The following is a 461373-nucleotide window of genomic DNA, read 5'->3' on the forward strand; positions in this document are numbered from 1 at the left end:
ATTTCGCGGCTGACCTGGCGCGCGTCGAGCGGCTGCGTCGCGTGTGCCCAGTCGTCGATCGGCACCGAGACGAAGGTCGGTCCGCAGGGCGGCTGCATCGCGACGTAATAGGCGCGCGCGATCGCGGCCGGCACGTCCTCGGCGCGCGCCGGCTCGACCGCGAACTTGACGTAGGGCCTGGGAAATTCCGAGGCGCGCTCGGCATAGAGGAAGGCCTGCAGCGGCATGATCGAGCGCGCCTGCTGACCGGCGGTGATCACCAGCGGGGTCTGGTTGCGATAGGCGTTGTAGATGTTGCCGAGCGCATTTCCGACGCCGGCCGCCGAATGCAGATTGACGAAGCCGGCATTGCGGGTCGCCAGCGCATAGCCGTCGGCCATGCCGACGACGGACGCCTCCTGCAGGCCGAGCACGTAATCGATGTCCTCGGGCCAGTCGCTCAGGAACGGCAGCTCGGTCGAGCCGGGATTGCCGAACACCTTCCTGATGCCCCACGCGCGCAGCAGGCCGAAGGTGGCGTCCTTGACGGTGACGGTCTTGCCTTTGGCGGCGGGTTTGCGCGACGACATCGGGCGGCTCCCATCTCTGTCTTGTTCGGTTCCGTCATTGCGAGCAGCAAGAGCGGACAGGCGATCCACCTGTCGATGGATTGCCTGGCGATGTCAAGTCGCCGTACCCATGGTTGCCGCGGCAACGGCCTGAAATGTTCAGTCCACGTCGTCCCGCGCAAAGGCTGCGCCTTTGGTGCGAGCGGAGCGAGCCTTGAAGGTGCCGTGGCCCGAGTGGGGCCGTGCATCCTTCGAGACGCCGCTTCGCGGCTCCTCAGGATGACGGGATGACGTTTCGCGATGGCCCCTAATTGGCCTTCTGCAACGCCGCGGTCTGCTTGGCGAGCTGCTTGTCGAAATCCTGCTCCAGCCCCGCGACATAGCTGGCGTTTTCGCCCGGCTTGACGAACGGGTTCGGCGCGCCGTCCTTCATCTGCGCGCGCTTGGCTTGCATGTCGTAGACTTCGGGATGCGGCCCGAGCAGCACGTCGACCTTCATCGCCTTGACCTTGGCGAAGGTCGCGCGATAGTCGTCGACGATGCCGGGATAGGTCGGGCGGCCGATCAGCCGGTTCAGCGCCACCGTTCCGCTGCAGAAGAACAGCACATTGCGGGTTTGGTTGCCGTCCTTGACCGTCATCTCCCAGCTCGTGCAGCCGGGCGAATGGCCGGGCGTCGCATGCGCGGTCAGCGTTACGTCGCCGAGCGTCACCTTGTCGCCTTCCTTGACGGTGCGGTCGACCTTGACAGGCGTAAAGGCAAGATCGGCGTTGCTCTCGTCGCCCGGATAATAGCCGCCCTCGAGCAGCGGCTTGTCACGCTCGCCGGCGATCATTTGCGCGCCGGTCTCCTGCTTGATCTCGGCAAAGCCGCCGGTGTGATCGAGATGGGCGTGGCTGTTGAGGATGATCTTGATGTCGCCTTCCTTGAAGCCGAGCTTGGCGATGTTGTCCTTGATCATGCCGGTCGACTGCTGCATCGCCGTATCCATCAGGATCAGTCCTTGCGACGTCCTGATGATGTAGACGGCGATGCCGTCGGTACCGACGTAATAGATATTGTCGATCAGCTGGAATGGCTCGAACGGCGCCGTCCATTTCTTCATGACCGTGGCCATGAAATCCTTCAACGTCTGTGCTTGCGCACCGGTTGCGATCAGCGCGAGCGCGCACAGCGTGGCTGCGATCGTCCTCATGGTTGCCTCCCTGCTTGTTGTTGTTCGTGCACGGGCCGCACTATGCGTGCGGGCAACGCGGATCGCAAGCGCCGGAGGCACCCGGACGGACAGGCGGATCGCCGTCCTGTGCGACGCGCGGTGCGGCTCCGCTTGCGTCGGGCAGCCACAATCCATGGTGGGCATGAGATTCGGATCGGCGGACACGATGCCAATGGGCCGGACTGGGACGCCGACTATATCGTTCGCGAGCAGCCGGCAAGCCAGTGCCGGAGTGACGGGAATGCGGGACGCGCGATCGGTCGCACAGCTTGGTGAAGAAACATGGCTCTCGGCATCAAATTCAGCGCGGCACGGTGCGCGCCGGGCGCGTAGGTGGTGCCGGAAGCGGCGTCATTTATGCCCGGTTGAAGCTGGCGCCGCGCTCGGACAACACCTTCTCGGCTTTCGGCGTCAACTCGTAGAGGTCGCCGTCCTTGGCGACGTAGCCTTCCTTGATGAGCCGGTCGACCTCGCCCTGCACGTCGTCGGCAAAGGCAATGGATTGCGCGATGTCGCGGAGAACCGCGACCTGTTCGTCTCTAAGCATGGCGTCCTCCGTCAGGGCGGGGAAACGCGCAGGCCGGCTTTCGGTTCCAGCGGACAGCCGAAACGGGGTCAGACCATCTGGCGCAGCAGGGCGAGCAGGCGGCCGCACTCGTCGTCCGTGCCGACCGTGATGCGCAGGAAATCCTCGATCCGCGGCTTCTGGAAATGCCGAACCAAAACTCCGCGCTCGCGCAGCTTGGCGGCGAGATCGGCGCCGCGATGGCCGCCATGGCGGGCGAACACGAAATTCGCATGCGATGGCAAAACCTCGAAGCCCAGCTCAGCGAGGCCGCGGGTGAGCGCCTCGCGGCTTCGGATGATGCGTTGCCGCGTCTCGTCGAACCATGCCTCGTCATCGATGGAGGCGACTGCGCCTGCGATCGCAAAGCAATCCAGCGGATAGGAGTTGAAGCTGTCCTTGACCCGCTCCAGCGCCTCGATCAGCGGGCGCTGGCCGATGGCGAAGCCGACGCGCAGGCCCGCCAGCGCGCGCGACTTCGACAGCGTCTGGATCACCAAGAGATTGTCATGACGCGCGACCAGCGGCACCGCGCTTTCGGCGCCGAAGTCGACATAAGCCTCGTCGACCACCACCAGCCGGTCCGGCTGCTCGGTGGCCAGCGCCTCGATCGCGGCGCACGGCAGCGCGATGCCGGTCGGCGCGTTGGGATTGCACAGCAGGATGGCGCCGCCCGGGCGCCGGTAGTCGGCGAGGTTGATCCGCATCTCGGCATCGAGCGGCACGGTTTCATGACTGATGCCATAGAGGCGGCAATAGACCGGATAGAAGCTGTAGGTGATGTCGGGGAACAGCAGCGGCTTGTCGTGCTTCAGCAGCGCCGGAAAGGCGTGCGCCAGCACCTCGTCCGAGCCGTTGCCGACGAACACCTCATCCGCCGTCACGCCGTAGCGCGCCGCGATCGCTTCGCGCAGCGCGGTTGAGCGCGGATCCGGATAGAGCCGCAGGCGATCGGTGGTCGCGGTGATTGCCGCGATTGCGCGCGGCGATGGCGGGTAGGGGTTCTCGTTGGTGTTGAGCTTGACGAGGCCGTCGATCTTCGGCTGTTCGCCGGGCACGTAGGGCGACAGATTGTGGACGACTGAACTCCAGAAGCGACTCATGATCCCGTGATCCGTGGCTGAAAGCGATCACAGTAAAGGATAGGAGACGCCGGCGAAAGTCGGCGCTTCATCTCGTGCCGCAATCAGGCGTTACCAGGTCGCCGTGCCCTTCATGGTCGGCTGGCCCTCGGCATTGGCGGTCCATAGCTCCATGCCGCCGTCCTTCTCGTTGGCATTGATCGAGAACTCGCTGCCCTCGAACAGCGGCTGCACGCCGCGATAGGTGAGCTTCTTCGGCGGCTTGCCGCCGCGGAGTTTCGCGGCGAGCTCGACGATGAAGGAGGCCTGTAGCGGACCGTGGAAGATCAGGCCCGGATAGCCCTCGACCTTGGTGACGTAGTCGCGATCATAATGGATGCGGTGGCCGTTGAAGGTCAGCGCCGAATAACGGAACAGCAGCACCGGGTCGGAGACATGGCTCTCGCGATGCTGGGCGACTGGCGGTGGCGGTGGCGGCGCCTTGGCGGGCGCAGCCGTCGATGTGCTCGTCATCTCGCGATAGACGATGTCCTGCCGCTCGCGCACCGCAAGTCCGCGTGGCGTCGTCACCTCGTGATTGACCGAGACGAAGCACAGCGTGCCGGTCGAGCCCGACTTCACCGTGACGTCGGCAATCCTGGAGGTGCGCTTGGCCTCGTCGCCGATCCGCAAGTTGTCGAAGAATTCGAGCTCGCCGCCGGCCCACATCCGGCGCGGCAGCGGCACCGGCGGCAGGAAGCCGCCGCGGGTCGGATGGCCGTCGGGTCCGAGTTGCGACATCGGAAACACCGGCTGCGCCAGGCACCAATGCGTGGTCCACGGCGCGGCATCGCCTGCCTTCGGCTCGCCGATCTCCTGGAACAGCGTCGCGCGCAACCCCATCACGAGATATTTGGTGACGACGTCGGAGGCCTCCGTGGTCTTGCCGATCCACTGGCGGAGATGATCGAGGTCGAGTTTATCGGTCATGACTGTCTTGCCCGGGCAGGAGGGATTTCAAGGACGTTTGGTGCGCTCGCCGATCGCGGGCACCTTGCCGTAATGCCTGTCCTCGCCGACCACGATCGCGGCCGGCGCCGGATAGCTGACCTTGCCGTTCGGGGTGTCGACCTCGATGCGGCGCAGATGCGGATGCCTGGCCAGATCGTCCATGCTGTTGACCTCGGCAAAGGCGATGTCGGCTTCGGCGAGCTTCGCCAGCAATTCCTCGCGCGTCAGTCTGCCGAAACTGTCGCTGACGATTCCGTCGGTCAGCGTGCGGTTGCGCACGCGCTCGACCATGTTGGCGAAGCGCGGATCGTCGGGCAGGCCGGGCTGTCCCAGCACCTTGGCGCACAGCACTTTCCACTCGCGCTCGCTCTGGATCGAGATCAGGATTTCCTTGCCGTCCTTGGAGCGGAACACGCCATAGGGCGCGATCGAGGGATGGGCGAGGCCGATGCGTTTCGGCGACTTGCCGTCCTCGGCATTGAGCAGCGGCACGGTGAGCCAGTCGGCCATCACATCGAACATCGAGATCCGGATATCGGCACCGTCTCCGGTGCGGCCGCGGCCGATCAGCGCCTCGAGGATCGCGGCGTGCGCGGTGGCGCCGGTCGCGACGTCGACGATCGACATGCCGACCCGCGAGGCGCCCTCGGGCCCGCCGGTGATCGAGGCAAGGCCGCTCTCGGCCTGGATCAGGAGATCATAGGCCTTGCGGTCGGCGTACGGGCCGGTGTCGCCATAGCCCGTGATCGTGCACATGATCAGCTTTGGATAATCCTTGCGCAGCCGCTCGCGCGAGAAGCCGAGCTTGTCCATCGAGCCCGGCTTCAGGTTCTGCAGCAGCACGTCGGCGCCTGCGATCAGCTGTTCCAGCTGCGCGCGGCCTTCCTTGGTGGCGAGATCGACCACGGCGGAATCCTTGCCGCGGTTGAGCCAGACGAAATAGCTGCTCTGGCCCTTCGCCGCGGCGTCGTAGCCGCGGGCGAAGTCGCCCTCGGGCCGCTCGATCTTGATGACATGGGCGCCGGCATCGGCCAGGCGTGACGAGCAGAACGGCGCGGCAACCGCCTGTTCGACGGCGATGACGGTCAATCCCTCAAGCGGCAGCATGATCGGAGAACTCAGTAGGAGCGGGGCATGCCGAGCACGTGCTCGGCGACGAAGGACAGGATCAGATTGGTCGAGATCGGCGCCACCTGGTAGAGCCGGGTCTCACGGAATTTGCGCTCGACGTCGTATTCCTCGGCGAAGCCGAAGCCGCCGTGGGTCTGCACGCAGGCATTGGCCGCTTCCCAGGAGGCATCCGCCGTCAGCATCTTGGCCATGTTGGCCTCGGCGCCGCAGTCGAGCCCTGCTTCGTATTTGCGGGTCGCTTCCTTCACCATCAATTCCGCCGCGCGCATCGAGGCGTAGGCCTTGGCGATCGGGAACTGGATGCCTTGATTTTGGCCGATCGGCCGGCCGAACACGCTGCGCTCCTTGGCGTAGTTGGTGGCCTTGGCGATGAACCATTTGGCATCGCCGACGCATTCGGCGGCGATCAGGATGCGCTCGGCATTCATGCCGGAGAGGATGTAGCGGAAACCCTTGCCTTCCTCGCCGATCAGGTTCTCCGCCGGCACCTTCATGTCGGTGAAGAACACTTCGGTCGTGGCGTGGTTCATCATGGTGCGGATTGGGCGGATTTCGAGGCCCTTGCCCTTCACCTCGCGCATGTCGACGATGAACACCGAGAGCCCGTCGGTGCGCTTTCGCGATTGCTCCTTCGGCGTGGTGCGCGCCAAGAGGATCATCAGGTCGGAATATTCGGCGCGGCTGGTCCAGATCTTCTGGCCGTTGACGACGTAATGATCGCCGTCGCGGCGCGCGAAGGTCTTCAGCGACGAGGTGTCGGTGCCGCTGGTCGGCTCGGTGACGCCGAACGCCTGCAACCGCAACTCGCCGGTCGCGACCTTCGGCAGATATTTGGCCTTCTGCGCGTCATTGCCGTGCCGCAGCACGGTGCCCATCGTGTACATCTGGGCGTGGCAGCCGCCGCCATTGCAGCCGGCGCGCTGGATCTCTTCCAGGATCGCCGCCGCTGCGGACAGCTTCAGGCCCGCGCCGCCATATTCCTCGGGGATCAGCACCGAGAGATAGCCGGCTTCCGTCAGCGCATCGACGAATTCCTTCGGATAGGCCATCTGGCGGTCGAGCTTGCGCCAGTATTCGCCGGGAAACTGCGCGCAGAGTTTTGCCACCGCGTCGCGGATGTCGGTGTAGTCGTCGGTGTGTTGATCGTGTGCGGTCATTGTTTCTGTCTTGCCGAGAGGTTGCGCTTGACGCGGACAAAGCGCGCCCGCTGTTGTGGGGGCCCGGTAAACTCCCTATGCTGTTTTGTTATAGCGTATGAACCTGCCTTCCAGGATTGGCAAGTATGGATTTCCGCCAGCTTAGGACCTTTGCGTGCGTCGCGGAACTCGGGAGTCTGAGCAAGGCATCCGATACCTTGCGGGTCGCGCAGCCGGCGCTGAGCCGGCAGATCAAGCTCCTGGAGCACGAGCTGCGCACCGAATTGTTCACGCGCAACGGCCGCGGCATGGTGCTGACCGATGCCGGCCGGCTGCTGCTGGCGCGCACCAGCGGTATCGTGCGGCAGATCGACCAGATCCGCGACGACATCCAGTCCTCCGGCGGCGCGCCGTCCGGGCGCGTCGTGCTCGGCCTCGTGCCGACGGTGAGCTGCGTGCTGTCGGCGCGGCTGGCGCGGCGCACGGTGGAGCGCTATCCCGGCATCTCGCTCTGCATCGTCGAAAGCTACAGCGGCCATCTGATCGAGTGGCTGCATCGCGGCGAGATGGACCTTGCGGTGATCTACGGCCCCTCGGTCGATCTGCATCTGGCGGTGCAGAGCCTCGGCCGCGACTCGATCGTCGCGGTCGGCCCGCGCGGCAGCGGGCTGAAGCAGAAGAAGCAGGTCGAATTCGGCTGGCTGATGCGCCAGCGCCTGGTGCTGCCCAGTCATTCGCACGGCCTGCGTGCGCTGCTCGAGCATGCCGCGGCCCGAAAGAAGATCGATCTCGACGTCAAGCTCGAGGCGGATTCGTTCCGGGTGCTGACCAGCCTGGTCGAGGAGGGGCTCGGATACACCATGCTGCCGCCGTCCTCGGTGCGCGCCGAGGTGGCGGAGGACCGACTCGAGACGGCCGCCATCGCGCGCCCGGCGCCGCGGCGCGAGCTGACCTTGGCCTCGCCGGTCGAGCATCCCGGCTCCAATGCGATGACGCTGATCGCAAAACTGTTGCGCGACGAGGTCGCCGCGCTGCGCGCCGAGGGTCTCTGGGACATCCAGCTCGCCTGAGCGCGGCTGCAGTTACTTCCGTCATTGCGAGCGAAGCGAAGCAATCCATCGTGCGGCGTGCGCGGAGGCATGGATTGCTTCGTCGCTGTCGCTCCTCGCAATGACGGCGGTGTGTGCATTAGATCTCAGCTCACCTTGAAGCCGAGATGGCCGCGGAAGCGGTTCTTCAGATAGCTGCCGTCGCGCGGCGGCAGCGCGCGCTCGACCTCGCCGGCGGCGATCCGGATCCGTGCCAGCCGCGAACCGCCACCGAGGTCGCGCAGGCCGTTGCGGAAGCTCTCGATGCCGGCCATGTCGGCGATCTCCGAGACACTGCGGATGCCGGCGCCATCAGCGATCACCTCGAGCTTCGCGCCGAGCCCGGAATGGCTGAGCTGCATGCCGGTCTCGCCGAAATGGCCGTTGTCGAGCACTGCGATCGAGAGGTTGCCAGGCTGCCTGGTTGCGATCGTCAGGAGGCTGCCGATCCCCATCAACTGCTCGCCGTCGCCGGTGATCACCAGCACCGGCCGCTTCGGCTGCGCCAGCGCGAGGCCGAGCCCGACCATCGCGGCGCCGCCCATTGCGCCCCAGAGATAGAAGTTGCCGGGATGCTCGCCGGCATCGAACACGTCGTAGGAGGAGGAGCCGAGCCCGGAGATCACGAGCAAATCGCCGCGGTCGGCAAGCAGCGCCTTCACGGCGGCGCGGCGGTCGAGAGTGACTGTTGCTAGTGACATCAATGCGTCTCCCTGGTCCACTTCTTGCGGCCGATCATCCGCTGCGCGATCAGCACGGCGACCTGCTGGTCGCCGTCATAGGCGAGCGAGGCGGCGGCCGAGATCACCTCCTCGGCGTCGTCGGGGTTCTCCAGCCGCAGCACGGTCGTGCCCATGATCTCGAAGGCCTGCGGCGTCGCCCGGCCCATCGGGATCTGCCAGGGATTGAACTCGGCCCATTCGCCGCGCATCGTCACCAGCGTCAGCAGCGGAAAGCGGCAGCTCGCCATCAGCGACAGCATGTTGATGCAATTGCCGACGCCGCTCGATTGCATCAGCAGCACCGCGCGGTCGCCGCCGAGCCAGGCGCCGGCGGCCAGCGCCACGCCTTCCTCCTCGGTCGTCAGCACCGTGGTCTTGATGTCGCGGTCTGCGTGCGACAGCTTGATCAGCTTGGAATGTCCCGCGTCGGGGACGTAGGACACCTGCGCCACGCCAAAGCTCTTCAGCGTGCGGTAGATCGCAACCGGCCAGTCGGTGCTGGTGGCGCTGTCCTGGTGAACGGCAATCTGGTCCATCATGGCCTCGGTACGGGGCGCGCAGCGGCGCGTCCTCGCCGAAGCCTTTACTGCGCGAGCAGCTTTAATTCCCTTCGCATCTGGCTCGCGCAGCTATACCGGATTTGTATACCCGCATCGCGGCCGGCGACGTTCGAACTCAGGCGCTCGGCTGCAGGAACGCACCGTACTGCCTGCTCGCGATGACCGCGGCGGCGGCCTCTCCGATGACGCGCATCGCGGCCATCATCGGCCAAGGCCCAAGGCTAATCCTGCGAACACCGACCCGGGTGAGCTCCGGGATTTCGGGAACGCCCCGCGTCACCATGATGTTGACCGGCAGCGGCGTGAGCTGAACGAATTCCTCGATCAGCGCGAGGTCGGTGAGTCCGGGTACGAAAATGCCGTCGGCGCCGGCATCGGCATAGACCTTCGCACGCCACGCCGCCTCATTCAGGCATTCTTCCGGCGAGCCGAACTTCAGCAGAAACGGGTCGGTGCGCGCATTGATGAAGAGATGGATTCCGAACTGTTGCGCGGCGGTCCGCACCGCCCTGATCTTTGCGGCATGCTGCTCCGGACTGACGAGTTGCCGTTTTCCGTCCAAAAGCCCGTCCTCGATGTTGATGCCGATGGCGCCGGCCTTCAGGATTCTGATCGCCGAATGTGCGGCCGCCTCTGCCGTGTCGCCATATCCTGCCTCCAGATCGATCGATACCGGAATCGAGACAGACGCGGTCATGCGCGAGACCAAGCCTTCCACCATGTCGAGCGGCGCATTTTCCCCGTCCGCATAGCCCAGCGCGGCTGCAACCGCGCCGCTGCTGGTCGCCACCGCCGGCGCGCTCTTTGCGATGGCCTTCGCGGTGGCGACGTCCCAGGCGTTGAACAGGACGAGCGGATCGCCCTGCCTGTGTAGAGCATGAAACGCTTCGGCGTGTTGCTGCTGTGTGGTGGCGTCCATTGCGCGCACTCCTTTTGAGGGAAACGAAAAGATATCGGCTGACGTGGCCGCTGCTCGCGGCGCGCCGGTTCAATCGGCGTGGCTCTTGAACCAGTCCATGATCAGACTGGTGACTTCGGCCTCGCGCTCGAGGTGCGGGAAGTGCCCGACGTCGGGCAGGACGATGCGCCGATGTGGCCCCTTGAAGAGCGGCTCTTCCTTGATCGAATAGCGCGCCGTCGGGTCGTTGCCGCCATAGATCGTCAGCGTCGGCGTATGCATGTCGGTGATCGGCAGCAGGCCCGCAACTCCCGCATCGATCAGGCCATTATAGTATTTCAATGCCGCCTTCATGGTACCGGGCGAGCTGAGCGTCTGCTTGACCGAGCGGATATGCTCGTCGTTCTCCAGGGCTGGCGACCACAATTTCCAAAGGTAGTCGACGAAGGGAAGTCCCTCGATGTTGACCGCCGCGTGAGCGCCGGGCACCGTGAAGAAATAGACATGGAAGACCGATCGAACCGCGTCGGGATCGCTCCTGAGGCTCGGGATTGTGATCGGATGCGCGGTATTCATCACCACCGCGGCCTTGATTGCCGACGGCGCGGTGGCCAGCGCCTGGAAGGTCGAGGTGCCGCCCCAATCCATGCCGACGACGCAGGCTCGCCCGTCGTCGCTCAGCGTTTCGATCAGCGCTACGAGATCACGGCCCAGCGCGATCGGATCGAAAACGCCATCCGCCGGAATCTCGGTCGGCGCGTAGCCGCGCAGGAACGGCGCGACTGCGTGATAGCCGGCATCGGCGAACACCTGCAGTTGCTTGCGATACGACCAGGCGTTGTCGGGAAAGCCGTGCATGAACATCACGAGCGGTCCGCTGCCCTGTTCGAGATAGGCAAACCGCACGCCGTTGGCCTGCACGTATTTCAGCATTGGCTCGCTGACGGTCTTGTCAGGCGTTGCCAGCACGGTGCTTCGGATCGTCATCGCGGATCTCCATTTTTCGTCATCATTGCTCTCACGGGCAAATATGTGCGCAGCGCACATATAGCGTCAAGTTGTTTTTTGTGCGCAACGCACATATTATTTCCGGCATGGAGAACGGAATCGCCAATCTGCTGGGCGCGCTGTCGCTCGCCGTCATGGATCGCATTGAGCAGAGTGCACGCGAGGTGGTCGGCCGCGGCGGCGAGACGCCCGCGGCGCTCATCGTCATCGGCTACGGCCAGGGCATGACCAACGACAAGCTGAGGCGGATCCTCGGCCTGTCGCATTCCGGAACGGTCCGGCTGGTCGATCGGCTGGTGTCGGATCGGTTGGTCGAGCGCCGGGCGGGCAAGGACGGCCGTGAAGTCGCTTTGCACCTGACGGCTACCGGCGCCGCATCGCGCAACGAATTGCTGGCATCGCGGATTTCAGCCGTGACGTCGCTTCTCGACGTGCTGTCGGCGGCCGAACGGAAGCAACTCGCGACCTTGATCCGCGAGTTGCTGGCAAGGCAGGACACCTCCGAGATGGATCGCTTTACGATCTGCCGGATGTGCGACGACCGGGTCTGCACGAATTGCCCGTTGCCGACCAATAAAGGCCAGCACGCGCGCTAGCGTCCTGCTGTTAAGGTGCGCTCTTTCGCGCCGTGAATACGTACATGTCCCAGAACGTCTCGGGATGCTCGATCTCGAAGCGGTGCCATTGATCCAGGTTGGTCTCGTCGGCCGCGCCCGGAAACTGCTTGCGGAATTGATCGAGCACTGACGGGTCGTCAAACGGCTCAAAGCCCCGGAACGTCAGGCCGTGCTCGCTGAGGAAGGCCGCGATCTCGGGGATCGTGAGGCGATGTTCCATGACGTTGAATATGAGATCGCGGCAGCCGCTCATGCTGTAGAAATCCCTGGCGCCGATCAGCGGCCTCCATTGCTCCGCCTCGCGGAAGACCTCCTGGCGGCACCGTCGGATGTCGTCGGCGGTGGCGCGATAGCCGCGCGCGGCGATGCGGGCGCGGGCCTCGACGATGACGCGGCGCGCCAGCTCGCTATACAGGCCGATGCGCATCGTGCCGCCCGGCCGCAGCAGCGAGACCAGCACGCGCCAGCCGGCAAACGGCTCGGCAAGATGATGCAGCACGCCGACCGACTCGATGCTGTCGAAGCTGCGATCGATCGCGCCCAATTCCAGGATATCCCCTAGCGCGTATTCGATGTTGCGCAAGCCGAGCTCGCGGGTCTTGCGTCGCGCATAGGCGAGGCTGGTCATGCTGATGTCGACCGCGAGCAGGCGGGCGTTCGGATAGACCTGCGCGATCTGGATCGCGTGCGAGCCGGTGCCGCAACCGGCGATCAGGATATCGCGTTCGGCTTGCTGTTCCGCGGTCGCGACGGTCCGGCCCCGCGCCCGATCGGCCGCGAACGCCGTCAGCGGATTGACGGTCCAGCGCGGATAGGGATTTTCCTCGTATTGTCGCATCACCTCGACGGAGACGTCGTTCTTGATTGGGGTGAGCGCCGCAATGGCGCTGCGTTCGGCGATCTCCTCGCGCGGTTCGCGAACCTGCACCCGGAGCAGGCCGGCGACGGTCGCAGGCCAGTCCCGGTGCAGCAGCGCGTCCGCCGCGGGCAGGTCGTGAAGCGGGCAGTAGGCCGCAACGACCGCCAGCGTCAATGGCGCGATCGCCGCGCCTGACGCGAGGTCCTGCAGCAATCGATCACGCAATGCGCCCGCATGTTCGCTGTCCGCCGCGGTCTGCCCATAGACATATTCGTTGATGAAGCATTGCCGGGCGAGCGCGCAGGCAAAGCCGACGATGTCGTCATCGACGTCGTCTGCGTTGGTCGCGAGCCGCAGCAGCTCGGCCCGTGCATGTCCCAGCAGCATCTCGAGCTGCATGCTGGCCAGCGTCGTCGCTTCCATCGCCGAGCGCAGGAACAGATCGCTCGCAAGCGGGGCGATCCCTTCGCTGCCGAACAATTCGGCGTTCGCGATCGGCAGCGGCCACTTGCCCGCAATCTGTTCGACATAGCGGGTGACGGTCGGGCTCTGCAGGATGAAGCCGACAGCCTTCGCATCCATGCCGAGCGCCAGCGCCTTGCTGAAGTGGGCGGCCGCCTTGGTCCGATTGCCCAGGGCCTGGTAGGAGTTGCCGGCATTGTAGTGGCAGGCGGCGTTCACTTCGTCTGATGCAATCGCCTTGGTGAACAGCTTCGCCGCGGCCCGGTGATCGCCGGCCGCCTGGGCCATCAGGCCGAGCAGGTTCAGGCTCTGCACATGGCCAGGTTCGCGCGCGAGGATTTGCCAGCAAATCTCTTGCGCGTCGCCAAAGCGGCGCATCGCGTAGAAGCGGCTGGCCTCGGCGGCAAGGCCGGCCATGCTGACGCCCGTGGAGACGAAAGCAGGTGCGTTCGTGGCTGACGCGTCCCGTCGCTTACCGGCCGCACGCCGTTCTTTTCGGTTCATGTTTCGTCACCGGCCAAATCATGGAGCGCCGCAGCGCGCGGCTGACGGTGTCTACCACATTGTGCGCCGGATGGCGGAGCCGCAGGCGCTTACCACCGATAGCGCACCGTGCCCCTGCCGGCGTAGGAGGTCGTCACGCTGGAGAATTCGCCGTCGAAGACGGCGGCGGCCGACCAGCCGTTCAGCCAGTTCATCTCGATCGAGGCCGTCGTCAGCGCGGCATCGCTGGCCTGCGCAGCGCCGTTGACGACGAAGCTCGCGCCCGGCAGCGACTGGAAGGTCGCCCCGACCGAGCGATCGGGATCGAAATCATGAGCCCAGGCGAGGCGGCCGCGCAGCGTCAGGACGCCGTCCGGCATCGCAAAGGACTTGTCGGTGCGAACGCCCAATTCGCTGCGGACGTCGGTGACGTTCTTGGCAGCGTAGGCCAGCGCAAAGGCGGGCGAGCCGACCAATGTCTGCTCGGCATAGGCCGGCAAGATGAAAGTGGTGAACTGTCCCGCCGCATAGGGCGTGATGCCGACGCCGCCGACAACGGGCGCAACGAACCGGTAGCCGCCTTCGAGACGGCCGGACCACGCATTGGCGTTGAACTCGGCGCGCAGCTGATCGAGACCCGCGATCGTGACGCTGCGGTTGGTGGTGATGTCCTGCCAGCCGTAGGCCAGCGCGGCGGAGAGGTAAGCGGCACCGTCATTGTGACGGAGATAGGCACCCGCCTGGAACAGGTCGGAGCGGCCGTAGCCTGCGCCGTTCACGCTGAAATTGGTGCCGCCGCCGGCCACTGCAAAGCCCGCGACGGTGTTCGGCGAGAACAGATAGTCGGCGCCGATGGCCGTGCCGACGATGCTGCTGCTGGTGTTGTTCGATCCCGTCGCCGCGTTGCCGTCAGTGGTTTGCGAGCCGCCGAAACCGGTCGCCCACACGCTCCAGCGCTGCGTGAACGTCGCCGGGGGCGCCTTGGTGAGCATTGCATAGGCATCGCGATGGCTCGCCGCGTAGCCCAGTGACGGATCGGCATAGCCGTTCCCGGCCGGCATGGAGGACGACGCGCCGTTCCGGTTCATGAAGGGGTCGGTCAGGATGCCCATGAACTGGTTCATCGCGCTGAACGTCGCCTGTTGCGCACCGCTGCCGAGCTCACCTGAGGCCTGCGAAAGGCCCGACGGCGTCAACGTGCCGTACACCAACGGAATGCCGCCCGCCCTGTTGAAGAAATTGACCAGCGCATTGCCGACGGCCTGCTGATTGCCGGACAGCCCACTGCCGAAATCCGGAGCGGACGGTGGCGGGGTGTAGTTGAGCGTCAGGTCGAGATAGGCGTGACTGGCGTCGTAGCTCAGCCCGGCTGCAAAATTCGACGGCAGGTTGCTGTTGACCAGAGAGCCGAATGTGCCGGAGACGCCGCTGCTTGCCGTGACGATGGTGTACTGCTTGGAGACGTAGCTGCCGTTGGCGAAGATCGCGCTGACCGTCGCGCCGCCGAGTGTCGCGATACCGTTCACGCTGATCGAGGCGGATGCCGACGGCGTCACGTGCACCAGGTAGGATGCGCCTGATTGCAGCACGAGATTGCCGTCGATTGCCAGCACTCCGGTCGGATTGGACGCATTGCCCGGGGCGAGTGTGCCGCCGTTCATGATCGTGGTCGACACCGGATCGACGATGCCGATGCCCGACAATGTGCCGCCGGAGCCGACGGCGACGCTCGCGACATTGAGGCTGCCGTTCACGTCGACCGTGCCATTGTTGATCGTCAGGGCAACCGGACTGGCGCTATTGCCCGTCAGCGTCCAGACGCCGCCGACCACGCCGAAGCTCGCAAAGCCCTGGTATTGCCGGCCGCTGCCGAAGGAAGCGAGATTGAAGTTGGCGGTGCCGCTGCCGCCGAGCTGGAACGCGTCGTTGCCGGTGCCGACCACATTGCCGACGATGGTGGAGCCGGACTGAAGCTGCAGTGTGTTGCTGCCGCCGGTGAACTGGATCGCGTTGGCGCGCGTGACGCCGTCGCCGCCGAGGCCGCCGGAGATCGAGCCGCTGTTGATGATTGTGAGGTTGGCGCCGCTGACGCCGACGCCGCCGAGACCCGCCGCCGCCGATGCGCCGGCTGTGCCGGTCGCAGTCCCCGACGTGCCGTTCGTGCCGGCCAGGCCGTTGCCTCCGGAGGTGCCGTTCTGGCCTGTGGCGCCGTCTGCGCCGGGCGGGAGGCCCGGCCCGGGGCTTGCACCTCCCGCGCCGCCCGCACCACCTGCGCCTCCGGCGCCGCCGATGCCGCCGATTCCTGCGCTGCCTGCGCCGCCCGCCTGGCCTGCGCTGCCCGCCGCACCGGCGCCGCCGCCATTGCCGCCGGTGATGCTGCCGCGATTGATCAGCGTGCCGCCATTGGCGAACGTCGCACCGGCGCCGCCATTGCCGCCATTGCCGGCGTTGCCGCCGTTGCCCGAGGCCGTGCCGCCGTTACCGGCATTGCCGCCGGCCCCCGCCGGGGCCGCCGAAGCCGCCAAGGCCGCCCGCGCCGCCGGTGCCGCCGGGCACACCAGAGGAACCGCCAGCCCCGCCATCGCTGCCGCTGCTGCCGCTTCCGCCTGCTCCGCCGTTGCCGCCGCTGCCGGCATTGCCGGCGTTGCCGCCATTACCGCCGTGACCACCCGCGCCGCCGGTGATCATCCCCAGATTGGTCAGCAGGCCGCCGTTCGAGATCGTCGCGCCGTTGCCGCCGTTGGCGCCGCTGCCGCCATTGCCGCCATTGCCGGAGGCGTTGCCGCCGTTGCTTCCGGCGCCGCCGCCGGCGCCAAAGCCGCCGCCGTTGCCGATGCCACCGGGCACGCCGCTGAGGGGAGTGCCGGCGGTACCCGGCGCGGATGTGGCGCCGGCGCCGCCCACGCCACCATTGCCGCCATTGCCGGCGCTACCGGCGTTGCCGCCATTGCCGCCGTTGCCGCCCGCGCCGCCGATGATCGCGATCGAGCTTGTCGCGTTGCCGCCGCTCTCGAGCCGAAGGCCGTCGCCGCCCTTGGCACCGTTGCCGCCGACGCCGCCGTTGCTGGTCGCGTCGCCGCCGTTTCCGCTGCCGCCGCCATTTCCGCCTGAGCCGCCAGTGAATATGGATCCAGAGCTGGCGCCGCCTGCGCCACCTGCGCCACCATTGGCGCCGGCGCCGCCGTTTCCGCCATTGCCGCCATTGCCGCCGGCACCGCCATTACCGCCGGTCACGGTTTGCGAAATCGCGAGTGTGGCGGCGCTGATTGCCTGCAGGCCGATCGCACCAGCGCCGCCATCGGCGCCGCGTGCGCCGTCGCCCGACGAGACGGCGCCCGCGCCGCCGCTGCCGCCTGATCCACCCAACCCGCCGATCGCTCCTGGCAAGCCAGCAAGTCCGGGGGGACCGCTGCCGCCGTTCCCGCCATTGCCGCCGGCGCCGCCGCTACCACCGATTCCGCCAGCGCCGCCGCTGACGGCTTGCGAGACGGTCGTGGTGCCTGTGGTCGTGACCTGCAGGCCGGTGCCGCCGGAAGCTCCGCTGCCGCCGGCGCCGCCTTGAGCGATTCCAATGCCGCCGATTCCGCCCGGAATACTGAAGATGCCGGGCGCTCCCGGAAAACCATCAGTGCCGGCGCCACCGTTACCGCCCGCGCCGCCGGAGCCGCCCGTGCCGGCACCGGCTGCGCCTTCACCGCCACCGCCGCCGCCGCCGCCGTTCAGGGAGGATGATGTGCCTGTTCCGCCGTTCGCACCATTCGTGCCGTTGCCGCCGATGCCGCTGCCGCCATCGCCGCCATTTCCGCCATTGCCGGCGTTTCCGGAATCTATGCCGCCAAGGCCGCCGGCGCCGCCTGCGGCGCCGCCACCGCCACCACCCGCGCCCTGGCCGGTTGAATTTCCACCCACCCCGCCGTTCGGCGAGACAGTGGTACCTGCCGTACCTCCGCTACCGCCTGCGCCGCCACCGCCGGCCCCGCCGACGCCTCCATCGGCGTATGCCGCGGCGACCGCCGCCATCAGGGCAACGGCCGTGCTCGTCAGGAGTGCAAGGCGATGGGTAGCGCGATGACTTCGTGCAATGGGCTTGGGCGAACGGTTCATGACCGGCAGTTTTCTTGGCCGACTGGACTTGGACGTATCCTCGCCGGCGAATTTTAGTTCGGATCGTGGTGACGATAATTCATCGAAAGTCTCAAACACGCGATTTTTGTCGCTCCGGCTCTGCAATCTTATCGTGTGATGCGCAACGGCCACAGCCAGGACGCCGCGTGCGTGGGATGAGAAGCGAGCGGCCTCGTCGCATCACGGCAACGGTGCGATCAAGCCGTCCGAGCTGATCGCCGTCATGGCGGGAGCGCGAGGTCGAGCTGGCGTTGTTCCTCAGCCCGGGATTCGGACCGGCAGGGTCTCGATGCCGCGGACGAAGCTGGAATAGACCCGCTTCGGTTCGCCGACCACCTCGATGCGGTCGAATCGCTTCAGCATCTCCTGCCAGACGATCTTGAGCTGCAGCTCGGCGAGCCGCATGCCGACGCAGCGGTGGATGCCGAAGCCGAACGACAGATGGATGCGCGGCCGGGCGCGGTCGATGATGAATTCGTTGGGCCGCTCGATCACCTCGTCGTCGCGGTTGCCCGAGACGTACCACATCACGACGCGGTCGCCCTTCCTGATCGTCTTGCCGCCGAGCTCGGTGTCGACAAGCGCGGTGCGCCGCATATGCGCCAGCGGCGTCTGCCAGCGAATCACTTCCGGCACCATGGTGTCGATCAGCGCGGGGTTCTCCTTCAGTTTCCGGAACTGGTCGGGATGCTCGTGCAGCGCCAGCACCGAACCGCTCATGGTGTTGCGCGTGGTGTCGTTGCCCCCGACGATGAGCAGGATGATGTTGCCCATCAGATTGTCGGGGTCCATGTGCCGGGTGGCGTCGCTATGCGCCATCATCGACAGCAAATCGTTGCGCGGCGCCGAGTTGACGCGTTCGTTCCAGAGCTTGGAGAAATAGCCGTAGCACTCGTCCATCTCCTGCCGGCGCTGTTCCGGCGACTCGACGATGCCGCCCTTCGGCAGCGCGGTGGAGACGTCGGACCAGCGCGTCAGCTTGCGCCGTTCCTCCCAGGGGAAGTCGAACAGCGTCGCCAGCATCTGGGTGGTCAATTCGATCGAGACGCGCTCGACGAAATTGAAGGTCTCGTTGCGCGGCAGGTTGTCGAGCACGCTGGCCGAGCGCTGGCGGATCAGCTTGGCGAGTTCGTCGAGGTGCGTCGGCGTGAACATCGGCGACACGGTCTTGCGCTGATGGGCGTGCTTCGGCTGATCCATCGCGATGAAGCTCGGATAGTCGTAGCCGGGCGGCACGTCGCGGATCGAGATGCCGCCGAGCGTGGAGTCCGAGGAGAAGATGCCGTGGCTGGTGTCGACATGCATGATGTCGTTGTACTTCACCACAGACCAGTAGGGCTCGATCGGCGCATTGGTGCAGTAGTGCACCGGCTCTTCCTTGCGCAGCCGCTCGAACCACGGCCACAGCGTGTCGTTCTGGAACAGTTTTGGCGCGCCGGGATGGAAATCCTTCAACGGCGTCGCATAGGCTTCCTCGCGCGCCTGGCGCTCCAGTTCGGCCCGGTCGGCACGGATGGCGGTCTGGACGTTCATGATCTCTCTCTTCGCAATTTTCCAAAGCCGCACGGGACGTGGTCGGGCTCTCTCCCCCTTGCGGGGGAGAGTTGGAGAGAGGGGTGAGCCACGAGCGCTGTCTGCGCGGCTTACCCCTCTCCCTAACCCATCCGATTCTGCCTTCCTGAACGCAAATGTATCAACACGACAGCGAATGCACCCTCACGCGGCAATGCGCACGGGCAGCGTCTCGTAGCCCTTGATGAAGCTGGAATACACCCGCTGCGGCTCCTCCACCACCTCGATAGTGTCGAAGCGCTTGAGGATCTCTTCCCAGATGATCTTGAGCTGCAACTCGGCGAGCCGCAGGCCGACGCAGCGGTGAATACCGAAGCCGAACGAGATATGGGTACGCGGCCGGGCGCGATCGATCAGGAACTCGTAGGGCTTCTCGATCGCCTCCTCGTCGCGGTTGCCCGAGACGTACCACATCACGACCTTGTCGCCCTTCCTGATCTGGCGGCCGCGGAATTCGAAGTCGGAGAGCGCGGTGCGCCGCATATGGGCGAGCGGGGTCTGCCAGCGGATCACCTCGGGCACGAAGCTGTCGATCAAGGCCGGGTTGTCGCGCAGCTTGCGGTACTGCTCCGGATGCTTGGCCAGCGCATAGATGCTGCCGGACAGCGTGTTGCGCGTGGTGTCGTTGCCGCCGACGATCAGCAGGATCAGATTGCCGAGGAAGTTCTTCGGGTCCATGTTCCGCGTGGCGTCGCTGTGCGCCATCATCGAGAGCAGGTCGCTCTTCGGCGGCTGCCTCGATCGCTCCTTCCAGAGCCGCGCGAAATAGCTCGCGCATTCCATCAGCTCGGCCTGCCGCTCGTCCTCGGTGGCGACGAGGCCGCCGGCGCCGGGCAGGGTGGTCGCGACATCTGACCAGCGCGTCAGCTTGCGGCGGTCCTCCCAGGGGAAGTCGAACAGCACCGCGAGCATCTGCGTCGTCAGCTCGATCGAGACCTTGTCGACCCAGTCGAACACCTCGCCGCGCGGCAAATTGTCGAGGCACTCGGTCGAGCGCTTGCGGATGTTGATGGCGAGCTCGTCGAGATGCGTCGGCGTGAACATCGGCGCCACGGTCTTGCGCTGCGCCGAATGGCGCGGCTGGTCCATCGCGATGAAGCTTTCGCGGCGCAGATCCGGCGGCACGTCGCGGATGGTGATGCCGCCGAGCGAAGCAGCCGAGGAGAACACCGAATGGTTGGTCTCGATGTCCATGATGTCGTTGTAGCGGGTGATCGACCAGTACGGACCGAACATCGAGTCCTTGCAGTAGTGCACCGGATCCTCGCGGCGCAGCCGGTCGAAATACGGCCAGAACGTATCGGTCTTGAACAGATCGGGATTGCCGGGATCGTAGTCTGCGAGCGGCAGCGTGTTGGCGCGTTCGCGCGCGGCGTCCAGATTCTTGTCGTCGACGAGATCGATGGTCCCGTGCATGGGCGGCTCCTCAACCGTTGCCGCGGCCGGGGCATCGCCGGCGCGGCATGTTTTACGGAATTACATTCCCATTCCGCCGTTCGCGCAAGGGCTGTCGAGGCGCATTTGGCCGCATTGATGTCAGGTCAAAGCGGCCGAATCCGGACCTTTCCGGTCGTGGAGGCGACGAGGCGTGTTTGAAACGGCGTTTGATTCGGCTGGACGGCGTCGGTGCTGGTCTCTATTGGCTGTCGCTTTTTTCGCCGCCGGCTTTTTCGCAGGGGTAGGTGTCCTGCATGCCCCACAGCAGCAGGAGAGCGATCGCCATGTCGCCTTTCGCGGATCGCTTGTCGGCCGACTTGAGCATGATCTCTTCGACTTGCTCGCTGCTCAGTGCAAGGTCGCCGGGCATGCAGAACAGCATTTGGCCGCCATGCCGCTTCAGCCAGGCATTGGAGGCCATCAGGCCGCCCCTGACGCCGTCCAGGTACATATGATTGAAGATACGAAAGTTCTCGTTCTTCGGATTGCGATAGGACTCCAGCCGCACATCGACGGCGGCAGCGGGAGCTGCCGTCAGCGCAATGAAGAACGTCGAGAAGCATGCCGACATGATCCACTTGTTCATCGCGACTTTTCCTCGGTTGCGGCGACGTCTTGCTTGCAGCGCCTCATCCATAAGTCATCTGGTTCCCTCCTTGGGTTCGACGCTCACGCACGACGGGGTGCAGGCGGCGCCCTTGCCCGACGGGGGATACCGGCATCGGGGATCGCCCTGTTCCGGCAATCCCGTTAAGGCATGGCCAACCGCATCAGGCCAAAAATCGCCCGGCGATCTCGACCTTGTGTGAAACCTGGATCACACTCGGAGCGACAAACCTGTGCTTTTGATGCGCAGAGATTGTCCCGTCCTGGAGTGACGCCGTGAACGATATGAGCTGGACCCCGCTGGGGCCGCCGCAGCCGCCCCCGCAACCGCCGCCGATGCCGGTGGCGTTTTCAGGGAAGCGGAAGGAGTTCTTCCGCCTGGTGGCGCGTGGCGCCGGGCTCGAACTGATCACCGTCGGCTTCTACCGGTTCTGGCTCACCACCGACATCCGCCGTCACCTCTGGTCGAACACCCAGATCGACGGCGACGCGCCGGAATATACCGGCCGCGGCAAGGAGCTGTTGATCGGCTTCCTGGTTGCGTTGGCGATCCTGGTGCCGATCTATCTCGGCTACTTCCTGATCGGCATCGAGGCCGAGCATCTCAAAGCGTTCGCCTCGCTGCCGCTGGTCGCCTTCTTCTATCTGTTCGGCCAGTTCGCGATCTATCGCGCGCGGCGCTACCGGCTCACCCGCACGGTGTGGCGCGGCGTTCGCTTCTGGATGAGCGGCTCGGGCTGGATCTATGCGCTCAAGGCCTCGCTCTGGGGCCTTCTGGTCATGATCACGCTCGGCCTGGCGCTGCCCTGGCGCGAGGCGGCGCTCGAGCGCTACAAGATGCGGCATTCCTATTACGGCGACCTGCAAGGTTCGTTCGAGGGCCGCGGCTGGGAGTTCTTCAAGCGCGGCTGGTGGCTGTGGCTGTTGATGCCGTTCGCGCTGTCGTCCTACGTCTTCGCGCCGTTCGCCTATGCCGCGTTCAAGGCGGTCGAGTGGCGCTGGTGGTTGTCGGGCATCCGCTTCGGCGAGGTGCGGCTCGAATCGACGCTGAGCCGCGGCGCGCTGGTCGGCCTCTACTGGAAGGTGATCGGCTGGATCTTGCTGCTCGTCGTGGTGTTTGCGGTCTACGTTATGCTCTGCGTCTTCCTGGCCGCCAGCATCAACGGCTCTTCGATCGATGCGTTCTTCAAGACCGAAGCGTTCGCCAAGAGCATTCCCCTGATCGTCCTGCTCGGTATCGGCTATCTCGCCTTTGCGCTGGCGATGAACGTGGTGATGCGGGTCTATCTGATGCGCGATCTCTGGGTCCGGGTGCTGTCCTCGACCATCGTGCACAACATCGCTGCCGCCGCCAACGTCACCGCGCGCGGCGATCTCGCCAATGCGCTCGGCGAAGGTTTTGCCGACGGCCTCGATGTCGGTGGATTCTAGCACCATGGAGTCCGATGCCGGCGCGGCCAACTCCGCGGCGCTGCCTGATCCCGGCGGCGTCTTCTTCGACGGCCTGTCGAACCGGCGGCGCATCGTCGCGCTCAAACTGACCGACGCGCTGGAGATCAGGCAGGATGCTGAGCTGCTCGCGCGCTGGGCGTTCCAAGATATCCGCCGCGCCGACAGCCCGTCCGGATTGTTGCGGCTGAGCTGTCAGAGCGCGCCATCTTTGGCGCGGCTCGAGATCCGCGATCCCCAGCTGATCGCCGAGCTCGTCGCGCGCTGCGATACGCTCGAGGCCGACCTGCCGAACCGCAGGGGTGTCGCCGCGATCGTCGGCTGGTCGCTCGCGGCCCGCGGTGTCGATCGTGCTGGTGGTGCTGTTCGGCGTGCCGCTCGCCGCCGAGCGGCTGACGCCGCTGGTGCCGGAGTCCTTCGAGCGCCGGCTCGGCGATGTCGCGGAGGCGCAGGTCAAGGTGGTGTTCGACGGCAAGCCGTGCAGCAACGCGGCGGGACAGGCGGCCTTCGCGAAGCTGGTCGGCAAATTGCGGGACAGCGCAGGCCTCGACAATTCGGTGCATTCGGGCGTGCTGGCGACGTCGGTGCCGAATGCCTTCGCGCTGCCGGGCGGCAAGGTCTATCTGTTCGACGGGCTGTTGGAGAAGGCGGAAGACCCCGACGAGATCGCAGGCGTGCTGGCGCATGAACTCGGCCATCTCCGGCACCGCGACAGCATGCGCGAGCTGATCCACAATGGCGGCACCTCGTTCCTGATCGGGCTGCTGTTCGGCGACGTCACCGGCTCCGGCGCGCTGATCTTCGCCTCGCGCTCGCTGGTGACGTCGTCCTATTCGCGTGACGCCGAGACCAATGCCGACAGCTTTGCGATCGAGACCATGCACAAGCTCGGCCGTCCGGCGAAGCCGATGGGCGAACTGATGTTCCGCGTCACCGGCAAGGAAGGCGGCAAGGGGCTGTCGCTGGTCTCCAGCCATCCGCTGACCGAGGACCGCCTTGCGCGCATGGACAAGGCCGATGCCGGCATCCGGCCGAGCGGCCCGCCGCTGCTGTCACCGGCCGAATGGCAGGCGCTGAAGGGCATCTGCGGATCGGGCAAGGGCAAGGTGTGAGGTGGGGATTTCGAGACCGGTAGCCCGGATGAAGCGCAGCGCAATCCGGGGCCGGTGCTCCCGGATTGCGCTTCGCTTCATCCGGGCTACGTCTTGCTGGACGTCCTACTTCACCAGCCGGAACTTGCCGCCGTCGACCTTGATCACGAATGCCGACCGCTCGTCATAGCCGTTGTGGTCGGTCGGGCTCATGGTGGAGAGGCCGTTGTTCAGATAGACGTCCTTGCCGCGCTCCAGTTCGTCGCGCAGCGCGGCGCGGAATTCCGGCGTTCCGGGCTTTGCGGTCTTCAGCGCGATGGCCGCCGCGCGCTGGAACAGCGTCACCGCGTCCCACAGATGCGCGCCGAAGATATTCGGCTTGTGCCCGTTGACCTTCTCGTAGGACGACACGAATGCGTCGCGCACCTGGCGGAACGGATCGTTCGCCGGCAGGTCGTCGGCGATGGTGAAGGCCTCGCCGGTGAACACCGCGCCCTCGACATTGGTGCCGCCGAGCTTGATGAATTCCTCCGACGCCACGCCATGGGTCTGGAAGATCTTGCCGGCATAGCCGCGGCTGCGCAGCGCTTCCTGCGGCAGCACGGCCGGCGTGCCGGCGGAGGCGATGAACACCGCCTCCGGGTTGGTCGCGATCACCTTCAGCGCCTGGCCCATCGCGCTGGTGTCGGCGCGGGCATAGACCTCGTGCGTGGTGACGGTGAGGCCGAGGGTCGGCGCCAGCCGCGACACCTCATTGTAGTAGCCTTCGCCGTAGCCGTCGGAGACGCCGATATAGCCCAGCGTCTTGATGCCGGACTTGGCGATGTATTTCAGGATCGCGGCCGCCATCAGATCGTCATTGGGCACCACCTTGAAGGCCCAGCGGCGGCGGTCGTCGATCGGTCGCACGATCGCAGTCGCCGCCGCGAGCGAGATGATCGGCGTCCTGGATTCGAAGGCGACATCGAGCATCGGCATGGTCACGGGGGTGAGCGAGGAGCCGATCAGGATGTCGACGCCGTCCTGGATCACCAGGCGCCGCGCATTCTGCGTGCCCTTGGTGGGATCGGATTCGTCGTCGAGCGCGATATAGCTGACCTTCTCGCCGCCGATCTCCTTCGGCAGCGCCGCGATGGTGCGCATCTGCGGCTGGCCGAGCGCCGAGCCCGGTCCGGATGCCGACACCACGACGCCGACCTTGATGTCGGCCCGCGCGTCCGGCGCAATCAGGACGGCACCCGCGAGCACCCAGATTCCGGCCATCGCCAGCTTCATCGCAAATCCTCCCAGCAGGTTGTTTTTGTGCGACCGGATAGCCGGCCGCCGTCCCGCTCCGCATCATATTGATTCCGCAGGCTGTGTCTGTCCCCTTCGCGGGGGACATGATCGGCTGCCGCGGGGTCGCGAAACTTCGCGTTTACCACGTCCTTAAAGGCCGCGCGAACCAGTTTCCCTAATCGGGCGGCAACGACCTGCTGCTATCGATGGAGGAGAAGAGGGAGTACGAACCATGTTCAGCATTGTTCGGATCCTGGTTTTGATCGCATGTGCGCATGCGGGATCCGCGTTCGCGGAAATGCCGTCTGACGGCTCGCGGCCTTTGCAAGCAATTGACGTCCAACTGGTCCACGTCGATGCGTGAGCCTCATCTGATCGCGCCCGAGCACGCACGCGCCATCTGCGACGAGATCGGCGAGCGGCTGCGCCACGCCTTGCGCGGCGATTACGCCGATCTGCCGCCACGGCTGCAAGAACTCCTGGACGAGCTTGCTCTGCAGGATTGCGAGGCGCCGTCGCTGGTGCCGGCAATGGCTGATATGACGCGGCCGGTTGTCGTTGCGGCCTAGGACCGGCCGGGCCGGCCGTTGCCGTGGTCTCGCGCGATCGAGACGTCAGCGACATTGAAAACCTTGACGACGCGCGCACCGCTGCGAAGTGCCGGCAGTCACATCGTGCCAGCCGCGGCGGGCACGGCAAGAGTATCATCCGCTTCGCCTGGCAGGACGGTGCAGTGGTCGTTGCCGCCTAGCTCTGAATCGTGAAATCGCTCGCCGTCACGGTTGAGGCGGTCGCGCCATTCAGCCACACGGCGGTCAGCGGATTGAGCTGGACCACGAAGTAGGCGCCGTTCTGGTAGGAGTGCGCGAGTACGTCGGCGAAGGACTGGAAGCCCGAGCCGTTGAGTGCCACGACATCCTGACCTTCAGTCCAGTCTTGGATCACGTCGATGCCGTCCAGGCTGACATTGAACGTATTGTTGCCTGCGCCGGAACCCGGCCCGCCGCCGTTGCCGCCGAAATAGTAGTTCACGCCGGTGCCGCCGTCGAAATAGTCGTTGCCGGCGCCGCCGATCAGCACATCGGTGCCGTCGCCACCGAACAGTGCGTCGTTGCCGGCGCCGCCATAGAGATAGTCGTTGCCGCCATAGCCGTACTGAACATCATCTCCGGCGTCGCCGATCATGATGTCGTTCGCCAACGACCCCACGAACACGTCACTGCCGTCGCCGCCATAAGCGGTGCCGCCACCGGACGACATGTAGAGATAGTCGTTGCCGCCGCCACCCTCGAGCAAATCCGCCCCAGCATCACCGACGAGAGTGTCCGCTGCGGCGCCACCGAGGATCGTGTCGTTACCGGCCCCTCCGTACATGAGGTCGCCGTACACCCCGTATGGTCCGGTGATGAACAGAAGGTCCGCACCCTCGCCCCCGTAGAGGACGTCCCCGCCGTTTGCATAATAGGGGGTTGTGACCAGCTCGAGCGTATCGTTGCCATCGCCTCCGTAGAGGTACGAGCCCGTGGTTGTGTTCAGCCCGTCGATGACCTGGAGGTAATCGTTTCCTGTGCCGCCGTCCGCATAGGCCGGCCCTCCGGTCCCATTGGGTGACTGCGCGATGCCTAGCAAGCTGTCATTGCCATCACCGCCATAGGCCCTGGCGGTCGACGAGATCAGATCGTTGCCGTTGCCGCCATAAGCGGTGGCGGCGAATCCGGAAAGCGTGTCGTTTCCTTCGCCGCCATAGATAACCGGATTGGTTGTTGGCCCGTAGGGCGCCGCCAGGTTGTCGTTGCCGTCGAGCCCGTAAATGACATCGTCGGCGCTCGCAACCGTATCGTCGCCGTTGGTCCCAACGTATGTGGTCATGAAAAACTCCACAGCACATGGAGGCGCTCGGCGGGCTGTTAAAGAGCCGGCCAACCGCCAAAAATATCGGTTTCGGCAGCTCACTGACCAAAGCTCAAATGGGACATGGCCGGCGAGGTTCAGTCAAGCCCCGGCGCGGAAGCATGACCAATGCGATTTGTTGCCAATTGTGTATCGAGACCGATCGCGTAGCGGCGGGCGGTTGAATCGTGCCCGTCCTGCAGCCCGGGACGGAATTGCTATGCCAATTTTTTGGTAGGATACAGGCATGAAGCGCTCGTCGCGCCGCGTCCCGAACTTCGCTCTCGCTCTGTTGCCGATCGTGCCGCTGTTGTGCGCATCAAGCGATCCGGCGCGGTCGCATCATCATTAGCCGCCTCGCCAATCTCCGCAATGGTCCTGAGTGAATTGGCTATCCTTGGTCCGCCGACACGATCAAGGCGGCAGCCGCGTCACACGTTCTTCGCGACCTTGCGCGTCCGCGTCGGCCCGGCGCCGGCGATCGCCGGCTTGATATTCCACACCGCGCGCACCGCGGCGTAGGCGTGGGCGATCACCGGCTCCTGGCGGCGGGCGGCGAGGCTCGCGAAGGAGAGATCGCAGGTCAGCTTCACCCTATCGGCGATCACGAATTGATGCGGGCGCGCCATCCGTGGCGCCAGCACGCTGTCGCGCGCGAGGCTGAGGCAGAGGCCGGATTCGACGAAGTCGATCATCGCCTCTTCCTGATCGGTGTAGCCGACGCGCTTCGGCAATGCGCCGAGCGGGCGGAAGATGTCGTCGAGCAGCCGCCGGTGACCGGAATGCGGCGGTGTCGCAAGCCAGGGCAGCTCGGCGAGCTCTGCCCAGCCCTTGCCGATCACCCGGTCCCGCCAGGCGATCGGCGCGATCACGCGGTAGTCGTAGCAGAGCAGCGGCGCCAGCTGGTAGCGGCCGTCGGCGATGGTCCGCTCGGTGAAGCTGTGATGGACCAGCTGGTCCGGTGGCGTGGCGTCGACATAGTAGCCGACGTCGAGTTCGCCCCTGCCGATCTGCGCCAGCACATCGTCGCTGACGCCATGACGCAGGAACACTTCGGTGCGCTGCGAGGACATCGCAAGGCTGCGCACGAACGGTCCGAGCCGGGTGAATTCGGGGTCGAGAATGGTGCCGACGCGCAAGGTGCCGCGCTGCGCCTCGTTCAGCTGATCCGCCATCGCCTTGAAGTCGGATGCCGCCGCCACCGCGCGGTGCGCCAGCGGCAGCAACGCGGCGCCGGCCTCGGTCAGCGTGAATCCGGCAGGCGTGCGGTTGAACAGCAGCAGCCCGGTGCTTTCCTCGAGCGCCTTCAGTTGCAGGCTGACCGCCGGCTGGGTCAGTTTCAGCATCGCGGCGGCGCGCGATACAGTGCCCTCACGGGCGACCGTGATGAAGCAACGCAAGGCCTGGGTACGGGGAAGCTCGCTCATTGTGCGAGCTTATAGCACAGTTTTTTGCCGCGCATCCGACCTGAGTCGTGCATTGTTGTATGATTATAATACAACTCATGCGAGAAGTCATGACGGCCGCCACGCGACCATGCCCGCAGTCCGCGCGCGCACCTCCGGCGCGGCGAGGCAGGTCGCGACCGCTTCATAGCCCAGCGCGCCCGGAATCGGCGCGACGCGGATCGGCGGGCTGTGGTTGGCAGGGCACAGGATGATCGCGTCGTCGTCACCGACCGCGTCGAGATCCAGGATCGCGTTGGAGCGCGTCAGGAAGAACAGCGGCCGCGCCTCCGGCCCACGCCGGCGCAGATGCGCGATCACGGCTTCCTGGCTCGACGCATCGAGCCCGTGCTCAAGCATGTCGATCACCGGGATCGCGCCGTCGCAGGCCTCGAGCGCCGCGAGCAGGGTGATCAGCGCCGGCGAGTCCGTTGCGCCGTCGGCGAGCAGGACGGCAAGGCTCGCCTCGACCCTCGCTTTGTGCGCCGGGTCGGCATCGAGCCGCGCACGAACCGCCGCGCCGCCGTCGGCAGTGCGGTCGAGCCCCATGAAGCTGGCGCCCGGCAGCGCGTCCGCGAGCCGCTGCGCGAGGCGCGTCTTGCCGCTGCCGAGCGGGCCGACGATGTAATTCAGCCGCTTGATCTCGCGCAGCTCGAAGCGCTCACCGCCCCACGGCCACGGCAGATCGAACGCGACGCCGGTCGCCGGCCGCGCTCTGACGGCACCGATCAGGTCGCGCGTCGCGGGCAGCTTGCCGCCGCCGAGGTCGGTGCGCAGCCGGCGTATTCTGGCGATGCTGTCGCCGCATTGGCGGATGCGCGCTTCGAGCGTGGCCTCGTGCGCGGCCAGCACGCGGCCGAGCACGACGGCGTCGCCGTCCAGGATCCGCGCGACTTCGCTGACGCCGAGGCCGAGCGCGCGCAGCTCGACGATCTCGGCACCGCGCGCCATCTCGGCGGGGCCATAGGCGCGCCATCCCGCCGGCGTGCGGCCGGGTGCAATCAGGCCGCGTTCCTCATAGAGGCGGAGCGCCTTCGCGGAAATGCCGAGCTGCCTTGCAGCTTCGGACGGACTGAGGAAACGGGCGGCGGCATTCATCGAATCACCTCACGTCATCTGACCGCGCCTCTATGGAGGCGGCCGCAGGGGCAGGGTCAAGCGGGGAGGTCGGTGATTCCGCATCCTGCGGAGTGAGCAGTAAGGTGAGCACGCTGCACAGGCTCCCTCTCCCACGCAACCGGGGTCTACCCCGGTTGCGCATCATAAATTCGCGCAAGTCGGGCAAGCCCGACTTGCCGGCGGGAGAGGGCGGGGAGAGGGGGTGGCCCCGGGCGAACTGATCGATCAGCGCATCGCTTTGGCAACTTGTTGGCTTGTCATCGAGTCGAATCCGGAGAGTGCACGTCGTGTGGCGCCCCTCTCCCTAACCCTCTCCCGCAAGGGGAGAGGGAACCCTACTGCCGGTGCTCGCCTCACGCGCGCGTGAGCGCGAAGCTGCGTCCGCATCCTCAGCCGTCATCGCCCGGCTCGACCGGGCGATCCAGTACGCCGCGGCTTCTCGGTTCAAGCACTGCTGCCTCTGGAATACTGGATCACCCGCTTTCGCGGGTGATGACATCTTCATGTGTTGCGAGCGTTGGCGCCTGTCATAGTACCCTCACTCCAGATGGTTCACCTTCGCCACCCAGGCGCGGACGTCGGTGAGCACGGCGGGCAGCACCGCCTTGACTTCCTGCACGTTCATGCCGGGCTTGATGCGGGGGTCGTAGAGCAGGTTGAGCAGATATTGGTCGTAGACGTCGAAGAAGCCCATCGAGACGCTGTCGTTGAACATGGTCCACGGCACGGTCGCAGTGTCGTTGATCGGGCCGAGCGACTGCAACAGCTCTTCATAGGCGCAGTCGAGGAAAACGAAATCGCCATTGTCGACGGTGAGGATCACGTCGGAATGCTCGATCTCGTAATTCTCGTTCTTGCGGAAGCCGGACAGGCATTGCGGATCGAGCGAGGAGCGGATCTCCCTGGCGCGCTCCTGGCCGTAGAAGGTCGCGATCGTGCGGTAGAGCTCGCGGTCGCGCACCAGCTTGACCACGACATTGGCGGCGTCCTGGTCGTCGGTCATCGCGATGTCGAGATGCTGCACCCGGGCGCGGATGTCGGCGACGACCTTGCCGAGCTGCGACTTGCGGTCGGCGCGGCTGCCGTCGGCGAACACGCGCACCGGTCCGTCGTATTTGCGGATGCGGTCGACCCTTCCGGCAAGATGATACTCGGCGCCGAACGCGGTCTTCAGGAAGCCTTCGACGATCTCGGCGTCGCTGAAGACCTTCTTCTCGTTGCGCTGGCGCGCCGCGATCGCCGGCACCTCGGTCGCGGCTGCGGGCACTGTGGTGTCGACGAGGCACGCAGCGAGCACTGCGGCGAGAAGGAACAGGATCGAGAGGCGGGGTTTGGACATCGTGACAACGCTGCCGCAAGCTTTGCGGCAGCGCAAGCCGTGATCAAGGCGGCGCCATCAGTTGGAGTGCTGGATCGCCGCGCCGGATTCCTGCGAAATCGGCGCGATCAGTTCTTCACCACCACGGTGGTGCCGACCGAGACCCGATCATAGAGGTCCTGGACGTCCTCGTTGGTCATGCGGAAGCAGCCCGACGAGACCGCCTGGCCGATCGTCTCCGGTTCGTTCGAGCCGTGGATGCGGTAGAGCGTCGAGCCGAGATACATCGCGCGCGCGCCGAGCGGGTTCTCGATGCCGCCGTTCATGTGGCGCGGCAGATCGGGGCGGCGGCGCAGCATCTGCGAGGGCGGCGTCCAGGACGGCCATTCCTTCTTCGCGGAGATGCGGTGGACACCGCTCCAGCGGAAGCCGTCGCGGCCGACGCCGATGCCGTAGCGCAGCGCCATGCCGTTGCCCTGCACCAGATAGAGTCGGCGTTCGGCGGTATTCACCACGATGGTGCCGGGAGCGTAATTGGTCGGGTAGTTGACGGTGGTGCGCGGGATCGGACTTGCGCCGCCGCCGCCGCTACCGCCGAAGAAGGGCGAGTTGTCACCGTTGTAGCCCCGGGAGTCGAAGAACTGGGCCTGGGCCTGGCCGGCAGCTGCCAGGATCGTGAGCGCGGCAAACATCAAGGCAATCGGGCGCATGGTCGTCGTCCTCGCGAACAATCAAATATCTCTCAGAGAGGCCACAATTGCCGGCGTTTCGCAAGCGACGAAGCGGTGACATCAGGCACTTTCCGGCAACACGGTTTAAAAAGGCAACAGACCGCAGGCGATACCTGCATTGTCCGGTCAAGCCTTTGACGAAGCGGATGAAGAATGGTTGATCTGGAGCGATTTCAAACGAAGTGGGTACCGGTTCGCGTAAAGAAAACGCGACCAAACAAAAGGATAAGACCACGATCTGATTCAACCGGATCAGCTCATGGTCTGGAGTGACCTCAAGAACACCGCGGAACGGGAGCGAGAGCATGAATGGTGCGGAAAGTCTGGTGCGGACATTGGTCGCAGGCGGCGTGGATGTCTGTTTTACCAACCCGGGCACCTCGGAGATGCATTTCGTCGCGGCGCTGGACAAGGTCCCGGGCATGCGCTGCGTGCTCGGCCTGTTCGAAGGCGTGGTGACGGGGGCTGCCGACGGCTATTTCCGCATGAAGGGAACGCCGGCCTCGACGCTGCTGCATCTCGGGCCCGGCCTCGCCAACGGCCTTGCCAATCTGCACAACGCCAAGAAGGCGCATTCCGGCATCGTCAACATCGTCGGCCAGCATGCCACCTACCATATCGGTTACAACGCACCGCTGACCTCGGACATCGAGGGCCTGGCACGGCCGATGTCGTCCTGGGTCCGCACCTCGCCGGATGCCAGGTCGGTCGCCGCCGACGGCGCGGCCGCGATCGCCGCCGCCAAGAGCGCGCCGCCGCAGATCGCAACCCTGATCCTGCCGGCCGATACCGCCTGGAACGAGGCCGACGGTATCGCCGACGTGCCGGTGGACACGCAGCGCCCAAGCTACTCGCCGCAGGCGGTCGACACCGCAGCAAAGATCCTGCACGGCGATGCCGCGCACACGCTGCTGCTCGTCACCGGCAGCGCGCTGACCGAGCACGGCCTGGCGCTCGCCGAGCGCATCGCCGGCAAGACCGGCTGCACCGTGATGGGCCAGACCTATCACCCGCGCATGGCGCGCGGCCGCGGCCGCTTCTCGATCAACCGGATTCCCTATGTGATCGAGCAGGCGCTGCCGATCCTGAAGAATTTCCGTCACATCGTGCTGGTCGAGGCCAACGATCCGGTGGCGTTCTTCGCCTATCCGAACAAGCCGAGCATGCTGAAGGCGGAAGGCTGCGAGGTGCATCGCATGACCGCCTGGGGCGAGAATTCGGTCGCCGCCCTCGAGGCGCTGGCCAATGCGCTGCATGCGACGGCAAAGGACGTCAAGCCGCAGCAGCATCCGGAGCTGGTCAAGCCGACCGGCGCGCTCAACCACGGCTCGATCGCGCAGGCGATCGCCTGTGCCATCCCCGACAACGCCATCATGGTGGACGAGTCCGTCACCACCGGCCGCGGCTTCTTCCCGCCGACGGCGGGCGCGGCGCCGCATGACTGGTTGCAGAACATGGGCGGCTCGATCGGCTTCTCGACCCCGGTCGCGACCGGCGCGGCGGTCGCCTGTCCGGACCGCAAGGTGATCTGCATGGTCGGCGACGGCAGCGCGATGTACACGATCCAGTCGCTGTGGACGCAGGCGCGCGAAGGGCTCAACGTCGTGACCATCGTGTTCGCCAACCGGATCTACCAGATCCTGCGCGGCGAGTTCGACGGCGTCGGCGCCGGCGAGCCGGGCAAGCGGGCGCAGGACATGCTGAAGATCGACCGGCCGACGCTTGACTTCGTCGCGCTCGCCAGGGGCATGGGTGTGCCGGCGGTGGCGGTCACATCAGCGGACGAGTTCAACAAGGCGCTCGCGGACGCGGTCGCCGAACCGGGGCCGCGGTTGATCGAAGTGCAGATGTAGCAGCGCAATCTCAAACGGCCGTGGCGGCGGTCCAGTCCAGTCGGAGGCGCCAATGCAGACCGAGCTGAACAAGGTGATCGCCGCCGTCGCGGAGTTCTATGCGCAGGAGACGTTCCTGCTGGAGCGCGATCTCGGCGAGCGAACGCTTACTCACCGGCTGGCGGTCTATGTCGAGCGGCAGTTTTCGGGCTGGCAGGTCGATTGCAACTACGACCGGCTCGGCGAGCGCACGCTGCGGCTGCCGCGCGGTTCGGGGAGCTCGACCGATGACCATCTCGGCAAGTCGATCTACCCGGATATCGTCGTGCACCAGCGCGACATCCCGAACAATCTGCTCGCCATCGAGTTGCGCAAGGACAGCAATCACCAACCGCTCGAGCACGATCAGCGCAAGCTGCAGGCGCTGACCGACCCGAATGTCTGGTTTGCCTATGCGATGGGTGTTCTCGTGATCGTTGGGCCGAACGGCGTGAGCTCGTCCGAGGTCTATGCCGGCGGCACCATCGACAGTGCCGCGTCGCGCTGGTTTGCGGAGCGGCTGCGAGAGAGCGGGGTTGGGCAGAAGCGCGACGACGGCGCGCAGCGTTAAGTCTGTCGCATGATTCCTTCCGCGCATGGCGGTGATAGCCCGTTTGGATCATGCGCCACCCCTGCACGCGCGGCAGAACAGAAGGCGCGGGAGGTGGAGCAATTCCTGGAGCCGGTGGTCATTTTTCAGAACGATCCAATGGCGGTGCGGATTATCGGCTCTGCGCCTCTTTCGCTCCCTCTCCCGCACTTCAATTTCGCTGGTCCAGCTCTCGACTGGGCCAGGCTTCACTGTTTCAAGCCGGCGGCGCAGTTGAATGCGACGTCACAGGCCGAGGCAGCATCCGCACCGGGACAGTGAAAAGGCCGCCCGCGGGCGGCCTTTTCCTTAGCTGTCGATTTCCTTAGGCGGCAATGTCCGGCATCGCCGCGGACGATTGCTTCTGTTTATTGCTTGGCCGCATCGTCGCCGGTCGTCGCGGCGCCGGCCTTGGTGCTCGATTTCTTGGCGGCCTTCTTGGCTTTCTTCTTCGGCGCCATCTTGGTCGCCTCGCCCTTGGTTGCCGTGTCTCCGCTCTGCGCGGGCCGGGGCCGCGCTGCCGCCCGCCTTGTCCTGCGCGAGCGCGGTGGACGAGACGAAGGCAAGCGCCGTGGCGGCGAGGATCAATGTTCGCATCGGATGGTTCTCCCAAGTTGGTTCCTATCGGGCCCTCAACGGGACAGAATGTCGCAGGGTTCCGGGGCACCGATCAGCAGTCCGTGAGCCGGGCGTGAACGGCGCGGCGGGCCGCACAGGGGCGGAACCCGGGAACCATGATGCGCGTTGTGTTGCCGGGCAGGAGTTCCGAGGAGAGACGCCATGCGCTGGCGGTCAATGACGGAAACCACCAACATTGTGCTCGACACCACCCCGGAGAACACATTCTACGCGGTGGGCTGGACGGTCAGCGGCGTGGCGACGCTCGCCACCATCGTCGCGGTCTGGATGTTCGGCATCTGAAGGCAGGCGGTCCGTCCGTGCAAACAATCGGCGCGCCGGTACCGGCGGGCCGACGCGCGGTGACCGCTTACTTCCGCAGGATGGCCAGCGCTTCCCGGTAGAGCTGCGAGAAACTGACCAGGAGCGCGCTCGACAGCAGGAACATCGCCATGCTGTCGTAGTCGTCGGCGGTCGGCCAGGAGAACTCGAAATAAGGCGGCATGAACGCCCACCAGACGATCGGAACCGTGATGATCGTTGCAAAGGCGCCGGCCGGTGCGCCGCCCGCCAGTCCGGCGATCAGGATCGCCGGCACGAAGCCCGCGAAATAGAGCTGCATGCCGAAGCTTGCGAACATCTCCTGCGTCGCGGTGGCCAGCACCACGGCCAGCAATGCGACGACGAAGGTCGACAGCGACCACGGTCGCAGCTTCAGAATGTAATCATTGCCCTTGCGCATCGAGACGTCCCGGCCCCCTCGCGAGTTCCGGGAAGGTAGCCGAGGAGGCCTGCAAACAAAACCCCGTATGACTCCGTGGGGCAGGATTGTGTGCGATACAGTGAAAAGGAACCGGCCCGGTCAAGCCGCTGCCGCATTGTCGCGCTTATTGCATTGCGGCAGGGTGATGGTGGGACAACACGATGCTCGAGCTCCTGATTGTCGTTCTCGTCGCCGGGATCGGGTTCGTATCGGGGTATGGCGTCCGCGCGCTGATCTCGCGCCGCAAACGCCGGTCACCGCCGCGCGGACGCGCGCCGCGGCTTCGGGCCGCGAATGACGACATCTCCGCGCGCGGCTGGTCCCGGTCGACCGGCATCCAAGGCGCCGATCAAGCCGCCCCGCCATCCGACGAACTCGACGGCGCCGTGCGCGACCTGCTCGGCGAGCTCAGCCGGCGCACAGCCAACCCGTCACCCACGCCGCAGCGCCGCCGGCAGTGAGCCGGGAATGCCGGCCGCTCCTTTGCATGGGGTTGTTTTCGACATTTTTGATGAGGCGGTGTCGACGGGGCCGGCACCGGAATGTCGACCATCGTCCGACCTGACGGTTCGGGAAGGGATCAGGCGGTTCAGGAAGGGAAAATGGTGGACGCACAAGGGATCGAACCTTGGACCTCTCCCGTGTGAACCACAATCCGTAGATCCAGGCAGACCGCACGCAGCCATAGTGTTGTCGAAATAATTCATTCTATTACATCGGCTTATGTTCGTTTTGACCCCAATGGTCCATAAGCGGCCATACTGCATTTTGTGTGCCCCCGTTGTGCCCACCGCAGTTTTTCCCTTGGGGCACACAAATCGGGGAAGGTCTGTGCCCTTGTGTTCTTTGAGGGGCCGTCCTTCCACGCTGGGTGTGCCCCGAGACGCGAAAAGCGAAGGAAGGTCAATGACCACTTTCCCGTCGCTTGGATGATCCGGGCGTCTGCGGGGCACACCGCGACAGGGAGCGCAGGACCATGCCGGAGTCGACCAACCAACTGACACTCACCGACGCCGTAATCCGCAACGCCACGTTGCCGCCAGGCAAGACGCAGCATTATCTCCACGACGACAAGCTGCCCGGCCTCGCCTTGCGCATGCGTGCCACTGGCGGTCGAACGTGGGTTTATCTCTTCTCCAAGCCAGGAGTGAGGGGAACCCAGCGCAAGACCCTCGGCCCGTGGCCCAAGTATAATGAGAAGGCCGCCCGCAAGGCCGCCACTATCGCCGCTGGTGAGGTGTTCAAAGGCGTGGACCCGAACGATGCTAAACGCGAGGCGAGGCGGCAACAGTCCGCCGAAAAGCTGCGCACCATGCTTGCTGACCTCATCGTTGAAGGTGGTCCCTACGAGACGTCGTTGACCGGACGCCAGGTCGTCAACTGGAAGCCGGCAATGTCCGCGTTGCGGCGCGGGCTCAAGGAGCACGCAGATAGTGGCGTCGGAGACCTGACGCGCCGGCAAATCATGGCAGCGGTCGACAGGGTTACCAAGACCGGTAAGCGTGGCGCAGCCAAGGACCTGCGCAAGCACACCCACACATTCCTCGAATGGTGCGTTAGCGAGGGCTATGTCGACCACAATGTGCTTGCCGGTTATCGCGAGCCCAAGGAAACCCGTGCGCAAAGGGTCGGACGCCGAACGAAGGGCCGCGCCTTAACTGACGAAGAAATCATCAAGGTCTGGCACGCATCCGGCAAGCTCGGGACCTTCGGGCTTCTAGCAAGGACGTGCTTGCTCGGTGGTCCGCGCCGGAGCGAGCCAACCATGATCGAGTGGTCGAAGCACGTCATGGAGGATCGCATCACCTTCGACGCGGCATGGACCAAAATGGGCCTACACCACGATGTACCGCGTACTCACCTCGTTGATGAGGTGCTCGCAGCCGCGAAACATTTTCGGCGGGCCACGTCCGACTACGTCTTCCCGTCACCAAAAACCGGTGGCCAGATGTCGGGCTTCACCAAGATGGTCAACCGCTTGGTCAAGGAGGCGGGTGTCGCAAAATTCACCATGCATGACTTACGGCGCAGTCTGCGTACCATCATGTCCCGCTGTGGCTACGACAATGAGATCCAGCGGCTTTGTGTCGGGCAAAAGCCAAGCGGAATCGATCAGGTCTACAATCACGACGAACAGTGGATCATCCGCAAGATGGCATTCGAAGCGGCTCACGATTACATCGCGGAGCTGGTCGGCGCGGCCCGAATGGGCAAGGTCGTGCGCTTGCAGAGGACGAACCCGCTCGATCCAATCAAGGCTGAACTGCTCGGCCGTCTCCGGGAACACTACGCGGCTGAGATGACTTAGCGCTCTTTTTTGCTTCCGGCCAAATAGTTGCGCACCGCGTCTACTCGATAGAGCGGGCGGCCGTCGACGTAGCGCCATTTCAGCGGGTGGTTCGGATCGCGCCGCCACTGCTCCAGCGCGCCCGGAGTGCGTCGGATGACTGCTGCCGTTTCCAAGGCCGTCAAATTGGTGCTGCCCGGGAGGGCGTCGACATCGAAAGTTGCGGGCGGCGGCATGCCACGGTTTTTGCGCGGGCGCTTCGAGGCGGGCGGTATTTTGAGATTGTGTGGCGATCCAAATGTCGTGGCGTGAGTCCCTTCGTCCTTCCCGCGCATAGCTCAATCCAGAGCTCCGATCAGTCTAGGATCAACTAAGATCGGGCTTCTCAAGCAAGGAAAGAGATCTAACGCGCAGGTGCGGCGCCGTGTAGCTGTGGCGTACAAATAGGACGAATGGTCCGAGAGGTAGTATACTTTTCGAGTCGCGGGTCCGGCTCCGATTATTGCCCAACGGGCCAGAATTTACCCTCTTCGGCAAGCGGTCGCTCACATTGCTCAAGGTACCGAAATGACGATCTGTTTGGGGGCCCGAATCCCACTCTCTCCGCCACTGACTTTCAGTAGCGAAAAAGTCCTTCAAAATCGGGCTCTTCTCGAACCGCCGGATTTTTGCGGTGGAGCACCTATGGAGCATCTTTAACCCTTCATCTACTACGTCGCGGCGCATTTTTCGACCGAAAAGAACTCGGGGTGGGTGCAGTGTCCGCTGTTATTTGCCGTGCAATTGGGGCTTGGCGGTATTCACCGCCGCGGGAGACCGTCGCTCGTTCTGATGCTGGGTGGCGGCAAGGCGTTTAGCTTCCTCGTATCGCTTCAACCTCGCCGTCCAACTGCTGACTAAGCCGGACTGGATCGGCCGCAAAAAGGCGCGCAACGCGGCCTCGTGGGCGGAGGCGCGTGGCTTCGGCACCACGGTCATCGAAAGCAGGTTCGTCGATGGCACCAAGCGCTCGGCCGACGAGCCCGATCTGGCGATCGACAATCTCGCGGCTCGGCGCGCTGCGGCTGCTTCGAACTTCGATCTCGTTCTCGATGCCGGCCTCGGCGCCACGCCGGCGGAGATCTTCGACATTCGGCTCCACGGTTTCCCCGGGAGGGGCTCGCCTAAGCAGGCGTGGCCTCAGCAGGACGGTCACTTGGAAGTCCCGCTTGTCCCGGCGCTCCAAGAACTCGTCGACGCCGGTCGCATTGATCACTGCGGGCGTTGATATCGCCGGCCGCAGTCTCGGCGTGCCGTCAACAGCGGTCGATCCAGGTGGCACAGGCCTGCCGGGCCGTCAGCGACGGCACCTTCGTCGATCTCGCCGACGTGGCGTTGACGAACTGTCGTCGCGCCGCCGGCCGCCGCGATAAGCTGGCAAGACCCGGAATCCTTCCATTCGTACCGTCCAGACCGGAAACGGCTGCGAGGTAGCTTGGCACCGTAACGAGGCCGAGGAAAATCCAAGTGGATCGAGGGTCTTAGGCTGGTTGCAGTGTGTCGCCACAATCTGTTAACCTCGAGTTGTGGGGCGCCTTGACTACATACGATCGAATCAGTAAGTAAGACGCATCAACACCCCCCACGCCTCTCAACGATGCGCACCAGGGGGGTTTTCTTTTGTCCGGACAGTCACGAACGTTTACGAAGCCGGCGCTGTCGGTGCCCGACCAATTGGCCCTTCTGGAAGGCCGCGGTCTGACAATTCCGGACCGTGCTGCGGCCCAAGTGTCGCTCAGACATATAGGCTATTACCGACTGTCCGCGTACATGCGGCCGTTCCAATCGACCGACGGAACACACAGGTTCCAGGCCGGAACCACGTTCGATCAGATTGCAACTCTCTATTCCTTCGACCGGAAGCTTCGCGTCATCTTCCTCGACGCGATCGATCGCATCGAGGTCGCGATCCGCTCGGCCCTCACCGAGTCTCTCGGGATCAAGCATGGTTCGCACTGGTTTCTAGATCCGAAGCATTTTGCTGCCTCGACGATCCATGCCGAGCTTCTGCAGAAGTTGAAGGACGAGATCGGACATTCCGATCCACGGAAGAGGGCGGTGCACATCGCTCACTACTATGAGAGCTACGACGTGCCGGACATGCCGCCGTCGTGGATGATCGTCGAAGCGATATCTTTCGGTGGCCTCGCAAACCTTGTCAGAAATCTGAACTTGGCGAATTCGAAGTCGGTCGCCTGGCTGATCGGACTTCAAGAGCCTGCACTGAAGTCCTGGTGCCTTTCGCTCTCCTACTTGCGAAACCTCTGTGCGCATCACAGCCGCATCTGGAATCGGGTGTACACGCTGAAGCCCACGACGATCAGGCAGTATGATGACGACCTAAATCCGAACGACCGGACGTACGCCCAGGCAGTAAGCCTCAAGATCATGCTCAACAAATGCTCGGGACCATCGAACTGGGCTCAGAGGTTGAAGGACCTCATCGAGGAGTTTCCTGACACTCCCATCGATAAGATGGGTTTTCCCCAAGATTGGAAGACGCGCGCGATCTGGAAAAGCTGATCTGATCGCGCCGCGCATCGGGCCGAGGGCGGCGAAGTTCGTTCGGCCGTCCGAATCGTGTTCTGCATCCTGCGGTGCGACAGCTCGGAGGTACCGCGGCGTACCGATGCCGCGGGCGGCTTCGGCCGCGCAGGTTCCTCGATACTTCGTCGGGATGGTCGGTTCGGTGTGGACAAGAGCGGCACGCAGCACTTACTTTCAGCAAGACGTTTCAATCAGAGGTTTATGCGTGCGTTACATCATTGCGCTTTCCGGGCCGGTTGCGGTTGGAAAGTCGGCTTTGGCCGACGAGCTTATTAAAAAATTCGGTTCCCATCGAATATCCACACGAACCTTGCTGCTGGATAACGGGAGTCCGGACGAACGCGAGGCCTTGATCGAGGCTGGCAAGCGCCTCGACGTGGACACCGACGGTCGATGGGTTCGCGACGGCATCGCCCGATACGTCGCCGAGCACGAAGGCAAGGACGTGATCCTGGTCGATGCGGTCAGGACCGCCCGCCAGGTCGCGCACCTTCGCGAGACCTACGGCGATCGGCTCGTCCACGTGCATGTCACGGGACCGTTCGAAGTGGTCAAGAAGCGCTACGAAGACCGCGGTTCTGCCGCCGACACCGGCATGACTTACGACCAGGTCAGATCCGATCCGACCGAAGCCGGCGTCTGGTCGCTGGGCGACACGGCCGACAGGGTCGTCGAAAATCACAATCAGGAGCCTGCGTCGCTGCTTGCCTTGGCGGTGGCTGGGCTCGAGCTCTTCCCCGGCAAGGCCGTTCCTCTCGTCGATGTCATTGTGGCCGGTCAATACGGCAGTGAAGGCAAGGGGCATATCTGCGCCCACATCGCTACGGAATACGGCATCCTGGTGCGAGTCGGCGGCCCCAACGCCGGTCACCAGGTCGCGGACCCCAGATACAACCTACAGACAGCTGCCGTCCGGCACGCAGTCTAACCCGGATGCGAAGATATTGATCGCTGCGGGATCGACGATCTCGCCCACGCGCATTCTTCGCGAGATCGCCGAGTGCGACGCCGCGCGCCGCATCGTCATCGACGAGCAGGCCATGGTGATCGAAGATGCCGATGTGGCGTTCGAAAGCCAAGAAGGCGGTCTCGGAACGATCGGTTCGACAAAACAAGGCGCCGGCTCCGCGCTGGCGCGGAAGATATTGAATCGAGGTAAGGAGCCGATGTTGGGCGGGCCTGTCCGGTTAGCGAAGCATCATCCCGACCTGCTGCCGTTCGTCGGATCGGTCGGGCGAGAGCTCGAGAAGGCGTATTCCTCGGGGACGCGCGTGATGCTGGAAGGCACGCAAGGTACCGATCTGAGCATCCATCATGGTCACTACCCGAACGTCACGGCGCGCGAGACCACGGCGGCCGGCTGTCTCGCAGACGCCGGAATAGCTCCGTCGCGCGTGCGCAGGGTCGTCATGGTCATGAGGCGATATCCGATCCGGGTCGGCGGCGAGTCGGGCCCCATGGGGATCTTGCTCGATTTCGAAACGATATCGAAACGGTCGGGCGTGCCCCTGAAGGAGATCGAGGACACCGAAGTCGGGTCGGTGTCGGGAAACAAGCGCCGGATCGCCGAGTTCGATTTCGAGCAGCTTCGCCGTTCGTCGATCCTCAACGGGGCCACCGACATCGCATTGTCGTTTTCGGACTACATCAGCATCGATAACCGAAAGGCCCAAACCTACGACCAACTCACCGCCGAAACGCATGAATTCATCGCGTCCGTCGAGAAGGTTGCGAACGCGCCCGTATCGTTGATATCGACGCGGTTCGCCAAGTTTGGCGTCATTGATCGAAGGGATTGGCGGTGACGGAAGAAGAATTGCTGGAGAACTATCCGCGTCTCTATCACATGGCGGAAGACGCGAGTTGGGAATCGGTCGCTCGCCACGGCCTGCTGTCGACGACTGCGCTGCTCGACCTCTACGAACTGGGGGGCGAGGAACGGCGTAAGCTGGAGTCCGAACGCCGATCGGAATCGGTCAAGATATCGCGAGACGGGTTGCCGGTGGCCGTGGTCCGCGACCAGAAGCCGATGACCCGCTCCGCGCTGGAAAAGTGCCTGACCGACGGCACGACGCCCGAAGAGTGGTTCGAAACGTTGAACGCGCGGGTGTTCTTCTGGCTCTCCAAGGATCGGCTTCAAGGACTCCTCGGCGCACGGGCCTATCGCGACAAACCGCAGACCGTCATCACGCTGGATACGAAGAGCCTGGTCGCTGCGCATCGCGACGCCATCACGCTCAGTCCGATCAACAGTGGCGCCACGATCTACAATCCGGTGCCGAGGGGACGCAGCACGTTCAAGCCCATCGCCGACTTTCCCTTCGACGAGCGCCGCAAGAAGTTGAAGAAGCCGATCAAGGACGCGGTAGTCGAGTTGACCGTCCTGGGTGGCGTGCCCGACATCGACGCTCACGCTCTGGCGGCACATCGCGTCTTCAAAGGCGAGAAGAAAGTGCTTTGGAGGCGCAAAGGCAGCGATCCCGGCGAGGGACCGTAGACGACGGCCTACGCCGCCGAGGTCTCGGTCAGACGCGCGGGGCGCCGATGCTTGCGCAGCAGGTCGGCCACATGCGACGTCAAGCCGACCTCGCCGCGGATGCGGACGCCGACGCCTGATGGCAGGCGGTGCAGCAGGCTGCGCAGTTCTTCCAGGCCGCTCGACACGTCGAACGTCTCCCAGCGGTCAGCTTCGCCCGGAACGAGCGTGGACGCCGCGCTGTCCGTGGCGCCCTTGTGGAGCTGGACGATCCAGACGCGCTTGCCGTCGTGAACCCATTCGAACCGCACCGGCCCGAGCCGTTCCTTCGTCCGGTGATAGATCGCCTCGACGTCGCCCACCACGCTTCGCGGCAGGCGTTCCGGCACCTTCTGGCCGAGCATGAAGCGATCGCCTTCGCCGGCGGCACCTTCGACGACTACTTCACCCCGCGCATCCGTAATGGCGGCGCCGGCGAAAGAAGCAGGGACTGCGGCCTGCGAGAGCACCGCCGAAATGGCTTCGCCGCTCGGGTCCTCCGCGTTGAGCAGGCGGAACGGATCGAGCCAGCCCTTGATGGTGGTGAATTTGCCGGGCTCCTGTTCGCGCGGGCACGTGCGGGTCCACACTTCCTTCGACGAAGTCGGTTCGCCGAACGTGAACGGCGCGATGCGCCGCGAAATGCAGGTCGTACGAGGAACTGGAAGGCCCATGGCGTGGGCGATCAACAGACCAAATGCCTTGTCGCCGATCAGTCGGCTGAAGCGGTTCGGCCATTTGACGGCCGCCATGGCGGGCGCGCTGTCCGATCCTTCGTATTCCCACATCAATGTGTGGGTTCGTCGCCAGCCACGCGGCTTGGGATGAATGCTGAATTCAAGCCGCCCGCGACCGGCGTCGACCGTTTCGACAGGGATACCGTACACCGTCTCAATCAGAGTGAGGGCCCATTCCAGCGGGAGAGACGCCGTGCCGCCCTTTTCGACGCAGCGTGGCGTATCGTCGGGCGCAAACTCGGCCACGCCGCCCTGGATGACGCCGGATACGCCGCCATCGGAAACGTCGACCGTTTCGTTCGCGATGACGAAGAGACCTTCGGCCGACATGCTTCGGACCAGCGCTTCGGCCTTCCTCAGATCGGACAGGCCGTAATGGAAGTCGCGGCTTCTCGGACTGTCTGGCCTGAAGCTGCGGAGATTTATCGTCCCGTCGGGACTTTGCTCGATCAGGCTGCGGAGCGCGTCCGCCAATGTCGGGAACTTGTGGTTAGCGTCGAACCCGGCGACGCGGCAGAACTCTTGACGCGGTCGGTTCGCATCGGGGGAGAAGCTCACGAACTGCGCGACGTTCCCGACGCGGGCGAGCTCATCCAACGAAACGTCCTTACGCAATGACATCGACCCGGCCCCTGTTACGCGTCCAGCTTCGGCATAAAGCCGCAAACGGCAGCGCGCTCCAGCCGTTCCGGAGAAATATCACCGCCTTTCACCGGGCCTTGGATTGTCCCTTGACAATCCTCTCTCGCCGCAGGATCTCGAACCGATCGAGCCACATCCGCTTGGCGATTTCCGGTTGAAGGTGTCGGACCACGATCTTGGCCGGCTGTATAGTCAGCCCGGCGAGCCAGCCGTCCGTCCCCGGTGGCATGATCTGCCTTTGCTCGGCCGCGAGCACCCGCAGGTCGGCTTCCTTGATCTGAAGAGGAAGAGGGGAAGTGATGCCGAACCGCTTCAGAACGGCATCCTGGACTGCGGCTTCGATCCGCTTGAAGTCGGGAAGCATCTGCTTGAGCGGGCGCGTGATGTCGCCGATGAAGGCCTCGGCCGCGTCGTGCAGGAGCGCTTCGAATTCGAATCCTTCGGCGATGTCACTCACCAGCAGGCTGTGTTCGGCCACCGAGTAGAACCGGCTGCATTGGCCGGAATACCGGCAGATGTTCGCGAGTCCTTGGGCAATGTCCTCGGCCGTGAAGTCGCTGGTATGCGGCGAGGCGAAATCGAACCATGCGCCGCTATGGAGCATGATCGACGGTCCCACTTCGACCTTGACAGCGACCATCGCGCTCTTCTTCCAGGACATCGGATCCCTTCAATATAAATGGGCGCGCAACGTAGCGCCATCGTCCGCAGCCTATAGCAATCCTTGTTGCATATAAAACAAAAATGTCGCAAATGGAGGCGTTCTCCCTCCTCTCGTAGAGCGGTCATGCCCCGAGGAAAGGTTGATCACCCCGCCGTCGCGCGGTTGCGGGAATTCGCCGGCGAGCGTCCTCACTGGAGCTTGCGGGAACTCGCTCGTCGGCTCAACCTGAATCACTCGCTGGTCACCAGGGCTCTGGCCGGGCGCCCCGTGACGAATGCGAACGCGAAGCTGATCGGGCAGGGTCTCGATCGCCTGGGGAGCGGCGACAGGCCGCGGATCGATGTTTCATTTGCAACAGATTTGTTGCATTTGCTTCAGGAGGCGCTGTCTTCCCTCGAGCGTTCGCGGCGGACCAAAGGCCGGCGCCACAGAACCTGACGCTACGAAGCCGTGGAAGGCGATCGGCAAACCGACAGGCTTGATCGGGCTGTGCGAGGACCCGGGTTAGGTGCGTCCGAGCTCGTCGACGAGGGCGGACGCCAATCCGGTGTATGTTGCAGGCGTGAGGGCCAGGAGGCGAGTCTTCGCGGCTTCCCCGATGTCGAGACCACGCACGAACTCCGCCAACTCGGCTGCGCCTACGTGACGACCGCGGGTCAGGTCCCTCAGCATGGCGTAAGGGTCGGCGATGTGCGAGCGACCGGCTACGATCTCGGCACGTACGACCGTCTGAATCGCCTCCGCGAGCACCTCCCAATTCGCCTCGAGGTCGGCAGCGAGCACCCCTTCCGCGACGGAGATCTCGCCGATTCCGCGCTGCAGATTGTCCAGGGCGAGCAGCGAGTGTCCGAATGCGACGCCGATATTGCGCTGTGTCGAGGAGTCGGTGAGATCGCGTTGCAGGCGTGAGGTGACCAGCGTCTGCGCGAGCACGCCGAACAGCCCGCCCGAAATCTCGAGGTTTGCCTCTGCGTTCTCGAAGCGGATGGGGTTGATCTTGTGCGGCATCGTGGACGATCCGGTCGCGCCGGCGACGGGAATCTGGGTGAGGTAGCCCATGGAGATGTAGGTCCACACGTCGGTGGCGAGGTTGTGCAACACGCCGCCGGCGTGCCTGACGCGGTCGTACAGTTCCACCTGCCAATCGTGCGACTCGATCTGGGTGGTGAGAGGATTGAAGCCGAGCCCGAGGGATTCGACGAACTCGCGGCTGAGAGCCGGCCAGTCGACGTCCGGCGCGGCGGCCAGGTGCGCCGACCACGTGCCAGTGGCGCCGGAAAACTTCGCGACGTAGTCCGAGGCCTCGATCTGCTTGGCGATGCGTTGGAGCCGCCACGCGAACACCCCGATCTCCTTGCCCATCGTGGTCGGTGTCGCGGGCTGCCCGTGGGTACGGGCGAGCATGGGAGTGTCACGGTGCGACGCTGCCAGGGCCGTCAGAGAGCCGATGACGACGTGCAGCTTAGGCAGCCAGACGTCCGTCACCGCGCGCTTCACGGTGAGGGCATAGGCAGCGGAATTGATGTCGTCGCCAGTGCAGGCGAAGTGCGTCAGTTCGCCGATCGCTCCGAGGCCTAGCTGCTCGAGCCGCTCGCGGACGAGGTATTCGACGGCCTTGACGTCGTGGCGCGTGTTCGCTTCGAGTTCGGCGAGCCGATCGATCTCGGCTTGGCCGAAGCCCGCGTACAGATCCCGCAGCCGCTCCTTGTCGGCGGCGCCGACAGGCAAGGCGCCGAACATCGAACGGTCGGCGAGGACGAGGAGCCACTCCACTTCGACCTCGACCCGGGCTCGGTTGAGCCCGGCCTCGGAGAGATGGTCCGCAAGCGACGAGACGGCCTGACGATAGCGGCCGTCCAGCGGGCTGAGCGGTTGAAGGGGAAGAGAAGTCACGAGATCTCCGGGCAAGGACGGTTGTCGACACGCGGAGCGGGTGAAGGTGCTAGGCTCACCCACTGACCTGGATCATATACTTTTAGGGGCTGCGTTCCATTCGCGCGTGTCGACCGTCCCGAGCACATCTCCGTACGCGAACGCCACAGTTCGATTTCTTATCCGCCCGCTGCGAGCCGCTTAGCGGACCTGCCCCGGCCTTCCGCTGACGCCGTGAAAATTCAGCCTGACTTCGGGGGGGGGGGACGGCAATCCGGCCTCGATGAGCCACTTGCGGATAACCAACGACGTTCCATTCGGCGCGTGTCGGCCGCTCCCGAGCGTATTCCGGGAGCGGAAGCCGATCGATTGAATAGATAGTATGAATCAATCGATGCGGGAGTGCTGACGACTTAGCTTCCCACTGCTTCGTTTTCCCCGCATTTCTAGCGGTCGTACGGAGGGAACCTTTCCTTGCCTTCTCTTCCCGATTTGGATTATCGGCAGTCCGCGAGGCAGCGGCTCGTGCGACGGCGACGGATCGATTGGCTCGCCGTCCGCCCGTTCCAGCTTTCGCAAAGCTGCCTATCCGCCATCCGAATCAGCGCCTCGCCCTTTGCGCGGGTCTCGGCGGACTGGGCGGCGAGGATCGTCGTCATCGCGCGGGCGCGGTCGAGTTCCTTGTTCAGCGCCTTGCGGTCTTCTCCAGAAAGGGGTGTGGGGTGATTGTGCACCAGACTTACATTCCCGCGATCATATTGAAGTTGAAGCTGTTTTCGGCAGAGGGCCCGAAAGCAGCGGCGCTATTTGGGGACTGTAGTGAGTGATCGTGATCATCACGGTGGGTCACCTCGGATCAGCTTCGCGATCAGGGTCATCGAAGCTGCAAATGAACATCGGCCATTTTGGGAACGGTCGAGCGGCCGTCGACAAACCTAACCACAGCATCGGGCGGTATGCGATTCTCAAAACCGCCGGTGTGTTTAAGGAAGAGTGTGGCTGCTTCTACGAAATCGCCTCGCAGGTCGGCAGCCTTGCAGCACTCGGCGTACTGTAGTGTTTCGGAGCCGCAGCCGCAAAGCTCATCATCCTGGCACTCCCGTTGGCGGTAATAGGCGTCCGCACGCGGATCTGCGCCAACGATTCCGTACTGCTTGCCCGGCCATCGGCCGGACACTTCTAAGTGGAGATGCCGGAAAGCCCAAACTGTGTAGAGATCGAAGAGAGTCCTGATGTCGCCACCCTCGATCCATACTCCGTCGTTGGGCGAGAAGGCACAAACCGAGCCATCCCAAAAATTTGTATGGCGCGGGCCGATCCACCGCGTCGGCTCTGGCGCATCAGTCCAGAAGCCCCACGCGCGAGGCCATAAACCCGATCGGTATGGAAGAGCCAAAAGAAATGTGGCTTTCCGCTGCAAGCCCGCAATCACCGAGCTCTTGGCGAGAAGCCACATGCCGTCATCGTCTGCGAAGGTTTGAAGAGAGGGATACGCCGTGGCAAGGCGAATCACCTGTCCTTCGTAAGCGGCACGCAGGTCGCCGCCGATCCGTGATGAGGAACCGGCCGTCCGTGATCGACCGGCCGGCCTTTGTCGTCGGGGGGTCCTTTGCCGTGATCCGGCTGAGGGTCCTCTCGTACCTTGTCGTTCATTCCCATTCTCCTGGGTTGCGATCATTGCAGACGGCTGTTCGTCAACGCTGATCTGACCATGGACGTGGACGCGTAGCGGCCGATGCTGGTCCAATGCAGCTCCGACCTCATGCAACAAAGCCCGGACGTCCTTCCCCAGGGAGGCTTCACCCCGAATCGGAAATGTGCGAGTCTGTGTCACCCGCACAGACTGCGCCTGAATCGTCGGGCGTGTCAAGCCGTGTTATTCGCACAGGATGCTATGCCCTCATTTGAAGAAAAGCTGGTTCGAGCCATCAAAAGGAAGCGTGAGGCAGAAGGCCTGAGCATTCGAGGTCTCTCAGGAGCCATAGGCGTCAGCTTTTCGACAATCGCGAGAATCGAACGCGGAGAAGGGCTACCTGACAACAACTCGAAAATTCGGCTCTTACAGTGGCTTGGTTCCGAAGCCGAGGACGCCGGACTGGGATTCGATAAAGTCGCGTTTGTTCACTTCCGGGCAGGCAAGAACGTCCGGTCGTCGACCGTTCGCAGTTTGTTGAAAGCAGCCGAATGCCTTCGCCAAACCCTCACGAGTGCTATTCATTCTTCTGGCCATCAAGATGTTGATGACAGTGCGGCCCCTCCGAGCGTGTCTCTGTCGAAAGAAGAACTTGAGCAAGCGGCGGAGAAGTTCAGAACGGATCTCGGCCTCTCGCAGAATGAGCCAATCGACAGCCTGCGCATCGAAGTGGATGGCGTACAGGTTGTGCCCGTAGGCAAGACGAACTGTCTTGATGCTCACACGGTGAGCCACCTGCGAGGCACTGCCGGCGGCGAATGGTCCGCAATGACAGTTCCGCTGGACGCGGAAAATGAAACGTGGGTCGTACTTTTGAATGATAGTCATACCATCGAGCGCCAGCGCGTAACTCTATTGGAAGAGTACTGGCACATCCTTCTTGGCCACAAGCTCACGAAGATCGCTCGCGTCGCTGAATCGTATGGCAGAACATATGACAAGGCCGAGGAGCACGACGCCTATTATCTGGCATCCGCGGTACTGCTTCCCAGGACGGCAGTTATTGAAGCTGTCAGCAAGAAACGCTCTTCAAATGACATCGCGCAGTTGTTCGGTACGTCAAACGAGCTGGTTGAGTACCGAATCAAACGGCTCGGTCTTTGGCGTGAACACGTGGGTAAGCAGATCAAGCTGTCCGGTGATTAGCGTACCCTTCTGCCCGAACACTTGGCGAGGCAGAAAGTATCTCCCTACTCAGCACCTAAAGCGCTACCCCCCAGCTTCCGCGCTGACCTTGCGCCGTCCACGTCTCGGCTTCTCTATTTCACCGAGAAGCTGCGCAAGCTCATTGTCGACTCTCTCTTTTTCCTGAATGAGTTCTTTGATCCGTTCTAATTTAGGACTGAGCATTTTCTGTACCTTCCTTGGGTACCCTCCCTTTTCCCACGATGTGTACACCAAGTTCCAAAGATGATACTTTGCAGTCGCACCCATTTTGGTTCGGGACTTATAAGTGTTGCGGCCATCTTGCGCCCGGTCGACTTTGATGGATTCGTTTTTTACCAGCGATAACCATAAATTCCCCGAAGGTGCTTGCAAGCTTTTCGGCGCTGATCGAGCCGTGATCGTCGGAAGTCATCCGGAGGCAAGGTGTAGTCGAGAAACGAAAAGCACTGCAACAGCACACCCGAAAGGATGTCATCAATGATCTTGCGGTTCTCAGCGGAGTTCACGAGACTGTTGAGAGCTCTTTGGCCATGTACTGTCATGAGAAAGCAAAGGTAGACAATGGCGACAATATCCTCCTTTTTCGAGGGGGCATCATACCCCGTTTCTTTCCAGAGCCGGATTGCTCCAGTTGCGTCGCGTGAAGCTTTTAAGAAAGTGTAGAATGCTGTTACATCGTGTATAACTGCAGGATCTAGGGCTCCAAGCTCTGCGGAGTTGTTCTCGAACATATTGAAGTAGTTTTCGCTTCGCGCCACATCCGCAAACCCCTTCGGAATTGAGGTGGTAGTCAAAGGTTTGGCTTCTTGTTCTTTGTTGCCTGGATCCTCTACGGCCAGCCGGTCATAAAGAAGAGCAAAATCGCCGATAATGTTGGCGGCGGCGAAGACGCGAAGTATGCTCAACATTTCGCTTGTAAAGAGATCGACGGTCGCCATCCGCCTGATTGCGGTGTCGTAAATTCGCCGGATTAGCTCGATGAATGTACCGAATACTGCTGTGCCGAATATAATTTGTAAACCGGTTGTGCCTAGGCCACCAGCTGGCTCGATACTCAATACAACCACGATCGCAACTAAAACAGCCGCAAGATACGCGGCAGCAACGATTGCAAGATCAATGTTATGGTAGCTTAAAATCCAATACCATCGGGTTCGCTGCCAGGCCTCTTCCAGTGGGGCGCCAGTTCGCCGCGTCTGCTTTCGGTCAAAGATGGCTTGGAGTTCAATATTATTGAAGGTGCGAGCAAGGCTTATACTTGGCGTGCTCGGATTAGCCAGCCCTGATGTGCTGAAATCCATCGTTAGCGTCGTGATAGGAGCCCCTTCCGGAAACGTAACAATAGCCTGTTGCTCACGCTGCCAAGCTTGCGCTCCTGCGAAGCCGCAACCTTTGGGGTCGATCGCCGGTATATTTGCCAGATCCCCTTGGAATTGGTGAGGATTGGCGTCAGGCACCTTCCAGCACCAGAGGCGTACATTTGGAGTTGGATTAATTGTATCAATTACGTCCACTATTGCCTGCGCAGAATTGTGAGAGCAGTAGACGCCCGGCTGAGCTCGGCCATCTGCAGCGACAGAAGAAACCCAAGCTTTAATGTAGTCGCTACTTCCCTCGGCATCCAGGAGTCCGCCATACTCCCAATCTAAATAGACAAATGAACCAGTTGGAAATCCTTCGCCCGAGGCGAGGTCGCATGCATTTGCACCATCCTTCGCTCCCTGTTCGGCCGTTAGGACACTTGAGGGTACGTAATCACCATGGGCGGTTCTAGGATCCTGCTGCCCAACATAAATTGGCAACATTCCCCAATTGTCTTTGATAGATTGGTATTGACCCATCCATTGCGAACTGGGCCGGTTGGGCGCCGGTGCAAGGTAATATCCACACCATTCAAGATTGGTGTTGGCAGTCAGCCAAGTCATCATGGCAGCGCCGGGAAAAGGAAGGCTATCGAATCCGGCATAGAATGTCATTTGGTACCCTCCAATTCCAAAAATACGCTTACACGCAAAACGCAAGTGTTTCTCACAATGACAAAGGGCGAGGCAGTTCTTAGTTATCGAGGAAATGTCTCTCGCCGGCTGTTTTCAGAGTCGTCGCACTAGCCTCACAGAGGAACGGGCGACGTCTTGTGCGCTGTCAATTTGTGAATACTTCGCCTTCGTTTTGATGATGCTTTCCTACTTAGCCCGCCCGGCTGCCGTGGCTCCGGCGCGGGAATCAACGGCCAGTTTCCCAGGGTGTGTGGCGACACGAATTCCTGCATCGCGTCGGGCAGCTGCATTTGGCCGTTGCGGTCGGCCTTAACGAGATAGACCTCAACGAGAGAAGCGCTGTTCGGGGCCAGTTCGGCGATCGGACGAGCCATGTGCCAGAGCCACTGAGCGCGCCGACGCACCAGGCCTCCGCGCAAATCCTCGACCAGGTCGACGAAGTCGAGGCGGTCGGCGCGGGGCGACTGCGCGACTAGCGGCGCCTCGACGCGGTAGCCGCCCGCAAGCGCCGGGGTTCGTGCCAGCACCGCATAAAGGCTCTCGGGCGGGGCCAGCGTGGGCTTTTCCACGATGCGCAGCTGGAGCGGCGGGTGGGTCGTCGTCCTCAGGTAATCGATGATGCCGGGACTCGGCGCGGTCGCGGGATCAATCACCACGCTTATCTCGAGAAGGTCGCCCCACTCGAAGGCGACGGGCTGGTCCTTATCGTCATGCAACGCGCCGATCGCGAACGAATAAGCGCGCCCGGCCGCAATCGTTCCGGCCGGCCCCTTCGTGATGTCGCCAAAGTTCAACGTCACCGCGGGCTTGCCGCGCGGAATGCGGCGAAGCGTGACGAGAAAACGCACGTTTCCGAGATCGACCGCCTTCCAGTGGCCGTTCCCGTCACGTTTTTCGTTGCGTACGTCGAACATGAAGCCGACGCTCTCGGACGGGTGATACGGCTCGCGGTCCGCCGCCAACGCGATGGTCACCGGACCGCCCGCCGTTGGTGAGAAAGTTCTCCGGGTCTGAAAGGCGGTGGTGGTCGCGACCGCGTCATAGGCCGGGTCGGCGAATACCAGCGTCGTAGGAACGAGCGGCAGCGCCAGCCGGCTGCGTGAAACCACCGCTAGCGGCAGATCGAGTGCGACCGCGGGCCGATGCGCGCCTGACTTCATGCCGGTGTCGGGTTGATTCGCCAACGGCTTCGGCCAGTCTTTGGGCTGGGGCAGCGGCATCTTTGAATCGAGCGCGTCGTTTTCCACCGTTAGCGAAATGACGGCTGGGGCGCCCGGCGCGAGCACGGCCAGTGCCGCCTGCATCGCGGCTTGCTGCGTAGCGTCGAGGTCGATGGCGAAACTGCACAGGCCGCGCCGAAAGGTCCCCGCGCCAGTCCAATCGGAACTGAGACCGTCCCCAGTCACCTGAGCGATCGTGCCATAGACGAATCTTTGCCCGCCCACGGTAAGTCGCGCCGAGGCCGAGATCTGCGTCGATGAATCGTCAATCTTGCGCGTCAGCAGATACTTCCACACGAATTCGGCGGGCGGATACGGCGGCTGGGTCCCCGCCTCTGGGACACGCCAGACGATTTCGAAGGTGAGGGTCGCCTGTCCGTTCCAGATGTCGCTGACGACGCCGTTCGTTGCCGTCTCGGCGCCGATTGAAATGATCCACGGCTGATCATCCCGGTCGCTGCGCACCACGTTGACCGAGCCACGCACGAGTCGGCACATGCGGTCATATTCGCCGTCCCAGATGAAGGTCCGGCGATCGCGGTCGCGGTCACCGACGTTGGGTGGGATCGGCCCGGGCCGCGGCGTGCGCACCTGCCTCACGATGCTGCTGCCGTGTCCGCCGGCCGCGCCGAAGCGCGGCTCGAGCTCGTCAAGCACGTTGGTGTCGGGCTCGCGCGCGATCAGCGAGGTGCGGCGAGCGTAGACGATCCCGGCACGCTCCCCGAAGACACCCTCGCCGAAGCGCGTCGGCAGCATGGGAGCGAAGCCGACAAGCGGGCTAGTGCCTTCGGGCGGCGGTAGACCGACGCGCACGTCTCCGATGATGGCCTTGATGGCCTGCGGGGTTGGCACGCGCGCGCGGGGCGGATGCGGGGTGAGCCAATCGATCGGCGGCGTTGCGAGCGGCGGCGCATCGCTCGCGCCAGTCGGCTCTTTGACCGCGACCGGCGCGCGAAAGGCGGGAGTAGACCTGTCGGCGAGCCAGAGCACGTCCGCGACCGAGTCGAGCCCTGGACCAGTATTGTCGGCGGGTTGGGCCGAATAGGCGATGGCGGTGAACCGCGTCGCAATGCCGGCGACGCCGCTCGCCTTGGCGTTGCTTCCGTCGGCATTGTCGTCGCGGATCGGAGCGACGGCGCCGCGCGCAACGCCGGTATTCCAGACGCCGCCGAGCCCATCCATGGCGGCGCGCGGGGGCAGCGGCCAGCCGCGGCTGGCGGATTCGTACAGCCGATCCGAGGGCGGCCGCAGCGGGCGGCGGGCGACGAAAAGCTCTCGTCCGCGCAGCGCTTCAAGCGTTACCGGCGCCACGACATAGCTGCCGGGGTGGTGCGCATCGCCGTAACGCACCAGCGCAAAGGATGGCCGTGCCGCGAACGCGGCGCAGGTTGTCGCTATGGCAGCTTGAGCGCTCGGATCGAGCGCCGCGCCCGCGTTGTCGGCCAGGTTTTTGGCAAGCCAGTCGGGAAGATCCCCGCGGCGAAGGACAGTGCGGTCGCAGACAATGAGCTGGCCGGAAGCCGGCGCGGGCGGCCCGTTGCCGTTGTCGTCCTTCGCCGCCCCGACGCGAAGGAGGGCAACGGCGTAGCGGCGTTCGCTTTTTCCGTCTTCGTCCGTCCCAACGGGGATGGTGGGAACGAGCGAGATCGGATCGAGCGGCTGCAACGGGTTTTTTGGCACTTCCCCCCATAAAGCATTAAGAGCGAGCAACGCGCGCAGCCAGATCGGCTCGGTGCTTTTGTCCGCGCTGAAAATGTCCGGCTTGGCAAAATGCTGTTCGGCCGAGAACAGCCCGTCGAGATCGATCGCCGAGCCATCGGTACTCTTCGGCGCGAGCAGAGCCTCGAGCGATGCCGCATCGACCTGATGCAAAGGATCTACGGCGACGATGTCGCGCGCCGTCGGCGTCGGCGCCCGGGTGGTGGGCCAATCGAACCAGGCGATTTCGCTGGGTTCCGTGGTCGGGAGCGGTTGCTTAAACATCAGGGGGGGGCCGTCGATGGTCTTGCCGTCGACGCCGAATAGATCGGCGAAGAACGGCATTTCCAGCAGACGCCGCTGGTTCGGCAATGCGGTTTGCGGCGTGAACACGCCGATGTGCGAAGACGACACGACAAGCGCGTGGGCCGAGGAGACCACGGGGGCGTTGGATGATCTTCGGCGGACCTGGTAGGCGGCAAGGATTTTCTTCAAAAAGGCGGCGCCGTGCCGTCCGCGCAATCCGTAGCGCCTGCGGGCGAGCCCGGGATGAACCATGTAGGGGGCGTCCTGACTGCGACGGCGCGAGTTGTCCTGCTTCACGTAGCGCGTCGCCAGGACCGTCGGATCGTCGGCGGTCGAGGCCGCCTCGGCAACGATGCCGTCGAGATCTTCGATGGTGACGGCCTGAATACCCTTCCAGGTGAGCACGGCGCTTTCGCGGGTGATCTTGTGTTCGGCAAGGACATATGCGGTCCAGGGCTGTTTGAGCGAAACGACGTGGGATGCTTGATCGACGACCAGGTTTTTCGTGGGCACCGGGTGGTCGGCAAACACGAAGGACACGTCGTGCGCCGCCGTGCCCAATGGGGCGAAGGTGACGGTAATCCGGTCATTGCCGGCCGCTTGATTTCCACCCAACGGATCTTTCGGATCGACGTCGAACTCCGGCCACGCGATCCAGCTCGTCTTTGCGATCGTTCCGGAAAACCGCAAATCGGAAGTCCAGATAGCGGCAGGAGGCCCCTCGAGCGCGGGCGCCGGCTGCGTTGCATCCTCGTCTGCCGCGCGCTTTTCGATGACGTGGCGCAGGTGCAGGTCGTTGTTGTCCGCCTGCACTTCGCCATAGGCAGCCACCATGGTGAAGCGCGGGAGACCGCCGACCGGGCCGGTCGCTTGCAAATCTTGCGCCGACGGCTCGACGCTGAATGCCAGCGTGGCGCTCGCCGTGAAGCCGGTGAGCGGGAAACCCCGGAACAGTTGAGGCGGCTTTGCCGATCCGAAGATGAAGTCTTTGAAGCTCAAGGTGACGGCAGCGCGATCGTGGTCGAAATGAAGTTCCGGCGCGCGTGCCGCGGCCGTCGATGCGGCGACGTCGGACAGCCAAGCCGCGCCGAGCCAGTAGAAAGTTTGGTCTAACAACTTGAGCGCATACGGCTCGCTCGCGCCGGCGCTCACCGCGAGGTCGAAGTTGACCGTAATCTGAGGGATCTTCGGCCACAGATCGATCTGGGCGGCTTTGACATAGACCTCGGACGGCGTCGGCGTTGCAGTTACCTTGAGCGCGACCTCGTTCGCGCCGGGCGGAAGATCGAACCCATCGAGGCCGATACTCCATTGCGTCTGCAGGAACGGAAGCTCCAGGGCCGCCGACTTGAAGTGGATGCCATTCACGCCCGGCTGGCCTTTTTCATCCGGCGTGACATAGAGATAGCCGGTGGTTTGCCCGTCGGCGGCCGAGGCGTCCTTACCGAACACGCCGCGCGTCGCCGGGGTGCGGAGCACGCTAAGAATGCATTTCACGGGCCAGCAAAGCGGCTTGTCCGGACTCAACCCGGCGGTCGCCGAATAGCCGCTGATCTGCGCGATGACGAGGCCGGTCCCCCCAGTATCGGGCTGCAGTGTGAGCTCCACCAGATTTGTGAGCTCGGCGGAATCATACGGGGGGCAGGTGAGGTCGAGCCGGCAGACTAACTTCACGGATTGGATCGAAGAGCCCGGCTCGCCCTGATCGTCCGAAAGACTCACCTGGGCGAGCCGCAACGGCGTCAGGTGGAGGCCATAGAAAGGCAGCGCATCTCGCCAAAAACCCTGCTCGCTCCGGTGTCCCAACCGCCATTCGAATCCGGCAAACGGTAGCTGCTCGCGCAGCCAGTTTCGGGTCGCGTCGTCAAAATCGATACTCGGGTCGTAACCCGGCTGGTAGACCCAGCGGGCGTTGCGCCCGCCGGTTCTCGCGACCGGCAGGTCTCGAAACCAGAAGGCGAGAGACTCCCCAGCTGAGAGTGCGACGGTGTAGGATTTTCGCGCCGACACCAGCCGGCTAGGGCTGGGATCCACCCCGAGGACTTGGACCGTGCGGATCAGCAGCCCGCCGACCGCGCGCGGTGCCGACTCGGCGGCAAACCCGCGCGTGTCAACTGTCAGGCCGTTCGCATCGTAGGTGGCCGGACTCCAGCCGATCACCGGAATCGTGCCGTCGTCCGCAATTGTCAAATACTGCGCGTTGATCTTGAAACGCGCGCTCAATCCCAGCAGCGCCTTGGACCCGGATGCGTTGACTAACGGTCCGTTGACCGACGGTCCGACGGTGACTGCGCCGAGATCCGCGGCGTCACTGAATGACGCGGTCGTCTGCCAGACATAGGGCTGCACCAGATTGGCGACGTCAACATTGCGCTGCGCCAGCCTTCCCCAACCGAACGCATAGGAAGCTTGAACGCGCGAGAGGCTGTGGCGACCGCGTTGATCGTCCCAGAACTTCTTCAACGCGACCAGATCCAGCGCGGTTGTCACCGGCTTGGGCGGCGCGGGCGGCGGCGGCGGTTGTTCGGCCGGCGGCGGCTCCGCTGCCGCGACCGGCGGCGGCTCAGCCGTCGCAAAGGCCTCATCGAGCACCGCGATGTCGTAGCGGTAGGCAAAGCTTGCGTTATTCCACGAGGGCCCGAGCTGTTCTGCCGGTTGTGTTTCCACGCCGGCGACGCCGACCGGCGCGAAGGCGATGCCGAGGATCTGCTCCAGCGGATCGGGTGCGGCGGCGCGCGGCGCGCGAGCTCCCTTCGGGGTCACCGCCTGCACTCCCGACCATGGCCATCCCGCTAGTCTACTCAAGCGGCCGTAGCGGCCCGACGTTTCGACTAACGTGTTCCAGAAGGCGCCACCGGCGTGCCGCACCTGAAACAGCCGGCCGTCGGGGTCGAAGGGCTCGCACCGGTAAGGCGCGAGGTCGCGGCTTTCGAGCGGGCCGATATCTGAGCCCGAAGCGCGCGTCATCGGCATCTCCGCAATCAGCGGAATATTTGGATGACGCATCCACGCGATCGCGCGAAGGTCCTTCCACGTAGAAGTCGCGCTCGACAGGCCCCAAACCGCGGCAAGCTCGGCCGCGACTGGGGGGAACTCGTTCGGCCCGGCCCCGGGCGGGAATCCCGCCGATACGCCGTTGTAGCTGAGAGTCGGCGGCGAAGCTTGGCCGACGATTTTCAGGGTCAACGTGTCGTCGAGCGAGAAAACCAAGCCACCAACGTCGGGGGGCCGGAGCGCCGATATCGAAGGCGATGTCGACGAGGCTGCCCGGCCCGGCGCTCAGCTGCGGCAGCGCCTCCTGCGGCCCCGGCGCATCGGCGCTGATCCAGATGAGCCCGCGGCAGAACATTTGGGGCGCGTCGAAGATGATGTCGGCTTTCGACGGCGCGTAGGTGGCGGAGGCGTCAAGCGTCCAGGTGCCGCGGAACGCATCGGCGCGGTCGAGGGACACCGACCAGGGCGGGTCGCCGCCGCCGCCCCCGAGCGTCGGGATCGGCTCGGCCCCTTCCTGGCGATTGGAGAAGCGGGCAAAGCCGGTGAACGCTCCACCGCCCGTGTCGGACGGCAGCGAGGCGATGCGTTCGGCGTCGTCATCCGGGTCCGGCGGCGGCACGTTGGGCACGGGGAATTGCACCCATCCGCGCTCGACCGGCGTGAAGGCCCACAGCCACGGTGGCGCCGACGTCAACGGCGGCGTCGCGGTGGCGGGATCGAAGGGCATCATTCCGTAGAAATCCCGCAGGCGCTGGGCGAGATCGCGCGGCTGATAAGTCAGGGTCGGCGACACGATCGCGATGGTTTCTGTTTGTGTCTGTCCGTCATATTTGTATTCGACCCTGGGCGGCGCCGGCGCCACCGCGTGGCGCGTGGAATCCGGCCGCGACAGGCAAAATGCCCGCATGTCGATCTCGCTCGACCGGACCTCGAATTTCATCTGCAGGCATTGCGGTGCAAGCACCGCGACGCCGTCGGGGCGGCGCGTCCGTAAATTGGGCCCAGCAGCCGAGGAAAAAATAAATGTGAATGCGTCGGGCGAAAGATCGAGCAGGGTGTTGTCGGTCTCGAAAAAAAGTTTCTGAGCGTCGAGGCCGACCGCCCAGCGCAGCGTGGGTGTCTGCGCACCCGCGCGCCTCTCGATCGATGACCACTGCGCAGCGCCGGCGCCGGCGCTGACGAGGCGAACGGCGATCTGGTTCCAGGCCTGGGTGGCGTCGGCGTCCGCGACTTTCCTCAGGCAAAGCTGCGTCACGATTGTCGGGGAATTCTGGTCCCAAATGCCGATGCGCTCCTGGGTCAGCGAAAAGCGGCCCGCCACGAGGACCGGATCGGCCTGCCCGCTGGGCTTGGCAAACGGCAGCGTGAGGCTGCCGTCGAACTCGAATCCCAACGGCGTGAGATCGACGATGATGGACGTGGCGCCGCCGCTGACGTTCTGCTTGACCCCGAGGCCGCTGAATAGGTCGAACAGCGCATTGTTGTCGGGGATAGTGACGCTCACGCGGCCGTCGACGAGTCCGAGTACAGGCAGGCTTATCTCGTCGAGCGGTTGGAGAGGCCAGTCGGAAGAAGTTTTGTCATATCGACCGATCGGCGCAGCAACCACCTCTCGGCCGCCATCCGTGCTGAAGTAATCCGACGTCTCAGATTGCGACGATGCAACCGTCAGCTTGAAGTGAGCGCTGCCGTCAGCGCGCATCGCCACATGCAGCGCCGCCGGGGGCTCAAAGTCGACCGATTTTGAAATCGGAGGTGACGGAAATGGTCGCCGCTGCTTATACGTCACCTGAACAATGCTCTGGTCGACCGCAAGCGGTCGGACGGGAAAATTCTGTCCAATCGGGTCGCCCCTCTTCGCGTAGGGCGCGTCGATGACCACCGACCACAGATAGCGATCGGTAGCTTCGCCTTTTGCGTTAAGCACTGTCGGGCCAACGAGCGTGATGTTCGACAGTACCGAAGGTGCTGCGGCGACGGTGCGGCTCGCCGCAGGGGCGGCTTTTCGCGCGGGCGACGTTTTCTTCGTTCGGGATCGCCCTGGTCGCCGCTTGCCCGCCTTCTTGGCCATCGTCCGCTCCCTCTGCCTTATGCCGTTGCGGGCATCTGTACCTGCTGAGGTGCCGCGATTCCCCGCAACGCCCTCAGCCGCACCGACGTGTAGCCGTCGAACAGCTGCTGAATGGCCAGCTGATTGAGCGCCGCGGTGACGCCGCCGGCGCCTCCTGCGGACAAATGCCCCGCGACCCACGTCCTGACAGCCGCGAGATCGCTGCTCAACGGCATGGCCCTGAGAGTCAACTGCATGGTGTTGTCTGGATCGGATGGCATGGCCGGATCGATCACGAGCGGCAACTGAACCGGAAGAGAATCCAGGACCAGGTCGAAGGATCCGGTCCAAACAATATCGTTCTTGGTGGGAAATACCGCATCAGGATCGGGCTTGGGCATTGCCAACTGTGCCGCGACCCTCGCCGCGAGATCGAGCGCAAAGGCGAGCAGGCGCTGCGCGTGGGGACGCTTGGCGTCATCGTGCAGCTGGGCGATGAGGGCGTCCAAGACGGCCTGCAGCTGCCGCAGTTGTGGCTCGCTGGTCGCCCGCGTGACGGTAAGTCGCCGCGTGCGGTCGAACCCGAGCCAGACCGGTCGCTGCCAGCCCGCTATTGCAGCGCCGTCCGATTGGGTAAGCGGCGGGGACAACGGGGTGCTGACGCCGGGCGCACCATCGAAATCCGCGCGCGCGCGGGCAGCGTGGTAAGCCGAAAATGCGCGCAGCAGTGGGCCGCGCACCTTACTCTTACTGTCCTGCGAATAGACTCCGAAGAGCAGGTGCCAGAGGCGGGCTGACAGATCGGGATCGAACTCAAGCGTGATGGGTTCGACTACTTGGGCCCCTGCACTGGCGGGCGGGTCTATTCGGACGCCGCACAACCAATTGCTGAACGTTCCGCTATAGCGATCACCTGCCCCGAGGAGCTTCGCCAAGTCGTCTTTGGTGATGTTTCTGAGATTGTCGAGCTGTGCCCGCAGGTCGCGCAAGCTTTGCCATAGGTCGCCCGGCCCTATCGCATTCACGTACGGGTCGACCTGCTGGAACAGCGAATTGGCGCGGGCTTTGAAGTTGACAAGATCGATCGCACTCCCCGATTTGCCGATGATAAAGACGCTCAACTGTCCGCGCGGCGCCACGGCCGACCAGTCGCGGAAGTCTTTCGGCACGACCGTGTGCCTCGTCATCGCGTCCTTAACCATCTGCCAGTCGCCGACGGAGAAATTGTCCTGCGTGAGCGTGCGCCTGGGTGCGACGCTGTCGGCCCAGTAGCGTTCGAAATCGGCCTGCGGCAGTGACCATATTGCCGGACTAGCCCCATTGTTCGCGGGCTTCAGCGTGGCGAGGGTGTCGGTGCCCGGCACTTTGAACCGCGTTCCGCGCGCGCGGCCGGCGAAGGGCGTCGTGTTAGGTATGCCCTCGCCGTGCAGCGCAGTGATTTCGATCTCAAGTTCCTCGGCCGAGGTCGCGGTTCCGCGCTGGCGGTCGGCTTGCTGTACGAGGGATATTTGATAGGCGACCTCGGGATCGGGGAGATCGGCGACCGTCCCGTCCTGCATGATCCAGGTGGCGACGGCGTCCTGCTCCGCCACGTCGCGGTAGCGCGCGAGCGGGACGTTGAAGCGCACCCGCTTGCCACCATCGACCTGCACGACCTGCCAGGAGAACGCGTCCAGCGTCACGCGGGTGAGGTCGTAATAGAAATCCTGCTGCACCACGGCGCTGATCGAAGAGACGACATCGCCCGAGGCGGCGTGCGCGAGCGCGTAGACCCGGTAGAAATGCGGCAGCGCATCCATGTGCAGCACGCGCGCGCCCCGCCACAGGGTTGGATAATGAACGACGAGGTCGCGCAACGTCTTGTTATCGATCGTCGGCGCGTGCCTGACCTCGGGAAGCTTCTGCCCGTCGATTGGCGGGAATAGCTTTGCCAAATCGGGGGCGCTCAGGCTCAGCCGGCCCGGCCAATCCGCATGAACGTATTGGCGCAGGAACCCGAGGCGGAGCCCGAGGAAGTCGAGCTTCGCCAGGACGTTCCGGTTGGAGACAGTGATCGCCTGCTCGCCGTGACGCGCGAGCACCAGCTCCCAGATCTTGCCGGGACGTTGTGTGTTCTGCGCATCCTTTTGATCAAGACGGGTCGTGCCCATGATGACGGGCGCAACGAGCCGCTCGGTGCGCGGCGTGACCGCTATGTCGAAATCTGCGAAGGGGGGATCCGCCGACGGCGCGGCCGGCACGGCCGTGGACGGTGGGCGAACCGCGTCGCGAACGACGTCGCCATCCTGGCGCGGGGTCATCCATCCGGTCGCCTCGATCAGCTGGGCGTAGCGGCCGAACGGCCGCACCGCCAACGCGCGGTTCTGCGCCCAGCGATCCTGGTGGAGCAGGATCGTCTCGACGCGGCCGTCGGTGCCGGCGGCGAGACACATTGGATTGGCGGGGGCAAACTCGGCGATCGCAAAGGGAACTCCGCTGTCGGCGGTTTGTCCGGCGGCGGGCCCTGCGCGGACTATTGGGCCGACCGGATCGGCCGCGTGCTCGATGAAGCGCGCGGTCCACGGTAAATAGGCAGCCAACAAACTTTGGAGCCGGTCTTTGGTTGCCCGCGTAACGTCGAGTGGCACGTCCACCTTGTCGAAGCGTCGGCTCATCCACCAAGCGAACATCTTCCACCGCCGCTGGAAGTCGTGGGCGGTTGGGTTGCTCGAAGGGGGCGAGGCGCTCGATGCGAGCAGCTTGATCCAGGTGTCTACATTCAGCGCATGGAACCGTTGGTAGAGGCTGCCGGCATCCGGGATGCTGCCGGGCGGCTCGGAATTTGCAACGAATCGGAAGCCCGGGCCCGCGACCGTGACCTTGACGCCCTTGCTCTCGTTGGCCGGGTCGAAATCCTTCGGATAGCGGATGACAAACGCAATCTCATCTTTCTGTGGTAACCGGTCGAGCGTGAACGAGGCCGTCGTCTGATCGCCGGACAGCTCCAGGGCCGCCCCGAAGCCCGCATCGGTAATCGTCACCGCGCTCGTGCTGTCGAGGAGTTGGAACGTGACCGCAATCGGCCCGATCACCGACGTGGCGGACGCGATTGCCTGGTAAGTGCCGTAGGTCCAGCCAAGCTTGATCCCGGGCCGCAATTCGACCTGCACCAGGCTCAGCCCGACGCCCGTCAGCGCGAAGGTCGAGGCGTCCGTCGGGTTGTTGGGCTCGTCGGGCGAGGCGAGCACGGTTGCGCCGTGCGGTTTGACCATCACGTCGACGATCGGCAGGCCGAACTTGTCCCACTCCGGGTATTCCGCTTGGATAACGGTCAGTGCCGCGTCGACGTTGCGGGCCAAAGCCGCCGGCGCAAGGAATATTTGTTCGTCGTTATCGTAGAGCCGCAACGGGACCGCCAAGCCCAGCTTCTGTAGCACGCCCCAGCCGTAGGGATCATTACTCTCACTGCTGTCCGATAAGTAGCCGTCGACGTCTTTCGACGGGATCGGCGGCTCCGGCCCGATCTGAACGGTGTAGCGCCGGTAGACCAGTGGGGTTGGGCCGCCAGTGTCGGCAATGAAATACGAAAGGTCGGCCACCAACTCTTCCAGCACCGGATGGAGCCGGCCGTCGAATTTCAACGGGGTACTCGTCCTCGTCAGCAGCTTCGCGTTTCCATCACGAACCTCAATAACGAGGTCGTAGTTCGACAGCTCGGCCAGGAATGCCTTCTTTTGCGCCGGCATCGCGTCGTACAACCATTCACGCACGTCCTGTCCATCGAGTTTAACGGTGGAATCGCCTTTGAGCGTCCGCAACAATCCCCGGACTTGGCCGACGGTGAACGTGGCCGCGGCGAGCGACGTGCAGACCGCCGCCGGCCCCTGTGGCGACATATCGATTTTCACGCTAACCTTCAGCCGCTCGTCCGGGGAAGCGCCGCTGAGTATCAGCAAATTTTTATCGGGGAACGGCGCGACTGGCTTGTCCGCCTGTGGCCGCCGCAGCACCGATGCCCGGATTGTGACAGGCAGGCCCTTGGCGAAGACTTGCGTGATCGCCTGCTCGTCGGGAACCGGCACGAGTCGGCGCCGGATCGTCCACAGCGGCCAGGCGGCATAGGATTCGGCGGCCGAATACCAAGGACGCCGGGCGGGCACGTCGGCGGCGGAAGACCCATTGCGCCCGCGGAACGTGCGCCAGCTCTCGCTCGGATAGAATGTGCGCCACTTCTTGAGGTCGCGGGTGTTGGGAGGGGTGAGAGCGGCAACATCGGCCGGGATAAGCTGCACCCGCCCCACTTTCCGGCCGCGATTTGCCCAGGTCGACACCGCTGTCCAGCTCTCCTCCGGCGGCACCTCGGCAAGATCGACGGCGAAAATGTCGTAGCCGGCGGTGGGGGGCGAGTCGGCGGGCGCGGCGGGTACGCTCGGCATGACGTTCCAGCGCACGCGCGTCGCTACCTGCCGGTCCGGATCGCGAATGGAGTAAAGGGCGTGGGACGAATTGTTTATGAACGTCCCCAGCGACGCGTTCGGCCGGGGCATCAGCCAGTGCACGAACCCGCTGACCGCGCGGATGTCGTCGCGGGTGGCGGCGGGTAAGTCCTTGAGCAGCGGCCATTCGAACCGCTGCGGCCGCGACACTTGGTATTGCGGCGGCGGGTCGGCGGCGGGCGACCCGTCGGGATTGGGCGGCGGTTTCGGCAACCACTTCTGCAGGCGCAACTCGAAGTCGACGGCAACGCGTGCCGATACGAGCTCTGCCTTGCTCTTTTTATTGACGACGACGGTTTCGAGGAAAAAACGACAGGAGCGCGGTGAACCGGATGCGCCCCGCAGGGCGTCAAAAAAGGTCGTCACTTGACCATCGGCAAACGGCTTGAATACCGGCCGATAGTTCTTGCCCCAATTCCATGTTGCGTCCTCAATGGTCGAGGTGGACGCCAGCCGCAACAAAGGCGCGTCTTCTGCAGGGTCGCCCAGCCCTAAAATCAGATACTTATCCTTTGCTGAGGGCTGCGCTTGATCTGCCTGCTGTTGCCAATCGCTCAGCCGGTCCCAATGGAAGTCGGCGCGATAATCAAAGTTGAAGGAGACCTCCCGCGCCGTTTTCGCGATCGTGGAGTCCTGCCCCGCGGCTCCCGGTGCCACGGGCCGATCGGTGAGCTCATCCCCGCCGTAGTTGCCGACCGGAAGAACCTCCTCCCATTGCACCACCAGCCGGTAACGCCGCGTCCAGCCCTCTTTTCCTGCGACCGTCCAGTGGCCATCGTCGATGTTGATGAAGGCGAGCACGTTCGGCCGCGGCGGCGTCATCGAAGCTCGGTCGAATTGAAACACAAGGTGAGCATTGGCCGGGCGAATCGGCGCATACGGCCGTTTGACGGCCACTTCGAACGAGCGCGCCTCGCCTTGGCTCCCGGCGAGATCGATGGGCGTGACCGTGTAGTCGACTGTGACCTCGGCGTAACTGCCGACGCGCACTTCCCAAGCCTCGAGCGCCTGTTGTGCATCGTCCGGCGATGAGGCCGGGAGCAGCGCCCGGCGCCACGTCGCGTCGAGGTCGCTCAGGTCGTCGGCGAAGCGCCAGGGCCCGCGCATAATCAGATGCGCAGTTGGGTCCTTTCCGAGATCGCGGCCGAGCGTGTGGCAATGCCGCGACGTGATGATCGCCGGCGTCTCCTCGTGGCCTCGGATGGTCCGCTCGACCCGATAGTATTGTAGCTGTCCATCGAGATCGCTGTTGTGCCCGTCAGCAGAAGTGAGCTCCCAGTCCATCTTGATGGCGTCGGGAAAAACCTCGGTGTACGGCGGCGTGATAGCGACCCGGCGAGACGGACTCGCAAATTGCTTGTCCGGTCCGTTAAACACCGCGAGCGCGGAATTCCGTTGCTTGGGGTCGCGGGGTTCGGCGATGCGCTTGGTGATCGTCGCCGATTGCTCGCCAAATGCGCCACCCTTCTCAAGCTCGCTCTTGTGGATCAGGAACACCAGGCCGAGATCGGTCACATGGATACGGCCCTGCGGCGGAGTCGGATCTGCAGCAAATTTCGAAAAGTCGTCGAAGAATCTCACGAACAAATAGGAACGCGCCTCATGGGCGAGATCATCGGCGGCAACGGCCATGGCCTCGCGATCCTGCTGGCGATTGCGAAGATTCGCAGTCAGCTCGTCTCCCGAGAATTTTCGCAAATCCTCCCAAGCATATTTTCTTGCTAGGGGCTCGCCGATGTCCTGCGCAGATTCGATGTTTACAGGATTGCCGTTTTGGTCGCGGAGAAGTATCTGCGGCTTGTCTTCGGGGAACAGGAAACATCGCCGGAAATATTCGTCGAGCGTTACCCCCTGTAGTGGCGCAACACGCGATTTGTCGGGATTGTCAAAGCTTAAGGTGTCCGTTGCGTCGTAGCGCACGAGAGTATCGAGGATGGTCGTACCGGCACTCACCTTGCTCCAGCCTTGTGCTGGCACAAACCGCCATAGCGTGTCATCGCTGGGTGCTTTTGTGAACTTGATCTCGTGGTCGAAGATTCTGGCAGATTCGGAGGCTGTCAGCGGCGCGGCGTAGAACGTGCAGAAGTTTGGATCGGCCGCCATATGGGAGTTAGACAGCTCCGGCTCCTCCGGGACCACCCAAGCGAAGTACCAGTCCTCCGGCTTGTGGGTGTTGTCGAACCCCGCCGGCAATTTGGTAGCGCGCTGAAGCAGAACGTTGAAGTCGCTCGACTTGCAGCTGCTAACCGGGTTGCCGATTGCGAGGGAACCCCGGAACGACTCCAATTCAAGCCCGAACGCCGCGAGGCGCCCCAGCGATGCACCGCCCTTCGCGCCCGTGCGCTTGGCCTCATCCTCGGTGGCCTGGTCGCCCGCCTGGGTTGAGATCATACGCGAAGGGTCGGGCGTGTCGGCGGTCAGGCCGAGCGCCATGTAGCGCTGAACGCGCTGGCGCGCCCATACGAGCTGGCTGTTGTTCACAGTCATGCCGACGCGCACCGAAAGGCCGCGGCCGAACGCCTGGATCGAGACGTAGCAGGTGACTTGCGCCCCCACGCCGCGGGTGTCGATCACCAGCTCGGCTGCCACGGAGATCTGCAGCGAGAAGGAAAAACCGACGCTGAGCGAAATGGTGTGTCCGAGTACCTTGAAGCGCAGCCAGGCCTCGACGCGGAAACCGATGCCGATGTCGATGCTGATGTAGCCATAGAACATCGTATCGGAGAAATCGCGGATGCCGAGCACGGCAATGAGCTTCGCCGCAACGTAAGCGTTTAGGTCGGCCGACGCGGCCGCGCCGAACGAGTCGCCGCCGACCTGACCGGAGATGCTCATCGACACATCGGCCGCAACGTTGAAGCCTTGCAGCACCTCCGCCTCGGTGACGCGGAACACCGCGCCGCCGCTGCACACGGCCTTGAGCGGCCCCTGCTCCATGTGCCAGCGGAGCTGGTTCGACCAGCCGAGTTCGAAATGAAACAGCCCTGGCTTGATGAAGAGGGTAGCGGAAGATTGAACGCTCGTGAGCGCGCTCTTGGCCACGTCGGGCAGAGCCGGATGCTTGCCGATGTAACCGTTGGGATCGGTGAGCGCGCGCGCGAGAAATTCGCTGCGCGGGGCGGAAATGAACATGTAGCCACGCAACAGCGGATTATCGCGAACTTCCGAATTCGGAGGTGAGTCCTGATACTCGTCGTAATTGACCGACAGCCACGCCCTGACCGTCATCATCAAGGTGAAATCGCTACGGAGAGCAGCGACGATGTCGAACAACAATGGGTTGGGCAGCTCTTTTTCCGCCTCGTCGTCGTAGTCCTCCATCTCCGAGGCGCTTTCCAAGGAAATCATGGCTCGCAGGGCGAGCGTCAGGCGGGCGGGATCCGATTCAGCATCTGGCGCCCATGCCGCATAGCTCGACAGCTCGCCTTGGCGTTTTGACGCCTCGTCGAGCACCTTGATGAGGTCGGCGATGCTGTCGATCGTGTCGATCGCCTTGATGCTGGCTAACGTGTACCGATAGCCGAAGCCGAATCCGACCTCGCGAATGTAGAGCGCGCCGATCGGCGTCTCGATCGGGTAGCTCAGCTTGTTGGCCTGGAGATAAAGGAAAAACGCCTTGCGGCGGTCGCCTCCGCCCACGTCGACCTCGAGAAAGCCCATGGAAGCGGCCATGTCGGCAAAACCGTCGATCGCCACGCGTCCCTGGCCGAGAAAACCATAGGCCTTGATCTGATCCGGCAGCGGCGACTTGATGATCAACTCCGGCATCTTGCCGTCCACAGCGGCGACCCCGCCTGACAGACGCCCCGCGCCGCTGAGCCGGATGTCGATGATCAGTCCTTCCGCGCGCACCCGCGGCATGATCTGGCCGGCCGCCGGCGGCCCGATGTAAATCGCGTGGAAATCGATGCTGGTCTGGACGATGTCGCCCATGTCGGTGAAGCGAATCTGACCCGACAGGCTGAGCGCCGGATCGCCATCAAACAGGTCGCTGGCCGGATAGAAGCCGATCCCGCGCAGCTCGAATTCGAACAGATTGAACAGGGGGAACTTCTTGCGTGGCGAAATCGGCACCTGGATGGAAATGTGCCGCGCAAGCACGCGCAGGTCGCCCGTCAGCGGCGCTTGATCGAGATCGATCCTGATCGTCTTCAGGTACTGAAGCAGCCCGTCGGTGTGCTCGCCGACGTTGGGCCTGAACTCCGCCGAGCCGGTGAGCAGGAAATAAAAATGGTATCCGCCGTCGCGCACAAAGCTAAAGCCGAGCTTCGTGATGGTAAAATGGAAGCGAGTGCCCTCGCACTTTATGGGTTCACCGCTCTTGTCGAGCTCGGCATGGGCCGAGGCGATCTCGATGCTGCCGTCGGACGCCGCTTGGAGTGTAATGACGATGTTCGCCTTGGCGTCGCCGACAAGCTCCGGCGGCAGACGTCCACTGCCGGCGAGGCGCGCCGCGGCAAGCCGGCTGCCTACGATCTGCAGCTCGCCGCCACTGAACTGGAACGCGGTGCCGACGCCGTTGAGCACCACCGGTTGGGGCGAGATGGTGGCGCGCAGATCGAGTCCAGAACGCGAGACGGCGAAGGTTTGCGCTGCGAACACGAGGCCGCGGCCGTCAGAGGAGACGTCGGGAAAATCGATCTCGAGGTCAGCGCCGTCGGCGAGCGCCAGCCGCGTGTCGCCGTCAACAAACGACAATTTCAGGAGCGACTTGTCGTGAGCCGGGGTGAGTACCCATCGCAGCCCGAGGGCATCCTGCACGATCGGGTCGGTACTGTCGGCGTATATGATCAGGGTGTTGCCACCCGTGATGCGCAGTGCCAGCGTCTTGAGGTCGAAGACCGCGTCGAGCTGGATTTTCGTCTGGACTCCGGCCGCCTTGACGTAGATGACGAGAGGTATCTTCACCGTGCCATCGACTTCGATGGACGGCGTGAAGCTTTGCGACTGATCAATCCAGACGACCTGGCCGATCTTGTCCTGCAGGGCTTTGAGAAAGCTGGTGGAGCCAGTCCCTTCCCCGCTGTCGCCCTTGGAAAGGAATGGCAGGACGGTGGGGTTGAAATTCACCTTCAAGGCGACGTCGCCCGACAGAATGGGCGCAAGCGTCAATGTATCGAAGGTGACAATTTTCAACGACGTGCCACTCTGTGGCGGCGTTATCGTTACTAACGGCTTTCCCGTCGCCTTCTGAAAAAAGACGCCCCGCCCTGCGGACACGCCGGCGAGAACCACGCCGACGTACTGCAGACCGGGCAACGTGATGTCCACTCCGATCAGCGGGTCCGTCGGGCGGCCCCCGTTGTTGGGATCCGCCGTCCGCACGGCTTCGACCTGGTCCCCGCGCGCGAACCAGAGGTCGGTCGACAACGTCGCGAGCTTCGGTTTCGTGGGGTCCGCGAGCACCGCGATCAGATAGGCACCACCCGGATTGCCGAAGTCGAATAGGACGGCGGGCCGCCAACCGGCGTAAATCGTGGCGCGAAGTCCGAGGGCGTCGATTATCTTATTGTCACTGCCGTCGATGCGGCCGGCCGGCGTAACGATGATCTGGCGCAGCTGCCACGTCGCGGGATCGACGTGCACCTCGATCGCCACGTCGGGAATCGCCATGGGATTGCTTGCCCGTAGCGCGGCAATCGCATCGGCGAGCTTGCGCAGGATCGCGCCGGCGAGCTTGGCAATCCCGGCGAGCGCGTTCGACACCACCGCCCCGGCCGCGCCGATGCCGCGCCCGGCCGCGCCAGCAAGGCGCGCCAGGGCGTCGAGCAGCGGACCCGGGTCGGGGGCGTTCGTGCTGCTGCTCGATGCCACCACGACGAACCGCCAGGCGTCGGCGAGCGCATCGGCAAGGCCGTCCGCCGCCTTCTCGACGAGTGACAAGGGGTAAGGCTCGAGCAGGCGCAGGTTGCTAAAGGACGGCTTCCCATCCGCGACGGCGATACTGCCGGCAACGGCGATGACGGCGCCCGGATCGTCGACCGCCTCCAACGCGATGCGCGGGAATTCGACCACGACGTTCCACCGCGGCGTGCCGCCGATCGTGTACTTGGGGCTGATCTTGATGTCATCCCAGGCCAGACGCAGGTTTCCGTATTGGACGGCTCCCTTAGGGACAATGATGGGCTGAGTTTGAAGGGTGCCGTGAACGATGATGTGGCCGCCAGTTCCACTGGCGTCGAAGTTGGTGATGACGAGTTGCGGGCTGCCAGAGCCAAACGTGATATTGAGCGTCGTCGCCGGGGAGGCATTCCAGTCGGTCAAAGCCAGATTGCCGCCGACGGTCGAGATATGGACCGTGAGGGAAATGGGCGGCGTTGCCGTGACCGTCGCCTGCCCGTTGAGGCGGTCAAGCCACGCCGGCAGATTGACCTGAAAGTTCGAGCTTGGCACAAGCCGAGACCAGTCCAAGTCGGGAAAGTTGATCCGCGGCAGCGCGACCGGCAGGTCGGCGATCTTGAGCAACAGCTCCTGGACCGATGCCGTCAATCGGACGCGAGCGCCCGCATCGAGGTTCACTGTGGAGCCGAACGCCGTTATTTGAAAGGTGGCGCCCGCTGTGATTTCGATCGAGCCGTCCTGCAACGGCTGATTTCTCAAAAGCTCATCAATTCGAAAGGTCGCGTCAATGGCGAGGATTTGGCTCCCCGCAATCTGGCCAAGCCCAAAGAATGTCGACTCCACCGAAATTGAAACGCGCGTCAGTGACGCTAAAAAAGTCCGCATCAAGTCGACGGCCGCGCCACTTAAGTCGTCCCAGCGACGAAGCCTCGGTGGGGTAACGGTCGTATCGATTAGCGCCGCATCGATCGGCAGAGTTTTTGCAAACGTGAAGCTGTGCTGCGGCCCTTGACCAGCCAGCACTAGACCGGAGACGATGGATTTGCCAGGGTCGTAGTTGAAGGATGCCTTGCAGCCACCAAAAACTTGCCCAATTTCCACGAGCGGCACGGCAACCCCCAGAGTTACCGCGTATGAGTAATTATCTCACGCGCAAATTACCTTTGGCTCCACCGAAACGGCGGGCGTTCGCATAAAAGTAGTCATTTATCCCATCACACTTTCGAATTGAACGCAACGATCCTTTCAAGGTCGGCTAAAAAATCTGTCGTAGTGGAGCGACCTCATCGCCGTGTCGGGGAAGACCTCTGCAAGCGCGTGCGATGGAGCGGGAAAACTGGATCCGCAGGCAGATAGCACGGCTCAATTAAGATTGGCATGACCGCAGCGACCCGACGCGCCATCACCATGCCACGATCAAACCAGCACGGCTTCATCGATCGGGATGAGCAGATCTTCGTCCGCTGTCCCTCAGAATAATCCGCGATCGACGCATGCCTAGCGGTCACCACTTATACGAATATTGATCCCAATCTCCATACCAACCCGTTCCGTAGTACTTCCAGGTGCCCGAATCTATGATGACGACGTGGCCTCCTGGGTACCCATTGTGCTGAAATACTGCCCATATGCCAGTATCGCGTGCGACGGCTCCTCCGGTGTCGGTGGCTTTTGATTTGAACCAACACTCCATGTCCTTGGCTCGGATCGGTCTTTTCGCGTCGGTTTCGCAACGAGCATTGATGCAATCGTTGGCGCTTCTTAGGTCGCTGAAGCCCGCTCGGATGAAGGCATCCGAAAGATAATGAGCACAATTATTTGTGTAAGCATCGCCTCCCGCACACGAGTTCGAAAATAATTTCGCTGCTCCTTCGATCGTTGTGCCGGCGGACAGGCTTTGCTGGTCGGCCGCGGTCCCGAGTTGAGGGTCTCCCGGCAGCAGACGAGGAGCGGGAGGAGCCATCCATTCCATTGCAACGTTAAGAGCAAGCTCACGACCTTCAACGTGCTCCAACGAACGCGTGCTTCGCCAAATGGTACCGCTGTTTCTGACCCAAACTCTCTGCCCCGAGCCGGTTACTTCTCTTTCCATTATGTCATCAACGCTGACCGAGTAGAACGTGTCAGGGCTGGAAACGACGAGCAGTCGATTGGGAAAATTGCGATCTGGCAAACGCCTGTGAGCTATTCGAGTTTTTGGTTTTTGTTGCGTGTGATCCTCGAAAGGTCGATGCAGAATCGTTGGCTGAGCTTGGAGCCGACAGGAAGCCGATTCACAATCTAATGGATCCTGCATTAGCGGAACGTGCCCGTCTGATGGATCCCATGGATCCTGGCCCGGAACGGAAAAAGCAATTCAAGGACGAAACAGACAAAATTCTCAAAGCTTGGAAAGCCGACCGAGCGAACATGAGCGCTTTCTGGAAGAAATTCTTCGGTGTTGGTCTCTTGGAAGCTGAAGGAAAGGCGCTAGAAAAGCCGCTGGAAAAGATTATCTCGAAGGCGTTGGAGGCCGCGCCGACAGCGGCTACCGCCACGACCGGAGCCTTAGCCGGGCTTGCTCTGCAAGGACCGCTACTTGCGTCGGGAGCTGGTGTTGGAATCGCTTTGGTCACCCACGCTGCGAAAACTTACGCTGAAATAGCGAATAGGGATGCGAAGAGCCCGTACCGCTATCTAACCCTGATGGAAGAGGCTGGAGTGCTTATCCGCGCAGAGGGGCGCGGTACGACGACGCCCGAATGAGATACCAGCGAGCAGCTAGGGTGCGAGTTCTCTGCAAGCGCTGCAGCAGCGTGCCGGCCTTCCCATTGGATCGCGGCCTCGACAATCCACGGTTCGAGTTCTACCCGTTCAGTCTCACGGTAGAGCTCGAGCTCCTTGGCCATACGCAGCGGCAAGCGCGTGTGTAGCCCAGGGCTCACGAACTGCCCTATGCATAAGATTGGATGAGATATCGTAGGTTTGGCTGGTGTGGGCAAAGGCGGTAGCGCTCCCCCGCTACCACCTTTCCCACCGACGCATTGCCGTGTGGGGATTGACGGTAGCGCCCTCCCGCTACCAATCATTCGATCCTTTCAGGTCAAACGGCAATCTCCTGCGGGTTCCGCGTGCCCGAACGGCAAGCGGTGGGGCCGGATCGCCATGATCGTTTCAGCCCGGCGGCGTCGAACGTCGCAGCCGCAAATGCCGGCCGGTCGGGCGCGGCACCATCAGGGACCAGCAAATCACCAGCTGCATCGGCTTTGTGCGTCGGCGCGCCCGACCGCCGATCAATGAACTGCATCTGTCGGAGGCGGATTGCGCGCCGAGGGGCAGTTTCAGGGCAGGTCTTGGACATCCCGCACGGGCGTCTGCCGCAAAATCGGTCAAAAGCCACACTCATCGGTCCAAAATTTCCGATAAATTCGGACTGGCACACCTCCTGCATGACCGTTTTGACCGATTCTCTGGTCATTGCAAAAAAGGGGAATGTCGATGCATCCGAAATTTGACCGCCGCCACTTTCTCAAGGGCACGGCGGGAGCCGCGGTGGCTGCGGGCTACACGCAGATCAATCCCGACTTCTTCATCCGGCAAGCCCATGCGCAGGCCGGCAAGACCATGACCTTCCTGTCGGCCGAGAACATCACCGGCAATTGGGATCCGACCGCCCACACGACGCTGTCGCAGAAGAACATCGAAGGCTTCGTGATGGGTTTCCTCACCCGCACGCCGATGAAGCTCGAGAACCCCGGTGAGGTGGTCTATGAGCTCGCCACCGACATCAAGTTGCTCGATCCCAATCGCCTGCAGATCAAGCTGCGGCAGGGCGTGGTCTTCCACGACGGCAAGCCGTTCAAGGCGGAGGACGTCAAGGCCACGTTCGAATACGGCTCAAAGCCCGATCGCCCGGCGCAATGGTATCCCGGCCCGTCCGACACGCTGAAGATCGAGACGCCCGACGACTACACTGTCATCGTCGACACGTCGAAGGGCGGCTATCCGGCGCATCTCTTCATGTTCCTCGCGGCGTTCCTGCCGATCATGTCGGCGAAGGATATCGCGGGCGGCCCGGGCGGCGTGCTGTCGCAGCGGCTCAATGGCACGGGTCCCTTCAAGTTTGTCGAGCAGCGCGGCAACGATACCGTGATGAAGGCCTTCGACGGCTACTTCAAGGGCAAGCCGGCGATCGCAGGCATCAATTTCACTTTTACCGGCGACTCCACGACGCGCATGCTGTCGTTGATGAACGGCCAGGCCTCGATCGTCGAGCGCCTCGAGCCCGAGCAGGTCGATACCGTCAAGGGCAATCCCAACATCCACATCAATCGCGTGGTGTCCGTCGAGAACAAATATCTCTGGTTCCGCTGCTCGAAGCCGCCCTTCAACGATCCGCGCATCCGGCTTGCCGCCTGTCATGCCATCAATCGCGACCTCATTCTCGAGGTGCTGGGCTCGGCGGGGCATGCGTCGTCCAACTTCGTGTCGCCGGTCAAGTTCGGCTACATCGATCTCGAGAACTATCCGAAGTTCGACCCGAAGAAGAGCCAGGCGTTGCTCGCCGAGGCCGGCTTTCCGAACGGCAAGGGCCTGCCGCCGCTTGAATACATCACCTCCGTGGGCTTCTATCCGAAGACCAAGGAGTATGGCGAGATCATCACCGCGATGCTCAACGAGCAGGGCTTCAATGTCAGCCTGACCGTGCTCGAGCCTGCCGCCTGGAACGAGCGGCTGTACCATCGCCCCGGTGGTGGCCCCGGCCACATGGTCGACTGCGGCTGGTCGACCGGCTCGCCCGAACCCGACCTGGTGCTCCGTACCCATTTCCATTCCTCCTCACATCGCATCTGCGGCATCGAGGATCCAGCGATCGATGCCAGCCTCGACAAGGAACGCAGCGCGCCGACGCTCGAGGAGCGCAAGAAGATCCTCCAGACCGAGACGATGCCCTTGCTGGCCTCGAAGATGCCGGCGCTCGCGCTGTTCACGTCGGTGATGATCCACGCGATGCAGAAGGATTTCGAAGGCCTGTACATCTATCCGGACGGATCAATGGATGCCTCCAGGCCCGTCGCCTGATCACGGATGCTCGCCGCGTGCCGCGCTTGGCCGGCACGCGGTACGGCATGTCTCTTCCGGAGCTTGCGAATGTTCGTCCTGAATTTCCTGCTGCGGCGTCTGGCTCAGGGCGTCCTCATCATATTCCTGGTGTCGCTGCTGATCTTCACGCTGCTGCGAATCGTGCCGGGCGATCCGGTGCGCCTGATGGCGGGCGGCATGGCGCCGGAAGCGCTGATCGAGAAGATCGCGACCGACATGGGCCTGCGCGATCCGATCGTCGTCCAGTTCGGGCGCTACATGGGGGGCGTCGTGCGCGGCGATCTCGGCCAGTCCTTTGTGCGGCCCGCCAACGGCGCCGCGACAGGCGGGGCGACCTTCAACGACACCACGCGCGGTGAGCGGGCAAAGGTCATGAGCCTGATCCTGGAAGCGCTGCCCATGACGCTGCAGCTCGCCGCCGTGACGCTGGTGATCGCGCTGATCTTCTCGGGCATCATCGGAATTGCCGGTGGTCTCGCGATCGGACGATGGCCGGACAAGCTCGCATTCTACATTTCGTCGATCTTCATCTCGCTGCCGAATTTTTGGCTCGGAATCGTCCTCGCCTTGCTGTTCTCGGTCAAGCTCGGGTGGCTGCCGGCGATCGGCTACAAGGGATTCGCCTACACGATCCTGCCGGCCATCGTGCTCGCCGTCGAACTGTCGCCGGTCCTGATCCGGACCCTCGTCAGCTCGGTGTCGGCGCAGATGACGGAGCCCTATGTCGCGGTGGGGCACGTTCGCGGCCTTGGCCGCGGCCGCATTATCGCAAACCATGCGCTGCGCAACGCCTCGGTGCCGCTGCTGAATTTGCTCGGGATTCAGTTCTCGAGCCTGCTCGGCGGGGTGATCATCGTCGAGTACATCTTCGACTATCCGGGGCTTGGGCTCTTGACCATCAACGCGGTGCTGCAGCGCGACTTTCCGCTGATCCAAGGCATCGCCATCGTCACCAGCGCGATCTTCGTGCTGATCAACATCGTCGTCGATCTCGTCGCCACCACCATGGACCCACGGCTCGAATACTGAGGTTCGAATATTGATGTCAGTTGCAACTGCTGCCGATGTGCCGATCATGCGCAAACCGGCCCCCCGCTCCATAGCCCGACGCATCCTGGACAGAGCAGCGTCCACGCCCGGCTTCCGCGTCGGCCTCGGTATTTTCGTCGTGCTTGCGCTGGCGACGGCACTCTATCCGGAATTGAGCAGCCTCGATCCGACCAAGATGGACATCAAGGCCCGTCTGCTGCCGCCGCTGTTTCTCGGCAATAACTGGAGCTGGGCGCATCCGCTCGGCACCGATCAGATCGGCCGCGACATGCTGGTGCGCTCCCTGGTGGGCTTGCGCTACTCGTTCCTGATCGGCGTCGCGTCTGTCATCGTCATGCTGGTGATCGGCTGTGCGCTCGGCACGGTCGCCGGCTATTTCGGTGGCCGGACCGACGCCGTCATCATGAGGTTGACCGACGCCCAGCTCTCGATCCCGATGATCATCCTCGCGATCTCGGTGCTTGGCGTCTCCCGGCCGACCATCCCCGCGATCATCCTGGTCCTCGGCGTGTCCAACTGGCCGGTCTATGCGCGCATCATGCGCAGCATCGTGATGACGGAGCGGCAGCGCGAATATGTCCGCGCCGCGAAGATCGGCGGCTCGACCGATCTTCGCATCATCCTCACTTTGCTGCTTCCCTTGCTGCTGCCGCCGGTGCTGTTCACTTCCGTGCTCGATGTCGCCCGCATGATGATCTTCGAATCGACGCTCGGCTTCCTCGGGCTCGGCGTGCAGCCGCCGACCCCGACATTCGGCAATATCATCGCGGATGGGCGCAAATACCTGCTGAACGCATGGTGGATCGCCACCATGCCCGGCCTGTTCCTCGGATTGACCCTCACCAGCATCAACCTGATAGGGGCCTCGCTCGAACGCGCGCGCAACACGGTTCATGGAGGAACGGAAGCATGACGCAGCCGCTGCTCGCACTCAGGAACGTCACGGTGGCCGCCGGCCGCACCGGATCGGCGAAAATCATCCTCGACAGCGTGTCGCTGAGTCTCGCGCCGCGCGAGATCGTCGGCGTCGTCGGCGCCAGTGGATCGGGCAAGACCGTGCTGTCCAAGGCCGTGGTCAACTGGCTCGAGCCGCCGCTGACCAAACGGTCCGGCGAGGTGCGGTTCGAGGGACAGGACATCTACGCGATGCGCGGCAGCGACATGCGCCTGCTGCGCCAGCGGGTGTCCTACGTCGGCGCCAACCCGATGGGGGCGCTCGATCCGACCCTGCCGGTCGGCGCCCAGATCGTCGAGAAGATGCGCGCGGTCGTGCCCGGCGTGTCGCGGCGGGAGGCCGAAGCCCGCGTCGTCGAGCTGCTCGATGCCGTGCGGATTCCATCGGCGCGCAATCGTTTTCACGACTATCCCTCGCAATTCTCCGGCGGCATGATGCAGCGCGCGCTCATCGTGGACGCGCTGGTGACCAATCCCGCGCTGCTGGTGGCCGACAACGTCACGCAGCCGCTCGATGTCACCGTCGCGGCCCAGGTGATCCGGCTGATGAAGGAACTGACGGCGACGTTCAACACCGCCGTGCTATTCGTGTCGTCTTCGCTGCCGGTGGCGCGCGAGGCCTGCTCGCGCATCCTGGTGATGGATGCAGGCCGCATCGTCGAGGAGCAGTCCAGCGAAGACCTGATCGACCGGCCGGTCTATCCCTACACCCGCGAGCTGGTCCGGCAGACGCCGAAAATATGGGGTGAACCGGCAGCAACGCCGCGTCTCGACGCGCAGCGCGAGGTGGTGCTCAGTCTCCGCGACGCTTCGCAGATCTACAAGATCAGGAAGAAGACCGGCTTCGGCGGGGTCAATCTGGTGCGCGCGGTGCGCAACGTCACTTTCGACATCCGCCGCGGCGACAGCTTCGCCATCGTCGGTGAATCCGGCTGCGGAAAGTCGACCCTGATGCGGCTGCTCAGCCGGCTCGAGCTGCCGAGTTCGGGACAGATTCTCTGTGCAGACAAGGATATCGCGACGCTGAAGGGCAGGGCGCTGCTCGAGTTTCGTGGCAAGCTGCAAATGGTGCTGCAGGACCCCTTCGGTTCGTTGCCGCCGCGGACCGGTATCGGAACGATGCTGGAGGACCCGCTGCGCACGCACGGATGGCGGGACAAGGCCAAAATCCGCGAGCGCGTGTTGAAGGTGATGGGAGAGGTGGGGCTGCCGGCCGAGCTCTACGAGGAGCTGCCGCTGGGCTTGAGCGCGGGGCAGCGGCAACGCGTCAACGTTGCCCGCGCGCTCGTTCTCGAGCCGGAAATCCTGATCATGGACGAGACGCTGTCGGCGCTCGACCAGTCCGAGCAGTTCAAGCTGCTCGACCTGTTCCAGAAGCTCCAGAAGGAATACGACCTCACCTACATCTTCATCTCGCATGACCTCGCCATGGTGCGGAAGGCCTGCAATCGCGTGGCCGTGATGTATCTCGGCGAGGTCTTCGAACTCGCCGACAATGAGCGTCTGTTCTTCGATCCGGCGCACCCCTATACGAAGGCGCTGCTGAGCGCGATGCCGACACTCGAGCAGCGGCGCTATCGACCGGAGGAATGCCTGCTGGAGGGGGAGCCGCCGAGCCCGCTCGACATTCCCGTCGGCTGCAGCTTCAGGTCGCGCTGCCCGCAGGCCATGAACAAATGCGGCCGCCTTCAGCCCAGCCTGACGGTGCGGGAGCGGCAGGATTTCGCGGCCTGCCATCTGGTGGTGCCGTCGACGGCGTCCGGCAGCTTTGCCGAAGCGGGTGCCGCTGTGCCATGAGATGGGTCGGGAACGAAAACATGCATCGTGAAACGGCCGGCAGTGCCGTGACAACGGGGGAGCGGCCATGAGCTTTACGGAGCATCGCCTGGAGCTGATCCGCGATCTGCTGCGTCAGAAGCAGCGGGTCCACGTCAAGGATCTCGTCGATCAGTTCAAGGTCAGCGAGGAATCGATCCGGCGCGATCTCAGGGAGCTCGAGACCCAGGGCTTTGCCCGGCGCGTCTATGGCGGCGCCGTGCTCGACCGGCAGGAGAGCGATCAGCCGTTTGCCGAGCGTTTGCGCGTCGGCGCGAGGGAAAAGGCGCGGATCGGCGAGGCCGCGGCGGCGCTGGTCAAGGACGGCATGAAGATCTTCGTCGACGAGGGCACCACGGCGCTGGCGTGCCTGAAGCATCTCGAAACCCGCAGGGATCTGACGATCGTGAGCAACTCGCTCGCGGTCGCAGCTCACTTCTACTATTCGTCGACGCCGAGCGTCCGCGTGCTCGGCGGGCGGTTGCGACCGGACTATCAGGCGACCTTCGGGCCGGAGACGGTGGCCGCGATGAAGGAGCACTTCTTCGATCTTGCGATCATCGCGATCAGCGCGGTTCATGCCGAGCGGGGCTTCATGGACTATGGCGAGGACGAGGCGATCATCCGACGCGTGGCGCGCGGGCAGGCCAAGCGTTCGGTCATCGTTGCCGACAACTCCAAATTCGGCCGCCTCGGCTCGATCCACACCTTCGGCCTGCACGACGTCGATGGAGTCATCACGGGCGGTACCCTGACCAAAGACTTCTCCGAGCAATTCCTCAAATCCAACGTGGAAATCATCTATGCCTGAGATCGCCCCAAGCCGCGCTCCCATCAATCCATCGCGTCTCCAGGCGATGATGGACGAATTGTCGACGATCGGCGGCGGGCCGGACGGATCCATGACGCGGCTCGCGCTGTCGAAGGAAGACGGGGCAGCGCGCGACTGGCTCGGCCGCTGGTTCGCCCGCAACGGCTTTGCCGAGGCGGTGGATGCGATCGGCAACCAGTTCGGCAGCCTCTCGATGGCGGGCGCCAACGCGCCGGTCGTCATGGTCGGATCGCATATCGACAGCCAGCCCAATGGCGGCCGCTTCGACGGCGCGCTCGGCGTGGTCTCGGCCTGCGAGGCGGTGCTCGCCGTGTCCGAGAGATTGAAGGCGGAGAACAAGCTGCCGATCTGCAATTTCCAGGTGGTGAACTGGACCAACGAGGAAGGCGCACGGTTTCAGCCGAGCCTGCTCGGCAGCAGCGTGTTCGCCGGCGCGACGGAGCTCGAATGGGCGCTCGACCGCAGGGATGGCGACGGCGTGACCGTGCGCCAATCGCTTGCCGAGATCGGCTATGCCGGCAAGGACAGAGTGGCGATTCCCGGCGCGCTGATCGAACTGCACATTGAAGGCGACAAGGCGCTGTTCGAGGCGGGTGAAAGCTTCGGAATCTTCACCCGCTTCTGGGGTGCAACCAAATATCGTCTCGCCTTTCTCGGCCGTCAGGCCCACACCGGCGCCACGCCGATGGCGGAGCGCAAGGACGCGGTGCTCGCCGCCGCCTATCTCATCGCGGATCTGAAGCAGATCGCCGGCGAGCACGGCCTCGATCTGCATACATCCGTTGGCCGCCTCGAAGTGTTTCCGAATTCGCCCAATACAGTGCCGTCAGAGGCGGTTCTGTTCATCGAATTGCGCTCGGGATCGCCCCAGGTTCTCGCCGAAGCCGAACGCAAGATGAAGCTCCGGATCGAGGCCGCGGCGGACAAGGCCGGCGTCACCTACCAGGTCAGGGCGGTCGACCGCCGCAAGGCCGGCGGATTTGCGCAAGGGCTGATCTCGCTGGCCGAGCGGACGGCGGCCGCACACGGCGAGACGGCGCGCCATCTCGATACGATCGGCGGCCATGATGCCGTGGCGATGTCCGATGTCTGTCACTCGGTGGTGATGGCCGTGCGCTCGCGCGACGGCGTCATCCATCATCCGACCGAGTTCACTGACGCCTCCGACCAGGCGACCGGAACGCAGATCCTGGCGGACATGCTCTACGCGATCGCCAGCGAAGGCCTGCGGGCAATCGACCCGATCGGGACGGCGGCATGAAAGCGCTCGGCGATCCCAACACAGCCCTTGAGCAACGCGCCGAGCGCGCGATCGCAAGCTTGCCGGTCATCGATGCCGCGCGCGCGGCCTATGCTGCGGCCACGTTCCCGGTGGCCTCGCCATCCTACCATGCCGTCGAGTCGACCTCGTTCAACGTCGCCCCCGAGGGCGGCGATGCGACGCTGTTCCTGCGGCTGGCAAACGACGAGGTGGCCGAGCTGGTCGACGACGACGTGGCCTTTGCGGCGGCGCGCCGGCTTTGCAGCCTCAATCTGTCGCCGCAGCCGATCGCCTGCGCGCCGGCGGAGAGAGCCGTGCTGTTCGCGCGGCTGGGCGACGGCTGGCGCACGGCGAAGATCGACGATCTGATGCAGCAGGACGCGCTTGTCCGGCTCGTCGAGATGCAGACGTCGATCGCCGCGGGCGAGCCGTTCGGACGGCCCTGGTCGGTTTTCGACGGCATCGATCGGCTGCGGTCGCTGGTCACCGCGGCGGGAGCCGTGCTTCCGGCCGATGCTGAGTGGATGCAGGCGTGGATGACGGCGATCCGCGAAGCGATCGCTGCGGCCGGAGTCGAACTGAAGCCCGCGCACGGCGATCCGCATTCCTCCAACGTGATGCTCGGTCCGGATGGAGCGATGATGCTGGTGGATTTCGACATGGCCGGCGATCTCGATCCCTACTACCAGCTCGGTGTCCAGATGAACGAGCTGTTCCAGTTCGAGAGCCAGATGAAGCCGCTGCTGGAGATCCATGATGGGCGCTTCAGCGATCAGGCGTTCAGTCGATGCAGGCTCTATGCCGCGGCGGACGATCTCTATTGGGCGTTGCGCAGCCTGCTGCAGCACGCGCGATCGCCGCTGCGTGGCGTCGAGTTCCTGAAATATGCGGAATGGCGGTTCTTGCGTTGCCGGATGCTGCTCGGACATCCGGCGTTCGAGCAGCGGCTGCGATCGCTCTAGCGGAGGCAAGACAGCAATATGATCGAAGTTGGCATGGGCCGGTCGGATTCGGAGCGGGCGCTCGAGGCCGCGATCGTTCAGGTCGGCGCCTGGAAGGGGCGCCGTTTGTCGTATCAGCCGGTGTCGGGCGGCATCAGCAACACCAATTTCCGCGTCACGGTCGAGCATGATCCGGTTGGATATTTCGTGAAGATCCCGGGGCGCGGCACCGAGATGTTCATCGATCGGGGCGCGGCGCGGGCCGCCAGCAGACAGGCCGAGGCGATCGATGTCGGTCCCCGCACCTTCGACTTCCTCGACCATCTCGACATCGAGGTCTCCGAGTTTCTCGATGACCGGCGGCCGTCGACCCACCGCGATTTCGTCGATCCGGCGTTTCGCGCCAATGTGGTGCAGATCTATCGTCGCTTCCACGAGGCGCCGCCGCTGCCGCTGACCAAGACCGTGTTCGACATGATCGAGGAACATTATGAGCAGGTGAGGCACCTCGGCGGTTACTGGCCCGAGGACCATGCCTGGCTCTACCGCCAGTATCAGCAGGCGCGCGCGGCGCTCGAGGCGGCCGGGCTCGACCTCGTTCCCTGCTTCAACGATCCCATGCCGGGAAACTTCCTGGTCGGCGCGGACGGGTCGGTCAAGCTGATCGACTTCGAATATGCGTCCAACAACGAGCGGCTCTACGACCTCGCGATCTGGAGCAGCGAGCATTTCTTCCCCGAAGACGCCGAGAAGGAGATCATCGAGGCGTATTTCGGCCGCTACGACAAGCGCTGGCATGCGCGCTTCGTCGTCCACAAGGCGCTCGCCGATATCAAGTGGAGCACCTGGGCGATGGTGCAGAACCGGATCTCGACGCTGGATTTCGATTTCTACAAATACGGCATCTGGAAGCACATGCGCGCGCGCTCCATCATCCACGATCCGCGATGGCCGCTGTTCCTGAAGGCGTTGTAATGGCCCAGCACGCCGTCACGGCAGACGATGCCGACGTCTATCTCTCATTCGCTGCCGAGCTCGCGGATTCGGTCAGGCCCATCGTGCTGTCCTATTTCCGCACGCCGCTGGACGTTGCCGCCAAGTCCGATGCCAGCCCGGTGACGATTGCCGATCGGGCCGTCGAGCTGCGGCTCCGGGAAAGGATCCAGGCGCGCTTTCCGGAGCATGGCATCATCGGCGAGGAGATCGGAGCCAAGCCGGGCGGCGCGTTCACCTGGATCGTCGATCCGATCGATGGCACCAAGAGCTTCATCAGCGGCTTCCCGTTGTTCGGCACTCTGATCGCCCTGACCTATCGGCAGCAACCGTTCTGCGGCCTGATCGACGTTCCCTTTACCGGCGAACGGTGGACGGCAAAGCCCGGCTTGACGCGGTTCGGCGGTGGATTGGCACGGGCCAGCGCGTGCGCGAGCGTCACCGACGCGCGCTTCTACACGACGTCACCCGACATGTTCCTCGATGGCGAGGTCGAGGCATTCGAACGGCTGTCGCGCGCTGCGCGGATGCGCCGTTTCGGCGGCGATTGCTACATCTATGGCCTGCTCGCGTCGGGACATTGCGACATCGTTCTCGAAACCGGGCTTCAGCCCTATGACTACATGGCGCTGGTACCGATTGTGCAGGGCGCCGGCGGCTGCATCACCGATTGGGAGGGATGCCCGCTCTCGATTCATTCGCAAGGGCGCGTCCTGGCGACGGCAACGCAGCGGCTTCATGCTGAAGCGCTCGCTTTGATCCAGCGGTAGCTATCATGTCCTACAAGACGACCATCGAAGGAACGGTCTACGACTTTGCCGACCTCAGGGACCTGCTGGCCAAGGCGACGCCGGAGCGATCGGGCGATCAGCTCGCCGGCATCGCCGCGGAGGGACCGGTCGAGCGGCTTGCGGCGCAGATGGCGCTCGCCGATCTGCCGCTCAAGACGTTTCTGGCCGAAGAAGTGATTCCGGCCGAGATCGATGACGTCTCGCGCCTGATCATGGATCGCCACGATGCGGCGGCCTTCGCGGTGGTCTCGTCGCTGACGGTCGGCGAATTCCGCGAATGGCTGCTCAAGCCGGAGACCGGCCAGCGGCAGCTTGAGGCGGTGGCGGGTGGCCTGACGCCCGAAATGGTCGCTGCGGTCTCGAAGATCATGCGGTTGCAGGATCTGATCTCGGTGGCGTCGAAGCGGGAAGTGGTGACGACATTCCGTTCGACGATCGGGCTCAGCGGACGGCTCTCGACGCGCAATCAGCCAAATCATCCGACCGATGATTCCTATGGCATTGCGGCTTCGGCGATCGATGGGCTGTTGATGGGATCGGGCGACGCGGTGATCGGGGTCAATCCGGCGACCGATACGGTGGACGACTATATCCGGATCGTCTCCCTGCTCGACGAACTGCGCAGCCGGCTGTCGATCCCGACGCAAACCTGTTGTCTGGGGGCATGTGACGACGGCTTTGAAAGCCGTCGCGGCGAACGCACCGGTCGATCTCGTGTTCCAGTCGATCGCCGGTTCGCAGAAGGCCAATGAAGGGTTCGGCGTCAGCCTCGCTCTGTTGAAGGAGGCCCATGAGGCGGTGCGCGGGCTGGGGCGTGCCGCGACCGGCGCCAATCTGATGTATTTCGAGACCGGGCAGGGCGCAGCCCTGTCGGCCGAGGCGAATTTCGGCGTCGATCAGCAGACCATGGAGGCCCGCGCCTACGCGGTCGCGCGCGAGTTCAGCCCGCTGCTCGTCAACACCGTGGTCGGGTTCATCGGGCCGGAATATCTGTTCAACGGCAAGCAGATCATTCGCGCGGGGCTCGAGGATCATTTCTGCGGCAAGCTGCTCGGCCTGCCGATGGGCGTCGACGTTTGCTACACCAACCACGCGGATGCCGACCAGGAGGACATGGACGCGCTGCTGACGTTGCTCTGCGCGGCCAATGTCAATTTCGTCATCACGGTGCCCGGCGCTGACGATGTGATGCTGAACTACCAGTCGCTCGCGCATCACGATGCCGTCTATTGCCGTGAAACGCTGAAGCGGCCGCCGGCGCCGGAGTTCGAACGCTGGCTCGTCGAGATCGGGCTGACCGATCGGGCCGGCCGCCTGCTGGAGACGCCGCCGCGGCTCGCGGACTACATGGCGACCGCGCAATTGCCCGGTGCCTGACATGACCGACGACCACGAACGGGCAGTTCCGGTATCATTCGACTTGCGCCAGATGACCGACGCGCGGGTGCTGCTCGGCCGGTTCGGCGCGGGGTTGCCGACGCGGGCGGCGCAATCGTTCCTGCTCGATCATGCGCGTGCGCGGCAGGCGGTCTGGTCCGAGGTCGATTGGGCTTCGCTGCGGCGCGCGTTCGACGGACTGAAGCTCGGCGTCGTCGAGGTCGAAAGCCAGGCCGTCGACCGTGCCAGCTATGTCCGCCGTCCGGATCTCGGCCGCAAGCTCTCGACCGGCGCGGCGCAGCGCCTTGCCGGCGTCGGATCGGGCGGCGCGATCGTGATCGTGGTGGCGGACGGATTGTCCGCCAGTGCCATCGAGGTCAACGCCGTGCCGCTGGTGCGGACGATCGTCGAGCACCTCACGGCGCGGCGGCTTGCCCTCGCGCCGCTTGTGCTGGCATCGCAGGCGCGGGTGGCGCTCGGCGATCCCATCGCGGAAGCGCTTGGCGCGCAGATCTGCATCACCCTGATCGGTGAGCGTCCCGGCCTCTCCGCGGCCGACAGCGCCGGGATCTACGTCACCTGCTGGCCGAAGCCCGGTACGCCGGATTCGCGGCGCAATTGCATCTCCAACATCCGTGACGGCGGGCTCGCAATCGACGACGCGGCGAACGCTGTCGCGTCACTGGTGGCGGATATGCTCAAGACCGGCATCAGCGGAGTTGGATTGAAGGCTGCCCTGGAGGCGCACGGCCGAGCAGCAGTCGCGGATGGCACAAGGCAGCCAAAATCCTGACCGTACCTGTCGGGTTGTTCAGGCCCAGGCGGTGACGATCGGTGAAGCAAGATCGCATCGCCGATCGCCGTCCTATCGAGCCATTGCGCGCGGCTACTTCAACATCGCCGCGACGTTGTCCTTTGTCACGATGTCGAGACCGGTGTGGATGATCTGCGGCACCTTCTGCCCCTTCTTGATGGCGAGCAGCGTATCCATCGCCTTCTCGCCCATCTCGAACGGACGCTGGCCGATCAGCGCATTGGCGTAACCCTCATTCAGCAATTCGAGCTGCATCCGGAGGGTGTCGGCGACGACAAGCGTGAACTTGCCGGCGTCGATGTCCTTCTTGCTTTTGCTGGCGAAGGCCTTGAAGCCTTCCGGAGCGAACATCGGCCAGCCGCCGACCGGGATGATCGCCGCAAGGTCGGGGGTCGCGGTGCGCAGATCGGTCATCTGCTGGACGCCGAGCGCGGGGTCATCGTTGCAGAAGGTCGGCGAGCCACCGACTTCGGCCCATTTTGAGCCCTTGAGGGCTTCCCGGACGCCGTCGACCCGTTCGGCCAGGTTCTCCGCACCTGGCCCGCCGGAGATCATCGCGTACTTGCCGCCATCGGGCCGCAGCTTCAGCAATTGCTTGCCGAGCGCGATGCCGAACTCCTTGTTGTCGGTGCCGATATAGCTGATCCGCTTCGAGCCAGGTGCGTCCGAGTCGAACGTGATGACGGGAATGCCGGCTGCCGTTGCCGCCTCGATCGACTTGGTCATCGCCGCGACATCGGCGACCGAGATGGCGAGACCGTCCACCTTCTGGGTGATGAAGTCCTGGATGATCTGCGCTTGCGTCGCAGGCTCATGCTCGACCGGCCCCTTGTAGATGCATTCGATGTTGCCCAGCTCCTTGGCGCGCTTCTGACATCCATCGCGCGCGAAATCGAAGAACGGATTGTTCATCGCCTTGGGCACGATCACGAATTTATAGCTCTGGGCAAAGCCGGGCGTCGCCATCATGGCGAAGACCGCGGCGGCAAGAAGTGCCTTCCTCATTGCGTCCCTCCACATTGTTTTTGTGCCCGTCCGTTGCAATCAGCGGCTCCCGGAGGCGGACAGGCGGACATTCGCGATCCTCCGGGACGAGCTCTTTCAGGCCATGCGCGAGCGCAGGCGGTCGACCAGCACCGCGGCGATGATGATCACGCCCACCAAGGTCTGCTGCCAATAGGAGTTGACCTGCGCGAGCACGAGGCCGTTGCGGATCACCTCGAGCAGCACGCAGCCGACGATGGCGCCGAGCGGGCCGCCGGCACCGCCGGCGAGATTGGCGCCGCCGATCACCGCGGCGGCAATGACGTTGAGCTCGTAGGACGTCGCCATGTTCGCCGGCGCCGATCCCAGCCAGCCGCAGATGATGATGCCCTGCAAACCCGCGGCAAGCGCGCAGATTACGTAGATTTCGATCTTGACGCGCACCACCGGAATGCCGGTGAGCGCGGCCGCCTTCTCATTGCCGCCGACGGCAAACACGTGGCGGCCGAAACCGGTGTGGTGCAGCACGACCGCCATCGCGACCGCGAGCACCACGAGATAGATGAACGGCGCCGGCATGCCGAACACGACACCCGATGTCAGCGTGTAGAAATAGCTGGCTTCGGGACCGCTCGGAAAACTGCCGCGGCCGTTGGAGACGACGTAGCCGAGGCCGCGCACGATCGACAGCATGCCGAGCGTGGTGACGAAAGGCGACAGCCCAAGCACCGCGATGCAGAAGCCGTTGACGAGGCCGACGATCAGCGCGACGCCGAGTCCGGCCAGCACCGAGACGAGCAGGATCAAGCCCGGCAAATTGGCGACCGCGGTCTTGCCGTCAGCGCCCAGATGCACGAACCAGTCAGCGCCGGGCAGACCCGGTGTCGAGATCTGCGTCATGACCATCGAGGTGATCATCGCGGAGAAGCACATCACCGAGCCGACCGAGAGATCGATGCCGCCGGTAATGATGACGAAGGTCATGCCGAGCGTGGCGATGGCGATGAAGGAGAAGTTCTTCGCAACGTTCTGGATGTTGCCTTCGGTGAGGAAATAGGGGCTGGCGAAGTTCATCACCACGAACAGCACGAGCAGCGCCAGCAGGACGTAGCCGGTCTGCGAGGCGAAGAAGCCGCTCTGCCACCATCTGGCCTTGCCGACATTGGTGAAGCTGATCGGAGAGTCCAGGGGCGTGGCCATCACGCAGCCTCCTTCGCTCCGGTGATGAGGGACGTGACCTCCTCGGGGCTGGTGTCGCCGATTGCCTTGTCGGCGCGCTTCTCGCCGCGGCGCATCACGACGACGCGGTCGCAGACCGCGAACACGTCGGGCATGCGGTGCGAGATCAACATGACCGCGACGCCCTGTTCCTTCAGACGATGGATCAGGCCCAGCACCTGCTCGACCTGGCGGACCGAGATCGCGGCCGTCGGCTCGTCCATCATCACGAGCTTGGCATTGGAGAGCCGCGTCCGGGCGATCGCGACCGCCTGACGCTGGCCGCCCGACATCTGCTTGACGAGATCATGCGGGCGGGTCTCCGAGCGCAGCTCGCCGAACAGCTCCAGCGCACGCGCCGCCATCGCCTTGTGGTCGAGCAAGGCGAACGGACCAAGCTTGCGCTTGAGCTCACGGCCGAGGAAGACATTGGCCGCGGCCGTGAGGTTGTCGGCGAGCGCAAGGTCCTGGTAGACCACTTCGATACCGACCGCACGGGCATCGATCGGACGGGCGAAGTGGACCGACTTGCCGTCAAAGCGGATCTCGCCGTGACTTGGCGGGAAGTTGCCGGCAATGATCTTGACGAGCGTCGACTTGCCGGCGCCGTTGTCGCCCATCAGGCCGACCACTTCGCCGGGAGAGATGCGCAGGTCGACGCCATGCAACGCGCGAATGGCGCCGAACTCCTTGCCGATGCCCTTCAACTCCAGGACCGCCAGCCCGGCGTCGTGAGGGGTTACCATGGCTGGCCTCGTTCGAACATATGCCGCCAGCTCAGAAGTGCACCAGCGTGCGCAGGCCGAGAATCCAGGCGTTGTCGGTCTTCACGCCGGCGGCGTTGTAGCCGCGTCCGCCCGGATTGATCACGTACTGAGCGTCGAACTTGAGGTTCATCCAGCCGGTCGCCTGCCAGCCGTACCAGGCCTCGATCGGAACTTCGTTGCCGCCGGCATTGGGTGTGAGCGCGGCCGTGTTCACGTGGGTCGTGCCCACCGCAAAGCCGACCTCGTCGTCCGGGCGCCAGGAGAACGTGCCGGTGTGCCTGAAGCCGAGGGCGATCTGGTAATCCTGGTACGACGTCCGGTGATCGGCGACGGTCGTGTTGAGGAAGGTGTACCAGCCCTGTGCCTTGGGGCCGTCGACGGTCAAACGCTGCAGGATCGATTCATAGACGCCATAGCGACCGCGTGAATCGCCGAGGTTCTGGTCCGAGACACCACCGATGCCCGGCGAGATCGCGATGATGCCCGGCAGGCCGCCGTCGATGGTCGAGGCGTTGTCATACCAGCCGCCGAAGCGCCAGGTCCCGTTCAGCGGACCGCTCGGCGCCCAGACCACCTCGACCGGCACCAGCACGCCGGAGGCGGGGCTCGATCCGGGAGCGCCGGGCAGGAAGTAGACGCTGGAGTCCGACGTCGTCAGATAATTCGGATTGGCGTCGTAGACGCCGACCGACAGCTGCCATTCCTTGGTGAAGTTATAGTGAACGACACCGCCCCACTGGCTCACCGGCCAGTTGTAGATGTAGCCACCCTGGATGTTGCCGGGCTGACCGCCGCAGAATGTCAGGTTGATGAACTCGCACAGGCCGAAGAAGAAGTCGGAACCGACCGGGAGACGGCCGCCCTTGAGTTCGAGGCGATCATCGAACAGCTTCTGCGACCAGTAGAGTTCGGTGAGGCGCAGAATGTTGCCGCGGCCGAACACTTCGTTGGTCAGCTGCAGGGCCGGAATGCCTGCCTCGTCATTCAGATTGTGGCCGAAGCGGTCGACCAGCGTTAGGCCGACGGTGGCGCCCTGGATGCCGGCGAGCTTTGCCATGTCGAACTTGGCCTGGAAGAACAGCTGACCGGCCTGGGTCGCGGTGTTCCTGTTGCCGCCCGACAAGTTACCGACGGCTTCGTCACCCAGCGTCAGGGCCAGCGAGATGCCGCGCTCCTTCAGCTGCGTTCTGCCGAGATCGCCGAACAGATACGGCCTCGTCCAGAAATCGTCGGTCTCCGTGTAAGGCACAGGCGGAGCCTTCGTTAGCAGATCGGCAGCACGCGCGCCGCCGAACAGAGATAACAGGGCGATCCCCACGCCGCACGCCCGCGCGGTGCTCACAGACCAAGATGACATTTTCTGCACTCCCAGCGTCCCCGGCTTTGTCTGTTTGTGTCGCGTTCCGGCCCAAAGCCCCTCAGCCGAAACGCGCCCCGTGTATCGATCCGTCAACTTGAGATAGAAACGGCGCGCACAGCAAAAGCGACCTTGCGCGTCGAACTCCCCTCAAGCTCCTCTTCTCAAGTCGCCGCGACCATGCTGCTCCCCGGTCGCGCCGTACCGTCATGCCTGCTCGCCCGTGCCCGTCCGCACCGCGGCCGCGCTGAGCGTCGATGTGCTCTGCTTTCCCTGCCCCGATGGCGTCTTCGGCGTCGTGCGGGCGAGGCCAGCCAGCGCGGCCTTGCGTCGCCGCCGCGCCTGCAATTGCTGATCCGCCAGCACGCCGATCAGGATCACGGTTCCCATCACCGCGAAGTTCAGGGAGTTCGGGATGCCGAGGATGTTCACCAGGTTCTGCAGCACCTGCAGCAACGCCGTGCCCAGCACGATGCCGAGAATCGAGCCCTCGCCGCCGCGCAGGCTGCAGCCGCCGAGAACCGCCGCCGCGATCGCATAGAGCTCATAGAAATTGCCGAACGAACTCGGCGAGACCGAGTTGGTATAGAACACGAACATCACGGTCGACACACCGGCGAGCACGCCGCTGATGACATAGGCGGTCGCGATCACGAGGTTGGTGTTGATGCCGGAGAAGCGTGCCGCTTCCTCGTTCTTGCCCACGGCGTAGAGCCAGCGCCCGTAGACCGAACGATGCAGCAGCACGCCGAGGATCAACGCAAGCACGATCAGGAAGATGAAGGTGTTCGGAATGCCAGCGACGTTGCCGGAGGCGATGTTGCTCAGCGTGCTGGCCTCGTCGCCGTAGCCGAAGCCGCGGGTCGAATCGCTGGTGTAGTAGCGCGCCGCGCCGCGATAGATCAAAAGCCCGCACAGCGTCACGATGAAGGGCTGCATCTTCAGCCGCGTGATCAGGAAGCCCTGGATGCCGCCGAGTGCCAGCCCGCCCATCAGCACCAGCAGCAGCGCGAACGGCCAGGGCACTTGATAGGTCGTCAGCAGATCGATGAAGACGACGCCGAGCAGCGCGAACATCGAGCCGAGCGAGAGATCGATGCCGCCGGTGATGATGACGAGCCCTTCGCCCAGTGCGAACACGCCGAACAGGCCGATCAGATTGGCCATGTTCAGCAGGTTCACGAACGACAGGAAGGCCGGATTGATCACACCGGTGATGGCCGAGATCACCGCCAGCAGCAAGAACAGGCCGAGTTCCTTCTTCATCATGACGCCGCGGCCTCCTGAATTTCGAGCGCTTGGCCGACCGCCAGCCTCAACACGTTGTATTCGCTGAACTGGTCGCGCTCGAGCACGCCGCTGACACTGCCTTCATGCATCACCGCCACCCGGTCGGAGACGCCGATGACCTCCTCCATGTCCGAGGAGATCATCACGATCGCGACGCCCTGGTCGGCGAGGCTGCGCATCAGCGCGTAGATCTCGCTCTTGGCGCCGACGTCGATGCCGCGGGTCGGCTCGTCGAAGAACATCACGCGCGGCTGCATCGAGAGCCACTTGCCCAGCACGACTTTCTGCTGGTTGCCGCCGGACAGCGTCACGGCTTCAATGTCGACGCTCGGCGCCTTGATCGACAGCCGCCGGGCCTGGTCCTTGGCGATCTTGCGCTCAGCCGTACCGTTGACCAGCCACATCCGCGCGTGATCCAGCAGGCTCGCGAGCGTGACGTTTTCCCGGATCGGCAATTCGAGCACCAGTCCGGATTTCTTGCGATCCTCCGGCACCAGGTAGATCCCTTGCCTGATCGCATCGCGCGGCGAGCCGACGCCGACCGGCATGTTGTCGACCCTGATTTCGCCAGCCAGCAGTGCGTCGACACCGAACACGGCGCGGGCCAGCGAGGTGCGGCCGGCGCCGACCAGGCCGGCGAGGCCGAGGATCTCGCCGCGACGTACCGACAGGTTGACCTGCCGGTCGGGAAAGGCCGATGTCACGACGCCTTCGATATCGCAGCCGCCCGGCTGCGGCGCATGGGCCGGCGGCGTATACAGCGCCTTGAGGTCGCGGCCGATCATCAGCCGGATCATCGCGGCGTGGCTGAGCTCGTCTCGCGCCAGCTCGCCGACCGTCCGCCCGTCGCGCAGCACCACGACGCGATCGGCGCAGCTCATGATCTCGCCGAGCCGGTGGGAAATGTAGATCACCGAGATGCCGTGCGCCTTCAGGTCGGCGATCACCTCGAGCAGCCGCTCGGTTTCGGAAATCGTCAGGCTGGAGGTCGGCTCGTCCATGATGATCACGCGGGCGTCGATCGAGAGCGCCTTGGCGATCTCCACCATCTGACGCTCCGCGATCGACAGATTGTCGACCAGCGTGTTCGGCGTGAAATCGGCGCCCAGACGTTCCAGCAACGGCGTCACCCGGGCACGCATCTCGGCATTGTCCACCAGCTTCAGCGGGCCGCCGGCAAGCTTCTCGCGCCCGATGAAGACGTTGGCCGCGACGTCGAGGTTCTCGAACAGATTCAGTTCCTGGTGCACGAAGGCGATGCCGCATTGCGTGGCCTCGGTCACCGTCATCCGGGCGTGCTCGTTGCCCCCGATCCGGATCACGCCCGCGCTCGGTTCAATCACGCCGGCCAGCACGCGCATCAGCGTCGATTTGCCGGCGCCGTTCTCGCCGATAAGGCCAAGCACCTCGCCGCGGCAGACGCGCAAATTGACGTCGTCCAGCGCCCGCACGCCGGGATAGGTCTTGCTGATTCCGCTGAGTTCGAGCAGCGTCTCCGCCATTCGGCATATCCTCCTGCATCCGCCCGGCTGCCTGCGGCGGCCGGGCGGTGATGCCGACTGAAGTTATTTCTTCAGCAGTTCCTTCATCTGTCCGGCGAACTCCGCGACATTGGTCTTGCTGATGACCTTGGTCGGAACGATCAGTTTGCTGTCCTTCGGAATCCAGGACTTGTCGCCGTTCAGCGTCTTGATGATGTTGGTGGCGGAGAGATAACCGAACTCGTAGGGCTGCTGCACGACCGTGGATTCGATCGTGCCGTCGGAAATGCCGCGCAGCGTGCGCTGGTCCTCGTCGAAGCCGACGATCTTCACCTTGCCGGCCTTGCCCGCGGCCTTCACCGCGTCATAGATCAGCGGCGTTTCGTAGCTCCACAGCCCGGACAGCAATGCGATGTCGGGATATTTGACGAGCACGTTCTCCATGTTCGCCTTGGCCTTGGCGAAGTCCACCTGGTCGGTGAAGACGTCGACCAGCTCGATCTTGGTGCCGGCGATCGCTTCCTTGATGCCCTGTACGCGCTCGCGGGCGTTGTCGGCATCCATCGTGCCGACGAACAGTGCGATCTTCCCGCCGTTCGGCAGCGCCTTCTTGATCTCCTCGCCGGCCTGCCGCCCCGCTGCGACATTGTCGGTGCCGATATAGGCCAGGCGGTTGCTCTGCGGCGCGTCGCTGTCGGTCGTGATCAGCACGGTCTTGGCTGCGACCTTGTTGAGCTCTTCGGTCGCATGCGGCGCATCGTCGACCGAGATCGAGATGCCGGCGACGCCACGCACCAGCAGATCGTCCAGTTCGCGGCGCTGGCCGGCCGCCGTCCCTTCATTGGTGACGATCAGCTCGATATTGTATTCCGGGTGCTCCTTCTGCGCCTTCTCGAGCCCGCGGCCCGCGATGGTCCAGAAGTCGGCGGCGACATTGGTCACCAGGGCGATGGTCTTTTTTTGCTGCGCCTGTGCTACCCCTGTTGCCATCGCGAGCGCGGCTGCGCCCGCGAGCAGCGGCACGATCAATCTTTTCATCGAGTCATTCATATGCACCTCCCTGACGACACCCCCGGTGAGGGGATTTCACGCTCGGCGCTTTTCACGCCTTATTTTATTCACGCAACTAATAAATTATCGCGACAAAATGTCCAGTCAAGGATGTTCATTCCGACGTCTTCAAGCAATAATAGTATGATGGTGATGTATTTTCGCCGCTATCCGCCATTTTTGACCAACTTCTGAGCCGCGTACGTTGAATAATTTTATCAAGCGAATTAAAAAAGTCGGCATGAACGAGCAGTCTGAACCGCTGAGACGTGCTTCAAGTGTGGCTCGCGGGTCGAGCCGCGGCCGTCTCGTCGAGGTCCTGCGGCGTCAGGGGCCATTGCCGCGCGTCGAGCTCGCACGCAGCACCGGGCTGAGCTTCCCGGCGATTTCGGCAATCACCTCGAAACTGATGGCGGAAGACCTGCTCTGCGAAGCCGAGCCGGATGCGGCGGCGCTGTGGACCGACGATACCGACGAGGACGACGCGGACGGGCTGAACGGCCGCCGCCGCGGCCGGCCGGCGGTCCTGCTCACCCTCAATCCCGAGTTCGGCCGGATCATCGCGGTCTCGCTGCGCATGAACCTGATCGAGACATTGATCGCCGATTTCAGCGGCTCGGCCCTGGCGCAATCGCGGCTTGAACTGACGACGCGCGGCCTCGATGCCGGTGCGTTGTGCGATCTCGTGATCGCCCAGATCGAAGCCATGCTCGATGAGACGGCCACGCCGCGCGATCGGCTGCTCGGAATCGGGATCGCCTTGCAGGGGATCGTCGACGCCGACAGCGGCCGGCATTTGTGGAGCCCGGCGCTGTCGATCACTGACGTCGATCTGGCGAAGCCCGTGCGCGAGGCATTCGGCGTCGACGTCGTGATGGCGAACGACGCGGTGGCCGTTGCGCTGGCGCTTGTGGCCGCCGAACCCGCACTGGCACAGGGCCTCACCGCCACGATCATGGTGGGCCATGGTGTCGGCATGGGTATCATTGTCGATGGCGAAGCGAGCTGGAGAGCCGGTGCGGGCAGTGAGATCGGCCATGTCAAGTTGGCGATGAACGGTCCGCAATGCCGCTGCGGTCAACGCGGCTGCATCGAGGCCCATCTTGCCGATTATGCGCTCTACCGCGACGCCCGCACCTTTCTCGACCTGCCGCCGGCGGTGTCGCAGCAGCCGTCCGAGGCTCAGATGGCGCTGTTGCGGGCGCGGGCACGCGCCGGCGACCCCCGTCTCGAGCAGCTATTCCGGCAGGCCGGCCTTGCGCTTGCCGAGGCGGTCGCCACGACGATTTCGGTGCTGCGCCCGGATCATCTCATCCTCGCAGGCCCCGGCCTGGAAGCGTTCGACATGATGCGCAGCGCCTACGAGGAGCGGCTCGACCGGGCGGTGTTGCCGTCGCTGCTCAAATCCACGACGGTCCATGTGCGTCCCAGCGAGTCGGCGACGATTGTCGACGGCATGGTGCGGCGGACGCTGCGGGTCGTGGATCGAAGCCACATGGAGACAACCGAGTGAAATCTCGGGAGCTGCGGCCCCAGGTTTGAGCCGCGGCAACAACGCAACCGACGCGCTTCAGGCGTCCAATCGAGAGTATGCCAATGCAGGGTGCCATCTATCCAAGCCTCAAGGACCGGACCGTCCTGGTGACCGGTGGCGGTTCCGGCATCGGCGAGGCGATCGTCCGGCAGTTCGTCAACCAGGGCGCACGGGTCGGCTTCATCGATATCGACGAGACGGCCTCGAAACGGTTGCTTGCCGGCCTGCCGGCGCAATCCAGCGTCCATTTCGAGCACGCCGATCTGCGCGACATCGCGGCCCTGCGGCGCGCGATTGCCGGCATCCGCGAGGCGCTCGGGCCGATCACCATCCTGGTCAACAACGCAGCGCGCGACGACCGCCACGCGATCGAGGACGTCACGCCGGAATATTGGGACGAGCGGTTCGCCACCAATCTGAAGCATCAGTTCTTTGCCGCCCAGGCCGTTGCACCCGACATGAAACAGGCCGGCGGCGGTTCGATCATCAACATGGGGTCGGTGAGCTGGGTGATCGGCCAGGGCAACATGCCCTGCTACACGACTGCCAAGTCGGCGGTGCAGGGCCTTACCCGTGCATTGGCCCGCGATCTCGGGCCGAACAATGTGCGGGTCAATTCCATCCTGCCCGGATGGATCATGACGCAGCGGCAGCAGGACAATTGGTTGACGCCCGAAGGCGTCGCCGAACTGATGCAGCGGCAATGCCTCAAGCGCAAGCTGGTGCCGGATGACATCGCCCGCGTCGTGCTGTTCTTCGCCGCGGACGACAGCGGCGCCTGCACCAACCAGAACTACATCGTCGACGGCGGCTGGGTCTGACGACCTCAGTGTGGGCGGATCAGATTATCCATCCATTTGTCGGCAATGTGGGGAAGGGTCAGCTCCGGCTTTCGATCGAGCAGGAGCTCGAGCACCCGCGGCGGGGTCAATGGTAGCGCCTGGACGCGCTTGCCTGTGGCGTTCGCAACAGCGCAGGCGACGACCGCGCCGACGTTGAGGATCGGCACCTCGCCGGCGCCCTTGGTGCCGAGCGGTCCGATCGACGGCGCCCCTTCGTAAAGACTGATCTCGACCGGCACGACGTCGAGCGCCAGCGGCACCCGATAGGTCTCGAAGCCGTTCTGGCAGACGCGGCCGTTGTCGCCGATCGTGACCTCCTCGTGCAGTGCATAACCCAGCCCCTGCACGACACCGCCCTGGATCTGGCCATGGATGGCGCGCGGATTTAGCGCCCGGCCGACATCCTGCACCACACGATAGCTGAGCACCTCGACATGTCCGGTTTCCGGATCGACCGCGACCTCGCAGTCGTGGACTGCGAATACGGGGATGTCGATCGCGTCGATGAAATGACCGGCGACGCAGCCCGGCATCGCCGGCACGCCCGCGCCGGTGAAGGCGCCGGTGCCTGAAACCGGACCACCTAGCGTCTGGGCCCGGGTCGCGACCTCGGCGACGGTGCGGCCGGAGCCCGGCGCGCCCGCGATCTCGATCCGCCCGTCGCGCATCACGAGATCATCCGGCGCGGCCTCGATCATGTCGGCGGCGACCTTCAGGAGCTTGGTGCGCACCTCCTGCGCGGCCGACAGGCTGGCGGCGCCGAGCGAAACCGTGGTGCGGCCGCCGCCGACGCCGACATCATAGCCGGCCGCATCGGTATCGGCGGCGCGGACGATGACGTGCTCGGGCGCGATGCCGAGCGTGCTGGCGACGATCTGCGGCAGGCTCTGCATCATCGAGCCCGACCCGATCTCGACGCCCGACGTGACCAGCGTCGCCGTGCCGTCGGCATTCATGTTCACGGTTGCCGCCGACGGGCCGACGAAGACGAACCAGGTGCCGACGGTGGTCGCGCGTCCATGGAGCCGGCCGTCGACACGTGGGAGACTTGGCGTTGCCGCATCGCGCAGCGTATCCATTCGTGCGAGCATCGGGCCGAGCACGTTGCCTTCGAACACCTGGCCGGTGGCGCCGAGATCCTTGTCGCCGAGCACGTTGCGGCGGCGGAAGGCCAGTGGATCCATGCCGATCCGCGCCGCGATCTCGTCGGTGTGCCGCTCCAGCGCAAAGGTGTTGTAGACGCCGTTGCAGCAACGAAAGGCACCGTTCGGCGTCGTGTTGGTATAGACCGCGCGTGAAACCATGCGCACGCTGCCGAGCTTGTAGTTGCCGCCCAGCGTGTGCGCAGTCATGGTGGTCAGGAAGATCTGTTCGCCGCCATAGGCGCCGCAATCCATCAGCACGACCGCTTCGCGGCCCACGATGTCGCCCTCGCGCGTCACCGCCGAGCGGATCCGGATATCGGCGTTCTCGCGGAACAGGCAGGTCAGCATCTCCTCCTCGCGCGAATTGACCAGGCGCACCGGCCGACCGCTGGCGCGGGCGAGCAGAGCAGCAAAGGGCTCAACCGCCAGATCGAACTTGAGACCGAAGCCGCCGCCGACCGGCGGCACGGTGACGCGGACCTGCGATGCCGGCACCCCCAGCAGGCGCGCGGTCGCGTTGCGGATGCTCCAGGGGACCTGAGTCGAGGTCTCAATGTGGAAGCGGCCGTCCTCGTAGCTCGCGACCACCGCGCGCGGCTCGAACGCCACATGGTTCTGCCGGCCGACACGAAAGCAGCTCTCGACGATCTCGACGTCGGGTCGCGCGAACGCGGCATCGACATCGCCGCGCACGACGGTCGCCTCCCAGGCGACGTTGCCGCCACGCGCGCCACCTTCGAGCAGGACCTCGTAGCTCCGCCAGTCCGGATGAACCAGCGGCGCATCGGGTGCCAGTGCATCCGCCATGGTCAATATTGCCGGCAGCGGTTCGATCTCCACGTCGATCGCCGCCAGCGCGGCCTGTGCCTGCGCCAACGTGACGGCTGCGACCGCGGCGAGCGGTTCGCCATCGTAGCGAATGACGTCGCGGGCGAAGAGCGGGTGATCGGCGATGCCGATCCCGATCATGCCGGGCGCATCGGCTGCCGTGACGATCGTGCGCACCCCCGGCATGCGGGCGGCCCGCGACGTATCGAGACGAACGATCCGCCCCGACGGCACGGTAGCGCGCAGCACCGCGGCATGCAGCATGCCCGGCAGATACCGATCGATGGTGTAGCGCGTGCGGCCGCGCAGCTTGTCGGCGGCGTCGCGCCGGCGCAAATCCATCGTCGCGGAAACATCGGACATCCCTGCGCCTCCGATCATCTCGTGGCCAAGGCGAGCAGTGTCGCCTCGACAATGCGTTCATAGCCGGTGCAGCGGCAGATATTCCCGGTCAGCGCAGCCCGGATCTCGTCACGGGTCGCGTCAGGCCGTGTCGTCAGGAGATGTGTCAGGCTCACCACCATCCCGGGAAAGCACATGCCGCATTGGACGGCATCGCTGGCTTCGAGCGCGGTCTGGATGCGGTTCAGTTCATCGTGCGATGCGAGGCCTTCGATCGTGTTGATCGCGCGGCCAGCGGCCAACGCGGCGGGCAGCAGGCATGATGGCGTTGGCTCGCCGTCGACCAGCACCATGCAAGCACCGCAAAAGCCTTCGCGACAGACCGGTTTCGCGCCGGTCAGATGCAGCTCCTCGCGCAGGATGTCGACCAGCGGCGTGGCAGGGTCCGCCGTGGAGGAGAGGCGATCGCCGTTGACGGTGAGGCTAAATCCCATGTCGATCCCCGCGGGTTCAGGAGCCGAGCGCTGCGATCGCAGCGCGGCGGACGAGGCTAGGCAGCACGCTGACGCGATACCAGCCGGGCGCATCGACGCTGTCGCGGCCGGTGAACTCGTCCGTCAACTCGGTCGCGCTCCTTGCTGCTTCTGCGGCGTCGAGCGGCCGTCCGAGCAGCGCCGCTTCCAGCTGCGGCCATCGCCGTGCGCTCGCTTCGACCGAACCGACGGCGATCCGCGCGGCCTGGACACGGCTCGCCGCATCGAGGCTGACCGAAAGGCTGACGATGGCGACCGGATAGTCGCCCGATCTGCGCAGCGGCAGCCGGACATGGACCGTCTTGCGCTCGGTCCGGGGCAGGATGATCCGTGTCACCAGGCGGCCGGGTGCGAGCGTTGACCTGATCTTGAGGAAATCCGCCAGGCTGAGGTGCTCGCGACCGCTGCGGTCCGCGATCTCGACATCGGCATCGAGACAGAGCAGCGCCGGCACGCAATCCGCCGCGGCGAATTCCGATGTCGCGAGATTGCCGCCGATCGTTGCCATGGCACGGATCGCGGGGTTGGCGGAGTGTCCGGCAGCCGCTGCGAGGCCGGCAAACTCCGGATGACCGGCCAGGGCCGCCGTCAGCTCCGCATGCGTGACCGCCGCGCCGATCTCGATGGCATCGCTGCCGATCCGGACCGCATTCAGCTCGGCTATTCGTCCGATCGCGACGTAATGGGTCTTGAGCGGCTGGTGCCGGATCGGCGATCGCATGATCCAGGTGCCGCCGGCAAAGGGAGCGCCGGCCGCACCGACTTCGCCCAGTGCATTGAGCGCGGCGGCGAGCGAGGGCGCAACGTAGATCGATGTCGGTGCGTTCTGCGCCGCGACCCCGCCGTCCCGGATGGGTGAGCCCGACGTCATTGGCGTCGCTCCTGGCGCAGGCGATCCAGCAGGACGCCGATGATGACGATCGCGCCGAGCACGACCATCTGGACGTATCCGTCGATCCGGGTGAGATTCATGCCGTTGGACAGAATGGTGATGAACAGCGCGCCGAGCACGGCGGTACCGACCCCGCCGCGCCCGCCCGCGAGGCTGGTTCCGCCGACCACCGCGCCGGCGATCGCCTGCAGTGACAGCGCGCCGCCGAGGTTCGGTTCGCCCGAGCCGGTCCGCGCCGTCATCATGATCGCACCCAGCGCGGCCAGCCCCGAGCACAGCACGTAGGTCGCGACCAGGATGCGCTTGACCGGCAGGCCGGCGACCGCCGCGGCGCGCGGGTTGGTGCCGATCAAATAGAGCGACCGGCCGAACACGGTGCCTGCCAGCAGCAGATGAAGCAAGACGCCGATCGCGGCGGTGATCGCGATCGCCGCCGGCACGCCGAACAGGCTGCCGCCGTAGAAGATCTGCGAGAACAGCGGCGGCACGCCCTGCACCGGACGTCCGGACGAAAGGGTGGTCGCGATCCCGATCGCGATATTGTAGCTGCCAAGCGTCGCGACGAACGGATTGACGCCGAGCAGCGCGATGACCACGCCGTTGAACAGGCCGCACGCGATGCCGAGCGCGAAGCCGGCCGCGAGCCCGGCGAGCAGCACGGCGGCCGTGCCATGGCCCGACGCGGTGGCGCCGGCCATCGCCAGCGCAGTGCCGACGCTGACCATCGACACGGTCGGGCCAAGGGCGAGGTCGAAGCCGCGGGTCAGGATGACGACGGTCTGCGCCATGGCGAACAGGGCGAGGTAGCTGGTCTGCTGCGCGATGTTGAGCAGGTTGGCCGACGACAGCACGCCGTGGTCGACCATGGCAAAGCCGAGCAGCAGCAGCACCAGGGCAGCCGGCAGGACCGCGCTCCAGAGCCGGCGGCTTACCGTCAGTTGCGGGCGATCGGGGTCCTTGGCACCGACAGATAATTCGAGATCAGACACGCGGCTTGCTCCGTCGGCTGAGTTCGTCGAGCGCCACGGCTGCGACCATGATGACGCCGAGGAAGACCGGCTGAAGGCGGGAATCGACGTGCAGCAGGTTGAGTGCGTTGCCGAGGATGGTCAGGAACAGCGCACTGACGGCGACAATCTCGACGCGCCCGACGCCGCCGCGCAGGCTGACGCCGCCGATCACGGCGGCAGCGATCGATTGCAGCATCATCCGGTCGCCGCCGAAGCTGGCCTGGCCCGAGCCGACCTGCGCGGTCAGCAGGATGCCGGTCAATGCCGCCAGCACGCTCGAGAAGACATAGGTGCCGACGATATGGCGCTGGATCGTCACACCCGACACCACGGCGGCATCGACATTGCCGCCGATCGCGTAGACGTAACGGCCGAACAGCGTACGCCGCTGCGCAAACACCATCACGAGGATTACGATCAGCGCGACATGAACCGCGGTCGGCAGCCCAAGTGCTTGGGCGCGGCCAAAGCCTCTCACGAAGCTCTCCGGCATGCCGTAAACCGGGATGCCGTTGGTGATCATCAAGCCGACGCCCGCCGTAGCCGACATCGTGCCGAGCGTCACCACGAAGCCGGAGACCTTGAGCTTCGCCACGCAGAAGCCGTTGACGAGCCCGACCATGGCTCCGGAACCGAGCCCAGCCGCGACGCCGCTTGCGATGATAAGGGCGTTGTTGCCGGGAAACGCGGCGGCGGTCGCCGCCATGGTTTTTGCGGTGACGACGCTCGCCAGCGCGACGACCGCGCCGACCGAAAGGTCGAAGCCGCCGGCGATGATGACCAGTGCCTGGCCGCAGGCGACGATCGCGAGCAGCGAGGCGTTACGCAGGATGTTGAGGACGTTGATGATACCATAGAACTGCGGATCGACCGCCGACATGCCGGCCACGAGCATCACCAGCAAAGCCGGCAAGAATCCGATCCGGCCGGCCATCGATCGCAGGCTGAGCGTGCCGTGCGGGTTGGTAGTGACCAGCGCCGTAGTCATGCGACCTCCGCGGCGAGGTGATCGCGGAAGAAGCTCGACAGCACGTTCTGCTCGGTCTTCTCGGCGCCCTTCAGCTCGGCGGCGATGCGGCCGTGATGCATCACGTAGAGCCGGTTCGACAGCGCCAGCACTTCCGGCAATTCCGACGACACCACGATCACGGCGGCGCCGGCCTCGATCAGGCGTTTCATGAACTCGTAGACTTCGAGCTTGGCGCCGACGTCGATCCCGACGCTCGGCTCGTCGAACAGGAATACGGTCAGTTCACGCGTCAGCGCGCGTCCCAGCATCACCTTCTGGCGGTTGCCGCCGGACAATGTGCCGGCGCTGCGTTCGATGTTCAGCGGCCGTAGCTGCAGCTGCTCCATGATGCCTGTAATCGTCATGCGCTCGGCAGCCTGCCGCAAGACGCCTAAGCGGGCGAAGGCGGGCAGGTCGAGCCCGGTCATCGACGCGTTCTCGCGGATCGGCCGCGATAGCGCGAGCCCTTCGGCGATCCGGTTGGCAGGAAAATAGGCGATACCGCGCTTGAGACTTCGCCTGGGCGTCGGAAATTCGTAAGGCAAACCATCGATACGGATCACGCCGGACGTCGCGGGTTCGATGCCGTAGATCGCGCGGATCAACTCCGACTTGCCGCAGCCGACAAGGCCGGCGATTCCGGTGATCTCGCCGGCGCAGGCATGGAAATTCACCCCCTGGACACTGCCGTCGGCGAGCGTCAGGCTTTCAATGTCGACCATCACCTTGTCGCGGCGGTGCGCGATGGTCGGGAACAGCAGATCGATCTTGCGGCCGGTCATCAATTCCACCAACTCGCCATCCGTCGAGCCGGCGGCGTCGAGGGTCTGGATATGGCGGCCGTCGCGCAGCACCGTGACGCGGTCGGCAAGCGCGCGGATCTCGCGCATGCGGTGCGAGACGTAGATCAGCCCGACATTCTGGCTTTTCAGGCGCGCGATCAGCTCGAACAGTCGTCCGGTCTCGCGTTCGGTCAAAGAGGCGGTCGGCTCGTCGAGGATCAAAAGGCGGACGCGGCCGAGCAGGGCTTTTGCGATCTCGGCCATCTGCTGATGTGCGCGGGAGAGGTCATCGATCCGTTGTGACGGATCGAGATCGAAGCCGAGCTCGTCGATCAGTGCGCTGGCGCGCTTGCGCATCTCGCGCGAGCGCAGCACCCCGCCATGGGTGATCTCGCGGCCAAGGAACAGGTTCTCTTCCACCGTGAGGCTCGGGATCAGCGAGAATTCCTGAAACACCGGGCTGATGCCGATCTCGCGGGCCCGTTGCGGTGTCAGATGCTGGATCTGCTCGCCGCCGAAATGGAAGGTGCCTTCGTCGGCTGGAAAGGTACCCGATATGACATTGATCAGGGTCGACTTGCCGGCACCGTTCTCGCCGAACAGCACGTGAAGCTCGCCGGCGTGGACATCGAGGTCGACGCGGTCGAGCGCGCGGACGCCGGTGAATCGCTTCGATATCCCGCGCAATCGCAGCAGAGGTTCGGCCGGCTTGGGGGCAATCTCGACGTCCATCCGCTGCTCCGTGGGGTGGGTCGTGGGCGAAGGCGAGAGCGTTGCTCCCGCCTTACGCCGGCTCTTGATCAGTTACTTGGCCTTGACCGAGTAGACCGGCGTCCAGCTTGCCGGCGCCAGCACGAGATCCATCTGCAATTTCGGCACGGTGGTCTTGTCGATCACCGCGGCCACCGGCTGGACCAGGCTCATGACCGGCTTCTTCTCGATGAGGCGCACCGCCTGGTCGATCGCGATGGCGCCTTCGCCGACCGGATATTGGGTCGCGAAGGCGAGGATGTCGCCGCGGTTCAGCGCGTCGAGCATGGCCTGGTTCTCGTAGGACGACACGATCTTCAGATCGCTTCGGCCGGCCTCGGCCACCGCGCCGATTGCGGCCTCGGCGGTGGGGGCGGTGCCCCAGATCACGTTCATGCCGGGATAGGCCTGCAACGCGTCCTGGATCAGCTGAAGCTGCACGGCGACGCCGGAGTCGCCGAACTTCTCAGCCAGGATATTGGCATTCGGATTCTTGGCGACGGCCTTCTTGAAGCCCTCATTGAACGACTCCGCCCAGCCCGAGCCGGCCGGACCGGGGAACGTCACGATGTTGAGCTTGTCGCCGGGCTTGGTCTGCGCCAGCAGGCCGTCGCCGGTGACCTCGCCCATGGCGACGAAGTCGACATAGTTGGCCGCGGGCAGCGCATTGGGCGGCAGCGGGTTGGTGACGCCGACCACCGGCACGCCCTTGGCCTTGGCTTCCTCGAACTTCTTGCTGAGGCCCGCACCGGAGATGGCGCCGACGATGATCGCGTCCGGCGCGCTCGCCATGCAGTCGTCGAATTGCGACAGCTGCTTGGGCAGGTTCTCGTAACCTCCGGCCTCGTAGAGGTTCATGTTGACGTTCATCGTCTCGGCCTGTTTCACGATGCCGTAGGCGACGGCGACCCAGAAACTGTCCTTCATGTGCGGAAACAGCACACAGAGCTTGTAGGGCTTCTCGGCTTTCGGCAGCGGCGTGTATTCAGCAGGTTTCGGCGTGCCGGATGACGCATCGTAGACCTTCATGGGAAACCACGGCGTCTCGGCCGCTGCCAGTGCCGGAGTGACGGCGCTGGCAAGCGCGAGGCCGGCGGCGATGCCGAGCACGGAGCGGATCGGCCATTGTCGGTTTGGAGAAAGGCACGTCCTGATCGTCATAGCGCAATCCTCATGGTTCTAACGAAACTGCAGGGGGCGGTGATTTCGAATCCTCTCTCGATAGACAGTCCGCGCCGCTGACGGCGGCGCCGACGTCGATGGCAATCAGCCCGGTTTCCACATCGCGACCGAGCGCCGCTCGAATGCTTCGCGGAATTGGCGGGTGGATTCGGGAAGCAAGGCGCCGGTGCCCCAGTCGAGGATCACCGCGTGGCTGCGGATCACGTCGAGCGCGTCGAGCTCGCCGTTGCGGTAGCGTTGTGCCACCTGCTCCGGATCGAGTCGCACATTGGCAATGCGCTCGGCGCGGATCTTGGCGCGCAGCGCCGCAGTCGCAACCTTGTCGACCTCGTAATTGCAGAGCTCGGCGTCGATGGCGTGCACCACGACGCCGTAGTCCTTGGCGGCGCGCGCGACCGAGACATAATCGTCCTTGATGTCCTCGATCACGAGGTTCGGATCGCGCTCCAGCGGGTCGCCAAAGCCGCCGCCGCCGGCGGTCGGACGCGAGAAGATGTCGCCTTCGCCGATCGGGACATCCGAGAAGATCGAGCCGAGCCGTTCCTCGGCCGTGCTGCCGGCGCGCTTCAGGGTGAGGCCGTGCGGCATCGACGGCAGGCCGCCCTCGATGCCCCACACGATGGCGCGCTCGCGGTCGCAGATATAGGAAATCACGGTCTTCTCGGCCTGCAGCATCCGCGACGTCTTCATCACGCCGGCGCCGCCGCGCCATTTGCCGGGACCGGGCGAATCCCTGAGGATCTCGCATTCGGTGGTCAGGATCGGGTTGGCGCGCTCCTGGCCCTCGACCGGCTGCGACATCAACCCGGTGCCGAAGCAGGCAGTCGTGACGTTGCTGCCGTCCTTGCCGTTGCGTCCGCCCCAGCCGCCGGGCAGCCAGTCGTAGAACATGAAGATCGGCTTGTCGGAACTGCGGGCGTCGAGGCCGCCGGTCAGCAGATATTCGAGATTGAAGGCGCAGGCGAGCGCGCGCTCCGGCATCAGCTTCGACCACATCTCGTAGATCGAGTTCATGATCTTTTCGAACGGCATCAGGAAGCCGGTGACCGCAATCGGCCATTTAGCGTCGACGATCGAGCCTTCGGGGGCGATGATCTCGAAGCAGCGATAGAAGCCCGAATTGAGCGGCAGATCCGGGAAGAAGGTCTTCATGCCGGCGGCAACGGCGGAGAAGGTCGCGCCGAACGCCGAGTTGTAGATCGAGCCGATCGTCGGGTGGCTGCCGGTGAAGTCGTAGATCGCGCGGTCGCCTTTGATCGTCAGCTTGATGCGGATCGGGATCATGCCTTCGCCGCCGGCCGGATCGCGGTCGATGAAATCGACCGTCTCCCATTCGCCGTCGGGGAGCGCTGCGATGCGCTGGCGCGCCGAGCGCTCGACATAGTCCTGCACGGCGGCAAGCCCGGTCTCGACCGTATCGCGGCCGTATTTGCCGACCAGGCGCAGGATCTCGCGCTCGCACACCGCGGTGGCTTCGGCCTGGGCCTGGATGTCGCCGATGATCGAGGCCGGGTCGCGCGTGTTGGACGCGATCAGATGCGCGACGTCCTTGCGCAAGCCATTCTTGTCGAACAGGCGGACCGGCGTGATGCGCAGGCCCTCGCGGAACATCTCGCGGGCGGCGACGTCGAACGATCCCGGCACGCTGCCGCCGACATCAGACCAGTGTCCGTTGGACTGGCTGAAGGCGATGATCTTGCCGTCGGCGAAGATCGGACGGATCAGCCGCACGTCGGAGAAATGGGTGCCGCCGGCATAAGGATCGTTGATGGCGAAGACGTCGCCCTCATGCATGTCGCCTTCGAAATGGCGCATGACGTCCTTGCAGGTGAAATGCAGCGTGCCGACGTGAACCGCGATGTCCTGGTTGCCTTGCGCGGCGCATTCGCCATTGGCGTCATGCAGCGCGCTTGAGAAATCGCGATTGTAAATCACGAAGGAGTAGCAGGTTCGCAACACCTGCTCGCCCATCTGGTCGACGCTGGTGATGAAGGAGTTCTTCAGAACCTCGAAGGTCACGGGGTCGAGCGGGAGAGCTCCGGTCATGGCTCACTCCTTCACGCGGATGATGATGTTGAGATATTTGTCGACCTCGGCGCTGGCGCCGGGCGGCACGACGGTGGTCGCATCGACTTGCTCGACGATCGCGGGGCCTTGAAAGGAGAAGCCGCAGGGCAGGTCGTCGCGCTGATAGACGGGCGTATCGAGCCCGCTGCCCTCGAACCAGACCCTGCGGCGGCTGACCGGCCCGGGGCTAGCGCCAGTCGGCTTGTGAATGGCGAATTCGGCCTTGGGAACCACGCCCACGGCCTTCAGATTGAGACGGAAGAAGGAGACCGGCGCGCTGTCGCGGCGGAAATTGTATTCGCGCTGGTGTTCGGCGTGGAAACTCTGCACCAGATCGGAAATCGCTGCGATCGGACGCGGCGCGCTCACCGCGAGCGAACGCCACTGGCCGCGATACATCATGTCGATCGAGCGCTGCAACACGATGTCCTGCTGCGCGACGCCCTCATGGGTCAGCCGTGCCAGCGCCGCTTTCTCGAGCTCCGCGAATTGCGCCTCGATCTCGGCGGCGTCGGCGTCGGCCGCATCGACCATGCAGCTCTGCGAGAAATCGTGCTGCACGTCGACGAGCAGGCAGCCGAGCGCGGAGGTCACGCCGGGATTGGGCGGCACGATCACGACAGGAATCGAAAGCTCGCGTGCGACATCGACGCCATGCAGGGCGCCGGCGCCCCCGAATGCGACCAGGGCAAAGTCGCGCGGATCGTAGCCGCGGCTGATCGAGATCAGCCGCACCGCATCCGACATGTTGGCATTGGCGACCTTGACGATTGCGTCGGCGGCTTCGTGCAGGCCGAGGCCGAACGGCTTTGCAACGCCGTCTTCGACCGCCTGCTCAGCCAATGCGGGGTCGAGCTTGACCTTGCCGCCGGCGAGGTCGGTGCCGAGCCGGCCCAGCGTCACATTGGCGTCGGTGTTGGTCGGCTGCGTATTGCCGTTGCCATAGCAGGCCGGTCCCGGGTGCGCGCCGGCCGATTGCGGTCCGTTGCGCAGCGAGCCGGCCGGGTCCGTCCACGCCAGCGAGCCGCCGCCGGCGCCGATGGTGAGCACTTCGATCGAGGCAAAGCGGATCGGATAGCCGAATTCGATGTGCCAATCCTTGGTGATGCGCGACTGCCCCTCATAGGCCAGCGACACGTCGGTGGAGGTGCCGCCCATGTCGAGGCCGATCGAGTTGGGGAAGCCGCAGAGGCCGGCGATATAGCGGCTGGCGATGGCGCCGGCGGCGATGCCGGAGCCAGCCAGGCGCGCCGCGAAATCCTTCACGCTCGCCGGCGTCATCACGCCGCCGCCGGTGTGCAGCAGCAGCAGATCGCGGCTGTAGCCTTCCTGCGCCAAGCGTTCGCCGAGCCGGCTCGTGTAGTTGACGACGACCGGGCTCACCACCGCATTGGCGACCGTGGTCGAGAACCGCTCATGCTCGAAGATCTCGGGAAGCACCTGCGAGGAGATCGAGACCGGAATATCAGGCATCTCCGCCAGCAGGATGTCGCGCATGGCGCGCTCATTGGCGCCGTTGAGATAGGCGTTCATGAAACAGACGGCGACGGCGGCGACGCCGCGACGCTTGAGGATGCGCGCGACGTTGCGCGCGGCGTCGAGGTCGAGCGGCTCGATCACGGTGCCTGCAGCATCGACGCGCTCGGGGACGGTCAGGCGGTCGCGCCGCGGCACATAGGGCCGGACCACGTCCTTGTAGGTGTCCCAGAGGTCTTCCTTGTTGGCGCGGCGGATCTCGATGACGTCGCGGAACCCCTTGGTAGTGACGACGGCGGTGCGCGGCAGGCGGCGCGTGATCAGCGCGTTGGTGGCAACCGTCGTGCCGTGCGAGAACAGCGCCACCCTGGACAGGTCGATACCGGCCTTGGACACGCCGCCCATGATCCCGTCGATCGGATCGCGCGTGGAGGAGGTCTTTTCGATGCGGATGAGACCGGTGGTCTCGTCCATAATGCAGATGTCGGTGAACGTGCCCCCGACATCGACAGCCACACGAAGGTCCTGCACCATGCGTCTTCCTTTCGAACAAGCGTTTCGCCGATCTTAGGCAGAGCGGCGGCTTGCCTTCTTGACGCTGAGCGCAGGAAGATTTGTGCGAGAGAGCGCAGCCGCAGGGGGGCACACGTGCCCGGACCGGCGGCGGGATGCCTAGGAAACGATCAGGCGGCTGATGCCGCCGTCAGGCGTTGGCGGCGCGCGAGGTGGCACGCGCCTCGCTGGGGGTGCAGCCGAACCGGCCGCGATAATTGCGGCTGAACTGCGCCTGGTCGGCAAAGCCCCATTGATAGGCGATCTCCGAAATGCTCTTGCGGCAGCTTGCATCGCGCAGCAGGGCGTCGCACATCGACAGTCGCTGGTTGCGGATATAGGCGCAGACGGTCAGGCCTTCGCCTTCGAAGATCTGGTGCAGATAGCGCAGCGAAATGCCGCAGCCATCGGCGATCATCTGCGGCGTCAGCCGCATGTCGTCGAGGCGGGTGCGAATGAACTGCTCGCAGCGCAGCAGATGGCCGTTGCGCACCGAGGACGAATGGCCGGTCAGCACGCGGTCGTCGGATTCGATGGCCATCGCAAGCAGCTCGATCAGGTGCTTGCCCATCATCGCCCGCGTCGTCTCGTCCATTTCCTCGATCCGCTCCGCGGAGAGCCGCAGCGTGTCGACGAACAGCGCGCCGACGCTGCGGCTGGCGTCGAACTGCAGCGTCGCGAGCCGCTCGGGGCGGGTGATGCGCCCGCGCAGCACGGCGCTCGGGATCTTCAAACACCACAGCGCCGTCGGATCCTGATGGCTGAACTCGTAGGGCAGATGGCTGCGCTCGATCAGGAAGGCGCCGGGCCGGCAGTGCACCACCTTGCCGTCCTGCTCGAAGCGGATTTCGGCAAGCTCCGGCACCGTGATCAGGAAGGATTCCTCCCGCTCGCTCAGCAGATGCCGCTCATGCCGCTTGTAAAGCAGGCCGTTTGCAATGTTGCGCGAGACCGAGAGGGGACCCATCGACCAGGCACCGAGGCGCGCATTGAAGTCGCGCGTGCTCGGGAAGCGCAGGTCGAGCGAGTAATAGGTTCGGGAGACCACCTCCTGCCAATACTGGCGGCGGCTCTGCAACGGGATGTCGTTGGTCGTGTAGGTGACTTGCATGTCTCACTCCCCGCCGCCGGCTGTGCCTCCGGTCGTCGCGTCCCCTGCTCAAAGTTTGGCGAGGACTGCCGGACGGCGTCAAGTCGAATAAAACGGAAACAGATATTCTAGATTTCGATCGCCTCCTCGGCCCGGTGCCGGTGATCCATGCTGACCGGGGGCCGGGCCGGCCCCACGCCGGCAACCGCAAAGCGCATGAAATCGCGGAATGCCGTCGCGGCGTCCGATGGCCTGGTGTCGCGACGCCAGGCCAGGCCGATGTCCATGGTGGGCACCTCGTCCTCGACGACGCGGGTCTCGATCCGCTGCCCTTCCAGCGACCAGGGCCGGTAGATCAGGTCGGAGAGGATGGCGATCCCCATGCCGCCTGCGACCATCGAGCGCACGGCTTCGACCGAGGAGGTGCGGAAGATCGTCTTCGGCTCGAGCGAGGCGTTGCTCCAGTAGCGCATCGAGGTGTGCTTGGCCTCGTCGACGGTGAGCATGACGTAGGGATAGGTCGCGATCTCGGCGAGATGAACCCGCTCGGCGCGGGTCAGCGGATGCTCCGGCGCCAGCCACAGCCGGCGCGGCGATCGCAGCAACGTCTCGCTGGTGAGCTTGGCGTTGTCGCACAGGTTGGAAACCAGCATTACCGCGAGATCGAGCGCGCCATCGACCAGCGCGCGTTCGAGCACGTCGCGCGGCGCCTCGAACAGCTCGATCGTGATGCCAGGGAAGCTTGCCTGGAAGCGCTTCTGATGGCGCGGCAGGAAGTAGCCCGACACGGTATAGGTGACGCCGATGCGGATCGTCCCGAACAAGGGCCCGGCGGACATCTGCGTGCTGCGCACCGCTTCGGCGACAGTGGCGAGGATTTGACGGCCCTGGGACAGGAACCGGCTGCCCTCCATGGTGACGGTCACACCGTTCGGCGTGCGTTCCAGCAGGCGCGCGCAGACGGTTGCTTCGAGCTGCTGAATGGCCGCAGTGACCGCGGACTGCGACACATTGAGGTCAATCGCCGCCTGGCTGATCCGACCGGTCTCGGCGGCGGCGACAAAGTAGCGGATTTGTTTCAGAGAAACGGACATCGCGGTTGCTCCGACGTTGCCTAACCCATGAGCGGCGCCCCTCACCCCGGCGGTATTCATTGCAACTCTCGTGCCGACAGGCCGGGACGTCGCCGTGATGCCGATTTCAGACATGAGAGGCCGCAACCGACGGCTGAAGCGCAGGACATGATCGTGCGCGGTCACCAATCGATGACCGCGGTCGTTGGCGAACAGGGCAGGTGACTGGCAATTATGCCAGTGCGCTGTGCAGCCTGCCGAGCAACTCCGAGCGGCTTTTGCGGGCCGCGAGCGCCTCGTTCATGTCGACCTTGACGAACTTCACCGGCGTGTTGGGTTGCAGCTGGCCGATCAGATCCATATCGGCGGCGATCACGGTGCCGACCATGAAGTAGCCGCCGCCGGAGACGGCGTCACGATGCAGCACGATCGGCTCGGTGCCGCCGGGAACCTGGATCGAGCCGTAGGGATAGCAGGCGTCGGTGATGTTGGACGGATCGGAGCCCGCGCCGAACGGCGGTTCGCGCGGCACGAATTCGAGCGGCTTGCCGCCCTTGAAGCGGTAGCCGATCCGGTCCGCTTCCGGCGCGACCTTCCAGGTGTCGGAGAAGAACCCCGTGCCGGCCGCCTCGGTGATGCGGTGCCAATAGAGGCCGGGCATTGCGCGCAGTTCCGTCGGCATACCCGCCGGTTGCCCGCGCAATTCCCTGGCAACGGCGCGGCCGTCCTTGACGGTCACGGCGACCTTGCCGACCGGCAGTTCGTCGCCGGCCTCGAGCTTGCGGCCCTTGAAGCCGCCGAGCGCGCCGAGCGCATAGGTCGAGCGCGAGCCGAGCACCACGGGCACATCGATGCCGCCGGCGACGGCGATGTAGCCGCGCGCGCCCTGCTTGAGGAAGTCGAAGGAAAGGATCTGGCCGCGTTTCACCTTGAAGCTGGTCCAGGTCTCGCGCGGCTCGCCGTCGAGCTTCGGCGGCAGCTCCGCGCCGGTGATTGCGACGATCGCGTCCTCGGTGAACTCGAGCTCGGGTCCCATGAACACGGCTTCAAGCACGGCCGCGCCCGCCTCGTTGCCGACCAGGAGGTTGGCGGCGACCAGTGCGTGACGGTCCATGCCGCCGGAGAGCGGGATGCCGATGTGATAATAGCCGGGACGTCCGAGGTCCTGCACGGTGGTCGCAAGACCCGGCTTCAAAACCTTAACGGCCATGGAGAACTCCATCGAGCTTGCTGTTATAGCCATCGATGTCGCGGTTGAACTCGGTCAGCGAGAACGAGACATCACGGATGATTGGAGCAAAACGCCCGGCGTCGACATCGGCGACCGCGGCGTCATAGGCCGCCCGGTCGATCGGCTTCCACTTCACGATGTCGCCCGGCTTGAACAGGCACATGAAGTCGCGCAGATAGCTGATGCTCTGGTTGGGATCATAGATCGGCATCGGCGTGATGCCGAACATCTGATAGCCGCCGGCCCCACGCACCGAGTAGATGCAGCTGAAGCATCCGCCATGCCCGACGGTGAGTTTCGGCGTGTCGGTGCGCGGGCGCAGATATTTCGGCGCCTGCAGCTGCCGCTTTCGCTCGACCATCTGGTAGAGGAAGGGCAGTCCGGCGACGAAGCCGACCATCGAGACGAACCAAGGCGCACTGGAATGCGCCTTGATGAAGGCGTCGACGCTGTCGAGGCCGTTGATGCGGGCGGCGTATTCGAGGTCGGTGCCTTCAGGATTCTGATGCCGCTCGCGGAAGCGCATCAGTGTCTCGTGGGTCCAGGGATCGTTGTAGAGCACGGGGATCTCGATGATCCGCGTCTTGATCACCGGCTCCGACTTCTCGGATGCGGAATCCAGCCGCTTCAGCTCGGTGAGCAGATCGTCGGGCTTGATCTGGTCGGGATCGAACTTGACCTGATAGGAGGCGTTGGCCGGACAGATCTCGGTGACGCCCTTGATCCTGGCGTCGCGTACCGCATTGGTGATGAAGAGGCTCTTGAAAAAGGCCTCGAGCGACATTGCCTCGCCGACCTCGGCGAAGATGTGCTCGTCGCCGCCGAACGAAAATCGGGTTTGCATGACTAGCGGCCTCCTGTTGCTGACGGGGCGGATCGTCTCATGATCATGACGCGGCCTTTGCAGCCGTTGGCGGTGGGGTGGTGGCAAGGGCCGCGGCGTGGGACTCCAGCCACGGCTCGAGCCATGCGGTATGGAAGCGTCCGGCCTTGACGTCGGCGTCGCGCGCCAGCGCCTGGTGCAGCGGCTTCGTCGTGAAGATGCCGTCGACATTGAGCTCGGCGAGCGCGCGCTCGAGCTTGGCGATGGCGCTCGGCCGGTCCTTGTCGTGCACGATCAGCTTGCCGAGCAGGCTGTCGTAGAACGGCGGCACCGTGTAGCCCTGATAGAGCATGCTGTCGAAGCGCACACCGTCGCCGCCGGGTACGCCGAGCCCGCTCACCGTTCCCGGATTGGGCAGGAAATTCCTGGCCGGGTCCTCGGCATTGATGCGGACCTCGATCGAATGGCCGCTGACGCGCACCTCCTCCTGGCGGATGCGCAACGGCTCGCCGCCGGCGATCCGGATCATCTCGCGCACGAGGTCGATGCCGGTGATCATTTCGGTGACGGGATGCTCGACCTGGATGCGGGTGTTCATCTCGAGGAAGTAGAACTCGCCGGTTCTATCGTCGTAGAGATATTCGAGCGTCCCGGCGCCGCGGTAGTTCACCGCCTTGGCCAGTGCCACCGCGGAGGTGCAGAGCTTTTCGCGCACGGCCTGGGTCAGCGAGGGCGAGGGGGCTTCTTCCCAGACCTTCTGGCGGCGGCGCTGCAACGAGCATTCCCGCTCGAAGCAATGGATCACGTCGCGGCCGTCGCCGAGGACCTGCACTTCGATATGCCGCGCGCCTTCGATCAGCTTTTCGACGTAGAGCCCACCATCGCCGAAGGCCGCAAGCGCCTCGGCCTGCGCCTGCGGCATCAGATGATGGAATTCTTCCGCGGATCGTGCGATGCGAATGCCGCGTCCGCCACCGCCGGCGGCGGCCTTGATCATCACGGGGAAACCGGTTGTCTCGACCAGCGCGAAGGCTGCGTCCGCCGACTCCAGCCGCCCCTGGCTGCCGGGAACGGTCGGCACGCCCGCCGAGGCCGCAGCCTCGCGTGCCGCGACCTTGTCGCCCATCAGCCGGATCGATTGCGCGGTCGGGCCGACGAAGACCAGTCCGGCTGCTTCGACCGCGGCCGCGAACTCGGCATTCTCGGCCAGGAAGCCGTAGCCGGGATGGATGGCATCGGCGCCGGTGCTCTGCGTCGCCGCCAGGATGGCCGCCTGGTTGAGATAGGATTTCGACGCCTGCGGCGGACCGATATCGATCGCCTCATCGGCGAGCCGGACCGCGAGCGAATCCTTGTCGGCCTTGCTGTAGACCTGGACGGTTGCAATGCCCAGATCGCGCGCTGCGCGGATGATGCGCACCGCGATCTCGCCGCGATTGGCTATGAGGAGCTTCTTGATCGCCATGGCTTGTCAGACGTCGATTTCGGCGATCGGCTGGCCGGCCATCACGGCGTCCTCGTTCTCGACCAGGAATCCAATGATCTTGCCGGCGACGCCGGCCTTCACCTCATTGAACGATTTCATCACCTCGATGAGCCCGATCGTGTCGCTCTCGGCGACGACGTCGCCGTCGTTCTTGTAGACCGGCTTGTCGGGCGCGGGCTTGCGGTAAAAGATGCCCGGGAGCGGCGAGAAGATCTGCTGGGTGGCCATGGTTTCCTCTTTGAGAATCTTGCTTCGTTGCCGCGACCGTTCAGCGCGCGGTGAGATAGGGGCGGACCGCTTCGCGGACGGCCTCGGCGATGGCGACCGCATTCGGCGTGTCGGAGTGGATGCAGATCGAATCGGCGCCGACCACGATATCGTTTCCCGCCACCGTGCGCGTCTTGCCCTCATTGACCGCTCTTGCGCACCTTGTGGCAGCGTCGGCCGGATCCTTGGCCTCGTGCTCGCGGGTGATGATCAGGCTGCCGTCGCCATTGTAGTCGAGATCGGCGTAATATTCGGCGACGAAAGCGTGGCCGCGCCGCTCGTAAACCTGCTGGTGCAGCGTTCCCTTCATGCCGAGCAGCGGAACCTTGTAGACGTCGGCGGCGTCCGCGATGGCGTCGGCGATCTCCTCGTTGCGCGAGGCCATGCCGTAGAGCGCACCGTGCGGCTTGATGTGATTGAGCGGCATGCCTTCGGCATCGAGGAACGCCTTGAGCGCGCCGATCTGGTAGAGCAGGCAGTTGGCCAGCTCCTCGCGATCGATCTTCATCTCGCGGCGGCCAAAGCCCTGCAGATCCGGCAGCGAGGGGTGCGCGCCGACCTTGACGCCGAACTGCTTGGCGAGTTGCACCGTCTTGCGCATGTGATTGAAGTCGGAGGCATGAAAGCCGCAAGCGACGTTCGCGACGTCGATATGGGGCATCAATGCCTTGTCGTCGCCCATCTTGTAGAGGCCGTAGGCCTCGCCCATGTCGCAGTTGATCACGACCATCTCCTTGGTTCCTTCCAGCAGCATTGCAAAAATACGAAGGCTGCGCCGCCCCCGGTCGGCAGCAGGTGCGGCCGGGCGCGGCGCGTTGCCGGCTTATTTCGACACCAGATAATCCAGTGGAATCTTCTCCGAGATCGTCCACTGGTCGATCACCTTCGGCTTGCCGGCCTCGGTGTCGACGATCAGGTAACGGCCCTGGTTCTGGTGGTGGATGTCCTTGCTGAAGGTGCGCGGCCCGAACAGTGTGGCCTCGTTGTTCATCTTCTCGAGCTCGGCCACGACCGCCGCCGCATCGGTCGACTTGGCGCGTTCGACCGCCTTGGCCCAGACGTCGATCAGGACGTAGCCCGGATAGACGTACTGGCTGGACGGGTCGCCGCCGGTGACCTCCTTGTACTTCTTGTTGAACTCGTTGACCTTCGGGTTCGGATCGTCGCCATAGACCGAGCCCTGCACCGGAACATAGAAATTCGAGAGGTCGGGAACGGCGTTCATCCAGTAGCTGCCGTCGACGCCCGAGCCGTTGAGGATCATCGACTTGATGCCGGCGGCGCGGATCTGCTTGATGGCGGAGACGGCGCCCGGCATCATCGTGCAGAGCATGATGGCGTCGGGTTCTGCCGGCAGGCTCTTGATCCGCGTGATCTGCGAGGCGATCGAGGCATCGTCGTTCTTGAAGGTGTCGCTGCCGACCAGCTTGGCCTCCTTCAGGCGCGGCAGCATCCAGTCGAAGCCGTCGCAAATGCCCTTGTTGTAGACCGTCCAGCTGTCGAGCAGCCGGTAGAAGCTGCGCGCGTTCTTCTTGGTGTAGGCCCATTCCGACATCGTCGCGCCCTGCACCGGCGCGAGCACCGAGGCCGAGAACGAGAACGGGCCGACGCCGGGAATGCCGGCCTTGATCGATTCGGCACAGAGGAAGAAGGACACCTTGCCGGCGGCTTGCGCCTGTAGCGCCGCGGGCGCGCCGAAATCGTAGTCGCAGGAGACGATCACGAGGTCGGCGCCCTGGTCGAGCACCGCAAGACCGGCCTTGGCGCCTTCGGCCTGGTCGGTCTTGGTGTCGGCAAACACCGGCTTGATCTTCTTGCCGAGCAGGCCGCCGGCCTTGTTGATCTCGTCGATCCGGATCAGCGCCGCGTCCTGCGCCGGCTTGTCATAGGCTTGCATGAAGCCGGATGCCGCGGTGGCAAATCCGACGACGATCTCGTCGGCCGCCTGCGCCGGCGTGAACCAGAGCGTGGCTGCTCCGGCCAAGATGCTGAGTAATGTCGTAACGCGCATAACCCACTCCTCCAATTGTATAAACAAGCGTCAGTGCAGTTCCTTCAGTGCGGTCTGGACCGGCCGTGTCAGGCGCCGCTGCAACGGCCATCGACGCCAGGAGAACTCCCGGTTGCGGGTCAATCCGGTCGGCAGGTACATCAGGATCGCGATGGTGATGATGCCGATTGCGATTTCCTGGACGCCGTTCGGCAGGCCGATGGTGTGCCCGCCGAGGCTGACGCCCTTCTCGAGATCGCGGAACAGCTCGATCAGCACCGATATCGCAACCACGCCGGAGACGGCTCCGCTGAGGCTGTACATGCCGCCGACCACCAGCATCGACAGCGTGATGAAGGTGGTGCGCAGATAGAATGCGCCGGGATTGACGATGCTCAGGAAATGCGCGTACAGCGCGCCGGCGAGCCCGATGATGAAGGCGCTGACGACGAAGGCAATCAGCCGCTCGCGGACGATGTCGATGCCGGAGGCGCTGGCCGCGACCGATTCATCGCGGGTCGCGCGCAGTGCCAGGCCCGAGCGAGAGATCGAATAGAGATAGGCGATCGCGATCGCCACCGCGCCGCCGATCCATGCGGTCCAGACGTTCATGGTGGGCGGAATGCCGACGATCGAACCTTGCCCGCCGGTCACAGAATCCCAGTTCGAATAGACATTGTTGATCACGCCAAGCAGGCCGAAGGTCGCGATCGAGGCCGCAATGCCCGACAGGCGCATGATGACCCGCCCGACGATCAGCGCGAACAGCGCTGCAAACAGGCCGGAGATCGGCGTCGCGACCCACATCGGCAGCTGAGTGTGGAGCAGCCACGCCGGCAGGCCCTTGAGCGTGATCGACTTCATGACCGGCGGAATGGTGAGCCAGGCGGTCATATAGGCGCCGAGGCACATGAAGCTGATATGGCCGAACGACAGCAGGCCGGAATTGCCGACGAAGACGTAGAGCCCGACCACCACCATGATGTTGATAAACATCTCGACCACGGTGCGGTTGAAGGCGCGGCTGCCGAATTGATAGGACAGGGCAGCCATGATGAGCAGCGCCACGATCAGCACGATCGGCGTGATGATCGTTTGCCGGATGACGGACGGCCGCTGCGACATCGATCAGACCCTCTGCTTGGCGGATTTCGGTGCGAACAGGCCCTGCGGCCGCACCAGAAGGACGGCAATGACGGCGCCGTAGACGAAGGCGTCGCGGAACACGCGGGCATCATGCGGCAGGGTCGCCTGGAATACGACGCTGGCCGCACCGATCAGGAAGCCGGCGGCGACGGCGCCGGGAATGCTGCCGAGGCCGCCGATCACGGTCGCGATGAACGCGATCAGCATCACATTGGCGCCCATGCCGATGTCGGCGGTGCCGGAATTGGTCGCCAGGATCAGGCCGATCGCCGCCGCCAGCATGCCGCTGATGGCGAAAGCCAGCAGGATCACGCCGTTGGCGCGAACCCCGAGCATGCGCGCCATGGTGAAATTGTCGGCGGCGGCGCGCATCTCGAGCCCGTAGCGCGTGCGCTTGAGGAACAGCACGAGGATCACCAGCACGGCCAGCGTGATGATGATGGTCACGACCTGGAGCATCGGGATGTGGGCGCCGAGGAATTCGACCGGCAGGCCGAGGCTCGGCCACAGCGTGATCGACTTCGGCCGGCTGGAGAACAGCATCAGCAGGAGATGGCGGATCACGAAGCCGAGCGCGAAGGATGCGATCATCATCGTCGCCGGATTGGCGTTGCGGAAGCGGCGGAAGACGACGATCTCCGACAGGATCGACAGCGCGGCGCCGATCAAGAGCAGAAGCGGGATCAGCAGGTAGAACGGCAGCTGGCCGGCAAACACGATCGCCGCCGCGTCGATCGACGGCCACAGCATCGCGAAGACGCAAAAGGCGATGAAATCGCCGTGGGCAAAATTGACCAGCCGCATCACGCCGAAGATCAGCGCGATGCCGAGCGCGCCGAGGGCATAGAGGCTGCCGAGGCTCAGCGCGTCGAAGATGATCTGGAGCAGCTCGCGCATCTCAGTGATCTCCGAAGCCGAAATAGGTCTGCTTCAGGCGATCGTCCCTGACCATCTCGGCCGCGGGGCCCTCCAGCACGATGCGTCCGCCGCGGATCAAGACCATCCGCCCGCCCGTCATCATGGCGCGTGTCGAGCTCTGTTCGACGATCAGCAGCGTGAGCCTGCGATGGGCCCGCAACCGCAGCAGGATCTCGTAGACCTGGTCGATGATCTTCGGCGCGAGGCCCAACGATGGTTCGTCGATCGCCATGATGCGCGGCGCGGCCATCAGCGCGCGGCCGATCACCAGCATCTGCTGCTGGCCGCCGGAGAGCATGCCCGCCGGGGTGTGGCGGCGCTCCGCCAGCATCGGGAATTCCTGGTAGACCTGATCGAGGTCGCCTGCGATTGTCTTGCGGTCGGCCCGCATGCCGGTGCCGACCTTCAGATTTTCATCGATCGTCAGCGCGCCGAAGACGTTGCGTCCCTCCGGCACCAGCGAAAATCCACGCCGGGCAATGTCCTCGGGTGCGGCACCCGTGATCTCCGTGCCATCGATCTTGATCGAGCCGGAACCGGGCGGTACGACGCCCGCGATGGCGTTGAGCAGCGTCGACTTGCCGGCGCCGTTCGGGCCGGTCACGAACAGGATCTCGCCCTCGTCGACCGTCAATGTCACGCCGCGGAGCGCCGTGAGGCGCCCATAGCTGACCGTGATGTCATTGACGGCGAGTGCGGTCATGACGCGACAGCCACGTCGGCAGTCACCTGCGCAATCAACTCGTCGCGCTGCGTGCCCATATAGGCATGCCGCACCGCGTCGCTGTCGCGGATCTGTGCGGGCGGGCCGACTTCGATGACCTCGCCGGAGTCGAGCACGAAGATGCGCTCGCACAGCTCGAGCACCAGGCCGATATTGTGCTCGATCAGCAGCACGCCGACATTGAGCTCGCTTGCGATCCGCCGGATGATGGCGGCGAGCTCGTGGCTCTCGAGTTCCGACATTCCCGCCGCCGGTTCGTCGAGCAACAGATATCGCGGCGTGCACATGATGGCGCGGCCGATCGCAACACGGCGCTCGTCCGTATAGGGCAGCGCGCCCGCAATGGTGTTGGCGAGATGCGAGATGCCGAGCCAGGCCATGACCCGCTCGGCTTCGCTGATCGCGTCGGGCCGGCCCTGGCCGAGACCGACGCCGGTCACTTCCAGGTTGTCCATGACCGGCAGATCGCGGAAAAGTCGACCCGACTGGAACGTCCGCGCCACGCCTTTGCGCCGCAATTTGTGCGCCGCAATGCCGTTGAGCGTCTCGCCCTCGAGCTCCACGGTGCCGGCGCCGACCGGCTGGAAGCCGGTCAACACATTAATAAGGGTGGTTTTGCCGGCGCCATTGGGGCCGATCAGTCCGGTGATGCGCCCGCGCGGGATGGCCAATGTCACGTCGGACAGCGCTTTCAGGCCTTCGAATTGGACGCTGACACCGCGCGCGACCAATTCCAAACCGTCCGCCATCATCGCAACGCCTTTTCGCCCGCACCCAACGGATTGATTTTTCCGTTCCGTCGCGGGATTGTAAAATTCGAAATATCGTTCGCTGATATCGGAAAATTTTATGTCTCTGACGTTCCGTCAGGTTCGGCATTTTATCGCGACGGCGGAGAGCGGACGCGTTTCGGCGGCCGCGGCCGCGTTGAGCGTGACGCAGTCGGCGGTCACCTCATCGATCAAGGCCCTCGAGGCCGAGCTCGGCCGCAAGCTGTTCGACCGCCATTCCAATGGCGTGACGCTGACCTTTGACGGCCACGAATTCCTGCAGCGCGCCCGCGCCATCGAGGCGAGCGTGTCAGACGCGATCCGGGGACCGCATCGCTGGGGAACACAGGTTGACGGCACCGTCGACGTCGCCGTGAGTTACACCGTCGCCGGATATTTCCTGCCGCCGCTGCTGTCGCGGTTCTGGCGGTCCTTTCCGGGCATCACGGTCCGGCTGCACGAGTTTCAACGCGACGCGATCGAGCAGAGCCTGATCAGCGGCAGCGTCGATGCGGCGATCATGCTGATCGCGAACCTGCACGACCGCAACTCGATCCGCTCGCGGCTGCTGCTGCGCTCGCCGCGCCGGCTGTGGACATGCGTCAATCATCCGCTGCTGCGCAAGGACAGCGTCAAGCTGACCGACCTGTCGAGCGAGCCCTATCTGATGCTGACCGTCGATGAAGCCGAGCGTTCGGCGATGCGTTATTGGCAACATACGGCGCATGTGCCGAACGTCATCTTCCGCACCCTGTCGGTCGAAGCGGTGCGCAGCATGGTCGCGACCGGCATGGGGATCACCATCCTTTCTGACATGGTCTACCGTCCCTGGTCGCTGGAGGGACATCGCATCGATCTCAAGACCCTCGACGACGATGTCCACACCATGGATGTCGGGTTGGCCTGGAAGAACGAGGCGAAGCTGTCTCCGGCGGCGCGCGCGTTCTGCGAGTTCGTCGCCCATTCCTATCCCGGCGCCGAGCCGGTCGAGTTCGACTGACCTCCGCGGAAGCGGCGGGGCAGCGGCTGCTCGCAAGCCGCCGCAACTTTCGGACGCTCATTTCAGGTAATCGGGCAAGGTAAACCCGTCATAGAATCGATCCGACAGGATCGCGGTCTTGAAGGTCTGCGATTTGTAGCCGGCGACGATATCCTGCGCCCACGCAGAATCCGCATTGGCCTTCTTCACCGCGACCACGTTGATATAGGGCGTCGTCATCTTCTCCAGCGCGAAGGCATTGGTCAGCTTCAAGCCGCTGTAGATCGCGAAGTTGCCCTGGATGGCGGCGAAATCGACGTCGTCGAGCGCGCGTGGCGCCTGTGCCGCTTCCAGCGGCACGATCTTGATGCCGCCGGGATTCTTGATGACGTCGAGTTCGCTGACATCGACCGGTTTGGAGTCGCGGATCTCGACGAGGCCGAGATCGCGCAGGATCCAGAGCGCGCGCTGCAGGTTGACGGGATCGTTGGGCACGGCCACGGTCGAGCCCGGCTTGATCGGCGAACCCACCGCGTGCTTCTTCGAGTAGAGCCCCATCGGCGGCGTCGGAACGTGAACGATGCCGACCAGGTCGGTCTGCTGCCGCTCGTTGTACGAGTTCAGGAAGATCGTGTGCTGCATGACATTGGCGTCGATCTCGCCCTTGAACACGGCATTGTTCGCCTCCAACCCGGTCGAGAACTCGACATAGCGGATATGGTAGCCCTTCTTCTCCAGCTCCGGCGCGACGCCGACCTTGAACTCGTCGATGTAAGGGCCCGGCACAAAGCCGACCTTCAAGTCTGGCCGGGCTGATGTCTCAGCGTCCAAGGCTGCGCCGGACAGCACGACGAAGGTGGCGAGGGCCGACAGGAAGCGGATACGCGCGGTGGTCATTGGAATCGTCAAATCCTTGGTTTCTGGGCAAATGTCACTGGACTCGCGGACGCGTCAGGCGATCGCCTTGATCGATCCGGAGAACAGGCTTTCCGGCCGGTTCAGGCCGTAATGGTCGCGCAGCGTCGTGCCGGTGTACTCGTCGCGGAACAGGCCGCGCTTGCGCAGGATCGGCACCACCTGCTCGGCGAACAGATCGAAGCCGCCGGGCAGCCAGGGCGGCATCACGTTGAAGCCGTCGGCCGCGCCGTTCTCGAACCAGGCCTGGATGTTGTCGGCGATCTTCTCCGGCGGACCCGCGATCACCCAGTGACCGCGCGCGCCCGCCAGCCGCTGCACCAGTTGACGGATGGTCGGCTTCTCGCGATCGACGATGTCGACCACGAGCTTGAAGCGGCTCGCCACCCCGCGGGCGCTGCCGGTGTCGATCAGGTGGCGCGGGAAGGGGCCGTCGAGATCGAAGCCGGAGAGGTCGAGCCCGATCATCTGGCGCAGCTGGGTCAGGGAATATTCCGGCTGGATCAGCTCGTTGAACTCGTCCTGCAGCCGGTCGGCTTCGACCTGGTTGCTGGCGATGAACGGGCTGATGCCGGGCAGGATCTTGACCTGATCGGGGTTGCGGTCGAAGGCGCGGGCCTGTCGCTTGATGTCGGCATAGAATTCCTGGGCGCTGGCCAGCGTTTGATGCGCGGTGAAGATCGCTTCGGCAAAGCGCGCGGCAAAGGCGCGTCCATCATCGGACGAGCCGGCCTGGACATAGACCGGCCGTCCTTGCGGCGTCCGTGAGATGTTGAGCGGACCGCGCACCCGGAAATGCTTTCCGATGTGATCGATCGCGTGAATCTTGCCGGTGTCGGCGAATACGCCCGACGCGGGATCGTTCACCACGGCGTCGTCTTCCCAGCTGTCCCACAGCCGGGTGATGACATCGAGATATTCCCGCGCCCGCTCGTAGCGTTCGTGGTGCGGCGGATGCTCGGGCAGGCCGAAGTTCTGCGCCGCCTGGGCGGTGCTTGTGGTGACGATGTTCCAGCCGGCGCGGCCGCCGCTGAGATGATCGAGCGACGCGAACAGGCGCGCAAGGTTGTACGGCTCGGTGTAGGTCGTCGATGCCGTCGCGATCAGGCCGATGCGCTTGGTCGCGACCGCGATCGCGGCCAGCCAGGTGATCGGCTCGAAGCGGAAGCGCTGCGCATAGCGGACATTGTCGGCGAGCGCCGGTCCGTCGGCGAAGAAGATCGCGTCGAATTTCTGGGCCTCGGCGCGCTGCGCCAGCTCCTGGTAGTAGGTGACATCGAGGATTCGATCCGCGGCAGACCCCTTGTAGCGCCATGCCGCCTCGTGATGGCCGCCGGGATAGATGAAGAGATTGAGGGAAAGCTGCCGTTTGTTCATGTCGAGGCTCGCGAGTTGTGCTCGTTGTTACTGGGGCGGCGCCTTGTGCGCGAACGCGAAGCGCAAATAGCGCTCCAGCCTCAGGCCCTCCGGCGTGCGCTTCTCCTCGACGAGGCGCGCAAAGGCGCGACGAACCTGCTCACGCTCGTGCGGCGTGAACGATTCGAGGAAGTTGCCGAACGCGCTCGCTTCGGACCATTGCAGCAGCGATGCGGCATCGTCGTGGATGTCGACCAGCGCCCGCAGCTCGCTGCGGTACCCGATAAAGCCGTGTGCGGCGAACGACGATTTGAGCTCCTCGTCCGTCGACCCGAGCACCGGGTTGGAATCGCGGCGATCGCCGGCAAGACCGGCTTCGACGATGGCACGACGGAGCAGCAGACGCGACTGGTGCGGGTGGGACGGATCCTGCACATTCAATCCAAGGCGGCCCCCGGGCTTGAGCACCCGCCGGATCTCGCGCAGGGCGCGGTCCTTGTCGGAAATCCAGTGGAAGACGCTGTTGAGGTAGACCGCGTCGAACTGCCCGTCGTCGAAGCCTGAGAGGTCCTCGGCCCGCCCGGTCGCGAACTGGAGGTTATTCCCCTGCCGAAGGCGCGCGATTTCGATCCGTCCGGCGAGCGGATCGATTCCGATCACGTGGCCGTTCGGGCCGACCAGTCCGGCCACGAACTCCGCAAGCCGGCCCGTTCCTGTCCCGATGTCGAGCACGCGCTCGCCCGACTTGATGGCGAGCGGTCCGATCAGGAACTTGCCGTGGCGGAATTGAACAAGCCCCGCCTCGTCATAGGAGCGGGCGAGCTCCGGCGTGTCGTGGTCAAGGCTGATGTCGCCACCGGTTCGAGGCATGACGAGGGACCCATCGTTTCGCGGCGCCACGTCCGGCGCGATGCGTTGCATCGAACCTTATGTCGGCAACGGTGAAATGAATTTGCGTTGTTTCGTGGCGGGCGAGCATGAACGTGACGAGTTCGTCGCCGATCGGAGACGACTGCGGTCGACTTGATCGCGCAAGCCGAGGATTCAAGCGGAGTTGCCGGCAGGCCGCTTCGATTTCGGCTGCTGCAATGCACGTGGGATGCACGGGCGAGCGATGATCACTTCAAATATTTCGTTGCCTGCATCTCCAACGACGCGAACATTGCCCGGCGTGGAAAACAAAGCTGGTTTCGTTTCATTGACTGAACGTCGATCGCTTTTACGATTTGCGGTGTCAAAGCGAGGTTGTCCCTGCATGCCGCAATCCGATCCTGACAGCGTCGCCCGTGAAGCCCTGCGGCTGATCGGGCCCGACCCGCAGAACTGGGTCCCCGATCGCGACGGACTGGATCATAACGTCGTTGTGGTCGGCGGCGGTCAGTCCGGCTCGACCTTCGCATTCGCGCTTCGGCGGGCAGGGATCGGCAAGGTCTCCGTCATCGATGCCGCGGCCGATGCCGGCAAGGCCGGCGTGTGGTTGACGAGCGCGCGCATGCACAAGCTTCGCACGCCAAAGACGCTTCCGGGTCCGGAACTCGGTCTGCCCGGTCTTGGCTTCCAGGCGTGGTATGAGGCGCGTCATGGCGCCGCCGCCTTCGATGCGCTCGATCGGATTCCACGGCTCGACTGGGCGGCCTATCTCGACTGGTATCGTCGGGCGACCGGCGTCACCATTCGGTACGGCACGCGACTGCTCCGCATCGAGCCCGCGACCGATCATTTGCGGCTGCACCTGGAGCGCAACGGCGCCGCGGTCGTCGAAACCACACGCAAGCTCGTGCTTGCAACCGGCTTCGCCGGCAGCGGCGGCGCTTACGTTCCTGATGTGCTGCAGGCGCTGCCGAAGCGTTTCCATGCGCACACGTCGGAGAAGATCGATTTCAGGACGCTGCGCGGCCTTGCCGTTGCGGTGATCGGGAGTGCGGCGTCGGCCTTCGATGCAGCGGCTGTGGCGCTTGAGGCCGGAGCACGGGAGGTTCGTCTGTTTGCCCGCCGCGAGGTGCTGGCCTCGCTGCCGGTCATCCGGATCCGTGGCTATCCCGGTGCTTACGACAACTATGCCAGTCTGCCCGACGCAGTGCGCTGGCGTCAGGCGATCCGGTTCCGGCAGGCCGGCTCGACCCCGCCGCCGGACGCGATCTCGCGCGCGGTGGCATTCCCCAACTTCCACCTGCATCTCGGCGCGCCCCTGCTCTCGGCGCGGTTGAAGGGTGTGCGGCCGGCCGTGACGACCCCGCACGGCGAGTTCGCGTTCGATTTCGCGATTGCGGGGACAGGCTATTCGGTCGATCTCGGCGCGCAGCTCGAGTTGCGCGACTTCGCCGATGAAATCCTGCTGTGGCGGGATCGCCTCGCGCCGCAGGATGGCGAGACCGACGATACGCTTGCAGCCTATCCTTATCTCGGCGCCGGGCACGAATATCTGGAGAAGGTGCCGGGCCGCGCGCCCTATCTGAAGGACATCCACGTCTTCAACCCGGCGGCGTTTGTCAGCTTCGGCCTGCCGATCGGCGACGTTCCAAGCTTCAAGCGGGACATTCCGGGAATCACGGCCAGGATCAGCCGCGATCTGTTTCTGGCCGACCTTGCATCTCACGAAGCCCGCATCAACGGGGAAATTGCGGAAGACTTTGCCGCCGAGCTCTATGCGCCGGCCGTCTGGCGGCCGCCGCGGCCGGTCGCGGCGGAATAGCGACGCTTACGGTACATCATTCATCTCCGCCGTCGCTTCCGCGACCGGCGTATGGCGGAGCCTTGTCCTCGGGATCGCGGCGACGAGAGCAAAAACCATGAGCAGCACGACCACCATCGACAACGTCATTCCACGCGCCGATATCGTCAAGCGCGCCGCCCGGCTTGGTGCCGAGATCAGGAATGTGAAGCTGTCGGGCGATCTTCCTGACCCCGTCGTCCGTGCGATCAACCAGGTGCTGCTCGAGCACAAGGTCATCTTCTTTCACGATCAGGGGCATCTCGACGATGCCGAACAGGAGCGTTTTGCGGTCCGGCTCGGCAAATTGGTGCCGCATCCGACCATCGGCGCCAGCAAGGGCACGTCGTCGATCCTCGAGCTCGACTCGGGGCGGGGCGGTGGCCGCGCGGATCAGTGGCACACCGACGTCACATTCGTCGATGCCTATCCGAAGATCTCCGTGCTGCGCGGCGTGGTGATCCCGCCCTATGGTGGCGACACGGTCTGGTCGAACACGGCGGCCGCCTATCTCGACCTGCCTGCACCGCTGCGCAAGCTCGCCGACGAACTCTGGGCGGTTCACAGCAATGCCTATGACTACGCCGTGAAGTCGCGCGCCACCGACGCCGACAGAAAGCATTTCGACGAGGTGTTCACCGGAACGATCTATGAGACCGAGCATCCGGTCGTGCGGGTGCATCCCGAGACCGGCGAGCGTACGCTCGTGCTGGGAAATTTCGTGCAGCGCTTCGTCGGTCTGCCGAAATATGACGGCCAGAAGCTGTTCGACCTGTTCCAGTCCCACATCACGTCCCCGGAAAACACCGTGCGCTGGAGCTGGCGGGCCGGAGACGTTGCGATCTGGGACAATCGCGCGACTCAGCATTACGCCGTCAACGACTACGGCGATCAGCATCGCGTGGTGCGGCGCGCGACCATCGATGGCGAGGTACCGGTCAGCGTCGACGGCCGCCATAGTGTGACGCGCATCAAATCGCCGAAGCCGCAGGCCGCGCAGGCGGCCTGACGATCGGAGCAACACGATGAACGCCATCATTCGAATCCTTCGCGCGCGGCGAGCGGCCGCGCGCCGCGCTGCGCGACTGCTGCTGGCCGGCGCTCTTGCATTCGGTCTGACCGCTCCGGCCTTCGCCGAGCTGCCGCTTGAGAAGACCGAGATCCGCTATCAGGGTTGGGCCGGGCAGGTGACATTCACCGAGCTTGCCGAGGATCTCGGCTATCTGGCACCGCTCAAGCTGAAATGGGTCGGCAACACCATCAGCGGACCCCAGGACATCCAGACCGTCGTCACCGGCGACATCGACATCGGCGGTGCTTTCTATGGCGCCATCATCAAGTTGATCGCAGCGAAAGCACCGATCAAGGCGGTGGTCGGCTATTACGGCTCCGACGCCAACACCTATTACGGCTACTTCGTGAAGGACGACCGTCCGATCAAGGCGGCTCGCGACCTGATCGGCAAGAAGGTCGCGGTCAATACGTTGGGCGCCCATCTGGAGTTCGTGCTGCGCGAGTATCTGGCGCGAAACGGCCTCAGCGCCGGCGAGGCCAAGCAGGTGACATTGGTGGCGGTCCCGCCCGTCACCGGCGAGCAGGCGCTGCGCCAGGGGCAGGTCGAGGTGAGCGCGCTGAGCGGCGTGTTGCGTGACAAGGCGCTGGAACGCGGCGGCATCCGCTCGCTGTTCAACGATACCGACCTGTTTGGTCAATTCACCGGCGGAGCCTATGTGCTGCGGGAGAAGTTCATCAAGGACAATCCGAACACCGCTCGCAAGCTGGTGGAGGGTATCTCGCGCGCCATCCAGTGGGCGCAAACGACACCGCCGGACGAGGTGCGGGCCCGGTTCGACCGGATCATCGCCGAGCGCAAGCGCAACGAGGATGCCTCCTCGATCAAATACTGGAAGAGCACCGGCGTTGCGTCCAAGGGCGGCGTGATCTCGGATGCCGAGCTCCAGGTCTGGATCGACTGGCTGGTCAAGGATGGGTTGCTCAAGCCGGGCCAGATCAAAGCCTCGGACGCCTATACCAACGAGTTCAACTATTTCCGCCCCGGAAAGACGGCGGAGGCGCGATGACTTCGGTCAAGATCAGCTTTGACAAGGTCCGCAAGGAGTTCGTCACGCGAGGCGAAGGTGGCCGCCCGGCGGGCCGCTTCACCGCGCTCGAGGACATCACGTTCGATGTGCACGCAGGCGAATTCCTTGCCCTGGTCGGTCCAAGCGGTTGCGGCAAATCGACCTTGCTTGATCTTTTGGGCGGGCTTGCAACGCCGACCAGCGGACGCATCCTGCTCGATGGGCGGCCGATCGTCGGGCCGGGACGCGACCGCGGCGTCGTATTCCAGCAATACGCGCTGTTTCCCTGGCGCACGGCCGCGCAGAATGTCGAGTTCGGGCTTGATATCGCCGGACTCAAGTCGAAACAGCGCGGAGATATCGCGCGGCACTTTCTCGACCTGGTCGGCCTGTCCGGTTTTGCCGACCGTTATCCGCACGAGCTTTCCGGCGGCATGAAGCAGCGCGTCGCGATCGCGCGGAGCCTTGCCTATGATCCGGAAGTGCTGCTGATGGACGAGCCGTTCGCCGCGCTCGACGCCCAGACCCGCGAAACGTTGCAGGTCGAGTTGTTGCGGATCTGGCGCGCCACCGGCAAGACGATCATCTTCATCACCCATGGCATCGACGAGGCGGTCGTGCTCGGCCAGCGCGTCGCGGTCATGACGTCGCGTCCGGGGCGGATCAAGCAGATCGTCGATATCCCGGAGCCGTTGCGCAGCGAGGCCGAGGACGTGCGTTCGCTGCCGGAATTCGGCCGTGTGCGTCATGAGATCTGGAGCCTGCTCCGCGAGGAAGTGCAGAAGGCGCAGCAGGGACAATCGGTGGGGAGCGCGGGCCGTGTCGACCGCGACGTGAAGGAGCTTGCTCATGTCCAGCCTTGAAATGTTGCCATTGCTGGAGCTCGCGCATGGGCGGCGAGAGGCGCTCACGGGAGCGGAGCGTCGGCCGTTACCGTGGTTGAGCGCGCGCGTCGCGATCCGCGGCCTGGCTGCTTTGGGGCACCGCTCCCTGTTGCTGATCGCACTGTTGGCCATCTGGGAAGCGGCTCCGCGGCTTGGCCTGATCGACGCGGTGTTTCTGCCGCCATTCTCCGATGTCATCGCCGCAGGCTGGCAGCTCGCGCAAAGCGGTGAGCTCTATGATGATGTCTCCGCGAGCCTGCTCCGCGCCCTCAGTGGGTTTCTGGTATCGGTCGGGTTGTTCGTCCCGCTGGGGCTGGCCGTCGGCTGGTACACAAGGCTCGGCGACCTCCTGAACCAGTTCATCGAGATCTGTCGGAATACCGCGCCGCTCGCGCTGCTACCGGTGTTCATCCTGCTGCTTGGAATCGGCGAGCTCTCGAAGATCACGATGGTGGTCTATAGCTGTGCCTGGCCGCTGCTGCTCAACACCATCGCCGCGGTGAAACAGGTCGATCCGCTCTTGATCAAATCGGCGCGGACGATGGGTGCGACGCCGCAGCAGCTGTTCCGCAAGGTGATCCTTCCGGCGGCGCTGCCAACGATCTTTGTCGGCATACGTCTCGCCAGCGCTTCGGCGATGCTGGTGCTGGTCGCATCCGAGATGGTCGGCGCCAAGGCCGGTCTCGGCTATCTCATCATCAACAGTCAGTACAGCTTCCTGATCCCGCAGATGTATTTCGGCATCATCGGGATCACCGTCATCGGGCTGGGGTTCAACGCGATCCTGGAGGCATTTGAGCGCCGCTTGATGCGATGGAAGGCGCCGGTCACGACCTGAGATCGCGGTTCAGGCGCCGCTTGGGCTGTTTCGTGCGGTGGCCTGCGTCACGATGCTGTTCGGCGGCACGTCCTTGGTCAGCCAGACATTGCCGCCGATGGTCGACCCGCGGCCGATCGTGATCCGGCCAAGAATGGTTGCGCCGGCATAGATCACGACGTCGTCCTCGACGATCGGGTGACGGGCGTCGCCCTTGATCACATGGCCCGCGTCGTCGGTCGGGAAGTGGCGCGCGCCGAGTGTGACCGCCTGATAGACCCGGACGTTGTTGCCGATGATGGCGGTCTCGCCGATCACGACGCCGGTGCCGTGATCGATGAAGAAGCCGGAGCCGATCCGGGCGCCGGGATGAATATCGATGCCGGTCCTGGTGTGGGCGATCTCCGACATCAACCGCGCCACCAGCCGGGCGCCGATCTGGTAGAGCAGGTGGGCAAGGCGATGGTGGATGATGGCGGTCATTCCGGGATAGCCGATCAGGATCTCGGGAAAATTCCGCGCCGCCGGGTCGCCGACGAACGCCGCCCGCAGATCGTTGATCAGAAGCCCGCGGACCAGCGGCAGCTGGGCGGCGAAGCCGCGCGTCAGCTCGATCGCCTCCTCATGCACAAAGCCCGGCTCAAGCTCATCGCCGACGAACAATGCGCCGCGATGAATCTGCGCGCTGAGCGAATCCAGCGCCGTGCTCAGCGTGTTGCCGACGAAATAGTCGATGTTCTCGCCGTCGAGATCCGATTGGCCGTAGTGGCGCGGAAACAGCGCCTCGGTGAGGCCGTCGAGGATCGCCTCCAGCGCATCGCGCGAGGGCGCACGGCGAGGCTCGCCGTCGCGCCGGATGCTGTGGGTCTCCTCGCGCGACGTGCGCAACTCGGCCACGATCCGGTCGAGCTGCCAGCGGCCCGGCGCTCTGCCGACCCTGCCGGCTGACGATGGAGAAGACGGCGGTAGCGTTTCGCGCTTCATGCTGGACCTTCCGTGTCCTAACGGACATGCGCCAGGGGAATGCTGACTTCGGCCAACAGGTCGAGATCGGCTTCGTGATCGATCTGAACATACTGTCCGTTCCAGTAGGTGAGGCCGGATAGCCGATGCGACAGTTCCATGCTGGAGAGGCGGCCGACGATGATGCCGTGGGAATGCCGCTCGATGATCTCCTCGACCTGGCATTCGACGACGGCAAGCGACCGCCGCAGCAGCGGCACGCCGGAGGCTCCATGCGTCCAGTCGGTGCCGTCGAAGCGCTCTCGGCCTCTCAGCTGGCTGTTGCTGAAGCGCTCGGCCAGGGCCTGCTGGTCCGAGCCGAGGATGTTGACGCCAAACAGCCGACGGTGGGCAATCGGTGCGAACGAGGATGCCTGCCGGTTGATGCTGACCAGGAGCCGGGGCGGGCTGGCGCTGAGCGAGGTCAGCGAGGTCACCGTCATGCCGGTGATGTCCTCGCCCTGTCCGGCGGTGATGATGCAGACGCCGCCGGGGAGCCGGCGCATGACAAGGCGGAATTGACGCTCGATCTCGTGGTCGGCGTCGACGAGATGGATATCCGGCCTGCTCATCGGGTGACTCCCTTGTCTTGCCGCGCCGGATCGGGCTCCGCTAGAGCGTTTTCGAGCGAAGTGGATACCGGTTCGCGTGAAGAAAACGCGTCAAACAGGAATCTAGGGCTCCGTTCCGATGCATCGGAACGGAGCCCTAGAAGAAGCCCTTGGCGGGCAGCGGCGTGCCGCTGATCTCGTATTGTCCGATCGAGCGTGTCTTGAAGGTGTTCGGATTGTGCGACGCCAGCGTGCGCGCGTTGCGCCAGTGGCGGTCGAAATTGGTCGCCTTCTTGGTGGCGGATGCGCCGCCGACGTCGAACAGCAGGCTGCCGCTTCGGATCGCGAATTCGTCCGCGACGATCTTGGCCTTGGCCGACAGCAGCGCGGCCTTGTGCGCCGCGTCGACGGCGTTCGCATTTCCCGCATCGAAAGCGTCGGTGGCGGCATCGAGCGCTTCGGCGGCTGCGAGCACGACCGTCTCGGCCGCGAATGCGCCGCTTGCGATCTGGCCGACGGTCTGTTGCAGCAGTGGATCGTCCGCCGGAACCTCGCTCGGCGCGTAGTAGAACGTCCGCTTGCGGGTTCGCACCAGGTCGGTGGCATCCCGCAGCACGGCGCGCGCGATGCCGGCATTGATCGCGGTCAGGAACAGCTGGGCAAACGTGTTGGAGTAGGGAATGCCGTAACCGACATCCGGCGCATCGAACACGACTTCCTGCCGCTTGACGCGCACATTGCGGAAATGCGTGGTGCCGGTCGCCGTCAGCCGCTGCCCGAGGCCGTCCCAGTCGTCGACCAGCTCGATGCCGTCGCGCTTGACCGGAATCAGCACGGCCGCGTTGGTCGCGGATGCATCGGCGGTGCGGACCAGCACGTAGTCCGAATACAGCGTCCCGGTGCTGTAATATTTGGTGCCGTTGAGCAGGTAATCGTCGCCGTCCGCGGTGAGTGTCGTGTTCGGCGTCACATTGCCGACCTTTGGTGTGTCGAGCTCGGTCGCCGCAAGGCCGATGATCGCGCCCTCGGCGACCGCCTTCTGCCACTGTCTGTGCTGCTCGTCCTTCGGCCGGCGCACCAGCCGCTCGACGACGCTGAAATGGTTGCGCAGGATATGCGCGACATTGGCGTCGGCTTCGCCGAGGCGGATGACGATCTCGAACAGGGCGCGGATCGACAGGCCGGCGCCGCCGGCCTCGAGCGGAAGCCGCAATGCGCCAAGCCGGGCTTTGCGAATGAGATCGATCTCCGCAAACGGCAGCACGCGCTCGCGTTCGCGCTCGCTGGCTCCTTCCGCGATATGGCCGAGCAACGCGTCGATGTCGAGCGCATGATTGCCGAGGCGGTCGGAGGCCTCCAGCGAGGTGGCGGTGACGGGCTTGTTCATGGATGTGTTCCGAATGGCGGTGATTGAATTGACGGTTGTTGATCAGACCTGGGCCAGGTGGTCGGTGACCTTGATCGGCTCCGGGAGCACCTTGCGTGCGACCAGCCAGTCGGCGGCGCGTTGCAGCTCGGCAAGGAAGCCCTCGTCATTGGCGGCGAAGTAGCGATACTGCCGGTTCAGCGCGATGAACTGGTCGCGGACCTGGTCGCTGTACTTGCCGGCCTTCTGCGCGACGTATTCGGCGTCCTTGCTGTTCTCGGAGATCCATTTGCCTTCGGCGCGGAAGGCATCATTAACAGCGCGGACCAGCGCGGGATTCTCGGTCGCGAATTTCCTTGTGGTCAGATAGGACGTGTAGTCGATCTGGAACTCGAGATCGCGGCCTTCCAGGAAGATATCGTGCGCCTTGTATTCGAGCCGGGCGATGTCGACGCCGGGGCTCCACATCGACCAGGCGTCGACCTTGCCGGAGGCCAGCGCAGGCGCGGCATCCGGCGGATTGAGGTAGACGAACTTCACCTTGGAGCGGTCGACATTGTGCTTCTCGAGCGCTGCGACCAGCAGGAATTCGCCGAGACCGGAGCGGTTCACCGCCACCGACTTGCCCACGAGATCCTCGACCTTGCTGATGCCGGAGTCATCCCGCGCGATGATCGCGGTGGTGCGCGGCTCGTAGACCACGAACTGGGTGAACACCAGCGGCGAGCCGGCAATGATCGCGGCGAGCGCCGGCGTCGTGCTGCCGCCAAAGCTGAAATCGGCGCTGCCGCCGGTCACGGCCTGCAGCGTCGGGGCATGATTCGGGAACGGTCCCAGCCACTCGACCTTGATGCCGTCCTTGGCCAGCAGCTTCTCGAACTCGCCGCGTTCCTTGGCGATCAGATTGAGTCCGCTCAGGCCCCATGTCAGCCGCACCGTGTCGGTGACGCGGCCGCTCGCCGCCTGTGTGGACTCGCAGAAGTCGAAACCGGCGAGCGCGCCGATGCCGAAGGCCGCGCCGCCAAGGAAGCTGCGACGGGTGGGCTTGGTGAGCTGGGAGGGAGACATCGAATGGTCCTCAAGCAGGGATGGGGTGAGCGGCGCCGACGCCGAGCTCCGCGAGCAGGTCGCTGCGTGCGATCGGCGCTGCGCCGTTGCGTTTCACGCGGTGCTCGAACGCGATGCGGCCTGCGCGCATCACCAGGATGCGGTCGGCAAGCGCGATTGCCTCGTCGACGTCGTGGGTGACCAGGAGAACGCCGAGCCAATGCGCGTCGACCAGCTCACGCACCAGGTCGTGCATGCGAATCCGCGTCAGCGCATCGAGCGCGGCAAAGGGCTCGTCGAGCAGGAGCAGCTCGGGCTCCTGTACCAGCGCGCGTGCCAGCGCCACGCGCTGCGCCTGCCCGCCGGAGAGATTGCGCGGCCAATCATCGAGCCGGTCGCCGAGCCCGACCTCGGTGAGCGCGCTCGCGGCACGCTGCCGGGCGTCGGTGGCGTTGAGGCCGAGCGAGACGTTGCGCCACAGGCTGTCCCACGGCAGCAGCCGGTGCTCCTGGAACACGACGGCCGGCCGCCGCGGCGCCGTGATGCGCCCGCCGTCGATCGGATCGAGGCCGGCCAGCGCCCGCAGCAGCGTGGTCTTGCCGCAACCGCTTTCGCCGAGCAGGACGACGAACTCGCCGCGCTCGATGCGCAGATTGAGGTTCTCGATCACGACGCGGTTGCCGTAGGCGCGCTGCAGGCCCGTCACCACGACGGCCGGTGCAGCCGCACTCAATGCGGGCACGGCGTGCACGGTCATCGCGTGCCCCCATAGTTCGGATGCCAGGCCAGCAGCCGTCGCTCGAGGGCGCGCGCGATGCCGTCGGCGGCAACGCCGATCAACGCGTAGATCACGATCGTCAGCACGATCACGTCGGTGCGCAGGAATTCGCGCGCATCCATCGCGAGGAAGCCGATGCCGGATTGGGCGCCGATGGTCTCCGCGACCACCAGGGCCAGCCATGCGGTCGCCAGCGCATAGCGGACGCCGGTCAGGATCGAGGGCAGGGCACCGGGCAGGACGACGCGCCGGATCAGCTCAAATGTGCCGAGGCCCTGGACGCGGCCGAGCTCGACCAGTTTTGGGTCGACCTGCCGGATTCCGAGCGTGGTGTTGATATAGATCGGGAACGCGACGCCGAGCGCGACCAGGAAGATCTTCTGCGCTTCGCCGACGCCGAGCCAGACGATCACCAGCGGCAGCGCGGCGAGGAACGGGATCGCGCGGATCATCTGAATGCTGCGGTCGATCGCAGCCTCCGCGATCCGCGAGAAGCCAACCAGGATGCCGAACGCAAACCCGATGCTGCCGCCGATCGCAAACCCGGACGCCGCCCGCAGCAGGCTGACGCCGAGATCGTTCAGCAGGCTCCCCGATGTCGCGAGCTTGAATGCCGTCCGGACCACCTTGCTCGGGGCCGGCAGCACCTGTGGCGAGAGCCAGCCGGCCTGCGCCAGCGATTCCCAGACGATGAGAAGCACGAGCGGAGCAAGCCACGACAGCAGCAGCAGGCCGCGCCGGCCGATCTCGAATCGCGCCTTCGGCGCGGTGCGATCGCTGCGCTGTGCGGAATCGAACGCGATCGATGGTGCGGCCTGTTCGAGGTTGCTCAAGTCTGTTCCGTCCTCGTTCAACACGCGCGAACATCATCGATCGCGCGCGGCGCGGCTCATCGTTCTCCCGCTCGACGGTTTGCCGTCATTCGAAAGAGAGCGCCGTTCATGCGGCGCAAACTGTCCCACGATTTTTCGCGGACAGAAATAGAGCCGTTTTCCAATTGTCGTTGCGTTCGGAGTTTTCTCGTTTCCCGGTGCGCGCGGCGCGGCAAGGAAAATCTTTTGATGCGCCGCTGCTTGATATGTCGGCGTGCTTCTTCGAAAACACGGCAGTGTAACTGGAGATATCGGAGAGACGGCATGTCGGCACGACCGCTTCGCTTTGGCATCTGGGCGCTGGTTCATGGTTCGCGCGGTGCCTATCAGGATCCGGAGGAGCCGTATGACGCATCATGGGAGCGCAATCGCGATCTCGTGCTTGCGGCTGAGGCGCTGGGCTATGATTCCACGCTGATCGCGCAGCACACGATCAATCCGCATCAGGAGGATTTCGATCAGCTCGAGGCCTGGAGCGCCGCGGCGGCCGTCGCCGCATTGACGAGCCGGATCGAGATCATTGCGGCTATCAAGCCCTATCTCTATCACCCGGTGGTGCTCGCCAAGCTTGCGCTCGGGATCGAGAACATCAGCCGCGGACGCTTTGCGATCAACCTGGTCAATGCCTGGAACCGGCCTGAACTCGACAAGGCCGGCATCGGTTTTGCCGAGCATGATGCCCGTTACGCCTATGGACGGGAGTGGATCACGATCGTCTCGCGCCTGATGCAGGGCGAAAGGCTGACCTACAAGGGCGAGCATTTCGACGTCCGTGACTATCTGTTGCGGCCGACGAGCCGCTATCGGCCGCGGCCGTTGATCTATGTCGGCGGCGAGTCGGAGCCGGCGCGCGCGTTGGTCGCCGACCATGGCGACGTCTGGTTCATCAATGGGCAACCGCTCGAGGATGTGGCCGGCCTGATTGCCGACGTTGCGGCGCGGCCGCGAACGTCAGCGCCGCTCCGTTTCGGGCTGTCCGCGTTCGTCGTCGCACGCCAGACGCAGGCCGAGGCGCAGGCTGCCTATCAGCGGCTGCTCGAGCTGTCGCGGCAGGACGCGCCGGTGAAGGCGATCCAGCGTCAGAACACCGATCCGAAGGTCGTGATGATGCAAACCATGCAGAAATCGGAACGGGTCGGCAGCAATGGCGGCACCGCGGCGGGGCTGGTCGGCAGCTATGACGAGGTGGCGGCCCGGATCGGGGCGTTCCATGCCGCCGGGATCGAGCTGTTCATGCTGCAATTCCAGCCTTTCGAGGCCGAGATGGAGCGCTTTGCGAAGGAGATCATCCCGCGCATTCGCGCTGCGTCATCTGCTGCCGCGACCGACACTCCGCCGCTGCTGGCCGGATCGCGCTAGCTGCGTCACGCGGTGGCCACAGTCCCGATCCGCCGCGCAAAGCGGCTGATCGGCCGCGGCAAGCCGAAATGCTCGCGCAGGGTGGCGCCTGCATAATCGGTTCGGAACAGGCCGCGCCGCTGCAGGATCGGCACCACGCTGTCGACGAAGACCTCGAGCCCGGTCGGCAGCACGTCCGGCATCAGGTTGAAGCCGTCCGCCGCGCCCGCCCTGAACCAGGATTCGATATCGTCGGCAATCTGTTCCGGCGTGCCGACGATGATGCGGTGTCCGACCCCGCCGCCGAGTGCGCGCAGCAGCTGGCGGACCGTGAGGTTGCCGCGCCGCGCGATGTTCACGGTACCCTGGAACATGGTGTGGTTGGCGTTCGCGGGCAGCGGCAGCGGATCGGGCAGCGGCTTGTCGAGATCGAGGATGTCCGGATCGACCTGCAATGTGCCGGCGAGACGCGCGAGACTGTATTCGATCGGAACCAGCTCCCACAGCTCGTCCTGCCGCCGCTTCGCTTCGGCTTCGGTGCTGCCGATCACGGTGGCAAGTCCCGGCAGGATGATGATGGAGTCGCCGGTGCGGCCGTAAGCTGCGGCGCGGGCGCGCAGATCGCGGGCATAGGCGGCGCCTTCGTCGATCGTCTGCGCCAGCGTGAACACGGCTTCGGCCTGCGCGGCAGCCAGATCGCGACCGTCGCTCGAGCCGCCGGCCTGCACGGTCACCGGGCGGCCCTGCGGCGAACGCGGCACATTGAGCGGGCCGGCCACGGCGTAATGGGCGCCGCGATGCGCGATCGGATGCACCTTCGACGTATCGACAAACCGGGCGGCGGTCTTGTCGCCGACAAAGGCGTCGTCCTCCCAGCTGTCCCACAGCGCATGGACCACTTCGGCGAACTCCTTGGCGCGCTCGTAGCGGGCCTTGTGCTCGAGCACGTTGTTGAGGCCGAAATTGCGGCCGGCCGCCGCGTCGGCGGTGGTCACCGCGTTCCAGCCGGCGCGGCCGCCGCTTGCGAGGTCCAGCGTCGCGAAGCGGCGCGCGATGTTGTAAGGCTCGTTATAGGTCGTCGAGGCGGTCGCGATCAGGCCGACATGGCTGGTCGCCGCGGCGACCGTTGCGAGCACGATGGTCGGCTCCATCGACATGAAGGATCGATAGTCGATGCGGTCGGTGATCGCCGGCGTGTCGGCCAGGAAGATCGCGTCGAGCTTGCCGCGCTCGGCGATCTCTGCGACGCGCACGTAATGACCGACGTCGAAGCAGGCGCGCGGATCGCTTTCCGGCAGCCGCCAGGCCGACGCGTAGACGCCGGAGTGCAGCAGATTGACGTTGAGATGAAGCTGACGATCGGACATGGCTGCCACGCAGTGAAATGAGATGTTTTCCGACATATCGCCTGTCGCGCGACAAGGAAACGAACGGCTGGCGCGCGCATGCAAAAAGAAATATCCGCCTCCGCCGCGCGGTTTGCCGACAAAACTCGTGTTCGTCTCCGGTGTTGGACGAAACGTCCTCCGCGCCGGTGCATGATTATTCTTCGATGAGCTGCGGCAGGGGAAGCTTCGTCCAAGTCCGTTCAAATATCTGAAATTGCCAGGGGCGCACACGCGCGTAAGCATGTTGCTGCGGCGCATCGCAAGCGATTGGTGCCGCGTGGAGAAACTGGACGATGGCAACCAACGATCGACGCGCCGAACGGCGGGCCGCAGCGGACGGCTCGGTTGAATTCGACGCCGATGTCCTGGTGATCGGCGGCGGACCGGCGGGCACCTGGGCTGCGGTGAGCGCTGCAGAGCGCGGCGCCCGCGTTGTGCTCGCCGACAAGGGGTTTTGCGGCACGTCGGGCGCGACCGCGGCCGCCGGCACCGGCGTCTGGTATGTCGATCCCGATCCGGCGTTGCGTGAAGCCGCCATGGCCAACCGCGAGAAGATGGGCGGGTATCTGCAAGACCGCGGCTGGATGGCGCGCGTGCTCGACCAGACCTATGAGGCCAGCAATCGTTTGGCAGCGTGGGGCTACCCTTATCCGGTCGATGATAGCGGCAAATCGCAGCGCAACTCGCTGCAAGGGCCGGAATACATGCGCCTGATGCGCAAACGCACCAAGCAGGCCGGCGTCACCATTCTGGACCACAGCCCCGCGCTCGAGTTGCTGGTTGACGATGACGGCGCGGTTGCCGGCGCCAGCGGCGTGCGCCGGCAGAAGCACGACCGCTGGATCGTGCGCGCCAGGGCCGTGGTTATCGCGACCGGCGGCTGCGCGTTCCTGAGCAAGACGCTGGGCTCGAACGTGCTGACCGGCGACGGCTATCTGATGGCCGCGGAGGTCGGTGCCGAATTCAGCAGCATGGAGTTCTCCAATCCTTATGCGATCTCGCCGGCGTTCGGCTCGGTGACCAAGACGCTGTTCTATGGCTGGGCGACCTTCAGCTACGAAGACGGCAGCGTCGTTCCCGGCGCGGCATCCAAGGGCGGCCGATCGGCGATCGCGCGGGCATTGCTGCAAGGGCCGGTCTACGCCCGCCTCGACAAGGCCGATGACGAGGTGCAGCGCGACATGCGGGCGTCGCAGCCGAATTTCTTCCTGCCGTTCGATCGCACCGGCATCGATCCGTTCAGCGAGCGGTTTCCGGTGACGTTGCGGCTCGAAGGCACCGTGCGCGGCACCGGCGGCCTTCGCATTGTCGACGACAGCTGCGCAAGCAGCGTGCCGGGGCTCTATGCCGCCGGCGATGCGGCGACGCGCGAATTGGTCTGCGGCGGCTTCACCGGCGGCGGCAGCCACAACGCCGCCTGGGCGATGTCGTCGGGGACCTGGGCCGGCTGGGGCGCTGCCGGCTACGCCCGGCAGCTTGGCCCGGCGCGGCAGCGCCGCCTGGCCTCCGCGGGAACAGTTGCGTTCCGAAGCCGATCGCGCCGCCCGTTTGAGCCGGCCGCACTGGCGCGGGCAGTTCAGGATGAGGTCTATCCGTATGAGCTGAACTACTTCCGGCACGCGTCGCGGCTCGAGGGCGCGCTGGCGCGGCTCGATGCGGCGTGGGCCGATGCGTCGGCGGCCGACGCCGCGAGCAAGGATGATCTGCTGCGCGCCCGCGAGAGCGCGGCCATGCTGGCGACGTCGCGCTGGATGTATCGCAGCGCGCTGGCGCGTACCGAAAGCCGCGGCATGCATCGCCGCGACGACTATCCCGATCAGGACGTCAGGCAGCGTCACTACGTGACGAGCGGCGGCCTGGACGAGGTCTGGACCGCAGTCCGGCCGCATGGCGACGCCAGCTACGCCGAGGCTGCGGAATGATCGAGGTGATCGACGTCGAACGCTGCACGTCCTGCGACATCTGCGTGAATGTCTGCCCGACCAATGTGTTCGATAAGACCGATGGAATTCCGGTGATTGCCCGCCAGAGCGATTGCCAGACCTGTTTTCTCTGCGAACTCTATTGTCCCGAGGACGCACTTTACGTCTCGCCCTATGCGGATACCCCTTGCCCGACCGACGTAGTCGCGCTACGGCAGACCGCCGCATTGGGCAGTTACCGCCGCGCGGTCGGCTGGACCGACGAGACGCGCGATCTCCGCGGCATCGACCGCAGCTATCTGCTCTTTGGTCATTGAGTCCGGGCTGGGCCCGGCGACCGAAGCCATCTGCCAATTGGACCGATTGAATGAATGTACATCAATCCCTGACGACGGCGCAGCCCGTTGCGCCGCTGCCGTCAATATCGCCCGCATCGGGCATGACCGACGCGATGATCCGCTTCGAAGGTGTATCGAAGGTTTATCCGGCCTATCGCGACAAGCCGAGCGTGCATGCGTTGCAGGCGATCGATTTCGCGATCGCGCGCGGCTCGATCACCGGCGTGATCGGTCGCTCCGGTGCCGGCAAGTCGAGCCTGGTTCGCCTCATCAACGGGCTCGAGAAGCCGTCGACCGGCCGCGTCGCCGTCGATGGCAGCGAGATCTCCGCGCTGGCCGGCCGCGAGCTGCGCCTGGCGCAGCGCTCGATCGGCATGATCTTCCAGCATTTCAACCTGCTGTCGTCGCGGACGGCGGCGGATAATATCGCGCTGCCGCTCGAGATCGCCGGCTGGTCCAGGGCCGACATCGCGGTTCGCGTGGAAGAACTGCTCGCGCTCGTCGGCATCGCCGACAAATCCGACCGCTATCCCTCCGAACTGTCCGGCGGCCAGAAGCAGCGCATCGGGATCGCGCGCGCACTGGCGACGCGGCCGAAGGTGCTGCTGTCCGACGAGGCGACCTCGGCGCTCGACCCGCAGACGACGCGCGCGATCCTGGACCTGCTTGCCAACATCAATCGCGAGCTCGGTGTCACGATCGTGCTGATCACCCACGAGATGTCGGTTGTCCGCCAGCTCGCCAAGGAGGTCGCGGTGATCGACGGCGGCCATGTCGTTGAACGCGGCCATGTCGCCGACATCTTCACGCATCCCCGGCATCCGGTGACGCAGGCGTTCCTGTCCGAGGCGATCGGCGACAGCGTTCCGGTCTCGCTGGCAAGCCGGCTGTCGCCACAGCCGATTGTCGGCGGCAAGGCGGTTCTGCGCGTACAGGTGCGAGGGACCGAAGCCGGCGACACGGTGGTGGCGCGCCTGTCGCGCGAGCTGTCTCACGACGTGGCACTGCTATCGGCCCGGATCGACGAGATCGGCGGCCAGCACGTCGGCTCGCTGATCCTGGGCATTCCCGGCGGTGAAGCCGCCGCGAAGCAGGCCCTGGCCTATCTGTCTCAGCATGACCTTCTGGTGGAGCGTCTCGGCTATGTCGCGTGAACTCATCAACCTGATCGTTCAGGCCACTGGCGAGAGCCTGTTCATGGTCTCGGTCGCGGCCCTGGTCGCGACCATATTGGGCCTGCCGCTCGGGATCTTCCTCGCCACCAGCCGGAAGGGCGAGTTGTTCGCGGCGCCGCCCGCCAACGGCATTCTCGGCGTGATCGTCAATGCTACGCGCTCGACGCCGTTCATCATCCTGGTGGTCGCGATCATCCCCTTCACGCGCCTGATCGCCGGCACTTCGATCGGCTCGGGTGCGGCGATCGTGCCGCTCACCATCGCGGCGACGCCTTTCATCGCTCGCCTGGTCGAGGCGGCGATCCGCGAGGTCGACGCCGGCCTGATCGAGACGGCATCTTCATTTGGTGCAAGCCCATTGCAGATCGTGTTCAAGGTCCTGATTCCGGAGGCGTTGCCGGGCCTGGTGCTGGCCCTGACGCTCGCCGTCGTCAGCCTGCTCGGCTACTCCGCGATGGTCGGGGCGGTCGGCGGCGGCGGTCTTGGCGACCTCGGCATTCGCTACGGCTATCAGCGCTTCATGCCTGAGATGATGCTGGCGGTCGTCGTCGTCCTGATCGCGCTGGTGCAGACCGTGCAGACCGCCGGGGACTATCTGGCGCGCCGCGTCAACCGCCGGCTGCGCAATCGCTGATCCCAAAGCCATTCCTGTTCCATGGAGACAAAGATGTTGTTGTTTCGATCCCTTGTCGCGCTCACGAGCGTTATTGCGGTCTGGTCGACCGCGGCTGCGGCTGAAACGATCAAGATCGGCGTGACGCCGGGGCCGCATGCGCAGATCCTCGAGGCCGTGAAGCCGATTGCGGCCAAGAGCGGGCTCGATCTCCAGCTCATCGAGTTCTCGGACTATGTCGTGCCCAACGCCGCGCTCGACGCCGGCGACATCCAGGCCAATTCGTTTCAGAACCAGCCCTATCTGGACAACCAGAAGGCCGATCGCGGCTACAAGATCGAGCAGGTCGGGCTGACGGTCAATTTTCCGATCGGCATCTATTCACGCAAGCACAAGAGCTGGGCCGACCTGCCTGAGGGAGCCAAGGTCTCGATTCCGAACGATCCCACCAATGGCGGCCGCGCGCTGCTGCTGCTGCGCGACAAGGGGGCGATCAAGCTGAAGAGCGATGTCGGGTTCAAGCCGACCGTCATCGACATCATCGACAATCCCAAGAAGCTGAAATTCATCGAGGTCGACGCCGCCCAGGCGCCGCGCGCGCTCGACGACGTCGATGCGGCCGTCATCAACACCAACTATGCGACACAGGCCGGCCTCGATCCGGTCAAGGATCCGATCCTGCGCGAGGACCCGAAGGGACCCTATGTCAATCTGATCGCGGTCCGCTCCGCCGACAAGGACAAGCCGTGGGTCAAGATCCTGGTCGATAGCTATCACACGCCGGAGATCAAGGAATTCGTCCTGACCAAGTTCAAGGGCGCGGTGTTGCCGAGTTGGTAATCGCCGATTCAGCTATCGAGGACAGACTGATGCGTATCCTGATGACCGCGCTCGCCGTTGCAGCGCTGTTGACCGGCGCGGCCAGGGCCGACACCATCCGGGTCGGCGTCACGGCCGGGCCCCACGCGGAAATCCTGGATGTCGTGAAGAAGGTGGCCGCCGGCCGCGGGCTCGACATCAAGGTGGTCGAGTTCACCGACTATGTGATCCCGAACCAGGCGCTCGCACTCGGGGACCTCGAGGCCAATTCATTCCAGCATGAGCCCTATCTGAAGAACCAGCTCTCCAAGACCGGCTGGAAGATCGTCAAGGTCGCCAACACCATCGCCTCCCCGCAGGGCGTCTACTCCCTGAAGTACAAGAAGCTTTCCGATCTGCCGGATGGCGCCCGGGTGGCGATCGCCAACGATCCGTCCAACGGCGCGCGCGGCTTGATGATCCTGGCGCTGCACGGCGTGATCAAGCTGAAGGAGCCGAACAACGTCGCCTCGACCATTGCCGATATCACCGACAATCCGAAGCAACTGCGCTTCGTCGAATTGGATGCCGCGCAGCTGCCGCGCGCGTTGCAGGACGTCGACCTGGTCTCGATCAACAACAACTATGCGGTTCAGGCCGGGCTCAATCCCGCCACCGACGCGATTGCGCGTGAGGCGGCGGATGGCCCCTGGGTCAACATCCTCGCCGTGCGTGAAGAGGACAAGGACAAGCCCTGGGTCAAGCAGCTGACCGACGCCTATCATTCCGACGAGGTGAAGGCATTCCTCAAGACGCGCTTCAAGGGCACCTATATCGCAACCTGGTGACGGGCGTTTGATTGCCGGTCACCGAGAGGTTCGTAAGCCGCGCTATTCGGCGGCGTCGGCGCGCGTGGCCGAGGGCGAGCGACGGAAGCCGGCGCCGGGATGCGTGGCGTCAAGATAGGGCCCGCGTCCAGGAAACAGTTTTTCGCGCAGCGTGCCTTCGCGATAGGCCGTCTTGTAGACCCCGCGCGACTGCAGTTCCGGCACCACCAGGTCGACGAACGCCGTCAGCGATTCCGGCGCGACCAGGCGGAACAGGTTGAAGCCGTCGACATCGGTTTCATCGACCCAGGCGATCAACTCGTCCGCCACGTCCTGCGGCGAGCCGACCACGAACGGTGAGCGCGCGCCGACCCGGCTCAGCGTTGCGAGATCGCCGACCTTGACCGGCTGGTCGCTGCGCACCGTGAAATTCTCGACCATCGACTGGATCGCGTTGCTCTCGACATATTGCACGGCCTGGTCCGGGCGATATTTCGAGAAATCGATGCCGGTCCATCCCGAGAGCAAGGCGAGCTGGCCGGCCTGATCGACATGCTCTGCGTAGTCCGCGAGCAGATCGTTGGCCTCGGCGCGCGTCGGTGCGACGATCACGGTCGCGCCGGCGAACAGGCGGATGTCATAGGGATCGCGTCCGAAGCCCCGGGCGGCCTCCCTGATCTCGCGTACGGCGCGGGCCAGGATCGGCTTGGTCTGGCCGTTGAGGAAGATCGCCTCCGCATGCCGGGCCGCGAAGGCGCGCCCGCGTTTTGAGGTTCCGGCCTGATACAGCAGCGGCGTGCGCTGTGGCGACGGTTCGGCGAGGTGGATGCCGTCGATCTGATAGTGACGCCCCTGGTGCTGCACGGGATGGATCCTGGCCGGATCGGTGAAGATCCGTGCCGCGCGGTCGCGGCGGACCGCGCCGTCCTCCCAGCTGCCCTCCCAAAGCTTGTAGCTCGCCGTGAGAAACTCCTCGGCCGCCTCATAACGCTCGTCATGCGCGCGATTGGCCGCAAGGCCCATGCCGCGGGCACCGCTGTCGAGATAGCCGGTGACGATGTTCCAGCCGATCCGGCCGCGCGAGAGGTGATCGAGCGTCGAGAAGCGGCGGGCGAGCTGGTAGGGATGCTCGTAGGTGAGGTTGGACGTGATGCCGAAGCCGAGATGCTTTGTCGCGTGTGCCATGGCGGAGACAAGCAAGGTCGGCTCGGCGTTCGGTAGTTGAACGGCGTGGCGCAGAGCGGTTTCGGGGCGGTTGCCGTAGACGTCGTAGATGCCGAACACGTCGGCCAGGAAGATGCCGTCGAGCAGGCCGCGTTCAGCCGTCCGGGCGTAGTCCACCCAATAGTCCAGCGTGTTGTAGTCGAGCGAGGTGTCGCGCGGATGCGACCACAGACCCGCCCAGTTGTGGCTCGGCGCCATCATGTTGAACGCGTTGAAGCGAAGCTCTTTCGGTCTGGTCATCGCGCAGTTTCCGGCAATTGAGGACAGAGAGGTGATTTATCACGTCACCAGCGTGGCTTTATTTTCTATTCGGCGAAGCAGGATCAAAATCGTGCTCCGTCCCTGGTCCGGCGCAGCAGGGATTGGTCCGCTCGACGTCGTTGCATCGTTCAGGGGACCGGCACGTCCGGCATGGCGCGCTGATTTGCGAACGCGATCGACGGGAAGATCAATGTGCCGGTGATCTGCTGAACGCGTGGGCGCAGCGAAACAAATGCAACGCGGCGGGGGCTCGAGCTGAAAAATTCGCGACGCCATCCGACGTGCGGCCAGCACGCGCATCGCTATTTTCGCCGACGTCTCGACAGCCGCGGCGTCGCTGCGCATCATCCGCTGCCTTTGATGCTGGGTCCATGGATTTCGGGAGATTTGGAAATGCCGATCGAAACCAAGAATGTCGAGACGCTCGCCCTGCACGGCGGTTCATACCGGGCGGACCCGGCGACGGGCGCGGTGGCGGTTCCGATCTATCAGACGACATCCTATCAATTCGAGAGCACCGATCACGCATCGCGGCTGTTCGCGCTGGAGGCGCTCGGGCAGATCTACACCCGGATCAAGAACCCGACGGCCGACGCGTTCGAGGAACGGCTGGCGGCGCTGGAGGGCGGCGTGGCCGCGCTCGCCGTGGCGTCGGGCCAGTCGGCGACGGCTTACGCGATCTTCAACATCGCCCAGGCCGGCGACAACATCGTCTCGTCGACCGATCTCTATGGCGGCACCTGGACGCTGCTGTCGCAGACGCTGAAGCAGTTCGGCATCGAGGTACGTTTCGTCGATCCGGCCGATCCGGAGAATTTCCGCCGCGCCACCGATGCGAAGACCCGGGCCTACTTTGCCGAGACCCTGCCGAACCCCAAGCTCAACGTATTTCCGATCCGGGAGGTTGCGGATATCGGGCGTTCGCTCGGCGTGCCGCTCATTCTCGACAATACGGCCGTGCCGCTGATCGCGCGCCCGTTCGATCATGGAGCGGCGATCGTGGTCTATTCCACCACGAAATATATCGGCGGCCACGGCACCTCGATCGGCGGTGCGATCATCGACGGCGGCAATTTCGACTGGGCGGCGCATGCCGAGCGCTTCCCGCTGCTGACGCAGCCGGACGATGCCTATCACGGCGCGATCTGGACCGAAGCCGCCAAGCCGCTCGGTCCGATCGCCTATATTCTCCGCGCGCGCGTCAAACTGCTGCGCGATCTCGGTGCCGCGATCGCGCCCCAGAATGCATTCCAGTTCATCCAGGGGCTGGAGACGCTGCCGCTGCGACTGCGCCAGCACAATGAGAACGCGATCAAGGTCGCGAACTTCCTGGCACGGCATCCCTCCGCCTCGCACGTGATCTTCCCCGGCCTGCAAAGCGGGGAGAACCGGCGCCGCGCCGATCTCTATCTCAACGGCGGCTATGGTGCGCTGGTCGGGTTCGAGCTGAAGGGCGGCGTCGAGGCCGGCCGTCGCTTCATCGATGCGCTGAAACTGTTCTATCACGTCGCCAATATCGGCGATGCGCGGTCGCTGGCGATCCACCCGGCGTCGACCACCCATCAGCAGCTCAGCGCCGAAGAGCAGCTCGCGGCCGGCGTGACGCCCGGCTACATCCGCGCTGTCGGTCGGCATCGAGCACCCCGACGACATCCTCGCCGACCTCACCCAGGCATTGGCCCAAGCCGAGGCCGGCGGCAGCAGCCGCAAGGCGGCCTGATCGATCCCTGACAACGGAGTTGAAACCGAGACCATGAAGACATTGTTGCGCCTGGCGCAGGCGGCCGGGGTGCTGCTTGCCATGACTGCGGCGGCTGTTGCCGATGAACCGCTCAAGATAGCGACCAGCGCGGGGCCGGTCGGTCAGCTGGCGGCGTTTGCCGCCAAGCTTGCCAAGGACAAGGGCCAGGACGTCAAGATCGTCGAGCTGTCGGACTGGGTCGCGCTGAACGAGGTGGTGAACAGCGGCGATGTCGACGCCAACCTGTTCCAGCACGCGACGTATCTCGCGATCCAGAACAAGCAGCGCGGCTTCAATTTGACCCAGGTCGACAAGGTCGGCGTGATCGCGCCGGTCGGGTTGTTCTCGAAGAAGATCAAGTCGCTCGACGAGATCAAGTCCGGCGACAGCGTCGCGATCCCGAACGAGCCGCTCAATGGCGCGCGCGGCCTGATCCTGCTCGAACGTGCCGGGCTGATCAAGCTGGCGCCGGGCAAGGGCTTTTCTGTCAGCCGGTTCGACATCATCGACAACCCGAAGAACTTGAAGATCGTCGAGCTCGATCCGGCGCAGACCTACCGGTCGCTCGACGACGTCACGCTGGCGCTGGTCAACATCACCTATCTGATTCCGGCCGGCGGCGATCCGAAGTCGGCGCTGGTGATCGACCGTACGGTGGACGACAGCCTCGTGCTGCGCTTCACCGCGCGACCGGACAAGAAGGACGATCCGCGCCTGAAGGCCTTCATCCAGGTCTTCAACTCGCCGGAGGTCAAGCACTTCATCGAGGAGAAGCTGCCGGCGTTCATTCCGGCGGGCTTCAGCAGTTAGAGCCGTGTGAGGCGGGGGGACGCGGCCAGGCCCTCAATGCGTTTTGCATTGGGGGCCTTCGCTCGTCTGGAGCGCTTTCAAGCGAAGTGGGTACCGGTTCACGTAACGAAAGCGCGTCCAACAGGAATTTGGGACCGCGAGACAGAGACGCTATTCCAACTCAGCCATGGAATTGTCCGACCGGATGGTCAATAAATGATGGTTCGGATGCGGCCCGGTGCAAGCTGGACAGTGGCTCCCAACTTTCACGGCCGGCTGGTGGAACGGAACGACATGGCCCGATCGCGCGCCAAGGACTATGACGACAAACGCCTCTCGATGCTGCATCGCGCAGCCGAGCTGTTCGCCGCCTCGGGATATGTCGGCACCTCGATGAACACCATCGCCGATGCCTGCGGGGTCTCGAAGGCGCTGCTGTATCATTATTATCCCGACAAGGAGGCGATCCTGGTCGATCTTCTGTCCTCGCATCTCGAAAAGCTGGTGGCGGCGGTTCGCAAGGCGAGTGCGTCGGCCGGCGATCCGGTCGAGCGTTTCAGGGCGATCGTTGCGACCCTGCTCGAACTCTACCGGCATGCCGACGCCGAGCATCAGGTGCAGATCGCAAGCCTCCGGCTGCTGCCGACGGAGAAGCAGCAGCCGCTGCTTGCGAGCGAGCGGATCCTGGTCGGGATCATGTCGGATGCGCTCGCCGCGGCGGTGCCGGCGGCGAGGCAGAAGCGCGTTCTCAAGCCGCTGACGATGAGCGTCTTCGGCATGCTGAACTGGCACTACATGTGGTTTCGCGAGGGTGGGCCGATGACCCGCGCCGAATATGCCGACTTCGTCGCGCAGCTGGTGCTGGCTGGTACGGAGGAGGCGGCCGCGACCCGGCCGCGCGGCAAAGCGAAACCGGCCGGCCGCAGCCGGCAGGTCGAGTTGCGCTGAAGATTTAAGCGCGCATCGCGTTCATCGTCAGCAGTTCGTAGGTCGCCGCGGTCTCGCCGGTGCCGGTGGTGATCTCGACGTCCCAGCGCACCTCGCCATACTGCTTGTTGCGCGGCGTCTTCTCCTTTGCGGTCAGCCGGACCTGGATTGATTCTCCCGGCTGGACCGGTTTCACGAAGCGCAGCGTATCGAGACCGTAATTCGCCAGCACCGGGCCGTAGTCGGGATCGACGAACAGGCCGGCGGCAAACGACAGCAGCAGATAGCCATGCGCGACCCGGCCAGGGAAGAACGGGTGCCCCTTGGTCGCCTCCTCGTCCATATGGGCGTAGAAGGTGTCGCCGGTGAAATGCGCGAAGTGTTCGATGTCGTCGAGCGTGATCTGCCGCGCTTTCGAGACCAGCGTGCGGCCGATCTCGAGATCATCGTAGTGATAGCGGAACGGGTGCAGGTCGCCTTCGAGCACCGGACTGCCCTTGAACCAGCGGCCGGTGGCGCCGCTCAGCATGCGAGGCGAGCCCTGTAATGCGGTGCGCTGCATGTAGTGCTGCAGGCTGCGGATGCCGCCGAGCTCCTCGCCGCCGCCGGCGCGGCCCGGGCCGCCGTGAACCATCTGCGGCATCGGTGAGCCGTGTCCGGTGTGCTCGCTCGCGCAATCGCGGTCGATGATCGCGACGCGGCCGTGGAAACTGCCGATGCCGAACGCAAGCTCGGTCGCGGTCGGGATGTCGTGCGTGTAGACCGACGCGACCAGGCTGCCGCCGCCGCGATTGGTCAGCGCGACGGCCTGGTCGAGATCGTCATAGCCCATCACGGTGCTAACCGGCCCGAACGCCTCGATCTCGTGCACCGCGGTCGCAGCGAGCGGCTTCGCGCAGTGCAGCAGCAGCGGCGGAACGAAGGCGCCGCGCGTCGCGTCGGCGTCGACCAGCGGGAAATTATCGGGATCGCCGGCCACCAGTTCAGCCTCGGCGCGCAGCCGGGCCACATGGGCAAGCACATCGCTGCGCTGGGCGAGACCGACCAGCGGCCCCATCCTGACCTTGTCGTTTGCGGGATTGCCGATCGTGACCTTTGCGAGGCGCTCGCGCAACGCGGTGATGACGGCATCGAGCTGCGCTGCCGGCGCCAGCGCGCGGCGGATCGCGGTGCATTTCTGCCCGGCCTTGACCGTCATCTCCTTCGCCACTTCCTTGATGAAGAGGTCGAACTCCGGACTTCCCGGCACTGCGTCCGGCGCGAGGATCGCTGCATTGAGCGAATCCCGCTCGGCGATGAACCGGACAGCTTCGCGCGCGATCACCGGATGGCGTTGCAGCCTCTGTGACGTGTCGGCCGAGCCCGTGAACGACACCACGTCCTGGCAGGTGAGGTGGTCGAACAGATCGCCGGTCGATCCGACGATGAATTGCAGCACGCCTTCCGGCAGCACGCCGGATTCGGTGATCATCCGCACCAGCTCGTAGGCGACATAGGAAGTGACTGTCGCCGGCTTGGTGACGACGGGAACGCCGGCGAGCAGCGCGGGCGCCAGCTTCTCCAGCATGCCCCAGCACGGGAAGTTGAACGCGTTGATATGAACGGCAACGCCGTGCAATGGCGTCACGATATGCTGGCCGGCGAACGCGCCGCCCTTGGAGAGCCCCTCGACATTGCCGTCGAGCAGGAATTTGCTGTTCGGCAGCTCGCGGCGTCCCTTGCTGGCATAGGCGAACAAGGTGCCGATGCCGCCATCGACGTCGATCATCGCGTCGGTGCGGGTCGCGCCCGCATGCAGCGACAGTTTGTAGAGCCGGTCCTTGTGCTGGCTCAGCGTGTCGGCCAGCGCCTTCAGCAGGCCGGCACGCTGGTGGAACGACAGTTTCCGGAGATTCTTGCCGCCGACCGTGCGGCCATAGGCCAGGATCTCGCGCATGTCGAGATCGCTCCGCGTCGCGAGCGCCACCACGTCGCCGGTCACGGCACTGTGAATCTCGGCGGCGGGTTCGCCTGCGCCGGACCACTTTCCGCGAACGAAGCTGTCGAGCTTCATGACGCTGTCCGCGTCGCTGGATTGAGGCTGTGTCATCGAACTGGACCCCTCTGACTCATGATCAATGTTGCGTCTTGCCTTGCCGGCGGAACGTTCAATCTAGACTCTTCCGGTGAAACCAGGTGCGCGCCTTTCAAGAACGGCAGGAACGCCTTCGGTGTCGTCAACCGGGCGGCCCGCACGTCCTTGCAGGTCGCGCTCGCGTTCGAGTTGAGCGTGTTGGTCGCGGATATCGGTCAACACCAGCTCGCTGACCATGATGGCCTCCCGTTGCGCCTTCTATGAGCGAAGGTCGCATGACCTGCGACCGGATTACTATTGACCGTCCGGTCAGTCAATTATAATTATCCTCGTGCTGCAGTGTGGAGAGCCTCTTCGGGCTTATCGGAGCGAGGACAATTTTAGTCCCGATCACGAATCCGGGCGCGACAAACCCACATCAAGATCGACGCGATGTCGCTCGCTGCACCAGGCCGCGTATTTGAGACGCTTATGCGCACGCTTGACAGTTGTCCGATGAGCTATCGGCGAAACCCGGAAAAGGTTCACGTCTACGGCCGCGCTGCATGGTCGCCATGATCGGCGTGTACTGCCACAAATCGGCCTTATATGACCGGCGACTTCCGCCGCCATGAGGGCGAGCCGATGACAATGCAGTCGGGCGATATGACGGGGTTCCGGTTCTCGACCGCGCATTTCGGCGTGCGCGACCGCTTGCCGATCTTCCGTGAGCAGATCGGGCGGATGATCGTGAAGCTCGATCCGGAGCCGCTCGATGACGGCGCGTTCCATGCCGAAGCGAATGTGCGCGAGTTGCCGGGGCTCGGCGTCGGATCCTGGGCGTGCAGCAATCTCAGGATTGCGCGACCGCGCGAATTGCTCGACGGCAATGACGACCTCGTGCTGACGATCATCACGAGCGGCAACGTGCGCGCGTCCCAGCGGGGCCGCGACATCGAGCTCAGCCCGGGTCAGGCCGTGCTGCAGTCGAGCGCGGAAGCCGGCAACATGGTGGTCCCGGTGGCACCGAGCCGGCTCGTCGGCCTCCGGCTGCCGCGCAAGGTGCTTGCCTCGCTGGTTCGCGACCCCGAAGACATGCTGATCCGCCCGCTGCCGGCGAACATCGAAGCGATGCGGCTGCTTGCGCTCTACATCAGGGAGCTCGACGACAGCTACCAGTTGTCGACGCCCGAACTGCGGCATGCGGTCGTCAAGCATCTGACCGATCTCGGTGCGTTGATCATCGGCGCCAATCGCGATGCGGCGGGGGGCGCGGAAGATGGCGGGCTGGCGGCCGCGCGGCTGGCCGCGGTCAAGGCCGACATCAATGCCAATCTCGGCTATGGCGACCTCACGCTGCCGGCGGTGGCGGCGCGGCTGAAGCTGACGCCGCGCCATATCCAGCGGCTGTTCGAAAACGCAGGCTCGACATTCTCGGAATTCGTGCTCGGCCAGCGGCTGGCGCGCGCGCATCATTTGCTGACCGATCCGCGCCACAGCCGCAGCACCATCGGCACGATTGCGTTCGAAGTCGGGTTCGGCGATCTCTCCTACTTCAACCGCACCTTCCGCCGGCACTACGGCGCGACGCCATCGGATATCCGCGCGGTGCCGCGGCGTCCCTGACCGGGCGTCGCGCCTCTTGGCCGAGGTCGCGCGGTGTGTGGCCTACGGCTCGCCGCAACCAGGCACCCGCCGGATCCATTCGATCAGCCGCCCGTGACGCTCCGCGGACAGCGTCCGCTCATTCGCGCACATCAACATGGCGGCGCACGCGGCCTCCGGTTCGGCAGGCCAGGCGATGCTGCCGTCGATCGCGCCGTCGCATTTGAGATAGGCGTTCTTCGCATCCCAGCGGATCGCGCTTTCGGGCGCGGCTGTCGCAGCAGCCGTCGCGATCAGCGCAGCTCCGATCAACAGCAACAATCGGGGTGTCCGCCGATATGTTCCGCGCATGCCGCTTCTCCATCGTGATGAAGGTCGTCGACGATACAATAGCGTCCAACGCGAGCGATCATTAGCGGGCAGCCCGTCGGCATACAACTTTGTCGCCGGGCAGCCACGCGACGAATTCGATTCACATCAGCAATCGATGTCGCATATGTCCAAATCAGTGTCGCATTCGTCCGTGCGGCATATCCGCTGAGTCCATAAAAGGCAGCTTTCGTCTTCGCGACAGGAAGAGGATTTGTCACCATGCCTCCGATCGCCAAACGGGCTTTTCTGGTCCTGCTTGCCGGGCTGATGCCCTGGTGTGTGCGGGCGAACGACACGTCCGCCGCGCTGGAAACCGGCGGCCTGCGCTTCAAGCAGGACCCCGATATCGTGATGCGCTCGGAGGATCTGTTTATCTCCGAAAAGCAGATCCGGATCGTCTACCGCTTCTTCAATACCTCGACCGCCGACAAGACCATCATGATCGCGTTCCCGATGCCCGATATTGTCAGCAAGGAAGCCGATGAGAATATCGGGCTCCCGACCGACGATCCCGAAAACATCTTTGATTTCCGCGTCACTGTCGACGGCAAGCCGGCCGCGCCGCATCTCGAGCAGACCGCGCTGGCGAACGACGTCGACCAGACGGCGCTGCTGCGGAAGCTCGGGATTCCGTTGATGCCGATCAGGGGTCCCGCGGGCCAACTGCTCGACAAACTGCCGAAATCGAATTGGCCGGAACTGGTCAAGCTCGGTGTCGGTGCCATCGAGACCTACGGATCGGGCGGCCCGATGCAGGATCATCTGGTGCCGACCTGGACGTTGCGCTCGGCCTATACCTGGACCCAGACTTTCCCCGCGGGCCGGGAGATCACCTTCGAGCAGACCTACCGTCCGAGCGTCGGTGGCTCCGTGCAGACCCTCATCGGCGCCGACAACTGGCGCAGCAATCCGGAAGCGCCGGCGTTGCTTGCTTCATACTGCATCGACGATGACCTGATCCGCACCATCGAGCGGGCGCGTGTGACGAGGCGGGCGCCCTATCCGCCGTTCAGCGAGCGGTCGATCGCCTATGTGCTCTCGACCGGTGCCAACTGGGCGGCACCGATCGGCGACTTCCATCTCACCATCGACAAGGGTGAGCCGAATAATTTCGTCAGCTTCTGTGCCGATGGCGTCAGGAAGACCGGGCCGACCCGCTTCGAGGTCCGCCATTCGAACTTCAGGCCGTCACGAGACCTGAAGATTGTCATCTTCGTTCCGAATCCGAATTAGCGCGCGCAGGCAATGCAGTGGTTGCGTGATGTCGCATGCGTTCCATTCCCCGTCGCATCCGTCCGAGCCGCGCATCATTGCCGCGCCTAAGCGCGGGGCGATTCACCGATTACATCCGCGAGGCCAGCAATGACTGACACCATCACGTCACCGTTCGTCGATGCTGCCGCGGCGCTCGCACCGCTGGTTCTGGCATCGGCGCAGGAGAGTGAGCGGTCGCGGCGGCTGCCTGTTCCGCTTGTTGAGGCGATAGCGCAGGCCGGGCTGTTCCGGCTCTGGATTCCACGCGCCATCGGCGGCGAGGAGGCCGACCCGATGACCCTCGTTCGGGTGGTCGAGGAGATCGCGCGCGCCGACGGTGCCGCGGGCTGGTGCATGGCCATCGGCGGCATCTATGGCGTGTTCGGCGGCTATCTCGCAAAGGACGCCGCGCGCGATATCTATGGCAGCGATCCGCTGGTCCGAACCGCGGGCGCCTTGCGGCCGTTTGGCACGGCCACCGTCGTCGATGGCGGTTATCGCGTTTCAGGCCGTTGGCCGCTTGGAAGCGGCTGTCAGCACTCCGGCTGGATGATCGGCAACTGCCGGATCTTCGACGGGGATCAACCGCGCTTGCATCCCGACGGCACCCCGGTGATGCGCTTCATGCTGTTTCCGACCGCGCAGTGCGAGATCATCGACACCTGGAACAGTATCGGGCTGCGCGGCACGGGCAGTCATGACTATGCGATCGCGGATGCCTTCGTGCCATCCGCGCGGTCGCTCTCGTTTCGCGAACCGCCGGTCGAGCAGGGCCCGCTCTATGCGCTTCCGACCATCGCATTGTTCGGGGCGGCGCTCGCGGCCGTGCCGCTCGGCATCGCCCGCCACGCGATCGACATCCTGGTCGAGCTTGTCGGGCGAAAGATCGCATCGCGCACGCGCAAGCTGCTCGGTGAGGACGCGCTGGTTCAGGCCGATCTCGGACGGGCCGAGGCCTTGCTGGGCTCGGGACGGGCTTTCCTCTACGGCACGCTGGCCGAGGCGTGGCAGGCCGTCAGTGCCGGCAAGCCGCTCAGCACTGCCCAGCGCGCCACGCTGTGGCTGGCATCGACCCATGCAGCGAATACGGCCAAGCAGGCAACCGAGCTGATGTTCGGTGCCGGCGGCTCGGTATCGGTGGACGTGAGCTGCGGGCTCGAACGCTGCGTGCGCGACGTCCATGCTGCCGTCCAGCATCTCGCTTTGATGCCGGCCAACTATCAGATGGCCGGCGCGGCGTATCTCGGCGCGGATATGCGGTCGACGCCCCTGCTGTTCTCGGATGATCGCGGCGATGCAGGTCGCTTACCCCTCGTTCAGTGAGCGATCGATTGCCTATGTGCTCTCGAACCAGCGCCGTTGCTCACCGCCACACCGATGCCGATTTGCCGACGCGACAGAGGATCAACCTCGCGGTCTCGACGCAATGGGGCGCGATCAAGGTCGGCGGCTCCTATGAGATCGAGCTGAAGGGCGCGGTCGAGGCGGCGGCACCGGTCGGCGCCGGCGTCAAGCCGGCAGAGCCCGAGCCGCTGGTGCGGCCATGATCGAACAACCATCAGCTCTGTGCGGTCGCGCACACAGGATGATTCCAGGCGCCAATGCACGGCAACGTGTTTCACATTGTTGCCTGATGTCGCATATGTCCAATCCCCCGTCGCCCCAGTCCGAGCCTGCTTGCCATCGCGCGCATAAAAGGCAGCCCCCGGTGATCGTCGCAGCCGGCGACCTGAGTCGATTGCGATGCATTGAGGCGACTTGAGACCATCGAGGAGAATGTGATGAAGTTTGCACTTCGAGAATATTGTCTTGCGCTCGGCACCAGCCTGGCCTTGTCCGGCGCCGCCCTGGCACAGGATATCAGCGTTGCCGTGGTCGGACCGATGACCGGCTCGGAGGCGAGCTTCGGCCAGCAGTTCAAGAACGGCGCCGATCTCGCGATTGCCGACATCAATGCGGCAGGCGGCGTGCTCGGCAAGAAGCTGAAACTGGAAGTCGGCGATGATGCCTGCGATCCGAAGCAGGCGGTGTCGGTTGCCGAGAAGATGGCAGGTGCGAAGATTCCGTTCGTCGTCGGGCACTTCTGCTCGTCGACCTCGATTCCCGCCTCGGACGCCTATGCCGAGGGCAACGTGCTCGAGATCACGCCCGGCTCGACCAACCCGCTGTTCACCGAGCGCGGGCTGTGGAACACGTTCCGCGTCTGCGGCCGGGACGACCAGCAGGGCATGGTCGCGGCGGCCTATATCATCAAGAACTACAAGACCAAGAACGTCGCGATCATCCACGACAAGACGACCTACGGCAAAGGTCTGGCCGACGAGACCAAGAACGCCATCAATGCGGCGGGCGTGAAGGAAAAGCTCTATGAGGCCTACACCAAGGGCGACAAGGATTTTGCCGCGCTGGTGTCCCGCTTCAAGAAGGAATCGATCGATTTCGTCTATGTCGGCGGCTACTACGCCGAGGCCGCGCTGATCCTGCGCCAGATGCGCGAGCAGGGCGTCAATGCGGTGCTGATGGGCGGCGACGCCCTGGTCGACAAGCAGTTCGCCGCGATCGCAGGTCCCCTTGCCGAGGGCTCACTGTTCACCTTCTCGCCGGATCCGCGCAAGAAGGTGACCGCGGCTGCGACCCTGAAGAAGTTCAAGGACAAGGGCATCGATCCCGACGGCTACACGCTCTACAGCTATGCCGCGTTCCAGATCTGGAGCCAGGCCGCCACCCGCGCCCAGACCACGGATGCCAAGAAGGTCGCTGCCGCCATCAAGGCCGGAAGCTGGGACACCGTGCTCGGCAACATCAGCTACACGCCGAAGGGTGACATCACGCTGATCGACTACGTCGTGTACCGCCGCGACAAGGACGGCAACTACGCCGAGCTGCCGGCCGCCGGCCAATGATCGCTGGCCGCGACATCGGCTCACCTCCCTGATCGATGTCGCGGCCGTGCCGGCTCACAGCGCCAACGGACCAACCCTCTGCCAGCCCCGGAGGTGTTGGCGCTGTGACGCCAGGCGGGTCCACCACCGATTGATTTCCCCAACGACTGCCAACGCCTGACGTCGTTCGACGGCAACGGAAGAGAGCAACACGTGTCTGACATGAGTCTCAGCAATGGCGGCGGTCGTTCTGGCGAATGGCGCGCCGCGGGGCATTCTCAAGGATCTTCTCAAGGACCGTCGCATTCCTATCCGCTGCTGGTGCGCGATCACGGTCTTGGCACCGCGCTGAAGCTGCTGCTCGAGACTCTGCCTTATGCGCTGGCGCGATGGGGCGTGTTGCTGGGTTTTGCCGCGGCGTGCGCGGTCTGGGCCATCGTCGCGGTCGGCGGCGCGGTATGGCTCGGCACCCACGTTGCGAGCGTGTTCGGCTATTGCTGGCTGCTCGGCATCCTGCTGCTCGGCGGATGGATCTGGGGTGCCGTCCTGCGCTACACGCTGCACATGATCGCCTGCGGCCACGTCGCCGTGCTGACCGAGCTGATCACGCATGGCTGTGTCGGCAACGGCAGCGAAGGGCAGTTCGCCTATGGCCGGCGGATCGTGATGGACCGCTTCGGCGAGGTCGCGGTTCTGTTCGGGCTCAACGCGCTGATCCGCGCCGTGCTCCGCGCGTTTCACAATGCGCTCGATACGCTCGGCGAATGGCTGCCAGCGCCCGGCATGAAGGCGATCGTCGGTCTGCTCAACACCATCCTGTCGGCCGCGACGCGCTATCTGGACAAGGTGGTGCTGTCCTACGATCTGGCGCGCGGCGGCGACGATCCCAGGCGCAACATCCAGGATGGCCTGGTCTATTATTGTCAGAACGCCAAGCCGATCCTGACCACGTCGGTCTGGATGGTGATCGTCGAGCGGATCCTGAGCATCCTGCTCTGCATACTGCTGCTGGTCCCGGCCGGCGTGGTGACGGTCTGGCTGCCGGAGGCGATCAGGGAATATGGCGCCCTGGTCACCGTGTCCATCGCGGCTCTGCTGGCGGTGACGGTGCGCGCGGCGTTCATCCAGCCGCTGTTCCTGATCTGCATGATGATCCGCTTCCACGCGCTGATCGAGAACCAGCCGGTCAATTCGACCTGGGTCGGTTATCTCGACGGCTTGTCCGACAAGTTCCGGCAGATCGCGCGCTGAGATCGGTCGAACCCGGGCGGGCCGAATTGATGCTGATCGAATTTTGCAACGGAGATTTCTGGTGACCGATATCACGCTCGACAATGCCGGCCTCAGGCTTGCTGCTTCGGTTGACGGTCCTGTGGACGGTGAGCCGATCCTGTTCCTGCACGGCCTGTCGTTGAGCCGGGATACATGGCAGGAGATCGGTGGCCGGCTCAGCGATCGATATCGGGTCTGGACGTTGGATTTCCGGGGCCATGGCCACTCGGACCGTGCCGCAAGCTACGCGCTCGCCGACTATGTGTCGGACGCGCGGACCGCGTTGGCCGCGATCGGGCGCCCGGCAGTGATCGTCGGGCACTCGCTCGGCGGCTGCGTTGCCGGCGTGCTGGCGCAGCGCGACGATGCCAATGTGCGCGCCGTCTTCCTCGAGGATCCGCCGTGGTATCTCGGGCAACCCGGCGAGTGGGAGAAGTCCGCCTTCCCGAAGCTGTTCTCGATCGTCAGCGCGCGTCAGGCCGCGTGGCAGCAGGCACGCGCACCGCTCGGCACATACCTGGCGTTCCTTGCCGACTCGCCGACACCGATGGGCGGGATCGGCTGCGATCATTTCAGCTCCCGTCATTTGTTGAGCCATGCGTCAGCGCTGCAGCGGCAGGACGGGCGGTGCTGGGCCGACGGCAACGTCGCGGGCTCCGTCCTTGCGGCGATTCCGACCGAGCGGGAATTCCTGTGCCCGGTCAAGATTGTTCAGGCCGATCCCGGATGTGGGGCGGCCTTTCTGCCGGAGCACGATGCTCGGCTCGCGCACGCAAATCCGCGTGCCGACATCGTTCGCTATGCGGGTTGCGGCCATTCACCGCATCGCGCCATCGCGTTCGAGCAGCGCTTTGCGGCGGATCTGCAAGGCTTCTTGTCGAGCCTGCCGTCGCAGTGAGCAGGGGGCGCGATCCTGCACGTGACAATCACAACCGAAGGCGGGTACGCCATGCAAGAGACGTCCGGCTACGATCCGAACTACGTGATGGGACGCTCGACCGCGGAGACCGACCGGCTCAGGCGACAGTCGCAGCTCTACGATGCGTCGACATGGCAGCTCTTGAGGGAGGCCGGGATCACGCACGGCATGAAGGTGCTCGATGTCGGCAGCGGAGCCGGCAACGTCTCCTTCATCGTCGCAGGTCTGGTCGGGAAGAGCGGGGCGGTCGTCGGCGTCGATAGCAATCCCGCCATCGTCGCGGAGGCCGCGAGCGCGGCGCGCGCGTTCGGCCTGAGCCAGGTCTCGTTTCGGATCGGCGACATCAGCACGATCGAATTGGAGCGCGATTTCGATGCGGTGGTCGGCCGACTGGTGCTGATCTATGTGAAGGATCCCGCGGCGCTGCTTCGGCAACTGCTCGGGCACGTCAAGCCCGGCGGCATCGTGGCGTTCCAGGACCTCGATTGGGGCGAGGGGCCGATCGCCGATCCGCCGTCGCCGCTGTTGTCGCAGGCCTGGGCCACTGTGAAGGAGATGTTCACCCGGGCCGGGTTGAACAACCGTATGGGATTGTCGTTGCACCGTGCCCTGGTGGCGGCAGGACTTCCCGCGCCGCGCATGAGCCTGTTCGCGCCGGCCGGAGGCGGGGCGGATTTCGACGGCTACGATTACATGGCGAGCGGCCTGCGCAGCAACCTGCCGCACATCGTCAAGCTCGGCGTCGCCACCGAAGCCGAGCTGGCGCTGGACAGTTTTGCCGAACGCCTGCGCAGCGAAGTGGTTGCCATGGATGGCGTGTTTGCGTTGCCGACCTTCGTCGGCGCGTGGTCGCGCAAGCCGCGGGGTTGAACGCTGGCTCAGCGAGGGCTGGTCACCGCCTCGATGAACGTCGCGGCCAAATCCCGCAATTGCTTGCGGCTGTAGCCGGCGCGCTCCATCACTGCCAATCCGCGCGTGAACGTCACGATCACCCGCGCCAGCCGATTGGCGTCGGCCGCGCTCCGCTTGTCCGGCGCCCGGCCGATCGCCTTGCCGATCAACTGTTCGAGCTGTGTGAGCACGCCCTGCACGCGCTGGCGCACATCCGCGCTTGAGATCGCCGCATCGAGCGCGGTGCGCGTGGTCAGGCAGCCGCGCGGCGGCGAGCCGTCGGTCATGTTGACGATGATCATGTCGAACAAGGCCTTGAGCCCGGTCGCCGCATCGCCCTGCGCCAGCGCGTTGCCGGCCGCGTCCAGGAACTGCCCGGCATAGCGATCGAAGGCGCGCAGGAAGATCGCTTCCTTGGCACCATAGGCGTTGTAGAGGCTGCCGCGCTGCACCCCGGTTGCCGTGGCGAGATCCTGCATGGTCGCGTCGTGCAGGCCCTTGCGCCAGAATACATCCAACGCGGTCGCGACCACCTCGTCCTCGTCAAACTGACGTACGCCGACCATGCCCGCTCGCTCCACCAATCATCCTTGACATCATTGTCAAGATTAACAATGATGTCAAGGATGATGCCCCAGGGAGCTTCGAATGATCACCGCCGTCACCACGTTCAGATTGTCCAAGCCGATCACGCGCGAGGAAGCGCGCAGCATCTTCCTGAGCACCGCGCCGATCTATCGCGGCGTCCAGGGGTTGTTTCGCAAGACCTATCTGCTGTCCGAGGACGGCATGACCGCCGGCGGAATCTACTTCTGGAACTCGAGGCAGGAGGCGGAAGCGCTGTACACCGATGCATGGCGCGCCCGCGCCCGCGACAAGTACGGCGCTGATCCGACGGTCAGCTATTTCGAGAGTCCTGTCGTGGTCGACAACGTCGCCGAGCAGGTTCTTTCCGACGCGTAAGGCGCAGTGCCGCCGGACTTTCGGCCGTTGCGGAACCTTCGGCCCCTGACCTGATCACGAGCGTCGCTCATGGGAGGCGCCACGCGCTTCGGCTTGTGTGTGGCGTGCCGGCGAGGCTAGTCTCTCTGCAAGCAAGAAGACTGCAGGGAGCCACCATGGTCAACCAATACCAATCTTCAAATCCAGCACCGGCACTGCCACGCCGCAGGCTCGGCCGCACCGGGCTCGATGTTTCCATCCTCGGCTTCGGCACCGCGCCACTCGGCGATCTCTTCGCGCGGCTCGACGACAATGCGGCGATCGCAGCAGCGGAGCGGGCGTTTGCGCTCGGGGTCAATCTGCTGGATTCCTCGCCGCTGTATGGCCACGGCCTCGCCGAGCACCGCAGCGGCACCGCGCTGCGCCGCATCGCGCGCGACGATATCGTCGTCTGCACCAAGGTCGGGCGCTGGATGGACCCGTTCCACGGCCGCGGCGACGGCTCGAATTTCGTCGGCGGCGCGCCGCATCGCGCGGTGGTGGATTATTCCTATGACGGCACCATGCGCTCGGTGGAGCAGTCGCTGCTGCGGCTCGGCACCGATCGCATCGACCTGCTCCTGATCCACGACGTCGACGTCTGGACCCACGGCGCCGACGCGATCGAGGCGCGGTTTCGCGAAGCCATGGAGGGCGCCTATGTCGCGCTCGACAAGCTTCGCGCCGAGCGCGTGGTCAAGGGCATCGGGATCGGCGTCAACGAGGCCGACATGTGCGTGCGCTTCGCCAAGGCCGGAACATTCGACACCATGCTGCTTGCCGGCCGCTACTCATTGCTGGAGCAGCCGGCGCCGGCCGAATTCCTGCCGCTGGCGGAGCAGCAGGGCATCGGCATGATGCTGGGCGGCGTGTTCAATTCCGGCATCCTGGCGACCGGCGCGGTGGCCGGCGCCAAGTATAACTACAAGGACGCGCCGCCGGACGTGATGCAGAAGGTCGCCGCGATCGAGCGCGTCTGCCGCGCCCATGGCGTGGCGCTGCCGACCGCCGCGCTGCATTTCGCGCTGGGCCATCCGGCGGTCGCAAGCCTCGTGCTCGGCGCGCAGACCCCGCAGGAGGTGGAGCGCAACGTCGCCGCCTTGTCGTCACCGGTGCCCGCGGCATTGTGGAGCGATTTGAAAGCCGAGGGGCTGCTCGACCAGCAGGCGCCGGTGCCGGCATGATGCGGATCGACGCCCATCAGCATGTCTGGACCTTGGCACGCGCGGATTACGGCTGGTTGACGCCCGAGCGCGGTCCGATCTACCGCGACTTCGGCCTGGCCGATCTCGCGCCGCATCTTGCCGCCGCCGGGATCGACGGCACCATCCTGGTGCAGGCCGCGCCGACCGAAGCCGAGACGGCGTTCATGCTCGACGTCGCCAAGAGCGCCGAGCAGGTGCGCGGCGTGGTGGGCTGGATCGACTTCGACGCGCCCGATGCCGCGGCACGCGTCGACGCCGTCGCCGGGCGCGAGCTGCTCGTCGGCCTGCGGCCGATGGTGCAGGACATCGCCGATGACGACTGGCTGTTGCGGCCGGAGCTCGCCGCGCCGCTCGAGGCCATGGCGCGGCATGACCTGGTGTTCGACGCGCTGGTGCTGCCGCGCCATTTTCCGCGGCTGATCCAGCTGGTCGATCGGCATCCGGATCTGCAATTCGTGCTCGATCATTTTGGCAAGCCGCAGCTTGCCACCGGCGACATCGCGCCCTGGAAAGACGAAATCGCAAAGCTTGCAACCCGATCCAACGTGGTCTGCAAGCTGTCGGGGCTGGCAACCGAGGCGGCGCCGAACTGGCAGGTCAGGGATTTGCGCGAGGCGGTCGATCATGCGCTGGCCTGCTTCGGGCCGCAGCGGATGCTGTGGGGCAGCGACTGGCCGGTGGTCAATCTCGCCGGCGGCTATGCGCAATGGTTCGCGGCCGCCGAGAGCCTGCTGGCTGATTTGTCAAGTGACGCGAAGGCTGCAATTTTCGGCGGCAATGCGGCGCGCATCTATTTGTCAAGCCGCGGCCGGCCGGCATCCCTGAAATAGATTGCCGGCCGCGCCTCATTTGATCCACAGCGCGCCTTGATGAATCAATCCGGGATGGTTCATAAGCGGCGTCCGCGCCATGTGCGGCGCGACGATTCAGAGAGACGAGCGTGGCAAAGATTCATCATCAGATTGCGCAGGAGCTTGGGGTTCGCGACGAGCAGGTCGAGGCGGCGGTGACGCTGCTCGACGGCGGCGCCACGGTGCCGTTCATCGCGCGCTACCGCAAGGAGCTCACCGGCGCGCTCGATGACGCGCAGCTGCGCACGCTGGAAGAGCGGCTGACCTATCTGCGCGAGCTCGAGGAGCGCCGCACTGCGGTGCTCAATTCGATCCGCGAGCAGGGTAAGCTCGATGCCGCGCTCGAAGCCCAGATCATGGCCGCCGACAGCAAAGGCCGTCTGGAAGACATCTATCTGCCGTATAAGCCGAAGCGTCGCACCAAGGCCGAGATCGCCAAGGAGGCCGGGCTCGAGCCGCTCGCCGATCAGCTGCTGACGCAGCCGCAAAACGATCCGAACGAGGCCGCCGCGCCCTTCGTCAACGCCGAGAAGCAGGTCGCCGACGTCGCTGCTGCGCTGGACGGTGCCCGCGCCATCCTGGTCGAGCGCTTCGCCGAGGATGCCGACCTGATCGGCGCGCTGCGCGAGGAGATGTGGTCGAACGGCATCATGGCCTCGACCGTCCGCACCGGCAAGAAGACCGAAGGCGAGAAGTTCAAGGACTATTTCGATTTCTCCGAGCCGCTGCCGAAGCTGCCGTCGCACCGCATCCTGGCGCTGTTCCGCGGTGAGAAGGAGGAGATCCTCGACCTCGCGATCAAGCCGGAAGCGCAAGAGCCCGTGGCTGGCGTGCCCGGCCGCTACGAGCTCCGGATCATGAACCGCTTTGCGATCTCCAACCAGGGCCGCAAGGGCGACAAATGGCTGACCGAGACGGTGCGCTGGGCCTGGCGCACCAAGATCCAGATCCATCTCAATATCGATCTGCGGCTGCGGCTGTGGACCGCGGCCGAGACCGAGGCGGTGCGCGTGTTCGCCTCCAACCTGCGCGATCTCTTGCTCGCGGCTCCGGCCGGTCCGCGCGCCACCATGGGGCTCGATCCCGGCTATCGTACCGGCGTCAAGGTCGCGGTGATCGATGCGACCGGCAAGGTGGTGGCGCACACCGCGATCTTCCCGCACGAGCCGCAGCGGCGCTGGGACGAGGCGCTCGCCATTCTCGGCAAACTCGCGATCGAGCATGGCGTCGAGCTGATCGCGATCGGCAACGGCACCGCCTCGCGCGAGACCGACAAGCTCGCCGCCGAGCTCGTGAAGCGGCTGCCCGAGCGCAAGATGACCAAGATCGTGGTCTCAGAGGCCGGCGCGTCGGTCTATTCGGCCTCCGCCTTCGCCTCGAACGAATTGCCCGACCTCGACGTCACCATTCGCGGCGCGGTCTCGATCGCGCGACGCCTGCAGGATCCGCTCGCCGAGCTAGTCAAGATCGATCCGAAGGCGATCGGCGTCGGCCAGTACCAGCACGATCTCGGCGAGGCCAAGCTGGCGCGCTCGCTCGATGCGGTGGTGGAAGATTGCGTGAACGCGGTCGGCGTCGATGCCAATACCGCTTCGGTGCCGCTGCTCTCGCGGGTGTCGGGCATCGGCGCGGGACTGGCGCAGAGCATCGTGCAGCATCGCGACGCCAACGGTCCGTTCAAGTCGCGCAAGGCGCTGAAGGACGTGCCGCGGCTCGGGCCGAAGGCGTTCGAGCAGTGCGCCGGCTTCCTGCGCATCAGCAATGGCGAAGACCCGCTCGATTCGTCCGGCGTGCATCCGGAAGCCTATCCGGTGGTGCGCCGCATCCTCGAGGCGACCAAGAGCGACATCAAGGCGCTGATCGGCAATGCCGACGTGGTGCGTGGGCTAAAGCCGCAATCCTTCGTCGACGACACCTTCGGTCTGCCGACCGTCACCGACATTCTGCGCGAATTGGAAAAGCCCGGCCGCGACCCGCGTCCGGCGTTCAAGGCGGCGGTGTTCAAGGACGGCGTCGAGGAGGTCAAGGACCTCAAGAAGGGCATGATCCTCGAGGGCACCGTGACCAACGTCGCGGCGTTCGGCGCCTTCGTCGATATCGGCGTGCACCAGGACGGGCTGGTGCACATCTCGGCGATGTCGCGCAATTTCATTAAGGACCCGCGCGAGGTGGTGAAGCCTGGCGACATCGTCAAGGTCAAGGTTTTGGACGTCGAGGTCGCGCGCAAGCGCATCGCATTGACGCTCCGGCTTGACGACGAGATCGGGCCGAAGAAGGACAATGCGGGACCGTCGCGCGATTTGTCGCGCGGCTCGGCCAAGATGACATCGTCCGCGCCGCGCCGCCCGCAGGAGCAGGCCGGTGGCGGCGCGCTCGCCGACGCGCTGCGTCGCGCGGCCGAGAAGAGCGGGCGCGGCAAGCCGACCTGAGCCGCGGTGGTGCCATCGGCCATCTCGCGGCGATTGCAGAACAGGGCGGATGACGCTTCGCGGATCCGCCCCGGTCGTCTGCCATGGTGGCCTGCCATCAGTTACATCAAGCCACGCGAGAGCCATAGGTGCGCGGTACTATCCCTGAGCCGTTCGAGAGCTCGGTGGGCCGCGATGCAGTCGATCTCGCCGGGCGTCAGGCCGATATCCATCAGCTCCCTGTCGCTCAGGTCGTGCAAGCTCACGCGCAGTCTCTTGCGTTGCCGCCAGGTGCGGACCGCACGCCAGCACCGCCGAAGTAACCCCGGGACGCTCTGCGTCGCTGCAACCGGTGGTCCGGCCGGTTGCTTTTCCGAGACAGCGTCTCTCCGCGCTGCGATGGAGACATCCGGGCATGGCTCGGCCACAGCATCGCCCGTGGCGTCTTTCGCCAAGGCGATGGCGCGGCTGAGCCCGGCGGCATCGCGCCCGGATTCGGATGTGAAGTTCGTCTGTTGCGGTGGCATCGCATGCTCCTGCTGGTATGCCGGCAGGAGTGTGGCCAAACAAAAGGCCCCGTCCGATGCCGGCGGGGCCTGGTGAAAGATCGCGTCGTCGAATTCCTAGCGCACGACTCCTTCCACGGCCCAGCAAGAGTGGGTCATGCTTTTACGGTTCGCGGTGCGCACGACGGTGATCATGCCGCTTGGCTATCACGGAGATCGTGCAAAATCAAGGGCTGCGCCTGCGCCACGCGCAGCCTGAAGGCGAGTGCGCCGGACTGATGCGAAGATCGCGTAGGGGTTTGAACTGGACGCGCGTGGCCGCCGCAAGCAGCAGGCTTTGCGCCGATCCTAAATCCGCTGTCAGAATCTGGCGCATTTGTCAGTTGAAGTCGGCCTCACGCTTGCGTCTTCTGAGCATCCTCTGCTTGCGGCGATGAGAGTTCGCCGCGGTCCCAATCACGGAGGATGTCTCGATGACCAACAGGCTTCTCAAATGTCTCACGGCGGCGACGCTCGCGGTCAGCGTTGCGCTTGCACCCGCCGCCCTTGCCAGAGGCGGCGGTGGTGGGGGCGGCGGACATGGCGGTGGTGGTTTCGGCGGCGGCCATGGCGGTGGCTTTGCAGGCGCCATGGGCGGCGGAATGCATGGCGGCGGCTTCGGTGGCATGCGTGGTGGCGGAGTGGCGTTCGCGGCGATGGGCGGCGGCGGCCATTTTGCCGGCGGGCATTTCGGCGGCGCGCGCTTCACCGGTGCTCCCGCGTTCGGCCCGCGCTTTGCCGGCGCCGGATTCCACGGCGCACGCTTCTTCCATCACGGCGGCTTCTTCCGCCATCACCGCTTCCATCGCTTCGCATTCTTCGGCGGGCCTTATGTCTATGCCGATTACTACGACGGCTGTTACCGCAGGGTATGGACGGCTTACGGGCTGCAATGGGTCAATGTGTGCGGGAATTATTGGTGATCGCCCAACCAACCGCACCGTTGTCGCGGTCGTCGCCAGGCGTTCCATCCAGCCCCGGAATGGGATAGTCTGGCGGCGGCTGTCGCGGGGCACGGGCGCTCGGAGAGTTTGCGAACTCGACAGGGTTCAAGACAACTCGGAGAGTTTTGCACCTCGGAGAGTTTTGGATAATGACCGGTGCTCACCGCCGCATTCTCGTCGTCGAGGACGATCCGGAAACCGCAGGCCAACTCGTCGAGGAGCTCACCACCAGCGGCTACGAGGTGGACCTGGCTGCGAACGGCCGCGAGGCGCTGAGCCAGGGCGCGGCGCGCGACTATGCGGTGATCACGATCGATCGCATGCTTCCCGATATCGACGGCATCGCGGTGATGCGCCAGATGCGCGACGACGGCATCGCGGTGCCGTTCCTGATCATCAGCGCGCTCGGCGAGGTCGACGACCGCGTGCGCGGCCTGCGCGCCGGCGGCGACGACTATCTGGTCAAGCCGTTCTCCTTTGTCGAGTTGCTGGCGCGGCTGGAGGCGCTGGGCCGCCGCAGCGAGACCGTCGCAAAGGAGACCATCCTGCGGGTCGGCGATCTCGCGGTCGATCTGATCGCGCGGACGGCGAGCCGCCGCGGCCGCAAGATTCCGCTGCTGCCGAAGGAATTCCAGCTGCTCGAATATCTCGCGCGCAACGAGGGCCGCGTGGTGTCGCGCGCCATGCTGTTGCAGCACGTCTGGGATCTGCACTTCGACCCCTCGACCAACATCATCGACGTCTATGTCGGGCGGGTGCGCCGCAAGGTCGACGACCAGCAAGCCTATCCGCTGATCCACACCATCCGCGGCATCGGATACTGCCTCCGTGCTCCTGGCTAAGACCCTCGGGTCATCGACATTCCGCCTGGCCTTGATCGCCATCGGCGTCTTCGGCCTGATCGTGTCCGCGATCTTCGCCTACGTCTACTGGTCGACGGTGTCCTATGTGCGCGACCGGTCCGACCGAGCCATCATGACCGAGCAGGCGAGCCTCGATGAGGCCTATGCGCGGTCCGGCCGCGATGGCCTGACCGCGTTGATCGCGCAGCGCATCGCGGACAAGACCTTTGTCGACCATGTCTATCTGCTGGCCGGTCCCGGCTCCGTGGTCCTTGCCGGTAATCTCAAACAATGGCCGACGGTCAGCGTCGGGCAAGGATGGGCCGAATTTCGCGCCTCGCTGCCGGCGCTCTCTTCGGGAGCCGCGCTGGTGCGCGGCGTGACCGAGACCTTGTCAAACGGCGATCGGCTGCTGGTCGGCCGCGACATCAGCGATCTCGACGGCTTCATGACGCAGATCAGGGCGGCCGGCATCGCCGTCGTGCTGCTGATCATCGGCCTCGCGGCCGCCGCCAGCATCGGGGTCACGCGGCGAACGGTCGGCCGGATCGAGCAGATCAATGCGACCAGCCGCGCCATCATGCTCTCCGGCCTTGACCAGCGTATCCCGCTCCGCGGCAGTCACGACGAATGGGATCGCGTCGCCGAGAATCTCAATCTGATGCTGGATCGAATCCAGAGGCTGATGGGAGACGTCAAGCAGGTCGGCGAGAACATCGCCCACGACCTGCGCACGCCGTTGACCCGGATGCGCGGCCGGCTGGAGAAGGCCTATCACGCCCCGCGCAACCAGGAGGCCGATGCGGCGCTGATCGGCGACACCATCGCCGATCTCGATGCGGTGCTCGGGATGTTCGCGTCGATCACACGGATCTCCGAGATCGAGACGCGCGCCCGCAAGGGCGCGTTCCGCACCGTCAATCTGGTCGAGATCGCCGGCGAGGTGGTCGAGCTCTACGATGCCGCGGCCGAGGAGGTCACCACCCATCTCGATCTCGCCGGCGATTCGGCCGTGCTGGTCACCGGCGACCGCGACCTGTTGTTCGATGCGATCGCCAATCTCGTCGACAACGCCATCAAGCACGGCCGCCCTGGGGGGCGGGTGACCGTGACCTGCGAGAATGACGAAGCTGGACCGTTGATTTCGATCGCCGATGACGGGCCCGGCATCCCGGCCGGGGAGCACGACCACGTCTTCAAACGTTTCTACCGGCTCGAGCAGAGCCGCTACACGCCGGGCAACGGCCTCGGCCTCAGCCTGGTCGCGGCGGTCGCGAGCCTGCACGGCGCACGGATCGAACTGCGCGACAATGCGCCGGGGCTGTTGTGCAGGCTCGTCTTTCCTGCGCCAGACGCGTAGGGATAGCGCAGAGGAACCATTCGGTGCGTCCCTGACCGCGCACTATGTCTGCGGTTTGATGTTCTGGTTCGAGCGGAAGAAATTGGTCGGATCGTATTTGGTCTTGAGCGAAAGCAGCCGCGCATAGTTCGCGCCGAAAGCCGCTTCGATGCGCTCGGTTCCTTCATCGCCGAGATTGTTGGCATAGACGCCACCGGTCGAAAAACCTCGCATGGCGTCCCACAAGTCCCGGGCCCAGCGAATGCGCGTCGCATCTTCCGCCGGATCATCCCAGATGGAAATGGGGAAGCAATCGTACAACGCGTCACGGTTTGCATAGGGCGTGGCGTCGACCGGTACGCGTGCGATCGCGCCGCCGACCTGCTGCAACACGAGCAACGAATCCGGAGGGGCGGTCGCATACGCCGTGAGCAAGGTATCGATCGCCGCGTCGGAAAGCTCGCGCAGGAACTGTGCCTTCCAGTAGTAGCGGCGGCCGCGCGGAAAAATCGCATCTCCGGCGGACTGGATGTCGAGATAGGAGCGCTGTGTGATCTGATCCTGGATCGGCGCGCCGTATGTGCGGAGCGGCTTGACGACCCGCTCGCCTTCCTTGATGGAGCCGATATAGCAGGCCGAAACGCTGAAAACCCGCTCACCCGTTGGGGTGGTCGCAAGCCCGGCATCCAGGCTCAACGCATCCGGAGCGCTCTTCGCGAAGCCGTGGTAGAAGCGCATCGCCTCGCGCGCCCGATCGTATGGATACACCACCGAGCCGGCCAGCAACATTGGGCCGACCGGAAAGAGTCGGTACTCAAAGGTCGTGACGATTCCGAAATTGCCGCCGCCGCCGCGGATGGCCCAGAACAAATCCGGATGCTCGGTGGCGCTTGCCCGCAACAGTCGGCCGTCCGCCGTGACGAGTTCGGCTGAAACGAGGTTGTCACAGGCGAGGCCGTTCTTGCGGCCGAGCTTGCCGAAGCCGCCGCCGAGCGTCAGTCCGGCAATACCGGTATCGGCGTTGACGCCCATCGTGGTCGCAAGGCCGTGCGTCTGGGTGGCCGTGTCAAATTCACCGAGATTGAGCCCAGCCTCTGCGCGTGCGATCCGCCTGACCGGATCCACCGTGATCTGCTTCATGCGCGAGAGATCGATCACGAGGCCATGGTCGCAAACCGAGGCGCCGCCGATATTGTGGCCGCCGGCACGGACGGCAACCGGAGCCGACCGCGACCGCGCGAAATTGACCGCCGCAACGACATCGTCGGCGCCGGCGCAATAGATGACCGCGGCCGGACGCCGGTCGATCATGCCGTTCCAGACCTTTCGCGCCTGGTCATAGGCCACATCGCCCGGAACGATCACTTCGCCGCGCACCGCTCGCCTCAGAACGGGGATGTCGGACGCTTGCAAGGCCAATTCGGCGCCGGATCGTTCGGTAAACCTAGCTGCGTCCATGGCAACCTCCTCGATCTGCCCGCAAGGTGGACCGGTGTAAGCGTCTCACGGTCGGTCATTGCCGGCAAAATCGAAATTCTCAGTCGCCAGATGAACTGAATTCATCTACGTTTGCGCCATGCGAAAGCTTCCGCCATTGGGATCACTTCGCGCCTTCGAGGCTGCCGCAAGGCATATGAGCTTTCGTGACGCCGCCGATGAACTCGGTGTGACGCCAACCGCGATCAGCCATCAGATCCGGATCCTCGAGGAGATTTGCGGTCAGCCGCTGTTTCGCCGCCGTCCGCGTCCCCTCGAACTGACCAGTGCCGGCGAGCGGCTGTTTCCGGTGATCAGGAGCGGCTTCGACATGTTCGCCAGCGCGATCGCGTCGGCGTCTCCGCGCGTCAGTCACCGGCGCTTGCGCGTGACAAGTCCGAATGCCTTTGCCAGCCGATGGCTGGTGCCGCGACTGCCGAAGTGGCGCGAGGCCCATCCGAAGATTCCATTGGAGATCATCGGCACCGATGCGGTGCTGGATTTGCGGGCCGGAGAAGCCGACATCGCCATTCGTTACGCGCGGCGCATGCCGCTTGACCTGAGCGGCAAGGAGATCCTTCGCGACACGTTCTTTCCGGTCTGCAGTCCCGAATTGCTGGCGAGAGGAGGGCGCCGGATCGAGCGCGCCGCCGATCTGTTGCACTATCCGTTGATCCACTTCGACTGGATGAATCGCGACCGCGATGCGCCGACCTGGTCGCGCTGGCTTGCAGCCGCGCGCTCGATCGATCCGGGCATTCCCGAGACCAACAAGGCATGGGACTTGAGCTTCAAGGAAGAGCTGCATGCCATCGATGCGGTGGCCGCGGGCGAGGGCATTGCGATCTTCAGTGACGTTGTCGTCGGTCGCGAGCTCAAGAACGGCGTTTTCGTCAAGGCGCACGACCTGTCGTTGCAGGGCTATGGCTTCTACGTCGTTCACGTCCCCAACCATCCCGAGCAGTCGAGCATCGACGCTTTCTCCGCCTGGTCGCGGTCCGTCACATGATGGGTGCCCGTGGCCGCCGACGCCGCGTTGGCGTGTCCTCGGGCAGAACGTACCGCGCGAATGCCGATGCATGCTCACCGGTCGCGCAACACGCTCAGCGTCGTCCTGGCGAAAACCAGGACCCATTACCCCAAATCTCAAATGCCGCGCGACGCTGGGGCTCCAATCCCTCCAAGCAGATGCGGTGGTTATGGGTCACGGCTTTCGCCGGGACGACGATGCGGAGCAGTCAAAATCGCCCCGCCATCTCCGCGAGCCTTCGGTGCGCGATTTCGCGCGCACTGCGGATCGGATCAGTGGGCCCGGTGGTCGGCCCGATCGGCACGAAGCGCACATCGTTGATGCCGATGAAGCGCAGCACCTCGCGCAAGTACGGCGTCGCCATGTCGATGCGGCCGCGGTTCATTCCGGTGACGAAGTCGCTGCCGCTCGCCAGGATCACGACCGTCGGACGGTCCTTGAGCAGTGGCAGGTAGCCCTGCGCCGGATCGAACCGGAAGGTCAGGCCGGGCTGGATGATGACGTCGAGCCACTGCTTCAGCCTGTAGGGAATCGAAAAATTCCACATCGGCGTCGATATCAGCACGCGGTCGGCCAGCGAGAGCCGCAGCGCGAGGCGCTCGGCGACGGCGAAGGCGTCATGCTGCGAATTGGTGAAGCTCTTGCCGCCGATCCTGGCGTATTTCGCCTCAAGCAGATAACCCTCGAATTCCGGCAGCGGCTCGCGCCACAGGTTCATCGCGTCGATCTCCCAGTCCGGCCGCGCCTCGCGGAAGCGATCGAGAAAGATCCGCGCGCCGGCCGCCGATTCCGAATCAGCGCGCGGAGAGCAGGCAAGATGCAGCAGCTTCGGCACCGCGCCTCCTCAGCCGAGCGCCTTGATGACGGTGTCGGCGTTGGTCACGACCGAGACGTTCTGCAGCGCGAAATTGATCGCGGCGTTGTGCCAGTCGGCATTCATGGTCGAGCAGCAATCCTCCGGCACGATCATGAAATATCCCTTGTCGGCGCCGGTGCGCGCGGTGTGCTCGACCGACATGTTGGTCCAGGCTCCGGTGTTGATGATCATGTCGCGGCCGGTCGCCTTCAGGATGGTCTCGAGCCTTGTGCCTTCCCAGGCGCTCATCCGCATCTTCTCGACCACGAAATCGCCCGGGCGCGGCTCGAGCCCGGAGACCGGCGCCGCGCCCCAGCTGCCGCGCACCATCGCCTTGCTGTCGACCAGCCCCTCGAACAGCGGTGCGTTCAAGGTGACGCCGGGCGCCCCCGGCTCGACGACGAACCAGACATGAATGATAGCGACGCCGCGTGCGCGGGCGGCCTCGGCGACACGGCGGACATTCTCGACGACATGCTGCTGGCGGGCATGTGCCGGCGCGCCGGACTCCGCGAACGCGCCGCCGTCCATGATGACGTCGTTCTGCATGTCCTGGATGATCATCGCGCAACGCTGCGGATCGATCTGCATCTCGCCGGCGGCGAGGTTGGGCGCGGGCGCGGAGGACGATGCGGCACTCGCGCTGCCGCGCTTGCCGCTCATATAGGGTTCGTGGCGCGGCCCGACCTTGGTCGGGATCGCGTAGACCGAATGGGTCGCGGTGAGATAAAGCGTGCGGAAATCGGCGCCGCCCCAGGCGAGGTTGGCGACGAGCTCGGGGAGGCGGACCTTGCCGAGCAGATGGCCATCAGGCGAATAGACCCAGACGCCGCCGGGTGCGGTGACCCAGACATTGCCGCGCTGGTCGCACTTCATGCCGTCGGGCACCCCGGGCTCGAGCTCGGAGCGGATGCCGGAGGCGAACACGCGCGGATTGCCGAGCGTACCGTCGGCGCCGACGTCGAAGGCGCGGATCAGCGCCTGCACGGTGTCGTTGACATAGAGGATGCGCTCGTCGGGCGAGAAGCACAGCCCGTTCGGCTGCTCGAACAGGTAGCGGTCGACCAGCAGTTTCGGTGCGCCGCCGCCGGGCGGGACGCGATAGACGCCCTGGAAGCCGAGCTGGCGCGGCCGCTCGACGCCATAGACCGGCATCCGGCCATACCAGGGATCGGAGAAATAGATCGCGCCCGAGGAATGGACGCAGACGTCGTTCGGGCTGTTGAGCTCCTGATTCTCGTAATGCGAAGCCACCACCTCGCGTCGCCCGTCGGGACGCTCGCGGATCAGCGACGATGTCGCATGCTCGCAGACGATCAAATTGAGGTCGGCGTCATAGGTCATGCCGTTGCATTTGTTCGACGGACGCTTGACCTCGACGACGCCGCGCCGCGCATCCCAGCGCCGGCGCACGTCGCCCGGCATGTCGGAGAACAGCAGGAAGTGATCGGCCGGATGCCAGATCGGTCCTTCCGTGAAATCGAAGCCGGTGCCGACCTGGCCGACCGGCGCATAGGGATCGATCAGGTCTTCGAATTCGCTGCGCAGCGTGACATGCGTCATCGCCTCGATCCTCTACGCCGGGAACCAGTTGCGCTGCGGCAGGCTCTGCACGACAGGCCCGGGCACCTGGTCGTGCAGGCGGCCGACAACTGCGCCGCCTTCGATCTTGGCCGGGCGATCATGCACCGGCAGCAGATAACGCGAGCTACTCAGCAGCTTCTTGATCGCGGCCTTCTCGGCACGCTTGCTGGTGCCGTGATTGCCCGTCGTGCGCGGCTCGGCGTCATGGATTTCGTTGAAGGGATTCACGATCTGGTCGTTGAAATCGTAGATCACATCGCCGCAGATCGTCGCGATCCCGTCGGCGGTGTGGACGTGGATGTTCATCGAGCCTTCGGTATGGGCATTGGCGGCGTCGCAATAGACGCCCGGCATCAGCTCGACCGGGCCTGTGATCTCGAGGTCGAGGAAGCGCAACGCGCTCTTGGTGTGCAGCCGGTCGATCAAATGCTTGATGTCGGGCGCGGGATATTGCGGATGCATCAGGCCGGAGACCGAATATTCCAGCTCCTTGCGGTTGAGGACGACGGTCGTGTTCATCGGGAACAGATCGTCCTTGCCGGCATGGTCGATGTGCAGATGGGTGTGGCAGACGAAGCGGACATCGCCCATCCGCACGCCGTGGCGGGCGAGCTGGTTCTCGATCATGTTCTCGTGGAACTGGAGGCCGCGCATGCCGAGCGTCTCCATGATCTGGTTGGAGCGATAGCCGGTATCGACCAGCACAGGGTAAGGGCCGCCGAGGATCAAGAAGCCGAGCGTCAGCACGCGGCGGGTGCGGCCGCAATTGTGCCCGAGCACGAGGAAGCTCGATTCCAGCTCGATATCGCCATAGTCCAGGATCTTGATCTCCAACGGCATCTCTCTCCCTCCCGATTCGTCTTCGTTGTTGTGTTCGTGTCTGCGTCGCGTCTACGGCCCCAACCGATAGACCCGCGCCGCCGTGGTGCTGAAGATCGCCTCGCGTTGTTCCGCGCTGAGCCGCTCAGTGGCCGCATTGAAAGCATCGATGAGATCGCGGTAGCTGGTCCACAGCTTCTCGATCGGAAAATTCGAGCCGAACAGGCAGCGTTCCGCACCGAAGATCGCGACCGTGTCCATCACGACAGCGGCGATATGCGCGGGATCGTTGCGATGGATGAAGGTGCCGAGCCCGGACAGTTTCGATACCACGTTGGGACATTGCGCGAGCCGTGCCATGCCGGTGCGCCAGGCGGCGCGGCCCTGCGGCGACAGATCCTCCAGCATGCCGGCATGCTGCAGGATGAAGGTCACGTTAGGGCAGGCCTCGGCGAGGCCTGCCGCGTCGGCCATCTGCGGCGCGAACACCTGCAGGTCGAAACTCCAGCCGTAGTCGGTGAGGTGACCGACATTGCGCCGGATCACCAAATCGGTGCAGAGATCGGGACGCGCCGCGAAGCGATACAGCGGGTTGTCGTGCCAGTGCAGCTGCATGCGTACCCCGCGCACCAGCGGATAGCGCTGCAGGCGATCGAGCTGCGGGCGGACGTCGTCGACGGAGAAGTCGGCATAGGCGACGAGGGCATGCGGCCAGCCGTGCCGATCGGCGGTCTGCTGCACCCAGGCGGCCTCGTCCTCGAAGCGGCCGTTCGGCCAGTTGGTCTGGACATAGACTGAGCGGGTGACGCCGGTGTCCTTGAGGTCGTCGAGATATTCCTGAATCGGATAGTCGCGGCGGATCGGCTCGTAGGGGCCGAAGATGCGCGGCTGCATCGGGCCGGACAGCCAGGCGAGATCGGCCTGCCGCCAGATGTGATGATGTCCGTCGACAATGCCGGTCACGCAGCTCTCCTTGTTGCAAGCGACAGCAGGTGCGCGACCACCACCGCGCTCGATCCGCCGTCGACGAGATCATCGACGAAGCACTGGATCGCGATCAGCGCCTCGGTTTGCGGCTTGAAGCCGGCCGCAACGGCGAGCGGCGTCAGCCAGCTCACCCGCCAGGCCCGGCGCGACAGTTTTGCGACGGCATCGCGCAGCGCGGCGGGATCGCCGCGTTCGAGGCCATCGGAGACGATCACGACCGCGGCGCCGCGGGCATAGCCGCCGAATCGCGGCACTGCGAGGAAGGCCTGCAACGCATCGCCGATGCGGGTGCCGCCGTCCCAGTCGCTGACCAGGAAGGATGCCGCATTCAGCGCCTGTTCGCGCCGCTTCAGCCGCAGCGCTGGCGTCACGCGGGTCAGCCTTGTGCCGAAGGTGAAGACCTCGACATTGCCGGCGGCCTGCATCAAAGCGTGCGCGAGCCGCATGTTCTCCTCGGTGCGGGCCTTCATCGAGCCGGAGACGTCGATCAGCAGCAGGATCTTGCGCGGGCGCTGCCGGCGGCGCATCCGGCCGAGCCGCAGCACCTCGCCGTCATTGCGCACGCTGTCACGCAGCGTGCGGCGCAGATCGGCGAACGGGCCGGAGCGCGCGCGGCGGCGGCGGTGACCGCGCCGTCGCGGCAGCCGCTGTGCGGCCTCGCGCGACAATTGCCGAAGCGGATCGCTGGTTGCACTCTGCGCAAAACGGCGCTCGACCAGCGCCTCGGCGCGCGCCGCGGCGAGACCGGATTCGTTGGCTTCATCGGCAAGCGGTGGCTCGTCCTCGCCGCGTCCTTCCTCTTGCAGGCGGACGGTCTCCTCGTCCTCGCCTTCGGTCTGCTCGATCGCCTCAGCGCCGCGGAAATGGATGTCGAACAGCCGGTCAAACGTCGCACGGCGCTCCGGCGGCGGCGCCAACGTCGCGAGCCCGGCCCGGCGGATATGCTCCAGACTGCGCGGCCCGAGCAGCTCGATCGCGGCGAGGAAGCTCGCGGTCTGCTCCGGCGCGACCGAGAAGCTATTGGCGCGCAGCAGCGCGACAAAGGAGACGAAGATCCGCGCGGCGCGCGGCAGCTTAAGATCGTCGCTCACGCGGCGGCCTCCGCGATGATCGCATCGAGCCGCGGCGAGATGAAACGCAGATCCTCCTCGTCCTTCAGCGCGACGCCGATCGAGCGCTTGAACGCATCGGGCCAGCGCGCGCCGCCCTTGTTGAGCAGGGTCGCGGCCTCCGCCCAGTCGACCGCTTCGGCAATGCCAGGCGCCTTGCTCAGCGGCTCGCGGCGCAGCCGGCCGACGGCGGCGACCACGGCGCGGGCGGTGGCTTCGGCGACGCTGGAGGCGCGCATCATCACGATCCGCGCCTCGCGCTCGGCATTCGGATAGTCGATCCAGTGATAGACGCAGCGCCGCCGCAGCGCCTCATGCAAATCGCGGGTCCGGTTCGAGGTCAGCACCACGACTGGATGCTCGGCGGCGCGGATGGTGCCGCGCTCCGGGATCGAGATCTGGAAGTCGGAGAGGAATTCGAGCAGGAAGGCTTCGAACTCCTGATCGGCGCGATCGATCTCGTCGATCAAGAGCACCGTCGCGTCGGGCGCGCGCAGTGCCGCCAGCATCGGGCGCTCGATCAGAAACGACTCGCCATAGATGTCGATGCTCTCCTCGCCGGCCTGCCGGATCGCCAGCATCTGGCGCGGATAGTTCCACTCGTAGAGTGCAGCGGCCGCGTCGATGCCCTCGTAGCATTGCAGCCGGATCAGCCGGCGGCCGAGCACGGCGGCGATCGCCTTTGCCGCCTCGGTCTTGCCGACCCCCGGCGCGCCCTCGAGCAGCAGCGGTTTGCCGAGCGCGAGCGAGAGATAGGACGCGGTCGCGATGCCATCGTCGGCAAGGTAATAGGCCGCCCGCAGCGCCTTCTCCAGCGCCTCGGGGCTGTCGATGCCGACGATGTTGCTGCGGACCGGCATGGAAAACCTCAGCGCCGCGGCTGCGGCCGCGCGCCGCCCTGCGCGCGGATCGCGCGAAGTACCTTCTCCGGCGTGATCGGCAGATCGTCGATCCGGACGCCCACCGCGTTGAAGATCGCGTTGGCAACCGCGGGCAGCACCGGGTTGGCGCACATCTCGCCGGGTCCCTTGGCGCCGAACGGGCCGTCGGGCGCCGGGCGTTCCAGCACCGCGATGTCGTGCGGGCAGATGTCGCCCGGTCCCGGCATCAGGTATTCGACGAAGTCGCGCGGCCCGTGCACCGGCTCCGGATAATAAGGCTCCGGCGTCTCGTAGAGCGCGTGGCTGACCCCCATCCAGGCGCCGCCGACCAGCTGCTGCTCGACCAGCCGCGGATTGAGCGCGCGGCCGAGCTCGTAGGCGGAGTCCATCCTGACCATGTCGACCTCGCCGGTCTCGTCGTCGACTTCGACCTCGGCGACCAGGCAGGCATGCGCATAGCAGGTCGCCGGCGACATCTCGCCGGTTTCGGGATCGACATCGGACAGCGGCACCAGGAAAATGCCGCGGCCCGAGATGGTCTTGCCCTGCTTGAACTGGGCGGCGATCGCGACATCCTTGGTCGAGATCGAACGATGCGGCGCACCCTTGACATGGATGTTGCCGCGGCCGTCGGTCTCGAGATCGGCAGCGTTGACCTCGAGCTCCTCGGCGGCCGCCTCCATCATCACGCCGCGCGCCTCGCGCGCCGCCGCCATCACCGCGTTGCCGACCCGATGCGTGCCGCGCGAGGCGAACGAGCCCATGCAGTGCGGCCCGGTATCGGAATCCGCGGTGTCGACATAGACGTCCTCGACCGGCACGCCGAGCGTTTCGGCGCAGATCTGCCGCGTCACCGACTTCATGCCCTGGCCGAGATCGATCGACGACAGCGCCACGGTGAACTTGCCGCTGGGGTTGGAATGCACCAGCGCCTGGCTCGGATCGCCGCCGAGATTCATGCCGATGGGATAATTGACCGACGCGATGCCGCGTCCGCGATGCCTGGTCATGGTCAGCGCCTCCTGGTGCCGAAGACGGAAGAGAAGCGGGTGGCGCCATGCGACGGCGCGCTCGGCCGCGGCGGCGAGGGCGGTGCCGGCGGTGCCGGCGGTGGCGGCTCGCGGGTGGCGGCCGGCGCGCGATCATATGTCGTGCGCTGCTGCGACGCCGCGGCCGGCGGAGCATGCGTCTCGCGCGGGGTCGGCGTCACGGCGGCGCGCGCGCCGCCTCCATCCCTGCGTGACGACATCCGCTTGAACTCATCGCGGAGTGGCCATTTCGCCTTCTCGGCCGCCACCTGCACGCACTCGATCAGCGCCGTGTTCTTGGCTTCGCGGCGATGCGCCTTCATGTCGCCGTCGCGATAGGCATTGAGGATCCGGAACTCCATCGGGTCCATGCCGACGAGATGCGCGAGCTTGTCCATCTGGCATTCGATCGCGAAGTCCATCGCGGTGACGCCGAAGCCGCGCATCGCGGTCGCGGGCGTGCGGTTGGTGAAGACGCAATAGACGTCGCCATGCACGTTCGGGATCGTGTAGGGGCCGGGCAGATGCGCGGCGCATTTCACCGCGGCATAGCTCGACAGCCTTGTATAGGCGCCGCTGTCGAAATAGGCGCGCACCTTGCGGGCGACGACCCGGCCGTCGCGCATCACGCCGTCCTTGATGTAGATGCGCTCGGCGCCGCGCGGCGGGCCGTACTGCATCTCCTCCTCGCGCCCGAACACGTAGCGCACCGGGCGCCCGGTCAGCATCGCGCCGAGGATGCAGAGCGGCTCGGTCAGCGTATCGACCTTGCCGCCGAACCCGCCGCCGACCGTGCCGCCGATGAAGTGGAAGGTGTTGGACGGCACGTCGAGGATCTTTGCGCAGGTGTCGACCGAGAAGAACAGCGCCTGCGTCGAAGTGTAGACGATGTAGCGGCCGTTGGTGTCGGGCGCCGCGATCGAGCCGTTGGTTTCGGTCGGCGCGTGCTCGATCGGCGACATCTGGTAGCGCTGCTCCAGCACGTGGTCGGCGGTAGCCAGCGCGCGATCCGCATCGCCGAATCGCAGTTGCTGGCGATCATAGGTTTCGTGATAGGTGAAGGTGTTCTTCGGATAGACCTCGTTGACGACGGGTGCGCCCGGTTTCAGCGCGTCCTCGACGTCGAACACCGCCGGCAGCGGTTCATAGTCGATCTTGACCTTGGCGATGGCCTCATAGGCCTCGCGCGGGCTGTCGGCGACGATGGCGACGATCGGCTCGCCCTTGTAACGCACCTTGTCGACCGCCAGCGACGGCTCGTCGTCCTTGCCGAAATTGATCAGCGAGAGCAGCGTGTTCAGATTGCGCGGCACATCGGAGGCACGGATCACGCGCCGCACGCCCTGCGACCGTTCGGCCTCGGAAGTGTCGATGCGCCGTAGCCGCGCATGGGAATGCGCACTGCGAACCACCTTCAGATGCAGCATGCCTTGCAGCTCGTGGTCGTCGAAATAGGGCGAGGTGCCGGTGACATGGCCGAGCATGTCCTGGCGCTGCGTGCCCTTGCCGATCTCCTTCAGGTTGTCGTCGCGTTCGTCGGCGAAGATGTCCTTGCGCAATTCCAGCATGGCACTGTTCCCTTACGCGCGAGCCTGGCCGCCGGACGCGGCAGCCAGCACGGCGTTGATGATCGGCTCATAGCCGGTGCAGCGGCAGATATTGCCCGAGATCGCCTCGACCACTTCGGCGCGGCTCGGCTGCGGATTGCGGTCGAGCAGCGCCTTCGCGGCCATCAGCATGCCCGGCGTGCAATAGCCGCACTGCGCGGCGAAATTGTCGGCGAAGGCGCGCTGCAGCGGGTGCAGATTGGGACCGTCCTTGATGCCGTCGAGCGTCTCGACCGAGCGGCCGGCGACCGCCTCCGCCAGCGTCAGGCAGGAGAGGTGCAGTTCGCCGTCGATCAAGACGCTGCAGGTGCCGCAGCCGCCCTGGCCGCAGCCGAATTTCGGCGTCATGTCGCCGATCAGCTCGCGCAGCGCGACCAGCAGGTTGGTGCCGCCGTCGACGAAGATCGCGACGTCGCGGCCGTTGTGCTGAAATTGAAGGGCAGTCTTGGCCATCGCGATTACTCCTGGCCCGATAACAGGCGGCGGAGATGCACGCCGACGATCTCGCGGCGATACCAGGCGCTGGCGAGCGCATTGTCGCCGGGCGATGTTCCCTCGACGGCTGCTGTTGCCGCTGCACCGATCGTCGAGGCGTCGAGCGACCGTCCTTCCAGCGCGCGTTCGGCGGCGCGGGCGCGGAGCGGCGTCGGCGCCATCGATCCGAGCGCGACGCGGGCGCCGACGATCCGGCCGCCGTTGAGGGGCAGATGCGCCGCCAGTGTGATCACCGCGCCGCCCTTGGGCTTGATGCGCGCGATCTTGCGGTAGCGGAACGCATCGGCGCTGCCAGGCCTGGCGAAGGAGATCGCCAGCACCAGTACGCCGGTCTGCCGGTCGCGCGATTGCAGGAATTCGTCGATCGGGATCTCGCGGCCGCCGAGCCCGCCCTGCACCGACACCATGGCGTCGAGCGCGAGCATCGCGACCGTGAAGTCGCCGTACGGCACCGGCGCGAACAGATTGCCGCCGACCGTGCCCATGTTGCGTACCGCCGGCCCGCCGATCGAGCGGGCAGGGCCGTGCAGGAAGGCGAGATCGCGTTCGGCCAGGATGCGGGCAAAGGTGACGCCGGCGCCAAGTGTGATGCGCGAGCCCGTGGCGTCGATCCGCGTCATCGCCTGGTCGCTGGCGCGCACCACGGTCGAGATCGAGATGTCGCCCTCGTTCAGCGCCCGCATCACCAGCGTGCCGCCGCCGAGATAGCGGGCGCTGCGATCCGACGACAGTGCTGCTGCGGCGTCGTGGGTGCTGGTGAAAGTCTTCACCGTGACTGGCATGATGTTTGTCCCCGCTTACGCGGCCTCCGTCAGATGCCGGCGGATGGCCTCAAAGCCGGCTTGGTAGATATCCTCTGAGACCATCTGCGTGATCCGGTCCCTGTCCTCGGTGCGCGTCGTGAAGCGCGATTCCCAGTGCCAGAAGGTGCGGTCGCCGTCTGTGACCGGGAGCAGGCGGACATGCGCCACGTAGTTGAACATCGGGATCGGCGTATCGAGCAGGCAGTAGCTGAAGCTCTGTTCCAAGTCGGACAGCGCCAGCAGCTGCTCGCGCAGCTCGGCGCCGTCCTTCAGCTTGAAGCGCCTAACGCAGCCGATCTTGTCGGAGGGCTGCGCACGCTCGATGCCGCTGCTCGCGACCGCCGGGTGCCAGCGGTCATGGCCATTGAAATCGCGCAGCACGGCCCACACCGCATCGGTCGGTGCATCCAGGATCGTGCTCTTGACGATATGCGGCACGGCTACTCCCCGAGAGATATAGTTCTAACGCGCAGCTCGTCGCGCTTTACCTCTCCCCGCAAGCGGGGCGAGGTCGGAATCTGCGCGACGCGCAGATTCCGGGTGAGGAGGACTCTCCACGAGTCCAACTGCGACCGTCTCCGCGGAGACTCCCCCTCACCCCAACCCTCTAAGAGCGAGCTTCGCTCGTCTCGACCCCGCAAGCGGGGCGAGGGGGTGGAAAGCGCATCGCTCGTAGCCGTTGCGATCACGTCTTCAGCCCCCGAATGCCCGCTTCAGCGCGTCGAAGCCGCCCTGGAACACGCCGCCGCCGATATTGTTGACAAGCTCGGTCTCGCGCTCCGGCGCGCAGTCGAACTCGGCAGTCCATTCCAGGAACGTCTGGTCGCCATCGGTGACCGGCGTCAGCCGCAAGGTCGCGACGTAATTCTCGACGCCCATCGGCGATTCCAGGATCGAGTAGGTGCAGAACATGTCGTAGTCGGACAGCCCCAGCAGCTTCTCCCGGATCCGGTCACCGTTGCGCAGGCGAAAGTCCCTGACGCAGCCGATCTTGTCGGAGGGCTCGCCGCCCTCGATCCGGCTCTCGGCGATCGCGGGATGCCAGTTCGGCAGCCCGTTGAAATCGCGCACGCGAGCCCAGACCCGGTCATTGCGGGCATTGACGACGGTCGAGACGTAAACCCGTGCCATGGTGTCAGCTCAGTCCTTCTTGCGCGGCGTGCGCTCGGGGCGCGCCGGCTCGCCGCCGCCTTCCGGCGCTGCCGGCTTGGCGTCGCCGCCCTTGCGCGCGGAGTCCTTGATACCCTGCATGTCGCGGGCCTCGCGGATCAGGCCGGGCATCTTGGCGAGGCTGCCGCCCTCGACGCCGATGTCCGACAGGATCGAGTCGATCAGTGGCGCCTGCACGCGGTAGCGCAGTGCCGAATCGATCACCTCGTCGGTGGCGCTGCGTCCGGTGCCGTTGCCATGTCCGTTGCCGTTGAGGCCGTCGACCTGGAGGATGCGGATGCCCTCGATCTTCTCCATCGGCTTGACGCTCTCGCGCACGATGCCCTCGATGCGGTCGAGCAGCTTGCGGCGGAACAGCGAGTAGCGCGCCTGATCGGTCAAGACATTCTCGGCCTCGTTGAGCAATCGCTGCGCCTCGGCCTCGACCGCCGCGCGGACGCGTTCGGCTTCGGCGGCGATCCTGGTCTCCTCGGCCTGCTTCTCGGCCAGCAGCACCTCGACCGTCTTGCGCCGCTTGGCGATCTCGCTTTCGCGCGCGGTGACGACGCGCTCGGCCGCTTCGGTGGCGCGGATCCGTGCGTCCTCTGCCGCAGCGCGCGCCGCGGATTCCTCCAGCGACTTCTGATGCAGCGCGATGGCTTTCTCCATCAGCGCGGTCTCGACGTCCTTCTCGCGGTTGACCTCGAGCTTGCGCAGCTCGCGTTCGCGGCCGATGCGGGCCTCGTCCAGACCCCGGTCCGATGCGATCCGGGCGCGTTCGACCTCCTCGCGCGCGGCGATCTCGGCTTCCTGCAGCGACTGGTTGCGGGCGACCTCGAGCTGCTCGATCGCACGGCGCCGCGCGATCCGGGCTGCCTCCAGCGCCTGCTCGCGAGAGACGTCTGTCGTGTCGACCTCCTTGCGCGCTACAATCTCGGCCTGCCGCACCTGCCGGTCGGCGTCGATCCGCTCCGAGCGCTTGGCGGCGAGCGCGATCACGCGCTCCTCGTCGGCGAGCTCGATCGTCTTCTTCTGGTCGATGTTGAGCACTTCGCGGGTGCGCGAGGAGGCGATCCGCTCGCTCTCCAGCGCCAGCTCGACATCGATGCGCTGCCGCTCGATCGCGTCGCGGCGCTTCAGCTCGGCGGCCTCGATCGCTTCGGTGCGTTCGATCTCGAGCCCGCGGGTCTCGCGCTCGGCGCGGATGCGCTGCGCGGCGACCGACTTCTCCTGCGAGATCCGCGCCGCCTCGATCGCCTCGCGCGAGGCGATGTCGGCCTCCTCGATCGCGCGGCTGCGGGCGATTTCGAGCGCGCGGACGTGCTCTTCCTGGGCGATCCGCGACGCCTCGGTGGCCTCGCGGGCGCTGATGCCGGCGATCTCGACGGCCTGGTTGCGCTCGATCTCGAGCTTGCGGGTGGTGTGGTCGGCGGCGATGCGCTCGGCCGCCAGTGTCTTCTCGCGGGCAATGCGGGCGGCCTCCACCGCCTTCTGCGCCTCGATCTCGGCTTCCTGGATGGTGCGCACCTGCTGGATTTCCAGTGCGCGCGTGCGCTCATCCGAGGAGATGCGCTCGACATTGACCGTCATGGTCTGGGCGATGCGCGCCTTCTCGGTGGCCTCGCGGGCGGCGATCTCGGCCTCGTCGACGGCTCGGCTGCGCTCGATCTCGCGGCGGCGGGTCTCTTCCTCATTGGCGATGCGGGCGTCGGTGACGACGCGATCCTGCTGGATGCGGGCCTTCTCGATCGCTTCGCGGGCGGCGATCTCGGCCTCCTCGACCGTGCGCATCCGCTCGATCTCGCGCTGGCGGACTTCGCGCTCGGACGCGATGCGCGTGGTGTCGACCGAACGCTGGTTGGCGATCCGGACCTTCTCGATTTCCTCGCGGGCCAGCAGCTCCTTCTCCTCGACCGCGCGGGTCCGTTCGATCTCCTTGTGCCTGGTCTCGCGCTCCGAGGCGATCCGGGCTTCGGTGATCGCCTGCTCATTGGCGATGCGCGCCTTCTCGATGGCTTCGCGGGCGGCGATCTGGGCCTGCTCGGACTCGGTCTCGCGCAGCGCGCGCTCGCGGGCGACCTCGGTGCGCTGCAGGGCGCGGCGCATCTCGATGTCGCGCTCCTGCTCGAGGCGGGCGGTCTCGCTCTCGCGCTCGATCTCCAGTGCCTGCCGCTCGGCTTCCAGATTGCGGGAGCGGATCTTGATCATCGAGTCCTGCTCGATGTCGTTGCGCAGCTTGCGTTTGGCCTCGATGTCCTCCATCAGGCGGGTCAGGCCTTCGGCGTCGAACCGGTTCGAGGGATTGAAATATTCGAGGTCGGTCTGGTCGAGATCGGTGATCGCGACGGATTCCAGCTCGAGGCCGTTCTGCGCCAGCGCCTCCGCGGCATTGGCCTTGACCCGCGCGACATAGTCGCCGCGCTGCTCGTGCATCTGCTCCATCGTCATTTCCGAGGCGACCGAGCGGATCGCGGAGATGAACTTGCCGGAGAGCAGGGTGTGGAGCTGCCCGGGCTCCATGGTGCGGCGGCCGAGCGTAGCGGCGGCGATCGAGACCGCCTCGCGGGTCGGCTGGACCCGGACGTAGAAGTCGGCCTCGATGTCGACGCGCATGCGGTCGCGGGTGATCACCGCGTCCTGCCGCGAGCGCACGATCCCCATCGGCAGCACGTTCATGTTGACAGGCGTGTAGTCGTGGATGAACGGCAGCACGAAGGCGCCGCCATTGATCACCACGCGCTCGCCCATGAAACCGGTGCGGACGAAGGAAACCTCCTTCGACGAGCGGTGATAGAGCCAGTTCACGACATAGACGATGATGACGATCGCGACGATTGCGACGATGAGCCAGAGGATCAATTCACCGACCAGCATCCCCGACATCTCTTCCTCCCTTGGTCACGGCGCTCTAGCGCGCACCGATCGCCTTGAATTTGCGAACCTGTTCCGTCAGCGCCCGTTCCACCGGCAGGCGCTCCATCGAGGAGGCGCCGTAGAAACCGTGACAGTTGCGGGTCTGCTTCATGATGAAATCGGCATCCGCCGGGTCCGCGATCGGACCGCCATGCGCGAGCACGATGATCTTGGAGTTGACGCTGAGCGCGGCCTCGGCCCAGGCCTCGATGCGGGCAGGGCAGTCCTCGAGCTTCAGCGCGGTCTGCGCGCCGATCGTGCCGCCGGTGGTCAGGCCCATGTGGCAGACGATGATGTCGGCGCCGGCGATCGCCATCGCGGTCGCCTCCTGCTCGCTGAACACATAGGGCGTGGTCAGCATGTTCTTGTCATGCGCCTTCGCGATCATGTCGATCTCGAGCGCGTAGGACATGCCGGTTTCTTCAAGGTTGGCGCGGAAGGTGCCGTCGATCAGGCCGACGGTCGGGAAGTTCTGCACGCCGGCGAAGCCGAGCGCCTTGAGCTGGTCGAGGAACACATCCATGTCGCGGAACGGGTCGGTACCGTTGACGCCGGCGAGTACCGGCGTGTTGGTCACGACCGGCAAGACCTCGCCGGCCATTTCGACGACGATGGCGTTGGCATCGCCATAGGGCATGAGGCCGGCGAGCGAACCGCGGCCGGCCATGCGGTAACGGCCGGAATTGTAGATCACGATCAGGTCGACGCCGCCGGCCTCCTCGCATTTCGCCGACAGCCCGGTGCCGGCGCCACCGCCGACGATCGGCTCGCCGCGTGCGATCATGGCGTGAAACTTCTTCAACAGCGCCGCGCGTTCAAACCTGGCCATGGGTTACCTCGCCACTCTCCGCCGACCACCGGCGCGTCCGAGCAGCGGACGAAATGCGCTGACGACGGCGGCGGTGAACTCGGGATCGTTGATGTTGCGCTTGACGCGGATGATCTGCCGGTTGCCGGTCTGGCGCACGGTGCGCTCCAGCGCGTGGAACAGCGCAGCGTCCGCGTCCGGGTCCCAGAACGGCTGGCCCGGCGCATCGAGCGCCGAGACGCCGCCCTCGGACAGGAAGAAGCGCACCGGTCCGTCCATCTGGTTGAGCCGCTCGCCGATCCAGCGGCCGATGCGCTCGTTCTCTTCCGGCGTGGTCCGCATCAACGTGACCTGCGGATTGTGGACATGGAATTTGCGCTGCCGGTAGCGCTCCGGGATCGTCTCGGGCGCGCCGAAGTTGACCATGTCCAGCGCGCCGACCGAGCCGACATAGGGCACGCGGCTGCGGATGATGGCGCCGAAGCGATCCTCGGTCGCCGGGAACACGCCGCCCATCAGCAGGTCGCAGACCTCGGTCGTAGTGAGATCGATGACGCCGACGAGCTGGCCGGACTCGACCAGCTTCTCCATCGAGCGGCCGCCGACACCGGTGGCGTGGAACACGAGGCACTCGAAATCCTCGCGCAGCTCGGCCGCGATCTTCTGCACCGCCGGCGTGGTGACGCCGAACATGGTGATGCCGATGGAGGGAAGCTGCGTGCCTGTGTCACGTTGCTTGCTCGTCTGTTCGTCGAGCCGCGCCCTGACCATGCCGACCAGCGCATGGGCGCCGTTACCGAGCACCATGCGCGAGATCGAGTTGAGGCCTTGCACATCGGTCACAGAATACATCATGGTGATGTCGGCAGGTCCGACATAGGGGCCGACGTCGCCTGATGCGACCGAGGAGATGATGAGTTTCGGCACGCCAACCGGAAGCGCGCGCATGCCCGGCGCGACCAGCGACGCGCCGCCGGAGCCGCCGGCGGAGATGATGCCGGCGATATTGCCCTGACGGCGCAGCCAGCGCTCGAACGCGTCCGCCATCGCCGTGACCGAAGCGCCGCGATCGGAGCCGAATACACCAGCGCCACCGCGGCCATGGTTCAGCGCGATCTCCTGCGCGGTGACGTCGCAACTCGCCGCCTTGCCGCTGGTCGAGACGTCGACCAGCCGGGTGCGCAGACCGCTGCCCGCAATGATGTCGCGGATGAAGCGCAGCTCCGCACTCTTGGTGTCGAGCGTGCCGACGACCAGCACGACGGGCGGCCCCGATGCTTTCGACGTCGCGGGTTCGCGCCGGGTGCGGGTGGCCTCTTCAAGCCGTGTCACTCCGGCGGACTGCGTCCGCGCGGCGGCCTCGATGCGGGCGATCGGCACCGGCTGCGACCAGCGCGTCGGCAGCACGGGATTGGAGACGTAGACTCGGACCGGCCCCTTGCGTTCCGGCTGCGGCGGCGCACCGGCGGCTTCGGCTTTCGCCGGCGTCGCCTTGGCATCGGTCTCATCCGAGCCATGGGTGCCGACGCCGAGCAACCGCTGCTGCAACTCGCGGTCGGTCGCAAGACGCGCGGAGTCGATGACGCGGTTGATGCGGCCATTGACCATGATGGCGACGTTGCGCGACACCGCCGTCGCGACGCCGATGTTCTGCTCGATGACCAGAACGGAGATGTCGCCTTCGTCGCCGAGGCGCAGCAGCATCTCCTCGACCTGGGCGACGATCACGGGCGCAAGACCCTCGGTCGGCTCGTCCATGATCAGGAGCTGCGGATTGGTCAGCAATGCGCGGGAGATCGCCAGCATCTGCTGCTCGCCGCCGGAGAGCTGGTTGCCGCCATTGGTCTTGCGCTCGGCGAGGCGCGGGAAGGTGTCGTAGATGCGCTCGATGGTCCAGGCACCCCGGCGCAGGCCGCCGGCCAGCGCAAGATGTTCGTCGACCGTCAGCGATCGCCACAGGCGGCGGCCTTGCGGCACGTAGCCGACGCCGAGCCGGGCGATCCGCGCCGGATTCAGCCGCGTGACCTCCTCGCCGCGGATCCGGATCGAGCCGCCGCTGGCGCGGACCAGCCCCATGATCGCCTTGCACAGCGTGGTCTTGCCCATGCCGTTGCGGCCGACCACCGAGAACACGCCGGAGTCCAGCGTGAGATCGACGCCCTGCAGCGCGTGGGAATGGCCGTAATAGACGTCGAGGCCCTTGACCTCGAGCGCCGGCGCGGCGCGGCGGTCATTCATGGCCGCCTCCGAGATAAAGCTCCTGCACCTCGGGATCGGACTCGATCTCGCGCGGCAGGCCCTCCTTGAAGATGCGGCCGTTGTGCATCATCGTCACGCTCTCGACGACGCGCAGCGCGACGTCCATGTCGTGCTCGATGATGATGTAGCCGATATGCGCCGGCAGCGAAGTCAGGATATCGATCAGCTCGCGCCGCTCGGTCGGCGACAGCCCGGCCGCCGGCTCGTCGAACAGGATGAAGCGCGGCGCGCCGGCCAGCGCAAGCGCGATCTCGAGTTGGCGCTGCTGGCCGTGCGCGAGTTCGGCGACGCGCTGGTCCTTCACGCCGGCGAGATGCACGGCCTGCACCAGCGTTTCGGTCGCGTGCATCAGCGCGTCGTTCTGTCCCGGGCGCAGCAACGAGAAGCGGCCGCGCGAGACGCCGCGGCAGGCGAGGTAGACGTTGTCCTGCACGGTGAGGCCGGGAAACAGCGCCGAGATCTGGTAGGTGCGGCGCAAGCCGCGGCGGATGCGCTCATAGGGCGGGAACTGGGTGATGTCCTCGCCGAAGAAGCGGATGGTGCCGGAGGAGGGCGGGAAGTCGCCGGTGATGCAGTTGAACAGTGTGGTCTTGCCGGCACCGTTCGAGCCGAGCACCGCGCGGCGTTCGCCGGGTCGCACGGTGATGGTGACGTCGGTCAACGCCGCCAACGCGCCGAACAGCCGGGTCACGCCGCGCAGCTCCAGCGCGGCACCGGCGCCGACCACGGACAGCCGCTGCGCGACACTATCCATGGCGGCCTCCGCCGGAACGTTGCGGCGTGGATGCGTGGCGCCGCCGCCAGCGTTCCCACAGCCCGATCACGCCGTCGGACGACCAAAACACGATGGCGAGGAAGCCGAGCCCGATCAGCAGGCGGAAACGGTTGCCGTCGAGCCCGAACTTGATCAGTACGTCGAGCGCGAAGGTGCGCAGCAGGACGAAGATCAGCGCGCCGATGAACGGGCCGATCGGCCGCGTGATGCCGCCGACCACGGCGATGATCAGCACATCGATGCAGGCGCCGACGCTGACCGAGCCGGGCGAGATCTGCCGGTAGTTCCAGACCTGCAGCACGCCGCCGAGTGCGGCGATGAAGGCGGCGAAGGCGTAGGCAGCGACGCGGTGCGCATTGGGATTGAAGCCGAGCGCAGCCATGCGGCGGGAATTGTCGCGGACGCCCTGCAGCGCGAGGCCGAACGGCGCGCGCGAGACATACTGGACGGCGAAATAGCAGATCGCGGCGACGCCGAGCGTCACATAGTAGAAGGCGATGTCGCCGCGCCAGTCGACGCCCCAGAACTGCGGCGTCGCGACGGTGTTGATGCCGGTGTGGCCGTTGAAGATCGCCCAGTTCTGGTTGGTGAAGTAGTAGAACGCCGCGCCGATCGCCAGCGTGATCATGATGGTGTAGATGCCCTCGGTGCGCACCGCGAGCGCGCCGCCGAGCGTGCCGAACAGCGTCGCCAGCGCCAGCGCCATCGGCGTTGCCAGCCACCACGGCCAGCCCAGGCTGATATTGGCGTTGCCGCTGATGCCGAACACCGCGACCATGTAGCCGGCGAAGCCTGCGATGGTGAGCTGCATCAGGCTGACCATGCCGCCATAGCCGGCGAGGAACATCAGGCTGAGCGCGATGATGCCGAGGATCAGCGTGGTGGCGAAGATCTCGATCAGGAAGAAGCCGTTGGCGATCAGCGGCATGATCACGAGGATCAGCGCCACCAGCCAGGCCGCCGGGTTCTGGAATTCCGGCCAGGCGCGGATCAGCGCGCGGCGGGTCGTGCTGGTGGACGGGTCGGGGCGGAACTGGGTGCTCTGCAGCAACGACATCTCATCGCCTCGCCAGCAGGCCCTGCGGCCGCAGCGCCAGCACCAGCACCATGATCAGGAAGGTGACGACGATGGCGTAGGTCGGGATGTAGACCGAGCCGAGCTGCTCGGCGAGACCGATGATGACGGCGCCGAGCGCGGCGCCTGGGATCGAGCCCATGCCGCCGACGATCACGACCACGAGCGAGGCGAGCAGGAAGCGGGTGTCCTCGCCCGGCGACAGCGACTGGAAGGTACCGCCGACCACGCCGGCGATGCCGGCAAGCCCCGCGCCGAGCGCGAACACCAGCACGAACACCAGCTGGATCCGCACCCCGGTCGCGGCCAGAATGTCGCGGTCGTCGACCCCGGCGCGCACGATCACGCCGATCCGCGTCCGATTCAGCGCCAGCCACATCGCGATCCCGATCGCGACGGAGGCCAGGAAGATCACCAGCCGCACCAGCGGGTATTGCAGATAGACCGGCTCGCCGGATGATTTGATCGCGGTGAGCAGCGGCAGTTGTACCGGGCCGATCAGCCAGCTCGGGGTCTGGACCTGGTAGAAGTCGCCGCCGAACACCCACAGCATCAGGTCGGCGAACACGATCGAGAGCCCGATCGTCACCATGGTCTGCCGGAGGTCCTGTCCCTCCATGCGGCGGAACACGACGAGCTGCAGGATCACGCCGACCAGCGCCACCGCGATGAAGGCGACGATGAAGGAGAGGATCCACGAGCCGGTCCAGGTGCTGACCGCATAGCCGATATAGCCGCCGAACAGGTAGAGCGAGCCGTGCGCGAGGTTGACGTTGCGCATCAGGCCGAAGATCAGCGTGAAGCCGCTTGCGACCAGGAAATACAGCCCGCCGAGCGTGATGCCGTTCAGCACGGCATTGAGGAACACGCGCTTGCGGCCGATCGCGGCTTCCAGCCCCGGCGGCCAGATCGCGAACACCAGCCACGCGAGCACCGCGACCGCGATGATCACGATCAGCGCCCAGGCCGGATGGCGTTCGATGAACCTGGCCATCTCCGTCGCGTTCCCTCAACTGGTCGCGACCGTCTGCCGGGCCGCGTGTCCGATATCCTATCGAGGGCGAAGGCTGCGGATTTGATCGAGAGTATCTTTTATCGTGTGTCTGGAACTCCGTTCACGGCCGCAACACCTTGGCGGCGCGGCGATAGTCGGTCGGGGCCATGCCGACATTGGCGGCGAAGAAGCGGGTGAAGCCGCTCTGCGAGGAGAAGCCGAGATCGAAGCCGATATCGGCGATCGGCGCCTCGGTCGCGACTAGCGCATCCAGCGCCTGCTCCATGATCAGCGTGTTCATGTAGAGGTGAGGGGTGACGCCGGTCTGTGTCCGGAACAGCCGATAGAAATGCGGCCGCGACAGCCCCGCCTCGCGCGCGATCGCGTCGAGCTCGATCTCGGCGCCGGGGCTTTCCGACATCAGCTTGATCGATTTGCGGACCCGGAAGTCGGTCACCGCGGCCGCGGCGGGCGCGCCCTCGGTCGCCTGCCAGCTCTCCTCGTAGCAGGAATCGATCAGCTGCCTGAGCTCGCAATCCAGGCTGCGCAGCGATGGCGCGCCGCACACCAGCGCTGCGGTGCGGCGGATCAGCCGGTCGAGCGCCTCGGTGCGCGGAAAGAAGGTGCGGCCGAACCGCATCGCCTGCGCGTTCGCCCCCTGCGGCGCGAACCATTCGGCATTGACATAGAGCACGAAGAAGATCGCGCCATGGTCCATGTCGGTCGGCAGGAAATTGTGCGGTTCCCACGGGTTGACCGCGACCACGGTGTCGTCCTTGAGCAGCAGGCGCTGCTCGGCGACGTCGATCTGCGCCGGCGTGCCGCCGACATGAAAGATCAAGTGCCCTTCGCGGTGCGCATGCACGTTGAAGGGACGGTTCAACTGATAGACCGTCGCGCGACCGAACCGGCCGTGGAAGACGGCAAGCGCCCTGCTCATGCCTCCCCTCCCGCGGGATGTTCTTGTCTTTTCGACAAGCGTTCATCATCCGCCCGCGGAAAGCAAGGGCGAGCAGGGCTCTCGATGCAACCGCGCGCCCCGGTCACGGCTGGCTTGCTCGCACCTGCAACAAATACGTCAGTACTTCTTGCACTCCGGAACTGTGCGGCTCGGCAGGCCGATCTTGGCGAACACGGCCGGATCGTAGCCCAGCGTCTGGTTGACGTTCGGGATCACCTTCACGACCTTGGAGAACAGCGCGCCCTTGCCGTCATCGACCACCTCGGTGACGAAATTGGTGCCGATCGCTTGGCGGTTGGCATCGAGCTTGATCTTGCCGTTCGGCGCATCGATCTCGATCTTGGCCAGCGCGTCCTTCAGCTTGGCCTGGTTGTTGGAGAGATCGCCATTGACCTGTCGCAGCGCCAGGATCAGCGCCATGGTCGAGCCGTAATAGTTGGTGGCGAGGAGCGACGGGCTCGGGAAGCGTTTGCTCTCCGGGAACGAGTCCTGGTAGGCCTTCACGAATTTCTGCCAGTTCGGATCCTCCCAGGTATCGGCCTGGCCGCTGGCGGCGATGGTGCCGATCAGCGCGTTCTTGGCGCTGCCCTTTGACGACAGGATGGTCTGGTCGATCATGATCGAGCCGCCCATCAGATGCGCCTTGCCGCCGGCCTGCTGATACTGGTTGAGGAAGTTGACGGCGTCGGCGCCGCCGAGGCCGAGATAGATCGCATCGACATCGTCGGGCAGCGCCGCGATGACGGAAGCAAAATCCTTGGTGCCGAGCGGCACCCATTGCCGGTTGGTAACCTGGCCGCCGGCGGCGCAGAACTCCAGCACCAGACCGAACACCTGGGTGTAGATGAAGGAGTAGTCCTCGCCGACGGTCGCGATCTTGCGATAGCCCTTGGTCTCATAGGCGTATTTGCCGAGGCCGACCTGCCATTGCGCCCCGTCCATGTTGTAGCGGAAGAAGTTCGGCGCCGGATCGACATAGGTCGTCTCCTGCGCGCCGGAGGCGGCGTTGACGAAGGTCAGTTCGGGGTGGGTTTTTGCAAAATTCTTCACCGCGATGCCTTCGTCGCCGGACAGCGGCGACAGCAGAATCTGCACCTTGTCCTGCTCGATCAGCTTGCGCACCGCGCGCACCGCGGAGTCCGGCGTCGCGTCGGTCGAGGCGACGACGAAGTCGAGCTCCTTGTCGCCGATCTTCTTGCCGAGCACGTTGAGCGCGGTCTGGAAGCCGCGCATGCCGTCCTCGCCGAGCACCGTATAGGTGCCCTCGAGCGTGGCGGTGACGCCGACCTTGATCTTCTCCTGGGCGAACGCCGTGCCCGAAAGCAACAGGCTGCTCAACGCAATCAGTCCCAAACTGCCCTTCAACATCGCTTCCTCCCTCTGTGTTGTCGCCGGAATCCACCTGGCCTTGCATTTGGGGTGCGAAGGCCGATCGGCGTCCGGTTGTTGGCGGCAAAGCTAGCCGAAGGCGGGCGCGGCGCGGATGTCGTCGCTGCCATGTGGCTTAACGGGCAGTCTCATTTTGATTGTTGCGCCGCAGCGCGGTTCGCGGCGCAATGTCGCGGTGGCGTGTTCGGTCTTGTTCGGTGTCATCACCCGCGAAAGCGGGTGATCCAGTATTTCAGGGGCAGTTGTTGTTGAGCCGATGGGCCGCGGCGTACTGGATCGCCCGGTCCCGTCTACGCCAAGGCTTCGACGAGGCAAGCAGTCCGTGGCGCGCCGAAGCTTTAGCGGAGGCGGCGAGCCGGGCGACGACAGTTGAGGATAAGGACGCAGCTTCGCATTCTCGCGACATGATTGCCCGAGCTTTGATCGTCGTTTCGCCGCTCTACAATCAGAGGGCGCAGGGAAAGCCGGGTGCCGATCGCACCCATGGGTCCGGTGCAATAAAAAAGCACCGGAGGTCGGACCACAGGTGTAACCGGAAACATCCCGGCTTTCCCTGCGCGATGGTTTTACGGCTTATACGTGCTCGCCCCGGTGAGACTGGGCTTGTTTGTCACCGTCCTTCGCGAGAACGCTTGCGCGTTCCGCTAGGAGACACCTGCCGCTAGGGCGTCAGGTCTGCACGACTTCGCCGTCCGCCGCATCGTGCACGTCGTCAGTGCGCAAGCAGCGTCCACCGCATCTCACCGCAACACTCCTGACGATGCGCAGCGCCCCTCGATCGGATGAGATGCGCCTATTGAACATCTGAGTTGGGTGGCTTGTCAAGACAAATTCTGAAAAAACGAAGAGACGGGATCGTGCGGTACATGTGTCGTACTCGCAACGTCACCAGAGTTTCGTCGATCGGTGGGCCCGTTCGTGCTTCACAGCCTGGCAAATTCCCGGTCTAATCATGGCGGACCTGAGATGACTATTTTTATCGCAGAGACGTTCATTTGAGACCAGGTTCAAGAGGTCGCTGACCAGCGCCAGCGGCCTCTTCGTGCTGCATCATTGATTGCGAAGGGCTGTCCGATGCCGATGCAGGTATGGGCCGTTGCGGCGTCGATCGGTTGGACGGCCGTGGTGGGCGTGACGCTGCTCTACATTATCTTCGGGCCTGGCTAGCGCCAGGAGGGCGCGCCTTACTTCGCGCTTGCCTACTTCAGCGCTTGCCTACTTCAGCGCTTGCCTACTTGGGCGCTTGCAGTCCTTTCGACGCGGCCCAGTCGTCCAGATGCGAGGCCGTATCGGCCCGCCGCGCCTTCTTCAGAAGCGCGTCACGTTCTGCGCCGGGAGAGAGCTTCGCCGCTTCCGCGCGCGCCGCTTCGGCGAACGCGGCGAGCCGTTGCTGAAGGGATTCTGTCTGCGTAAACCGCCGTCGTTTCATGTTTTGAACTCCCTGTGGAGTGGGCGGGAGCGCAACCGGCGTTCTCATCACCGATAGAAGCCAGGGTTGTGCGGTGATGGAACCATTATGGCGGGTCACCATGGAAAGGTATGTCCAATAGTGAACACAGCGCGACGGTTCCTCGTCGGTTAGTTTCTGAACCGATCGTACCCGAAGACGCATTTCGCCCGGAAGATCGTGCCACGCTCGTCTCTGACGCTCACTGAAAGCTCGCGGTCCGATTTGGCGCCAACAGCGGCCAGCGTGTCTCTTGCGAAATCGGCGAGGGCAAGCGCTGCCTCTTCCTGCGCCTCCATGACGTTGCGCAGGTCTATCCCTTCCTGGTCCAGGGAAGCTGCCTCATCGTCTCGAAAATCGAAATAGTACCGGGGCATGAACCATAAACAGGTGATGTCGCGTACCGTTCCAATCGAAGTCAGGCTGGTGCCGAGACGTCGCGCCGACATCGCCGCCGCTACGGCATGTGGTGGCCGGCCGCCTGACCGCCGTCGACGTGCAGCACTTCGCCGGTGACGAACCCCGCGCCGTCGAGATAAAGCACCGCGTCGACGACGTCGGATATCTCGCCCATGCGGCCGACCGGGTGCAGCGCGGCCAGCGCCGGATGCGCCTCGCTCGGGTGCATCGGGGTCTTGATGATCCCGGGCGACACCGCGTTGACGCGAATGCCGCTGCTTGCATATTCGATGGCGAGCGCGCGGGTCGCAGCGTTCAAACCGCCCTTGGTGAGGGAGGCGAGGGCGGCCGGCACACTGCTCATCGGCTGGTCGACCAGGCTTGTCGTGATCGTGACGACATGGCCGTGGCCCTGCTTGCTCATCAGCTCCAGCGCACGCTGGGTCATGTGGAAGAAGCCGGTCATGTTGGTCGAGATGTACCCGGCGTAGTCGTCCTGCGAGTAGGCCGTGAACGGCTTGGCCAGGAAGATGCCGGCGTTGTTGACCAGCGTGTCGACGCGGCCGAAACGATCCAGCGCCACTCTGAACACCTGCTCCGCGGTCTGGGGTGCGCCGACGTCGCCTGGCACGGCAACGAGATCCGCATCGGTGCCCGGCTTGATCGAGCGCGATGTTGCGACGACCCGGCAGCCTCGATCCCTGAAGGCTTGTACCAGACCCGCGCCGATCCCCTGCGATGCACCGGTGATGACCGCGACTTTGCGCTCCGTGCTCATGATCGCACTCCCTCCAAAGTTTCAGGCTACGCCGCGCCGCTCGCCGCGAGCGGGCTGTAGTCGTTGTTCCTGAACATCGTATGCAGTTGCCGGCGGCGGATGCCGAGATTGCCGCCGTCGAAGATCGGCAGCGCCAGCGCGTCCTGGAGCAGGCGGCCGAACGGGGCTTCGTGGTCATAGCTGTCGATGCCGACCACCCGCATCAGCTCGGTGATGACACGCACGGCGGACTCCGAGCCGAAGATCTTGGCCTGCACCGACAGCTCCTCTGCGGCCGGCGACTGGGTGTCGAGAGCATGGCAGGCGCGCCAGCTGAGCGTGCGCGCCGCCTCGATCGTGGTCTTGGCATCGGCGAGCGCGTATCCGACCGCCTGATGCTCTATGATCGGGTGAACGCCGCCGCGCTTTTCGCTGCGGGCGAAATCGAGTGCAAACGAAAAGGCCGCGCGCATCAGCGCGACGCCGAAGATCCCGACCAGCGCCGCGGTGCCGGTGAACGCGGCTGCGGTCAGCGCGAGACCTGCACCCTGCTGGCCGAGCAGATTGTGCTGCGGCGTCGTGACATCGTTGAGCCCGAACTGCGGGACCAGATGCGCCCGATGCCCGATACTGTCGATCGCGCGTTCGAACACCAGCCCGCTCACCGGTCCCTGCACGGCAATGATCGAGATCGCGGCGTCCGGCGCGGCTGCCGGATCGGTCCGGCACACGATGGTCAAGAGATCGGCGCCCTCGCGATTCCAGCCGGTGGCCGAGGACACCCATTTCTTGCGGCCGTTGATCAGCCAGTTGGCGCCCTCGCGACGCGCCGTGGTGCGGACGCCCTCGCCGGGCGGCGGCGAGGCGGCATTGGCGCTGCCGCCGGGCTCGCTGGAGCAGAATGCGGCCAGCGGCGCGCCGCTGGTCTTCAGGAACGGCGCCAGCAGCCGCTGGCATTGCTCCGGCGTGCCGCCGAGCAGCAGCGGCAGCAGGCCGAGCACGCTGCCGAGCATGGTGAGCGTCACGCTCGGGTTCACGCTGTAGAATTCTTCGGCCAGGATGGCCATGTCGATCATGCCGGCATTGTCGCCGCCGGCCGGCGCCGGAATGCACTTGCGCAAATAGCCGGCCGCGACCATCGCCTCGTAGGTCGGCCTGGTCGCGAGGAAGCGCTGCTCCGGCGTCGCCAGCAACTCGGCCGACCTGGCCTCGGCCAGCACCTCCCGGGCGAATTTGCGGGAGGTGAGTTGCAGCTCGCGCTGCTGCGCCGTGAGCGTGAAATCGATCGCCATGCCAATGCCCTCCGTGTCGGCAACTTGGGCAATGGCTATCGTGGTGAGGTCGGGAAATCTTGGACCGCAGCGCCAGATTTCTTGGCGCGGAGTGAACCGGAGTGATGTGGCAGAGCTGCTGCGCGGCAACACGGATCGGTTGGTGCCTGTCGGAACAGACGTCTTTCCATGGTCAGGAATGTCGCGTAATTTTGCGGCGAGCTACCGAGACGAGAGTGCCGAAGCCCCGTTTGGACGAACCGGTAGCGCGCATGCCGTCGGCAGGCATCGGCAGCCTTTCAGCAGGCCTCGCTTTTTCTGGTCTGACGCAGCTTTATTTTAGGGAGATTGGCCATGAGAGCTCTATTTGCGAGCGCAGGTTTGGCACTGTCGTTGTCTTTGGCGTCGGCACCGGGTGCCAGTGCTCAGGAAGCGCCCGAATGGATGAAGCAGACACTTCCTGACCAGGCATTCAAGGCGCACTGGGACGAACAGCAGGCCGTGATGAATCCAGCCGGTGCCTTGGATGGGAAAACCAAGCACCTCATTGGCCTCGCTGTGGCGGCACAGATTCCGTGTGAATATTGCGTCAACGGACACACCAAAGCGGCAAAGGCCGCTGGTGCGACCGATGACCAAATAAAGGAGGCCATTGCGACCGCCGCGCTCGTCCGTTTCAACAGCACGATGCTGAATGGCTCGGACGGCGGCCGCGAGTGGTCTTCGCGGAAATAGGCTTGGTGCTGTAGGGAGTGAACCTACGAGCTTTCCAGGTCGCGAGATTCGCATCAAAATTTCGGATGCGCGCGGCGATGCATCGAGTACGTTCGTCGCGCTTCAGTGCGCGGCGGCGCGGCGGAATTCGCGCGGGGCGAGGCCGTTGCAGCGCTTGAACAGCCGGTTGAAATGCGAGATGTCGCGGAATCCTGCGGCAAAGGCGATCTCGGCAATGGTCCTGTGGGCGGCGTTGCGGTCGAGCAGGGCACGCGTGCATGCGGCGATCCGCTGCTCGTTGACGTGTTCGCCGACGGAGCGGCCGGTGGCTGCAAACAGGCGATGCACGTAGCGCTCGGAGCAGCGGAATTTTCTCGCCAGCGCCGGCGCGCCGAGCTCGGGGTCGTCGCTGTGGCGGGCGATATGATCGAGCATGACGGACAGCAGCACCGGCGTATGGACGCGCTCGGCCGATAGATCGGCGAGCATATCGGGGGCGTGTGCGATCAGCTCGGCGATATGCGTGCCGAGCATCGCCGAGGTTGTCGCGGGTTGGCGGCCGCCCAGGCAGAGCTCGGCATAGCTGGCCAGCGTCCGCGACAGCGCGCGGCCGGTTTCGGTCGCGGACAGGCCGAGCCGGGGGCGATCGAACATCGCCTCCGGCAACAGGCGCCGCGGCACCGCAAAGCAGAACAGCTCGAAGTGATGCCGGTGCGCGATCTCGAACGGCTGCGTCGTATCGGCAACCGCGAGATCGCTGGGGGCAGAGATCTGCTCGTGGCCGCGCTGCGAGGTGCGCCCCAGCCCTTCGAGCTGGAGGTTGACGAAGCAGATGTCATCGGTGCTTGCAGCGATATGCGAGGCGAGCCGGCGGACGATGTGTCCGCTCGCCGTGACCCGCGATATCTGCAGCGGCGCGGCATCGACCTTGCAGATCGCGCCGGCAAAGGATTCTTCGGCAATCCTGCGCGGCTCCAGTCGCACGAAGGCGGCCGCGAGGTCGTCTGCCCAGCTGCCGAAGGGCTGATCCGGACGGACCGGCCTGGTCGACCATTCCATGTGCGCCTCGAACAGATCGTCACTGCGAAGGGCCCAGCCGGCGAAAGATATCGCCGGCCAAACCGGCGGTCAAATGCCGCCGGTGGTCTGATCCCCCCTGCAATGAATGGCGCGTGCATGCCGGGAACGGCGACGTCACTTCGTGGTGTAGCCGCCGTTGACCGGGATGGTCTGGCCGGCCGCGCATCCACAACTAGGGCAATCGCATATGACCCTTCGGCGGCTGCGGAGGTAACTTGGCCTCGTGGTTCGAGACGCGCCGCAAGCGGCGCTCCTCACCATGAGGGTCTACTATTGTGCAGCAAAACAAGCCGTCGTCCTGAGAGGATGTGAAGCTTTGTCCTCATCCACTGTTGTCGTCGCCCGGCTCGACCGGGCGACCCAGTACGCCGCGACTTATCGGCTCAAGCACAGCCGTCTCTGGAATACTGGATCACCCGCATGCGCGGGTGATGACGCTGAGCAAGCCAATTCCGTCACCCTGTGAGGAGCCCGCCAGAGGCGGGCGTCTCGAAGGATGGCCGCAGGATGCTTCTCGGCAGCTCTGTCCGCACTGCCAGCATTTGTCGCGGCGGCCGCAAGTGTTTGCCGATTGGCTCACCGCGCTGCTGAAAGAGAAACTGCTCGCTGCAAGCGAGGGCGCGTACTCAAACCGGGATGTCAGCTTTCTATGGGCAAAGCGGACCCGCGCCCCCGAGCCTGGCGCTGTCGGCTTTTGATCCGGACCTCGCGATCCCCCCGCGCACGCGGGAAGCGGATTTATGAGTACACGCCCCAGAACCTCTGCATGATGCCGGCGCAGGAGCCGCGGCGCATCATCGCTCGCTGTTAGCGGCGGGTCGGGATTGTCCTCGTTGCGCGCTTGCGCTCGACCTTGGGCTGAAAGAACAGGCGGGGTGCCACCGAGACCAGTCCGATGGTCATTCCGAGGAATGCCAGGAACGTATCGAGGTAATTGAACTCCATTTCAGTTGTCTCCATTCGTCTTGCACCGGGCTCGGCTTGATATTTGGCCCGGTGCAATGCGTTCGATGAGCTAGATATGGTGCGGTGCAAGGCTCGGTACAATGGTAAATATTGCTCTCGGAGCAATACTCTCAATGCTCCGCATCCAGACAGCAGGCCTTACTAGTCCTACTGCGTCACAAGCGCTGTTTCGGCCGATCCCGAGAGGCCGTGAACGAATCTGGCCGTCATTGCGAGCCAACGGGTCGCGCGAATGCGCGCCCGATGACAGGCTCCGCGAAGCAATCCATCGGCCCGCAAACGCGGTTGGATGGATTGCTTCGTCGCTTCAGCGCAAAATTGCTTTGCAATTTTGTCGCGAGCTCCTCGCAATGACGGCGGAGGCAGGATTATGACGCAGTAAGGCTAGAACTTCTGCGTGATGCCGGCGTAGAAGCCGCGGCGCGGGCCGTATTGCGGGGCGAACACGCCGATGCCGGAGCCGTCGCGGATCTGGTAGACGGTGTCGAACAGATTGACGACGTCGAAGCGCAGCGTGGTCGGCTTGTTCGGCGCGACGATGGTGAAGTCGTGCGAGACGCCGAGATTGACCTGCGTATAGGCCGGCACCGTGCCGGTGTTGGCGAAGCCGTCGCGCAGGCCCGAGCCGTAGATCATCGAGGCGCTGAACTTGGTGTCGTGCCATTGATACCAGCCGCCGACCGATGCGGTCAGCGTCTGGGCGTGGTCGGTGTTGACGTAATTGTTGGCGATATAGGCGAGCTCGTCCGGATCGAACAGATATTGGTTCGACACGACCTGGGTGGCGACTTGCCGTGCGATTGCGACATTGCCGTAGAGATGCAGATTGTCGTGGTCGTAGCGCGCTTTCAGCTCGACGCCTTCATTGGTGCCCTTGGCATAGTTGAAGGCGGTCAGGACATAGGCCTGGCCGAACTGACCGTCGTCGAGCAGGTCGGTCGCGATCTTGTAATAGGCGTCCATGCCGACCTCGAGGCCGGGGATCGCAGCAACTTTTTGCGTGACGCCGATGTCGAACACGTGCGAGCGCTCCGGCAGCACCGGATCGTTGGCGGTGACGCCCGGTTGCGCCGTGGTGTTCTGCACCAGCGCGAGGTTGGTCGGCGCCGCCAGCACCTGCTCGGGCGGCGTGAAGTTGCGCGCATAGCCGGCATGGAAGGTTGTGCCATCGAAAGGCTTCCAGGTCAGGCTGATCCTGGGGCTCAGCTGGTTGGCATCGACATATTGCCACATCTGGTCGAAGCGCAGGCCCGCGTTGAGCGTCAGCTGGTTGGTGATCTTCCACTCGTCGGCGATGTAGGTGGAGAACAGGTATCCGGTCTTGGCGCTGGAATCGAACACCGAGAGCGGCGCATCGATCGGATTGCCGGAATCGTCGAGCGGCAGCACGGTCGAGCCGTTGTTGACCAGCGTGCGTTCGGCGCTGAACGACATGCCGAATTTCAGCGTGTGCGCGAAGCCGAGCCGGTAGGACGTGTCCTCCTGGATGCCGTTGACGAAGCTCTGGCGATAGACGTCGGAGGCGACGCCGTTGAAGACGAGGTCGCCGACCGGGTCGGGCATGAAGTGCAGCTGGCTGTAGCGGTTGAAATAGGCGACCTGGTAGTCGAAGCCGTCGCCGGATTTTTGATAGGCCACGACGTTGAACTGGTTGAACTCCCGCTGCCGCTCGTCGAGCAGTGCGGAATCGAAGTTGGAGACGCCGTAGGCGGTGAAGGCCGGCGGCTGCCCGGGATTGTTGGGGATCTGATAGTTGCCGTTGGAGACGCCGCCGATATAGGTCAGCCGGCTGGTCGAGTCGATCGCGGTCGAGACATAGGCAAAGCCTTTCTCCTGATCGGTGCGGTCGTGGATGGCGCTGTAGGCCGGCGTCGGGTTCTCGATGCCGACGTCGCTGCCGAAATAGCGGCCGGAGACGTAGTACTGCGTCTGTCCGACCGTGCCGCCATAGTCGACGCTGGTGGTGAAATTGCCGTGGCTGCCGCCATAGACGCTCACGCTGCCGGAATTGTTGAAGGCGTCGGTCTTGGTCTGGATGTCGAGCACGCCGGCGGTGCGCAGGCCGTATTGCGCGGGCAGCGCGCCGGTGATGAGCGCCATGCTGCCGACGATCCCGGTGTCGATGATCTGGCCGAAGGCGCCGACGCCGTCCGGCAGCATGATTCCGTTGATGCGGTATTGCAGGTTGGCGTGCTCGTTGCGGACATGCAGTTCGCCGCTGGCGGCCGAATCCTGCGATACGCCCGGCGCCTGCAGCAGCGCCTTGTCGAGCGTGGTGTTGGTGCCCTGCGGCAGTGACTGAAGGAACTGCTGGCTCATCTGATAGCTGCCGGCGCCGGTCGGCGCGAGCAGCGCGGCGCGCGCCTGGTCGAGCCGTTCGTTCTGGCCTGCGATGGCCTGCGCCTGGGTCTGCTCTGGAGATTCCGGCGTCGCCGAGACCGTGCCGGCTCGTCGCGCGCGGTGGCCGCCGCCGGCAGCTACGCGGGTGTTCGGCTTTTTTGGCCCTGATGGCGCGTTGTGGTGCTGCGGCGCCGTCACCGTGATGTCGGGCAGGGTGGTGGTCGGCGCCGTCGTCTGCGCGAATGCGGTGCCATTGATCCCGCAGGCGATCAGCGAAGCCGCACCGGCGGCCGCGTGTCGTCGGATAGTGCCTGACATATTGGTTCCCGATCTCATGAGGCCGCGATCCGATCCGTCCGAACAGGACGCGGTCGAGCCCGCCGTCGCTTTACGACGGCCCAATTCCGATTGATCAAACGCCAGCCGATCCATGGCCGCGTTCGACGTTCAGTCGTGCGGGGAATTCAGGCGACCGGAGGCGCGCGCGGCTGATAGTGGTGCCGGCCGATCTCGACCGGGGCCGCATAATTGTCGATCTGCCAACAGAGCAGACCGGCAGCATTCGGCAGTTGCAGCGGCGGCAATGCCGGTGCCGGTACGGCCGAATTGACCATCGCCACGACGGCGCAGATCGCGCAAAGATCCGCGGCCTGGTCGGAATCCGGATTCGAAGCTGGTGCGTTGCGCGAGGCGCGCTCGACATGCGCCGCGAACGACGTCGGCGCCAGCGCCGCTGCAATGGCGTGGAAATGCCCGAACGACAGCACGAACTGGATCGACAGCGCCAGCAGCGCGAGCCGAGCCCCATGCCTGATGTTCGAACGAAACCACTTCATGTCGACGCCATTCCCGCGTCGGGAGGTCACAAGACCTACGGATGGCAGCTGCGACGCGGTGTCGCACAGTTTCGAAAACGTGCTGGGCTGTCAATCCGCATTGCTGGGCGAGGTGATCAATTTCCAGGCGATCGGACGATTTTGCCACATCGCAGCCGGCACGGGACGCCGGTCCCCGACAGCAATGTTTCCGCGAGCGATCGCTCCATGGCGAGGGGCGCCAGCACTAGTCTGTTGCGTCCTGCTGGAGGTCGTGCGCTGGCATTCTCGACCTCAGAAGGGTATGATCGACAACCACATGACGGTAAGCTGATGTCCGCTTTCGTAAGCAAACTTGGCCTCGCAATTCCACTATTGGTGCTGTGCCTCGGCGGCCAGCAGGCCCATGCGCAGGCCGGCCCGGTGCGCTACTGGACGCCGGGCTCGCTGTTCGGCTTCGGCGGCAGCCTGGCGGACGGCCAGAAGGCGGACACCTACGGCAATTTTCCGGGTTTTGACGCGACCAGCGCGCAGGGCGGCGCCGCGTATCTGAACGGGCGGCCGGACGGCTGGTTCGTCGGCAGCGAAGGCGGTCGTGCCGGCTGGAGCGCGCTCGGCCAATCGGCGGCGTTCGGTTCGCTGGACTATCAGGGCGCGCAGGTCGGCTACAATTTCAAGGGTGTCGGCAACACGCCCGTGACCTTCTTCGCCGGCTTCGACAGCCTGAAATACAATCCGCCCGGCGCCGGCGGACCGGCGGCGCCGTTCAGCGGCAATCCCGGCGTCAACGCCGGCTATTCGGCGCGGGCGGGTGTCGAGTTCCGCCCGACCTCGAATGTCACCCTGTCGCTTGGGGCCAGCTTCACCCAGCAGGGGGCGGAGCGGATGGACAGCGACATTCATTCGCAATTGTTGCCCGGCCAGTCGGTCCTGTTCGGCGGCCGCTAGCTTCAAGCCTAGAACTTCGCCCTGATGCCGGCATAGGCGGCGAGCGGCATGCCGGGCACGAACGTGCGGGGATCGCTGAGCTGGGCCATCAGGTTGGTGACGCCGCGCGTCGTGCTGGCGAAGCCGCCGGTCTCGTAGAACGCGCCGCTCAGATAATAACGCTGGTTGAAAACGTTGTTGATCAGACCGAACACCTCGATGTTCGGGGTGATCTGATACGAGGTGTGCAGATTGACGACGGAATAGGCCGGGATCTTCGGGCTCTGGTTGGTGTCGTCATGGATGATCCACTGGCTGCCGACGACGTTGACGTCGGCGCCGACCTTCCACGCATCGGTGACGTTGTAGTCGACACCGGCCTTGACGCGGTGCGCGGGAATGCCCGGGATCTGGTCGCCCGGCTTGACGTTGACATAGGAGACATCCGAATTGTTCGGATCGGTCACCGCGTTCGGATTGTTCGGCGAGAATAGCGTGATCGCGCTTTGATAGGTCGCGTTGACATAGGTGTAGCTGGCGTAGGCGTTCCAGCGATTGACGCGGTAGTCGAGCTTGGCCTCGATGCCCTGCCGCAAGGTCTGCCCGGCATTCTGGAAGAAGCCGAAATTGTTGACGCCGAGCGGGCTCGCCACCTGGATGATGTCGTCGTCGGACAAGGTGCGGAACGCGCCCAGCCCCCAGCTCAGCATGCCGGTTCTGGCGTCGCGGCCCCAGCTGCCGCGCAGGCCGGCCTCGACGGTATGCGACACCACCTGCTTGAGCGGCGGATCGGCCACCAGGAAGCTGTCGATCATGCAGGGATGGTTGGGATCGGAGCAGCCGAGCTCGAGCGGCGTCGGTGCGCGGTTGGCTTCCGAATAGCCGGCATAGGCGGTGAGGTTCGGCGTGATCTTGTAGGTGCCGCCGATCACCGGGTTGAAGCGCTGGAAGTGGTTGCTGCTGTTGAGCAGGTCGTTGGTCCCGGTCTGGTCCTGCAGATCGATCTGGGCGAAGTTGAACCGTCCGCCGGCGGTGATCGAGAATTTGTCGGTCACGTCGAAGGTGTTGGTGAGATAGACGCCGGCATAGGTGTTGCTGGCGTGCAGGTCGACCGGGCTGAGGCCGGCGTCGGGCTGGTTGATGAAGATGCCGGTGCCGGTCACGAACAGGTTCTGGTCGACCGTGCCCAATTCGCTGCTGGCATTGAACTTGGTGAAGCCATGGTCGACGCTGACGCCCATCACCACGTGGTTGTCGTGGCCGAACAGCTGGTCGGTGTTGGTGAGCTGCGCCGTGCCGCCGAAGCTCTTGGTGTCGACCCGGTTGCGGTCGAGCTCGCCAAGGAAGACGGTGCCGAGCGTATTGGGGACCGGCGGACCGCCGACCGGACCGTAGATCGGGTCATTGTCGTTGTTGCCGTCGATGCACAGGTTGCGCCCCCTGTTGCATCCTTCGACGTCGGTGCCGTTGCCGTCGACATGGGACTGCCAGAAGCCGCGGAAATAGGCGTTGCCCTGGAACGACCAAGTGTCCGAAATCGTATGGTTCAGCGTCGCGTTGACGAAGGCGAGCTGCAGCAGCGTCGACTGCGGCCAGGTGTAGACGCTCGACCAGCGTTGGTTGAGCATCTCGACCGGCGTCGCCGCGACATTGCCGAGCAGATTGTCGGCGCCGGTGAAGTTGATGTGGAATTCGGTCTGGTCGTTGCGCGCGCCGATGTCGACATACATGCGGTTGACGTGCGAGGAATTGGCATAGTCGCGCCAGCCGCGGTCATAGGCGGATTCGAATGCCGCATAGGCCGAGATGTTGTCCTGCTGGCCGCCGGCCTGCACGCTGCCCTGCACGCGGCCGTAGGAGCCGCCGAACGTTTCAGCCTCGATACCTTGATAGGTAAAGCCGTTTTTCATCTGAATGCTGAGCGCGCCGCCGATTGCGTTGAGGCCGAACACCGGGTTGTTGGGAACCAGCGAAACCTGGTCGATGGCCTTCTCCGGGATGAAGTCCCAGTTGACCACGTCGCCCCAGGCCTCGTTGATGCGGACGCCGTTCTGATAGACCGCGATGCCCTGCGGCGTGCCCTGCACCGGCGAGGCGGTGAAGCCGCGATAGTCGAGATTGCGCTGAAACGGATTGCCGGTCTGATCGGTGAGCGTGACGCCGGGCAGCTTGCGGTTCACTGAGTCCAAAAAGTTGGTCGAATAGTTGCGGCTGAAATCCGCCGAGGTCAGCACCTCGGTGTTGGACGGGATCTTGTCGCGGTCGAGCAGGCTCGAGTCGCGGTCGGAGGGGCCGGGCATTCCGGTGCCGCCTTCCGGCGCCGCCGCGGTCTGCGCCGGCGCGGCGCGGATCCGCGCGGTTCGCGATGTCCGCGCCACCGGCCGAGACGCGGGCTTGATGCTGCGGGTGCCTGACAACGGCGAGGTGGCGATCACGGTGACGGGCGGCAGCTCGGTTGCGGCCGGCGCGGCCGCCGTTTGGGCGTGCAGGATCGTTGGCGGCGCGACTGCAAGGACGGCCAGCACGGCTGCCGTTCCGCCGGTATGAGATGAAGACAACAAATATCGTGTTGCCGTACGCAACAACGTACCAGCCATGACGCTCCGCCCCTAAACGTTCGGTTCGCAGTTGTCCCCGTCGAACCCTGCATCTGAAGACTGCGGGAGCGGCACAGGCTTGGCAAACAAGATTTGTCCCGAGCGTCCGGGATTGTTTTCAGCAGCTGTCGGGAAGATTTCCAGCTTCGCGATCGGGAAAAATTCCCGCTCGCCGGCCTCAGAACTTCGCCCTGATGCCGGCGTAAGCCGCCAGCGGCATGCCGGGTACGAAGGTGCGGGGATCGCTCAGTTGCGCCATCAGGTTCGGAGCCGAGCCGGCACTGGCAAAGCCGCCGGTCTGATAGAACGCGCCGCTCAGATAATAGTGCTGGTTGAACACGTTGTTGATCAGGCCGAACACCTCGATGTTCGGCGTGATCTGATACGAGGTGTGCAGATTGACGACCGAGTAGGCCGGCACCTTCGGACTCTGGTTGGTGTCATCATGGATGATCCACTGGCTGCCGACGACGTTGACGTCGGCGCCGAGCTTCCATGCATCGGTCACGTTGTAGTCGACGCCGGCCTTGAAGCGGTGTGCAGGAATGCCCGGGATGTGGTCACCCGGATTGACGTTGACAAATTCCGCGCCGGCATCGTTGGTCACCGCGTTCGGATTGTTCGGCGAGGACAGCGTGATTGCGCTTCGGTAGGTCGCGTCGACATAGGTGTAGTTGGCGTAGGCGTTCCAGCGATCGATGCGATAGTCGAGCTTGGCCTCGATGCCTCGCCGCAAGGTCTGCCCGGCATTCTGGAAGAAGCCGAAATTGTTGACGCCGAGCGGGCTTGCCACTTCGATGATGTCGTCGTCGGACAGAGTCCGGAAGACACCCAGTCCCCAGCTCAGCATGCCGGTCCTGGCATCGCGGCCCCAGCTGCCGCGCAGGCCGGCCTCGACGGTGTGCGCGACCACCTGCTTGAGCGGCGGGTCGGATACCAGGAAGCTGTCGATCATGCAGGGGTGGTTGGGATCGGAGCAGCCGAGCTCCAGCGGTGTCGGCGCGCGGTTGGCTTCCGAATAGCCGGCATAGGCGGTGAGGTTCGGCGTGATCTTGTAGGTGCCGCCGATCACCGGATTGAATCGCTGAAAGCTGTTGCTGCTGGTGAGCAGCGGATTGGTCCCGGTCTGGTCCTGCAAATCGATCTGAGCAAAGTTGAACCGCCCACCCGCAGTGACCGAGAATTTGTTCGTCACGTCGAAAGTGTCGGTGAGATAGACGCCGGCATAGGTGTTGGTGGCGCGCAGATCGACCGGGCTCAGGCCGGCGTCGGGCTGGTTGATGAAGATGCCGGTGCCGGTCACGAACAGGTTGCTGGGATCGATCGTTGCGAGTTCGCTGGCCGCCGTGAATTTTGTGTTGCCGTGGTCGACGCTAACGCCCATCACGACGTGGTTGTCGTGTCCGAACAGCCTGTCGGAGTTGGTCAGCTGCGCTGTGCCGCCGAAGCTGTTGGTGGCAGCCCGGTTGCGGTCGAGTTCACCGAGGAAAGCGTCGCCCAGCGTGTTCGGAACGGACGGGCCTCCCGCGGAGCCAAAAATCGGAAGGCCGTCGCCGATGCACAGGCTGGCCCCTCCTTCGCACGATTGCACATTGGTGCCGTTGCCGTCGATATGCGACTGCCGGAAGCCGCGGAAATAGGCGTTGCCCTGGAACGACCAGGTGTCCGAGAAATTATGGCTCAGCGTCGCGTTGACGAAGGCGAGCTGCAGCAACGTCGATTGCGGCCAGGTGTAGACGCTCGACCAGCGCTGGTTGAGCATCTGAATCGGCGTTGCCACGACATTGCCAAGCAGATTGTCGGCGCCGCTGAAGTTGACGTGGAATTCGGTCTGGTCGTTGCGCGCGCCGATGTCGACATACATCCGATTGACGTGCGAGGAGTTGGCGTGGTCGCGCCAGCCGCGGTCATAGGCGGATTCGAACGCGGCGTAGGCCGAGACGTTGTCCTTCTGGCCGCCGGCCTGCACGCTACCCTGCACGCGGCCGTATGAGCCGCCGAACGCCTCGGCTTCTGCACCCTGATAGGTGAAGCCGTTCTTCATCTGGATGCTGAGCGCGCCGCCGATCGCGTTGAGGCCGAACACCGGGTTGTTGGGAAACAATGCGACGCTGTCGATGGCCTTCTCCGGGATGAAGTCCCAGTTGACCACGTCGCCCCAGGATTCGTTGATGCGCACACCGTTCTGATAGACCGCAATGCCCTGCGGCGTTCCCTGCACCGGCGAGGCGACGAAGCCGCGGTAGTCGAGATTGCGCTGAAACGGATTGCCGGTCTGGTCGGTGAGCGTGACGCCGGGCAGCTTGCGGTTCACCGAGTCCAAAAAGTTGGTCGAATAGTTGCGACTGAAGTCCGCCGAGGTCAGCACCTCGGTGTTGGACGGAACCTTGTCCCGATCGATCAGGCTGGAGTCGCGGTCGGAGGGGCCGGGGACCCCGGCCCCGCCTTCCGGCGCGGCTGCGGTTTGAACCGGCGCGGCGCGCGTCCGCGCGGTCCGTGCGGGGCGCGCCACCGGCCGGGAGGCGGGCTTGATGCTGCGCGTGCCGGACAGGGGCGAGGGGGCAATGACGTTGACCGGCGGCAGCTCGGCAGGGGCGGGGGCCTGGGCATGCGCGATCGTCAGCGGCGCTACGGCCCCGATGGCGGTGAGTATGGCCGCAGCGCCGCGCGCGGCGGCCGACTCGGATAAAAATCGTGTTGCCGTACGCAACACCGTACCAGCCATGACGCCCACCCCATGGTCGCGGTTCGCTTTTATCCCCGACGAACCTTTGCGACCCTTGGCTTTCAGACTGCGGGAGCGCTGTGGCTTTGGCAAACAAGATCAGTCCCGAGCGGGCGGGATTCTTTCCCGGTTCGATCGGGAAAAATTCCCGATGCTCGGCGCCGTGAGGCGTCATGGGCCGCTGATCAGGGATTCCAGTGACGTTTCGCCGGTTGCTGCCCAAGAGGTAGGCATTCCCACCTCTTGGGCAGCGGTATCATGTCAGTCCTTGAACTCGCAGCCGAGCCGCTGCAGGGCCTCATCGACCCAGCGGCGGTCGCTGGTGCCGGCGAGGATCTGCTGGATCGCCTTCTCCTCAGTCGCCTTCTTGGCCTCGGTCAGCTTGCAGATCGCCTCGACGTCGTCATAGGGCACGCAGAGCACGCCGTCGTCGTCGGCCACGATCAGGTCGCCGGGCTCGACGATCATGCCGTCGATCGAGATCGCGCAATTGATCTCGCCCGGGCCGTCCTTGTAGGGGCCGCGATGGGCGACGCCGGCGGCGAACACCGGGAACGAGCCGGTACGGATCGCGCCGGCATCGCGGATCGAGCCGTCGATCACGAAACCCGCGACGCCCTTCTTCTCGGCCAGCGTCGACATGATCTCGCCGATGATGGCGTTGACCAGCACGCCGCCGGCATCGACCACGATCACGTCGCCCGGTTGCGCCAGGTCGATCGCCTTGTGCACCATCAGATTGTCGCCGGGCCGGGTCTTCACGGTCAGCGCCGGGCCGCCGAGCCAGCCGCCCTTGTGCATCGGCCGCAGCCGGTTGGTGCCCGCGATCCGCGACATCGAATCGCTGATATTGGCGACCGGAAGCCGGCGGTAGCGCGCGACCAGGTCAGGCGAGACTTTCCGCTTCGCCTTGTGAATTGCAAATCCTATGGCCATCGGTTTTCTCCGGGAGATTGATTGCTTGAAGTCGGTTGTCGGTCTTGCTGCTTGGTTAGACCCTCATGGTGAGGAGCGCGGAACGCGCGTCTCGAACCATGAGGCCCCGTCGGTGGCCTGCATCCTTCGAGACGCCCTGCGGGCTCCTCAGGATGAGGGGTTAGAGGAAAGTGTGCCGCGGTTGTTCAATGCGCGCGGCGGTCGAGATGGGCGTTGAGGCGAGGATAGACGCGGCGGGCGTTGCCTTCAAAGATCTTGGCCTTGTCTGCCGCGCTCAACGGCAATGCATCGATGTAGCGGCGGGTGTCGTCGAAATGATGCCCGGTCTCGGGATCGATGCCGCGCACCGCGCCGACCATCTCAGACGCAAACAGGATGTTCTCGACCGGGATCACCCGGGTCAACAGCTCGATGCCGGGCAGATGATAGACGCAGGTGTCGAAGAACACGTTCTTCAAGAGATGCTCCGACAGCGGCGGCAGCTTCATGTCCTGCGCGAGGCCGCGGTAGCGGCCCCAGTGATAGGGCACCGCGCCGCCGCCATGCGGGATGATGAACCGCAGGGTCGGGAAGCGCTTGAACAGGTCCGAGATCAGGAACTGCATGAAGGCGGTGGTGTCGCCGTTGAGGTAATGCGCGCCGGTGCCGTGGAAGCAGGGATTGCAGGACGAGGAAACATGGACCATCGCCGGCACGTCGAGCTCGACCATCTTCTCGTAGAGCGGATACCACCATTCGTCGGTCAACGGCGGGTCGCACCAATAGCCGCCGGCGGGATCCGGATTGAGGTTGCAGCCGACGAAGCCGAGCTGGGTCACGCAGCGCTCCAGCTCCTCGATGCAGTTCGCAGGCGTGACGCCCGGGCTCTGCGGCAGCTGGCAGACCGGGACGAAGTTCTGCGGGAACAGCGTGCAAACCCGGTGCACGAGGTCGTTGCAGATCGTGGTCCATTCGCGGCTGGTGGCTTCCTTGCCGACATGATGCGCCATGCCGGCGGCGCGCGGCGAGAAGATGGTGACATCGGTGCCGCGCTCCTTCTGCAAACGGAGCTGCGCGCCCTCGACGCTACTGCGGATCTCGTCATCGGTGATGCCGAGATTGGTGGTGAGCGGACGGCGCGATTTATCGGCGAGGCCGGCGAGCTGCTTGTCGCGGAAGATCTGCAGCTTGGCCGGCTCGGTTGTGTAGTGGCCGTGGCAATCGATGATCATGGTTGCTTCCTTACGAGGTGGTCAGTGTGCGACGGATGACGGAATCGCGTCCGTCAATTCCGTCTCGCGCGGTTTGACGCGCATGGTGGCGGCGATGGCGGAGGCGATGAGCAGGAAGCCGGCGATGCCGACCAGCGCCCAGGAGAAGCTTCCGGTGGAGTCCTTGATCAGGCCGATGCACCACGGTCCGATCAGCCCGCCGAACTGCGCCAGCGTGTTGACCATGGCGATCGCGGCGGCGCCCGCCGCGCCGGTCAACAGCGAGGCATTGATGCTCCAGAACAGCGGATTGCCGGCATTCAGGCTGAAGCCGACGATGCAGAGGAACACGAAGGCCAGCACCGGGCTCGCGACATAGGCGCTGCCGAGCATCGCGACCGCGGCGAGCAGATAGACGGCGGCCAGATGAAACTTGCGGTCGCCGGTCTTGTCCGAGCTGCGGCTGACCACGATGGTGCCGACGACGCCGAGCAGCGGCGGGACCGCCGAGAGGAAGCCGACCTGGATGTTGCTGAGATCGCCCATGCCCTTGATGATCTGCGGCAGCCACAGCAACAGGCCGTAGATGCCGACCAGCGCGCAGCCGAACAGCGCCGCCAACAGCCAGACCCTGATATCGAGCACGCATTCGATCACCCTGTGCTGCCCCTGTCGTTCGATCTCGGCCCGTTCGGCGGCGAGCTCGCCCTCCAGCCAGGCCGCCTGCTTCTTGCTCAGCCAGCTCGCTTTGGCGGGACGGTCGGTCAGATAATAGAGCGTGAACAGGCCGAGCAGAATGGTCGGCACGCCCTCGGCGATGAACATCCATTGCCAGCCATGCAGGCCGGCCGCGCCGTCGAGGAAGGTCATGATGCTGGTCGAGATCGGCCCGCCCAACACCGCCGAGAACGAGCCGGCGATGATGTAGCCGGCCACCGCGCGGGCGCGATAGCGCGCCGGGAACCAGTAAGTGAGGTACAGCACGACGCCCGGCATGAAGCCGGCTTCGGCGACGCCGAGGCCGAACCGCATCACGTAGAGGCTGAGCGGATTCCAGACAAAGGCGGTCAGCGTGGCGACGAGCCCCCAGGTGATCAGGATGCGCGCCAGCCAGATTCGTGCCCCGAGCCAGTGCAGCATCAGATTGCTCGGCACCTCGAGCACCATGTAGCCGAGGAAGAAGATGCTGGCCGCGAAGCCGAAGATCGCCGGGCTGAGGCCGAGATCCTTGTTCATGGTCAGCCCGGCATAGCCGAGATTGATGCGATCGAGATAGTTGAAGAACATCATCGCGAACAGGATCGGGATCAGCCGCCAATAGACGCGGCGGATGGTTTGTCGTTCGAGCTCGCTGACGGACGCGCCGTTCATTGCAATCCTCCCGTTCATTGTGATGGCGTTCATTGGGTCGCGACGCCATTTCGGATGGTGTTGGGGGGCATGGCCTCGCGCCCGGCAGACGGCCGTTCGGCGCCATCCGGAGCTGCGCCTGCCGCCATCGTTCTGAGGTCGATGCCCTGCTGCTCGGGCAGCAGCAACGCCGCGCAGAAGGCGGCGGCGTAGCCGCAGATCGCGCAGATCGCCATGGCATCGCCGAGATGCATCCGCGCCGAGAGGATGCCGACGGTCGCCGGCACGATCGAGCCGAGGCCGCGTCCGGCGCTGAGCGCAAAGCCGGCGCCATTGGCGCGGATGTTGGTCGGGAACAGCTCGGCAAAGGTCGGCATCAGGCCGGAGGCGAGGCCCGCCTGCAACGCGCCGAGGAAGAAGCCGAGGATTACGGTGATGCCTTGGCCGATCGGCGCCTGGGTGTAGGCGGCGACGTTCAGCGCCTGGCAGACCAGGAACAGCATGAAACCCTTGCGGCGGCCGATCCGGTCGGCAATCAGGCCGAATGCGATCGGTCCGACGAACGATCCGAAGATGTTGACCGCGAGATAGCCGGCGGTGTGCGTGACGGGCAGGTGCAAGCCGGTCTGCAGATAGGTCGGCAGCCAGGTGATCATCACATAGGCCGCGCCGAGCGTGCCTGTGGTGAAGAACGTCGCGACCAGCGTCTTGAACAGATGCTCGCCGGTGAAGATGGTCCAGAAGCCGTGCGTCGCCGACGCGGTGCGTTGTGCCTTCTCTTCGGCGAAGATCGCGGATTCCGGCACGAAGCGGCGGACGAAGAACACCAGCAAAGCGGGCAGAATTCCGATCGCGAAGAACACCCGCCAGGCGATGTCCTGCGACAGCCAGCCGAAGATGACCGGAAATGCCGCCACCGACAGCGCGTTGCCGACAGCGTATCCGCTCTGGATCGCAGCCGCAACGCGGCCGCGCATGCCGGCCGAAACCACTTCGGCGACCAGCACCGCGCCGACCGCGGCCTCGCCGCCATAGCCCATGCCCTGGATGGCGCGTGCAATCAGCAGATACCAGAAGCCGTCGGCGAATGCGGCGGCAAAGGTCGAGACCGCAACCAGCAGGATGGTGAATTGCAGCACGCGGACCCGGCCGAACCGGTCGGCGGCAATGCCGGCGATCCAGCCGCCGATCGCGGTGCCGATCAGCGAGCTCGACGCGAGGATGCCGGCGTCGGGCCGCGACAGGCTCAGGGTTGCGATCAGCGCCGGCGTGACCAGCGCGTAGATCGTGGTGTCCATCGAGTCGAGTGCGAGCCCGCCGAAGGCGGCGAAGAATGTCTTGCGTTCGACGGCGGACAGTTTCGACAGCCACCCCAGATTCATGTTCGTTTCCTCGTGATGATGCCGGCCTCTTGTATCGGGCCGTTGCTGGAAAGAGCTAAGGCGGGTCCAGCGCCGCCGGGTTCACCACATTGCCGCGATCGATTTCACCGCCGGTCAGCACGGCTGCGATGTTGCGCGCGGCCTCGACGCCGGTCCGCGTGATCGATGCGCCGGTTTGCGCGGCGATATGCGGCGTCACGATCAGGTTCGGCGCCTGCAGGATCGGCCGGTCCTTGGCCGGCGCCTCTTCCGCCAGCGTGTCGAGGCCGGCGCCGGCGAGATGGCCGCTTGCGAGCGCCGCGCGGAGCGCGTCCTCGTCGACCAGCGCACCGCGCGCGGTGTTGATCAGGATGGCGCCGGGCTTCATGGCCGCGAGCCGCGCCGCATCGATCATGCCGCGCGTCGCATCGGTCAGCGGCGCGTGCAGGCTGACGATGTCGGAGACTGCGAGCAGCTCGGCGAGATCGGCGGCCTCGCGCGCCAGCGCCGGATCGACGCGGCCCTTGCTGCGGCCGAGCGCGACGACGCTCATGCCGAGTGCGGCCGCCGCGCGCGCGACATGCCGGGCGATGCGGCCGAAGCCGACCAGGCCAAGCGTGCGGCCGCGGATTTCACGGCCGCGATAGGTGGCGCGGTCCCAGGCGCCGGCATGGGTGCGCGCGTTCAGGCTGACGACGTCGCGCCCGAGCGCCAGGATCAGCGCGATGGTATGCTCGGCAACTGCGGGCGCGTTGGCGTCGCCCGCCACCATCACCAGCACGCGCCTCGCCGTTGCCGCCTCGATGTCGACGCTGTCGACGCCGGCGCCGTGCTTGGCGATCACGCGCAGATGCGGGTTGCCGGCGATGACGGCGGCGGAGAAGACCGGGTTGCCGCGCATCAGGATCGCCTGCGTCGGCACCGTCGCCATCTCGTGCGTGAGGCGCTCGGGCGTGACCGCATCGCGCATCAGCACGATCTCCGCGCCGATCTCGGTGAGGATCTTGACGGCGGCGGGGGCGAGGTTGTCGCCGGTGACCAGAACGCGAAACCGAGCGGCCATGGTCTATCGCCCGCCGCGATATTGCATGGCTGACCCGCTGCGAGTGCTGCGCGATATTGCCTGGACTTGACGCATTTCTCGCGCTTCTCCCTTCTTGTCCCTTGGACCACAGGTGATTTCGCGCGAAGATCGGGAAACGACCCCTTGAGGTCAAATACCGCTTTGGCCCCTCACTTATAGGGAATCGGAATAAGCCATGGATTACAGGCAGCTTCGTTACTTCATCGCGGTGGCCGAAGAGCTCAGCTTCAGCCGCGCCGCCAGACGCCTGCATGTCAGCCAGCCGCCGCTGAGCACGCAGATCAAGGCGATGGAGCAGGAGCTCGGCACGCGCCTGTTGGCGCGGACCCGGCGCGCGGTGGAACTGACCCAGGCCGGGCAGTTGCTGCTGGAACATGCGCGGCGCGCCGTCAGCGAACTCGACCTGGCCTCGGAGACGGTGCGCCGCGCGGCTCGCGGCGAGGCCGGCATGATCCGCGTCGGCTTCACCGGCTCAGTGCCGATGCTCGACATGTTCGCCGAGCTGTTCCGCAGCTTCCGTGCCAGCTATCCGCGGGTCAAGATCGAGCTCCGGCACATGTCGACGGCGACGCAGCTGCGCGCGCTCGCCGACGCCGAGCTCGATGTCGCGATCATGCGGCCGCCGCTCGATTTCAGGCCGGCGGCGGATTTGCAGGTCCATGTGGTCTGGCGCGACCGGCTGATGGTGTTTCTGCCGCTCGATCATCCGCTCGCCGGTGCGAAAGGCGCACTCGAGATGGCCGACCTGGCCGAGCATGAATTCGTCGGCATGGCCGAGAGCGGCTGTGGCGTCGGCGACCAGGCCGCGATGCTGTGCCGGCGCGCGGGCTTCGCGCCGCGGGTGGTGCAGGAGGCGCATGAGCTGCGCACCGTGCTCAGTCTCGTTGCAGCAGGGATCGGGCTCTCGATCCTGCCCTCATGCTACCAGCAGGCCGGCGTGATGAACGTGGTGGCGAAGCCGCTGGAGACGCCGGATGCCGAAAGCCGCATGCTGGTGGCGCTGCGCTCGAACACCTCGCTGCTGCCGCGCCGGTTCGTCGAATGCGCGTTGCAGGCGGCGTCACGCAGTGCGCCGCCGCTCGTTCCGGAGGTTGCGGCAGTGAGCCGTTGATCGTGCCGCACGCCCTATACTTTCGTCGACTGTAGTCTTCCGGTATCCGGTCTGGCCCTGCTCTTGCATCGTTCGATGGCAGGTGCTGGGGCGCGCCTGCCCGTGTCCCCGTCCGCGGCGATGATGTCGTGGGCGAAGGATGTGTGACGCGCGCCCGCAGCTGGATCAAAATCTGCGGAGACGAGACGACATGCACGTCATCACACGTGCGGCACTGCTGCTTGGAGCGCTATTGCTGACATCGCCGACCCTGGCGCGCGACGACGGCCGCTACGCCAACTCACCATTGAAACCCTGGTTTGAAAGCCTGCACAGCGGCTACGGGCAGTGCTGCTCGGATGCCGATGGATATGTGGTCGCGGATCCCGATTGGGAGTCGGATCACGGTCATTACCGCGTGCTGATCGACAGTGAATGGGTTGTGGTGCCTGACGAGGCCTTGATCACCGAGCCGAACAAGATCGGGCGAACCATGGTGTGGAAGCACTATATCGACGGCCACCCGCGTGTGCGCTGCTTCATGCCGGGCAGCATGACCTGAAACGTATCGTCCGCTCAGGCCGGCGGAACGAAGACGCGGTTCGGGAACGCTTTCTCGACGACGTCGAGGAACGCGCGAACCTTTGCGCCGACCAGGCGTCGCGAGCTCTGCAGCGCCCAGATCTCGACCGGAGGCCTGGCATCCGTTCCCCAATAGGCAAGCCGGCCCGCGGCAATGTCGTCGTCGACCAGCAGCTTGGGCAGCAGCGCCGCGCCGGCGCCTGCCAGCACGGCATCGCGCATCATCAGCATCGATGAGAGACGCAACACCGTCCGCGGCCTGAGCGTGATCTCGTCGCGTTCATTGCGGATGCGCCAGACCGTATCCGCTGGCGTCTGCGACATCAGAACGGCATCGACGGGCATGCCGTCTGAATCGCGCGCGGAGGTCGTCGGCCGTGGTCGATCGGGATGCGCCACGACCAGCAGTTCATCGTTGAGGACGCGGCGGCCGACCAGGCGCTCGTCCGGCGACGGGTTGATGCGGATGACCAGGTCATAGCCGTCCTCGACCGGATCGACCAAGCGGTCCTCGGCGACGATCTCGAGCTGGACATCGGGATAGGCGTGCGCAAAGCGCGCAGCGATCCGGCCGAACGCGACATGCGCGAGCAACACCGGCGCGCTGACCCGCAACCGGCCGCGCGGCGTCGATGCGCCGAGCACCACGGCTTCGCCGGCTTCGGCGATGTCGGACAGCGGACCGCTGGTGCGCTCGTGCAGCGCGCGGCCCTCGTCGGTCAATCGGAGACTTTGCGAACCCGCTCGATCAGGCGGACGCCGAGGGACTGTTCGAGCTCGGCGACGCGGCGGGACAGCGTGGCCTTGGCCCGGCCGGAGATGCGGCTGGCACGGCCGAAGCCGCCATGCGCGGCAACCAGGTTGAAATCGGCGAGCGCCTGAAGGTCCATCTTGACCGTTCCATATTTGAGACGACCTGTCCAAATATTGGCATCTTCAAGAGAAAATTGGAACGGCTAGCTTCTTCGCAACGGCAGACGGTCTGCCCGAAAGAAGGAGTATTCGACATGGCTATTCTGGTGACAGGCAGCACAGGCACCATCGGCACCCAGGTTCTCAACCATCTCGCCGGTCACGGCGTCGAGGTTCGCGCCCTGACGCGCTCGCCCGGCAAGGCGCAGTTCCCGCAGCATGTGAAAGCGGTTCGCGGCGATCTGGCCGACGTGGACTCGGTCCGCGCGGCGCTCGACGGCGTCAGCACGCTGTTCCTGCTGGTGCCGAACGTGGCCGACGAACTGACCCAGGCGATGCTGACGCTGACGGCTGCGCGCGAGGCCGGCGTCAAGGGCATCGTCTATCTCTCGGTGTTCAAGGGCGAGACCTATGCCGACGTACCGCATTTCGTCGGCAAGCATACGGTCGAGCGGATGATCGAGGCGCTCGATCTTCCCGCGACCATCCTGCGTCCGTCCTATTTCATCCAGAACGATCTCCGGCTGAAGGAGCCGCTGCTCAATTTCGGTGCCTATGGCGTGCCGATCGGCGCGAAGGGCATCTCGATGGTCGACATCCGCGACATCGGCGAGGCCGCCGCGATCGAGCTGGTGCGTCGCGAGCGCCCATCCGCACCGCTTGGCCGCGAGATCTATGACCTGGTCGGCCCCGATGTGATCACCGGCGAGGGCGCGGCTGCGATCTGGCGTGATGAGCTTGGCCGGGCGGTCAATTATGGCGGCGACGATCTTGCGGTCATGGAGCAGCGTCTCAAGGCCGCGATGCCGGCATGGCTCGCGCTCGATCTGCGCCTGATGTTCCGCCGTTACCAGAGCGACGGCGCGGTCGCGACGGCCGATGAGGTGGCGCGCCTGACGCGGCTGCTCGGCCGCGCGCCGCGTGCCTATCGCGATTTCGCCCGCGATGCTGCCGCGCAGTGGCGCAAGGCCTAGCTGCGAGGTTTTGTAAGGAAGCGCGTGACCACGCCGCCGAGCGCGGCGTGGTCGAGCGGGGCGGTGAGCGATGCCTTGGCGGTGGCGACCACGGCATCCGGCGCGAGGCCGCGGCGCAGCTCGCACAGCGCAGCGGCGTAATCGGCGGTGAATTCCGGATGCGGCTGCACCGACAGCGTGGTGCCGTTGGCGTAGAACAGCCCGGCATGCGGCGTGAAGTCCGACGACATGATGGTGCGCGCGGAGGCGGGCGGGGTGATCACCTGGTCCTGATGCGAGGCGGCCACCGCGAGCATCTCGCCGTCGAGCAGCCCGTTGTCCGGCGCGATCCGATAGACGTGGCGGCCGATGCCCCAGCCCTTCTCCGACTTGCGCACGGTGCCGCCGAGCGCCTGGGCGATCAGCTGATGACCGAAGCACACGCCGACCATCGGAATGCGCTTGTCGTGAGCTGCGCGCACGAAGGCTTCGAGCGGCGCGATCCAGGCGACGGCGTCATAGACGCCGGCCGCCGATCCCGTGATCAGGATCGCATCCAGATTGGACGGATCCGGCAGCGCCTCGCCCGTGGCGAGGCTCACGACGTCGCAGGTCACAGACGGATCGGCCGATGCCACCATCCGCTGAAACATCTGCGGATAGCTGCCGTGGCGCTCGCGGAATTGCGGGCTGACGAGCCCGGTCTCGATGATGGTGATTCGGGACATGGGATGCGTGACGGATGCGCGGGGATGATCAAGCCTTTACCCCGAAAGCACTGAGCACCACAAGCCGGATGGCCGACAGCCCGAGGCGCGACGCAAGCGATCTCTGCTGCTCAATCCGTCATTGCGAGCGAAGCGAAGCAATCCATCGCTCCGCAAGCGGCGAAATGGATTGCTTCGTCGCTATCGCTCCTCGCAATGACGATGGTGCAAGATATCGCAGTCTCGCCGGATGAGGGAGGAGCCGTCGATCAATTCTGCGATGGTGCCGCCGCGTCGATCGTTGCGGTGTGCTGTGCTGCCGGCGCCGTGCTGACGGTCGTCGGCGTTGTGCTCACGATCGCGGGCTCGGTGCGGTAGCGCGGCAATTGGTCCTCGAGCGAGTAGCCGACGCAGAGCGCGAGGCTCGACCACACCGCCATGCTGAAATACAGCGACATCCAGGCGATCTCCTCGCGCCACTCGGCGATGTCGTGGGTCACGACCCAGCGCCGGCTGACGTCGCGCAGGCCGTCGAGCGGATGCAGCAGCCTGCCGCCGGCGGCGCGGTTGGCGCGCCAGCGGTTCAGGTACATCGGAACGTCGACGGTCATCAGGAAGGCGAGGAAGCCGGCGATGCCGACGATCGCGACGATGAAGGCCCAGCGCACCGGACCCTGAAACTCCGGCAGCAGCCGGCACAGCGCAATCCCGACCAGGAAGAACACCACAGCCCAGATCGAGTTCTCGATCGCGTTGCAGAGATAGTGCGTGGTCAGCACCGCATACCAGGAGAAGCATTCCGCGATCACGATCAGCGGCACGATGATCCAGGCGATGGTCACGGTGGTCTCGGCGCCGGTCATGGTGCCGAGCTGATGCAGGATGATCGCCCATTGCGCGGCGAAGCAGACCTCGGCGACGGTGGCGACGCTGCGGCCGACCATGACGCTCGACAGCCAGTGGTCGAATAGGCAGATGCGCTGCACGTCGGCGCGCGGCAGCACCGAACGGAAGGCGCAGCCGAACACATAGGCCGCGCACAGCAGCATCATCAGGCCGATGCCGGAGGTGTTGCTGAAGCTGCCATTGGCCTGCTCGTGGAACTGGCGGTACAGCGCGAACCAGACCGCGATGTTGACGGCGCTGACGAGGCTCAGGAAGCCCCACCACCGGACCACTGGATTTGACCAAGCCAGCGAAACCGGCCGCGCCCGCCACTCCATGCTCATTCACCGCTCCGCATGTAACCGAATTGATATCGAACTGTAGCAATTCTGTCATAGAAGGCGGCGAATCACGACTAAAAAATGCGTGTGGCGCAGGCTCCGATTGTGACAGCGCGGCGTGGCCCGAAGGCTTTGTGACAGTGCGTGGCTCGGCGTTTGTGACAGTGAGCGCTTGGCGCGCGGCAACCTCTTTCGTCATTCCGGGATGCGCCGAAGGCGCAGGCCCGGAATCCATCGGGCCGCCGTGTTGCGGTTGAATGGATTCCGGGCTCGCGCTTCGCGCGCCCCGGAATGACGAGGGGAGAGAGTCGGGGTCCTCCCGCCTTCGCGATCGTGATCGAATGTGACACCGAGCCCGATAGGCAGGCTCGCTCCGATCCTCTATTGAACGGCTTCCTTTTCGGGCCGAACCCGCACGGGCTGGCTTCACACGAAGGCGCCTCGTGACCACGGAACCCACGGCCAGTTACGATCCGTTGCTGCGGAAGATTCACTGGGTAACCGCAGTGCTGTTCATTGCGGCGATGCTGATCGGGCTCTATTGCGGGCTGCAGCCGGCCGGCACCTCGCCGCGGCGCGAGCTGCTCGAGGTGCACAAGTCGCTCGGCGTCACCCTGTTCTTCCTGGCGATCCTGCGGCTGATGGTGCGGGCCGCGACCACGGCGCCGCCGGAGCCGGGCTCGTTCTCACCGCTGGTCAGGCTCGCGGCACGGCTCAATCACTGGGCGCTCTACGCCATCCTGTTCGTGATGCCGGTGACCGGATACATGTTCTCGTCGGCCGGCGGCTATTCGCTGCGCTATTTCTGGACCTTCAGCTGGCCGCGCCTGTTTGCCGACAACAAGGCGGTTGCGCAGGCGGGCGAGCTGGCGCACGGCCTGCTTGCGTGGTTCGTCTATGCCGTGGTCGCGCTGCATATCGCCGCGACGCTCTGGCATGTTGTTGTGAAGAAGGACGAGACGCTGGCGCGGATGTGGCCGCGCGCGAGCCGTAGTCCGTCTTGACACAGCGAAAGGTCGTCAGCCGCGCAGCGCGGTTTCCGGAATGGTGCGGCGAACCACCTCGCGCATCGCGAAGCTCGAATGGATGCGGGCGACGCCTGGCATGCGCGACAGATGCTGCTTGTGGATGCGCTCGAAGTCGGCGATGTCGCGGGCGATGACCTGCAGATGATAATCGTCGCTGCCCGACATCAGATGACAGGACACCACATCGGGACAACGCGCGATCGCGGCCTCGAAGGCTGCGAGATAATCCTCGCTCTGCTTCTCCAGGGTGATGGTGACGACGACGGTTGTCACGAGGCCGAGCGCTGACGGTTCGAGGTCGACGCGGTAGCCGCGGATCACGCCGATCTCCTCGAGATGGCGGATGCGCCGCGCGCAGGCGGTCGGCGACAGCCCGACCTTCTCGGCGAGCTCGATCTGGCTGGCACGGGCGTCAGTGACCAGCTCGGCGAGGATTCTGAGGTCGATACGATCGAGACCGTCCACGCAGTTTTCCTTCAAGATCTGAGCTGGCTTTGAAGGATATGAGCGTATTTGGCTGTGAGCAAGCCGGAAATCGCTGAGAAACGCCGTGCGCTGGGGCATAGCCTCAAGCCTAACGAAAACCAATCTTTCAAGGAGCGGACCATGCGCGTCGGCGTGCCCAAGGAAATCAAGGTCGAGGAATATCGGGTCGGGCTGACGCCCGCCTCGGTGCGGGAATATGTGGCGCACGGCCACGAGGTCGTGGTGCAGCGTGGTGCCGGCGCCGGCATCGGCGCCGGCGACGACGCCTATACCCAGGCCGGCGCGCGGATTGCCGACACCGCCGAAGAGGTGTTCTCGGTCGCCGAGATGATCGTCAAGGTAAAGGAGCCGCAGCCGTCGGAATGGATCAGGCTGCGCGAGGGCCAGATCCTGTTCACCTATCTGCATCTCGCGCCCGACGTGCCGCAGACCGCGGGGCTGATCGCCTCCGGCTGCACCGCGGTCGCCTATGAGACCGTGACCGACGCGCATGGCGGATTGCCGCTGCTCGCGCCGATGAGCGAAGTCGCCGGCCGGCTGGCGATCGAGGCCGCGGGCGCCGCGCTGCGCAAGTCCGCCGACGGCATGGGCAAGCTGCTCGGCGGCGTGCCCGGCGTGCCGCCCGCGCGGGTTGCGATCATCGGCGGCGGCGTGGTCGGCACCCATGCGGCGCGGATGGCCGCAGGCCTCGGCAGCGATGTCACCATCCTCGACCGCTCACTGCCGCGGTTGCGCGCGCTCGATGATCTCTTCATCGGCCGCGTCCGCACCCGCTACGCGACGCTGGAGGCGATCGAGCAGGAAGTCTTTGCGGCTGACGTCGTGATCGGCGCGGTGCTGGTGCCCGGCGCCGCCGCGCCGAAACTGGTGTCGCGCGCACAGCTTGCCGGCATGAAGCGCCGGGCGGTGCTGGTCGATGTCGCGATCGACCAGGGCGGCTGCTTCGAGACCTCGAAGGCAACCACGCACCAGGCGCCGACCTATCTGGTCGACGACATCGTGCATTATTGCGTCGCCAACATGCCGGGCGCGGTGCCCGTCACCTCAAGCCACGCGCTCAACCACGCCACCCTGCCGTTCGGCCTGGCGCTGGCGTCGAAGGGGCTGCGCGCGCTGGTCGAGGATCCGCATCTACGTGCCGGCCTCAACGTCCATCGCGGCCGCATCACCAACCGCGCCGTCGCCGAGAGCCAGCATCTCGCGGCCGTGATGCCGGAGGAAGCACTGGCGTCGTAGCGTGGGAAGGAGAACTCCAACGCCCGTCACAAACTTCGTAGCCCGGATGGAGCGAAGCGCAATCCGGGCTACGGAGCTGCGTCTGTCAATTCCTTCAGCCGGCTCTGCATGACTTCGATGATGTGCGCGCGCTTTGCCGCGATCCGTTCGATCGGACCGCCGATGCCGATCGCCAGCGGAGCGCGTCGCTTCGGCAGCGGAACAAGCATGCCGATCGTGCTTGCGCCCGGCGTCGTGCGGCCGCCTGTCTCGGAGAAGCCGCGGCGGCGAATGCGTTCGATCTCTTCGAGAAAGGCCGCTTCGCGAACCCGCGCCGGCTGATTGGGCTCCTCGGCGTTGTTGCGCCGGATGATGCCGCGGATTGTGGTGTTCGGCATTTGACTCAGCAGCACGTGTCCGAGCGCGGTCCGGACCATCGGTCGTATTTGACCGGCATGTGCCGTGTACTGAAGCTGAGAGCCGCCGGGGACAACGTGGAGATATTGCATCCCGGCGGTGCCGGCCTGTTGCCCAAGCATGACTGTCTCGCCGCCCGTCGCGGTCCAGAGCTCCTCCATCAGGTCGGTGAGCTTCTTGTCACGGAACGGAGAACGACGGATCCAGTCGCCCAGCAGATTGACCCGGTAGCTCGGGATGAAGCGCCGGGTCTTTCGCTCGTATTCGAGGTAGTTCAATTCAACGAGACTGCGCAGCAGCATCGACGTGCTCGATTGCGGCATCTTGAGCGCGGAAGCAATTTCGGTCACGGACGCTGCCCGCTTGGTTTCCCGAAAGAACTCCAGAACTGCAAACACCCGCATGGCCGATTTGACGATCGCCGTCTTATTCGCGTTCGGCATGGCTGTCTCCGCCGCGGGTCATACCGCGCCTCCATCACATATGTGATGTTAGGCCGAAACTGCTTCACTTGACGACAAGTTTGGCACAGATTGGCGCCAACAACATCAAGACGCATGGAAACGCAGAGAGCAGGGGAAGGCGGATGCCCGGCCGAAGTTTGCTCGAGAAGATCTGGGGCCAGCATGTCATTGCTCGTTTGAGCGACGACACGGACCTCCTTCATATCGACCGCCATCTGCTGCACGATCTCGGCGGCTCGCGCGGCCTGCTCGATCTCAAGAGCCGTGGCCTCAAGGTTCATAATCCCGAACTGACATTCGCGACGCCGGATCACGCGCTGTCGACGGCGCCCGGCCGCGCCGGGACCAGCAAGATCGGCATGGAGTTGCTGGCCGCGCTGCGGGTCGAGACCGCGGCGAGCGGGATCAAACTGTTCGATGTCGATCAGCCCGGTCAGGGCATCGTTCACGTCATCGGGCCCGAACTCGGCCTCAGCCTGCCGGGCGCGACGATCGTCTGCGGCGATAGCCACACCTGCACCCATGGCGGCTTGGGCGCGCTTGCCTTCGGCATCGGATCGAGCGAGCTCACGCATGTGCTGGCGACACAGGCGCTGATCCAGAAGCGTCCGAAGACGCTGCGCGCGCGCTTCGAGGGCAAATTGCCGCTCGGTGTCACCGCCAAGGACATGATCCTGGCGCTGATCGGCCAGATCGGCGCTGCCGGCGGCACCGGATATGCAGTCGAATATGCCGGGAGTGCGATCCGCGCGCTGCCGATCGAGGGAAGGTTGACGATCTGCAACCTCTCGATCGAGCTCGGCGCCAAGATCGGCATGGTTGCGCCGGACGAGACAACGTTCGAATTCCTACGCGGCCGTCCCTATGCGCCGCAAGGCGAGATGTGGGATCTCGCGGTCAAAGCGTGGCGCGAACTGCCGAGTGATCCCGACGCGGTGTTCGACCGCGAGGTCGTGATCGATGTCGAAAAGATCATCCCGCAGGTGACCTGGGGCATCAGCCCCGAGCACGTCGTCGGCGTCGACGGCATCATTCCCGATCCGAAGGCGGTCGACGATCCCGCACGGCGCGCCGCGATCGAGACCGCGCTCGAGTATATGGGCCTGCAAGGCGGCGCACCGATTGCCGGCACACCGGTCGACTGGGTGTTCATCGGCTCCTGCACCAACAGCCGCTTGAGCGATCTGCGCGCCGCGGCCGAGGTTGCGCGCGGCCGCAAGGTCGCGGCCGGCGTCCGTGCCTGGGTGGTGCCGGGCTCGGAGAACGTCAAGCGCGAGGCGGTCGCCGAAGGGCTCGACAAGATCTTCATCGATGCCGGCTTCGAGTGGCGCGAGCCGGGTTGCTCGATGTGTCTTGCCGCCAACGGCGAGGTGGTGGCGCCCGGGCAGCGCTCGGTCTCGACCTCGAACCGCAATTTCGTCGGCCGGCAGGGGCCGCGGGCACGGACGCATCTGGCAAGCCCCGCGAGTGCGGCGGCGTCTGCGATTGCCGGCGCGATCGCCGATGTCAGGATGATGGGGCGCTAAGATGCCAAAGCCGTTCGACAAGCTCACCGCAACGGCTGCGCCGATCATGCGCAGCAATATCGATACCGACGTGATCATCCGCATCGAGCGTTTGGTCGGAAATGGAATCCGCGGCACGCTCGGCAAATGGGCATTCGGCTCGCTGCGCTATCTGCCCGACGGCTCCGAGAATCCGGAGTTCATCCTGAACCGCGAGCCGTACCGGGATGCGGAGATCCTGGTGACCGGACCGAATTTCGGCTGCGGCTCGTCGCGCGAGGGCGCGGTGTGGTCGCTGCAGGAGCGCGGCATCCGCGCCATCATCGGCTCCGGCTTCGGCGACATCTTCTTCGCCAATTGCTTCCAGAACGGCATCCTGCCCGTCATCGTCGACAAGGCGGTGGTGGATCAACTCGCCGCCGACATCGAGGCGACGCAGGGCGCGGGCAAGGTCTCGATCGACCTCGAGGCACAAACCATCGTCTCGCCCTCGGGTGCGCGGTATTCGTTCGAGATCGACCCGCGGCGGCGCGAGGGACTGTTGAAGGGGCTCGACGAGGTGGCGCTGACATTGCAGCGCGACGACGAGATCCACGCCTTCCAGGCTTCCGACCGCACCGCGCGGCCCTGGATTCATTCGACCAAGACACCTGCGACAAGGACACCTGCCTCGGGGATATCCGCATGAGCACGCAATCCAACATGGTCAAGGTCGCCGTGGTCGGCGGCGAGGGTATCGGCCCCGAGGTCACCGCGCAGTCGCGCCGTGTGCTCGACTGGTTCGCGGCGAAGCGTAACGTGCCGATGACCTTGCGCGAGGCGCAATACGGCCTGATCCCGTATCTGGCGACCGGCAAGGTGCTCCCCGAGGATACGGCAGAAGCGATGGACGAGGCCGACGCCATCCTGTGGGGCGCGACCGGCGGGCCCGAAACGACCGAGGTGCCGGCGGCGGCACGCAAGGCCGGCAGCCTTCTAGGCCTGCGCAGCAAATATGATCTCTACGCCAATTTAAGGCCGATCATGGCGAGCCCGGCGCTGTCGGCATCGGCGCCGCTGAAAGCCGAAGTGCTCGACGGCGTCGACTTCGTCATCATCCGCGAATTGACCAGCGGCATCTATTTCGGCGAGCCGCGCGGCATCGAGACCTTGCCCGACGGCCAGCGCCGCGGCTTCAACACCGAGCAATACACCACCAACCAGATCCGCCGCGTGGCGCGCTCGGCGTTCGAGCTGGCGCGGACCCGGCGCAACAAGGTCTGCTCGGTCGACAAGGCCAATGTGCTGGAGACCAGCGTGGTGTGGCGCGAAGAGGTGATCAGGCTGCACAAGGAGGAGTTCTCCGACGTCGAGCTCACCCACCTCTATGTCGACAATGCCGCGATGCAGATCGTGCGCGAGCCGCGCCAGTTCGACGTGATGGTGACCGGCAACATCTTCGGTGACATCCTGTCGGATTGCGCGGCGATGGCCTCGGGCTCGCTCGGCATGCTGCCGTCGGCCTCGCTTGGCCCAGTCGATCGCTTCGGCCGGCGCAAGGCACTGTACGAGCCGGTGCATGGCAGCGCGCCCGATATCGCGGGCAAGGGCATCGCCAATCCGCTCGGCTCGATCCTCAGCGTCGCGATGCTGCTGCGGTTGACCTTGAACCGGCCCGAGGATGCCGACCTGCTGGAGCAGGCGGTGCAGACCGCGCTTGCTTCCGGCGCGCGGACCGCCGACATTGCTGAGGCTGGCGCGAAGAAGCTGTCGACCGTCCAGATGGGCGATGCGGTGCTCAGCGCGCTCGACAAGATCTCGGCCAGGGAGCACGCCTGATGCCTGATGTCGCCATGCCCAACATTTCGCGGCGGTCGGCCCTGACGGTGATCGCCGCGGGTGGCGCGGTGCTGGCGAGCAGGCGGGCATGGGCACAGGCGGCCGCGGGACGGGCGATCTATCCGGTCGCGGTGCCGGTCTATCAGACGCAGTTCGTCGCCGACCGCATCGGCTTCTTCAAGGAGGCCGGGCTCGACTGCAAGCTGGTGCAGGGCGGCAGCGGCGTGAAGACCCGCGAGATCATCGCCTCGTCGCAGGGCGACATCGGCATCGGCGACGTCACCCATCCGATGCAGCTGACCAATCACGGCCGCGCCGCACGCGTGCTGCTGCCGGTCGACACACGGTCGAACTCGGTGATGTTCATCCTGCGCAAGGACCTCAAGGACCAGGGCATCAACTCGCTGGAGGCGTTCGCGCAATGGAAGCGGCCCGACGGCCGCAAACCGATCGTCTCGGTGTCCTCGCTCGGCGGCACCAACCATGTCTGGTCGTCGTACTACATGGAAACCATGGGGCTCGACGACAAGGTGACCTGGATCGGCACCGGCAATGTCGACACCATGCTGGGGTCGCTGAAGTCGAAGCAGGTCGATATCCTGGTCTCTTCGCTGTCGCTGCTGAACGAGGCGCAGCAGCAGGGCTGGGGCGAACTGCTGTTCGACGGCACCGACGAGGCGATCTGGAACAAGCATATCGGCGGCAAGGTGCCGGTGACGGCCCATTTCACCCTGCAGGCCACCATCGACAAGGACCCGGCCAAGATGCAGGCCTATGTCACCGCGCTGTGGCGCGCCTCGCAATGGATCAAGGCGCACAAGCCGGCCGAGGTCTATGAGGCGATCGAGCCCTATGTCGGCAGCACCTCGCGCGACGCCAATCTGCTGGAGATCACGGCGATCCAGAAGGTCGCGGACTATGAGGGCATTGTCGACGCGGCGAGCTTCGCGCGCGGCGAGAAGGTCTGGTTCCGCGAGATGACCGGCATCAAGCCGCTCAAGATCGCCGACGTGGTCAACTCGAACCTGATCGAAGCGGCACGAAAGGCCTATCCGGGTTGAGCGCGCTCGAGACGAGCGCAGCCGTGTCGCCGCGTGCCGCGGCCGAGCGCCGCGTCGAGGTCCAGGGGCTGAGCAAGTCGTTCCAGCTTGCCAAGACCACCATCGAGGCGGTGCGCGACGTGACGTTCGGCGTGCGTCGCGGCGAGTTCGTCGCGCTGCTCGGGCCGTCGGGCTCGGGCAAGAGCACCGTGCTCAACATGATCGCCTCGCTGATCCGCCCGAGCGGCGGCGAAATCCTGATCGACGGCAAGCGCGTCGTCCCCGGCAGGGCGACGCCGGATGTCGGCTATGTCTTCCAGCGTGACACGTTGTTTCCGTGGCGGACCGTCGGCGACAATATCGGCTACGGCTTGGAGTTGTCCGGCGTGCCGGCGCACGAACGGAAAGAGCGCATCGCCGAATGCGTCGCGCAGGCCGGCTTGAAGGGATTCGAGAACGCCTATCCGTCGGCGCTGTCGGGCGGCATGCGGCAGCGCGCGGCGCTGATGCGGACCCTGATCGTCGAGCCGCAAATCCTGCTGATGGACGAGCCGTTCGGCGCGCTCGACACCCACACCAAGATCGACATGCACGAGGTGCTGCTGCGGATCTGGGAGCGCGAGCAGCAGACCGTGCTGTTCGTGACCCACGATCTCGGCGAGGCGCTGACCCTGGCCGACCGCATCATCCTGTTCTCGGCGCGGCCGGGTCGCATCAAGGACATGTTCGAGGTCGATTTCCCGCGTCCGCGCGATGCGGTGAAGGTGCGCGAGACACCGCATTATGCCGAGCTGTTCCAGCACATCTGGCACTCGCTCGGCGAGGAATTCGTCAAGGGCCGTAGCGCATGAAACGGTACGGCACGCTCGGCACCGTCGGCTGGCAGGTCCTGATCTGCGCCATTGTGCTGTCGGTCTGGCAATGGGGTTACGACCTGCGCGGCAAATTGCCGTGGCTGGTACCGGATCTGCTCGATCCGTATTTCATCTCGAAGCCGTCGATGATTTACGAGAATTTCCTGATCCAGAGTTGCCTGACCTCGAAGCTCGGCGTCTTCAACGGCTGGTTCAATGGCGATTTCGCAAAATGCCTGGCGCGCAACGAGAACAATCTCTGGGCGGCGACCGCGATCACTTTGAAGAACACCTTCTTCGGCTTCGTCACCGGCGTGGTCTCCGGCTTCGTTGCCGGGCTGATCCTCGGGCGATCCGACCGGCTCAGCGCGATCTTTCAGCCCTTCATCACCGCGGTGAATTCGATCCCGCGGATCGCGCTGGCGCCGATCATCGTGCTGGCGTTCGGGATCGGCGACATGTCGAAGATCGTGACCTCCTGGATCGTCGTCGTGTTCCTGGTGTTCTTCAACACCTTCGAGGGCGCGCGCTCGATCGACGAGGGTTTTACAAATGCCGCGCGGCTGCTCGGCGCCAGTGAGTGGCAAATCACCCGCACCGTGGTGATCCCCTCGACCATGGCCTGGGTGTTCGCCTCGCTGACGCCGGCGATCTCGTTTGCGCTGATCGGCGTGATCGTCGGCGAGTTCATCGGCGCCGAGCGCGGTATCGGCCGGCTGATCATCGAGTCCGAGGCGCGCGGCGAAGCCTCGGGGATGATGGTCGCGGTGGTGGTGCTGATGCTGGTTGGCGTCGTGCTGTCGGCGATGATCTGGCGGCTGCAGGCCTATCTGTTGCGCTGGCAGCGGCAGCGCAGCGCCGAATAGCAGAGGCCCGCGGCGGTGTCTGCCGCCACGGGCCTTCATTCACGCTGCGGTTTCCGACGGCGAGGTCTCGCCGTCGAGCCAATCCTGCTCCTTGGCGAGCGCGCGCCAAGCCGCCTCCATGCGCTTGAAGCGGTTGTAGGTCGGATCGTCGGCGGCGCGCTCGGCAAGCTGCGCGCAGTTCTCCGCATTGTTCAGGAATTGCTGCGATTGCTTCATGGAATGTCCTCCTGTTGATAACGACGTGGGACAGCAAATCCGTCAATTCAACGTGGGGAACTATGAGCATTTCGCCACACAGGTGAACGCCTGTTCAGCAGAGTTCCCGGCGCCAAAATCCGCATCCAAAATCCGCACCGACGTGAGCATCTGCGGCAGCACCGACGTAGGAACACTATGTCGCACCCGGCGTTCGTCTCTCGTCGCAACTGGAGGAGGAGAGACATCATGAGGAAATATCTGTTCGCCGCGGCCATGGTGACCGCCATCGCATCGCCCGCGCTCGCCGATGAAATCGGTGTTCGTGCAGGTCCCGTCGGCGCCGGCGTGACCGTCGGCCAGGCGCCCGAGTATCGGGACCGCGATCATGACCGCACCACCGTGATCAAGGAGCGCGAGCCGCGCAGTGACCGCACCACCGTCATCAAGAAGCAGGACGAGTTCGGTAACCGCAGCAAGACCGTCATTCATCACGACGACGACTGACGACGATCGGAGCGATTCGGAACGAAGATGAAAATCCGCCGTCGACCTCGTCGCGGCGGATTTTTTCCTGTCCTGGTGAGAGGTCTAGCTCGCGGACAGCACGGTCGTTCGATCCTCCCGGCGTTCGCTGGCGATGCGGCTGCGGCATTCCGCAGCGAATGCGCGCAATCGCTCAACGGTCAGCGGATCCATAGCCGTGCGCGCCAGACGCTCGGCGCGGTCGGCTTCATCCTTGAGATGGTCAATTGTCCGGCTCATGGTTGCCTCCATGCCCAGACAATTTGAATCGAATTGTGGCGTTCCCCGGCCTCTGGAGGCGTGGCTAACGGACGGTTAATTCGCCTTCCGAGCGTGCCTCAGGTCACCGGTGCGGGATTGAACAGCGTCAGATCGTTGTGGATGCCCCACCTGTCCGACCACGGCTTGGTCCGTCCGCTCGCGACGTCGAGGATCAGGCGGAACAGGTCCCAGCCGGTTTCCTCGATGGTCTTCTCGCCGGTCGCGATGCAGCCGGCGTCGAAATCGATCAGGTCCTTCCAGCGCCGCGCCAGCTCGCTGCGGGTCGCGACCTTGATGACGGGGGCGGCGGCGAGGCCATAGGGCGTGCCGCGGCCGGTGGTGAACACCTGCAAGGTCATGCCGGAGGCGAGCTGCAAGGTGCCGCAGATGAAGTCGCTGGCAGGCGTCGCCGCAAACAGCATGCCCTTCTGCCGCGCCTTTTCGCCGGGCGACAGCACGCCCGCGATCGGGCCGGAGCCCGACTTCACGATCGAGCCCAGGGATTTCTCGACGATGTTGGCAAGCCCGCCCTTCTTGTTGCCCGGCGTGGTGTTGGCGCTGCGGTCGGCGCCGCCGCGGGCGAGATAGGCGTCGTACCATGCCATCTCGCGGATCAGCGCGCGGCCGACATCCTCGTTGACCGCGCGGCGCGTCAGCAGCTGGATCGCGTCGCGCACCTCGGTGACTTCCGAGAACATCACGGTCGCGCCGGCGCGCACCAGCAGGTCCGCCGCGAAGCCGACCGCGGGGTTGGCAGTGACGCCGGAGAACGCATCGCTGCCGCCGCACTGCAGGCCGATCACGAGATCGGCGGCCGGGCAGGTCTCGCGGGTGCGGGCGTTGAGCACCTTCAGCCGCGCCTCGGCCTGGGTCATGATCGCCTCGACGATGGCGCCGAAGCCGTCGAAGGCTTCGTCCTGCATCCGCACGATGGCATCGCCGACGCCCTCCGGCACCAGCCGTTCCGGCGCGAGCTTCTCGCAGCCGAGGCCGATGACCAGGATCTCGCCGCCGAAATTCGGATTGAGCGCGAGGTTCTGCAAGGTGCGGATCGGCACCACGGCATCGGGTGCCGTGATCGCGACGCCGCAGCCATAGGCATGGGTCAGCGGCACGACGTCGTCGACATTGGGATATTTCGGCAGCAGCTCGGCGCGGATGCGCTTCACCGCATATTCCATCGTGCCCTTGACGCATTGTACCGAGGAGGAGATGCCGAGGATGTTCTTGGTGCCGACCGAGCCATCGGGATTGCGAAAGCCCTCGAAGGTAAAGCCTTCGAGCGGCGGCAGCGCCGGCGGCACCGCGGTTGCGATCTCGAGTTGATCGAGCGGCGGCGCGTCCGGCATGCGGATGCGCGCTTCGTCGACCCATTCGCCGGCCAGGATCGGCGAGATCGCATGGCCGATCACCTCGCCGTAGCGGATGATCGGCGCGCCCTCGGCGATGTCTTGCAGCGCGGTCTTGTGGCCCTGCGGCACGAAGGCGCGCAAGGTCAGGCCCGAGGCGAAGCGGGAGCCTGCGGGCAGGCCGAAATCATTCACGACGATCGCGACATTGTCGCGTTCGTTGAGCTTGATGTAGCGGGGCTGCTCCTGCGCGCCGATCGACTGGTCCATGGGGCTCCCGCTATTTTGTAAACTTTGTACGATGGGTAGAGCGTAGCGAAACCCATCATTGCGCCTTGCAGAAAGTCGATGGGTTTCGCTGCGCTCTACCCATCCTGCGATCTCAGCCCGGATAGGTGTAGGCCGTCTTCACCGTGGTGTAGAACTCGCGGGCATAGGAGCCCTGTTCGCGCGCGCCGTAGCTCGAGCCTTTGCGGCCGCCGAACGGCACATGGTAGTCGACGCCGGCGGTCGGCAAATTGACCATCACCATGCCGGCTTCGCTGTTGCGCTTGTAATGCGAGGCGTATTTCAGGCTTGTGGTGCAGATGCCCGAGGCGAGGCCGAATTCGGTGTCGTTGGAGATCGCCAGCGCCTCCTCGTAATCCTTGGCGCGGATCACGCAGGCGACCGGGCCGAAGATCTCTTCGCGAGCGATACGCATCTGGTTGGTCGCCCCGGTGAACAATGCGGGCTGCAGATAGAAGCCGGGCGTCTCGCGGTTCAGCAACTCGCCGCCCCAGTGCAGGCGGGCACCTTCGTCCTGGCCGATCTTGATGTAGCGGAGATCCTGGTCGAGCTGGCTCTGGTCGACCACCGGGCCGACATGCACGCCGCTCTTCAGCGCGTCGTCGACCGAAAGCCCCTTCATGCGCTCGGTCATCGCATCGACGAAGCGGTCATGAATGCCTGACGTGACGATCAGGCGCGAGGACGCCGTGCAGCGCTGGCCGGTCGAGAAATAGGCGCCGTTGACCGCGACCTCGACCGCGACCTTGACGTCGGCGTCGTCGAGCACGACCAGCGGGTTCTTGCCGCCCATCTCGAGCTGGAACTTCTTCATCGGATTGGAGAGCACGCAGGCCTGCGCGATCTTGCGGCCGGTCTGCACCGAACCGGTGAAGGAGATCGCGGCGACGTCGGGATGATCCAGCAGGGTCTGGCCGACCACCGAGCCCGAGCCGACCACGAGGTTGAACACACCGGCGGGAATGCCGGAGCGGGCGATGATCTCGGACAGCGCGTGCGCGGAGCCCGGCACCAGCTCGGCCGGCTTGAACACGACCGCGTTGCCGTAGCACAGCGCCGGCGCGATCTTCCAGGCCGGGATCGCGATCGGAAAATTCCACGGCGTGATCATGCCGACGACGCCGACGGGCTCGCGGGTGATCTCGACGTCGAGGCCGGGACGGACCGACGCGCCCTTCTCGCCCATCAGCCGGAGCGCCTCGCCGGCGAAGAACGCAAAGATCTGTCCGGCGCGCGCCACCTCGCCGATGCCCTCGGGGAGCGTCTTGCCTTCCTCGCGGGCGAGCAGGCGGCCGAGCTCTTCCTTGCGGGCGAGGATTTCGACCGAGATCCTGGTCAGCGCGTCAAAGCGCTCCTGCGGCGTCGAGCGCGCCCAGGCCGGGAAGGCGGCCTTCGCCGCGGCGATCGCCCTTTCAGTCTGCGCCTTGTCGGCCTTGGCGTATTCGCCGACCACGTCCTTGGTGTTGGAGGGATTGATGTCGCGCGTAATGCTGGTTCCGTCGACCCATTCGCCGGCGATGAAGTTCTTCTGGTGAGCGGTCATGTTTCTCTCCAACTTTCTTGTTAGCGCACGAGGCAGGGACGCTTGTCGTCGAAGGTCCAGCCCGGGATCAGGAACTGCATGGCCAGCGCGTCGTCGCGGGCGCCGAGACCATGCTGCTTGTATAGCGCGTTCGCCGCCTCAATGGCACCGCGATCGAGCTCGATGCCGAGGCCCGGCCGATCCGGGATCGCGATCCTGCCGCCCTTGATCTCTAGCGGCTCCCGCGTCAACGCCTGGCCGTCCTGCCAGATCCAGTGGGTATCGATCGCGGTCACCTTGCCCGGCGCGGCGGCGCCGACATGGGTGAACATCGCCAGCGAAATATCGAAATGATTGTTGGAGTGCGAGCCCCAGGTCAGGCCGTTGTCGCGGCAGGTCTGCGCCACCCGCACCGAGCCCTGCATGGTCCAGAAATGCGGATCGGCGAGCGGAATGTCGACCGCCCCGAGCCGCAACGCGTGAGAGAGCTGGCGCCAGTCGGTCGCGATCATGTTGGTCGCGGTCGGCAGCCCCGTGGCGCGGCGGAACTCGGCCATGATCTCGCGGCCGGAGAAGCCGGCCTCGGCGCCGCAGGGATCCTCAGCATAAGCGAGCACGCCATGCATGTTGCCGCACAGTCGGATCGCCTCGTCGAGCGACCAGGCGCCGTTCGGGTCGAGCGTGACGCGCGCCTTGGGGAAACGCTTGGCAATCGCGGCGACGGCTTCGATCTCGGCTTCGCCCGCGAGCACGCCGCCCTTGAGCTTGAAATCGGCGAAGCCGTAATGCGCCTCCGTGGCTTCGGCGAGGCGCACGATCGCGTCCGGCGTCATCGCCACCTGATGGCGCAGATTGAACCAGTCGGGCTTGCCGGTCTCGCCCTCGACATAGGGCAGGCTGGTCTTGCTGCGATCGCCGACGAAGAACAGATAGCCGAGTGTTGCGACTTCAGCGCGCTGCTGGCCTTCGCCGAGCAGTGCTGCGACCGGGAGGTTGAGGTGCTGGCCGAGCAGATCGAGCAGCGCTGATTCCACCGCGGTGACCGCGTGGATGGTGACGCGGAGGTCGAAGGTCTGCTTGCCGCGGCCGCCGGCATCGCGGTCGGCGAAGGCCCGGCGCATCGAGGCCAGGATGTTGTTGCACGCTCCGATGGTCTGGCCGACCACGAGGTCGCGCGCGTCCTCCAGCGTTTTCTTGATCTTCTCGCCGCCCGGCACCTCGCCGACGCCGGTATGGCCGGAGTTGTCGGTGAGGATGACGAGGTTGCGGGTGAAGAACGGCGCATGCGCGCCGCTCAGATTGAGGAGCATGCTGTCGCGGCCGGCGACCGGGATCACCTCCATCGCCGTGACCACGGGGGCGCCGGCAAAGCCGGTGCGGATCGTGTCTTGAATCATCTGCTCCTCCCTGCGTGCCTTGCCGTTCGGCTTATTCCGCCGCCTGCCGGGTCGCGGCCTGCGGCAGCTTAGCCACCAGCGCCGCGAGCTCGGTGATCTCCTGCGCGGTGAGATCGGTGAGCGGCGGGCGCACCGGGCCGGAATCGCGGCCGATCACCTTCATGCCGGCCTTGATGATCGACACCGCATAGCCCTTCTTGCGGTTGCGTATCGCGATCAGCGGCAGGATGAAATCCTTCAGTCCTGCCTGGATGGTCTGATGATCGCGCCGGCGCACCGCGGCGTAGAACTTGGTGGCGAATTCCGGCACGAAGTTGAACACCGCCGACGAATAGGTGGTCACGCCCATGTCGAGATAGGGCAGCGCGAAGGTTTCCGCGGTCGGCAGGCCGCCGATGTAGGTCAGGCGGTCGCCGAGCCTGGTGTAGACCCGGGTCATCAGCTCGATGTCGCCGATGCCGTCCTTGTAGCCGACCAGGTTCGGGCAGCGCTCGCAGAGGCGGGCCAGCGTATCCGGCTGCAGGATCGCATTGTCGCGATTGTAGACGATGACGCCGATCTTGACTGATGAACAGATAGACTCGACATGCGCGGCGAGGCCGTCCTGCTCGGCATGGGTGAGATAGGGTGGCAGCAGCAAGAGGCCGTCCGCGCCGGCCTGTTCCGCGCCAACAGCGATCTCGCGCGCGATCGCGGTGCCGTAGCCGGTGCCGGCCAGCACGGGAACACGGCCCTTGGTCTCGTCGACGGCGATCTTCACGACCTCTGGCACTTCAGCCGGGGTCAGCGAGAAGAACTCGCCGGTGCCGCCGGCGGCGAACAGGCCGGCGACGTCATAGCCGCACAGCCAGTCCATGTTGGCGCGGTAGGTCGCCTCGTCGAACGAATAGTCAGGCTTGAACGGGGTCACGGGGAAAGACAGGAGGCCGCCGCCGATTCCCGCGGCCATCTCCTGAGGGGTCATCTTGCTCATGGCGCCACTCCTTGAATGATGTTGGGAAGGATGCGCGAGCAGCGCGCGTCCATGGCCGAGTTTCTAGGGAATGGTTCGATGCGCGTCCAAGCCAAACGCGGTATCGAGCGATGCCAACTCTGCATCAATCTCCGCGCAGCTGCGGCGCTGCGATTTCGGTTGCGATCTCGATCAGGGACGGCAGCAGCTGGTTCTCGTGATCGCGCCGCCACACCATGAACAACTCGACCGGGACCGGCGTGCGCAGCTTCAGCGGCTTCAATCGAACATCAGATATCTTCAGGCTGGCGGCGGCCTCCGGCACGATCGCGATGCCGAGCCCGGCGCGCACCATGGCCAGGATCGAGTGGATCTGGCTGAGATGCTGCACATAGCGCGGCAGCACGTCGGCGCGCGTGAACATCGACACCAGGAGATCGTGGAAGTAGCGCGCCTCGTAGGGCGAATACATCACGAAGGGCTGGTCGTCGAAATCCTTGATGCTGACGGCCTCGGCTGCGGCCAGCGGATGCTTCTTCGGGATCGCGGCCAGCAGCGGCTCGGCCACGACGCGCCGGCTGGCGAATTCCGGCCGTGCGATCGGCGGACGCAGCAGGCCGACATCGATCTGGCCTGTCGTGAGCGCCTCGAACTGTTCGCCGGAGACCATCTCCTTCAGCGAGAAATCCACCTCGGGCAGGCGCGAGCGGGCGGCTGCGATCAAATCGGGCAGGAAGCCGTAGGCGGCCGCCGCCGTGAAGCCGATCTTGAGCGAGCCGGTCTTGCCGAGCGCGATGCGGCGGGCGACCTGCGAGGCCGACTCGGCGAGCTTGAGGATCCGCCGCGCCTCCGGCAGGAAGCTGCGGCCTGCCGGCGTCAGCCGCACCGAGCGGCTGGTGCGCTCCAGGAGCGGCGCATCGATGATGTGTTCCAGCACCTGGATCTGCCGGCTCAGCGGCGGCTGCGTCATGTTGAGCCGCGTGGCGGCGCGGCCGAAGTGCAATTCCTCGGCCACCGTGACGAAACAGCGGAGCTGGTTCAGGTCGAACATCGATGCTGGCCTGGAATGGATCGCCTTGGGATTTGTCCGTTCTAGCATCGATGCCTCCCACTGGCCAAGAAGACAAAGACGGCGGCCGAAGCCGCCGTTTTGGGTTTGTGCCGAACTCCATCCCCGTCATTGCGAGCGAAGCGAAGCAATCCATCGCGCGGCATATGCCGAAGCATGGATTGCTTCGTCGCTGTCGCTCCTCGCAATGACGGGGCGATAGACATGGGCGGCCTTGCTCAGGCCGCCTTCAGCTGCACCCGCTTGATCTCGCCGACGATGAACAGATAGGCGATCGCCGCGACCAGCGCGTTGGCGCCGACGAACACCAGCGCGCCGTTGAACGAGCCGGTGGCGGCGAGGATGTAGCCGATGATGATCGGCGTGGTGATCGAGGACAGATTGCCGAAGGTGTTGAACAAGCCGCCGGAGACGCCGCCGGCTTCCTTCGGCGAGGTGTCGGAGACCACGGCCCAGCCGAGCGCGCCGATGCCCTTGCCGAAGAAGGCGAGCGCCATGAAGCCGACCACCAGCGCCTGGCTGTCGACGTAGTTGCAGGCGATGATCGCCATCGACAGCAACATGCCGCCGACGATCGGGATCTTGCGCGCCATGGTCAGCGAGCCGGTGCGGCGCAGCAGGTAGTCCGAGATCACCCCGCCGAGCACGCCGCCGACGAAGCCGCACAGCGCCGGCAAGGTCGCGATGAAGCCGGCTTGCAGGATCGAGAGCCCGCGCTCCTTCACCAGATAGACCGGGAACCAGGTCAGGAAGAAATAGGTCAGTGTGTTGATGCAGTACTGGCCGATATAGACGCCGAGCATCATGCGGTTGGCGAGCAGCTGGCGGATGTGGTCCCAACTCGGGCCAGAGTCCTGCGTCTTGCCGGCCTTCGCCGCATCCATGTCGACCAGTGCGCCGCCCTCTTTGATGTAGTCGAATTCGGCCTCGTTGATCCCGGGATGGTCCTTCGGCTCGTAGATCGTCTTGATCCAGACGATTCCCATGACGATGCCGAGCCCACCCATCACGTAGAAGACGTGGCTCCAGCCATATGCGTGCGCGATCCAGCCCATCAGCGGAGCGAAGATCACGGTGGCGAAATACTGCCCGGAATTGAAGAAGGCCGATGCGGTGCCGCGCTCATTGCCGGGGAACCAGGAGGCGACGATGCGGGCATTGGCCGGAAACGACGGCGCCTCGGCGATGCCGACCAGGAAGCGCAGACCGAACAGCAGCACCACGGCCGCGCCGGCGGAGAGGAACCCGACCAGGCCCTGCATCGCGGTGAAGATCGACCAGACGATGATGCCGATGGCATACACCCATTTGGAGCCGAAGCGGTCGAGGAGCCAGCCGCACGGCACCTGTGCGATTACATAGGACCAGCCGAACGCCGAGAACACGTAGCCCATCGCGACGGGATCGAGATGCAGTTCCTTGGAGAGGGCGGGGCCGGCGATCGAGAGCGTGGCGCGGTCGGCATAGTTCACGGTGGTGACGAGAAACAGCATCGTCACGATCAACAGCCGGACGCGGGATCGCCGCACGTCGGTGGCGGACACAATTGCGCTCATTCGCGCCTCCTTGGAAATTTCCTCAGGGTCTGTCCTAGAGAGATGACGACAATGGGTCCAAGCCGAAACGGGTATTGATCCATACCGATTTTGAATGGATCGGCCCGGTGTCATTCCACCTTTGCCGCGTTTGGATGCGCGCCATAGGCGTTCGCGGCCCATCCTTCGAGGCTTCGCTATGCGAAGCGGTCGGATCGCAGAGCTCGCACCTCAGATGACGCCTTGCCAGCGGCAGTCAATTAATGTACTTGTAGTACAGTTATTGAGGGCGCAGCGTCGCGCCGAGCTGACCGAGGTCGAATCTGCATGACCACGCCACGCGACTATGAGGTGTTCGAGGCAGGTTCAGTGACCTTGCAGGGCGGCGGCGTGTTTCCGCAACTTGCGCTCGCCTACAAGACCTATGGGACGCTGAACGCGGCCAAAGACAACGTCATCCTGTATCCGACATCGTTCTCCGCGCAGCATTATGACATCGAATGGCTGGTGCAGCCGGGTGGGGCGCTCGATCCCGCGCGCTACTTCATCGTCATCGCGAACCTGTTCGGCAACGGCCTGTCATCCTCGCCCTCGAATTCGGCCGAAGTGCTCGGCGGCGCGCCGTTTCCGGCTTTCACCTATCACGATGCCATTGCGATCCAGCGGCGGCTGCTGATCGAGCGGTTTGGCGTGAGCAAGCTCGCGCTGGTCTACGGCTGGTCGATGGGCGGCATGCAGGCCTATCACTGGGCCGCGCGCTATCCCGACATGGTGGAACGTGCAGCCGTGGTCTGCGGCAGCGCAAGGTGCTCGCCGTACAACTATGTGTTCCTCGAAGCCGTGAAGGCCGCTTTGACCGCCGATCCCGCCTACCGGGACGGCCGCTTCGTCGGCAAGCCGACCGCGGGCCTTCGCGCGATGGGACGCGTCTATGCCGGCTGGGCGATGTCGCATGAGTTCTATCGCGAGGAACTCTGGCGTGCGGCCGGCTTCAACTCATTGGAAGACTACCTCGCAGGATCATGGGATGGCGCGTTCGCGCGGCGCGATGCCAATGATCTGCTGGCGCAGGTCGCGATCTGGCAGGCCGGCGACATCAGCCGCTGCGATGAATTCGGCGGCGACTTCGACCGCGCGCTCGCCGCGATCAAGGCGCATGTGCTGCTGATGCCGGGGCGGACCGACCGCTATTTCGACCCGCGCGACAACGAGGCTGAGCTCGGCCGACTGGTCAATGCGCGCTCCGCGGCGCTGCACGCGATCCCCTCGATCCACGGCCACCGCGCCGGCAATCCGATCAACAACGCCGAAGACCGCGCCTTCATCAACGCCGAGATCTCGGCGCTGCTGCAACGCTGAGATGTGAGATCACCATGAGCACCGCAGAGACCAGTGATGCCGGACCCCGCCTGAAGCCGCTCAGCCCGCTGACCTTGCGCGACCTGTCGACCAAGTCGAACCTGGCCGGCGCGGTGCGCGCAGCAAGCCATTACGGGATGATCCTGAGCGTCGGCACGCTGATCTGGCTGGTCGCATCGCGCTATGGACTCGGATGGGCGCTGCCGCTGATTGCCATCCAGGGTTACTTCGTCGCGTTCCTGTTCATGGTGGTGCATGAGACCGCGCACAAGACCGCGTTCCGCAGTCCGGCGCTCAATCTTTTCGTCGGCAATCTTTCGGCCTTCATGATCGGATTGCCCTACCAGTATTACTGCCTGTTCCACTGGGACCATCACCGCTACACCCAGGATCCGGAGAAGGACCCGGAGCTGATCGTCGGTCCGAAGCCTGCGTCCGACACCCAGCTCGCGATCGCCTATTCGGGACTGCTGCAGGTGCTGGTCCGCATCCGCCTGATGTTTCGGCACGCGCTCACCGGAGAGGTGATCGTACCGTGGATTCCGCAGCACAAGCGCGCCGCGATCGTGAGGGAAGCAAGACTCTATCTCGCCGGCTATCTGCTGCTGCTCGCGGCATCGCTCGCGCTGCACAGCGCGATCCTGCTTTGGGTGTGGCTCGTGCCGCTGCTGGCCGGGCAGCTCATCCTGCGCCCCTATCTCTATGCCGAGCATACCGGCTGCGAGCGGACGCGCAGCGCGTTCGAGAACACGCGCACCACGATGACCGGCCGGATCATGAAATGGTTCGCCTGGAACATGCCGTACCATGTCGAGCATCACGCCTATCCGACGGTGCCGTTTCATGCGCTGCCAAAGCTGAATGCCATCGTCGATGGCCACATCGTCCATCGCGGGAGAAATTACCGCGCCGTGACGCGCGAGACCTGGGCCTGGTTCCGTCGTCAGCGCTCCGCCTGAGTGTTCAAGCGTCCGTGCGCGGACGCAGCACCAGGTTGACGAGGTTGCGGGCATAAGCCGACGAGAGCGGCTTGATGCCGAAGACATAGCGATAGAACAGGCTGCCATAGATCGCGTCAAAGATGTCGCCGGGCACGCCAGGTGCGCCGATGCTGCCGTCGTTCTGGCCGGCGCTAATGATCTCGAGCATCTTGCTGCGGCGGAAGCCAAGGTAGCGCTCGTAGAATAATTCCGCTGTCCCGGTCCTCGCGATGCATTCCGAGATCACCGCAAGCTGCACCCGTCCGAACTCGCCCTGCAATGCCTCGACATAGCTTGCGACATGGCGGCGGATCCGGGCCACCGGGTTACCCGTTGCAGGCAGCGGCACGGCGCGCGAGGCCTGGTCGAGGAAGGCATCGATCAGCAAGGCTTCGCGCGACGGCCACCATTTGTAGATCGTCATCTTCGAGACGTTGGAGTGTTTGGCGATCGCGTCGATGGTAGTGGCGGCAAGGCCGGTGGTCGCCATCAGCGTATAGGCGCTTTGCAGGATCGCGGCCGTGGTGGCGGCGGAGCGCGGCCGGCCGCGCCGCCCGGTTGCCGTGTCCTCCGTCTCTGCCTTGCCGCTCGCCATGGCCGGGATTTGCGTCCTGCGTCTTTGAATCAAAGTTTGGTGTGTCGAGCATAGCACGACATCGCAGCCGGTTTGAGAGCATTGCCGGTGCTTGAGCGAAGCGCCGGGCTTGCGTGTTTGCAACCAAAGTCAGATCATGCGGTTGATATTCGGCGCTGGCTTGTGATTCTTGCCTGGCAGTGTCGGCCGAACAGGTGGACAGCAATGCGAGGACGGCCATGAGTGACCTGCTTCGCATTGCCATCGTGGGTTTCGGCGAGATCGCCGGCCGTCAGCACCTGCCTGCGATCGCGAAGACATCAGGTGCCGCATTGGTCGCGGTGGTCGATCCGGTCAAGACCCCGCCGGGCCTGCCGCATTTCCGCGATCTGCAGGAGTTGTTGCGCGACGGGCCCGAGGTCGATGCGGTCGCGCTGTGCACGCCGCCACAGCTGCGGCATGCGCAGGCCACTACCGCGCTCGCCGCGGGCAAGCATGTGCTGCTGGAGAAGCCGCCGGGCGCGACGGTTGGCGAGCTCACGCCATTGATCGCGGCCGCGCATGAGGCGAACAGGACATTGTTCGCGACATGGCATTCGCGCTACGCGCCCGCGGTCGGGCCGGCGCGGCAATTGCTCGCCGGCCGCGCGATCAGCAAGGTGAGCGTGGTCTGGAGGGAAGACGTGCGCGTCTGGCATCCGGGCCAGGCCTGGATCTTCGAGACGGGCGGTTTCGGCGTGTTCGATCCCGGCATCAACGCGCTGTCGATCCTGACCGAGATCCTGCCGCATCAGGTCTTTGTCAGGAGTGCGGTGCTGGATTTTCCCGCCAATCGCGAGGCGCCGATCGCGGCGGAGCTCGAATTGTCCGGTCCGAGCGGCCTGCCGGTCCATGCCCAGTTCGATTTCCGCCAGACCGGCGTGCCGAGCTGGGATATCGTGTGCGAGACCGAGGCCGGGCCGGTGACGCTGTCGAAAGGCGGACGGCAGCTGCGCGACGGCGACCGGCTGGTGGTCGATGCCACGGGTGAGGAATATCCCGCGCTGTACCGCCGTTTCGTCGCGCTGACATCGGACGGAAAATCCGACGTCGATCTCGCGCCCTTGCAGCTGGTCGCCGATAGCTTCATGCTGGGGCGACGGCGCTTCGTCGAGGCGTTCGAGGACTGAACATGACATCAGCCAACATTGCGCGCGCGCCCTTCGGCAAACTGCACGACGGCACGGTGGTCGAGCGCGTGACACTGCGCGGCAAACACGGCTTCGAGGCCGCCATCCTCACCTTCGGCGCCACGCTGCAAGCGCTGCTTATGCCCGATCGCGACGGGCATTGCGACGACATCGTGCTCGGCCACGACGAATTCGACGGCTATCTCGCGCAGCGCAAATTCTTCGGCGCGACCATCGGGCGCTATGCCAACCGGATCGCCGGCGGCCGCTTCGTGCTCGATGGGGAGGCGGTGAACCTCGAGGCCAACAACGGCCCCAACGCGCTGCATGGCGGGGCGCAGGGCTTTGATCGCAAGCTCTGGCGGATCGTCGAGCTCTCCGATGAACCGGGCCCGACATTGGTGCTGGAGCGCGAGAGCCCGGATGGCGAGGAGGGCTATCCGGGCAACCTGTCGACGCGGGTGACCTATCGCGTGCGCGCTCCGATGGAGCTTTCGGTCACCTACGAGGCGACGACCGACCGGCCGACTTGCGTCAACCTCACCAATCACAGCTTCTTCAATCTCGAGGGCGCGCGCTCGGGCGCACAGATCCTCGATCATCGGCTGACCATCCCCTCAGACCATTTCCTCGCGGTCGATGCCACCGCGATCCCGCTACCGGAGCCGCCGCGCTCGGTCGACGGCACGCCGTTCGATTTCCGCAAACCCACCGCGATCGGCGCCCGGATCAGGATGAATGACGAGCAGCTGCGGCTCGGGCGCGGCTATGACCACAATTTCTGCCTGGCGTCAGGCACCGGCCTGCGGCTGGCCGGGCGCCTCGAGGCGCCGCTCAGCGGTCGCGTGATGGAGATGTTCACCGATCAGCCGGGATTGCAGTTCTATTCCGGCAACTTCCTCGACGGCTCGACCGCCGGCAAGGGTGACCGGCTGTACCGGCAATCCGATGCGCTGTGTCTCGAACCGCATGCCTGGCCGGACACGCCGAACCGGCCCGACTTTCCGTCGGCGCGGCTCGATCCCGGGCAAATCTATCGGCGCAGCATCGTCTACCGCTTTGCAACCGTGTGAGTGACGCCATGACCGATCGTGCCGCCGAACCGTTGATCGAAGACGTGCCTACATCCGTGCTGTCGGCCGAGCGCTGTCATCTCGGCGAAGGCCCGACCTATGATGCGTCAACCGACACGGCGTGGTGGTTTGACATCCGCGAGCGGCGCCTGTTCGAGCATCGTTTTGCCGACGGCATTACCGTCATTCACGCGCTGCCGAACATGGCGAGCGCATTGGCGCGGATCGACGGCGAACGACAGCTGATGCTGACCGAAGATGGGCTTTATGTCCGGCAGGTCGCCGATGGCCGCCTCGAACTGTTCGCCGCGCTGGAGGCGGACAATCCGGTGACGCGCTCCAACGATGCCCGCGTGCATCCGTCCGGCACGTTCTGGCTCGGCACCATGGGGCGTCAGGCCGAGCCGGGTGCCGGCGCGATCTACGCGCTGCATCGCGGCCGCATCACGCGGCTTTATCCCGGGATCACGATCCCGAATGCGATCTGCTTCTCGCCCGCGGGCGATATCGGCTATTTCGCCGACACCGCGACCAACGTGCTGCATCGCGTGCCGCTCGATCCGTCAACCGGACTGCCGACGGGCGAGCCAACCGAATTGATCAGGCATCGCGGTGTCGGCGGGCTCGACGGCGCGGTCGTCGATGCCGACGGGCTGATCTGGAACGCACGCTGGGGCGGCGGCTGCGTCGATACCTACGATCCGAGCGGCCGCCATTTGCGTTCGCTGAAAGTGCCGGCGAAGCGGTCGAGCTGCCCTTGCTTTGTCGGCCGCGATTTTTCACGCCTGCTGGTGACCTCGGCCTGGCAGGATATGGACGAGGCGCAGCGCGCGTCCGATCCGGGACACGGCCAAACCTTCTTGCTCGAGGCCGCGGCGCGCGGGCGTGCCGAGCCTGACGTCAAACTGTCCTGACGGAAGCGGGTGCGGGCCGCCTTGTTGACGTGACCTGATGATTTGGACGATAGTACAAATATGGTCCCAAGCCTGCCAAACCCGATAAGAAGGCCGACGTGAAGGCCGCCGCCAGCACCCGCAAGCCGAACATGCGCGAGGCGATCCTCGCCGCGGCGGAGGAGCTGTTCTCGACCTACGGCTTCAACGCCGTCTCGGTGCGCGACATCGCGCAGGCGGCCGGCGCCAATCCCGGCAGCGTCACCTATCACTTCAAGACCAAGGACGGCCTGCTGCTGGAAATCTATCGGCGGCATTGCGGCCCGATGAACCGGCGGCGCTCCGAGCTGCTGGCGGCGGCGCGGCGGGTGCGCGATGTGCAGGACCGGCTCGAGGCGATCGTGCGCGCCTATGTGCTGCCGGCCTTCACCTCGGGCAGCGATCTCGCCGGCGGCGGCACGCGGTTCACGCGGCTGCGCGCCATCATGTCGGCCGAAGGCAACGAGGTGGTGCGCAAGATCATCGCGCAGACGTTCGACGACACCAGCCATGAATTCATCGACGCGATCAATGACAGTCTGCCGCATGTTCCGCGCACCGACCTGGTCTGGCGCGGCCACTTCCTGCTCGGCGCGCTCTATTACACGCTGGTGACGCCGGAGCGCGTCTCGCGGCTGTCGCGCGGCAGCGCCGACGGCACCGATGCCGGCCATGCCATCGAGCAGCTGGTGCGCGCCACCGTCGCCGCACTGCAGGCCGCGCCGCTCGATCAAGCCGCGCCCGCGCCGCGCAAGGCCGCCAGCGCCAATCCAGGACGAGCGCTGACCTGACCCTGCGGAGTTCGTCTTCATGGAGAAACTTCGGCTGCGCACGGTGCTCGGCAATCACCCGCACATCCAGGCGGTGAAGAATGGTGAGCTGCGCTCGGAGCTGTTCGACCTCGATTTCATCGAGTTCACGCCGACCAATGCCGCGTTCAAGCCGATGGTGCGCGAACAGGCGTTCGACGTCTGCGAGATGGCGATCGTGACCTACCTGATGGCGCGCGCCCATGGCAAGCCGCTGGTGCTGCTGCCGGCGGCGATGGTCGGCCGCTTCCAGCACGGCCATGCACTTTGCCGCGCCGACCGCGGCGCGCTCACGCCTGCCGATCTCGAAGGCAAGCGGCTCGGCATCCGCTCGTTCACGACCACGACCGGCGCATGGATACGCGGCATCCTCGCCAACGACCATGGCGTCAATCTCGACCGCATCAACTGGGTCACGTTCGAGGACCCGCACGTCGCCGAATATGTCGACAGCACCGAACGCGCGCCGCAAGGCAAAGCCATCCTCCAGATGTTGAAGGACGGCGAGCTCGACGCCGTGCTGGGCGAGACCTCGAGCGACCCGGCGCTCAAGCCATTGTTCGCCGATCCGGCCGCAGCGGCAGCGCGGTGGTATGCGCAGCATGGCGTCGTGCCGGTCAATCATCTGGTCGTGGTGACCGAGCGGCTCGCGACGTCGCGGCCCGATGTGGTGCAGAGCCTCTACGATCTCCTGACGCGCGCCAAGGCCGAGGCCGGGCCGCCCGGCGTGCCTGATATGGTGCCGTTCGGCGTCGAGGCCAACCGCAAGCCGCTCGCATTGATGATCGACTATTGCGCCCAGCAGGCACTGATCCCCCGGCGCGTCGCGGTCGACGAGCTGTTCGACGACACAACACGGGACTTGAACTGATGACCATCTCCGGCGATCCGAGGCAATGGCAGGTCGGCATGCTCGGCTATGGCGAGGTCGGCCGCATCCTGGCCGAAGACCTGCGCCGGCAAGGCGTCAAGGTCTTTGCCTACGACATCAAGCTCGACCGCGGGCAAGGCGTGCCGCTGCGCGCCCATGCGGCGGAGATCGGCGTCGCGCTCGCGCAATCCCATGCCGATCTCGCGGCGCGGGCCGATCTCATCATCTCGGCGGTGACGGCGAGCCAGGCGGTGCCGGTGGCGGAAGCCTGCGCGCCGGCGATCCGCAACGGCGCCTGGTTTCTCGATTTCAATTCGGCCTCGCCCGGCGCCAAGCAGCGCGCGGCGGCCCAGATCGATGGCGCCGGTGGCCGCTATGTCGAGGGCGCGGTGATGACCTCGCTGCCGCCGTACCGGATCAAGGTGCCGCTGCTGCTCGGCGGCCACGGCGGGCGGGAGCTCGCGCCGCACTTGATCGCGCTCGGCTTCGCGGCGAAGGTCGCCAGTGACGAGCTCGGCGTGTCCTCGGCCGTGAAGATGTGTCGCAGCATCATGATCAAGGGGCTGGAGGCGATGGTGATCGAGTGCTTCACCACCGCGCGTGCCTATGGCGTCGAGGATGCGGTGCTCGCCTCGCTCAAGGAGACCTTTCCGGGCATCGACTGGGAGAAGCAGGGCGCCTATTTCTTCCAGCGGGTGATCGAGCACGGCCGCCGCCGCGCCGAGGAGGTCCGCGAGGTGGCGGAGACCGTGCGCGAGGCCCAGCTCACGCCGTGGTCGGCGTCGGGCACCGCCGAGCGGCAAGCCTGGGTCGCCGACCTCGCCGACGACGGCGTGTTCGGCGCCAAGGGAACGCCGGACTTCGCCCGCAGTGCCGACTGGCGCACCGAGGCCGATCGGATCCTGGCCCGGGTCAATCCGGGATCACGCAGGACAACGGCGTGATCGCCGGACGGCAGCGCGCGGGACTTCAGGTTGAGACCGACAGCCTGGCGATCTCGGCCGCGTCGGGCAGGTTCTCGACATTCCAGCACGCGTCCATGACGCGTCGGGCCGCTGCCGCCGGAATGATGCCCTCGGCGAGGTCGGCGAATTTGGTCTCGAGCTGCTTGTCGGTCATCGGAACCTCGACGCTGCCGATGGCATGCTCGATATAGCGGTGCAGCGTGCGCCCGTCCTTGAGCACGATGGTCATGTCGACCTGCGCCGGATCGATGCCCGGCGTGATCACCGGCATCACCTTCGACCGCAGCGCGACGACGGTCGGATCGGTCACCGCGCGGTCGCTGAACTGCTTCTCGCCGCCGGCGCCCTCGACCAGCGCGACGGCAACCGCGTGATAGATGCTGAACTTGCCTTCGAGACCTTCGCGCGGCGTCTTCTTACCGGTCAATTCGAGCACCAGCGGATGTACCTTGAGATCGATGCGCTCGATCTGGTCGGCCGTCAGTTTGTTCTCGTTGCGCAGCTGGATCGCGGCGTCGATCGCCGGATGCATCACGATGCCGCAAGCAAACGGCTTGTAGGTGTTGAGCGCGGCTTCATAGCGCTTGCCGAGGTCGCCGAGGATCTCGTTGTAGTCCTGCTTGGTGCTGATGGTGTTGGCCCAGCCGCGCTTGGCTTCGATCATGCTGTCTGAGGAGGTGAAATTCTTCGCGGCCAGCATCGCGGCGAAGATGCCGTTCGATGCGGCGCGGCCCGGATTGAAGCTCTTGTTCATCGAGCCGAAGGATTCGCGCAGGCCCACCGGCTGCGACGCGGCAAGGCCGAGCGCCCACACCATCTGCTGCTCGTTGAGGTTCAGCAGCTTGCCGACCGCAGCCGCCGAGCCGAACACGCCCGCGGTGCCGGTGATATGCCAGCCGACGTCGTAATGGTTGGGATAGACGGCGTTGCCAATCCGGCATTCGGTCTCGACCCCCAGCACCAGCGCGTTGAGGAAGTCCTTGCCCGACACATGCTGCATCTCCGACAGCGCGAGGATGGCCGACGCCACCGGCCCGGCCGGATGGATGATGGTCTTCAAATGAGTGTCGTCGTAGTCGAAGATGTGGCTCGATACGCCGTTGAGAAAGGCGGCGTTCATGATGTCGAAACGCTCGCGCCGCCCGAACAGCGAGGCCTGCGCCGGGCCCGAGAACGGCGCCAGTGCGGAGACCGCGATGTCGACGGTCTGATGATGCGAGCCGCCGATCGCGACGCCGACCCAGTTCAGCAGCGTGCGGACGCCTTCCTTGCGGACATTGGCCGGCAAGTCGTCGTACTTTGCCGCGACGAGATAATGCGCGAGCTTGCGCGTCACGTCCTGCGCGGGCTTGGGCTCGGACTTGGTCGGCGCGGCCGGCGTCTGCGCGACTGCCGCGGTTGCCGCCGATGCGACGAAGGGGATGGTGGCCGCAGCCTGCAGCAACGATCGGCGGTCGGTGATCGACATGGTGGTCTCCCGGAGTAAGATGGGTATCGAAGCGGCTGTTTGAGCCGATCCTGGACCGACCGTAGCAGGCGATGTCGGTCGGGAGCAGGTGTGCAAGACGGCTGCCTGTTTCGCTCGCGCAGCCGCTTGACGAAGACGGCGGAGTCGTTTTTGACAGCCGGTTTGGCGTGGCGCAAGCAGGCAATTGTTGCCGAATGCAATCGTGATATGACGGCCCTGGTCGCCGCTTGTCACGGTGAATCCGTCGCGTTCCCTGACGCTGCGGAATAGGCTATTGCTCGGACCGCATCTCGCGTCGCGCGGCTCTGACGGAACGCGCAAACCGAAACTCCTGGAGACACGCCCATGAAAAATTCCGGCAAGGTCGTCGCCATCACCGGTGCGTCGCGCGGCATCGGCAAGGCCTGCGCGGCGCGTTTCCTGTCCGATGGTGCCAGGGTCGTCATCTCCGATGTCGATGCTTCCGGGCTGGTCCACGCCGCCCAGGAACTCGGACATGAGGACCGGCTGCGGGCGGTCGAGGCCGATGTCAGCAAGCGCGCCGATGTCGATCGCATCGTCGCCCACGCGGTGAAGGAGTTCGGCCGGCTCGACGTCATGGTCAACAATGCCGGCGTCGCGCGCAACCGCGACTTCCTCGACATCAGCGAGGCCGAGTTCGACGATGTGATGGGGATCAACCTCAAGGGCGCGTTCTTCGGCGTCCAGGCCGCGGCGCGCCAGATGATCGCGCAGGGCGGTGGCGGCGTCGTGGTCAACATGTCCTCGGTCAACGCGCTGCTCGCGATCCCCTCGCTCGCGACCTATGCGATGTCCAAGGGCGCGATGAAGCAGCTCACGTCGGTCGCCGCGGTGGCGCTGGCGCCGCACGGCATCCGCGTCGTGGCGGTCGGGCCCGGCACGATCCTGACCGAGATGGTGGCAACCGCGATCTTCTCGTCGGAGGACGCGCGGCGCAGCGTGCTGTCGCGGACGCCTGCCGGCCGCTGCGGCGAGCCGAGCGAGGTCGCCTCCGTCGTGGCCTTCCTCGCCAGCGACGATGCCTCGTACATCACCGGCCAGACCATCTATCCGGACGGCGGCCGGTTGATCCTCAACTACACGGTGCCGGTCACCGACAAGAAGTAGGGCGCTGCCAAAATATCGAAGAACAACCCCATGCAAAGGAGCCGCCGGTAGCCGGTTGCCGGCGTTCGATCAGGTTGAGCATCGTCTCCCTTCGTCATTCCGGGGCGTGCGAAGCACGAGCCCGGAATCCATCGCGCTGCATCAATTGTGGTGGAATGGATTCCGGGCTCTCGCTTCGCGAGCCCCGGAATGACGAGCGGATGAGGGCACCGTTACCGGCCCTCGAACTTCGGCTTGCGCTTTTCCATGAAGGCGTTGCGGCCTTCGCGGAAGTCGGCGCTGTCCATGCAGTCGATGCCGATCTGCCTGATCGCGGCCATGTCGCGGTCGGCGGGATCCTTCAGCACCTGCGCGATGGTGATCTTGGCGGCCTTGATCGCCAGCGGGGCGTTGGCTGAAATGGTGCGCGCGATCTCCATGGTCGCATCCCACAGTTCGGCATCGGGCAGCACGCGGTCGACGAGGCCGATCCGCAGCGCTTCCGCGGAGTCGATCCGCATGCCGGTATACATGATCAGCCGCGCCCAGGACGGCCCGACCAGCGACACCAGATGGCGCAGCCCGTCATAACCGTAGGCGATGCCGAGCTTGGCGGCGGGAATGCCGAACTGGCCGCTTGAGCCGGAGATGCGGATATCGGTCAGCATCGCGACCTGCATGCCGCCGCCGAGGCAGAAGCCGCGGATGCAGGCGATCGTCGGCTTCGGATAGTCGGCGAGCAAGGCGCGCTGGGCGGCGCTGCGCCGTGAATAGTCCTCGGAAGCCGCGGCATTGTGCCTGGTCTTCTCGAACTGGCTGATATCGGCGCCCGATACGAACGCCTTGTCGCCGGCGCCGACCAGGATCACGACGCGGACGGCCGGATCATCGCGCAAGGCGGTCAGCGCCTCGCCGAGTCCCTCCCACATCTCCAGCGACATCGCATTGCGCTTGTCGGGATTGTTGAAGGTGATGACGCCGACGCCGTCGACCACGCTTTGCAGGATCTTGCCGTCGGCGAGCGATCGATCTGAGGTGTTTGGCATGGAGGATCCGGTCCGATTTCAGTCAAGGCTAGCACCCGGCCCCGCGCCGGAGCAGGCGGTTTAGGGCACGGCGCGATTGCACCGGCGTGCGGCAATTCTTCCGGTAGTTGTACGGCTCGCAAAATAAACTGTCGAGAAAGGGTTGCGCCATAGAGTGCGCCACCCGCGTTGCGTGCCGGCTTAACGTTTTCCTAGCTTTTCGACGGTACGAATATACGCACCTGCGCGCAGGGATCACCCCGCGGCGCGCGGGGGCGCGTGCCACAGCCTCCCCGCTGCCATCGCGTCGGTAGCGGATGTCCCACCTCCGGACCGGCAGGGACGCCGGTCAACCCCGACCTCCGTGCACTCAGATCGCCTCGGGCGAGGTCCAGTCGTGTCCGTCGAAAAGTTTCTCAAGCAACGCGGTGTCAGAATCACGGTCAACGGCAGCTATACGCTGCCGAACTGGTACGATGCGCAGGGCAAATTGCGCACCTTCGCCTGCCGCACCACGCGCGTCTCGCCGTTCCGCATGATCGTGGACGTGCCCGTGGTCGGCAAGATCGGCGACCGGCTGACCTCTTACTTCGAGGAGTTCGGCAAGTTCGAGGGCTGCATCACCGACACGATGAGCGGCAGCTTCCTGCTCGAGCTCGAGATGACGCATGCGATGCGGGAGAAGTTCGCCGACAAGCTGACCTGGATCGAGAAGAAGCAGAAGGATCCGAGCGTCCGCGAGGCGCGCAACAATCCGCGTTTCGTTCCGGCCGCCCCGCACGCCATGCTGACCTTGGCGGATGGCACCATGCAGAGCTGCTTCATCATCGACATGTCGCTGTCGGGCGCGGCGGTATCCTCGGAGGTACAGCCGCCGGTCGGCATGCCGCTTGCGATCGGCGCCTGCGTCGGACGCGTGGTCCGGCATCTGCCGAACGGCTTCGCCATCAAGTTCGTCGAGACCTACAAGCAGAACGAACTGGCGCGCCTGATCGCGCGCAAGTCCAAGGAGCTGCTGGTGTCCGACGCGGACTCCGTTGCCTAGGGCGAGTGCTCACAAATCTCGTGCGCGCGTGCGGGAATAGCGATGTCCGAGTTTTCCTCCAAAGCAGACGTCACCGACGCCTGGGTGAATGTCCGCAAAGGGGCCACAACCGGACATCAACGAGACAATGGCAGAGTCACGGGCGCTTGTTAGCCCGCAGCCTGCCGGCCACATCGCACGCCGCCGAACTGCAAGTCACCCGAACTGCGCGACCATGGCAGACCACAGACGCCAGATTTCGGGGGACTTTTCATCGACGGCGGTCTGCACCATGACCAGCTTGGAGGGCGGATCAACGAGGATGCGCTGACCGAGGTGCCCCAGGAGCGCGAATTGTCGTCTGCTGCCGGGAAACAGGTAGACCTGATAGCCGTACCCGAACCCTCCTTCGGCCTTTGCCAGATACGGCTCGGAGGCGCGCACCGTGGTCGCATCGATCATCCACTGTGTAGGTATGATCTGTTTGCTCTCCCACGCTCCGTCGTGGGCCAGCAGACGGGCGAGCCGCGCGTAGTCGCGCAGTACCGCATTGAAGAACCCGTGCGCTACCTCATAGCCTTCCGCATCAATCAGCCATTTGGCATCAGCTTCAGTGCCAATCGGCTGCCAGACTTTTTCCTGGAGATAGCCGCACATTGATTGACCGGTTGCGTAACGCAGCACGAGACCAAGCACATCCGTCTCGATGCTGGAGTAATGGAATCGCGTCCCCGGCGGCGCGATCCGTTGGTTGAATTGTGCAATGCTGGCAACGGTGCCTTTTTGGGTCCAGTGCTTGCGCACCATGTCGTCCCACAGGCGATCGAGGTCGTCTCCGCTGCCTTTCGCTTCGTCGTTCTCTTCACCGAACTTCACGCCAGACGACATGTGCAGCAGCGCGCGGATCGGCGTTGCACCGTATTCCGTGCCTTTCAAGCCGGGAACATAGGTCTCGGCAGCATCGTCGATCGACTTGATCGCGCCTTCCGCGGTCGCGATCCCTATCAGCATGCCGGTGATGGATTTTGCCATCGACTGCGATATCAGGCGGTCTCGATCGGTGCGGCCGTACTGATAGTGCTCGACCAGAATCCGATCGTCCTTGGCGATCAACAGGCCCGTCACCGGATTGCGCGCCAGATAATCCACAAGCGAAGTGCGATTCCCCTTGTACTGGTAGCTGACATCCGCAGGCGTTCGCTTGAAGGGCCAGGCCGTGGCCGCGCGATCGACTTGACGCGTCGGGAATATCTCGTCGTAATGACTGAATGCGCCGACGCGATATTTTGGCGCCGGATTGCCGGGCTGGTAGATCCGCCACCGGTCCTTGATCGGGTAGTTCTCGGTCGCCCCGTAAAGTTCGGCGTCCGGGCCATCAGCGGAAAAAGACGGATCACCACCGATTTCGGCAGCCCAACTCCAATTCGCCGATGCCACAACGCAAGTTGCCGCCAGTCCAGTCAGGACAGGGCGTCGTGAGAGTGCTTTCCCGGCGCCGGTATCGGACTTTGAAGGACTTATCATGGCTCCCCCTTCCTGCCGCCGAACGTACGCGGTTTCGTGCCGAACGACCATGCATCTATGTCTGCTTAGGGAAGGCGACGTTCCTGTGGTCGGACCGCGAGTCCGCTTTTTTAAGTCTCGAACGCGGACAGGATTTAGGGGCGCTCACCTTAGCCTGCGGCCAGCGCGTCCGTTCCGCGCGCTACGTCAGCTCTTCCGGATCGTCGGCCGCGCGCATCCGCGCGATGCTGTCTTCCGTTGCTGCGCTACCTGTCGCCGCGATCGCGATCTCGCGGGCAAGATTGGTGCATTCGGCCCACAGCAGGAAGAACACCAGCGGCGGCCGCTCACGCGCCTCCAGCATCTGCCGGCAACGTTCCGCCGCGCCGTCGAGCGCCCACCACTGCCGGGCAACGACCATGACCTTGCGGAAGCTGCGCAGCGTGCCGGAAAATTTTTGCGGATCGGCCCCCACGATGGTGCCGCAATGGTTCAGCCAGTTCAGTGCCGCGTAGATCGCAATCCCGTAGTCCTCGATCGTGGTGCCGGTGAAATCGACGACGGTCTTGTCGTGCGCGCGCTGGCGCAGGAACGCGTCGATCATCTCGGGTTGACGGGCCGGATCGATCAGTAGCGAGTTGTCCTGCCGCGGCACCATCGGTACGTAACGCATCGCTTCGAGCCGGGTGTGCTCCCAGATCGCCCTGCTGTCGCCGAGCAGGTCGCCGGGCTTGCGCTTGCAGGCCGGATAGACCAGCACGCCGTTGTCGGAAAGATCGAGATAGCGCGGCACCACCTTGTCGAGCGCGGCGAGAAACGCCGATGGATCGGTCAGGCCGCGCAGGTCGCTGGCGGCATCCTCCGCTTGTACAGGCTTGTTGACGCGTGTCCAGCCGAAATTGGCCATCCCGGGCGCCCCGATCTCAACCTTGTCCGTCAGGTTAGATGGAAAATGCGACGAAGCAAATGCGGCATTTGCGGTGACGGGACCGCGCCCGCGCTGCCGGTTGACGTGGGAAACCGCCATGCCTAGCTCAGGGTTATTCGTGTGCAATGCAGGTTTTGTCACGCCTTCGGGACCGATCGCCAATGACTGCTTCTGACCGCCAATCGCATTGGCAGACCGTCTACCTGACCAAGGGTGAGCAGCAGGTGAGCTGGTCGCAGGCCGATCCGCAGCCATCGCTGCGCCTGATCGAATCGGTCGCACCCAGCCGCGACGCGTCGATCATCGATGTCGGCGGCGGGGCCTCGCGCCTCGTCGATGCGCTGCTTGTGCGCGGCTTCCACGATCTGACGGTGCTCGACCTCTCGGAAGCGGCGCTGGCGAGCGCCCGGGAACGGATCGGCGCGGCAGGCGACGCGGTGCGCTGGATCGCCGGCGATGCGACGGTCTGGCAGCCGCCGCAGGCGTTCGACATCTGGCACGATCGTGCGGCGTTTCATTTTCTGGTCGAGGAAACGGAGCGCGCGGCCTATCTGGAGAGACTGCATCGTGGCGTCACGGCCGGCGGCCACGCCGTGATCGGCACCTTTGCGCTGGACGGTCCGCAAAAATGCAGCGGCCTGCCGGTGCAGCGCTATGATCCGACCACGCTCAGCCGGATCGTCGGACCGGCATTCGAAGTGATCGCGCATGAGGCGCACCGGCACGTCACGCCGTGGGGCGCGACGCAGTCGTTCCAATTCAGTGTGCTGCGGCGGACGTGACCGGCCGCCGAAGGAGGAGAGATGAGATGACGGACGCGCCACGCACGATCGGCGAGATCGCGAGCTACCACGCCCATGTCTATTACGATCCGGCCACCAGCCGCGGCGAAGCGGAACGGCTGCGTAACTGGCTGGGCGAGCGCTTCCTGGTCACGCTCGGGCGCTGGCATGACGTCAAGGTCGGCCCGCACGACCAGGCGATGTACCAGGTGGCGTTCGCGGCCGAGCTGTTTCCGACCCTGGTGCCGTGGCTGATGCTCAACCATGGCAGCCTGAGCATCCTGGTCCACCCCAACACCACCAATCCGCGCCGCGATCATCGCGGCGATCCGCTCTGGATCGGCGCGCCGCTGGCGGTCCATGCCGACAAGCTGCCCGAAGAGGCCGAGATGGAGCAGGCGCCGGCGCCGAACACGCAGCCGACATTGCGTCCCTGAGCCTTATCGACCGGATCGCCGGATTGCGTAAAGTTTGAAGCGATTGTGTTACAACCAAGTCGTTTCAAACTCATTGCGTTTTGCAACGTGAGGTTAAGTCGCGATTCCTAGGCTGACCCGGCAATTTCAGAGTCGGGCGCATTGGGCATGTTCTTTTCGTTTCGAAGCTGGTCACTGTGGCGGGTGGTGGGGCCGCTGCTGGCGATCGTGCTGCTGCTGGCCGGCCTGTCGGCCGGGAGCCTGCAGGTGATGTCCGCGGTGCGGGCCTATGTGGCGGGCGAAAGCCTGTGGTCGAAGGGGCAGAAGGACGCCATTCGCGATCTTCAGATCTATGTCTCGACCGGCGCACCGCTCTATCTGCGGAAGTTCGATGCCGCGATCGCGGTACCGCTGGCCGATCGCACGGCGCGGCGCGCGCTGGAATCGCCGGGCAACAATGACGCCGTGGCCCGCGCCGGCTTCGCCGCGGCGGGCAATCATGATGACGACATTGGCGGCCTGATCTGGCTGTTCAAATATTTCCGCACGATGCATCACGTCGCCGGCGCGGTCACGGCCTGGCGCAATTCCGATGCGTTGCTCGATCAGCTGATCGACATCAGGAACGAGGCCGCGAACGATGTCGCGCTGCATGATCCGTCGGCCGCGACCATCAGGCACTGGGTCGAGCGGATCGGTGTGGTCGATGCGGCACTGAGCACGCTGGCGGTCGATTTCTCCGATCATCTGGGCAAGGCGTCGCGCCAGGTCTCCGCGCTGCTGCTGCTGGTCAATCTCGTGATCGCGGCCTGCCTGGCCGGCATCGTGCTGTTCCACACCAGGCGGATGCTGTGGCGGCGCTGGCTTGCCGAGACCGCGCTTGCCGTCGAGAAGGAGCGCGCCCAGCTCACGCTGGCCTCGATCGGCGATGCGGTCATCGTCACCACGCAGGACGATCGCGTCGGCTACATGAACGCCGCCGCGCAGCGGCTGGTGGCGTTGGAGCGGGACGTCACCGGCTGGCAGCTGTCATCGCTGTTCAACATCGCCGAGCAGCCGGTGCGGGGATCGTTCCAGAGCGGCGAGGCCGACGGCGAGAGCCGGCCGCAGCAGCGGCTCCTGGTGCGGCCGGATCATTCCAGCGTGCCGGTTTCGGTGGTCGAGACCCCGATCGTGCATGCCGGCGAACCGGCCGGCCGTGTCATGATCATTCACGACATGACCGCCGAGCGGCGGCTGGTCGAGGAATTGGCCTGGGCCGCCTCGCATGACGCGCTGACCGGGCTTGCGAACCGGCGCCAGTTCGAGTTCGAGCTGCACAAGGCGATGTCGGGTGCGCCGTCTGATGGCGCCGACCTGATGCTGATCGATCTCGATCAGTTCAAGATCGTCAACGACACCTGCGGCCACATGGCGGGCGACCGGCTGCTGAAGCAGGTGGCGCGGCTGCTGGCTGCGGAGGTTGGCGACAGCGGGCTGGTGGCGCGGCTTGGCGGCGACGAATTCGGCATCCTGCTGCGCGACGACGGCTCGGCCACGCATGACGTCGCGGCCGACGCCGCGGAGCGGATCAGGGCCGTGGTCGAGCAGTCGAACTTCGTCCATGAGGGCTCGAGCTTCCGGATCAGCGCCAGCATCGGCCTGGTCGGGCTTGCCGACAGCGCCGGGGTGCAGGATGCGCTGCGGCTCGCCGACGTCGCCTGCTTCCTCGCCAAGGACAAGGGCCGCAATCGCGTCCAGGAGCACCGTCCGTCCGATACCGGCATGGCGGTGCGGGTCGCCGAGATGAGCTGGGTCAATCGCATCCGCAAGGGATTGGACGAGGGGCGCTTCTGCCTCTACGAGCAGGAGATCCGCCCGCTGAACGGCACGCTGAAGGGCCACGACCGGCGCGAGCTGTTGCTGCGGCTGCGCGACGAGAGCGGCGCCATGGTGCCGCCCGGCAGCTTCCTGCCGGCGGCCGAACGCTATGGCCTGATGCCGCTGATCGATCGCTGGGTGGTTCGCCGCGCCTTCGAGATCATCGCCGAGCGCAAGCGCGACCCGCGCAAGATCGCGAGCTATGCGATCAATCTGTCCGGCGCCACCATCGGCGACAGCGACTTCGTCGACTTCGTCGCCGCCCTGTTTGCTGAGCTTGATGTCTCGCCGGCGGTGGTGTGTTTCGAGATCACCGAGACCAGCGCGATCTCCAATCTCGACGAGGCCCAGACCTTCATCGCGCGGCTGCGCGAGATCGGCTGCAGTTTCTCGCTCGACGATTTCGGCACCGGCATGTCCTCGATCGCCTATCTCAAGCATCTGCCGGTCGACGTCATCAAGATCGACGGCTCGTTCGTGAAGGAGATCCTGAACAGCAAGGTCGATCGCGCGATGGTCGAGATGATCACCAAGACCGCCAAGATCATGCAGAAGCAGGTGGTCGCGGAGTTTGTCGAGAGCCTCGCGATCCTGGACGAGCTGCGCCAGATCGGCGTCGACTACGTCCAGGGTTACGCCATCGGGAAGCCGGTGCCGGTGCTCACGCTACGCGAGGAAAAGATCGCCTGAGTCGCCGAAATTGTCCCGAATCGGGACATTTTCGGCTGCTTTGGCCTGGCGAAGGCTGATTCCCGGCACTTTCCATCCGAAAAACGTTTAAAAATCCTGTCGTTGCCGGCTTCGTCTCGATTATGCCTTACTCTAATTCCCTGATATGATGCGTGATCGGTGAATCCCATGTGGGCCGGGTAACAGGCTCCAGAGCACCGTACTTGGGGATGATGGGTCAACGTACGACGAAAGCTGCCGCGCGTCAGTCGAGCCGCGGCATGTCTCTGGTGGGCAGCACGGCGTTCGCCGCGACGGCGCTCGTCCTGTCGTCTGGCCTTGCCGCCTGGGTGGTCGGCATCGACCCGACCGCATGGCTGCACGGACCCGCGTTCGCCAACACCGCCGCATCGCTGAACTTCGACGATCGCTTCGGCTCGCGCTCCACGATCAACACGGCTTCGCTGTATTACCCCCTTCGCCGCGGATTCCGTTCGAGCCGCGGCGATTTCAATTCCGAGTTCGGTCAGATCGAGGACGCGCTGGCCGGTCAGCTGCGCGACACCCAGACCGAGCTGCCGGTCAGCCAGCCGGCGACAGCGTCGGTCGCGGCCACAACGACGACCCCATCCGCCTCTGCGGTGCCGATGCCGCGCTCGCGGCCGGCCGAAGCCAATCTGCTGGCGCGGAACGATCAGCCGCCGCCACCTCCGCAGGCGCCGCAGGGCGACAACCGGACCTTCCTGCAGAAGATCGCCGACATGATGCCGGGCAAGATCCAGCTTGCCTCGATCGATCCGAACGACGGCCTGCTGTCCGGTCCGAGCCCCGATCTCGGCGCACTTGGCTATGACAGCACCACGGCGGTGTACGACATCACCGGCCGCATCGTGTACATGCCCGACGGCACCAAATTCGAGGCGCATTCGGGCCTCGGCAATCTGCTCGACGATCCCGCGCATGTGAACGCCCGCAACGCCGGTGCGACGCCGCCCGGCATCTACGAGATGAAGCCGCGCGAAAAGCTGTTCCACGGCGTGCCGGCGCTGCGCATGACCCCGGTCGACGGCAGCGACACGTTCGGTCGTGTCGGCCTGCTGGTCCACAGCTACATGCTCGGACCGAACGGCGACTCCAATGGCTGCATCTCGGTCAAGCACTACGACCGCTTCCTGCAGGCCTACCGCAACGGCACGATCAAGCGCATCGCCGTCGTGATCAGCATCAAGGACGTCAAGTCGGCCTCGACGCGCTCCGCGTCGAACTCATAAGCCGCGAGTAGCGTCGCCGTTACCACATGCTCGATTGTCATCACCCGCGAAAGCGGGTGATCCAGTACGCCGCGGCCTCTCGATTCAAGCGCTAGCGCCTCTGGAATACTGGATCGCCCGATCCCGTCTCCGCCAAGGCTTCGACGAGGCTCTTGCTTTCAGGCGCGCCGAAGCTCAAGCGGAGGCGGCGAGCCGGGCGATGACAGCGCGTTGTGCGGAGATGCTGCCCCGCATTTTTCCGGCTCATGCTTTAGCCGATCTCTTTCCTGACAATCCCAGCGGCGTCACACATCGCCTTGAGTTTTCCGAACGCGACCTGCCGCGGCATGTACTTCATGCCGCAGTCCGGCGCGACCACCAGCCGCTCGGCCGGCACATGCTTCAGGCCGTTGCGAATCCGGTCGGCGACCACCGTCGCGGGTTCGATCTCGGGATTGCCGAGGTCGAGTACGCCGAGCATGATCGTCTTCGATGATAGATCCCTGAGCACGCCGAGATCGAGTTTCGGCTGTGCCGCCTCGATCGAGATCTGGTCGGCGATGGTGTCGTCGAGCTCCGCGAGGAAGGAATAGCCGGCCGGCTTGGTCGAGCCCGGTACCACGGCGGCATAGCCGAAGCAGAGATGCACCACGGTCGGGATGGTGATGCCCTCCAGTGCGCGGTTGATCGCCTTCACCGCATAGCGCTTCGCGAGTTCCGGATTGTTGCGCACCCAGGGTTCGTCGAGCTGGATGACGTCGGCACCGGCCTTCTCGAGGTCGCGCGCCTCGGCATTGACGGCCTCGGCGAAGGCCATCGCGAGCTCCTCGTCGTCCTTGTAGAACTCGTTCTTGGCCTGCTGGCTCATCGTGAACGGGCCGGGCAGGGTGATCTTCGCGGCACGGTCGGTGTTCCTGCGCAGGAACTGCATGTCGTGCAGCTCCACCGGTCCCCTGCGCTTCACCGGGCCGACCACGCGCGGCACCGGCGTCTGCGTGTTGCCGGTGCGTGCGGTGATGACAGCGGGATTGTCGGCATCGACACCCTCGAGCGCCGTGGAGAACCGGTTGGAGTAGCTCTCGCGGCGGATCTCGCCGTCGGTGACGATGTCGATGCCGGCGCGCTCCATGTCGCGGATCGCGACGACGGTCGCGTCGTCCTGCGCTTCCTCGAGATGCTCGGCCGGCAGCCGCCACATCGCGTGCATGCGGGTGCGCGGCACCGATTTCGACAGCATGGCGCGATCGACCAGCCATTCCGGCTGCGGGTAGCTGCCGACGACGGTGGTCGGCAGCAGATGCGTGGGCAGGTTCATGATGTCCTCCTTCTTGTTGGTAGTGCGGCCCGATCAGGCTGCGCGCGTCGCGCTTGCCGCGGTTTCGTCCTGCACCGGATTGCGCAGCACGCCGATGCCGGAGATCTCGACCTCGACGACGTCGCCGTCCTTCATCCACAGCGGCGGCGTGCGATAGGCGCCGACGCCGCCGGTGGTGCCGGTGACGATGACGTCGCCCGGCACCAGCTCGGTGAAGGTCGAGCAATAGGCGATCAGGGTGGCGACGTCGAACACGAGGTCCGAGATCGGCGCGGCCTGCACCTCGACGCCGTTGAGGCGGGTCGCGATGTGCTGCTGGCCGATGTCGGTCAGCTCGTCTGATGTCACCATCCAGGGTCCGAAACCGCCGGTGCCGACGAAATTCTTGCCGGGCGCGAATTGCGAGGTGTGGCGCTGCCAGTCGCGGATGCTGCCGTCGTTGTAGCAGGCATAGCCCGCGACATGGGCGAGCGCCGCCTCGCGCGGGATGCGGCGGCCGGGCTTGCCGATGATCACGGCCATTTCGCCCTCATAGTCGAAGCGCTCCGATTCCAGCGGCCGGATCATCGGCTGGCCGGCACCGACCTGGCTGTTGGCGAAGCGGGTGAAGATCATCGGATGCGGCGGCGTCGGATGACCGCTCTCGGCGAGATGCGTCGCATAGTTGACGCCGATGCAGAAGATCTTGTCCGGATCGGGCACGGTCGGCAGCAGCTCGACGTCCTTCAACGCGTGGTCAGCGGGCTCACCCTGCAGCTTCTTCAGCTCATTCAGCGAGCCCGTCGTCAGCAGCGCCTTCAGCGTCGGATACGGCTTCAGCCGCCTGCCGGCGTCGATCACCCCCGCATCGGTCACGATGCCGTAGCTTGCGGCACCGGCCGCCTTGAAACTTGCGATCTTCATGGTCTCTCACTCTGTTCGATGGAGGAAACATAGGCTTCGATGGGCAGCGCGATCTCGCCGTTGCGGATCGGGATGCATTGCGGCGGAAAATCCTGACGGAAGCGGGCGCCGTTCGCCGCGGCGCGATCGAGGAACCCTTCGAGACGGGTCATCGCGCCGGTCGGCAGATCGTGCAGCACCAGCAGCGTCCATGGCTGCGTCCGGCATTGCGCGAGCGCGCGCTCGGTCCAGCCGCCGGGGTCATCCCAGTCGTGCGGGATCGCGTTCCAGAGCACGCAGCTGTGCTTGTGGTGCGCGAGATAGTCGACCACGGAGGGTTTCAGCAGCCGCTCGTCGAGATTGCCGCCGCCGCCGAACGGCCGGAACCAGCGATTGGGATGCGTGAGGTCGCCGATCACAGCCTGGGTGCGGCCGATCTCGCGCTCGGCCGTGTCCGCGGCGGCTTGCAGGCCGAGCGGCGTGCTGTGCGTAAAGGTGTGATTGCCGATCCAGTGGCCGTCGTCGCGTGCGCGGGCGGCGAGGCGGCGGCGCGCGGGATCGCCGAGCTTCTCGCCGATCACGAAGAATGTCGCCTTGATGCCGCGCTCGGCCAGGATATCGAGCACGCGCGGCGTCACGTCGGGCTCGGGGCCATTGTCGAATGTCAGCGTGAGGTCGAACATTTCAGCGATCCCCTCACGTCGCCGGCTGCATCGCGCCGGAGCCGACCTCGTCGGCGGCGCTCTGGCCGGCGCGCGTGCCGGTCTGCCAGATCGCGGCCTTGCGCTCGACCCAGCGGATCGCGCTATTGAAGGCGATCGCCATGAACAGCACCAGCAGCACGCCGGCGAACACGTGCGGGCTGTCGAGGATGGTGCGGTAGCGCGAGATCAGATAGCCGATGCCGGCGGAGGAGATCAGCATCTCCGAAACCACGACGCCGACGATGACCAGCGCGCCGCCGATCCGCAGGCCCGACAGCACGGTCGGGATCGCGGCGGGAATGATGACGCGGACCAGCCGCTGGCTCAGCGTCGCGCCCATGCTGCGCGCGGCGAGCAGCAATTGCGGGTCGATGGTCTGGATCCCGGCCGCGGTCGCCAGCATGGTCGGCAGGAAACCGTAGATCGACGCGAAGGCGATCTTGGATTCGGAGCCGATGCCGAGCCACACGGTGAACACCGGATAAAGGATCACGAGCGGCACCGCATAGAGGCTCGAGACCATCGGCATGATCAGCAGTCGCGGCCGCGGCAGGCTGCCGACGACGGCGCCGAGCAGGATGCCGCCGCCGCAGGCGAACGCCATCGAGACCGCGACCTCGTAGAGCGTCACCGCCAGCGCGTGGCCATATTCGGCCGCCTCGTTCCAGCCGGCGAGCAGGGTGGAGGACAGCGACGGCAGGAACAACTCGGGGATCAGGCCGGTGCGCGGCAATAGCTCCCACAGCACGAGCAGGCCTGCGACGATCAGATGACGAAGGGTTTTCGCGCTCATCGCCGTCTCACGCCGATTTGCGGATGTGCCGCCAGATGCGGTCGCGCAGCGCGCCGAAAGCATCGCCGCTCAGCATCTCGTAGGTCCGCGGCCGCGGCAGATTGACTTGCAATTGATCGACGATGCGGCCCGGCCGCGGCGACATCACGATCACCTCGTCGGCGAGATAGACCGCTTCCGTCAGGCTGTGGGTGACGAACACGATGGTCTTGCCGGTGGCGGCCCAGATCCGCAGCAGCTCGTCGCCCATCGTCATGCGGGTCTGCTCGTCGAGCGCGGCGAACGGCTCGTCCATCAGCAGCACCGGTGGGTCCTGCACCAGGCCGCGCGCGATCGAGACGCGCTGCTTCATGCCGCCGGACAATTCGTGCGGGTGGCGCTTGCCGAAGCCCTCGAGGCCGACGAGCTTGAGCGCATCCTGCGTCTTGGCCCGGCGCTCCGCCTTGGCGACGCCGCGCAGCGCCAGCGGAAACTCGACATTGTCTTCGGCGGTCAGCCAGGGAAACAGGCTCGCTTCCTGGAACACGACGCCGACCCGGTTCGGGTCCGGCTGCGGGATCGGCGCGCCGTTGATGGTGATGCTGCCCGAGGTCTGCGCGCGCAGCCCGGCCATCATCATCAGGAGCGTCGACTTGCCGCAGCCGCTCGGGCCGACCAGCACGACGAAGCGTCCCGGCTTGATGTCGAGCGAGACATTCTCCAGTGCGACGACGTCCTGCGACTTGGTCCGGAACACCTGCCCGACATTCCGCACCTCGATCGCGCCGGCGCGCGGCGCAGGCTTCAACGGTGTCACGTTCGCCAATGGCTGCATCGTGTTTCCACCCATCTGATCAGTTCATTGAAGGTCATGGCGATCGCGGCGACCATCACGACGCCGGCGAGCAGCTGCTTCATCTGGAAGTTCTCGCCCCAGGTCGCGATCTGGTGGCCGATGCCGTCGCGCGAGGCGTACATCTCGGCGAGGATCACGCCGGTGAGGTTGAAGATCATCGAGATCCGCAGCGCTTCCAGCAGCACCGGCAGCATGCTCGGCAGATAGACGCGGAACGCGGTCTGCGCGCGCGTGGCGCCGTAGGAGCGGGCCACCGTCAGATGCTCGACCTTGACCGACTCGACAGCCGTCGTGGTCGACATGATCACGATGAAGATGGTCGAGAAGAAGCCGAAGCCGACCTTCTGGGCGAAGCCGACGCCGAACACCAGGATGAACATCGGCAGGAAGATCGATTTCGGGATGCTGAAGGCGAAGAACAGCAATGGCTTGGCGACATCGGCAAAATAGCGGTTCTCCGCGATCAGGAAGCCGATCAGCGCGCCCATGGGCACCGCGAGCGCGAAGGCGGTCAGCACCTCGGTTGCGGTCACCATGAGGTCGGTCCGGACGCTCGACCGTTGCAAGAGGTCGCCGAGGGTGGCGAGCGTATCCCATGCCGACGGCAGCAGGCGGGGATTGACGAGGCCGGTCCGCGACAGCATTTCCCACAGCGCGAAGATCGCGATCACGATCGCGACCCGCGCGAGCTTGATGGTGAGGGTGGCCTGCATCTTATGGCCTGGTCGGAACCGGCTTGAATTTGGTCGAGATCACGTCCTCGACCGGAACGATGTCCTTCAATCCGCCGAGCTTGGCGAGATCGAGCGACAGCTGCACCGCCGCCGGCACGTTGGCCGCGGCCATGTCGCCTTCGGTCTCGAGCTTCATGATGGTGTTGTCATATTCCATCGCGGCGATCTCGGGCGGCATCTCGTAGAGGTCGGCGATCAGCTTCACGGTGACGTCGCGGTTGGCGCGCATGAACTGCACGGCGCCATAGAGCGCGTTGACGGCCTTCTGCACCACCTCCGGCTTGGCCTCGGCGAACTTGTCGAGCACGATCCAGCCCGCGGTGAGGTTCGGCGGTGCCGCGGTCGCATAGTCGAGGATGGTCTTGGCTTCGCCCGACTTGGCGACCTGGAAGCTGAGCGGCGAATAGACCACGGCGGCATCGACATTGCCGGCAAGCAGGTTCGGCACCAGGCCGCCGCCGCCGACCGGCACGCGGGTGAAGTCGATCTTCCTGTCCTGGATGGTCCAGAGCGCGAGCAGGTCGGAGCCGGAGCCCGCCGCGGTGATCCCGACTTTCTTGCCGTTGAGATCCTTGACCTCGAGCGTGGACTTGGCCGGCACCATCAGCTGCCAGCCGAAATTGCCCATCGCAGCATTGGCGACGATCCGCGACATCACGCCCTTCTTGCGGCCGGCCGATACCAGCGACGGCGGATCGAGGATGATGTCGGCGGCTCCGGCCGCCATGCCCTCGAAGGTCTCGGCGCCGCTGCGATAGACCGTCAGCTCCGCCTTGATGCCTTCCTTCTCGAACAGCTTCTGCCGCACCGCGGTCTCGGCGATCGTCGTCGGCCAATAGGTCTTGGTCGGCAGGCCGACGCGGATCGTGTCGGCGGCGACCGCTGGGCCGGCCAGCAGGGTGGTGGCGATCAGGGTTGCCAGCGCGCGGCGGCGCGTGATGCTCATGGTTCTGTTTCTCCCGGATATCGATTGTTGTTATTTGCGGCGCCTTGCGCGCCGTGGATCAGGGCGTGCCGTTGACCTCCGCGATGCGCGGAGCCGCGAGCTCGACGAATTCCCTGGTGGTGCCGAAATGCTTTGACAATGCGCGAACTGCCGCATCCGCATCGCGCGCGAAAACCGCGTCCACAATCGCGGCGTGCTCGGCCTGGACGTCGCGCGCCCTGCCGACCTCGCGGCGGATCGAAAGCCGCCGGTAGCGCTCGCTCTGCTCATGCAGCACGTCGCGGAAGCCGAGCAGCCATTGCGATCCGCAGGCATTGACCAGCGCACGATGGAAGACGCGGTGGCGGACCACCCATTCCTCGTAATGCACGGTGGGGTCATCGGGATAGCGATGCGGCACGGCCTTCAGCGATTCCCAGGCCGCCGCGACCGACGACAGCCAGGCCTCGTCGCCGCGTTCGATCGAGCGCCGCAACGCAAGGCCCTCGATGTCGATCCGGGTCTGCGTGACATCGGCGAGATCGGCGAGCGAGACCGGGCAGACGCGAAAGCCGCGCTGGTCGGAAGCCTGCACCAGGCCGTCGGCCACCAGGCGCGACAGCGCCTCGCGGACGGCGGCGAGGCTGACCGAGAACTGCTTGGCGAGACCTGCGATGTGCAGCTTCTGGCCCGGAAGCAGCCGGGTCGACAGGATGTCGGCGCGCAGCCGCTCCTGAACCGCCGATGTCAGGCTGCGCGGCCCGTCGCCAGCCAGGCCCTCGCGAAAACTCAAGGCGATGTTCATGGCCGCGCAGACTGGCGGACGACCTTGTTGCCGTCAATCGAAAATCGATTTTATTCGGACGCAGACCTCTCTTGACAGTTAATGTATACTGATATGGCGTTGACGGCACGAATGAGCGAGAATTTCCTTGGGAAATTGCCGAAAATGGAGTATTAATGTATACAATCAGAATGCAACTAGGGAGGATCTCGTGCCAAAGCCCTTTCCGATGAACGCCTGGTACGCGGCCGGCTGGGATGCCGAGATCAAGCATGCGCTGCTGCCGCGGACGATCTGCGGCAAGCATGTCGTGATGTATCGTAAGGGCGACGGCGAGGTGGTGGCGCTCGAGGACGCCTGCTGGCATCGCCTGGTGCCGCTCTCTAAGGGCCGGCTCGACGGCGACACCGTGGTCTGCGGCTATCACGGCCTGAAATACAATGGGCAGGGCCGCTGCACCTTCATGCCGTCGCAGGAGACGATCAATCCGTCGGCCTGCGTGCGCGCCTATCCCGTCGTCGAGCGTCACCGCTTCATCTGGCTCTGGATGGGCGATCCCGCGCTCGCCGATCCGGCGCTGGTGCCTGACATGCACTGGAACCACGATCCGGCCTGGGCCGGCGACGGCAAGACCATCCACGTCAAATGCGACTATCGCCTCGTCGTCGACAATCTGATGGACCTGACCCACGAGACCTTCGTGCACGGCTCGAGCATCGGCAATGACGCGGTCGCCGAAGCGCCGTTCGACGTCACCCATGGCGAGAAGACCGTCACCGTGACGCGCTGGATGCAGGGCATCGAGCCGCCGCCGTTCTGGGCCAAGCAATTGCAGAAGCCGGGCCCGGTCGATCGCTGGCAGATCATCCGCTTCGAGGCGCCGTGCACCGTCAACATCGACGTCGGCGTCGCGCCGGCCGGAACGGGCGCGCCGGAAGGCGATCGCTCGCAGGGCGTCAACGGCTATGTGCTCAACACCATCACGCCGGAAACCGAGAAGACCTGCCATTACTTCTGGGCCTTCGTCCGCAACCACCGCATCACCGAGCAGCGGCTGACCTCGGAAATCCGCGACGGCGTCGCCGGCATCTTCCACGAGGACGAGATCATCCTGGAAGCGCAGCAGCGCGCGATGGACGAGAATCCGGACCGCGTGTTCTACAATCTCAACATCGATGCCGGCGCGATGTGGGCGCGACGCGTCATCGACCGTATGGTGGCGAAGGAAAACCCGTCGCAGCAGCTGCAAGCGGCGGAGTAGCGGCATGGCGGAGCGCGAAGCCGAGCGTTCAGTGTCGCAGACCGTGCGGGCGCAGCTTGCGCTGCGCGAGCTGATCGTTTCCGGCGGCTTGCGGCCGGGTGAGCGCATCTCGGAATTGCAGGCGGTCGAGGTCACCGGGGTGTCGCGCACGCCGGTGCGGATGGCGCTGGTCCGGCTGGAAGAGGAAGGCCTGCTGGAGGTGATCCCGTCCGGCGGCTTCATGGTCAAGGCATTTTCCGAGCGCGACATCCTCGATTCGATCGAGCTGCGCGGCACGCTGGAGGGACTGGCCGCGCGCTTTGCCGCCGAGCGCGGCGTCTCGTCGCGCGATCTCGAGCCGCTGAAGCAATGCCTCAACGAGATCGACGGCCTGGTCCGGCAGGAGCCGATCTCGATCGAGGCGTTTTCGTCCTATGTCGCGCTCAACGCCCGCTTCCACGTGCTGCTGGCCGAGCTGTCGCGCAGCCCGCCGCTGATCCGGCAGATCGACCGCGCCTCGGCGCTGCCATTCGCCTCGCCGAGCGGCTTCGTGATGGCGCAATCGGTCTTGCCCGAGGCGCGTCAGATCCTGCTGATCGGGCAGGATCATCATCGCGTCGTGGTCGACGCCATCGAGAACCGCGAGGGCGCGCGTGCCGAGGCCGTTATGCGCGAGCATGCAAGGCTCGCGGCGCGCAATCTGCGGCTGGCGCTGCGCAACCGCACCCATCTCGATCTGCTGCCGGCACTGGCGCTGATCTCGGCCGGCTGAACGGAGCGCGCCATGCGATTCATCGAAACCTGGACATCAGCCACGCTGCTTGGCGTGCGCGACCTCACGCCCGGCATCCGCGAATTCCTGCTGCGGCCCGACGATTTCACCGCCGCGCCCTATCCGGTCGGCAGCCATATCGACGTCGGCGTCACCATCGACGGCCAGCCGCAGACAAGATCCTATTCGCTGGTCGGTGAGGTCGATCCGCAGGGGTTCCGGATCGCAGTGCGGCACGCCCCGGATTCCCGCGGCGGCTCGCGCTACATGTGGTCGCTCGCGCCCGGCGCGCGGCTCAACATCACGCAGCCCGCCTCGCTGGTGCAGCTCGACTGGACGCGGCGGCAATTCTGCCTGATCGCAGGCGGCGTCGGCATCACGCCGATCGTCGGCGCGGCGCAGGCGCTGGCGCGCCGCGATGTCGGCGTCACGCTGCATTATGCCGCGCGGACGCGCGGCGATGCGGCCTATCTCGGTGCGCTCGAACGTCTGCTCGGCGACCGCCTCATCGTTCATGCCGGCGACGAGGGCCGGCGGCTCGACCTCGACAGCGTCTTCGCAGGTCTGCCGCAGGATACGATGACGTTGTTCTGTGGGCCGATGCGGATGCTCGATGCGGCGCGGCGGGCCTGGGAAGCGTCCGGCCGTCCGATGACCGATCTGCGTTACGAGACCTTCGGATCGAGCGGGCTGTTGCCGACCGAAGCGTTCCGCGTGCGACTCCGCGATGAAGGCACCGAGTTCGTGATCCCGCGCGACCGCTCGATGCTGGACGTGCTGAACGAAGCCGGCCACGAGGTGATGAGCGACTGCCGGCGCGGCGAATGCGGGGTCTGTGCGCTCGACGTGGTCGATGTCGACGGCGAGATCGACCATCGCGACGTGTTCTTCAGCGACCACCAGAAGCAGGAGAGCCGCAAGATCTGCGCCTGCGTGTCGCGTGCCCGCGGCACCATCACGGTGGACACGTTGCATCGCGCCGATCCGCTCTGATGCGACTGCGTCACGATTCTGCCCTCCGCCGTCATTGCGAGGAGCGATAGCGACGACGCAATCCATCTAACCGCGTTTGCGGGCCGATGGATTGCTTCGCGGAGCCTGTCATCCGGCGCCGACCGGGTGGCTCGCAATGACGGGCGGAGCCGTTCGCCAGGTTACGCCGCGTGCACCGAGTGCCGCGGATCGTGATCGAGCAGGGCAGTGATCTCGCCGGCCGACATCGGCCGGCCGATCAGATAGCCCTGCACTTCGTCGCAGCTGGTCTGGCGCAGATATTCGAGCTGATCTGCGGTCTCGACGCCTTCGGCGACGACGCCGATCTTCAGCTCCTGCGCGAGGCCGATCACCGATTTGACGATCGCGGCGCAATCCGGCTGGGTCAGCATGTCGCGGATGAAGGACTGATCGATCTTGATGCGGCTGAACGGCAGCTTGCGCAGATAGGTCAGCGAGGAGAAGCCGGTGCCGAAATCGTCGAGCGCGACTGTCAGGCCAAGCTCGAGCAGCCCGTTGAGGATCGCGGGCGCCGAACCGTATTTCGAGATCAGCATCGATTCGGTGATTTCGATCTCGAGCCGGTTTGGTGCGACGTTGGCCTCGGCCAGCGCCTCGACGATGGTCTGCAGGATGCCGACGTTCTGGAACTGGACCGCGGAGAAATTCACCGCGATCCTGATGTCGTCGGGCCAGCGCGAGAGCATCGCGCAGGCGCGGCGGATCACCCACTCGCCGAGCTGGTGGATCAACCCGCTCTCCTCGGCGATCGGGATGAACACGCTCGGCGGGATCAGGCCGCGCGCCGGATGCTGCCAGCGCAGCAGCGCCTCGAAGCCGGTGACGCGGCCTTTGCGGATGTCGAGGAACGGCTGGTAGACCAGGAACAGCTGGTCCGCCTCGATCGCCTGTTCCAGATCCCGCTGCAAGGCGCGGCGGTCGCGCGCCGACTGGTCGTCGCTCGCCTCGAAGAAGCAGATCGTGCCGGGGCCGGATTTCTTGGCCCGGTAGAGCGCGATGTCGACATGCTTGAGCAGGTCGTGGGAGGTGTTGCCGTCGCGTGGCGCGAGCACGATGCCGATGCTGATCGCGCTGGTGATCTCGAAACCGTCGATCGGGAACGGATCGGCGAAGGCCGCGACGAACCGGTCGGCGATCGCCAGCGCGTCCTCGGGCCGGGTCAGATTGGACATGATCAGCGCGAACTCGTCGCCGCCGATCCGCGCGACATGTTCGGCGGTGCGCGTGCAGCGCTGCAACCGCGCCGCGACCTGCACCAGGAATTCGTCGCCGGCCGGCCGGCCGAACCTGTCGTTGATCTCCTTGAAGCGATCGAGATCGAGCAGCAGCACGGCGAACTCCTCGCCCGAGCGCTCGAGCCGGCTCAGCGCGCCGTTGAGCGCCTCGTTAAACGCGACGCGGTTCGGCAGATGCGTCAGCGGATCCTGCCGCACCGTCCGCTCGGCCTCGTGCTGGGCGATGATCCGCCGCCTGAACTCGAAGGCATTGACGAACACGCCGCGCAGCAGCACGGATCCGTAGACCAAGACCAGCACCGCCATCAGGAGATAGATGAAGTCGCCGTCTCGGCCGAGGCAGATCGCGATGCCGACGAAGATCGGCGCGGTGAACGCGATCGCGGCGATCGGGATGGTCGAGAAGGCGAAGGCGCCGCCGGCGAGCATTCCGGCGCAAAGACACGTGATCACCAATTGCCCGCCGCTCGACGCACCGGCGAAGAAGGCGACCGGGACGACGCCCCAGGCCGCGCCGAGCGCCAGCGCATTGCGCACCAGGCGATACATGGTTCGGCGCGACACGAATTGCGGCTTGGCGAGGTGGCGCGATGCGCGAGCCTGCAGCCCGAAGAACAGCGCGGCGCTGCTCACCGCAGCCGCCCATACCAGCGCAAAGGCCCAATCCGGCGATTGCCAGAGCGCCGCTGCGAGCACCAGTGCGTTGCAGGCATTGGCCAGCATGATGCCGAAGGAATAGCCGAGCACGAGCGACACCTGCTCGGCGCGGATATGGCCGGCAAGCGCTTCATCCGTCGGTGGTGCGCCGAAGGCCGCGAGGTCACCCGCGAACAGGGCCGCGAAATATGATCTGAGATAGGTACGCATCTCACTACGCTGTCTGCGCGTCACTACGTCGCCTGCGCGGTTGGCCAAGGCGCAGCAGCGAAGAATTCTCTGCAAACCTTTGACAAACTATGAACTATTGGAACGGACCCTGCCACGGCGGGCGCTGGTTCCGGTTCCACTGGCGGGCATTGCTAACAAATCGATACAAATGCGTGACGGGACGTCGGGGACCGGCAGAGACTGCCTAGCGCCACGCGGCTTGATCCCCCGCCGGTTTTTCGCAATGACTCGAGTTCCCGCGAGCGGCAGAGAACGACAAGAACCAGAAGGTGCGCATGAGCCTCCCGACCACGAACCACGATCCCGGGTTCCGGATCACGCGGGCCAGCCATGTCGTCCTGACCGTGCGTGACCTCGCGGCAAGCCGGCAGTTCTACGAGAAGGTGATCGGGCTGATCCTGACCGCGGAGGAGGGCGATGCGTTCTATTTCCGCGGCGTCGAGGAGGCCTGTCATCACAGCCTCGTGTTGCGCAAGGGCGCGGACGCCGTCTGCGCGCGGCTGGGCCTGCGGGTGTTCAGGGATGACGATCTCGACCGGCTCAAGGCCTTCTTCGAAGCCAACGGATGCCGGACCGGCTGGGCCGAGGTGCCGCATCAGGGCCGCACCTTGCATGCGACCGATCCGGCCGGCACGCCGCTGGAGTTCTGCGCCACCATGCCGGTCGAGCCGCGCATGATCACCCGATTCAGCCGCCATGCCGGCGGCTCGGCACTGCGCCTCGATCATTACCAGGTGCTGACGCCGGAGGTGCGCAAGGCCTGCGAGTTCTACACCGCGGCCGGCTTTCGGCTCAGCGAGTATATCGCGCCCGCCGGCACGTTCGATCTGCGCGGCGTGTTCCTGCAACGCAAGGGCAATCCGCACGACATCGTGTTCTTCAACGGCGCGGGGCCGCGGCTGCATCACTTCGCGTTCCTCGCGCCCGAGGTTCATCATCTGCTGAACGCCTGCGATATCGCCGGTGAGCTCGGCTATGGCGCCGCCGTCGAGCGCGGCCCGGGGCGGCACGGGCCGGGGCACGCGATGTATGTCTACATGCGCGATCCCGACGGACACCGCGTCGAGCTGTTCAACACGCACTACCAGATCATGGACATCGAGAACGAGCCGATCGGCTGGGATCCGTCCGACCACACGATCTCGTTTCCGTGGGGCCTGCCGGCGCGGCAGGCCTGGTTCGAGGAAGCGACGCCGTTCGAAGGTGTCGCGATCCGCGAGCCGCAGATCAAGCCGAAGCCGGTGACGCTCGAGAGCTACCTCGCGAAGTAGCATGTCACTGTCAGTCGCGAACTCCAGCCATGATGTGGCGATCGTCGGCCTCGGGCCGGTCGGCGCCATCTTCGCCAATCTGCTCGCGAAAGCGGGCCTGAGCGTCGCCGTCGTCGAGCGCGTCGCCGAGATCTACGACAAGCCGCGTGCGATCACGCTCGACCATGAGGCGCTGCGCGTGCTGCAGGCGATCGGGCTCGGCGAGTTCATGGAGCAGGCGATCGCTCCGCATAACGGCTCGCACTATCTCGGCGTCGACGGCGAGATCATCAAGATCTTCGACCCGATGCCGCCGCCGTTCCCGCTCGGCTGGATTCCGAACGTCACCTTCGTGCAGCCGGACCTCGAGCAGGCGCTGCGCGACAAGCTCGCCGAATATCCGCATGCTGACGTCGTCCTCGCTGCCGCCGGCGTGGCATTGCGGCAGGACGACGACGCGGTGACGCTGACCGCGCGGCGCGAATCCGGCGAGGAGTTTTCGATCCGCGCGCGCTATCTGGTCGGCTGCGATGGCGCCAACAGCTTTGTGCGCAAGCAGCTCGGCGTCGGCCTCGACGATCTCGCCTTCGATGAATGGTGGATGGTGGTCGACACGCTGACCAGCGATCCCGCCAAGCGGCCGGCCAAGAGCTTTCAGTATTGCTGGCCACAGCGCCCCGGCACCTTCGTTCCCGGGCCGCGCAATCTGCGGCGCTGGGAGATCAAGCTGCTGCCCGGCGAGGATCCCGAGGCGTTCGGCGCGCCCGACAATGTGGTGCAACTGCTCAAGGGCTTCACCGACATCTCCGACCTCACGATCTGGCGCTCGGCGGTCTATCGCTTCCACGCGCTGCTCGGGCAGCGCTGGCGCGACCGCCGCGTGCTGCTGATGGGCGACGCCGTGCACCAGACGCCGCCGTTCCTCGGGCAGGGGCTGTGCGCCGGCATCCGCGACGCCGTGAACCTCTCCTGGAAGCTGCGGCTGGTGCTGCGCGGTGACGCTGACGAGACGCTGCTCGACAGCTACGAGATCGAGCGCAAGCCGCATGTCCGCACCGTCGTCGCCAGCGCCAAGGAGTTCGGCAAGATCATCGGCGAGCTCGATCCGGTGGCTGCGGCCGAACGCGACCTGCGGCTGCGCGCCGAGCTGAAGGCAGGCACGGCCGAAACCATCCGGCAGAAATTCATTCCCGATCTCGTTACCGGCCTGATCGCGCGCGATGCCGTGCTTGCCGGGCGGCTGTTCGTGCAGCCGCATGTGTGCGCGCCGGACGGGCGGACCTGCCGGCTCGACGATCTGCTGCAACCGGAATTTGCGATTGCGACGGCGAGCGCCGAGCCGATGGCTTGGCTGTCGGAGGAGTCTCGTGCCGCCTGGCAGCGTTTCGCCGGCCAGCGCGTTGTCATCGCTGCGTCAGGCGAAAGCAGCGATACTGACGGTATCCTGACGGTGGTCGAGCGCGACGGACTGTTCGCGGGGTGGATGCAGCAACACGACGCGTCGGCCGTCATTGTGCGGCCCGATCGTTATGTGTTCGGCGCCGCCGGGAACGCCGACAAGCTCAATATGCTTGTCAGGCAACTGCTCCAGAACCTCAGCGCAGAGCCCTAGCCTTTTCAAGACGGTGCTTTGTCTGTACCACCGGAACAAAGAAATTCCGGGGGAAACCAGTGAACAACAATAGTGATGCGGCCGAGTATGATTACGTCATCGTCGGTGCCGGCTCGGCCGGTTGCGTGCTCGCCAACCGCCTGAGCGCCGACGGCAAGCACTCGGTGCTGCTGCTCGAGGCCGGGCCGAAGGACAGCAACATCTGGATCCATGTGCCGCTCGGCTACGGCAAGTTGTTCAAGGAAAAATCCGTCAACTGGATGTACCAGACCGAGCCGGAGCCCGGCCTGAACGGCCGACAGGTGTTCCAGCCGCGTGGCAAGGTGCTCGGCGGCTCGAGCTCGATCAACGGCCTGCTCTATGTGCGCGGCCAGCACGAGGACTACGACCGCTGGCGCCAGCGCGGCAATGCCGGCTGGGGCTATGACGACGTGCTGCCCTATTTCAAAAAGGCCGAGGATCAGCAGCGCGGCGGCGACAAATATCACGGCACCGGCGGTCCGCTGCCGGTGTCGGACTGGCGGCATCACGACCCGCTGTCGGAAGCCTTCGTGCACGCCGCGGCCGAGATCGGCATTCCAACCAACCCGGATTTCAACGGCGCGACCCAGGAGGGCGCGGGCTTCTTCCAGACCACGACGCGGCGCGGCCGGCGCGCCTCGACGGCGCGGTCCTATCTGCGGCCGGCGCTGACCCGCGGCAATCTGCATGTCGAGACCTCGGCGCTGGCGCAGCGCATCCTGTTCGACGGCAAGCGCGCGAACGGCGTCGCCTACAAGCAGGGCGGGCAGTTGCGCACAGCGAAGGCGCGCAAGGAGGTGCTGGTGTCGAGCGGCGCGTACAACTCGCCGCAATTGCTGCAACTCTCCGGCATCGGCCCGGCCGATCTGTTGAAGCAGCATGGTATCGAGATTCTGCTCGACGCGCCCGGCGTCGGCAACGATCTGCAGGATCACATGCAGGTGCGCATCGTCACGCGCTGCGCGCAGAGCGTCACGCTGAACGACATCGTCAATCATCCGGTGCGCCGCGTCATGGCGGGCCTGCGCTACGCGGCACTGCGCAAGGGGCCGCTGACGATTGCCGCCGGCACCTCCGGCGCGTTCTTCAAGACCAGCCCGCGGCTGGCCTCGCCCGACATCCAGATCCACTTCCTGCCGTTCTCGACCGACAAGATGGGCGAGAATTTGCATCCGTTCTCGGGCTTCACGGCGTCGGTCTGCCAGCTGCGTCCGGAGAGCCGCGGCTCGCTGAAGATCCGGAGCGCCGATCCCAGCGTGCCGCCGGAGATCCGCATCAATTATCTCGCGACCGAGACCGACCGCCGCGCCTTCATCGACGGCATCCGCATCCTGCGCAAGATCCTGGCCGCACCGGCGCTGAAATCATATGCGGTTGGCGAAGTCGATCCCGGCGCCAAGGTGGTCAGCGACGACGATCTGCTGGAGTTCTGCCGCCGCACCGGCAGCACGGTCTATCATCCGACCTCGACCTGCCGGATGGGCAACGATCCGCTCGCGGTGGTCGACCAGCGGCTCAAGGTGCGCGGCATCGACGGTCTGCGCGTGGTCGATGCCTCCGTGATGCCGGACCTGATGTCGGGCAATACCAACGCGCCGACGATCATGATCGCGGAGAAGGCGTCGGACATGATTTTGGAGGATGCGCGGTAGGAATACTCAGTTCCGTCATCCTGAGAGCTTGTGACGGATTCGGCTCCTGCGGAGTTTTTGGCGGCTGTTCGTCGCAGCAATTGGCAGGTTTGAGTTCGAGTTCGGCGATGACCCGTTGTTTAGGCTCTGGAGAGGCGGTTGCCTTGCAGGATGTTGTTGACGAGGGCGTACCAGAGCACGACGGCACGGACCTTTTCGATGCCGCGCACGGTCAATTGCCGCAGGTCCCAATTGCGCCAGCGGGCATGGATGCACTCGCAGATCGACCGGGACCTGTATCGGGCCTTGCCCTCTTCGCTCGCCATTCGCGCACGCCAGGCCAACACCCCCGGACCGTCGCCGCGCCGCGGTAGATAGGGATCGGTACCGTGCTTGGATTGAGTGGGCGGACAAAAGATATCGATGCCCTCGGCATAGGCCCATTCGATGTCCTCGGCACTGCCAAAGCCGCCATCGACGAGATGGTCCTTGGGCAACCCTCCGGGCCGCGCACGCTGCCGCTCCAGCATGGGGCGCATCAGGCCGCGATCGGATCCGATGTTGCAAATTCTGGTGTCGACGACGATCTGCTCCCCGGCCACGCTCGTCACCTGCACGTTGTAGGCGGGGCGGAAGCCGCCGTTCGCCATCTTCATGACCCGTGCATAGGCGTCCGTCGTGGAGGCCCGCGGCTCCTTCGGCGTCTTGCCGTTGCCGCGACTTTCTTCGCGCTCCTTGCGCTGCTGCTTGATCTCGGCGAGCGCCGTCTGCGCCGCCTTCACCCGCGCGCTGCGTTCCCGCGCGGCCCGCTCCTTGGCTGCCCGGGCACGCTTATTGCTGGCGTCCGAGCGTGTGTCGACCTCGCGCTTGAGGTCTTCCACCACGGCCTCAGCCTGCGCCAAATGCTTATCCAACGTCGCCTCGCGCCGGAACGAGGCGGCCCCGGCGCTGGCCCGGACCCGCATGCCATCCTGCGCCAAGGTCTCCAGATCGACGAGACCGGCCTTTGCCAACGCTGCCAGATGCTCACTGAGCAGTCGGTCAAGCAGATCGGCGTTGCCGACCCGGAAGTCTGCCAGCAGGTGATAGTTCACCGACACCCCGCCGCACAGCCAGCGATAGGCATCGTGGCTCTCGCACAGCCGCTCCAACGCCCGCGCGCTGCCAACGCCTTCGCTGGCGGCATAGAGCCACAGCGCCAGCAAAAGCCGGGGCGAGGTCGCGGGGTGACCGGGACGATCGCCGCGAGCCTTGATCCGGTCCTCCAACTCACTCAGATCAAGCTCTTCGACATAAGACCAAATCAGCCGCACCGGATGGTCTTCCCCGATCAGGCTCTCAATATCAACCGCTCGCAGCGCAATCTGGTCGCGCTGGGGCTCACGCAGCCGCGGAGCGCCGGGCAAGCCCGCTTCGGCTGGTGGCTTCGCCTGCTCCGGCAGGTCCCCAAACAACTCATCGGCAGCCAACATCACCTCCCGCGAATCCATCATCGCCAGAGAATCACACCGCGCCGGCTTTCGGCTATAATGCTCGCTGAAACCCCAAAAAAATCACACCCTCTGAGGAGCGCGCTCTCGCGCGCGTCTCGAAGGATGCACGGCCCCGCGCTGACGGCTCGGAGAGGTCCGGGCCGTCGACCCTTCGAGACGACCGCTGCGCGGTCTCCTCAGGGTGACGGTGATAGATTGGGCTGCCGAGCCTCAGCCCTTATACGCCCGCACCCGCGCGGCCATCTGCTCGACATGGGCGATCGGCGTCTCGGGGAGGATGCCGTGGCCGAGATTGAAGATCAGCCGGCCCTTGCCGAAATTCTCCAGCACGTCGTCCACCGCGCGGTCGAGCGCTGTGCCGCCGGCGATCAGGGCCAGCGGATCGAGATTGCCCTGCACCGCGACGCGGCCCTGCACGCGCTCGCGGATCATCGACGGCTCGGTCGCCCAATCGATCGAGACGGCATCGACGCCGGTCTCTTCGACATAGGCCGGCAGCATGCCCGCGGCACCGCGCGGGAAGCCGATGATCCTGGCGCCGGGGACCTGCTTGCGCACGCCGGCAACGATGCGATTCGTCGGCTCGATCGACCAGCGGGCGAATTCGCGCGGCGGCAGCACGCCGGCCCAGGTGTCGAAGATCTGCAGGCAGTCGGCGCCCGCCTTCAACTGGCCGACCAGATAGTGGATCGAGTTCTCGACCAGGACGTCGATGATCCCGGCGAAGGCGTCCGGATGGCGATAGGCGAGCATCCGTGCCGGGGCCTGGTCCGGCGTGCCCTGTCCGGCCACCATATAGGTCGCGACCGTCCAAGGCGCGCCGCAGAAGCCGATCAGGGCGATCTCGGGCGCAAGCTCGCGCCGGACCCGGCGCAGCGCCTCGAACACCGGCTCGAGCTGGTCGAAATTGGCCTGCGTGGCCAGTGTCGCGATCTCGCCCGGCGTTGCCAGCGGATCGAGCCGCGGCCCTTCACCGGCCTCGAAGCGCACCGAACGGCCGAGCGCATAGGGGATCACCAGGATGTCGGAGAAGATGATCGCGGCATCGAAATTGAACCTGCGGATCGGCTGCAGCGTCACCTCGGTGGCGAACTCGGGCGTGAAGCAGAGATCGAGGAAGCCGCCGGCCTTGGCGCGCAGCTCGCGATATTCCGGCAGGTAGCGGCCGGCCTGCCGCATCATCCAGAGCGGTGGCACGGCCAGGCGGTGGCCCGACAGGACCTCGATGAACGGCTTCTTGGTGGGATCCTGGGGCACGTGGCTAGTTCCTGAGCACGGTCAAATTTGCGCCCCTGATACACGCTGCGGCGCAATGGGCCAAGGCGGTTCTGGAACCCGCCTCTGTACCGGCCGTTGTCTCCCCGAATGGAGGGACGAGATGACCGAGAAATTCGATCCTGCCCCGCATGACAAGCATGCCGAGAAGCCGCACGAGGCGCAGGCTGCCGACCGAAAGGCGCGCTCGCGGCTCAAGGAGGGACTGGAGGATACCTTCCCGGCTTCCGATCCGGTCAGCGTGACGCAGCCCGCGCCGTCGAAGCACGACGGCAATCGGGACAATTAGCTGGTATATCCCAGCGCTTGCTAACCACGATGCAAGAGAGTTCGCCATGCGAGGAACCATTGGCCGCGCAGCGGCGGCTCGAAGCGCACCGCGCCCCTGGCGTGGAGCGCGATCGTGGCGGCGGCAATCGCTATTATCCTGTGGCTGACGCTGCACACCTAATAGGTTTGCGGGCGGCTTCGATCAGCGAAGCCGCCCGCACGTCGTGATCATTGGACCAGGCTAGACCGGGCCGCTTTCCGGGCGCTGCATCCGGTCGAATTCGAAGGTCACGCCGAGCCGGCGTTCGAGGCGCCAGACCAGAATGCAATGCCGCCGGATCGGCTCACTCTCGATCTCGAGATCGAACGCGAACGGGATCGCCTCGTCGCTTTCCACCGCAAGCCCGGCGCCTCCGGTCGAGATGTTCAGCACCAGGCATCCGACGCTGGTGTTGCGGAACAGGATCGTTCCGCGCTTCATCAGGGGCGTCCGCTGGCTGTCGGTCTTGTATCTTCTTATTGTTGTACTCACGGCCGTCTCCCTACCCCGACATGATGCTCCGTTGCGGTCGCGCCCCTAATTGACCAACACGGCGCCGTCGCAGCGGATGCCCAGCACCCAGACGTCGACCTGGCCGAGCCCGATGCCGAGCGTCGAGAGCAGCGTCGCCAGCACCTGATCGATCGGGCTCGTCACGGCGCTCAGGATGCTCATCACCAGCGCGCCCAATCCCGGGAGCGGAATGCCCGCGATGGTGAGCGAGAGGTTGCCGAGCAGGGTGCTGGTCAGCGACGTCAGGAAGTTGGTCGTCGTCACCGTCTTCTTGGTCCCGGACTGGATGTCGCTGTAGCTGAAATTGACGTTGGTCGGCGAGGTGTTGCCCATGCCGGCATGAGCGAGGCCCGTGATCTGGATCCCCAGCACAGTGGCCAGCAGTGCCGGAGGTGGATTGGGCTTGGTCGTGAAATTGGTCATGTCGGCCGTCGTGACGTTGCCGATCCAGGCATCCACGATTCCCGGCGTCACGCCGATCGTGACCTGCGAGGTGTTGATGTTCGGATGGCCGCAGGACACCGCGTTGAGCGTCGCGGTTCCGGAGGCGACCTCGACATAGACCGGCAGATTGATCGACGCGATGCTGCCGGAACCGAGCACATTGATGGTCGCCAGGACCCTGGTCTGCGCGGTGTGCACGCTCACGCCCTGGGTGCCCATCGCGATCCAGCTCGAACCGACCGGGCGTTCGCCGATCGTTGCGATCACGGACACATTGGCGATGCCGGGCAGGCCGAGATTGACCGAGGTTGCAATCTGATTGTTGCCATTGGCGATCTGAGCCACCGTGTTGACGAGATCGAATACCGAAACGCTGGCGCCGACCTTGGGTTTTTGCCCCACCGTGAGGTTGGCGAACGGGCCGAGATCGATCAGGGTGCCCGGCGAAATCTTGGTTGAAGAGCCGGTGACGGCCTGGGAGATCGTCGACAGCGCGGTCGTCGCGGCGTTCGCGCCGTTGGTGATCTGCTGCGTCGACAGCGCGGCCGCGATGATGTCGCCGACCTTGATGTTGCTGCTCAGCAGGTCGCTGTAGGTGACGCCGGTCAGGTTGACCCGGGTTGCCAGCGCCGACAGGAAATCCAGGGCGTCGATCTTGGCGCTGATCAGCGAATTGTAGTCCATCACCGAGAGCGACAGCGTGGTGCCGAGCATCGAGCCGAGCAGCGCGTTGAGCACGCCGCCATTGACCGAGAGCAGCCGTGAGCCGATCGCGAACGAGGCCATTTCGGTCGATGTCGCGGTTGCGGTGGTCGTGATGTTGAAGCTGCTGGCGCCGGTCAAATAGCGCGCGAAATAGAGCGGCGTCTGGGTCGTCAGCGTGACGCGCGCGGCATTGGCGGTGCCGACCGCCGGGGTCACGAAGCGGGACTGCGGCGCGATGGCGCTGTTTGCGGTGTAGGTCCCTGTCTCGACCTTGACCAGCGCGCTGGCCGGATAGTTGTTCTGCGTCACCGTCGCGGTGGCGGCGTTGACCGGATTGCTCAGATTGGCGGCGGCGACGATCGCGGCGAGGTCCGCGGTGCTCTGGGTCTTGCGCCGGTCGGCGAAGATCGTGCCAAGGTCGATTGCGAGCCCGGCGCACCCGATCACGAGCGTCATCAGGCCGGCCGAGATCATCGCGAAGTTGCCGCGTTCGTCGGCGCCGAAACGCCGCATCAGCATGAAGATGCCCGTCATCCTAGAACCCCCCGTATTGGATGGCCGCCGAGCGCACGATCGTGCTCGCCGGCGCCGGGACGAACGGCAGCTTGTAGATGAAGTTGCCGGCCGCGTTGTAGTTGACCGTCACGACGTAGACGTTGGCATTCGATGGGGACGGCGCCGCATTGACCGTGAGATTGCTAGCAACGAGCAGCGGATAGGTCGCGGCGTTGGCGGTGACGTAGTTGGTCGCGAGGCTGTTGCGTTCAGTATCCGTCATGCCAGCAATCGACGATCGCGCCGCCTCGGCGGCGAGTTGCTGAACGCCATGCACCATGGCGAGATATGAGCCGAATACGATGATGCCGAAAATGAAGGCGAGAAACAGCGGCAGCATCAGCGCAAATTCGACAGCAGAAGCGCCGCTTCGACAGCGAAAAAACCTGGTCATTGCACACCTCGACACGCAAGCTACGGCGTCACGTTGCGAGGCTTTGATTAAGGAAAACTATGAAAACGCTTTCGCGAATCAGTGACGTCAATTCAGATCAATGACCGCGTCGGAAGTTATCGGGTGCGCCGCACGTTATGGGGCAATCAAAATGTTTGATGCCATATCCGCAGAAATCCGGGGGGTCGACGGTGTCGGTGTGCTGCGCATGTGTGCAGAAGCAGCTGTCCGATACCGTAGCATTACGTGGCAATGCACGTAACGATACATATAAGCCGCAGTTGCTGCGGCGTCGCGACAAATTGAGGCTAAACGAAAGTGCAACCAAATGTTAGTATAGCTGAATCACATACTATGGAGATCGTAACTGCGTCCCGTGCTGAGATTGGAGGGCTCGCGATGCACAGACCACGTCAGCATTTGAATATTCCGACTGAGATTGTTCGCACCGTCGTTGCAATTGCAGAGACGGGAAGTCTGTCGAAAGCCGGTGAACGTCTCGGCCTCAGTCAGCCGGCGATCAGTTCACAGGTCAAGCGATTGCAAAGCCTGGTTGGCGGCGCGCTGTTCGTTAGAACAGCGAACGGCACCACGACTACTGAACTCGGCAAGGTTGCTGTGCAGCAGGCCAGGCGAATCCTCGAAGCCAACGATCAACTGCTTCGACTCGGTGGCAGTCATGAAGGACCCCAGCCATTGCGGTTGGGAATGAGCACGATGCTCGCCGACGAATTCCTCAAGCTCCATCCGGCCGATGCCCTCGCCGATATGCTGGTTCACGCCGACATGTCGCCGATCGTCATCAGGGGATTGATCGACGGCTACATCGACATCGCCTTCGTCTACAGCAACCCTTCGCTCGAGAACGAAGACGAGGTGACCATCGCCGCCGAGGCCGACGAACGTTCGGTCTGGGTACGATCACGCGATTTTGTGCTGCGGCCGGGCGCCCCGATCCCGATCCTGGCGTGGCCGGGTGACGACTGGATGATCCGGACGCTCACCAAGCACAACATCTCGTACAAGATCGTGTTCAGGAGCCCGAACCACCAGCTGCGACTGGAGGCAGCACGGGCCGGGTACGGCCTGACGGCATGCCCCGAGCGGATGATCCCGTCTTCGTTGATTTCGGCGAAGGACTATTATCTTCCGGAACTGCCGGTGCAGAAGCGCCTGCTGTGTGTTCGCCCGGGCCTCGAAGGCAGCCGTGCGACGGCGATGGTGCAGCGTTTGTCCAGCCTGTTCTTCAGCGGCGCGAAGCCGATGCGTCAGGTGAGCAACATGTAGTCCGGTGCCGCGGCAATCCCGCGGCTCCGATCAATAGTGCGGTGGGCGCTCGTTGGCGGGCCCCGGCGCTTGACGTTCGGCGTCCTGCAGCCGGTCGCGCAACTCGGCGAGTTGGCGGGTCAGCGCGTCGATCTGCTTCCATTGCGCGGTGATGGTCTGGTTCAGCGTCTCGATGGTTTCGTCCTGGTAGGTCAGGCGGACCTCCAGCGCGTCGATCCGTTCGCTCAGTCCTGCCGCGTCACTCATGGACGGCATCCCCGCATCCATGTTGGTGGAGGCCGTGGCCGAGCGCGACACGCTCGTCGAACACGAAGCAGCCGCCGCGCCAGCGGCTGTCCTGCTGCGGAATGTCCTCGAGATATCTGAGGATGCCGCCCTTGAGGTGATAGACCTCGGTGAAGCCTTGCGCCAGCAGATAGGCGCTGGCCTTCTCGCAACGGATGCCGCCGGTGCAGAACATCGCAATCCTGCGGTGCTTCGCCGGATCGAGTTGTTGCGCGGCAAAGTCCTTGAATTGTCCAAAGCTCGCGATCTTGGGATCCACCGCGCCCTCGAAGGTGCCCATCGCGACCTCGAATGCGTTGCGGGTGTCGAGCACCATGACGTCAGGCGAGGTGATGAGTGCGTTCCAGTCGCTGGCGTCGACATAGGTGCCGACCTGCCGGGTCGGATCGACCGTGCTGTCGCCGAGCGTCACGATCTCCTTCTTCAGCCGCACCTTCAGCCGCTGAAACGGCATCTTGGCGGCTTCGGAGAATTTCAGCTCGAGATTGTCGAGACGTCCGCCGAACAGCGGCCCGTGTCCGAGCTCCGCGACGAAGGCATCGATGCCGTCGCAGCTGCCTGCAAGGGTGCCGTTGATGCCCTCATGCGCCAGCAGCACGCTGCCTTTGAGATCGAGCCCGGCGCAGAGCGCGCGCAGCGGCTCGCGCAGTGCGCGGAAATCCGGCAGCGCGGCGAATTGGTAGAAGGCGGCGACCTTGAGGGGCATGGCCCCGGGGTTTATCAGGCCGCTCAAACCGGCGAAACCCCGCAAAGCCATGCATAATCGGGATAATTCCTCTGGCATGCCAGGCATTGCCCTGCCGGGGATGAATGTGCCATGTACTCTGCATCCTTTGGCATCCCTTGCCATCATCCGTCGCGGCAACATCAGACCCGTACGATCAAGCGAGCACTCCGTTATGAGGAATTTCCATTTCGCCGGCCGTTCCACGGTCCATGCCCAGAACGCGATGGTGGCGACCTCGCATCCCGAGGCAGCGCTGGTGGCCATCGAGGTGATGCGCGAGGGCGGCACGGCGGCCGACGCTGCGGTCGCGGCCTGCGCGCTGCTCGGCGTCATCGAGCCGCAATCGACCGGCATCGGCGGCGACTGCTTTGCGCTGATCCAGCCGAAGGGCGAGGGCAAGATCACGGCCTATAACGGCAGCGGCCGGGCGCCGATGGCGGCCAATGTCGAGTGGTATCTCGAACGCAAGATCCATTCGGTGCCGCTGACCTCCGCGCATGCCGTCAGCATTCCCGGCGCGATCGATGCCTGGGACGTGATCCTGCGGGATCACGGCAAATTCGGCTTCGACCGGCTGCTGCAGCCCGCGATCAAGGCCGCCGAAGAGGGCTATGTCGTCGCGCCGCGCATCGCCTTCGACTGGAAGAACGGCTACGAGAAGCTGAAGAACGGCACCAATACCGAGCGCTATCTGCTGCCGCATGGCAAGCCTGCGGTTGCCGGCGACGTGATCCGCCAGCCCGAGCTCGGCAAGACCTTGCGCGCGATCGCGCAAAAGGGCCGCGACGCTTTCTATAGCGGCGAGATCGCCGCCGACATGGTTGACACGCTGCGCGGCATCGGAGGCCTGCACACGCTGGAAGACTTCGCGGCGCATTCGACCGAGGCCACCGCGCCGATCGGCACCATGTACAAGGGCCATGACGTCTGGCAGTGCCCGCCGAACGGCCCCGGCATCACCATGCTGGTGATGCTCAACATCCTGTCGCGCTTCGACCTGACCAAATACAAGCCGCTCAGCGTCGAGCGTTTCCACCTCGAAGCCGAGGCTGCGCGCATCGCCTACATGATGCGGGAGCAGCATATCGGCGATCCCCAGCAGGTGCATGTCGATGTCGCCGGCATCCTCGCCCGCGAATTCGCCGACGAGCACATCAAGAACATCCGGATGGACGGCCTGCTCGACCTGCCGAACGTGGCGCCGCCGATGAACCCGTCGACGGTCTACATCACGGTGGTCGACAAGGATCGCAACGTCTGCTCCTTCATCAACTCGATCGCGCATTCGTTCGGCTCGGCGATCGTCTCCAACAAGACCGGCGTCCTGCTGCAGAACCGCGCCGGCGGCTTCCGCATCCAGCCCGGCCATCCGAACTGCATCGCGCCGGGCAAGCGTCCGCTGCACACCATCATCCCGGCGCTGGCGACGAAGAACGGTCGCTCCGTGATGTCGTTCGGTGTGATGGGCGGACAGTATCAGCCGGTGGGCCAGACCCATGTGCTGACCAACATGCTCGACTATGGCTGCGACGTGCAGGAGGCGATCGACATGCCGCGTGGCCTGCATTACGAGGGCGTCTACCAGCTCGAGGATTCGGTGCCGGCGGAGATCGTCGAAGGCCTGAAGAAGATCGGCCACAAGACCACCAGCGTGGTCGCCCCGCTCGGCGGCGGCCAGGGCATCTGGATCGACTGGGACAAGGGCACGCTGACCGGCGGCTCCGATCCGCGCAAGGACGGCTGCGCGCTCGGCTACTGATCGGATCGATATCAATCAAGGAAGGACGTCCGGGATGCAATCTTCACGACGCACGATCATCAAGGCTGCGTTCGCCGGCCTTGCGGCGGCAGTCTCCACGTCCGTTGCCGCCGGAACGGCAACGGCTCAAACCGCAGGAAAGCCCATGACCACAGCTTCAGGCCTTCAGATCATCGACAGCAAAGTCGGCACCGGCGCTTCGCCGAAGCCCGGCCAGACCTGCGTCATGCACTACACCGGCTGGCTCTACGAGAACGGCCAGAAGGGCAAGAAATTCGACTCGTCCGTCGACCGCAACGAGCCGTTCGAGTTTCCGATCGGCCAGGGCCACGTCATCAAGGGCTGGGACGAGGGCGTCGCCACCATGAAGGTCGGCGGCAAGCGGACGCTGATCATCCCGCCGAACCTCGGTTACGGCGCGCGCGGCGCCGGCGGCGTGATCCCGCCGAATGCCACGCTGATGTTCGACGTCGAACTGCTCGGTGTGAAGTAAGCCACCGGCCGCCAATTACCCGGCCCACCCCAAGAGGGGCGCAGCAATGAAGATCTCGATCCTCGACGATTATTTCGACACGCTGCGCACCCTCGATTGCTTCCGCAAGCTCGATGGCCACGACGTCACGATCTGGAACGATCATGTCCAGGACGTCGACGCGCTTGCCGAGCGGCTCTCCGATACCGACGCGCTGGTGCTGATCCGCGAACGGACCCAGATCCGCACGCCGCTGCTCGAACGGCTGCCGAAGCTGAAGCTGATCAGCCAGCGCAGCGTCTATCCGCATATCGACATCGACACCTGCACCCGGCTCGGCATCATCGTGTCGTCGAGCCAGCATGCCGATACCCCGTCCTACGCCACCGCCGAGTTCACCTGGGGTCTGATCCTCGCGGCGATGCGGGCGATCCCGCAGCAGATGGCGGCGCTGAAGGCCGGCAAGTGGCAGATCGGCGTCGGTCATACGCTGCGCGGCAAGACGCTCGGCATCTATGGCTACGGACGTATCGGCGCCGTGGTCGCCGGTTATGGCAAGGCGTTCGGCATGAACGTGCTGGTCTGGGCGCGCGCGGGCGCGCTGGCCAAGGCGCGCGCCGACGGCTACGAGACGGCGGCCAGCAAGGCCGATTTCTTCGCCCGCTGCGACGTGCTGTCGCTGCATATGCGGCTGGTCGACGCGACGCGCGGCATCGTCAAGGCGGAAGACCTCGCGCGGATGAAAGACACCGCGCTGCTCGTCAACACCAGCCGAGCGCCGCTGATCGAGCCGGGCGCGCTGGTCGACGCGCTACGCGCCGGCCGCCCCGGCATGGCCGCGATCGACGTCTACGAGAAGGAGCCGCTGCGCGACACGGCCGACCCTCTGCTCAACATGGACAATGTGGTCTGCACGCCGCATCTCGGCTACGTCTCGCGCGACGAATACGAGATCCAGTTCACCGATATCTTCGATCAGATCGTCGCCTATGCGGCCGGTACGCCGACCAATGTGGTGAATCCGGATGTGCTTGCACATCCGGATGTGCTGACACATCCGCGCCCGCGCGGCTGACCGGCGTCGTCAACGCTCGGACGGCCGGCCCGATGGTCGGCCCATCTCATCATCCTTCAGCGGGTCCAGTGAGCCGCTGCGGTCACCTTGTTGACGGCATGTCGGACGACGGTCTTGATGCCGCCGAGCGCCTTCTGTCCCTTGCCCTTGGCTTCCAGGATCACGCCTCTGCCCTGCATCGCCGGGGAGCCGGTGAGCTTGCCAAGACGCCGCTTGAACCTGCCGACCGCCTCGTTGGCGGTACCCCTGATCTTGTAAGTCGTGCTACGCATGAAATGACTCCTTTGGAATACGCCGACCTAACGCGCTGCGACATGGCAATGTTCCGATTTGTCATTGTTCCGATTTTGCGCTCGCCTCTCCGCGTGGTTTTCGGTAGCGTTCCGGCCACAATACTTGACCAACGAAAGCAAGAATGATGAGCGGTTCCCACGATCACACCCATTCCCATGACCACGGTCATCACCATGACCACGGTCATCACCATCATGACGACGAGCGTTGGAAGCACGACGGCGTCCGCGTGATTCCCGGCAACCAGCTCGATCCGAACGTGCCGTCGACCGCCGGCATGGACCGCAAGGCCGCGATCAATTTCGCCCGCGTCGGCGCGCAGAAACTGTGGGCGGGCACCGTCAGCATCAAGCCGGACGCCAAGACCGGCGCACATCACCACGGCCATCTCGAAAGCATCATTTATGTGGTGAAGGGCAAGGCGCGGATGCGCTGGGGCGAGAAGCTGCAATTCACCGCCGAGGCCGGTCCGGGCGATTTCATCTTCGTGCCGCCCTACGTGCCGCACCAGGAGATCAACGCCAGCCCGGACGAGGTGCTGGAATGCGTGCTGGTGCGCTCCGACGGCGAGGCGGTCGCGATCAATCTCGACATCGAGCCGGTCGAGAAGCCTGAGAACGTGCTGTGGGTCGATCCGGTGCACCGGCATCCCGACGAGAAGAAATAGCCGCGCGGCATCGCCGCGACGGACAACAATAACGAACAGGGAGGCCAGCATGACGCTCGTTCGATACGAGAGCGCCGACCGCGTCGCCACCATCACGATGGCACGCAGCGAGAAACACAACGCGCTGAACAACGCGTTGTGCACGGAGTTGCGCGACGCCTGGCTAGGGTTTCGGGACAGCGACGATCGCGTCGCGGTGTTGGCTTCCGCGGAGGAGAAGTATTTCTCCGTCGGTGCCGATGTCGCCGACCTTCCCGTCAATATGTGGCACGCGGTCCCTGGCCTCGGCGTCGAGCTCGACAAGCCGGTCATTGCGGCGACGTCGGGCTGGGTGGTCGGTGGCGCCTTCGTGCTGGTCCAGATGGCCGATTTGTGCGTGGCGTCGGAAACGACGCGCTTCATCTATCCCGAGGGCAAAATCGGTACGACGGGCCGGCGGCGTCTCGTCGGTGATGGCACGGATGCCGCACAAGATCGCCATGGAATTTCTGCTGGTCGGCGAGGAGATGTCGGCGGAACGCGCCTTCCAGATCGGTTTCGTCAACAAGGTCGCGCCGAAGGGGCAACACGTCGCGATGGCGCAGCAGATGGCCGCCAAGATTGCCGGCAACGCGCCGCTGGTGGTGCGCGCGCTGAAGAAGCTCGCCCGTGAGGCCATGCCGAAGGGGCCGCTGGAGACAGTCGCCGACGTGCGGCGGCTGCTCGACGAAGTGCGAGACAGCGACGACCTCAAGGAAGGCGTCAAGGCGTTCGCCGAGAAGCGGAAGCCGAAGTTTACGGGGAAGTAGCGCGAGCGGAGCCCTGACTATTTTCGTCATTCCGGGGCTCGCGAAGCGAGAGCCCGGAATCCATTCGACCGCGATCGTTGCTGCGAAATGGATTCCGGGCTCGACGCTGCGCGTCGCCCTCAGGTGCGCAATTGCGCACCGGGGAATGACGGCTGAGGACTACGCAAACACCGTGTGATCGATCACACCGTTCGGCACCACATAGCCGTAGCGCCTGTTCGACGGCTCCGGGCCAGCCTTCTCATACTGCGCCTTCATCATCGCGAAGCGATCACCCTTGATGTCGAGCATCGCGCGCTTCGGCTGGACGTTGTAGAGCCGGGCGTTGTTGTCGCCGAAGATCGCGGTCTTCACCGGCCCGTCGGCGGGCCCGAGCGGCGCGTAGCCGAACTTCTTCTGCATCATCTCAGGAATCTCCAGCCGCCGCAGGCCCTCGATCTGCCATTGCGGCGCGCCGGTCCACAGCGCATCGGTGCCCCAGCAGACGTGATCGACGCCCAGGCCCTTGATCAGCGTGCCCATCAGCGCGGCGCAGACATTGGGCTCGGCGACCAGCGTGGTCGCGAACAACTGCCCGACATCGCCATAGACATTGTTGACGCCGTACTGCGCCGGGATATCGGCGAGGTCGCTCGTCCAGGCGATCCGGCCGGTGCGTTCGAACTCGGCGAGCGCGACCCTCGGATCGCCGCCGACATGGCGATAGGCCGAGTGATAGATGATGAAGTTGAGCTGCGGCCAGTCCTTGGCCGCCTGGCCGACGTCGGCGACGTCGGCGAAACCGCGCAGGTTCGGATACTGCTTCTCGATCCCGGGCGGGAACAGGCCCTTGTGGACGCAGACATTCTTGATGCCCGCCTTCACCATCTTCTCATAGCCCTTGTAGGTGACCTTCTCGTCGTCCAGCCGCCAGGGATAGCGGCTGATCTCCTTGTGCGTGTTGTCGCCGATCGTGTAGCCCTTGCAGGACTCCGGGCCGAGCGCCAGCGCGGCGTCCAGCTTGTCGAGCCAGCCGGGCTGCCCGGGCGTGAAGATGGCGTGGCAGAACACCCGCCGCGAGCCGGCCTCGTCGTTGATCTGCTTGCGCGCGGCGGCCATCTGCTCGTTGGTCAGGAACCAGTCCTGTTCGATATCCGACGGCGCCGAGGAGATCAGCGCGATCTTGGTGTCGGAATCGAGAAACATCTCCTTCTTGTAGTTGTTGAACTTGAGATCCTCGATGGTCTGCTCGTGATCATTGAGCTCCTTGTTCCAGCCGGCCTTGCCGACCGCCTTGCGCATTTCCACAAAACCCATGATGCGGGTGTCGTCGCGCAGGAAATGCGTGTGCATGTCCATGATGAACTGGTCTTTCAGGGTGTTGGCGCGCTCCTGCGCCATCGAAGGTGTCGCGGCCTCGGCCGCCGTCACATCGAACAACTCGCCATAGACCTGGTTCATCGCGACGAAGGAAGCGGCCATGCCGGCCGCGGTCTGGAAGAATTTCCGGCGATCGAGGCCCTGCTTGCCACCGAGATCGTCGGCCATCGCGAGCAGCCGCGCCTCGACCTCGCGCTGCCGTTCGTTCTGCGGATCGGGATAGAACTCGTCGCTGGAGACGATCTGGGTCGGGATCGGGGTCTGGTAATGGCACAGTTCGGAGGGCATCAAGGCGGCAAGTTCTTCGTCGGTGAGATTGCTGCTCATTCTTCGCTCCCGCGTCTCGCCGGATATTTCCGGTCGGATCGCTGCGGAGACTAGGACCAAGTTCGTCCGTCGTCCGCGCCGATTGCCGCAAGCCGCGTTCACAAAATCGTGCATCGTATCTGTCATGGTGAGATGCCGGCATCGCGCGTTCGCTCGCTGTGGCACGCAGCACGCTGCTATGCTCGCTCGTACCGGATCGATAAGAAGAAATCCGGAAGGGAGGCGAACATGATGTCGTCAGGTCATTCGAGGCGCAGCATTATCAAGGGAATCGGCATTGCAGCGGCCGGCGGTGCATTCGGCGCGGCGCAGGCAGCAGTCGCAGTTCCCACCGAGGACGAAATATGGAGCAATGAATATTGGGCGAAGAAGGGCGACATCCCGCTGTGGATGTTCCGCAAGCGGATCGGCGCGCCGAAGCCGGGCGAGCCGGCGCGGCCCGTGGTATTCTTCGTCCACGGCTCGTCAGTGACATCGTGGGCATTCGACCTCACCGTGCCCGGCAAGGGCGAGTATTCGCTGCTCAACGTTTTTGCGCGCTACGGCTTCGATTGCTGGACCATGGATCACGAGAACTATGGCAAGTCCGGCCGCACCTCGGGCAATGCAGATATCGCGAGCGGCGTCGAGGATCTGAAAGCGGCGGTCGAGGTGATCGCCCGCGAGACCGGCGAGCGGCGATATCACTTCGTCGGCGAGTCCTCCGGTGCGCTGCGGGCCGGCGCGTTCGCGATGGCCGCGCCCGAGCGGATCGACAGGCTGGTGTTCGCCGCCTTCACCTACAAGGGCGAGGGCTCGCCGACTTTGGCCAAGCGGGCCGAGCAGCTGGCCTATTACCGCAGTCACAACATGCGCAAGCGCGACAGCGACATGATCCGCTCGATCGCGACCCGCGACAGACCCGGCACGTCGGACCCCGCCGTGATGGAAGCGCTGGCCGATGTCGAGATGCAGTTCGGCGACCAGATCCCGACCGGCACCTATCTCGACATGACGGCCAATTTGCCGGTGGTGCACCCGGACAAGGTGCTGGCGCCGGTGCTGCTGGTCCGCGGCGAATATGACGGGATCGCGGCGGTGCCCGATCTCGAGGAGTTCTTCAACCAGCTGCCGAACGGCGACCGGCAGTTCATCATCCTGCCCGGCACGGCCCATTCGGTGACGCTTGCCATCAATCGCGAGCTGTTCTGGCACGTGACCCGGGCATTCCTGACCATGCCGAGGCCGATCGTGACCTGATAACACACCGTCGTTCCGGGGCGTGCGGAGCACGAACCCGGAACCTCGAGATTCCCCGGTGCGCAATTGCGCACCTGAGGGTCGATGCTCCGCATCGCCCCGGAATGAGGTGCTAAAATTTCTTACAGCGGATGTCGGAATCCGGCTATGCGGTTCGTCCTCGGGGCACAACCCCGCCAACTGGAGTGCCCCTCATGGCCAATCCCACAATGATCTTCGTCAACCTGCCGGTCAGCAATCTGGCCCGCGCCACCGCGTTCTACGAGGCGATCGGCGCCAGCAAGAATCCGCAGTTCTCCGACGACACCGCCTCCTGCATGGTGATCTCCGAGACGATTTTCGTGATGCTGCTGACCCACGACAAATTCCGGCAGTTCACGCCGAAGACCATCGCCGATGCCAAAACCACCAGCGAAGTGCTGATCTGCCTCTCGGCCGAGAACCGCGACGCCGTCGACGGCTACGTGACCAAGGCGAAGGGCGCCGGCGGCAGCGCCGATCCGTCGCCGAAGCAGGATTACGGCTTCATGTATGGCCGCAGCTTCGAGGATCCCGACGGGCACATCTGGGAAGTGATGTGGATGGACGTCGAAGCCGCAACCAAGGCGCAGAGTGCGGCGACCGCCTGAGCCGCTGCGCATTCGAGGCATTCCAAGGTGAGCGACAGGTCGCAATCCGCTTCGCGGCGGATTGCGAGACTTCAGGCGGCGGAGATGTCGTTCGGCCATGCGCCGGTCATGCCTGGGCGGCTCGTATCCCGGGAGGAGTGTCGGATTGCCGACAGAACGGAAAGTTCAGTTCGACCGTGGCGCCGCCTCCAGGCGTGTCGGACAGGGAAACGCTGCCGTTGTGGGTGGTCATCACCTGGGAAACAATCGAAAGCCCTAACCCTGTTCCTTCCATGCGTGTGCTTCCGCGTGTGAAGGGCTCAAGCAGACGTTCGGGCTGCCCCGGTTGGAGACCCGATCCGAAGTCGATCACGCTCAATCGCGCGGGTGCGCCGACCTTGATGAGGACAGAGCCGCCCGCCTCGCCATGAGTCACGGCGTTTCGGATCAGATTCGAAAGCGCGACCGCGATCGCAGCTTCCGAGCCACGAACCCAGACCGGGTGCGAAGGCTCGATGAATTCGACGTCGCTGCCATTCTTCAACGCCATCGGCACGTGCTCGGCCGCAACTCGGCGGGCGAGCGCCGCAAGGTCCAGTTCGACCAGTTCGGCGGGCTCCGCCGAGATGCGCGCCAGCTGGAGCAGCATGGTGACAATCGATGACAGCTTCTGGTTCTCGGCGATCAGCCTGGTGCGCAACACGGGGTCCTCAACCTGCTCGATGATGGTGCGCGCATTGGTCAACGGCGTACGAAGCTCGTGCGCCGCATTTGACAGGAAGTTTCGTTGCGCCCTTGAAGCGACGTCTATTCGCGACAGCGCGCGGTTGAACGCCGCCACGAGAGGCAAGAGTTCGGTTGGCGCATCTGCCTCGGGCAGTCGGCGGCCATCTGAAACACCATCGATCGTCTCGGCGGCCGCCGCGACGGCCCGGACGGGACGCGCGATGAGCGTCGGTACGAAAACCATCGCGGTAATCGCCGTTGCTGCCAGAACAAGGATGATGGGAAGCGCAACGATCGTCGCATCGGTGAGCATGCCGGTCGTCAATTGGCTGGCGGTATAGGCCACACCACCGGTTTCAATCCAGACCTCTCCCACAGGTGTGTTTCTGACGGCGGCCATCTTCTTCAGATTGGTGGTTTCGCCGTCAAACGCGTAGGCGAGGAAACTCGTCCCGTCACGGGATGTCTGGGTCTTCTGTGGACGCCACTTTGGTACAGGGCCGTAGCTGACCTCTCCACTCTTGTCGGACACGACATACCAGAATGTCGGGAAATTGCGGGTGATCTCCTCCAGCCTCGATGTCGGCTTGAGCGCGAGCTGTCCGGCTTCGTTGCGGGTGACGGCCTCCTTCAACGCGTCGGCGACGTCGGCGGCCGCCCATGTGCCGTCATCGTCACCGCCGAATCGGATGAGCAAGGCGGCTGCGCAGAGCAGCATGATGGTCGTCACCGCGCCGATCAGCGTCGCGGACAGCACCGCAATCGAGCGATGGCTGCGCTTGAGCGTTTGCCACTTCAACATCATCATTCACCAGTCAAGAGATATCCGAGGCCACGCACCGGTTTGATGACGACCTTGCAGTTGGCCGCACGAAGACGTCGGCGCAGCCGCGAAACGTGTGCCTCGATCGCGTTTGATTGTATCTCATCGTCAAAACTGTAAGCGGCGACTTCAAGAGTCTCGCGCAGGACAACGCGGCCTATTCGCCGCACCATTGCTTCCAGGATCGCCAATTCGCGTCGTGGAACGACAATTGGCGTGTGATCGACGCAGACCTCGCGATTGAGCACGTCGTAGCTCAGATTGCCGATGCGAACGATCGCCCCGCGGTCCAGGAAGAGACGTCGGAGCACGGCCCTTGCTCGCGCAACCAGCTCGATCGGTTCAAAAGGTTTGGCTACATAGTCGTCCGCCCCTTCGTCGAGGGCACGCGCAATATCGATCGGATCATCGAGTGCCGTCAGCACGATCGTCGCAGGGCTAGGTTTCTGTTGCTTGAGGTCGCGCAGCAAGGCGAGACCGTCGCCGTCCGGCAGTCCGCGGTCGATCACCACGAGGTCGAAGTTTCGCACAGCGACTGCGGCTCGCCCCTCCTCGAGTGTGGCGACCATGTCAGACGAACCGAAGGCCGCAGCTAGAGTATCCCGCAGCCATGGCCCAAGCTGAGGGTCATCCTCCACGACCAGAACGCGCACCGTATTCTCCCAAGCATGAAATACGGCGCCACCCATTACGGACAGATTACAATAACATTACGGCCGGCTTGAAAAGTCCGATTCTCTAGCTCAACAGATTGATGTGGTTGCATTTTTTGCGTCGGCTCCATCAGCCCGCTCGCGCCGGCGGCAGGCCGCCAATGATCCTTGCGACTGCTGTCGCGTAACCAGCGTCGGCTCCGGAGGCCGGCGCTGCCAAACCAGTCAGCGTCACGACCATCATGATAGCGCTTGTGCAGGCGCATCTCCTCCATGGGACCTGTGCGCAAGAGATATCGATCAACCTTACGAGCGAATGACGGCCGCCGGCATGCGCGTGGGCACGTCATCGCAGGCATGAGCCGCGCCACGTCAGGCTATCGTAATGCTCGCTGTGAAGAGCATGTCGGTGGAAGGCGCCGACACGGCGTCAGCAACACCAAGACGAGGATCTCGGATCATGTTCGATCGGGTGCGGGAGATCGACGGGATCGCCGGGAGAACCGACCGCTGCGGTCGCGAGGGATGTCATCGGATCGGGTGGCGAACATGTGCTTCTCGGCCGCTCAACGCAATTCGCATTGCACGTCGCGATCGCCGCCTCCGGCAGTCGGGCTTCTGAACATCATGGCGGTCGATTTTGCGTTCTCGGTGATGGCCAAGCGGTCAGATCGCTGCCCTGCGTCCTGGCGCCGCCCGTTCAATCGATGGCTGGATGGAATAGAGACGGGATGGTCGATCCCATTGCTGCTCGTCTGCTTCGCAGGCATCTGGACGCTGTATCTGTCAGTGGCCTATCACGGCGCCGGCCTGCATCCGGACGTGCTGGAGACCTGGACGTACGGACGGCATTTCGCGTGGGGTTATCCCAAGCACCCGCCGCTGATGGGCTGGATGACCGGCGCGTGGACCTCGGTCTTTCCGCTCACCGACTGGTCGTTGCAGCTGATGGCGATGACCAACGCAGCGCTGGCGTTGTGGTTCGTCGACCTCATAGCGAGACGGTTTGTGAGCGGACACAAGCGTCTGATCGTGTTGCTGCTGCTGATGCTGACCCCGGCCTACCAGTTTCATGCCCAGCGCTTCAACGCCAATGCCGTGTTGCTCGCTGTCTGGCCGCTTGCGACCTACTGTTTTCTCCGCGCCTTTGAAACCAGGGCGCCGCTCTGGGCGATGGCTGCCGGATTGACCGCGTCTCTCGCAATGCTGGGCAAATACTATTCGATCTTTCTGGTGGCGAGCTTCGCGTTGGCGGCAATCCTTCACCCCGCGCGGCGCGCCTATTTTACCTCCAGCTCGCCCTGGATATCGACCGCGGCCGGGCTGCTTGCGCTATGCCCGCATCTGCAATGGCTGGCCGAGACGGGCGCGGAACCTGTCTACTATGCAGCGACCCATGTGCGGGCCGATTTCCTTTCGTCCCCGCAAGACGCCGCCAATTTCCTGTTAGGGCTTGCCGCAGCGGCCAGTCTGTCCGTCGCGACATGGATGCTGATCGCCGGGTATCGAGCAAGGCGCCTTGCTCGCGACATCGCGGCCTCGGAGCCCGATCTGAAACTGGTCTGCCACATCGCGATCGGCACGATCGCTCTTCCCGTCGTCACATCCATTTTCCTCTGCACCGACCTTCCGTCGCTGTGGGCGCTGCAAGGATTGTTTCTGCTGGCTGTGCCCGTCGTTTGCAGCACAAGCTACCGGATCGAGCGCTTCTACACGGTCAATGCAGCGCTGCTTGTTGCAGGAATAGCGATCGGTGCCGCCGTGATCGCGGCCCCGCTTCATGCGCTCTACCGCAACAGCCACGGATATGAGGAGGGACGAAGCTTTTACCACCAGGCGGCGGACGAACTCACCCGCCTGTGGCACGAGCAGATCGGAACCCCTCTGTCGATCGTCGGAGGCAACGATAGCCTCGGGCTTGCGGTGGCGTTCTATAGCCCCGATCACCCGCACTATGGCGATCCCTTCGCGTACCAATATTCACTGGCATTGCCTCGCCAGGTGATGCCGGAGCGTGGCTGGGCAGCGCTTTGCTTCGATGACCAAGTCGACTGCATTGAATGGACCGAGCGAATGGCAGCCCATGCCGGAAGCTATGTCCGGCGCGAATTTTCCGTTCGATCGAGCTTGTTCGGAATTGCCGGCGTCAAACGAAACCTCGTTGCATTCCTGGTCGCGCCACTTCGCGAGCCGGACAGCACATCCTCAAGCCTCGCCGGTGATGTTGATCCGGGCACGACACGTATCTCCGCCGACGGAAGCGTGGACTCGCAAAACCGGTTCGGCTTGATGCGCTGACCGAATTGATCGCCGAATGTCGCGACGACGATCGCGATCGTAATCTTGCGGTAATCGGTCGCCGCTTTATCGGCAGCCGGGTCAAGGGCGTCTCATCACGAAGGATAGCAGTCCATGCTTGTTAGATTGGTTTGCATCAGCCTCGGCGTTTGCGCCGTGATCGGTGCCACCGCGTTCGCGCAGACATCTCCATCAAAGACCGGTTCGAGCCACCAGGCGCCTGCGGCACGAGAGGCTGCCAGTCGCGTCGAACGGATCAATCTCAACACCGCTCCTGTCAGCGAGCTGGTGAAGATTCCGCACCTCAGCGTCCGCGGCGTTACCGCAATCACGGAGGCGAGGTCGAAGTCGAAGTTCAAGGATTGGAACGACTTCGTGGCAAGACGGGTCGTGCCGCGATTTGTCAGGACCGAGATCAAGGACCTCGTCACGTTCTAGGAGGTGGGAGGTGTTGTTCGTCGCGTCCCGAGCGCTCGGCGCAGGCGATTCGGGCGCGATGACCGAACGGGCGCGGCGGCGCACGGAGAACGCGGGTCCCGCCGCGACGTCATCCTGCGGTAAGCCCGATCGGCGATCGCTACCGTCGACCAGCGCGGCGACTGAACTCAATATAAGGATATGCTTGAATGAAACGAGTAGCTGTTCTATCGGCCGTCGCCGTGATCGTCATTGGCGGTCTTGCGCCGACGGAAGCTGCGGCGCGTGGCCGGCGCGGCGATGCCGTGGCTGTCGGCATCGTTGGCGGTCTCGCCGTCGGCGCCCTGTTAGGCTCCACCATGACTGCCCGGGCGGCTCCAGCCCATGTCTACGAGCGGGACTATTATTCGCCTGCCCCGGTCGTCCACTACCACCGTCACGTATACGACTATGGCGACGAATATCCGGGCGGATATGACCACGGATATACATCCGGCTACCGGGAAGGCTACTCGGACGGCTATTGGGACAACGATTGAACGTAGATCGGTATCGTCGCCGGCCGACGCGTTGTGACGCGGCAGCTGCCAGCAGATTGCTGGCAGGACCCGCACGTCGGCGCGATGCCGGCGACGACCATCAGCTAGCTAATAGCTGATCCGCAGCCCGACGCCGCCATGGACCGTGTTGCCGACCGGCTGCGGTCCGGCGGTGCCGTTGAGGAAGATGTCGGCGACCCAGCCCTTGGTGATGCGGAAGCCGACGCGGCCGCCATATTCGAACCAGCCCTGGTTGCCGATCGTCGGCACGATGGTGCCGTCGCCGGTGACGGTGGCGACGATGCCGGAATGGGTGGCGAACGACTGCACCCAGCCGCCATTGATGTTGGCTTCGATGTTCGAGCCGAACAGATGCGTCCACTGGCCGCCGATCTTGACCAGGCTGGTGCGATCGGTGCCGTCGGCGATGGTGGCGTCGAACGGATTGAAGGCAACCGCGGGATCGCTGTAGCCCTTGACCCGTTGCTGCCAGACCTCGACCGAGGCCGCGACCTCGTCGCGTGCCGACAGCCGGTTGATCCAGCCCGCGCGGCCGTAGACGCCGTAATTCTCGCTCGAGGTCTGGCCGGTGACCGACACCGGGCCGAGGCTCGTGGCGTAGTTGCGGGTGTAGCGCACCTTCTCGGACGGCGAGAGGATGGTGCCGATGTCGAAGAACGGTCGCGAGGAGCCCCAGTCGACGAAGTCGTAACGCAGCGCGAACGCGCCGATCGGCGCGCTGGTGACGTTGTAGCCGCCCTCGCCATACTGCGTGTAGGCGATGCCGGCGAGCAGCGACAGATTCGGCGTGATGGTCTTGCGGCCATGGATGCCGGCCGAGAACGAACCGGCCGAGCCGAACGCGCTGATGCAATCGTCGCAATTGACCTGCTCGTTGACGCCGAGCAGCACCGATCCGAGCACGCGGTTGGTGATCATCTGGTTGAAGCGCTGGTCGGCGAGGCTGTTGATCGAACTGCCGCTCGACGGCGCGCCGGTGATCGGCGTCGGCGTCGGTGTGGGCGTTGGAGTTGGCGTCGGGGAAGGGCTCGGCGTCGGTGTCGGCGTGGGGGTCGGTGTCGGTGTCGGCGTCGATGTGGGAGTGGGCGTCGGCGTGGGGGTCGACGTGCTGCAGTTCGGCACGAACGTGTCGGTCGAGGGAACAGACGTACAATTCGACGTTGGAGTCTGCGCCTGGGCCGGTGCGGCCAGTGCGTGCAGCATCGCGACCGCCAGCGCGATCGTCAGCGCCGCCGACAGGACCACATGATGGATGCGGCGCGCCATGCTCACCGTCCGCACAGCATGCCGGTGGGATCGTCATTGACCGGCGGCGTCACCGGCGTCGCGTCCGCATACTGGGTGACGGTGCAGAGCCCCGCCGACTGGCTGCAGGTCGCGGCAAAGGTCCAGGGCGGGTTGTTGGTCTTCTGGATCGTGGTGCGGCCGCCGCTCGAGGTGATGATCGCGGTGTCGCCGGGCTGGGTCAGGTCGATGCACTGCCGGTTCGACGTGCACACCGTCGATCCGCCTTCCTGCAACACCACAATGGTCTTGCCGCGCTGTGACAGGATATCGAGCACCGTGCCGCGAACGCCGATGGTCGCAAGCGGCGTCGTGATCTTGTAGGCGGCCTTTTCCGAATGGCCGGTGACGAAGCGGAACGCGCCCGAGGTCAGGCGGATCGCCACGTCGCGATAGTGATGCTCGTCGTCGAACACGGTGCGATCGAGCTTGAGCGAGGCGTTCGGCCCGAGCGAGAGGTTGGTGCTGTCGGCCATCACCAGCCGCGCCGCGCTCTCGAGACCGGTGCGCACCGTCTCATCGCGCAGCAGCGCGTCGCCGACACTGATCGGCGTCGTCGCGGCCGCAACACGGAGGACCTCGTTCTTCACCATCGCCGCTTCGCCAACGCGACTTTGCGCCTGAGCGGGATGGGCCGTCAATGCGACGGCAAGGCCGAGTGCTGGCAGGAAGAAAAAGCGGCGAGGCGAATTCATTGCGATACCGATCAACTTAACCGCGTCATCGTACCGGATCGTGTGCGCATCTGATATTGTATATTTGTCACAAGCTTCGCCGAGGTGATTGGATGGTTAGTGTCCGTCGATTCGACTACGTTCAACGGTGCGGACGTGAACGTGAGTTCCGATCACACACGTCACAGAGTCACACGCGTCGCGAACGCGCGTAGCTCACACTTCGCTCACACTCGTTCCCTTCTCATCGTGCACGCCCATTGAGTACCGCAAGCAAATCGTCTGCTGTTGACCGCTGCCCGGCCGCGCGTACGGCGATCGTTGCGGCCGTCATCTTCGTCGTTGCGCATGTCGTGCTGCTGCTCGGGATCACGACGCCCGACAAGCTCTATTTCGACGAGGTGCATTACGTGCCGGCGGCACGGCAGATGCTGTTGCCGGTGACCGAGGGGCCGATCCTCAACCCGATGCATCCGCCGCTTGCCAAGGAGATCATCGCGCTCTCGATCAAGGCGTTTGGCGATGGGCCGCTTGGATGGCGTTATCCGGGTGCGTTGTTCGGGGCGCTGTCGCTGGTCGCGATCTATCTCGGCGCGTTCGCGCTGTTCGCATCGCAGGAGCGCGCGGTCGCCGCCGTGCTGATCGCCTTCTTCAACCAGATGCTGTTCGTGCAGTCGCGGATCGCGATGCTGGATATTTTCGCGCTTGCCTTCTGCCTGTTTGCGGTCGCCGCCTTCATCCATGGTTTCAGGCAGCAACGGCCGCACACCGCGTTCGCGCTGGCGGGACTGGCCGCGGGGCTTGCGAGCGCCTGCAAATGGAGCGGCCTGTTCGTGCTCGCGACCTGCATCGCCATCGTCGCGGTGATCCGCCTGATGCAGGGCTGGCGCACGCGCTTTGCCGACGCCAGCGCGGAGGATTGGTACCGGCCGGACCTGTGGCCGGATTTCCGTCTTGCGCACTTCACCGCGTGTTTCGTGCTGCTCCCGTCGGCCGTCTATCTGGCGACGTTCGTGCCGCTCTACGGGCTCTCATGGTCCGGCCTCGTCGAAGCGCAGCGCCGCATCTTTGCCGACAACACCACGACCGCGATCGCCGGCCACACCTATATGAGCTCGTGGCCGTCCTGGCCGTTGCTGGCGCGCCCGGTCTGGTTTCTGTTCGAGAAGGTTGGTGACGACGCTTTCGCCGCGATCGTGTGTCTCGGCAACCCGCTGGTGCTGTGGCCGGCATTGATCGCGCTGATCGTCGCGCTGCGCGACTGGATCGTCGGGCGCGGCCGCACTGCGTTTCTCGTGCTGGCGTTCTACCTCGGCCCGTATCTCGCCTGGGCACTGCTGCCGCGCACGCTCGGCTTCATCTATTACTATCTGCCGGCGGCGACCACCGCGAGCTTCGTGCTGGTCCACGCCCTGACCAGCAAGGGCGCGCCGCGCTGGCTGTTGTGGGCTTTCGTGGCGGTCGCATGCGCAGGATTCGTCGCGATGCTGCCGGTCACCGCCGCCGGCATCGGGACCTCGATGGCGACCTTCAATCGGCTGATGCTGTTCCAGAACTGGATTTGAAGCTCGTGGGATCAATCGAACCGCCTGCCGGGAAGCGGCGGATCGTGTGCGGGCGATTACTGCTGCGCCGTCTTGGTATCCATGTTGACGACCTGCACGCGGCGATTGGTCGGGTCCATCGGCGCGTTCGGGTCCTTCGGCCGGGTCTTGCCGTAGCCGACGGTCACGAGGTCCGAGCCGTTCAGGCCGTAATGCTCGACCAGATATTTCTTGATGGTGTCGGCGCGGCGCTCCGACAGGTCCTGGTTATAGGCCTCGCCGCCGATCGCATCGGTATGGCCGGCGACGACGAAGGTCGAGCCCTTCATGCTGGCATCCGACAGCGCCTTGCCGAGCTCCTGCACCGCCTCGGTCGAGCCCTTGGCAATGGCGGCCGAGTTGTAGTCGAAGTGAATCTCCAGATCGATCTTCGGCTTGCTGGCGGCGATGTCGGCGATCTCCTGGCGCTCGCCCAGTGACAGCGAGCGGGTCTGCCGGTTGCGAACGGTGTTGAGGAAGCTCGTCTCCCTGGCCGTCGCGGCCGGGTCGGCCGGCGCGCCGGAGAAGCTGCGGGTGGCCGACTTCGGCTTCAGCGCGTTGAGGATCTGGGCGGCCGGGACGGTATCGCTGCCGGCCAGTGCAACGCCCGCCGTCATCGACAGCGCAGCGCCGATTGTCAAAAGAGACAGGGAAAAGGAGCGGGTCATCGTTTTCGTCCTTAGATACGCGGCCAGCCGGTTTTGGCTTGCTGTCGTTTTGATGCCGGGAACCTAGGACTGGTTCAAAGTCCCGTATGTGACGTATATCACAGTGCGATTTTCGGGACCCTGTGCAGGCAGACGGCAACGGAGAGGGCGAGCAACATGGCCCACGTCAATCGCGTGCTTCGTTCGATCAATGACGAGGATGCCGCGCGCTGCGTCGATATCTTCGTTCGCCCGGACCGGACCATCGGCTTCGAGGAATACCGGCGGGACGTCGAAGACGGCAGCGGCTGGTTTCCAGTCGGCGGTCATGCGTCCCGGGTCTTCGACGAGGAGGGCGCAGCGCTCGCAGCGGCGATGCGGGACGTTCCCTGGTTGCGGCGGGTCGTCGGACCGGCATAGCCGTCCTGGCGCGCGGCTGATTTCCCTCGTGCGGCTCTCCACAGCGCCGCGAATCTCACTACATTGCCGGGGCAATGCCCCGCGCCGCCGAACCCTTATCCCTGAACAATGCTGCCGCCCGCCACATCTGGCTGCGTGCGCAGCGGTTGGATACGCAGACGCCGTTCGGGGAGGGCGCGTCGGCGGTGGCGGCCGCCGTCGACCATCTCGGCTATGTGCAGATCGACACCATCAACGTGATCGAGCGCTGCCATCACCACGTCCTGTTCACCCGGATCCCGGACTATCGCCGCGCCGACCTCAAGCAGGCGCAGAGCCAGGACAAGAGCGTGTTCGAATACTGGACGCACGCGTTGTCCTACGTGCCGTCCAAGGACATCAATATCTTCCTGCCGGCGATGAGGGCGCACAAGCGCGACGGCCATAAATGGTTCTCGTCGGTCACCCCGGCGGACACCCGCAAGATCATGCGGCTGCTGCGCGAGGGACCGCTGACCATCCGCGACATCGACGACGATGTGCTGACCGAGAAGGAGCATCTCTGGCAGAGCCGCAAACCCTCCAAGCGGGCGTTGCAGCTCGCCTTCTATGGCGGCGTGGTCACGATCAGCGAGCGCAACGGCATGCTCAAGACCTACGAGCTGATGGGCAGGCATTTCGGCTGGGACAAGCCGCCGAAGCCGGCGCCGGCCTCGGCCCGGACGGCCTATCTGCTCGACCGCGCGCTGCGCTCGCAGGGCATCGTCAGCCTGGATTCGGTCTGCCATCTGGACGCGCCGAGCAAGAAGGCGGTGCGCAGCCTGATCGAGGCGCGGGTGCGCCGCAAGGAACTGGTCCAGATCGCGCTCGACGGCGCCGGCAAGCAGGAGCATTGGGCGCGCCCCGAGGTGCTGGACGCGATCGGCGAGGGGAATCCGTCCCTGGTGCACATCCTCTCGCCGTTCGATCCGCTGATCATCCAGCGCAAGCGCACGGAGCTGTTCTTCGGCTATGGCCACCGCTTCGAGGCCTATGTGCCGAAGGAGAAGCGCCTGTTCGGCTATTTCGCGCTACCGGTGCTGGTCGGCGACGACATCGTCGCCGCGCTCGACCTCAAGACCGACCGGCAGAACAAGAAGCTGCTGATGCAGAAATGGAGCTGGGTCGGCAACGGCAAGAAACAGGCGACGCGCAAGGAGCTTAAGCGCCGCATCGAGGAGGAGCTCGACCGCTTCGAACGTTTCCAGCTCGCGGATTAGACGGCGGTCTAGCCGTCATTGCGAGCGAAGCGAAGCAATCCATGGCGCCGCAAGGCGAACAGATGGATTGCTTCGTCGCTATCGCTCCTCGCAATGACACCGTGGAAACCGGCTCGGGTTCCCGTTTGTGCTGTGTGCTATGAGTTTTTGCCATTGCCGAATGCCGGGCCACCCAATAATCGTCAAGGCAAGCAATATTTCGGGGGGATACAGATGAGCCAGACCGCGACGATCGCGCCCAGCAGCGGCGCCCGCAGCGAGATCGAAACGTCCACCATCCGCGCGATCTCCTGGCGGCTGATCCCGTTCCTGATCCTGGCCTACTTCTTCTCCTATCTCGACCGCGTCAATCTCAGCTTCGCCGCCCTCACCATGAACGCGGAGCTGAAGTTCTCGCCGCTGGTGTTCTCGTTCGGTGCCGGGATCTTCTTCATCGGCTATTTCATCTTCGAGGTGCCGAGCAATCTGGCGCTGGAGCGGTTCGGCGCCAGCAAATGGATCGCCCGCATCATGGTCAGCTGGGGCATCCTCTCGGGCTTGATGGCGGCGGTCTATGACGAGCACAGCTTCTACGCGCTGCGCTTCTTCCTCGGCGTCGCCGAGGCCGGTTTCTTCCCCGGCATCATTCTCTATCTCACCTACTGGTATCCGGCCGAATATCGCGCGCGCTTCCTTGCCGCCTTCGCGATCGCCGTCCCGGTCTCGACCGCGATCGGCGCGCCGATCTCCGGGCTTCTGCTCGGGCTCGACGGCGTCATGGGCCTGAAGGGCTGGCAATGGCTGTTCATCATCGAGGGCGTGCCCTCGGTGCTGCTCGGCATCGTCACCTGGTTCTATCTCACCGACCGGCCGGAGCGGGCCGACTGGCTCTCGACCGAGCAGAAGGCGTGGCTGAAGGCGAAGCTCGATGCCGAGGTGGCGGCCAAGCAGGCCGCCAAGCACTTCACGCTGTTCGAGGCGCTGTCTTCGCCGAAGGTGCTGGCACTGAGCGCGATCTATTTCGGCTTCGTCGCCTCGCTTTACGGCATGCAGTTCTGGCTGCCGCAGATCGTCAAGGCGTTCGGCCTGACCAACGCGCAGACCGGTTTCGTCACCGCGATCCCCTATGCGGTCGGCACCGTCGCGATGATCCTGTGGGCGCGGCGGTCGGACGCCACGCGCGAGCGCGTATTCCACGTCGGCGCGCCGCTGTTGCTGACCGCGCTGGCGCTCGCCGTCTCCAGCTACATCACCGATCCGACCACGACCATGCTCGTGCTGACGGTCGCCGCGATCGGCGTGTTCTGCACCTTTGCGGTGTTCTGGACGCTGCCGACCGCCTGGCTGTCCGGCACCGCGGCCGCCGGCGCGATCGCGCTGATCAACTCGATCGGCAACCTCGCCGGTTTCCTCGGGCCCTATCTGATCGGCTGGGTGAAGGAGACAACCGGCAGCACGTCGACCGGGCTACTGGTGCTGGCGCTGCTGCCGCTCGCGGCGGGACTGCTGGTGTTCCTGGGCAGCCACGAGACCAAGACCGAATTCGCGGGGGCGAAGTAGCGACCCGGAATCCGGAACCGGCACCCTCGTCGCCGGCTCGAACAAAAAGTCGAAAACAACCCCATGCACAGTGCGTAGCCCGGATGGAGCGAAGCGAAATCCGGGAGGTCGCCGACGTGACAACGGTCCCCGGATTGCGCTTCGCTCCATCCGGGCTACGTCCTCACAAATCCCTGCCAATCCGAAGCCCACCATGGCCGACCTCACGAATTGGTTATCACTGACGAATATTGACATTCATCAGTGATAAATAGATAGTCTTCATCAGTCGTCAGCCGATGGAGATTTCAGATGTTCGTTCGTTCCGTTTTATCGAGCTACTACAGGCTCTTAACCGGAGCGTCGCTGGCTTTTGCGGTGTTCGCGCTGACCGGCTGCAACGAAAAGGCGGCCGAAGCTGCCGATCCCGGACGCCCCGTTCTGGTGGCGACCGTCCGTTACGAAGCTGAGACCCCTGAACGCAGCTTTGTCGGCACCATCAAGCCCCGTATCGAGGCCGATATGGGCTTTCGGGTTGCCGGCAAGGTGGCCAAGCGGCTGGTCGAGGTCGGACAGACAGTCGACGTCGACGAGCCCTTGGCCACCCTCGACGAGGTCGATTTGAAGCTGCAGGCCGAGCAGGCGGAGGCCGAGTTCAGCGCCGCCACCGGCGTGCTGGCGCAGGCCGCGGCCGCCGAGCAGCGCGCCAAGGACCTGAAGGCCAAGGGCTGGACCACCGATGCCGCGCTCGATTCCGCCAAGGCCGCCGGCGACGAGGCCCGGGCGCGGCTGAACCGCGCCGAGCGCTCGGTCGAACTGACCAAGAACTCTCTCTCTTACGCAACGCTCGTGGCCGACACCCGGGGTGTCGTCACAGCGACCATGATCGAGCCCGGCCAGGTGGTTGCCGCGGGCCAGGCTTCGATCCGTGTCGCCCGACTTGGCGAGAAAGAAGCTGTCGTCGCGATCCCAGAGACGCTTCTTGCTCGTGCCAGGTCGGGCGTTGCCACGGTGACGCTGTGGTCGGACGCGAAGAAGAGCTACGCCGCGAAACTGCGCGAGGTCGCGCCGCAGGCCGATCCCGCCACCCGCACCTATCTCGCAAAGTTCTCGCTGCCTGACGCCGACGAGGCCGTCTCGCTCGGCATGACCGCAACCCTGACCCTGGCCGACAAGGCGAGCGAGCGCGTCGCCAAGTTGCCGTTGTCGGCGCTGTACAGCCAGGGCGGCGATCCCTCGCTCTACATCGTCGACGACAAGGGCGACATCGCGCTGAAGCCGGTCAAGGTGAAGGCCTATGAGAGCAACAATGTCGTGATCTCCGGCGGCGTCGACGACGGCGCCAAGGTGGTCGCCCTCGGTGTGCAGAAACTCGATCCGAGCCAGAAGGTACGGGTCGTCTCGTCGCTGTCGTTTTGATTAATGTTCCGTCATTGCGAGCGAAGCGAAGCAATCCATCTCGCAGCAAGACAAGTGTGGATTGCTTCGTCGCTAACGCTCCTCGCAATGACGGCCGTGGCGGTAACGGTTTGGGGAATTGGAGTCTGACATGAAGCGCTTCAACCTTTCGGCCTGGGCGGTCAGCCATCCGACGCTGGTGCTGTTCCTGATGATCATCCTCGGCGTCGCCGGCTTCTTCTCCTACGAGAAGCTCGGCCGCGCCGAGGATCCGTTCTTCACCGTCAAGGTGGTGAACGTCTCGGTGATGTGGCCGGGCGCGACCTCACAGGAAATGCAGATGCAGGTCGCCGATCCGATCGAGAAGAAGCTGCAGGAACTGCCGTTCTTCGACAAGGTGCAGACCTATTCCAAGCCCGGCTTCACGGCGATGCAGGTCTCCTTCAAGGATTCGACCTCGCCGAAGGACGTGCCCTACCTCTTCTATTTGTTGCGCAAGAAGCTGGTCGACGTGCAGGGCGAGCTGCCTTCCGGCATCCTCGGCCCCGTGGTCAACGACGAATTCTCCGATGTCGATTCGATCCTCTATATGATGACCGGCGATGGCGCCAATTATGCGCAGCTCAAGAAGGTCGCGGAAGGTTTCCGCCAGCGCCTGCTGAAGGTGCCGGGGGTGACCAAGATCGACCTCTACGGCACTCAGGACGAGCGCATCTTCGTCGAGTTCTCGCATGCCAAGCTGGCGACGCTCGGCATCACGCCGCAGGCGCTGTTCGATTCGCTTGCCAAGCAGAACAACGTCACGCCCGCCGGCATCGTCGAGACGTCGTCGCAGCGCGTGCCGCTGCGCGTCACCGGCGCGCTTGACGGCGTCAAGGCCGTTTCCGAGACGCCGGTCGAGAGCAATGGCCGCGTGTTCCGGCTCGGGGATATCGCAACCGTCTCCCACGGCTATGTCGATCCGCCGAGCTTCGTGGTGCGCCAGGAAGGCAAGCCCGCGCTCGGCATCGGTGTCGTCACCGCCAAGGGCGCCAACATCCTCGAGCTCGGCAAGGAGGTCCAGCAGGCCACCGCCGAGTTCATGAAGGCGGTGCCGCAGGGCATCGACATCCAGCAGATCGCCGATCAGCCCAAGGTGGTCGAGCACGCCGTCGGCGAGTTCGTGCACTCCTTCGTCGAGGCGCTCGCGATCGTGCTGTTCGTCTCCTTTGTCGCGCTCGGCTGGCGCACCGGCATCGTGGTGGCACTGTCGGTGCCGCTGGTGCTCGGCATCGTCTTCATCGTGATGAACGCGATGTCGCTCGATCTGCACCGCATCACGCTCGGCGCGCTGATCATTGCGCTCGGCCTGCTGGTCGACGACGCCATCATCGCGGTCGAGATGATGGTGGTGAAAATGGAACAGGGCTGGGACCGCATGAAGGCGGCGTCCTTTGCCTGGGAATCGACTGCGTTTCCGATGCTCACGGGGACGCTGGTCACGGCCGCTGGCTTCCTCCCCATCGGCTTTGCCAATTCGGCAGTCGGCGAATATGCCGGCGGCATCTTCTGGATCGTGGCGATCGCGCTGGTCGCCTCCTGGTTCGTCGCGGTGATCTTCACGCCCTATATCGGCGTCAAGCTGCTGCCCAACATCAAGGTGCACCAGAACCACGATCCGCATGCGATCTACGAGACGCGGATGTATCGGGCCTTGCGCAGCGTCGTGCAGTGGTGCGTCGATCACCGCATCAAGGTGGTGGTCGCGACCGTCGGCGTGTTCGTCGCCGCCATCGTGGGCTTCGGCCACGTCCAGCAGCAGTTCTTCCCGCTGTCGGAGCGGCCCGAACTGTTCCTGCAACTGCGCCTGCCGGAAGGCACTGCCTTCAACGTCACCGAAAAGGCGGTGAAGAAGGCCGAAGGGCTCCTGAAGGACGATCAGGACATCCAGACCTATACGGCCTATGTCGGCCAGGGTTCGCCGCGCTTCTGGCTCGGCCTCAATCCGCAGCTGCCGAACGAGGCCTTCGCCGAGATCGTGATCCTCGCCAAGAACGTCGAGGCTCGCGAGCGCGTCAAGGCGAAGATCGAGCAGGCCGCCGCCGACGGAGCGCTGAACGAGGCGCGGGTGCGGGTCGACCGATTCAACTTCGGTCCGCCGGTCGGCTTCCCGGTCCAGTTCCGCGTGATCGGGCCCGATGCCAACAAGGTGCGCGACATCGCATACCAAGTCCGCGATGTCATGCGCCAGAACAAGAACGTCAAGGACGTCCAGCTCGACTGGAACGAGCAGTCGCCTTACCTCAAGCTCGCCGTCGACCAGGATCGGGCGCGCGCGCTCGGCCTGACCCCGCAGGACGTCTCGCAGGCGCTCGCCATGCTGATCTCGGGCGCGCCGGTCACCACGATCCGCGACGGCATCGAGAAGGTCGGCGTGGTCGCCCGTGCGGTGCCGTCTGAGCGGCTCGATCTCGGCCGCGTCGGAGATCTCACCATCACGTCACGCAACGGCGTCGCGGTCCCGCTACAGCAAATTGCAAAAATCGAATATGCGCATGAGGAGCCGATCCTGTGGCGGCGCAACCGCGACATGGCGATCACCGTGCGCTCTGACGTCGTCGACGGCGTGCAGGCGCCCGACGTCACCAACCAGATCTCGCCGAAGCTCAAGGATATCCAGGCTCATCTCGAGCCGGCCTACCGGATCGAGCCGGGCGGGGCGTTCGAGGAATCCGCCAAGGGCAATGCGTCGATCTTCATCCTCTTCCCGGTGATGGTGATGGTGATGCTGACGCTCCTGATGATTCAGTTGCAGAGCTTCTCGCGCTTGACGCTGGTGTTCCTGACCGCGCCGCTCGGCATCGTCGGTGCCTCGCTGGGCTTGAACGTCGCCAATCAGCCGTTCGGCTTCGTGGCGCTGCTCGGCCTGATCGCGCTCGCCGGCATGATCATGCGTAACACCGTGATCCTGGTCGATCAGATCGAGAGCGACGTGGCGTCCGGCCTGACCCGGCGCGAGGCGATCGTCGAGGCCACCGTCCGGCGCGCCCGGCCGGTGGTGCTGACCGCGCTCGCGGCGATCCTCGCCATGATCCCGCTGTCGCGCTCGGCGTTCTGGGGCCCGATGGCGATCACCATCATGGGCGGTTTGTTTGTTGCGACTTTCCTGACCTTGCTGTATCTGCCGGGCCTTTACGCCCTCTGGTTCCGCAAGACCCTCGAGGAGAGCGGCCCCGAGCAAATCAATACTGCGCCGCAGCATGCCGGCGATGCGCAACGCGCATTTCCGCTTGCTGAAGCCGCTGAATAATTGAAGATTGAGCAGGCCAACATGACACTGATCCAGGAACATAGCGAAACCGACACCCGCGAACGGATTCTCGTGGTGGCGGAGCGCTTGTTCCGGCAGATCGGCTACCAGAAGACCACGGTCGCCGACATCGCCAAAGAGCTGCGGATGAGCCCCGCCAACGTGTATCGCTTCTTCGATTCGAAGAAGTCGATTCACGAGGGCGTGGCACGCAGCCTGATGGGCGGGGTCGAGGTCGAGGCGCAGCGCATCGCCCGGTCGGAAGGGCCGGCGGCGGCGCGCCTGCGCCAGATGATGACGACCATCAATCGGATGAACACCGAGCGCTATGTCGCCGATTCCAAGCTGCACGAGATGGTCGAGATCGCGATGCAGGAGGATTGGGACGTCTGCGTCGCCCACATGCAGCTGATCGGCCAGATAATCGGCGAGGTGATCGCGCAGGGCGCGGCCTCGGGCGAATTCGAGGTCGGGGATCTGGAGGTCGCGGCGCTGTGCGCTTGCACGGCGATGATGCGGTTCTTCCACCCGCAGATGATCGCCCAATGCGCCACCAAGCCGGGTCCGACCATCGACCAGATGATCGATTTCGTGATCGCCGGCCTGTCGCCGCGCGCCCGCACCCATTGAGCGCCACGGCTGACATTTTCGTCAGTTGACTCTCCCCTCATTCCGGGGCGATGCGTAAGCATCGAACCCAGAATCTCGAGATTCCGGGTCTGGTGCTAACGCACCATCCCGGAACGACGAAGGGGCTGCGCCGTGAGCGACAAAGACCTGCATTTCTACGAGCCGAAGAACGGCCATGGCCTGAAGCACGATCCGTTCAACGCCATCGTCGCGCCGCGGCCGATCGGCTGGATCTCGTCGCGCGACAAGGCCGGCAACGTCAATCTCGCGCCCTACAGCTTCTTCAACGCGTTCTGCTACGTGCCGCCGATCATCGGCTTCTCCTCCACCAACTGGAAGGACTCTGTCGCCAACATCCAGGACACCGGCGAGTTCGTCTGGAATCTGGCGACGATGGATCTGGCCAGGCACATGAACGCGACCGCGGCGCATGTCGCGCGTGATGTCGACGAGTTCAAGCTCGCCGGCCTGACGCAGGTACCCGGCAAGCTCGTCAACGTGCCGCGCGTCGCCGAAAGCCCAGTGTCGTTCGAGTGCAAGGTCAGCCAGATCATCCAGCTCCAGGGCGCCGACGGCAAGAAAGCGGAGGCCTGGCTGACCCTCGGCGAGGTCGTCGCGGTCCACATCGACAAGGCCTTCATCAAGGACGGCGTCTACCAGACCGGCCTCGCGCACCCGATCGTCCGCGCCGGGCGGAGAGGGGACTACTTCGAGATCAAGCCGGAAAACATGTTCGAGATGGTCCGGCCGGATTGAGCTTGTCCGTCATTGCGAGCGAAGCGAAGCAATCCATCGTTCAGCGCATGGGATAGATGGATTGCTTCGCTTCGCTCGCAATGACGGAACCAGAAACCACAACAATGTGAAATTTCCGCCCGTGGTGATGAAAAACCGTCACTCGCAACCTCGGGGCGAGCAGTCTAACCTCCCGCGCGCCAGGCCGGATCAACGGCCGGCCAACAGAGTGGGAGGATGCGATGACACGCCACGAGCAGAGCGGTCAGAACGAAGACCGGCGCGATCCGAACGTTTCACGACGAACACTTGTCCAGGGGCTGGCGGCCGGAGCGGCCGCTGCCGCAGCCGGCGTCGGCAGTGCGCTGGCCCAGAATGCGCCCGCGCCGGTCGGGCCACCGACGACCATCACCAGCCCGCCGCGCGACTTCAGCCCGCGTGGTGCGCCGACCACCTATTTCTGGGACCCCGACATCATCGCGGTCGATCCGTCCTTCAACGATCTGGCCCAGCCCAACACGTCGATCAAGCGTCTCCACACCGGCCTGTTGTGGGCCGAAGGGCCGGCATGGAGCTCGCAGGGCCGCTATCTGCTCTGGAGCGACATCCCCAACAACCGGCAGATGCGCTGGTCGGAGGACGACGGCCATGTCAGTGTGTTCCGGATGCCGTCGAACTACTCGAACGGCAATTCGTTCGACTTCCAGGGCCGCCAGCTGTCCTGCGAACATCTCACCCGCCGCGTCACGCGCTACGAGAATGACGGCACCGCGACGGTGCTTGCCGACAACTATCAAGGCAAGCGGCTGAACTCGCCGAACGATATCGTCGCGCATCCCGACGGCAGCTACTGGTTCACCGATCCGCCCTATGGCGGCCAGCTCTATGAGGGCGAGCCGGATGCGGCGGGCGGCCCGGGCAATTCCGCCGGCAAGCTCAATCCGCGGATCGGCCAGCCGGCGGGCTTCGTGCCGGTCAAGCGCGAGCTGCCGACCAATTGCTATCGGATCGATCCCTCCGGCCGGATCGATCTCGTGGTCAGCGAGGACCAGGTGCCGGATCCGAACGGCATCTGCTTCTCGCCTGATTACAAGAAGCTCTACGTGGTCTCGACCGGCAAGGGCCCGGGCGATACCGGCGCGGGCGGCAAGGGCGACGTCTTCGTGTTCGATGTCGGCGCCGACAACAAGCCTGTTAACGGCAAGCGGTTCAGCGATTTCACGATCGACGGCGTGAAGTGCGGGCCTGACGGCATCCGCTGCGATGTCAACGGCAATGTCTGGTGCTCGAGCAATGCCGGCCGCGCGGTCGGCTACAACGGCGTGACGTGCTGGTCGCCGGACGGCAAGCTGCTCGGTCGCATCCGGCTGCCCGAGGTCTGCGGCAACATCACCTTCGGCGGCCCCAAGCGCAACCGCCTGTTCATGGCCGCAAGCCAGTCGCTCTACGCCGTCTATACCGCGACCCAGGGCGCCGGGCCGGCCTAGCTCGTCCTGCGTGGGGATGGCGTCCGCGCCATCCCCCGCTACCTGATTGTCGCAGCTCAGCTTTCGGAACTGAACGCGCGGCCTGCCGTTAACAAACGGCGGCTTGGCCGCGTCAATTTCGCTTTATTTGAACAGCGAAGTGTTCACCGGTGAACGGCACTTTCCGATAGGATCACTCAATCCGCGCCGCCGTTTCATGAGGACCCGCCATGAGCTTCCGCCGCGACTATATTACAAAACCGATCTTCTCCTGGGCGCGCGGCGTGCTGCCGACCATGTCGGACACCGAGCGCGAGGCGCTGGAAGCCGGCGACGTCTGGTGGGACGCCGATCTTTTCACCGGCAATCCCGACTGGTCGAAATTGCTGGCGTTCGCGCCGGCCAAACTGACCGACGAGGAGACGGCCTTCCTGCACGGTCCGGTCGACGAGCTCTGCACCATGCTCGACGAGTGGAAGATCAACTGGGAATGGCGCGATCTGCCGCCCGAGGTCTGGGCCTTCATCAAGGCCAAGAAATTCTTCGGCATGATCATCCCCAAGGAGTTCGGCGGGCTCGGCTTCTCGCCCTACGCGCATTCCGAAGTGGTGCGCAAGATCTCGTCGCGCTCGCTGACCGCGGCCGTCACCGTGATGGTGCCGAACTCGCTCGGGCCGGGCGAACTGTTGATGCGTTTCGGCACCAAAGAGCAGCAAGACAAATGGCTGCCGCGGCTCGCCGCCGGCCACGACATTCCCTGCTTCGGCCTGACCAGCCCGGAGGCCGGCTCCGACGCCGCCTCGATGATCGACAGCGGCATCATCTGCAAGGGCAATTTCGAAGGCCGCGAGGTGATTGGGCTTAAGCTGAATTGGCACAAGCGCTATATCACGCTCGGTCCGGTCGCGACGCTGCTCGGCCTTGCCTTCAAGGCCTATGATCCCGATCACCTCGTCGGCAATCAGGACGAACTCGGCATCACGGTCGCGCTGATTCCGACCCATCTGCCCGGCGTCTCGATCGGCCACCGCCACCTGCCGGCGATGCAGGTGTTCCAGAACGGCCCGAATTGGGGCAAGGACGTCTTCATCCCGCTCGACTACATCATCGGCGGTGAGGCACGCTTGGGGCAGGGCTGGAAGATGCTGATGACGGCGCTTGCCGCCGGCCGCGGCATCTCGCTGCCGTCGCTGTCGGCTGCGGGTGCCGCCTATGCCGCGCGCACCACCGGCGCCTATGCCCGCATCCGCGAGCAGTTCGGCATTTCCATTTCCAAGTTCGAGGGCATCGAGGAGCCGCTGGCGCGGATCGCCGGCACCGCCTATCTGCTCGACGCCGCGCGGCGGCTCACCTGTGCAGCGCTGAACGAGGGGCATCATCCCGCCGTCATCTCCGGGATCATGAAGCTCCACGCCACCGAGCGGATGCGGATCGCGATCGACGACGCCATGGACATCCATGGCGGCAAGGCCGTGATCGACGGGCCGCAGAATTATCTCGGCGGTCTCTACCGCTCGGTGCCGGTCGGCATCACGGTCGAGGGCGCCAACATCCTGACCCGCAATCTGATCGTGTTCGGGCAGGGCGCGATCCGCGCGCATCCCTATCTGTTGCAGGAGATGAACGCGCTCGGCGAGCCCGACCGCGACAAGGGCTTGACTGCGTTCGACACCGCGTTCTGGAAGCACGTCGGCCACAGCTTTGCGACCATGTTCCGCGCCTGGGGCCGCAGCTGGAGCTTTGGCCTGTTCGCCCCGGCGCCGGATGCCGGCGACGCGACAGAGTTCTATCGCCAGCTCTCGCGCTATTCGTCGGCATTCGCGCTGTGCGCCGACATGGCGCTGCTCACCCTCGGCGGCGCGCTGAAGCGCAAGGAAATGCTCTCCGCGCGCTTCGGCGACATCCTCTCCGAAATCTATCTGCTCTCCGCTGCGCTGAAGCGCTGGCAGGATGAAGGCCGGCAGAAGGAAGACCTTCCCGCGCTCGAATGGTGCATGGCGTCCGGCTTCAAGACCATCGAGAACCGCTTTGCCGAAATCCTCGCCAATCTGCCGAACCGCCCGGTGGCATGGCTGCTGAAATTCCTGATCCAGCCGTTCGGCGCCCGCGTCATCGGTCCGTCGGACCGCGTCGTGCATCTCTGCGCGCAGCTCGTGCTGTCGCCGTCAGCGGCACGCGACCGCCTGACGCCGGACCTCGCCTTTGTCGAGGACGACGGCGGCATCGCGCGGCTGGAAAAGGCCTTCCGGCTCGTCACCGAGGCCGAGGATGCGGCCAAGCAGCTGCGCGCGGCGCGGCTGCATGACTGGAAGGAGGCGGTGAAGAAGGGTGTCATCACCGAGGCCGACGGTGAGAAGCTCGCCGCCGCCCACGCGGCTGTCGCAAAAGTCATCGAGGTCGATGATTTTGCGCCGGAGGAGCTGTCCCCGATTTACAAGAAATCCGCCGACGTGCATCAGTTCTTCCAGGAGCTTGGTGAGCAGAGGGCGGCGAGCTGATGGCGCGACCAGTCTTTATCGTCGACGGCAGCCGGACGCCGTTCCTGAAGGCGCGCTCCGGTCCCGGCCCGTTCACCCCGGTCGATCTCGCCGTGCAATGCGGCCGGCCGCTGCTGGCCCGGCAGCCGTTCGCGCCCACCGCCTTCGACCAGGTCATTCTTGGTTGCGTCAACGTGATCGCCGACGAGATGAATCCGGCGCGGGTCGCGGCGCTGCGGCTCGGCATGGGCGAGCAGATGGTCGCCTTCACGGTGCAGATCAACTGCGGCTCCGGCATGCAGTCGATCGACACCGGCTACCGCTACATCCGCGAGGGCATCTCCGACCTGATCCTGGCCGGCGGCGCCGAAGCCTTGAGCCACGCGCCACTGGTCTGGCCGAATTCCGGCGTGCGCTGGTTTGCCGGCTTCGCCGGCGCCAAGGGGTTGGGCGCCAAGATCGCCGCGGCGCTGAAGGTGAAGCCGAGCTATTTCAAGCCGATCATCGGCCTCGAGCGTGGGCTGACCGACCCGATCACCGAGCTCAACATGGGACAGACCGCCGAGAAGGTCGGCCACCTTTTCGGCATCACCCGCGCGCAGTCCGATGCCTACGCCGCCGAGAGCCACCAGCGGCTGGCCAACGCGCAGAAGCAGGGCTTTCTCAAGGGCGAGGTCGAGACCGCGTTTGCGCGCGACGGCAAGTTCTACGATTTTGACGACGGCGTCCGCCCGGACTCGACACCGGAGACGCTGGCCAAGCTGAAGCCGGTGTTCGAGCGTCCGTGGGGTCAGGTCACCGCCGGCAATTCCTCGCAGATCACCGATGGCGCCTCCTGGGTGATCCTGGCGTCGGAGACCGCGGTGGCAAAGCACGGGCTGACGCCGAAGGCCGTCATCCTCGACAGCCAATGGTCGGCGCTCGATCCCTCGATCATGGGGCTTGGTCCGGTGCTGTCGGCCAGCGCGCTGCTCAAGCGCAACAGCATGACCTTGCAGGATGTCGAGACCTGGGAATTGAACGAGGCGTTTGCAACGCAGGTGCTCGGCTGTCTTGCAGCCTGGAACGACGAAAAGTTCTGCCGCGAGATCCTCGGGCTCGATGGTGCGGCCGGCGAGATCGACCGCGCCAAGTTGAACGTCGACGGCGGCGCGATCAGCCTCGGCCATCCCGTCGGCACCAGCGGCAACCGCATCGTGCTGCACCTGGTCAATGCGATGAAGCGGCTCGGCACCAGGCGCGGCGTCGCCACCGAATGCATCGGTGGCGGGCAGGGCGGCGCGATGTTGATAGAGACGGTGTGATCATGGATTCACGGATCATGGACCTTCTCGCCGACCGCGTGCTCGAACTCGGGCCGCCGCCGGCCGCCGACAGCCCGTACAGGAATTTCAAGCTGACGCGGGACGCGGACGGCATCGCCTGGCTGCTGTTCGATCGCGCCGGCGCCAGCGCCAACACGCTGTCGGCCGATCTGCTCGAGGAGCTCGACGCCATCGTCACGGCGCTGGAGAGCCAGCGGCCGACCGGCCTCGTGGTGCGCTCGGCGAAAAAGAGCGGCTTCATCGCCGGCGCCGACGTCAATGAGTTTCGCGGCGCCAGCGATCCCAGCACAGTCGAGACCGCGATCGGACGCGCGCACGCGGTGATCGATCGGCTCGAGGCGTTGCGCGTGCCCTCGGTCGCGGTCATTCACGGCTTCTGCCTCGGCGGCGGCCTCGAGGTCGCGCTGGCCTGCCAGATGCGGATCGCGATCGACGATGCCCGGTTCGGCTTCCCCGAGGTGATGCTGGGCCTGCATCCCGGCCTCGGCGGCACGGTGCGCTTCACCGAGCTGGTCAATCCGATGCAGGCGATGACCCTGATGCTGACCGGCAGAACCATTGACGCGCGCCGCGCCCAGGCGCTCGGCCTGGTCGATTCCGTGACGCAGGAACGCCACGTCCGCAACGCGGTGAAGGATGCGGTGTTCGGCCGGCTCAAGCGCGCCAAGCCGGGCGCGCTCAACGCGCTGCTCAATCTTGCTCCGGTCAGGGGCTTCCTCGCGTCGCGGATGCGCAGCGAGGCCGGGAAGGCGGCGCCGCGCCAGCATTACCCGGCGCCCTATGCGCTGATCGATCTCTGGGAGAAGCACGCCGGCAACCGCGCGACGATGCTGAATGCGGAGAAGGCGTCGTTCGCCAATTTGATGGTGACGCCGACCGCGCAGAATTTGATCCGCGTGTTCTTCCTGCGTGAGCAGATGAAGAAGGTGGCAGGCTCCGGCAACAAGGTTGCGCACGTCCACGTCATCGGCGCCGGCGCGATGGGCGGCGACATCGCGGCCTGGTGCGCCAACCAGGATATGCGCGTCACGCTCGCCGACATGAAGGCCGAGCCGATCGCGGGCGCGATGAAGCGGGCGTCGGAGCTGTTTGGCAAGATCATGCGCAAGAAGATCGATCAGCGCGACGCGCTGGACCGGCTGATCCCAGACATGGACGGCGAAGGCGTCCGCAATGCGGACGTGATCATCGAGGCGGTGCCGGAAAAGCTCGAGCTGAAGCAGAAGGTCTATGCTGGCCTCGAGCCGAAGATGAAGCCGGGCGCGATCCTCGCCACCAACACCTCGAGCATCCCGCTGCAGGATCTGCGCACCACGCTGGCTCGGCCGGAGCGGCTGCTCGGCCTGCATTTCTTCAATCCGGTGTCGCGGCTGCAACTCGTCGAGGTGGTCAGCCATGACGGCACCGATGCCGCGATGCTGAAGGAGGCGCTGGCCTTTGTCGGCGCCATCGATCGCCTGCCGCTGCCGGTGAAGAGCTCGCCGGGCTTCCTCGTCAACCGCGCGCTGACGCCCTACATGCTGGAAGCGATGATGATGCTGGACGAGAAGACCGACCAGCGCCTGATCGACGCGGCGGCGATCGAGTTCGGCATGCCGATGGGGCCGATCGAACTCGCCGACCAGGTCGGCCTCGACATCTGCCTCGACGTCGGCGACATGCTGCGCTCGAAGTTCGGCGACGCCTTGCCGCCGACGCCTGCATGGTTGCGCGAAAAAGTCGCCAAGGGCGAGCTCGGCCGCAAGACCGGCAAGGGCTTTTACAGCTGGAAGGACGGCAAGGCGGAGAAGGCGCCGCTGCCGGAGACCGGTCCGAAGGTCAGCGACGAGATGATCGACCGCCTGGTGCTGCCGATCTCGAACGTCTGTGTCGCCGCCTTGCGCGAAGGCATCGTCGACAATGCCGACATGGTCGATGGCGCGATGATCTTCGGCACCGGCTATGCCCCGTTCCGCGGCGGTCCGCTCAACTATGCGCGGACCCGTGGCGTCGATAATATCGTGTCGACGATGCAGGCGCTGATGCGCAAGTTCGGCGGACGGTTTGCCCCGGATCCCGGCTGGGAGGCTTTCAAGTGACTGACTCGCAAGCAACCGACACTCACGTTCACGCGCCGCCGATCAGCGGCAACGAACCGCAGGGCGATCTCTGCATCCGCACGCTGGCGATGCCGGCCGACACCAACGCCAATGGCGATATCTTCGGCGGCTGGCTGCTCAGCCAGATGGACCTCGGCGGCGGCGTGTTCGCGGGCAAGATGGCGAAGTCCCGCACCGTGACGGTCGCGATCGAGGCGATGAATTTTCGCAAGGCGGTCTATGTCGGCGACCTCGTCTCGGTGCACGCCAATCTGGTGCGCGTCGGCCGCACCTCGATCACGGTGCATCTCGAAGCCTGGGTGCTGCGCCGCCGCGAGCAGCAATCGATCCTCGTCACCGACGGCAATTTCACCTACGTCTCGATCGACGACCAGGGCCATCCGCAGCCGATCCAGCGCGATGGTGCGACGATCGCCACATGACGCGGTCTAGGGGGCGCCGAATCATCCCTGCGACCGGCCAAATCAAAACTGAAGGCAGGATTGGATCGCCTCAGAACTATTACGCCGCAGCGCATGTTGCCGCAGCAGCGACCAGGAACAAATCCGTATCGCCTCGGTTATCGGCCCGGAATAAGAACCGAGGCTAACAATGTCCGACAGTTACGTGATCGAAGTGAGTTCGAAGACCGCGGGTATCGTGGTGCGCGATAAACGCGGCTATCAGTTCTTTGCTGCATCGCAACTTTTTTCCCGGCTTGAGGGCCATATCTTCCGTAACGCGCGTGAGGCCGAGCGCGCGGCGCGCCGGCTCCTCGCCGGCGACACGTTGCAACTGGCGTCGTAGCCGTTACGCTGCGGAGCAATGACCCTGACGCGGGCGCGCCGTTCCCCGCACGTTGACCTCCGCGCCGAACGGTCGCACCATGGGCGAGTCGCCGTTTCAAGGGGGCCGCCGTGGCCGGACTCTCCCACCGCCAGACTGAAATCCTCAACATCGCGCGTGCTTTTGGCCGGGTCATGGTCGAAGACCTCGCCAAGCGATTCGAGGTGTCGGCGCAGACCATCCGCAAGGACCTCAACGATCTCTGCGACGAGCGGTCGCTGACCCGAATCCATGGCGGCGCGATCATCGCCTCCGGTGTCGAGAACCTCGCCTATGAGGCGCGCCGCTTCGTCGCCGCCGAGGAGAAGAAGGCGATCGGCGCCGCCGCGGCGGCGCGGATTCCGAACGGCTGCTCGCTGTTCATCAATATCGGCACCACGACGGAAGAGGTCGCCAGCGCGCTGACCTCGCATGAGGACCTGCTCGTCATCACCAACAACCTCAATGTCGCGATGCTGCTCTATCGCCATCCGCGTATCGAGGTGGTGGTGGCCGGCGGCACGGTGCGCCGCGCCGACGGTGCCGTGGTCGGCTCCACTGCGACGCAGCTGATCGGCCAGTTCAAGGTCGATTACGCCATCATCGGCGCGTCCGCGATCGACGAGGAGGGCGCGCTGCTCGACTTCGACTATCGCGAGGTGCAGGTCGCGCAGGCGATCATCGCCAATGCGCGCAACGTCATGCTGGTGTCGGATGCGACCAAGCTCCGCCGCAGCGCGCCGGTGCGCATCGCGCATATGAGCCAGATCCAGACCTTCGTCACCGATTCGCCGCTCCCCGCAGGCCTCGCCAACATCTGTCACAGCCGCGGTATCGAGGTGGTCGTCGCGATGGACAAGCCGGCCGTCGATATCGACGACAACGCAGACGCGGCACCGGCGACGCTGCGCAGCGCGTAGCTCCAAACTCTCTGATCGAAGTTTTTGCCATCAGACCCTGAGGAGCGCATAGCGCGTCTCGAAGGGTCGACGGCCACCAGCGCGGCCGTGCACCTTCGAGACGCCGCTGCGCGGCTCCTCAGGGTGGCGGGTCAGGTAAGTCTTGGCGCATGACGGCGAGAGACTCTGGACCCTGCCCCACGATGATCACCCCGCCCAAAAAATCCCCAGTTCAAGTTCCCCGTTTTCGCTTTGCTTTCGTTTTTGGTTGTGATCTACTTCAATTCGAAAGTAAAACCGTCAAAGCGAAAACGGTTGCCGGGGGAAGCGTTCTTTGGATCGAATTTACGACCTCGCCATCATCGGAGGCGGCGTTAATGGCTGCGGCATCGCGCGCGATGCGGCGGGCCGGGGTAACTCCGTTTTCCTTTGTGAAATGAATGACTTGGCCAGCGGGACTTCGTCCTGGTCGACCAAGCTCGTGCATGGCGGTCTGCGCTATCTCGAATATTACGAGTTTCGTTTGGTGCGCGAGGCGCTGATCGAGCGCGAGATCCTCTGGCAGATCGCGCCCCACATCATTCGTCCGCTGCGTTTCGTCTTGCCGCACCACGCCGGCCTGCGTCCGGCCTGGCTGCTGCGGCTCGGCCTGTTTCTCTACGATCATATCGGCGGTCGGCATCTGCTGCCGGCGACGCGTTCGGTGGACCTTGCGCGCGACGTGGTCGGCAAGCCGCTGATCCCGGGCCGCTACACCAAGGGTTTCGAATATTCCGACTGCTTCGTCGACGACGCGCGACTGGTGGCGCTGACCGCGCGCGATGCCGCCGATCACGGCGCCGAGATCCGCACCCGCACCCGCGCAGTCGAAATCAGGCAGGTCGACGGCATCTGGCACGTCACGGTCGAGGATACGACCAACGGTTCGCGCGAGACGATCAAGGCCCGCGTGCTGGTCAATGCCGGCGGTCCCTGGGTCGAACAGGTGCTGGCGTCAGGCGTCGGCGTCAATGCGCGCGCGAAGGTGCGGCTGGTGCAGGGGTCGCACATCGTGGTGCCCAAGCTCTACGATCACGACCGCGCCTACATCTTCCAGAACGCCGACGGCCGCATCATCTTCGTGATCCCCTATCAGAACGATTTCTCGCTGATCGGCACCACCGATCGCGACTATGACGGCGATCCGGCCAAGGTGAAGGCGACGCAGGAAGAGATCGAGTACCTCTGCGCCTCCGCCAGCGAGTATCTCGCCAAGCCGGTGAAGCCTGAGGACGTGGTCTGGAACTACTCCGGCGTGCGTCCGCTCTATGACGATGGCGCGAGCGAGGCCAAGGCCGCGACCCGCGACTATGTGTTCGAGCTCGATACGCCCGGTGGCGCGCCGCTGCTCTCGATCTATGGCGGCAAGATCACGACCTATCGCCGCCTCTCCGAAGAGGCGCTGCAGCGGCTGTCGCCCTATCTCCGCGGCACAAAGGCGCAGGAGGGATGGACCGGCAAGGCGCCGCTGCCCGGCGGCCACATGGACGTGTCGGCGGTCGCCGCGCTGAGCGCCGAACTGGTTCGCACCTATCCGTTCCTCGCGCAGCCGCACGCCAATCGTCTCGCGCATGCCTACGGCACGCGCGCCAGCAAGGTGTTGGGCAACGCAGCATCGGCCGAAGATCTCGGCCGTTCCTTCGGCGCCACCTTGACGGAGAGTGAAGTCCGGTACCTGATGGCGAACGAATGGGCTCGGACTGCGGAAGATGTCGTCTGGCGACGATCCAAGCTGGGCTTGCGGATGACGGCGGGTGAAATCGCCGCGCTCGACGAGTGGATGGCCGCCAACCGCGTGTCCGGTGAACGTCCCCTCCGCGAAGCGGGAGGACGGGTATGAGCGTTGCACTGCAGAACGTCACGCGAACCGTGGATGGCGTTCCGACCATCCGCGATGTGTCGCTGACGCTGGAACGTGGCACGCTCAGTGTGTTGCTCGGGCCGACGCTGTCGGGCAAGACCTCGATCATGCGACTGCTCGCCGGCCTCGACAAGCCGGCCTCCGGCCGCGTGCTGGTCGACGGCAAGGACGTCACCGGCGCCGACGTGCGGCAGCGCTCGGTCGCGATGGTCTATCAGCAGTTCATCAACTATCCCTCGCTGACGGTCTACGAGAACATCGCTTCGCCGTTGCGCGTGCAGGGCAAGCCGAAGGCCGAGATCGAGAGGCGGGTGGCGGAAGCGGCCGCGCTGCTGCGGCTCGAGCCGTTCCTGAAGCGCACGCCGCTGCAACTCTCCGGCGGCCAGCAGCAGCGTACCGCGATCGCGCGCGCGCTGGTCAAGGGCGCCGACCTCGTGCTGCTCGACGAGCCGCTCGCCAATCTCGATTACAAGCTGCGCGAGGAGCTGCGCGCCGAACTGCCGCGGATCTTCGAGGCGTCGGGCGCGATCTTCGTCTATGCCACCACCGAACCGTCGGAAGCGCTGCTGCTCGGCGGCGACACCGTCTGCATGTGGGAAGGCCAGGCGCTGCAGACCGGCGCGACGCCGAAGGTCTACCGCCATCCCGACACGCTGCGCGTCGCGCAGGTGTTCTCCGATCCGCCGCTCAATGTCATCGGCATCGAGAAGAGGGGTGATCTCGTGATCTATGCCGGCGGCGAGCAGGCGCCCGCGACCGGGCTCTATGCCGGTCTGCCTGACGGCGCCTACCGGACCGGTTTCCGCGCGCACCAGCTCGAGGTCGGCAGCGCCGCGGCCGGCCGCCATAAATTCGCTGCCACCGTGACGGTGACCGAGATCACCGGCTCGGAGAGCTTCGTACACGTCCATGTCCATGGCTCGAACTGGGTCGCGGTGCTGCACGGCGTGCATGAATATGAACCCGGGCAGGTGCTCGACGCCGCGCTCGATCCCGACGACATCTTCGTGTTCGACGCGGCCGATCGCCTCGTCGCTTCACCCGCAACCAATTTCTCGAAGTGAGGGAGATGCTTCATGGCCCGCATTGACCTCGTCGATCTCGCGCAGTCCTACAACGGCAATGACGCGCCGCTGGAATCCTTCGCGTTGAAGCCGGTCACCATGACCTGGCGGCAGGGCGGCGCCTATGCGCTGCTCGGGCCGTCCGGCTGCGGCAAGACCACGCTGCTCAATCTGATTTCCGGCATCGTGACGCCGTCGCGCGGCAAGATCCTGTTCGACGGCCGTGACATCACGCCGCTGTCGACGCAGAAGCGCAACATCGCGCAGGTGTTCCAGTTCCCGGTCATCTACGACACCATGACGGTGGGCGAGAACCTGGCCTTCCCGCTGAAGAACCGCGGCGTTGCCAGGGCCGAGGTCGATGCCCGGGTCAAGCAGATCGCCGACCTGCTCGATCTCACGCCCTATCTGAACCGCAAGGCGACGCGGCTCACCGCCGACGCCAAGCAGAAGATCTCGCTCGGCCGCGGCCTGGTGCGTTCCGACGTCGCCGCCGTCTTGTTCGACGAGCCGCTGACGGTGATCGATCCCGAGCTGAAATGGCAGCTGCGCTCGAAACTGAAGGCGCTGCATCGCGAGCTCGACCTCACGATGATCTACGTCACCCACGACCAGACCGAAGCGCTGACCTTCGCCGATACCGTGGTCGTCATGCATGACGGCCGCGTGGTGCAGAGCGGTACGCCGGCCGAATTGTTCGACAAGCCGGAGCACACTTTCGTCGGCTACTTCATCGGCTCGCCCGGCATGAACATCGTACCCGCCGAGGTTTCGGGCCACGAGGCGCGGATCGACGGCCATGTCATCGGCCTGCATCGCAACTATGGTGTGCTGCCGGCGGGCAAGAAGATCGAGATCGGCGTGCGGCCGGAATTCGTCGATGTCGCAGCGCCCGCATCGGGGCTGCTGTCGGCGAAGATCGAGCGGATCGACGATCTCGGCCGGATCCAGTTCGCCCGCGTCCGCGTCGGCAACACCAAACTCGCGGCGCGCGTGCCGCCGGGCTTCTCGGTCTCCGGCGATACCGCCGGCCTGATCTTCAATCCCGCTTACGTCCACGTCTATGCCGACAGCCATTTGGTGGAAGGGGTCGCCTGATGGACAAGACCATCAACCAGAAAGCCTGGTTCCTGGTGCTGCCGGTGTTCCTGGTGGTGGCGTTCTCGGCGGTGCTGCCGCTGATGACGGTCGTGAACTATTCGATGCAGGATACCTTCGGCAACAACCAGTTCTTCTGGAACGGCGTCGGCTGGTTCAAGGAGCTGCTCGATCCCTCGACCGATCTCGGCGGTCGCTTCCTGGCTTCGCTCGGCCGCAACCTGTTCTTCTCCGCCGTGATCCTCGCGATCGAGGTGCCGCTCGGCATCGTCGTCGCGCTGTCGATGCCGCGCGAAGGCTGGAGCGTCGCAGCCTGCCTCGTCATCCTCGCGCTGCCGCTTCTGATTCCGTGGAACGTGGTCGGCACCATCTGGCAGATCTTCGGCCGGCCCGATATCGGCCTGCTCGGCTATGTGCTGAACCATCTCGGGTTCAACTACAACTACGTCTCCAATGAGGTCGATGCCTGGGTCACGGTCATCGTGATGGACGTCTGGCACTGGACCAGCCTTGTCGCGCTGCTCTGCTACGCCGGCCTGAAGTCGATCCCCGACGCCTATTACCAGGCGGCGCAGATCGACGGCGCGTCGCGCTGGGCGGTGTTCAAGGCGATCCAGCTGCCCAAGATGAACCGCGTGCTCTTGATCGCGGTGCTGCTGCGCTTCATGGATAGCTTCATGATCTACACCGAGCCGTTCGTGGTCACCGGCGGCGGTCCCGGCAACTCGACGACCTTCATCTCGATCGAGCTCGTCAAGATCGCGCTCGGCCAGTTCGACCTCGGCAAGGCGGCTGCGCTGTCGCTGGTCTACAATCTGATCATCCTGATCGTGTGCTGGGTGTTCTACACCGTGATGACCAATGCCGGCGCCGAGCGACCGGTCAAGGGAGGAGCGGCGTGATGCATTCGATCCCCGGCCGCCGCCTGATCATGGCGCTGTTCCTGATCTTCCTGCTGTTGCCGATCTACTGGCTCGTCAACATGAGCTTCAAGACCAACGCCGAGATCATCTCGTCGATGACGCTGTGGCCGCATGCGCCGACGCTGCAGCACTACAAGCGGATCTTCACCGACGAGAGCTGGTATTCCGGCTACATCAATTCGCTGGAATATGTCGTCATCAACACCGTGATCTCGATCGCGGTGGCGTTACCGGCGGCCTATGCATTTTCGCGCTACCGCTTCCTCGGCGACAAGCACCTGTTCTTCTGGCTGCTCTCGAACCGCATGGCGCCCGCGGCGGTCTACGCGCTGCCGTTCTTCAACCTCTATTCGGCGATTGGCCTGTTCGATACGCCGTGGGCGGTGGCGCTGGCGCACTGCATCTTCAACGTGCCGCTGGCGGTGTGGATTCTCGAAGGCTTCGTCTCCGGCGTGCCGCGCGAGATCGACGAGACCGCCTTCCTCGACGGCTATTCGTTTCCGCGCTTCTTCGTCAAGATCCTGGTGCCGCTGATCGCGAGCGGCATCGGCGTCGCCGCGTTCTTCTGCTTCATGTTCTCCTGGGTCGAGCTGCTGCTGGCGCGCACGCTGACGTCGGTTGCCGCCAAGCCGATCTCCGCTGTCATGACGCGGACGGTGTCGGCCGCCGGCATGGACTGGGGCCTGCTTGCCGCGGCCGGCGTGCTCACCATCATCCCAGGCGCACTCGTGATCTGGTTCGTCCGCAACTACATCGCGCGCGGCTTCGCGCTCGGCCGGGTCTAGGAGGGCGCATGATCCCGAAACGTGGAAGCCGGTTTTCGGACCGGATCATGCGCAAGGAGTAAGATCATGGACAGCATCGCATGGATGGCATGGACCTGGCCCACCGCTATCTTCTTCGTGCTGCTTGCCTGCACGCTCGGAATGATGACCTGGCTTGCGATCGCCTATCCCGAGGCGGAACGGGTCGGCGTGCTGCGGATTCCGACCACGCGTGGCGATCGCCTGTTCGTCTCGCTGGTGCTCGCCGCCGTCATCCACCTGGTGTGGATCGGCCTGGTCGGCACCGATCCGATTTTCAGCCTGCCGATTGGCGAGGGCGTCGAGATTTCGAGCCTGTGGCTCGGAACGGTAATTTCGCTTCTTTCAGCCGTGGTGATCTTTCGCACCGTCTGAAGAACGCGAAAAAGAGCAGATCCGGGGTCTACCCGGGCCTGGATTTAGTCGCTGCAACCGGAGGAATCTAATGCGACATTTACGAATGACTAAAGAAAAGCTTTTGACGATGACCAGCGCGGTCGCGCTCGTCGCAGCATCGGTCACTCTTGTCGCGCCGGCCCGCGCCGACGAGGCGGCCGCCAAGAAGTGGATCGACAGCGAATTTCAGCCGTCGACCCTCTCCAAGGACGACCAGATGAAGGAGATGCAGTGGTTCATCAAGGCCGCTGCCCCCTTCAAGGGCATGGAGATCAACGTCGTCTCCGAAACCCTGACCACCCACGAGTACGAATCCCGCACGCTCGCCAAGGCGTTCGAGGAGATCACCGGCATCAAGGTCAAGCACGACATCATCCAGGAAGGTGACGTCGTCGAGAAGATCCAGACCCAGATGCAGTCCGGCAAGAACGTCTATGACGGCTGGATCAACGACTCCGACTTCATCGGCACCCACTTCCGCTATGGCCAGGCCGTCGACCTGACCGAATGGATGAAGGGCGAAGCCAAGGACGTCACCGATCCGATGCTCGACGTCGACGACTTCATCGGCAAGTCGTTCACCACGGCACCGAATGGTCACCTCTACCAGCTGCCCGACCAGCAGTTCGCGAACCTCTATTGGTTCCGCTACGACTGGTTCACCAACCCGGACTACAAGGCCAAGTTCAAGGCCAAGTACGGCTACGATCTCGGCGTTCCCGTGAACTGGTCGGCCTATGAGGACATCGCCGAGTTCTTCACCAACGACGTCAAGGAAATCAACGGCGTCCGCGTCTATGGCCACATGGACTACGGCAAGAAGGATCCCTCGCTCGGCTGGCGTTTCACCGACGCCTGGCTGTCGATGGCCGGCAACGGCGACAAGGGTCTTCCGAACGGCCTGCCGGTCGACGAATGGGGCATCCGCATGGAAGGCTGCCGTCCGGTCGGCTCGTCGGTCGAGCGTGGCGGCGACGTCAACGGCCCGGCGTCGGTCTATTCGATCGTCAAGTATCTCGACTGGATGAAGAAGTATGCTCCGCCGCAGGCGCAGGGCATGACCTTCTCCGAGTCGGGCCCGGTGCCCTCGCAGGGCAACATCGCCCAGCAGATCTTCTGGTACACCGCCTTCACCGCCGACATGGTGAAGCCCGGCCTGCCCGTGATGAACGCGGACGGTACGCCGAAGTGGCGTATGGCCCCGTCGCCGCACGGCTCGTACTGGAAGGAAGGCATGAAGCTCGGCTACCAGGACGTGGGTTCGGCCACGCTCCTGAAGTCGACCCCGGTCGACCGCCGCAAGGCGGCCTGGCTCTATCTGCAGTTCATCGTCTCCAAGACGACGAGCCTGAAGAAGAGCCATGTCGGTCTCACCTTCATCCGTGAATCCGACATCTGGGACAAGTCGTTCACCGAGCGTGCGCCGAAGCTCGGCGGCCTGATCGAGTTCTACCGCTCGCCCGCGCGCGTGCAGTGGACCCCGACCGGCAACAACGTGCCCGACTATCCGAAGCTGGCTCAGCTGTGGTGGCAGAACATCGGCGATGCGTCGTCCGGTGCGAAGACGCCGCAGGCTGCGATGGACGCGCTCGCCGCGGCCCAGGATTCGGTGATGGAACGTCTTGAGAAGTCCGGTGTGCAGGGTGCCTGCGGACCGAAGCTGAACAAGAAGGAAACCGCCGAGTACTGGTTCGCCAAGTCGGCCAAGGACGGCAACATTGCGCCGCAGCGCAAGCTTGCCAACGAAAAGCCGAAGGGTGAGACGGTCGACTACGACACGCTGATCAAGTCGTGGCCGGCCTCACCGCCCAAGCGCGCCGAAGCGAAGTAAGGCGTACCAGCCCACGCCATCCGAAGACTGCGAAAGGCCGGGAGCAATCCCGGCCTTTTTTGCCGTCCGGCATCCGGGGCAGGGAGTGTGGAGGCCGGCGCTCGATTGTGCTCAAATGACGCGATGAGATCATCATGCGTCTCCCTTCGCCGCATCATGATCCCGGAGTTTCGCCATGCGCATGACTTTTCGCTGCGATCCGCGGCTTGCCGATCACCTGCCGCGGCCGTTCCCGGCCCGCACTGCGTTGCCGGACTGGCTGCGCGCGATGCCGGCGAAGGCGCATTCCGAGATCCACGACCGCGAGATCCGCACGGTCAAGCAATGTCCGCCCTTCGTCGATGCGATGGCCCATGGCGTGATGATCCCGCTGCCCTGCGATGTCAGGGTCGAGCTCGGCACGTTCGCATGGGACTGGGACATTCCCGAGCCCGCAACACCGGGCCATCCGCGTGCGCCGCTCAGCTTCCATCCCGTCGCGCAGTTTGCCGGCGCGCCGTTTGCCAATGGGCAGGCCGCGCTGAAGTTCAACAGCTTCTGGACCATCGAGCTCGAGCCGGGCTGGTCGCTGTTCGCGACCCATCCGGTCAATCGCGACGACCTGCCGTTCCGCGTGATCTCGGGGCTGGTCGACGCCGACCGGTTTCACGACGGCGGGATCAATTTCCCGGCGGTGTGGAGTGAGCCCGATTTTTCCGGTGTGCTGCCGAAGGGCACGCCGGTCGTGCAATGCTTCGCGGTGCCGCGCCAGGCCCCCGAACTGCTGTTCGAGCCGTTCGACGACGCGCATCGCGAAGCCTATTCGAAGGTTCTCGGCGAGGTGCTGGCCGCACCCAATGTCTACCGCAAGCATTTCCGCGCCAAGCGCGGGAAACTAAAGCGCGATGAGATTTAGTTGAATCGTCATCGCGCTTTAGCCCTTTGTTGAGCATGATCTTTTCGGAAAACCGCTTCACACTTTCCGGATCATGCTTTAGTTACTTAGCGCCGCACGCAGCGCGCGCTCGTCGAGCCACAGCCGGCCGTGCGGGGCCGAGGTCAGCGCCATCGCGATCGATCCGAACAGCTGCGGACGCAGCGCATAGGCGCGCGCGAAGGCCTGCATCGCGGCGTCGGGCTCGCCGCCCTCCTGCAATGCGATCCCGAGATTGAGTGCCGCTTCGGCGTAGTCCGGCCTGATCTCGATCGCCCTGCGATAGGCCTGTGCAGCGCCATCATGGTCGCGCAAATCCTGCCTGGCCACACCGAGATCGAACCACACCGAGGCCGGCGCCGCGCCTGTGGTCGCTCGCTCGAGCAGGCTCACCGCCGCCGGCAGGTCACCATCCTCCCAGGCCAGCCGGCCGAGCCGCGCATTGGCTTCCTGATGCTCGGGGATGGCCTTGAGGATCGCCGCCCAGGCCTCGCGCGCCTGCGCCTTGCGGCCGGCAAGCTCCAGCGTGCGCGCCTTCTCGACGAACGCATCGCGCTGCGGCTTGAGCGCGATGGCGCGGTCGAGATGGGCCAGGGCGGCATCGAATTCGCCGTCGCTGCGGGCGAGGCGGGCGGCGAGCAGCTGCGCCGCGGCATTGTCGGGCCGCGTTGCCAGGCTCGCCGCGACATGCCTGCGCGCCGGTGCGAGCTCGCCTTTGGTGAACAGCACGGCGGCCAGCAGATGGCTCAGCATCGGCTCGCCGGGCTGCCGCGCAAGGGCGCCCTCGCACAGCGCGATCGCCTCGTCGTGCCGGCCGCTGTTGAATGCGGCGGTGGCGCGTCGAACGATATCCTCGGCGGTGTCCTTGTTCATTCCCGCATGTGACCGTGTCATGCTATCGAGACGCACCATGCTATGCGGCGCCGGAGATCATGGCCAGCGCTTACCGCGCGACGAGGCCGTCGATGCATAGAATCCGAGGGGCGCGTAACGCAAAAGGCCGGGAGCGGTCCCGGCCTTTTTCGTTCGCCATGCCTACACCCTCTTTCGTCATTCCGGGGCGCGCAAAGCGCGAACCCGGAATCCATCTTGACGCGAGTCATGCGGATCAATGGATTCCGAGTCTGCGCCTGGCGGCGCAGCCCGGAATGACGATATGGAGAGAGTGGACTTGTTACTCCGCAGCCTCCGTCGCCTTCAGCGTCGGGTAATCCGTGTAGCCCTTGGCGCCGCCGCCGTAGAAGGTCGCCTTGTCCCACTCGTTGAGCGGGGCGCCGGCCTTCAGCCGCTCGACCAGGTCGGGATTGGAGATGAACGGCTTGCCGAATGCGATCAGGTCGGCCGCACCGGCCTCCAGCACCTTCTCGGCCAGCGCGAAGTCGTAGCCGTTGTTGGCGATATAGGCCTGCTTGAAGCGCTTGCGCAGCGAGGCGTAGTCGAACGGAGCGTTGTCGCGCGGGCCGCCGGTGGCGCCTTCGATGACATGGATATAGGTCAGCTTCAGCGCGTTGAGCTGGTCGACGATGTGATCGAACAGCGGCTGCGGGTTGCTGTCGGAGACGTCGTTGGCCGGCGTCACCGGCGAGATGCGGATGCCGGTGCGGTCGGCGCCGGCTTCGCCGACAACCGCCCTGGACACTTCCAGCATCAGCCTGGCGCGGTTCTCGATCGAACCACCATAGGCATCGGTACGCTTGTTGGTGCCGTCCTTGGCGAACTGGTCGAGCAGATAACCGTTGGCGCCATGGATCTCGACGCCGTCGAAGCCGGCGGCGATCGCGTTCGCCGTGGCACGCTTGAAATCGTCAATGATGCCGGGGATTTCCGACAGCTCGAGCGCGCGCGGCTCGGAGACGTCGGCGAAGGTGCCGTTGACGAAGGTCTTGGTCTTGGCGCGGATCGCGCTCGGCGCCACCGGTGCGCCGCCGTTCGGCTGCAGCGCGACATGCGAGATGCGGCCGACATGCCAGAGCTGGATGTAGATGCGGCCGCCACGCTCGTGCACGCGATCGGTGACCTTGCGCCAACCCTCGACCTGCTCCTTCGAATAGATGCCGGGCGTGTCCTGATAGCCCTGGCCCTGCTGCGAGACCTGGCTCGCTTCGGTGATCAGCAGGCCGGCGGAGGCGCGCTGGCCGTAATACTCCACCGCGAGCGGACCCGGCGCGAAGCTCGGTGCCGGCGCGCGGTTGCGCGTCAAGGGCGCCATCACCAGGCGGTTCGACAAGGTTACGGGGCCAAGCTTGAACGGCTCGAGAAGTTTGGTCGATTGGCTCATGAGGAAATGTTCCAGGAAGTGACGGATGGAGCAGACTTGTGCATTGCGGCGAGAAGCGCAATGGCTGGGCCATGCGTGCCGTGCGGGCTAACCACGCACGATTCCGCCCATGTGACCGGCGTCGAGGAATAGGGTATGCGCGTTCACGTAGGAAGATTCATTCGAAATCAGGAACAGCGCAGTATAGGCGACCTCCCATCCAGTGCCCTGGCGGCCGAAAGGCACTGTCACGGCGCGGTCGGACCGCCTGCGGCTGGCATCGCGGCCCATCGGCGTATCCATGAAGCCGGGCGCGATCACGTTGCAGCGAATGCCCCTGTCCTCGCCGGCGCGCGCGATCGCCCGGCCGAGCGCGATCTGCGCCGCCTTGGAGGATTCATAGGCCGGGTTGCGGCCGCCGGCGCGCTGGCTCGCCATCGAGGAGATCAGGATGATCGCGCCGCCCGGTGCCATCAGTTCCAGCGCCTTCTGCGCGAAGAGCATGTGGCTGCGGACGTTGACGGCGTAGTCGCGGTCCCAGGCTTCTGCCGTCATCTTGGGCAGCGACAGGCCGGACGAGATGCCGACATTCAGCGCCAACCCGTCGAGCCCGCCGAGCTTCTGCGCGCAGCGCTCGACTGCCGGCGCGATCACCGCGACGTCGGAGACATCGACGACATCGGTGAAGGCCTTGCCGCCCTCCTTGGTGATCTGCGCGACAGTGTTGTCGGCGGCCTCCTTGTTGACGTCGAGGCAGGCGACGGATGCGCCCTCGCGCGCGAACAGCACGCTCATGGCACGCCCGTTGCCGATCGGCGGTTCGGCGTCGACGGTCGTACGCTGTCCGGCACCGACCACGATGATGCGCCGGCCGGCGAGGCGGCCGTGGTTCTTCGCCAGCCCCAGCGCTTCGGCGTGCAGCGAGGCTGAGGGATCGACGGCTTTCGGTGCGTGGGTTGTGGTCGACATGGCGTGCTCCCTGACGTCTTGTTGTTGTCAGGGAGCAGTAGCACGGCAGGGTATGCGAGGCGAAGTGTGGCGCCGAAGCAGGAAATCCCGCGGCGGGGAATATGAGTTGCCACTCGTCATTCCGGGGCTCGCGAAGCGAGAACCCGGAATCTCGAGCCGCATAACCTCTGGATTCCGGGTTCGATGCTGCGCATCGCCCCGGAATGACGCGCTAAGCGCGCGTCAGCTCACGCCAAGGAAGTCGCGCTTGCCGATCTCGACGCCGTTGTGGCGCAGGATGCCGTGCGCGGTGACGGCGTGGAAGTAGAAGTTCGGGAACGAGAAGGCGTTGAGGAATTGCTGGCCCTTCAAGGTCATGGTGCGTTCAGCGCCGATCGGGAAGGTGACGTCCTTGGCTTCGCCGCCTTCGAACTGCTCGGGCTTGAACGACTTCACATAGGTGATCGTGTTGGCGAGCCGCTGCTTGAGGTCGCCGAAGGTCGTCTCGGTGTCGGGCGTCGATGGCACCGCGCTGTGGGTCAGCCGCGCGCAACCCCTGGAGGCATGGTCGCAGACCAGCTGGATCTGCTTGGTCAGCGGCAGCATGTCCGGATAGAGCCGCGATCCCAGCAGCACCTCGGGCGAGATCTTCTTGGCCTCGCAATGCGCCTCCGCCTTGGTCAGCTCGCCGGTGAGGCTGTTGAGGATCTGCAAATAGGCGGGGACGACGGCGTCATAAAAGGACATGTGATGCTCCCTGGGTCTGATGAAAATCCGGATGTGACCGAACGACGATGCTGCACATGGGGCGGCAAGGGGAAGAATACAACTGCGGGGAGCGGTAACGCTTGGTCAAATATTTCCCGCGGCTTCTCGACCCGTCATCCTGAGGAGCGCGAAGCGCGTCTCGAAGGATGCACGGCCCGGCTGGTGGCCGTCGACCCTTCGAGACGCGCTTCGCGCTCCTCAGAGGGTGTGATTTTTTTGGGGTTTCAGCGAGCATTATAGCCGAAAGCCGGCGCGGTGTGATTCTCTGGCGATGACGGATTCGCGGGAGGTGATGTTGGCTGCCGATGAGTTGTTTGGGGACCTGCCGGAGCAGGCGAAGCCACCAGCCGAAGCGGGCTTGCCCGGCGCTCCGCGGCTGCGTGAGCCCCAGCGCGACCAGATTGCGCTGCGAGCGGTTGATATTGAGAGCCTGATCGGGGAAGACCATCCGGTGCGGCTGATCTGGTCTTATGTCGAAGAGCTTGATCTGAGTGAGTTGGAGGACCGGATCAAGGCTCGCGGCGATCGTCCCGGTCACCCCGCGACCTCGCCCCGGCTTTTGCTGGCGCTGTGGCTCTATGCCGCCAGCGAAGGCGTTGGCAGCGCGCGGGCGTTGGAGCGGCTGTGCGAGAGCCACGATGCCTATCGCTGGCTGTGCGGCGGGGTGTCGGTGAACTATCACCTGCTGGCGGACTTCCGGGTCGGCAACGCCGATCTGCTTGACCGACTGCTCAGTGAGCATCTGGCAGCGTTGGCAAAGGCCGGTCTCGTCGATCTGGAGACCTTGGCGCAGGATGGCATGCGGGTCCGGGCCAGCGCCGGGGCCGCCTCGTTCCGGCGCGAGGCGACGTTGGATAAGCATTTGGCGCAGGCTGAGGCCGTGGTGGAAGACCTCAAGCGCGAGGTCGACACACGCTCGGACGCCAGCAATAAGCGTGCCCGGGCAGCCAAGGAGCGGGCCGCGCGGGAACGCAGCGCGCGGGTGAAGGCGGCGCAGACGGCGCTCGCCGAGATCAAGCAGCAGCGCAAGGAGCGCGAAGAAAATCGCGGCAACGGCAAGACGCCGAAGGAGCCGCGGGCCTCCACGACGGACGCCTATGCACGGGTCATGAAGATGGCGAACGGCGGCTTCCGCCCCGCCTACAACGTGCAGGTGACGAGCGTGGCCGGCGAGCAGATCGTCGTCGACACCAGAATTTGCAACGTCGGATCCGATCGCGGCCTGATGCGCCCCATGCTGGAGCGGCAGCGTGCGCGGCCCGGAGGGTTGCCCAAGGACCATCTCGTCGATGGCGGCTTTGGCAGTGCCGAGGACATCGAATGGGCCTATGCCGAGGGCATCGATATCTTTTGTCCGCCCACTCAATCCAAGCACGGTACCGATCCCTATCTACCGCGGCGCGGCGACGGTCCGGGGGTGTTGGCCTGGCGTGCGCGAATGGCGAGCGAAGAGGGCAAGGCCCGATACAGGTCCCGGTCGATCTGCGAGTGCATCCATGCCCGCTGGCGCAATTGGGACCTGCGGCAATTGACCGTGCGCGGCATCGAAAAGGTCCGTGCCGTCGTGCTCTGGTACGCCCTCGTCAACAACATCCTGCAAGGCAACCGCCTCTCCAGAGCCTAAACAACGGGTCATCGCCGAACTCGAACTCAAACCTGCCAATTGCTGCGACGAACAGCCGCCAAAAACTCCGCAGGAGCCGAATCCGTCACAAGCTCTCAGGGTGACGGATCAGGAGAGTCTGCGTAGCCCGGATGAAGCGCAGCGCAATCCGGGAGTCGCGTCGGTTGTCCTCCCGGATTTCGCTTCGCTTCATCCGGGCTACGGAAAATGAGCAGTGAACCTACCGCGTCGGCACCGTCGCATCCGCGGCCGGCTGCGTGCGGCCGCCGCCGCGCATCCGCGCCAACAGCTCTGCGGTCGGCCAGGAATCGGCGGGCAGGCCGTATTTGATCTGCATCGCTTTCACCGCGCTGCGGCTCGCTTGGCCGAGCACGCCGTCGATCTTGCCGACGTCATAGCCGGCGCGCGCCAGCAATCCCTGCAGCTCCTTGATCTCGCCAAACGGCAATTGCGCGACCGGGGCGTGCGGCCGCTGCATCGGCGGCGCGCCGGCGATGCGGCCGGCGAGATAGCCGGCGGTGGTCGAATAGATCAGCGAGTTATTCCATTCGGTGTAGGCGGCGAAGTTCGGGTAGGCGAGGAACGCGGGGCCCATCCGGCCCATCGGCAGCAGCAGCGAGGCCGGCAACTCGTCATTGGCGAGCGGCTTGCCGTCGCTCAAGGTGACGCCGAGCGCGACCCATTTCGAGCGCGGCAGCTTGATGGTGAGGTCGGCCTGGTCCCAAGGGAAGTTCGCGAAATTCGCGGCCTGCGGCACGCGCACCTCCTGCAGCCACGGCTCGCCGCGCCGCCACTTCAATCCATTGGCGATGTAGTTCGCGGTCGAGCCGATCACGTCGGGCCCGCTCTGCAGCAGGTTGCGATGGCCGTCGCCGTCATAGTCGACGGCATAGTTGAAATAGTGCGTCGGCAGGAATTGCGTCTGGCCGAGCTCGCCGGCCCATGAACCGATCATCTCGTCGGGCGAGAGATCGCCGCGCTCGATGATCTTCAGCGCCGCGATGGTCTCGCCCTGGAACATCTCCGAGCGGCGGCAGTCATAGGCCAGCGACACCAGCGATTTCAGCGTTGGCAGATTGCCCATCTGGGCGCCGAAATCGCTCTCCAGTCCCCAGAACGCGGCGATCACCGCCGGCGGCACGCCGTACTCCTTCTCGGCGCGCGCGAACGCGGCCGCGTAGGTTCGGATGTATTGCTGGCCCTGCTGCATGCGGTAGTTCGCGGCCATGCGGCCGGCGAACTGGGTGAAGATCTGCCCGAACACGCGCTGGCCGCGGTCGCGGTTGACGATACCCTGGTCGTAGACGAGGTAGGGCGCGGCCTCCGCGATCGTACGCTGCGACACGCCGGCGGCGACCGCCTTCTGCTTCAGCTCGGCAAGGAAGCGATCAAAGCTCTGTCCGTTGTGGCAGGACGCGGCCCGCGGCGAAGCCACCGCGGCCGGGCGCGCCCGAACCGGGGCGGCGCCTGCGGGATTGGGCAGCGGCTGCTGTGCCAAGGCCAGCTGGGAGAGCGCCAGCGCGCCTGCGATCGCTGCAAACATGATCGGGGCGCGGAGGGGAGATGCTGGCATCGATGTCACCGGCTGGGGAAGGGAAATGGCCCAAACTGCATACACCAGGGCGATACCGGGCAACAACGGGGGAGGGCCTGTTAGACCAATTGGGCTTCGGCAGGTTGATTGGCCGCCGCTATGATCGGCCAAGTGATTCGCGGGCAGGGGTGTCGGCGGATCGATCACGCCCGGAGGGACCCATGTGGAGTTTTCTCGAGCGTCTGTTGGATTCGTCGACATTTTCGCCACACGGCATCTGCCTGTTGTGGGAGCCGGAACTGATCTGGCTCCATGTGATTTCAGACGCACTGATTGCCGCTTCCTATTTCTCGATCCCGTTTGCGCTGGCGATCCTGGTTTCCAAGCGGCGCGATTTCCAGTTCGGCTGGATGGCCTGGCCGTTCGCCACCTTCATCCTCGCCTGCGGCCTCACCCACGTGTTCTCGATCTACACGCTGTGGGTGCCGATCTACGGCCTCGAGGGGCTGCTCAAGGCGCTGACCGCGGTCGCCTCGATCTTCACCGCGGTGCTGCTGTGGCCGCTGATCCCGAAGATCCTGGCGATCCCGAGCGAGGCGCAGCTGCGCGAGGCGCATGTCGCGCTCGCCGAGGAAGGACGGCAGCGCCAGCGTTCGGAATTCCTGCTCGAGCGGTTCCGCGAGGCCGAGGCCAATGAGAGCAAGATCCGCCAGGCGCAGAAAATGGAAGCGGTCGGCCAGCTCACCGGCGGCATCGCGCACGACTTCAACAACATCCTCACGGTCATCACCGGCACCATCGACATCCTGTCCGATGCGGTGACCCACAACCGGCAGCTGACCGAGATCACCGGCTTGATCCGCGACGCCGCCGATCGCGGCGCCTCGCTGACGCGGCATCTGCTGGCGTTCGCCCGCAAGCAGCCGCTGCAACCGAGCGACGTCGATGTCAACGCGCTGATGGTCGACACCATCGAGCTGCTGCGCCCGACCATCGGTGACCATGTCGACATCGATTTCCACCCTGCGCCCAATCTGCCGCGCGCGCTGGTCGATTCCAACCAGCTCGTCACCGCGATCATCAATTTGGCGCTGAACGCCCGCGATGCGATGCCGAAGGGCGGCCGGCTCCGGATCGAGACCCGCATCGCTGAGTTGAAGCCTTCGGACGTGCACGGCCATGACGGGCTCGCCGCCGGCGACTATGTCGCGATCGCGCTGATCGACAACGGCCAGGGCATCGCGGAGGCCGATCTGGCAAAGGTGTTCGAGCCGTTCTTCACCACCAAGGATGTCGGCAAGGGCACCGGTCTTGGGCTCAGCATGGTCTACGGCTTCGTCAAGCAGTCCAACGGCCACATCACGCTCGACAGCGAGGTCGGTCGCGGCACCAGGGTGATGCTCTATCTGCCGCGTGCAGCGGCGGTCTGGCCGGCCGCGGTACCCGAGCGGCGGCAGCCGGACGTGCGCGGCGCGCAGGAGATCGTGCTTGTCGTCGAGGATGACAGACTGGTGCGCTCCTACGTGCTGACGCAGATCGAGAGCCTCGGCTACACGGCGCTGTCGGCCAACAACGGCTCTGAAGCGCTCGCCGTGCTCGACAGCGGCGCGCCGATCGATCTGTTGTTCACCGACGTCATCATGCCCGGCGCGATGAACGGGCGCGATCTCGCCACCGAGGCGCAGAAGCGCCGCCCCGGCCTGCGCGTGCTGTTCACGTCGGGCTACACCGATGACGCCATCGACCAGGACGGCAAGCTGGAGCAGGGCATCCTGTTCCTGGCCAAGCCCTACAGCCGCGCCCAGCTCGCGCGCATGCTGCGGATTGCGCTGCGCGAGGAGGAAACCGCGCTCCCGCAGCAGGAGCCGGCGGAGTAGGCACGATGCCGTAGCCCGGATGAAGCGAAGCGCAATCCGGGATCTGCTCCGCGGTGGGATTACCCCGGATTTCGCTGCGCTCCATCCGGGGCTACAGTCGACTACCGGTAGGATGACCAATCGTTAATCCGCGCCGCGTCGCTGCGACGCACGCGTTCCCCTTGCGACGTCAGCGGCAAAATCCCTACCTCAACGGCGTCGATTGTGGCAGCATTCCGCCTGCCGTCAGGGAACCACGATGAACTATTTTCGTACCGCGCTCCTGCTTGCCGGCCTCACCGCCCTGTTCATGGGGGCCGGCTATCTGATAGGCGGTGGCACCGGCGCCGTGATCGCGCTGATCGTCGCGGCTGCGACAAATCTGTTCGCTTACTGGAATTCCGATCGCATGGTGCTGTCGATGTACGGTGCCCATCAGGTCGATGCGCGCTCGGCGCCTGAACTCTATAACCTTGTCGCCGAGCTTGCCCAACGCGCGAGCCTGCCGATGCCGCGCGTGTTCGTGATGGACGAGGCGCAGCCCAACGCGTTCGCGACCGGCCGCAATCCGGAGAATGCGGCGGTTGCGGTCACGTCAGGATTGATGCAGCAGCTCAGCCGCGAGGAGCTCGCCGGCGTGATCGCGCACGAGCTTGCGCATATCAAGCACCACGACACGCTGACCATGACGATCACGGCGACAATCGCCGGTGCGATCTCGATGCTGGCGCAGTTCGGCATGTTCTTCGGCGGCAACCGCAACAACAACGGCCCCGGCATCATAGGCTCGATCGCGATGATGATCCTGGCGCCGCTTGGCGCCATGCTGGTGCAGATGGCGATCAGCCGCACCCGCGAATATGCCGCCGACAATTACGGCGCGCGCATCGTCGGCCAGCCGATGTGGCTGGCGTCCGCGCTCGCCAAGATCGAGAACGCTTCGCATCAGGTGCCGAACATGGAGGCCGAGCGCAATCCGGCCACCGCGCACATGTTCATCATCAACCCGCTGTCGGGCCACGGCGTCGACAATCTGTTCGCCACCCATCCCTCGACCGCGAACCGCATCGCCGCGCTCCAGCAACTCGCCGCCGAGCTCGGCACCCAGACCGCGCCGCGTCCGGCCGGCACTCCGCCGCGCAGCCCGTGGAGCGGATCACAGGGCTCATCAAGCCCACGCGGACCTTGGGGTTAAGCTCCCGGCGCCGCAGATGCGGGCGAGGTCACGCTTTTGCCGTCAGCACCACGTCGTCCATGACCAGCGCGTCGATGCCGGACTTGCGGAACGTGACGATCGCATCCATGGGGGTGCAGACGATCGGCTCGCTGTCATTGAAGGACGTGTTGACGACAAGCGGCACACCGGTCTTGGCATGGAAGCAGGAGATCAGTTCGTGAAAGCGCGGATTTGATCTGCGGCTGACGATCTGGACCCGGGCGCTGCCGTCGCGATGCACGACCGCCGGGATCAGATCGCGCCGATCCGACTTGACGGGACATGCAAACAGCATGAATGCATGACTGGCCGTCGGCGCGCCGATCTCGAACCATTCCTCGGCGTGCTCGGCCAGCACGCTCGGCGCGAACGGCCGGAAATCCTCCCGGTGCTTGACCTTCTGATTGAGGATGTCGCGCATGTCCGGCCGCCTGGGGTCGGCGAGCAGGGAGCGGTTGCCCAGCGCGCGTGGTCCGAACTCCATGCGGCCCTGGAACCAGGCGACGATCTTGCCGCCGGCGATCATCTCGGCGGCATCGCGCGCCGGAGATTTGCTGCGCGTTGCCTTGAGCCCGGCCGACTTGACCGCTGCCAGAATCTCGCGCTGCTTGAATGCGGGGCCGAGATACGGCGTATCGTTGCCGCGCTCGGGTGGACGCTTGTGCTTCGCGCAATGCACGGCAAAGGCAGCGCCGATCGCCGTGCCCGCGTCATGCGGCGCGGACGGGATGAACACATTCTTGAATTCGCCGGAACGCCTGACCCGATCGTTGGTCACGCAATTGAGCGCGACGCCCCCGGCAAGGCACAGATTGTCGGATGGCACCCTGCGCTTGAGACGCCGGACGGCAGCGATGACCGCGGCATCCGTCGCCTCCTGCAACGCCGCCGCCATGTCGGCGTGCCGCGGCAGGATTTCGCCGTCTTCATAGCGCGCCGGGCCGAACACGGCTTCCATTCGCGCGTAGCGCTCCGGGCTGTTGCCGAGATAGGCCGGCGACACACCATAGTTCACCTCGTCGGAACGCATGATCGACTGGAACTGCCGACGATAGACCTCCGGATCGCCGTAGGCCGCGAGGCCCATTACTTTCGACGCATCGTAATGCGAGAAGCCGAGATAGCCGCTGAACACCTCCCAGATGAAGCCGATCGAGTGCGGATATTCGAAGGTCTCGACAGTCTGGATGCGACTGCCGGTGGCCTTCGCCAGCGAGGTGCCGGCGGTCTCGCCGATTCCGTCGATGGTCAGGATCGCCGCGCGGTCGAAGCCCGACGGGAAGTAGGCGGATGCAGCGTGCGCCATGTGATGGGGCACGAAATGCAGTCGCTGCCGCAGCGAGCGTCCAAGCAGGTCGTCGATGGCGCCCGGCACCTGACCGAGCCGGAGCCGAAAGGTCTCCTCCAGCCGCGGATCCCACCATTCGGCGCGATACCGCTTGCGACGCTGATCGGGATCGAACGAGTAGGCGACGTGATCGATATCGCGCGCGGAGAGCCCGGCGTGGTTCAGGCAGAACCGGATCGCGCGTTCGGGGAGTTGATGCGGGTTGTCGAACTCGGCCGGCTTGCCGTGCTTGATGCGGTTGAACCGCTCTTCCTCGACAGCCACGACGAGCCTGCCGTCAACCAGCAGCGCGGCGGCGGACTCGTGATACACCGAGTTGATCCCCAGGATGTTCACCAGCGTCTCCCCCTGCGCCTGGAGCCGTCTTCCGTTCCGATCACATCGGAACGGAGCAAACGGCGCAAGCTGTCCGGAATAGTAAGGCGGTATCGAGGCCGCGCATTGGAGGCCAAAAGCCGCAGTTCGATCCGCGCGAAACGCGCTATGCGCTCGCAGCGTCCAGCCGTTCGACCTGGACCTTGCTCAACTCGAGCCTGGTCGCTGCGACCAGCGTTGCGACCTGCTCGGGCCTGGTCGCGCTGGCAATCGGCGCGGTGATCGAGGGTTTTGCCATCAGCCAGGCGAGCGCGACCGCGGCAGGCTCGGCGCGGGTTTCCGCGGCGACCTCATCGAGGCCGGCCAGGATGCGCAGGCCGCGCGGGTTCATGTATTTTGGAATGCTGCGTGCGCCGCGCGGGCTCTTGGCGAAGTCGGCCTCCGAGCGATATTTGCCGGTGAGGAAGCCGGCGGCCAGCGAGAAGAACGTGATCACGCCGACGTCGTTGTCCTCGCAAACCTGTTGCAGCGCGCCTTCGTAGCTCGACCGTTCCGCCAGGCTGTATTCGGGCTGCATGCTCTCGTAGCGGGGCAGTCCGTTCGCCTTGGAGATATCGAGGGCCGCCTTGAGCCGCGCCGGCGAGAAGTTCGAGGCGCCGATCGCCCTGACCTTGCCGGCCTTGATCAGTTTATCGTAGGCCGCGAGCGTCTCCTCCTGCGGCGTCGTCTCATCGTCCTTATGCGACTGGTAGAGGTCGATGAAATCGGTCTGCAACCGACGCAGCGAGTCCTCGACCGCACGCGCGATATAGTCCGGCTTCAGCCCGACATTGCCGCCGCCCATGTCCATGCCGACCTTGGTGGCGAGGATGACGCGGTCGCGGTTGCCGCGCGTCTTCATCCATTTGCCGATGATGGTCTCGGACTCGCCGCCGCTGTGGCCCGGCACCCAGCGCGAATACACGTCCGCCGTATCCAGGAATGTCAGCCCCTGATCCAGCACGGTGTCGAGCAGCCGGAACGACGAGGCCTCGTCCACCGTCCAGCCGAACACGTTGCAGCCGAAGCACAAGGGAGGGACGGTGAGGCCGGAACGGCCGAGCGCACGATGCTTCATAAGTGTTGTTTCTCTTGTTATCAACGGGAGGCGCGCGAGACTGCGGCAGATTGCCGTTGTTTGCAAGACGCCGAGGCCGTGCCTCAGGTCAGGCGCGCTGCCCCTCCGGGCCGCGTCGGGCATGCATGGTCCGTCGCGCAGGAATGCGATTTCATTTGCACGGTGTTTGATGTAGATTGCCCGGCGAGCTGCCACCGGTCACGCCGAATTCCGGAGAATGCGCGGCAGCGTCAATGGCCATCGGCAGGCCTTATGGTCTCATTTTCAGTACGAATAATCTTCTGCCTGGGCCGCGCCCGGGTCAGTGCCATTTTCATTCCAGCCAAATGGAGCAATTGCCATGCATTTCTGCTTCTCTGGTGAATACACCCCGCGTTCTCTCAACAACATCATGGAAAACCCGGGGACCAACCGGTACGAGGCCGCGAAGAAGCTGATCGAGACGGCCGGCGGCAAATTGATTTCGATGTACAGCACGGCGGCCGACGGTCCCGGCGTGATGGTGATCTTCGACGTGCCGGATCCAAGCTTCGCACCCGCGATCAGCGGCGTGGTCGTGGCGGCCGGCGCGATGCAGAATGTGCGGCTGGTGCGGCTCTTCACCCAGGATGAGATCAAGGTGGTGCGTCAGCATGCAAGCAAGCTCAAGGGCGTCTACTCGCCGCCCGGCAGCTGACACGGCGGACGATCAGAACCGCAAGTGATCTGACGACTGCTGTCACTCTCGCGCGGCGGCGCTGTCCAGCGTGCCGCGCGGAGACGGGGGCCGTTGCGCGCCACTGATCCGGGGCGCGGTCAACGGATGGGCGGTAGCTCAGGCGGATGTCGTGCGCGCGTGCCGGCTCGCATAGCCCCGGCCGGTTGTGCCGTTGCATGACGTCCGCCGCCTCGTACGGCAAGCCAGGTCCGCCGACAGGTCCTGGCGCGAGCAACGCGCTTGGTCGATGACGAGACCTGCGCCGGAAAAATCTGTCGCGTTCCGTGAAATGAAGTAAAGAGTGCGGTGTATGAATAGACGTTGCTGGTAAGTGCTGGCGGTCGATGCCGCGCACGCCAAATCCTTCCTCGCCGCTCATGGTGTCCGCTTCCAGAAAGACGACCGGCCGCAGATCAGCGGCACCGCCTCCCGCGCGCACCGCGCCGCCAGCATCTCGGCGCGCGTCACATGCCTGCAACAATGACCGACTAGTTGCTGCAACGGTCAGTATTCCCGTCGTTGTCAGCCTGCGGTCCGCGGTCAACCCGTGTCCAGAGCCATGCTCATTCTGCGGGGCACGCTCGTGCTCTCGTTCGGCCTGCTGATCCTGTCGCCGGCGCCGGGCCGCGCTCAAGACGGAATCCATTTCGCGACAAGTGATGTGGCTCAATGGATTCCGGGCTCGCGCCAAGAGGCGCGCCCCGGAATGACGAGAGAACGGTGCGGGTCACCAGCTTTCGCGGTGATGACACCGTGGTGTGCAGGATCTTGAACCGAGAACCATCCCCGCTGTCGTCCTGGCGAAGGCCAGGACCCATTAACCCAAATGCGCGTTGTTGCGCGACGCTGGGGCTACGATCTCGTTTACAATGAAACGCTGTGGTTATGGGTCCCTGCTTTCGCAGGGACGACGCGCGGGGTGAACACTATGGCCAAACAACAATCCGTCCACTCGCGCCGCACTTTCATCGGCGCCGCAATCGCGGGATTTCCTGCGACGCTTCTGCTGCGAACTGCCTCCGCCTCCGACAAGATGACAAAACCGCAGGCCGAGTATCAGGACACGCCGAACGGCATCTACTCCTGCGGCCTGTGCACGCTGTTCGTCGCGCCTGATGGCTGCAAGGTGGTCGAAGGCGTCATCAGCAAGGACGGCTGGTGCAAGGCCTTTGCCGCAGTGGATTGAGACACCCTGCTCTCCAGGGGAGGATAAGAAAACGAGCCTACAATTCCCGCGCATTCGAGAACGCGAACGACGACACCCGCCGCGTGGTCTCGTCGAGGATCAGGGTGCGGGTGATCGGCGGCTCGGCGCGCTGGCTGCAATTCTCACGCTCACAGAGCCGGCAGTTGACGCCGATCGGCGTGCCCTCGATCTTTTCCAGGTCCATGCCGGTCGCATAGACGAGCTTCGCCGCATGGCGGATCTCGCAGCCGAGCCCGATCGCAAAGCGCGGCTGCGGCTGCGGATAGGGCGCCACCGGCCGGCGCACCATCTGCGCGATCGAGAAATAGCGTGTGCCGTCGGGCAGTTCGATCACCTGGCTGAGCAGGCGGTCCGGCATGTCGAAGGTGGAATGCACGTTCCAGAGCGGGCAGGTGCCGCCGAACTTGGAGAACGGGAAGGTGCCGGAGGAAAACCGCTTCGACACGTTGCCGGCATTGTCGACGCGCAGCAGGAAGAACGGCACGCCGCGCGCGTTCGGCCGCTGCAGCGTGGTGAGGCGGTGGCAGACCTGCTCGTAGCCGGCATTGAAGCGCTGCGCCAGGACATGGACGTCGTAGCTCAGCGCCTCGGCGGCGGAATGAAATGCCTGATAGGGCATCATCGCGGCCGCCGCGAAGTAGTTGGCGAGCGTGATGCGGTAGAGCCGGCGCGCGGTGTCGTCGAGCGGGCCGGCGCGGCCGACGATGGCGTCGATCGCGGCGCCGCATTCGACAAAGCCGATCTGCAGCGCAAGCTGGAAACTGCGGCCGGAACTGTCGACGAGCTCGGAGATTAAGAGTTGCCGGCGATGCCGATCGAAACGGCGCAGCGTCTCGCGCATCACGTCGACCGGCATCACGCGGCAGACGATCGAATGCTTTTCCCGCAGCCGCGTGGCAAGGGCGGTGAACAGGCCTTCGGTCGGCACGTTGAGCTCGTCGCGCAGAGTTTCCGCCGCGGTCTCGAGCTCCGGAAAATAATTGCGGTTGGCCTCAATCAAATCGCGTACCCGCTCGATCGGGTTGGCGTCGAACTGCGAGCCCTCGCGGTCGGCCATCTGTGCCGCCACCAGCGTCTCGCCGCGGCGCGCCTCGGTGTAGGCGGCATAGAGCCGCTGCAACGCGTGCGTCACGCCGGGGCAGAGCTCGGCGAGGTCGCGCAGCTCCTGCTTCGGCAGGTCGATCTGGCGAAACAGCGGATCGGAGAAGATCTCGTTGAGCTCAGCGAAGAAGCGGTCCTCGTCGGCGGTGGCAAGATCGCGCAGGTCGAGGTCGTAGGTCTCGGCCAGCCGCAACAGGATCTGCGCCGTCACCGGGCGCTGGTTGCGCTCGATCAGGTTCACGTAGGACGGCGAGATGCCGAGCCCCTCGGCGATCTGGGTCTGCGACAGTCCCAATTGCTGGCGAATCCGTCGGAACCGCGGGCCGACGAACAGCTTCTTCCCGGACTCGCCCGGCATGGCAGCCTTCCTGACCTATATTGTGACAAAATTTACAAATCGACATTTATTACAAGTTCAGATGTTACATGACATCACCAATAAAAAACAAGGCATCTATACGAACTTCGCCTTTTGGCGTTTATCTCCCGACACGCACTTCGCGATGCTCTGTCAAGAATGTCGATGGCGAGCATACTGCGGGGATCAGAATTCAGGCGGCTGGGCCAAGGCAGCCTTACTTTTTGAAGGAGACTGATAATGAGCAAGGGCAGCAATTTCTGGGTGATCGGCGGCGAGTTCGGCTCGATGAACTTCCACAAGCTCGTCGAAGGCTCGGCTCAGGTCCGCGGTCCGTTCAAGACCCGCAAGGAAGCCGAAGAGTGCTGGAAGGAAGTTTCGGAAGAGAGCCGCCACAAGGCCGGCGTGCGCTTCTCGATCGTCGAGGAGCCGTCGCGGGTTTCGGCGTAACGGCCAAAATCACCAGAGCTAAGAAAACGTCCAAGGACGGCGGCCCCATCCGGTTCATCCGGGTGGGGTCGACCGTTTTTGGGACACTGCCAGGGGCTTTTGATCTGGGGATAAGTCGCCGCCTAAGTGCTTGGGAACCAACGTCCTTTGCGGACGTCATGGTTGCTGATAGGTTAATGCTTTGGGAAACCCGTCAGTACGAGGCCGCAAGGCATGTCCGATCCGCAGAACACCGGTAGCGAGGCGCGCGAGATGCGGCCGACGCTGCGAGAGGCGCTGCGGCGGGCGCGGATCGAGGCGGCCGACCGCACCGGCGTCGTCGTCGAATTGCGCGATGCCGAGGTGGCGCGGCTCGAGATCCTCAACGATGCGCTCGATCCGCTGTTCGCGCAGGTGCCGGAAAAGGTCGATCTGTTCGACCGCGGCATCAGCCAGGGCGAGACGCCGCGGCTGTGGATCGACGTCGTCGCCCATGTGCTGATGGGGCGCGACAAGCGAATCTACCGCTTCGTGCAGGACACCCGTTTTGGCCGCATCGTGCTCGCCGAATCGCACGACGTGGCTGCGATCGTCGATGCGGTCACCGACTATGTCGCGCGCCGCATGATCGAGCGCGAGCATGCGATGGTGGCAACGCCGCTGCCGCTCGCCGAGCCGCCGGCGCCGCCGCCCATGCCGGTGGCGCCGCCGAAGCGTCGCGGCGGGATTGGCACGTTCGTGCTCGGCTTCGTCCTGGGCGCGCTCGCGCTGTTCGGTCTCGCGCTGCTGGCGAGCTTGCAGAACTACTGAAGCATGATCCGGAAAAGCGCGAAGCGGTTTTCCCTCGCGACAAACGCGGAACGCGTTTGCGCGGAGATCATGCTCAAATAATGGAAGGGGCGGGGCATCGTGGTCATAACACCCGCCTCGGCATTTTTCGGCATGCTGGCCGCGGCCGCGGTGGTCGGCAGCGCCGTGCTGTTCGGCAAGTGGCAGACGTTGCGCCGCGCCGAATACATCCGCACCTTCAAATGGCCGGCGGGCCTGTTGGCCCGGCTGGAGAAGCATCACCCCGGCTTCTCCCGCAAGGACAGCGCGCTGGTGTCGCGTGGCCTGCGCCAGTTCTTCCTCGCGCATCTGATGAGCGGCAAGCGCTATGTCTCGATGCCGTCGCAGGCGGCCGACGACCTCTGGCACGAATTCATTCTCTACACCCGCGAATACGACGCGTTCTGCCGCCGCGCCTTCGGCACCTTCCTGCATCACACGCCGGCCGTTGTGCTGGTGAAGGAGCGGCGTAGGAGCAATGAGGGGCTGCGGCGGGTCTGGTGGTATTGCTGCAAATACGAGAACATCGATCCGGTCCGGCCGACGCGACTGCCGCTGCTGTTCGCGCTCGATGCCAAGCTGAACATTCCGGGCGGCTTCGTCTATCACACCGATTGCGAGGCGCTGCGCCGCAGCGGCATCGGCGCCGACACACCCTACTGCGGCGGCGATTTCTCGGACTCATCGATCGACGGATCGTCTGCTGGCTTTGGCGATGCCGGCAGCGACGGCAGTGGCGGCGGCGAAGGCGGTGGCCACGGCGGTGATGGAGGCGGCGGCGACGGTGGTGGCGGCGGCGATAGCGGAGGCGGCTGCGGCGGTGGTTGCGGCGGCGGTGGCGGGGATTAGGACAAGCGTATCTGCTTGATCTCGCGAATGCCGTCGTGATTGCCGAGTCCGCGTACGGTCTGCTCGCAGCGCCAGCCATTGCCGTCGCGCTCGATCGCGAACAAATTGTAGGCCGCCGCCGGATAGTGCTTGCGCGCCAGCGCCGATGCCGACGGCACGCCGATCGCCGGGATCTTCCGCTCCGGGCCGTCGAACCACATCGTCGAATGGACGTGGTCGTGGCCGTGCAGCACCAGCTCGACGCCGTGCCGCTTGAGCAGCGCCAAGAGCTGATGCGAATCGGTCAGCCGCTTGGCGCGGCCGTCGGAGTGCAGCGGGTGATGTACCAGCAGGACGCGGAAGGCATCCTCTCGCGACAGCTGCGCGAGGATCGCATCGAGCGCTGTGAGCTGGGCATGGCCGAGCCAGCCGGTCGCCATCAGCGGCGGTGTCGGCACCGCCGAGGAGACGCCGATCAGCGCCACCGGGCCGCGGCGTCGCACGAACGGAAAATGCGTCGTGGCGCCATCGGCATCGCCGCGCAGATAGTCGCCGAAGTGACTGATAAAGCGATGCCGCGTCGCGCGCACATAGGCGTCGTGATTGCCGGGGACCACGGTGACATCCGCGGCGCCACCGATGCCCTCCAGCCACTGCCGCGCCGGATTGAACTCGGCATCGAGCGCCAGGTTGACGAGGTCGCCGGTGACGGCGACATGGTCCGGCTGCTGCGCCTGCATGTCCGACACCAGTGCGTCGAGCACGTCGCGGCGGTGGTATTTGTGACGGTTGCGCGTCCAGTTCAAATAGCCGAAGGCGCGCTTGCCGGCGAGATCGCGCAGCCGCGCTGCCGGCAGCGGCGGCAGATGCGGGTCCGACAGATGCGCGAGACGGAACGCCGCCATCAGGCAATTTCCTTCGGATTGTCCGCGAAAAGTGGCCGGCAGCCGGTCATGTCGTGCTATCCCGAACGTCGTACCCTGTATTGGCAAGAGCTGCGCGGCCGCGCAAGGATCAAGTCAAGGATCAATGCAAGGATCAAAGCACGGATCAAACGCCATGATGTCGAGGGTTCAGTGACGATCCTGCTGGATTTACGCAAGCGCTACGAGCCGCAGATCAGGTGGGTGTTTCATTTCTACTGGCGGTTGGTCCGCAGCATGACGCTCGGCGTCCGTGCCGTGGTGCTCGATGCCGACAACAAGGTATTCCTGGTCAAGCACAGCTACGTCCACGGCTGGTATCTGCCCGGCGGCGGGGTCGAGGTCGGCGAGAGCTTTATCGAATCGCTGCGGCGCGAGCTGGAGGAGGAGGGGCGGATCGAGCTCACTGGCGAGCCGGTGCTGCACGGCATCTTCCACAACAGCCACGTCTCGCCGCGCGATCACGTCGCGGTCTATGTGGTCAGGAACTACCGCCAGGACCGGCTGCCGGAGCCGAATCGCGAGATCGTGGCCTGCGGGTTCTTCGATCCGGCCGATCTGCCTGAGGAGACCACCCCCGGGACGCGGCTGCGGATCGCGGAGGTGCTCGAGGGCAGGCCGCCGCCGGCGACATGGCGGTGATGTCGCCGACGGCGACGTGGCGGTGATGGACCGCGCCCGCGCCAGATGCTATCCCGCGCCCCACAATGACCGAACTGTCCCTGACCATCCTGCCCGAGACCCCGAAAGACGCCCAGGCGATCGAGCGCCTGCACGAGCGTACCTTCGGGCCCGGCCGCTTCGTGCTCAGCGCCTACCGGCTGCGCGAGCATGTCGATCATCTGCTCGATGTCTCGTTCACGGCCCGGATCGGCACGCTGCTGGTCGGCTCGGTGCGTCAGCTGCCGGTCACGATCGGCGATACGCCGGCCCTGATGCTCGGGCCGTTGACGGTGGAGCCGCCGTTCCGCAGCCGCGGCGTCGGCCGTGCGCTGCTCGAGCGTGCGATCAATGATGCCCGTGCCAAGGGCCACCGGCTGATCGTGCTGGTCGGCGACGAGCCGTATTACGCGCGGGTCGGCTTCAAGCCGGTGCCGAAGGGGCGGATGACGATGCCGGGCCCGGTCGACTACAGTCGTCTGCTTGTCATGGAACTGGTCGACGGCGCGTTCGAGGGCGTGTCGGGCCCGATCCAGCCGGACTGGAGCAAGGCGATCTGATGTTCCCGCTGATGTCGCGGGAACGGTTGCACGCTCTCGGAAACTGAAGCACAGTTGAGGCAAGCGCCGGGACAAGACCGGCGCATGTCATATCAACAGGGAGAGTGCGCGCCATGATCAAGGTCAGTGTGATGTATCCGAACAATCCAGGCGCACGCTTTGATCACGACTATTATCGCGACAAGCACATGCCCCTGGTGAAGGCGCGGCTCGGCGACGCCTGCAAATACTACACCGTCGACAAGGGTCTTGCCGGTGGCGCGCCGGGGCAACCCGCAACCTATGTCGGGATGTGCCACATCTTCTGCGACTCGGTTGAGGCCTTCGGGGCCGCCATGGGCAAGCACGCCCAGGAGATCATGGGCGACATTCCGAATTACACTGATCTGCAGCCGGTGATCCAGATCAGCGAAGTCGTCGTCGGGCACTGAGGCCTGTATCGCCGAGGCCTGTAGCCCGGATGAAGCCAACGGGTCGCGCGAATGCGCGCCCGATGACAGGCTCCGCGAAATCCGGGAACAGTCCTACCGCGTGTGCAGCCTTCCCGGATTGCGCTTCGTTCCATCCGGGCTACACGACCGTGATCCCTCTGCCGCTGACGGCAGAGGGATTCGCTTGTCTCAGAACTTCAAGTTCGCAAAAGCCCGCACGCCGAGGCCCGGCATCAGCACCTCGTCCTTGGTGTAGGACACCGAGTTGCGGATGTTCTGATTGAGCAGGTTGTTGCCGACCAGCCCGAGCGTCATCTCGCGCGCGCCGATCCAAGACGAAGTCAGCTTGGTGTTGTAGGTCACCTCCGCGTTCAAGAGGTTGTAGCCTGCGGTCGGGGTCTCGCCGATGACAGCGATGTCGTTCTGCGCGAAGGCGTGCACCAGGTTGACGCGGGTGAACCAGTTGCTGTCGCGCCAGTAGACGCCGCCGCCGAGCCGTACCGGTGGAATCCGCGGCACGTTGCTGCCGTCGGTGAAGGTGGCGCGCACCACGTCGAACTGGTTCTCGATGCCCCAGATGCCGCCGTTGAGTGGGCCGATGTCGAGCTGGCTCTGGAATTCGGCGCCGCGGAAGGTCGCGTCACGCTGCGAATAGACCGCCTGGCGCGCCTCGTTGTCGGGATCGCCATTGCCGCAGGAATCGAAATCCCCGCCGCACATCACGCCGGTCAGGCGGCGATAGATGAAATTGTTGAAGCGGGTGTAGTAGGCGGTGGCCTCGAAACGGAACGGTCCGGTCGCCTTGCGCAGGCCGATCTCGACCGATTTCGCGGTCTCGATGGTCAGGTTCGGATTGCCGATGTCGAAGGTCGCGGTCGCATCATGCGCGCCGCGCGAGAACAACTCGGCGGGCTTCGGCGCACGCTCGACATATTGCGCGGTGATGCTGCCGACGAGATCGCCGGGCAGGTTCTGGATCAACCCGACGCTGCCGCTGACCGGCGTGTAGGACGGATTGCGTGACACCGAACTCTGCGGCGCGCCGTCGGGCAGGAAATCCGCGGGGAAATCCGGCGTCGATCCGTGCAGCTCGACATGCTCGATGCGGCCCGCGATCTGCGCTTTTGTCGTATCCGTGAACTTGAACTCGTTGAACACGTAACCGGCAACGCGGTTGTTGTTGTTCGGGCTCCAGAGGCCGTTGAACAGCGCGCCCGGATCGTCCGGGCTCGGCGCGGTCAGCTCCTGATGTCCGGCCTGCAAACCGACCGCTGTCGTCACCGTGGCGAAGCGTGCGTTGAACGGCATCATCTGCACCTCGACGCGGGCTTCCTGCTCCTTGTTGGTGAAGGTCTGGCGCACGCCGTCGCTGGTCAGGTCGGCCGGATCGGCAAGCCCGAGCTCGTTGTGACGATAGTCGGTGGCGCCGACCCAGAACCGCACGGCGTCGATCGCAGCCGCATCGGGCCGGTACTCGCCCTTGACGGCGATCTTGGTCTGGTGCGCGTCGATCCTTGTCTGGTGATCGGCGCCGTCGATGCCGGGGATGTGGTAGAGCGAGTCGTTCTGGGTGATCGCCGCGCCGATATAGCCGCCCTGGAAGAAATAGGACGCGCCGACCGAGGCGCCGTCCGACTGCGTCGCCGAATTCGGCTGGCGACCGCCCACCGGCCGGGTCTGGTCGAACAGATACGGATAGCTCGGAATGCTGTAGTCGCTGGTGGTGCGGCCATAGACGTCGGCATGCACCGCGACATTGTTGCCGCCGGCATCCAGCAGCATGCCGCCTTCCACGCCGCGATTGACCGAGCTGAACGACGTGCGGGTCTCGACATTGAGGCAGGCGGGGCCCCCGGCATCGGCCAGCGGCGCCTTCACCGGCAGTCCATAAGTCTGGAACGGCGTCGCCGCGCAGGTCGGCATCGCGTCGGGAATCCGGTTGTTGGTGGCGCTGACCACGCCGCCGATCGAGGTCGAGCCGTAGCGCAGCGCAGCAGGTCCCCGCACCACCTCGATCTGGTTGGTCGAGAACGGATCGATCGGGACGAAATGATCTTCGCCGAGATCCGAAACGCCGCCGCCGCCGAGACCATTCTCGACGATGCCGACACGGTTGACGTCGAGGCCGCGGATGATCGGCCGGCTCGATGCGCCGGGTGCAAAGCTCGAACCGGTGATGCCGGGCTTCGAGAACAGGAGATCGCCGAGCGTGGCGCCGCCGGAGCGCCGCAGCTCCTCGTTCGGGACCACGGTGACGGTCGCGAACTGGTCGGTGACGACGGGCAGCACACCCTGCTGCGGCGCCGGTGCCGTTGCGACAGGCGCCGGTTGCGCGGCGGCAGCGCGTTCGCGGTTGCGGCTCGGCGCGGCGCGGACTGCGCGGGTCGGCGTGCGTGTCGGCACGGTGCGGTGGCGTTGGATCGGGCTCGGCGCCGTCACGGTGATGTCAGGCAGTTGCGTCGCCGGCGGGTCGTCGGCCAGTGCGGCGCCATGCATTGCGCCGAGCAGCAGCCAGCTCGCGCCTCCGATGTGGAGTGCTCGTTTCGTCTGAAGTGTCATTGTCCTGGTCCAGCCCCGTCGAAATGACGGATCGATTCCGATTTGCCCTGTTGGAACCGGCCGTCATCATGACGCGGCGTCCGCTCAGGGCGTGCAGCAATCAGTCGAGGTCAGGACAGAGGAGGTGCGCGGGAACGGAACGCCGCAGGCGCCGACTTCAGATGGGTGAATTCGGCATTGGTGGTGCGGAACAGGAGTTCGACGGCTTCCGGCAGCAACAGCACCGGCGGCGCCGTGAACAGCATGCTGCTCGCGAGCGACATCACGGCGCAGATCGCGCAATGATCGGGCGGATGCCGGTCACGGTCCTGTTCGGTGGGCGGCTGCGTCCCGGTCACCTGGACCGCGAGATCAGGCGTTGCCGAGGTCCCGATATAAGCGAGATCGAGCAGCGACAGGCCGCCGCTCCGAACCGCGGGCGCGGCTTGCGCGGCCGGGATCGGATGGAAATGTCCGAACGACAGCACGAACTGGACGGCGAGCGCGAACAGCGCCAGCCGCGAGCCCGTCTTGATGTGTCTCCGGAACCAGTTCATGCCGATTGAGCCCACCCGATCGGGACGGCGCTCGTTCCCGGCCGCCCGATGTTACATTATAACATCGGAGGGTGGCCGCGATGTCAACGGTGGTTCAGACACACTGTGTCGATCCGTTGCTGGTGTGTGATTGAAGCAACGCGGGCGATTGGACATTGCGCACTATCGGGCTCAGCGTCCCTCGCGCAGCCAGGTCGCTGCGAATGCGCCGAGCAGCAGCAGCAGGCCGACCAGGCCCGCGAACATCGGCAGCACGCCGACGCCCTTGACCACGCTGGCGTCGCGCATCTTGACGCCGAGCCAGCCGTCGCCGCGGAAGATCGTGGAGGCGCGCACCGGCACGACGCGCGGCATATCGAGGTTCGATCCGTCGACGATGCGCCGTGCGTCGCCGCCGGTTGCCTGCGCCAGCGGCTTCAGCGTCTCGGTGGTCGAGGTGACTTCCGAAAATTCCTTCGGGTTGGTCGGACCGACATTGATCAGCGCTTTCAGCGTGCCGTCGGTGGCCTGCCAGAGGCCGAGCTCGCTCGCGGGCAGCGTGGCGCGCCACTCACCGGGATCGCCGGCGGTCAAGGTCAGTTCATGCGTGGCGCCGCTCGGCGACGTCACGGTGACCGGCGCGACGGTGTCGGCCATGGTCTGGCGCACCACCATCAGATCCTTGCCCCGCACCTGCATGCGCAGCGCCTCTTCGTCGAGGTCGGGCTGCTTCATCAGCCAGTGCGACACCCGCCGCAACAGATCGAGATGCGGGCCGCCGCCCTCATAGCCGCGTGCCCACAGCCAAATCTGGTCGGACAGCAAGAGCGCGACACGGCCTTCGCCGAACCGTGACAGCAGCAACAGCGGCTTGCCGTCGGCGCCGGTCATGACCGGCGGGTTGATCGCGTTGCGGGTGTCGACGGTGCGGAAGAACCGGCTCCAATGCGGCGGCTCGGCATTCGAGCCTTCCAGCCCACGCGTCACCGGATGGCGTTTCCCGGCATCGCTGAGGTGCGCATAGAACGGCTTCTCGGTGACGCCGACCGGCTCGGCCGGCAGCACCGAATCCAGCGGCGTGCGCCAGATGCTGGTGGTCGAGGCGTAGTCCGGGCCTGCGGAAACCAGCACTGCGCCGCCGGAACGGACATAGCGCGCGATGTTGTCGAAATAGGCGATCGGCAGCACGCCCTGGCGGGCATAGCGATCGAAGATGATCAGCTGGAATTCGTTGATCTTCTGCTGGAACAGCTCGCGGGTCGGAAACGCGATCAGCGACAGCTCGTTGATCGGCGTGCCGTCCTGCTTCTCCGGCGGACGCAGGATGGTGAAGTGCACGAGATCGACGCTGGGGTCGGACTTCAACAAATTGCGCCAGGTGCGCTCGCCGGCATGCGGCTCGCCGGACACCAGCAGCACGCGCAGCTTGTCGCGGACGCCGTCGATCGCGACCACGGCGCGGTTGTTGACTGGCGTCAGCTCGTTTTCGAGCGGCGAGGCCTCGATCTCGACGATGTTGGGACCGGCATGCTTGATGTCGATATCGACACTCGAGGTCTGCCCTGATGTCATCGCGCGCTCGTTGATCACCTCGCCGTCGCGGCGGATCGTGACCTTGGCACGCTCGCCGGTGACGCCCTGGTCGTCGAGCCGGAAAGTGATGGTCTGGGTCTGGCCGACGATGCCGAAGCGCGGCGCCGCCGTGATCGCGATGCGGCGGTCGCGCTCGTCCTTGCGGCCGGTGATCAACGCATGCACCGGCGCCTGGAAGCCGAGCGCCTGCGCGTTGGCGGGGATGTCGTGCACGCGGCCGTCGGTGATCATGAACGCGCCGGCGACACGCTCGACCGGAACATCCGACAGCGCCGAGGTCAGCGCGCCGAACAGCTTGGTGCCGTCGGTTTCGCCGTCGGCCTGGCCGGCCTCGACGACGCGGACCTCGAGGCCCTTGATCTGCTTCAGGCTGTCGACCAGCGCCTGCTTGGCTTTCTCGGTCTCCTGGTTGCGCGTGCCGAAATTCTGGCTCGGGCTCTTGTCGACCACGACCGCGGCGACCGAGGACAGCGGCTCGCGGTCCTCGCGGGTGAAGGAGGGATTGGCCAGCGCCAGCAGGATCAGCGCGAGCGCGGCGACACGCACCGCGGCGCCTCGGGCGCGCGACACCAGCAGCAGTGCCGCGATGACGACGATCGCGCCGAGCCCGAGCCACAGCACGATCGAAGGAACCAGCGGTGTGAACGCGATACCGTAGTTCATGGTGTTACTCCGTCATTCCGGGGCGATGCGAAAGCATCGAACCCGGAATCTCGAGATTCCGGGTCTGGTCCTTCGGACCATCCCGGAATGACGGCGTTGGCAGCTGGGTCACTCGCATCTCTATTGTCCCAGCCGCTCGATCAGGGCAGGCGCGTGCACCTGGTCGGCCTTGTAGTTGCCGGTCAGCGTGTACATCACGATGTTGACACCGGCGCGGAAGGCGAATTCGCGCTGGCGCGGCTCGCCCGGCGTCAGCGGCAGCATCGGCTGCCCGTCGGGGCGGATCGCCCAGGCGCCGGCAAGGTCGTTCGACGTGATGATGATCGGCGAGACGCCGTCGCCGCCGCGCGCCGGGCGCTGCGCGGCTTCGTCATCGTCCTCGCGCGGCAGCGCCTCGACCCAGGTCTGGCCCGAGTTGAAGCGGCCGGGGAAGTCGCGCAGCAGATAGAATGTCTTGGTCAGCACGTGCTCGCGCGGCACCGGCTCGAGCTCGGGCACGTCGAGGGTCGAGAGCAACTCACGCAGCGTCTGCATCCCCGGGGTCTGCGACGAACCGTTGTCGCCCGGCGGCGCCTCGACGGCGTCGCGGGTGTCGAAGATGACCGTGCCGCCCTGCTTCATGTAGGCGTCGATCTTGTTGATGGCGTCCTGCGGCGGCTTCGGCGCGCCGGGCACGATCGGCCAGTAGATCAACGGGAAGAACGCCAGCTCGTCGCGCGCCGGATCGATGCCGACCGGGTCGCCGGCTTCCAGCGCGGTGCGCTGTCCGAGGAACAGCGTCAGACCGGACATCCCGGCCTTGACGATGGAATCGACGTCGGCATTGCCGGTCACCACATAGGCCAGCCGGGTCTGCGTCACCGCCTTGATCGCGAACTCGTCGCTGGTCTCGGCCCGCGTCGGGGACGGTGCGATCGCCACCAGCGTGAACGCCGAGGCGAACATCAGGGCGAGCACCGCCGGTGCGGCGCGACGCCGGATCAGCGCGGCGAGGCCGCCGCCGAGCATCGCCACCACGATCGCATCGAGCAGGAACAGCGCGAGCGCCGTCGACAGCATGATGCCGCGCAGGTCGCGCGGCTCGGCGTTGGTGTAGGTCGCATGCTTGGCACGCAGGCCGGAGGTGTCGAGCGGCGCGATGCGGTCGGCCGAGGCCAACGTGTTGACCGCGATCGGGCTCTCGGCGCTGCCGTAGAAGCCGGGCGGATGATCGGCGGTGCCGCGGTCGCGATAATCCGCCGGCATCGGCTTGGCGGTCGAGGGCGGCGGGCCGAAAACGCCGAAGCCGTCGAGCGTGCGCAGCGGCGCAACCATCTCGGCGGTGGGATCGCTGGCGACGCCGGGGCCCGGCTTCGAGGTGTAGCCGGACATGTCGATCAGCCGGCGCAGCATCTCGACGAAGGTGCCGGACATCGGCAGATCCGACCAGCGCATGTCGGCGCCGACGTGGAACAGGCTGACCACGCCCTTGCCGCGATGCTCGCCGGTGACGAGGGGTGTGCCGTCTTCGAGGGAGGCCCAGCTCTTGGTCGCAAGCACGGCGTCGGGCTCGGCCAGCACCTGGCGGCTCACGGTGATGTCCTTCGGCACGGTGAGGCCCGCGAACGGGCCGTCGGCGGCGAATGAGGCCATGTGTTGCGGCTTCTCCCAGGTCAGGCTGCCGCCGAGCGTGCGGCCGCCGCGGCGCAGCTTGACCGGAACGAGGTCGTCGTCGGCCTGGGCGAGGCGCGGACCTGCGAACCGCACCAGCACGCCGCCTTGCTCGATCCAGGCGTTGAGCCGGTCGCGGATCTCCGGCGACAGCGTGCCGACATCGGCCATCACGATCATCGGCAGCCGCTGATCGAGGAACTGCCCGATCACCTGCTGCGGCGCGCCGCGATCGCCGAGCCGGATGTCGGCGAACGGCGACAGCGCGCGGGAGAGATAGAACGTCGAGGCCAGCAGCGGCTGCGCGGTGTCGTTGCTCGCGCCCGAGACCACGCCGATGGCGCGGCGGCGCCAGCGCCGGTCGAGCAGCTGCACGGCGCCGGCGGAGTGCTTGCCGGAGATTTCGAGCCGCGAGATATCGTTGCGCAGTTCGACCGGAAGATCGAACGCGGCTTCGGTCTCGCGATCCTGCGGGCCGAAACTGTAGCGGGCCTCGCCGATCGGCGAGCCCTTGGCGTCGACCGCGCGCACCGTCCCGGCCGCGATGCCGTTCTCGGTGCGCAGCACCTTCACCGTCATCTTGGCGGCGGCGTTCTCGGCGGCGACCAGCGCCTGCGCGGATTGCGCGCCACCGGCATAGATCGTCAGATTGCGGCTCTCGATCACCTTGCCGAGACCTTCGGTGAACTCGCTGCCGCGGCCGGTGTCGACGCCGTCGGACAGCCAGGCGATGTCGCAGTCGCCGGTCGATTTGAGGAAACGCCCGAGCGTGGCGAGGGTTTCAACGCGATCGACCGAGTAGGGTTTCGGCGCGAGCTGGCGCAGCGCGACGCGCGCGGCGCCGGCCGGCATCAGCGTGATGTCGCGCGCAGGCTCCGACAGCGGCACCAGCGCGACGCCGCGGCGGTCGCTGTCGGCATTGGTGATCAGTTCATCCGCCGCCTTGATCCGCGCATCCCAGCTCGAAGCGGCGCTCCAGCCGTCGTCGAGCAGGATCACCAGCGGCTGCTTGCCGGCGGCAACGCCGGTCTGCGGATTCCAGATCGGCCCGGCGGCAGCGAAGATGACGAGCGCGGCGGCGGCGAGCCGCAGCAGGGTCAGCCACCACGGCGTGCGCGACGGCGTCTCTTCCCTCGGCGCGATGTCGAACAACAGCCGCGTCGGCGGGAATTCGACCCGCCGCGGCCGCGGCGGCATCACGCGGAGCAGCCACCATAGCACGGGCAGGCTGACCAGCCCCAGCAGCAGCAGCGGTTCGGCGAATGAGAGGGGGAGGCCTGCGATCATGCGCTGCGTCCCGCCTTGACGGTTGAGCGGCCGCCGCCCTTGCTCACCATCATGCCGGCGTGCAGAAACAGCAGCAGCTCGGCCGCGGAGCGGCTTGTGGTGTGGGTCGAGAACAGCCAGTCGAGCCGGTTGGTCTCGGCGCGAATCTGGTCGCGATGCAGCGCGACGCGGGCGACATAGTCGCTCGCCCAGCTCTCGGCGCGGCCCGCAGTGATGGCGCTGCCGACCTCCGGCTCGACGAACTCGACGCGGCCCGAATAAGGGAAGCTCTCTTCGGCCGGATCGACGACCTGGATCATGGTGCCGTGCGCGCCCGAGGAGGAAAGCCCGGCCAGCATCGTCGTGATCTCCGCGATCGGCGACCAGAAATCCGACAGCACGACGACTTCGGCCAGCGACGATGGCACGAAGGACGGCGGCAGGCTCGCGCGCGTCTTGTCGTCGTGCAACATCGCTTCCGCCATCTTGTCGATCACGTTGAGGCTCGCGGTCGGGTTCAGCAGGCCGGGAATGCCGACGCGTTCGCCGCCGGCAACCAGCAGCTCGGAAAGCGCGAACGCCACGATCAGCCCACGCTCGAGCTTGCTGTCGCGCGCCTCGCGCGAGGCAAAGGCCATCGACGGCGAGCGGTCGGGCCAGATCCACACGGTGTGCGCGGCCTCCCATTCCTGTTCGCGGACGTAGAGATGGTCGTCGCGCGCCGAGCGGCGCCAGTCGACGCGCTGTGCCGGTTCGCCGGAGACGAAGCGGCGGTATTGCCAGAAGTTCTCGCCCGCCCCGGCGCGGCGGCGGCCGTGCAGGCCATGGATGACGTTGGCCGCGACACGGCGAGCCTCAAGCACCAGGCGCGGCAACGATGCGGCGAGCGTTCGGCTTTCGCCATCGGCACGTCGAACCGCCAGGATCTCCTCGTTCTGGTGCCTGTTCTCTGCCGCCATCAACCGATCCGCGTCTTCAATTGCTTGATCACGTCCGGAATGGTGCGGCCCTCGGCGCGCGCCGAGAAGGTCAGCGCCATGCGGTGCTTGAGCACGGGCTCGGCGAGATCGAGCACGTCGTCGATCGATGGCGCGAGGCGGCCGTCGAGCAACGCGCGGGCGCGCACCGCCAGCATCAAGGCCTGGCTGGCGCGGGGACCGGGTCCCCAGGCGATCAGCTTGCCGGCTTCGCCGCCCTCGGTGCCGGGGCGCGCGGCGCGCACCAGCGTCAGGATCGCTTCGACCACGGAATCGCCGACCGGCAGGCGCCGCACCAGGCGTTGCGCCGACAGCAGCGTCTCGGCGTCCATCGACGGCTTGGCATGCGCCTCTTCGGCGCCGGTGGTTTCGAACAGGATGCGCCGCTCGGCGTCGCGATCGGGATAGTCGACGTCGATTTCCATCAGGAAGCGGTCGAGCTGCGCCTCGGGCAGCGGATAGGTGCCTTCCTGCTCGAGCGGATTCTGGGTCGCGAGCACGTGGAACGGCTTTGGCAGATCGTGCCGTGCGCCGGCAATGGTGATGTGCTGCTCCTGCATGGCTTGCAGCAGCGCGGACTGGGTGCGCGGGCTGGCGCGGTTGATCTCGTCGGCCATCAGCAACTGCGCGAACACCGGACCCGCGATGAAGCGGAACGAACGCTTGCCCGCCGAACTCTCGTCGAGCACTTCAGCGCCGAGGATGTCCGAGGGCATCAAATCGGGCGTGAACTGGATGCGCTTGGCATCGAGCCCGAGCGTGACGCCGAGCGTCTCGACCAGCTTGGTCTTGGCGAGACCGGGGACGCCGATCAAGAGCGCATGGCCGCCGGACAGGATCGTCACCAGGGTGTTTTCGATCACCTGGTCCTGACCGAAAATGACCGTGGACACCGCTTCCTTGGCGGCCTTGATCTGGCCCGCGACCTGCTCGGCCGAACGGACGATCACATCCTCCAGTTTCTCGACGCTGTCTGCACCGGCCATTCGATCCGCTCCTTCTCGACGATTGCGCGCGATTCCTGCGTCGTCATCTCATGACCCTCATGCTAAACCTGCGCGAAGGCCATGTATTCGTTGAATTAAACTATCCCCACCTTATCGGTATTTCAGGGTATGAACGGCATCACGATGTGGCGAGAATGACATCCCGACCACATCTCAGGATATGTGCACCAAACGTGCCAGATTGAAGGTCGGAAACTTCAGGGCAAACAATGGCGAAGCAAGGGCAGAGCGATTCCGGCAGTGAAATTACGGGGCTCGGAAGCAGAGGCCTCGACGGGCTCACCACCGCTGCCAATCAAGCTGCGGCATCGGGGCCTGCCGGACGCAAGGGCCTGCCGCCGGTTCATTTGTGGAATCCGCCGTTCTGTGGCGATCTCGACATGCGAATCGCGCCCGACGGCACCTGGTTCTACATGGGAACGCCGATCGGCCGCCCCGCGCTGGTGCGGCTATTTTCCACAATCCTGAAGCGCGAGGACGGCAAGCACTTTCTCGTGACACCAGTGGAGAAAGTCGGCATCCGCGTCGACGACGCGCCGTTCCTTGCCGTGGAAATGCAGACCGAGCAGGACGCGCGCGGCCGGTTGCTCAGGTTCCGCACCAATGTCGACGATTGGGTCGATTGCGAGAAGGGCCACGGCCTCAGATTCGAAGCCGCCGAGGATGGCGGCTTGACGCCCTATCTGCATGTCCGCGCCGACCTGTGGGCGAAGGTGACCCGCGCGCTCTACTACGATCTGGTTGACATGGGCGAGGAGCGGATGGTCGATGGTCAGGAGATGTTCGGCATCGAGTCCGGCGGCGAGTTTTTCTCGATGGCCGATGCCAGTCAGGTGAGGGGCGCACTTTGAACGAGCCGTTGCTGAAGGTGAAGCCGGCGACGATCAGCTCGACGGAATTCTTCGCGCGAGCCCGCACGCGGTTCAATTTCGAAGTGCCGCCGGGGCTGGTCGATCCGCATATCATTCCGCGCACCGGAGATTCCGGCAACGACCGCATGCTGGAGATCGTCGCCCAGGAGCAGCCGGTGCGGCCGGCCGCGGTGCTGATCCCGGTGGTCGATCATCCCGAGCCGACCGTGCTGTTGACGCAGCGCTCGCCGCACCTGTCGAGCCATGCCGGCCAGATCTCGTTCCCAGGCGGCAAGATCGACGCTACCGATGCCTCGCCGCTCGATGCCGCGCTGCGCGAGGCCTGCGAAGAAGTCGGGCTGAAGCGGGAATTCATCGACCCGGTCGGCTATCTCGACCTCTATGGCACCGCGTTCGGCTTCCGCATCCTGCCGACGGTTGCCAAGGTGAAGCCCGGCTTCACGCTCAGGATCAACGAGGCGGAGGTCGTCGATGCCTTCGAAGTGCCGCTCGCCTTCCTGATGAATCCCGAAAATCATCAGATCCACACCAAGGAATTCCGCGGCATGGACCGGTCCTATTATGCGATGCCGTTCGCCGAGCGCTACATCTGGGGCGCGACCGCGGGCATCCTGCGTGTGCTGTATGAGCGGATCTATCTGTCATGATCCGCACGGTGTTGACCGAGATCGGAATCTTTCTGATCCCTTTCGCGGTCTATGCCATCTTCCTGATCGCGACGCGGTCCGGCGTGACGCTGCCGGCGTCCTGGCCGCTCCACATGATCGCGAAGCTGACGCTGGCGGCGCTGGTGATGGTGATCGTGAGCTTCGTGCTGCTGGCCGAACTGACCGGCGCGCCGCCGAACTCGACCTACGTTCCCGCCCATCTCGAGAATGGCAGGCTGGTGCCCGGAGTTGAGCGATGAGCGAGGTGCGCTTGCTGTCCGACGCGCCATGGCTCGCTTCGGGGCCGGCGGCACGCGTGCTCGGCCTGCTCAATGCCGACGGCGAGGAGGCGCGGGTGATCGGCGGCGCCGTGCGCAATGCGCTGATGCGGATTCCGCTTGCCGATATCGACATCGCCACTACGGCGCTGCCGGAGGAGGTGGTCCGCCGCGCCAAGCGGGCGAGCATCAAGAGCGTGCCGACCGGCATCGAGCACGGCACGGTGACGCTGGTCGTCGACGGCCAGCCTTTCGAGGTGACGACGCTGCGCGAGGACACCGAGACCTATGGCCGCAAGGCCAAGGTGGCATTCGGGCGTGATTGGGTGCGCGACGCCGAGCGGCGTGACTTCACCATTAACGGTCTGTCGGTCGACGCCTCGGGTGTCGTGCACGATCATGTCGGCGGCCTCGCCGACATCGAGGCGAAGCGCGTGCGCTTCATCGGCGATCCACCGCAGCGGATTGCCGAGGATTATTTGCGCATCCTGCGCTTCTTCCGCTTCCATGCTGCCTATGCCGCCGGCGAGGTCGATCGCCCCGGCTATCTCGCCTGCATCAGCGGGCGCGCCGGCTTGACCGGTCTGTCGGCCGAGCGCATCCGCATGGAGATGCTCAAGCTCGTGGTTGCGCCCGGCGCCGCCGGCGCGGTGGTCGCGATGGACGATGGCGGCTTGTTGCTGCCGCTGTTCGGCGGCGTCGCCTATACCGGTCCGTTCGCGGCGATGATCGAGATCGAGCAGCTGATGGCGCTTGCGCCGAGCGCGATGCGCCGGCTTGCCGCGCTGACGGTCGCGGTGACCGAGGACGCACGGCGCATCGCAAGCCGGCTGCGGCTCTCCAACGCCGAAGCCAAGGCCCTCGATTCGATGGGCCACCGCTGGTGGCGCCTGCCCGGCATGGACGAGGCCCATGCCAGGCGCAGGCTCTACCGGCTCGATGAGGGGCCCTATCGCGACCGGCTGCTGCTGGCCTGGGCCCGCACCGGCACGGGCCGCGACGTCGAGCAGTGGCGCGCGCTCGCCACGCTGCCGCAACGCTGGCGCGCGCCTCACTTTCCCTTGAGAGCGTCGGATTTCATCGCGCGCGGGATTGCCGAGGGACCAGCATTGGGGCATGTCCTGACCTTGGCCGAGGATGCTTGGCTCGCCGCGGATTTTCCGCTCGATCCGCAGGTGTTGTCTGGCATCGCCGACCAGACCGTATCCCGTTTCACCCGCGATCATCGGCTTTGAATTTCCTCTCCGGCTTCGCAGACATCTCGCTCCTTCAAATCCTGCTCGTCGCAGCCGTTGCGCTGTTTGCTTCCGTGATCGGCGGTCTTGCCGGCTATGGCACCGGCGCCTTGATGCCGCTGGTGCTGGTGCCGATGGTCGGCGCCGAGCCGGTGGTGCCAATCATCGCGATCTCGTCGATCTTCACCAATTCCAGCCGCTTCGTCGCCTTCGTCAGGTTTGCCGACCGCCGCAAGGCGATCATCGTGATCGCGGCTGCGCTGCTCTCCACGGCGCTCGGCGCCTACGGCTATACGCGGCTGACCAGCGCCGGCGCCTCCCTCGTGATCGGAAGCATGCTGATCCTGAGCGTGCCGCTGCGGCGGCTGCTGCGCAGGCACAGCGTCAGGATCGGCGAGCGGGGACTAGCGGCCGGCGCGGTCGGCTATGGCGTCGTGGTCGGCGGCACCGCGGGCTCGGGCGTGATCCTGCTGTCGCTGTTGATGGCGGCGGGGCTCGAAGGCGCGGCCGTGGTCGCAACCGACGCGGTGATTTCGCTGACCAGTGCCGCGGTCAAGATCTCGGTGTTCGGTTTGACCGGCGTCATCACCGCGCAGGTGCTGGCGCTTGCGCTGCTGATCGGCCTCGTCGCCATTCCCGGCGCGTTCCTCGCCAAGGCCTTTGTCGAGCGGATGCCGGTGCATATCCACACCGCGATCCTCGATGCCGCCGTCATCACGGGCGGCGTGGTGATGATTGCGAGCGCGTTGCGCGCGCTCTGAGGCGAAGCGGAGACGATGCTGCCGGCGCTTCGCCGGACAGCATCGCCTGAGAAATCTGACGCAGCCCCGTCAAGCGGCCTTGCGCTTCTTGTGGCCGCCGTGATCGTCGTCGTCCTCTTCGTCGTCGTCGTCCTCTTCCTCGTCATCCTCTTCTTCGTCGTCGTCTTCCTCGTCATCTTCCGGATCGATCTCGGTCGATTCGAGCGCGACGAGCGGCAAGGTCTCGCGAAACAGGTCGCCGTCCGTGCCCATCCACAAGCACTCGACCTTGTCTTCCTCGACTTCGACGACCGTGATCGGATGGCCGCCGGACTTCAGCATGACAACATCGCCTGGTTTCAGTTCCATGATTTTCCCTCCGCGCTGGATGACGCGGGCGGCAGGCTAGCGACCGGTGATGACAGTCAAATCACGGCCGGCGCTTGATGCAAGGGATTTGGCGTGAAAACGGCCGTTGCGGCTATTTGCGCGCAGCCGGAACCAGCTCGCTCAACGAGCGGATGATGCGGTCCGGCTTGATGGTCGATTCCGACGGCAGCCCGACACCGTGCACATCCATCCAGATCGCGTAGATGCCGAGCCGCTGCGGCGCCACGACTTCCCATTCGAGATTGTCCCCGATCATCCAGGTATCGGATGCGGTGACGCCGAGTGCCTGCATCGCGTGCAGATAGGCGCGCTCCTCCGGCTTGCCGAAGCCGTGCTCGCCCTCGATCTGGATGTGATCGAAGCGATGGCCGAGCGCGAAGCGCTCGACCTTGGCGCGCTGCATGTCGGCGGCGCCGTTGGTCACCAGCGCGAGTTTGATGCCGAGCGCCTTGAACGCATCGATCGCGTCATGCGCGCCGGGGAAGACGAACATCTCCTCCTCGCGATAGGCGGTGAAACGATCGGCGATGCGGTCTGCGAGTTCGTCCGGCAGCGCGCGGTGGCCGGCTGCCGCAAGCTGGGCGAAGCCGCCCCTCACGGTGAGCCGCCGCGCCTCGCCGAGCTTGATCCGCCAGATCGGCTCGGCCGTCGACCAGAACTGCCGTGCAGACGCCAGCAGCGCAGTTGCGACCTGGTCCGGTGGCAGCGGCGCGAGCTCGGCCGCGAATTCGGCGGTGATCGTGTTCCAGGCGATCTCGGGGCGTCCATAGGCCGACAGGATGGTGTCATCCATGTCGATCAGCATCGCGCGCGGCAGCTTCATTACGGCCATTTCACCTCCGGCGGCAGCGACGACAGGATCGAATCCACATTGCCGCCGGTCTTCAGGCCGAAGATGGTGCCGCGATCATAGAGCAGGTTGAATTCGACATAGCGCCCGCGGCGAACCAGCTGCTCGTCACGGTCCTCCGCGCTCCAGGCTGCCGCGAAATTGCGCCGCACCAGCTCGGGATAGATTTTCAGGAAGCTGCGCCCGACGTCCTGGGTGAAGGCAAGATCGGCCTCCCAGTCGCCGCTGTCGTGCCAGTCATAGAAGATGCCGCCGATGCCGCGGGCTTCCTTGCGGTGTGGCAGATAGAAGTACTCGTCGCACCACTTCTTGTACTTGTCGTAGTCGGCGACGCCGTTCGGCCCGCTGCACGCCTCCTTCATCGCGGCGTGGAAGGCGAGCGTATCGGGGTCCTCCTGGGTGCGGCGCCGGTTCAGCACCGGCGTCAGATCGGCGCCGCCGCCGAACCATGCCTTGGTGGTGACCACGAAGCGGGTATTCATGTGCACGGCGGGCACGTTCGGATTGCGCAAATGCGCGATCAGCGAAATGCCCGAGGCCCAAAACCTGGGATCGTCGGCGGCGCCGGGAATCTGAGCGCGGAATTCAGGGGCGAACTCGCCATGCACGGTCGAGCAGTGCACGCCGACCTTCTCGAACAGCCGGCCCTTCATGATCGACATCACGCCGCCGCCACCGGGCTTGCCGGTGTGGTCGGTGCGGTCCCAGGGGGTGCGCGCGAACCGGCCGGCATCGCCGGCATAGAGCGTGGAGGGGGCGTCGTCCTCGAGCTTCTCGAAGGCCGCACAGATCTCGTTGCGCAGCGCCTCGAACCAGCCGCGCGCGCGCGCCTTGCGGTCCTCGATGATGGCGGGGTCTGTTGGCAGCATAACTAACCTTGCGGGCCGAAGTAAGTGCAGCTCTCGTTGCAGCTGTCGCGATGAACGCTGACGCGGGTCAGCTTTCCGGCGTGCTGCAAGCGCTCCCAGATGAAACGCGAGAGATTCTCCAGCGTCGGGACGCCGATCGCCTCGATCTTGTTGAGGAACTTGTGGTCGAGCGTCTTCTGTACCTCGGCCATGGCGCGTTCGAGCAAGCCGAGATCGATCACCATTCCTGTTTTCGGGTCGGGCGTGCCGCGCACCGTGACTTCAGCGCGGAAAGAGTGACCGTGAATCTCCTCGCTGGCGGTGCCAAAGGTCGTTCCGGACAGCGCATGCGCAGCCTCGAACCGAAACGCTTTCGTCAATTCCCACATCTCGTTCAACAATCCAGTTCAGCTAAGGTCGGGTTCATCGAATGCCGAGCGTCTTGTGCGTCTGCACGCTGAGGCGCCATTGCGGGTGCTTCAAGCAGTATGCAATCGCCCGCTCGGTGTTCTCGATCACGTCGGGGCCGTCCATCGGCTGCAGCGAGAAGCGCTCGAAGGAAAGCCCCGCGAAATCCTCCGGTGCGTTCTCCGGCTGCGGATAGACCAGCTTGAGCTCGTGCCCCCTGCGCACCACGAGCTCGGAGGCGGCCTTGGGGCTGACGCAGATCCAATCGAGCCCGTCGGGCGGGGCGATGGTGCCGTTGGTCTCGATCGCGATCGCAAAGCCGTGGCCGTGCAAGGCCTCGATCAGGGCGGTATCGACCTGCAGTAGCGGCTCGCCGCCGGTCAGCACCACGTAGCGGTCGGCCTCGCCGCCGGTCCATTGTGCGGCAATGGTGCCGGCGAGCTCTGCGGCGGTCGCGTAGCGGCCGCCGAGCGTGCCGTCGGTGCCGACGAAATCGGTGTCGCAGAACCGGCAGACTGCGCCGGCGCGGTCCTGTTCGCGGCCGCTCCACAGGTTGCAGCCGGCAAAGCGGCAGAACACGGATGCGCGGCCCGCATGGGCGCCTTCGCCCTGCAGGGTGAGAAAGATCTCCTTGACCGCGTAGCTCACCAAAAATCCCTTAAGTTACCGAACCGGCGCTTCCTGAGCCGGCAATTCTTGAACCGGTTTGCCGCAGCGCCTCACCGACGGCCATGGCCGCCGTGACCGCCACATTGAGCGAACGCATGGTCGGCCTGATCGGAATCACCAGCCGTGCATCGGCGGCCGCCACCACCGCGTCGGTCACCCCCGCCGTTTCGCGCCCGAACAGCAGGACATCGGAGGCGGCATAGGCGAAATCAAGATAGGATTTCGCTGCCTTGGTCGTGAACAGCACCAGCCGGCATCCGGCCGCGGCCCGCCACTCCTCGAATTTCGACCATGAGTCGTGACGCTTCAACCGCACATGGTCCAGATAGTCCATACCCGCCCGGCGGAAATTCCGGTCCGAGGTGTCGAAACCCGCCGGTTCGATGATATGGGCCGACACGTCCAGGCAGGCGCACAGGCGCAGAATCGTCCCGGTATTCTGGGGGATGTCGGGCTGGAACAGCGCGATCTGCATGGTGCGGACGACCTGTGAAATCCGGATGAAATTGTCTCAATAAAACATCGCTCGGCGCGGATTTCGTGCATTGCACGTGTGCGAGCCGATAGCGGGCTTGCGCTCGTCCGGCAAGGGTGCCAATAGAACGATTCTGGACTGCTGTTCCGCCATTTGGGGTGGGGAATAGCGGTTTTCTGCCGCCGCGGGGGCCGCGGGCGCCGGCAGCCTTTCTTGAGGCGCTTCCCGGCGTCTCTGGGGCGGTTCCACCGGCTGCAGAAAAGAAAGGGCTAGGAATCGTGACGACAGCGTCTTCGGCGGACCATCCGACACGCCGTGATTTTCTCTTTGTTGCAACCGGAGCTGCCGCCGTCGTCGGCGCAGCCGCCACCGTGTGGCCGCTGGTTGCCCAGATGAACCCGGATGCCGCGACGATCGCGGCCGGCGCGCCGATCGAGGTCGACCTGACGCCGATCGCCGAGGGCCAGGACATCAAGGTGTTCTGGCGCGGCAAGCCGATCTACATCAGCCACCGCACCAAGAAGCAGATCGAGGAGGCCCAGAGCGTGGCGCTCTCCAGCCTGCCCGATCCGCAGCCCGATTCGGCCCGCGTCAAGGCCGGCCACGACCAGTGGTTGGTGGTGATCGGCATCTGCACCCATCTCGGCTGTATCCCGATCGCCCATGAGGGCAATTACGACGGCTTCTTCTGCCCCTGCCACGGCTCCCAGTACGACTCCTCCGGTCGTATCCGCCAGGGGCCGGCGCCCGCCAACCTGGCGGTGCCGCCTTACGCCTTCCTTTCCGACACCAAAATCCAGATCGGCTAAGTCCCGGACCCGCCGGGACTTCGGCTTCCCCTTGGACCCATCGCGTCGTTTTTCTTCTTCAGGATCGCATCAATGAGCGGACCATCTGATTTCCAACCGAGCAACCCCGCCTTGAAGTGGATCGAACGGCGCCTTCCGATCTTCGGCCTGATCCACTCCTCCTTCGTGGCCTATCCGACGCCGCGCAACCTGAACTACTGGTGGACCTTCGGCGCCATCCTTTCGATGATGCTGGCGCTGCAGATCCTGACCGGCGTGATCCTGGCGATGCACTACACGCCGCATGCCGATTTCGCCTTCAAATCGGTCGAGCTGATCGTCCGCGACGTCAACTACGGCTGGCTGCTGCGCAACATGCATGCCTGCGGCGCGTCGATGTTCTTCTTCGCCGTCTACATCCACATGTTCCGCGGTCTCTATTACGGGTCGTACAAGGAGCCGCGCGAGGTGCTGTGGATCCTCGGCGTCATCATCTACCTCCTGATGATGGCGACCGGCTTCATGGGCTATGTGCTGCCGTGGGGCCAGATGAGCTTCTGGGGCGCCACCGTCATCACCAACCTGTTCTCGGCCGTGCCGTATTTCGGCGAGAGCATCGTGACCCTGCTGTGGGGCGGCTATTCGGTCGGTAACCCGACGCTGAACCGCTTCTTCTCGCTGCACTATCTGCTGCCGTTCGTGATCGCCGGCGTGGTGGTGCTGCACATCTGGGCGCTGCACGTCGCCGGTCAGAACAACCCGGCCGGCGTCGAGGCCAAGACCGAGAAGGACACCGTTCCGTTCACGCCCTATGCGACCATCAAGGACGCGTTCGGTGTGTCGTGCTTCCTGATCTTCTTCGCTTGGTTCATCTTCTACATGCCGAACTATCTCGGCGACGCCGACAACTACATCCCGGCGAACCCCGGCGTGACCCCGGCGCACATCGTGCCCGAATGGTACTACCTGCCGTTCTACGCGATCCTGCGTTCGATCCCGAACAAGCTCGCGGGCGTCGTGGCGATGTTCTCGGCGATCATCATCCTGTGCTTCCTGCCCTGGCTCGACAGCGCACGGACCCGGTCGTCGAAATATCGTCCGCTGGCCAAGCAGTTCTTCTGGATCTTCGTGGTGGTCTGCATCCTGCTCGGCTATCTCGGCTCGCAGCCGCCGGAAGGCATCTATGTGATCGCCGGCCGCATCCTGACGGTCTGCTACTTCGCCTACTTCCTGATCGTGCTGCCGCTGCTCGCCCGCATCGAGACGCCGCGTCCGGTGCCGAACTCGATCGCCGAGGACGTGCTGGCCAAGAGCAAGGGCCGCCCGCAGCCGATGGTCTCGACCATGATCGCCATCATGGTTGCAGGCGGGCTCGTCTTCGCCGGCAGCATCCAGAGTGCAAGGGCCGAGGGTGGCGACAAGCCGCCCGCCCAGACGTGGTCGTTCTCCGGCCCTTTCGGCAAGTATGACCGCGGCTCGCTGCAGCGCGGCCTGAAGGTCTACAAGGAAGTCTGCTCGGCTTGCCACGCGCTGTCCTATGTCGCGTTCCGCAACCTCGCCGATCCCGGCGGCCCCGGCTATTCGCCGGCGCAGGCGGCTGCGTTCGCGTCGGAGTACAAGATCAAGGACGGCCCGAACGATCAGGGCGAGATGTTCGAGCGTCCGGGCCGTACGGCGGATTACTTCCCGCAGCCGTTCCCGAACGAGCAGGCTGCGCGGGCGGCCAACGGCGGCGCGGCGCCGCCCGATCTCTCGCTGATCGCGAAAGCACGTTCCTACGAGCGCGGCTTCCCGCAGTTCGTGATCGACTTCTTCACCCAGTACCAGGAGCAGGGACCCGACTACGTCGATGCCATCCTGCAGGGCTTCGAGGAGAAGGTCCCGGCCGGCGTGACGATTCCGGAAGGCTCGTACTACAACAAGTACTTCCCCGGCCACGCCATCAAGATGCCGAAGCCGCTGTCCGACGGCCAGGTGACCTTCGACGACGGCTCGCCGGCGACGGTCAAGCAATATGCGCATGACGTCACCACCTTCCTGATGTGGGCCGCCGAGCCGCACATGGAGGAGCGCAAGCGCATCGGCATGCAGGTGTTCTTCTTCCTAGTGATCTTCGCGATCCTGATGTACTTCACCAAGCGCAAGGTCTGGGCCGACGCGCACTGATCTGACCTGTTGTCGTAAATTTGAAAAAGCCCCTTCGGGGGCTTTTTGTTTGGCTCACGTCATTGCGGGCGAAGCGAAGCAATCCACCCATCCGCTTGCGGGGACCTGGATTGCTTCGCTGCGCTCGCAATGACGGCAAATCGATTTGCGTCCGTCACCGAGTACGGACAAGATGCCGGCCAATCAGCCGGCTAACATCTGCGGAGGAACTCATGGGTACCAGCATCAGCTTCAAGCGTCCGGACGGCAAGGAAGCTTCGGGCTATCTCGCCAACGCGGCGCGCGGCAATGCGCCGGGCGTGGTCGTGATCCAGGAATGGTGGGGCCTCCAGGACCAGATCAAGGGCATGTGCGACCGCTTCGCGCGGGCCGGTTTCGATGCGCTGGCGCCCGATCTCTACAAGGGCAAGGTGGTGCCGTATCACGACACCGACGCAGCCGGCAAAGAGATGAACTCGCTCGACTTCATGGACGCCACCACGCAGACGGTGCGCGGTGCCGCGCAATATCTCGCCAAGAACGGTGCCAAGGTCGGCCTGACCGGCTTCTGCCTCGGTGGCGCGGTGACCATCATCGGCGCCACCAAGATCCCGGAATTGACGGCCGGTGTGGTGTTCTACGGCATCCCGCCGGAGCAGGCCGCCAAGCCGGCGGATGTCAGGATCCCGCTGCAGGGCCATTTTGCCACCAAGGACGATTGGTGCACGCCGGCGCTGGTCGATGGCTTCGAGAAAGCGATGAAGGCCGCCGGCAAATCGCTGGAACTGTTCCGCTATGACGCCGACCACGGCTTCGGCAACGAGCAACGCCTGTCGGTGCACGACCGGCAGTGTGCGGAACTCGCCTGGGACCGGGCGACGGAGTTCTTCAGGAAGCATCTGGGATAACCTGTAGCCCGGATGAGCGAAGCGTAATCCGGGATAGGTTTCTCCGCGGTGAGGGCGGTCCCGGATTGCGCTGCGCTCCATCCGGGCTACGCGCTCTCAATTCTTATCGCGCACCCCGTCCCACCACGGGCACGTTCCCGACATCAGCCTGAAATTGCCTTCCAGCACCTGCACCGGCGCGCGCTTGCCCTCGGCGGCGGCGCGCATCCGCATCTCGCGGGCGACGGCGCGGTCCTCCGGCGACAGCCAGACCCGTTCGTGGCCCCACAGGCTGGGACCCTCATGCATCTCGAACGGCATCCAGGTCTTGGGGTCGATCTCGCGGCCGCCCCAGCCGCATTCGACCATGAAGGCCGACGGTGACTTGGCGTAGAACGACGTCATCAAATCGTTGGTGTGGCGGCCGAGCGTGACGTTGACCCGGTCGTCCTGCTGCGCGATGTCGTAGGCTTGGCCGACATCGTCGAGCGAAAACAATTCCACCATCAGATGATGCATGCCGTTGGTGCCGGTCTCGATCAGCGCCAGCGAGTGGTGCCGCGCATTGACGTGGAAGAAATAGGCGCGGAACGGCTTTTCGATGTAGTCGCTGAGGCCGAAGCCGAGCACGTCGACATAGAAGCTCATGACCGGGGCGAGAGTCTCGACCGTCAGCACCGCGTGGCCGAGGCCGAGCGCGCCGGTGCGGAAGCCGGAGATCGAGCGCCCCGGCTTGAATGGCGTGTCGTCGATCTCGGCGCCATGAAACGCCTCGAGGCGGTTGCCGGCCGGATCGCGGAACGAGATCAGCCCGCGCACCCGCCGGCTATCTGCCAGCGCCTGCGGCTCTGAGGTCACGGCAATACCGGCGCGCTCCAACCGCGCCGCCAGCGCGTCGAGGTCGGCGGCGTCCGCCACCTCCCAGCCGAAGAACCGCGTGCCTTCGCCCTGGGCGCGGTCGATCACGATGCGTTGCTTGCGGTCGTCCATCCGGAAGGCGAGCAGCGAGTTGCCGCGCTCGATGGCCTGTAGCCCGACCAGGCCGGTGCCGAATTGCCGCCAATCGTCCAGCGCGTCGGAGCCGAAGCCGGCATATCCGAGACCCAAAATCGCCATCTGCGTCTCCACCATCTGTCTGTTTTTTGGGCGGCCGACCGGCCGCCATTTCCGCAAATCCTACGCGGATTCCCGTCCGCTCAAAGCCCCAAGATGCCGTCCAAGGGGGCGTCCCGCCTTGGGGCAGGGCTGCCGGGCCATCCCTTGACACGGCCCGCGCCGGGTGGTGTGTAACGGCCATGAGCACCGTCGCCAGTCCATCCCGTCGTTGGTGGCCCACCTTCTCATAGGTGGCCGGTGCGTTTTCATTTTCTCAAAAACGTCGAAGGTCGCCATCGCAGTGCGACGGTCCCCTTCGTTTGTCCTGTGTGGCGCTCTCTTCCCAAGTCTCGTAAGAGGATCACATGAACAGGACAGTCTTCTCCCTGCCGGCTCGAAGCGAATACCTGACCAATGGCGGCCTGGCGGTCGCGCGGGTGGTCGAGCAGTTCACCGGCGGCGCCAACCGCATCGACGACTTGATCGCGCTGCTCGACCGCCGTCGCGGCGTGGTGCTGTCCTCGGGCACCACGGTGCCGGGCCGCTACGAGAGCTTTGACCTCGGCTTTGCCGATCCGCCGCTGGTGCTGGAAACCTCCGGCACCGGTTTCTCGTTGCAGGCGCTCAACCCGCGCGGCGAGGTGCTGATCGCCTTCCTCGGCGACGTGCTGCGCGAGCCCTGTGTCGTGATTTCGGAGCCCAGCGCGACGAAGCTCTCCGGTCACATCATCCGTGGCGAAGCTCCGGTCGAGGAAGACCAGCGCACCCGCCGCGCCAGCGTGATGTCGCTGGTGCGCGACATGGTGGCGGCATTCACCTCCAATGCCGATCCGCTGCTCGGCCTGTTCGGTGCCTTCGCCTACGACCTCGTATTCCAGATCGAGGACCTCGTGCAGAAGCGCGCCCGCGAGGCCGACCAGCGCGACATCGTGCTCTACGTGCCGGACCGGCTGTTGGCCTACGACCGCGCCACCGGCCGTGGCGTGGCGCTCAGTTACGAGTTCGCGTGGAAGGGCAAATCCACCGCCGGCCAGTCGCACGAGACCGCGCCGAGCCTCTACGCCAAGACCGGGCGGCAGGGCTTTGCCGATCACGCCCCCGGCGAATACCAGGCGACGGTCGAAGTCGCGCGCGCGGCGTTCGCCCGCGGCGACCTGTTCGAGGCGGTGCCCGGGCAGCTGTTCGCCGAGCCCTGCGAACGCTCGCCGGCGGAAGTGTTCCAGCGGCTCTGCCGCATCAATCCGTCGCCCTATGGCGCGCTGATGAATCTCGGCGACGGCGAATTCCTGGTCTCGGCATCGCCCGAGATGTTCGTGCGCTCCGACGGCCGCCGGGTCGAGACCTGCCCGATCTCGGGCACCATCGCGCGCGGCTCGGATTCGATCGGCGATGCCGAGCAGATCCGCAAGCTCCTGAACTCGGAGAAGGACGAGTTCGAGCTCAACATGTGCACCGACGTCGATCGCAACGACAAGGCGCGGGTCTGCGTGCCCGGCACCATCAAGGTGCTGGCGCGGCGGCAGATCGAGACCTACTCAAAGCTGTTCCACACCGTCGATCACGTCGAGGGCATGCTGCGGCCGGGCTTCGATTCGCTCGACGCCTTCCTGACCCATGCCTGGGCGGTGACGGTGACCGGCGCGCCGAAGCTGTGGGCGATGCAGTTCGTCGAGGATCATGAGCGGTCGCCGCGGCGCTGGTACGCCGGCGCGATCGGCTGCGTCAATTTCGACGGCAGCATCAACACCGGGCTGACCATCCGCACCATCCGCATGAAGGATGGCCTCGCCGAGGTGCGGGTCGGCGCCACCTGCCTGTTCGATTCCGATCCGGCGGCCGAGGACCGCGAGTGCCAGGTCAAGGCGGCGGCGCTGTTCCAGGCGCTGCGCGGCGATCCGCCGAAGCCGCTGTCGGATTTCGCGCCCGACGCCACCGGCTCGGGGAAGAACGTGCTCCTGATCGATCACGACGACAGTTTCGTGCACATGCTGGCGGATTACTTCCGTCAGGTCGGCGCCAACGTCACGGTGGTCCGGCACATCCATGCCCAGGACATGCTCAGGAAGAAGGGCTGGGACCTTTTGGTACTGTCGCCCGGACCGGGCCGCCCCGAGGATTTCGGCATCGCCAAAACCATCGACACCGCGCTGGAAAAGAATCTGCCGATCTTCGGCGTCTGCCTCGGCGTGCAGGCGATCGGCGAGTATTTCGGCGGTGAGCTCGGCCAGCTCGGTCAGCCCGCGCATGGTCGGCCCTCGCGCGTCCAGGTGCGCGGCGGCCGGCTGATGCACAATCTGCCCAATGAGATCGTGATCGGCCGCTACCATTCGCTCTATGTCGAGCGCGACAGCGTGCCCGAGGTGCTGACGGTGACCGCGACCACCGAAGACGGCGTCGCGATGGTGATCGAGCACAAGACCCTGCCGGTCGGCGGCGTGCAATTCCATCCGGAATCGCTGATGTCGCTCGGCAACGAGGTCGGCCTGCGCATTGTCGAGAATGCATTCCGGCTTAATCCGCCGGCCAATTGAGGATTGCGAGACCAATGACCTTCGACCACGACATCAAGGCGACCGTTCGCACCATCCCGGACTACCCGAAGAAAGGCATCCTGTTTCGCGACATCACGACCCTGCTCGCGGATGCCCGCGCCTTCCGCCGGGCGGTCGATGAGCTGGTGCACCCCTGGGCGGGCGCGAAGGTCGACAAGGTCGCGGGCATCGAGGCCCGCGGCTTCATCCTCGGCGGTGCGGTGGCGCATCAGCTCTCCGCCGGCTTCGTGCCGATCCGCAAGAAGGGCAAGCTGCCGCATACCACGGTGCGGATCGCCTATTCGCTGGAATACGGCATCGACGAGATGGAGATGCACGCCGACGCCGTGCAGCCCGGCGAGCGCGTGATCCTGGTCGACGATTTGATCGCGACCGGCGGCACCGCGGAGGGCGCGGTGAAGCTGCTGCGCCAGATCGGCGCCAATGTGGTCGCCGCCTGCTTCATCATCGACCTGCCCGATCTCGGCGGCGCCGCCAAGCTGCGTGCGATGGACGTTCCCGTGCGCACGTTGATGGCGTTCGAGGGGCATTAGACGCTCCTTCCACTCGTCGTCCCTGCGAAAGCAGGGACCCATAACCACGAATGTCAGTTATGAAGCCGGCTGCGGCCCCAGCTTTCGCCAAACGCGCGGCTGTGGTTATGGGTCCCGGCTCGCGCTTCGCTTGGCCGGCATTCATCCCCGTTGCAACAGCACGCTCAATTCGAGATCCCGGAACGTCGTGTAATTCTTCCGGATCCACTGATGCAGCTCGGTCGATGAATCCTTCTCCTGGCGCAGATAGCCGGTGAAGGAGAAATTCAGCCGGTCGATATAGGTCTTCAGGAACACCGGCAGCGCGCGGAAGCGCAGCACCCGGCTCGCGGTCATGACCGGCGGCAGCTCGCCGCGCACCACGAATTCATTGTCGATGACGACGAGCCCGTTCGGCGGGATCATGCCGGCCAGCGTCTGGTAGCCGCGCACCGAGGCACGGTCAGTGTCGGCGACGTACAGGATGACCGGCGCGACGTGGCGGCGCAGCGCCTCCTTCATCAGCCCGATCTGGTCGCACATTTTGAAGAATTCGTCGAAGGCGTGGTAGCCGAGGTCGATCACCTTGGCGACACCGTCATTGACGATGACGCGGTCCATCAGCTGCATCTTGCCGTAGGTGTCGATCACATCCGCAGTTTCGGTGACCCGCGGCAGATAGTCGAGCAGCGACGGCTCCTTCAGGTTGATGTCGTAGCAGACCACATCGCCGTTCTTGAGCAGCAGGAATTCGCCGAGCAGCCGCGCGATCAGCGTCTTGCCGACCTGCGGGCGGGGCGAGCAGATGATGTAAACGGGCGTGGAGGACATCGCCCGCTATATCAGGCCAAATTTTCGTCTAATCCAGCCCCATCGCTGTCCCCGAGGCGCGATTTTTCGCTGCCGGGCGCGACTTTTTCGTTGCCCCCGGGCGCGACTTTTCGCTGCCCTGGCAGCGACTATTTTTCGCCCTTGGCCGACTTGGCGCCGACCAGGTCGGTCAGCTTGATCCGGTCGTACTCGCTCCAGACATTGGCGAGCCAGTGCCGGACATAGCCGCGCAGCACGAAGGAGTAGTTGGCGGCGTCGTCGTTGATGCCCTTGTTGGCGACGAATTTCAGGAACGGGACCGAGGAGACCTCGACCTGCTCGTAAGCCATTTCGTTGAGCTTGGGGATCGTGAGGTCGGTCGCATCCTTGATGCGGTGGAAGTAGGAATTGTAGGTCGCCTGGTCCCACTGGAAGAACTGGGTGTCGTTGATGAAGTTCTTCACCAGGAAGTACTTCGCGCCGCCCATGAAGCCGGCGGTCTCGGCGATTTCGTCCAGCGAGGCGATCGACGGGCCGAGGATATGGAACACGGCGAAGGTGATCTGGCCGGAGCGTGCCGCGTCGAGGAATCCGATGTCGCGCAGCGAGGCCAGCGCGGGCGACAGCAGGCCGGCGCGGACGTCGATCACGGTGACCGCGGGCCCCGAGTTCAGCGTATCGAAGATCTTCATCTGGTCCGCGGTCGTCGTCATGTCGACGATCTCGGTGATGTCGGGGTGGAAGCGCTTCAGCGTGCCGCGCGGCGATTCGGTGTCGAACGCCCGGGTCTGCACATTGTTGGCACTGAAATAGTCCAGGAGCGTCCGCGAGACGGTGGTCTTGCCGACCCCGCCCTTGTCAGCGCCCACCACGATCACAACCGGCTTTGCCATGGAAATCCCTTGAAAGCGCGCTCCCGACCGCGATGGCGATCGGCAAGTCCCCACACTGCTTTGGGCGCGAACATGGCAGAAACGAGGGAGAATTCAATTCCTGAAGGTGTCCGCAATCGGTTTGGTGGGGATTTCCTTAATGGACTGAGGTGCCTAGCGTGCAATCAGCGATGCCGGCCCCAAGGTCCTTGAAGCGGTCCCTGAAGCGGCTCGAATGGTCCCTGTGCGGGGCCTGTGCCCGGCAGCGGCGGCGGGGCGTTCGGTTGCGCGGGCGGCACGTCGCCCCACGGGCCATGGGTCACCGGCGGAGGCTGGCCGCCCGGTGCCGACGGTTGGTCCTGTGCCTGCGTCGCGTCCGACGTCTCATCCGGCAGCGCCAGCGGTCCGGGATCGTGGCCGCCGGCATATTTGACCAGGGCATCGACCCGGGACTTCACCGAGGGATGGGTGGCGAACAGGTCGGCAAAGCCCTCGCGCGGGTTGTCGACGCAAAGTTCCATCACGGCCGAGGTGGCGTCCGGTAGCTCGCCACGGTTCTCGATCTTGCGCAGCGCCGAGATCATCGCATCGGGGTTCTTGGTCAGCTCCACCGAGCCGGCATCGGCGAGGAATTCGCGCGACCGCGACAGCGCGAGCTTGACGACCTGCGACAGCAGCCAGGCCAGCACGATCAACGCGACCGCGATGATGATCACGACGATCGCGCCGCCGCCCGAGCCCTTGCTGTCGCGGTCCGAGGATGATGACGATCGGGAGGATGACGAGGACGACCAGCCGCCTCCGCCGCCGCTCGAGTTCCACGACAGGTTTGTGAACAGGCGGAAGAACAGCTCGCCGAAGAAGCCGACTACGCCGGCGATGATCACCGCGATCACCATCAGCTGCACGTCGCCGTTCTTGATATGGGTGAGCTCGTGGCCGAGCACGGCCTCGATCTCCTGATCGTTCAGTGCCTTCAACAGCCCGGTGGTGACCGTGACGGCGTATTGCCGCGGGTTCAGCCCGGTCGCGAACGCATTCAGCGCCGGGCTGTCCATCACCTTCAACTTCGGCATCGGGATGCCGCGCGAGATGCAGAGATTTTCCAAGAGATTGTAGAGCCGCGGCTGCTGCTGCCGTGTCACGCTCTCGCCGCCGGTGACGGCGTCGATCATCTTCTGGTGGAAGAAATAGGCGATCACGATCCAGGCCGCCGCCGCGATCGTCGCCCACGGGAACGCCGACATCAGGTCGCGCGAGGCTCGCGCCAGGTAGTAGTCGACCGTGCGGCCGCTATCGATCACCACCTCCGCAACCAGCGCGCCGGCATAGACCAGCACGTAGATCAGCAGGAACAGGCCGGCGAGCAGCAACATCGAACGAAACTTGTTCGATGCGATATGCGTGTAGAGACCATAGGCGGCCATGACGGAGCAGCCTCTCGCCGGCGCGCGTCGCGCCTCAGAACTTCACGCTCGGTGCCGCCTCGACCTCCGTGCGGCTGGCGCCGAGGTCGAAGAAATCCTTGCGGGTGAAACCGAACATGCCGGCGAACAGCGCAGCCGGCATCTGCTGGATGCCCGTGTTGTATTCCTGGACCGCGTTGTTGAAGAAGCGGCGGCTGGCAGCGATCTTGTTCTCGAGATCGGACAGCTCGGAGGCAAGCTGCTGGAAATTGGCGTTGGCCTTGAGGTCCGGATAGGCCTCCGACAGCGCGATCAGCCGGCCGAGCGCGCCGGAGAGCTGGTTCTCGGCCGCCGAGACCTGGGCCGGACCCTGCGCCGAGATCGCCGAATTGCGCGCCTTGATGACGTCGTCGAGCGTACCGCGCTCGTGCGCGGCATAGCCCTTCACGGTCTCGACCAGGTTCGGGATCAAATCGTGGCGCTGCTTGAGCTGCACGTCGATGTCGGCAAAGGCCTGGCTGACCCGCTGACCGAGCGCGACGAGGCGGTTGTAGGCGCCGAATGCAAACAGCACGAGAAGGACGATGACGCCGATAACGATCCAGCTGGTCGACATGACAGGGCAACTCCTGATGGACGAGACGGCGGCACCGTAGCCCAGGATCGGGGCGCAGGGCAGCCCGCCGCGAAAAGGTGGGCAAAGCGTTGGTCGGTGATGGACGCGAACGGGTTCAACACGTCGTCCCGGCGAAGGCCAGGAGGCCATACGCCCCGGCCCGTGGAAAGGGCACAAGCGGCGTCGCTTCACAATCGAGATCGGTGGCTATGGGTCCCGGCCTTCGCCCGGACGACCCGCAAGGGATGTCTCGACGGCATCGCCCCAGCGCCATCTGCGGGCGTGGGCGTAATCGGCCTTGGCGCGGCGCGGCACCCTGGTGACGACGACGCCCTCGGGCGTGCAGAGCTTGGCCGCAATCTCGACCTTGCCGACATCCGGCTGCGCCAGGACGCGCGACGGCCTGTTCTCAACGCGCGCGCGGCTTAGCGCGACATAGGCGAAGCGTTCGTCCTCGAACGGGGCGTCGGCGCCCTTGACCTGCCTATGCGCGCGCGAGCGTTGCAGGCGCTGCGAGAAATGGCACCAGTCCGGCGCAACCAGCGGACAGCCGCCGTCATGCGGGCAGGGGGCTGTGACATGCGCGCCGGCCGCGATCAACCGTGCGCGCAGCGCGATGATCCGCGCATAGCCCGCGGGCGTGCCGGGTTCGACGACCAGCAGCGTGTCGCGAGTCTTTGACCACAGCGCATCGGCCAGCGCCGTCCGCTCGGCGTCGCCGAGCTCGCCGATCATGTAGCTGGCGACGACGAGATCGACGGCATCGGCCTTGTCCAGCAAGGCGCGGGCCTGGCCGAGTTGATAGCTGATGTCGTGCAGGCGAACGCTGCCGCGAAATAGCCCCTCGGCCAGCGTCCGCAACGCGCCGTTGGCGTCGAGCAGGGTGAAACCCTTGAGCGACGTGAATGTCTCAGCTGCTGCCCAGGTCGCGGTTCCCGGGCCGGCGCCGACATCGAGCAGGCTCGTCGGCGCGAATTCCGGCCTGATCTCGGTCAGCGCATTGAGGCTCGCCACCACGGCGGCGTAGGTCGCCGGCATCCGCGCCAGCGCGTAAGCCAGCGCGTCGGTCTCGGTCCTGATCGTCGAGGAGCCGCCGCCGTCGCGGTAGGTCTGCGAGATCACCGCGGCGCGGCCGGCGGCGTCGCTGCGCGACTGGCCTTCGAGTTTTGCGTTGAGCGCGGCGCGCAGTTCGGCGGGAAGATCGGGTGACGTCATGGTTTGCCGTCATTTGACACGTCATTCCGGGGCGGCGAAGCCGAACCTCAGGTGCGCAATTGCGCACCGGGGAGTCTCGAGATTCCGGGTTCGGTGCTGCGCACCGCCCCGGAATGACGGCATGGTACCCTACGCCACGTTCTGGTCGAGGATATCGACGGCGCCCTGCAGGTCGACCGAGACCAGCTGCGACACGCCGCGCTCGGCCATGGTGACGCCGAACAGCCGGTTCATCCGCGCCATCGTGATCGGATTGTGCGTGATGATGATGAAGCGGGTGTCGGTCGAGCCGGTCATTTCGTGCAGCAGGGTGCAGAACCGTTCGACGTTGTGGTCGTCGAGCGGCGCGTCGACTTCGTCCAGCACGCAGATCGGCGACGGGTTGGTGAGGAACACCGCGAAGATCAGCGAGAGCGCGGTCAGCGCCTGCTCGCCGCCCGACAGCAGCGACAGCGTCTGCGGCTTCTTGCCTGGCGGCTTGGCGATGATCTCGAGGCCGGCCTCGAGCGGATCGTCGCTCTCGATCAGGTGCAGCGCGGCTTCGCCGCCGCCGAACAGCTCGGTGAACAGCCGCTTGAAGTGGTTGTTGACGGTCTCGAACGAGGTCAGCAGGCGCTCGCGCGCTTCGCGGTTGAGGCTCTGGATGCCCTGGCGCAGCCGCTTGATCGCCTCGACGAGGTCGTCGCGTTCGGTGGTCAGCGCGGTGTGCTGGGTCTCGACTTCCTTGAGCTCTTCCTCGGCGCGCAAATTGACGGCGCCGAGCCGCTCGCGGTCGCGGCGCAGCTTTTCAAGCTCTTCCTCGACCTGCGCGACCGGCGGCAGCTCCGCGCCGGGCTCGATCTCGGCCATGCCGACAACCGCGCTCGGCTCGACCTCGAGCATGTCATGGATCTCGCGCTCGATATCGGCGAGGCGGCGGCGGGTGCCTTCCATCCGCTCTTCGGCGCGGGCAGTGGCTTCACGAGACGAGGACAGCGCTTCGAGCGTGGCCTTGGCGACGCGATCGGTTTCCGCCATCGCGGCTTCCGCGGTCGCCAGCGCGTCGGCGGCGATGCGGCGATCGCCTTCGGCGTGATCGATCTCCGAGATCAGCGCACTGCGCTTCTCGGCGAACACTTCCGGCGCATTGGCCAGCTCCTCCCGCTCGGCCGACACCTCGGCGATGCGCGCCTCGATGGTCCCGACCTGCGAGGCGGCGCTGGTCTTGCGGTTCTGCCACTCATTGCGCTCAGCGAGGATCGCCTGCACGCGGCGGTCGGCCAGCTCGGCCTCGCGGGCGAGCGCCTGCGCCTCGGCGCGGACCTGCGCCGCGGCACGGCGCTGGTTGTCGATCTCGGAGCGAACCGCGGCGAGCTGGGCTTCGGTCTCCACGCCCGGCGGCAGTTCGGACAGCGCAGCGACCGCGCTCTCATGCGCGGCTTCGGCCTCGGCGCGATCGGCGGCGACACGGCTGTGCGCCTCGGTCAATGCCGATTTGCGGGCCGAGTGGCGGTTGATCTCGCGCTCGGTCGCGGCATGGCGCTCGCGCGCGGCGTCGGCCTCGCGGCGGGCGGCGCGCACGGCTTCGCGCGCGGCACCCTCGGCGGCGGACGCCGAGCGCAGTGCTTCTTCGGCCGTCTCCAGCGCCTGGCGCTTGGCGGCGGCATCGATGCGGGCCTGTTCCAGCTCATGCTCGATATCGACCAGGCGGGCGCGCTCGGCGAGCCGGCGCGCGGCGCCGGTCGGAGCATGCGCGTCGGCGACAAAGCCGTCCCAGCGCCAGACATCGCCTTCGAGCGACACCAGCCGCTGGCCGGTCTTCAGCTGCGACACCAGGTCTGCGCCGCGCTCCTTGGCCACCACGCCGATCTGGGCCAGGCGGCGCGCCAGCTCCGGCGGCGCCTGGACGTGATCCGCCAGCCGCTCGACACCGTCGGGCAGCGCCGGATCGCCTGCGGTTTCGCCGACATTGGTCCAGCGCATCGGCGCGGAGGAATCCACGGGCGCATCGAGGTCGTCGCCGAGCACGGCGCCGATCGCCTTTTCATAGCCCTTCGCGACCGTGATGCCGTCGATGATCGGCGGCCACAGATTCTTGGTCTCGCTGGTGACGAGCTTGGAGATGGTGCGGGCTTCGGTCTCCAGCCGCTGCACGCGCTTCTCGGCTTCGACCAGCGGATTGCGGGAGGATTCCAGCGTCTGCCGCGCGGCGGCGTGATGCGCCTCGCTCTCCTGCACCGCGGCCTCGGATTCGGCCAGCGTCTGCTGTGCCATGTCCATGGCGGCGGCGAGCGCATCGATGTCGCCGAGATTGCCGGTCTCCTGCGCGAGCTTGGATTCCTCGGCCTGGACGTTGGCGATCTCCTGGTCGAGCCGGGCCAGGCGGTCGCGATGGGTGCGGACGCCGGCTTCGAGCTGATTGCGTTTGGCGGTGAGGTCGGCGAGCTGCGTGGTCAGCTCGGAGAACTGGCGCTCGGTCGCGGCCAGGATCTCCTCGGCCTCGGCGACGCGCTCGTCGACGCCGGACCGCTTCTCGACCCGCGACTTGATCTCTTCCTTCAGCTCGGCGTCTTCGGTGTCGAGCCGTTGCAATGCGATGTCGGCGTCCGAGGTCTGCTGCTGCTCGCGCGCGATGTCCTGGGCGAACTGGGTCAGGCGGCGATCGAGCTCGCCGACGCGCTCCTTGGCGCGCTGCTCCTCGCGGTCGAGCATCTCGCGCGCATTGGTCAGACGCTGCAGGCCGGCGGCGGCGCGCGCCTCGGCGTCGCGCAGCGCGGGCAGTTCGGTGGCGCGGATCGCCTGGATGCGCGCGGCTTCCGCCTGATGCTGGGTGCGTTCCGCCATCTCGCGCACGGCGAGATCATGGGTGTGCGCGGCGTCGTTGACGTCGGCATTGGCCTCGATCCAGCGCAGATGGAACAGCATGGCCTCGGACTTGCGTACCTTGGCCGCGACCTCGCGGTAGCGGATCGCCTGGCGCGCCTGCTTCTTCAGGCCTTCCATCTGGCCGGTGAGCTGACCGATCACGTCTTCGACGCGGGTGAGGTTGGTTTCGGCCGCCTTCAGCCGCAGTTCCGCCTCATGGCGGCGGGCATGGAGGCCGGCGACGCCGGCGGCGTCTTCCAGCACGCGGCGGCGCTGCTCCGGCTTGGCCTGGATGATTTCGCCGATCTTGCCCTGGTGGACCAGCGCCGGCGAACGCGCGCCGGTGGCGGCGTCGGCGAACAGGATCTGCACGTCGCGGGCGCGCACATCGCGGCCATTGATGCGGTAGACCGAGCCGGCCTCGCGCTCGATGCGGCGGGAGATTTCCAAGAGCTGGCTGTCGTTGACAGCGGCCGGCGCCGATCGATCGGAATTGTCGATCGTCATCACGACTTCGGCGTGATTGCGCGCCGGGCGATTGCCGGATCCGGCGAAGATCACCGCATCCATGTCGGCGGCGCGCAGCGATTTGTGCGAGGTCTCGCCCATCGCCCAGCGCAGCGCTTCGACGAGATTGGATTTGCCGCAGCCGTTCGGTCCGACGACGCCGGTCAGGCCCGGCTCGATCATGAAATCGGTGGGTTCAACGAAAGACTTGAAACCGTGCAGGCGGAGGCGCGTGAGCTTCATGTACACAAATCTCGTTTGGCCGGGCGCGAATCTCCCTGCCGTGACAATACCATGGATGGCAATGTCGGTGTCTGGGTTGAATAGCTGCGTGCAGCTCTCATGAGCGGCGACAATGGCGATGCCTGTGCGTCAGGGCAACCGCTTGACCAAGCTTTTCCCAAGGGATTTACGAGGGATTTGCAGGGGTTTCATGGCCTCTGCATGTCCTCGGGGATTCGCATCATGCGAATCGGGTTTTCAACAACGAAATAACGCGACGGTCGCACGCCGCGATCGCAAATCATCCACAATTATCGTGCCGCGAATCGGAAGCCGGGCACGACGACGTCGGCTCAAGACGCACGCGATCAGCTCTTCAGCAGCGGATCGATGTGCTTGCTGAACTCCTCGAACGAGGTCTCGCCCTTCAGCATCTCGCCATTGACGAAGAAGGTCGGTGTCGAGTTCACCTTCAGCACGTCGTTGGCGTACTTCTGGTCGGCGGCGATCTTGTCGAGCAGCTTCTGATCCTTCAGGCAGTCCTCGACCTGCTGCTGGCTGAGGCCGGCCTGCTTGCCGATCCGCGTCAGCGTCTCGGTGGTGTTCTTGACCACCCAGTCGTTCTGCTGGCGGAACAGGAGGTCGATCACGGCGAAGAATTTGGGCGCGTCGTCCTTGGCGATGCAGCGCGCCAGCATCGAGCCGGCGGCGGCCTTGATGTCGAGCGGGAATTCACGGAACACGTAACGGACCTTGCCGCTGTCGATGTAGGTCGACTTGATCTTCGGGAACACGGTCTCGTTGAAATTGGCGCAGTGCGGGCAGGTCATCGAGGCGTATTCGACGATGGTCACCTTGGCGTCCTGCGGGCCGAGGCCCATGTCCGGCAGCGACTGCGGCTTGGCGACCTCGGCTGCGGTCTGCGCGAACGCCTCAGAGATCAGGCGCAGCGGCGACAGCCCGGCGAGGGCGGCAAGCCCGGTCAGCGAGAGAGCGGTGGTGAAAGCGCGGCGCGTGATGATCAAGGTCAGCTCCCGGATTGGCGCATGCACGCCGGAATGAAGGGTCCCGAAAAAGAAGCCTTCGCTAGCTTGAAACCACCATTGTGGCAATGCCGCGGTCTCGCGGCCGCCCCTACGAAAAGCGTCAATTTCGCTTGATCGTGGCACCCAGCCGGGCCAGCGCCGCGCGCAGATCGGCGTCCTCGACGGCTTCCAGGTTTGCCGCCTCCCGGGCGACGATTTTGGCGTCGGGCGGGCGCGGCCGCGCCGGGCGGCTGCGGCGCGACAGCGGGGCCTGGCGGATCGTCAGGCGGCCGACCGCGTGCCAGCCGAAGAAGCGGTTCACCCGCTCCAGGATGACGTCGGAGGAATGCTGGATCTCCAGCGCCATCGGCCCCTCGACCCGCAGCACCAGGGTGGCCGGCTCCTGCGGCTGCCCCTCCACCGGCCGCGGCCACTGGATCTTCATCGGCTCGCAATAGGGCGCGATCCGGTCGCCCGCGATCTCGGCCCAGCGCGTCACCAGTTCGCGCGCGGCAAAGCCCTGCTTGGCATAGGCGTCCTTGAAGACGTCGCTGAGCAGGATCGACAGGGGCTTTTGCGCTGATCGGGCCGGGTTTGGACATGGCAGGGTTATAGTGCGGCGGCGACGCGGCTGAAACCTCGTTCATCATTGTGGCCCGCGCTTTCGTCCCCGCAAAAGAAAGACGTGGATGCCCGGGTCAAGCCCGGGCATGACGTGGCGAGATTTGCCTTAAGATACGTCCATGAGCTCTCGCGCGGCCGCCAAAACCAAATCGACCGACCAGGAAACCGACCGCCCGGCGCGGCTGCTGGCCTGGTATGACCGGCACCGCCGGCAGCTGCCGTGGCGCGCGGCGGCGGGGGAGCTCGCCGATCCCTACCGCGTGTGGCTGTCGGAGATCATGCTGCAGCAGACCACGGTGCGGGCGGTCGGGCCTTATTTCGAGAAATTCGTGTCGCGCTGGCCCGATGTGACCGCGCTCGGCCGCGCCTCGCTCGACGATGTGCTCAGGATGTGGGCCGGGCTCGGCTATTATTCGCGGGCGCGCAATTTGCACGCCTGCGCGGTCGCGGTGCTGAGCGAGCACGGCGGGGCCTTTCCGGACACCGAGGACGGCCTGCGCCGGCTGCCCGGCATCGGGCCGTACACGGCGGCGGCGATCGCGGCGATCGCTTTCGACCGCCGCACCATGCCGGTCGACGGCAATATCGAGCGCGTGGTCAGCCGGCTCTACGCCATCGAAGAGGCGCTGCCGCAGGCCAAGCCGCTGATCAAGGAGATGGCGGCGACCTTGCTCGGTCCCTCCCGCGCCGGCGACGAGACCTCTCGCGCCGGCGACAGCGCGCAGGCGCTGATGGACCTCGGCGCCACCATCTGCACGCCGAAGAAGCCGGCCTGTGCATTGTGTCCGCTGAATGACGATTGCGCGGCGCGCGTCCGCGGCGATCAGGAGACGTTCCCGCGCAAGGCACCGAAGAAGAGCGGCACCTTGCGCCGCGGCGCCGCCTTCGTGGTGACGCGCGGCGGCGAGCTCCTGGTGCGCTCGCGCCCGGACAAGGGCCTGCTCGGCGGCATGACCGAGGTGCCGGGATCGGAGTGGCTTGCCGGGCAGGAGGATGCCGCCGCGCTGGCGCAGGCGCCGGAACTCAAGGGCGTCACCCGCTGGCACCGCAAGGCGGGCGTCGTGACCCACGTGTTCACGCATTTCCCGCTCGAGCTCGTCGTCTATGCCGCCAGCGTTGCGCCGCGGACCCGCGCGCCGGACGGCATGCGCTGGGTGCCGGTGGCGACGCTCGACGGCGAGGCGTTTCCGAATTTGATGCGCAAGGTGGTCGCCCACGGGCTCAATCTCTAGGACATGACGACCTGCTGACACCATGCTGGCAGCAGCGCTCCGCTACGACCTACGGAACAACGGAGGCCGCCATGATCGCAACCGCCCTCGACCGCAGCGCGATGCCGCCCGTCGCCAAGCTGCTCGGCTGGCGCGTGGTCGATGCGCGTCCGCAGCAGGGTTGGATCAGGATCGTGTTCGACGGCAAGCCGGATTTTTGCAATCCGGCCGGCTTCATCCAGGGCGGCATGCTGTCTTCGATGCTCGACGACACGATGGGCCCGGCGGCATTCGTGATGACCGAGGGCCGGCTGTTCACCACGACGATCACGATGACCGTGAACTTTCTCGCGCCCGCGAAGCCCGGGCCGATCACCGGCGAAGCGACCGTGACGCAGCTCGGCAAGACCATCGCGTTTGTCGAGGGCCGGCTGGCCTCTGAAGATGGCGCGCTGCTCGCGACGGCGAGCAGCAGCATCCGCCTCGTTGAAGCGTCGCGGGCGCTGCGCTGATCCCACTTGCGCCCAACCTAACCCGTCATCCTGAGGAGGCCGCAGCGCGGCCGTCTCGAAGGGGCGACGGCCCCACTGGTGGCCGTGCATCCTTCGAGACGCGCTACGCGCTCCTCAGGATCGGGTAGAGAGTTGCGTCAGCCCGCCCGCTGCACGATCGGCGGCTTGGCGTTCAGGCCCTCGACCTGGAAGCCGGCGACGCGCTTGTAGTTGGCGGCGATGTCTTCCAGCTCCTGCTGCGACAGCACCTCGGTGACGACGCCGAAGCCGTTGGGCGCGCGCTCCTCGACCAGTTGCATCACCTGTTCCGGGCCGTTGCGGCGGTTCAGCATCACGAGATCGGTGGTCGCCGGCCGCCGCTCGGCCTCATAGGCGGACAGCGCCGCCTGCGTCGGGCCATGCGCCAAGATCTCGCGCGTCAGCGTGCGCGCATCCAGGATCGCCTGCGAGGCGCCGTTGGAACCGATCGGGTACATCGGGTGCGCGGCATCGCCGATCAGCGTGACGCGGCCGAAGGTCCATTGCGGGATCGGGTCGCGATCGACCAGCGGATATTCATAGGCATGCGGACAGTTCCGGATCAGGCCGGGCACGTCGAGCCAGTCGAAATTCCAGCTCTCGAACCACGGCAGGAACTCGTCGAGCCGGGCGGTGCGGTTATAGTCCTCGCGACGCCATTGATAGGTCGGCGGCATGTGCCGCTCGGCGACCCAGTTGATGTCGAACTTGCCGTCCGGGCCGGCCTCTTTCGAGATCGGATAGCAGACGAATTTCAGGACCTCGTGGCCGGCCATGATCATGGTGCGGCCGGTCAGGAAGGAGTTCGCCCGCGTGATGCCGCGCCACAGGATGCGGCCGTTCCAGAGCGGCGGCCCCTCCTGCGGATAGAGTTTTTCGCGCACCGCCGAATGGATGCCGTCGGCCGCGACCAGCACCGCGCCGTCATAGCTGCCGGCGGGCCTGCCGGTCGCCTTGTCGATGAACTCGGCGCGGACGCCGTCCGCGGTCTCGGTCCAGCCGGTGAGGTGGTGGCTGGTCAGGATGTTCGCAGCACCCAGCCGTTCGGTCGCGGCATCGAGCAGCAGCTGTTGCAGCCGGCCGCGATGGATCGAGAATTGCGGCCATTTGTAGCCGGCTTCGAGCCCGCGCGGCTCGCTCCAGATCGGCTTGCCGTGCTTGGAGAAATAGGCGAGCTCGCGGGTCCGCACGGCGGATGCGTCGAGCACGTCGTGCAGGCCGAGTTCGATCAATTCGCGCACCGCATGCGGCAGCACGTTGATGCCGACCCCGAGCGGCCGTAGCTCCGGCACGCTTTCGAACACGCGGCAGGGCACGCCGATCTGGTGCAGGCTGAGTGCCAGCGTCAGCCCGCCAATTCCGCCACCTGCAATGAGCACCGTCATGAAAAGCCCCTCTCGATTGGCCATGGTCATCGCATGGCGGCGGTGCCGCGGGCAAGGTCCGGTCCGCGGCACGGTGCGGGGTGGACGGCGAGGGGGGCTGCCGCTAACGTCCGCTGCATCTCATAAAAAGCGAGGGCCGGGTTCGCAACGGACCGACAAGGCCCGCAGAGGACATCGACATGTTCAAGCTCTATACCGCCCCCGGCACCTGTGCGCTCGCCTCCCACATCGCGCTGGCTGAGGCCGGTGCGCCCTACACGGTCGAGCGGCTCGATTTCAAGGTCAACCAGCAGAACAGCCCGGAATATCTCAAGATCAATCCGAAGGGCCGCGTGCCGTCGCTGGTGACCGACCGCGGCGTGCTGACCGAAACCCCGGCGATGCTGGCCTACATCGCGCAGACCCATCCGCAGGCGAAGCTCGCGCCGCTCGACGACGCCTTCGAGTTCGCCAGGCTGCAGGCCTTCAATTCCTATCTCTGCTCGACGGTGCATGTCTGCCACGCCCACAAGATGCGCGGCGCGCGCTGGGCGACCCAGGAGACGTCATTCGCCGACATGAAGTCGATGGTCCCGAAGACCATGGGCGCCTGCTTCGACCTGATCGAGCGCGACATGCTCAAGGGACCGTGGGTGATGGGCGAGAGCTACACCGTGGGCGATGCCTATCTCTACACGCTCACCCTCTGGCTCGACGGCGACGGCGTCGACATCGCGACCCTGCCCAAGGTGAAGGCGCATCGCGCGGCGATGGAGAGCCGCCCTGCGGTGCAGAAGGTGCTGGCGGAGGTGAAGGCGTAAGGCACCAAAAACTCGGTGTCGCAAAAGTTCGATGTCGTCCCGGCCAAGCGAAGCGCGAGCCGGGACCCATAACCGCAAATCGCAATTGTCGTGCTACGCTGGGGCCGCTGCCGTCTTCATCACTAGCGGCGGTGGTTATGGGTCCCTGCTTTCGCAGGGACGACTGTTGGATGGACCCGGGCTAGGCCTTCCTTGTCTCCAGCTCGCGTCCCGTCTCCAGCATCAGCCTGCGCAGCCAGATCGAGCCCGGATCCATCTGGGCCCGGGTCGGATAGAACATGTGCTGCTCGTCGATCCCGGGATCGAGCGGCGGGGTCACGATCATCAGCGACAATTGCTTCGCCAGCGCCGCGATCAGCCGGCGCGGCACGAAGGCGACGAGGTCGGTGCGCGCGGTGACGTGCAGTGCCTCGATATAGCCCGGCACCACCAGCGCGATCCGCCGTTCGATGCCCTTGGCGCGCAGCCAGGTGTCGATCAGATCCTCGTTGTGGCCGCGGATGATCACGGCGACATGGCGCGCGGCGAGGAACGCCTCGCGCTTCCGCAGCTTCGCCCCGGCGGGGTGGCCGCGCCGCACCGCGAGCGCGTCGATGTCGGTGTAGAGCCGCTGGCGGTGAAAGCCCTTGAAGGAATTGCCGATCGAGATCACGAGATCGATGGTGCGGGCGAAGTCCGGCGTGAAGATCGTGGAGCTCCGCCACGGCACCACGTCGATGGTGACGTGAGGCGCGAGCCGCGTCACCTTCTCCATCAGCGGCGGCATCAACAGCTCGACCGCGAGGTCGGGCATCATCAGGCGGAAATGCCGCTCGCTGCGGGTGGCGTCGAAATCGTCCGCCACGAACAGCGTGCGCACCTGATCGAGCGCCTGTGCCAGCGGCGAGCGCAGCGCCTGCGCCCGCGGCGTCAGCTCCATCCGCGCGCCGTTGCGCACCAGCAAGGGATCGCCGATCAGGTCGCGCAGCCGCTGCAGCGCATGGCTGGTCGCCGGCTGCGACAGGTTGAGCCGCAGCGCGGCGCGGCTGACGCTGCCGTCGCGCAGCAGCGCGTCGAGCGCGACCAGCAGATTGAGGTCAAGCGAATTCAAATTCATCAGGTGAATATATATCATATCACCTATCGATTGGAAGAATGGCTGGCTGCGCCGCAGGATTGGAAGGCAAGGCGATCTCACGCGAAGCGGACACTGCTTCGCGTGCGGAACGCTGCACGTCAAAGCCAACCCATCGCTAAAGGAGACGCGCCATGAGCGCAGCCGACAACAAGAAACTGGTGCAGGAGATGTTCGTGATCGCGGGCAGCCCCGATCCCGCGGTGCGCGAGAAATCGCTGTTCATGGCAACGCTTGCCGACGACGCGACATGGACCGTGACCGGGCAATATTCCTGGTCGCGCACTTTCACCGGCAAGCCATCGATCATGACCGATCTGCACGGCCATGTCCGCTCCAGGCTGGTCGAGCGCGGCCGCACCGTCGCGCATCGCATCATCGCCGACGGCGACATCGTCGTGGTCGAGGCCAAGGGCAACAACCTCACCAAGGAAGGTCAGCGTTACGACAACGATTATTGCCTGGTGTTCCGCTTCGACGGCGGCAGGATCAAGGAGGTGAGGGAATATTGCGACTCGGTGCTGACTGAGAAGGCCCTCGGTCCGTTTCCGGCCGCTGAGGTTCGCGCCGCGGGTTGAAACACCAACGGTTGCACTCGCAGCGGCGTGGACCTGGTTCAGGCAGTGGCGTGAGAACCGGCGCGCATGGCGGCAACTCGCCACCATGAGCGAGCGCGAACTGCAGGATATCGGCGTCTGCCGTGCCGATATCTGCCATCGTCGCAGTGACGACAAGCGCAGGCCGTACTGGCCGCCGTAACAAGAACTCTCGTCAAGATTCCGGGTTCACGCGCGTTGCGCGTGCCCCGGAATGACGACCTGCGTCAGGCCACCTTGTTCTTGAGGTGACCGAACATGATGTCGCGCGCCGCGTCATCCATCTCGGCCTTGAAGGTGTGCTTGTCCTTCAGCGCGAGCGCACGCGCCGCCGCCGGCCGCGCCGAGATCTCGTCGACCAGCCGCTTGACGTTCGGGTATTTGGCGTAGCCTTCCTCGCCGAGGATGAAGGTCGCCATCCGCGCCCAGCCCCAGAACGCCATGTCGACGATGGTGTAGCTGTCGCCGACCATGTAGCGCGATTTGGCCAGGTGATCGTCGAGGATCTTGTAGTGACGATGCGCCTCGTACTGGTAGCGGTTGTTGGCGTAGTCGAGGTCCTTCGGCGCGAAATGCTTGAAATGCACGGCCTGGCCCGAATACGGGCCGAGCCCGGTCGCGATGAACATCAGCCAGGACAGCGTCGCGGCGCGGTTGGCCGGGGTGTTGGCGGGCAGGAACTTGCCGTGCTCCTCGGCGAGGTAGAGCAGGATGGCGTTCGAGTCGAACACCTGCACGCCGTCATCGTCGATCGCCGGCACCTTGCCGTTCGGGTTGACCTTGAGGAATTCCGGCGCGAACTGCTCGCCCTTGCGGGTGTCGACCGGGATCGCCTCGAACGGCAGGCCGGATTCTTCCAGGAACAGGGCGACCTTGGTCGGGTTCGGCGCGCCATTGAAATAGAATTTGATCATGAAGGGACTCCCTTGATTCTTGTGACCGGCGGGATCGGGACGCGGCGGGGGAACGCCGCACGGCCCCTCATGCGCAAACTTCGCTGCGATGCGCAAGCGACGAGTTTGTGAATCAGGGTCGCGTGGCGCGCTGGTCAGCGGGCCGCGTTCAAGAGGGGGCGTCATCTCTCTATCTGTCATTCCGGGGCGCCGCGAAGCGGCGAGCCCGGAATCCATTAGGCCGCGGAGCTTGCGGCGCAATGGATTCCGGACTCGCGCTGCGCGCGCCCCGGAATGACAGGGAGAGAGGCGGAAGCGTCGGACAGGTCTCGCTTCCGCCTTCTGTTCGCCGCTAGATCTATCCTGCGGTCGCAATGACGGAGAGATCTCAGCCCACCGCCATCTCGGAGCGGATCTCGGCGCGCAGTTCGTCGATCAGCTTGAGGCCGTTCTTGGTCTCGACGTGCCAGAAGGTCCAGCCGTTGCAGGCGCCGGAGCCTTGCGCCACCGCGCCGATGCGGTGGATCGAGCCGACCTTGTCGCCGAGCATGATGGCGCCGTCGGCGCGCACCAGGGCGCCGTGGCGTTTCTTGGCGTCGACCAGTCTGGCGCCGGGTACGATCATGCCGCGCTCGATCAGCTCGGAGAAGGCGACGCGCGGCGCCTCGCGCGCGGTCATGAACGGCGCCAGCGTCGCCTCCGGCAGCGGCTCGATCGCGGCGATGCGGGCTTCGGCGGCGGCGGCATAGGTCCGGTCGCGCTCGAAGCCGATATAGTTGCGGCCGAGACGCTTGGCGACGGCGCCAGTGGTGCCGGTGCCGTTGAACGGATCGATCACGAGATCGCCCACCTTCGACGACGACAGCAGCACGCGGGCAAGTAGTTGCTCGGGCTTCTGGGTCGGATGCACTTTCTTGCCGTCATCGCCCTTCAGGCGCTCCTCGCCGGTGCACAGCGGGATCAGCCAGTCGGAGCGCGCCTGGACGTCCTCATTGGAGGCCTTCAGCGCTTCATAATTGAAGGTGTAGCCCTTGGCCTTCTCGTCGCGCGCGGCCCAGATCATGGTCTCGTGCGCGTTGGTGAAGCGGCGGCCGCGGAAGTTCGGCATCGGATTGGACTTGCGCCACACGATGTCGTTCAGGAGCCAGAAGCCGAGGTCCTGCATGATGGCGCCGACGCGGAAGATATTGTGATAGGAGCCGATCACCCACAGCGTGGCCGACGGCTTCATCACGCGGCGGCAGGCCAAAAGCCAGGCGCGGGTGAAATCGTCATAGGCGGCGAACGAGGAGAACTTGTCCCAATCGTCGTTGACGGCATCGACATGCGATTCGTCGGGACGCTTGAGATCGCCCTTGAGCTGCAGATTGTAGGGAGGATCCGCGAACACCAGGTCGACCGAGCCGGCCTGAAGCTTCGACAACTCGGCCACGCAATCGCCAATGACGATGTGGCTCGACGGGGCACTCTCAAATTTAGTGCGGGGCGCCCTTGCAGACGCCCCGCGACGCGACACTACCATGACTCAAGAACTCTGACTCAGGCGACGCTGTCGGCGACGCGGGACTAAACAACCGACTGGCGTCACATTGACCCGGCAAAGTAAAAATCGACTTAATTGGAAATCTTCATGCAAAAGATTGCAGCATCTTTTGAATGGCGTGGCGCACGGCCGTCGGCGTTGTGCTGCAACATCAGCGCGTTCGGCGAAAAGTTTTGCCGATCATCAAACCGGCACGATTCAGCCGGTAGATTCGGCCTCATTCGCAGCCGGTTGCACCGCGAGCGATGCGCGTCTTCCGGACTAGGCAATTATTGCCGGGCAGGATATTGATTAACAGAATGGAAATTTTAAGTTGGTGTGTCCCACGTTGGGTCGCCGACTGGAATGAAGGGAAACCGCCATGCGCTATGATGATTTCCGCCGCAGCGACGACATCGAAGACCGTCGCGACGACAGCGGCGGAGGCGGAGGTGGCGGCGGCTTCGGCATTCCGATGGGCGGCGGAGGCGGGCTCGGCATCGGCACTGTCATCGTGCTCGGCCTGCTTGGCTACGCCTTCGGCATCGATCCGCGCATTCTGATCGGCGGCGCCGAGATTCTCACCGGCGGCGGCCAGGCGCCGACCTATCAGACCGACCGGCAGGCGTCGGGCGGCCAGGTCAAGCGTGGCGCCCCGACCGACGAGATGGGCAGCATGATATCAGGCATCCTGGGTGAGATCGACGATCGCTGGAGCGAGATCTTCCAGGCTTCGGGCCAGAGCTACACCGGTCCGAAGATCGTGCTGTTCCGCAACGCCACCAATGGCGGCCGCTGCGGCATGGCGCAGTCGGCGATGGGGCCGTTCTACTGCCCGCCGGACAAGACCATCTTCCTCGACACCGGCTTCTTCCGCGAGGTCGAGACCCGCTTCCGCGGCTGCTCCGGCAACGCCTGCAAATTCACCGCGGCCTATATCATCGCGCATGAGGCCGGCCATCACATCCAGAACCTGCTCGGCATCATCCCGCGCGTGAACCGGCTGCAGCAGCAGGCCGGCAGCAAGGCCGAAGCCAACGCATTGCAGGTCAAGGTCGAGCTGCAGGCCGATTGTCTCTCCGGCGTCTGGGTCAATCGCGAGGAGAAGAAGCGGCCGGGCTTCCTCGAGGCCGGCGACATCGACGCCGCGCTGACCACGGCGAACGCGATCGGCGACGACACGCTGCAGCGGCAGGCGACGGGCAGGGTGGTGCCGGATTCCTTCACCCACGGCTCCGCCGCGCAGCGCAAGCAGTGGTTCATGACCGGCTATCAGCAGGGTACCGTGCAGGCCTGCAACACGTTCGGCGGTGGATAGCTGCCGATCGCCGGCGGGGCGAGGGGCAATGGTGCTCCGCTAGCAATGGCGTCATCCGGAGGTGCTCGCCTCTTGGCGAGCCTCGAAGGGTGACGGAGCCCGTGGCCCATCCTTCGAGGCGCGCTGCGCGCGCACCTCAGGATGACGTCAGTGTATGAGGTACACGATGTCTTCGATTGACGAGACCAAAACCTTCGTCCCGCTCAACATCGCGGTGCTGACGATCTCCGACACCCGCTCGCTGGCGGATGACAAGTCGGGCACCACGCTGGCCGACCGGCTCACCGCCGCCGGTCACACGCTCGCGGCGCGCGAGATCGTCACCGACGATGTCGAGGCGATCCGTGCGGTGATCCGGCGCTGGATCGCGGACGCGGGCGTCGATGCCGTGATCACGACCGGCGGCACCGGCTTCACCGGCCGCGACGTGACGCCGGAGGCGGTCGAGCCGCTGTTCGAGAAGCGGATGGACGGCTTCTCGATCGCCTTCCACATGCTGAGCCACGCCAAGATCGGCGCATCGACGATTCAGAGCCGCGCCACCGCGGGCGTTGCCGGCGCGACCTTCATCTTCTGCCTGCCCGGCTCGCCCGGCGCCTGCCGCGACGGCTGGGACGGCATTCTGGCCGCGCAGCTCGACTACCGCACGCGGCCCTGCAATTTCGTCGAGATCATGCCGCGGCTCGATGAGCATCTGCGCCGTCCGAAGGCGAAGGGCGCGAGCGCGTAGCGATTCTCTCCCCGTCATTCCGGGGCATCGCGCAGCGATGAGCCCGGAATCCATCGGGCCACATAACCTGCGGCAAAATGGATTCCGGGCTCGCGCTGCGCGCGCCCCGGAATGACGGCAGGGCATGAGGCGAGCCTACAGCTCCAGCTCCCAGGTCTCGCCGAGCAGATCGACACCAAAGCTGTGGTGCTTCTCTTCCCTCACCTTGTGGAATCCGGCGCGGGCGTAGATGCCGCGCGCGGCGACCAGAATGCTCTGGGTCCATAGCGTCATCTTCTTGTAACCCATCTCGCGGGCGGCGCGGATGCATTGCTCGACCAGCGCGCGACCGACGCCAAGTCCGCGCGCCTCCTCCTCGACCAGCAACAGCCGCAGCTTGGCGACCCGGTCGCCGCCATTGACCAGGAAGATCGAGCCGGCCGGCTCGCCATCGACCTCGGCGATCCAGCAATGCTCGCGGGCCGGATCGAACGACCGGATGAATTGCGCGCAGATCTCGGCCACCAGTGCCTCGTAGCTGATGTCCCAGCCATATTCGTCTGCATAGGCGCGTCCCTGCCGCGAAATGACCCAGCCGATGTCGCCGACGCGATGGCTGCGCAGCAGGAAGCCGGCCGGCTTGTTCGCCGGCGGCTCCATCGCGCGCTCGATCGTGCCCATCGCGCGCACCACGGCGGCGCGGCGCTTGCCGTCGATCCGCTTCAACAGAGCGCCGACCTCGCTGCGCGAGCGGCGCTCGAGGTCCGCGGCAGCGGTGCGGCCCTTGGCGGTGAGCGCCACCTGATTGACCCGCCGGTCGGCCCTCGACGGTTTGCGTGTCAAGATCTGACGGCGTTGCAGCGCCGCCAGCATGCGGCTGACGAAGCCGGGATCGAGGTCGAGATCGCGCACCAGATCGGTCGCGATGCAGTCGGGGCGATGCGCGAGCTCGTAGATGATGCGGGCTTCCTGCAGCGTGAACGGGGAATGCAGCAGCTTGGGCTCGATGATGCCGAGCTTGCGGGTATAGAACCGGCTGAAGCCGCGCACCGCGGCGACCTGGCTCGCAAGGGAGCCGTCCTGGGAATTTGATTTCATCAAACAGATTATTTGACGCAATCAAATAAATCGCAAGAGCCGTCCGCGAGGCGCTACGCCACCATGATCCGGCTGCGCAGCATGGTGCGGGAGGAACGGCCGAGCCGGCGCAGCAGCCGCGCCTCGGAGCGGCGGGCATCGGGCCGGTAGCCGCCGATCCGTTCATAATGCTCGCGCGCGATCAGGAGGCCCTGTTCGGCCGAGGGCCCGGTGATCATGCGGGCGACGAATTTGAGGCCGTCGCGCAGGCCGGGGTCGGTGTAGGGCGCGCGGGCGTAGCGGAAGATGCCGGCGCGGTCCTTGCCGCTGGCCGCCACCATCTGGATGAACTGGGTGGTCTCCTCGATCCAGCCGGCATCGAGCACCGCGCCCGGATGCAGGAACATCAGCCAGGGCGAGCGGGCCTGCTTCGCACCGGCGGCCAGCGCCGCGGCGCGCGTGCCCTCGAACCGCAGGAAGCCGCAGCCGGCCACGTCGGCGACGCGCTCCATCACGTCGCTATTGGTGCGGTCGACCAGCAGCACCTCGCGGACGACGCCGGCGGCCGCGCCCGGCACCAGCGCCGCCAATGTGGCGACCGCGGTGCGCTCGATGCCGTCGGTTGGAATGATCACGCTCAGCATGATTTGAGGCTTCGGTGGCTCAAACGGTTCAAGAAACTCCGGCCGTGTTATCACCTTGTCATATTCAAAGCAGCCTGTTCGCTTGCAGAATTTTGCAGCAAGGTTCTGTGGAATTTCTCGATTCATGTTCTTGATTTGTTCTCACGCTGTGCTAGCTTCACAGCATGAGCCGAGCATCCTCTCATGCCCTCAAGCACCCGCCGGTAACGGCGCCCTCCGATAACCCGGCGGGTGCACCTTCACCTGTCCCTGCGCCTTTTCCCGAGCTTGCGGTCGCAATCGAGCGCGAGCGGCGGCGCGGCCGCGGCGCGCAGTCCAACGCCAGCGGACGTTACGAGGCCGAGGCGAGGGTTGCGTTCGACGACGGCTGGCAGAGCCTCGACGACCTGCCACCATTTACCACCAGCGTGGCGCTCGACAGCTCGCGCAAGGTGATCACCCGCAACGACTCGCCCGATATCGGCTTCGACCGCTCGATCAATCCCTATCGTGGTTGCGAGCACGGCTGCGTCTACTGCTTCGCGCGGCCGACCCACGCCTATCTCGGCCTGTCGCCGGGGCTCGACTTCGAGTCGAAGCTGTTTGCCAAGCCGGACGCGCCCGCGCTGCTCGAGAAGGAGCTGGCGGCGCCCAACTATGAGGCGCGGATGATCGCGATCGGCACCAACACCGATCCCTATCAGCCGATCGAGCGCGACCGGAAAATCATGCGCGGCATCCTCGAGGTGCTGGAGCGCGCCGGGCATCCGGTCGGCATCGTCACCAAGTCGGCGCTGGTGACCCGCGACATCGATATCCTGGCGCGGATGGCCAAGCGCAATCTCGCCAAGGTGGCGCTGTCGGTGACGACGCTCGACCCGAAGCTTGCCCGCACCATGGAGCCGCGTGCCTCGACCCCGCCGAAGCGGCTCGAGGCGATCAAGCGGCTCGCGGAGGCCGGCATCCCGACCACGGTGATGGTCGCGCCCGTGATCCCGGCGCTGAACGACTCCGAGATCGAGCGCATCCTCGACGCCGCCGTGCATGCCGGCGCCAAGGAAGCAAGCTACGTGCTGCTGCGGCTGCCGCTCGAGGTCCGCGATCTCTTCCGCGAATGGCTGATGGCCAACTATCCCGACCGCTACCGCCACGTTTTCACGCTGATCCGCGACATGCGCGGCGGCCGCGACTACGACTCGCAATGGGGCACGCGGATGAAGGGCACCGGCCCGATGGCCTGGATGATCGGCCGCCGCTTCGAGATCGCCTGCGAAAAGCTCGGCCTCAACAAGCGGCGCACCAAGCTGACAACCGATCACTTCGCCAAGCCGAAGCGCAACGGGCAGCAGCTCAGTTTGTTCTAGGCGGGCGCCCGAAATGCAGCGCAGCGAAATCCGGGTTCTTATATCGGTGGCGAGTTTTCCCGGATTGCGCTTCGCTGCATCCAGGCTACGAAGATAACAGTGAGTGCAACGATGACTAACGCCCCGACCGCGCGCTTCACCGTCCTCACGCTCGGCGTCAGCGACATGCGCGCCAGCATCGCCTTCTACGAGTCCCTCGGCTTCACCAGGAAGATGCGCGCGACCGGCGAGGAGGTGGCCTTCTTCGAGACCGGCGGCAGCGTGCTCGGGCTGTTCCCGTGGCATCTGCTCGCCGCCGATGCCGCACTCCCCGACCAGCCGCGGCCGGTCGCCTTCCGCGGCGTCGCGATCGCCTGGAACTGCAACGACGATGCCGAGGTCGATCGGGTGATGGCGTTCGCGCTGTCGAAAGGCGCCACATTGCTGAAGCCGGCGCAGCCGACCAGCTATGGCGGTTATTGCGGTTATTTCGGCGATCCCGACGGCCACGCCTGGGAAGTGGTGCGCGCGCCGGGCTTCGAGGTTCGCGATGACGGGCTGGTGTCCATTCCGGACTAGCAACGGCCGACTTGAATAACGGGGACGGGCGGCCGGTTCCCGGTTGCGTCACCGGGCTTGCTTGATCACGATCCCCCGCATGATTCGGGACAAATCCAAGAGCGCATCAAAGACCTCGTCGAAGAAGGCGCCGGCCAAATCGGCCGGGCCGGCCAAGCGCGTCGTCGCGGTGACCCGGCCGACCTTCCGGCGCGAGCGCGCGCTGATCAAGAGCGGCGTCTGGCCGGTCGCCGGCTGCGACGAGGCCGGGCGCGGCCCGCTGGCAGGGCCCGTGGTGGCCGCCGCCGTCGTGCTCGATCCCACCCGCGTTCCAAAGGGTCTCGACGATTCCAAGCGGCTGACCGCGGAGCGCCGCGAGGAGCTGTTCGAGGAGATCTGCGCCACCGCTGCGTTCTCGGTCGCAGTGGCCTCGCCGGCGCGAATCGACCGCGACAACATCCTGCGCGCTTCGCTGTGGGCGCTGGCGCGCGCGGTGCACGCGCTGCCGGAAATGCCGAAGCACGTCTTCGTCGACGGCCGCGACAAGCTCGCCACGCCCTGCGGCTGCGACGCCGTGATCGGCGGCGACGGCATCGTGGCCTCGATCGCAGCCGCCTCGATCATCGCCAAGGTGACGCGCGACCGCCTGATGTGCGCGCTGGCGCTGGATTGTCCCGGCTATGGCTTCGAGCAACACAAGGGCTATGCGGTCCCCGAGCACCTCGAGGCGCTGGACCGGCTCGGGCCGAGCAGCCATCACCGCAGCTTCTTCGCCCCGGTCGTCGCGGCGCGGCTGAAGCATTTTCCGGTGCCGGGCGAGCCCGACCTGTTCACGGTGGATGCGGAGAGCGAAGCCGTTTCATCCGAAGCGGCGTAAAGGGGCGACGGCGCCGATCATCTCCGCTGTCATCCCCGCGTATGCGGGGATCCAGTATTCCAGAGGCAGTCGTTTTCGATCGAGAGGTCGCGGCGTACTGGATGCCCACTCGCGGGGCATGACGGCTGTGTGTGGCTTTGCACCGCCGACTCATCCGGCGCCGGTTGCCTCCACCGCCGTCGCCGTTTATCAAAACCCTCCGGATCAGATGACGCCGCTGACATGGTGGCAGGGGCATTTCAGGCGTTTCATGCGGTTTACCTCCCTGGTTGTCGAACTGATCCGCGCCCGGCCGCGCCTCGTGGTGTGGGTCGTGGTGCTGGTGCAGGCCGCGATCTGGCTGCTGCTGCCGCTGATCTTCTACGGCAGCCCGCCCGGCAATCTCGCCACTATCCTGGCCTTCGGCCGCGAGTATCAGGTCGGCACCGACATGGGGCCGCCGCTGGCATTCTGGCTTGCCGACATCGCCTTCCGTGCCGCCGGCAATCACGTGTTCGGCGTCTATCTGCTGGCGCAAGTCTGCGAGATCGCCACCTTCATCGCCTTTTATAGGCTGGCGCGCGCCATCGTCGGCGGCCCGCAGGGCGTGCTGGCGGTCTTGCTGTCGATGACGGAGGTGGTGTTCTCCTCGCCGAGCGTCGAGTTCGGTCCGCTGATCCTGGCACGTCCGCTGTGGGCGCTGCTGCTGCTGCATTCCTGGCAGTTGATCGGGCAGAACCGGCGCAGCGCCTGGTTCGCCTGGTCGATCGATTGCGGCCTGCTGCTGCTGACGACGCCGGCGGCGATCGGCATGATCCTGCTCGTGGTCGGCTTTGCGCTGGCGACCGAGCGCGGGCGGCGCACGCTGCGCGCGGTCGATCCGCTCTATGCGCTCTTGGTCGTCATCGTGCTGGTGCTGCCCTATCTGATCTGGCTGGTCCGCGCCGACGCGCTGGTGCTGCCGGCCTTGCCCGGGATCGCCGATCTCAGGGAACGCGCGCTGCGCTGGGGCGTCGTGCTCGGCGGGCTGATCGTGGCGACGGCCGCGATCGCGGTGCTCGCGATCCTCAATTCGCGCTGGTTCGCCCGCGCCGCCGAGGATGCGCCGATCATCTACCGTCCGCGGGTCAGCCCGCTGGCGCAGCAATTCGTCTATTTCTTCGCGTTTGCGCCGGCGATTTTGAGCAGCTTCGTCTCCGGCCTGTTCGATCTCGACCGCACCTTCGGCGGCGCCGGCGTGGCGCTGTTGATGGCGGGGCTCGCCGCCGTCGTCGCGACCGGCGACCTGATCCCGCTCAGGCGGCAGCGCCTGTTGCGTTCGGTGTGGGCCTTCGCGGTCGCGGCGCCTGCCGCCGCGGCGCTGGCGGCGGCGTTGTTCCTGCCGTGGATCAGCGCCACGGAGGCGCCGACCTCGCTGCCGGCAGCCGCGATCGGCCGCTTCTTCGACGACAGCTACGAGCGCCGCACCAACCAGCGCCTGCGCGCGGTCGCCGGCGATCCCGAGATTGCCAGCCTGATCGCGATGAACGGCCGCCGTCCGCATCTCTTGCTCGACGCCGCGCCGCAGCGGACGCCCTGGCTGTCGATCGCGAAGTTCAACGAGACCGGCGGCGTCGTGGTCTGGCGCGCGCAGGACACCGCCGGCACGCCGCCGCCCGAACTCGCACAGCGCTTCCCCGGCCTCGTGCCGGAAGTGCCGCGCGCGTTCGACCGCCTGGTCAATGGCCGGCAGCCGGTGCTGCGGATCGGCTGGGCGATCGTGCGGCCGAAGGGGTGAGGTTGATGTGAAGCCGTAGCCCGGATGAAGCGAAGCGAAGTCCGGGGACACTTCCTCAACCTGCGCTGTCAGACCCGGATTGCGCTGCGCTCCATCCGGGCTACGAAACTACAAGCTACGCCGTCGCCTGTTGCAACGCCTTCGCGATCGCGCGCAGATCCTGCCACGACAGCCGCTTGTATGATGGCGAGCGCAACAGATAGGCCGGATGGAAGGTCGCGACCGCGCGGATCGTGCGGGTGCCGGTGTCGTAATCGACCCATTTGCCGCGGGTGCGCATGATGCCTTCGCGGGTGCCGAGCAGCGCCTGCGTCGAGGGATTGCCGAGCGTCACCAGCACGTCGGGATTGACCAGCTCGATATGGCGCTGGATGAAGGGCAGGCACACCTGCGTTTCCTGCGGCGTCGGCGTCCGGTTGCCCGGCGGCCGCCACGGGATCACGTTGGCGATGTAGGCTTTGCTGCGATCGAGCCCGATCGCGGCGATCATGCGGTCGAGCAGCTTGCCGGAGCGGCCGACGAACGGCAGCCCCTCGATGTCCTCGTCGCGTCCCGGCGCCTCGCCGACGAACATCACCCGCGCTTGCGGATTGCCATCGGCGAACACCAGCCTGGTCGCGGTGTGCTTCAGCGCGCAGCCGTCGAACGTTTCCATCAGCGTGCGCAACGCCTCGAGCGTCGGCGCGGAGCGTGCGGCCTCGCGCGCCGAGGCGACCGCGGCCTCCGGTGCCACGGTGATTTCGCTGCGCGGAACGGAAGGCATCGGCGGCGGACGCAGCGGGTTGAGCGCCACCGGCCGCGGCGCCGCAGGCGCGGGAACTGGCTCGACCTCTTCCAGCCGGTTGATCGGCGCATCGCCAAGCGCGCAATCGACCCCGGCCTCGAGGTAAAAGGCCAGCAATTGCTGCAGTGTAGGGGTGGGCTCGGGCATCATGATGGGGACAATTTAGAGCATGGGCGGGAAAAGTGGAGGCTCGATTTCGGAAAAGACCACGCCCCTGCGTCCTCGGAGCCGCGCGAAACCTCGCCAAGCGCAATTCCATGGTTGTCCTTCCCCGAAAAATCGGAAACAACGACCCCTGAAAATCTTAGAAGCGTTCTCATTGGGCTGAGATCAAAGATCATGAGTGCTGAAGACCTAAATGCCGAAGGCCTGCCCCCGCGCGAGTCTATGGAATTCGACGTCGTCATCGTTGGCGCCGGCCCGTCGGGCCTGTCGGCCGCGATCCGGCTCAAGCAGCTCAATCCGGAGATCTCGGTTGTCGTGGTGGAGAAGGGCTCCGAGGTCGGCGCGCACATCCTCTCCGGTGCGGTGATCGATCCGTCCGGGCTCGACAAGCTGGTGCCGGACTGGCGCGAGGATGCCGATTGTCCGCTGAAGACGCAGGTCACGAGCGACCGCTTCTACTGGGCGACGTCGCAAGGCTGGTTCCGCATCCCGAACTTCATCATGCCGCCGCTGATGCACAATCATCACAACTACATCGGCTCGCTCGGCAATGTCTGCCGCTGGCTGGCGCCGAAGGCGGAAGCGCTCGGCGTCGAAATCTATCCGGGTTTTGCCGCGGCCGAAGTGCTCTATGACGACAAGGGCGCGGTGCGCGGCATCGCGACCGGCGACATGGGTATCGCCAGGGACGGCAGCCACAAGGATTCCTATACCCGCGGCATGGAGCTGCTCGGCAAGTACACGCTGTTCGCCGAAGGCGCGCGCGGCTCGCTGTCGAAGCAGCTGATCGCCAAGTTCAAGCTCGACGCCAACTCCGAGCCGCCGAAGTTCGGCATCGGCCTCAAGGAAGTCTGGCAGATCGATCCGGCGAAGCACCAGAAGGGCCGGGTGCAGCACACGCTCGGATGGCCGCTGAACGACAAGACCGGCGGCGGCTCGTTCCTCTATCACTACGACGACAACCGCGTCGCGGTCGGCTTCGTCGTGCATCTGAACTACAACGATCCCTATCTGTCGCCGTTCGACGAATTCCAGCGGATGAAGACCCATCCCGATATCCGCGAGCTGTTCGAGGGCGGCAAGCGGCTCGCCTATGGCGCGCGCGCGATCACCGAGGGCGGCTACCAGTCGGTGCCGCGGCTGACCTTCCCGGGCGGCGCGCTGATCGGCTGCGCCGCGGGCTTCGTCAACGTGCCGCGCATCAAGGGCGTCCACAATGCGATGGGCTCCGGCATGCTCGCCGCCGAGCATGTCGCCGCCGCGCTCGGCGCCGGCCGCGCCAATGACGAAGTCGTCGAATACGAGAACGCCTGGCGTTCGTCTTCGATCGGCACGGACCTGTTCAAGGTCCGCAACGCCAAGCCGCTGCTGTCGAAGTTCGGCAATCTGCTCGGCATGGCGCTGTCCGGCTTCGACATGTGGTGCAACACGCTCGGCTTCTCGCTGTTCGGCACCCAGTCGCACGCCAAGCCGGACCGCAAGACGCTCGATCCGTCGAAGCAGCACCAGCCGATTGCCTATCCGAAGCCGGACGGCAAAATCACGTTCGACAAGCTGTCGTCGGTGTTCCTGTCCAACACCAACCATGAGGAGGACCAGCCGGTCCATCTCAAGGTTGCCGACATGAACCTGCAGAAGACCTCGGAGCACGACGTGTTCGCCGGTCCCTCCAACCGCTATTGCCCGGCCGGCGTCTACGAATGGGTCGAGGAATCCTCAGGTCCGCGCTTCCAGATCAACGCCCAGAATTGCGTCCACTGCAAAACCTGCGACGTGAAGGATCCCAACGGCAACATCACCTGGGTTCCTCCGGAGGGCGGCGGCGGTCCGAACTACGAGGCGATGTAAGGTGAGGGGCGGGCGAAGGCGGCCGACCACATTTGCGTGAGACCACAGCATGGGCCGCCGCAACCGCGGCACGGCCCGCTCTCGGGTCGAGCGGCCGGATTGCACCGTTCGGTACAATAGGAGCGGGGGAACACCGGCCGGTGGGCGCCGTATCCGCTGCTTTTTGCTTCTGCACGCGAATATGCGCGGCCCGGTCACGATACCGCCATAGTGGGAGCGTCTTGCGGGGGCTGGCCGGATCGGCGGGTCTAAAGGCCTAATCTGCCAAATGATTCGTCATGGGCGCCCGTTGAGCTTTCCTTGGGGCGATCCTTGCGGATAAACGCCAAAAGCGGCATTGTCGCCCCCGCCGTGATGCCGCCGCTTGGGTTCGCATTTTGAGACTGATCGCAAGATCTTGGCCGTAAAATCCATCTTGGCGTAAACCCCTGGAGCAAGGCGACCGTGATGCTGTCCACCCGATTCCACCGCCTGACGATTGCCGTTCTCGCTGCCGCGGCGCTTGCCGTGCCTGCGCAGCTCGCAGCGCAAACGCCGGACCATCCGACCGACAATACCGCGCAATTCCCCTCCAAGACCGACCTGAAGTCGCTGACAACAGCCGGCAGCTATCTGGCCGCCCGCCACGCCAGCGTCGAGCGCGATGCGTCCTCGGCCGCGGCATTCTACCGCTCGGCGCTGCGCACCGACCCGAAGAATTCCGAGCTGCTCGACCGCGCCTTCATCTCCTCGCTCGCCGACGGCGACATCGAGGAGGCGGTCAAGCTCGCCGACCGCATCCTGACCCAGGACAAGTCCAACCGCGTCGCCCGCCTCGTGGTCGGCGTGCGCGACCTCAAGCTGAAGAAATACGCCGCCGCGCAGTCCAACATCAACCAGTCGGTGCGCGGTCCGATCACCGACCTGGTGGCGACGCTGCTGTCGGCCTGGGCGGCCTATGGCGCCGGCGACAGCAAGGGCGCGGTCGCCTCGATCGATAAGCTGACCGGGCCGGAATGGTACCCGATCTTCAAGGATCTGCATGCCGGCATGATCTACGAGCTGTCCGGCAAGGAGAAGGATGCCGGCGCCCGCTTCGAGAAGGTCTACAAGCTCGACGATTCGATGCTGCGTACGGTCGACGAATATGCGCGCTGGACCTCGCGCAACAAGGATGCCGCCGCCGCAACCGCGATGTACGAGGCGTTCGACAAGAAGCTGCCGCGCCATCCGCTGGTGCTTGAGGGCATCAAGGAGACCAAGGCCGGCAAGAAGCTGCCGCCGCTGGTCGACAGCCCGCAGGCCGGCGCCGCCGAGGCGCTGTACGGCATCGGCGCGACGCTGACCCGCCGCGGCGGCGAGGACCTCGCGCTGGTCTATCTGCAGCTCGCGCTCTATCTGCAGCCGAACCATCCGCTGGCGCTGCTGTCGCTCGCCGATCTCTACGAGTCGGTGAAGAAGCCGCAGATGGCGATCAAGGTCTATGAGCGGATGCCGGCGTCCTCGCCGCTGAAGCGCAACGCGCAGATCCAGCTCGCGACCAATCTCGACGCCGCCGACCGCAGCGAAGAGGCGATCAAGATCCTGAAGGAAGTCACCGCGGATCAGCCGAAGGACGTCGAGGCGATCCTGGCGCTCGGCAATATCGAGCGCGGCCGCAAGAAGTTCGCCGACTGCGCCACCACCTATTCGCAGGCGATCGATGCGCTGCCGGCCGGCAACGGCGACAAGAATGCCTGGGTCACCTATTACTACCGCGGCATCTGCGAGGAGCGCTCCAAGCAGTGGAACAAGGCCGAAGCCGACATGCGCAAGGCGCTCGAGCTGCAGCCCGAGCAGCCGCATGTGCTGAACTATCTCGGCTATTCCTGGATCGACCAGGGCATCAACCTCGACGAAGGCATGAAGATGATCAAGCGTGCCGTCGATCAGCGCCCTGACGACGGCTACATCGTCGACTCCCTCGGCTGGGCCTATTACCGGATCGGCAATTACGACGAGGCGGTGAAGAACCTCGAGCGCGCGATCGACCTGAAGCCGGAAGATCCGACCATCAACGACCATCTCGGCGATGCCTATTGGCGCGTCGGCCGCACGCTGGAAGCCAAGTTCCAGTGGGCGCACGCCCGCGACCTCAAGCCCGAGCCGGAAGAGCTGCCGAAGATCCAGGCCAAGATCGACAACGGCTTGCCGGATGATACCTCGAACGCCGCCGCGGCCGACAAGAAGAAGGACGACGACGGCAAGGGCGGCTAGACCCGGCGCTTGCGGCAAATTCGGTGTCGTCCCTGCGAAAGCAGGGACCCATAACCATCGATGATTATTGTTGCAAGCTACCCGAACGACGAATCCCGATCGCAACATCCGCCGCGGAGTATCGGTCCCTGCTCCCGTGCGCAATTGCGCACGAGGCAGGGACGACGGCGGCGGATGCGGCGCTTGATCCGGCATACTCCCGGAATTTCCATCCAAACAAAGGGATAGGATCGTGCGGCGATTTACGCTAATCGCTCACGATCATTGTTTTTTAGGGGTTACTCGCCGTGCCGGCGCTGATTGAAGAAGGGCGTGCCAAGGTCAACCTGACGCTCAGGGTTGTCGGACGGCGCGTCGACGGGTTTCACGACCTGGAGAGCGTCGTCGCGTTTGCCGATTGCGCCGATCGTCTGACGCTGGAGCCGGGGCCCGAATTGTCGCTGTCGATGTCGGGGCCGCTGGCCGATGCCTGCGGCGATACCTCGGACAATCTGGTGCTCAAGGCGGCGCGGCTGCTCGGCGAGCGCGTCGTCGATCTCGAGGTCGGCCACTTCACCCTGGAGAAGGTGCTGCCGGTTGCGGCCGGCATCGGCGGCGGCTCGGCGGATGCCGCGGCCGCGCTGCGGCTTTTGGCACGGCTCAACGAGCTTGCGCTCGACGACAGCAGGATCATGGAGGTCGCGCTGGCGACCGGCGCCGACGTGCCGGTGTGCGTCGCCTCGCGCGCCTGCGACATGACCGGCGTCGGCGAAGGCCTGCTGCCGCTCGATCTGCCGACAATGCCCGCCGTGCTGGTCAATCCGCGCGTGCCGGTTGCGACCAAGGATGTCTTCAACGCGCTCGGCCTGCGCCATGGCGAACTCCTGATCGGCGCCACCGATGTCGTGATGCAGGCGCCGGACTGGCCGGCGGCCGGCCGCGCGGTCGACGACTGGATTGCGGCACTGTCGCGCGGCACCAACGATCTCGAAGGCCCCGCGGCGCGCATCGAGCCCATCATCAGCGATGTCTTGTCCGCGCTGCGCGCGACCAGCGGCGTTCGCCTGGTGCGGATGTCGGGCTCCGGCGCGACCTGCTTTGCCGTGTTCGCCAGCGATGCAGACGCGCAGGCCGCCGGCGAAAAGCTCCGCGCCGCGCATCCCGACTGGTGGGTGCATGCGGGCTCGCTGAGCTAGCGCTGCTTGCTCTCTGTCATCCCCCGGTGCACGATCGCGCACCTGAGGGCTCGTGCGCCATCCTCTCCGCGTCATTCCGGGGCGCGCGTCAGCGCGAGCCCGGAATCCATCGGGCCGCAGGTGTTGTGGATCAATGGATTCCGGGTTCGTGCTTCGCACGCCCCGGAATGACGGCAGGGAAAGACTGCGACAAATCACCCCGACGGGCAAAATAGCGCTTCCGTCGTCGGGCAAATCAGATGTTCAATTCCGCCCGTCTCGCCCGACACGAGGGGCGCTTCGCGGTCGTCACGAACGCGGGTCGAGATGCGGTGGACGCCGATTGCGCAGTTGACGAACGCGCATGAGGCGGACGGCGAAATCGTGCAGGCCTGACGCCCTAGCGGTAGGTGTCTCTTCCGATTGCGCAATGCGCGTTGTGAAGACGGTGACAACAAAGCCAAGTCTCGCCGGGGAGAGCACGTATAAGCCGTAAGCCATCGCGCAGGGAAAGCCGGATTGCTCCGGTTACACCTGTGGTCCTACCCCCGTGCTTTCTACCTATTGCACGGGGCCCATGGGTGCGATCGGCACCCGGCTTTCCCTGCGCCCTCTGAACGAGAGAGGGTGGAAAGAAAGAGCAAAGCTCGGACAAATCATGTCGCGAGAACGCCGAACGATACCCCCACCACTACTGTCATCGCCCGGCTCGCCGCCTCCGCTGAAGCTTCGGCGAGCCCAAGACCGCAAGCCCCGTCGAAGCCTTGGCGAAGACGGGACCGGGCGATCCAGTACGCCGCGGCTTCTCGGCTCAAGCACAGCCGTCTCTGGAATACTGGATCACCCGGTCAAGCCGGGTGATGACACCGATGTTCTATATCTTCATCCGCATCGTCTGCCCGGCGCAGGCCGCGACAGCAGTGGGTGTGGCGGCATCGGGGCATCGCCAGAACGATATCGCAATTTGCGGCCATCCCACCTCAACGCCGGGCAGCCTTGCACCCCCGGTTGCTTGGCAAGCCATACCCCGTTTGCGATAACGGGTTGAAACAACAACGTTGCGCGTGCGGGGCCGTTCGGAGACCGCCGGCAGCCAAAGAGCCGGGAGGATGCCATGGCCAATATCCGAGTTCTCGCCACCGATCTGGAGTTTCCCGAAGGTCCCGTCGTGATGCCCGACGGCTCGGTCGTGCTGGTCGAAATCCGCGGCCAGCGGCTGACCCGGGTCTATCCCGACGGGCGCAAGGAGATCGTCGCCAAGGTGCCGGGCGGCCCGAACGGCGCCGCGCTCGGCCCCGACGGCCAGATCTACATCTGCAACAATGGCGGCTTCTCCTGGATCCCGACCAGGAACATGATCATGCCGGGACCGCAGCCGGAGGATTATCTCGGCGGCTCGATCCAGCGCGTCGATCTGCAATCCGGCAAGGTCGAGACTGTCGTCACCAAATGCGGTGAGCATGAATTGCGCGGGCCGAACGACCTGGTGTTCGACAGGCAGGGCGGCCTGTGGTTCTCCGATCTCGGCAAGCGCCGCGCCCGCGACATGGATGTCGGCGCGTTCTATTACCTGAAGCCCGGCATGAACGAGATCGTCGAGGCTGTGCACGGCATCCTGCCGGCCAACGGCATCGGCCTCTCGCCGGACGAGAAGACCGTCTACATCGCGGAGACGCCGACGGCGCGGCTGTGGGCCTATGAGGTGTCCGAGCCCGGCACCATCAAGCCGCGCGACGTGATCTATCGCGGCGAGCGGGGAAAACCGATCGCCGGCCTCGGCGGCTACCAGATGTTCGACTCGCTCGCGGTCGAAGCCAACGGCAATGTCTGCGTCGCGACCCTGATCTCGGGCTGCATCTCGGTGATCGCGCCCGACGGTACGGTGGTCGAGCAGGTGCCGACCGGCGATCGCGTCACCACCAACATCGCCTTCGGCGGCCCCGACCTGAAGACCGCCTACATCACGCTGTCGGGCAAGGGCGAGCTGATCGCGATGGACTGGTCGCGGCCCGGATTGCCGCTGAATTTTCTGAATAAATGACCGCACCCACCGTCATTGCGAGGAGCGAAGCGACGAAGCAATCCATCTATCCGCGTATGTGGATAGATGGATTGCTTCGCTTCGCTCGCAATGACGATTAGAGTGAGGCCGCTTCCACGTAGAGGATATTCGAATGCCCTGGCTTGAACCGGTCACCCTTCGCGGCGCGCATGCGCGGCTCGAACCGCTGTCGCATGATCACGCCGGCGGCCTGGTCGAGGCCGCGAAGGACGGCGATCTCTCGAAGATCTGGTACACCGCGATTCCGAAGGCGGAGACCATGGGCAGGGAGATCGACCGCCGGCTCGGCTTGCAAGCCGCAGGCACGATGCTGCCGTTCACGGTGTTCGACGCCGAGGGCCACATCTCCGGCATGACCACCTACATGAACGTCGATACGCCGAACCGCCGCGTCGAGATCGGTTCGACCTGGTACGCCAAGCGGGTGCAGCGCAGCGCGCTCAATACGCAGTGCAAACTGCTGCTGCTGACGCACGCCTTCGAGACGCTGGATTGCATCGCGGTCGAGTTCCGCACGCACTTCTTCAATCACCAGAGCCGGCGCGCCATCGAGCGCCTGGGTGCAAAACAGGACGGCATCCTGCGCAGCCATCAGATCGCGCCCAACGGCACGTTGCGCGACACCGTGGTTTACAGCATCATCGCCAGCGAATGGCCGACGGTGAAGGCGCATCTCGACTATCAACTCAACGAAAAGCCGCGCTGACGGTTTGGTCGGCGCCAGAAAAGAGACGATGGAAACGTTCGATTATGTGATCATCGGCGCAGGCTCCGCCGGGAGCGTGCTGACCAACCGGTTGAGTGAAGACGCGGGCACCAGGGTGTGCGTGCTCGAGGCGGGGCCGAGCGACTGGCATCCCTACATCCATCTGCCGGCCGGCTTCATCAAGACCTTCCACATGAAGAGCGTGAACTGGGCGTACCAGCAGGAGGTCGGTCCCTACACCGGCGGCCGCAGCATCTATGCGCCGCGCGGCAAGACGCTCGGCGGTTCGTCCTCGATCAACGGCCACATCTACAACCGCGGCCAGCGCCAGGATTTCGACACCTGGGCGCAGCTCGGCAATCGCGGCTGGGGCTATCCCGACGTGCTGCCGTATTTTCGGCGGATGGAGAAGCGGATCGGCGAGGGCGACGACACTTATCGTGGTCGCAACGGCAACCTCACCGTCACCACGATGGACTGGCAGGACCCGCTCTGCGAGGCCTTCATGGCGGGCGCGGTCTCGCTCGGCATTCCGCGCAACCCCGACTACAACGGCCAGATCCAGGAGGGCGTGTCGTACTGCCAGCGCACCATCCTGAACGGCCGCCGCGTCAGTGCCGCGACCGCGTTCCTGCATCCGGCGCGGAAGCGGCCGAATGTCGACGTGCGCACCCATGCCCATGTCACCGGCATCATCTTCGAGGGCAAGCGCGCGGTCGGCGTGCGCTACAACCGCGGCGGCAAGCACGGCGATCCCCTGGAGATCCGCGCCACCAAGGAGGTCATTCTCTCCGGCGGCGCCTATAACTCGCCGCAGTTGCTGCAGCTCTCCGGCGTCGGCTCGCCCGACCTCCTGAAGTCGCACGGCATCGAGGTGCGCCACGCGCTGCCGGGTGTCGGCGAAGGCTTGCAGGATCACTACGCGCCGCGCTCGGTGGCGCGGGTCAAGAATATCAGGACCATCAACGAGCTTCGCCGCGGCTTCAGCCTGTGGGGCGAGGCGATCAAATGGGCGACGACGCGGCGCGGCCTGCTGTCGCTGTCGCCGACCATGGTCTACTGCTTCTGGCATTCCGGCGAGACCACCGAGAGCTCCGATCTGCAGCTCACCTTCACGCCGGCAAGCTACAAGGAAGGCGTGCAGGGCCAGCTCGAGGACGAGCCCGGCATGACGGTCGCATCATGGCAGCAGCGACCGGAGAGCCGCGGCTATGTCCGCATCCGCTCGGCCGATCCGTTCGCGCCGCCGATCATCCAGACCAACTACCTCGCCGAGGAGATCGACCGCCGCGTCGTGGTCGCCGGCATGAAGCTGGCGCGCCGGCTGCTCGCCTCCGAGCCGCTCGCACCGTATTACGCCTATGAGGACTTTCCGGGCCCGAAGGTGCAAAGCGACGACGAACTGCTCGCGGCCGCGACCCAGCGCGGCACCACCACCTTCCATCCCGGCTGCACCTGCCGGATGGGCCCCGCCGATGCATCGTGGGCCGTGGTCGACGACCAGCTTCGCGTCCATGGCATGGAGGGCCTGCGCGTGATCGACGCCTCGATCATGCCGCGGATGATCTCCGCCAACCTCAACGCCTCGACCCTGATGATCGCCGACAAGGCCTCCGACATGATCCGCGGCAAGACGCCCGAGGCGGCCGCGAAACTGCCGGAGTATGCGTGAGGGAAGAGGTGAGCGCGCGTTTTCGATCAGCGCGCTCGATCTATCACCGTCATGCTGAGGAGGCCGCGAAGCGGCCGTCTCGAAGCATCGACGGCCCGACTGGGGCCGTGCATCCTTCGAGACGCGCTGCGCGCTCCTCAGAGCCTGACCGAAAAAGAAAGTTGAGTGATTTCAGCCCGTTGTGATTCCTTCGTGTTTGCGAAGACTCGAGGGAGCACAACATGAGTTGGACCAAAATCACCCGCCAACAATATCGGCGCGACGGACTTCGTTATGCAAGCGACATGACGGATGCGGAGTGGAGATTGATCGAGCCGTTGATGCCTGCACGATGCCGGCGCGGCCGTCCGCGCGAGATCAACCTGCGCGTGATCATGAATGCAATTCTCTACATTGGAGCCAGCGGCTGCCAATGGCGGGCACTGCCGAAAGACTTCCCGCCATGCTCGACAGTTCAGTATTATTTTTACAATTGGCGCGGGTCTGGCTTGTGGCGCACGATCAATGACGTTCTGGTCCGGCGGATGCGAGAACGGCAAGGACGCAGCCCCACCCCAACGGCAGGGATTATCGACAGCCAGAGTGTGAAGACCACGGAAAGTGGCGGTCCAAGCGGGTTTGACATGGCCAAGCGGGTCAAGGGGCGCAAGCGTCATATCGTCACCGACACTGAGGGCTCCTTGCTGGCTGTGCAGGTGCATCCCGCCAACCTTCAGGACAATCACGGCGCAGTGCCGCTGCTGCGGATCATTGGCCGCCTGTTCCCTAGCCTGCGCCACGTCTTCGCCGATCGCGTCTATCGTGGTCCAAAGCTGCTCGATGCCATCGCTGATCTGGGCCAATGGACGATTGAAATCGTCACCCGCTCGCAAAGCGTTGGAACGTTCAAAGCCGAACCTCGACGTTGGGTCGTCGAACGGACGTTTGCCTGGTTCGGCCGCAATCGACGGCTTGCCAAAGACTTCGAGGCAACCATCGCCAGCGCAGAGGCATGGGTTCTCATCGCAAGCATTCGTCTACTATCCCGCCGACTGGCCAGAGCCTGAGATATCAATGACCTATTCTGAGTCAGACTCTCAGGATGACGGAACTGCCAGAAGAAGCTCAGCCGTAGACGAACGCCTTGTCCGCAAGGTCGATCGCCGGAAATTCGTCCTTCTCGGCCCAGTAGTCCTGGTTGTGCTGCCACTCCGGCTTGTCGCCGCGCTTCGGCAACAGGTGCATGCCGCGCATCATGTAGCCGGGGTTGAAGTTCTCCGGATCGATCCACGGCAGCAGCGGCATGTTGTGGTCTTCGGGACGCAGCTCGGGCGTCACTTTCTTGGCGCCGGTCGCCTTCATGTGCTTGAGCAGGCGGCAGACGAAGTCGGCGACCAGATCGACCCGCAGGGTCCAGCTGGCGCGGAAATAGCCGAACACCCAGACGAGGTTCGGCACGCCGGTGAACATCATGCCGCGATAGGTCACGGTGTCCTTGAAGTCGAGCGGCTTGCCGTCGATCTCGAAGTCGATGCCGCCATTGGCGGAGAGATGGAAGCCGGTCGCGGTGATGATGATGTCGGCCTCGAGCTGCTTGCCGGACTTGAGCAGGATGCCCGTCTCGGTGAAGCGGTCGATCTCGTCGGTGACGACAGAGGCCTTGCCGCCCTTGATGGCCTGGAACAGGTCGGCATCCGGAACGAACGCGATGCGCTGCCGCCACGGCCGGTAGCTCGGCGTGAAATGGGTGGCGATGTCGTAGTCCTTGCCGAGCACGGCTTCGACCGCGGCCAGCAGGTCCTTCTTGGCGCCCTCGGGGTCGGCAAAGGTCCGCTTGGTGAACGCATCCTGCTCGAACAGGATCTTGCGGCGGGTGATCTCGTGGATCCAGTGCTCGTCGACCTGCAGCCTGCGCAATTCCTCGGCGATCTCGATGGCGTTGCGGCCGGTGCGGAAATAGGTCGGCGAGCGCTGCAGCATGGTGACATGGCCGGCGTCCTTGGCCATCGCCGGGATCAGGGTCGCAGCCGTGGCGCCGGAGCCGATCACGACCACGCGCTTGCCCTTATAGTCGAGGTCGTCGGGCCAGGTCTGCGGATGCACGACCGTGCCCTTGAACTTCGCCATGTCGGTCCATTCGGGCGTATAGCCGGCGTCGTGGCGATAGTAGCCCTGGCACATCCAGAAGAAGTTGGTGGTGAAGCGCAGCTGCTCGCCGGTGTCGATCCGTGTCGCGTCGATGGTCCAGAGATTGGTCTCGTTCGACCATCTCGCCGCGGTGATGGTGTGGCGATAGCGGATGTGGCGGGCGAGGTCGTTCTCCTCGATCACCTCGCCCATGTATTTCAGGATCTCTTCGGCGCTGGCGATCGGCGCGCTGGTCCACGGCTTGAAGCGATAGCCGAAGGTGTGCAGGTCGCTGTCGGAGCGGATGCCGGGATAGCGGTGGGTCGACCAGGTGCCGCCGAAGGTCTTCTGCGTCTCCAGCACCACGAAGCTGGTGCCCGGGGTTTGCGTGGTGAGGTGGTAGGCGGCGCCGACGCCGGAGATGCCGGCGCCTGCAATCAGGACATCGAAATGCTCTGTGGTGACCGGCTCGGCGGCACGGATCTGGGTCTGGACGTTCATCTTCCCTGGTCTTCTTGTTGGTTGGCTTGTGCGTTGGGCGCTGGAAGCGAAACGCCGGAGCCATCGCCCCGGCGTCTGCCGATCTCGAAACTAGACTTCGCGGCGGCTGAGGAAGGCCAGCCTCTCGAACAGATGCACGTCCTGCTCGTTCTTCAGCAGCGCGCCGTGCAGCGGCGGGATCAGCTTGCGCGGATCGCGCTCCCTGAGCATCTCGGGCGTGATGTCCTCGTTCAAGAGCAGCTTGAGCCAGTCGAGCAGCTCGGAGGTCGAGGGCTTCTTCTTCAGGCCCGGCACCTCGCGGACCTCGAAGAAGATCCGCAGTGCCTCTTCCACCAGCCGCTTCTTGATGCCGGGGAAGTGCACGTCGACGATCTTGCCCATGGTGTCGGCATCGGGGAACTTGATGTAGTGGAAGAAGCAGCGGCGCAGGAAGGCGTCCGGCAGTTCCTTCTCGTTGTTCGACGTGATCATCACGATCGGGCGCAGCTTCGCCTTGATGGTCTCGCCGGTCTCGTAGACGTGGAACTCCATGCGGTCGAGTTCGAGCAGGAGGTCGTTGGGGAATTCGATGTCGGCCTTGTCGATCTCGTCGATCAGCAGCACCGGGCGTTTCTCGTGGGTGAAGGCCTCCCACAGCTTGCCGCGCTTGATGTAGTTCTTGATGTCGGACACGCGCGCGTCGCCGAGCTGGCTGTCGCGCAGCCGCGACACGGCGTCGTACTCGTAGAGGCCTTGCTGGGCCTTGGTGGTCGACTTGATGTGCCAGGTCAGAAGTGGCGCGTCGATCGCCTTGGCGACTTCCTCGGCCAGCACGGTCTTGCCGGTGCCGGGCTCGCCCTTCACCAGCAGCGGGCGCTCCAGCACGATGGCGGCATTGACGGCGACCTTGAGGTCATCGGTGGCGACGTAGTCCTTGGTACCCGTGAATTTCATCGATCTCTTTGCCTTGCTTCATTCGGCGGCGGCCCGCGCCCCCCACACGAAACGACCGCTCTCACGGCGGTCGCATGTCCTGTCCAATGTCTTGTCCGGTACAATTCTAGTTGAAAAAGCCGGGCGGTCTAGCGTGGATTCCGCAGCGCAGCGGTGTCGGATCCGGGCTTTCGCATGGAATGTCAGGCGTCATCTTTCCGTGCAGCGGAATGATTGCCGACGCGGCGCGAGTCCTCGCCGTGGCGGTGCTGGCGCCGCCACGCCGGCAGAGGCAACCGGGTGAAAGTGGATGGCTGATCTCGGGATGAAGCACGGCCGGGGGCCCTTGACGCCACCGGCCCCGCGGGCGATCTAGATGGGTATGTTCCTGCAGTTCTTCACATCGCTGCGCGACGCCCAGGTCCCCGTGACGCTACGGGAATATCTGACCTTGATGGAAGCGCTTGACGCCGATCTCGCCGAACAGACCGTCGAGAACTTCTACTATTTGTCGCGCGCCGCCCTGGTGAAGGACGAGCGCAATCTCGACAAGTTCGACCGCGTGTTCGGCACCGTGTTCAAGGGGCTCGAGAGCCTGCTCGACGCCATGGGCAAGGCGGAGATTCCCGAGGAGTGGCTGAAGAAACTCGCCGAGAAATATCTCACCGAGGAAGAGAAGAAGCAGATCGAGGCCATGGGCTGGGACAAGCTCATGGAGACCTTGAAGAAGCGCCTCGAGGAACAGAAGGGCCGCCACCAGGGCGGCAGCAAATGGATCGGCACGGCCGGCACCTCGCCGTTCGGCGCCCATGGCTACAACCCCGAGGGCGTGCGGATCGGGCAGGAGAAGAACCGCAACAACCGCGCCGTGAAGGTGTGGGACAAGCGCGAGTTCAAGGACCTCGACGGCAATGTCGAACTCGGCATCCGCAACATCAAGGTGGCGCTGCGGCGGCTGCGCAAGTTCGCGCGCACCGGCGCGCCGGACGAACTCGACCTCGACACCACGATCAAGGAGACCGCCAACCACGGCTATCTCGACGTGCACATGCGGCCCGAGCGGCGCAACGCGGTCAAGGTGCTGGTGTTCTTCGATATCGGCGGCTCGATGGACTCGCATATCGAGCAGGTCGAGGAGCTGTTCTCGGCCGCCAAGAGCGAATTCAAGCACATGGAATATTTCTACTTCCACAACTGCCTCTATGAGGGCGTCTGGAAGCAGAACAAGCGGCGCTTCACCGATCGCACGCCGACCTGGGACGTGCTGCATAAATACCCGCACGACTACAAGGTGGTGTTCGTCGGCGACGCCTCGATGTCGCCCTACGAGATCATGGTGCCCGGCGGCTCGGTCGAGCATGTCAACGAAGAGGCCGGCTCGGTCTGGCTCGACCGCATCATCCGCACCTATCCGCACGCGGTGTGGCTCAATCCGGTGGCGCAGAAGCACTGGGACTATTCGGAATCGACCACCATCATCCGCCGCCTGTTCTCCGAGCGCATGTATCCGATCACGATCGAGGGCCTGGAGAACGCGATGCGGGAGCTGGTTCGCTAGACGGCGCCCGTCATTCCGGGGTGATGCGAAGCATCGAACCTCAGATGCGCAATTGCGCATCGGGGAATCTCGAGATTCCGGATCGGCCGCTTCGCGTCTGTCCGGAATGACGGTGGCGAAAGACAAAGAAGGGAGAGCTCCATGCCCCAGACCATCCACCGCGGCATCAAGGTGATGATCGACGAGGCCAATGCCGAGATCGAGACCATCAGCGCGACTGACGCGATCACGATGATCGGCAAGAACGACGTCGTGATCGTCGACATCCGCGATCCCCGCGAGATCGAGCGCGACGGCAAGATTCCCGGCGCGTTCTCCTGCACCCGCGGCATGCTGGAGTTCTGGATCGATCCGAACAGCCCCTACGCCAAGCCGATCTTCCAGGAAGACAAGAAGTTCATCTTCCACTGCGCCGGCGGCCTGCGCTCGGCGCTCGCCGCCAAGACCGCAAAGGACATGGGCCTCAAGCCGGTCGCGCATATGGGCGGCGGCTTCGCCGCCTGGCGCGAGGCCGGCGGCCCGATCGAGGCCTGGGAGCCGAAGAAGAAGGGCTGAACGTATGTTCTCCGTCATTCCGGGGCGCGCGCAGCGCGAACCCGGAATCCGGAGGCTGTCTTGCGAGATTCCGGGTTCTCGCTGCGCGAGCGCCGGAATGACATCAAGGAATAGTCATGACCGCAACCGACGATCCGCTCGTTTCGACCGAATGGCTGGCCGCGCATCTCGGCGATGCCAATGTCAAGGTGCTCGACGCCACCTTCAAGCTGCCCGGCGTGTTGCCGCTGCCGAAGGATGATTATCTCGCCGCGCATCTGCCCGGCGCGGTGTTCTTCGATGTCGACGCGGTGTCGGATCATGCCAATCCGCTGCCGCACATGTTTCCGAGCGCCGAGCAGTTCGGCCGCGACATCGGCGGGCTCGGCATCGGCAATGCCGACACCGTCGTGATCTACGATGCCGGCGGCTGGGTCGCAGCACCTCGCGCCTGGTGGATGTTCCTGTCCTACGGCCATCGCAACGTGCGGATCCTCAACGGCGGCTTGAAGAAGTGGCGCGCCGAGGGCAGGGCGGTCGAAAGCGGTGAAGTGAAGCCGAAGCCCGCAACGTTCAAGGCGAGCTACGATCCGAAGCGCGTGCGCAGCATCGAGCAGATGGTCGCGAATGTCGAAAGCCGTGCCGAGCAGGTGGTCGATGCGCGCGCCGCCGAGCGCTTCGAGGGCCGCGCGCCGGAGCCGCGGCCTGGCATCCGTGCCGGCCACATCCCGGGCGCGCGCAACGTGCCCTACAACCAATTGTTCGATGCCGCGACCGGCGAGATGAAGCCGCTCGACGAGTTGCGCCAGTCGTTCAGTGGCGCCGGCGTCAAGCTCGATGCGCCCATCGTGACAAGCTGCGGCTCCGGCGTCTCGGCCGGCGTGCTGACGCTCGCGCTGTACCGGCTCGGCGTCACCGACAGCGCGCTCTATGACGGCTCATGGTCAGAATGGGGCCAGGCCGGCGGCCCGCCGATCGCGACCGGTCCAGCTTGATAGATATCCTTTACAGCGCGATGAGATGAAGTTGAATCGTCATCGCGCTTCGGCTCCTTGTTTGGGCATGATTTTTTCGGAAAACCGCTTCGCACTTTTCCGGATCATGCCTTAGCGCCGCGTGACCGGCACCAGGGTAGTCTGGCCGAACGGATCGATCTGCTGCTGCATGACCTGCCGAACCGGACGCGCGCGGACAATCCGCCGTCGCTCCTTGCGGTGTGCCGGCTTGCTGGCCGCACTGCGCTGCGGTTTCTTCGCCTCGGTGGCCTTCGGCGCCGCCGGGGCTTCTACCACGACTTCAGGTCCGCCCAGCGTTGCGATCCGTGTCGCGGCCGCGATCGCTTCCGGTGACGGCGGCGGGGCGGGCTCCGCCGCAACCATCGCTGGTGCCGGTGCAGCGGGCGCGCTGGTCGTGGTGGGATCATCAGCGATCGCAGCGACCTTGGGCTCGGTGGACGCTTGTGTCGCTTCGGCGGCAGCGGGCGTCGGCTCCGATGCCGGCGCGGGATCTGGGGTCGGGGTTTGCGCCGCCGTGTCGGCGGATTGAGCTGGCGCGGAGGTCTCCGCAGCTTGGGTTTGGGCCTGGGCCTCTGCCTTCGGCGGGCCGGGCGGGATCGGATCGTCCGCCTTCACGGCGGCGACCTGCTCCGCTTGGGCCGGAGGAGCAGCCTCGGCGGGAGTTGCCGGCTCGGCCGCGGCGGGCTCGGACGAGGTCGAAGGTGCCGGAGTATTGGTCACCGCCCTGTCCGCGGCGGGCGGATCGACCCGCACCATCGCGAGCACCGGCGGTGCCTCGGATGGCTGGGCGAACTGCGGCTCGGGCGGGGCGCGGCGGGCCGGAATGCTGGCGAATTCCTCGTGCGCCGCGCGGAACAGCGCGGCCGCCCCGAGCCCGAACACCAGAAGCGAGATCGCCAGCACGGTCGCAGCGAACAGGAAACGAAGGCCGGGGAGCATGGGCGCGGGTTCCCCCTTCTACGGGAGGGTGCAGATATCAAGGGAACGCGGTGACCACACGAGAAAGCCGGCATCGCGAGCGCGAATCAGGCCGATTCGAGAATATCGCAACGCCCCGAGACTGTTTGTTACAAAATGCGGGCGATTGATGACTTTGGCCACGTAGACAGAGTTTGCCAGGCCATGAGACATCTTTGCCGCAGCGTTGGCCGACATCACAAATGCCCGAAATCACCTGGGTTTCGCGGATTTGTCTTGAATGCGCCGCTATCTTCCTGCATTGGGCCGTTAACGGTCCGGTGTGGCTTGGGGACTATAACAGAGCAATGATGATCAACCGCATTCTGACGATTTGCGCTGCCGCGGCTCTCGGTGCGGCAGGAACCTCGCTCGCGCATGCGCAGCAGGCTTATCCGGTGCCGGGGCAGGTCTATTCGGCCGCGCCGCAGCCCTACCCGCAGGGCAGCATGCCGGACTTCGATGCGATCGACGATGACGACGCGCCGCGCAATTCGGCCGCGCTGCCGCCGCCCGGCCCGGTGATGTCGCCGGATGATCCGCGCTATGGCCGCCCGATGAATGCGCCGCCGGTCTACTCCGAACGTGCCCCGACGGGTCCGGTGATGTCGCCGGACGATCCGCGCTATGGCCGGCCGATGGGACCGCCACCGGTGATCTATGGCGATCGCGCGCCGGGTGGTCCGCAGCAGGCGTCTCGTGACAATGGCGTTCCCGCTGCCGGCGTTTCCTATGGCGACGACCGCGGCGGCATGCGCCCGCCCGAGGGCGTGACCGGAGCCGTGCCGCAGCAGCCGGCGCCGGTCGACGCCAATGGCAGGCCGGTGCAGATCGCAGCGCTGCCGCCGGACGAGCAGCCGGAAGCCGGTCCGGCGCAACTGGCGCCGAACCTGCGCCGCCAGGAAGTGGCGTTCCCGACCAAGGAGCCGGCCGGCACCATCGTCGTCGATACGCCGAACACCTATCTCTATTACATTCTCGGCAATGGCCGGGCGATCCGTTACGGCGTCCGCGTCGGCCGCGACGGCTTCACCTGGACCGGCGTGCAGAAGATCACCCGCAAGGCCGAGTGGCCGGATTGGCATCCGCCGACGGAAATGATCGAGCGCCAGCCCTATCTGCCGCGCTTCATGGCGGGCGGTCCCGGCAACCCGCTCGGTGCCCGCGCGATGTATCTCGGCTCGACCGTGTATCGCATCCACGGCACCAACCAGCCGTCGACCATCGGCAAGTTCGTCTCGTCCGGCTGCATCGGCATGCTGAACGAGGACGTCTCGGACCTGTTCGAACGCGCCAAGGTCGGGACCCGCGTGGTCGTGCTGCCGGGCGGCCCGCCGCCGGGAACGACGACGGCTTCCGCGGCGCCGCCGCCGAACCCGATGGCGCCGGCTCAGGCCGCGCCGCTGCCCGGCGCGCAGCCGACCTCGGTGCAGCCGCTGCCCGCGCCGGTCACGGTGCGCTAGGCCGACCGGCGACCCTTCGGAAAGAGGCGCGCGAACAGCGCGCCTTTTTTGTTGCAACAAGCCGGTCTGTTTCGACGTTGCCGCCATGAGGCAATGCGATGCATGAGTCCCGCCTGACCTATCCGCCGCTGAACACGCCGAAGCCGGTCGCTGACGACGTATGGATCGTCGACGGCCCGGTGATCCGGTTCGGTCCGCGCGGGCTCAGGATGCCGTTTCCGACGCGTGCAACGATCCTGCGGCTGCCAGGCGCACGGCTCTTCATTCACTCGCCGACCCCATTGGCGGACGAACTCAAGACCGAGATCGCGCGCCTCGGCGTGCCGAGCTGGATCATCGGGCCGAACCGCCTGCATTATTGGTGGATCCCGGACTGGCATGCGGCCTATCCAGACGCGCGCGTCTTCCTCGCGCCGGGAATTGCGCAGCAGGCCGGCGGCCGGCTTGCTTTTGATGGCGAGTCGCTCGAAGCACGGTCGGGATACCCGTGGGATGAATGGATCGCGACGCTTCCGGTGGCCGGGAGCTACATGACGGAAACCGTGTTCTTCCATCTGAAGTCACGGACATTGCTGCTAACCGATTTGATCGAGAATTTCGAGGCCGACCGCATTCGTTCGCCATTGATGCGGTTGCTGATCCGGATCGGCGGCGTGCGCGATCCGGACGGCAGCACGCCACGCGACATGCGGTTGACGTTTGCGCGCGACCGCGTCGCGCTGAAGGCCGCCGTCGCCTGCATGATCGAATGGAATCCGGAGCGGATCATCCTCGCCCACGGGCGCTGGTATGATCGGAACGCGCGCGCGGAGCTCGAACGCGCGTTCCGCTGGCTCGGCTAGAGCATGATCGGGAAAACTGTGGAGCGGTTTTCCGAAGCGATCATGCTCCACCAAAAACGCGTCAGACCAGCCGCCGCGGCGGCTCGCCGCCTTTGGTGAAGGCATCGATGCACGCGACCATCTGCTGATAGTGCGCTTGCAGGCTCTCGCGCGTCGCGTAGCCGAGATGCGGCGTGATCACGACATTGTCGAGCGTGCGCAGCGGATGATCCGACGGCAGCGGCTCGACCGCAAACACGTCGATGCCGGCGCCGGCGATCTTCTTCTCGCGCAGCGCCGTGAGCAGGGCGTGCTCGTCGACGATCGGCCCGCGCGCGGTGTTGACCAGAAAGGCCGACGGCTTCATGCGGGCGAGATCGGCGGCGCCGACCAGTCCGCGCGAACGCGGGCTCAGCACGACATGGATGGTGATGATGTCCGATGTCGCGAACAGCTCATCCTTGCCGGCGTAGCCGACGCCGGCCTCCTTGCACTTTTCCGGCGTGAGGTTGGGGCTCCAGGCGATCACGTTCATGCCGAACACCTTGGCCATGCCGGCGACCTTGCTGCCGAGCTTGCCGAGGCCGATGATGCCGAGCGTCTTGCCCTCGATCTCGGTGCCGGCAAAGCTCTGCCAGGCTTCGCCGGCGTGCATGCGCGCATTCTCGCGGCCGATGCCGCGGGTCAATTCCAGGATCAGGCCCATGGTCAGCGGCGCGGTCGGATCGCGGCCATATTGGGTGCCGCACAGCACCACCTGGTTAGCCTTGGCGGCCTCCATGTCGATCGCGGCGTTGCGCATGCCCGACGTGATCAGGAGCTTCAGCTGGGGCAGCGCATCGAACAGGCTCTTCGGGAACGCCGTACGCTCGCGCATCGCGCAGATGATCTCGAAATCCTTCAACTTCGCCGCCGCCTCAGCCTCGCTCGCGAACGGCTTGTCGAACACGGTCACCTCGACGCGATCCTTGATCGCCGGCCAGTCGGCGAGCGAAAGCGCGATGTCGAAATAGTCGTCGAGGATTGCACAGCGGAGCCGCGTCATCGGAAGGGTCCATTCAGGGTGAGGGCGACGGCGGGAAATCGACCGTCGGGATACCCGTCATGGTCGCGCGCAATCGGCAGGCGCGCAAGCGGCCGCGCTTTCACATCGGGGCGATTGTCACGCCGGCCGGGACGGCTGCTGTGCCTTGGCGGTGCGGATATCGGCGAGCATCGATCGGACCGCCGGCGACAGCGCCATCTGCTTGGCGCGGCAGGCCGGACCCGGGCCGCGCATATAGTGCAGTTCCGGACGGTAGGGATTGAAAGCCTTGGCGACGAAGGCCCGCCAGAAAGTGCGGAATTCGGCGAACAGCGTCGCCTCGCCTTTGATCGCCGGACGCGAAAGGGGAGCTGAAATGATGGTAGCCATGGTGCGGCCTCAACTGTTTTGGTCGCGGTTCTGCCGCGAAAATCGCCGTTTTTCGGCGTTGAGAACGAGTTTTGGCCTGATTTATTAAAAGATGGTTTCAATTGTCGTGATTCGGCGCACACATCGCGGCGAACCCGTAGTCACCCGTGATGAATGGATCGAACGTGGTGAACGGATGGAAAACGCCCGCCCTGCGGTTGCGCTTTCAGGGGCCGGCCGTTACATCGGCGGCAGCAAAATTTCCTCCAATTCGGATCAATTCCAGGGACAGCGGATGGCTCGCCAGTTCATCTATTTCATGCAGGGTCTGACCAAGGCGTACCCGACCCGCAAGGTGCTCGATAACATCCATCTGAGCTTCTACCCGGACGCTAAGATCGGCGTGCTCGGCGTCAACGGCTCGGGCAAGTCGACCCTGCTCAAGATCATGGCGGGCCTCGACAAGGAGTATAGCGGCGAGGCCTGGGTCGCCGAGGGTGCCCGCGTCGGCTACCTCGAGCAGGAGCCGCAGCTCGATCCGAGCCTCTCGGTCCGCGAAAACGTCATGCAGGGCGTCGCCAAGCAGAAGGCGATCCTCGACCGCTACAACGAGCTCGCGGTCAACTATTCGGACGAGACCGCCGATGAGATGACCAAGTTGCAGGACGAGATCGAGGCGCAGGGCCTGTGGGATCTCGACAGCAAGGTCGACCAGGCGATGGACGCGCTGCGCTGCCCGCCGGACGATGCAGATGTCACCAAGCTGTCGGGCGGTGAGCGCCGCCGCGTCGCGCTGTGCCGCCTGCTGCTCGACCAGCCGGAATTGCTGCTGCTGGACGAACCGACCAACCATCTCGACGCCGAGTCAGTGTCGTGGCTGGAAGGCCATCTGCGCAACTATCCTGGCGCGATCCTGATCGTGACCCACGACCGCTACTTCCTCGACAACGTCACCGGCTGGATCCTCGAGCTCGATCGCGGCCGCGGCATTCCCTACGAGGGCAACTACTCGTCCTGGCTGGTGCAGAAGCAGAAGCGGCTCGAGCAGGAGGGCCGCGAGGAGGCTGCGCACCAGAAGACGCTGGCCCGCGAGCAGGAATGGGTGGCGTCCTCGCCGAAGGCGCGCCAGGCCAAGTCGAAGGCGCGCTACCAGCGCTATGAGGAGCTGCTCAAGCAGGCGAGCGAGAAGCAGACCCAGACCGCGCAGATCATCATCCCGGTCGCCGAGCGGCTCGGCGCCAACGTCGTCGACTTCGAGGGGCTGAGCAAGGGCTTTGGCGATCGGCTTTTGATCGACGACCTCAGCTTCAAGCTGCCGCCCGGTGGCATCGTCGGCGTGATCGGTGCCAACGGCGCCGGCAAGACCACGCTGTTCAAGATGATCACCAAGCAGGAGACGCCCGACAAGGGCACTATCACGGTCGGCGAGACCGTGCATCTCGGCTATGTCGACCAGTCGCGCGACGCGCTCGACGGCAAGAAGACGGTGTGGGAGGAGATCTCCGGCGGCAACGAGTTGATCCTGCTCGGCAAGAAGGAAGTCAATTCGCGGGGCTATTGCTCGTCGTTCAACTTCAAGGGCGCCGACCAGCAGAAGAAGGTCGGTGCGTTGTCGGGCGGTGAGCGCAACCGCGTGCATCTCGCCAAGATGCTGAAGTCCGGCGCCAACGTGCTGCTGCTCGACGAGCCGACCAACGACCTCGACGTCGACACGCTGCGCGCGCTGGAAGAGGCGCTGGAGGATTTCGCCGGCTGCGCCGTCATCATCAGCCACGATCGCTGGTTCCTCGACCGCATCGCGACCCACATCCTGGCCTTCGAAGGCGACAGCCATGTCGAATGGTTCGAGGGCAACTTCCAGGATTACGAAAAGGACAAGATGCGCCGGCTCGGCCAGGACAGCATCATCCCGCACCGCGTGAAGTACAAGAAGCTGACGCGGTGATTTGATTGCGCGCCCGGACGCGGCCCATCGCGCCGCGTTCGAACGCCGCTTCATTTGCAGGATCGTGACGGGATCGCGGCGCAATCTGCGGCCAGTTGTCGCTTTTCAAGCGCGTGGGAATGCGTAGATAGAGCGCTTCCGCAAATCGAATCCTGCGAGCACTCCAATATGTCCGCTATTTCCGAGGCGCGCGCCCCCGCGAAGGGCCGGTCGCTGCGTCCCGTTCCCATGCTGATCTTCGGATCGCGCTGGCTGCAATTGCCGCTCTATGTCGGCCTGATCATCGCCCAGGGCGTCTATGTCGTGCTGTTCCTGAAGGAGCTGTGGCACCTGTTCGCCCATGCCTTCGATTTCAGCGAGCAGCAGATCATGCTGGCGGTGCTCGGCCTGATCGACGTCGTGATGATCTCGAACCTCTTGGTGATGGTGATCGTCGGCGGCTACGAGACCTTCGTGTCGCGGCTCAATCTGCAGGGACATCCGGACGAGCCGGAATGGCTCAGCCACGTCAACGCCAGCGTGCTGAAGATCAAGCTGGCGATGGCGATCATCGGCATCTCCTCGATCCATCTGCTGCGCACCTTCATCGAGGCCGGCGCGCTGTCGTCCGGCAAGGGCAACTACACCGAGACTGGCGTGATGTGGCAGACCATCATCCACTGCGTCTTCATCCTGTCCGCCATCGGCATCGCCATCGTCGACAAGCTCTCGAACGATTCGATCGAGGGCGCCAAGCAGCAGGCCGGGCACTAGCGCGGGATGAGTTTTGACCGAATCGGCTCGGCAGTCTCGGTTCACCTCTCCCAGGGGAGAGGTGAACTTTCGATGCGGTTGCAGCTCAACCCGATCTCGTCGCACTCGAGGGATTGCTCGCGCTGCGTCACCGCGCAGTGCGTGTGCCGAGCGAGGCGGCCGCGGTGATCTTGCCGAGCCATTCCGGAATCTGCGCGGCGCCATTCGGGAATCCGCGTGCCATGGCAAGGACGAACACAGGCTGCCAGACGCCGAACAGCACCAGCCAGCCGAGCAAATCCGGAAGCTTGACGACCGTGCCGTAGACGATCCCTGCAGCGACGGCTGCGATCCAGGTCATGACAATACTGTTGAGCCGCCGGAAGCCGGGATTTGTCAGGATGATGCCAAGAATGGTGATCGCGCCGCCAACCGCTCCGCCGACGCCACCGATGACGTAGCCCATGAAAGGATTATTGCTGAGGGTATCTCTGACCTCGGCGGCGGACGTGGTCGTTGTATCGGCGGCATTGCTGTCGGCAGCGGCAGTGGTGTCGGCAGCGGCAGTGGTGTCGGCAGCGGCGGCGGTGGTGGTGGCAACTCTCGAATACTGGCCGAGTGTCTGAAGCGTGACACTGCTGGCATCGAAGGCCGAGATCCACGCCGCGGCGGTCATCGCAATCACGAGTGCCAGCTGGAACCGGTCCTTGATGCCGAAGATGAAATTGCAGGTCGCGACCACGACGCCGAATATGACGCCGGGCAGGATCGTTATTCCGCCGTAGGGCCCGGAATCGACGAACGAAAATCGCAGCAATCCGGTGGCATATTTCATGGCGAGGGTGCAGGCGATGGCGGAAGCCAGCGCCAACGCAATGAACGGCAGACTGGATCGGCCACGCGACTGCGCGCTTTCGGCTGCCAGCATCCGATCCACCGCGGCCCGCGTTTCGGCCGCCGCGCTGCCCTGCGGCTCGAGGATCGTGACCGCCTTGAGATAGGTCGGGACTTGGTCGAGCGGGGTCGGCGCCATCATCACCGGCAGCACGCGATTGCTCGGGTTCGGCCACTTGGTTTTTGGCAAAGGCGAGCTCGCTCAAGGTGTAGCGTCCCCTGGTCACCGATGCCGGGCTGATCAGGAACACCATAAAATCGCTGCTTTCGATGGCTTTTTCGACGCGCGCATCGAAGCTGTCGCCCGGCGGAAGATCGTCGTGCGAAAAGAAAACGTCATGGTCGCAATTGCGCAGGGACTGGGCGATGCTGTCCGCCTGCGATTCCAATTCGGAGGGAAATGACAAAAATATGCGCATGGCAAAACTTACCACCCAGAATTGAATTCTGACATTGCTGATTCCACGTTGCAATGCCTGTTTCCGCAAGGTGACATCGATCATGAAATGGCCAGCCACCATTGTCGCATTGGCGCTGCTGTCGTGTGCGCCCCTACAGCGGCCGGCCCACGCCGCCGACGCTGCGTTCACCCAGTTCATCGCCTCGCTGTGGCCGGAGGCCAAGGCGGCCGGCGTGTCGCGCGAGACGTTTGACCGCGAGACGAGCGGGCTTGAGCCCGACTACAAGCTGCCCGACCTGATCCTGCCCGGACGTCCCAAGACCGGCGCGCCGGCGCAGGCCGAGTTCGTGCAGGTGCCGGCCGACTACATCAAGGAAGCCTCGATCGCGCGGCTCGCCGCGGAGGGGCAGCGGCTGCTGCAGAAGTATCGTTCCTCGCTCGACGCGATCGAGAAGCGGTTCGGCGTTCCCACCACCATCGTGCTGGCGATCTGGGGCCGCGAGACCGATTACGGCCGCTATTCGCTGCCCTACGACACGCTGCGCGTGGTGGCGACGCAGGCCTATGTCGGCCGCCGCAAGGATCAGTACCGCACCGAATTCATCCTCGCGCTGAAGATCCTCGGCGAGGGCGTGGTGACGCGCAAGGAGCTGCGTTCGTCCTGGGCGGGGGCGACCGGCTACACCCAGTTCCTGCCGTCGGAATATTACAAGCACGGCGTCGACCTCGACGGTGACGGCAAGGTCGACATCTGGCATTCGGTGCCGGACGCGCTTGCCTCGGCCGCGCAGCAGCTCGTCAACAAGGGCTGGCAGCCCGGCGTGCGCTGGGCCTACGAGGTCACGGCACCCGCCAATGCCGATTGCACGATCGGCGTGCCCGAAGTGACAAAACCGATCAGCCAGTGGCTGCGGGCGGGCTTCGTGCCGGTGCGCGGGCAAAAGCTCAATGCGACCGAGCAGGCGCAATCGGCCTCGCTGCTGCAGCCGGAGGGTATTTACGGTCCGGCCTTCCTGACCACGCCGAACTACTTCGTGATCAAGGAATACAATTTCTCCGATCTCTACGTGCTGTTCGTCGGCCATCTCGCCGACCGCATGACGAGCCCGCAGCCGTTCGCGACGCCATGGGCGGCGTCGAAGCAGCTGCGCTCCGCCGATGTCGAGGCGATGCAGCAGCAGCTGACGAAGATCGGGCTCTACAAGGACAAGCTCGACGGCAAGGCCGGGATGCAGACCCGCGCGGCGCTCGGCGCCTATCAGAAGCAGGCCGGGCTGAAGGTCGATTGCTGGCCGAGCGAGGCGGTGCTGCGTGCGATGCACGGGCAGCGCTAACACCGAGGCCCGCACAGTGACGCAAACAAAAACCCGGCCGCAAGGCCGGGTTTTCGAGTGTGATGCTGAAACCGTGTCGGTCGATCAGTCGCAAACCTGGATGCGACGGAAGCGCCAGCCGTAGCCGTCCCAGAAGCGCTCACGCACCCAGCGGCAGGGAGCTTCTTCGACGTAGGTCGGGGCCGGTGCAACATAGACCGGAGCCGGGCGAGCGCCGGCGATCGCGCCGCCGAGCAGGGCGCCGCCGATCAGGCCGCCGGCAACGCCGGCCGCGACGGCGCCGCCGTCACCAGCCTTGGCAGCCGGAGCAACCGCCAGCGAACCGGCAATCGTGGTAACGGCGACAAGGGCAGCTAAAGTCTTCTTCATGTCTTTGGCTCTCCTGGAAGGTGGTGGCGTCGTGGTTCGACGCCGGGTTTAGGTGACTCGCACGCTGATCTCGAACTGCTGTCTTGCTAAACAGCGCAGAACAGTCAACCGAAAGTAAACGCCCGCAGGCTCATCGCGCAGAAAAGCGGTTTTTTCTGGCCATCTACAGCCGACGTCCCGGAGAACAGTCGGTTTTCCGGGACGTTTGGTTCGATTTAATCGAGATGAACGCCGATCAATCGCAGACGCGGACGCGGCGCACGCGCCAGGTGTAGCCGTCCCAGAAGCGCTGGCGCTGCCAGAAACAGTCGGGACCATAACCGGGCTCGGCGACATAGGCCGGACCGGGCGCGTAGTAGCCATATCCCGGACCGTAATATCCATTCTGCGAAGCGATTGCGCCACCGACGAGGGCGCCACCGATCAATCCCGCAGCGACGCCAGCGGCGACACCGCGTTGTGCCTGGGCGGGGGCGGGCACCGCCACAGCGGAAACCGCCAGCGTGGCGGCGGCGCAAAGCGCCAGCAATGTCTTCTTCATGACCTCACCTTTCTCACGGGAGCAGGGACAGCGTGCGTTGGCGATCTGTCTCGCCCGAAGGGTTCCATATTCCGCTTGAATGATCAATGAACGACGCTGCCGTATTCGCGTCCAAATGCTTGCAGCTTTTGGAGTATCTTGCAACGCACAGCTGCTTGTGGCGGTCGGGCTGGGGATCGGCCCGGCAGGACCCTGCCTGGCGGGTCCGATACTCCCGGAAGTCCGGCCGGTCGATTTAGATTCATTCCAATATGAATCCCGCATCAGTTTGGAATTGCTACAAGAACCGCTTTTTCCTTTTGCATCCCGCGGGGGCCGACAATATCCATATTGGCGAGCATCACCCGTTGGACCCGCCTCCTCTGATGATTGTCTGTTCCTGTAACGTCCTCAGCGACCAAGATGTCCGCAATGCCGTCAATGGCGGCGGGGCCGTGACCCGAAATGCCAAGCAGGTGTATGGCTGCCTCGGCTGCAGTGCCGAATGCGGCCGTTGCGCCCGCACCATCAAGGCGATCATCGACGAGGCGCTCGGTCCCTGCGCCAAGGCCTGCTGCTCCGGCTGCCCCCACAGCGGCCATCCGCACGCCGCCAACGAAGACGCCGAGCCCGCCACTGAGTTCGCGCTCGCGGCCTGCTGACGACGCCAAATCCCCCGAATCCGGTTATCCACGCGCTGCTTCCGCGAAGGGTTGCCCTTGCCGGTAATCTGATTTAGAAGCGTTCTAAATTCAGACCGGCCAACGGTGGCCGCGACAGGTGGAGTGGATCATGCAAGGCGACCCGAAGGTCATCGATTATCTGAACAAGGGGCTGCGCAGTGAACTGACCGCCATCAATCAGTACTGGCTGCATTACCGGATGCTCAACAATTGGGGCCTCCTGGAGATGGCCAAGGTCTGGCGCAAGGAATCCATCGAGGAGATGGAGCACGCCGACAAATTCGTCGATCGCATCCTGTTTCTCGACGGCTTCCCGAACCTGCAGGTGCTCGATCCCCTCAAGATCGGCCAGGACGTCAAGGAGATCATTGAGGCTGACCTCGCCGCTGAGATCGGCGCCCGCACGCTCTACCAGGAGGCGGCGACCTACTGCCACGGCGTCAAGGACTATGTCAGCCGCGACCTGTTCGAAGAGCTGATGAAGGACGAGGAACACCACATCGACTTCCTCGAGACCCAGCTCGACCTGATCAAGCGCATCGGTCTCGAACTCTACACCCAGAAGCACGTCGGGCATCTGCAAGGCGAGGACCACTGAGCGGCTCGACGCTCGGAGCGTGCCGCTAAAATACAAGGGGCCGTCCTTACGGGCGGCCTCTTTTGTTTTTCCTGATCCGATGGCGTGGGCGGTCAGTAGCACCGCGTGATGTTGATGGTGCGGTCGCCGCCGCGTCCGGGCACCGTGACGCTCTCGGTGGGACAGCTCGACACATACGGGCGATCCGACGGCACCACGGCGGGCGGATAGCGATGCGCCCAGTCCCAGGGCACGTCCTGGGTGTAGGTGTAACGGACGTCGTTCGAGGCCGGCGCCGGCACCTCGGCGGCGAGGGGCGCAGCGGCCAATGCATCATCGTAATATCCGCCCGTTCCCGGCAACACGATGCCGGGCACCCGCAGATGATGACGGAAGGCGGGATGATGCGCGGAGAATGTGCCGCGCGGCGCCGTGCCGGATCTCGCATAGGTCTCGGTGGAGCAAGCAAGCAGCAGCGCTGCAACGCCGAGGGACGCCGTCAGCGCCCCATATGTTCGATAGGCCATTGTTGGAAGGGGCATGGCACGCACCAACTCGCGGTTACGGAGCATTGTGCGGACGCTAGGCCGGGCCGCGTTGCGCCCGCAAACTCATCCTTAATTATTGGTTAAGAAGTAAGGTTAACAGAGAGTAATTGTCTCAAATTGGCGCGATCACGGCGTGCGGCTTCGCGCGGGCGACGCGCGCCGTTCAGACGGCGTCGGCGGGGACGAAGCAGCTGATGATGACGTTGCCGCGATGGTGCACGTACCAAACCACGGCCTCGCCGACCGGATTGCCGCGATCGCGGATGATCGCGCGTTCCGGCACCATCATCCATTCGCCTTCGATCGGCACCCAATAGGCGCCACCCCGTACATCGTAGCTGGTGCGATGGCCGTCGGAAATGTCGCAGCACGGCACGCCGTTCGGCGCCATCACGCTCTTGAACCAGGCGCGGATCTCGGGCGGCACGTTGTCGTATTGGCCGTTGTCGAACGCCAGGGCCGCGCCCGCCAACATGACGAGCGACGCAAGCCCTGCGACATGCGCGAGCCTTCGCATTGCCTTCCTCCGGCGAAAACTTATGCGTGATCCGCGCAACCTGCCGCGCGCGAATCCGATGTTTGCGCGATTAGGCACGAACCGCGCGCGGGATGCATGCTCAAAGAATCGGCGGAACGGCGTTGTGCGTCGTGATGCAGTGCGGGATCGCGGCGATCAGGATGGTTTCTTCGCGCGGATCTTCTTCGCAGGCTTCGCCGCGATATTGTCCCACGCCATTGTGAGCGCGCTGCGCAGCGTGACCTGATCGGCTTTGGCGAGACGGACATTGGTGCTGCCGCTCTTGCCCCAGCCGCCCGGCACCGGCCGGAAGATCTCCGGCTCGGCCTCGACCACGACAGCCTGCTGCTCCGGCGTCAGCTTGACCATGCCCCAATCCTTGTCGGGGTAGCCGAGCGTCGCGAAGATACGCTTGCCGACGCGGAAGTCGGCGGTGCCGTGATGCGCGCCTTCGACGACCTCGGGCAGGCTCAGCGCGACCTTGCGAAAGCGAGTTGCGGACATCGTCCTGATCCCGCTCGCTACATCGTGCGTTGCGGCGCGGTCTGCAGCAATTCCTGCAATTGCCTGGCATAGAACCTGGCGTCGCCGGTCGTCAGATGACCGCGCGTCTCGGTGCTCGCCGGAATCAGATAGATATTGCCGTTCTTGATCCGCTTCACGGCGGCTTCGGTGACGCCGGTCTCCGGCGGATTGCGTTCGTCGTCGGCCGCATTGATCGCAAGCAGCGTGGCCTCGATCTTCTCCAGTCCGGCGGACGGATCGTAATCGTGCGAGGCCTCCCATTGGTAGATGTAGTCGTTGGCGTCTGCGGTGACCGGCAGTGCCAGCTGGTCGTCGACCATCTTGTCGGCTTGCTGTGCCGACGGCGCCAGCGTCTGGTAGCCGAGCGTGCCGCCGGCGCTGGCGAAGCGATAGGCCGCGATGGCATATTTCATCATCCGCGGCGGGCTGGCGTAGTTGCCGTTGTTGTAGTCGGGATCGTTGCGGATCGTGTCGAGCATGGTCCGGCGCAGGATCCAGTTGCGCGCCGCCATCGCCGTCGGTTGCGAGGCCATCGGCACCAGCACGTCCATCATCTGCGGATATCGCACGCCCCAGATCCAGCTATGCATGCCGCCCATCGAATTGCCGATCACGAGCCGCAGATGCTTGACGCCGAGCCCTTCGGTGACGAGCCGGTACTGCGCGTCGACCATGTCGTTGTAGTCGTATTTCGGAAAGCTGGTCCGCATCGCATCCGACGGCTTCGACGATTTGCCGTGCCCGATGCCGTCGGGGATGATGATGTAGTATTTCGCGGCGTCGAGCGGCTGGCCGGGGCCGAACAACTGGCCGGCAAAGCTCGGCGTCAGCATGCTGGCGGCCGAGCCGCCGGAGCCGTGCAGCACCAGCACCGGCTGCCCGGTCGGCGCGCCGACCGTGGTGTAGTGCAGCCGCAGTTCCGGCATCACCTCGCCGCTGTGAAACTTGAAGTCCTTCGCGATCCACTCGCCATCCTGCGGCGCGGGATAATCTGCAGCCATGGCCGGAACCGACATCGAGACAACAGCGGCAACCAGCGCCGCGCACCAACGGAACATCATGCTTCTTGCCACCCGCGGCGCGTTTGTCCAGCCGCTTCGACGCAGGCCTAGCATGAGGGAAAGCGTTGTCCGAGAGGACGTCGGCGCGGCTGGCGAAGATGTGTCCGGCTAGCCTGCCTTCAGGATGTTGAGCGCATACCACCCCCAATAGACCCGGTGGCGCTGGATCAGGCCGCCCTCGATCTCCATGACCTCGACCAGATCCATCTGGTCGCTGTCCGGAGACTGGCGCGGATATTCCCAGGTGAGGATCCGGCCATCGCTGAAGAAGCCCTGCTTGAAGCGTCGCCGCTGCGGTGGGTTGGTGCGGAACACGCGCGTGATGAACTCGCGCAGCGCCTCGCGGCCCTGGACGATGCCGTTGCTGGTCTGCATCAGATGCTGGACCAGCGGGCTCTCGATCGAGGCATCGGGCGCATAGAGCGCCAGCGCCGCCTCGAGGTCCTTGTTGCCGAGCGCTTCATCCCAAAGCCTGTAGATGCGTTCCGCGTCTTTGTTGCCTGCTGTCATGATTGTTCCCTTGTGTGTCGTCGACTGCCGCCGATTTGACCGGAGAAGGCGGCCGCAACGTTTCAGGAAAATCTGAAATGAGTTTCGCGATGCTGCGAATGCGCGTAGGAGGGTTTCGGCGTGATATGGAGGACGATGCGGTGGGATCATCCCAATCCGTGCAGACCGGGTTTTCGCGGATCGCCGAGGCATTGGGCGATCCGGTGCGCGAGGCCATGGTCAGCGCGCTGGCGGACGGCAAGGCGCTGCCCGCCGGCGAGCTTGCCGCGGTCGCCGGCATTTCGCCGCAAGGCGCCAGCGCGCATCTGCAAAAGCTGGTCGACGCGCGGGTGCTGTGTGTGTGGGCCCAGGGCAGGTTCAGATATTACCGGATCAGGGATGACGACGTCGCGGCGCTGATCGAGAACCTGGTCGACCTCGCGGCCAAGACCACGCCTGGACGCAAGCGTGCGATGCCGGCCGAGCAGCTCAGGCAATCGCGCACTTGCTATCATCACCTCGCGGGCCAGCTCGGCGTGCTGCTGTCGAATGCACTGATCCGTCGCCGCCTTGTCATCGTCGACGGGCGCGATGGCCGGGTCACCGAACAGGGGCTGGCCTGGTGCCGGGCCGAAGCGATCGATTTCGATCCGGCGCGGCAGCCGCATCTGCGGCTCTGCAACGACTGGACCGAGCGCGTGCCGCATCTCGCCGGTCCGTTTGCCAATGCCGTGCTGGCGCGGCTGGTCGAGATCCGCGGCGTTGCGCCGCATCGGATTCCGCGGGCGCTGCGGATCACCGATCGCGGGCGGGCGTTCTTCGATCGGCTCGGCGTGCAGGTTCCGTTCTGAGCGCGCGTGGATGAGCTAGCGCCCATCCTCGACTTCGGTTTCCGGGCGGTCGTTGCCGGAGGCGGTTTCGGTCAGCCATTTGCCGTCCGACGTCTCGTACTGGATCGCCTCGGTGCGCCCGGGAACGCGCTGCTCGTTGGCGGCGCGCCGGGCGGCAGCGAGCGCCGCGGCATGGGTTGGAAACGGCTCCGAGAACACCCCGTTGACGGTATAGGCCCAGCCGCCATCGTGCTGGACCACCTTGTAGATCACGTGGCTCATCCGGAACCTCGCTTCCGTCGTGAACGATGAGGCTGCCAGAATAGACCACGATGTCGTATTTTGCAGCAGCCGATCGTCCTTGAGCATGATCCGGAAAAGTGGAGGCCGGTTTTCCGAGAAGATCATGCTCAGACATCGAGACAGCCGCCCCGCTGCTGCGGGCGAGGGAGACCGACATGTGCCGCAATATCAAGACGCTGTTCAACTTCGAGCCGCCCGCCACCGAGGACGAGATCCACGCCTCGGCGCTGCAATTCGTGCGCAAACTGAGTGGCTTCAACAAGCCGTCGCAGTCCAATGAGGTGGCCTTCAACCTTGCCGTGACCGAGGTCTCGGACGCCGCGCGCAAGCTGCTAATCTCGTTGCAGACCACCGCGCCGGCGCGCGATCGCGAGATCGAGGCGGAGAAGGCGAGGGAGCGTTCGCGCCTGCGGTTCGGCTGAGGCCTGCGGCTTTCCGTGACTCAGGTCACGGAAGGCGCCGCGCTGCCGGGGCATCATGGCCGTTCACCCCGAACCCGGAACAACGCCATGAAGCCTGCCGCCCTGCTCACATTCTGTTCGATGGCGTTCGCCGTGCTCTGGACCTGCGGCATGCTGTGGTCGAGCGGCATGATCGACTTCGCCAACGTCATCATCCTGTCGGCGTGCGGAGCGTTCGCTGGCGTTGCCTGGTTCTACGCGATGCGCTGGGTCTTTCAACTCATGCAGCTCGCCAAGCCGTCCGATCCTCCGGCCAATTCGGGGACCGAGCGGTGAGCATCGCGCGCGACACGAATCTCGTTCGCCGTGTCGCGCAATGACAAGAAGGATTACTTCCTGTCCTTCTTGCGATGTTTCTTCTTTTTCTTGTGGTCGTCGTCTTCGTCGTCATCATCCGCGAAATCGACCGCGTCGACGTCAAGCGCGATCGCTTCCGCCGCCGCGCGCTCGGCGGCATCGCGCTCGGCGAGCTCGGCGGCTTCACGCTCCTTGGTGCGCTTGTAGTCTTCCCAGGCATCGAAGATCATGTGCAGCCACGGCATCACCTGCTCGATCGACGGCAATTGTCCGGGCGGGCCGGCCTCACCGCGCGGGCCGGCCGGACCCTGCGGCCCCTGTGGACCAGCTTCACCGCGCGGACCCTGCACGCCCGGCTTGCCTTGCGCACCCGGCTTGCCCTGCGGACCTGGCTTTCCGGCCACGCCCGCCTTGCCCTGCGGACCCGGCTTGCCGCGCGGACCTTCCGGCCCCGGCCGTCCCGGATGCCCTTGCGGTCCGGGCTTTCCCGGCTCGCCCTGACGGCCCTGCGGCCCCTGCGCCCCTCGTGCCCCCTGGCGGGAAGTTGTCTCGTCAGCCACTGATATGCTCCGTCGCGATGTGAAGCCGCTTGTAACAGAGGTTGGACGACGGCTTCAATTCTGCCTGCAGGCACCGACGCGAGCGATCAACAGTCATAATTCCATGGGCATTATGACAGCGGAGGACGCATTGCGGGTTCTGAACGGCAGCTACGGCGACGGACCGCAAGCGCTCGACATCGTCGTGACGCGACACGATGTGCTCGACGAAGCGAGCTTTCGCAGCACCGGCGTGCTCGAGCTCTATGAGCAGTTGTTTCCCGCGAGCGAGCGCGACAGCTCCGATGACGTCGTGCGCTGGCTGTTGTCGGACGACGTCGGCGAGCCCAGGCATTTCAGCGTCGGCGGCCAGCAGATCTCCTATCGGCTCGACTCGCGCTGCTTCATCCTGCGTGCCGGCGGGCGTGCGATCGGACTCGGTTTCTTCACCTATGATCACGCCAGCGACCTGATCTATTGCAACCATGTCGGCATCGACAGAGCGTGGCGCGGCGGCCTGGCGCGCGCGTTCTATCGCGAGATGGTCGCCACGCTCGATGAGCTGTTTCCGCGCAACATCGGCGTGGTGCTCGAGGTCGAGCCGTTCGATCGCGATCGTCTCGTCGCGATCATCGCCGATCTCGAACGAACGGGCAGGCGGCAGCTCGTGGAGGATCAGCAGGCCGAGATCCGCAAATTGCTCCGCGTCCGTTGGTACGACAAGCTCGGCTATGCCGTGTTCTGCGACGCGCGCACGATGCGGCCGCTGGTGTGCCGCTCGCCAAGTCTTAATCCCTCGAGTCCTGATCCATCAAGTCTTGATCCGTGCCTGCCGTCATCTGATCGGGCAGGAGGCGAAGAAAATTACTGGCTGATGTGGCAGCCGCGGACCGGCGCGCCCAAGCAGAGGTGCGCGCCGATCAGCTCTGGCAAAATGCCGTCGCCGCGATCTATGTCGAGATCCTGGCAAAGTCCCTCGTCGATGACGATCCGTGTGGACGCCGCGACTATTGGGACTATGCGACCGGGCTGGTCGCCCGGACGATGCAACAGACCGCGACGACCGACGTGCGTCTCGCACGCTGCCTCGCCGACGAGGACGGCGCCCTGCTGTCGCGCTGGCGGCGTCTTGCGATCGACCTGCCGATCTAGGACTGGCCGCCAGAGCTCGATGAAATGAAGTTGAAGCGGTTTGGCCGCGGACCGCGGTTCACCTCTCCCAAAGGAGAGGTGAACCTCCGCTGCCCCTTCACACCAACCTAATCTCATCACGGCTTTACGCCGCGGCGTGCTCGCTCAACGGCACCTCGATGCCGTCGGCCGAGTATTCGCGAATCTTGTTCCGCAAGGTGCGGACCGACAGGCCGAGCACGCGTGCGGCGCGGGTGCGGTTGCCGTCGCAGCGCGCGAGCGTTTGCAGCACAAGTTCCCGCTCGACTTCATCGATGGTCGCGCCGATCAGCAATGGGACGATTTCATTTGGAGCCAGCGACGGCAGCAGTGCTTCCGGCGACGGTACGGTGGACGCGTAAGACATGAACTCCTCCCGATCAACGCCCGCCTCATCGATGAGGCGGAGACATCGAGAAAACCAACTACCCCGTAGATCCACGGTGTGCCGGTTTGGTTAACAAGACCTTAACGCGCGGCTAACTCCCTGCTTTGTAAGCAAAATACCCAGAAATCGCCACGATTGCGGTTCCATCGGTCACAATGTCCGGTAACCGCCGTCCACCATCACGATCGATCCCGAGACGTAGGCCGACAGGTCCGAGGCGAGGAAGATCGCGGGGCCGACAATATCCTCCGGCTTGCCGGGACGGCCGAGCGGGGTGTGATCCATGAAGGCTTTCACGAGGTCCGGATTAGTCGCGCGCACCTTCTCGTTCAACGGCGTCTCGATGAAGCCGGGGCCGATCGCATTGACGCGCACGCCGTCCTTGCCGAGCTCGGCCGCCAGCGCCTTGGTGAAGCCGAGCACGCCGTGCTTGGAGGCGGTATAGGCCGGCGAGCTCGGCGTGCGCAGATGCACGAAAGACTGGATCGAGCCGATATTGACGATGCGTCCCTTGTTCTGGCGCAGGGCCGCGAGAAAGGAGTGCGTCACGTTGAAGACGCCGGTGAGGTTGATCGAGATGATATCTTCCCAATCCTTGATCACGGCTTCCTCGGCGCCCAGCATGCCGTTGCGGCGCGCGATGCCGGCATTGTTGACCAGGATCGAGACCGGCCCGACCTTGTCGGCGACCTGCTTGGCCATTGCGATGCAGGCGTCGCGATCGGTCACGTCGAGCGGAAAGCTGTCCGCCTTGCCGCCGGCGCTCCTGATCTCCTTGGCCGCTTCCCCCGCCGCATCGCCGTTCATGTCGAGCAGCACCACGCGCGCGCCCTCGCGGCCGTAGCCGACGGCGATCGCGCGCCCGATGCCGGAGCCCGCACCGGTGATGACGGCGATGTGATTGTCGAGAAGAGCCATGGTGTTTCCTCGTTTCTGATTTGTGATGTTGTCGACAACACTATTCAAAACTGCGCCAAGCGAAACGCCAAGCCGCGTTTGCGCGTTGCTGTCATCCGGATTCGGATGACAGCACGGACCGATCATGGACCCGCATATCAGACAATGGAAAGTTGCGATCGCGCGCTTCTGCGCGGCGCCGGATCCCGATTATCGCGAGATCGCCAAAATGGTCGCCGAGATCGCCACCACCGAGATCGACGAGACGCTGCGGCATGCGGCCGCACAGGTGCTGCCGATCCTGCGCCAGGCGGCGCTGAAATCGGCTGACCGCCGGACCAGATCGATGGCGCTGCGTCGTCTCGGCATCGTTGCCGACGCGCTGCACACGCTGTCCGCGCCGCGGTTCGGCCGGCGCGGCTTGACGCCGAAGGTGCTGACGGAGGACGAGCGCTACCGGCAATTGCTGGGCCTGCCGTTCGGCCGCCATCTCGCGGCGACCGAAATCCAGCAGGCGTTCAAGCGCGCCGCCAAGACGGTGCATCCCGACGGCGGCGGCAACGGCGCGGCGTTCCTCGAACTCGCCGCCGCGCGCGACGCCCTGATCAAGCATCACTGATGCGTCTAGCATCACTGATGCGTCAAGCATCATTGACGCGCAATCGCGTCAAGTCCGGCAATACAAAGCCTGACAGCACAAGGGCGGACGACGCGTTGTTGCCGCGTGTCCGCCCTCGCGCGTGATCGGCGATCGCTCAGAACGAGCAGGTGCCGTTGTTCAGGAGGCCGGTCTTGTAGCTGAATGCGGCGTTGAAGGTCGGCAGCTCATCGCTGACAATGGCGAAGTTCGCGGGCCACGGCGTGGTCGGGATGCTCTGGTCCCAGATCTGGCAGAAGCCGGTGTCCTGCCAGCGGATCAGATGATACGGGTTGGCGCTGGCGGGGCTGGCCGCGGCAAGCACGGACACGGTGGCGGCAATGGTGGCGCAGGCAATCGCAAGACGACGCATGGGAAATCTCCGCTTTGGATATGTGAATGCTCCGCAGGGGCAATCCTGGAGCTCAGGGGCCGATCGCCCCGGACATGCAGTGAGTGTTGCAACCCCGGGAACAGGTTCAACGCCGGTGCTGTGCCAAATTGCGCCGGATCGTGCGCTTGCTACAGTCGGCCCGGTGCGATTCGTGCCCGTCGCGACGCGAGCCGATCGACGTGAGTAAATCGCTGTGAGCAAATTTTGGGGAGACCGCACATGAAACCTTCGTCCACGCTTCGCGCCGTGCTGGTTGCACTGATGGCGTTCACTGGACTTGCTTTCTCTTCGGCGGCGCGCGCCGACAGCGGCTTCGTGACGCTCACGATCTACAAGGCCGGATGGATCATCGGCGGCTCCGGCGGCAGCGGCGTTTTGACCTTCCGCGGCCGCTCCTATCGGTTGTCCACCGGCGGCCTCGATTACGGCCTGGTGTTCGGCGGCTCCAAGACCGTGCTGCGCGGCCGCGTCAGCAACATCAATCGTCCGTCGGACGTTGCCGGCGTCTACGGCGCAGCGGGTGCGGGACTTGCAGTGGGCCGCGGCGCCCGCGCGATCGTGCTCACCAATCAGAAGGGCGCGGTGCTCGAGCTGACCGGCCACCAGGTCGGGCTGATGGCCAACGCCGATCTGAGCGGACTTGCGATCACGATGCGGTAGTTCGCCGATCTCGGGGCGTTTGAGTCGAGGTCGTGTCCGGTTTGGTGATGAAGATGCTCCTGGATATCGGTCTTCGCGGTGGGGCCCTGGCCTTGCTGGTGCTTCTCGCGCTCGACGCCCTCCTGCAGTTGCGCAAGACGCGGCTCGGCCGCATAACACTTGTTCTCAACTTGTGCGGAATTGCGTTTCTCATCGAGACGGCTCCGCAATTTCACGACAGCCACGCCGTGTGGATCCTCTTCCTGCGGGTGGCGAGCAATATGGCGGCCGCTGTCTTTGTTCTCTGGAGCGAGGAGGTGTTCGACGACACGGCCAGGCCGCCATTGGTTGGTTGGACGCTCCTGGGTTTGATGGCCTTGCTTGTCATCTGGGCCGTGGTCGCCGACTCGTCATGGGCCTGGCTCGCGACCCATGTCTCCGCTCTGATGCTGGTGGTGATCGCGATCGCTCGCGCTCTGCTGGGCCGAGCCAACGACCTGATCGAAATGCGCCGCCGGGATCGGGTCGTGTTCGCATGGGGTTTGGGCCTCACGATCGTGGGCTGCACGCTGATTGGGGCGAGCAATGTCGGGATGACGCCTGCGCTTCCCGGTGTGCTGGGCATCGCGCTGGCTGCCGCCTTGCTTCGCTTGCGTAGGGCAAGCCCGATCTCCGCGGTCACCGCTGCGCCAGCGGCATCGGAGCCGGTCCCGCCGACGCTCGGCATGACGGAGCCGGAAGCCGCGCTGTATCAGCGTTTGCTGGCGACGATGGAAGTGGAGCGGGCCTACCGCGACGGCGGCATGACCATTGCGAGCCTGGCCAAACGGCTGGCCACGCCGGAATACCGATTGCGCCAGCTCATCAATCAGCGGCTCGGGTACGGCAACTTTGCCCGCTTCATCAACTCCTTCCGGCTGGCGGAGGCGCGCGCGGCGCTGGCCGATCCCGGTCAGGTGCGCGTCCCGATCTTGACGATTGCACTGGATGCCGGCTTCGAGTCGATCGGCCCGTTCAATCGAGCGTTCAAGGTGCAGACCGGAGAAACGCCAAGCGAATTCCGCAAACGAACCCTGGCGGAACTGGTCTGACGCACCGATTGTCGGAAACGGCCAGATTTTGCGGGTTTCGGCGATCCTGAGCGCGACTTTCGGCGCGACCGGCCCGGCCTTGGCCATCATGTTCGCATCCAGCCCAGGGAGATGCCCATGATGCAACCCGCTTCGCCGACGACCCACCGGCTCCTTTATATCGACAATCTGCGTTGGTCGGCGATCAGCATGGTTGTGGTCATGCACGCCGCCGTCACCTACTCGCCGTTTGGGAGCTGGTACTACCGCGAGCATCCGCCGCTGGGCCTGGTCACCGAGGTGGCGTTTGCGGCCTACCAGACGTTCCAGCACGCAGTCTCCATGGGGCTGCTGTTCGGCATCGCTGGATACTTTGCCGCCGGTATGGTCGCCCGCCGCGGCGTCGGCGGCTTCATGCAGGAACGGCTGTATCGTCTCGGCATCCCCCTTCTCCTGTACATCGGGCTGATTGGACCGCTGACAGAGTATTACGTCGCGGGATCATGGTGGTCGCAGCCGCGCCGGAGTTTCACGGAGGACTGGCTGCACCACCTCTCCAACGGAGAACTTCTCGACGGCTCCGGCCCGCTCTGGTTCTGCCTGGTGCTGCTGCTGTTTTCCGGCTGCTTTGCCCTGCTGTGCAGCTTCCGGCCGATCGGCCAACCCGCCGCCCGTTCGCTACCGAGCCTGGCCTCGGTGCTTGGTTTTGTCCTGGCGATGAGCGCCGTGACGTTCGCAGTGGGGCTGCTGGCGCCGGAAGGCCGCAGCATCCTCAACATCGCCATTCACGACGCGCCGCAGTACCCCTTCATGTTCGCCGCCGGGGTCGCGGCGTGGCGGGGCGATTGGCTGCGACGGATGTCGAGCGGCGCGGGACGGCGCTGGCTGGTCGGCGGGCTGCTGGGGAGCATCGCGCTGTGGGCAGCCATCGTCGTCTTCGGGGGAGCCCTCGAGGGTCGGCTGGCCGACTACGGCGGCGGTTGGCATTGGCAGGCGGCGGGTATGGACTTTTGGCGCTCGGCAACGTGCGTCTCGCTCAGCCTGGGGTTGGTGGTGCTGTATCGTGACCTGTTCGACTGGCAGGGTCCGGTGACGAAATTCCTCAGCCGGAATGCCTTCGGCGTTTACGTTCTGCACGCCCCTGTGCTCATCGCGGTGACCCGCGCGATGCACGATTGGACCGTTGCCCCGCAATGGAAATTCCTGTTGGCAAGCCTCGTCGGCGTGGTTGCCAGCTTTCTGGTGGTCGGATTGCTGGCTCGGCGCATTCCGGGGCTGCGCGCAGTGCTGTGAACGTTGGCGCGCCCGTCGCAATGCCACGTGCCCCCAGGGGCCGGCGCGCAGCTGCATGATTTCTGGATATTGGAAATGTATCCGTGAGTTGCTCGACGTGTCAAGTCGAGCGCCGGCCGCCGCCGGCTCCTTTGCATGGGGTTGTTCCTCGATATTTGGCGGCGCCCCCTGCGACTGACCGCGGCGGCACCTACCTGAACAGATGCAGCGCGGCGTATTGCAGCAGCATGATGGTCTTGGCCGTCGACGATGCGGCCGTCGCTGATCATGGCGAGCGCGTCGTCGATCGAAAGCTCCAGCACCTCGATGTCCTCGCCCTCGTCGGCGAGCCCGCCGCCATCGCCGACGCGCATCGCGGCATCGTATTCGGCGACGAAGAAATGCAGCTTCTCGGTCACCGCGCCCGGCGTCATGAAGGCTTCGAATACCTTGCGTACGTGGGTGAGCCGGTAGCCGATCTCTTCCTCCGCCTCGGCGCGGATGCGCGCCTCCGGCGCGGCGTCGTCGAGCATGCCGGCCGCGGCCTCGATCAGGAGATCATCATAGCCGTTGGCGAACGCGGGGTAGCGGAATTGGCGCACCAGCACGACGCTGCGGGTCTTTAGATTATACGGCAACAGCGTCGCGCCGTTGCCGCGGTCATAGACCTCGCGCGCCTGGGTCTGCCATTCGCCATTGCTGCGGCGGTAGTCGAATGTCGCGCTCTTCAGCTCGTAGCGGCGCTTCGACAGCAGCTCGACGTCCTTGATGCGGACGCGGTCGGCGATGCTCATGCGGAAATCCTCAACCCTGTCACTGCGTGGCTTCGCGGCCGTCGAGCCATTTGGCCAGCATCACCGAGGTCGATTCCTCATAGCCGAGCGTTTGGTAGAATGCGCTCGCCTTGGCGTTCTCCCGCCGCACCAGCAGTTGCAGCTTCGGCACGCCGGCTGCGCGCAGCCAATTCTCGACCGCTTCCATCATGGTGCGGCCCAGGCCCTTGCCCTGGCGGCCGGGGGCGACCGCGACGTAATAGACCCAGCCGCGGTGGCCGTCATGACCGACCATCGCGGTCGCCACGATCGCGCCGGCGTCGCGGCCGACCAGCACGGCCGAATTCGGTCCGCGTCGCGCCAGCGCGATGTCGGACGCGGGATCGTTCCAGGGCCGCGTCAGGCCGCAGGCCTGCCACAGCGCGACCACGTCGGCGACGTCGGCATCGGTGATCTCAGCAATGGCGAGCGCGCGGGAGGGCATTGTCGCCTGCACGCTCACAGCACCTTGCCCGGATTCATGATACCGAGCGGATCGAGCATCGCCTTGATGGAGCGCATCAGCTCGATCGCGACGTTGTCCTTGACGTCGGGCAGTTCGTCGCGCTTGAGCACGCCGATGCCGTGCTCGGCCGAGATCGAGCCGCCCATCCGCAGCACGATCTCGAACACGACGGCATTGACGTCGTGCCAGCGCGCCAGGAAGTCGGCCGCGTTGGCGCCGACCGGCTGGCTGACATTGTAGTGGATGTTGCCGTCGCCGAGATGGCCGAACGGCACCGGCCGCGCGCCGGGGATCAGCTTCACCACCGCCGCATTGGCTTCCTCGATGAAGTCGGGCACGGCCGCGACCGGCACCGAGATGTCGTGCTTGATCGAGCCGCCCTCCGGCTTCTGCGCCGCCGACATCTCGTCGCGCAGTTTCCAGAACGCCTGGCGCTGGCTCAGATTGGCCGCGATCACGGCGTCATCGACGATGCCGTCCTCCATGCCCTGGGCAAGGATCGCCTCCAGCGTGTCGCGCGCGTCGTCGCGCGACGACGACAATTCCATCAGCACGTACCAGGGGTGCTTGCTGGTCAAGGGATCGCGGATATCGATGCCATGGCGGATCGAGAAGTCGACCGCGATGTCGGCGAGCAGCTCGAAGCTCGTCAGAGCGCCCGCCGCCTGATTGCGCGAGATCGACAGCAGTTTGAGGGCGGCCGCCGGCGAGGTCAGGCCGACATAGGCGGTCTCGACCGCGCGCGGCCGTGGAAACAGCTTCAAGGTCGCCGCGGTGATGATGCCGAGCGTGCCCTCGGCGCCGATGAACAGGTTGCGCAGATCGTAGCCGGTGTTGTCCTTCTTCAGCTTCGACAGCGCGTTCAGCACGCGGCCATCGGCCAGCACGACTTCGAGGCCGAGCGCCATCTCGCGCGCCACGCCATAGGCGAGCGCGCCGGTGCCGCCGGCATTGGTCGAGAGGTTGCCGCCGATGGTGCAGCTGCCTTCGGCGCCGAGCGACAGCGGAAACAGCCGGTCGACCTCGGCGGCCTTCTGCTGCGCGATCTGCAGCACCACGCCGGCCTCGCAGGTCATGGTGTTGGATTCGACGTCGATGTCGCGGATCTTGTCGAGGCGCCGCAGCGACACCACGAGCTCGCCATTGTGCGGCGTCTGGCCGCCGACCAGGCCGGTGTTGCCGCCCTGCGGCACCAGCGCGATCCTGTGCTCGCTCGCGAGCTTGCAGATCGCGGCGACTTCGGCGGTCGAGCCCGGGCGCAGCACCAGCTGTGAGCGGCCGTGGAACAGGTCGCGCTCCTCGGTGACGTACGGCTCGATGTCGGCGGCGTCGGTCACTGCATATTTCGCCCCGACGATGGCGCGGAATTTCTCAAGCAATTCGGGCGGAAGCGGCGGCACCGCGGACTGGACGATGTTCATTTTTTCTTGGTCTTTCACGTGGGTCGGGATTTACCGCCCAACCGCTGCGCGGCGCAGCCGGTCATTGATGGCTTCGCCCAGCCCGTCCTCGGGAATGGGCGTCACTGCAATAGCATCCGCATTTCTCTTGTCGAGCGTGCGAAGGTAGCCGAACAGATTTGCGGCGGCCTCGGCGAGATCGCCGCGCTCGGACAGGTTCACCTCGACCAGGGCGCATTCGCGCCGCGGCACCTTGGTCGGCCCGAACGTCAGCAAGGCTTCGCCGACATGGACGTCGCTGGCATTGAGCCGAACCGGGGTGCGCGGCGCATAATGCGAGGCGAGCATGCCGGGGGCGACCGGCTGGGCGTCGCTCTCGGCGTCCTGCGGCGGCGACTGCAAGGGATGGCCGAGCACGCGCTCGATCTCGGCGCGCGTCAGCCCGCCCGGCCGCAGCAGCACCGGATCGGAGAAGCAGCCGATGATGGTGGATTCGACGCCGACCTCGACCTGGCCGCCGTCGACGATCAAATCGATCCGGCCGTCGAGATCGCCGTTCACATGCTCGGCGGTGGTCGGCGAGACATGGCCGGACAGATTGGCCGACGGCGCTACCACGGCACCGCCGAAGGCCTTGATGATGTCGCGCGCCACCTTGTGGGCCGGAATGCGGATGGCGACCGTATCGAGCCCCGCAGTCGCGAGTTCCGCGACCGGGCAGGACAGCGCCTTCGGCAGCACCAGGGTCAGCGGGCCCGGCCAGAACGCGTCCGCCAGCCGCAGCGCCTGGCCGTCGAACAGGGCGATCCGGCGCGCGGCGCCGAGATCGGCGACATGGGCAATCAGCGGATTGAAGGCCGGCCGGCCCTTGGCCTGGTAGAGCCGGGCGATCGCGGCGGCGTTGCCGGCATCGGCACCGAGGCCATAAACCGTCTCGGTCGGAAACGCCACCAGGCCGCCTTCGGCCAACACCCCGGCGGCGGTCGCCGTGGCGGCGGCGCCGGCGGGCAGAATGTGCGTTTTCAGGCCTGTATCCACTGTGACTAGATTCCTCAATTGGGTGCCTTGTGGTCCCTTGCAGTCCCTGAAACCCGACGCTATAAGCCCGGCTCTTAGTCGGAGTGTGGCTCAGCCCGGTAGAGCACTGCGTTCGGGACGCAGGGGTCGCAGGTTCGAATCCTGCCACTCCGACCATTCATTCAAACACTTATAGTTTCTGTGTTTTTTGTGCGCAACGAGATGCGCATCGAATTGTGGCGCGGCTGCCATGTCCGTCGATTGCGCGACGTATGTCTCTGATATCGGCGAGTCGCACGATGAGTCGCCGCGGTCGTGCGCCGCCCGGAACCGGGATGACCTCCCTTCGGACCCGTTGGCCGATCTTGGCGACATCAAAGCACGAATAGCCCGCGGCGAGTAGTGCTCAACGTGCCATCGCCAATCCCGACACGCGTTTGTCAGGGGGGGCCGACCTCGAAGGCCAGCAGGACGTTGCCGGGCAGGCCGCTCCATTGCGCGTAGCCGGAATTGACGTACAGCATGCCATCGACGACGACCGGGCCGGGTCCGTCCATCGCACCGCCGCGCGCTGCGACGCCATTCACCGTGGTGTAGTCGCGCGCCGTGTCGATCTCCCAGAGCAGCCTTGCGTCATCGGTCGCATAGGCGCGCAGCAAGCCGCTGACGCCGCCCGAGAACACGACACCGGGAATCAAGGTGACCGCTGCGGACAGCGCCGGACTGCACTGCGGGCGATCGCCGCAGGCAACCGGCGGCACCTGCATTGCGATTTTCCCGGTCGCGAGATCGAGGCCGAACAGGCCGCCGCCTTCGCTCGAATTGAGACGCCGCGAGCCGTCCCTCAGGAACCGGACGTCGGAATTGGCGACGTAGATGCGATCCTGGTCGGCGGCGGAGCCCCACTCGGTCCCGCCCAATGGGCCACCCTGGCCAATCCGCGTCTGCCACAGGATCTTGCCCTCATGGTCGGGATCCAGCGCATGGACCACGCCGGATTTCTGCCCGATCACCAGCACGCGTTGTCCGCTGCGCAAGCTCACCAGGATCGGCGATTGTCCGAAGTCATGATCCGGGCCGCGGTCTTGCGGACAGTTGCTCTGGTCGGTGCCGAAGCACGCCACCACGAAGCTGTCCTTCGGCGTCGCCTGCTGATGCCACAGCATGCGCCCGGTCGCGAGATCGAGCGCGAGGATGGCGTCGCTGGTGTCGGTTGCCGGATCGGCATAGCTGTTCGAGGTCGCGACATAGAGCGCCCGGCGCGCAACGTCGATCGTCGGTGCGGACCAGACCGAGGCGCCGGCCGGCCCGAACAGCTGGGTCCCGATGGCGTTCGTCCGCGTCGGATGCGGCGCCTCGGCGATCGTATAGGTCTTCCAGATCTGCGCGCCGCTGTCGGCCTTCAGCGCAACGACGCTGCCGCGAAACGTGCAGCATTGGTAGGTGGGCCGCGATCCCGTGGCCTCCTCGATCGATGAAACGCCGACATAGACCGCGCCGGAATGGAAGACCGGTGCGCCGGTAATCCGGGCGGCCATGTGATCGTCGACACGGCTTTTCCAAATCAGCGTCCCGGTGGTTGCATTCACGGCGTAGACGTTGGCGAGCACATCGCCAAAGAAGATCACAGGCTGCCCGTTATCCAGCGTCGCGAAACTGATCGCCGCCCGCACCGGCGCATCGGTCGGAAACAGCCAGCGGGTGCATCCGGTCCTGGCGTCGAGGGCGTGGACCTTGCGGTCGCCGCCGCCGACGAACAGCAACCCGCCGATGACCGTCGGCTGAGCAAAGGCGACGGATGTATTCGGGAATCCGAAGGCCCATTTCAGACGCAGTCGTGAGACCTGGTCCTGTGCGAGGCCGGCCATGGCCGCCGGCTGAAACCGGCTGTTGTTGAGATCCACGCCCCAGCCATTCCATCGCGGGCCATCGATTGCTTGCGGAAAGCCGGTCTCGCTTTGTGCGCATTGGCCCGCATTTTCGCTTGCCGCTTGCGACGCCGCTTTTCCGGTGACGAGCGAGGCGATCGCTGCCCGCTCGTCATTGCTCAACCCTTGCGCGAAAGACGCCATCGGGCCGGTGGTGATCGCACCCAGAACTTCGTCGAACGACTTCGATTGCAGGGCGGCACGGCTCGGCGCGCGAACATTTGCATTGCCGCCGTCGTGACACTGCGCACAGCGCTGCGCGTAGAGGGCGGCTCCGCCTTGCTGGGCTGTTGCAGGCAGGCAAGACCCAATCAGCGCGACGGCAATCGCAGCACTCAGTTTCATCGTGGTTCACCCGGCATTGGCTCTGATGAGACGAGCGATCGAAGCGTAGCACAATCGTCCGGCGGCCGGCGGCGGGGGCCGGGTGGAGGACCGGACCGCGGCCACCCCAATTCGAGCCCCGTCGCCGCGATCTCCCATTGACAGGGCGCCTGATGTGATAGAATTATAACACAATAAGTTGCAAAAATAACAACATGTCATCATCGTACCAGCGCCTGGCGCGGGTGACGGGAGGAAATTTTGGAATTGTCCGGTTCGATCGCGGCAGAGCCTCGGCCGTCGACGGCGCTTCTGTTGGTCGGTGGCATCAACAAGCGCTTCGGCGGCGTGCGCGCATTGCGCGACGTCAACCTCGAGGTCCGTCCCGGCGAGGTACACGCGCTGCTGGGCGAGAACGGGGCCGGAAAATCCACGCTGATCAAGATCCTCAGCGGGGTTCATGCGGCCGACAGCGGCACGATCGAGATCGCCGGCAAGCCGGTCGCGTTCGACAGCCCGGCACGCTCGCGCGAGGCGGGGATCGCCGTCGTCTATCAGGATCTCAGCCTCGTTGAATCGCTCAGCGTCGCCGACAATCTGTTGCTTGGCCGCGAGCCGCGCGCGCGGTTCGGCTTTGTCCGGAAGCGCGAATTGATGGCCAGGGCAGAAGCGTTCCTGAGCGAGCTCGGCATTCCCCTCGACACCAAAGCTGCGGTCGGCTCGCTGCCGTTCGCCTACCGCCAGATGACCGAGATCGCCAAGGCGTTGATGGGCGAGGTGCGGCTGTTGATCCTCGACGAGCCGACATCCTCGCTGACGTCGGATGAAGTCCGCATCCTGTTCGACGCGATCGGCAAGGCGACACGCCGCGGCATCGGCGTGATCTACGTGACGCATCGCCTCAACGAGGTGTTCGAGATCTCGCAGCGCGTCACGGTGCTGCGCGACGGCGCCAATGCCGGCACCTTCGTCACCGCCGAGACCGACATGAAGCGGCTGGTCAACGCCATCATCGGCACCGATCGATCGGCGCCGGCCACGACGCGCGCCGCGCCCGCTGCCGCACGTGCGTTCGATCCGTCGCCGGTTCTGTCGCTCTCGGGCGTTTCCAATGACCGGCTATCGGCCGTCGACATGTCCGTGATGAAGGGTGAGATCCACGGCCTCGCCGGATTGATCGGCAGCGGACGTACCGAGATTCTGGAGACCATCTTCGGACTCCGGCCGGTCGAGCACGGCACCCTCGAGATCGAGGGCCGGCCGTGGCTGCCGAAGGGAGCGGCCGATGCGATCGATCACGGCGTCGCGCTGGTGCCGGAGGATCGTCACGTGCAGGGCCTGGTGCTGGACCATTCGATCGAACGCAACATCACGCTGCCGCGGATTCCTCACTTCTCGCGCTGGGGCTTCATGCAGCAGCGCGCCGCGACAAGGCGCGCGGAAACGGCGGTCGCCAGGCTTTCGGTGAAGGCGCAGGACGCCTCCAGCCTGGTCAGGACCTTGTCCGGCGGCAACCAGCAGAAGGTCGTGTTCGGAAAATGGAATGATCCGCGGCCGCGCGTGCTGTTGCTCGACGAGCCGACGGTCGGCGTCGACGTCGGCGCGCGCGAGGAGATCTATGGCGTGATCCGCAACGCCGCGCGCGACGGCAGTGGCGTGCTGGTGGTCTCGTCGGATCTCGTCGAGCTGATCGAGCTGTGCGACCGCATCTCCGTGATCGTCGATGGACGCGTCGCGCGCACGCTTCAGCGCGGCGAGATCGATGATGCCGAAGAGCTGCATCATCTGCTGCAGATGTACCAGGCTTCCGGACAAGGCGTATTGCAAGAGCTGCCCGCATGACTGAACTGATCGCACCCAATGTCGTCGCCGCGTCGACCCGATCCGATCGACGCCGCAAGCTGCTGCAGAATCTGCTGCGGGGCGAGCGGCCCTACATGCTGTACATCGCCTTCGTGGTGCTCTTGGTGGTGTTCAGCCTGTCCTCGCCCTGGTTCCTGTCGGTCGACAATTTCCTGAATATCGGCCGCCAGACGACGCTGGTGTCGATCATCGCGGTCGGCATGACCTTCGTGATCATCGCGCGCCAGATCGATCTTTCGGTCGCATCGACATTGGCGCTGTCGGGCATGGCTGCCGCGCTGGCGATGAGCCAGATCAACAACAGCTGGATCGTCGGCGCCGTCGTAGGCCTCGGCACCGGCGCGCTGGTCGGGCTGCTCAACGGCATCCTGACCACGCAGCTTTCGATCCCGTCCTTCCTGGTCACGCTCGGATCGCTCAGCATGGCGCGGGGGCTGGCGATGATGGTGACCAACACCAAGCCCGTCATCATCACCAACGAGACCTACTTTGCGATCTTCGGCGAAGGATCATTTCTCGGCATTCCGGTGCCGATCGCCTGGACACTGGTGGCGATGATCGTCGGCATCCTGCTGCTGCACTACAACGTGTTCGGCCGCCGCATCTATGCGGTCGGCGGCAATCCGACCGCAGCGCTCTATTCCGGCATCAATACCAAATGGGTAACGACTGCAGCCTTCGTGCTGACCGGCACGCTGGCCGGACTTGCGGCGCTGGTGCTGTCCGCGCGCTCGCATGCCGCGCGGCCCGACGTCGTGCAGGGCATGGAGCTCGACGTCATCGCCGCCGTGATCCTCGGCGGCTGCAGCCTGTTCGGCGGCCGCGGCTACATCCTGGGGACGCTGTTCGGCAGCCTGATCATCGGCACGCTCAACAACGGCCTCGTGCTGCTCGGCGTCAGCTCGCCGCTGCAGCTCGTCATCAAGGGAGCGATCATCGTGGCCGCGGTCGCGTTCACGAAGCGGTAGTCAGGAGGAGATGCAGCGCATTGCGTCGCGAGGCCACTGCGTTGCGGCAGTAGGGGCAAGGTCGCCGGCCTCCGGTCAATCGGCGACCACAAAGGGAGGAAAACAATGAAGCCAATCTTGCGACAAACCCTGCCGCTGACCGCGCTGATCGCGGCGACGGCCATTTCGATCGCGCCCTCGGCCCGTGCCGAAGTGCCGGCAAGCTGCGTCAAGGGCGTCGATCTTGCGACGCTTGGACCAAAGTCGATCGTCGGCCAGGGGCCGCACGGCGAGAAGGCCGCTTCGCCCGAAGTGCTGGCGCTGTCGGATGCCGAAGCCGCCAAGATCAAGGAGAAGAACTTCAAGGTCGGCATCTCGATGCAGACCGTCAATCTCGACTGGGCGCAACTGCAGATCCAGGGCATCACCGACACGTTGAAGAAGTACGGCGTGACGGTGACCGGTGTCGCGTCGGCCGAATATCAGGTCGACAAGCAGATCGCCGTATATTGAGAACACCATCCAGCAGCATCCGGACGGCATCATCTCGATCCCGGTCGATTTCACCGCGACCGCGCCGACCTACAAGAAGGTCGCCAAGGCCGGTATCAAGCTGGTGCTGATGGACAGCATTCCGACCGGCCTCAAGCATCCCGAGGAATATGCCTCGATGATTTCGGCGGACAATCTGGGTAACGGGCAGATCGCGGCGCAGATCCTGGCGTCCTGCATGGCGCAGGGCGCAACCATCGGTCTCGTCAATTTCGGCGTCGACTATTTCAGCACCAACGAGCGCACCAAGGGCGTTCGCGAGTGGATGCAGAAGAACCGGCCGGACATCAAGATGAAGCAGGTCGACTTCACCGACCCGCCGAAAGTGTCGCAGATCGCGGGCGACTTCCTCACCGGCAATCCCGACGTGAAGGGCGTGTTCGCGGTCTGGGACCAGCCGGCGCTGGATACGTTGAGCTCGATGCGCGCGCAGGGCATCGATATTCCGGTCACGACCGTCGATCTCGGCCTGCAATCGGCGATCGAGATTGCGAAAGGCGGACCGCTGAAGGCGACCGGCTCGCAGCGTCCCTACGATCAGGGCGTCGCGGAGGCGATGGCGATGATGAATGCGCTGCTGGGCAAGGAAACGCCGGCCTGGGTCGGCGTGCAGTCGCTGCCTGTGACGCAGTCCAACGTGCTGGAATCCTACAAGACGGTGTTCAAGAAGGAGCCGCCGCCGGAACTGACCGATGTCTGCAACAAGGCGAAGCCGGCCTGCAACTGATCTTTGGCCAGCGATGCGCGGTGTCGCAACGGCGTGCATCATGGACGAAGCTGACCCGGGCGAGCCAGCCCCCGCCCGGGTCAGAGCGTTTTCGCGCGGACAACCGTTCCGATTCAATCGGAAAGGAAAAGGTTCCGGTGTTGTGTCTCTGGCAGCCTATTCTGTCATTCCGGGGGCGCGACGAAGTCGCGAACCGCAGATGCGCAATCGCGCATCGGGGAATCGAGAGATCGTGGATCGAGATTCCGGGTTCTCGCTTCGCGAGCCCCGGAATGACACTGAGTGAATCACGCTAGCTTGCGCTGGTCACGTATTCGACCGGAAGGCTGCGGAAATGCTTGCGCATGTCGGATGAGGCCGCGCCGCCGACGATGATCCGCGAGAACGCGGCGATGTCGGAGAAGAATGCCGATTTGAGGCTGCCGAGCTTGCTGGCGTCGATCACCAGGATGCTCTCCATCGCGGTCTCGATGACGGCCTGCTTGACGGCGACCTCGTGAAAATTCGAGCAGCTCGCGCCGCGGGTCCAGTGTACGCCGCCAGCGGAGATGAAGGCCTTGTTGATCCCGAGCCGCCGCAGATAGGACAGCCCGTCGTCCGACGCAAAGGACTGCGACGACGGATGGTACAGCCCGCCCATCAGCATCACCTGCGTGGCCGGCCGCCGCGTGACGATCGAGGCCACGTTCATCGAATAGCAGATCACCGAGAGTGGCAGGTCCTCGGGCAGGCAGTCCGCCAGCGACTGCATTGTGGTGCCGCAGTCGATGAAGATCGTATCGCCTTCCCTGATCGAGGCGGCGGCGGCCCGGCAGGCGAGGCGCTTGTCCTGGGTGTGCTGGTCGATCTCCTGCTCGAATGCGTATTTGATGCCGGTCGGCGATGCTGCGTTGACGACATAGCCGCCGAGCAAGGCGAGCGCGGCCTCCGGACCGGCAAGGTCACGCCGCACCGTCATTTCGGAAACCCTGAGGAGCTCGGCGGCGTCCTTCAGATGCAGCGCGCCACTCGATTCAACGGCGCGGCGCAGCCTCTGCAGGCGCTGGACGCGGGTCTCGCTTGGTCGTGCGTTGGGGGTTTCAGCCATTTTGATCGCCGAGCTTGCTTATCCGATTGACAATGATCTTACAATGTTGTGAGTTTATCAACGTCAGTTTGTTACAAAAATAACATCCAGTTCGATGGGCTGAATCGATGCCGGAACGATCCCGTTCCTCGGCAGTCGGCAAACCCAGCGACGAGGTGAGGGGAGGATCACATGTTGCGATCTGCACATTCAGTCTATCTGGCGATCTCGTCGATTCGCTAGCACGCACGGCGCCTCCCATGACGCAGAGCGTCTTCATCCAGAATCCGTCCCCATTGGCCGTGCAGACGCCTGCTCCGGGCGGCGAGCATCCGCATCCGATCCCGCGCAACAGCGGCCGCGCGCTCGAGATGGATTGGGTCGACGACATCAGGATCAATCTGTCGGCCGCCGAGCGGCGCGTCGCCAGCCTGCCCGGCCGGCGGACCGTCAAGAAGGACGCACAGGCCGCGTGGCTGCTCAAGGCGGTCACCTGCATCGACCTGACGACGCTCAATGGCGACGATACGACCGAGCGGGTGAAGCGCCTCTGCGCCAAGGCCAAGGCGCCGGTGCGCGGTGATGTCATCGAGAAGCTCGGCTTTGCCGGCCGTGACCTGCATACCGGCGCGGTCTGCGTCTACCATCGGTTCGTCGCGACGGCGGTCGAGGCGCTCGATGGGTCCGGCATTCCGGTCGCTGCGGTCTCGACCGGATTTCCCGCCGGCCTCGTGCCGCATGATGTCAAGTTGAAGGAAATCGAGGCGTCGGTCCGCGACGGCGCGCAGGAGATCGACATCGTCATCACGCGTGAGCACGTGCTGACCGGTGATTGGCGGGCGCTTTACGCCGAGGTGCGGGATTTCCGCGCCGCCTGCGGCAATGCGCATCTCAAGACGATCCTGGCCACCGGCGATCTCAAGACGTTGCGCAATGTCGCCAAGGCGTCGATGGTCTGCATGATGGCCGGAGCCGACTTCATCAAGACCTCGACCGGCAAGGAAGGCGTCAATGCGACATTGCCGGTGACGCTGGCGATGTTGCGGATGATCCGCGTCTATCAGGAGCGCACCGGCTATAAGATCGGCTTCAAGCCGGCCGGTGGCATTTCGACGGCAAAGGACGTGCTCAACTACCAGTTCCTGATGAAGGAGGAGCTGGGACGCGACTGGCTCGAGCCGGACCTGTTCCGCATCGGCGCCTCCAGCCTGCTTGCCGACATCGAGCGGCAGCTCGAGCATCACGTGACCGGCCACTACTCGGCTTTCAACCGCCACCCCGTGGGATGAGATGAGCGTCGCAAACTATTTCGAGACCATGGAGTATGGCCCCGCGCCCGAGGCGGACGGCGAGGCACGCGCCTGGCTGGCGCGGCACGGCGCCACGTTCGGGCATTTCATCGCCGGTAAGTTTGTCGCGCCGCATGCCGGCAAGCACCTCACGACGAGCGAGCCCGCCACCGGCAAGACGCTGGCGCGCATCGCGCAGGGCGCTGCCGCCGATGTCGAGGCCGCGGTCAGCGCCGCGCGTACCGCGCAGACCGCGTGGGCCAAGCTTGGCGGTCACGGCCGCGCGCGTCATCTCTATGCACTGGCGCGCATGCTGCAGCGTCACGCCCGGCTGTTCGCCGTGCTGGAGGCGATCGACAACGGCAAGCCGATCCGGGAAACCCGCGATCTCGACGTGCCGCTCGCCGCGCGCCATTTCTATTATCACGCCGGCTGGGCGCAGTTGCAGGACCGCGAATTCGCCGATCAGGTGCCGATCGGCGTGATCGGGCAGATCATCCCGTGGAATTTTCCGCTGCTGATGCTGGCCTGGAAGATCGCGCCCGCGCTCGCCGCAGGCAACACGGTGGTGCTGAAGCCGGCCGAGTTCACCTCGCTCACCGCGCTGCTGTTCGCCGAACTCTCCGCCGAGGCCGGCCTGCCGCCGGGCGTGCTGAATGTCGTGACCGGCGATGGCGCGACCGGTGCGTTGCTGGTCGAAAGTCCCGGTGTCGACAAGATCGCCTTCACCGGCTCGACCGAGGTCGGGCGGCTGATCCGCCAGGCGACCGCCGGTACCGGCAAATCGCTGACGCTGGAGCTCGGCGGCAAATCGCCGTTCATCGTGTTCGACGATGCCGATATCGATGGCGCGGTCGAAGGCGTGGTCGATGCGATCTGGTTCAACCAGGGCCAGGTCTGCTGCGCCGGCTCTCGGCTGCTGTTGCAGGAAGGCATTGCGGAAACCTTCCGCCGGCGGCTGATTCGCCGCATGGAGACGCTGCGCGTCGGCATGCCGCTCGACAAGGCGATCGACATGGGCGCGGTGGTCGCGCCGGTGCAACTCGAGCGGATCACGTCGCTGGTCGAGACCGGGGTGAAGGAGGGTGCGGAGAAATACCAGGCGCCCGGCGCGATCCCGGCGGAAGGATGCTTCTATCCGCCGACTTTGCTCTGGAACGTGCATCCGTCCTCGACGGTCGCGACCGAGGAGATTTTCGGCCCCGTGCTGGTGGCGATGACGTTCCGCACGCCCGACGAAGCTGTCATGCTTGCCAACAACACGCGCTACGGCCTTGCTGCCAGCGTGTGGAGCGAGACGATCGGGCTTGCGCTCGACATCGCGCCGAAACTCCTGGCCGGTGTGGTCTGGGTCAACGCCACCAACCTGTTCGATGCCAGCGTCGGCTTCGGCGGCTATCGCGAGTCCGGCTTCGGGCGCGAGGGCGGCCGCGAAGGCATGGTTGAATACCTCAAGCCGAAGGCCTGGAGCGGGCGCAAGGCGCGGGCCAAGGCATCGCCTCTGCCTGCGGCGGAAGGTGTCCGCAGCGGCTTCGATGTGCCGCCGATCGATCGAACCGCAAAGCTATTTGTCGGCGGCAAGCAGGTGCGTCCGGACGGCAATTATTCGCGCGCGGTGCTCTCGCCGAAGGGCCGGCGGCTCGGCGAGGCGGGCGAGGGCAATCGCAAGGACATCCGCAACGCGGTGGCCGCGGCCCGTTCCGCCGAGTCGTGGCCGCGGGCGACGGCGCATAATCGCGCCCAGATCCTCTATTATCTTGCCGAAAATCTCTCCGCGCGCGGCGACGAGTTCGCCCGGCGTATCGCCGACATGACCGGCGTGTCGGGTGCAAAGGCGCGCACGGAAGTCGATGCCAGCATCGAGCGGCTGTTCAGCTATGGCGCCTGGGCCGACAAGTTCGAAGGATCGATCCACGCGCCGCCGCTGCGCGGCTTGGCGCTCGCGATGCACGAGCCGATTGGGGTGGTCGGCGTCGCCTGTCCCGACGAGGCACCGCTGCTCGCCTTCGTCAGCCTCGTCGCGCCATTGATTGCGATGGGCAACCGCGTCGTCGCGGTGCCGAGCGAGCGGCACCCGCTCGCCGCGACCGACTTCTATCAGGTGCTCGAGACATCTGATGTGCCGGGTGGCGTGGTCAACATCGTCACGGGTGACCGCAACGAACTGGTCGAGGTGCTTGCCGAGCATGACGATGTCGACGCGCTCTGGGCGTTCGGATCGCAGGAGGCTTCGACGGCAGCGGAGCGGCTGTCGATCGGCAATCTCAAGCGCACGCTGGTCGACCATGGTCTCGCGCTCGACTGGTACGACAAGGCAGCGAGCGAGGGCCCGATCCTGCTCCGCCATGCGGTGCAGGTGAAGAACATCTGGATTCCGTACGGCGACTAAAAAAGTCACCTTGCGGTGATACCGGTAGAGATCCGAACCGGCAGAGTCCGGTGATTTTTGAAGACGAGGGAGGACGCAACATGCTCAAGGGCATCAATCCGCTGCTCAATGCCGACGTGCTCTATGCCCTGCGGGCGATGGGGCACGGCGATCGCCTGGTGGTGTGCGACACGAATTTTCCGGCCGACTCGATTGCTCGGCAGACCGTGTTCGGCGAGCTGCTGCGCATCGACAATGTGAGTGCCGCCAAGGCGGTCGAAGCCGTGCTCTCGGTGATGCCGCTCGACACCTTCGTCGACGATGCCGCGATCCGCATGGAGATCGTCGGCCAGCCACAGGAAGTGCCGCCCGTGCAGCACGAGGTGCAGGCCGCGATCGATCGCGCCGAGGGACGGTCCTGGCCGCTGGTCGGGGTCGAGCGCCATGCGTTCTACGAGAAGGCCAAGACGGCCTATTGCGCGATCG

General features: G+C 65.0%; 409 protein-coding genes, 1 tRNA gene and 9 pseudogenes (2 of these 419 cut by a window edge). 201 read left to right on the forward strand and 218 right to left on the reverse strand.

What is annotated here, in order from left to right:
• The 7 genes from mdlC to ACVMB0_RS16025 form a co-directional block, all read right to left on the reverse strand.
• Positions 1-569: the beginning of a benzoylformate decarboxylase gene (gene mdlC, locus ACVMB0_RS15995; protein ID WP_461346886.1), read on the reverse strand. The gene continues 1057 nt to the left of window position 1, outside the view; only the first 569 of its 1626 coding nucleotides appear in the window; the start codon lies at positions 567-569; its stop codon lies off the left edge, out of view.
• A gap of 286 nt (positions 570-855) precedes the next feature.
• Positions 856-1743: a BJP family subclass B3 metallo-beta-lactamase gene (blaBJP, locus tag ACVMB0_RS16000; protein WP_461346887.1), complete on the reverse strand. Its 888-nt coding sequence runs from the start codon at positions 1741-1743 to the stop codon at positions 856-858.
• A gap of 376 nt (positions 1744-2119) precedes the next feature.
• Positions 2120-2311, reverse strand: a complete 192-nt coding sequence (locus ACVMB0_RS16005) for a Rossmann-fold NAD(P)-binding domain-containing protein (protein ID WP_456749933.1) — start codon at positions 2309-2311, stop codon at positions 2120-2122.
• A gap of 68 nt (positions 2312-2379) precedes the next feature.
• A complete protein-coding gene (hisC, locus tag ACVMB0_RS16010) occupies positions 2380-3432 on the reverse strand; it encodes a histidinol-phosphate transaminase (RefSeq protein ID WP_461346888.1) in 1053 nt (350 codons plus the stop codon).
• A 90-nt stretch (positions 3433-3522) separates the two neighbouring features.
• Positions 3523-4380, reverse strand: a complete 858-nt coding sequence (locus tag ACVMB0_RS16015; RefSeq protein ID WP_461346889.1) for an HTD2 family dehydratase — start codon at positions 4378-4380, stop codon at positions 3523-3525.
• A gap of 27 nt (positions 4381-4407) precedes the next feature.
• Positions 4408-5508, reverse strand: a complete 1101-nt coding sequence (locus tag ACVMB0_RS16020) for a CaiB/BaiF CoA transferase family protein (protein WP_461346890.1) — start codon at positions 5506-5508, stop codon at positions 4408-4410.
• Positions 5509-5519: 11 nt separating this feature from the next.
• A complete protein-coding gene (locus ACVMB0_RS16025; protein WP_461346891.1) occupies positions 5520-6689 on the reverse strand; it encodes an acyl-CoA dehydrogenase family protein in 1170 nt (389 codons plus the stop codon).
• A gap of 125 nt (positions 6690-6814) precedes the next feature.
• Here ACVMB0_RS16025 and ACVMB0_RS16030 point away from each other — a divergent pair, with 125 nt between their 5' ends.
• Positions 6815-7738, forward strand: a complete 924-nt coding sequence (locus ACVMB0_RS16030; RefSeq protein WP_461346892.1) for a LysR substrate-binding domain-containing protein — start codon at positions 6815-6817, stop codon at positions 7736-7738.
• Positions 7739-7863: 125 nt separating this feature from the next.
• On the opposite strand, the gene ACVMB0_RS16035 is transcribed toward ACVMB0_RS16030, so the two are convergent.
• The 4 genes from ACVMB0_RS16035 to ACVMB0_RS16050 form a co-directional block, all read right to left on the reverse strand.
• A complete protein-coding gene (locus ACVMB0_RS16035) occupies positions 7864-8457 on the reverse strand; it encodes a thiamine pyrophosphate-dependent enzyme (protein ID WP_461346893.1) in 594 nt (197 codons plus the stop codon).
• On the reverse strand, positions 8457-9017 hold the full coding sequence (locus ACVMB0_RS16040; protein WP_461346894.1) for a thiamine pyrophosphate-binding protein: 561 nt from the start codon (positions 9015-9017) through the stop codon (positions 8457-8459). Before ACVMB0_RS16040 ends, ACVMB0_RS16035 begins: the two co-directional genes overlap by 1 nt.
• A 136-nt stretch (positions 9018-9153) precedes the next feature.
• Positions 9154-9957, reverse strand: coding sequence for an isocitrate lyase/PEP mutase family protein (locus ACVMB0_RS16045; RefSeq protein WP_461346895.1), 804 nt, complete (start codon positions 9955-9957; stop codon positions 9154-9156).
• Positions 9958-10026: 69 nt separating this feature from the next.
• On the reverse strand, positions 10027-10923 hold the full coding sequence (locus tag ACVMB0_RS16050; protein WP_461346896.1) for an alpha/beta fold hydrolase: 897 nt from the start codon (positions 10921-10923) through the stop codon (positions 10027-10029).
• Here ACVMB0_RS16050 and ACVMB0_RS16055 point away from each other — a divergent pair.
• Positions 10896-11540, forward strand: a complete 645-nt coding sequence (locus tag ACVMB0_RS16055; RefSeq protein WP_461346897.1) for a MarR family winged helix-turn-helix transcriptional regulator — start codon at positions 10896-10898, stop codon at positions 11538-11540. The genes ACVMB0_RS16050 and ACVMB0_RS16055 overlap by 28 nt on opposite strands.
• A gap of 10 nt (positions 11541-11550) precedes the next feature.
• Here the strand turns inward: ACVMB0_RS16055 and ACVMB0_RS16060 are convergent, their stop codons facing one another.
• The 6 genes from ACVMB0_RS16060 to ACVMB0_RS16085 form a co-directional block, all read right to left on the reverse strand.
• A complete protein-coding gene (locus ACVMB0_RS16060) occupies positions 11551-13299 on the reverse strand; it encodes a class I SAM-dependent methyltransferase (protein WP_461346898.1) in 1749 nt (582 codons plus the stop codon).
• Positions 13300-13475: 176 nt separating this feature from the next.
• Complete coding sequence (locus ACVMB0_RS16065) at positions 13476-15947, reverse strand: autotransporter domain-containing protein (RefSeq protein ID WP_461346899.1); 2472 nt, start codon at positions 15945-15947, stop codon at positions 13476-13478.
• On the reverse strand, positions 15844-17274 hold the full coding sequence (locus ACVMB0_RS16070; protein ID WP_461346900.1) for a hypothetical protein: 1431 nt from the start codon (positions 17272-17274) through the stop codon (positions 15844-15846). The genes ACVMB0_RS16065 and ACVMB0_RS16070 overlap by 104 nt, the downstream gene beginning before the upstream one ends.
• 474 nt (positions 17275-17748) lie before the next feature.
• A complete protein-coding gene (locus ACVMB0_RS16075) occupies positions 17749-19023 on the reverse strand; it encodes a cytochrome P450 (RefSeq protein WP_461346901.1) in 1275 nt (424 codons plus the stop codon).
• 183 nt (positions 19024-19206) lie between these two features.
• Positions 19207-20478, reverse strand: coding sequence for a cytochrome P450 (locus tag ACVMB0_RS16080; RefSeq protein WP_461346902.1), 1272 nt, complete (start codon positions 20476-20478; stop codon positions 19207-19209).
• Between the two features lie 220 nt (positions 20479-20698).
• Entirely contained in the window at positions 20699-21136 is a 438-nt protein-coding gene (locus ACVMB0_RS16085) for a hypothetical protein (RefSeq protein WP_461346903.1), read from the reverse strand.
• A gap of 254 nt (positions 21137-21390) precedes the next feature.
• Here ACVMB0_RS16085 and ACVMB0_RS16090 point away from each other — a divergent pair, with 254 nt between their 5' ends.
• Positions 21391-22536 carry a DUF898 family protein gene (locus ACVMB0_RS16090; RefSeq protein ID WP_461349662.1) on the forward strand — a complete coding sequence of 382 codons (1146 nt, stop codon included), beginning with the start codon at positions 21391-21393 and terminating at the stop codon, positions 22534-22536.
• Positions 22537-22540: 4 nt separating this feature from the next.
• Positions 22541-23666: pseudogene (locus ACVMB0_RS16095) on the forward strand (M48 family metallopeptidase).
• Positions 23667-23771: 105 nt separating this feature from the next.
• On the opposite strand, the gene ACVMB0_RS16100 reads toward ACVMB0_RS16095, so the two are convergent.
• Positions 23772-24920, reverse strand: a complete 1149-nt coding sequence (locus ACVMB0_RS16100) for an ABC transporter substrate-binding protein (protein ID WP_461346904.1) — start codon at positions 24918-24920, stop codon at positions 23772-23774.
• Between the two features lie 359 nt (positions 24921-25279).
• Between ACVMB0_RS16100 and ACVMB0_RS16105 the strand changes: the two genes are divergently transcribed.
• Positions 25280-25492 (forward strand): hypothetical protein, encoded by a 213-nt coding sequence (locus ACVMB0_RS16105; protein WP_461346905.1) that lies wholly within the window; start codon positions 25280-25282, stop codon positions 25490-25492.
• A gap of 178 nt (positions 25493-25670) precedes the next feature.
• Here the strand turns inward: ACVMB0_RS16105 and ACVMB0_RS16110 are convergent, their stop codons facing one another.
• From ACVMB0_RS16110 to ACVMB0_RS16130, 5 genes are all read right to left on the reverse strand, one after another.
• Entirely contained in the window at positions 25671-26792 is a 1122-nt protein-coding gene (locus ACVMB0_RS16110; protein WP_461346906.1) for a calcium-binding protein, read from the reverse strand.
• Positions 26793-27244: 452 nt separating this feature from the next.
• Entirely contained in the window at positions 27245-28240 is a 996-nt protein-coding gene (locus ACVMB0_RS16115) for a LysR family transcriptional regulator (RefSeq protein WP_461346907.1), read from the reverse strand.
• An 87-nt stretch (positions 28241-28327) separates the two neighbouring features.
• The gene (locus tag ACVMB0_RS16120) at positions 28328-29356 is read right to left on the reverse strand and encodes a MerR family transcriptional regulator (RefSeq protein WP_461346908.1); all 1029 of its coding nucleotides are present in this window, start codon (positions 29354-29356) and stop codon (positions 28328-28330) included.
• A gap of 559 nt (positions 29357-29915) precedes the next feature.
• Complete coding sequence (locus tag ACVMB0_RS16125; RefSeq protein ID WP_461346909.1) at positions 29916-30716, reverse strand: DUF2927 domain-containing protein; 801 nt, start codon at positions 30714-30716, stop codon at positions 29916-29918.
• Positions 30717-30823: 107 nt separating this feature from the next.
• Positions 30824-31405: a L,D-transpeptidase gene (locus ACVMB0_RS16130; RefSeq protein WP_456749911.1), complete on the reverse strand. Its 582-nt coding sequence runs from the start codon at positions 31403-31405 to the stop codon at positions 30824-30826.
• Positions 31406-31731: 326 nt separating this feature from the next.
• Here ACVMB0_RS16130 and ACVMB0_RS16135 point away from each other — a divergent pair, with 326 nt between their 5' ends.
• The 3 genes from ACVMB0_RS16135 to ACVMB0_RS16145 all read left to right on the forward strand — a co-directional run bounded on the left by ACVMB0_RS16135 (position 31732) and on the right by ACVMB0_RS16145 (position 34807).
• A complete protein-coding gene (locus ACVMB0_RS16135; RefSeq protein WP_461346910.1) occupies positions 31732-33279 on the forward strand; it encodes an acetolactate synthase large subunit in 1548 nt (515 codons plus the stop codon).
• A gap of 52 nt (positions 33280-33331) precedes the next feature.
• On the forward strand, positions 33332-33868 hold the full coding sequence (locus tag ACVMB0_RS16140; RefSeq protein WP_461346911.1) for a hypothetical protein: 537 nt from the start codon (positions 33332-33334) through the stop codon (positions 33866-33868).
• Between the two features lie 798 nt (positions 33869-34666).
• Positions 34667-34807 carry a hypothetical protein gene (locus ACVMB0_RS16145; protein WP_456749907.1) on the forward strand — a complete coding sequence of 47 codons (141 nt, stop codon included), beginning with the start codon at positions 34667-34669 and terminating at the stop codon, positions 34805-34807.
• A gap of 67 nt (positions 34808-34874) precedes the next feature.
• On the opposite strand, the gene ACVMB0_RS16150 is transcribed toward ACVMB0_RS16145, so the two are convergent.
• Complete coding sequence (locus tag ACVMB0_RS16150; RefSeq protein ID WP_456749906.1) at positions 34875-35246, reverse strand: DUF4118 domain-containing protein; 372 nt, start codon at positions 35244-35246, stop codon at positions 34875-34877.
• Positions 35247-35428: 182 nt separating this feature from the next.
• Between ACVMB0_RS16150 and ACVMB0_RS16155 the strand changes: the two genes are divergently transcribed.
• Both ACVMB0_RS16155 and ACVMB0_RS16160 read left to right on the forward strand, forming a co-directional pair.
• Positions 35429-35728, forward strand: coding sequence for a hypothetical protein (locus tag ACVMB0_RS16155; RefSeq protein ID WP_461346912.1), 300 nt, complete (start codon positions 35429-35431; stop codon positions 35726-35728).
• A 515-nt stretch (positions 35729-36243) separates the two neighbouring features.
• Positions 36244-37575, forward strand: coding sequence for a tyrosine-type recombinase/integrase (locus ACVMB0_RS16160; protein ID WP_461346913.1), 1332 nt, complete (start codon positions 36244-36246; stop codon positions 37573-37575).
• Here ACVMB0_RS16160 and ACVMB0_RS16165 read toward each other — a convergent pair.
• Complete coding sequence (locus ACVMB0_RS16165) at positions 37572-37889, reverse strand: hypothetical protein (RefSeq protein WP_461346914.1); 318 nt, start codon at positions 37887-37889, stop codon at positions 37572-37574. The genes ACVMB0_RS16160 and ACVMB0_RS16165 overlap by 4 nt on opposite strands.
• Before the next feature lie 503 nt (positions 37890-38392).
• Here ACVMB0_RS16165 and ACVMB0_RS16170 point away from each other — a divergent pair.
• The 5 genes from ACVMB0_RS16170 to ACVMB0_RS16190 all read left to right on the forward strand — a co-directional run bounded on the left by ACVMB0_RS16170 (position 38393) and on the right by ACVMB0_RS16190 (position 42637).
• The gene (locus tag ACVMB0_RS16170) at positions 38393-38821 is read left to right on the forward strand and encodes a hypothetical protein (RefSeq protein ID WP_461346915.1); all 429 of its coding nucleotides are present in this window, start codon (positions 38393-38395) and stop codon (positions 38819-38821) included.
• Positions 38822-39255: 434 nt separating this feature from the next.
• On the forward strand, positions 39256-40116 hold the full coding sequence (locus ACVMB0_RS16175; RefSeq protein ID WP_461346916.1) for an Abi family protein: 861 nt from the start codon (positions 39256-39258) through the stop codon (positions 40114-40116).
• 229 nt (positions 40117-40345) lie between these two features.
• A complete protein-coding gene (locus ACVMB0_RS16180) occupies positions 40346-41068 on the forward strand; it encodes an adenylosuccinate synthetase (protein ID WP_461346917.1) in 723 nt (240 codons plus the stop codon).
• A gap of 16 nt (positions 41069-41084) precedes the next feature.
• Positions 41085-41945 carry an adenylosuccinate synthetase gene (locus ACVMB0_RS16185; protein ID WP_461346918.1) on the forward strand — a complete coding sequence of 287 codons (861 nt, stop codon included), beginning with the start codon at positions 41085-41087 and terminating at the stop codon, positions 41943-41945.
• Positions 41942-42637 carry a DUF7002 family protein gene (locus ACVMB0_RS16190; protein ID WP_461346919.1) on the forward strand — a complete coding sequence of 232 codons (696 nt, stop codon included), beginning with the start codon at positions 41942-41944 and terminating at the stop codon, positions 42635-42637. Before ACVMB0_RS16185 ends, ACVMB0_RS16190 begins: the two co-directional genes overlap by 4 nt.
• An 8-nt stretch (positions 42638-42645) precedes the next feature.
• Here ACVMB0_RS16190 and ACVMB0_RS16195 read toward each other — a convergent pair whose 3' ends face one another.
• Entirely contained in the window at positions 42646-43989 is a 1344-nt protein-coding gene (locus ACVMB0_RS16195) for a hypothetical protein (protein ID WP_461346920.1), read from the reverse strand.
• Between the two features lie 112 nt (positions 43990-44101).
• On the reverse strand, positions 44102-44695 hold the full coding sequence (locus ACVMB0_RS16200) for a hypothetical protein (protein ID WP_461346921.1): 594 nt from the start codon (positions 44693-44695) through the stop codon (positions 44102-44104).
• A gap of 126 nt (positions 44696-44821) precedes the next feature.
• On the opposite strand from ACVMB0_RS16200, the gene ACVMB0_RS16205 reads away from it, so the two are divergent.
• Positions 44822-45136 carry a hypothetical protein gene (locus tag ACVMB0_RS16205; protein WP_461346922.1) on the forward strand — a complete coding sequence of 105 codons (315 nt, stop codon included), beginning with the start codon at positions 44822-44824 and terminating at the stop codon, positions 45134-45136.
• Positions 45137-45202: 66 nt separating this feature from the next.
• Here ACVMB0_RS16205 and purB read toward each other — a convergent pair whose 3' ends face one another.
• From purB to ACVMB0_RS16220, 3 genes and pseudogenes are all read right to left on the reverse strand, one after another.
• Entirely contained in the window at positions 45203-46591 is a 1389-nt protein-coding gene (gene purB, locus ACVMB0_RS16210) for an adenylosuccinate lyase (protein ID WP_461346923.1), read from the reverse strand.
• A gap of 468 nt (positions 46592-47059) precedes the next feature.
• Positions 47060-47307 (reverse strand): annotated as a pseudogene (locus ACVMB0_RS16215) (hypothetical protein); the annotation flags it as partial.
• Between the two features lie 137 nt (positions 47308-47444).
• Positions 47445-48083, reverse strand: coding sequence for a hypothetical protein (locus ACVMB0_RS16220; RefSeq protein WP_461346924.1), 639 nt, complete (start codon positions 48081-48083; stop codon positions 47445-47447).
• A 381-nt stretch (positions 48084-48464) separates the two neighbouring features.
• Here ACVMB0_RS16220 and ACVMB0_RS16225 point away from each other — a divergent pair, with 381 nt between their 5' ends.
• On the forward strand, positions 48465-49409 hold the full coding sequence (locus ACVMB0_RS16225) for a helix-turn-helix domain-containing protein (protein WP_461346925.1): 945 nt from the start codon (positions 48465-48467) through the stop codon (positions 49407-49409).
• Between the two features lie 353 nt (positions 49410-49762).
• Here ACVMB0_RS16225 and ACVMB0_RS16230 read toward each other — a convergent pair whose 3' ends face one another.
• The 3 genes from ACVMB0_RS16230 to ACVMB0_RS16240 form a co-directional block, all read right to left on the reverse strand.
• A complete protein-coding gene (locus ACVMB0_RS16230) occupies positions 49763-51406 on the reverse strand; it encodes a glycoside hydrolase domain-containing protein (RefSeq protein ID WP_461346926.1) in 1644 nt (547 codons plus the stop codon).
• Positions 51407-51540: 134 nt separating this feature from the next.
• The gene (locus ACVMB0_RS16235) at positions 51541-57618 is read right to left on the reverse strand and encodes a hypothetical protein (protein WP_461346927.1); all 6078 of its coding nucleotides are present in this window, start codon (positions 57616-57618) and stop codon (positions 51541-51543) included.
• A 2115-nt stretch (positions 57619-59733) separates the two neighbouring features.
• The gene (locus tag ACVMB0_RS16240; RefSeq protein WP_461346928.1) at positions 59734-71121 is read right to left on the reverse strand and encodes a translocation/assembly module TamB domain-containing protein; all 11388 of its coding nucleotides are present in this window, start codon (positions 71119-71121) and stop codon (positions 59734-59736) included.
• Positions 71122-72252: 1131 nt separating this feature from the next.
• Between ACVMB0_RS16240 and ACVMB0_RS16245 the strand changes: the two genes are divergently transcribed.
• The 12 genes and pseudogenes from ACVMB0_RS16245 (at position 72253) to eutC (ending at position 85900) form a co-directional block, all read left to right on the forward strand.
• Positions 72253-72756: a hypothetical protein gene (locus ACVMB0_RS16245; RefSeq protein ID WP_461346929.1), complete on the forward strand. Its 504-nt coding sequence runs from the start codon at positions 72253-72255 to the stop codon at positions 72754-72756.
• A 732-nt stretch (positions 72757-73488) separates the two neighbouring features.
• Positions 73489-75072 carry an ABC transporter substrate-binding protein gene (locus ACVMB0_RS16250; RefSeq protein ID WP_461346930.1) on the forward strand — a complete coding sequence of 528 codons (1584 nt, stop codon included), beginning with the start codon at positions 73489-73491 and terminating at the stop codon, positions 75070-75072.
• Positions 75073-75141: 69 nt separating this feature from the next.
• Positions 75142-76122 (forward strand): ABC transporter permease, encoded by a 981-nt coding sequence (locus ACVMB0_RS16255; protein WP_461346931.1) that lies wholly within the window; start codon positions 75142-75144, stop codon positions 76120-76122.
• A 13-nt stretch (positions 76123-76135) separates the two neighbouring features.
• Entirely contained in the window at positions 76136-77056 is a 921-nt protein-coding gene (locus tag ACVMB0_RS16260) for an ABC transporter permease (RefSeq protein WP_461346932.1), read from the forward strand.
• Positions 77053-78894, forward strand: a complete 1842-nt coding sequence (locus ACVMB0_RS16265) for an ABC transporter ATP-binding protein (protein WP_461346933.1) — start codon at positions 77053-77055, stop codon at positions 78892-78894. The genes ACVMB0_RS16260 and ACVMB0_RS16265 overlap by 4 nt, the downstream gene beginning before the upstream one ends.
• Positions 78895-78961: 67 nt before the next feature.
• Positions 78962-79723, forward strand: coding sequence for a DeoR/GlpR family DNA-binding transcription regulator (locus ACVMB0_RS16270; RefSeq protein WP_456749891.1), 762 nt, complete (start codon positions 78962-78964; stop codon positions 79721-79723).
• Complete coding sequence (locus ACVMB0_RS16275) at positions 79716-81005, forward strand: allantoate amidohydrolase (RefSeq protein ID WP_461346934.1); 1290 nt, start codon at positions 79716-79718, stop codon at positions 81003-81005. Before ACVMB0_RS16270 ends, ACVMB0_RS16275 begins: the two co-directional genes overlap by 8 nt.
• Entirely contained in the window at positions 81002-81967 is a 966-nt protein-coding gene (locus ACVMB0_RS16280) for a phosphotransferase (RefSeq protein ID WP_461346935.1), read from the forward strand. Before ACVMB0_RS16275 ends, ACVMB0_RS16280 begins: the two co-directional genes overlap by 4 nt.
• A gap of 18 nt (positions 81968-81985) precedes the next feature.
• On the forward strand, positions 81986-82921 hold the full coding sequence (locus ACVMB0_RS16285; protein ID WP_461346936.1) for a phosphotransferase: 936 nt from the start codon (positions 81986-81988) through the stop codon (positions 82919-82921).
• Positions 82921-83709 (forward strand): histidinol-phosphatase, encoded by a 789-nt coding sequence (gene hisN / locus ACVMB0_RS16290; protein WP_461346937.1) that lies wholly within the window; start codon positions 82921-82923, stop codon positions 83707-83709. The genes ACVMB0_RS16285 and hisN overlap by 1 nt, the downstream gene beginning before the upstream one ends.
• A gap of 5 nt (positions 83710-83714) precedes the next feature.
• A pseudogene (locus ACVMB0_RS16295) lies at positions 83715-85107 on the forward strand (ethanolamine ammonia-lyase subunit EutB).
• A gap of 1 nt (position 85108) precedes the next feature.
• Positions 85109-85900 (forward strand): ethanolamine ammonia-lyase subunit EutC, encoded by a 792-nt coding sequence (eutC, locus tag ACVMB0_RS16300; protein ID WP_461346938.1) that lies wholly within the window; start codon positions 85109-85111, stop codon positions 85898-85900.
• Between the two features lie 93 nt (positions 85901-85993).
• On the opposite strand, the gene ACVMB0_RS16305 is transcribed toward eutC, so the two are convergent.
• From ACVMB0_RS16305 to ACVMB0_RS16335, 7 genes are all read right to left on the reverse strand, one after another.
• Positions 85994-86926: a sugar-binding protein gene (locus ACVMB0_RS16305; protein ID WP_456796638.1), complete on the reverse strand. Its 933-nt coding sequence runs from the start codon at positions 86924-86926 to the stop codon at positions 85994-85996.
• Between the two features lie 96 nt (positions 86927-87022).
• Positions 87023-88105, reverse strand: coding sequence for an ABC transporter permease (locus ACVMB0_RS16310; RefSeq protein WP_456749884.1), 1083 nt, complete (start codon positions 88103-88105; stop codon positions 87023-87025).
• On the reverse strand, positions 88105-88869 hold the full coding sequence (locus ACVMB0_RS16315) for an ATP-binding cassette domain-containing protein (RefSeq protein WP_456798917.1): 765 nt from the start codon (positions 88867-88869) through the stop codon (positions 88105-88107). Before ACVMB0_RS16315 ends, ACVMB0_RS16310 begins: the two co-directional genes overlap by 1 nt.
• A 31-nt stretch (positions 88870-88900) precedes the next feature.
• Positions 88901-90247 carry a carbohydrate porin gene (locus ACVMB0_RS16320; protein ID WP_456749882.1) on the reverse strand — a complete coding sequence of 449 codons (1347 nt, stop codon included), beginning with the start codon at positions 90245-90247 and terminating at the stop codon, positions 88901-88903.
• A gap of 207 nt (positions 90248-90454) precedes the next feature.
• The gene (locus tag ACVMB0_RS16325) at positions 90455-91516 is read right to left on the reverse strand and encodes an ABC transporter permease (RefSeq protein WP_461346939.1); all 1062 of its coding nucleotides are present in this window, start codon (positions 91514-91516) and stop codon (positions 90455-90457) included.
• Entirely contained in the window at positions 91513-93039 is a 1527-nt protein-coding gene (locus ACVMB0_RS16330) for a sugar ABC transporter ATP-binding protein (RefSeq protein WP_461346940.1), read from the reverse strand. The genes ACVMB0_RS16325 and ACVMB0_RS16330 overlap by 4 nt, the downstream gene beginning before the upstream one ends.
• Positions 93040-93102: 63 nt before the next feature.
• Entirely contained in the window at positions 93103-94068 is a 966-nt protein-coding gene (locus tag ACVMB0_RS16335; protein ID WP_461346941.1) for a sugar-binding protein, read from the reverse strand.
• Positions 94069-94309: 241 nt separating this feature from the next.
• Here ACVMB0_RS16335 and ACVMB0_RS16340 point away from each other — a divergent pair, with 241 nt between their 5' ends.
• Both ACVMB0_RS16340 and ACVMB0_RS16345 read left to right on the forward strand, forming a co-directional pair.
• Positions 94310-95581, forward strand: coding sequence for an ROK family protein (locus tag ACVMB0_RS16340; RefSeq protein ID WP_456749878.1), 1272 nt, complete (start codon positions 94310-94312; stop codon positions 95579-95581).
• A gap of 83 nt (positions 95582-95664) precedes the next feature.
• Complete coding sequence (locus tag ACVMB0_RS16345; protein ID WP_461346942.1) at positions 95665-96423, forward strand: SDR family NAD(P)-dependent oxidoreductase; 759 nt, start codon at positions 95665-95667, stop codon at positions 96421-96423.
• Positions 96424-96428: 5 nt separating this feature from the next.
• Here ACVMB0_RS16345 and ACVMB0_RS16350 read toward each other — a convergent pair whose 3' ends face one another.
• The 21 genes from ACVMB0_RS16350 to ACVMB0_RS16450 form a co-directional block, all read right to left on the reverse strand.
• Positions 96429-98780 (reverse strand): xanthine dehydrogenase family protein molybdopterin-binding subunit, encoded by a 2352-nt coding sequence (locus ACVMB0_RS16350; protein ID WP_461346943.1) that lies wholly within the window; start codon positions 98778-98780, stop codon positions 96429-96431.
• A 14-nt stretch (positions 98781-98794) separates the two neighbouring features.
• Positions 98795-99253, reverse strand: coding sequence for a (2Fe-2S)-binding protein (locus tag ACVMB0_RS16355; protein ID WP_461346944.1), 459 nt, complete (start codon positions 99251-99253; stop codon positions 98795-98797).
• A gap of 16 nt (positions 99254-99269) precedes the next feature.
• Positions 99270-100163, reverse strand: coding sequence for an FAD binding domain-containing protein (locus tag ACVMB0_RS16360; RefSeq protein WP_461346945.1), 894 nt, complete (start codon positions 100161-100163; stop codon positions 99270-99272).
• Complete coding sequence (locus tag ACVMB0_RS16365) at positions 100160-101173, reverse strand: ABC transporter permease (protein ID WP_461346946.1); 1014 nt, start codon at positions 101171-101173, stop codon at positions 100160-100162. The genes ACVMB0_RS16360 and ACVMB0_RS16365 overlap by 4 nt, the downstream gene beginning before the upstream one ends.
• On the reverse strand, positions 101166-102182 hold the full coding sequence (locus ACVMB0_RS16370; RefSeq protein ID WP_461346947.1) for an ABC transporter permease: 1017 nt from the start codon (positions 102180-102182) through the stop codon (positions 101166-101168). The genes ACVMB0_RS16365 and ACVMB0_RS16370 overlap by 8 nt, the downstream gene beginning before the upstream one ends.
• Positions 102179-103717: a sugar ABC transporter ATP-binding protein gene (locus tag ACVMB0_RS16375; RefSeq protein ID WP_461346948.1), complete on the reverse strand. Its 1539-nt coding sequence runs from the start codon at positions 103715-103717 to the stop codon at positions 102179-102181. The genes ACVMB0_RS16370 and ACVMB0_RS16375 overlap by 4 nt, the downstream gene beginning before the upstream one ends.
• Positions 103718-103789: 72 nt before the next feature.
• Positions 103790-104896: a TMAO reductase system periplasmic protein TorT gene (gene torT / locus ACVMB0_RS16380; protein WP_461346949.1), complete on the reverse strand. Its 1107-nt coding sequence runs from the start codon at positions 104894-104896 to the stop codon at positions 103790-103792.
• Between the two features lie 105 nt (positions 104897-105001).
• Positions 105002-106963, reverse strand: coding sequence for a hydantoinase B/oxoprolinase family protein (locus ACVMB0_RS16385; protein ID WP_456798905.1), 1962 nt, complete (start codon positions 106961-106963; stop codon positions 105002-105004).
• Between the two features lie 3 nt (positions 106964-106966).
• Positions 106967-108991, reverse strand: a complete 2025-nt coding sequence (locus ACVMB0_RS16390; RefSeq protein WP_461346950.1) for a hydantoinase/oxoprolinase family protein — start codon at positions 108989-108991, stop codon at positions 106967-106969.
• Between the two features lie 172 nt (positions 108992-109163).
• Entirely contained in the window at positions 109164-110123 is a 960-nt protein-coding gene (locus ACVMB0_RS16395; RefSeq protein ID WP_461346951.1) for an AraC-like ligand-binding domain-containing protein, read from the reverse strand.
• Between the two features lie 107 nt (positions 110124-110230).
• Entirely contained in the window at positions 110231-111196 is a 966-nt protein-coding gene (locus ACVMB0_RS16400; protein WP_461346952.1) for a LysR family transcriptional regulator, read from the reverse strand.
• A 211-nt stretch (positions 111197-111407) separates the two neighbouring features.
• The gene (locus ACVMB0_RS16405; RefSeq protein WP_461346953.1) at positions 111408-112385 is read right to left on the reverse strand and encodes a 5-oxoprolinase subunit C family protein; all 978 of its coding nucleotides are present in this window, start codon (positions 112383-112385) and stop codon (positions 111408-111410) included.
• Positions 112375-113250, reverse strand: coding sequence for a 5-oxoprolinase subunit B family protein (locus tag ACVMB0_RS16410; protein WP_456749864.1), 876 nt, complete (start codon positions 113248-113250; stop codon positions 112375-112377). Before ACVMB0_RS16410 ends, ACVMB0_RS16405 begins: the two co-directional genes overlap by 11 nt.
• A gap of 43 nt (positions 113251-113293) precedes the next feature.
• Positions 113294-114694, reverse strand: coding sequence for an acetyl-CoA carboxylase biotin carboxylase subunit (locus ACVMB0_RS16415; protein ID WP_461346954.1), 1401 nt, complete (start codon positions 114692-114694; stop codon positions 113294-113296).
• Positions 114695-114700: 6 nt separating this feature from the next.
• Positions 114701-114943 carry an acetyl-CoA carboxylase gene (locus ACVMB0_RS16420; RefSeq protein WP_461346955.1) on the reverse strand — a complete coding sequence of 81 codons (243 nt, stop codon included), beginning with the start codon at positions 114941-114943 and terminating at the stop codon, positions 114701-114703.
• Positions 114944-114983: 40 nt separating this feature from the next.
• Complete coding sequence (locus ACVMB0_RS16425; protein ID WP_461346956.1) at positions 114984-115712, reverse strand: LamB/YcsF family protein; 729 nt, start codon at positions 115710-115712, stop codon at positions 114984-114986.
• Positions 115713-115805: 93 nt separating this feature from the next.
• Positions 115806-116993 carry an ABC transporter substrate-binding protein gene (locus ACVMB0_RS16430; protein ID WP_461346957.1) on the reverse strand — a complete coding sequence of 396 codons (1188 nt, stop codon included), beginning with the start codon at positions 116991-116993 and terminating at the stop codon, positions 115806-115808.
• A gap of 30 nt (positions 116994-117023) precedes the next feature.
• Positions 117024-118097, reverse strand: coding sequence for a branched-chain amino acid ABC transporter permease (locus ACVMB0_RS16435; RefSeq protein ID WP_461346958.1), 1074 nt, complete (start codon positions 118095-118097; stop codon positions 117024-117026).
• A 3-nt stretch (positions 118098-118100) separates the two neighbouring features.
• The gene (locus ACVMB0_RS16440) at positions 118101-119015 is read right to left on the reverse strand and encodes a branched-chain amino acid ABC transporter permease (protein WP_461346959.1); all 915 of its coding nucleotides are present in this window, start codon (positions 119013-119015) and stop codon (positions 118101-118103) included.
• Position 119016: 1 nt separating this feature from the next.
• Positions 119017-119739 carry an ABC transporter ATP-binding protein gene (locus ACVMB0_RS16445; protein WP_461346960.1) on the reverse strand — a complete coding sequence of 241 codons (723 nt, stop codon included), beginning with the start codon at positions 119737-119739 and terminating at the stop codon, positions 119017-119019.
• Positions 119736-120509 (reverse strand): ABC transporter ATP-binding protein, encoded by a 774-nt coding sequence (locus ACVMB0_RS16450; RefSeq protein WP_456749856.1) that lies wholly within the window; start codon positions 120507-120509, stop codon positions 119736-119738. Before ACVMB0_RS16450 ends, ACVMB0_RS16445 begins: the two co-directional genes overlap by 4 nt.
• Positions 120510-120609: 100 nt before the next feature.
• On the opposite strand from ACVMB0_RS16450, the gene ACVMB0_RS16455 reads away from it, so the two are divergent.
• Positions 120610-121530 carry a LysR substrate-binding domain-containing protein gene (locus ACVMB0_RS16455; RefSeq protein WP_456749855.1) on the forward strand — a complete coding sequence of 307 codons (921 nt, stop codon included), beginning with the start codon at positions 120610-120612 and terminating at the stop codon, positions 121528-121530.
• A 57-nt stretch (positions 121531-121587) separates the two neighbouring features.
• Here ACVMB0_RS16455 and ACVMB0_RS16460 read toward each other — a convergent pair whose 3' ends face one another.
• From ACVMB0_RS16460 to ACVMB0_RS16475, 4 genes are all read right to left on the reverse strand, one after another.
• Positions 121588-122406: a MetQ/NlpA family ABC transporter substrate-binding protein gene (locus ACVMB0_RS16460; protein WP_456749854.1), complete on the reverse strand. Its 819-nt coding sequence runs from the start codon at positions 122404-122406 to the stop codon at positions 121588-121590.
• 54 nt (positions 122407-122460) lie between these two features.
• Positions 122461-123801, reverse strand: coding sequence for an LLM class flavin-dependent oxidoreductase (locus ACVMB0_RS16465; RefSeq protein WP_456749853.1), 1341 nt, complete (start codon positions 123799-123801; stop codon positions 122461-122463).
• 27 nt (positions 123802-123828) lie between these two features.
• On the reverse strand, positions 123829-124701 hold the full coding sequence (locus tag ACVMB0_RS16470; RefSeq protein WP_456749852.1) for a class I SAM-dependent methyltransferase: 873 nt from the start codon (positions 124699-124701) through the stop codon (positions 123829-123831).
• Between the two features lie 123 nt (positions 124702-124824).
• The gene (locus ACVMB0_RS16475; protein WP_456749851.1) at positions 124825-125037 is read right to left on the reverse strand and encodes a hypothetical protein; all 213 of its coding nucleotides are present in this window, start codon (positions 125035-125037) and stop codon (positions 124825-124827) included.
• Between ACVMB0_RS16475 and ACVMB0_RS16480 the strand changes: the two genes are divergently transcribed.
• The 5 genes from ACVMB0_RS16480 to ACVMB0_RS16500 all read left to right on the forward strand — a co-directional run bounded on the left by ACVMB0_RS16480 (position 125036) and on the right by ACVMB0_RS16500 (position 130293).
• Positions 125036-126472, forward strand: a complete 1437-nt coding sequence (locus ACVMB0_RS16480) for an FAD-dependent oxidoreductase (RefSeq protein ID WP_461346961.1) — start codon at positions 125036-125038, stop codon at positions 126470-126472. The genes ACVMB0_RS16475 and ACVMB0_RS16480 overlap by 2 nt on opposite strands.
• A 97-nt stretch (positions 126473-126569) precedes the next feature.
• Positions 126570-127499 carry a TauD/TfdA dioxygenase family protein gene (locus ACVMB0_RS16485; RefSeq protein ID WP_456749849.1) on the forward strand — a complete coding sequence of 310 codons (930 nt, stop codon included), beginning with the start codon at positions 126570-126572 and terminating at the stop codon, positions 127497-127499.
• Positions 127500-127515: 16 nt separating this feature from the next.
• Positions 127516-128571: an ABC transporter substrate-binding protein gene (locus ACVMB0_RS16490; protein ID WP_456749848.1), complete on the forward strand. Its 1056-nt coding sequence runs from the start codon at positions 127516-127518 to the stop codon at positions 128569-128571.
• A complete protein-coding gene (locus ACVMB0_RS16495; RefSeq protein WP_461346962.1) occupies positions 128568-129434 on the forward strand; it encodes an ABC transporter ATP-binding protein in 867 nt (288 codons plus the stop codon). Before ACVMB0_RS16490 ends, ACVMB0_RS16495 begins: the two co-directional genes overlap by 4 nt.
• Positions 129421-130293 (forward strand): ABC transporter permease, encoded by an 873-nt coding sequence (locus ACVMB0_RS16500; RefSeq protein WP_461346963.1) that lies wholly within the window; start codon positions 129421-129423, stop codon positions 130291-130293. The genes ACVMB0_RS16495 and ACVMB0_RS16500 overlap by 14 nt, the downstream gene beginning before the upstream one ends.
• Positions 130294-130302: 9 nt before the next feature.
• Here the strand turns inward: ACVMB0_RS16500 and epsC are convergent, their stop codons facing one another.
• The 6 genes from epsC to ACVMB0_RS16530 form a co-directional block, all read right to left on the reverse strand.
• On the reverse strand, positions 130303-131256 hold the full coding sequence (epsC, locus tag ACVMB0_RS16505) for a serine O-acetyltransferase EpsC (protein WP_461346964.1): 954 nt from the start codon (positions 131254-131256) through the stop codon (positions 130303-130305).
• Positions 131257-131273: 17 nt separating this feature from the next.
• Positions 131274-131846: a flavin reductase family protein gene (locus ACVMB0_RS16510; RefSeq protein WP_461346965.1), complete on the reverse strand. Its 573-nt coding sequence runs from the start codon at positions 131844-131846 to the stop codon at positions 131274-131276.
• Positions 131847-131982: 136 nt separating this feature from the next.
• Positions 131983-133212 (reverse strand): acyl-CoA dehydrogenase family protein, encoded by a 1230-nt coding sequence (locus tag ACVMB0_RS16515; protein WP_461346966.1) that lies wholly within the window; start codon positions 133210-133212, stop codon positions 131983-131985.
• A gap of 42 nt (positions 133213-133254) precedes the next feature.
• Positions 133255-134259: an NrtA/SsuA/CpmA family ABC transporter substrate-binding protein gene (locus ACVMB0_RS16520; RefSeq protein WP_461346967.1), complete on the reverse strand. Its 1005-nt coding sequence runs from the start codon at positions 134257-134259 to the stop codon at positions 133255-133257.
• Positions 134260-134269: 10 nt separating this feature from the next.
• Positions 134270-134995 carry an ABC transporter ATP-binding protein gene (locus ACVMB0_RS16525; protein WP_461346968.1) on the reverse strand — a complete coding sequence of 242 codons (726 nt, stop codon included), beginning with the start codon at positions 134993-134995 and terminating at the stop codon, positions 134270-134272.
• Positions 134992-135762 (reverse strand): ABC transporter permease subunit, encoded by a 771-nt coding sequence (locus tag ACVMB0_RS16530; RefSeq protein WP_461349663.1) that lies wholly within the window; start codon positions 135760-135762, stop codon positions 134992-134994. The genes ACVMB0_RS16525 and ACVMB0_RS16530 overlap by 4 nt, the downstream gene beginning before the upstream one ends.
• 390 nt (positions 135763-136152) lie before the next feature.
• On the opposite strand from ACVMB0_RS16530, the gene ACVMB0_RS16535 reads away from it, so the two are divergent.
• Positions 136153-137247 carry an LLM class flavin-dependent oxidoreductase gene (locus ACVMB0_RS16535; RefSeq protein WP_461346969.1) on the forward strand — a complete coding sequence of 365 codons (1095 nt, stop codon included), beginning with the start codon at positions 136153-136155 and terminating at the stop codon, positions 137245-137247.
• Between the two features lie 5 nt (positions 137248-137252).
• On the opposite strand, the gene ACVMB0_RS16540 is transcribed toward ACVMB0_RS16535, so the two are convergent.
• Positions 137253-138593, reverse strand: a complete 1341-nt coding sequence (locus tag ACVMB0_RS16540; RefSeq protein WP_461346970.1) for an LLM class flavin-dependent oxidoreductase — start codon at positions 138591-138593, stop codon at positions 137253-137255.
• Between the two features lie 314 nt (positions 138594-138907).
• Here ACVMB0_RS16540 and ACVMB0_RS16545 point away from each other — a divergent pair, with 314 nt between their 5' ends.
• From ACVMB0_RS16545 to ACVMB0_RS16570, 6 genes are read left to right on the forward strand one after another with little or no spacing between them, the layout of a single operon-like run.
• Positions 138908-140536 carry an FAD-dependent oxidoreductase gene (locus tag ACVMB0_RS16545; RefSeq protein ID WP_461346971.1) on the forward strand — a complete coding sequence of 543 codons (1629 nt, stop codon included), beginning with the start codon at positions 138908-138910 and terminating at the stop codon, positions 140534-140536.
• On the forward strand, positions 140533-140853 hold the full coding sequence (locus ACVMB0_RS16550) for a 4Fe-4S binding protein (RefSeq protein ID WP_461346972.1): 321 nt from the start codon (positions 140533-140535) through the stop codon (positions 140851-140853). Before ACVMB0_RS16545 ends, ACVMB0_RS16550 begins: the two co-directional genes overlap by 4 nt.
• A gap of 50 nt (positions 140854-140903) precedes the next feature.
• A complete protein-coding gene (locus ACVMB0_RS16555) occupies positions 140904-142028 on the forward strand; it encodes a methionine ABC transporter ATP-binding protein (protein WP_461346973.1) in 1125 nt (374 codons plus the stop codon).
• Positions 142018-142683 (forward strand): methionine ABC transporter permease, encoded by a 666-nt coding sequence (locus ACVMB0_RS16560; protein ID WP_461346974.1) that lies wholly within the window; start codon positions 142018-142020, stop codon positions 142681-142683. Before ACVMB0_RS16555 ends, ACVMB0_RS16560 begins: the two co-directional genes overlap by 11 nt.
• A 21-nt stretch (positions 142684-142704) precedes the next feature.
• On the forward strand, positions 142705-143502 hold the full coding sequence (locus ACVMB0_RS16565) for a MetQ/NlpA family ABC transporter substrate-binding protein (RefSeq protein ID WP_461346975.1): 798 nt from the start codon (positions 142705-142707) through the stop codon (positions 143500-143502).
• Between the two features lie 29 nt (positions 143503-143531).
• Positions 143532-144308: a MetQ/NlpA family ABC transporter substrate-binding protein gene (locus tag ACVMB0_RS16570; protein ID WP_461346976.1), complete on the forward strand. Its 777-nt coding sequence runs from the start codon at positions 143532-143534 to the stop codon at positions 144306-144308.
• 42 nt (positions 144309-144350) lie between these two features.
• On the opposite strand, the gene ACVMB0_RS16575 is transcribed toward ACVMB0_RS16570, so the two are convergent.
• Positions 144351-145751, reverse strand: a complete 1401-nt coding sequence (locus ACVMB0_RS16575) for an LLM class flavin-dependent oxidoreductase (protein WP_461346977.1) — start codon at positions 145749-145751, stop codon at positions 144351-144353.
• 39 nt (positions 145752-145790) lie between these two features.
• The gene (locus ACVMB0_RS16580; RefSeq protein WP_461346978.1) at positions 145791-146117 is read right to left on the reverse strand and encodes a hypothetical protein; all 327 of its coding nucleotides are present in this window, start codon (positions 146115-146117) and stop codon (positions 145791-145793) included.
• Positions 146118-146165: 48 nt separating this feature from the next.
• Here ACVMB0_RS16580 and ACVMB0_RS16585 point away from each other — a divergent pair.
• From ACVMB0_RS16585 to ACVMB0_RS16595, 3 genes and pseudogenes are all read left to right on the forward strand, one after another.
• Positions 146166-147492 (forward strand): annotated as a pseudogene (locus ACVMB0_RS16585) (O-acetylhomoserine aminocarboxypropyltransferase/cysteine synthase family protein).
• 33 nt (positions 147493-147525) lie between these two features.
• On the forward strand, positions 147526-148323 hold the full coding sequence (locus tag ACVMB0_RS16590; RefSeq protein WP_461346979.1) for a MetQ/NlpA family ABC transporter substrate-binding protein: 798 nt from the start codon (positions 147526-147528) through the stop codon (positions 148321-148323).
• A gap of 273 nt (positions 148324-148596) precedes the next feature.
• On the forward strand, positions 148597-149250 hold the full coding sequence (locus tag ACVMB0_RS16595) for a TetR family transcriptional regulator (RefSeq protein WP_461346980.1): 654 nt from the start codon (positions 148597-148599) through the stop codon (positions 149248-149250).
• 4 nt (positions 149251-149254) lie between these two features.
• Here the strand turns inward: ACVMB0_RS16595 and paaZ are convergent, their stop codons facing one another.
• Positions 149255-151282, reverse strand: coding sequence for a phenylacetic acid degradation bifunctional protein PaaZ (gene paaZ, locus ACVMB0_RS16600; protein ID WP_456799027.1), 2028 nt, complete (start codon positions 151280-151282; stop codon positions 149255-149257).
• 99 nt (positions 151283-151381) lie between these two features.
• Positions 151382-151540 (reverse strand): hypothetical protein, encoded by a 159-nt coding sequence (locus ACVMB0_RS16605; protein WP_456749828.1) that lies wholly within the window; start codon positions 151538-151540, stop codon positions 151382-151384.
• Positions 151541-151927: 387 nt separating this feature from the next.
• Here ACVMB0_RS16605 and ACVMB0_RS16610 point away from each other — a divergent pair, with 387 nt between their 5' ends.
• Complete coding sequence (locus ACVMB0_RS16610; protein WP_461346981.1) at positions 151928-152908, forward strand: AraC family transcriptional regulator; 981 nt, start codon at positions 151928-151930, stop codon at positions 152906-152908.
• Positions 152909-152950: 42 nt separating this feature from the next.
• Here ACVMB0_RS16610 and ACVMB0_RS16615 read toward each other — a convergent pair whose 3' ends face one another.
• Positions 152951-153238 (reverse strand): hypothetical protein, encoded by a 288-nt coding sequence (locus ACVMB0_RS16615; RefSeq protein WP_456749826.1) that lies wholly within the window; start codon positions 153236-153238, stop codon positions 152951-152953.
• A 240-nt stretch (positions 153239-153478) separates the two neighbouring features.
• On the opposite strand from ACVMB0_RS16615, the gene ACVMB0_RS16620 reads away from it, so the two are divergent.
• From ACVMB0_RS16620 to ACVMB0_RS16650, 7 genes are all read left to right on the forward strand, one after another.
• Positions 153479-154492, forward strand: coding sequence for a DUF4424 domain-containing protein (locus ACVMB0_RS16620; RefSeq protein ID WP_461346982.1), 1014 nt, complete (start codon positions 153479-153481; stop codon positions 154490-154492).
• A gap of 129 nt (positions 154493-154621) precedes the next feature.
• Complete coding sequence (locus ACVMB0_RS16625; RefSeq protein ID WP_461346983.1) at positions 154622-155836, forward strand: acyl-CoA dehydrogenase family protein; 1215 nt, start codon at positions 154622-154624, stop codon at positions 155834-155836.
• 62 nt (positions 155837-155898) lie between these two features.
• Positions 155899-156060: a hypothetical protein gene (locus ACVMB0_RS16630; protein ID WP_456749823.1), complete on the forward strand. Its 162-nt coding sequence runs from the start codon at positions 155899-155901 to the stop codon at positions 156058-156060.
• A 234-nt stretch (positions 156061-156294) separates the two neighbouring features.
• The gene (locus tag ACVMB0_RS16635) at positions 156295-157416 is read left to right on the forward strand and encodes a branched-chain amino acid ABC transporter substrate-binding protein (protein ID WP_461346984.1); all 1122 of its coding nucleotides are present in this window, start codon (positions 156295-156297) and stop codon (positions 157414-157416) included.
• 192 nt (positions 157417-157608) lie between these two features.
• The gene (locus ACVMB0_RS16640) at positions 157609-158646 is read left to right on the forward strand and encodes a hypothetical protein (protein WP_461346985.1); all 1038 of its coding nucleotides are present in this window, start codon (positions 157609-157611) and stop codon (positions 158644-158646) included.
• A gap of 61 nt (positions 158647-158707) precedes the next feature.
• Entirely contained in the window at positions 158708-159565 is an 858-nt protein-coding gene (locus ACVMB0_RS16645) for an alpha/beta fold hydrolase (protein WP_461346986.1), read from the forward strand.
• 51 nt (positions 159566-159616) lie between these two features.
• The gene (locus tag ACVMB0_RS16650; RefSeq protein ID WP_461346987.1) at positions 159617-160456 is read left to right on the forward strand and encodes a class I SAM-dependent methyltransferase; all 840 of its coding nucleotides are present in this window, start codon (positions 159617-159619) and stop codon (positions 160454-160456) included.
• An 8-nt stretch (positions 160457-160464) separates the two neighbouring features.
• Here the strand turns inward: ACVMB0_RS16650 and ACVMB0_RS16655 are convergent, their stop codons facing one another.
• On the reverse strand, positions 160465-161043 hold the full coding sequence (locus ACVMB0_RS16655) for a TetR/AcrR family transcriptional regulator (RefSeq protein WP_461346988.1): 579 nt from the start codon (positions 161041-161043) through the stop codon (positions 160465-160467).
• Between the two features lie 82 nt (positions 161044-161125).
• On the opposite strand from ACVMB0_RS16655, the gene ACVMB0_RS16660 reads away from it, so the two are divergent.
• From ACVMB0_RS16660 to ACVMB0_RS16675, 4 genes are all read left to right on the forward strand, one after another.
• Complete coding sequence (locus ACVMB0_RS16660; protein WP_461346989.1) at positions 161126-161440, forward strand: monooxygenase; 315 nt, start codon at positions 161126-161128, stop codon at positions 161438-161440.
• 155 nt (positions 161441-161595) lie between these two features.
• Complete coding sequence (locus ACVMB0_RS16665; RefSeq protein ID WP_461346990.1) at positions 161596-162642, forward strand: aldo/keto reductase; 1047 nt, start codon at positions 161596-161598, stop codon at positions 162640-162642.
• Complete coding sequence (locus ACVMB0_RS16670) at positions 162639-163493, forward strand: amidohydrolase family protein (RefSeq protein WP_461346991.1); 855 nt, start codon at positions 162639-162641, stop codon at positions 163491-163493. The genes ACVMB0_RS16665 and ACVMB0_RS16670 overlap by 4 nt, the downstream gene beginning before the upstream one ends.
• 110 nt (positions 163494-163603) lie before the next feature.
• Positions 163604-165943 (forward strand): Tex family protein, encoded by a 2340-nt coding sequence (locus ACVMB0_RS16675; RefSeq protein ID WP_456749814.1) that lies wholly within the window; start codon positions 163604-163606, stop codon positions 165941-165943.
• Between the two features lie 101 nt (positions 165944-166044).
• Here the strand turns inward: ACVMB0_RS16675 and ACVMB0_RS16680 are convergent, their stop codons facing one another.
• Complete coding sequence (locus tag ACVMB0_RS16680) at positions 166045-166449, reverse strand: DUF1127 domain-containing protein (protein WP_461346992.1); 405 nt, start codon at positions 166447-166449, stop codon at positions 166045-166047.
• Between the two features lie 452 nt (positions 166450-166901).
• Between ACVMB0_RS16680 and ACVMB0_RS16685 the strand changes: the two genes are divergently transcribed.
• From ACVMB0_RS16685 to ACVMB0_RS16695, 3 genes are all read left to right on the forward strand, one after another.
• The gene (locus tag ACVMB0_RS16685; protein ID WP_461346993.1) at positions 166902-167390 is read left to right on the forward strand and encodes a hypothetical protein; all 489 of its coding nucleotides are present in this window, start codon (positions 166902-166904) and stop codon (positions 167388-167390) included.
• 170 nt (positions 167391-167560) lie between these two features.
• Entirely contained in the window at positions 167561-168253 is a 693-nt protein-coding gene (locus ACVMB0_RS16690) for a response regulator transcription factor (RefSeq protein WP_456749811.1), read from the forward strand.
• Between the two features lie 340 nt (positions 168254-168593).
• Entirely contained in the window at positions 168594-169613 is a 1020-nt protein-coding gene (locus ACVMB0_RS16695; protein WP_461349664.1) for a sensor histidine kinase, read from the forward strand.
• A 42-nt stretch (positions 169614-169655) separates the two neighbouring features.
• Here ACVMB0_RS16695 and ACVMB0_RS16700 read toward each other — a convergent pair whose 3' ends face one another.
• Entirely contained in the window at positions 169656-170876 is a 1221-nt protein-coding gene (locus ACVMB0_RS16700) for an FAD-binding oxidoreductase (protein WP_461349665.1), read from the reverse strand.
• On the opposite strand from ACVMB0_RS16700, the gene ACVMB0_RS16705 reads away from it, so the two are divergent.
• Both ACVMB0_RS16705 and ACVMB0_RS16710 read left to right on the forward strand, forming a co-directional pair.
• Positions 170757-171149, forward strand: coding sequence for a hypothetical protein (locus ACVMB0_RS16705; protein ID WP_461349795.1), 393 nt, complete (start codon positions 170757-170759; stop codon positions 171147-171149). The two genes, ACVMB0_RS16700 and ACVMB0_RS16705, sit on opposite strands and share 120 nt — an antisense overlap.
• Positions 171150-171168: 19 nt before the next feature.
• Positions 171169-172077, forward strand: coding sequence for a LysR substrate-binding domain-containing protein (locus ACVMB0_RS16710; RefSeq protein ID WP_461346994.1), 909 nt, complete (start codon positions 171169-171171; stop codon positions 172075-172077).
• A gap of 229 nt (positions 172078-172306) precedes the next feature.
• On the opposite strand, the gene ACVMB0_RS16715 is transcribed toward ACVMB0_RS16710, so the two are convergent.
• The 24 genes from ACVMB0_RS16715 to ACVMB0_RS16830 all read right to left on the reverse strand — a co-directional run bounded on the left by ACVMB0_RS16715 (position 172307) and on the right by ACVMB0_RS16830 (position 198485).
• Positions 172307-172933 (reverse strand): FMN-dependent NADH-azoreductase, encoded by a 627-nt coding sequence (locus ACVMB0_RS16715; RefSeq protein ID WP_461346995.1) that lies wholly within the window; start codon positions 172931-172933, stop codon positions 172307-172309.
• A 9-nt stretch (positions 172934-172942) separates the two neighbouring features.
• Entirely contained in the window at positions 172943-174517 is a 1575-nt protein-coding gene (locus tag ACVMB0_RS16720; protein ID WP_461346996.1) for an isochorismatase family protein, read from the reverse strand.
• Between the two features lie 12 nt (positions 174518-174529).
• Positions 174530-175378: an MBL fold metallo-hydrolase gene (locus ACVMB0_RS16725; RefSeq protein ID WP_456749807.1), complete on the reverse strand. Its 849-nt coding sequence runs from the start codon at positions 175376-175378 to the stop codon at positions 174530-174532.
• Between the two features lie 51 nt (positions 175379-175429).
• On the reverse strand, positions 175430-176320 hold the full coding sequence (locus tag ACVMB0_RS16730) for an amidohydrolase family protein (protein WP_461346997.1): 891 nt from the start codon (positions 176318-176320) through the stop codon (positions 175430-175432).
• Entirely contained in the window at positions 176317-177435 is a 1119-nt protein-coding gene (locus tag ACVMB0_RS16735; protein ID WP_461346998.1) for a vWA domain-containing protein, read from the reverse strand. The genes ACVMB0_RS16730 and ACVMB0_RS16735 overlap by 4 nt, the downstream gene beginning before the upstream one ends.
• Positions 177432-178313: an AAA family ATPase gene (locus ACVMB0_RS16740; RefSeq protein WP_461346999.1), complete on the reverse strand. Its 882-nt coding sequence runs from the start codon at positions 178311-178313 to the stop codon at positions 177432-177434. Before ACVMB0_RS16740 ends, ACVMB0_RS16735 begins: the two co-directional genes overlap by 4 nt.
• Positions 178314-178321: 8 nt before the next feature.
• Positions 178322-179344: a xanthine dehydrogenase family protein molybdopterin-binding subunit gene (locus ACVMB0_RS16745; protein WP_021075858.1), complete on the reverse strand. Its 1023-nt coding sequence runs from the start codon at positions 179342-179344 to the stop codon at positions 178322-178324.
• Between the two features lie 2 nt (positions 179345-179346).
• A complete protein-coding gene (locus ACVMB0_RS16750) occupies positions 179347-180930 on the reverse strand; it encodes a xanthine dehydrogenase family protein molybdopterin-binding subunit (RefSeq protein ID WP_461347000.1) in 1584 nt (527 codons plus the stop codon).
• Positions 180931-180942: 12 nt separating this feature from the next.
• A complete protein-coding gene (locus ACVMB0_RS16755) occupies positions 180943-181422 on the reverse strand; it encodes a (2Fe-2S)-binding protein (RefSeq protein ID WP_456798865.1) in 480 nt (159 codons plus the stop codon).
• Positions 181423-181427: 5 nt separating this feature from the next.
• Entirely contained in the window at positions 181428-182246 is an 819-nt protein-coding gene (locus tag ACVMB0_RS16760) for an FAD binding domain-containing protein (RefSeq protein ID WP_456749802.1), read from the reverse strand.
• Between the two features lie 15 nt (positions 182247-182261).
• Entirely contained in the window at positions 182262-182705 is a 444-nt protein-coding gene (locus ACVMB0_RS16765) for an SRPBCC family protein (RefSeq protein ID WP_461347001.1), read from the reverse strand.
• Between the two features lie 255 nt (positions 182706-182960).
• On the reverse strand, positions 182961-183398 hold the full coding sequence (locus ACVMB0_RS16770) for an SRPBCC family protein (RefSeq protein WP_028338488.1): 438 nt from the start codon (positions 183396-183398) through the stop codon (positions 182961-182963).
• A 9-nt stretch (positions 183399-183407) separates the two neighbouring features.
• Entirely contained in the window at positions 183408-186299 is a 2892-nt protein-coding gene (locus ACVMB0_RS16775) for a flotillin family protein (RefSeq protein ID WP_461347002.1), read from the reverse strand.
• A gap of 25 nt (positions 186300-186324) precedes the next feature.
• Complete coding sequence (locus ACVMB0_RS16780) at positions 186325-187158, reverse strand: phosphoenolpyruvate hydrolase family protein (RefSeq protein ID WP_461347003.1); 834 nt, start codon at positions 187156-187158, stop codon at positions 186325-186327.
• Between the two features lie 3 nt (positions 187159-187161).
• The gene (locus ACVMB0_RS16785) at positions 187162-189375 is read right to left on the reverse strand and encodes a Tm-1-like ATP-binding domain-containing protein (protein ID WP_461347004.1); all 2214 of its coding nucleotides are present in this window, start codon (positions 189373-189375) and stop codon (positions 187162-187164) included.
• Positions 189368-190150, reverse strand: coding sequence for an ABC transporter ATP-binding protein (locus ACVMB0_RS16790; protein WP_461347005.1), 783 nt, complete (start codon positions 190148-190150; stop codon positions 189368-189370). Before ACVMB0_RS16790 ends, ACVMB0_RS16785 begins: the two co-directional genes overlap by 8 nt.
• Entirely contained in the window at positions 190143-191228 is a 1086-nt protein-coding gene (locus tag ACVMB0_RS16795) for a branched-chain amino acid ABC transporter permease (RefSeq protein WP_461347006.1), read from the reverse strand. Before ACVMB0_RS16795 ends, ACVMB0_RS16790 begins: the two co-directional genes overlap by 8 nt.
• A 1-nt stretch (position 191229) precedes the next feature.
• Positions 191230-192240 (reverse strand): branched-chain amino acid ABC transporter permease, encoded by a 1011-nt coding sequence (locus tag ACVMB0_RS16800; RefSeq protein ID WP_461347007.1) that lies wholly within the window; start codon positions 192238-192240, stop codon positions 191230-191232.
• 121 nt (positions 192241-192361) lie between these two features.
• Entirely contained in the window at positions 192362-193180 is an 819-nt protein-coding gene (locus tag ACVMB0_RS16805; protein WP_456749794.1) for a helix-turn-helix transcriptional regulator, read from the reverse strand.
• 138 nt (positions 193181-193318) lie between these two features.
• Positions 193319-194569 (reverse strand): ABC transporter substrate-binding protein, encoded by a 1251-nt coding sequence (locus tag ACVMB0_RS16810; RefSeq protein WP_456749793.1) that lies wholly within the window; start codon positions 194567-194569, stop codon positions 193319-193321.
• Positions 194570-195821: 1252 nt separating this feature from the next.
• A complete protein-coding gene (locus ACVMB0_RS16815) occupies positions 195822-196019 on the reverse strand; it encodes a hypothetical protein (protein ID WP_456749792.1) in 198 nt (65 codons plus the stop codon).
• A 149-nt stretch (positions 196020-196168) separates the two neighbouring features.
• Positions 196169-196486: a DUF6894 family protein gene (locus ACVMB0_RS16820; RefSeq protein ID WP_456749791.1), complete on the reverse strand. Its 318-nt coding sequence runs from the start codon at positions 196484-196486 to the stop codon at positions 196169-196171.
• A gap of 8 nt (positions 196487-196494) precedes the next feature.
• Positions 196495-197214, reverse strand: coding sequence for an SDR family NAD(P)-dependent oxidoreductase (locus tag ACVMB0_RS16825; protein ID WP_456798858.1), 720 nt, complete (start codon positions 197212-197214; stop codon positions 196495-196497).
• 26 nt (positions 197215-197240) lie between these two features.
• A complete protein-coding gene (locus ACVMB0_RS16830) occupies positions 197241-198485 on the reverse strand; it encodes an acyl-CoA dehydrogenase family protein (protein WP_461347008.1) in 1245 nt (414 codons plus the stop codon).
• 333 nt (positions 198486-198818) lie between these two features.
• Between ACVMB0_RS16830 and ACVMB0_RS16835 the strand changes: the two genes are divergently transcribed.
• Positions 198819-199199 carry a carboxymuconolactone decarboxylase family protein gene (locus ACVMB0_RS16835; protein WP_461347009.1) on the forward strand — a complete coding sequence of 127 codons (381 nt, stop codon included), beginning with the start codon at positions 198819-198821 and terminating at the stop codon, positions 199197-199199.
• Positions 199200-199301: 102 nt separating this feature from the next.
• Here the strand turns inward: ACVMB0_RS16835 and ACVMB0_RS16840 are convergent, their stop codons facing one another.
• The 4 genes from ACVMB0_RS16840 to ACVMB0_RS16855 all read right to left on the reverse strand — a co-directional run bounded on the left by ACVMB0_RS16840 (position 199302) and on the right by ACVMB0_RS16855 (position 204400).
• Positions 199302-200237: a helix-turn-helix domain-containing protein gene (locus ACVMB0_RS16840; protein ID WP_461347010.1), complete on the reverse strand. Its 936-nt coding sequence runs from the start codon at positions 200235-200237 to the stop codon at positions 199302-199304.
• Between the two features lie 828 nt (positions 200238-201065).
• Positions 201066-201203 carry a hypothetical protein gene (locus tag ACVMB0_RS16845; protein WP_456749786.1) on the reverse strand — a complete coding sequence of 46 codons (138 nt, stop codon included), beginning with the start codon at positions 201201-201203 and terminating at the stop codon, positions 201066-201068.
• A 405-nt stretch (positions 201204-201608) separates the two neighbouring features.
• On the reverse strand, positions 201609-203882 hold the full coding sequence (locus ACVMB0_RS16850) for a TonB-dependent receptor (RefSeq protein WP_461347011.1): 2274 nt from the start codon (positions 203880-203882) through the stop codon (positions 201609-201611).
• Positions 203883-204028: 146 nt separating this feature from the next.
• Positions 204029-204400, reverse strand: coding sequence for a DUF2946 family protein (locus ACVMB0_RS16855; RefSeq protein WP_456749784.1), 372 nt, complete (start codon positions 204398-204400; stop codon positions 204029-204031).
• A 312-nt stretch (positions 204401-204712) separates the two neighbouring features.
• Here ACVMB0_RS16855 and ACVMB0_RS16860 point away from each other — a divergent pair, with 312 nt between their 5' ends.
• Entirely contained in the window at positions 204713-205327 is a 615-nt protein-coding gene (locus ACVMB0_RS16860; protein WP_456749783.1) for a hypothetical protein, read from the forward strand.
• Positions 205328-205335: 8 nt separating this feature from the next.
• On the opposite strand, the gene ACVMB0_RS16865 is transcribed toward ACVMB0_RS16860, so the two are convergent.
• The 7 genes from ACVMB0_RS16865 to ACVMB0_RS16895 form a co-directional block, all read right to left on the reverse strand.
• Positions 205336-207831: a TonB-dependent receptor gene (locus tag ACVMB0_RS16865; protein ID WP_461347012.1), complete on the reverse strand. Its 2496-nt coding sequence runs from the start codon at positions 207829-207831 to the stop codon at positions 205336-205338.
• Positions 207832-208081: 250 nt separating this feature from the next.
• Positions 208082-210628, reverse strand: a complete 2547-nt coding sequence (locus ACVMB0_RS16870) for a TonB-dependent receptor (RefSeq protein WP_461347013.1) — start codon at positions 210626-210628, stop codon at positions 208082-208084.
• 261 nt (positions 210629-210889) lie between these two features.
• Complete coding sequence (locus ACVMB0_RS16875; protein ID WP_456749780.1) at positions 210890-211564, reverse strand: RraA family protein; 675 nt, start codon at positions 211562-211564, stop codon at positions 210890-210892.
• 185 nt (positions 211565-211749) lie between these two features.
• Positions 211750-212775, reverse strand: coding sequence for an amidohydrolase family protein (locus ACVMB0_RS16880; RefSeq protein ID WP_461347014.1), 1026 nt, complete (start codon positions 212773-212775; stop codon positions 211750-211752).
• Between the two features lie 21 nt (positions 212776-212796).
• Positions 212797-214125: an MFS transporter gene (locus ACVMB0_RS16885; protein ID WP_461347015.1), complete on the reverse strand. Its 1329-nt coding sequence runs from the start codon at positions 214123-214125 to the stop codon at positions 212797-212799.
• A gap of 29 nt (positions 214126-214154) precedes the next feature.
• Positions 214155-215486, reverse strand: a complete 1332-nt coding sequence (locus tag ACVMB0_RS16890) for an MFS transporter (RefSeq protein WP_461347016.1) — start codon at positions 215484-215486, stop codon at positions 214155-214157.
• A gap of 55 nt (positions 215487-215541) precedes the next feature.
• On the reverse strand, positions 215542-216528 hold the full coding sequence (locus ACVMB0_RS16895) for an NAD(P)-dependent oxidoreductase (protein ID WP_461347017.1): 987 nt from the start codon (positions 216526-216528) through the stop codon (positions 215542-215544).
• Between the two features lie 196 nt (positions 216529-216724).
• On the opposite strand from ACVMB0_RS16895, the gene ACVMB0_RS16900 reads away from it, so the two are divergent.
• Both ACVMB0_RS16900 and ACVMB0_RS16905 read left to right on the forward strand, forming a co-directional pair.
• The gene (locus ACVMB0_RS16900) at positions 216725-217660 is read left to right on the forward strand and encodes a LysR substrate-binding domain-containing protein (RefSeq protein ID WP_461347018.1); all 936 of its coding nucleotides are present in this window, start codon (positions 216725-216727) and stop codon (positions 217658-217660) included.
• Between the two features lie 190 nt (positions 217661-217850).
• Positions 217851-218201, forward strand: a complete 351-nt coding sequence (locus ACVMB0_RS16905; RefSeq protein WP_456749774.1) for a hypothetical protein — start codon at positions 217851-217853, stop codon at positions 218199-218201.
• Between the two features lie 14 nt (positions 218202-218215).
• Here the strand turns inward: ACVMB0_RS16905 and ACVMB0_RS16910 are convergent.
• Positions 218216-219111, reverse strand: a pseudogene (locus tag ACVMB0_RS16910) (LysR family transcriptional regulator).
• A gap of 117 nt (positions 219112-219228) precedes the next feature.
• Here ACVMB0_RS16910 and ACVMB0_RS16915 point away from each other — a divergent pair.
• Positions 219229-220107, forward strand: coding sequence for an NmrA/HSCARG family protein (locus tag ACVMB0_RS16915; protein ID WP_461347019.1), 879 nt, complete (start codon positions 219229-219231; stop codon positions 220105-220107).
• On the opposite strand, the gene ACVMB0_RS16920 is transcribed toward ACVMB0_RS16915, so the two are convergent.
• Positions 220104-220814, reverse strand: a complete 711-nt coding sequence (locus ACVMB0_RS16920) for a type 1 glutamine amidotransferase (protein ID WP_461347020.1) — start codon at positions 220812-220814, stop codon at positions 220104-220106. The genes ACVMB0_RS16915 and ACVMB0_RS16920 overlap by 4 nt on opposite strands.
• Before the next feature lie 248 nt (positions 220815-221062).
• Positions 221063-222016: a hypothetical protein gene (locus tag ACVMB0_RS16925; protein WP_461349666.1), complete on the reverse strand. Its 954-nt coding sequence runs from the start codon at positions 222014-222016 to the stop codon at positions 221063-221065.
• 446 nt (positions 222017-222462) lie between these two features.
• Here ACVMB0_RS16925 and ACVMB0_RS16930 point away from each other — a divergent pair, with 446 nt between their 5' ends.
• A complete protein-coding gene (locus tag ACVMB0_RS16930; RefSeq protein ID WP_461347021.1) occupies positions 222463-223023 on the forward strand; it encodes a cytochrome b in 561 nt (186 codons plus the stop codon).
• 15 nt (positions 223024-223038) lie between these two features.
• Here ACVMB0_RS16930 and ACVMB0_RS16935 read toward each other — a convergent pair whose 3' ends face one another.
• Positions 223039-223527: an Lrp/AsnC family transcriptional regulator gene (locus ACVMB0_RS16935; protein ID WP_050627110.1), complete on the reverse strand. Its 489-nt coding sequence runs from the start codon at positions 223525-223527 to the stop codon at positions 223039-223041.
• Between the two features lie 126 nt (positions 223528-223653).
• On the opposite strand from ACVMB0_RS16935, the gene ald reads away from it, so the two are divergent.
• Positions 223654-224769 carry an alanine dehydrogenase gene (gene ald, locus ACVMB0_RS16940; protein WP_461347022.1) on the forward strand — a complete coding sequence of 372 codons (1116 nt, stop codon included), beginning with the start codon at positions 223654-223656 and terminating at the stop codon, positions 224767-224769.
• 68 nt (positions 224770-224837) lie between these two features.
• On the opposite strand, the gene ACVMB0_RS16945 is transcribed toward ald, so the two are convergent.
• Entirely contained in the window at positions 224838-225608 is a 771-nt protein-coding gene (locus ACVMB0_RS16945; RefSeq protein WP_461347023.1) for an IclR family transcriptional regulator, read from the reverse strand.
• A gap of 143 nt (positions 225609-225751) precedes the next feature.
• Between ACVMB0_RS16945 and leuC the strand changes: the two genes are divergently transcribed.
• From leuC to ACVMB0_RS16975, 6 genes are read left to right on the forward strand one after another with little or no spacing between them, the layout of a single operon-like run.
• Positions 225752-227155, forward strand: coding sequence for a 3-isopropylmalate dehydratase large subunit (gene leuC / locus ACVMB0_RS16950; RefSeq protein WP_461347024.1), 1404 nt, complete (start codon positions 225752-225754; stop codon positions 227153-227155).
• Position 227156: 1 nt separating this feature from the next.
• Positions 227157-227822 carry a 3-isopropylmalate dehydratase small subunit gene (gene leuD, locus ACVMB0_RS16955; RefSeq protein ID WP_461347025.1) on the forward strand — a complete coding sequence of 222 codons (666 nt, stop codon included), beginning with the start codon at positions 227157-227159 and terminating at the stop codon, positions 227820-227822.
• Positions 227819-228952, forward strand: a complete 1134-nt coding sequence (leuB, locus tag ACVMB0_RS16960) for a 3-isopropylmalate dehydrogenase (protein WP_461347026.1) — start codon at positions 227819-227821, stop codon at positions 228950-228952. The genes leuD and leuB overlap by 4 nt, the downstream gene beginning before the upstream one ends.
• The gene (locus ACVMB0_RS16965; RefSeq protein WP_461347027.1) at positions 228952-230013 is read left to right on the forward strand and encodes an ABC transporter substrate-binding protein; all 1062 of its coding nucleotides are present in this window, start codon (positions 228952-228954) and stop codon (positions 230011-230013) included. Before leuB ends, ACVMB0_RS16965 begins: the two co-directional genes overlap by 1 nt.
• Positions 230010-230843: an ABC transporter ATP-binding protein gene (locus ACVMB0_RS16970; RefSeq protein WP_461347028.1), complete on the forward strand. Its 834-nt coding sequence runs from the start codon at positions 230010-230012 to the stop codon at positions 230841-230843. The genes ACVMB0_RS16965 and ACVMB0_RS16970 overlap by 4 nt, the downstream gene beginning before the upstream one ends.
• On the forward strand, positions 230840-231712 hold the full coding sequence (locus ACVMB0_RS16975) for an ABC transporter permease (RefSeq protein WP_461347029.1): 873 nt from the start codon (positions 230840-230842) through the stop codon (positions 231710-231712). The genes ACVMB0_RS16970 and ACVMB0_RS16975 overlap by 4 nt, the downstream gene beginning before the upstream one ends.
• A gap of 39 nt (positions 231713-231751) precedes the next feature.
• Here the strand turns inward: ACVMB0_RS16975 and ACVMB0_RS16980 are convergent, their stop codons facing one another.
• Positions 231752-231928 (reverse strand): hypothetical protein, encoded by a 177-nt coding sequence (locus tag ACVMB0_RS16980; protein WP_456749761.1) that lies wholly within the window; start codon positions 231926-231928, stop codon positions 231752-231754.
• A gap of 228 nt (positions 231929-232156) precedes the next feature.
• On the opposite strand from ACVMB0_RS16980, the gene ACVMB0_RS16985 reads away from it, so the two are divergent.
• A complete protein-coding gene (locus ACVMB0_RS16985) occupies positions 232157-232414 on the forward strand; it encodes a hypothetical protein (RefSeq protein WP_461347030.1) in 258 nt (85 codons plus the stop codon).
• 84 nt (positions 232415-232498) lie between these two features.
• On the opposite strand, the gene ACVMB0_RS16990 is transcribed toward ACVMB0_RS16985, so the two are convergent.
• The 7 genes from ACVMB0_RS16990 to ACVMB0_RS17020 form a co-directional block, all read right to left on the reverse strand.
• The gene (locus tag ACVMB0_RS16990) at positions 232499-232672 is read right to left on the reverse strand and encodes a hypothetical protein (protein WP_456798853.1); all 174 of its coding nucleotides are present in this window, start codon (positions 232670-232672) and stop codon (positions 232499-232501) included.
• A gap of 98 nt (positions 232673-232770) precedes the next feature.
• Positions 232771-234312, reverse strand: a complete 1542-nt coding sequence (gene garD / locus ACVMB0_RS16995; RefSeq protein ID WP_456749759.1) for a galactarate dehydratase — start codon at positions 234310-234312, stop codon at positions 232771-232773.
• Positions 234313-234424: 112 nt separating this feature from the next.
• Positions 234425-235873, reverse strand: a complete 1449-nt coding sequence (locus ACVMB0_RS17000) for an aldehyde dehydrogenase family protein (protein WP_461347031.1) — start codon at positions 235871-235873, stop codon at positions 234425-234427.
• Between the two features lie 20 nt (positions 235874-235893).
• Positions 235894-237249 carry a glucarate dehydratase gene (gene gudD / locus ACVMB0_RS17005; protein WP_461347032.1) on the reverse strand — a complete coding sequence of 452 codons (1356 nt, stop codon included), beginning with the start codon at positions 237247-237249 and terminating at the stop codon, positions 235894-235896.
• A gap of 31 nt (positions 237250-237280) precedes the next feature.
• The gene (gene kdgD, locus ACVMB0_RS17010) at positions 237281-238222 is read right to left on the reverse strand and encodes a 5-dehydro-4-deoxyglucarate dehydratase (protein WP_461347033.1); all 942 of its coding nucleotides are present in this window, start codon (positions 238220-238222) and stop codon (positions 237281-237283) included.
• Between the two features lie 124 nt (positions 238223-238346).
• Positions 238347-239252 (reverse strand): LysR family transcriptional regulator, encoded by a 906-nt coding sequence (locus tag ACVMB0_RS17015; RefSeq protein ID WP_456749755.1) that lies wholly within the window; start codon positions 239250-239252, stop codon positions 238347-238349.
• Positions 239253-239488: 236 nt separating this feature from the next.
• Entirely contained in the window at positions 239489-240826 is a 1338-nt protein-coding gene (locus ACVMB0_RS17020; protein WP_461347034.1) for an MFS transporter, read from the reverse strand.
• A gap of 306 nt (positions 240827-241132) precedes the next feature.
• On the opposite strand from ACVMB0_RS17020, the gene ACVMB0_RS17025 reads away from it, so the two are divergent.
• On the forward strand, positions 241133-242164 hold the full coding sequence (locus ACVMB0_RS17025; RefSeq protein WP_461347035.1) for an alpha/beta fold hydrolase: 1032 nt from the start codon (positions 241133-241135) through the stop codon (positions 242162-242164).
• A 14-nt stretch (positions 242165-242178) separates the two neighbouring features.
• Positions 242179-243123, forward strand: a complete 945-nt coding sequence (locus ACVMB0_RS17030; protein WP_461347036.1) for a fatty acid desaturase — start codon at positions 242179-242181, stop codon at positions 243121-243123.
• A 4-nt stretch (positions 243124-243127) separates the two neighbouring features.
• On the opposite strand, the gene ACVMB0_RS17035 is transcribed toward ACVMB0_RS17030, so the two are convergent.
• Entirely contained in the window at positions 243128-243739 is a 612-nt protein-coding gene (locus tag ACVMB0_RS17035) for a TetR/AcrR family transcriptional regulator (protein WP_461347037.1), read from the reverse strand.
• A 218-nt stretch (positions 243740-243957) separates the two neighbouring features.
• Here ACVMB0_RS17035 and ACVMB0_RS17040 point away from each other — a divergent pair, with 218 nt between their 5' ends.
• The 6 genes from ACVMB0_RS17040 to ACVMB0_RS17065 all read left to right on the forward strand — a co-directional run bounded on the left by ACVMB0_RS17040 (position 243958) and on the right by ACVMB0_RS17065 (position 249516).
• Positions 243958-244887 carry a Gfo/Idh/MocA family protein gene (locus ACVMB0_RS17040; protein ID WP_461347038.1) on the forward strand — a complete coding sequence of 310 codons (930 nt, stop codon included), beginning with the start codon at positions 243958-243960 and terminating at the stop codon, positions 244885-244887.
• A 2-nt stretch (positions 244888-244889) separates the two neighbouring features.
• Positions 244890-245960, forward strand: a complete 1071-nt coding sequence (locus tag ACVMB0_RS17045) for an aldose epimerase family protein (RefSeq protein WP_461347039.1) — start codon at positions 244890-244892, stop codon at positions 245958-245960.
• Positions 245961-245995: 35 nt separating this feature from the next.
• Positions 245996-246874, forward strand: a complete 879-nt coding sequence (locus ACVMB0_RS17050; protein ID WP_461349667.1) for an SMP-30/gluconolactonase/LRE family protein — start codon at positions 245996-245998, stop codon at positions 246872-246874.
• A gap of 131 nt (positions 246875-247005) precedes the next feature.
• The gene (locus tag ACVMB0_RS17055) at positions 247006-247683 is read left to right on the forward strand and encodes a TetR/AcrR family transcriptional regulator (protein ID WP_461349668.1); all 678 of its coding nucleotides are present in this window, start codon (positions 247006-247008) and stop codon (positions 247681-247683) included.
• 19 nt (positions 247684-247702) lie between these two features.
• Complete coding sequence (locus tag ACVMB0_RS17060) at positions 247703-248572, forward strand: ABC transporter substrate-binding protein (protein ID WP_461347040.1); 870 nt, start codon at positions 247703-247705, stop codon at positions 248570-248572.
• 5 nt (positions 248573-248577) lie between these two features.
• Positions 248578-249516, forward strand: coding sequence for a DUF1932 domain-containing protein (locus ACVMB0_RS17065; RefSeq protein ID WP_461349669.1), 939 nt, complete (start codon positions 248578-248580; stop codon positions 249514-249516).
• 25 nt (positions 249517-249541) lie between these two features.
• Here the strand turns inward: ACVMB0_RS17065 and ACVMB0_RS17070 are convergent, their stop codons facing one another.
• Positions 249542-251005 carry an MmgE/PrpD family protein gene (locus ACVMB0_RS17070; protein ID WP_461347041.1) on the reverse strand — a complete coding sequence of 488 codons (1464 nt, stop codon included), beginning with the start codon at positions 251003-251005 and terminating at the stop codon, positions 249542-249544.
• Between the two features lie 345 nt (positions 251006-251350).
• On the opposite strand from ACVMB0_RS17070, the gene ACVMB0_RS17075 reads away from it, so the two are divergent.
• On the forward strand, positions 251351-252133 hold the full coding sequence (locus ACVMB0_RS17075) for an SDR family NAD(P)-dependent oxidoreductase (protein WP_461347042.1): 783 nt from the start codon (positions 251351-251353) through the stop codon (positions 252131-252133).
• 212 nt (positions 252134-252345) lie between these two features.
• Here the strand turns inward: ACVMB0_RS17075 and ACVMB0_RS17080 are convergent, their stop codons facing one another.
• On the reverse strand, positions 252346-253158 hold the full coding sequence (locus tag ACVMB0_RS17080) for an enoyl-CoA hydratase (protein ID WP_461347043.1): 813 nt from the start codon (positions 253156-253158) through the stop codon (positions 252346-252348).
• A 376-nt stretch (positions 253159-253534) separates the two neighbouring features.
• Here ACVMB0_RS17080 and ACVMB0_RS17085 point away from each other — a divergent pair, with 376 nt between their 5' ends.
• Positions 253535-254182 carry a PilZ domain-containing protein gene (locus ACVMB0_RS17085; protein ID WP_456749743.1) on the forward strand — a complete coding sequence of 216 codons (648 nt, stop codon included), beginning with the start codon at positions 253535-253537 and terminating at the stop codon, positions 254180-254182.
• 195 nt (positions 254183-254377) lie between these two features.
• Here ACVMB0_RS17085 and ACVMB0_RS17090 read toward each other — a convergent pair whose 3' ends face one another.
• Together ACVMB0_RS17090 and ACVMB0_RS17095 are read right to left on the reverse strand one after the other, a co-directional pair.
• A complete protein-coding gene (locus ACVMB0_RS17090; protein WP_461347044.1) occupies positions 254378-255598 on the reverse strand; it encodes a serine hydrolase domain-containing protein in 1221 nt (406 codons plus the stop codon).
• Between the two features lie 268 nt (positions 255599-255866).
• Positions 255867-256691, reverse strand: a complete 825-nt coding sequence (locus ACVMB0_RS17095) for a hypothetical protein (protein ID WP_461347045.1) — start codon at positions 256689-256691, stop codon at positions 255867-255869.
• A 62-nt stretch (positions 256692-256753) separates the two neighbouring features.
• On the opposite strand from ACVMB0_RS17095, the gene ACVMB0_RS17100 reads away from it, so the two are divergent.
• The 4 genes from ACVMB0_RS17100 to ACVMB0_RS17115 all read left to right on the forward strand — a co-directional run bounded on the left by ACVMB0_RS17100 (position 256754) and on the right by ACVMB0_RS17115 (position 261590).
• Positions 256754-257374 carry a class I SAM-dependent methyltransferase gene (locus tag ACVMB0_RS17100; RefSeq protein WP_461347046.1) on the forward strand — a complete coding sequence of 207 codons (621 nt, stop codon included), beginning with the start codon at positions 256754-256756 and terminating at the stop codon, positions 257372-257374.
• Between the two features lie 26 nt (positions 257375-257400).
• The gene (locus ACVMB0_RS17105) at positions 257401-257811 is read left to right on the forward strand and encodes a DOPA 4,5-dioxygenase family protein (RefSeq protein WP_461347047.1); all 411 of its coding nucleotides are present in this window, start codon (positions 257401-257403) and stop codon (positions 257809-257811) included.
• A 147-nt stretch (positions 257812-257958) separates the two neighbouring features.
• The gene (locus ACVMB0_RS17110) at positions 257959-260340 is read left to right on the forward strand and encodes a putative bifunctional diguanylate cyclase/phosphodiesterase (protein WP_461347048.1); all 2382 of its coding nucleotides are present in this window, start codon (positions 257959-257961) and stop codon (positions 260338-260340) included.
• Positions 260341-260600: 260 nt separating this feature from the next.
• Positions 260601-261590: a DUF2778 domain-containing protein gene (locus ACVMB0_RS17115; protein ID WP_461347049.1), complete on the forward strand. Its 990-nt coding sequence runs from the start codon at positions 260601-260603 to the stop codon at positions 261588-261590.
• A gap of 250 nt (positions 261591-261840) precedes the next feature.
• Here ACVMB0_RS17115 and ACVMB0_RS17120 read toward each other — a convergent pair whose 3' ends face one another.
• From ACVMB0_RS17120 to ACVMB0_RS17155, 8 genes are read right to left on the reverse strand one after another with little or no spacing between them, the layout of a single operon-like run.
• The gene (locus ACVMB0_RS17120) at positions 261841-262884 is read right to left on the reverse strand and encodes a 5-methyltetrahydropteroyltriglutamate--homocysteine methyltransferase (RefSeq protein WP_461347050.1); all 1044 of its coding nucleotides are present in this window, start codon (positions 262882-262884) and stop codon (positions 261841-261843) included.
• A 33-nt stretch (positions 262885-262917) separates the two neighbouring features.
• Entirely contained in the window at positions 262918-263787 is an 870-nt protein-coding gene (locus ACVMB0_RS17125; RefSeq protein ID WP_461347051.1) for a fumarylacetoacetate hydrolase family protein, read from the reverse strand.
• Positions 263784-264449: a polysaccharide deacetylase family protein gene (locus ACVMB0_RS17130; RefSeq protein WP_461347052.1), complete on the reverse strand. Its 666-nt coding sequence runs from the start codon at positions 264447-264449 to the stop codon at positions 263784-263786. The genes ACVMB0_RS17125 and ACVMB0_RS17130 overlap by 4 nt, the downstream gene beginning before the upstream one ends.
• A gap of 13 nt (positions 264450-264462) precedes the next feature.
• Entirely contained in the window at positions 264463-265263 is an 801-nt protein-coding gene (locus tag ACVMB0_RS17135) for an ABC transporter permease (RefSeq protein WP_456749733.1), read from the reverse strand.
• Positions 265264-265270: 7 nt separating this feature from the next.
• On the reverse strand, positions 265271-266077 hold the full coding sequence (locus ACVMB0_RS17140; protein ID WP_461347053.1) for an ABC transporter ATP-binding protein: 807 nt from the start codon (positions 266075-266077) through the stop codon (positions 265271-265273).
• On the reverse strand, positions 266056-266811 hold the full coding sequence (locus ACVMB0_RS17145; protein ID WP_461347054.1) for an ABC transporter permease: 756 nt from the start codon (positions 266809-266811) through the stop codon (positions 266056-266058). Before ACVMB0_RS17145 ends, ACVMB0_RS17140 begins: the two co-directional genes overlap by 22 nt.
• 1 nt (position 266812) lies before the next feature.
• Positions 266813-267778 carry an ABC transporter substrate-binding protein gene (locus tag ACVMB0_RS17150; protein WP_461347055.1) on the reverse strand — a complete coding sequence of 322 codons (966 nt, stop codon included), beginning with the start codon at positions 267776-267778 and terminating at the stop codon, positions 266813-266815.
• Between the two features lie 58 nt (positions 267779-267836).
• Positions 267837-268562: a GntR family transcriptional regulator gene (locus ACVMB0_RS17155; protein WP_456749729.1), complete on the reverse strand. Its 726-nt coding sequence runs from the start codon at positions 268560-268562 to the stop codon at positions 267837-267839.
• A gap of 190 nt (positions 268563-268752) precedes the next feature.
• Between ACVMB0_RS17155 and ACVMB0_RS17160 the strand changes: the two genes are divergently transcribed.
• Genes ACVMB0_RS17160 through ACVMB0_RS17170 form a run of 3 tightly spaced genes read left to right on the forward strand, consistent with a single transcriptional unit; the run spans position 268753 to position 271546 of the window.
• The gene (locus ACVMB0_RS17160; protein ID WP_456749728.1) at positions 268753-269802 is read left to right on the forward strand and encodes an aromatic ring-hydroxylating dioxygenase subunit alpha; all 1050 of its coding nucleotides are present in this window, start codon (positions 268753-268755) and stop codon (positions 269800-269802) included.
• A 4-nt stretch (positions 269803-269806) separates the two neighbouring features.
• Complete coding sequence (locus ACVMB0_RS17165) at positions 269807-270553, forward strand: GntR family transcriptional regulator (protein WP_456749727.1); 747 nt, start codon at positions 269807-269809, stop codon at positions 270551-270553.
• Positions 270554-270565: 12 nt separating this feature from the next.
• A complete protein-coding gene (locus tag ACVMB0_RS17170) occupies positions 270566-271546 on the forward strand; it encodes a PDR/VanB family oxidoreductase (RefSeq protein WP_456749726.1) in 981 nt (326 codons plus the stop codon).
• Between the two features lie 161 nt (positions 271547-271707).
• On the opposite strand, the gene ACVMB0_RS17175 is transcribed toward ACVMB0_RS17170, so the two are convergent.
• Positions 271708-273669 carry a putative bifunctional diguanylate cyclase/phosphodiesterase gene (locus ACVMB0_RS17175; RefSeq protein ID WP_461347056.1) on the reverse strand — a complete coding sequence of 654 codons (1962 nt, stop codon included), beginning with the start codon at positions 273667-273669 and terminating at the stop codon, positions 271708-271710.
• 296 nt (positions 273670-273965) lie between these two features.
• Here ACVMB0_RS17175 and ACVMB0_RS17180 point away from each other — a divergent pair, with 296 nt between their 5' ends.
• The 3 genes from ACVMB0_RS17180 to ACVMB0_RS17190 are packed head-to-tail and all read left to right on the forward strand — an operon-like array spanning position 273966 to position 278225.
• A complete protein-coding gene (locus ACVMB0_RS17180) occupies positions 273966-274961 on the forward strand; it encodes a VOC family protein (RefSeq protein WP_461347057.1) in 996 nt (331 codons plus the stop codon).
• A 1-nt stretch (position 274962) separates the two neighbouring features.
• Positions 274963-276552, forward strand: coding sequence for a bifunctional 3-(3-hydroxy-phenyl)propionate/3-hydroxycinnamic acid hydroxylase MhpA (gene mhpA, locus ACVMB0_RS17185; RefSeq protein WP_461347058.1), 1590 nt, complete (start codon positions 274963-274965; stop codon positions 276550-276552).
• Between the two features lie 59 nt (positions 276553-276611).
• The gene (locus tag ACVMB0_RS17190) at positions 276612-278225 is read left to right on the forward strand and encodes a GMC family oxidoreductase (protein ID WP_456749722.1); all 1614 of its coding nucleotides are present in this window, start codon (positions 276612-276614) and stop codon (positions 278223-278225) included.
• Between the two features lie 119 nt (positions 278226-278344).
• Here the strand turns inward: ACVMB0_RS17190 and ACVMB0_RS17195 are convergent, their stop codons facing one another.
• Together ACVMB0_RS17195 and hemE are read right to left on the reverse strand one after the other, a co-directional pair.
• Positions 278345-279676 (reverse strand): IS1182 family transposase, encoded by a 1332-nt coding sequence (locus ACVMB0_RS17195; RefSeq protein WP_456756372.1) that lies wholly within the window; start codon positions 279674-279676, stop codon positions 278345-278347.
• A gap of 231 nt (positions 279677-279907) precedes the next feature.
• Positions 279908-280954 (reverse strand): uroporphyrinogen decarboxylase, encoded by a 1047-nt coding sequence (gene hemE, locus ACVMB0_RS17200; RefSeq protein WP_461347059.1) that lies wholly within the window; start codon positions 280952-280954, stop codon positions 279908-279910.
• 121 nt (positions 280955-281075) lie between these two features.
• Here hemE and ACVMB0_RS17205 point away from each other — a divergent pair, with 121 nt between their 5' ends.
• Entirely contained in the window at positions 281076-281261 is a 186-nt protein-coding gene (locus tag ACVMB0_RS17205; protein WP_212017518.1) for a hypothetical protein, read from the forward strand.
• 222 nt (positions 281262-281483) lie between these two features.
• Here the strand turns inward: ACVMB0_RS17205 and ACVMB0_RS17210 are convergent, their stop codons facing one another.
• The 3 genes from ACVMB0_RS17210 to ACVMB0_RS17220 are packed head-to-tail and all read right to left on the reverse strand — an operon-like array spanning position 281484 to position 283893.
• Positions 281484-281774 carry a PilZ domain-containing protein gene (locus ACVMB0_RS17210; RefSeq protein ID WP_456749720.1) on the reverse strand — a complete coding sequence of 97 codons (291 nt, stop codon included), beginning with the start codon at positions 281772-281774 and terminating at the stop codon, positions 281484-281486.
• A gap of 45 nt (positions 281775-281819) precedes the next feature.
• A complete protein-coding gene (locus ACVMB0_RS17215; RefSeq protein ID WP_456749719.1) occupies positions 281820-283478 on the reverse strand; it encodes a pilus assembly protein TadG-related protein in 1659 nt (552 codons plus the stop codon).
• A gap of 1 nt (position 283479) precedes the next feature.
• Positions 283480-283893: a TadE/TadG family type IV pilus assembly protein gene (locus ACVMB0_RS17220; protein WP_456749718.1), complete on the reverse strand. Its 414-nt coding sequence runs from the start codon at positions 283891-283893 to the stop codon at positions 283480-283482.
• A gap of 399 nt (positions 283894-284292) precedes the next feature.
• Here ACVMB0_RS17220 and ACVMB0_RS17225 point away from each other — a divergent pair, with 399 nt between their 5' ends.
• Positions 284293-285180 (forward strand): LysR family transcriptional regulator, encoded by an 888-nt coding sequence (locus tag ACVMB0_RS17225; protein ID WP_456749717.1) that lies wholly within the window; start codon positions 284293-284295, stop codon positions 285178-285180.
• Positions 285181-285210: 30 nt separating this feature from the next.
• Here ACVMB0_RS17225 and ACVMB0_RS17230 read toward each other — a convergent pair whose 3' ends face one another.
• Both ACVMB0_RS17230 and trhO read right to left on the reverse strand, forming a co-directional pair.
• On the reverse strand, positions 285211-285426 hold the full coding sequence (locus ACVMB0_RS17230; protein ID WP_456749716.1) for a SlyX family protein: 216 nt from the start codon (positions 285424-285426) through the stop codon (positions 285211-285213).
• Complete coding sequence (gene trhO / locus ACVMB0_RS17235; RefSeq protein WP_461347060.1) at positions 285419-286171, reverse strand: oxygen-dependent tRNA uridine(34) hydroxylase TrhO; 753 nt, start codon at positions 286169-286171, stop codon at positions 285419-285421. Before trhO ends, ACVMB0_RS17230 begins: the two co-directional genes overlap by 8 nt.
• Positions 286172-286364: 193 nt before the next feature.
• Here trhO and ggt point away from each other — a divergent pair, with 193 nt between their 5' ends.
• The 3 genes from ggt to ACVMB0_RS17250 are packed head-to-tail and all read left to right on the forward strand — an operon-like array spanning position 286365 to position 289498.
• Complete coding sequence (ggt, locus tag ACVMB0_RS17240; RefSeq protein ID WP_456798824.1) at positions 286365-287951, forward strand: gamma-glutamyltransferase; 1587 nt, start codon at positions 286365-286367, stop codon at positions 287949-287951.
• A 34-nt stretch (positions 287952-287985) separates the two neighbouring features.
• Positions 287986-288444 carry an FKBP-type peptidyl-prolyl cis-trans isomerase gene (locus ACVMB0_RS17245; RefSeq protein WP_456749713.1) on the forward strand — a complete coding sequence of 153 codons (459 nt, stop codon included), beginning with the start codon at positions 287986-287988 and terminating at the stop codon, positions 288442-288444.
• A 46-nt stretch (positions 288445-288490) separates the two neighbouring features.
• Complete coding sequence (locus tag ACVMB0_RS17250; RefSeq protein WP_456749712.1) at positions 288491-289498, forward strand: D-2-hydroxyacid dehydrogenase family protein; 1008 nt, start codon at positions 288491-288493, stop codon at positions 289496-289498.
• A gap of 56 nt (positions 289499-289554) precedes the next feature.
• Here the strand turns inward: ACVMB0_RS17250 and ACVMB0_RS17255 are convergent, their stop codons facing one another.
• Positions 289555-289770, reverse strand: a complete 216-nt coding sequence (locus ACVMB0_RS17255; RefSeq protein WP_456749711.1) for a CsbD family protein — start codon at positions 289768-289770, stop codon at positions 289555-289557.
• A gap of 146 nt (positions 289771-289916) precedes the next feature.
• Here ACVMB0_RS17255 and ACVMB0_RS17260 point away from each other — a divergent pair, with 146 nt between their 5' ends.
• Entirely contained in the window at positions 289917-290459 is a 543-nt protein-coding gene (locus ACVMB0_RS17260) for a cupin domain-containing protein (RefSeq protein WP_456756272.1), read from the forward strand.
• Between the two features lie 97 nt (positions 290460-290556).
• Positions 290557-291247, forward strand: a pseudogene (locus ACVMB0_RS17265) (enoyl-CoA hydratase/isomerase family protein).
• A 159-nt stretch (positions 291248-291406) separates the two neighbouring features.
• On the opposite strand, the gene ACVMB0_RS17270 reads toward ACVMB0_RS17265, so the two are convergent.
• Entirely contained in the window at positions 291407-292933 is a 1527-nt protein-coding gene (locus ACVMB0_RS17270) for an amidohydrolase family protein (RefSeq protein ID WP_461347061.1), read from the reverse strand.
• Positions 292934-293161: 228 nt separating this feature from the next.
• Between ACVMB0_RS17270 and ACVMB0_RS17275 the strand changes: the two genes are divergently transcribed.
• Together ACVMB0_RS17275 and ACVMB0_RS17280 are read left to right on the forward strand one after the other, a co-directional pair.
• Entirely contained in the window at positions 293162-294172 is a 1011-nt protein-coding gene (locus ACVMB0_RS17275) for an alpha/beta hydrolase (protein ID WP_461347062.1), read from the forward strand.
• Between the two features lie 194 nt (positions 294173-294366).
• The gene (locus ACVMB0_RS17280; protein ID WP_461347063.1) at positions 294367-294801 is read left to right on the forward strand and encodes a VOC family protein; all 435 of its coding nucleotides are present in this window, start codon (positions 294367-294369) and stop codon (positions 294799-294801) included.
• Positions 294802-294907: 106 nt separating this feature from the next.
• On the opposite strand, the gene ACVMB0_RS17285 is transcribed toward ACVMB0_RS17280, so the two are convergent.
• The gene (locus ACVMB0_RS17285; RefSeq protein ID WP_461349670.1) at positions 294908-296311 is read right to left on the reverse strand and encodes a sensor histidine kinase; all 1404 of its coding nucleotides are present in this window, start codon (positions 296309-296311) and stop codon (positions 294908-294910) included.
• Positions 296311-296982, reverse strand: coding sequence for a response regulator (locus tag ACVMB0_RS17290; RefSeq protein WP_461347064.1), 672 nt, complete (start codon positions 296980-296982; stop codon positions 296311-296313). The genes ACVMB0_RS17285 and ACVMB0_RS17290 overlap by 1 nt, the downstream gene beginning before the upstream one ends.
• Before the next feature lie 627 nt (positions 296983-297609).
• Here ACVMB0_RS17290 and ACVMB0_RS17295 point away from each other — a divergent pair.
• The 3 genes from ACVMB0_RS17295 (at position 297610) to ACVMB0_RS17305 (ending at position 300236) form a co-directional block, all read left to right on the forward strand.
• A complete protein-coding gene (locus tag ACVMB0_RS17295) occupies positions 297610-299280 on the forward strand; it encodes a glycosyltransferase family 39 protein (RefSeq protein WP_461347065.1) in 1671 nt (556 codons plus the stop codon).
• 114 nt (positions 299281-299394) lie between these two features.
• Positions 299395-299718, forward strand: a complete 324-nt coding sequence (locus ACVMB0_RS17300; RefSeq protein ID WP_461347066.1) for a hypothetical protein — start codon at positions 299395-299397, stop codon at positions 299716-299718.
• Positions 299719-299906: 188 nt separating this feature from the next.
• Positions 299907-300236 carry a hypothetical protein gene (locus tag ACVMB0_RS17305; protein WP_461347067.1) on the forward strand — a complete coding sequence of 110 codons (330 nt, stop codon included), beginning with the start codon at positions 299907-299909 and terminating at the stop codon, positions 300234-300236.
• A 108-nt stretch (positions 300237-300344) separates the two neighbouring features.
• Here the strand turns inward: ACVMB0_RS17305 and ACVMB0_RS17310 are convergent, their stop codons facing one another.
• Positions 300345-301523: a hypothetical protein gene (locus tag ACVMB0_RS17310; RefSeq protein WP_461347068.1), complete on the reverse strand. Its 1179-nt coding sequence runs from the start codon at positions 301521-301523 to the stop codon at positions 300345-300347.
• A gap of 2 nt (positions 301524-301525) precedes the next feature.
• Entirely contained in the window at positions 301526-302236 is a 711-nt protein-coding gene (locus ACVMB0_RS17315) for a FecR family protein (protein WP_461347069.1), read from the reverse strand.
• 239 nt (positions 302237-302475) lie between these two features.
• Here ACVMB0_RS17315 and ACVMB0_RS17320 point away from each other — a divergent pair, with 239 nt between their 5' ends.
• On the forward strand, positions 302476-303780 hold the full coding sequence (locus ACVMB0_RS17320) for a phospholipid carrier-dependent glycosyltransferase (protein ID WP_461347070.1): 1305 nt from the start codon (positions 302476-302478) through the stop codon (positions 303778-303780).
• 56 nt (positions 303781-303836) lie between these two features.
• On the opposite strand, the gene ACVMB0_RS17325 is transcribed toward ACVMB0_RS17320, so the two are convergent.
• Positions 303837-304466 (reverse strand): OmpA family protein, encoded by a 630-nt coding sequence (locus tag ACVMB0_RS17325; RefSeq protein WP_461347071.1) that lies wholly within the window; start codon positions 304464-304466, stop codon positions 303837-303839.
• Between the two features lie 156 nt (positions 304467-304622).
• On the opposite strand from ACVMB0_RS17325, the gene ACVMB0_RS17330 reads away from it, so the two are divergent.
• The 23 genes from ACVMB0_RS17330 to ACVMB0_RS17440 all read left to right on the forward strand — a co-directional run bounded on the left by ACVMB0_RS17330 (position 304623) and on the right by ACVMB0_RS17440 (position 331653).
• Positions 304623-304865: a hypothetical protein gene (locus ACVMB0_RS17330; RefSeq protein WP_461347072.1), complete on the forward strand. Its 243-nt coding sequence runs from the start codon at positions 304623-304625 to the stop codon at positions 304863-304865.
• A gap of 74 nt (positions 304866-304939) precedes the next feature.
• The gene (locus ACVMB0_RS17335; protein ID WP_461347073.1) at positions 304940-306103 is read left to right on the forward strand and encodes a winged helix-turn-helix domain-containing protein; all 1164 of its coding nucleotides are present in this window, start codon (positions 304940-304942) and stop codon (positions 306101-306103) included.
• A gap of 213 nt (positions 306104-306316) precedes the next feature.
• Positions 306317-307642, forward strand: a complete 1326-nt coding sequence (locus ACVMB0_RS17340; RefSeq protein ID WP_461347074.1) for an MFS transporter — start codon at positions 306317-306319, stop codon at positions 307640-307642.
• Positions 307643-307933: 291 nt separating this feature from the next.
• Complete coding sequence (locus tag ACVMB0_RS17345; RefSeq protein WP_461347075.1) at positions 307934-309040, forward strand: efflux RND transporter periplasmic adaptor subunit; 1107 nt, start codon at positions 307934-307936, stop codon at positions 309038-309040.
• A 130-nt stretch (positions 309041-309170) separates the two neighbouring features.
• Positions 309171-312308: an efflux RND transporter permease subunit gene (locus ACVMB0_RS17350; RefSeq protein ID WP_461347076.1), complete on the forward strand. Its 3138-nt coding sequence runs from the start codon at positions 309171-309173 to the stop codon at positions 312306-312308.
• A 21-nt stretch (positions 312309-312329) separates the two neighbouring features.
• Positions 312330-312938 (forward strand): TetR/AcrR family transcriptional regulator, encoded by a 609-nt coding sequence (locus ACVMB0_RS17355; RefSeq protein WP_461347077.1) that lies wholly within the window; start codon positions 312330-312332, stop codon positions 312936-312938.
• A gap of 132 nt (positions 312939-313070) precedes the next feature.
• Positions 313071-313694: a flavin reductase family protein gene (locus ACVMB0_RS17360; RefSeq protein WP_461347078.1), complete on the forward strand. Its 624-nt coding sequence runs from the start codon at positions 313071-313073 to the stop codon at positions 313692-313694.
• Between the two features lie 221 nt (positions 313695-313915).
• Positions 313916-315160: an SMP-30/gluconolactonase/LRE family protein gene (locus ACVMB0_RS17365; protein ID WP_456749692.1), complete on the forward strand. Its 1245-nt coding sequence runs from the start codon at positions 313916-313918 to the stop codon at positions 315158-315160.
• A 209-nt stretch (positions 315161-315369) separates the two neighbouring features.
• Complete coding sequence (locus ACVMB0_RS17370) at positions 315370-317637, forward strand: acyl-CoA dehydrogenase (RefSeq protein WP_461347079.1); 2268 nt, start codon at positions 315370-315372, stop codon at positions 317635-317637.
• The gene (locus ACVMB0_RS17375; protein WP_461347080.1) at positions 317637-318920 is read left to right on the forward strand and encodes an acetyl-CoA C-acetyltransferase; all 1284 of its coding nucleotides are present in this window, start codon (positions 317637-317639) and stop codon (positions 318918-318920) included. The genes ACVMB0_RS17370 and ACVMB0_RS17375 overlap by 1 nt, the downstream gene beginning before the upstream one ends.
• Before the next feature lie 2 nt (positions 318921-318922).
• Positions 318923-321019, forward strand: a complete 2097-nt coding sequence (locus ACVMB0_RS17380; protein ID WP_461347081.1) for a 3-hydroxyacyl-CoA dehydrogenase NAD-binding domain-containing protein — start codon at positions 318923-318925, stop codon at positions 321017-321019.
• 89 nt (positions 321020-321108) lie between these two features.
• On the forward strand, positions 321109-321462 hold the full coding sequence (locus ACVMB0_RS17385) for an acyl-CoA thioesterase (RefSeq protein ID WP_461349671.1): 354 nt from the start codon (positions 321109-321111) through the stop codon (positions 321460-321462).
• Positions 321463-321631: 169 nt separating this feature from the next.
• Positions 321632-321826: a hypothetical protein gene (locus ACVMB0_RS17390; RefSeq protein WP_456749688.1), complete on the forward strand. Its 195-nt coding sequence runs from the start codon at positions 321632-321634 to the stop codon at positions 321824-321826.
• Positions 321827-321936: 110 nt separating this feature from the next.
• On the forward strand, positions 321937-322764 hold the full coding sequence (locus tag ACVMB0_RS17395) for a DeoR/GlpR family DNA-binding transcription regulator (RefSeq protein ID WP_456749687.1): 828 nt from the start codon (positions 321937-321939) through the stop codon (positions 322762-322764).
• Positions 322765-322946: 182 nt separating this feature from the next.
• The gene (locus ACVMB0_RS17400) at positions 322947-323183 is read left to right on the forward strand and encodes a hypothetical protein (protein ID WP_461349796.1); all 237 of its coding nucleotides are present in this window, start codon (positions 322947-322949) and stop codon (positions 323181-323183) included.
• Entirely contained in the window at positions 323078-324622 is a 1545-nt protein-coding gene (glpD, locus tag ACVMB0_RS17405; RefSeq protein WP_461347082.1) for a glycerol-3-phosphate dehydrogenase, read from the forward strand. Before ACVMB0_RS17400 ends, glpD begins: the two co-directional genes overlap by 106 nt.
• Entirely contained in the window at positions 324619-325707 is a 1089-nt protein-coding gene (locus ACVMB0_RS17410; RefSeq protein WP_461347083.1) for an ABC transporter ATP-binding protein, read from the forward strand. Before glpD ends, ACVMB0_RS17410 begins: the two co-directional genes overlap by 4 nt.
• A 12-nt stretch (positions 325708-325719) precedes the next feature.
• The gene (locus ACVMB0_RS17415) at positions 325720-326805 is read left to right on the forward strand and encodes an ABC transporter ATP-binding protein (protein WP_461347084.1); all 1086 of its coding nucleotides are present in this window, start codon (positions 325720-325722) and stop codon (positions 326803-326805) included.
• Positions 326805-327707: a carbohydrate ABC transporter permease gene (locus tag ACVMB0_RS17420; RefSeq protein ID WP_456749683.1), complete on the forward strand. Its 903-nt coding sequence runs from the start codon at positions 326805-326807 to the stop codon at positions 327705-327707. Before ACVMB0_RS17415 ends, ACVMB0_RS17420 begins: the two co-directional genes overlap by 1 nt.
• A complete protein-coding gene (locus ACVMB0_RS17425; RefSeq protein ID WP_456749682.1) occupies positions 327707-328513 on the forward strand; it encodes a carbohydrate ABC transporter permease in 807 nt (268 codons plus the stop codon). Before ACVMB0_RS17420 ends, ACVMB0_RS17425 begins: the two co-directional genes overlap by 1 nt.
• Positions 328514-328579: 66 nt before the next feature.
• Positions 328580-328906, forward strand: coding sequence for a DUF2160 domain-containing protein (locus ACVMB0_RS17430; protein WP_456749681.1), 327 nt, complete (start codon positions 328580-328582; stop codon positions 328904-328906).
• 85 nt (positions 328907-328991) lie between these two features.
• On the forward strand, positions 328992-330758 hold the full coding sequence (locus tag ACVMB0_RS17435; protein WP_456749680.1) for an ABC transporter substrate-binding protein: 1767 nt from the start codon (positions 328992-328994) through the stop codon (positions 330756-330758).
• Positions 330759-330933: 175 nt separating this feature from the next.
• Entirely contained in the window at positions 330934-331653 is a 720-nt protein-coding gene (locus tag ACVMB0_RS17440; protein ID WP_461347085.1) for a hypothetical protein, read from the forward strand.
• A gap of 78 nt (positions 331654-331731) precedes the next feature.
• Here the strand turns inward: ACVMB0_RS17440 and ACVMB0_RS17445 are convergent, their stop codons facing one another.
• The 4 genes from ACVMB0_RS17445 to ACVMB0_RS17460 all read right to left on the reverse strand — a co-directional run bounded on the left by ACVMB0_RS17445 (position 331732) and on the right by ACVMB0_RS17460 (position 335623).
• Entirely contained in the window at positions 331732-332544 is an 813-nt protein-coding gene (locus tag ACVMB0_RS17445) for a tetratricopeptide repeat protein (protein ID WP_461347086.1), read from the reverse strand.
• 301 nt (positions 332545-332845) lie between these two features.
• On the reverse strand, positions 332846-333949 hold the full coding sequence (locus ACVMB0_RS17450) for an alkene reductase (protein WP_461347087.1): 1104 nt from the start codon (positions 333947-333949) through the stop codon (positions 332846-332848).
• Positions 333950-334036: 87 nt separating this feature from the next.
• Positions 334037-334897: an SDR family NAD(P)-dependent oxidoreductase gene (locus ACVMB0_RS17455; RefSeq protein WP_461347088.1), complete on the reverse strand. Its 861-nt coding sequence runs from the start codon at positions 334895-334897 to the stop codon at positions 334037-334039.
• A gap of 222 nt (positions 334898-335119) precedes the next feature.
• On the reverse strand, positions 335120-335623 hold the full coding sequence (locus tag ACVMB0_RS17460; protein ID WP_461347089.1) for a DUF1993 domain-containing protein: 504 nt from the start codon (positions 335621-335623) through the stop codon (positions 335120-335122).
• A 313-nt stretch (positions 335624-335936) separates the two neighbouring features.
• On the opposite strand from ACVMB0_RS17460, the gene ACVMB0_RS17465 reads away from it, so the two are divergent.
• Positions 335937-337268, forward strand: a complete 1332-nt coding sequence (locus ACVMB0_RS17465) for an IS1182 family transposase (RefSeq protein ID WP_461349582.1) — start codon at positions 335937-335939, stop codon at positions 337266-337268.
• A 220-nt stretch (positions 337269-337488) separates the two neighbouring features.
• Here ACVMB0_RS17465 and ACVMB0_RS17470 read toward each other — a convergent pair whose 3' ends face one another.
• Positions 337489-338811, reverse strand: coding sequence for a lytic murein transglycosylase (locus ACVMB0_RS17470; RefSeq protein ID WP_461349672.1), 1323 nt, complete (start codon positions 338809-338811; stop codon positions 337489-337491).
• A gap of 212 nt (positions 338812-339023) precedes the next feature.
• Here ACVMB0_RS17470 and ACVMB0_RS17475 point away from each other — a divergent pair, with 212 nt between their 5' ends.
• Together ACVMB0_RS17475 and htpX are read left to right on the forward strand one after the other, a co-directional pair.
• A complete protein-coding gene (locus tag ACVMB0_RS17475; RefSeq protein ID WP_461347090.1) occupies positions 339024-340679 on the forward strand; it encodes an ATP-binding protein in 1656 nt (551 codons plus the stop codon).
• A 238-nt stretch (positions 340680-340917) separates the two neighbouring features.
• Positions 340918-341853: a zinc metalloprotease HtpX gene (gene htpX / locus ACVMB0_RS17480; RefSeq protein ID WP_461347091.1), complete on the forward strand. Its 936-nt coding sequence runs from the start codon at positions 340918-340920 to the stop codon at positions 341851-341853.
• Positions 341854-341881: 28 nt separating this feature from the next.
• Here htpX and ACVMB0_RS17485 read toward each other — a convergent pair whose 3' ends face one another.
• Positions 341882-343558 (reverse strand): carbamoyltransferase family protein, encoded by a 1677-nt coding sequence (locus ACVMB0_RS17485; RefSeq protein WP_461347092.1) that lies wholly within the window; start codon positions 343556-343558, stop codon positions 341882-341884.
• Positions 343559-343703: 145 nt separating this feature from the next.
• Positions 343704-344654: an aldo/keto reductase gene (locus ACVMB0_RS17490; protein WP_461347093.1), complete on the reverse strand. Its 951-nt coding sequence runs from the start codon at positions 344652-344654 to the stop codon at positions 343704-343706.
• 340 nt (positions 344655-344994) lie between these two features.
• Between ACVMB0_RS17490 and ACVMB0_RS17495 the strand changes: the two genes are divergently transcribed.
• The 3 genes from ACVMB0_RS17495 to ACVMB0_RS17505 all read left to right on the forward strand — a co-directional run bounded on the left by ACVMB0_RS17495 (position 344995) and on the right by ACVMB0_RS17505 (position 346537).
• Positions 344995-345330 (forward strand): GYD domain-containing protein, encoded by a 336-nt coding sequence (locus ACVMB0_RS17495; RefSeq protein ID WP_456749670.1) that lies wholly within the window; start codon positions 344995-344997, stop codon positions 345328-345330.
• A 352-nt stretch (positions 345331-345682) separates the two neighbouring features.
• Positions 345683-345835 (forward strand): hypothetical protein, encoded by a 153-nt coding sequence (locus ACVMB0_RS17500; protein WP_461347094.1) that lies wholly within the window; start codon positions 345683-345685, stop codon positions 345833-345835.
• 342 nt (positions 345836-346177) lie between these two features.
• Positions 346178-346537 carry a hypothetical protein gene (locus ACVMB0_RS17505; protein WP_461347095.1) on the forward strand — a complete coding sequence of 120 codons (360 nt, stop codon included), beginning with the start codon at positions 346178-346180 and terminating at the stop codon, positions 346535-346537.
• Positions 346538-346574: 37 nt separating this feature from the next.
• On the opposite strand, the gene ACVMB0_RS17510 is transcribed toward ACVMB0_RS17505, so the two are convergent.
• Positions 346575-348017, reverse strand: a complete 1443-nt coding sequence (locus ACVMB0_RS17510) for a helix-turn-helix domain-containing protein (RefSeq protein WP_461347096.1) — start codon at positions 348015-348017, stop codon at positions 346575-346577.
• On the opposite strand from ACVMB0_RS17510, the gene ACVMB0_RS17515 reads away from it, so the two are divergent.
• The 4 genes from ACVMB0_RS17515 (at position 348016) to ACVMB0_RS17530 (ending at position 350123) form a co-directional block, all read left to right on the forward strand.
• Positions 348016-348255, forward strand: a complete 240-nt coding sequence (locus ACVMB0_RS17515; RefSeq protein WP_461347097.1) for a hypothetical protein — start codon at positions 348016-348018, stop codon at positions 348253-348255. The genes ACVMB0_RS17510 and ACVMB0_RS17515 overlap by 2 nt on opposite strands.
• 2 nt (positions 348256-348257) lie before the next feature.
• Positions 348258-348467: a DUF4170 domain-containing protein gene (locus tag ACVMB0_RS17520; RefSeq protein ID WP_016839740.1), complete on the forward strand. Its 210-nt coding sequence runs from the start codon at positions 348258-348260 to the stop codon at positions 348465-348467.
• A gap of 213 nt (positions 348468-348680) precedes the next feature.
• Positions 348681-349256, forward strand: a complete 576-nt coding sequence (locus tag ACVMB0_RS17525) for a hypothetical protein (RefSeq protein WP_456749666.1) — start codon at positions 348681-348683, stop codon at positions 349254-349256.
• Between the two features lie 99 nt (positions 349257-349355).
• Entirely contained in the window at positions 349356-350123 is a 768-nt protein-coding gene (locus tag ACVMB0_RS17530) for a glycine-rich domain-containing protein (RefSeq protein WP_461347098.1), read from the forward strand.
• On the opposite strand, the gene ACVMB0_RS17535 is transcribed toward ACVMB0_RS17530, so the two are convergent.
• Positions 350120-351007: a metallophosphoesterase family protein gene (locus ACVMB0_RS17535; RefSeq protein WP_456798782.1), complete on the reverse strand. Its 888-nt coding sequence runs from the start codon at positions 351005-351007 to the stop codon at positions 350120-350122. The genes ACVMB0_RS17530 and ACVMB0_RS17535 overlap by 4 nt on opposite strands.
• 171 nt (positions 351008-351178) lie before the next feature.
• Between ACVMB0_RS17535 and ACVMB0_RS17540 the strand changes: the two genes are divergently transcribed.
• The 3 genes from ACVMB0_RS17540 (at position 351179) to ACVMB0_RS17550 (ending at position 352676) form a co-directional block, all read left to right on the forward strand.
• On the forward strand, positions 351179-351667 hold the full coding sequence (locus tag ACVMB0_RS17540) for an NUDIX domain-containing protein (RefSeq protein WP_456749663.1): 489 nt from the start codon (positions 351179-351181) through the stop codon (positions 351665-351667).
• A 65-nt stretch (positions 351668-351732) separates the two neighbouring features.
• Positions 351733-352245 carry a GNAT family N-acetyltransferase gene (locus ACVMB0_RS17545; protein ID WP_050387376.1) on the forward strand — a complete coding sequence of 171 codons (513 nt, stop codon included), beginning with the start codon at positions 351733-351735 and terminating at the stop codon, positions 352243-352245.
• 113 nt (positions 352246-352358) lie between these two features.
• Complete coding sequence (locus ACVMB0_RS17550; protein ID WP_076867107.1) at positions 352359-352676, forward strand: EthD family reductase; 318 nt, start codon at positions 352359-352361, stop codon at positions 352674-352676.
• A gap of 189 nt (positions 352677-352865) precedes the next feature.
• On the opposite strand, the gene ACVMB0_RS17555 is transcribed toward ACVMB0_RS17550, so the two are convergent.
• The 6 genes from ACVMB0_RS17555 to ACVMB0_RS17580 all read right to left on the reverse strand — a co-directional run bounded on the left by ACVMB0_RS17555 (position 352866) and on the right by ACVMB0_RS17580 (position 362885).
• Positions 352866-355235 (reverse strand): TonB-dependent receptor, encoded by a 2370-nt coding sequence (locus ACVMB0_RS17555; protein ID WP_461347099.1) that lies wholly within the window; start codon positions 355233-355235, stop codon positions 352866-352868.
• A gap of 110 nt (positions 355236-355345) precedes the next feature.
• Positions 355346-355771 carry a DUF2946 family protein gene (locus ACVMB0_RS17560; protein ID WP_461347100.1) on the reverse strand — a complete coding sequence of 142 codons (426 nt, stop codon included), beginning with the start codon at positions 355769-355771 and terminating at the stop codon, positions 355346-355348.
• A 171-nt stretch (positions 355772-355942) separates the two neighbouring features.
• A complete protein-coding gene (locus ACVMB0_RS17565) occupies positions 355943-358006 on the reverse strand; it encodes a hypothetical protein (protein WP_461347101.1) in 2064 nt (687 codons plus the stop codon).
• Between the two features lie 120 nt (positions 358007-358126).
• Complete coding sequence (locus ACVMB0_RS17570; RefSeq protein ID WP_461349673.1) at positions 358127-360940, reverse strand: DUF4159 domain-containing protein; 2814 nt, start codon at positions 360938-360940, stop codon at positions 358127-358129.
• A complete protein-coding gene (locus ACVMB0_RS17575; protein ID WP_461347102.1) occupies positions 360940-361881 on the reverse strand; it encodes a DUF58 domain-containing protein in 942 nt (313 codons plus the stop codon). Before ACVMB0_RS17575 ends, ACVMB0_RS17570 begins: the two co-directional genes overlap by 1 nt.
• On the reverse strand, positions 361881-362885 hold the full coding sequence (locus ACVMB0_RS17580; RefSeq protein WP_456749658.1) for an AAA family ATPase: 1005 nt from the start codon (positions 362883-362885) through the stop codon (positions 361881-361883). The genes ACVMB0_RS17575 and ACVMB0_RS17580 overlap by 1 nt, the downstream gene beginning before the upstream one ends.
• Before the next feature lie 230 nt (positions 362886-363115).
• On the opposite strand from ACVMB0_RS17580, the gene ACVMB0_RS17585 reads away from it, so the two are divergent.
• The 5 genes from ACVMB0_RS17585 to ACVMB0_RS17605 are packed head-to-tail and all read left to right on the forward strand — an operon-like array spanning position 363116 to position 366699.
• On the forward strand, positions 363116-363757 hold the full coding sequence (locus ACVMB0_RS17585; RefSeq protein WP_456798777.1) for a DUF1285 domain-containing protein: 642 nt from the start codon (positions 363116-363118) through the stop codon (positions 363755-363757).
• A gap of 32 nt (positions 363758-363789) precedes the next feature.
• Positions 363790-364425, forward strand: coding sequence for a CoA pyrophosphatase (locus tag ACVMB0_RS17590; RefSeq protein WP_461349674.1), 636 nt, complete (start codon positions 363790-363792; stop codon positions 364423-364425).
• The gene (locus ACVMB0_RS17595; RefSeq protein ID WP_461347103.1) at positions 364422-364685 is read left to right on the forward strand and encodes a DUF6111 family protein; all 264 of its coding nucleotides are present in this window, start codon (positions 364422-364424) and stop codon (positions 364683-364685) included. The genes ACVMB0_RS17590 and ACVMB0_RS17595 overlap by 4 nt, the downstream gene beginning before the upstream one ends.
• The gene (locus ACVMB0_RS17600) at positions 364682-365938 is read left to right on the forward strand and encodes a CCA tRNA nucleotidyltransferase (RefSeq protein ID WP_461347104.1); all 1257 of its coding nucleotides are present in this window, start codon (positions 364682-364684) and stop codon (positions 365936-365938) included. Before ACVMB0_RS17595 ends, ACVMB0_RS17600 begins: the two co-directional genes overlap by 4 nt.
• Positions 365935-366699, forward strand: coding sequence for a TSUP family transporter (locus ACVMB0_RS17605; protein WP_461347105.1), 765 nt, complete (start codon positions 365935-365937; stop codon positions 366697-366699). The genes ACVMB0_RS17600 and ACVMB0_RS17605 overlap by 4 nt, the downstream gene beginning before the upstream one ends.
• A 69-nt stretch (positions 366700-366768) precedes the next feature.
• On the opposite strand, the gene ACVMB0_RS17610 is transcribed toward ACVMB0_RS17605, so the two are convergent.
• From ACVMB0_RS17610 to ACVMB0_RS17635, 6 genes are all read right to left on the reverse strand, one after another.
• Complete coding sequence (locus ACVMB0_RS17610) at positions 366769-367047, reverse strand: DUF2158 domain-containing protein (protein WP_461347106.1); 279 nt, start codon at positions 367045-367047, stop codon at positions 366769-366771.
• A 112-nt stretch (positions 367048-367159) separates the two neighbouring features.
• Positions 367160-367900 (reverse strand): HAD family hydrolase, encoded by a 741-nt coding sequence (locus ACVMB0_RS17615; protein WP_461347107.1) that lies wholly within the window; start codon positions 367898-367900, stop codon positions 367160-367162.
• Positions 367891-368787, reverse strand: a complete 897-nt coding sequence (gene hemF, locus ACVMB0_RS17620) for an oxygen-dependent coproporphyrinogen oxidase (RefSeq protein WP_456749653.1) — start codon at positions 368785-368787, stop codon at positions 367891-367893. Before hemF ends, ACVMB0_RS17615 begins: the two co-directional genes overlap by 10 nt.
• 2 nt (positions 368788-368789) lie before the next feature.
• Complete coding sequence (locus ACVMB0_RS17625; protein WP_050404001.1) at positions 368790-369155, reverse strand: 6-pyruvoyl trahydropterin synthase family protein; 366 nt, start codon at positions 369153-369155, stop codon at positions 368790-368792.
• Positions 369156-369189: 34 nt separating this feature from the next.
• Positions 369190-369822 (reverse strand): 7-carboxy-7-deazaguanine synthase, encoded by a 633-nt coding sequence (gene queE, locus ACVMB0_RS17630; protein WP_461347108.1) that lies wholly within the window; start codon positions 369820-369822, stop codon positions 369190-369192.
• 10 nt (positions 369823-369832) lie between these two features.
• Positions 369833-370318, reverse strand: coding sequence for a tRNA (cytidine(34)-2'-O)-methyltransferase (locus ACVMB0_RS17635; RefSeq protein ID WP_456798770.1), 486 nt, complete (start codon positions 370316-370318; stop codon positions 369833-369835).
• A gap of 278 nt (positions 370319-370596) precedes the next feature.
• Here ACVMB0_RS17635 and petA point away from each other — a divergent pair, with 278 nt between their 5' ends.
• The 3 genes from petA to ACVMB0_RS17650 all read left to right on the forward strand — a co-directional run bounded on the left by petA (position 370597) and on the right by ACVMB0_RS17650 (position 374159).
• Positions 370597-371127: a ubiquinol-cytochrome c reductase iron-sulfur subunit gene (gene petA, locus ACVMB0_RS17640; RefSeq protein WP_456749649.1), complete on the forward strand. Its 531-nt coding sequence runs from the start codon at positions 370597-370599 to the stop codon at positions 371125-371127.
• 72 nt (positions 371128-371199) lie between these two features.
• Entirely contained in the window at positions 371200-373272 is a 2073-nt protein-coding gene (locus ACVMB0_RS17645) for a cytochrome c1 (protein WP_461347109.1), read from the forward strand.
• A 212-nt stretch (positions 373273-373484) separates the two neighbouring features.
• Positions 373485-374159: a dienelactone hydrolase family protein gene (locus tag ACVMB0_RS17650; protein WP_456749647.1), complete on the forward strand. Its 675-nt coding sequence runs from the start codon at positions 373485-373487 to the stop codon at positions 374157-374159.
• Positions 374160-374255: 96 nt separating this feature from the next.
• Here the strand turns inward: ACVMB0_RS17650 and ACVMB0_RS17655 are convergent, their stop codons facing one another.
• Positions 374256-375254: a VOC family protein gene (locus ACVMB0_RS17655; RefSeq protein WP_461347110.1), complete on the reverse strand. Its 999-nt coding sequence runs from the start codon at positions 375252-375254 to the stop codon at positions 374256-374258.
• 344 nt (positions 375255-375598) lie between these two features.
• Between ACVMB0_RS17655 and ACVMB0_RS17660 the strand changes: the two genes are divergently transcribed.
• Positions 375599-377764, forward strand: a complete 2166-nt coding sequence (locus ACVMB0_RS17660; RefSeq protein WP_461347111.1) for an anthranilate synthase component I — start codon at positions 375599-375601, stop codon at positions 377762-377764.
• 14 nt (positions 377765-377778) lie between these two features.
• Positions 377779-378318, forward strand: coding sequence for an adenine phosphoribosyltransferase (locus ACVMB0_RS17665; RefSeq protein ID WP_074131621.1), 540 nt, complete (start codon positions 377779-377781; stop codon positions 378316-378318).
• Positions 378319-378459: 141 nt separating this feature from the next.
• Here ACVMB0_RS17665 and ACVMB0_RS17670 read toward each other — a convergent pair whose 3' ends face one another.
• From ACVMB0_RS17670 to ACVMB0_RS17705, 8 genes and pseudogenes are all read right to left on the reverse strand, one after another.
• Complete coding sequence (locus tag ACVMB0_RS17670; protein ID WP_456749644.1) at positions 378460-379128, reverse strand: P-loop NTPase family protein; 669 nt, start codon at positions 379126-379128, stop codon at positions 378460-378462.
• 128 nt (positions 379129-379256) lie between these two features.
• On the reverse strand, positions 379257-380000 hold the full coding sequence (locus ACVMB0_RS17675; RefSeq protein WP_021076032.1) for a P-loop NTPase family protein: 744 nt from the start codon (positions 379998-380000) through the stop codon (positions 379257-379259).
• Between the two features lie 164 nt (positions 380001-380164).
• Positions 380165-381406, reverse strand: coding sequence for a M48 family metallopeptidase (locus ACVMB0_RS17680; protein ID WP_461347112.1), 1242 nt, complete (start codon positions 381404-381406; stop codon positions 380165-380167).
• 34 nt (positions 381407-381440) lie between these two features.
• Entirely contained in the window at positions 381441-382001 is a 561-nt protein-coding gene (locus tag ACVMB0_RS17685) for a LemA family protein (protein WP_092124555.1), read from the reverse strand.
• Between the two features lie 207 nt (positions 382002-382208).
• On the reverse strand, positions 382209-383216 hold the full coding sequence (locus tag ACVMB0_RS17690; RefSeq protein ID WP_461347113.1) for a small ribosomal subunit Rsm22 family protein: 1008 nt from the start codon (positions 383214-383216) through the stop codon (positions 382209-382211).
• A gap of 129 nt (positions 383217-383345) precedes the next feature.
• Positions 383346-386810 (reverse strand): chromosome segregation protein SMC, encoded by a 3465-nt coding sequence (smc, locus tag ACVMB0_RS17695; RefSeq protein ID WP_461347114.1) that lies wholly within the window; start codon positions 386808-386810, stop codon positions 383346-383348.
• Positions 386811-387157: 347 nt separating this feature from the next.
• The gene (locus ACVMB0_RS17700) at positions 387158-387814 is read right to left on the reverse strand and encodes a DsbA family protein (RefSeq protein WP_456749640.1); all 657 of its coding nucleotides are present in this window, start codon (positions 387812-387814) and stop codon (positions 387158-387160) included.
• Between the two features lie 121 nt (positions 387815-387935).
• A pseudogene (locus ACVMB0_RS17705) lies at positions 387936-388416 on the reverse strand (DUF721 domain-containing protein).
• Positions 388417-388557: 141 nt separating this feature from the next.
• Here ACVMB0_RS17705 and mutY point away from each other — a divergent pair.
• Positions 388558-389670 (forward strand): A/G-specific adenine glycosylase, encoded by a 1113-nt coding sequence (mutY, locus tag ACVMB0_RS17710; protein WP_461347115.1) that lies wholly within the window; start codon positions 388558-388560, stop codon positions 389668-389670.
• 71 nt (positions 389671-389741) lie between these two features.
• On the forward strand, positions 389742-390161 hold the full coding sequence (locus tag ACVMB0_RS17715; protein WP_461347116.1) for a PaaI family thioesterase: 420 nt from the start codon (positions 389742-389744) through the stop codon (positions 390159-390161).
• A 137-nt stretch (positions 390162-390298) separates the two neighbouring features.
• On the opposite strand, the gene ACVMB0_RS17720 is transcribed toward ACVMB0_RS17715, so the two are convergent.
• The gene (locus ACVMB0_RS17720; RefSeq protein ID WP_461347117.1) at positions 390299-391564 is read right to left on the reverse strand and encodes a flavin-dependent oxidoreductase; all 1266 of its coding nucleotides are present in this window, start codon (positions 391562-391564) and stop codon (positions 390299-390301) included.
• 179 nt (positions 391565-391743) lie between these two features.
• Between ACVMB0_RS17720 and ACVMB0_RS17725 the strand changes: the two genes are divergently transcribed.
• Positions 391744-392364 (forward strand): glutathione S-transferase family protein, encoded by a 621-nt coding sequence (locus tag ACVMB0_RS17725; protein ID WP_461347118.1) that lies wholly within the window; start codon positions 391744-391746, stop codon positions 392362-392364.
• Between the two features lie 181 nt (positions 392365-392545).
• Here ACVMB0_RS17725 and ACVMB0_RS17730 read toward each other — a convergent pair whose 3' ends face one another.
• Positions 392546-393460: a LysR family transcriptional regulator gene (locus ACVMB0_RS17730; RefSeq protein ID WP_456798757.1), complete on the reverse strand. Its 915-nt coding sequence runs from the start codon at positions 393458-393460 to the stop codon at positions 392546-392548.
• A gap of 152 nt (positions 393461-393612) precedes the next feature.
• Between ACVMB0_RS17730 and ACVMB0_RS17735 the strand changes: the two genes are divergently transcribed.
• Entirely contained in the window at positions 393613-394056 is a 444-nt protein-coding gene (locus ACVMB0_RS17735) for a nuclear transport factor 2 family protein (protein WP_456749634.1), read from the forward strand.
• The gene (locus ACVMB0_RS17740) at positions 394034-394237 is read left to right on the forward strand and encodes a DUF1127 domain-containing protein (protein WP_461349675.1); all 204 of its coding nucleotides are present in this window, start codon (positions 394034-394036) and stop codon (positions 394235-394237) included. The genes ACVMB0_RS17735 and ACVMB0_RS17740 overlap by 23 nt, the downstream gene beginning before the upstream one ends.
• A 64-nt stretch (positions 394238-394301) precedes the next feature.
• On the opposite strand, the gene ACVMB0_RS17745 is transcribed toward ACVMB0_RS17740, so the two are convergent.
• Positions 394302-394988 (reverse strand): glutathione S-transferase family protein, encoded by a 687-nt coding sequence (locus ACVMB0_RS17745; RefSeq protein ID WP_456749633.1) that lies wholly within the window; start codon positions 394986-394988, stop codon positions 394302-394304.
• 367 nt (positions 394989-395355) lie between these two features.
• Positions 395356-396489, reverse strand: a complete 1134-nt coding sequence (locus tag ACVMB0_RS17750; protein WP_456749632.1) for a site-specific DNA-methyltransferase — start codon at positions 396487-396489, stop codon at positions 395356-395358.
• A 382-nt stretch (positions 396490-396871) separates the two neighbouring features.
• Between ACVMB0_RS17750 and ypfJ the strand changes: the two genes are divergently transcribed.
• Both ypfJ and moaB read left to right on the forward strand, forming a co-directional pair.
• Complete coding sequence (gene ypfJ, locus ACVMB0_RS17755; RefSeq protein WP_461347119.1) at positions 396872-397807, forward strand: KPN_02809 family neutral zinc metallopeptidase; 936 nt, start codon at positions 396872-396874, stop codon at positions 397805-397807.
• Between the two features lie 166 nt (positions 397808-397973).
• A complete protein-coding gene (gene moaB, locus ACVMB0_RS17760) occupies positions 397974-398537 on the forward strand; it encodes a molybdenum cofactor biosynthesis protein B (protein WP_461347120.1) in 564 nt (187 codons plus the stop codon).
• Positions 398538-398672: 135 nt separating this feature from the next.
• Here the strand turns inward: moaB and ACVMB0_RS17765 are convergent, their stop codons facing one another.
• Together ACVMB0_RS17765 and ACVMB0_RS17770 are read right to left on the reverse strand one after the other, a co-directional pair.
• Positions 398673-399614, reverse strand: coding sequence for a bifunctional helix-turn-helix transcriptional regulator/GNAT family N-acetyltransferase (locus ACVMB0_RS17765; RefSeq protein WP_461347121.1), 942 nt, complete (start codon positions 399612-399614; stop codon positions 398673-398675).
• A gap of 53 nt (positions 399615-399667) precedes the next feature.
• A complete protein-coding gene (locus ACVMB0_RS17770; protein ID WP_456749628.1) occupies positions 399668-400237 on the reverse strand; it encodes a glycosyltransferase family protein in 570 nt (189 codons plus the stop codon).
• Between the two features lie 164 nt (positions 400238-400401).
• Here ACVMB0_RS17770 and ACVMB0_RS17775 point away from each other — a divergent pair, with 164 nt between their 5' ends.
• The 4 genes from ACVMB0_RS17775 to ACVMB0_RS17790 all read left to right on the forward strand — a co-directional run bounded on the left by ACVMB0_RS17775 (position 400402) and on the right by ACVMB0_RS17790 (position 404750).
• A complete protein-coding gene (locus ACVMB0_RS17775; protein WP_461347122.1) occupies positions 400402-401580 on the forward strand; it encodes a PA0069 family radical SAM protein in 1179 nt (392 codons plus the stop codon).
• A 111-nt stretch (positions 401581-401691) separates the two neighbouring features.
• On the forward strand, positions 401692-402138 hold the full coding sequence (locus ACVMB0_RS17780; RefSeq protein WP_461347123.1) for a VOC family protein: 447 nt from the start codon (positions 401692-401694) through the stop codon (positions 402136-402138).
• 79 nt (positions 402139-402217) lie between these two features.
• Positions 402218-402994 carry a ribonuclease HII gene (locus tag ACVMB0_RS17785; RefSeq protein WP_461347124.1) on the forward strand — a complete coding sequence of 259 codons (777 nt, stop codon included), beginning with the start codon at positions 402218-402220 and terminating at the stop codon, positions 402992-402994.
• A gap of 250 nt (positions 402995-403244) precedes the next feature.
• A complete protein-coding gene (locus ACVMB0_RS17790) occupies positions 403245-404750 on the forward strand; it encodes a glycosyltransferase family 39 protein (RefSeq protein WP_461347125.1) in 1506 nt (501 codons plus the stop codon).
• A gap of 115 nt (positions 404751-404865) precedes the next feature.
• On the opposite strand, the gene ACVMB0_RS17795 is transcribed toward ACVMB0_RS17790, so the two are convergent.
• Complete coding sequence (locus ACVMB0_RS17795; protein WP_461347126.1) at positions 404866-405684, reverse strand: uracil-DNA glycosylase; 819 nt, start codon at positions 405682-405684, stop codon at positions 404866-404868.
• Between the two features lie 189 nt (positions 405685-405873).
• Here ACVMB0_RS17795 and ACVMB0_RS17800 point away from each other — a divergent pair, with 189 nt between their 5' ends.
• From ACVMB0_RS17800 to ACVMB0_RS17830, 7 genes are all read left to right on the forward strand, one after another.
• Positions 405874-407547 (forward strand): electron transfer flavoprotein-ubiquinone oxidoreductase, encoded by a 1674-nt coding sequence (locus tag ACVMB0_RS17800; RefSeq protein ID WP_461347127.1) that lies wholly within the window; start codon positions 405874-405876, stop codon positions 407545-407547.
• A gap of 447 nt (positions 407548-407994) precedes the next feature.
• Positions 407995-409782 (forward strand): tetratricopeptide repeat protein, encoded by a 1788-nt coding sequence (locus tag ACVMB0_RS17805; protein ID WP_461347128.1) that lies wholly within the window; start codon positions 407995-407997, stop codon positions 409780-409782.
• A 287-nt stretch (positions 409783-410069) separates the two neighbouring features.
• Positions 410070-410957 carry a 4-(cytidine 5'-diphospho)-2-C-methyl-D-erythritol kinase gene (locus ACVMB0_RS17810; protein ID WP_461347129.1) on the forward strand — a complete coding sequence of 296 codons (888 nt, stop codon included), beginning with the start codon at positions 410070-410072 and terminating at the stop codon, positions 410955-410957.
• Positions 410958-412050: 1093 nt separating this feature from the next.
• Positions 412051-412977, forward strand: a complete 927-nt coding sequence (locus ACVMB0_RS17815; protein WP_456749618.1) for an SMP-30/gluconolactonase/LRE family protein — start codon at positions 412051-412053, stop codon at positions 412975-412977.
• Positions 412978-413110: 133 nt separating this feature from the next.
• A complete protein-coding gene (locus ACVMB0_RS17820; protein WP_461347130.1) occupies positions 413111-413704 on the forward strand; it encodes a GNAT family N-acetyltransferase in 594 nt (197 codons plus the stop codon).
• Between the two features lie 28 nt (positions 413705-413732).
• Positions 413733-415376, forward strand: a complete 1644-nt coding sequence (locus tag ACVMB0_RS17825) for a GMC family oxidoreductase (protein WP_461347131.1) — start codon at positions 413733-413735, stop codon at positions 415374-415376.
• A gap of 221 nt (positions 415377-415597) precedes the next feature.
• On the forward strand, positions 415598-416422 hold the full coding sequence (locus tag ACVMB0_RS17830) for an IS5 family transposase (RefSeq protein WP_456798830.1): 825 nt from the start codon (positions 415598-415600) through the stop codon (positions 416420-416422).
• Between the two features lie 58 nt (positions 416423-416480).
• On the opposite strand, the gene ACVMB0_RS17835 is transcribed toward ACVMB0_RS17830, so the two are convergent.
• The gene (locus ACVMB0_RS17835) at positions 416481-417983 is read right to left on the reverse strand and encodes a flavin-containing monooxygenase (protein ID WP_461347132.1); all 1503 of its coding nucleotides are present in this window, start codon (positions 417981-417983) and stop codon (positions 416481-416483) included.
• Between the two features lie 90 nt (positions 417984-418073).
• Positions 418074-418916, reverse strand: a complete 843-nt coding sequence (locus ACVMB0_RS17840; protein WP_456749614.1) for an AAA family ATPase — start codon at positions 418914-418916, stop codon at positions 418074-418076.
• 361 nt (positions 418917-419277) lie between these two features.
• Here ACVMB0_RS17840 and ACVMB0_RS17845 point away from each other — a divergent pair, with 361 nt between their 5' ends.
• The 3 genes from ACVMB0_RS17845 to sseA all read left to right on the forward strand — a co-directional run bounded on the left by ACVMB0_RS17845 (position 419278) and on the right by sseA (position 421982).
• Positions 419278-420453 (forward strand): vWA domain-containing protein, encoded by a 1176-nt coding sequence (locus tag ACVMB0_RS17845; RefSeq protein WP_016847779.1) that lies wholly within the window; start codon positions 419278-419280, stop codon positions 420451-420453.
• A gap of 141 nt (positions 420454-420594) precedes the next feature.
• The gene (locus ACVMB0_RS17850) at positions 420595-421008 is read left to right on the forward strand and encodes a rhodanese-like domain-containing protein (protein WP_456798745.1); all 414 of its coding nucleotides are present in this window, start codon (positions 420595-420597) and stop codon (positions 421006-421008) included.
• A 116-nt stretch (positions 421009-421124) separates the two neighbouring features.
• Positions 421125-421982: a 3-mercaptopyruvate sulfurtransferase gene (gene sseA, locus ACVMB0_RS17855; protein WP_461347133.1), complete on the forward strand. Its 858-nt coding sequence runs from the start codon at positions 421125-421127 to the stop codon at positions 421980-421982.
• A gap of 111 nt (positions 421983-422093) precedes the next feature.
• Here sseA and ACVMB0_RS17860 read toward each other — a convergent pair whose 3' ends face one another.
• Positions 422094-422942, reverse strand: coding sequence for a hypothetical protein (locus tag ACVMB0_RS17860; protein ID WP_461347134.1), 849 nt, complete (start codon positions 422940-422942; stop codon positions 422094-422096).
• A gap of 326 nt (positions 422943-423268) precedes the next feature.
• On the opposite strand from ACVMB0_RS17860, the gene ACVMB0_RS17865 reads away from it, so the two are divergent.
• Both ACVMB0_RS17865 and ACVMB0_RS17870 read left to right on the forward strand, forming a co-directional pair.
• Entirely contained in the window at positions 423269-424423 is a 1155-nt protein-coding gene (locus tag ACVMB0_RS17865) for a L,D-transpeptidase (protein ID WP_461347135.1), read from the forward strand.
• A 98-nt stretch (positions 424424-424521) separates the two neighbouring features.
• Positions 424522-425265, forward strand: a complete 744-nt coding sequence (locus tag ACVMB0_RS17870) for a DUF4336 domain-containing protein (protein WP_456749609.1) — start codon at positions 424522-424524, stop codon at positions 425263-425265.
• 61 nt (positions 425266-425326) lie between these two features.
• Here ACVMB0_RS17870 and ACVMB0_RS17875 read toward each other — a convergent pair whose 3' ends face one another.
• Positions 425327-426289 carry a D-2-hydroxyacid dehydrogenase family protein gene (locus tag ACVMB0_RS17875; RefSeq protein ID WP_461347136.1) on the reverse strand — a complete coding sequence of 321 codons (963 nt, stop codon included), beginning with the start codon at positions 426287-426289 and terminating at the stop codon, positions 425327-425329.
• A gap of 117 nt (positions 426290-426406) precedes the next feature.
• Positions 426407-426658 (reverse strand): hypothetical protein, encoded by a 252-nt coding sequence (locus tag ACVMB0_RS17880; RefSeq protein ID WP_456749607.1) that lies wholly within the window; start codon positions 426656-426658, stop codon positions 426407-426409.
• Positions 426659-426932: 274 nt separating this feature from the next.
• Here ACVMB0_RS17880 and ettA point away from each other — a divergent pair, with 274 nt between their 5' ends.
• Together ettA and ACVMB0_RS17890 are read left to right on the forward strand one after the other, a co-directional pair.
• Positions 426933-428582 carry an energy-dependent translational throttle protein EttA gene (ettA, locus tag ACVMB0_RS17885; protein WP_456749606.1) on the forward strand — a complete coding sequence of 550 codons (1650 nt, stop codon included), beginning with the start codon at positions 426933-426935 and terminating at the stop codon, positions 428580-428582.
• Positions 428583-428750: 168 nt separating this feature from the next.
• Complete coding sequence (locus ACVMB0_RS17890; RefSeq protein ID WP_456749605.1) at positions 428751-429335, forward strand: TIGR00645 family protein; 585 nt, start codon at positions 428751-428753, stop codon at positions 429333-429335.
• Positions 429336-429462: 127 nt separating this feature from the next.
• Here the strand turns inward: ACVMB0_RS17890 and ACVMB0_RS17895 are convergent, their stop codons facing one another.
• Together ACVMB0_RS17895 and ACVMB0_RS17900 are read right to left on the reverse strand one after the other, a co-directional pair.
• Entirely contained in the window at positions 429463-430398 is a 936-nt protein-coding gene (locus ACVMB0_RS17895) for a hypothetical protein (protein ID WP_461349797.1), read from the reverse strand.
• A 40-nt stretch (positions 430399-430438) separates the two neighbouring features.
• Positions 430439-430807: pseudogene (locus ACVMB0_RS17900) on the reverse strand (toll/interleukin-1 receptor domain-containing protein); the annotation flags it as partial.
• Between ACVMB0_RS17900 and ACVMB0_RS17905 the strand changes: the two are divergent.
• Positions 430710-431942, forward strand: coding sequence for a lytic murein transglycosylase (locus tag ACVMB0_RS17905; RefSeq protein WP_461347137.1), 1233 nt, complete (start codon positions 430710-430712; stop codon positions 431940-431942). The pseudogene ACVMB0_RS17900 and the gene ACVMB0_RS17905 overlap by 98 nt on opposite strands.
• A gap of 84 nt (positions 431943-432026) precedes the next feature.
• Here the strand turns inward: ACVMB0_RS17905 and ACVMB0_RS17910 are convergent, their stop codons facing one another.
• Together ACVMB0_RS17910 and ACVMB0_RS17915 are read right to left on the reverse strand one after the other, a co-directional pair.
• A complete protein-coding gene (locus tag ACVMB0_RS17910; RefSeq protein ID WP_029084043.1) occupies positions 432027-432311 on the reverse strand; it encodes a hypothetical protein in 285 nt (94 codons plus the stop codon).
• A 235-nt stretch (positions 432312-432546) separates the two neighbouring features.
• Positions 432547-432852, reverse strand: a complete 306-nt coding sequence (locus ACVMB0_RS17915; protein ID WP_456749602.1) for a hypothetical protein — start codon at positions 432850-432852, stop codon at positions 432547-432549.
• 365 nt (positions 432853-433217) lie between these two features.
• On the opposite strand from ACVMB0_RS17915, the gene ACVMB0_RS17920 reads away from it, so the two are divergent.
• Both ACVMB0_RS17920 and bfr read left to right on the forward strand, forming a co-directional pair.
• Complete coding sequence (locus ACVMB0_RS17920; protein ID WP_456756265.1) at positions 433218-433493, forward strand: (2Fe-2S)-binding protein; 276 nt, start codon at positions 433218-433220, stop codon at positions 433491-433493.
• A gap of 130 nt (positions 433494-433623) precedes the next feature.
• Positions 433624-434112: a bacterioferritin gene (gene bfr, locus ACVMB0_RS17925; RefSeq protein ID WP_456749601.1), complete on the forward strand. Its 489-nt coding sequence runs from the start codon at positions 433624-433626 to the stop codon at positions 434110-434112.
• A 92-nt stretch (positions 434113-434204) separates the two neighbouring features.
• Here bfr and ACVMB0_RS17930 read toward each other — a convergent pair whose 3' ends face one another.
• The 5 genes from ACVMB0_RS17930 to ACVMB0_RS17950 all read right to left on the reverse strand — a co-directional run bounded on the left by ACVMB0_RS17930 (position 434205) and on the right by ACVMB0_RS17950 (position 437252).
• The gene (locus ACVMB0_RS17930; protein WP_456799019.1) at positions 434205-434618 is read right to left on the reverse strand and encodes a hypothetical protein; all 414 of its coding nucleotides are present in this window, start codon (positions 434616-434618) and stop codon (positions 434205-434207) included.
• Between the two features lie 184 nt (positions 434619-434802).
• Positions 434803-435156 (reverse strand): hypothetical protein, encoded by a 354-nt coding sequence (locus ACVMB0_RS17935; protein WP_456749600.1) that lies wholly within the window; start codon positions 435154-435156, stop codon positions 434803-434805.
• Positions 435157-435312: 156 nt separating this feature from the next.
• Positions 435313-435660, reverse strand: coding sequence for an MmcQ/YjbR family DNA-binding protein (locus ACVMB0_RS17940; protein WP_456749599.1), 348 nt, complete (start codon positions 435658-435660; stop codon positions 435313-435315).
• A gap of 17 nt (positions 435661-435677) precedes the next feature.
• A complete protein-coding gene (locus ACVMB0_RS17945) occupies positions 435678-436739 on the reverse strand; it encodes an alpha/beta fold hydrolase (RefSeq protein WP_461349676.1) in 1062 nt (353 codons plus the stop codon).
• Between the two features lie 111 nt (positions 436740-436850).
• Complete coding sequence (locus tag ACVMB0_RS17950; protein WP_461347138.1) at positions 436851-437252, reverse strand: nuclear transport factor 2 family protein; 402 nt, start codon at positions 437250-437252, stop codon at positions 436851-436853.
• 140 nt (positions 437253-437392) lie between these two features.
• On the opposite strand from ACVMB0_RS17950, the gene ACVMB0_RS17955 reads away from it, so the two are divergent.
• Positions 437393-438082 carry an ArsR/SmtB family transcription factor gene (locus tag ACVMB0_RS17955; RefSeq protein ID WP_461347139.1) on the forward strand — a complete coding sequence of 230 codons (690 nt, stop codon included), beginning with the start codon at positions 437393-437395 and terminating at the stop codon, positions 438080-438082.
• 15 nt (positions 438083-438097) lie between these two features.
• On the opposite strand, the gene ACVMB0_RS17960 is transcribed toward ACVMB0_RS17955, so the two are convergent.
• On the reverse strand, positions 438098-438343 hold the full coding sequence (locus ACVMB0_RS17960; RefSeq protein WP_016840968.1) for a DUF2188 domain-containing protein: 246 nt from the start codon (positions 438341-438343) through the stop codon (positions 438098-438100).
• Between the two features lie 176 nt (positions 438344-438519).
• On the opposite strand from ACVMB0_RS17960, the gene ACVMB0_RS17965 reads away from it, so the two are divergent.
• Both ACVMB0_RS17965 and ACVMB0_RS17970 read left to right on the forward strand, forming a co-directional pair.
• On the forward strand, positions 438520-438786 hold the full coding sequence (locus tag ACVMB0_RS17965) for a DUF2277 domain-containing protein (RefSeq protein WP_461347140.1): 267 nt from the start codon (positions 438520-438522) through the stop codon (positions 438784-438786).
• A gap of 87 nt (positions 438787-438873) precedes the next feature.
• Positions 438874-439101 (forward strand): hypothetical protein, encoded by a 228-nt coding sequence (locus tag ACVMB0_RS17970; protein WP_456798733.1) that lies wholly within the window; start codon positions 438874-438876, stop codon positions 439099-439101.
• A 53-nt stretch (positions 439102-439154) separates the two neighbouring features.
• On the opposite strand, the gene ACVMB0_RS17975 is transcribed toward ACVMB0_RS17970, so the two are convergent.
• Entirely contained in the window at positions 439155-439682 is a 528-nt protein-coding gene (locus ACVMB0_RS17975; protein ID WP_456749594.1) for a collagen-like domain-containing protein, read from the reverse strand.
• Between the two features lie 130 nt (positions 439683-439812).
• Between ACVMB0_RS17975 and ACVMB0_RS17980 the strand changes: the two genes are divergently transcribed.
• A complete protein-coding gene (locus ACVMB0_RS17980; RefSeq protein WP_461347141.1) occupies positions 439813-440841 on the forward strand; it encodes a hypothetical protein in 1029 nt (342 codons plus the stop codon).
• 96 nt (positions 440842-440937) lie between these two features.
• Here the strand turns inward: ACVMB0_RS17980 and ACVMB0_RS17985 are convergent, their stop codons facing one another.
• Entirely contained in the window at positions 440938-441198 is a 261-nt protein-coding gene (locus ACVMB0_RS17985; RefSeq protein WP_461347142.1) for a helix-turn-helix domain-containing protein, read from the reverse strand.
• A gap of 171 nt (positions 441199-441369) precedes the next feature.
• Entirely contained in the window at positions 441370-442137 is a 768-nt protein-coding gene (locus ACVMB0_RS17990; protein ID WP_456749591.1) for an SDR family NAD(P)-dependent oxidoreductase, read from the reverse strand.
• Between the two features lie 124 nt (positions 442138-442261).
• Here ACVMB0_RS17990 and ACVMB0_RS17995 point away from each other — a divergent pair, with 124 nt between their 5' ends.
• On the forward strand, positions 442262-442735 hold the full coding sequence (locus ACVMB0_RS17995; RefSeq protein WP_461347143.1) for a hypothetical protein: 474 nt from the start codon (positions 442262-442264) through the stop codon (positions 442733-442735).
• 136 nt (positions 442736-442871) lie between these two features.
• Here ACVMB0_RS17995 and ACVMB0_RS18000 read toward each other — a convergent pair whose 3' ends face one another.
• Positions 442872-443126, reverse strand: a complete 255-nt coding sequence (locus ACVMB0_RS18000; protein ID WP_461347144.1) for a hypothetical protein — start codon at positions 443124-443126, stop codon at positions 442872-442874.
• 240 nt (positions 443127-443366) lie between these two features.
• On the opposite strand from ACVMB0_RS18000, the gene ACVMB0_RS18005 reads away from it, so the two are divergent.
• The 3 genes from ACVMB0_RS18005 (at position 443367) to ACVMB0_RS18015 (ending at position 446149) form a co-directional block, all read left to right on the forward strand.
• The gene (locus ACVMB0_RS18005) at positions 443367-443807 is read left to right on the forward strand and encodes a hypothetical protein (protein ID WP_456749588.1); all 441 of its coding nucleotides are present in this window, start codon (positions 443367-443369) and stop codon (positions 443805-443807) included.
• Positions 443808-443839: 32 nt separating this feature from the next.
• On the forward strand, positions 443840-444877 hold the full coding sequence (locus ACVMB0_RS18010; RefSeq protein ID WP_461347145.1) for an AraC family transcriptional regulator: 1038 nt from the start codon (positions 443840-443842) through the stop codon (positions 444875-444877).
• A gap of 117 nt (positions 444878-444994) precedes the next feature.
• A complete protein-coding gene (locus ACVMB0_RS18015) occupies positions 444995-446149 on the forward strand; it encodes an acyltransferase family protein (protein ID WP_461347146.1) in 1155 nt (384 codons plus the stop codon).
• Positions 446150-446339: 190 nt separating this feature from the next.
• On the opposite strand, the pseudogene ACVMB0_RS18020 reads toward ACVMB0_RS18015, so the two are convergent.
• From ACVMB0_RS18020 to ACVMB0_RS18035, 4 genes and pseudogenes are all read right to left on the reverse strand, one after another.
• Positions 446340-446922, reverse strand: a pseudogene (locus ACVMB0_RS18020) (GDP-mannose pyrophosphatase).
• A gap of 19 nt (positions 446923-446941) precedes the next feature.
• On the reverse strand, positions 446942-447385 hold the full coding sequence (locus tag ACVMB0_RS18025; RefSeq protein WP_461347147.1) for a GNAT family acetyltransferase: 444 nt from the start codon (positions 447383-447385) through the stop codon (positions 446942-446944).
• A gap of 14 nt (positions 447386-447399) precedes the next feature.
• The gene (locus ACVMB0_RS18030; protein WP_461347148.1) at positions 447400-448827 is read right to left on the reverse strand and encodes an FAD-binding oxidoreductase; all 1428 of its coding nucleotides are present in this window, start codon (positions 448825-448827) and stop codon (positions 447400-447402) included.
• A 30-nt stretch (positions 448828-448857) separates the two neighbouring features.
• Positions 448858-449844: an L-threonylcarbamoyladenylate synthase gene (locus ACVMB0_RS18035; RefSeq protein ID WP_461347149.1), complete on the reverse strand. Its 987-nt coding sequence runs from the start codon at positions 449842-449844 to the stop codon at positions 448858-448860.
• Positions 449845-449923: 79 nt separating this feature from the next.
• Here ACVMB0_RS18035 and ACVMB0_RS18040 point away from each other — a divergent pair.
• A tRNA-Pro gene (locus tag ACVMB0_RS18040) sits at positions 449924-450000 on the forward strand.
• 263 nt (positions 450001-450263) lie between these two features.
• Here the strand turns inward: ACVMB0_RS18040 and ACVMB0_RS18045 are convergent.
• On the reverse strand, positions 450264-452096 hold the full coding sequence (locus tag ACVMB0_RS18045) for an outer membrane protein assembly factor BamB family protein (RefSeq protein ID WP_461347150.1): 1833 nt from the start codon (positions 452094-452096) through the stop codon (positions 450264-450266).
• Positions 452097-452342: 246 nt separating this feature from the next.
• Here ACVMB0_RS18045 and ACVMB0_RS18050 point away from each other — a divergent pair, with 246 nt between their 5' ends.
• From ACVMB0_RS18050 to ACVMB0_RS18065, 4 genes are all read left to right on the forward strand, one after another.
• Positions 452343-453917 (forward strand): sugar ABC transporter ATP-binding protein, encoded by a 1575-nt coding sequence (locus ACVMB0_RS18050; protein ID WP_461347151.1) that lies wholly within the window; start codon positions 452343-452345, stop codon positions 453915-453917.
• A complete protein-coding gene (locus ACVMB0_RS18055; RefSeq protein ID WP_461347152.1) occupies positions 453914-454906 on the forward strand; it encodes an ABC transporter permease in 993 nt (330 codons plus the stop codon). Before ACVMB0_RS18050 ends, ACVMB0_RS18055 begins: the two co-directional genes overlap by 4 nt.
• A 105-nt stretch (positions 454907-455011) precedes the next feature.
• Positions 455012-455398, forward strand: coding sequence for a hypothetical protein (locus ACVMB0_RS18060; RefSeq protein ID WP_461347153.1), 387 nt, complete (start codon positions 455012-455014; stop codon positions 455396-455398).
• The gene (locus ACVMB0_RS18065; protein ID WP_461347154.1) at positions 455349-456164 is read left to right on the forward strand and encodes a substrate-binding domain-containing protein; all 816 of its coding nucleotides are present in this window, start codon (positions 455349-455351) and stop codon (positions 456162-456164) included. The genes ACVMB0_RS18060 and ACVMB0_RS18065 overlap by 50 nt, the downstream gene beginning before the upstream one ends.
• A 292-nt stretch (positions 456165-456456) precedes the next feature.
• Here ACVMB0_RS18065 and ACVMB0_RS18070 read toward each other — a convergent pair whose 3' ends face one another.
• Positions 456457-457251 (reverse strand): DeoR/GlpR family DNA-binding transcription regulator, encoded by a 795-nt coding sequence (locus tag ACVMB0_RS18070; RefSeq protein WP_461347155.1) that lies wholly within the window; start codon positions 457249-457251, stop codon positions 456457-456459.
• 350 nt (positions 457252-457601) lie between these two features.
• On the opposite strand from ACVMB0_RS18070, the gene deoC reads away from it, so the two are divergent.
• From deoC to ACVMB0_RS18085, 3 genes are all read left to right on the forward strand, one after another.
• On the forward strand, positions 457602-458519 hold the full coding sequence (gene deoC, locus ACVMB0_RS18075; protein WP_461349677.1) for a deoxyribose-phosphate aldolase: 918 nt from the start codon (positions 457602-457604) through the stop codon (positions 458517-458519).
• Between the two features lies 1 nt (position 458520).
• Entirely contained in the window at positions 458521-460908 is a 2388-nt protein-coding gene (locus tag ACVMB0_RS18080) for an aldehyde dehydrogenase family protein (protein ID WP_461347156.1), read from the forward strand.
• A gap of 80 nt (positions 460909-460988) precedes the next feature.
• On the forward strand, positions 460989-461373 hold the 5' portion of the coding sequence (locus ACVMB0_RS18085; protein ID WP_461347157.1) for an RbsD/FucU family protein. Its footprint extends 71 nt past the window's final position; only the first 385 of its 456 coding nucleotides appear in the window; it begins with the start codon at positions 460989-460991; the stop codon falls past the right edge of the window.

The organism is Bradyrhizobium sp. USDA 4451, from assembly GCF_054822585.1.

Bases quoted from the DNA above. Each gene is read 5' to 3' on its own strand.
- blaBJP (WP_461346887.1), bottom strand. From the start codon at position 1,743: ATGAGGACGATCGCAGCCACGCTGTGCGCGCTCGCGCTGATCGCAACC.
- ACVMB0_RS16005 (WP_456749933.1), bottom strand. From the start codon at position 2,311: ATGCTTAGAGACGAACAGGTCGCGGTTCTCCGCGACATCGCGCAATCC.
- hisC (WP_461346888.1), bottom strand. From the start codon at position 3,432: ATGAGTCGCTTCTGGAGTTCAGTCGTCCACAATCTGTCGCCCTACGTG.
- ACVMB0_RS16015 (WP_461346889.1), bottom strand. From the start codon at position 4,380: ATGACCGATAAACTCGACCTCGATCATCTCCGCCAGTGGATCGGCAAG.
- ACVMB0_RS16020 (WP_461346890.1), bottom strand. From the start codon at position 5,508: ATGCTGCCGCTTGAGGGATTGACCGTCATCGCCGTCGAACAGGCGGTT.
- ACVMB0_RS16025 (WP_461346891.1), bottom strand. From the start codon at position 6,689: ATGACCGCACACGATCAACACACCGACGACTACACCGACATCCGCGAC.
- ACVMB0_RS16030 (WP_461346892.1), top strand. From the start codon at position 6,815: ATGGATTTCCGCCAGCTTAGGACCTTTGCGTGCGTCGCGGAACTCGGG.
- ACVMB0_RS16035 (WP_461346893.1), bottom strand. From the start codon at position 8,457: ATGTCACTAGCAACAGTCACTCTCGACCGCCGCGCCGCCGTGAAGGCG.
- ACVMB0_RS16040 (WP_461346894.1), bottom strand. From the start codon at position 9,017: ATGATGGACCAGATTGCCGTTCACCAGGACAGCGCCACCAGCACCGAC.
- ACVMB0_RS16045 (WP_461346895.1), bottom strand. From the start codon at position 9,957: ATGGACGCCACCACACAGCAGCAACACGCCGAAGCGTTTCATGCTCTA.
- ACVMB0_RS16050 (WP_461346896.1), bottom strand. From the start codon at position 10,923: ATGACGATCCGAAGCACCGTGCTGGCAACGCCTGACAAGACCGTCAGC.
- ACVMB0_RS16060 (WP_461346898.1), bottom strand. From the start codon at position 13,299: ATGGCCGGCCTTGCCGCCGAGGCCAGCCGCTTCTACGCGATGCGCCGC.
- ACVMB0_RS16065 (WP_461346899.1), bottom strand. From the start codon at position 15,947: ATGGCGGGGCTGGCGGTTCCTCTGGTGTGCCCGGCGGCACCGGCGGCG.
- ACVMB0_RS16075 (WP_461346901.1), bottom strand. From the start codon at position 19,023: ATGAACGTCCAGACCGCCATCCGTGCCGACCGGGCCGAACTGGAGCGC.
- ACVMB0_RS16080 (WP_461346902.1), bottom strand. From the start codon at position 20,478: ATGCACGGGACCATCGATCTCGTCGACGACAAGAATCTGGACGCCGCG.
- ACVMB0_RS16085 (WP_461346903.1), bottom strand. From the start codon at position 21,136: ATGGATGAGGCGCTGCAAGCAAGACGTCGCCGCAACCGAGGAAAAGTC.
- ACVMB0_RS16090 (WP_461349662.1), top strand. From the start codon at position 21,391: ATGAGCTGGACCCCGCTGGGGCCGCCGCAGCCGCCCCCGCAACCGCCG.
- ACVMB0_RS16100 (WP_461346904.1), bottom strand. From the start codon at position 24,920: ATGAAGCTGGCGATGGCCGGAATCTGGGTGCTCGCGGGTGCCGTCCTG.
- ACVMB0_RS16105 (WP_461346905.1), top strand. From the start codon at position 25,280: ATGCGTGAGCCTCATCTGATCGCGCCCGAGCACGCACGCGCCATCTGC.
- ACVMB0_RS16110 (WP_461346906.1), bottom strand. From the start codon at position 26,792: ATGACCACATACGTTGGGACCAACGGCGACGATACGGTTGCGAGCGCC.
- ACVMB0_RS16115 (WP_461346907.1), bottom strand. From the start codon at position 28,240: ATGAGCGAGCTTCCCCGTACCCAGGCCTTGCGTTGCTTCATCACGGTC.
- ACVMB0_RS16120 (WP_461346908.1), bottom strand. From the start codon at position 29,356: ATGAATGCCGCCGCCCGTTTCCTCAGTCCGTCCGAAGCTGCAAGGCAG.
- ACVMB0_RS16125 (WP_461346909.1), bottom strand. From the start codon at position 30,716: ATGTCCAAACCCCGCCTCTCGATCCTGTTCCTTCTCGCCGCAGTGCTC.
- ACVMB0_RS16130 (WP_456749911.1), bottom strand. From the start codon at position 31,405: ATGCGCCCGATTGCCTTGATGTTTGCCGCGCTCACGATCCTGGCAGCT.
- ACVMB0_RS16135 (WP_461346910.1), top strand. From the start codon at position 31,732: ATGAATGGTGCGGAAAGTCTGGTGCGGACATTGGTCGCAGGCGGCGTG.
- ACVMB0_RS16140 (WP_461346911.1), top strand. From the start codon at position 33,332: ATGCAGACCGAGCTGAACAAGGTGATCGCCGCCGTCGCGGAGTTCTAT.
- ACVMB0_RS16145 (WP_456749907.1), top strand. From the start codon at position 34,667: ATGCGCTGGCGGTCAATGACGGAAACCACCAACATTGTGCTCGACACC.
- ACVMB0_RS16150 (WP_456749906.1), bottom strand. From the start codon at position 35,246: ATGCGCAAGGGCAATGATTACATTCTGAAGCTGCGACCGTGGTCGCTG.
- ACVMB0_RS16155 (WP_461346912.1), top strand. From the start codon at position 35,429: ATGCTCGAGCTCCTGATTGTCGTTCTCGTCGCCGGGATCGGGTTCGTA.
- ACVMB0_RS16160 (WP_461346913.1), top strand. From the start codon at position 36,244: ATGCCGGAGTCGACCAACCAACTGACACTCACCGACGCCGTAATCCGC.
- ACVMB0_RS16165 (WP_461346914.1), bottom strand. From the start codon at position 37,889: ATGCGCGGGAAGGACGAAGGGACTCACGCCACGACATTTGGATCGCCA.
- ACVMB0_RS16200 (WP_461346921.1), bottom strand. From the start codon at position 44,695: ATGTCCTGGAAGAAGAGCGCGATGGTCGCTGTCAAGGTCGAAGTGGGA.
- ACVMB0_RS16205 (WP_461346922.1), top strand. From the start codon at position 44,822: ATGCCCCGAGGAAAGGTTGATCACCCCGCCGTCGCGCGGTTGCGGGAA.
- ACVMB0_RS16225 (WP_461346925.1), top strand. From the start codon at position 48,465: ATGCCCTCATTTGAAGAAAAGCTGGTTCGAGCCATCAAAAGGAAGCGT.
- ACVMB0_RS16230 (WP_461346926.1), bottom strand. From the start codon at position 51,406: ATGACATTCTATGCCGGATTCGATAGCCTTCCTTTTCCCGGCGCTGCC.
- ACVMB0_RS16235 (WP_461346927.1), bottom strand. From the start codon at position 57,618: ATGACGCGCGCTTCGGGCTCAGATATCGGCCCGCTCGAAAGCCGCGAC.
- ACVMB0_RS16250 (WP_461346930.1), top strand. From the start codon at position 73,489: ATGCATCCGAAATTTGACCGCCGCCACTTTCTCAAGGGCACGGCGGGA.
- ACVMB0_RS16255 (WP_461346931.1), top strand. From the start codon at position 75,142: ATGTTCGTCCTGAATTTCCTGCTGCGGCGTCTGGCTCAGGGCGTCCTC.
- ACVMB0_RS16260 (WP_461346932.1), top strand. From the start codon at position 76,136: ATGTCAGTTGCAACTGCTGCCGATGTGCCGATCATGCGCAAACCGGCC.
- ACVMB0_RS16265 (WP_461346933.1), top strand. From the start codon at position 77,053: ATGACGCAGCCGCTGCTCGCACTCAGGAACGTCACGGTGGCCGCCGGC.
- ACVMB0_RS16270 (WP_456749891.1), top strand. From the start codon at position 78,962: ATGAGCTTTACGGAGCATCGCCTGGAGCTGATCCGCGATCTGCTGCGT.
- ACVMB0_RS16275 (WP_461346934.1), top strand. From the start codon at position 79,716: ATGCCTGAGATCGCCCCAAGCCGCGCTCCCATCAATCCATCGCGTCTC.
- ACVMB0_RS16280 (WP_461346935.1), top strand. From the start codon at position 81,002: ATGAAAGCGCTCGGCGATCCCAACACAGCCCTTGAGCAACGCGCCGAG.
- ACVMB0_RS16285 (WP_461346936.1), top strand. From the start codon at position 81,986: ATGATCGAAGTTGGCATGGGCCGGTCGGATTCGGAGCGGGCGCTCGAG.
- hisN (WP_461346937.1), top strand. From the start codon at position 82,921: ATGGCCCAGCACGCCGTCACGGCAGACGATGCCGACGTCTATCTCTCA.
- eutC (WP_461346938.1), top strand. From the start codon at position 85,109: ATGACCGACGACCACGAACGGGCAGTTCCGGTATCATTCGACTTGCGC.
- ACVMB0_RS16305 (WP_456796638.1), bottom strand. From the start codon at position 86,926: ATGAGGAAGGCACTTCTTGCCGCCGCGGTCTTCGCCATGATGGCGACG.
- ACVMB0_RS16310 (WP_456749884.1), bottom strand. From the start codon at position 88,105: ATGGCCACGCCCCTGGACTCTCCGATCAGCTTCACCAATGTCGGCAAG.
- ACVMB0_RS16315 (WP_456798917.1), bottom strand. From the start codon at position 88,869: ATGGTAACCCCTCACGACGCCGGGCTGGCGGTCCTGGAGTTGAAGGGC.
- ACVMB0_RS16320 (WP_456749882.1), bottom strand. From the start codon at position 90,247: ATGTCATCTTGGTCTGTGAGCACCGCGCGGGCGTGCGGCGTGGGGATC.
- ACVMB0_RS16325 (WP_461346939.1), bottom strand. From the start codon at position 91,516: ATGATGAAGAAGGAACTCGGCCTGTTCTTGCTGCTGGCGGTGATCTCG.
- ACVMB0_RS16330 (WP_461346940.1), bottom strand. From the start codon at position 93,039: ATGGCGGAGACGCTGCTCGAACTCAGCGGAATCAGCAAGACCTATCCC.
- ACVMB0_RS16335 (WP_461346941.1), bottom strand. From the start codon at position 94,068: ATGAATGACTCGATGAAAAGATTGATCGTGCCGCTGCTCGCGGGCGCA.
- ACVMB0_RS16340 (WP_456749878.1), top strand. From the start codon at position 94,310: ATGAACGAGCAGTCTGAACCGCTGAGACGTGCTTCAAGTGTGGCTCGC.
- ACVMB0_RS16345 (WP_461346942.1), top strand. From the start codon at position 95,665: ATGCAGGGTGCCATCTATCCAAGCCTCAAGGACCGGACCGTCCTGGTG.
- ACVMB0_RS16350 (WP_461346943.1), bottom strand. From the start codon at position 98,780: ATGTCCGATGTTTCCGCGACGATGGATTTGCGCCGGCGCGACGCCGCC.
- ACVMB0_RS16355 (WP_461346944.1), bottom strand. From the start codon at position 99,253: ATGGGATTTAGCCTCACCGTCAACGGCGATCGCCTCTCCTCCACGGCG.
- ACVMB0_RS16360 (WP_461346945.1), bottom strand. From the start codon at position 100,163: ATGACGTCGGGCTCACCCATCCGGGACGGCGGGGTCGCGGCGCAGAAC.
- ACVMB0_RS16370 (WP_461346947.1), bottom strand. From the start codon at position 102,182: ATGACTACGGCGCTGGTCACTACCAACCCGCACGGCACGCTCAGCCTG.
- ACVMB0_RS16375 (WP_461346948.1), bottom strand. From the start codon at position 103,717: ATGGACGTCGAGATTGCCCCCAAGCCGGCCGAACCTCTGCTGCGATTG.
- torT (WP_461346949.1), bottom strand. From the start codon at position 104,896: ATGACGATCAGGACGTGCCTTTCTCCAAACCGACAATGGCCGATCCGC.
- ACVMB0_RS16385 (WP_456798905.1), bottom strand. From the start codon at position 106,963: ATGACCGGAGCTCTCCCGCTCGACCCCGTGACCTTCGAGGTTCTGAAG.
- ACVMB0_RS16395 (WP_461346951.1), bottom strand. From the start codon at position 110,123: ATGCAAGTCACCTACACGACCAACGACATCCCGTTGCAGAGCCGCCGC.
- ACVMB0_RS16400 (WP_461346952.1), bottom strand. From the start codon at position 111,196: ATGTCCGTTTCTCTGAAACAAATCCGCTACTTTGTCGCCGCCGCCGAG.
- ACVMB0_RS16405 (WP_461346953.1), bottom strand. From the start codon at position 112,385: ATGGCCGTTAAGGTTTTGAAGCCGGGTCTTGCGACCACCGTGCAGGAC.
- ACVMB0_RS16410 (WP_456749864.1), bottom strand. From the start codon at position 113,250: ATGCAAACCCGATTTTCGTTCGGCGGCGACGAGCACATCTTCGCCGAG.
- ACVMB0_RS16415 (WP_461346954.1), bottom strand. From the start codon at position 114,694: ATGGCGATCAAGAAGCTCCTCATAGCCAATCGCGGCGAGATCGCGGTG.
- ACVMB0_RS16420 (WP_461346955.1), bottom strand. From the start codon at position 114,943: ATGGCCACCCAGCAGATCTTCTCGCCGCTCCCGGGCATCTTTTACCGC.
- ACVMB0_RS16425 (WP_461346956.1), bottom strand. From the start codon at position 115,712: ATGGTCGTGATCAACTGCGACATGGGCGAGGCCTACGGCCTCTACAAG.
- ACVMB0_RS16430 (WP_461346957.1), bottom strand. From the start codon at position 116,993: ATGCGCGTTACGACATTACTCAGCATCTTGGCCGGAGCAGCCACGCTC.
- ACVMB0_RS16435 (WP_461346958.1), bottom strand. From the start codon at position 118,097: ATGTCGCAGCGGCCGTCCGTCATCCGGCAAACGATCATCACGCCGATC.
- ACVMB0_RS16440 (WP_461346959.1), bottom strand. From the start codon at position 119,015: ATGCGCGAGCTGCTCCAGATCATCTTCGACGCGCTGAGCCTCGGCAGC.
- ACVMB0_RS16445 (WP_461346960.1), bottom strand. From the start codon at position 119,739: ATGACCGCACTCGCCGTCAATGACATCACGGTCAGCTATGGGCGCCTC.
- ACVMB0_RS16450 (WP_456749856.1), bottom strand. From the start codon at position 120,509: ATGGCGGACGGTTTGGAATTGGTCGCGCGCGGTGTCAGCGTCCAATTC.
- ACVMB0_RS16455 (WP_456749855.1), top strand. From the start codon at position 120,610: ATGTCTCTGACGTTCCGTCAGGTTCGGCATTTTATCGCGACGGCGGAG.
- ACVMB0_RS16460 (WP_456749854.1), bottom strand. From the start codon at position 122,406: ATGACCACCGCGCGTATCCGCTTCCTGTCGGCCCTCGCCACCTTCGTC.
- ACVMB0_RS16465 (WP_456749853.1), bottom strand. From the start codon at position 123,801: ATGAACAAACGGCAGCTTTCCCTCAATCTCTTCATCTATCCCGGCGGC.
- ACVMB0_RS16470 (WP_456749852.1), bottom strand. From the start codon at position 124,701: ATGCAACGCATCGCGCCGGACGTGGCGCCGCGAAACGATGGGTCCCTC.
- ACVMB0_RS16480 (WP_461346961.1), top strand. From the start codon at position 125,036: ATGCCGCAATCCGATCCTGACAGCGTCGCCCGTGAAGCCCTGCGGCTG.
- ACVMB0_RS16475 (WP_456749851.1), bottom strand. From the start codon at position 125,037: ATGCAGGGACAACCTCGCTTTGACACCGCAAATCGTAAAAGCGATCGA.
- ACVMB0_RS16485 (WP_456749849.1), top strand. From the start codon at position 126,570: ATGAGCAGCACGACCACCATCGACAACGTCATTCCACGCGCCGATATC.
- ACVMB0_RS16490 (WP_456749848.1), top strand. From the start codon at position 127,516: ATGAACGCCATCATTCGAATCCTTCGCGCGCGGCGAGCGGCCGCGCGC.
- ACVMB0_RS16495 (WP_461346962.1), top strand. From the start codon at position 128,568: ATGACTTCGGTCAAGATCAGCTTTGACAAGGTCCGCAAGGAGTTCGTC.
- ACVMB0_RS16500 (WP_461346963.1), top strand. From the start codon at position 129,421: ATGTCCAGCCTTGAAATGTTGCCATTGCTGGAGCTCGCGCATGGGCGG.
- epsC (WP_461346964.1), bottom strand. From the start codon at position 131,256: ATGAAGCGCGAAACGCTACCGCCGTCTTCTCCATCGTCAGCCGGCAGG.
- ACVMB0_RS16510 (WP_461346965.1), bottom strand. From the start codon at position 131,846: ATGAGCAGGCCGGATATCCATCTCGTCGACGCCGACCACGAGATCGAG.
- ACVMB0_RS16515 (WP_461346966.1), bottom strand. From the start codon at position 133,212: ATGAACAAGCCCGTCACCGCCACCTCGCTGGAGGCCTCCGACCGCCTC.
- ACVMB0_RS16520 (WP_461346967.1), bottom strand. From the start codon at position 134,259: ATGTCTCCCTCCCAGCTCACCAAGCCCACCCGTCGCAGCTTCCTTGGC.
- ACVMB0_RS16525 (WP_461346968.1), bottom strand. From the start codon at position 134,995: ATGACCGTGCACGCCGTGCCCGCATTGAGTGCGGCTGCACCGGCCGTC.
- ACVMB0_RS16535 (WP_461346969.1), top strand. From the start codon at position 136,153: ATGTCGGCACGACCGCTTCGCTTTGGCATCTGGGCGCTGGTTCATGGT.
- ACVMB0_RS16540 (WP_461346970.1), bottom strand. From the start codon at position 138,593: ATGTCCGATCGTCAGCTTCATCTCAACGTCAATCTGCTGCACTCCGGC.
- ACVMB0_RS16545 (WP_461346971.1), top strand. From the start codon at position 138,908: ATGGCAACCAACGATCGACGCGCCGAACGGCGGGCCGCAGCGGACGGC.
- ACVMB0_RS16550 (WP_461346972.1), top strand. From the start codon at position 140,533: ATGATCGAGGTGATCGACGTCGAACGCTGCACGTCCTGCGACATCTGC.
- ACVMB0_RS16555 (WP_461346973.1), top strand. From the start codon at position 140,904: ATGAATGTACATCAATCCCTGACGACGGCGCAGCCCGTTGCGCCGCTG.
- ACVMB0_RS16560 (WP_461346974.1), top strand. From the start codon at position 142,018: ATGTCGCGTGAACTCATCAACCTGATCGTTCAGGCCACTGGCGAGAGC.
- ACVMB0_RS16565 (WP_461346975.1), top strand. From the start codon at position 142,705: ATGGAGACAAAGATGTTGTTGTTTCGATCCCTTGTCGCGCTCACGAGC.
- ACVMB0_RS16570 (WP_461346976.1), top strand. From the start codon at position 143,532: ATGCGTATCCTGATGACCGCGCTCGCCGTTGCAGCGCTGTTGACCGGC.
- ACVMB0_RS16575 (WP_461346977.1), bottom strand. From the start codon at position 145,751: ATGACCAGACCGAAAGAGCTTCGCTTCAACGCGTTCAACATGATGGCG.
- ACVMB0_RS16580 (WP_461346978.1), bottom strand. From the start codon at position 146,117: ATGCGCAGCGACGCCGCGGCTGTCGAGACGTCGGCGAAAATAGCGATG.
- ACVMB0_RS16590 (WP_461346979.1), top strand. From the start codon at position 147,526: ATGAAGACATTGTTGCGCCTGGCGCAGGCGGCCGGGGTGCTGCTTGCC.
- ACVMB0_RS16595 (WP_461346980.1), top strand. From the start codon at position 148,597: ATGGCCCGATCGCGCGCCAAGGACTATGACGACAAACGCCTCTCGATG.
- paaZ (WP_456799027.1), bottom strand. From the start codon at position 151,282: ATGAAGCTCGACAGCTTCGTTCGCGGAAAGTGGTCCGGCGCAGGCGAA.
- ACVMB0_RS16605 (WP_456749828.1), bottom strand. From the start codon at position 151,540: ATGGTCAGCGAGCTGGTGTTGACCGATATCCGCGACCAACACGCTCAA.
- ACVMB0_RS16610 (WP_461346981.1), top strand. From the start codon at position 151,928: ATGACAATGCAGTCGGGCGATATGACGGGGTTCCGGTTCTCGACCGCG.
- ACVMB0_RS16615 (WP_456749826.1), bottom strand. From the start codon at position 153,238: ATGCGCGGAACATATCGGCGGACACCCCGATTGTTGCTGTTGATCGGA.
- ACVMB0_RS16620 (WP_461346982.1), top strand. From the start codon at position 153,479: ATGCCTCCGATCGCCAAACGGGCTTTTCTGGTCCTGCTTGCCGGGCTG.
- ACVMB0_RS16625 (WP_461346983.1), top strand. From the start codon at position 154,622: ATGACTGACACCATCACGTCACCGTTCGTCGATGCTGCCGCGGCGCTC.
- ACVMB0_RS16635 (WP_461346984.1), top strand. From the start codon at position 156,295: ATGAAGTTTGCACTTCGAGAATATTGTCTTGCGCTCGGCACCAGCCTG.
- ACVMB0_RS16650 (WP_461346987.1), top strand. From the start codon at position 159,617: ATGCAAGAGACGTCCGGCTACGATCCGAACTACGTGATGGGACGCTCG.
- ACVMB0_RS16655 (WP_461346988.1), bottom strand. From the start codon at position 161,043: ATGGTCGGCGTACGTCAGTTTGACGAGGACGAGGTGGTCGCGACCGCG.
- ACVMB0_RS16660 (WP_461346989.1), top strand. From the start codon at position 161,126: ATGATCACCGCCGTCACCACGTTCAGATTGTCCAAGCCGATCACGCGC.
- ACVMB0_RS16665 (WP_461346990.1), top strand. From the start codon at position 161,596: ATGGTCAACCAATACCAATCTTCAAATCCAGCACCGGCACTGCCACGC.
- ACVMB0_RS16670 (WP_461346991.1), top strand. From the start codon at position 162,639: ATGATGCGGATCGACGCCCATCAGCATGTCTGGACCTTGGCACGCGCG.
- ACVMB0_RS16680 (WP_461346992.1), bottom strand. From the start codon at position 166,449: ATGCCACCGCAACAGACGAACTTCACATCCGAATCCGGGCGCGATGCC.
- ACVMB0_RS16685 (WP_461346993.1), top strand. From the start codon at position 166,902: ATGACCAACAGGCTTCTCAAATGTCTCACGGCGGCGACGCTCGCGGTC.
- ACVMB0_RS16690 (WP_456749811.1), top strand. From the start codon at position 167,561: ATGACCGGTGCTCACCGCCGCATTCTCGTCGTCGAGGACGATCCGGAA.
- ACVMB0_RS16705 (WP_461349795.1), top strand. From the start codon at position 170,757: ATGGTCGCAAACCGAGGCGCCGCCGATATTGTGGCCGCCGGCACGGAC.
- ACVMB0_RS16710 (WP_461346994.1), top strand. From the start codon at position 171,169: ATGCGAAAGCTTCCGCCATTGGGATCACTTCGCGCCTTCGAGGCTGCC.
- ACVMB0_RS16720 (WP_461346996.1), bottom strand. From the start codon at position 174,517: ATGACGCATGTCACGCTGCGCAGCGAATTCGAAGACCTGATCGATCCC.
- ACVMB0_RS16725 (WP_456749807.1), bottom strand. From the start codon at position 175,378: ATGCCGTTGGAGATCAAGATCCTGGACTATGGCGATATCGAGCTGGAA.
- ACVMB0_RS16740 (WP_461346999.1), bottom strand. From the start codon at position 178,313: ATGCCGGTCCGCAGCAACATCGTCGGCATCGACAGCCCCGAGGCGCTG.
- ACVMB0_RS16745 (WP_021075858.1), bottom strand. From the start codon at position 179,344: ATGACCAGGCATCGCGGACGCGGCATCGCGTCGGTCAATTATCCCATC.
- ACVMB0_RS16750 (WP_461347000.1), bottom strand. From the start codon at position 180,930: ATGCTGGAATTGCGCAAGGACATCTTCGCCGACGAACGCGACGACAAC.
- ACVMB0_RS16755 (WP_456798865.1), bottom strand. From the start codon at position 181,422: ATGGCCAAGACTGCCCTTCAATTTCAGCACAACGGCCGCGACGTCGCG.
- ACVMB0_RS16760 (WP_456749802.1), bottom strand. From the start codon at position 182,246: ATGCCAGTCACGGTGAAGACTTTCACCAGCACCCACGACGCCGCAGCA.
- ACVMB0_RS16770 (WP_028338488.1), bottom strand. From the start codon at position 183,398: ATGGCACGGGTTTACGTCTCGACCGTCGTCAATGCCCGCAATGACCGG.
- ACVMB0_RS16775 (WP_461347002.1), bottom strand. From the start codon at position 186,299: ATGTCGGGGATGCTGGTCGGTGAATTGATCCTCTGGCTCATCGTCGCA.
- ACVMB0_RS16780 (WP_461347003.1), bottom strand. From the start codon at position 187,158: ATGGCCAGGTTTGAACGCGCGGCGCTGTTGAAGAAGTTTCACGCCATG.
- ACVMB0_RS16785 (WP_461347004.1), bottom strand. From the start codon at position 189,375: ATGAATGACCGCCGCGCCGCGCCGGCGCTCGAGGTCAAGGGCCTCGAC.
- ACVMB0_RS16790 (WP_461347005.1), bottom strand. From the start codon at position 190,150: ATGGATAGTGTCGCGCAGCGGCTGTCCGTGGTCGGCGCCGGTGCCGCG.
- ACVMB0_RS16795 (WP_461347006.1), bottom strand. From the start codon at position 191,228: ATGTCGTTGCTGCAGAGCACCCAGTTCCGCCCCGACCCGTCCACCAGC.
- ACVMB0_RS16800 (WP_461347007.1), bottom strand. From the start codon at position 192,240: ATGGCCAGGTTCATCGAACGCCATCCGGCCTGGGCGCTGATCGTGATC.
- ACVMB0_RS16805 (WP_456749794.1), bottom strand. From the start codon at position 193,180: ATGAGCAGGGCGCTTGCCGTCTTCCACGGCCGGTTCGGTCGCGCGACG.
- ACVMB0_RS16810 (WP_456749793.1), bottom strand. From the start codon at position 194,569: ATGTTGAAGGGCAGTTTGGGACTGATTGCGTTGAGCAGCCTGTTGCTT.
- ACVMB0_RS16815 (WP_456749792.1), bottom strand. From the start codon at position 196,019: ATGAAACGACGGCGGTTTACGCAGACAGAATCCCTTCAGCAACGGCTC.
- ACVMB0_RS16820 (WP_456749791.1), bottom strand. From the start codon at position 196,486: ATGTCGGCGCGACGTCTCGGCACCAGCCTGACTTCGATTGGAACGGTA.
- ACVMB0_RS16825 (WP_456798858.1), bottom strand. From the start codon at position 197,214: ATGAGCACGGAGCGCAAAGTCGCGGTCATCACCGGTGCATCGCAGGGG.
- ACVMB0_RS16830 (WP_461347008.1), bottom strand. From the start codon at position 198,485: ATGGCGATCGATTTCACGCTCACGGCGCAGCAGCGCGAGCTGCAACTC.
- ACVMB0_RS16835 (WP_461347009.1), top strand. From the start codon at position 198,819: ATGAGAGCTCTATTTGCGAGCGCAGGTTTGGCACTGTCGTTGTCTTTG.
- ACVMB0_RS16840 (WP_461347010.1), bottom strand. From the start codon at position 200,237: ATGGAATGGTCGACCAGGCCGGTCCGTCCGGATCAGCCCTTCGGCAGC.
- ACVMB0_RS16845 (WP_456749786.1), bottom strand. From the start codon at position 201,203: ATGGAGTTCAATTACCTCGATACGTTCCTGGCATTCCTCGGAATGACC.
- ACVMB0_RS16850 (WP_461347011.1), bottom strand. From the start codon at position 203,882: ATGTCAGGCACTATCCGACGACACGCGGCCGCCGGTGCGGCTTCGCTG.
- ACVMB0_RS16855 (WP_456749784.1), bottom strand. From the start codon at position 204,400: ATGAAGTGGTTTCGTTCGAACATCAGGCATGGGGCTCGGCTCGCGCTG.
- ACVMB0_RS16860 (WP_456749783.1), top strand. From the start codon at position 204,713: ATGTCCGCTTTCGTAAGCAAACTTGGCCTCGCAATTCCACTATTGGTG.
- ACVMB0_RS16870 (WP_461347013.1), bottom strand. From the start codon at position 210,628: ATGGCTGGTACGGTGTTGCGTACGGCAACACGATTTTTATCCGAGTCG.
- ACVMB0_RS16875 (WP_456749780.1), bottom strand. From the start codon at position 211,564: ATGGCCATAGGATTTGCAATTCACAAGGCGAAGCGGAAAGTCTCGCCT.
- ACVMB0_RS16880 (WP_461347014.1), bottom strand. From the start codon at position 212,775: ATGATCATCGATTGCCACGGCCACTACACAACCGAGCCGGCCAAGCTG.
- ACVMB0_RS16885 (WP_461347015.1), bottom strand. From the start codon at position 214,125: ATGAACGGCGCGTCCGTCAGCGAGCTCGAACGACAAACCATCCGCCGC.
- ACVMB0_RS16890 (WP_461347016.1), bottom strand. From the start codon at position 215,486: ATGAATCTGGGGTGGCTGTCGAAACTGTCCGCCGTCGAACGCAAGACA.
- ACVMB0_RS16895 (WP_461347017.1), bottom strand. From the start codon at position 216,528: ATGGCCGCTCGGTTTCGCGTTCTGGTCACCGGCGACAACCTCGCCCCC.
- ACVMB0_RS16900 (WP_461347018.1), top strand. From the start codon at position 216,725: ATGGATTACAGGCAGCTTCGTTACTTCATCGCGGTGGCCGAAGAGCTC.
- ACVMB0_RS16905 (WP_456749774.1), top strand. From the start codon at position 217,851: ATGCACGTCATCACACGTGCGGCACTGCTGCTTGGAGCGCTATTGCTG.
- ACVMB0_RS16915 (WP_461347019.1), top strand. From the start codon at position 219,229: ATGGCTATTCTGGTGACAGGCAGCACAGGCACCATCGGCACCCAGGTT.
- ACVMB0_RS16920 (WP_461347020.1), bottom strand. From the start codon at position 220,814: ATGTCCCGAATCACCATCATCGAGACCGGGCTCGTCAGCCCGCAATTC.
- ACVMB0_RS16925 (WP_461349666.1), bottom strand. From the start codon at position 222,016: ATGGAGTGGCGGGCGCGGCCGGTTTCGCTGGCTTGGTCAAATCCAGTG.
- ald (WP_461347022.1), top strand. From the start codon at position 223,654: ATGCGCGTCGGCGTGCCCAAGGAAATCAAGGTCGAGGAATATCGGGTC.
- ACVMB0_RS16945 (WP_461347023.1), bottom strand. From the start codon at position 225,608: ATGCCGAACGCGAATAAGACGGCGATCGTCAAATCGGCCATGCGGGTG.
- leuC (WP_461347024.1), top strand. From the start codon at position 225,752: ATGCCCGGCCGAAGTTTGCTCGAGAAGATCTGGGGCCAGCATGTCATT.
- leuD (WP_461347025.1), top strand. From the start codon at position 227,157: ATGCCAAAGCCGTTCGACAAGCTCACCGCAACGGCTGCGCCGATCATG.
- leuB (WP_461347026.1), top strand. From the start codon at position 227,819: ATGAGCACGCAATCCAACATGGTCAAGGTCGCCGTGGTCGGCGGCGAG.
- ACVMB0_RS16965 (WP_461347027.1), top strand. From the start codon at position 228,952: ATGCCTGATGTCGCCATGCCCAACATTTCGCGGCGGTCGGCCCTGACG.
- ACVMB0_RS16975 (WP_461347029.1), top strand. From the start codon at position 230,840: ATGAAACGGTACGGCACGCTCGGCACCGTCGGCTGGCAGGTCCTGATC.
- ACVMB0_RS16980 (WP_456749761.1), bottom strand. From the start codon at position 231,928: ATGAAGCAATCGCAGCAATTCCTGAACAATGCGGAGAACTGCGCGCAG.
- ACVMB0_RS16985 (WP_461347030.1), top strand. From the start codon at position 232,157: ATGAGGAAATATCTGTTCGCCGCGGCCATGGTGACCGCCATCGCATCG.
- ACVMB0_RS16990 (WP_456798853.1), bottom strand. From the start codon at position 232,672: ATGAGCCGGACAATTGACCATCTCAAGGATGAAGCCGACCGCGCCGAG.
- garD (WP_456749759.1), bottom strand. From the start codon at position 234,312: ATGGACCAGTCGATCGGCGCGCAGGAGCAGCCCCGCTACATCAAGCTC.
- ACVMB0_RS17000 (WP_461347031.1), bottom strand. From the start codon at position 235,873: ATGACCGCTCACCAGAAGAACTTCATCGCCGGCGAATGGGTCGACGGA.
- gudD (WP_461347032.1), bottom strand. From the start codon at position 237,249: ATGATTCAAGACACGATCCGCACCGGCTTTGCCGGCGCCCCCGTGGTC.
- kdgD (WP_461347033.1), bottom strand. From the start codon at position 238,222: ATGAGCAAGATGACCCCTCAGGAGATGGCCGCGGGAATCGGCGGCGGC.
- ACVMB0_RS17015 (WP_456749755.1), bottom strand. From the start codon at position 239,252: ATGTTCGACCTGAACCAGCTCCGCTGTTTCGTCACGGTGGCCGAGGAA.
- ACVMB0_RS17020 (WP_461347034.1), bottom strand. From the start codon at position 240,826: ATGAGCGCAATTGTGTCCGCCACCGACGTGCGGCGATCCCGCGTCCGG.
- ACVMB0_RS17025 (WP_461347035.1), top strand. From the start codon at position 241,133: ATGACCACGCCACGCGACTATGAGGTGTTCGAGGCAGGTTCAGTGACC.
- ACVMB0_RS17030 (WP_461347036.1), top strand. From the start codon at position 242,179: ATGAGCACCGCAGAGACCAGTGATGCCGGACCCCGCCTGAAGCCGCTC.
- ACVMB0_RS17035 (WP_461347037.1), bottom strand. From the start codon at position 243,739: ATGGCGAGCGGCAAGGCAGAGACGGAGGACACGGCAACCGGGCGGCGC.
- ACVMB0_RS17040 (WP_461347038.1), top strand. From the start codon at position 243,958: ATGAGTGACCTGCTTCGCATTGCCATCGTGGGTTTCGGCGAGATCGCC.
- ACVMB0_RS17045 (WP_461347039.1), top strand. From the start codon at position 244,890: ATGACATCAGCCAACATTGCGCGCGCGCCCTTCGGCAAACTGCACGAC.
- ACVMB0_RS17055 (WP_461349668.1), top strand. From the start codon at position 247,006: ATGCGCGAGGCGATCCTCGCCGCGGCGGAGGAGCTGTTCTCGACCTAC.
- ACVMB0_RS17060 (WP_461347040.1), top strand. From the start codon at position 247,703: ATGGAGAAACTTCGGCTGCGCACGGTGCTCGGCAATCACCCGCACATC.
- ACVMB0_RS17070 (WP_461347041.1), bottom strand. From the start codon at position 251,005: ATGTCGATCACCGACCGCCGATCGTTGCTGCAGGCTGCGGCCACCATC.
- ACVMB0_RS17075 (WP_461347042.1), top strand. From the start codon at position 251,351: ATGAAAAATTCCGGCAAGGTCGTCGCCATCACCGGTGCGTCGCGCGGC.
- ACVMB0_RS17080 (WP_461347043.1), bottom strand. From the start codon at position 253,158: ATGCCAAACACCTCAGATCGATCGCTCGCCGACGGCAAGATCCTGCAA.
- ACVMB0_RS17095 (WP_461347045.1), bottom strand. From the start codon at position 256,691: ATGGCGGTTTCCCACGTCAACCGGCAGCGCGGGCGCGGTCCCGTCACC.
- ACVMB0_RS17100 (WP_461347046.1), top strand. From the start codon at position 256,754: ATGACTGCTTCTGACCGCCAATCGCATTGGCAGACCGTCTACCTGACC.
- ACVMB0_RS17105 (WP_461347047.1), top strand. From the start codon at position 257,401: ATGACGGACGCGCCACGCACGATCGGCGAGATCGCGAGCTACCACGCC.
- ACVMB0_RS17110 (WP_461347048.1), top strand. From the start codon at position 257,959: ATGTTCTTTTCGTTTCGAAGCTGGTCACTGTGGCGGGTGGTGGGGCCG.
- ACVMB0_RS17115 (WP_461347049.1), top strand. From the start codon at position 260,601: ATGTCTCTGGTGGGCAGCACGGCGTTCGCCGCGACGGCGCTCGTCCTG.
- ACVMB0_RS17120 (WP_461347050.1), bottom strand. From the start codon at position 262,884: ATGAACCTGCCCACGCATCTGCTGCCGACCACCGTCGTCGGCAGCTAC.
- ACVMB0_RS17125 (WP_461347051.1), bottom strand. From the start codon at position 263,787: ATGAAGATCGCAAGTTTCAAGGCGGCCGGTGCCGCAAGCTACGGCATC.
- ACVMB0_RS17130 (WP_461347052.1), bottom strand. From the start codon at position 264,449: ATGTTCGACCTCACGCTGACATTCGACAATGGCCCCGAGCCCGACGTG.
- ACVMB0_RS17135 (WP_456749733.1), bottom strand. From the start codon at position 265,263: ATGAGCGCGAAAACCCTTCGTCATCTGATCGTCGCAGGCCTGCTCGTG.
- ACVMB0_RS17140 (WP_461347053.1), bottom strand. From the start codon at position 266,077: ATGCAGCCATTGGCGAACGTGACACCGTTGAAGCCTGCGCCGCGCGCC.
- ACVMB0_RS17145 (WP_461347054.1), bottom strand. From the start codon at position 266,811: ATGCAGGCCACCCTCACCATCAAGCTCGCGCGGGTCGCGATCGTGATC.
- ACVMB0_RS17150 (WP_461347055.1), bottom strand. From the start codon at position 267,778: ATGAGCATCACGCGCCGCCGCGCGCTGGCAACCCTGATCGCCACCACC.
- ACVMB0_RS17155 (WP_456749729.1), bottom strand. From the start codon at position 268,562: ATGAACATCGCCTTGAGTTTTCGCGAGGGCCTGGCTGGCGACGGGCCG.
- ACVMB0_RS17165 (WP_456749727.1), top strand. From the start codon at position 269,807: ATGGCGGAGCGCGAAGCCGAGCGTTCAGTGTCGCAGACCGTGCGGGCG.
- ACVMB0_RS17170 (WP_456749726.1), top strand. From the start codon at position 270,566: ATGCGATTCATCGAAACCTGGACATCAGCCACGCTGCTTGGCGTGCGC.
- ACVMB0_RS17175 (WP_461347056.1), bottom strand. From the start codon at position 273,669: ATGCGTACCTATCTCAGATCATATTTCGCGGCCCTGTTCGCGGGTGAC.
- ACVMB0_RS17180 (WP_461347057.1), top strand. From the start codon at position 273,966: ATGAGCCTCCCGACCACGAACCACGATCCCGGGTTCCGGATCACGCGG.
- mhpA (WP_461347058.1), top strand. From the start codon at position 274,963: ATGTCACTGTCAGTCGCGAACTCCAGCCATGATGTGGCGATCGTCGGC.
- ACVMB0_RS17195 (WP_456756372.1), bottom strand. From the start codon at position 279,676: ATGTTGGCTGCCGATGAGTTGTTTGGGGACCTGCCGGAGCAGGCGAAG.
- ACVMB0_RS17205 (WP_212017518.1), top strand. From the start codon at position 281,076: ATGACCGAGAAATTCGATCCTGCCCCGCATGACAAGCATGCCGAGAAG.
- ACVMB0_RS17215 (WP_456749719.1), bottom strand. From the start codon at position 283,478: ATGACGGGCATCTTCATGCTGATGCGGCGTTTCGGCGCCGACGAACGC.
- ACVMB0_RS17220 (WP_456749718.1), bottom strand. From the start codon at position 283,893: ATGACCAGGTTTTTTCGCTGTCGAAGCGGCGCTTCTGCTGTCGAATTT.
- ACVMB0_RS17225 (WP_456749717.1), top strand. From the start codon at position 284,293: ATGCACAGACCACGTCAGCATTTGAATATTCCGACTGAGATTGTTCGC.
- ACVMB0_RS17230 (WP_456749716.1), bottom strand. From the start codon at position 285,426: ATGAGTGACGCGGCAGGACTGAGCGAACGGATCGACGCGCTGGAGGTC.
- trhO (WP_461347060.1), bottom strand. From the start codon at position 286,171: ATGCCCCTCAAGGTCGCCGCCTTCTACCAATTCGCCGCGCTGCCGGAT.
- ggt (WP_456798824.1), top strand. From the start codon at position 286,365: ATGAGGAATTTCCATTTCGCCGGCCGTTCCACGGTCCATGCCCAGAAC.
- ACVMB0_RS17245 (WP_456749713.1), top strand. From the start codon at position 287,986: ATGCAATCTTCACGACGCACGATCATCAAGGCTGCGTTCGCCGGCCTT.
- ACVMB0_RS17250 (WP_456749712.1), top strand. From the start codon at position 288,491: ATGAAGATCTCGATCCTCGACGATTATTTCGACACGCTGCGCACCCTC.
- ACVMB0_RS17255 (WP_456749711.1), bottom strand. From the start codon at position 289,770: ATGCGTAGCACGACTTACAAGATCAGGGGTACCGCCAACGAGGCGGTC.
- ACVMB0_RS17260 (WP_456756272.1), top strand. From the start codon at position 289,917: ATGAGCGGTTCCCACGATCACACCCATTCCCATGACCACGGTCATCAC.
- ACVMB0_RS17270 (WP_461347061.1), bottom strand. From the start codon at position 292,933: ATGAGCAGCAATCTCACCGACGAAGAACTTGCCGCCTTGATGCCCTCC.
- ACVMB0_RS17275 (WP_461347062.1), top strand. From the start codon at position 293,162: ATGATGTCGTCAGGTCATTCGAGGCGCAGCATTATCAAGGGAATCGGC.
- ACVMB0_RS17280 (WP_461347063.1), top strand. From the start codon at position 294,367: ATGGCCAATCCCACAATGATCTTCGTCAACCTGCCGGTCAGCAATCTG.
- ACVMB0_RS17285 (WP_461349670.1), bottom strand. From the start codon at position 296,311: ATGATGTTGAAGTGGCAAACGCTCAAGCGCAGCCATCGCTCGATTGCG.
- ACVMB0_RS17295 (WP_461347065.1), top strand. From the start codon at position 297,610: ATGGCGGTCGATTTTGCGTTCTCGGTGATGGCCAAGCGGTCAGATCGC.
- ACVMB0_RS17300 (WP_461347066.1), top strand. From the start codon at position 299,395: ATGCTTGTTAGATTGGTTTGCATCAGCCTCGGCGTTTGCGCCGTGATC.
- ACVMB0_RS17305 (WP_461347067.1), top strand. From the start codon at position 299,907: ATGAAACGAGTAGCTGTTCTATCGGCCGTCGCCGTGATCGTCATTGGC.
- ACVMB0_RS17310 (WP_461347068.1), bottom strand. From the start codon at position 301,523: ATGGCGCGCCGCATCCATCATGTGGTCCTGTCGGCGGCGCTGACGATC.
- ACVMB0_RS17315 (WP_461347069.1), bottom strand. From the start codon at position 302,236: ATGAATTCGCCTCGCCGCTTTTTCTTCCTGCCAGCACTCGGCCTTGCC.
- ACVMB0_RS17325 (WP_461347071.1), bottom strand. From the start codon at position 304,466: ATGACCCGCTCCTTTTCCCTGTCTCTTTTGACAATCGGCGCTGCGCTG.
- ACVMB0_RS17330 (WP_461347072.1), top strand. From the start codon at position 304,623: ATGGCCCACGTCAATCGCGTGCTTCGTTCGATCAATGACGAGGATGCC.
- ACVMB0_RS17335 (WP_461347073.1), top strand. From the start codon at position 304,940: ATGCCCCGCGCCGCCGAACCCTTATCCCTGAACAATGCTGCCGCCCGC.
- ACVMB0_RS17340 (WP_461347074.1), top strand. From the start codon at position 306,317: ATGAGCCAGACCGCGACGATCGCGCCCAGCAGCGGCGCCCGCAGCGAG.
- ACVMB0_RS17345 (WP_461347075.1), top strand. From the start codon at position 307,934: ATGTTCGTTCGTTCCGTTTTATCGAGCTACTACAGGCTCTTAACCGGA.
- ACVMB0_RS17350 (WP_461347076.1), top strand. From the start codon at position 309,171: ATGAAGCGCTTCAACCTTTCGGCCTGGGCGGTCAGCCATCCGACGCTG.
- ACVMB0_RS17355 (WP_461347077.1), top strand. From the start codon at position 312,330: ATGACACTGATCCAGGAACATAGCGAAACCGACACCCGCGAACGGATT.
- ACVMB0_RS17365 (WP_456749692.1), top strand. From the start codon at position 313,916: ATGACACGCCACGAGCAGAGCGGTCAGAACGAAGACCGGCGCGATCCG.
- ACVMB0_RS17370 (WP_461347079.1), top strand. From the start codon at position 315,370: ATGAGCTTCCGCCGCGACTATATTACAAAACCGATCTTCTCCTGGGCG.
- ACVMB0_RS17375 (WP_461347080.1), top strand. From the start codon at position 317,637: ATGGCGCGACCAGTCTTTATCGTCGACGGCAGCCGGACGCCGTTCCTG.
- ACVMB0_RS17380 (WP_461347081.1), top strand. From the start codon at position 318,923: ATGGATTCACGGATCATGGACCTTCTCGCCGACCGCGTGCTCGAACTC.
- ACVMB0_RS17385 (WP_461349671.1), top strand. From the start codon at position 321,109: ATGCCGGCCGACACCAACGCCAATGGCGATATCTTCGGCGGCTGGCTG.
- ACVMB0_RS17390 (WP_456749688.1), top strand. From the start codon at position 321,632: ATGTCCGACAGTTACGTGATCGAAGTGAGTTCGAAGACCGCGGGTATC.
- ACVMB0_RS17400 (WP_461349796.1), top strand. From the start codon at position 322,947: ATGATCACCCCGCCCAAAAAATCCCCAGTTCAAGTTCCCCGTTTTCGC.
- ACVMB0_RS17410 (WP_461347083.1), top strand. From the start codon at position 324,619: ATGAGCGTTGCACTGCAGAACGTCACGCGAACCGTGGATGGCGTTCCG.
- ACVMB0_RS17415 (WP_461347084.1), top strand. From the start codon at position 325,720: ATGGCCCGCATTGACCTCGTCGATCTCGCGCAGTCCTACAACGGCAAT.
- ACVMB0_RS17420 (WP_456749683.1), top strand. From the start codon at position 326,805: ATGGACAAGACCATCAACCAGAAAGCCTGGTTCCTGGTGCTGCCGGTG.
- ACVMB0_RS17425 (WP_456749682.1), top strand. From the start codon at position 327,707: ATGCATTCGATCCCCGGCCGCCGCCTGATCATGGCGCTGTTCCTGATC.
- ACVMB0_RS17430 (WP_456749681.1), top strand. From the start codon at position 328,580: ATGGACAGCATCGCATGGATGGCATGGACCTGGCCCACCGCTATCTTC.
- ACVMB0_RS17435 (WP_456749680.1), top strand. From the start codon at position 328,992: ATGACTAAAGAAAAGCTTTTGACGATGACCAGCGCGGTCGCGCTCGTC.
- ACVMB0_RS17440 (WP_461347085.1), top strand. From the start codon at position 330,934: ATGCGCATGACTTTTCGCTGCGATCCGCGGCTTGCCGATCACCTGCCG.
- ACVMB0_RS17445 (WP_461347086.1), bottom strand. From the start codon at position 332,544: ATGAACAAGGACACCGCCGAGGATATCGTTCGACGCGCCACCGCCGCA.
- ACVMB0_RS17450 (WP_461347087.1), bottom strand. From the start codon at position 333,949: ATGAGCCAATCGACCAAACTTCTCGAGCCGTTCAAGCTTGGCCCCGTA.
- ACVMB0_RS17455 (WP_461347088.1), bottom strand. From the start codon at position 334,897: ATGTCGACCACAACCCACGCACCGAAAGCCGTCGATCCCTCAGCCTCG.
- ACVMB0_RS17460 (WP_461347089.1), bottom strand. From the start codon at position 335,623: ATGTCCTTTTATGACGCCGTCGTCCCCGCCTATTTGCAGATCCTCAAC.
- ACVMB0_RS17465 (WP_461349582.1), top strand. From the start codon at position 335,937: ATGTTGGCTGCCGATGAGTTGTTTGGGGACCTGCCGGAGCAGGCGAAG.
- ACVMB0_RS17470 (WP_461349672.1), bottom strand. From the start codon at position 338,811: ATGTTTGCAGCGATCGCAGGCGCGCTGGCGCTCTCCCAGCTGGCCTTG.
- ACVMB0_RS17475 (WP_461347090.1), top strand. From the start codon at position 339,024: ATGTGGAGTTTTCTCGAGCGTCTGTTGGATTCGTCGACATTTTCGCCA.
- htpX (WP_461347091.1), top strand. From the start codon at position 340,918: ATGAACTATTTTCGTACCGCGCTCCTGCTTGCCGGCCTCACCGCCCTG.
- ACVMB0_RS17490 (WP_461347093.1), bottom strand. From the start codon at position 344,654: ATGAAGCATCGTGCGCTCGGCCGTTCCGGCCTCACCGTCCCTCCCTTG.
- ACVMB0_RS17495 (WP_456749670.1), top strand. From the start codon at position 344,995: ATGCATTTCTGCTTCTCTGGTGAATACACCCCGCGTTCTCTCAACAAC.
- ACVMB0_RS17505 (WP_461347095.1), top strand. From the start codon at position 346,178: ATGCGCGTTGTTGCGCGACGCTGGGGCTACGATCTCGTTTACAATGAA.
- ACVMB0_RS17515 (WP_461347097.1), top strand. From the start codon at position 348,016: ATGGCAGCCTTCCTGACCTATATTGTGACAAAATTTACAAATCGACAT.
- ACVMB0_RS17510 (WP_461347096.1), bottom strand. From the start codon at position 348,017: ATGCCGGGCGAGTCCGGGAAGAAGCTGTTCGTCGGCCCGCGGTTCCGA.
- ACVMB0_RS17520 (WP_016839740.1), top strand. From the start codon at position 348,258: ATGAGCAAGGGCAGCAATTTCTGGGTGATCGGCGGCGAGTTCGGCTCG.
- ACVMB0_RS17525 (WP_456749666.1), top strand. From the start codon at position 348,681: ATGTCCGATCCGCAGAACACCGGTAGCGAGGCGCGCGAGATGCGGCCG.
- ACVMB0_RS17535 (WP_456798782.1), bottom strand. From the start codon at position 351,007: ATGGCGGCGTTCCGTCTCGCGCATCTGTCGGACCCGCATCTGCCGCCG.
- ACVMB0_RS17545 (WP_050387376.1), top strand. From the start codon at position 351,733: ATGACCGAACTGTCCCTGACCATCCTGCCCGAGACCCCGAAAGACGCC.
- ACVMB0_RS17550 (WP_076867107.1), top strand. From the start codon at position 352,359: ATGATCAAGGTCAGTGTGATGTATCCGAACAATCCAGGCGCACGCTTT.
- ACVMB0_RS17555 (WP_461347099.1), bottom strand. From the start codon at position 355,235: ATGACACTTCAGACGAAACGAGCACTCCACATCGGAGGCGCGAGCTGG.
- ACVMB0_RS17560 (WP_461347100.1), bottom strand. From the start codon at position 355,771: ATGAACTGGTTCCGGAGACACATCAAGACGGGCTCGCGGCTGGCGCTG.
- ACVMB0_RS17565 (WP_461347101.1), bottom strand. From the start codon at position 358,006: ATGAACTACGGTATCGCGTTCACACCGCTGGTTCCTTCGATCGTGCTG.
- ACVMB0_RS17575 (WP_461347102.1), bottom strand. From the start codon at position 361,881: ATGGCGGCAGAGAACAGGCACCAGAACGAGGAGATCCTGGCGGTTCGA.
- ACVMB0_RS17580 (WP_456749658.1), bottom strand. From the start codon at position 362,885: ATGGCCGGTGCAGACAGCGTCGAGAAACTGGAGGATGTGATCGTCCGT.
- ACVMB0_RS17585 (WP_456798777.1), top strand. From the start codon at position 363,116: ATGGCGAAGCAAGGGCAGAGCGATTCCGGCAGTGAAATTACGGGGCTC.
- ACVMB0_RS17595 (WP_461347103.1), top strand. From the start codon at position 364,422: ATGATCCGCACGGTGTTGACCGAGATCGGAATCTTTCTGATCCCTTTC.
- ACVMB0_RS17600 (WP_461347104.1), top strand. From the start codon at position 364,682: ATGAGCGAGGTGCGCTTGCTGTCCGACGCGCCATGGCTCGCTTCGGGG.
- ACVMB0_RS17610 (WP_461347106.1), bottom strand. From the start codon at position 367,047: ATGGAACTGAAACCAGGCGATGTTGTCATGCTGAAGTCCGGCGGCCAT.
- ACVMB0_RS17615 (WP_461347107.1), bottom strand. From the start codon at position 367,900: ATGGCCGTAATGAAGCTGCCGCGCGCGATGCTGATCGACATGGATGAC.
- hemF (WP_456749653.1), bottom strand. From the start codon at position 368,787: ATGCTGCCAACAGACCCCGCCATCATCGAGGACCGCAAGGCGCGCGCG.
- ACVMB0_RS17625 (WP_050404001.1), bottom strand. From the start codon at position 369,155: ATGTGGGAATTGACGAAAGCGTTTCGGTTCGAGGCTGCGCATGCGCTG.
- ACVMB0_RS17635 (WP_456798770.1), bottom strand. From the start codon at position 370,318: ATGCAGATCGCGCTGTTCCAGCCCGACATCCCCCAGAATACCGGGACG.
- ACVMB0_RS17645 (WP_461347109.1), top strand. From the start codon at position 371,200: ATGAGCGGACCATCTGATTTCCAACCGAGCAACCCCGCCTTGAAGTGG.
- ACVMB0_RS17650 (WP_456749647.1), top strand. From the start codon at position 373,485: ATGGGTACCAGCATCAGCTTCAAGCGTCCGGACGGCAAGGAAGCTTCG.
- ACVMB0_RS17655 (WP_461347110.1), bottom strand. From the start codon at position 375,254: ATGGCGATTTTGGGTCTCGGATATGCCGGCTTCGGCTCCGACGCGCTG.
- ACVMB0_RS17660 (WP_461347111.1), top strand. From the start codon at position 375,599: ATGAACAGGACAGTCTTCTCCCTGCCGGCTCGAAGCGAATACCTGACC.
- ACVMB0_RS17665 (WP_074131621.1), top strand. From the start codon at position 377,779: ATGACCTTCGACCACGACATCAAGGCGACCGTTCGCACCATCCCGGAC.
- ACVMB0_RS17670 (WP_456749644.1), bottom strand. From the start codon at position 379,128: ATGTCCTCCACGCCCGTTTACATCATCTGCTCGCCCCGCCCGCAGGTC.
- ACVMB0_RS17675 (WP_021076032.1), bottom strand. From the start codon at position 380,000: ATGGCAAAGCCGGTTGTGATCGTGGTGGGCGCTGACAAGGGCGGGGTC.
- ACVMB0_RS17680 (WP_461347112.1), bottom strand. From the start codon at position 381,406: ATGGCCGCCTATGGTCTCTACACGCATATCGCATCGAACAAGTTTCGT.
- ACVMB0_RS17685 (WP_092124555.1), bottom strand. From the start codon at position 382,001: ATGTCGACCAGCTGGATCGTTATCGGCGTCATCGTCCTTCTCGTGCTG.
- ACVMB0_RS17690 (WP_461347113.1), bottom strand. From the start codon at position 383,216: ATGACGTCACCCGATCTTCCCGCCGAACTGCGCGCCGCGCTCAACGCA.
- smc (WP_461347114.1), bottom strand. From the start codon at position 386,810: ATGAAGCTCACGCGCCTCCGCCTGCACGGTTTCAAGTCTTTCGTTGAA.
- mutY (WP_461347115.1), top strand. From the start codon at position 388,558: ATGAGCTCTCGCGCGGCCGCCAAAACCAAATCGACCGACCAGGAAACC.
- ACVMB0_RS17715 (WP_461347116.1), top strand. From the start codon at position 389,742: ATGATCGCAACCGCCCTCGACCGCAGCGCGATGCCGCCCGTCGCCAAG.
- ACVMB0_RS17720 (WP_461347117.1), bottom strand. From the start codon at position 391,564: ATGACGGTGCTCATTGCAGGTGGCGGAATTGGCGGGCTGACGCTGGCA.
- ACVMB0_RS17725 (WP_461347118.1), top strand. From the start codon at position 391,744: ATGTTCAAGCTCTATACCGCCCCCGGCACCTGTGCGCTCGCCTCCCAC.
- ACVMB0_RS17730 (WP_456798757.1), bottom strand. From the start codon at position 393,460: ATGAATTTGAATTCGCTTGACCTCAATCTGCTGGTCGCGCTCGACGCG.
- ACVMB0_RS17735 (WP_456749634.1), top strand. From the start codon at position 393,613: ATGAGCGCAGCCGACAACAAGAAACTGGTGCAGGAGATGTTCGTGATC.
- ACVMB0_RS17745 (WP_456749633.1), bottom strand. From the start codon at position 394,988: ATGATCAAATTCTATTTCAATGGCGCGCCGAACCCGACCAAGGTCGCC.
- ACVMB0_RS17750 (WP_456749632.1), bottom strand. From the start codon at position 396,489: ATGGTAGTGTCGCGTCGCGGGGCGTCTGCAAGGGCGCCCCGCACTAAA.
- ypfJ (WP_461347119.1), top strand. From the start codon at position 396,872: ATGCGCTATGATGATTTCCGCCGCAGCGACGACATCGAAGACCGTCGC.
- moaB (WP_461347120.1), top strand. From the start codon at position 397,974: ATGTCTTCGATTGACGAGACCAAAACCTTCGTCCCGCTCAACATCGCG.
- ACVMB0_RS17765 (WP_461347121.1), bottom strand. From the start codon at position 399,614: ATGAAATCAAATTCCCAGGACGGCTCCCTTGCGAGCCAGGTCGCCGCG.
- ACVMB0_RS17770 (WP_456749628.1), bottom strand. From the start codon at position 400,237: ATGCTGAGCGTGATCATTCCAACCGACGGCATCGAGCGCACCGCGGTC.
- ACVMB0_RS17775 (WP_461347122.1), top strand. From the start codon at position 400,402: ATGAGCCGAGCATCCTCTCATGCCCTCAAGCACCCGCCGGTAACGGCG.
- ACVMB0_RS17780 (WP_461347123.1), top strand. From the start codon at position 401,692: ATGACTAACGCCCCGACCGCGCGCTTCACCGTCCTCACGCTCGGCGTC.
- ACVMB0_RS17785 (WP_461347124.1), top strand. From the start codon at position 402,218: ATGATTCGGGACAAATCCAAGAGCGCATCAAAGACCTCGTCGAAGAAG.
- ACVMB0_RS17790 (WP_461347125.1), top strand. From the start codon at position 403,245: ATGCGGTTTACCTCCCTGGTTGTCGAACTGATCCGCGCCCGGCCGCGC.
- ACVMB0_RS17795 (WP_461347126.1), bottom strand. From the start codon at position 405,684: ATGATGCCCGAGCCCACCCCTACACTGCAGCAATTGCTGGCCTTTTAC.
- ACVMB0_RS17800 (WP_461347127.1), top strand. From the start codon at position 405,874: ATGAGTGCTGAAGACCTAAATGCCGAAGGCCTGCCCCCGCGCGAGTCT.
- ACVMB0_RS17805 (WP_461347128.1), top strand. From the start codon at position 407,995: ATGCTGTCCACCCGATTCCACCGCCTGACGATTGCCGTTCTCGCTGCC.
- ACVMB0_RS17815 (WP_456749618.1), top strand. From the start codon at position 412,051: ATGGCCAATATCCGAGTTCTCGCCACCGATCTGGAGTTTCCCGAAGGT.
- ACVMB0_RS17820 (WP_461347130.1), top strand. From the start codon at position 413,111: ATGCCCTGGCTTGAACCGGTCACCCTTCGCGGCGCGCATGCGCGGCTC.
- ACVMB0_RS17825 (WP_461347131.1), top strand. From the start codon at position 413,733: ATGGAAACGTTCGATTATGTGATCATCGGCGCAGGCTCCGCCGGGAGC.
- ACVMB0_RS17830 (WP_456798830.1), top strand. From the start codon at position 415,598: ATGAGTTGGACCAAAATCACCCGCCAACAATATCGGCGCGACGGACTT.
- ACVMB0_RS17835 (WP_461347132.1), bottom strand. From the start codon at position 417,983: ATGAACGTCCAGACCCAGATCCGTGCCGCCGAGCCGGTCACCACAGAG.
- ACVMB0_RS17840 (WP_456749614.1), bottom strand. From the start codon at position 418,916: ATGAAATTCACGGGTACCAAGGACTACGTCGCCACCGATGACCTCAAG.
- ACVMB0_RS17845 (WP_016847779.1), top strand. From the start codon at position 419,278: ATGTTCCTGCAGTTCTTCACATCGCTGCGCGACGCCCAGGTCCCCGTG.
- ACVMB0_RS17850 (WP_456798745.1), top strand. From the start codon at position 420,595: ATGCCCCAGACCATCCACCGCGGCATCAAGGTGATGATCGACGAGGCC.
- sseA (WP_461347133.1), top strand. From the start codon at position 421,125: ATGACCGCAACCGACGATCCGCTCGTTTCGACCGAATGGCTGGCCGCG.
- ACVMB0_RS17860 (WP_461347134.1), bottom strand. From the start codon at position 422,942: ATGCTCCCCGGCCTTCGTTTCCTGTTCGCTGCGACCGTGCTGGCGATC.
- ACVMB0_RS17865 (WP_461347135.1), top strand. From the start codon at position 423,269: ATGATGATCAACCGCATTCTGACGATTTGCGCTGCCGCGGCTCTCGGT.
- ACVMB0_RS17870 (WP_456749609.1), top strand. From the start codon at position 424,522: ATGCATGAGTCCCGCCTGACCTATCCGCCGCTGAACACGCCGAAGCCG.
- ACVMB0_RS17875 (WP_461347136.1), bottom strand. From the start codon at position 426,289: ATGACGCGGCTCCGCTGTGCAATCCTCGACGACTATTTCGACATCGCG.
- ACVMB0_RS17880 (WP_456749607.1), bottom strand. From the start codon at position 426,658: ATGGCTACCATCATTTCAGCTCCCCTTTCGCGTCCGGCGATCAAAGGC.
- ettA (WP_456749606.1), top strand. From the start codon at position 426,933: ATGGCTCGCCAGTTCATCTATTTCATGCAGGGTCTGACCAAGGCGTAC.
- ACVMB0_RS17890 (WP_456749605.1), top strand. From the start codon at position 428,751: ATGTCCGCTATTTCCGAGGCGCGCGCCCCCGCGAAGGGCCGGTCGCTG.
- ACVMB0_RS17905 (WP_461347137.1), top strand. From the start codon at position 430,710: ATGAAATGGCCAGCCACCATTGTCGCATTGGCGCTGCTGTCGTGTGCG.
- ACVMB0_RS17910 (WP_029084043.1), bottom strand. From the start codon at position 432,311: ATGAAGAAGACTTTAGCTGCCCTTGTCGCCGTTACCACGATTGCCGGT.
- ACVMB0_RS17915 (WP_456749602.1), bottom strand. From the start codon at position 432,852: ATGAAGAAGACATTGCTGGCGCTTTGCGCCGCCGCCACGCTGGCGGTT.
- ACVMB0_RS17920 (WP_456756265.1), top strand. From the start codon at position 433,218: ATGATTGTCTGTTCCTGTAACGTCCTCAGCGACCAAGATGTCCGCAAT.
- bfr (WP_456749601.1), top strand. From the start codon at position 433,624: ATGCAAGGCGACCCGAAGGTCATCGATTATCTGAACAAGGGGCTGCGC.
- ACVMB0_RS17930 (WP_456799019.1), bottom strand. From the start codon at position 434,618: ATGGCCTATCGAACATATGGGGCGCTGACGGCGTCCCTCGGCGTTGCA.
- ACVMB0_RS17935 (WP_456749600.1), bottom strand. From the start codon at position 435,156: ATGCGAAGGCTCGCGCATGTCGCAGGGCTTGCGTCGCTCGTCATGTTG.
- ACVMB0_RS17940 (WP_456749599.1), bottom strand. From the start codon at position 435,660: ATGTCCGCAACTCGCTTTCGCAAGGTCGCGCTGAGCCTGCCCGAGGTC.
- ACVMB0_RS17945 (WP_461349676.1), bottom strand. From the start codon at position 436,739: ATGTTCCGTTGGTGCGCGGCGCTGGTTGCCGCTGTTGTCTCGATGTCG.
- ACVMB0_RS17950 (WP_461347138.1), bottom strand. From the start codon at position 437,252: ATGACAGCAGGCAACAAAGACGCGGAACGCATCTACAGGCTTTGGGAT.
- ACVMB0_RS17960 (WP_016840968.1), bottom strand. From the start codon at position 438,343: ATGAGCCACGTGATCTACAAGGTGGTCCAGCACGATGGCGGCTGGGCC.
- ACVMB0_RS17965 (WP_461347140.1), top strand. From the start codon at position 438,520: ATGTGCCGCAATATCAAGACGCTGTTCAACTTCGAGCCGCCCGCCACC.
- ACVMB0_RS17970 (WP_456798733.1), top strand. From the start codon at position 438,874: ATGAAGCCTGCCGCCCTGCTCACATTCTGTTCGATGGCGTTCGCCGTG.
- ACVMB0_RS17985 (WP_461347142.1), bottom strand. From the start codon at position 441,198: ATGTCTTACGCGTCCACCGTACCGTCGCCGGAAGCACTGCTGCCGTCG.
- ACVMB0_RS17990 (WP_456749591.1), bottom strand. From the start codon at position 442,137: ATGGCTCTTCTCGACAATCACATCGCCGTCATCACCGGTGCGGGCTCC.
- ACVMB0_RS17995 (WP_461347143.1), top strand. From the start codon at position 442,262: ATGGACCCGCATATCAGACAATGGAAAGTTGCGATCGCGCGCTTCTGC.
- ACVMB0_RS18000 (WP_461347144.1), bottom strand. From the start codon at position 443,126: ATGCGTCGTCTTGCGATTGCCTGCGCCACCATTGCCGCCACCGTGTCC.
- ACVMB0_RS18005 (WP_456749588.1), top strand. From the start codon at position 443,367: ATGAAACCTTCGTCCACGCTTCGCGCCGTGCTGGTTGCACTGATGGCG.
- ACVMB0_RS18015 (WP_461347146.1), top strand. From the start codon at position 444,995: ATGATGCAACCCGCTTCGCCGACGACCCACCGGCTCCTTTATATCGAC.
- ACVMB0_RS18025 (WP_461347147.1), bottom strand. From the start codon at position 447,385: ATGCCCTCCCGCGCGCTCGCCATTGCTGAGATCACCGATGCCGACGTC.
- ACVMB0_RS18030 (WP_461347148.1), bottom strand. From the start codon at position 448,827: ATGAACATCGTCCAGTCCGCGGTGCCGCCGCTTCCGCCCGAATTGCTT.
- ACVMB0_RS18045 (WP_461347150.1), bottom strand. From the start codon at position 452,096: ATGAAACTGAGTGCTGCGATTGCCGTCGCGCTGATTGGGTCTTGCCTG.
- ACVMB0_RS18055 (WP_461347152.1), top strand. From the start codon at position 453,914: ATGACTGAACTGATCGCACCCAATGTCGTCGCCGCGTCGACCCGATCC.
- ACVMB0_RS18060 (WP_461347153.1), top strand. From the start codon at position 455,012: ATGAAGCCAATCTTGCGACAAACCCTGCCGCTGACCGCGCTGATCGCG.
- ACVMB0_RS18070 (WP_461347155.1), bottom strand. From the start codon at position 457,251: ATGGCTGAAACCCCCAACGCACGACCAAGCGAGACCCGCGTCCAGCGC.
- deoC (WP_461349677.1), top strand. From the start codon at position 457,602: ATGGATTGGGTCGACGACATCAGGATCAATCTGTCGGCCGCCGAGCGG.
- ACVMB0_RS18080 (WP_461347156.1), top strand. From the start codon at position 458,521: ATGAGCGTCGCAAACTATTTCGAGACCATGGAGTATGGCCCCGCGCCC.